Origin of the sequence: Brevibacillus gelatini (genome assembly GCF_050920745.1) — a bacterium.
Taxonomy (GTDB): domain Bacteria; phylum Bacillota; class Bacilli; order Brevibacillales; family Brevibacillaceae; genus Brevibacillus; species Brevibacillus gelatini.
Genome location: NZ_CP154342.1, coordinates 2,628,619 through 3,082,761, shown reverse-complemented (window position 1 = coordinate 3,082,761; position 454,143 = coordinate 2,628,619). Strand labels below are relative to the sequence as shown.

Here is a 454,143-nt window from a genome sequence, read left to right as displayed (position 1 = left end):
TAACTTTTTGAGCCGCTCGATGTAGCGTTCTGTCAGTTCCACGCCCATTCCGAGCAGAATGTTACCATTTTCCTGAAAAATGCTTTTGGCAATGACATCTCCCGGCTTAACTGAAGTAATATGTAATTTTCTCACAACGGAAGCCCCAGTCCTTTGTCGATAGAATAGAATTAGTGCTGATTTCCCGTGGATTGCTTAGTTCAATTCTACCATATGGAGTGTCTGGGGCACTACTGCTAGTCGTTACTTCTTGAAAAATGTCGATTGCCTTTGATTCATGCTCTTATTGTTCAGCAGCCCGGTCGGAGCGGGTAAACCAGCGAAACGGATTCAACGACCAGCGGGGTTCGTAGCGGGCGTAACGCTCCTTGCGTCGGGTCAGGCGCTGCTGCATCAAATCCATTTCAAAGGTGACGCGGCGCATCTCCAGACGAAGCGATTCCTGCTTTTCTTCGATGTCGGCGATTTTTTGCAAAATAGCCGATTGCATGCTGTTCAACGAAGACAGATGGGCCAGCTCCTGCTGGAACTTCAGCAGTGTTTCTTGGACGGCGAGCTCCATTTCTTTCATGCCTGCTTCCAGGCTGCTTCCTTGACTGAGTGTCACGGCTGCTTCTTCTGCACTGGAATACTCCCCGGCAGCCAGCATTTCTTCGGACAAACGTCCTTCATCTATGAGCTGTCGCTGAATTTCCTTGAGCGAGTTGTTTCCGTTATCTTTGCGTTCCTTCACTTCTTTCAAGAGGGCAAAGCCCGCTTCGCTAATCAAATAGTGACCCTGCGGATTTTTCAGACGTTCCTTTGCGGGCACGAACAAGTCCAGCCAGTTGCGCAGCGTACGTACGTGTACGTCAAGGCGATCAGCTACCTCTTTCGAAGCCATCCAAACTTGTACATCCATCCCGAATCACTCCTTTTTTCCCCTGGGTATTCCCGGTGGACTCATTATAGCACCATTTTTTCCGGGCAAAAGAGAATCGACAAAGGTTCTAAAAAGTAGTGGGATTTCGTCTGTTTCGGACAGGCTCTCCGTTTTTTGTCATTCCGTCACGAATCGGCAAATTGTTTTTGGCTCACTCATATTGCTCCGGACAGGCGCGTACATATGGAGGGAATACACGTCTCCATACTCATGCGGGATGAGGAGAGGACCGTATGATGCCACTTTACTTCTGGATTGTTTTGTTGGCGGCAGCGCTTGCCAGCTGTGTCGGCGGGCTTCTGCTGTGTCTTCGCGCCTGGTCGCGCAAAGCGCTGTTCGCCATGATTAGCGCAGGGGCCGGATTGCTGCTGGCGATTACGATGCTGGATTTGCTGCCGCATGTCATTCAGGGGGAAAGTCTGAGAATGATGCCGTTTGTGCTTGTAGGCTTTGCCGCCCTGTTTGCCATGGAGCTGCTCGGAAAATCAGCCGGAGGGGAATTTGGCTCGCCAAGCGTAATTGGCGTGCTCGGCGGCTTTTTGCTGCACGCTTTTGTCGAAGGGGTGTCGCTTTTGGCAAGCTTGAAGGTGGATGCCGAGATCGGCGTGTCCGTCCTGCTGGCGATGCTTTTGCATAAAATCCCCGATGGAGTCACGGTCGCCTCGCTCATGCTCGCCGCTACGAACTCCCGGAAAAAAGCGCTGTGGGGGGCGACTTCGCTCGGAATGGCCACGATTGCCGGAGCTTGCAGCTTCGGGGTTGCCGAGCGTTATTTTTCGCCGGACTGGTCGAGCGTCATGCTCGCGATGACGGCCGGGATTTTTTTGTACGTGTCCGCAAGCCACCTCGTTCCTTATATCGTGCAGGCGAGGCGGGCGGAATACGGCGTTTACTTTTTTGGCGCGGTGCTGGTCTATATTGTGCTGTCTGCCTTCATGCACGCCCATCATCTGCACGCATAAACAGGGACGCTCCTTGCCAGCCTAAGAAAAGACTGGAAGGCACCACGATGAAAGGAGCATGGAAAATATGAATCAGCCTGATCTACATTCGCTCGATGAAACAGCGCAGGGGAGTACAGAGTTCCCGGTCATGGGAACGTCGCTGAATCCGTTTGACGAAGCATGGGCGACTTTTGCTTCGGCCCGGCCGCTGGCGGAACAGGAGGGCGTTACCGAATAACAACCGGAGAGCCGTGTCGAAAGATAGCGTTTCGTGCTCTTTTCTCGCGTTCCTCTACTAACAAAGAACAAGATCGGTTATAATGGCGGGGAATAGTTTGGGAAGGAGCGAATACATAATGAATACACTGATGCAAGGTAAAAATATCGTCATCATGGGTGTAGCGAACCACCGCAGCATCGCTTGGGGAATTGCGCAATCTTTGCACAAGGCAGGAGCGAACCTGATTTTTACCTATCAAGGCGAGCGTCTGCGCGAAAACGTGGCAGAGCTGGCCGCAAAGCTGGGCAAGGAATCGCTCTTGGTCAACTGCGACGTAACCAAGGATGAAGAAGTGGAAGCAGCATTTGCGACGATCCGCGAAAAAGTGGGCGTCATTCACGGCGTGGCGCACTGCATCGCGTTTGCGAAAACAGAGGAACTGGAAGGCGAATACATCAACACGTCCCGTGACGGTTACGCGCTTGCGCAAGACATCAGTGCGTACTCGCTGGTGGCGGTTGCCCGCGCAGCTCGTCCGTTGATGACAGAAGGCGGCAGCATCGTGACCTTGACTTATCTGGGCGGCGAGCGCGTCGTGCAAAACTACAACGTCATGGGCGTGGCAAAAGCGGCCCTGGACGCATCGGTACGCTACCTCGCAAATGATCTCGGCAAGGAAAACATTCGCGTCAACGCGATTTCCGCAGGGCCGATCCGCACACTGGCGGCAAAAGGCATCCGCAATTTCAACGCCGTTTTGAAAGAGATCGAAGAAAAAGCGCCGCTGCGCCGGACGATTGACCAGTCCGAAGTAGGCGATACCGCGCTCTTCTTGTTCAGCAACCTGTCCAGAGGCATTACGGGCGAGATTTTGCACGTAGACGCCGGATACAGCATCATCGGCGGCTAAGCGGTCAGGCTAAGGCTTTTTCGCCCATACGGCCCATCCGAATGAATAACAGGCTCCCTTTGCTCGCATACTAACCAAAATGCGAGGAAGGGAGCCTGTTTTATGTTTCCACTGATTACGAACATGGAAGAGTTTTTGCTGCACATGGGCGGCAGCTATCCGTACTTACCGGCCCATTTCGCTGATGAAACGGGAGGGGCGGGTCTTGCGTCCGAAGCGCTCCCGGGGGATACCGATACACAGGCTGCGGCGGGCCCGCGTGATCGCCACGTATAGCAGGCGGCGTTCTTCTTCCAGGGCCGTCGTTTTGCCTTTGCGCAGCTCGTCCAGCGTGTACTCGTGCGGGAGGGCGCCTTCCACCAGATCAGGTAGGAAGACGTGATCGTACTCCAGCCCTTTTGCCCGATGAATACTCAACACATGCACAGCTTCATCCGGGAGTGGCCGCATCGTGCGCCACTCTTTTTCCTGTCTGCTCATCTGCTCGATGTAGGCCAAAAAGTCGCGGATCGTCGCGTGACGCTTGGCGGCAGAGAGAATTTGCTGCAGCTCGTCACTCCAGCGTTCCCGGCCATCTTCCCGGTCACGCGCCCGCTTTTTCACATATTCGCGGAGCTTGCCGTCCTCGTAAATCAGCTCCAGTGCCTGGGCGGGAGGGCAGTCCTTGCAGGCGGCGAGAATGTCGTTGATCGCTTGCATATGCTTGCGCTGGTAGGGCTTGAGCTGGGGCAGATGCGGGAGGATGTGCAAGATCGGCTTGTCCTCCAGAATCGCCTGGCTGCGCACGGCATTCCAGGCATCGCCGGAGATGTAGAGCGTCGGTAAAATTTCTTTTAACGCGTCCGTATCGTCCGGATTGAGTGCCAGCCGCAAGTAATGCAGCGTCCAGCGAACGGTCTGGCGCTGGTAAAACGACTCTTCCTCCTGCGTGTAATGAAACGGAATGCCTGCCTCGCTCAGCCGCTCCAGGATCGGCCGGGCCGACTCGTTCGTGCGGAATAGCACCGCGCACTCGCCCAATGCCGTTCCTTGCTCGCGCCGATGCACGATTTCATCCACGATCCGCGATGCCTGTTCCTCTTCGTCGTCCGGTTCAAACAAAAACGTGTCGCCTTCTTCGCGGTGGAACGACCGGCACACTTTTTCCCAGCGAGAGCGGTTGTGGCCGATGAGCGAATAGCCGAGACTGACGATGGCAGAGTGGGAGCGGTAGTTGACTTCCAGTGTAATCGTGGAAGCCTGCGGAAAATCTTTGGTGAAGCCCAATATGTACTTGGGATCACTGCCGCGAAAGCCGTAGATCGACTGGTCATCATCGCCGATGACGCACAGGTTGTTTTGCGGTGCGGCGAGCAGCTTGACCGTTTCGTACTGGATGCGGTTAATATCCTGAAACTCGTCGATCATGACGTGGGTGATCCGCTCCTGGTAGCGCTGCAGCAGGTCGGGATTGTCACGCAACAGCTCGTAGCAGCCGAGCAGCATGTCGTCGAAATCAAACCATTGATGCTTTTTCTTCGCGGCCTCGTAGAGCGGATAAAGCTGGGCCGCCCGTTTTTCCGCATCGGTTGCAGCCTCGCGAAAAGCCACTTCCTGCGGGAGAATGTATTCGTTTTTCCAGCGGCTGACGATGCTGAGCGCCTCCGTGATGTCCGCTTCTTTCAGCGCCATAAGCTCGTCATGGCCGAGCAACGCTCCCGTTTCGCGCAGCAGCCGCCACTTCTGCCAGTCTTTTGTCAAAAGCCGCTGTTGGTCCCAGTCGTTCGGACGATGGTGCAGCAGCATGCGGTAAAAAATGCTGTGGAACGTTCCGGCGATCAGCTCGCGAGCCTGGCCGGACGGCAACTGTCGGGCGATGCGTTGGCGGATTTCCTCGGCGGCTTTGGTCGTAAAGGTCACGACCATGATGCGCTTTGGCTCCACGCCCAAATCTTTGATGAGATGAGCGGTGCGGGCTGTCATGACCCGCGTCTTGCCGCTGCCCGCTCCGGCGAGGATCAGCAGCGGCCCGTCCGTCGTCTGTACGGCTTGCTGCTGGGTCGGATGAAGCGGCTGGTCCAGTTGCTGTTCGGCCAAATGGGCAATCGTCTTTTTCGGCATGAACCGTTTGCGAAAGACCGGCGGCTTTGGCGGAGGCGGGGCAGGTGTCACCGTGCTGCCAATCGCCCTTTTTTTCGGCAAGCGAAAGGAGCCGATCATCATCGCGTCTTCTTCCTGTTCCTGGGCAGCAGGCTCGTCTGGCGTTTGCGCCGGAGCCTGGTCGGTTGCAGCAATCTCGTCCAAAGCTTGCAGCCACTTCGGGGAAAGAGTGCTGTCTTGGGCTAAAAGCGGACAGTCGGCGCCATCCGGATGGGCGAAGTACGGCTCAAAGCTGATCCCGGCAATCAGGCGAAGCGCAGCAAAACAGGCTGGACAGCGAACCTTGCCCTGCCTGGCTGCCATGCGCCAGAACGGTATGCGGCTGTAAGTCTCGGGCTGCAACCGGATAGGTTTGTTGTCTAGTAACGCATAGTTCATGATGACACCTCGATCAAGCAGCTTCTTTGTCAAAAGTCAAAAGCGGGCGGTGGAAACAAGAAGTGCCCCCTGGCGGCAGGGGACACTTGCCAAAAGATCGTTCTTTACGATTGGGCGTGCAGCAAAATCGTATCGTCGGGCACGGAGGGCGAATCCTCCTTGTCTGGCTGGGTGATCGCTACACGTGTGATCCGATGGTTTTCCAGCTCGCTGATTGTGAACAGGTAGCCATGGTACATGACCGATTTTCCCAGTGTGACTTCCTCGCTCAGCTGGCTGTATAGCCAACCGGCGATCGTATCAACTTCATCGGAGACGATCTCAATCGTCAGAAAATCGTTCAGTTCGGTCAAGAGCATTTTGCCGGAAACAGAGAGGGCGTTGCTTGCGCTTTCTTCAATTTCCGGGCGCTCGTTCTCATCGAATTCGTCCTGGATCTCGCCGACAATTTCCTCCAAAATATCCTCCATGGTCAAAATGCCCGCTGTTCCGCCGTACTCGTCAATCACGATGGCGATTTGCGAGCGGCGTTTTTGCATCAGGCGCAACACGCTGCTGATCTCCATTGATTCCGGTACCGTGAGCAGCGGTCGGAGAAAATCTTTCAGCTCGGCTTTCCCGGTCGTCAGCGCCGACAGGAAAAAGTCGGACGTATGAACGAAGCCGATCAGCGTGTCTTTGTCTTCGTGGGCGACAGGGAAGCGCGAATGGCGGGACTTTCGGATGATTTGGAGATTTTCATCAAATGTATTGTCGTCGTACAGGCAAACCATATCAATGCGCGGGATCATAATTTCCCGGGCAAGGCGTTCGGAAAACTCGAACACATTGTCCACCAGGGCCATTTCCGTCTGGTCGATGTGGCCGCTCTTGTGGCTCTGATTGACGAGCAGCCGAATTTCTTCCTCGGTATGGGCCGGATCGTTTTCCGCCGCAGGCTCGATGCCCAAGCGCCGGATGAACAGATTGGCCGCGCCGTTTAAAAACCAGATGAGCGGATAGCTGAGCTTGTAAAATAACATGAGCGGAGCAGCCGTCCACAGAGAGAGTGCCTCTGCTTTTTGGATCGCAAGCGACTTCGGCGCAAGCTCCCCGAACACGATATGCAAAAAGGTGATGATGGCAAACGCAATGGCAAGCGAAACGGGCCCAACCATATAGGACGGGAATTGGAAATAGGCCATGACGGGTTCGACGTAATGGGCGATTGCAGGCTCACCAACCCAGCCTAGTCCAAGCGATGCCAGCGTGATGCCGAGCTGGCAGGCAGATAAATAGGCGTCGAGCTCGCGAGTGACCTTTTGCGCGTAGCGGGCACGCTTGTTGTTGCCTTCACTGACGAGCTGGGCCAGACGCGTTTGGCGAACTTTTACCAACGAGAATTCTGCTGCGACGAAGAAGCCGTTCAGAAGGACCAAAAACACCACAAGCAGCAGATTCAGCGTAATCTCCCCGATCGGACTCTCCAAGCGCACCTCCAGCCTCCCGCGGTGCGAAAGGTGGAGAATTCACCTCCGTAACGCTAAGTGTATTTTAAATGTACGAACAAAAATGGCGAAACATTCGTAGCTTCCTTGTTACAGGTAAGTATACCAACAGGTCAACCGAACAGTCAAAACGTTCCGATTTGCCGTGTGAGTCAAGCCATAGTGGGCAGGATTTTTTTGTCTCCAAAATAAGACTTCTGGTTTCCTCTTCTTGAAAGCGCTTTATTTTTGTATGATTCCTTTCTTCCACTCGATTTTTGCCTCATCCGCGAAGGGCTTTTAAGGCCAGCCCGGTAGGGCTGCTTTGATATGGCCCGTGCAACAGGCGGATCGTCCCGTTTATATAGCCTTTTGCCTGCTCTTTCACTTCCCGTAGCAAGTCCTTCACTCGGACCATTGGGTTGGGCTGTAACACTTGCTTCTTCGCTATCGCCTGGCCGCTCAAACGACTTCCCTCTTGTCGTGCCATAATGGCTCGCAACATCGCTTGTACTCCCCGTACACTCCAACTGTAGCCGCCTCGTTTGGTCCTTTTTGCCATCACCCGCATTTGCGCTTCCGCACTCCCCATTGGACGCATGCCCGTCGTGTCGATACCAGCTTCACCCAGAACCTTTCGATAGTCGATAAGATGCCTTCGATGCCGCCGTAAATAGGCCACGTATTTCCGCCATTCGTTCCGGTGCTCTTCCAGAATCTTTTCCTCCGGTACGGACTCTACTGTCGCCAGCAAGATATCCGCTTCAAAGGCCACCAACGCCTGCCGTACCGTCTGCCACGTCTCTGGCAACTGACCCAGGAATCGGCGCAATTCTCGCGCCACATGAAAGCGATCCAGTGTGTAAATACAGCGGTGAAAGTAGGATTCGCATTCTCCAATCCAATTGGCCCCATCCCCATTGACTACGATCCATGTGTTTTCATCCATGTCGTAATGACGAACCAGAAAGTCGCCAAACCCTTCCCAGAACTCTCCCTTCGTCGTATGCAGGTAATGGCGTTTCGACCTAAGCCGCACTCGGTCCCCCTCTTGTTCCCATCCTTCGTGCACAATCGCCATTCGATTTTCCATTCCCCGCTGGCGCTGCCTCTGCAATGAGGTGTAAAGTCCATCCACTTCCACAAACAATACGCGAACCGACCTTCGGGTCGCTTTCGACACGATGGTTGATGCTTGTTCAACCCGCGTGATTAGTTTGTCCCGAATGGCCTCATGGCTCAGTACCCGATACCCCAGTAACGCTTCCAAGCGTTTTGCGCTGTCCCGGTACGAGGGGCCTTGGCTAGCAAATTCGATCGCTATCTCTTCCAAAAACGGGCTTAGCTTCTCCCGCCCGTCAAAGGCCAGCATACGATCCAACAAATACACATGTTGACCCTTCACGCGATCCTGATACAATCGCCGTTTGAATCGAACCGTACCAAAGAGCGTGTCGATCTGGACTTCTCGTTGGTCCTTCAGCCGAAAGCGTGAATGATCCCGTTGATGCATCAGATACTCGTCCAACGCTTCCAAAATATAAGCCATACCGGCAGCGAACTGTTCCTGCAACGTTCGAAACAACAACGTTTCAAGCTCTTTCATTGTGGGAAATTCCGTGGTAAACTTGCTCACAGGGTTTCTCCTCCTTGGTGTGTTTGGTTTTGGCGCTTTACACTTTACCAAGAAGAGAAGCCCTTTTCTATACCCTCCAACTGATTTTTCTTCAAAAATTTCTTTTCGGTTTGCCCACGAACATTTTACTCATACCGATTTGCCACAGCGCATTTTGCCCATTGGCAGGACATACGCGAACGGGTCTTTTCATACACATAAGCGAGCAGTTGTCCAGGGGAGGGGAGGCGCGTGTACTGGCTGCAAAAAAGTGTTGCGATCATCACAGGTAGTGTGCTCGTTGCCATTGGCGTCAACCTGTTTTTGGTGCCGCACCGTCTCATGGACGGAGGAATGATCGGGATCGGGCTTCTCGCCACGTATTACATGCAATGGCCGCCCGGGATGGTGATGTTGTTTGTCAGTATCCCGGTTTACGCCCTCGTCTTTTTTTATGACCGCAGGCTGTTTTTCCACAGCTTTCACGGGATGTTGATCTCTTCTTTTTTTATTGATGTACTCTCGGATTTGCGCGGTTTCAACAGCTTTTCGACGTCTGTCTCATCTGTGACGGGCGGCGTGTTGATCGGGATGGGCGTTGGTCTGATGCTCGCTTTTGAAACAAACACAGGCGGAACGGATCTGTTGGCGCAATTTTTGGCGAGACGCTTTCGCATATCGGTGGCGCTGTTGATCCTCGCCATCGACGGACTGATCGTCATCTGCTCGCTGCATACGATCGGACTGGAGCGCACGGTATTTTCGCTTGTGACGATCATCGCGGTAGCGGCGACGACACACATGTTCAGCGGGCTTGGACGGCCGAAGCCTCCGTATACGATCATCGGCCCGCTCGCTTCCTTGTATAAAAGAAACCGGGAGATCGGCAACCAGGGCAGGGGAAGCAGACATTTTGGAGAAAATAAATAGGAAAAGGATGAAATGAGGGACAACATGTGTCTGCCTATCTACCGCAAATGATAACCGAACGGGTCGGATTTTTTCCCGGTCCCGTCAACATCGGCCTGGTCATCGGCAACAACGGAGCCATTCTGATCGACTCCGGACTGGAGGCGCAAACCGCCAAGAAAATCAAAAAAGGGCTGGATGCCATTGCCCAGCCCTTGTGTGCGATCATTCAAACACACGCCCATGCTGACCACTTCGGAGGAAACGCCTACCTGCTCGGTTGCTGGCCCGAAGCCAAAGTGTACGCGCCACCGCTGGAAGAAGCCATCATGCGCTATCCGATTCTGGAGCCCATTTATTTGAACATGGGAGCAGAACCGCTTGCGGAGCTGAAAAACAAGTTTTTGCTGGCGCAAGCTTCCCGGGTGGATTACCTCCTTCCACTGGAAGGGATGCTGGAAATCGACGGTGTGTCTTTCACGATCCTTTCGCTGCCGGGGCACAGCTATCAGCAGGTCGGACTGATCTGCGAGGATATTTGCTTTGCCGCGGACAGTTATTTGGGGGAAGAAGTATTGGAAAAGCACAAGCTGCCGTTTCTCGTCGATGCCCATGAGACGATGAACAGTTTGCGCAAGCTCCTTTCGACCGAATGCAAAGGGTATTTGCCCGGTCATGGAGCGTACACCTCCTCCGCTCAAGGTGCGGTGCACAAAAATATGGAGTGGCATGAACGGCTTTACTCCGTCATCGAAGACATTTTGCGTGAGGAGCGCGGACTGGAAGACGCTTTCGTCCTTCTGTGCGAGCGTTTGGGCATTTCCATCGAGAACGCTACAAGCTACGCCCTGTTCCGGACGGCCTTCATGGGTTATCTTGTCGGTCTGGCAAAAGAGAAGAGAGTGGCTTATCGGTTTGCTGCGAACAGTTGGCTATGGAGCACGGTTCAGGATGGAGCGGAGGGAGAAGAAAGGTAATCGGCAATCTCGGCCAGCTTGTGTTCGGCTGCCTCCCGAACGGATTTCGGTATGAAGAAAATTTCTTCCGAGGCGTTCATGTAAAATTTCGCTTCCAGATACGGATGACCCAGCTTGACAGTCATCTCGCCCTTGCCTGTTGACGAGTGGGTGAGATTGGTGGGAATGCGCAGAAAATACGTGCGGCTGCTGGCAGAATCGTACATGACGACATCATACGTGGGCATGCCATCCCCGCCTGATCGGTGAAACCCCTGCTGTCTGAGCATTTTGTCGACATAGGAGAGTGGCTGCACGACACCGGTCAGGGTCTTGTTTTTTAACCGCATGGACATCCTCCTTGGCTCAACCTGTGTGAAAATTCGGGTTTGATACCATCCTATGAGCGGTGTGCGAAATTCAGACGTGGAGAAAAAGAAAAGAAGGAGTGGAAGCAACATGCTTAAACAGGCAGACTTACATACGCATACAAAGGCGTCAGACGGCACCTGCGAGCCAGCGGAAAACGTGCGCCTGGCAAAAGAGGCCGGACTGGCTGCACTCGCGATTACGGACCACGATACGGTGGCAGGTGTCGCTGAAGCAATCGAGGCGGGAGCGAAGCTCGGCGTGGAAGTCATTCCGGGGGTGGAGGTAAGCTCGGTCGGCAATGGCCAGGACATCCACGTACTCGGCTATTTTGTGCCTTACGAAGATCAGGCATTTCAGGAGCGGCTGGTGAGCTTGCGCGAGACACGCCATCAGCGCAACCAACTGCTGATCGCCCGCCTGCAGGAACTCGGCATTGCGATCACACTGGAAAACGTCTACCGCCGCAAGGAGGGGACGGACAAAAACATCGGCCGTCCACACATTGCCGAGGAGCTGGTCGAGCTTGGCGTCGTCGCCACGATTCAGGAAGCGTTCGACAAGTACCTGGGCAAAGGAGCGGCCGCTTACGTCAACCCTCCGCGCATCACGCCGCAGGAAGCGATCACGCTGATTAAGCAGGCAGGCGGCGTAGCCGTGCTGGCGCATCCGGGGCTGTACGACGATGACGAACTTGTGCGCGAGTTGATCGCATTCGGGCTGGACGGGATCGAAGTGAACCACCCGGACAACGACGAACTGCAAAAGCTGCGCTACAGCAAATGGGCAACAGAACATGGCCTCATCATGACAGGCGGCTCGGATTTTCACGGCTGGCGCGGCGAGGAGCCATTTCACGCCATGCTCGGCTCCCATACGGCGTCGCTGGATGCAGTAGAGCAACTGCGGGAAGTGGCGCGGAGACGAAAGAGGGAAAAGGTTTAGTTGCCCGGAAGTGAGAAGGAGCAAGGCAGCAAGGCTCATGATTCGATGATGTAAAAGGTGATGGCTTGCCAAGGTAACTGGCTCGATCGCGACAACGAATCAGAGCCGGCAAAGCCTGTTGTCTCACGAAAAGGAAGGGGCTGTCCAAAAAGGGCGGTTTCACCATCAGAAACATGCCGATAGCAACATTTCAGACAGACAAAAGGGGCGTCTCGAAGTCGAATTAGCGACTTTGAGACGCCCCTGGCTGTCAGCCTCCGCTTCCAGTATGAAGGAGGACGGACGGCGAGACGAAACGTTTTTGCGTTTTTGCGATCTGGCCTGGCTTTGCGCTTGCAGGCACAGACTTGTTAGCGCAAGGCCTTGACCATCGCGATATGCTCGATACCAGCTTCATCGAAAACATCGCCATGCGGCTCGTAGCCGAGCTTTTCGTAAAATCGCTGCGCGTGCGTCTGGGCATTCAGCTTGAGATTGTCATAGCCGAGCTCCTTTGCCGCTTGCTCCATGGCGATCATGATCTGGCGTCCGAGTCCGGTGCCGCGCTCGCTTTTGAGTACCGCCACGCGCTCGACTTTTCCCACGCCGGGCGCATATGGCCGCAAGCGGCTTGCCCCGACGGGCTGTTGCTCGTTATACGCGACAAAATGAATGGTGCCGCTCTCCGGCTGGTCATGCTCGTCAATCTCCAGCTCGGCAGGCACCTTTTGCTCATCAATGAACACCGCTTTGCGCACGGCGAGAGCATCCTGCAATTGTTTGTCAGAGCTTGCTTTTTGGATGACATAGGATGGTTGCTTCATGATGGACACGTCCTTTTCTACTTGCCTTGCCGTAAAAAGTTGCCGAAAAAAGATTCCTCCCGGCAAGCCAATGCTTACGGGGAGGGCGATCCTTTTGCTTTATTTTTTCAGGAGGAACGTCTGGTACACGCTCCAGATGCCATCCTCCAGCTGATAGATCAGGTGGAAGCGGTCAATTTCGCTCGTCAGGTCGATTTTTGCCATGCTCAATTGTCCAGTTACATCCCGCAGCTCATCGTCGGACAGGTCGCGCCCGATGGTCAGATGCGGTACGTACGCATAGGTTTCTTTTTCCGCCACACACTGGTTCACGATCTTCTCGTGCAGAGCGGTAAACGGGTCTTTATTTTGCACGGCCAAATAAATGACGTTTGTCGTTGGATGGAAAGTAGACACCCGGTGGAAATGAGCAGTAAAGCTTTCGGTAGAGGAGGCAACCTGCTCCAGATGGCTTACCAGCTCTGGCAGCTTGGTTTCTTCAAGGTTAAAGGCTTCTTTCAAGCGGATATATGGAGGTACCAAAGCGTATGTCGGGTCATAGCGCTTCCGGTAAGAGTTGGCCACTTCTTGCACCTTGCTGGATGGAAAGATCACAATACTATACATCATGAGAACCACTCCTCCTTGCTATCTATAGTATATATGCTTTACAAGAGACTATTTTAACAGAAAATTCTTCATTTGTGTAATGTTATGCGCCGAACCGTATATTCTGGCCGCGTCGGGAAACACTGTGTAGTGCAAGGAGGTGCCGCACTGCATGTACACGGCCATGATGATGACATTCATTTTTCTCGTCTTGCTCCTGCTGGCAGTGCTGACCTTCACCATTTTGTCGGCGATTCGCAAAGGAGAGTTCGAAGAAGCTTTCGTTTCGCCCTTAAAGGATGAAGGCCCGCAGGAAGAACAGCCACGGTAAGTTTACCCGTAAAGCGTGCGCAGCATACCCGGCAGATTCTGCTGCCAGTGGCCCCACGTATGGTCACCCTCGAATGTTTCGTAGAAGAGGGTGGCCTTTTTCGTCTGCAAAATGGTTCGCAGTTCCTCGTTGGCCGCATACAGGTTCAGGACGCCGCGAGAAGAGTTCACAGCAGTTTCTTTTGTCCCGATTTCCAGATAAAACGTCTGCGGCACTGTCAGCTCAGCTTCCGCGACACGGCGGTTCAACTGTTCGTCCATGGCCCCCGACTGGCAAGCCACCTGGCCAAACGTATGCGGGTAAGCCAGCGCCGTAAACAGGGAGACGACGCCACCGAGCGATTCCCCAAGCAAGGTTCGCCCGTTGCCGAGCGGGTGCGTGGAATAATGCGAATCCACGAAGCTGACGACTTCATCAGCGAGGAAGCGGGTGTAGGCGAGATGCTCCTTGCCGTCCGGATGGTAGCGGTCAAACCGCTTTGTTTTTTCGACAGGAAGAAAAACGGCAATCAGATCGGGCAACTCTTTGTCCGCAATCATTCGGTCCAGCAAGGTCGCCATTCGGCCCATGGCCAAATAATCGTCGCCATCCTGCACGTAGAGGACCGGGTAGGAGTAGAGCGGTGAATAGCGTGTAGGGGTGTAGACAATCAGTTTTTCCGGCGTTCCCAGATGCCGGCTGTCCAAGACGATTTCCTCAAGAGCCACAGCGGTGTCCTCCTTATGGATGTTTGCACAAAAATCATTATACAGGAGAGCGCATGGCCTGCCCAATGCTTTCGTGTTGCGCGACCACGAAAAAGGCGGTCAGCTTGTGGCAAAGCGCTTTTTGCATGCCTTTTTCGCAAGCGGCGGGAAGGTTGCTCGCATGTTCTTTGGGCGAAAGATTGTCGCAATTTTGTCACCGTGTGATACTATGGTAGGAAACGACTTCACTTGATTTGTGGAAGGGGTTGTCTCTTATATGAAGAAGCAAGTACACAGCATCGAAGTCAGAAACGCTGCTCTCAATCGCCTGGCAGAACGTGGCGTCACGGTGGAGGACATCGCGGAGATCGTTTATCTCATGCAGTCTCCGTACCATCCCGGCCTGACCATGGAGCCGTGCATCGAGAGTGTGAAAGCTGTCCTGGAAAAAAGGGAAATGCAGCACGCTATTCTGGTGGGCATTGAGTTGGATACGCTGGCGGAAAAAGGGCTTTTGTCCGAACCGCTCCAGTCGATCATCGCCACAGACGAAGGCCTGTTCGGCTGCGACGAGACGCTGGCTTTGGGATCGGTCTTCGGATACGGCAGCATCGCCGTCACCACCTTCGGGCATCTGGACAAACATAAAGTCGGCGTCATCAAAAAACTGGATACCAAGTCGTCAGAAGGCCGCGTACACACATTCCTCGACGACCTGGTCGCAAGTGTGGCAGCAAACGCCTCCAGCCGGATGGCCCATCGCATGCGGGATGAGCAGGAAGCGGAGCTGGAGCGCTCGGAAGGAGAAGCGTTGAAAACGGAGCTGCGCGTGGAGGACGAAGGAAAAGGGACGGAGCAAGCAGGGTAGGGTAGCAGGGAAGGCTGTGGGATGTAATGGCCTGAATTGTTAGCTATCTATGTATTGTAGCTATCTATTTAAGTAGGTAGTGTGAGGCGTTTATTTGCCGAAGTTTTTTCTGATTTGCTGTTTTTCCGTTTGCCACGGAAGCTGTGGGAAAAGATATTGTGTTGGATGAGCGAGAGTCATTTTTTCGTTGGTGCTGTTTCCATGCTTGGGTTCGCTGCTGTTTGGGTGGGCGGAGCCGGAGGGTGGGGAGAGTAGCGGCGGGGGGATGGCTTTTGTTTTGGGGGGGGAGGGGGTGGGGTGTATTTCATTTATTTGCTTGTTCGATTACTTGCTTACTTGCTTGCTTACTTGCTTACTCGACGGGGCTGTCTCAAAAGTCGCTTTAATGACTTAGAGATGCCCTCTTTTGAAATTCAATAGCCCTAATAAACCAATGTTGCGTTTTGGTGATTTTGCTTATTGGGACTTTTTGGAAAGTCGCTTCTTTTGTATTGATGACAACTGTTGTCATCACTGTTGCCAAAAGCTCAACTGGAAAGCACAATCGGAAAGCTCATTTGGAAAGCTCATTTGGAAAGCTCCATTGGAAATCGCAGTTGGTAGCCTCACGGAAAGTTTTCTCAGTCGATAATCACACGGAACGCTTTGCTGAATACATCAACTGAAGGACTCAATTGAGTAACCAGCTAGTAACCAACTGAGTAACTTAACCAGTAGCTCAACCAATATCTAATCAATACCTCAACGAGTAATTCAACTGAAAGCCTTAACTGAAAGCTTGGGCATTAGCCTAAAAGGCTCAGGCTGGTGAATGGTTTTTCGAAGAACTTTTTGGTTTTTAGCGAGATTTTTTCAAAAGTGTGTGTGCAAGTTCTTGTTTTTGGGAGGGAGAATAGCACGCCAAAAGCCTGATTTTACGCGGTTTTTCGTGGGGTTTTCGTAGGAGTGAAAAAAATTACAAGAAATTATTCATTTCCTCTTGAAATCCATCTCGGGATGCTGTATAGTAATAAATGTGATCGACGTCCGGAGCGATTCGGGCCCTTAGCTCAGTTGGTCAGAGCGGTCGGCTCATAACCGATTGGTCGTAGGTTCGAGTCCTACAGGGCCCACCATTAAGCGAGTACATAAGTTGCTTGGTTCAAGATCACATACATATCTCACGATCCGGTAGCTCAGTTGGGAGAGCACCATCTTGACAGGGTGGGGGTCGCTGGTTCGAACCCAGTCCGGATCACCATAACGTAAAAACCGCGCCATATCAACGTTTTTGCCCGACCGAATGACCGCTGGACGTACCGGAAACTGTGACGCAAGGTGTCGGTGGTCGCGGAAGGTCGAACGAGGACTGGTCGTGAACCCATACGCTCCTATTCCGCATCAAACGGAAAGGGGCGTTTTTGCGTTTATGGGCGCGATGGACAAGCGTAAAGGGCGGAAAACAACTAAACTTGATCGTTTTTCTGTTAAATCGGATTTCTCACTCGATTTGATGTTTGAAAGGTTTTATTACGCGAAAGTGGCTGAGGGAAGTAAAGAGAGGACGTTAAAAAGTTATAGAGAGAATTATAAGTTTCTCACAGATTATTTAGATAGCCGCGGCATTGGACGAGATGTGCGAAATGTAACTAGGGCTTGCTGAACAATCAAATTCCTTAGAATTTACAAGGGTTTACGTGCTCTCGGATCGAAATTAGGTGCATGGAAAATACGATCTTTTCACCAAAAACCGTGCACGTGGAGTGAGCCGATCATGTATCGTATCCCCGAAAGCCAGCTACAGTTATTCGAAGATTTTTTCTTGCCGTTCGGTGGCAAATTGAATAAAGACAATCGTTGGGTTCAACTAGCCGCCATCATCCCGTGGTGGCGAGCGGAAGAAAAATACGCGAAGTCATTCAAGAAATCGATGCGTGGTCAAATCCCCTTGTCTGTCCGTATGGCTTTGGGGGCTTTGTACATTCAGGAGCGCATGCAGCTCGATGATCGAGAGACGGTGCAACAGATCACGGAAAACCTGTACTACCAATACTTCCTCGGGCTACCCGGTTTTCAGGATAAACCACCCTTTCATCATTCGCTCATGACTCATTTTCGCAAACGATTGGGTGCAGACGTTGTCACGCAAATCAATGAATGGATTCTGGAGGAAGAAGCAGCACGTGAGAAAGAAGATGACAAGAACGACCCTTCGGGTCCTTCGAAGAAGGACAAAACTTCTCATGCCTGCTCTGCTCAGGCTAGTGATGAGCAAGTGAAAATAAAGGAACACTCATGCTTGATGCGACCTGCGCACCAGCGGACATCTCGTATCCGACCGACCTGAAATTGCTGAACGAGGCACGGGAAAAGCTCGAAGCGATCATTGATGTGCTGCACGAGCCTTACATCGGAGAGACGAAAAAGCCAAGAACCTATCGCCACACCGCCCGTAAACGTTACCTCGAGATCGCCAAGAAACGCCGGGCTGGTGCCAAAGCCGTTCGGAAAGCGATTGGGAAGCAGCTTCGCTATGTCTCCCGAAATCTTCGCATCATCAAAATGCTTGCAGAGAAAACCAGCTTGAATCAACTGAGTCCTTGGCAGTATCGGCAATTGCTCGTCATATCCGAACTGTACCGCCAACAGCAGGAGATGTACAACAAACGTAGCCACTCGGTAGAAGATCGCATCGTCAGTCTTTCTCAGCCTCATGTACGTCCGATTGTACGCGGGAAAGTGAACGCATCCGTTGAGTTTGGGGCCAAGATAGCGATCAGTCTGGTGGATGGTTACGCTCGGATGGAGAAGCTGTCCTGGGATAACTTCAATGAAAGCATGACATTGAAAGCGGCCGTAGAGGCGTACGTCCAACGATATGGTTGCTATCCCGAAGCAATTCTTGCCGACCAAATCTACCGAAACCGGGAAAACCTTCGCTTTTGCAAGCAAAACGGCATACGGCTGAGCGGCCCGAGCTTAGGGCGTCCAAAGAAAGACGAGGAGCAAGATCGCAACCAGGCACGGCAGGATGCCTCGGCACGCAACGCAATCGAAGGGAAATTTGGAGAAGGCAAACGCTCCTACGGACTGGGGCGTATTCGAGCACGCCTTCGGGAGACAAGTGAAACCGTGATCGCCTTGCAACTGCTTGTCATGAATCTCGAACGCAAGCTACGTGTTCTCTTTTTGCCGATTTTCAGACTACTGTTGAATCTAAGCCGCCAGCCTCAATGGACCTAGAGACAAAATGTTCAGCAGCCCCTATTTAGAAGGTTAGGAGTTTACACAAAATAGTTTATAGACTCGAAAAGTCCAATAAGCCAGGGGGTTTCCGGATAGACTTGATACTTACCCGCCTTTGATTTAGTTAAGTTTCCTATTGAGCAGAAAAGTGAGAATTCATCCTTGGTAATTCGAGATAACCTATGAAAATCACCTGGAAACTCTACACTAAATCTCTCGTTAAACACCACAGAGAAGACATCGTTGTTTTTAGAGTCATTAGCGTTTAAGTAGCCGTAATCTTTACCGAATCTAATCGAGCTAAGGTTTCCAGTCACACATACGAGCTTACCTAGCAAAGCGTCAGATAAATCATCGACCGTTACATACCGAACTACATTGCGTTTCTTCCCAGAATTAACACCGTTTTCATCAAACGAAACTACTTGACTAATATTTGGATCTTGTTTACTTCGGTTCGCTTCCTTGGGATTTTGTCCATCTGTCTTTTCTGCTGATTCAGTCCTTGCGCTATCTTTTTTAGCTAATGCTCTTTTCATTATGTCTTTAGCACGTTTTTTATTTATGACAATTACATTGTTTGGTTCGTCAGTATCTTCAACGATTGTTACGCCGCCGCCAGGGGTTCTTTCAAATGCATATGAACATCCTTTTTTATGCTCATCTTTTGGCCATGTTGAAAAATATGCATTTCCTAATCCATTCTTGGGACGGTGATGTCTCAATCTTGCTTTACAATCCAAAATAGGACAATAAAGATGAGCACGAAATATCTTTCTGTACATTAGATGGTTAGTTTCTCTCATTTGATATAGGACTTCAGCACTTATATATTCTCTAAATTTATTTTCTGGACGAAAAGAAGACAGTCTAATTTTAGCCATTAGCATATTCTCCTTAGCAATAACTTTGAAACTAACTCAAGAATAGCATAATTTACCAGTGGGTGATTAGTAAATACTTAAGAAAAATTAATTTATATTGCTTGTCAAGAAAGTTGTTTTTTGGCCATCTTCACATGAAAAGAGATAATTTAGAGATGCAGCGAGCTTTCGAGGATATGCTGGACACAGCATGGTTATTCGATGTCGGTGATTTGCAGTACATTCCGGCAACTTCTACGGTACTACAAAACAAGTACGGCTACCGTCAGTGGTATTCGTTTTATCAGGAAAGTTTACTGGGTTCGAATTATCCGCTTCCATACCAAGATTTAATCGCGATGATTGAGGGTAGGAACATCGCTACTCTTTTCGAATACTGGTGTTATTTCAGTATCATCGATGCGATAAAGGAGATATCCGGTTTCCGACCAATCACCTTTAAACGGGAATTTAACGAAGATGGTATTCATGTGCTGCGCGATGGTCTGAAGGTAACGTTTCTTATCAGGCAAGAAAGTCTGGATGTATATTATAATAAGACGTTTGTCGGCCAAAGAACAGGAAGAGAAGGCTCCTATTCCCAAAGTTATCGGCCGGACATCAGCTTGCATTGGCGGAATCATTGGTATCATTTTGATGCCAAATTCAAGTACGCGGTAAGTTCGGATGAAGATGGCTGCAGCCGATTTGTAAAAAAAGAAGATATCGATAAAATGCACACGTACAAGGATGCAATCATCGGAACAAGGAGTGCATGGGTGCTGTTTCCTTCCGAGGTCGAAGGTTCCTATGAGTACTACGTCGATCCTCAGGACCAAAGCAGACGATCGGGAATTGGAGCAATCGGAGTTTTGCCTGGGAACATGAAAGAGTTAACCAATGTGGTGAATAAAATACTGGAAGTAAATTGAAGAAAATCTTTACCTTTAACAGAGGAAGAGGATGTAAAAAATGACTATGCAGATTCATACGGACAACAAAGACTTCCCCTGCCCATTCTGTCGTACACAATCTCTTGAAATCATCCTGGAAAACGACAAAGCCATTGCATTTTATGATAAATACCCTGTTCAACAAGGCCATTTGTTGATCGTACCCAAACGTCATGTTGCCACTTACTTTGCTGCTACAGATGAAGAGATCATGGCCATTCATGAACTCATCAAGACAGGAAAAGAACTGCTTGATCGAAAATACGCCCCCGACGGCTACAACATTGGCGTCAATGTTGGGGAGTACGGCGGACAAACCGTGATGCATCTGCACATACACTTGATTCCCCGTTACAAGGGCGACATGGAAGATCCGCGTGGGGGGATTCGCAAAGCAATCCCCAATCTGGTACCTTATCCCTAAAGGAGAATTTACTATGCCGATCTACAACAAATTGATCCGAGACCGTATACCAGAAATCATCGCAGCAACGGGTAAACGATATACGACCAGCGTATTATCGGATGATGAATACGTGGTCAAACTCCGCGAAAAGTGCCAGGAAGAGCTTGATGAGTACAATACTGCCCAATCCGATCAGGATAGTCTGGAAGAACTGGCCGATTTGTTGGAAGTCGTCTATGCGCTAGCCCGTGTTCACGGAGCATCCCCAAGGGATCTGGAAGAGATTCGCAGATCCAAAGCGGATAAGCGGGGAGGCTTTGAGAGGAAGCTGTTCCTTCATGAGGTAGAAGATTAATGGCAGAAGTCAGACTTATTACGGAAAATCTACTCACAGAAATGGCGAGGGAGATGAAGAAAGCTTCCTCCATTTACATACTGACCTCCTTTGTCATGTACTCCGGTGTTCGCCTGCTTGAGCTGTATTTGAAAGAGGCAGTCGAACGTGGAGCAGAAGTAAAGGTGCTAGCTGGAGATTACCTGTATGTGACGCAACCTGATGCGTTGCAGGCACTGCTTGAGATTGACCCACGTATAGAAGTACGCCTGTGGCGTAGCGGTGGAACAGCTTTTCATCCCAAAGCGTATCTTCTCCAATATGAAGACAACGATGGAGTTTTCATTGTTGGTTCATCGAATCTGTCTCGTTCGGCATTTACCTATGGTGTCGAGTGGAATCTGGCGATGCAGGCCAAGGCCGCACCCACGACATTTGAAGAAGCACAAACCAGATTCATGCACCTGTTTTACCATGAGCAGACGGTTCCCTTGAACAGCGAGACCTGTCTGTATTATGCAAAGGAGTATGATGAGTATCACCGGCTTCATCCCTCACTTGTGAAAACGTGGACAGAAACGGAAGAGATTGAACTAACCATGCCGGCATTCGAGTATGCCGCAAAACAGGATTCCTTCCTGCTGAAAGAAGAGATCGCTTCCTATGGCGGTATTGTACCTCGACCAGCCCAGCAAATCGCTCTTGAAGAGTTGGAGAAAACGATGAGTGAGGGCTATGACAAAGCGATGGTGGTCATGGCTACCGGACTGGGAAAAACGTATTTGGCTGCTTTTTTTGCAAGGAACTTTAACAGGATTCTCTTTATCGCCCATAGAGAAGAACTGCTATACCAGGCGCGTCGTTCCTTTATGGAAGTATTGCCGGAACGAACCTGCGGGGTCTATGACGGTCAGTCAAAGGAAAATAAAGCGGATTCCGTCTTTGCCTCCATCTACACGCTAAGCATGAAGCGACATCTGGAAATGTTTCACCCTGACGAGTTTGACCTGATTATCGTGGACGAGTTTCACCATGCTGCGGCGAACTCATACAGGCGTGTACTTGATTATTTCCAACCTACCTTCTTGCTGGGAATCACGGCGACGCCATATCGGGCAGACGGGAAAGACGTATACGCCATCTGTGATGGAAATGTTGCCTTTCAGCTCGATTTTATTGAAGCGGTACAGCGTGGATGGTTGGCTCCGTTTCGGTACTATGGTGTGTATGACGATACGGATTATTCCCAAATTTCCTGGTTGGGCACTCGCTATGATGAAGAAGAGCTGTTGCACGCTCAACTTAAAGAAGAAATGGCAGCAAAAATATTTGCAGCCTGGAGCAAGCATAAGCAAACCAGAACCCTTGCATTTTGCTCCTCGATCCGTCAGGCAGATTTCTTGAGTAAATTTTTTCATGATAAAGGTGTTCGGGCGCTTAGCCTCCACTCCAAGACGAGGGAAATGCCACGATCAGAGGCGATTCGCCAGATGGAAAAAGGAGAGCTAGAAGTCATTTTTACCGTCGATCTTTTTAATGAGGGAACGGACATTCCTTCAGTGGACACGCTCTTGTTTGTCCGTCCGACGGAATCGTTAACCATTTTTACCCAGCAAGTCGGTCGTGGCTTGCGATTGTATCCTACCAAGGAATACTGCACCATTATTGATTTGATTGGGAACTATCGAAATGCTGACGTCAAACTAAGTCTATTTGATACAAAAAAGGATACAAGAAAAAAGAATTCTGACTGGAAACCGGTTGTGCCGCCCAATTGTGCCATTGAACTGGAAACAGGCGTAATCAATCTGCTGCAGGAATTGGCATACAAAAAACAGCCGCGCAGGGAAAAACTTCTCCATGCTTTTGAGGAAGTGAAACGCGAATTGGGGCGGATTCCAACCTATCTGGAGCTTCATTTGCACGGCAGAGAAAACAGCCGTGAGTACAGACAGGAATTCAAGTCTTACGTCCGTTTTCTGGATTGGGCTGGTCAATTAAGGGAACAAGAGAGTGAACTGCTGAAAAAATATGAGCATTGGCTTAGCGAAGTCGAAGCGACTGGAATGGCAAAAAGCTATAAAATGATCGTTTTGCTTTACATGCTTAATCGGGGGGAACAAGGATGGCATCAGCCCGTAACTCCACAGGAGGTAGCCCCATTCTTTCACCGATATTTGACGGAAAAGGAATTCCGCAAACGGATTGATTTCTCGGACAAATCATCACAGAAATTATGGACGTACAACGAGGAACAAGTGTCCCAGTTGATAGCCGAGATGCCGATGAGCAAGTGGAGCGGCAACTCGAAGGGATTGGTTATATTTACTGACGGTGTGTTTTCCCTGAATTTTGATATTGCCCCTGAGGAAAGTCCGATTCTGTACCGTTGGACAAAAGAGATATGTCTGTACCGATTGCACTACCATTTTGAGAAGAAAGCGGGGGAACAAATGGAGAAAGAAAACGTTTGAGGAACAGATAGCCGGGTGTGCGTGAGTGGGTGCTGAACATTAAGGAGTTTCCTTGCATGGTATGGTGTACGGAGGAAAGAGGTTCTGGCATCCGTTTTTTGCCGACTTTGCTGCAACGATTGAGCGATGCCAGTAAACATGTATCCTATGGCAAGCGGGCCTATCTGCCTGCCACTCCATGTGAAGCTGTTGATGTAACTGTCTGACCGTTAAAAAATTTACATTCTGTAGTTTTAAGCGTGGTTTAACATGATTTCTTTGTCATTATCGCTAACAGTTGCTTTGCTGATTGCTCATTAAACGGAATGATTTGGCCGAGACCCACCTACAACCATAAACGTTTTTTCAACAAACAAAAACCCGTCACCGCAGGATGACAGGTCGCTGAAGTTGGAATAAGTTCATACTGCGAAACGAGGAATATGTCGCTCTTGTGGATGATGCTCTTACGCCCCTACATTTTTAAGGATAAACATCCAGGGGCTGTGCACAAATTGTATCACAATACCTGTGAGATTCGTACTGACGGCAACGAGAGTAACACTGTTCATCAACTATATATTCTGGTCTCCGATAAGGCATACATATCGTTTCACACATGGTGCCATTTTCTTGAGGCGGACTTACACGCATACATTCAGTCATACAATCTTGGAAGCTAGGATAACGAAATTCAACCAATCGACCATTTACTTTCTTGAATCGCTTTGACTTGGATTTTTTCTTTTTCAAGTGAGATCAGCTCCTTATGATGATCTAAGGTAGGGTATTCACGGAATTTCCCTTTGACTGGACGATTGTTCTCATGTACGGAACACAGACGTAAAAAACAACGTTAGGAATGTCGCCGCAGTGGGATAGGTCGTTCTTAACAAAACACACGATATGATAAATAAGGAGTGAAATCATGAAAAAGTCGGGTTTTACAAAAATGAAGCCAAGAATGTAAGGCTGGATGAAGTGCTTGACCAGATAAAAGCGGACGATTAAAGCGAGCATCGATGTGACAAAGATATTTTCAAAGACAGGTAACTCAAGGTCGACATCAAGATCGCAGCACATGGCGGGGAGGGTATTTGGGAGGCTGCGGCAGAACGGGGAGACGACGAAGGCCTCATGGAAATCCTCGCGCAGTGGATTGCGGAGGTAAGGGATCGGACGTCATATAATCCACGAAACTTCTTTGTCGCGCTACGGTTGTACGAGAGAAAACTCAATGAGATTCAGGGCAAGTATAACCAGCTTCATCCCCAAATGAGTAAACTTCCGAAACAGTACGGTCAATGGTCTGGCTGCGAGTGTGGAGAGCCTTATGCACCAACTTTGGCGGCAGGCAACGGCGAAAGGGAGAGTGCGTAAACATGACTCAACAGGAGGTTATCGCCAAAATAACTCCGGCAGCTGTTGCAGACATACGCACAACGCGCGTCCCTGCCTCGTTGACTATCGCCCAGGCATTCTGGAGAGGGCTAAAGCGGGTTGACTGTCAAGGCTAATAACCTTTTTGGGATAAAAGGCACAGGGCCAGCCAGCAGCGTATCCATGCCGACGACGGAGTACGTGAGCAGCAAACCTGTAAAAGTAAACGCCAACATACCTCAAGATCGGCACACCTTGGCTACCAGTCCGCGCAGTTGCAGAGACAGTTTCCGCCAAAGTCGAGCGGTGCGTTGCCACAAAGCAGGTCAAGGTTAACAGCCACGACGTGAAAGAAGGGGATTTTTGGCGTTCAGCGCTACCGAGACAATCGAGGACGTCCATTACGATGCGAGAGGGCGCCAGATATTCCACTTGGGTGGTTCGTTCTGGCGCCCTTTTATTTTCAAACGCAAAGGAGGCAAGTCATGGAGAAGAAATACTAGATTTATGGTCAGGAAAAATGAAAGAGGTTGTTCTTATCTCAACACTCAACGTCAGTCATTTCACTAAGAGAGCGGATTATCCCTATCCAGCGCCACTACCCAAGGAAAGTGATTTGGATGAGGGTATTAAAGCGATCGGTAACAACCCATCCAGCCGGAATAACTTGATTATACCTGATCCAAAGTTTCGCACCTTTTTTCGCACCCATAATACTGGTGATTTCAAATCTATCAGCCGAACTGTCTGTAATGACCCATCCTTGCGGTACGATTTGATTGTTCCTAATCCACATTTTTGATCCGTAGCTGGAACTAGTGGCCTGGGCTTGATTGAGGGATGCGTGGGAGGAGATGCTTTGATCGGACACTTTTGAAAGCGTTTGATTAACTTCTGCAGCTTGAGTTGGATGTGTGAGAGACACCGTAATTAAGAAAACACCCAAACTCGATACTATACTTTTTTTTAGCATAAAAAACTCGACTTCCTTTGAATTTATACTAACAACTGTAATTTATACCTAAAATTGGTAGTTGTAAAGGAGGTGTGTGTTTGTTTTTGCTATTTTCAATATTATGTCACATCTGGCCAAAGCTAAACCTGCGCAGTTAGACGCGCCAACCCTTCATTTCCTCCCTCTCTTCTTCCGAATATACCATCTACGTTTATGAAAAGAGATAGACCTGTATCTCTGAGCCAGTCTAATCATCCGCCTACGTGTAAGTGAAGCCGGTCTTGAACAAAGACTTTTGTTAAGCGCACTTTTCACCACCAGTTGACCAGGATAGTGCGCTTTCACAAAGTTCCCGTAAGTTTCGAACTCGGAGAAGCCGGCATAACTCTGTTTGTTGGTCTTTTTGATAATGGCCCAGTACCACCTGGTCTTATGCATGGCTTCGATTTTACGCTTCAGTCGGGAGAGCTTGGATTTGTCGAACAGCATATAGTGGGCAACGAAAGAGCGCGAGGCGGTTGGCCTGGTCCCCAGTAATTTCCTGTAGGTGCGAAAATACTCGGGACGACTCCAGTTCCGGCAGTAAAAAACGGTTTTCCCGTTGAAAAGAAAGACGTGAGGGCGAATGAGAATGGTATCGGCGTCAATCACAAGATAATATCGTTGCTTGGTCAAGCTTCCTCCTGCCAGCTTCAACAATTGTTGGAGCAGCCAGCCTGAGCGATTGGTGCGCTTGGTTTGATAGTGAATGTCTTTTTTGCTAATCGGCAGGACGCGTCTTTCGTTGATGAAAGTGCAGTTTTTCCGTCGGCAAAGAGCCTGGATTCGTTTGCTTGGTGGCGATACAACCATGATCTTGCCGATGGGATGCTTCACTTGCTTACGGATACTGTCAATGACATAAGGAAGAGTGCCAAGGTCTTTCTCAATAGCTGGAATCAGGACGTCGATTTTAACAGAGCTGTGGAAGATGCTTTTCGCTGAACGTGCCAACTTCTCAACTCCTATTCGCCAAGCAGTTTCAAGCATAGGTGTCTGAACAGGTTAGCCAGAGTGTCCGACTTTCCAGATTCCAGATAGGATATGATTTGCGTTCTTGGGGTGAATAGGACAGATATGGAATTACTGCAAAATGTGTGTTTGCTCACTTTCTTGCGTCATTGAAAGCCATTCGGAAAACGGAATCCGAGGAACTAGACCGAAATGTTTTTGTGGCACTACGTTGTCGCTGGCATGGTCACATGGTCAGGATGCAGACTTCCAGAGAACAAAATGCTCAATATGGAAAAAGAAAAAAGGCCACCCGAAGCTTAGGGTAGCCGTCTTGAATATCTTTATACATGGGCAAGTTCGGGTGTTTGCAGATGAAGGGGTGGAGGGACCAGCCATGCCTTTTCTTTGTTCATACGTAACAGTCTCGCTCTGTACGTTGCTTTCACCTTATGGAATTGCTCAAACATCGTCCCAATATCCTCACGAATGGACTGTCCGATAATCTGGCTACACGATACTAACCCGGCAGCAATATCCAAGGATACACTGGCTGCAATTTCCGGATCATTAAACCTTGCACCGACAGGGATGCTTTCCAAATTCGCTGTCGGACGTTCTGGCGGAGAAGGAGGCAAAGCAACTCCATTCACTTTCAGCAGGTTTTCAATTTGCTCGATTTCCTGCTTCATATTTTGCGTCAGCTCTTGCAGAAACGTTTTCAAGTCCTTGTCGCCAGTGTGGTTAATGAGTGTTTGATAGCCTACCAACAATCCTTTGGTTACGGTAAGGTAACTCCAAACACCAAAGACTTCACCGTAATGCATTGGCTCGTCTTGTGGATTTCCGCTTAAAATTCCCATGTCTGTCCTCCCGGCATTGATTAGAGTTGATTGTAAGGTCCAGAGGGGTTCCCCTTACTCTAAATATCGAACCCACATGTATCTTTTACAGGCAGTTCGGGATTTATTATGGAAATTTTTTCTGGAACAAATGTATGATGGAGAAAAAGCGCTTGCTTCAAGGGGTCGTCAGAGAGTGACGGTCTTTCATTCGGTGAAAAGTAGGTGAAAAGGAATAGATGGACGAATTTTCGTATTCGTTCACGATAGCTTCACCGGAATTTGGCGTATTTGCTGGCATGGCATTAAAAGCGGCCAAAAGCGGCCGTTTTGGGAGGAATGTACATGAACAAAAAGCGGATCGGTTTCTCGGCGCTTGTACTTGCTGTTCTTGCAGGCGGATGGACTTTCTCCGGCATCTCCAGCGCTGAGGAAGAGCCTCAAAAAGAAGCGGAGGCAGTCGTTCAAAGCTTCGCTGATCTTTTGGCAAACCAGAAATACGAAGAGGCTGCGGCTCTGGTAGACGATCCTAGATTTGCAACAGAAGAGGAACAAATTCAGGCGTACAAGCAAAATGAGAACTCGGACGAAAAAATAGAGAATTTCCGCATTGTTTCCGTTGATGTAAAGGATGATAAAAGTGCAGAGGTAGAAGTTGAATTTTCCACCAAAGCAGTAGGTACTCAGCACGTTACATTGCCCATCGAAAAAAAAGGGGAAGCAATGGAAAATTGTCTTCAGGAAAGTGAAGGAATTCCCATACGCCAAAAGCCAAAAAAGCGACGTTATAGACGGGCCAGTGGAAGAGAAATAGCATAGACACAGTTAAAAGACGCTCTCAGGGGGCGTCTTTTTGTTTGCGTCACAGTTCATATTGAGTTCACGATTCTATAGTAGATTGGGAAAAAAATCAGCATTTTGATGAAAGGCAGTGGATGAAAGCGGTATCAATCTGTAGAGTTCTGAGTCCGGCCATTCCATGAAATCGCACAGTTTAAAGGAGCGCGAACTGCAAATCTTGAAATGCCTGACACAAGGGTTGCGCTATAAGGAGATATCGCAAAAATTAAGCCTGTCTGAAGGAACCGTCCGAAACTACATTTCCAGCATTTATGCAAAATTGGGTGTACAAAGCAGGGACGAAGCAACTGCATTTGCAAAAGAACATGGCATCGTCTAAACCGATGAAATCACTAGGCTCCCTAGTGATTTTTTGTCATATGACACAAATATCACTTTCCGTCATGACATGCAGTCAGTAAATTGAATGGCGTGAATCATAACCAATCAAGAGGAGGCACGGAAATTGCTTAACGATCGAATTCATGGCATTGTGACTGGAGGAGCTTTCCCATGTTAGTTTGGTTGGCGAATACGTTCCTCAATGATCTTGAAAGGGACAGGCAGAAAAATAACCTTGTATTATTGGTCATCTTTGTAGTGATGACCTTTGCAGAGGCAAATGTCTTGACTAACTTCCCATTCCTTAGTCAAACGAATCTCATCTTTTTTGGCTCCATGCTGCTCATTATGATTACAGGAATCAGCTTATCGCTGGTGAAAGCATTGGAAAAATCGTTCAAGTACATTCTCTCCGTACTCATCATTCTGTTCGGAGTATTGAACCTGCTTTTGTTCAATGCTGCTCCGAATGTGTTTGAGACGATCTACTTTACATTGGCAATCCCTCTTATTTATCTAAACGGTAGATTGATTTTGTTTACGGGAGCTTCATTAGTCGTACTCGTATATGTCGGATATGCGGTGTGGCATGAAACGTTTTTCCCGAATAGACCTGTCGAACTGATGAATATTTCCATGGGGATCTTGATCGAAACCGTCATCATTCTTTGGGGAGTAACGAGAATAGGGCGGTATCTTATCCATTCGGTGGAAAAGGAGAAGAATGAAGTAAAGAAGAGGCAACATGAATTGGAGCGTACTCAACAAATGTTGAACATGACTATTGGCCAACTCCAGAAGCATTTCAAAACGCTCCAGGACAATTTCGTCATGTCCTTGAACACTTCTGATGAGGTGCGTTTGTCTTTTAAAGAAATCGCTGCCGGAGCGCAGAGCCAGGCAGAAAATGTAGTCGATTCAGCAGATAAGCTGAATCAGATGGAACAAATAACAGGAAGTATACTGGAAAATGTTACAAAAGTTGCAACGAGTATTACCGATAGCCATGAATTGGCAGTGGACAGCAAAAATTTGCTGGAAACGTTTGAAATGACGATGAACCAATTAAATACGGTGGTTTTTGAGACAGGACAAGTCGTGAAAGGATTGACTGATCGAACGAATCAGATCCATGAGATCGTAAACCTCATCACAGGAATTGCTTCCCAAACAAATTTACTGGCTCTAAACGCAGCGATTGAAGCAGCGCGTGCAGGCGAACACGGCAGAGGCTTCGCGGTAGTAGCGGATGAGGTGAGGCAATTGGCGGAGCAATCCCACAAATCCGCTGAAAACATCCAGGTCATTATTAAACAGTTCAAGGAACAGGCGGATGCAATCGAAGAGAAGGTGGCAAGAAGTGAGATAGCGCAAAAAGAAAGCAACGCCTTGCTGCAGCAAGTCATCACAAATGTAGATCAGTTGTCTGCTTTTATCAAAGCAGTTAATGAAATTATGGGAATAATCGTTGAGCATCAACAAAATTTCCAAACCAAAACAACAGATATTGCGCATGAAATGAATATCGTCTCCAGTGTGACAGAAGAGACCTCTGCAGCTGCTCAACAAGTCTTGGCCATTGTAGAAGTGGAATCCGAGCGGAATAAAAAATCGGTCGAGGCACTTGAAACCGTTAAGGCAACCATTGCCAATTTGGGAATGTTGATTTCCAGATAAGCAATGTGTGAGTAGCAAGTGGATGATACGAACTTCCTGTTAAGCAAACGAAAAGAGGCTACTTTCTATCATGAAGTAGCTTTTTTTTCAATCGGAAATGGGGGAGGTTTAACGGATGCTACATTGGATGAAGAAAGCAGCGCAAATGTTTGCTCCAGACGATAACCCTATACTGAGCAAGCAGCTGGAGCTATTCCTGGAGCAAATTTCAGAGGCTGTAGATGTCGTGGACAGCGACGGGCGAATCATCTGGGTAAATGCAGCATTTGAAGCGCTGTATGGCTGGAAAAAGGAAAATCTTTTGGGCAGCGAGCTTCCCATCATCCCTTCAAATTGCCGGAAAGAATTGGATTCCCTGCACAAGCTTGTTCAGGAAGGCCAGCGAATAATTGGATACCAAACATCACGGGAATATTTGGATGGCACGCTCATTCCCATTGAGCTTACGGTGTTTCCGTTGATTGATCGTGCGGGCACCATTTGTGGCCGGGTGGCCATATCAAAAAAAGTGACGGAACAAAAAAGAAGTTACCATGAGGTATCTCCATTGGATCCCCTCACCCAACTCCTGAATCGAATGGAATTTATGAAAGTGGCTCAAAAGGTTTTGGACAATGGCAAAGGCATAAAGCAGAAATTGGGAGTTGCCATTCTAAACCTGGATAGATTTACGCTAATCAATCACACTTTTGGTCAAGCTGTTGGAGATCAGTTATTAAAAGAAGTAGGCGGCAGATTAAAGAAAATGAGTGGAGCGGAAACGGTACTGGCAAGGGCTGGGGGCGACGAATTTATTCTCCTTTTCAAAAACATCACAACCCACGACAATCTGGTGAAAAGCATACAAAACATGCACGCTGGATTGCAAAAGCCGTTTGGGAATTTCCAGAACGGTACTATCGCGATCACGGCGAGTATGGGTGTCAGTGTATATCCAAGAGACGGGCGCAATCTCGACCTGTTGATACAAAAAGCGTATATCGCCTTGCATGCATCCAAAAAAGCAGGAAAAAACACGTTTCATTTTTACACGCGGAAACTGGGAAATGTATTTTGCGAACATTTTTTGTTGGGACAGGATTTGAGAATAGGGTTTGAAAGCAATGAATTGGAGGTTCATTATCAGCCTATGGCTGAAATGGCCACAGGCGCAGTATGCGGACTGGAGGCTTTAGTGAGGTGGAGGCATCCGCAAAAAGGTTTAATCCCCCCTTCCCAATTTATCCCTATTGCAGAAGAGATCGGGATCATTGACAGCATAGGTTTGTGGATTTTACGAAGAGCATGCCTCGACATCAAGCAAATACAAATGCGAAGCAAAAAAGGTCTGAAGGTGGCTGTCAATTTATCTGCGATTCAGCTTCAGAATAAAAATTTCCCCCGACAGGTTCAAAAAATATTGCGAGATACAAACGTCGACGGGAGATTTTTGGAACTGGAAATAACAGAAAGTGCTGTTATCAAAGACGCGGAGCATACCATTCAAATCCTGAAAGAGCTCAAAGCAATGGGGATTCAAATTTCAATAGATGATTTTGGCACAGGATACTCATCGCTTGATTATCTCAAGCGGTTTCCTTTGAACAATGTAAAAATAGACAAATCGTTCATTCAAAGGATGGATGTTGAGGATGTCATCATTGTTACCGGGATCATAAAAATAGCGCAGCATCTGCAGCTGCGTGTAATTGGTGAAGGCGTGGAATCACTGGAGCATCTGGAGTTTTTGCGAGAACACAATTGCGATCTCTACCAGGGTTATTTACTCTCAAAGCCATTGCCATTTGAAAACATATGTAAGTTTTTGGAAGAACGGAGCAGTCTGGAGCATGAGATTAATCTGGAGGAATGGAGGAGCGCGGAGTAATGGACAAGCATAAACTTTTGGCCCACATTACAGCGTTGCAAAAACAGTTAATCAAGTTGTCTTCACGTAAAGGCTCTCTTACAGACAGTGAGGTGGTATCAAAGAGTGAAGAACTGGACAAGTTCATCATAAAATATATGATGCTTACAACGGAAAGACCAAAATGAAAGCGCTTCCCGGAAAAGTTTTGTGGATGCCCGGCATGTTGGGACAGTTCGCCCAGTTATCCATGTGACATGAAGCGCAGAGCTTTGCTGATTTCGGCGGGCACGTCGAGTTTGACGGGCATCTCCAGGTTTTTGCCGGACAGCGAATGAATGATGCAGGCTGTAGGGTCGCCAATGCGCAGCACAACCTGTTTGCCGAATTTATTGGCGGTCACCATTCGATTTTTCGGGTCCCAGTCTACCTGTGCGCCCATTCCTTCCAATATTTTGCGGAACGGAACGAGGACTCTGCCGTTTTTGATGATGGGTGCTGCATCAAACGATTGAACGGCGCCGTTGATTTTGACAACGATGTCCGGCTCCTTTGCCAAAGTGACAGGCGGGTTCCCGGAAAACAAGATGACTCCCGCGAACGTCGCGCTAAAAAAACGTTTCCACATCTTATTCTTCGTCTCCCTTTCTGTTGCCATGTGCGTCACTAATATGACTTACCTGATTGTGAAAAAGTTACAAGAATTTAAGGGAGAGCAAAAAGTCTTCCGGATCGGCAAGCAGTTGTCTCGTTCATATTGCGTTCACAAAGCTGTTTTACAGTGTAGGACAGAAGGAAGTAAACCATGATGGGAATAAAGGAGTAGATCAGGTTGAACAAGGCAGTTTTGGCAGCGATACTTTATGTCGGCATCGTGATCGGCGGGTATACTCTCTACGATGAATACTTCGGAACACCGCTCGCGGCGGCGGATGAGGCCGCCCATGGCAATGACGGACACGATGCCACCGCAAAGGCAGACGGACACGAGGACGGCGGTGAAGAGCACGGTCAAGGCGGCCATGATGAACACGGCGCGGACGCAGTGGGAAGCCATCAGGTGAGCGCGTATATCCGCTCCACTGAGAATGGGATTGACATTTTCCTGAAAGACAGCCATGGACGTGCCGTGGATGATCTCGTTGTCAGTCATGAGAAGCTGCTCCATTTGATCGTCGTTGATGAGCATTTGCAAAAATATTATCACTTGCATCCGGAGCAGGTCGAAGCAGGAAAATTTCACATCGACTATCCTTTGCCGGCAGGGTTTTACCGGGCTTTTATTGACATCAAGTCGGAGAAGCTGACTTATCATGTCAAGCCAATGCCGCTCGTGGTCGGCCAGCCCAACGTTTCTGTACCAGGGCCGGAGCTGCAGCCGGATTCCGTCCTGGAGAAAACGGTCGAAGGGGAAACGGTCCAATTGAGCATGAGCGCGACCAAGACCAATGAGCCGGTTACGCTGTCGTTTGAGCTGGATCAGTCCGCTTTGACGCCGTATCTGGGAGCGATGGGCCACGTGGTCATCCTGGATGAAGAAGCCAATGAGTATTTGCACGTCCATCCGACCAATCACGAAGAGCCTGTGTTTCAAACGGAGTTCAAGAAGCCCGGCGTGTACAAAATCTGGGCGGAGTTTCAACAAAACGGCAAGGTGCGGGCGTTTCCTTTTGTCGTTCAGATTCACGGTGAATAGGGCGAAATCATTTTTCGCCCTACGCCTTCCCGGCCGCGAGTGACTTTGCCGCCGCGCCTTTTGACTTCCCATAAGAGAACAAAAAACATCCGGCAATGACCATGCTGCTTCCCACGGCTTGCATCCACGTCATCTGTTCCCCCAGGAAAAGAAAAGCCAAAATTGATGTGAAAATCGGATTGAAATTCAGAAAGATGCCAGATGTAGTGGCGCCGAGCTTTTGCACCCCGATGTTCCACAGCACCATGCACACGACGGTGGAGATGACCCCGGTGTACAGCAGGGAACCGATAAAGGGCGCATCCAGGTTGGACACCGTAAAATCAGCCAGGTTAAAAGGCAGCAGAATGGCCAGCCCGAAAACAGCCGAATAGAGGATGGACATCATCGGGCTCGTCCGGGTCATGGCCCATTTGCTGCAAATCGAGTACACTCCCCAGATGCAGACGGCAGCCAGCATCCACAAATCCCCCGTGTTAAACTGCAAGGAAAGCAGGTAGTCGGGATTGCCTTTGGACAAGACGAGCAGCACGCCTGCAAGCAGAAACACCATGCAGCCGATCTGGAACGCATTGATCCGTTCTTTTAAAAAAAGAAAAGAGAACAGCGAGATCGAGAGCATATTCAAGGTCGAGATCAGCCCGACATTCGTTGCAGTCGTCGTTTCCAGCGCGAGAAACTGAAACACGTTGAACAGGACGACGCCCGTAAGTCCCATCAGCGCGAGCGGAAGGATCGCTTCCTTGGCAGGCAAAAGCTTGCGTTCCTTCCACCAGACCAGCGGCAGCAGGCACAGCACCGCGATCAGCCAGCGCAGACTGGTCAGCGTGAGCGGGGACGCGTGCCCCACGAGCGATTTTCCAAGAACGAAGTTTCCTCCCCACAGCAGACTGGTGAGCAATAGTAGCAAGACATAAGCTTTTTGCATAGCAGATAGCCCCTTTTTCGAAACGGAAGAGTGAAAATCATCTTGCTAATGAACATAACATTTTTGTTGAACGTACAAAATAACATTCTGTATAATGTGTAAAATTAGAAATAAAGAAAAGTTTAAGTGGCGATTCGAAAAATCCTATCTGTTTTTCATGACAAAATTTCGCTGCTTTTCGAAGAATAAAAAGGAGAATGGAACGTGGAAGTTTTTGTAAGCAAAGTGCTGGATCGTGTCGATCTGCACATTCTCGATTTGTTGCAAAAGGATGCGACGATCAGCAATGCCGAACTGGCGCGGCGGGTGAATTTGTCGCCGCCTGCGACGCATACCCGGGTGAAGCGGCTTGAGGCGGAAGGCTATATCAATCGGCAGGTGGCGATTCTCGATCAGGAAAAGCTCGGCTTCGACCTGCTGTGCTTTATTTTTATCAGCACGAACATTCACCAGGCTGAACAGCTGGAGACGCTGGAGAACGCCTTGCGCGCCATGCCGGAAGTGCTGGAGGGACACTGCCTGACGGGTGAGTACGACTACTTGCTGAAAGTTGCCATCAAGGATCGGAAGGGGCTGGACAGCTTTATCCGCAAGTTGAACAAGCTCGGTATTTCCCGACTGCAAACGAATCTGTCCCTGCGAGAAGTCAAATATTCGACGGTTTTGCCCATCACAGGTGCGGAGCAGGCAGCACCTGACAGCCGCTAGCGGTCCTGCCAGAAACGAACAATGCTTTTTTTCGCAAAAGTCTGTTGATAAAACAGTGGATTTCCGCAATCATAGAACAAGAGACAGATTACGAGGAGAAAAAGGGGAATCAGACTGATGGCAATCAAGGCGATTTTATTTGATTTGGACGATACGTTACTGTGGGATGATCGCAGCGTCAAAGAGGCGTTTCAGGCGACCTGTAGCGAGGCGGCCAAGCATTACGAGGTGGATGTGGAGCAATTGGAAGCTGCCGTGCGCCAGGAAGCTCGGGCGATGTATGAAGCTTTTGAAGCATTCCCCTTTACGAAAATGATTGGAATCAATCCATTTGAAGGACTGTGGGCGCAATTTGCGGAAGGAAAGCAGGAGGAGTTTCGCCAACTGCAAAAGTTCGTTCCGACTTACCGGAAGGAAGCGTGGACGCGCGGTTTGCGCTCGCTCGGCATCGAGGACGCGGAGCTTGGATACAAGCTGGGCGAGATGTTCGTAGAGGAGCGGAAAAGCCGTCCGATCGTCTACGAAGAAACATTCGAGGTGCTCGACCAGTTGAAAGCCAAATACAAGCTGTTGTTGCTTACAAACGGCTCCCCTGACCTGCAAAAGCAAAAGCTGGCGGGTGTGCCGAAGCTTGCGGCCTACTTCGATCACATCGTCATTTCGGGTGACTTCGGTCGCGGCAAGCCAGCGGCAGAAATTTTCGAGCACGCCATGAGTCTTCTGGGCATCACCGCAGAGGAAGGCGTCATGATCGGGGACAAGCTGACCACGGACATTCAAGGCTCCAACGCGGTCGGCATGCGCAACATGTGGATCAACCGACACGGCTTGAAGCTTGAGGGCGAGATCGTTCCTGCGCAAGAAATCACGAGCTTGCGAGAGATTCAAACCGTTATTGATACCTGGGAAAACTAGCAGACAGACAAATCGCAAGCCCGCCAAATCCATCGGCGGGCTTTTTCGGCTGGTAACTATGATCGTTGACAGAACGGAAGCGAAGCGGACTTCGCCTGAAAGTTACTTGATTCTCGTTCCATGCTCCTCCAGACCGTAGGAGTAGAACTTGATTTCGTTCTCATTGATTTTGCTGACATACCAATCAAAGTCGTATTTGCCTTTCAACAATACGATTCGTCCGTCAGCTTCCGCCTTCCAGGTGCCTGTGATCGTGCCCCCGGTCGTTTGCCAGGAGTACGTTCCATTGGCCAGGATGCTGAGCGTATAGCCTTTGGCTCCCGGGACATATTGCTGCTGGACCGTCTTCGAGCCGTCGCCGTTTACGGTCGTGCCAGTCGTTGCGTAACCGCCGGGAATCCAGATGGACCAGTTTCCGATATAAAAGCTCGCATGGCTGGCGGCTTGCTGTTGGTTGACAGGCGTTTTTGCCTTTGTGGCATCCAGGTAAAAAGACAGCCAGTTGTCCACCGTCACTTTTGTCGTAGCCGCTTCGTAATGGAGGGTGGAACCGAGAGCTTGCGTGATAAAGGCCAGCGGGATATACGGCTGCCCGTTGATGAGCCTGGCCGGTGCTTCCAGTTTGACCACATTGCCGTTTACCATTGCCACATTGTTGTTGAGGATGAGGTGGATGGTCGTGCTTCCTTTGCGGATGGTCAACAGTTGCTTGATGGAATCGAACTGCAGCTCTGCGCCAAGCGGCACCAAAAAATCGCGGGCAGGGACGAGTGCCTTGCCATTTTCAATGAAGGGCGGAACGGAAAAAGGAATGAGTGCAGGCTGTTTGACAGGAGCGGGAACAGCTGGATTCGTTGGTGGTTGCGTAGCTGGAGCTGTTGGGGTTTGCCACAAATTTTCCGACCAGAGTTCAGTGGTTGGGGCGGGCGGAGGCGTTTGTGGCGCTGGAATGACACCTGGTGTCGAGGTATCCTGCCACAGACTTTCCGACCAGAGGCTGGTGTTGCCGGAAGGACTTCCCTGGTTTTGCGGTGCTCCCGGCTGTCCAGCGCCACCTGACGTTAACGCCGCAGCAGAGACAAAAGGTGCGGTACCCAATGAAACGAGAAAAATCAAGGCAAGCAAAGTTAATTTTCTTTTCATGTAGGTTCTTGGTCCTCCTTTTTGTGTTGATCGTACCAATCATACCATTGTTTTCTAACTATTCAAACCCGAACTGCCAAAGTTTTGTAGGAATAAATGCCTACTCAACGGATTCTTTTGCGGGCAGCGGACATTTTTTGCACAGAAAGCGTGACGTGTGATGTTCGTCACCATTCCCAGGCCAAAATCGCCGTATGATCGAGAGGAAGATCAGCCAACAAAGAGGAGGAAAGACGATGTTTTGTTACCAATGTGAACAAACCCCGACAGGTGGCTGCAAGGTGATTGGCGTATGTGGAAAAAATGAGGAGCTAGCAAGCATTCAGGATACGATCGTCTTCGCGCTAAAGGGAATCGCGGCCTATGCGACGCATGCCAGACAGCTCGGGTACATCGATCCGGAAGTGGACGGGATCACGCAGGAAGCACTGTATTTTACACTGACCAATGTCAATTTCAATCTGGATGAACACCTGCAAATGGCGCTCAAAGTAGGCAAAGCCGCGATCAAAGTCATGGAATTGCTGGACAAGGCACATACAGACCGCTTTGGCATCCCGCAGCCGATTACGGTTTCCCAAAACAAAATCGAGGGGCACTGCATTGTTGTCACCGGGCACAACCTTTTTGCCTTACGGGAACTGCTGGAGCAGACCGAGGGCAAAGGGATCAACGTGTACACCCACTCGGAGATGCTCCCGGCGCACGGCTATCCCGAACTGAAAAAATACCCGCACTTGAAAGGCAATATCGGCAAAGCGTGGTACGACCAACGCAGACTGTTTGAAGAGTTTCCGGGCGCGATCCTGGCGACGACGAACTGCGTCATGCCGATCAAAGGAACGTATGCGGATCGTTTCTTCTCTTACGACGTCGCGGGACTGGAGGGCGTGACCAAAATCGAGAACGACGATTTTACGCCGCTGATCGAAAAAGCGCTTGCCCTGCCAAAAGCGAATATCGAATCGGAGCAGACGCTGTCCACCGGGTTTCATCATCAAACGGTACTGGGGATCGCACCGGAAATTATTGATGCCGTCAAGGCTGGAAAGATCAAACGCTTTTTCGTCATCGCCGGCTGCGACGCACCTGGAAAAGGCGGCGACTACTACCGGGAGCTGGCAACGTCCCTGCCGAAAGAAACGGTCATCCTGACGACCTCCTGTGGCAAGTTCCGCTTCAACGACGTGGACTATGGCGTCGTGCCGGGGACGAACATTCCCCGCTATATCGATCTCGGCCAGTGCAACAACTCCGTATCGACCATCAAAATCGCGGCGGCGCTGGCAGAGGCGTTTGGCTGCGAAGTCAATGAACTGCCAGTCAGCATTGTGCTCTCCTGGTTTGAGCAAAAGGCAGTAGCGATTTTGCTCGGACTGTTCAGCCTGGGCATTCAGGATATTCGCATCGGCCCCAAGCTGCCGGAATTTATTCAACCGGGTGTGCTGACTGTGCTCCAGGATTTGTTTGGAATCAAATTGATCGGAGATGCGCAGGAAGATATGAAAGAAATGCTCGGTGCGCACTAATACAAAAACAATTGGCTGTCCCGGTGGCGGGGCAGTCTTTTTTTGCGCGGAAAGTGTGACGTACTTAACAGCGTAGTGGCCGTTTTTTCGCTACACTTGCCTTGTGAAACAAAAAGGAGAGGATGCACGATGCAACGAGGATGTTCCATGGGGATGAATCCCGAACAGCCCATTCTTTGTACCGCTCTGGCCCAACTGAAAAAAGAACACGGTCCACTCGTGGAAAAAATGCTGGAATTGCAGCAGCTTGCCGCACAGTTTGTGCATGCAGAAGCGATTCGCAAGGAAGAACTGCTCGTTGAACTGCAGGCGCAAACCGCCGCCTTTATTGCTGAACTGGAGCCACATTCCGCCAGGGAAGAAAACGTACTGTTTCCGATGATGGCGAAGTACATCGGAAAAGAAACAGGGCCGATCGCCGTGATGGAATACGAGCATGAACAGGCCAAACGCTTGCTGAAACGATTTTTGGAGGATGGGTTTCCTGACTATTTGCAGAACGCTGTGGAGACTTTGCGCGGGCATTTTCAAAAGGAAGAGCAGGTGCTTTTTCCGATGGCCGAAAAAATGCTGAGCGAGGAAGAAAAGCAGCACCTGCTCGAAAAAATAGCCACCCGTCCGGCAGATGGCGTGGGGGATTGTCAGTAAAAAAGCGTGCGGAAAAAACGGGCGTCTGGCGCTGGTGCAAGGCGTCCGATTGGCATCGCGCCAGCTAGTCGCCAAGAACGGTCTGGATGTATTGCTCCTCCAGCGCTTTTCCGTCATGGGCCAAAAACTTGATGACCTCCAGCGCAATCTGGTGTTGCAGCTCGGCTTTGCTCGTCAGGTTGAGGATAACCTTTTTCCGGTAGTCGGAATGAATGCTGTAAAACGTGCAAATGGCCTGCTGTCCGCGAATCGACAGTTGTTTGTAATACGGGAAGCCGCAGAGGAAAAACGCCTCTTGTACGTTCTTGATCGTCATCATCTCGTATCACCTCGAACTCATTCGTGCCCCAAGCATAGAGCAAGACGACCGGGATTGACTGTGCGTACGATCACACCAATCAAAACGATTTTGTGACGGGACGAGTGCGAGGCACTCAGGCATGATGCGAGGATAGCCCGGTCATATTGAGGTCACTTTCTTTGTACAGAAAAAGGAGTTGGGAGAGATGATTCGCAAAATTCAACTGCCCTTGCAAACATTCAGCCTCGTTGCAGGTTTCATGGTCTGGGTCATCTTGTCATCCTTGATGCCGTTTATCAAAGACGATTTGTCCATCTCAGCAGGACAAATCGCCTGGATTACCGCGATCCCTGTCTTGCTGGGCTCCCTCTTGCGTATCCCGATCGGCTATTATACGAACCGCTTCGGGGCAAGAGCGATGTTTACCATCAGTTTTTTGCTTTTGCTCGTGCCTGTGTACTACATAAGCGAAGCGAGCTCTGCCATCGATTTGATGATCGGCGGGTTTTTCCTTGGGGTCGGGGGCGCGATCTTTTCTGTAGGCGTAACCTCATTGCCGAAATACTATCCAAAAGAAAAGCACGGCTTCGTCAATGGCATCTACGGAGTTGGCAATGCGGGGACGGCGCTCTCGACGTTTTTTGCGCCCCTCGTGGCAAAGCAGATCGGCTGGTCAGGGACTGTGAAGCTTTACCTGGGCTTGCTTGTGCTGTTTGCCCTGCTCAACTTTTTCCTTGGCGACCGCCAGGAAACGCGGGTAAAAACGTCCGTGCTGGAGCAGATCAAAGGGGTTTACCGCAACGAGAAGCTGTGGTTTCTGAGCCTGTTCTACTTTATTACATTTGGCTCGTTCGTGGCGTTTACCGTCTACCTGCCTAATTTCCTCGTCAGCAACTTCGGGCTGGACAAAGTGGACGCCGGAATGAGAACTGCCGGATTTATCGCGCTGGCAACGATTGCCCGCCCGCTCGGGGGCTGGCTGGGGGATCGCTTCAATGCGCTGATGGTGCTGGTAGGGGTCTTCGCAGGGCTTAGCCTGTTCGGTGTCGTGCTGTCGTTTTCCCCATCCTTGCAGCTGTACTCGGCCGGCTGCCTGGCGATTGCCGTATGTGCGGGCATCGGGAACGGAGCGATTTTCAAGATGGTGCCGTACTACTTTTCCAGGCAGGCCGGGATTGTCAACGGCATCGTATCTGCGATGGGCGGATTGGGCGGCTTTTTCCCGACGCTGATCCTGACCCTCTTGTTTGACGTCACGGGTCATTATGCCATCGGGTTTATGGCCTTGTCTGAGGTGGCGCTGGCCAGTCTCATTCTCGTGTTCTGGATGTACTATCAGGAAAAGCTGCAGCTAGCCAAAACGATTGTCGACAACACGGGCGAAGCGATCGTCATCACCGACACGACGGGCACGATCTGCGATGTGAACCCGGCATTTTCCAAAGTGACGGGCTACGCACGCCACGAAGTGATCGGCAAAAATCCGAGTCTGTTAAAATCCGGCATGCAGGGAGCGGGCTTCTATCAGCAGATGTGGCAGCAGATAACCGCCACAGGCTTTTGGCAAGGGGAGATCTGGAATAGGCGCAAGAACGGTGAGACGTATCGTCAATGGCTGACGATCAGCTCGATCCGGGATGAAGCGGGCGACGTGCAGTATTATGCAGGCATGTTTACCGAGCTTTCCCCGCAACAGCTTCAGCCAGCCGATCCGGGACTGCCGACTTCCGGCTAGAAAAGCAAGGCAGCCATGTCCATATGGCTGTCTTTTCGCGAACCAAAAAAGCTGCACCCGATTTCCCGTTTGGGAGAGGGGGCAGCTTTCGTTTTTCCATTTTTACATTTGGCAAATTTCCGGCGGGCAATCGTCACAGCAGATCGCCTCTTTCAAATACTCCAAATCCTTCACCAAAAGGTAGCCGTGCGGCAGTATTTCGATCACACCCTGCTTTTTCAGATCGGCCAGCATCCGATTGACGCTTTCGCGGGTAAGCCCGATGAATTGCGCCAGATCGCGATTGGTAAGCGAGAGCTTGATGAGGATCCCGTCTTCCCGTTCCTCTCCGTATGTATTGCTCATGCGGATCAGGGTGGAATAAAAGGCGCCGATTTTGCCGTTCAAAAGCAAATCGCGAAACTTGGACTGGATTCTGCGGTTCATGATCGCCATCCAGCGCAAAAAATCTACACAGAACTCGCCGTTTTCAAGGAGCAGCTTCTCCAGGGCGCTGCGCTGGATGACGATGACTTCGCCAGGCTCGTGCATGGTCGCGGTAGATGTATAGGCGACGTCCGGTTCGAAAAGACCAACCATTCCGACCAGCTCGCCTGCCCCAAATACTTGCAGGGTCAGCTCTTTGCCGTCGCTTGTCGTTTTGGTCAGCTTGATTTGCCCGGATTCCAGCAAGTACAGCTTATCTGCCGTTTCTCCGTCGATAAATAAGACGGAGTCCGTGGGGGTCATTTTTTTTCGCGTTCCGATTTGTTCCAATTGACGAACAAAGGCAGGAGACACTTGTTCAATAAATGTGAGACTTTTCACAATCTGCACACCTCTGCTTTCCGCTCAACTTGCCTCGCGCAATCTGTTGCCATTATAGCATGAGGATTTTGGCAAAGTCGTGTCGTCTTCTTGGCGATTGTGAGCAGGTGTGAGGTACGTCACTTTGCAGCGTGGTCGACATTGCTACAATGAAGCCAACGATTGACAATGCTATGTACCAGGGGAGGTTGTTCGCATGGAGCGAGCATTTGCGTCCAAGGTGGCCAAAAGGGCTTTCTATACAGTTTGTGTCTTGTTTCTGGCTTCGTACGTGGGCACTCGTTTTTTTACCCATATTGATCTTGCCCTTTACGGTTATATGGTCGGAACAGTCGTGTTCATTGGCGGATTTCTCTACCGGTTTTCAGCCTGGGCGGACCGGCCGCCAACCAAGATCATTCTGAAAAAAGGCTTGCGTCTGTTGCTGCGAAAAAGCACGCCGCAAACGGCAGTGGAACATCTGGCGACCTACCGCTTTATATGGAACCGCGGCTGGTATCGCTGGACACAGCACATCCTGCTTGGCTGGGGGTGCATCCTCTCTGCGCTGGTTACGTTTCCGCTCGTCTTTGGCTGGATGTACTTCACGATGGGAGACAACGGCACTTACACCGTCGTTGCGATGGGCGTCGATGTGCTCAAGGTCAAAGCGGATGGCTGGATAGCCTTTTTGTTCTACAATGCGCTCAATATTACGGCCTTCATGGTGATTGCGGGCGTATGCATGGCGCTGTACCGCCGTCTGAAAAACATGCAGGCACGGGCGGAGCAAAACTTTCTCTACGACTTTTTGCCGCTCTATCTGCTGCTTCTCGTCAGCATTACCGGACTTTTGCTGACGGTGAGCAACCTGTTTTTACACGGCTTCGGCCATCCGGTGATGAGCCTGATTCACCAGTTTTTGGTCATCGTGACCTTGATTTATCTGCCCTTTGGCAAGCTGGCACACATCCCGTTCCGCCCGATGAGCGTCTTCGCCCGCAATTACCGCGAGCACTATGCCGAGCAGGAAATGAAGCGATGCAAGGTGTGCCAGACAGGCTTTGTTTCTGCCGAGCAGTCTGGTGACGTGGTGGATGTGCTTGGTGAAAACGGGATTCGCTTTGAGCTGGCAGAAGGCTTCCACCTGGCGGAGCTGTGCCTGCCTTGCCGCAGAAAATACCGCATCTTCCGCTTTACCGGAATCCCGACCCATTACCGTTCCGAGAAAGAGGCGAATCAGCATGCAAAAGGATAAATTTTTCAAACCGATCAAAAATAAATTACATCCTGGTGAAAAGTTGGTCAGCACCCACTGCTCCTACTGCGGGATGCAGTGCGGGATGAATCTGCGCGTCGATACGAGCACGAATACGATTATCGGGGTAGAGCCGCGCTACGACTTCCCGGTCAATCTGGGACGCATGTGCCCGAAAGGCGTAACCGCTTATCAGCAGGTCAACCACCCGGACAGGATCAAACGACCGCTCATCCGCCGCAATCCCGCATGGAAAGGAACGGCGCAAGGCTTCGAAGAGGTGTCGTGGGAAGAAGCGCTCAGCTATATCGTCGATCGCTTCCGGCAATTGCAGGAAGCGTACGGCAAAGATACGTTGTCTGTCTACTCCGGCGTTTCGATGACGAACGAAAAATGTTATTTGACGGGAAAATTCGCCCGTGTAGGATTGCAGACCCGGTACGTCGATTACAACGGACGGTTTTGCATGTCGTCTGCGGCGGCCGGATTCAACCGCAGTCTCGGCATCGACCGGGGCTCGACTGTTCCGTGGTCGGACCTCCACCAGACCGATTGCCTGTTTATTGCCGGGTCCAATGCGGCGGAGTGTCATCCGACCAGCATGTTTCGCATCTGGGAGGTGCAAAATCGCGGTGGCTACCTGATTGTAGCCGACCCGCGCGAGACGCCGCTTGCCCGCCGCGCTGACGTCCACCTGGACCTGCGGCCGGGGACAGACCTTGCCCTGGCAAACGGCCTTTTGCATCTGCTCATCAAAAACGGCTACATCGACGAGGCGTTCATTCAAAACCACACCAACGGCTTTGCGGAAACAAAAGCACTGGTCGAAGCCTATACGCCCGCCTACGTCAGCGAAATTACCGGGATTGCCGAGGAAAAAATCATTCGCGCCGCCGAGATTTACGGCAAGGCACCCGAGGCAATCGTCATGTTTTGCCGCGGGGTCGAGCAGCAGTCCAAAGGGACGGACAACGTATCCGCCTACACAAACCTGGCGCTTGTCACAGGCAAGATCGGCCGTCCGAAGTCCGGGGTTGCCACCTTCACGGGTCAAGGCAACGGCCAGGGCGGACGGGAGCACGGGCAGAAGGCCGATCAGTTGCCAGGCTATCGGAAAATGGATAACCCGCAGCATGTGCAGGAAGTCGCCTGCGCCTGGGGGATTCCGGTAGAGGAAATGCCGCAAAAAGGCGTGTCTGCCTATGAAATGTTTGGGCTGATGCTCGACAAGACGATTCGCGGCCTGTATTTGCTCTGCTCCAACCCGGCGGTCAGCGCCCCCAATCAGAATCATGTCCGCGAAGCGCTGAAAAGCCTGGACTTTATGGTCTGCGTAGACTTTTACCTGTCGGAGTCGGCGGAGTATGCGGATGTCGTGCTGCCGACGACGACATGGGCGGAGGACGAAGGAACCACGACCAACCTGGAGGGGCGGGTCATCCGCCATCGTCAGGCCCAGAGCTGGTATGCCGAATCGAAGCCGGACTGGTGGATTCAGATCGAAATCGCGAAGCGGATGGGTCGGGGCCAATACTTCGCACACCTGAACGGGCCGCGTGACATTTTCGACGAGCTGCGCCGCGTCTCCAAAGGCGGCACGGCCGACTACTACGGCATTACCTACGAAAAAATTGAAGAACAGCAAGGCGTGTTCTGGCCGTGCAGAGATGAACACGACCAGGGGCAGCCGCATTTGTTTCTCGATAAAAAGTTTTACCACCCGGATGGCAAGGCGAAAATTTGTGCGCTGCCCTATCGGCCGCCAGCCGAAGAACCGGATGCGGAATACCCGCTGCGGCTGACGACCGGCCGTGTCGTCTACCACTACCTGTCCGGGAACCAGACGCGGCGGATTCCGTTTTTGCGCGACATGTACCCGGACCCGCTTCTGGAAGTGCATCCGGATACGGCAAAAGCATACGGGATCGCGCATGGCGAAAAGGTTTTGCTGAAAACAAGGCGGGGCGAAGCCGTCTACAAGGTAAAAGTGATCGCGGCAATCCGACCGGATACGGTGTTTGTTCCGTACCACTGGGGCAAGGACGAATCGATCAATTTGCTCACGAACCCGGCGCTGGATCCGTACAGCAAAATGCCGGAATTCAAGGCGTGTGCAGCCGAAATCGTCAAGCTGGAAAAGGGGGAGAGGCTGCATGGCTAAGCAGGTGCTCTACATCGAAATGGATAACTGCATCGGCTGTCGCAGTTGTTTGGCGGCCTGCACGCAATGCGGGGGACATGACAACCGCAATCGCAATTACGTCATGGATGTCGATCCGCTGCAAACGCGTCAGACGATTCCACTGATGTGCCTGCACTGCGTCAACCCCGCCTGCGCCCGCAGCTGTCCGGCACAGGCGATCCAGATCGCGGACAACGGAGCGGTACTCTCGGCGCTCGTGGAGAAGTGCATTGGCTGTCAAAACTGCACGATCGCTTGCCCGTACGGTATCCCCAAGTTCGATCAGGAACAAAACCTGATGTACAAATGCGATCTGTGCTACGACCGAAGCAAAGAGGGGATTCCCCCGATGTGTGCCTCGGTCTGTCCAACCAATACGCTTCAGTGGATTACAGAGAGCGAGCTTGCCGAGAAGCAGGCTGTGCACAAGCTGGCGGGCGGCAAATGGCTGGCCAGCCAAAGACCGGAGCCGCTGGAGGGCGAGACAAATGTAAAAATCAGCTTGCCTGGCATTTTGCAAGGGGTGCAGAAGCTTTTCTAGTCGAAGGAGGTCTGCGGCATGAACGAAAGGAAATCGCCCATACCCGAACGGGATGATAACTATACGCACAACATTTTCAGATCGAATGAGCGGAGCCTCGACCGCCGAGGTTTTATGAAAACGATGGTCGGCGCCGCCGGATTGTTTGCTGTCTCGACGCTTCCCTGGGGAACGATTGCAGCGAAAAAGCTGCTGGATGGAGAAACGAACGCGTGGCCCCGGCAAAAAATTGCGGAAGCGGCGTCCCTGCAAGCCGGAGACGCCAGGGAGTTTGCCTATCCGAACGAGCACGATAGCGCCCTTCTCGTCTGCCTACGCGAAGGCGAGTACAAGGCGTATCAAAATGCCTGCACCCATCTGAAATGCCCGGTGTTCTGGAGCAAGGAACAACGCGAACTGATCTGCCCGTGCCACCATGGCAAATTTGATGTACAGACAGGCAATCCGCTGGCCGGCCCGCCGCGCCGACCGCTGCCGGAAATCGAGCTGACGGTTGAAAATGGTATGATCTACGCGATTGGGGTGAAGCCGTATGAAGCGTAGCTATCGGGGCGTACTCTTGCTTTGCCTCGTGCTTTTTGCCAACCTGATCTGCACGCAATACACAGTCAACCTGTTTTACTTTGCACGCTACAAAGAGGTGATCGCACTTTCGCTCATCAACCTGCTGCTGTTTCCGCTCGCGCTATTTTTCTATAAAAGAGAGGCGAAGCCATGAACAAGCTCCTGCTTGCCGAGCAACTGTCGCAACTGACGGATTGGACCATGCGCATCTGCATCAAGGATTTGGCTGAAGACGCCGAGCCTGAGTCAGCACCTGTCATTGAAAAGCCGCTCGCCAAATGGGAGTTTACCGAAGAGGGCGAGCACGTGCGCCTGTACTTTAACCATTGCCAATTTGTCGCTGTGCCGATTTGGGAAAATGAGGTTGGCTTCGCGAACCACCAGGGCGAGATTGTGCTCACGGCCCATGATCGCAGAGGGAAGCTGCTGTACAGGATTGCGTTTGTCAGCTGACCGTTCCGATACAGAAGGCACGACAGCGTATTGGTTTTTCGCTGGCCAACTGAAGTCAACCACCGTTGTCCTGGTTGGCTTTTTTTTGCTCGCATCTTATACTTCCAACTGGGAGACTGTTATTTTGCTTCAGTCACGATTGCGATACAGAAGAGAAAGCGGCGGGGGGAGGGGCCCGTGTGAATAGCCGGCAAACAGATGGAAAACGACTGCTCAGTCAATTGTTTTCCCGGGAACACGCTGTCCTGGGACAATATATGGAGAAGCTGAAACAGCTTGTCTACCAAAACCGGACCATGAGCGCAGAAGCTGTAGAACAATTCCGGGAGACGATTGCGCTGTTGACAGAAAAGCTGAAAGAGCATCATGCACTGGAGGAAGAACTATTGTTTGCAGCTCTGACAGAGTCGCTAGGGTATGCCACCCCGCCTGTCATCATGATGACGGACGAGCATCGGCGACTGGTCAGCCAGCTGACGGAACTGCGCGAAAAAACCGCATGCTGCCAATGTGCCGGGCGTGGGCCGACACGGCTGCGGGAAGAAACGACGACATTGTATCGGCTGCTGCACGATCACTTTCACAAAGAGGAAATGCTGCTGTTCCCCATGGCTGAACACGTCTTGTCCAGAGAGAAAAAAGAGGCGATCATGGCAGCCGCAAGAGAAAAAGCGAGAGGAGGGCGAGGGACGTGACCAAGGGGAAAAGAGGCGAGGCTTCTCTGGTACTGCCGCGTGAGCACGGAGTCTGGGCGATGTTTGTCGTGCCTTATTTGTTCGGGGTTTTTCTTGTGGAAAAAAACGTGTTGCAACTGCTCGCCGGACCGGGGCTGCTCTGCGGCTTTATCGCGGTCAACGCGGTACTGGTCTATATGCGACAGCCAAGGTTTGCGCGGCAAGTGCTCCGAACCTTGCTGATCTTCGGTGGAGTGGCTGCGGTATGCCTGGTCTACCCGCTCATTCACAACGCGTTGGCGTTTTGGCCGCTGATCGTGATGGGCGTGTTTGCGATGGCCAGCATCTGGTTTATTCGCCGCAAGCGGGAGCGTCATTTTGTAAACGATTTGCTCGGAATTGTCGGACTGACGATGCTGCTTCCGATTGCAGCCGCGCTTGGCGGCGGTGCATCCCGGACGGAGTTGCTCACCGCGATGGCACTGAACGTCATTTATTTTACGGGCAGCATCTTTTTCGTCAAAGCGGTGTTTCGCGAAAAGAACAATCACAGCTTTCACTTTGTCGGAATCATGTATCATTTGCTCTTGCTCTGCTTGCCCTTTTTGCCGCAAGTCCCTGCGCTTATCAGTGTCATTTTTTTGCCGGGAGCGGTCAAAATGGCGATTGCCGCCAAAGGAATCAAGCTGCCTGTAAAAACAGTCGGAATCATGGAGATCGTCAACGTTCTCTGGTTTTTGGCGGGGGGATACGTGCTGTTTGCGACGTGACGGCCCTTTCCCTAAAAAACTTGTTTATTCTCCCGGGTAGATTGGGAAATAAAGGAGAGTCAGTCAGACAACAATACGGCGAAAAAACGTGGGGGAATGGCCAGTGTCAATGTTCGGCAGAAACGAGCCGTGTCCGTGCGGTTCGGGCAAAAAATACAAAAAATGCTGCTTGCCAAAAGATGAAGCGAAAATGCTGGAATTGTCCAAAAATCCTTCGCTTTCAGAAGTGCAGGCGCACAACCAATACTTTCAGCCCGCAACTACTACGCACAATTCTTTGCGAGGGATGAAGGAATTGGCATTGGCGCTCATGGACCAGATGGGAACGTATTTGCGGCGGGAGCATAAACGGGATGATGTCATCCATTTTCTGGCAAAAGACCTGATGAAGCTGGTGGATGAAGGCGAGCGTTATTATTTTCAGGTAGTCAGCGAGATTCTGGAAATGAAAGGGCTGCCATCATCGGCTCGAAGCAAGGTCAAGGCGGAACCTGCGTTGACAAGAGCAGAGCGCATATTGATCCGCAATGCCGCCCAGAGCATTTTGGCAGAGTATGCCTTTTTAGGGGAGTATGATACGGCGGATTACGGAGCCATGAAAGCCATCATGGAGTGCTGTTATCAGGCGGTGGCTCGGGGGATCGAGGAACAGGCTGATTTGTGGAGCGTCAGGATGTTTGTCGATACGAACAACCAACTGGTCGACTGGGAGTTGCAGCTCAGTGAAGACGGGGTGTATGGACTGGATAAAGACGAGAGAAAAGTCATCATTGACTTTGAATGGAACTCTCTCGATGAGATCGAGAATGAGTATGAAAAGTACGCCCACACGCTCACAGGATTGCGCGAAGAGTCGTTGAAAACGCTGGCGACGGCAATCGTCCAGGAAAGCTCGATACCGCGAAAGTCAGTCGACAAAATCTCGTATACGGGACTGGCGATGAACTACTTCGGCCTGTTGGAACAGGAACTGCGCGACGTAATCGCTCTTCATGAAGGCACGCCCTCTTCGAAAAAACGAATGTGGTGGGAACTGTGTGAATACCTGCAAAACCAGCACATCCCGATTGTCAGCGACAATGTGGAGCTTTTGGGGGACAAGCTGAAGGCGTTGCATGCGCTGCGCAATCGAGCTGCACACGGCGAGTTTATTACCTATGAGGAATTTGCCGCAATCAAGGAGCTGGCCCTTGACTCGAACCTGCTCTGGTCCATCTCGCAGGCAAAATCGGCTTATGCCGAGCAGCAGCCGTAAGGGAAAGGTACTGCTCCGGTCTAGCATAAAGACGTTTTTCATCCAAAACAGTTTTGTCAGTAGCCACTATTTGCGAATAGTGGTTTTTTTGTGTTGTTCATGATTGGTATGCCCCGATGATCGTCTTCCCCTGCTATAATAAACGGATATTGGCACAGACGAGGCGATAAAGCTGTTGACTTGATCTGTCCCAAGCGGTTTGCGATCAGAATGTGCGACATCAAAATGCCAAGAAGAACGGAACAAAAGGAGGGCATCATGGCAAAAATCACGCTGCCGCAGCTGGAGGCTCATCTGTGGGAATCAGCCAATATTTTACGTGGGAGCATTGACTCCGCTGACTATAAAAACTATATTTTTGGCTTGTTGTTTCTCAAGCGACTGCATGATGTTTTCAGCGAAGCCGAACAGCGTTCCCCAAAGCGCGAAGGCAGCGGTGGCGGAAAAACCGCTCGCGACGCTTACCTGTTTGTCGTTCCCGAAAACTCTCGCTGGCAAAGGCTCCAGGCGTTGACAGAAGGGATTGGCGAAGCGATCAACGAGGCGTTTGCCGCTCTCGAAGCGGAGAATCCTTTGCTGCGTGGCGTGCTTGCCACAATAGATTTCAGCGACACGGAAAGGCTGCCGGACAAGCTTCTGCAGCAGTTGATCCGGCACTTTTCCGCGATACATCTTGGCAACAGCAACTTGTCGGAACCGGATATTTTAGGAAGAGCCTATGAGTATTTACTCAAGCAGTTTGCCACTGATGCAGGGAAAAAGGGCGGAGAGTTTTACACGCCGAACAAGGTAGTGGAATTGATCGTGAAGCTCATCAAGCCGGAGGAAGGCATGCGCGTGTGCGACCCTACGGCCGGCTCCGGCGGGATGCTGATTCAGGCAGTTGATTACATTAAGGCCAAGGGAGGCAACCCGCAGCGCATTACGCTGCACGGCCAGGAGCGCAACCTCCAGACGTGGGCGATTTGCAAGATGAACTTGCTGTTGCACGGCCTCTTGGACCATCGGATCGAAAAAGGCGATACGATCCGCGAGCCTAAACTGGTCGAGGAGGGCGAACTCATCTTGTACGACCGCGTGATTGCCAACCCGCCGTTTAGCCTGAGCAACTGGGGACTGGAGGAAGCGAGGACGGACCAATTCGCCCGCTTTCGCTTCGGGATGCCGCCAAAGGACAAGGGTGATCTCGCATTTGTCCAGCACATGGTGGCGACGCTCAGTTCCAATGGCAAGGCAGGCGTGGTTGTGCCCAATGGGGTGCTGTTTCGCAGCGGAGCGGAGGCACAAATCCGCAAGGGGCTGTTGGAAGAGGATTTGGTGGAAGCGGTGATTGGCTTGCCGCCCAATCTTTTTTACGGGACAGGGATTCCCACGAGTATTTTGATTGTGAATCGCAAGAAAGAAACGGCCAAAAAGCAAAAAGTGTTTTTCTTGCATGGCGCAAGCGGATTTCAGGAAGGAAAAAACCAAAATTTTCTGCGGGATGCAGATGTGCAAAACATCGTGTCCGCGTATGAAAAGTGGGGAGCGGTCGACAAGTATTGCCGGGTAGTCGAGCACAGCGAAATTCAGGCCAACGACTACAATCTGAACATGGCCCGCTACATCGATGCGTCCGAGCAGGAAGCGCAGATTGACGTGCAGGAAGCATTGACGAAGCTGCGCGAGTTGGAGGCAGAGCGAAGCAAGAGTGAGGGAAAAATGCTTCGTTTCCTGAAGGAGTTGGGGTACGATGTCTGAGAGGCCTGAATGGAAAAAAGGACCGCTCGGATGGGCTGTCCGGGTGCAAGGCGGCTATCCGTTTTCCTCTGCTGCGTTTGTCGACAAAGGGATTCCCGTCGTGCGGATGAGCAACATGAAAAACGGCCGCCTGGACTTGACGCAGGCGAAATGCCTCGCAGAAAAAGCGCTTGGGGAGTACCAGTCGTTTTTGCTTGCGCCGGGTGATCTGTTGCTTGGCATGTCTGGCAGTATTGAAAATTTCGCCCAGGTACAAGCTGCCGATCTGCCTGCGCTGCTCAATCAGCGGGTGGGGAGATTACAAGTCAAGGACGAGTCGCTCGTTTGCAGAGAGTATCTGAAATTCGTAGTCACCTCCAGATGGTTTCGCGACCAGGTTCTGACCATGGCGGCGGGCGTCGCACAACTCAACATCAGCGCCAAACAGCTGGAATCCATCCCGATTTACTACCCGCCATTGCCGGAGCAGCAAAAAATCGCGGAGATTCTCGCTTCGGTGGATACGGTCATCGAGAAGACGGAAGCGATTGTCGCACAGACGGAGGTCATAAAAAAAGGCTTGATGCAAAAGCTGTTTACGCAAGGAATTGGCCACACCGCATTTGTTCAGACGAAAATAGGGACGATTCCGGCGGGATGGTCATTGGTCAAGCTCAAGGAGATCGCCAAAGTCAAGGGCGGAAAAAGAGTGCCAAAAGGCAGCAGCCTGGTGGACACCGTCACTCCCTACCCGTACATACGGGTATCTGACTTTTGCGACTATACGGTGCAGACAGGGCAGCTCAAATACGCAACCGAAGAGATTTACAGCAAAATCAAGCGGTACACGATCTCCAGGCACGATCTGTACCTGTCCATCGCAGGGGTCTACTTGGGGATGGCGGGCAGAGTCCCGGACATGCTCGACGGTGCCCTTTTGACGGAAAACGCGGCAAAGCTTACACCGACCAGCGACTGCATCGATCCCGACTACCTCATGTTTGCCCTTGGCTCGGATTTTTGCCAGCGGCAGATCGCAGTGCTGAAAGGCGTGACAGGAGTGCCGAAGCTTGGCTTGCAGTGTGTGGAGACGATTGTGATTCCCCTCCCGCCGCTCGGTGAGCAGCAGCAAATCGTGGCAGGGATCAAAAGTGTCCTCACGAAGTGCGCGAGCGAGAAGGAGAAGCTTCAGCAGTTGCGGGCGATCAAAAAAGCGCTGATGCAGATGCTTTTGACGGGCCGCGTCAGAGTGAAGCCGGACGAAGCGGCGGCGGACAGCGCAGAGTAGCGGTCAGGGACACGTTGCCATCGACAACAGAATAAAGAGAAGAAGGTGAGCAGAAATGAGTCTTGCAAATCCTTGGGATGCGGAGTGGGAAGTGACGGAGGAATTGGCTCAAAGCTTGATTCATCGGCAATTTCCCGCGCTGTCCGCAAAACAGGTCAGACGGCTGGGAGACGGCTGGGACAATACCGTCTATGCCGTTGGCGAGGAATACGTGTTTCGCTTCCCGCGCAGAAAAATCGCCGTACAACTGATCGAGCTGGAAGGCAGGCTTCTGCCCAGGCTGGAGCCGTATCTCACACTCCCGTATCCGAAACCGCTTTTTTACGGAAAAGGCACGGCAGCTTACCCATTGCCTTTTCTCGGCTATACGTATCTGGCCGGGGAGTTTCCGCTTGGACTGACAGAGGCGCAGCGCGCGGCATCTGCTCTGGCGTTGGCCCGCTTTTTAAAAAGCCTGCACGCGTTCCCTGTAGACGTGGCCAAAGAAAACGGTGCGCCCACTGACCAGCGCGGATTGTTGGATATTCACAGCCGGAAAGAAAAAATGCAGCAGTTTTTGGCTGACACGGACATTCCTTTTGCCGATGACGATCGCGAACTGATCGCCAATTATTTGCAGGGGCTTGATGTGGAGCAGATTCAGCCCAAGGAAGTGTTGATGCACGGCGACTTGCACTTTAAAAACATGCTGGTGGGGCCGGATGGAAAAATCGCGGGCATCATCGACTGGGGCGACATGAATATCGGTCATCCCGGCTGTGATCTGAGTATCGCCTACAGCTTTTTGCCGCCACAGGCAAGGGACGATTTTTTCCGCGAATACGGCGAAGTCGATGAGGAGACGAAGCTGCTGGCGCGGCTGATTGCCGTCTTCATCCCGATGCTGATTTACATGCAGGCAAAAGACACAGGCGACGACCGGACAGCAGCGGAAGCAAGCGCGATTATCAGGCGCGCCTTGGCAGAATCGTAGCGAAGCGATTCCCATTCATCAGCATAGAACCTATAATGTTACTTGGGATTACTCGCCAAGTTGTGGTATAATTTTGACGCCAATATACGACTAAGGAGTTATGGATGATGGAAAAAAAGTTAATCTTCGGTCATAAAAATCCAGATACGGATTCCATTTGCTCGGCGCTCGTCTACGCTGATCTGAAAACGAAGCTCGGGGCCAATGTAGAGCCTGTGCGCCTTGGTGCCATCAACAACGAGACGGCGTTCGTCCTGAACTACTTCCAGGCAAAAGAGCCGCGCCTCGTGGAAACCGTGGCGAATGAAGTCAATGAAGTCATTCTCGTGGACCACAACGAACGTCAACAGAGCGCAAACGACATCGAGCAGGTGCAAGTTGTCGAGGTAATTGACCATCATCGCGTCGCGAACTTTGAGACAAGCAACCCGCTGTACTTCCGCGCGGAGCCTGTCGGCTGCACCACTACGATCCTGAAAAAAATGTACAAGGAAAACGGCGTGGAGATTCCGAAAGACATCGCGGGTCTGATGCTGTCCGCGATCATTTCCGACACGCTGCTTTTGAAATCCCCGACCTGCACCGAGCAGGACGTTGCCGCTGCCCATGAGCTGGCGGAAATCGCAGGTGTGGATCTGCAGGCGTACGGTCTGGAAATGCTCAAGGCAGGCGCAGACCTGAGCGACAAAACAATCGCCCAACTGCTCTCCCTCGATGCAAAAGAATTCCAGATGGGCAACGCCAAAGTGGAAATCGCGCAAGTCAACGCAGTGGATGTCAACGACGTGCTGGCTCGCCAAGGCGAACTGGAAGAAGCCATTTCCGCGATCATCGCAGAAAAAGGACTGGACTTGTTCGTGTTCGTCGTAACCGACATCCTGAACAACGACTCTGTCGCGCTGGCGCTCGGAACAGCAACACAAGCAGTAGAAGAAGCGTACAACGTCACGCTGGTTGACAACAAAGCGGTTCTCAAAGGTGTTGTTTCCCGCAAGAAGCAGATCGTACCTGTACTGACAGACACATTCCAGGCTCTGTAAAAAAATATCGCCGCAATAAAAAAGGCTGCCCGCAATCATGTGGGCGGCCTTTTTCGCTGAATCGCGGTCGCATTCTCGTGCTCAAAACGGATTGTGGTTGTTTTGATTCAAGTAGTTCATCGTCTGCTGCGCATAGGCGTCATCAGCGTAATGCCGGATGGCGTGCTTGTCTCTTGCCCGCAGGCTGGTCGAGCCTGTCATGAAGCAGGCGGCGCCGAGAACAGCCAAAATAGCACCAAGGATATACAGCATGTGAATGCCCTCCTTTTTTCCAGTGACTTACCAATAGTTTAACATATTTTCCCTGTAAAAACTGTGATTGACTTTGACGGTGCGTAAATGTGTACGATGAATTTGTCAGGAGGGATGAAAGATGGAATATACGGTGCAAAAGCTGGGTCTCCTGGCGGGCGTCAGCACCCGGACGCTTCGATACTACGATGGAATTGGTCTTCTCAAGCCGGCGAGAATCAATTCATCCGGGTATCGCATTTACGGGCAGGCAGAGGTGGATCGCTTGCAGCAAATCTTGTTCTACCGCGAGCTGGGTGTGAGCTTGGAGGAGATCAAGGAAATTGTCAGCTCGCCGACCTTCGATGCCGTCCAGGCACTGCGCGAGCACCGCGCGAAGCTGCTGGAGAAACGGGCGCAGCTTGATCGGCTGATCGCCAACGTCGAACTGACCTTAGCGCAAAGAGAGGGGACGAAAACGATGACCGACCAACAAAAATTCGAAGGCTTCAAACAGCAATGGATTGATGACAACGAGAAGCAGTACGGGCAAGAAATTCGCGCCAAATACGGCGACGAACAGGTAGACCGCTCCAACCGGAAACTCAAGGAAATGACCGAAGAAGAGTACAACCGGCTTGAACAGTTGAACCAGGAACTCTACAAGACGCTGGAAGAGGCGTTTGCCACGGGAGATCCGGGCAGCGAGCTTGCGCAGAAGGCGGCCGACCTGCATCGCCAGTGGCTGAGCTTTTACTGGGACAGCTACAGCAAGGAAGCGCACGCCAACGTAGCGCAAATGTATGTGGACGACCCGCGCTTCACTGCCTACTATGATAAAACCCAGCCCGGACTTGCCGCATTTTTGCGAGATGCGGTTGTGATCTATACGCAAGCACAAGCGTAGAGTAGATAGAGGAAAGCTTTGGGGCTCCAAAACGCGCACCGCCCTGAAATCCGCTCAAAAGCTGCGAGCCGATGTGGGGCGGTGCTTTTTTGCCTGCTTTAACGTTCCGCCTGTGGCAGAAGCGAAAAAGCATTCTTTTTTTGGCAAAGGAATGCTATCATGATGGATGAGTCTTAGCAATTGTAGGTCATGCAATTGAATACGCGCAAACAGGTGCCTTCGTCCTTGTCCAGGACGGGGTGAAAAGGGAAGCCGGTGCAAGTCCGGCGCGGTCCCGCCACTGTAAAGCGGCTGTCGCAAGCCGCCAAGCCAGGAGACCTGCCTGTTTGCATGGTGTGCCTGCGCCTTCGCGGAAAGGTTCGGCCCGTTCAGGATGCTTTTTTCGTGAGCATACTTTCTCCTGACATGTCGACCCTTTGGTTCCGGTTGGAAGCGAAGGGTTTTTTCTTTGCTGAGAATCAACCAGTCGTACAGAAAGGAAGTCATACATATGAAACGTGCATGGAAACTGCTCATCCCGCTGCTTCTTGCCGCAAGTCTCGTCGGTTGCGGCGGCAACACCCAGACGGCACCTGCACCACAGACAGAGGCACCGCAGACCGCGCCGCAGGAAACCGCTACCGCTGCCAAACAGTCCGTCTACCCGCTTACCGTCACAGACGCCACCGGAAAAGAAGTAACCTTGGCCAAAGAGCCCACGCGAATTGTTTCTACCTCTCCGGCAGAGACGGAAATCTTGTTTGCGCTCGGCTTGAACGACCGGATCGTCGGTGTATCCGACTTTGACGACTATCCGGCAGAAGCCAGTACGAAGCCAAAAGTGGGCGGAGTCGTCAATCCGAGTGAAGAAGCGATTCTCGCCCAGACGCCCGATCTGGTCATCGGGGGAATCTCGATGGAAAAGCCGGTTTCCGACAAGCTGAAATCGCTCGGCGTACCTGTTTTCGTCACACATCCGCAAAAGATGGATGACATTCTGAACAATATTTTGCTGATGGGCGTCATCACGAACAGACAGGAGCAGGCGGAAAAGGTCGTCGCTGCCATGAAGCAGGACATCGCGCGTGTCCAGGAGGCTGTCAAAGGCGTGAAGCCGGAAGACAAGAAAAGAGTGTACCTGGAGTTTGCTCCAGGCTGGACAGTGGGCAAAGGGGAGTTCCTCGACGAGCTGGTGACACTGGCAGGCGGAACGAACATTGCTGCCGACACAGAGGGCTGGCACCCGATCAGCGAGGAAAAGATTTTGAAAAGCGATCCTGACGTCATTTTGTACGCCAAAGGCGTTACGGACGACAAGACTGGCGTGAAGCTGGAGGACATCATCGCCAAGCGCAACGGCTGGGATACGATGAAGGCGATCCGTGAGAGCCAGGTGTTCGGAATGGAACAAAACCTGCTCGCACGCCCAGGCCCGCGCATTACACAAGGCTTGATCGAGGTTGCCAAGGCGATTTATCCTGACCTGGTGAAATAAAAATGAAAAAGCAATGGCTTTTGTGGGGAGGAGCGGGCAGCCTTGTTCTGCTTGTATCCGTAGTAGTGAGCATTTCGCTGGGAGCGGCGTCGCTTCCGCTCTCGCAAGTATGGCTCATCCTCTTGCACCAACTGCCGGGCATGTCAGAGTGGATTCCGGTGACATGGCCCGAGTCGTCCGAGCAAATTGTGATGAAGGTGCGTTTTCCGCGCGTCGTCCTGGCTATTTTGATCGGAGCTTGCCTGTCGCTTGCCGGCGCGGGCTTTCAAGGCGTGCTGCGCAACCCGCTCGCCGACCCGTTCACGATGGGCGTAGCGTCCGGGGCCGCTGTCGGTGCGGCTTTTCTGATCCTGTTTGGCTTGCAGTTCGCTCTTCTCGGAGAGTGGAGCACGCCTGTCGTCGCCTTTTTGACGGGGCTTGTCAGCTTGTGGATTGTCCTTGCCCTCGCCAAGACGCAGGGCAAGCTGCAGACGGAGACGCTGATTTTGTCCGGTGTCGTCATTCAGGCGTTTCTCGGCTCGCTCGTGTCGTTCATGGTGTCGCTGTCGGATCAGACGGTGAATGAGATCGTCTTTTGGCTGATGGGCAGCCTGTCGTTTCGCGGCTGGGCTTTTACCTACGTCCTGGTTCCGTATTTGCTGATCGGCATGCTCGTACTGCTCAGCTACGCCCGATCCCTGAACCTGTTTGCGCTCGGGGAGCGGCAGGCGGCGCATCTCGGGGTGCATGTCGACAAGACGAAGTTCGTCATTTTGCTTGTCTCTACGCTTCTGACGGCGGCGGCGGTTTCGATTGCGGGCGTCATCGGGTTTGTCGGGCTGGTCGTGCCGCATCTGGTGCGGCTGATGGTCGGACCTGACTACCGCATTTTGCTGCCGATGGCGACCATCTGCGGCGGTGTGTATGTGCTGTGGGCGGATACGTTGGCGCGGATGCTGCTCGCGCCGACAGAAATTCCGCTCGGGGTCGTGACTGCGTTTTTGGGAGCGCCGTTTTTTGCCTATTTGTTGAAGCAAAAAAAGCAGATCGGAAGGAGGTAGTCGCGTCATGATCGAAGTGCGCGGACTGCAAAAGTCTTACCAGGATGTGCCCGTCCTGCGCGAGATCGGGTTTACCGTCCAGCGGGGCGAGTTTTTTGGCATCATCGGCCCCAATGGGAGCGGAAAATCAACGCTCTTGAAAATGCTCTCCGGTGTCATTGCCGTCGATGCGGGAGAAATCACGCTCGCGGGCAAGCCGCTTGGCCGATACACGCGCAAGGAACTGGCGCGGGTTCTCGCCGTACTCGAACAGGAAGGGCTGCCTCCGGTTGGCTTCCGCGTGCGCGAGGTGCTGGAGATGGGACGCTTCCCGTACCAAAACTGGTTGGGCGAGGAAAAGACAGACGTCGCGCCGCTCATCGACGAAATCATGCAGCTCTTGCGTCTGACTCCGCTTGCCGATCGCACGCTGGATCAGTTGAGCGGAGGGGAAAAGCAGCGCGTCGCCCTGGGCAAGGCGCTCGTGCAAAAGCCGCAGGTGCTGCTTTTGGACGAACCGACGACTTACCTCGACATCGGCTACCAGATTCAACTGATGGACATTGTGCGCACATGGCAAAAGACGACACAGGTGACGGTCGTTGCGGTGCTCCACGACTTGAATCTCGCTTCGCTTTATTGCGATCGCATCCTGATGCTGCACAAAGGCGAGCAGATCGGCGTAGGCACGCCGCAGGACATGCTGCAGAGCGACCGGATCGAGTCAGTGTACGGGACGCGCCCGATTGTCATGGAGCATCCTGTCCACCGTTTGCCGCAAATCATGCTGCAATCCGGGTCGTAATGGAGGAATGAACATGATCGTACTGGTGACAGGCGGCGCGCGCAGCGGCAAGAGCACCTTCGCGGAAAAATACGCGGCTCATCTCGGACAGGCGGGCGTCTATATCGCCACTGCGCAAGCTTTTGACGAGGAGCTGCAGGAGCGGGTAGCCAGGCATCGCGAGCGGAGGCAGCAAAGCGCATTTTGCTGGGAAACCATCGAGGAGCCTCATGCCCTCGCGGACGTGATCCGCTCGCTTGGACAACAAGACGAGCTTGCGCAAAAACAAGCCGTCGTCGTGGTCGATTGCCTGATCGTCTGGCTGACCAACTGGCTGATTCAGTACGAGCAGGAGCGGGCATTCGAGCGCACGCTTGCGCAGGTGGACGAACTGGTTGCGGCCGTACAGGACTTTCCCGGGACCATTTTGTTTGTCACCAACGAGGTTGGAGACGGACTGGTGCCGGAATATCCGCTAGGGCGCATGTTCCGTGACCTGGCAGGCTTGATGAACCAGCGGATGGCGGCGGTAGCCGATCAGGTGTTTCTGCTCACGGCAGGCATTCCGCTGGAAATAAAAAGCAGGGCATTTCGTTTTTAGGCAGGGGAAAAGACGGATTCGCGTCGTCTTTTTCCCTTTTTTGTGCTATACTATAAGAAAAGCAATGGAAAGGATCAGGATACCATGCGTCCCCATAGGACGATCTGGAAACGGTATGACCTCTCCTACATCTAGCTTCGTAGTAGTCGACCGTCGCTTGGACGACTAGCCTACTACGAAAGCGAGGCCCTTTGTATGAGTAGCGACTTGTACTTGCGATGTTCCTCCGTAGTCGGTTGGTCGTCTGTGCCAAAACCGACGAAAAGGCGAGGAATCGATGATGAGGAGAGCGCTGCAATCTGTTCAACGTTACGGTTTGATTTTGTTTGGAGCTTGTTTGCTTGCTTTTGCGTATTATCACATCAACTTTCAGAACCACTTGTCTGAAGGCGGCTTTGTCGGCCTGGGGTTGCTGGCCAAATACGCATTTGACCTGTCGCCAGCGGTGATGATTTTATTTTTGGACATTCCGCTGTTTCTGGTGGCCTGGTTAGTGCGCGGACGTCAGTTCATCTGGGATACGATTTTTGCCTCACTGGCTTTTACCGGGTTTTACGAGCTGTTCGAACAGTTTTCCCCGATTGTGATGGATATGAGCCAAGTGATGCCACTCGCTTCCGTATTGTCTGGCGTATTGACCGGACTCGGTACCGGGCTGGTTTTGCGCTACGGAGCGGCTACGGGTGGTGACGACATTTTGTCCCTCTTGCTTAGCAAGTACACAGGATTGTCTATCGGTACCATTTTTCTGTTGCTGGACGCCATGGTGCTCGGCCTGTCGTTCTGGTATGTACCGATGAAAGAGATGCTTTACACCATTTTTGCCGTCGTCATCTCCAGCCAGGTGATTACCTGGACGGTAAATGCCGGCAGTGCAGGAATCACTGCGGAGGAAGAGGCGCACGGACATGGCAACGTCTCGATGACACACCAATGATGAGAAAACCAGTTGAAAAACATGCCTATACAAAAGCGCGAAAAAGGCCAGGTCGGTTTAGCTGTCGACTTGGCCTTTTCCCTGTTCCTGTACATAACGGCACGGGGAAGTAGTGGATACTAACCCATATGGAAAGCTGTCTGACGGAAAGGACGGGGTCCGCATGAGCGATCGTTTTTTTGGCAATTACAAAGCGTTCGTGGTCATCCCGGAAAAAGAACAGAAGGGGGTGCCAAAAGCATTTGATCCAAGCAACTACACCCGCCATTTCGTTCTCACATTTTCCTTGTACGATTCGCTGATTGCCAACTGGAAGGAAGCTGCCAAATTCCAGGTCCAGCCGAAGCAGAGCCTCACGCGTGTCGTCAACGCCTTTAACCTCAAGCACGGCGACGCCGTTTATTTGCAGGTTTTGGAGATGGAGGAGGACCAGTCCTACTTTGTGCTGGCGCTGTCCTGCAAAACAGCCGGCGACCAGGAGCAGGCGGACATGAACCGGATCAACCATCTGCTGGAAAAAGACTTTGCAACTGACCTCTTGATCGCAGAAACGTGGTATCAGCTCATTGGCGCCAAGGGCAAATTCGAGCGCAAGCTGTTCTCGTACAGCATCCTGCCGTACCGCTAGCGGCCGAAGTAATCGGCGAGCCCGTCCACGATCGCTTGCGCAGCTTTGTCCTGGTAAGCGGCGGTGCGAACGAGCTCTTCGTCTTTTGGATTCGATAAAAAGCCAAGCTCAACCAGCACAGACGGCCTGTCGTTTTCGCGCAGCACGTGGTAGTCGCCGAAAGAAATGCCGTTGCTTTTCAAGCCAATCCCGCTGGCCAGCCGCGACTCGATGCTTCGCGCGAGGTTGTAGTCTTTGTTTTGCGCGTAAAAAAAGGTCAAGGTCCCGCTGTTCGGCTTCGCAGAGGAGTTGTAGTGAATACTGACAAAGGCGTCCGCCGCCTTCGCTTCGCTGATCGCTACCCGCTGGGCGAGAGAAGGCTTTTCCGCATCGCTTGTCCGGGTCAAAATCACCTGTGCTCCCCGCTGGCGCAGCTTGCTCGCCAACAGCATGGAGGTTTTTTGGTTCAGCGTCTTTTCTTCTGTGCCCCATTTTGTCCCGCTTGTCCCCACGTCACTTCCACCGTGCCCCGGATCAATGACAATCACTTTTCCCCGCAATCCGCCTGACTTGTTGCTGCTTGCGACGCTGCTTTTTGCTCCCTCGCGGATGTACATGGACGATACCCAGCCTGTTTTTCCATCGGAAGTTCGGATTTGCAACCAATCGGCCTGCTTTTTGAGTATCTCAACCTGTGTGCCCATCGTGAGCACATGGAGGATGTCGTGTTCCAGTCCAGGGCCTTTGCGCATGCGCAGGGCAGCGGCTGATACGATTCCGCTTTTCTTGCTTGCGGAAACAGAAGGCGCAGCGGCAGGAGCAGATGTGGCTGTAGTGCCAGCCTTGCCTTTTTGCAAATAATAGCCGGCCACCCAGCCGCTCGTCTGCTGGTATTTGATCTGGACCCAGCCATGCGAATCTTCCGAAACAACCGTCACGTTGGTGCCGTATTTCAGCGTGCCGACGACTGACGACTGAAGGGAAGGTTCGCTGCGAACGTTCAGGGAAGTCGCGACGACTTTTGCCTGAGCAGAATTTGCTTGTGCCTGCGTCGGCTCTGTGAGCACGGGCCATGCCAAAAGCATTGCAAGCAGGCTCGCTCCCAGGAGTGACGCTGTTTTTGCTGTTCGTTTCATGATGTGTACCTCTGGTCTCGATTGTAGTCTCTCTTTAAACCATGATAAAGGGAAACGCAATCGTCCAGTAGTGCACTTTTTCCTGATTTTTCATGGAAAATTAGTGGGCAGAAGGGGCGTAGCGGGCCAAAGCGTTTGCCGCCGACTCCGCCATGCGCCGTTTGAGCTGGTCGTTTTCCACGACTTTGACCCGCAGTCCGAGAAAGCGGAGGCGCGACAAAATAAACTCCTGCTCGTCCTGCAAAAAACGGAGCGTAATCGTGTACTCCTGCGTGTCCGGGTCGTAGGCGACTTCCTTGTCGAAGCAGGAAAAGGCGTACAAAATGCGCTGCAGCTCCAGGTTGTAGCGGCGGACGACCTGAATTTTCGCTGTTTGCTGACGCGCCGCAAGCATGCTTTCGATCACGGGCAAAAAGCTGTCGTACCACGCGTCCTCGACGTAGATTTCCTTTACGGAACGGATGAGCGACAGCGGTGTTGTGAGCAGCTGCTCGGAATCAAATGTCAGCCAGATGAGATACCATTCTTTTTTGACGAGCGAGTATTCCAGCTTGTACGGGACGCCGCGCTGCTTGCGGTAGGCCCGGCCGCTTCGGGTGCCGGCGTGGAGCTGGATGTGATTTTTGCCGAGAATGATCCGGCGCAGCTTGCGGACGAGCGGATGCCAGATGCTGCGGGTGCGCGTTCCGGCTTTTTCGATGAACAGCTCACGCTCGTCCGTCGGCGCGTAGGCAGCGGTCAGCTGTTGCAGTTTGGACAGTGTTTCGGTCTCGAAAAAGCTTTGCGCGGCCGGGTGTTTGAGCATCTTGGCGAGCCAAGCCTTTTCGTGCGATGTCACCGGGTACAAGCCAGCCTCGTCCAGCCGGGTGATGAGCTGATAGTTGTGGATTTTGTCAAACAGATTCATAGTAAGAAAGCAGCTCCTTCCATTCCATCTGCAATTGCTCGCGCAAATAGAGCGGCTCCAGCACTTCGCAGCTCGAACCGAAGCTGCGAATCCACGGTGTGATCTCCAGCGTGCTGTTGACGGTAATTTCGTAGAGAAAGCTCTCTCTCGTCTCTTCCGTAATGACCCCCCACTGTCCTTGGGCCTCGACACGTTCCCTGATGAACGAGTGCGGCGTTCCTTTTGGGTGAAAAAATCTCAGCCGGATCGTCACAGGCTTCCCCGTATCAATCAGCCAGCTGTGTTGGATGCGCTCGTCTACGCGCGCCTGCATGCGCATAAAAGCGTCTGGCGCAGCCTGTTGGCCGTAAGCAAGCTGGGTGATCCCTTCCACGCGGTATTTTCGCAGCGGTCTTTTTTCGCTTTCCTGGGCAATCAAATACCAGCGTCCGTACTGATGGTCAAACACGACCCGCAGCGGATAGACATGCTGCGGCTTGCCCGTGGAATCGCGCAGGAAAGCGGGATTCGTGTTTTGCGAATCGTAAAACTTGCTCCGTTTGGGCGTGAAGTAGCAAAATTTCACCTTTTTTTGCTCGGCGATTGCCGTTGCGAGCAGCAGAGCCTGCTGCTCGTCGAGGATGCGGGAAACAAAGTGATACTTGTACAAAAAGACGGCCCAGTCCTCGCGCTGCAGCCGGGAGTCCAGGCAGCGTTTGACCTTGTGGCGCAACAGGTAGCCGGGGACAGCAGGAAGCTGGGTGTTGGCCATGACGTCGATAAAGTCATGCAGGTCCAACAGCTCGTCATCGGACAGCGAGCTCCACAGCTCCTGGTCAAACTGGTAAACATAAGGCCGCGTGGCTCCGCTTTTTTTGATGACAGAAAGCTCCTCCAAATATTTCAAGTCCTGGCGCAACGTTTTTTCATCCGGCACTTCCCCCGTCGGGGTAGCGAGAAAGGCGTCCAGCAACTCCTTGATCGAGCGCGGCTGCTGGCTGAGCAGTTCCAGGATGCGGTACAGCCGCTCTACCTCTGACTCCTTGAGCGATTTGGCGTGGTAGAGGAACATCAGGAAGTTGTCTGTCACAGCAAAGTAGTTGTAGCGAAGCTGCGCGTAGCAGCCTTTTTTCTCGCGATCTGTCACATGCTGGTAAAGTGTGGACTGAATTTCCCGGAGCTTTTTCACCGTCTTGTCCAGCGTATGGACGGAAATGCCCAGCCGCTCTGCCAACTGCTGGCGGTTGTACGCCCCTTGGGTCAGAAACATCAGGCGCAGCAACTGCAATTCTTTGTCAAATCCTTCTTTTGCCATCCGCTTTCATCCTTATCTTGCGGTAATTTCCAAATTAGTCCTCATATTACGAAAGCGGAGAAGCACAAGTCAAGGTGTGGCGAAAATTTTGCCCAAAATAGTGGGGTCGTAATACTTTTGCCATGTTCAACCATGGAAAAATCAGCGAAGATAGCGGCAGGAAACGAAATACAGTCGCGCTGCTGGGATGGCGCGGCTCGGCAAGGAGAGGAGCAACGAAAATGAAAATGATCGAGCACGGAAATTGCCATCGGGAAGTGCAGCTTGGCGCTGGCTCCGTTCACGTGTTTGCCAATGACGAAGTATTTGCCACTTTTGGACAGCGCGTGTTCGAGATGGCGGAACATAACTTGCGCATCCCGCGCAATGTGTACTTTTCCTATACGCCGGATGCCCATGTCGGCGTCGGGACGTGCATCGGGACAACGGCCGTCTGGAATATGCGCGACGGGTTTGTGTCTCCCTCGATTGTCGGCTCGGACATCGGCTGCGGTATGCGCGTGCACCTGACACCGCTGCACCGGGATGAGCTGAAAGACAAACAGTTGAAGCGCGAGCTGATTCAGGCGATTGAAACGTACGTGCCGACGACAGAGCGCGGGCAAACGAGCTACACCGATATTCCCCTCGAAGAAGTGGTGAAGTACGGCCTGAACGGTCTGCCAGCCGCGTATTTGGCGGAGCCGGCGGATGAGCCGGGCGGGGTGAGCCGCTCCCTGACCCATGTGGAAAAGCATACGTTTGCCTTCGATCACACGGCGCTTGCGCACATTCCCGCCAAGTCGTGGCAAAGAGCGTGGGGACAGCTCGGAACGCTTGGCGGCGGGAATCATTTTATCGAAATCCAGTCGCTGGAAATCGCGGACGACAACCGGGAGATCGCGCAGGAGTGGGGCTTGTTCGACGGGCAGGTCGTCATCATGATTCACTCCGGTTCCCGCGCCTGGGGGGCCATGCTCGGACGAGATTATACGAAAAGCTTCAAGGAAGCGATGTTCAAATGGGGGATTGAAAATCCGGAACCGAGCCTGGTCTATGCCCCGATTGATACAGAGGAAGGGCAGCGGTATTTGAACCTGATGTACTCGGCATTGAATTACGCCGTGGTGAACCGCCATCTGATCGGCTACGCGGTCGAGCGGGCTTTTCAGGACGTACTGGGAAAAGCCGTTTCCACTCCGGTCCTGTACGATTTGATGCACAATTACGCGCTGGAGGAATATCACCGCAACACGCCGATGCTCGTTCATCGCAAAGGGGCAACCAAGGCGCTCCCGGCTGGTCACTTCCAAAATCCGAAGGCGTATAAAAAGACCGGACATCCGGCATTGATTCCAGGCTCGATGGGAACATCGTCCTACATCATGGTCGGTGCGGCAGGCGGCGCGAAAAACTTTTATTCGATCTGCCATGGCGCGGGCCGCATCCGCTCGCGCAAGGCCACGAAAGAGGCGGTCACGATCAATGAGTTCGAGCAAGCGCTGCGCATCGGCCAGGAGGACGAAATTTTGGTCAACCACCGCTCTCTGGAAGCGATTCTCGATGAATGTCCGCAGGCGTACAAAGACGTGGATCAGATTATCGATTCCGTCGTGGGCGCAAAGCTGGCGACAGTCGTAGCCAAGTGCAAACCACTCATCGCAATCAAAGGAGTTTGAGCAAAAAATGGTTTCCGTTGCCGGGCGGGAGCCATATTTTGCTTTATTTTTGACAAATGAACATAAATTGCACCGCTTGCCCAACCGATATGAGAAAAGAGACTATAAAGGGAAGATAGGGGAACAGCTATGGCTACATACTATTACTTCACCTGCCAAAAGTGCCGGACTCGGGGGGGAGTTTTCGGCGAACAGCCTTGGGGGTGGGGAAACTTTGACATGATCGAGTCCTTTAAGTTTCTGGCTTATCACATTCGCACATGCGGGGAAGAGCACATTCGCGTCATCTCGGAGGAAGTGGACGAATACATCGATCAGCTGCACGATGAGTACAACGCCTTCCTGGAGCAGACGAAGCATATTTTTCCGCACTCGAAGGATTGGGAGTTTCTCGATCGGTGGAAGATGCTGAAGGTAGAAGAATTGAAAGAAAAATGGGTGGAGGAGCACAGGATCGCCCACCCGGATGATCGTTTGAAGATTTGCGGCACACTGGATGAAGTAGACGTATTGCAAAAAGGGGCAGGACGTATCACGTTTTTGGCGACGGTGACGGATCGCGGGCAAACAAAGTGGAGACTGGTCGCTACCAGGCCCGAATTGCCTGCGCTCCATCAATCCTATATCATCATAGGGGTAAGACAGGATCATCCGGAGTTTGGGGAGATTGTCGAAGTATTCAAGATGATTCCCCAGGTGTAGTTACGAAAGAGAGGGATCACTGGCATGAAGCCTGAAACAATCGGCAAGCTGCTGGAAAACGTGCGGAAAAGCAACCCGCTGGTGCACAATATGACGAACGTCGTCGTGACCAACTTCACGGCAAACGGCTTGCTCGCCCTTGGCGCGTCTCCTGTCATGGCCTACGCGGAGCAGGAAGTCGCGGATATGGCGAAAATCGCAGGGGCGCTCGTCCTGAACATGGGAACGCTGAACGAGCGTGAAGTAAAGGCGATGCTCATCGCCGGAAGCTCGGCCAATCGCCACCAGGTCCCTGTGCTGTTCGACCCGGTAGGTGCAGGCGCAACTCCGTACCGCACAGAAACCGCGCAAAAAATCGTGCGTGAGCTAACGCTTTCGTTAATTCGCGGAAACGCGGCGGAAATCGCCAACGTTATCGGCGAATCGTGGGAGATCAAAGGAGTGGACGCCGGCGAGGCAGGCGGAGACGTCGCGACGCTGGCCAAAGCGGCGGCGCAAAAGCTGAACACAGTCGTGGCGATTACAGGAAAAGTCGATGTCATTTCGGACGGCAGCCGCGTGTATGCCATCCATAACGGACATCCGATCCTGACGAAAGTGACAGGCACAGGCTGCTTGCTGACCTCCGTGATGGGCGCCTTTGCCGCTGTGGAAAAAGACGTGCTGGCAGCCGGAGCTGCTGCGCTCGTCACGTACGGGGTCGCTGCACAACTGGCGGCGGAGAAAGCAGCCGCTGAGGGACCGGGCAGCTTCCAGATTCAGTTTTTGAATGCGCTGTCAACCGTGACGGCCGATGATGTGCATCGTCTGGGAGCCATCGAACAAACGGGGCTGTAGGCGAAAAACATACGCTCTCAGGTACCGCGACTATCCCATGTTTTCGACAGGCAGTCTGTGTTCGGTTCGGGAGGGGCATCTCCATCAGACAGCCCCTCTCGCTCCCGGTGAAGCCGCTCCTTTTTGAAGAGGAAGGCAAAAGGCTGGCTGTCGTCCAAAAGAAAAATCCCCTGCTTTCCAGGGGATGAAAATGTGTACGGCTATATGGCTAGGACTAGGATAGGTAAGTTAGGGCGTAGCTGTATTTTCGCAGCGTGAAGGATAACAGCTTCTTCTGATGCTCCGAGAGCGCCAGAAAAACGAATTCTACTTGATCTTCTTCAAACGGACGTACATAAAAGCGCGAAATTCCGTGAAAAATGATTTCTTTCTTTAACGTCAGCGCTGCACTGGCGTCTGTGCGAATATGCAATTCCACGAGCTTGTAACCTCCTTGGACATTTACTAGAGTACCAAAAAAGTCCAATGGGAAATCACGGAAGTTTTGTCGGATTTATGTCCAAGATGTTACCAATTTTTGTATGAAGAATGACAATGATGACAATTCGCAAAACAGGCTATTTCCTGTCGTCCGGAATGCATCTGGATCGGGAAAAAAAGGCGGAAATCATGGCGGCTACCCTGCCCTTTTCCGTTTTCATGTCGATTTTGTCCCGCAAGCAGCGCAAAAGCTCCTGGTCGCAGCTGCAAGCAAAATAACCGCGTTTTTGATAGCAGCGGTCGTGCTTTTTGCAGCAGCGGTCAATATCGTCGATGGGGGCGCCCGGCCCGGAGCAGCCTGGACCGCACCAGTTTCCGTACAAACAAGGAATACGCAATCCCCGCCGTCTTCTTCTGCCCAACAGTCATCACTCCGCATTGAAGATGGATATTGCCAGCATATTGGAAAAGGGAGGAAGTTGTTTTAGGCAAGTTTCACAAAATATGACGGGAGGATCGCCGGGAAGCACGAAGAGGCATTTGCTGACATCGCTGCGGCAGAGCGCCAAAAGCTGCTTTCCATGTGAAAAAAAACTTTTAAAATATCACTTGAAATCAATTATCGGATATGATAGATTAGTTCTTGCCCAAGCGATATGTGAAAAGGGCAAGGGCAAGGGAAAAGCATGGATGGATGTCCGAGAGGCCGAAGGAGCACGATTGGAAATCGTGTAGGCGGGGTAGACCCGTCTCGTGGGTTCAAATCCCACTCCATCCGCCATCATGGCCCGTTGGTGAAGCGGTTTAACACAGCAGCCTTTCACGCTGTCATACAGGGGTTCGAATCCCCTACGGGTCACTTACAGACACCCTGCAAGCGGCTGTTGGGCCTCGCAAAGGATTCACGGTTGCGCTGATTCACTTTGTCAGGCCCAACAAAAGTTGCGGGCAGTGGAGGCTTAGCTCAGCTGGGAGAGCATCTGCCTTACAAGCAGAGGGTCGGCGGTTCGATCCCGTCAGCCTCCACCATTTTCATGTTCAAATTGCGGTCGTGGCGGAATTGGCAGACGCGCTAGATTCAGGTTCTAGTGGTGGCAACACCGTGGAGGTTCAAGTCCTCTCGACCGCACCATATCAGCATATGTAAGGTTTTGGATAAGCTGCGAATGAAGTGGGCTATCCGAAACCTTTTTTGCTACTTGTGACCACTTTCTTCCGATGGTAATCATCGTGGAAGGAAGTGGTTACTTTGTTGCGGAAGGATGTTGCGTCATACTGAAATCCAAATGACGAGCCGTTGCATTTCCAGGTGGGACAAAGTTGGAACGCCATGCAGGGCGAAATTGAAGGTTTGAGAAGGGGGGCTGAAATATTGGGTTAACATAAAAAGGGGGATGAATCGCATCCCCCTTTTTATGTTCCCCATTGATGCCCATATTGAATGACAATTTTTGTTGGAAGTTGAATAACTTCTGGATTTGAATATGTTGCTACTAATCCAAATAACATGCTAAAAGCCATGATTCCCTTGATAAATGTCTTCATGTTACACCTCCGAAAATATAGATTACTCTTATATTTCATTATATTCCCAGAAGAAGCACTTGTCAATTATGACAATATTTGGATATAATGACGAGAAGGGGAGAATCCTGCAAACAAAGGAGGATTAATGATGGAAAATGTCGTAGAAATAGAAACCCATCTCATTTTACAACACATTGTCAATAACATAGAGGAAAACAAGTGGGAAGAAGCAAGAAAACAATTTGATTCTTTGGACATCGACAAGCTTGCGGTAGAGGACAAAAGTACTTACTGGTGGGCAAGCGCTCGATTCAACCATATTAATCAAAACTTTAATATTGCCGAAAAGCATTATCTTTTAAGCATTTCTCTGGCAAAACAGATTTATGAAGAAAAAGCTAACGCCATAGATTATGTTAGGTCATTATCTTCTATCGGATTATTTTACTCTCAAATTGGTGAAGCAAGTAAAGCTGTTCCTTATTTGATGTCGGCAAATCAACTGATTGATAGACATGCGATAGGAGGGACGCAAAAAGTTCTCGCGTATTACGCAACAGGTGTCATGCATGGAATATTAGAGGAGTATGTATCAGCAATCGGCTGGCTGAAACGTGCCGAAGAGTTAAATATTTCGTTAGGATTGCTGTATAATGGGGCTGATATTTATATCAGTACAGGCATCTGCTATCACAAATTGTCAAGATTTGAGGAAGCTGAGGAAAGCTTCATGAAAGTGCTTGATATTCTGAAAATTATCCCGGACGAAAAGCTTGAAGCGGCGATTGACCACAATTTGGGGATGCTATACAGAAGAACAGGAAGATATGAAGAAGCTCTGGAACATCTTCAAATGGCTCTTGACCTGCACCAAGAAGCTAACAGAAAGCATTTTGCGAAAAATACAACTTTAGAATTAGCAAAAGTATACCGTTTGATGGGTCAGCTAGAAGAATCCAAACGTCTTTGCTATTCAGTAATTGATGATTATACAACAGAAGAATTGTTGGCAGAGGCACGATACACTCTTGCAGAAGCGCTTTATTCTGACAAACAATACGATGATGCTTTGAAACATGCAAAGCTTGCGTTGGATTACTTTAAGCAAGAGGGTAATAAATTTGAAGACTATTTGATGAAGACATATGATGTAGTTTTAAGAATATATGAAAAGAAAACGGATTTATGAGCAACAGAGGTGAAATACAATCACCTCATTTTTGTTTGGGGAATTACACCTAGCCTACCCATGACCACTTTCTCCCGATACAAAAACAGCAAAAGCCCAGCGAGGTCCAGGAAGGATCCGGCTGGGCTTTTCTTTTGTTTACATACCTTTTTTCTCCAAAACCCGTGACGGCGCCAAAAGCCTGCGCCATTTGATTTGCGGCACGCAGATGGCAGCGAGGATCATCAGAACGCCGCCCCATTGGGAAAACGTCACCTTTTCCTGGAGAACCAGACTGGACAAAAGGACGACGGTTGGCAGCTCGACAGCACTCAGGATCGTAGCGAGGCCGTTGCCGATGCGGGGGACGCCTGCCGCGAGACAAAAAATCGGGATGACCGAACCGAACACGGCAACGAGCAAGCCGAGCGGAAGCAGTCCGTCCATTAGCCGACCGTTGAACAAAAAGGTTGGCGGATAGACGATGGAGAGCATGACGGCTGCCAGGCTGATCGTGATCGCGCTGCGCAAATAAGGATTCAAGCCTGGAAGGATGCGCCCGCTGAAGAAAATCACCAGGGCAAACGTAGCCCCCGACAACAGGCCGCAGACCAGACCCGTGATGCTGACACCTTGCAGGCCGCCTTCGCCAAGACCGCTGGCAAGCACCGTTCCGCCGCCAAGCATGAAAAGCGACACCCATTTTTTTGCCGTCGGCCATTTGCGCTCGACAAGCGATTCGAGCAGGACCCCGATCCAGGTAAACTGGAACAGAAGCACGATGGCCAGCGAAGCGGACAAGCGGCTGACGGCCTGATGGTAAAGAATGCTGGTGGACGCCATCATCACGCTGACAGGGGCGAGAATCAGCAAATATTTCAGGCGGAACCGTTCACGCGAGAAAAACAGGGCCGCTATAATCATTATCAAGCCGCCGAAAATGAGTTGGCTCCCGCTCATCTCGTAGGGAGTAAAGCCAAGCGCAAACGCGTGCTTCATGAACAGGGAGAGCACTCCGTAGCTGCATGCCCCGAGCAAAACGAACAGAACAGAACGCCAGTATGTCATAGGTGAAAATTCCTTTCTTATGACTAAACTCGGTTGAATAATGCCTATTGTACACTAGTAGGAAAAATGGTACAATGAAAAATTATTTTTCACTTCATTATGCTGCTGAGATAATGAGATGTCTCGCTAAATCACTGCTATGGCAGTGAAGGAAAGTGATTGGCGTGATCGTGATTATATCGGTGATGAATACATAGCCGATTGACGACAATTCCGTTACACTACACTATAAGACGGGCACATGGCAAAACAGTGGGGGAATCAGAAATGAAACAGGGGATACTTTATGCGTTTGCCGCGTATTTTGCATGGGGAATGCTTCCGCTGTACTGGAAGCTGTTCCAGTCGATGGGCGCATGGGAAATTTTGGCGCACCGCATCGTCTGGTCGATTCTTTTTGTCGCAATCATTATTCAGGTAACGAAACGCTGGCGCGCAATGTGGGGATCGGTATCCGGGGGGAAAATGGTTGCTGCGCTTGCCACCTGCTCCCTGCTCATCAGTGCAAACTGGCTGATCTACATTTGGGCGGTGAACAACAACCAGGTCATGCAAACGAGTCTCGGCTACTATATGAACCCGTTGTTTACCGTACTGCTCGGCGTAATCTTTTTACGGGAAAAAATGAATCTGGCACAATGGGCGGCACTCATTCTGGCGGCCTGTGGCGTCCTGTTCATCACGGTGCAATACGGTGAGTTTCCGTGGATTGCGCTCTCCTTGGCGCTCACGTTTGCGTTTTACGGTCTGGCGAAAAAGGTGGTGAAAATGGAGGCGATGATCGGGCTTGCCTGGGAGACGCTGTTTGTCGCTCCGATTGCGCTCGGTTACTTGATCTTGCTCCAGGCAAACGGGACAGAGACGGCGACGGCCTTGGCGTGGTGGCAGATGCTTTTGCTGGCGCTGGCCGGCGTTGCGACGGCGATGCCGCTGTACTGGTTTGCCCAAGCGGCGAAGCGCTTGCCGCTCTCGATTGTCGGCTTTATCCAGTATGTCTCTCCGACGATCACGCTGCTCACCGCGGTTTTTCTGTTTGGAGAACCGTTTACCACGACACATCTCATCAGCTTTTCGTGCATCTGGTCTGCGCTCGTAATCTTTACCGTAAGCTCGATGCGCAAAAAACCGGCGACGGCTCCGCTCAAGCCGGAAGTGGCGATCAAAAAGCAGGCATAGGACGAAAAAAACTCCTGATCCGTCCCGAGACTCGCTCGGCTGGTCAGGAGTTTTTGGTTTGCAAAACTAGGCTTGGTGCTTGCGGCGGTATGCGCCGTGGTTGGTTGGACCGACGTATTTGTTGAGGGCAAAGGAGTGGCGAATCGCTTCGGTAATGAACTCCTTCGCGACCTCCACAGCGCCGCGCACGGAATTGCCTTTGGCCAGCTCTGCGCAGATGGCAGCAGAGAAGGTGCAGCCTGCCCCGTGAGTGAACGTGGTGTCAAAACGCTCGGATTCCAGCACCTCGATGGTTTGCCCGTCGTAGAAAACGTCGACGGCATTGTCGCTTTGCAATTTGGTGCCGCCTTTTACCACGACGTAGGAAGTGCCGAAGTCGTGAATGCGTTTTGCCGCTTCCTTCATGTCTTCAACGCTTGTCAGCGCGCCCATTCCACTGAGGATTCCCGCTTCAAACAGGTTCGGCGTCGCGACAGTTGCACGCGGGAGCAGCACTTCACGCAGGCTGACGGCGATTTCCGGATGGAGCGCTTCTGCGCCTTTACAGATCATCACCGGGTCTACGACGACATTTTTCAATTGATATTGCTCTATTTTGCGGGTAGCGAGGTCAACCAGCTCTGTGGTGCCAAGCATCCCGGTTTTTACTGCATCTACACCGATTCCGGCGAGAACCGTCTCGATCTGCTTTTCCAGGATGGCAACATCGATGGGGAACACTTCATGGAACCACTCATTGTGCGGGTCCTGGGCCACGATGACAGTAAGGGCTGTCATTCCGAAGACGCCAAGCTCCTGAAACGTTTTGAGGTCTGCCTGTTGTCCAGCACCGCCGCTGGTATCGGAGCCTGCAATCGTAAGCGCTTTTTTCATGGTCATAGTCATTTATCTCCCTTTTGTGCAGCAGCGAAGTGAATGCAGTTCTTTACTGTCATGCACTGTAATGTCTTTCTCTATATTAAGAGGAAAAAAACAACGGTGTCAATAATATCTCCAGAAATAATAAACCGCTTCCCTGAATCAGAGAAGCGGTTGCCAGTGTGTCGTCTATGTCATGTCATCGGGAGGCAGCGTGGTGAAAGGAAAAGCTGATCGGCGTAGCCAGGGAGCGGGAGCGTTTGGTCGCAAGCTGTTTGGCCAGTTTGGCTGCTTCGAACATGCTTGGCGCCTTGATGATTTCTACCCATCTGCGTGTAGCGGTTTCAAACAAAAAGCGATACATGGTCATCGGTAATCGCCCTTTCGTGTTTTCTTCACACCCTTATTGTAGTACGTTTCTGGCAGCAATTGGTTGCGGGTTTGTTACATGATTTTGAAAAACTTATTGCATTTGTGTGAAGGTAAAATGTTTTTGACAAGTCCGTTACGTTTTTCGACTTTTTACGTCTTATGTTATAGACAAAGAACGAATGAGGTGCTGCAAAAGATGACCAACAAAACGGGAGAGCTAACCGTAACCGGGGTCAATCATAGCTACGGAACGGGGAAAATCAAGGTTCCGGTGCTGTTTGATATCAACCTGCACGTCAACCAGGGCGAGTTTGTCGCCTTGTGCGGTTCATCCGGTTCAGGAAAGTCGACGCTGCTGAATCTGCTTGCGGGTCTGACCAAGCCGGAAGAAGGCAGCGTGGTGGTGAGCGGGGAGGAAATCTCCAAATTTAACGAAAACGAACTGTGCCTGTTTCGCCGCAAGCACATGGGCTTCATTTTCCAGTCATACAACCTGTTGCCCAATCTGACGGCGCTGGAAAATGTGGAGCTGCCGCTCGTCTTCGCGGGCGAAAGCGTCAAGAAGCGGCGGGCAAAAGCGACGGAGATCCTGCATCGGGTCGGGCTGGAAGGGCGGATCGACCATCGGCCGAACGAACTGAGCGGCGGGCAGCAGCAACGCGTCAGTATTGCGCGGGCGCTCGTCAACCAGCCAGGCATCATCTTGGCCGACGAACCGACGGGGAACCTGGACTCGAAGACCGAACAGGAAATTCTCCAGCTCATGAGAGAAATGAACAGGGAAAATGGGACTACGTTCATCATCGTTACCCATGAACAGGAAGTAGCAGAGCAGTCCGACCGCGTCATTTATTTGCAGGACGGCCGGATTGTACAAAAAAGGACGAGGCCAGCGTAGGCGAGGGGTATGAGGTGAACAGATTGTGAAGGTAATAGATTCGTTTCGCATCGTCTGGAGAAACTTGTGGCGGATGAAGTTGCGAACCGCCCTGACATCGGTTGGGGTCATGATCGGTACGGCGGCTATTGTGGCGATGATGGCCTTGAGCCTGGGGCTGAAGGAAAACGCAGTAAAAAGTCTGGAAAACTTCGGGAACTTGACAGAAATGGACGTCGAGCCGATGTACTACGACGAGGAAAAGGACGAGCCGATCCCGGACGATCAGCGCAAGCGGCTGAACATGGAAGCTGTTCAGGAGCTGAAAAAAATACCGGGCATCGCAGCCGTCATGCCAGTCAAGCGGCTGCATGAGCAGACGAAGCTGAAGGTAGGCAGGCGCGAAGGCTACGTCGAGCTCGTCGGGGTCGACGTGAATGAGTCGGCCGCCTACCGCAAAAACGAGATAGAAAAAGGGACGTATTTGACAGGCTCGCCGCAGGAGGTCGTCGTCGCATATAACGTTCCACGGGAATTGCGCGATGTGGAAAAAGAAAAGCGGGAGGCGCGCAGGCGCAATGCCAACAACGGCAGAGAGTCAGACATGTCCGGGATGCCTTTCGATATGGGCGGTGGCGGAGAGTCGGCTGCCTTCAACATCGTCGACAAAGCGGCAACACTCATCCTGACGCGGGAATACCGTATCGACGACGAGCCGAAATACGAGAAAAAAGAATTGCGGGTGCGCGTCGTCGGCCAACTGCAAAAATCGGATAACTTTCGCTACTCGTCGGCAGTCTACGTCCCGCTTGGCGTCGTGAAAGAGCTGAACGATTGGGTGAACCGCGGACGCGGCGACGAAGTCAGCGAGGGCTCATCGCGCCGGACGCGGGAGCAGGCGAAAAAAGACACGTTTGAATTCGACCAGATTACCGTCAAGGTGGAATCGCGGGAGCAGGTAGAAAGCGTCGTCAAGGCGCTGAAGGAAAAACGCTTTGAAGTCTGGTCGCCAGCGCGCGAACTGGAGACGATCAACAACTTTTTCTTCGTGATCCAGATGGTGCTGGGCGGCATTGCAGCGGTTTCCTTGCTGGTTGCCACCATCGGAATTGTCAATACGATGATTATGTCCATTTTGGAGCGAACAAAAGAAATCGGCATCATGAAAGTAATCGGGGCGACTGTGCTGAACATTCGCTGGCTGTTTTTGATGGAGTCAGGCTTCATCGGGTTGATCGGCGGCCTGGCTGGCCTTGGGCTCGCCTGGGGAGCGGTAGAACTGGTGAACTACATTGGCGCATCCGGCGGCATCCTGGAAAACTTGAACATGGGATATGGCGGCGGACCGGAAGGCGAACAGAGCAAACTGGCAGTGATTCCGGCCTGGCTGGCGCTGTTTGCAATCGGCTTCTCTTTTGTCATCGGGCTGCTCGCAGGAATTTTCCCGGCAATCCGGGCATCCCGTCTCAGTGCACTTCAAGCGATTCGATCAGAATAAGAAATGTGGGGAACGAAAGATGAACAAGAAAAAATGGATCATACTGGCAGCGATTGTGGTCGTTCTGGGAGGAGGTGGCTACGGTGGTTACGCGTACTACCAGTCGAAAAATACGGCTGCAGAGGAGCCGCCTGCCGAACCGCCTTCCTTCCCGACGGCCACGGTAGAAATGGGGGAAGTAAAGAAGACGATTTTCTCTTCCGGCACCATCGAAGCAAAGGCGCGCGAGGAAGTCAAACCGGAGATCAGCGGCAAGGTGCAGAAACTGTTTGTCAAGGAAGGACAAGCCGTGAAAAAAGGCGACGTGCTGTTTACCGTAGACAGCGTGGACGCCCAACTGGAATTGCAGAAGCAGGAGCTGGCCATCGTTCGTGCGCAAAAAGAGCTTAACGAGTTGAAAAACAAAAAAGACAAGATTGTTGCCGATAAAGCGGGAAAAGTCCAGGAAGTGCTGGTGAAGGAAGGCGATACAGTTACGCCTGACACCGTCGTGGCGAAGCTGACCAACACCGACTATTTGAAAATCACAGGGAAGTTCACCGCATACGAAGCCGAGCATTTCCGCGTAGGACAGAAGGTGAAAGTATTTATCAGCTCGTCGCTTTACTATGTGGACGGCGTCGTGACGAAGGTGGACCATATCGGCCAAAAAGAAAAAGGAGTCGGCGGCGTTCACGATGTCGAGGTCCTGGTCAAAAAGCCTGGTGCCCTCTACGTGGGAGATTTGGGCGAGGTTCAATACACGGATTCAAACGGATTGTTGTTCGCAAGCCAGAAAGCTACGCCGTTTGAGCTTCCGGATGAGATGGAGATTGTGGCAGGGACGCACGGAAAAATTGGAAAAGTGGAAGTGGAAAAAGACGACGAAATCAAAGTGGGACAGCTTTTGTTCAAAATGGATCTGACAGAATCCGAGCTGGAGTTGAAGGACAAGGAGCTTTCCTTGAAAGAAGCGCTTTTGAATATGGAGCAGAAAAAGCGGGAAATTGCGAAAAAGCAAGTGGAAGCGCCGATCAGCGGAGTGATTACGAAGCTGAACGTCAAGGAAGGGGAGGAGCCTGGCTCGGAGCCGGCTGTGGTCATTATGGACACGACCTCCGTCTACTTCATCGCAGCCGTGGATGAGATGGACATCCCGTCGATCAAGCTTGGACAAAGTGTCGATGTTTACTTGACGGCGTTTGGCAACAAGGCGTTTAAAGGAAAAGTCACCGAACTGCCAAAAGAGGGGACAAAAGAGGACAAGTCTGTTCGCTTCGCCGTCAAGGTCGAGCTGAGCGACACGAAGGACATGAAGCACGGCATGACAGGGGATTGCGATATTTACGTGGAGCAAAAAGATAACGTGAAGCGACTGCCTTTGAACGCTGTGGAAGTATTGGAAGCAGGAATTGGCACAGTGATGGTAAAAGACCCGGCGAGCGGCGAGCCGACGCCAAAAGAGATTCAGATTGGTGTGGAAGGAACCGACTTTGTTGAAGTGGTAAATGGATTGAACGAGGGAGACGAAGTTTTGCTGACGAATCCGGAAGGCATGTAAGCTTTGCAGCGAAGACTCCCAGCCAGATCAAGCAAACAGCCCTGCGTATCCGTCCCGGGACGAAGCGTGCGGGCTGTTTGCTTTTTACGCGTGGGCATGACCATTGCTTTCAGCTGTTGGCTAAGCCTGGCGCGGCGTGAGCCTGTTCTGTAGTCATGGCGGCAGGGCCGCCTCCTATAGCTTCCTTGTAGGCGATGATGCGAATGCGCTTGTAGTCCACGACCCAGCTGCCGTCCTGGAACAGCACCGGACGCGCCAGTTCAGTCACTTCCTCGCAGACGGCTTCGATCTCCTGCGCGGACAGCCCGCTGAAAAAGGGGCTGCAAAACGAATCGAGCCAATGGCGCAGCCCGCGATCCCCGTCAGGCAGCGTCGTCGGTCTGTCGAAATGCGAAGCGAGTGTCACGCGAAAGCCTTGCTCTTCAAGCAGTGTCGTGTACTCGCCGACAGTGGGAAAATACCAGGGAGAGCGCTCATCTGCCGAAAGCTTCCGGCGGTTCAAGGCGATGCGCAACGCCTGGACGACGTGCTCGCAATTGCCTTTTCCGCCGAACTCGGCAACGAACCGTCCGCCGGGTGCAAGAGCATGCCAGACAGTGCGAATCACCTCGCGCGGCTTTTTCATCCAGTGCAGCGCGGCGTTGGAAAAGACCGCGTCATACGTTTCTGCGGATTGGTAAGTGTGGGCGTCCGCGACGAAAAAGGCGATTTGCGGGTACTTTTGGCGGGCTGCGGCTATCATGCCGGGCGAAAAGTCAATGCCTGTTACGTTTGCGCCTGCTTGTGCCAACTGTGCGCTCAAATCCCCTGTCCCGCAGCCCAGATCGAGAATGCGTTCTCCCGGCAACGGAGACAGCCATTCTACAACTCCCTTGCCATAGGCAGAAACAAAATTCATCTTGTCGTCGTACAGCTTCGCGTTCCATTGATGCGTAGAACTCATCCGGCTCCCCCCTTTGTTCTTGTTTTACCAGTAAGTAGGGCATAAATCAATCCTATAAAAATTATGAATGAAATAGGAATTTCCTATATCGAGTCCTTGACGAAATATTTTCAAGCCACACAGGAAAAAGCGCTCTTTTTGTCGAAGAAAGACGAGTGGCAACACGAGCAATCAGAGAAAGGTAGAGGACATTTCGTGAAAAAATGGGTTGTAAAAGCACTTCTTGTGTGTCTGGCAACCGGCACTTTCCTGTCGGGCGTATCGGCTCCGCCAGCCATGGGAGCAGGGGCTACAACATCAATGAAAAAAAACAGCCAGGTATCCAAGCCCGTTTCGCAGCCTGTTCACAATATGATTATTTTCAACGACTATCAGGTAGCAGGTCTGGACTCAGGCGGATGGAACTGGGTGAAAAACGACGAGTTCATCCTCCCGCCTGAAACCGCTCTGGATATTGATCTGGTGCAAACGACGTACGGAAGCGGCACGAATCTCAATCGAAGCGAAGTCTTGCTCGATGGAGTGGAACTGCCAGAGTATCAGATGGAGCAGCAGTCCGCGCAAAGCACGTTTCGCTGGCAGGTTCCCCGCTTCTCGATTCCAGCCGCCAAATTGTCTCCTGGACAGCACACCCTCACGTTCGTCGTGACGGATGCCAGGTCGCAAAAAAGCACCGTGCATGTGCGCTTTCAAGTAGAGGCGCAAAACTTCCCGAGCATCTTTGAAGGGGAGAAGCCCGAAGGCGAACAGGTTCCATCCGGCAGCCAGACGCAAATTTTTGGCATGATGGGTTCCACCAGCTTTGCCAGCACGGTTCCGGGAACGTGGAAGCTGATAAACAAAACGACAAACGCGGAAATCCGGTCTGTGCCGGCCAAGGTGTTCTCGACGGGGACGCTCGCGACGGGCAATTATGATCTGATGTTCATTCCTGACGACAGCAGCATGAGCACCTGGATGACGCACATTCGGGTCGGCATGGCTGAACTGTATGTGGGAACGGATGCAAGCGGGCAAAAGCTTTCGCAAGGACAGCAGATTACGGCTCCGTCAGCGCCGGGCGTCGTGAAACTGTATTCTCCGGTCGTCGGCCGCTGGTCCGTGAACGGAACAGGACAAACGTTGACGGACTCCCAGCACTTCGAGGTCGTGATTCCGGACATGATGGCGGGAATGACCATGACCGTCACCTTCGAGCCCAATCAGGCTGCCAACACCAACAATCTGTGGGGCGGCTCGACAATCGAGGTGAAAATTCAGGTGCCCGGCGCGCCGAACTCCTGCGATCCTGCCAGTGCAACCGCGACCTTGGATGTGCTGATGCAGCCAAATGCAAAGTCTACGCTGATGGTGGAACGGGAAAACCTGTATTCGTCCAATAGCACCGTGAAGCTCTACCAAAATCCGGTGCACGTCATTTGGCTGGCGACGGCTGCCGAGCACGTGGAGCGGGGCAGTGAAGCTTCTGATGACGAGGGACCGGGCTTCTGGGCCGTTGACAACGTCGTTGTGGATGAATCAAAGCTGAACTGGGATCATACGGCTTTGCTGCTGTCCAGCTACAAGCCGGGCCGATACAAGGTCAACTATTACAGCAAACGCGAACCGCGGCAGTCGTGGTGCGGCTACATTCAGGTCATAGAGGACTCTCCCCCGATCCCGTCCGCTCCTGCATGTGCCAAAAATGAAGCAGGACTGGCTCCAGCGCCAGGGCCGATTCTTTTGAAAAACAAGCGCGGCAGCGAATACCGCGACGGCCAAACCGTCATCGTCAACTCTGCAGCGGATCTGGACAGCTTGCGCGATCTGCGGCTGGTGTCTACCTACGCGAAGCGGAACGGGAACAAAAAGATCAAGGACGGCAGCGGCAAGGACACGATCACCTACTACATGCCGAACCTCGTCTGGACGTACGGCGAAATGCCATTCGGCTCCAGCCAGGATTACATCGGGGGAACTATTTCTTCGACAAACAAGGTTCAGGTGTTCCATGAAGGAAAAGAGATTGCGCGTTTCATGCCGAGCACGAACGAGGAAGACGAGGACAAGGGTGAGGAATCGCTTGATCTGAAAGCCATTATCGCAGACAACGAGAACAAGCCAGGTGTCTATACGGTCAAGGTGACGAACGTATTCAGCTATAAAACTTGCTCGATCGTGCAAAAAGACAGAAAATACGGCAAAGAGTTGGACGAACGCGAACGCGATCAAACCATGACCTTTACCGTAGAGGTCAAATAAGCGAAAGACCCCCTTGCTTATGGCAGGGGGGTTTTTTCCAAAGCGGGGAGGCAAGGGAAGATGACGGATGAACAGCTCGCGATCCTGAAATCGTTCGGCTTTTGCATGGAACAAGGACAAGTGAAACATTTGAAGCTTGGAATCGTAACAGACAGTAAGGAATTTGCCGGTTTTTCTTCAGCAGAGGAACTGCGGGCGCATGTCAAAGCGCTGCTTCGCAACCAATGCCAATGGAAGCGTGGCAAAGAAACACAGGGCAATTAGTTCGGGAGGGATGTCGTCAGATGGAGTCGAGACCGTTTTTGCAGCAGGCATTGGCAGAGGTGGAGGCATGGGAGCGCGACCAGAACGACTTGTGGTTTTGGGAAAAACTAGGCAGACTTCCGTTCGTTTGGCTCGATAAAATTACGCCGAATTTCGTCAGGGAAAAGCTGGGCACGGCCGTGGACGAGATGGCCGCGTTTCTCGAAACAGGCGGGACGTACCTTGTTCAAGATAAGGCGATTTACAGCAAGTTCCGTCCCCGGTTGGAGGGGCTTGGCGCGGAAATGCCGCAGGCAGAAGACGTCGCGGGGGCACCGCTCGTCCTCATGGATGAGATTGCCCGCAATCTGACGGAGTCACGGGCGGCTTTTGCCACGGTACAGGGCGCGACGACAGGCATCGGCGGCATTTTTACGCTGGCGATTGACATTCCTTTGCTGCTGGGCACCTCGCTGAAGATCCTGCAAGAAATGGCGCTTTGCTACGGCTATCGGCCGGAAGAGAAGCGGGAGCGCCTGTTCGTGGTCAAATGCCTGCAATTCGCGTCTTCGGATATTGTCGGGAAAAAGGCGATACTGGCCGAGCTGTCGCGTTTTGACGAGCCTGCTGCCCAAAAAGACGTGATCGCGCAGTTGCAGGGCTGGCGGGAGGTCGTGGTGACGTATACGGAAAATTTCGGCTGGAAAAAGCTGTTTCAGATGGTGCCGATTGCAGGAATCCTGTTCGGGGCGTACCTGAATCGCTCAACCGTCCAGGACGTCGCGGAAGCGGGACGAATGCTGTACCGCAAGCGGCGAATCCTGGAGCGATTGCGCGCACAGCAAGGCGCAGCGGATTGATTAGGCCCAATCCTCTGCCGTGATCGCAAAAATGAGGTGATCCTCCCACACGCCGTTGATTTGCAAATAGCGCAAGGACAATCCTTCTTGGCGAAAGCCGTTTTTCTGCAGTACGCGGATGGAGGGAGTATTGCGGGGCATGACAGCAGCCTGTACCCGGTGCAGCCCGGCTTCCTGGAAGGCGTAGCCGAGTGCGAGCCGGACGGCGGCTGTAGTGTAGCCTTTGCCGTTTTTCGCCTGATCCATGAAGTAGCCGATGGTCGCGTTTTGCCAGGCGGCGCGCACGACGTTTGACAGAGCGACGCGGCCGATCATTTCGTCCGTTTCGCGCAAAAACACGCCAAAGGCGAAGGCGGTCCCGGCTGCGAAGTCTTGCTCTGCTTTCGCAATTTGCTCCTCTTGCCCGCTCAATGTCAGAAAAGAGGGAGGACGAATCGGTTCGAATGGTTGCAGGAAAGCATGATTACGCAGCCGAAGCTCCAGAAGCTCGGCTGCGTCTTTTTGTTGCAGCGGTCGCAAATAGACCGTATCTGTATGTAACGTCATGATAGCAACCCCCTTTTGGAAAAAGTGGAGTGCTATTATAGCATGACAGCGCTTGCGCAGAAAGGCTTTTTTGGACAAAAGCCCTGTCCTTGGCTGACCTTAGCCGAGCAGTTCGGAGAAGGAAACGCCAAACTGTTTGCAAATTTCTACTTCTTTTTCGTTAGGGGAAAGCTCGATTTTCAAACCTTCGAGTGGCGTTTCTGCTCCGCGCTCGCTCGCTTTTTTCAGCAAAATATCTACAGCAGCGCCGACGTGCTCGTAAGCGGAATCGCAAGAACCGAACGCTGCGACTTTTTTTCCGCTCAAATCAATATCGTCCATCTCTTCGTAAAAGTCCAGGCACTCGTCTGGCAGTTCGCCGTCCCCCCATGTATAGGCGCCGAGCAAAATGGCATCGTAGTCTTCCAGTTCCTTAGCAGTGGCATCGATGACTTCTTTTATCTCCAGGTCTTTTCCGGTGGAACGGATTCCTTCGGCAATTGCTTCTGCAACTTCCTGTGTATTTCCTGTCATGCTTGCGTAAACCATCAAAATGCGGCTCATTATAAGCAAACCTCCAATAAGATAATGAAAATCATTCTCACAAAATAAAATAATGAAAATGATTCTCGTTGTCAATGATTATTTTTCTTTCCACAAAGCTGTTGCCACAAGTGATTGATTTTGGTAGAGTTAAGTGAAATTATAATATTGGAAGTCTAAATAGAGGTGCGCTGAAGATGAGTACATCTTTTCGTAGTCTGCCAGGGGGCAGGAAAGGAAGGAAAGGCTAAAGCGCCGAAGCTGTTGCTGTTCCCCTTGGATAGCAGTGGCTGGGGTGATTCATGAACAATGAGCATCCTGTCACAAAAAGGACGTCTTTTTGTGGAGCGCTATTTACGATTTGCTTGAGCAGTATCAAAAGCAATGAGATAGCGTATGCACTCATTGCTTTTTTTAGTCAGGGGGAGCGATTCGCTTTCGCTGACTGGCAAAGCTTTTTTATTAAAAGGAGGAAGTACCAGTGAACATGATGGATGCCAATGAAATTATCGCGTTTATTCAAAAAAGCGAGAAGAAAACACCTGTGAAAGTATACGTGAAAGGCAATCTGGAGGGCATTGACTTCGGTGCCAACTCCAAGACGTTTATTACAGGCACGACAGGCGTTGTGTTTGGCGAATGGAAAGAAATCGAGCCGGTTCTGGCTGCGAACGCTGACAAAATCGAAGACTACGTCGTGGAAAGCGACCGCCGCAATTCGGCGATTCCGCTGCTCGACACAAAAGGAATCCAGGCGCGCATCGAGCCAGGCGCGATCATCCGCGACCAGGTGACAATCGGAAACAACGCCGTTATCATGATGGGCGCTACGATCAACATCGGGGCCGTGATTGGCGAAGGCACAATGATCGACATGAACGTCGTCGTCGGTGGTCGCGGAACCATCGGGAAAAACTGCCATATCGGCGCAGGCTCTGTCATCGCAGGTGTCATCGAGCCGCCTTCCGCGCAACCGGTTGTCGTGGAAGATGACGTCGTGATCGGTGCCAACGCGGTCGTGCTGGAAGGCGTTCGCGTAGGAAAAGGCGCGGTTGTGGCTGCGGGCGCAGTCGTGATTGAAGACGTGCCGCCATACACGGTTGTTGCGGGTACACCTGCGCGTGTCATCAAACAGATCGACGACAAAACTCGCTCCAAGACGGAGATCAAGCAGGAGCTACGTCAGCTGTAGGGGAGAGAGCTCACATGGACTGGCGTACGCTTGATGAACAATACATCGTCTCTTCCTACAAACGCTTGCCAATTGCCATCGAAAAAGGGGAAGGCAACTACCTGTACGATACAGCGGGCAAAAAGTATCTGGATTTGTTTACGGGGCTGGCCGTCAATGTGCTCGGCCACTCCCATCCGCGAATTGTCCAGGCGCTGCGCGAACAGGGCGAGCGCTTCCTGCACATTTCCAACGTATTTTTGAACCAGCCGGCAATCAAGTTGGCGAAGCGGCTGGTGGAGCAGTCGATCCCGGGAAAAGTGTTTTTCACCAACTCCGGTGCGGAAGCGACCGAAGCGGCAATCAAAATGATCCACAAATGGACGAAGGCAGAAGGAGCCGGGCGCGAAGGGATTGTCGTGCTGCGCAACAGCTTTCACGGCAGGACATTGGGCGCGGTGCGGCTGACCAGACAAGCCCATGTGTATCAGGATTTTCCGCAACCGGATTTTCCGGTGTATGAGCTGGACCCTGAGGATGCGGACGGCTTGCGGGCGATTTGCCGCGATGCAAAGCCAGCCGCTGTCTTGATGGAGCCTGTGCTCGGCTCTGGCGGGGTCGTGCCGCTGTCGGAGTCGTTTTTGCGCGAGGTGGCAGCGATTTGCCGGGAGGAAGGCATGCTGTTTGCCATCGACGAAATCCAGACAGGCATGGGACGTACCGGGAAGCTGTTTGCCTACCAGCACGCAGGCGTGACGCCGGATTTGATCCTGTTTGCCAAAGGCGTAGGCGGAGGGCTGCCGCTCGGTGGTGTGATTGCCGGAACGAAGCTGATGGACCAGTTCAAGCCGGGCGACCACGGGACGACCTTTGCACCGTCACCGCTTTCGGCGGCTCTTGGCAACGTCGTGCTGGATGAGCTGCTCGATCCAGCCTTTGCGAAAAGCGTGGAAGAAGTGATTGCCTACCTGTGGTCCTCTCTGGAAGCGCTGCGTGAGCGTCTCCCGGAACAGCTGCAGGCGCTGCGCGGCAAAGGCATGATGGTGGGCATCCCGCTCAGCGCCGCCCCGGAAGAGGTCAGCCGTTTGCAGCAGGCTATGCTTGAGCGCGGCATTCTCGTGGACGTGACGCAAAAAACAATCGTGCGCCTCTTGCCTCCGCTCACGTTGAGCAGAGCAGACGTCGACCTGTTTCTCGACAGCTTCGCAGCGGAACTCGTGGCCCTGCACGGGACCAAAAGGGAGGCGTAGACTGTGGCGACATCGTTGTTTACCCAGATTCGGCGCGACCTGCACCAGATTCCGGAGCCGGGCTTTGCCGAGGTGAAGACGCAAAAGTATTTGCTCGATTACCTGGCGCGGCTTCCGCAGGAGCGGATGCAGATCAAGACGTGGCGCACCGGAATTTTGGTCAGGATCGCGGGGACGAATCCGAAGCGCACGATTGCCTGGCGCACGGACATGGACGGCTTGCCGATCACGGAGGAGACATCGTACCCGTTTCGCTCGCTGCACGAAGGCTACATGCACGCGTGCGGACACGACATGCACATGGCGATTGCTCTCGGGCTTGTGACGCATTTTGTGGAGCAGCCGATTGCCGATGATCTGCTGTTCCTTTTCCAGCCCGCAGAAGAGGGTCCGGGCGGCGCTCAGCCGATGATGGAAAGCGAGGAGTTTGCTTCCTGGCGGCCGGATTGCATTTTTGCGCTGCACATCGCGCCGGAATATCCCGTCGGTTACATTGCCACCAAGCCGGGTATTTTGTTTGCCAACACGTCCGAACTGTATATTGATTTGATCGGAAAAGGCGGACATGCGGCTTTCCCCCATCAAGCGAACGACATGGTCGTGGCAGGCAGCCATCTCATCACACAGCTCCAGACGATTGTGGCGCGCAACGTCGATCCGCTCGATTCCGCTGTCGTGACAGTCGGCAAGCTGGAAGGCGGCACGAAGCAAAACATCATTGCCGAAAAGGCGCGGCTGGAAGGGACAATTCGCACGTTCTCGACCGAGTCCATGGCGCTGGTCAAGGCGCGGATTGAGTCGCTTGTCAAAGGCATCGAGGCGGGCTTTGACTGTACGGCGTCCATCGACTACGGCGTAGGGTACTGCCAGGTGTACAACGAGGAAAAGCTGACAACGGCCTTCATGGACTGGGTACGCGAACAGGCCGGGGACGTGACGCTGATCGCCTGCAAGGAAGCGATGACCGGAGAAGACTTTGGCTACTTCCTGCAGGAGATCCCGGGCTTTTTGTTCTGGCTTGGCGTCAATACGCCGTACGGCCTGCACCATTCCAAGATCGAGCCGAACGAGGACGCGATTGAAGTCGCGATCCGTCTGGTCTCCCGATATTTTACGTGGCTGTCCGAGCAGAACTAGCGAGATTGGCAGCCAAAAAGAGCGGTGAAGCAGGCCGCTCTTTTTTTGTGCAAAAAGGCTTGTGATGCAGCTGCTTTATTTTGTCAAGAGTCCTGTGTAGCTTATTTTCCGCCTTGTGAATAAGTCTTGCTTCCTGGACGGCTTACTCCTGTGGATTGTGTGGATATTGTTGAAAAAACTTGTCTTCCCACCACAACTATTTGCCCTTTTTCACGTATAAACTAGTGAGAGGAATTTTCGGAAGATCAAGCGCTGCCGCGCACACATACAGGAGGATTATGACATGAAAAAAGCATGGTTAACGGCCTTGTTGGCGCTGACTGTAGCGGGAGTGGGAGGTACCGCCGCTTTGGGAGAAGGTGCGTTGCGCGTTTATTTGGGCAATGAATCGATTTCCAGCGACATGCCTGCTTCCAAGGCAGATTCGGTTGAGGCGCTGGTCAACAAGCTCGGCGGGTTTGTTGACTACGATCAACGCACGGGCAAGCTGCAGGTAGTCAAGCCTAATGTAAACATCATCGTCATTGAGGGGATTCAGCAGACGCGCAACAAAAATATCGTCTTCAGCAACCCGGTCAAAGGCTACAGCGACAAAAATGTACCGCGCACCTTCAACGTATTTGTCGAGGTGGACGAAGCGCCTGTCGCCAAAGATTTGCGGATGCAGCTCGTCCTGGTCGGGCCGGATGGCAAGGAAGTAAGCAAAGGAAAAGAGTGGAAATATTCCACGCAAAATGCAAACAGCTTCTACTTTTCCGAGCCGTTTGTCTCGACGAAGCTGGAGGCGTATGGAAATTACAAGGTACAAGTGCAGATGAAGTCGGAGAAGTTTAAATCCTACGTAGTGGTGGGCGAGAACACTTTCACGGTAGGACGATAAATTAAATCCCCCTGATACGTTCCCACTTGCCTTGGTCACATGGTATAATAGACTGAAAATGCAATATACATGTTGAGAGCAAGTACATGAAAGAAAGGAACGATGGGAGCAAATGGAGACAAATCCCCCGCGATCGTCTACGGACATAGAAGGCCCGAGTATACACATTGCCTGGAAAGATGAGCATTCCATTCAGGCGGAGTGGAGTATGACGAAGGAGTTCGAGCAGGAAGTGGAGAAAAAGTTTGCGATACCTTTTGCCGAACTGCCGTTTGTTCTGCGCCTTTTCGACGTGACTGACCGCAAAGAGATCCGCAATGACGGCACAGACCTTTACACTGATTTCGACATCAACCATCGTTCTTCCGAGTGGATCTTGTACGGAGTGACGCAGGGATTGGAATATTGCGTTGATCTGGGTATTCGGATGGTGGACGGAAGGTTTTATTCGCTGTCAAGATCTCAAATGATTTGAATCATCGTGCTCATGTGATCGGGCTTGGCGGGCGAAAGCTCACGCGAAGCTCTCTAGGATGCAGTACCTGTTTTCTCATACGGAAAGCGCCCCGCTTGGCTCAGGTTCGCCTGTGCCGGAACGGGGCTTTTGTTTTGCCGTGAAAATACGCGAAAAAACAGCCGACGGAATCGGCTGCTTGCGTGCTTATGGTTTGCGCGGCTGAAAGTACTGGATGCGCTTGTTGAACAGATGTAGCTCTGCCTTGTAATCGCGGGCGAGGTAACGGCAGAATTCGTTTGCCTTGCTTTTGTCGCCGTGTGTCGCCGATTCGGGCAGGGAGATCTGGATGTAGTGCTTCTCGGTGCCGTTTTCATCCTTGCTGCCGACCCCTACGACAATGGTTTTGTACATGCTCGGGTCTTTTCCTTTGAGAAGGAACCACGAGTCCTTGCCTTCCGGACGTTCTTCTATGGTATATGGAAAAGCGGCCTCTTGGTAGGACCAGCCGAGCTGCTCCCCTGTTTTCGAGGTCATGTCCATATATCGCGTGAACTTGGCTTTTACGTCGTCGATACTGGCAGATTGGGCTGTTGAGCCGTTAACGAAATAGATGTAGGCCGATTGAAGTTTCACGATTGCACCCTCCTAATAAGCGGGAATCTCTGCGTTTAGTGTAGCATTGCTTCCACACTTTGACAACGAGACAGTTCACGAAGGAAAGTAATTGCGCGTCTTTTCTGAAAAGTGTAAAATATAAATACTATTTATATAGTAGATAAGTGAACGATAAAGGATCATGGAGGAGTAAACCCATGCAGGAGGCGTCGATTCGAAACGTTTTTGAAGCATTGAATACAATGCGCGCAATTGATGTGGTGAACAAGGAAGACTGGGAGCGAGCAGCGAAGGAAGCCGAACTGGATTCTTCCGTACAGTTAAACATTCTCTGGATCATTTACTGTTATGAGGGGGTACGGGTCACGCAAATTGCCGACTGGACCTTCTGGCACCCGTCTTCCATCGTCATCCATATCAAAAAGTTGATGGAGAAAGGAATGGTGACGATTGAAAAGTCGGAGCTGGATGGACGTGTCGTACACGTGTATCCAACCCAGCGAGGCAAGGAGGTTCTGGAGGAAAGCCGAAGAAATGTACCATCTATTTTCAGATTGACGTATGCGCTGGAGAAAATGGAGGAACGATACAGTACAGCAGTTGTTGAACTGTTTTTTGAATGCCTCTCCTTTGTGGCGCAATCGCTGCACGGAGCGGAGAAGGTGAGATGGATCCAGGAGGGCGAGGAACGGGTGATGAACCCGACTCATTTGATTAGTTAGGCAAAATGGGTGGAAAAAAGGCGGGCTTTCGCGTATACTGTTAAATACTCCGAATATTTTTGAAAATGTTGTCGGAGCAAAAACCAAAACGAGGAGGGATTGCTGATGGAGCGCTACGACCACTTATACGACGTTTCAGAAAACGCAAACGTCCGTTTTCTCGGATTTATCGCGGAGGGAACGAGACACGACTTCGGCATTGTATTCACACACAAGTTTTATGGAAAGCCGTTGGTGATCTGTATGCAGACGGGGCAATCTACCCTTCTCAGTTCAGAGGATGCGGTCAATCCAGAGTACCTGCAGAAAATTTTCCGACTGAACACGGAAAATGAAGCCCAGACACTCGCCGAATTTTTCCAGGAGTACTTGCCTCCCATTCCATTTGAAGAAAATCAGTATTAGCGGGCGAGCAGAAGTTTATCTTCTGCTCGTTTTTTTCTTGGTCCGAAGACTTCCTCCAACAGTTGGGCTGTTCCGGCAGAAAGCGTCCTGTTTGCGAAGCGGGCTGCCACAGCATAAAATCGGGATAGAGAAGGGGAGGGGCGAACATGAGTGTACATAAATGGTCGGCAAAGGAGTCGCAAGGAGCGGTCGTGCTGGTGCACGGCACGGGAGAGCACCATGGCCGATACGCGCACGTCGCTGCGTTTTTGAATCAACAGGGGTGGGACGTCTATGCGGATGACTTGCCTGGCTGGGGGCGCTCCCCGGGGATCAGGGGGCATATCGATTCGTTTGACAATTATGTGCAAAAGGTGCGGGAGTGGACTGTAGCGGCCCTGGAAGACAGCGCGGGCAAACGCCCCGTTTTTTTGCTGGGGCACAGTCTCGGTGGACTGATTGCTACGCGCTTCGTGCAGAGTGAAAAAGCGGCGCAAGAACTGGCGGGGCTGATTTTGACCTCCCCGTGCCTGCGGTTAAAGCTGGAGGTGCCGGCCTGGAAGGCGCAGGCAGCAAAACTGCTGGACCGCTTTTGGCCGACGCTTGTGCTCGCAAACGGGATCACGCCCGACATGGTCTCGCGGGACGAGGCCGTACAAGCGGCCTACAAAGACGATCCGCTTAATTATCCGAAAGTGAGCGTGCACTGGTTCCAGGAACTGCACAAAGCGATGCAGGCGGCCTGGGAGGAGCGTGCACGGCTCAAGGTGCCTGTGTTGGTGCTGCAGGCGGGCGACGACTCGCTGGTTGATGCAGACGCCGTGGAGCGCTTTACAGAGGGCATCCAGGGGAACAAGACGTTTCGCCGCTTTCCGGGCTTGCGCCACGAAGTGCTGAACGAGCCGGAACGGGAAGACGTACTCAGGCAAATGAACGGCTGGATGAAGGAGATCGTTTGCGACAAAATGTGACATACTAATTTCCGTAAAATGTGTTCCATTGCCGTATTGACTGCGAATAATGTGTCATATTAATATAAGAGCATGATAAATCAAGTCATATGTGACATCACATTTCACTTGGAATAACCATGCGGAGGGGACACAGATGGGAACGATCGTATGTCAGACTTGCGGGACCATCATCGAGCATTTTGAAAGCAACTCAGTGAAAACGCTTTATGCCGTATGCAATTGCGAATGCAGACCAGAGCAAAGACAGGAAAAAGAATGACGAAAACGGTGCAGGCCTTTCAACAAAGGCCTGTTTTTTTTGACAACCTTTTCATATTGGAGGATAATGAGGAAGAGTGTAATTCGTTGCAAAAGGAGGAATTGTTTCATGAAACGTAAGCCCATGCAGGGTTTGCTGGCCGCCGCACTGCTGGTCACCTCCCTGTGGACCGGGACTCCAGCGTTTGCGAGCAGTATCGGTCAGGAAATCAAAATAGACGCAAGTCAGCCGGAAATTTCCAGAGACGGCTTTGACATTTCCAAGGAATATGCGGTTTGGAAAGTGGAAGGGGAACAAACGCTCACCCTGTACAATTTGAGCAAGCAGACCGAGACGAAGATCGGCAACAAAAATTCGGAAAAGAAAAAACCGCGGGTCGACGGAAAATACGCCGTTTGGATCGATTCCCGCCACGGCGGAGCAGACGTGTATTTGTACGACATCGCCAACGACGAGGAAATTCGCCTGACCAGCGGAAATGCCTCTGCAACCGATCTGGAGATTTCGGGGAAAAAGGTCGTTTGGTCGGGAAAAAGTGATGCGGGAACAGACATTTTCATGTACGACATCGCGACAGGCGACACAACCCGCGTATCTACGAGCGGCAAAGCCAGCGATCCGACTGTCAGCGACAGCTATGTAGCGTGGGAAGATTCCCGTGCCGGCAACCCGGACATCTACTACTACGACATAAGCAAGCAAAAAGAGGAAGTGGCTGTAGAGGGCAAGGCGCAGCAGACGGATCCGAGCCTTTACAGCGACAAAATTGCCTATTTACACGGACAACAGGTATACGTATATACCATCGGCACAGGAAGAAACAAGCAGCTAACAGATACGACGTCCTCGAAGTCGGGTGTACATATTTACAAAGACACGGTTCTCTACCTGGACGACGATGATTTGGCGTATCAGGAAGTAGGCAAGTCTTCGGGCAAAGAAATCGCGACCAGTGTGTTTGAGTCGCTCGCTCCTCGCATTTACGATGACTACGCCATGTATGCAAAGAGAGACAACAACAAAAAGCTGCGTCTCCATATTTACGATCTGGACGAAAAAGAAGAAATTACGCTGGGTGCTACCTCCGGAGAGCCAAGCCAACCGGACGGCTCTGACCGCTATGTCGTGTATTTGTCAGAGTCGAAAAAGAAAACCTCCGTTGTTCTGTACGATACGGAAAAAGGAACGAGCAAGATCATCAGCAAAAGCAATGCAGACCCGGTTCGTCCGGTTGTGAGCGGCAAGTACGTAGTCTGGTACGACAAGCGGGAAGACGCACTCATTGCCTACGACATTCGCAAAGGCACGGAAAAGCAGATTACGAACGAAGATGACGACCAGTTGCCGAGCGAAACATTGTATGAGGTCGACGGCACCAAGCTGTTGTGGGTCAATCTTGACCGCCGCGCCAACCTGATGATTACCGACCTGGCAACAGGCAAGGAAATAGAAGTTACCAGTCTGAAAAACGAGCCGTTGAGTGTGGATATTTACGGCAATTACGTTGTCTGGGTGGAAGAATCCGGCAAGAAAACAGCGAATATTTACCTGTACGATATTGAAGAGCAGGATGATCTGTTGATTCGCAAAAACGTGGAAGTACAGTCCGCGCAAATTGGGGACGACTTTGTGGTCTGGAGCGAAAACAGCGGAGGGGCCAAAAATGGCTGGGATTTGTACTATTACCGAATCGAACGTCAGCGGACTGAGTTGCTGCTTCGCTACTCAGAGGGCGACCAAAAAAATCCGCAAGCTTCCCGCAATATGATTATTTTTGAAGATAACCGCTTGTCTTCCAAAGAAAAAGATTTTTATTATGAGCTGTACGATGTAGAAGATCGCTCTTACAGCGATATAGAGTTTGACGAGGATGCGGAGATTTCCAGCCCGAGAATCGGCGGCAATCGCATCGTCTGGATCGACGAGCGCGACGGGGAGCCTGTCGTGTACACGATGGCATTTGCACGTCCGCGTAACGATGATGCTGTAGAAGATCCAGAACCCAAGCCAGAACCAGAACCAGAGCCAGGCGATTACAAAGAGTATCGATTGATTGACTTGATGATCGACGGCACGCTGGGGGAAAAACTGGAAAGCGCCGGTTTCTCCAAAATTGTGTTTGTCTTCTTCCAAGGGACAAAAGATGAAGTGACACTGACGTTAAAAGACGGTTTAATGGATTCTGACCGTATGGCTGATTTGTTTGAAAAAGCAGGCGTCAGAGGGATTGACATTCGAATTTACAAGTAAACAAAAAAAGGCGACGGGCATGGCTTAGTCGCCTTTTTTTGTTGCTTCTGTCAAATAAGGTTTTGCCAGCATCAGCCCCGCCAAAAACAGCAAGACCGCTGCGTAGGCAGGAAGCAAATGCACAAAATCAACATAGCCAACTGCGAAGTGAATCCCGATGCCGGCAGCGAAGCCGGGGATGCCCGCGAGTAACAGCGTCCACCAGACCCATGCTTCGCCCCGGCGAAAGCCCCAGAGACTGATGAGCAGGACGGCAAGGCCGTCAGAGACGAGAGCGCCGCCGAAGCCAGCCCGGTCGTGGGCGATCAGCGGGATCAGCCGCTCGTTAAAAGCGTGCAGCATCTCGGCCGATACGCAGAGGAAGACGAGATCGGAAGGGACAAAGACGCCTGTGATCCCGATCAAGGAAATAACCAGCCCGGCTCCGGTTAAAGCAAACCCAATGACCACAAACAAAAGCTGTCCCCACAGTGCCATTTTCCATACGCGGTCGTTGTGCCGCTCTGGAGGAAGCGCAGGCAGGTGTCTGCTCGCTCGTGTGCGCAAGGCCAATAGAAACAGGGGGAGCAGCAGGAGCGCGAGTACAGCATGCAAGTAGTCAAAATAACCGTAGCCAATAAACAGGAAAAAGCTGGAGAACCCGACAGCTCCGGAGGCGAGCAACACGGCGCGCGTCCAGTGAATGCCGCTCTGCAGGCCGTGAAGGGATAACTGCGCGTAAATAATACCGATCGAGATCATCGTTCCCGCCAGGCAGATCCGGTCATGCGACATGAAGGAAAGCAACTGGGGGCTGATCTGTGACAGTTGCTCCGCTGTCATTTGCAAAAAGTGCTCGTCGTACGGGAGGATGACAGTGGAGACTGCGACCAGCCATGCCAGTGCTCCGCCGACGATCATCCCGATCCCGAGCAGAAGCCCCCACACCCAGGCAGGGAACCCACGGGCGGCGCGATCCTGCTTCGCGGCGGAATCTGCGGTCACGGATGCTGCTGCTTGTTTTTTACAATCGTTTACGCCCGTAGTCCCGACAGCCTGATGGGCAGCGCGAGTTTGCCAGATGGCTTCATTCACCCTTTTGGGCAAGCCGGGGCCTGCGTACACGAGGCCGCTGTGCAACTGTACGAAATCGGCGCCAGCTTCCAAAAAGGCCAAGGCATCAGCAGGCTCGATGATCCCGCCGGAGCCGATCAGCAGACAGTCGGGCCAGCTTTGCCGCGTCCACCTGACCGATTGCAGGGCGGCCTCGCGAGACGGTTTGCCTGTCTGGTACAGGAGCGCCTGCGAAGCTTTTGCATCTGTTGGAGCCTTTTTCACGCCGCCAGCCACCATAATGCCATCCAGCCCTGCTGTACGGGCAATAGAAAGCAGCGAAAGCCACTCTTCTTTTGCCAGCCCCGGTGGCAAAACCAGCAGGATCGGGCGTTTGGTCGTCAGCCGCAGACGGGACAAATGCTCTTGCCACTGGGCATCGCTCCACGGTTGCTCTCCTTGATGCGCCCGATAGTCCAGCGAGAAAAACGAGCAGTACGGCTGTAGCCGCGAAATCAACTGCTCTCGTTCAGCAGTCGCTTCCCCGAGCGCAGCCCCCGGGCGAAAGCCAAGTCTGGCTCCAAGGGGGATGGCTACAGCCGGGGAGCGGCGCAGGCACTCTTCCAGAGCGGCGACTCCCGGATTTTCCAGTGGTGCGCTGTATGTAAGGGAGACATCCATCGTCTCGCGCAAGGTAAGCCCTGGATAAGACAATGGCTCCAGCGTAACCGGCCCCAGCTCGATGTAGCCAAAGCCGAAGCGGGACAGTGCGTCGAGCGCTTTTCCCGCAGGATCGAGTCCTGCCCCCAGACCGACAGGGGTCGGAAAGGTCAGGTCCCCGACTGATTTGGCTAATTCGGCGGGCGGCTGCATATGGCCCATCAGCTCGATCATGGCAGGGCCGCCGGGCAGCTTTGCCAATGTGCCGATGGCAGTGAGCGTGAAGCTTCGCGCCCGTTCTGGCGGCATGAGAAAAAGCAGTGGCTTGAACAACGTCTGGTAGGACCAGTCTGGCATTTTCATCATCACCTTCCTGATTTTTCCCATTTCTATCTTAGCTCAAAAGGTTCAGGCAATACATCCCCGGACCAGAAGAAAAAAAGCCGTTGCCCCGGCAAAAGGGGGCAACGGCTTCGACCGCCAAAAAGGGTGCTTAACCCGAGATCGCGGTTTGTCTTTTGATGACTTTGATCGTTTTCAGTGACTCATCCTCAGGTCCCTGGACAGGCAGACCGACGCGGATGTTTTCCTGAATGTAGGAAATGTTATCCTCTGTAATGACCTCTCCCGGCAGAAAAATGGGAATCCCCGGCGGATACACCATGATGAACTCCGCGATGACACGGCCGGCCGCTTCGGTGAGCGGGATTGTCTCTGTCTCCGCATAAAAGGCATCACGCGGCGTCGTGGACAGCACGGGAATGTTTGGCAAGGAAATGGTCGGCATTTCTTCCGCCTGCACATGGGCAAATTCCACGGACAGCTCGCGCAGCGCGTTTACAAGGGCAAGAATGGATTCTTCTGTATCCCCTGCCGTGACAAAGCAGAGAATGTTGTACAGGTCGCTCATTTCCACTTCGATGTTGTACTTGTCGCGCAGCCAGTTTTCCACTTCCCAGCCGGTAATGCCGAGATCGCGGACGTGGATCAACAGCTTCGTCGGGTCCATGGCAAACGTTGCCGGCTTTCCGAGTATTTCTTTGCCGACGCAGTAAATGCGCGGAATCTCGTTGATGAGGTCGCGTGCCTTGTTCGCGAGCTGCATCGCTTGTTCGACCAGCATCTTTCCGTTAAGCGCCAGGTGCTGGCGGGCCATATCGAGCGAAGCCAGGAAGATGTAAGACGTAGAAGTCGTCGTCAGCATGCTCAGTACCGTTTTTACGCGGTCGACATCGACCAGGCCTTCGCGCACGTTCAGGATGGACGTCTGCGTCAGCGAGCCGCCAAGCTTGTGTACGCTCGTTGCAGCCATGTCGGCCCCAGCCTGCATGGCGGAAATCGGCAGGTCCTCATGAAAATGAATATGCACGCCGTGCGCCTCGTCCACCAGGACGGGAATTTCGTAGTTGTGCGCGGTTCGCACGATCTCCCGCAAGTCTCCGGCAATGCCGAAGTAGGTAGGGTTGATAACCAAAAGTGCCGCAGCGTCAGGGTGGGCTTCCAGTGCTTTTTGCACAGCTTTTACAGTAATCCCGTGGGAAATCCCCAGACGCTCGTCCATCGCTGGATGAATGAAAATCGGTACCGCTCCGGCGAAAATAATCGCCGACATGACAGATTTATGCACGTTTCTCGGTACGATGATTTTGTCGCCAGGGCGGCATGTCGCCATAATCATCGCCATAATGGCACCGCTTGTCCCCTGAACGGAGAAAAATGTATGGTCAGCGCCGAACGCTTCGGCAGCCAATTCCTGTGCTTCTTTTATCATCGCCTTCGGATGGTGCAAGTCATCCAGTGGCGCAATGTTAATGAGGTCTATCGAGAGAGCATTCTCCCCGATGAACTCGCGAAATGCCGGATTCATGCCCATACCCTTCTTATGGCCCGGAATGTGAAATTGAATCGGGTTCCGGTTGGCGTGTTCCAACAACCCGCTGAACAAAGGAGTTTTCATTTGTCTCACTACGATCGCCTCACTTTACGAATCAAGAATAAAGGGGATAAAACAAACAAATTGAGTATAGCAAAATAGGGGGGGAAAGCAAGCGAATTTTTATTCATATTCACGTGTGGCAGCAGGAGTTTTCCCTGCTTGCCGAGAAGCTTTACAAAAACGGGGTGATGGAGATGAAAACGAAAGTAACCGAGCTGTTGCAAATCAAATATCCGGTGGTTCAGGGCGGCTTGGCCTATCTGGCGTACGCCGAGCTGGCCGCTGCCGTGTCAAACGCAGGCGGGCTGGGTCAGGTCACGGCGATGACGCTGCCGTCTGCCGAAGCGTTGCGCGAAGAAATTCGCAAGGTGCGTGAGCTGACAGACAAGCCGTTTGGCGTCAATTTCGCGATTGGCCAACACAATCGGCCGTATGAGGAAGCACTGGAGGTCGCCATCGAAGAAAAAGTTGCCGCCATCTCTGTAACCGGAGGCAATCCCGAGCCGCTTCTGCGCCGACTCGATGGCCATCCGATCAAAAAGCTGGTCCTGGTTGCATCGGTGCGGCAGGCGCAAAAAGCGGAGGCAATCGGGGCAGACGCAGTCATGGCCGTCGGGCAGGAGGGCGGCGGGCACCTTGGACGAGACGACATCGGGACGTTTGTGCTCATTCCGCGTGTCGTGGATTCTGTCAGCATTCCGGTGCTGGCCAGCGGCGGGATTGGCGATGGCCGTGGACTTTTGGCCGCTCTCGCGCTCGGTGCGGAAGGCGTGGAGATGGGCACCCGGTTCATCGCGACCAAGGAGTGCGTACATGCCCACGAAGCGTACAAGGAAGCCTTGCTGAAAGGAACCGAGCAAGACACGGCTGTCATCAAAAGAACGCTGGGAGCGCCGGCAAGGGTGGTGCGCACGCCAGGTTCCGACCGCATTTTGCAATTGGAAAAAGAAGGCGCCGGCTATGAGGAACTGAAAAGTCTCATCAGCGGCGAAAATAATCGCACCTTCATCTACGAAGGCGACAGTGAGCATGGCTTTGGCTGGGCAGGTCAGGTTATCGGCCTGATCTCGGACATCCCATCCGTTCAGGAGCTGTTCGAGCGGATGTTTCAGGAGGCGGAAGACGGTCTTCAACGGCTGAGAGCCATTCGCGGCTAGAGGACACGCTCCTTTTCCTCTAGGATGCCCCGCCTGGTGACGGTATGCCAAAAACAAAAGAACAGGCAAACGCTTTTCAAAAGAAAGCGGACCTGTTCTTTTGCATATATTTTTACCAAATGCTAGGGAGGCGATTGAGGATAGCTTAACGGCCGATGGTATAAAGCTTGCTGAGTACGGCAAACGTGTTTTCGAGCTGTCCCAAAAGCGCCTGCGGGTCAGCAAGCACGGGATCGTGACGATCAATGGTCACGCCGCAGAGAAGCTCCGCTTTTTTTACCTGTGCCAGCCTGTCCACCAGCTTTTTCACACCGTCTTTGCAAAGCTCTGCCTGGGAAGTGCTTGCAGGCGAGGTGTGATCGGGCGACCAGTGGAAATGATCGGGCACCAGCGCCATGATTTCATCGAGATGCTCGCGGAAAGACTGGCTGATCTGGGCCTTGGCCGGCGCTTCGTAAATGACGGCATACCAGACGAACAGGTGCGTTTGCCACAGGCCGATTTGAAAATGCGGATGCTTTTTATATCCGCGCTTGTCATTGGCCCAGGCGACCCACGTATCAGATGGCGGGTTCACGGTGCGGCGGGCATGCTTGGCTACATGGTAAAACATCTCATCGCCGGTTGCGGCTGACAAAATGGGCGCGAAATGGTGGCCAAGCGCTTCAAGCTTGGGGCGAATCACGGTCTTGATTGCGTCCATCCGCTGGTCGAGTCCATCAACGGCAAAAACGTCAAAATCTTCTTGGCGAAAGCCGGAAAACGCAGTCATGGAAACAAACACCTCATCTATCATGATCGAACGCCGCGAAAAAGAAAAGGGCGAACGTCTTTGTCAAGGGAGCTTGGAATCCACCATATAATATCATATCACGCAGGAAAAAAATACTTGCCGGGATATGAATAGCAAAACGGAAGCGTGAATAATATGATATACCACTCACTCCCTTACAGCAAAAAACGAAATCTGAGTATTCTGTCAACGGGAGGGGCCTGGATGAATCTCGGCATGGAGCTGGAGTATGAGTATGACAATCTGGCGGTTTGGTTTGATCGCAAGACATTGCACGCGATGGTGCAGGCCCTGGTGGAAGCGGGGGTGAGCGTCACGTGGAAGGAATTTCCCGAGCAGTTTCACCTCCTCGTGAACACCACGGACGGCCTTTCCGACTGGACAATGCAGCGGCTAAACGGGTCTTACAAGCTGCAGGTGACTGGCGTTCCTGTCCATGACTCGCGGGTGGCGCTGGTACTGTACCACTTCGTGGAACGCGCAAAGGGGCACGCCATCATAAAAGTCAGAGTGGATGACTGCATCTTGATGAAGCACGTCCAGTACGGAGAAGTCGTCAGAATAGTGGAAATAAAAGGAGCTGAGGAAAAAATGATCTACGAAAAATTCTGCAACGTGACGATGGACCAAGTGATTGCCGCCTTGAAACGGCGTGACTCCGAGGAGCGTATTCCGGTTTTGCGTTTGGAACTCGATTATGAATTGGCGACGTTGTTTGACGCGATACAGGCAGAGGATCAGGCCCAGATTAAAAAATCAATGGAAATTTTAAAAGAGCTTCGTCGGGAAATGCTGCTTTTGGAAGTGTAGGTAGACTGGAGGATAACCATAGGACGATGAGTTTGACACATTGGCATACGGAATGAAAGAAGCGACAACTCACAGATGAGGGTGTCGCTTTTTTTGGTTGCGCAAATTTTCGCATTTCCCGGTTTGCCAAAGACTTTGTTTGAACGGTCAGCAAAGCAGAGTTACAATAGAGAAGGCTGTAACTGTCTAAAGCAATGCTTGTACCAGAAAGGAAGAAAATGTTTTGGAACCATTCCTATCCCAAATCCCCAATGCAGCGATCCTGCTTCTGGGGGCAATTGCGCTGACCCTGATTTTGCTTTTTGCCGTCATCCTGCAATCGGTTCGCATCAGTCGCATGCGCAAATCGCTCAACAGGCTGATGACAGGGACCGGAGGAGCAAACCTGGAGGAAGGCTTGCACAGGCTCCTGAATCAGGTGGATGAAGTGAAAAAGCTGCAAAGCGATCAACAGTTTACGATGAATCGTCTCTCCCAGCGGATCGCAGCCCAATGCGGCAGGGTAGGCATCATTCGCTACAACGCTTTTGGCGATGTCGGCAGCGATCTCAGCTTTTCCCTGGCGATTCTGGATGACGCTCAAAACGGTGTGGTGATTACCAGTATTTTCGGCCGGGAAGAATCGCGCGTGTATGCCAAGCCGATTGAAGCCGGCTCCTCCACCTACCACTTGTCCGAAGAAGAACAGGCTGCCATCAAAAAGGCGATGGCCGGCCATTCCGGTATCTGAGCTGCAGGAATTCGTTTGAAACCGGGAGCTTCTGCATGAATCAGAGAGATCATTTCGTCTCCCTGCGCCATATTACAGATATTCGGTATTTTTGCGTGATTTCATCTGCTTTTTATTCAAGACTTTTGATGGCTTCTGTTGTATAATAAAGCTGTCAAGGATGGCTTTTTTCGGAAAAACAAAAAGTAGGTGATCCGCCTTCATTACCCAAATCGACTTTCGATTCGCGGGGCAAGGCCAGGTTCTACAGCGTTCCTTCGTTGACACTTAGCGTATCTCCTCTACATTTGGACACAGTTTGGTCGTAACTGGCCCACGGAAACCAAAAGAATTGAGGAGATATTTATGGCACAGCGTTTAGCAACCAACTACGCCAAGGCCTATTTTACGGTGAATGAAGAGGAGCTGAACCAATTCGTCTCGCTCTTCACCAATGAACACATTTCAGTCGATGTCAAAGTATGCGACAACGGCGACCGCGACGTCATTTTGTCTGACCATAACGGTGAAATTCAACTGAGCTTCTGCCGTGTCGGCAATCGCTACTCTTGCGACAGCTCCTATCTCATTCGGGATCGGCAGTTGGCCAATGCGATGAGAAAAGCGATGAAAACGTTTCGTGGCTACGGAATCGTCCACAGAATTTACGAAGGCTTCACGATGGTGTACCACTACGATCAGGGATCGGTGGTCAGCATCCGGGAGCTGTCGGGGGACGAGGAGACGTCCGTCTTTGAAAATGCTTCTCTGAATCTTGCCAGCGAGCTGGAATCGCTGTTCCAGCAAGAAGGCAGCGAAAGAGAGATCGAGTCCTTGCGTCAGGAAACGGACCGCTGGCTGGATTTGCGTAATTGGGCAAAGGAAGCTGCACCGGAAAAGCTTCCCGCAATCGATACGCGCTTAGTGATGTTGTCGCAGCGTCTGTTTGAACTGGAAGTATAGAAAGTGTAAACAAAACGGGTGCCGAATGGAGAGCACTGCAAAACACTTCCTTTATATGGAAAGTGAAGGCGTTTCTTTGCTTCGCTTCGTTGCCAGCCCACTATGGGGCTTATCTGTCCGTTCCGAGACGTTTCACGGGGCGGGGGCTCAACATCTGGGTTTCACAATGAAGTGAGACTAACGCCCCCTTCATCCCCGTGTCCACGTCTCTACGCTGGAAGGCTGGCAAAGGCGCTCCGCAAATAAAACGCCTCCTATTCCAAACTCCATCAGCTTTTTGGCTTTGAATGATTGCCAGCACCTCGCGGTGCTGGTTTTTCGCTATAATCAATATTAAGAAAATGTTCAAAGGACATGTTGCCATGCTATCTGCTGACAGACAATTGAAAGCCTCATTTCATTCAGAACTTTACAATTTAATTCCCGAAGACCATCTTCTTCGAAAAATCAACGAAGCTGTGGACTTTTCGTTCATTTACGAGTTAGTTCGTCCATCTTATTGTGAATATTACGGAAGACCAGCGAATGAACCGGAACTTCTGTTTCGTCTTTTATTTCTGCAGTATCTTTATGGCTTATCCGATGAGCGAATGATTCAAGAAGCACAAGTAAACCTCGCGTATAAATGGTTCTTGGGGTTGAATCCTGAGGATACTTTGCCCGATCCGTCACAATTATCCCGATTTCGGAATCATCGCTTAGGTGCAAGCCAGATTAACGAAATCTTACAAGTGCTTGTAAAACAGTGCGTAGAAGAAGGCTTGATTAAGTCAAAAACACTCATTGTCGATGCAACACATACTGTTGCTTCCACTCAAAAGAAACGGCCTTTGGACGTGTTGCAGGAAGCCGCCAAACGGCTCGTACGAGCCGTACTTAAAAAGCATCCAAAGCTGGAGAAGAAACTTCCTCGTCCTCCGAAGTGTATGCAAGGCGATGTCGATGCGGCAAAAGTGATGCTACATTACCTCGCTGAACTGGGAGAAACGGTAGAAAATCTCCTTCCTGATCATGAAGGGGCCATCTCCGAAAAACTCAAGCACGCAAAGCAAATCGTGGAAGATGAACGGTTACTAGCAAACAAAGGCATCATGTCTGCGATTGACCCAGACGCGCGTTTTGGCTGGAAAAGCAATACCCTCTCCTTTTTTGGCTACAAAGAGCATGTAGCGATGACAGAAGAAGAGATCATCACTGCGATTGAAGTTACGGGTGGAAGTGAAGATGATGGCAAACAACTGCCAAAGCTATTAGAGCAAACAGAAAAGACAGGTATGAAGATTGAGGAAGTCATCGGAGACACTGCTTACTCTGGAAAAGACAATTTAAATCTCCTTGCCTCAAAAGACATTCAACCGATAGTCCCCTTAAACCCAATTGTCCATTCCGGAGGAATGAAACAGGAAGGCTTTACATACAACAAAGACGCCGACTTTGTCATTTGCCCAACCGGAGAGCACAGTATACGAAAAGCGGTACAAGGGAAGAAAAAATCCGGGCGCAGCCGTTCTCTTGTCTTTTACTTTGATGTGGAGAAGTGCAAGACATGTCCACTTCGCGAAGGATGCTACAAGCCTGGTGCCAAAGCAAAGACTTATTCCATTCGTATGGTGGCGGAGCACTATCAAGAGCACATGAGGTTTGAGGCAAGCACCACCTTCAAAGAGCGATCGAAGCGTCGCCGGATCATTGAGCACAAAAATGCTGAATTAAAAAGATTTCATGGATTGACCAGGGCAAAATACCGTGGTTTATTTGGTATGCGGATACAAGCATACTTAACGGCATTCGTTGTAAACGTAAAGCGAATGGTAAAGCTAATAAAGCAAATGCAGCCAGCTTCGTAAGAAGTAAGGCTGCATTCTTTTTGATGCCGTCGGCATCAATTATTGACATGAACCCATTATTAAAAACCGAGAGAGCACTTTTGCAGTGCTCTCCGAATGGTGCCTGTTTTTTTTCGTGGACTTTCTCGAAAAAAGTATTGTCAAAGTAGGCGGATACATGGTATTGTTGTTTTCGTTGGAAACAGGATTAGGAACCAGGATTCACTTCAAAGGGTGGATAACAAGAGGGGAAACCGCCCCCGTTAGTGAATGACGCAGGTCCTAGCGATGTTTAACATTACACTTGCTAGGAAGGGGGAACCGAAAGATGGAATACTCGACTTTCGGAAGACACGTTGCTGTTGACACATGGGGAGTTCAGTTTGACTTGTTGAACGACGCAGAATTTTTGAAAAAGGAAATGATTGAAGCTGCTGAGGCATGTGGAGCGACTGTGCTTGGCGTGCAAGCGAAGCAGTTTTCTCCTCAGGGTGCTACCGTGCTGGTTCTTCTCTCGGAAAGCCACCTGTCCATTCATACTTATCCTGAGCGCGGTTTTGCCGCTCTGGATTGCTACACTTGTGGCGAGACGGTCGATCCGCAAGTTGCCATCGACTACTTGGTATCTGTGCTGAAGCCGGAGAAAACCTACGCGAAGAAGCTGGTTCGCGGAACAGGTGAACTGCAAGTAGTAGAGCCAGAAATCAAAGTGGCTGAAGTTGTGAGCAAGTAACAAACGGAAGAGTATTCAAGAGGTGCGGGAACCAGATCCGCACCTCTTTTACGTGAGAGCATGCGTTTTCGATGATTACCGCTGCGGTTGCTGGATCATCGTGTGCAGATCGTGAAGGAGCTCAGTGAACTCGCTTGAGGGGTTGGTTGTTTGCTGTGCCTCGGCAATTTGCGCGTTGATCGCCCGCACACGATCAAATACGGTTTGGTCGGATGAAACGTTCAGCTGCAAGGCAGGAGAGACAGCGCGACAAGCCGAGTGGACTTGCTGCTCGATTACTTTTGCCTGTGGCTCGCCCAGATTGTCGCGCACGCGAATGCCGATCACGGCGTCCTTGCCCATGACGACGACAGTAGCTTGATCGACGCCTGGGACATCATCGGCCGCTTTGGCCAGCTTCTCTGCCAGGTCTTGATTGAAGCCGTTTGAGGTGTACGCTTTGAGGGAGTTCTGGGCGTTGCTTCTATGCGTATAGGCGTGAATGTCGTGTCCGATGCTTGCGCGAGTCAGCGGTGTCGCTTGCTGCGAATCGCTTTGCGCCTGCGCGCCCGTGTCAGGCCCTGCGCCCGTAGTCGCGCACCCGACAAGCGCTGCTGCGATCAAGAACAAACCTGTATAATAGCTTGGCCCGTTTTTCCTCATGGCAGACCACCTCCCGTCTTTAGTATGGCGATTGTGGCGCATGCTAATCAGGGAGAGTTTCCGCAGTCAAAAAATGACCATTGTGCCGGGTTTCACGACCTGTTAATATGGAAGGTATGCAAAACAGAGGAGGTTCACATGAAGCGTCTTGACATACGCAACATTGCCATTATTGCCCACGTTGACCATGGAAAAACAACGTTGGTTGACAAGCTTTTGATCCAATCGGGCACATTCCGCAGCAACCAGCAGGTAGAGGAGAGAATGATGGACTCCAACGACCTGGAGCGGGAACGCGGAATTACCATCCTGGCGAAAACCACGTCCGTAAAATACAAAGAGTTCACCATCAACATTTTGGATACACCAGGCCACGCCGACTTCGGTGGCGAGGTAGAGCGTATCATGAGCATGGTGGACGGCGTCCTTTTGATTGTTGACGCATTTGAAGGCTGTATGCCACAAACGCGTTTCGTATTGAAAAAAGCACTCGAAGCAAAAGTTACCCCAATCGTTGTCGTGAACAAGGTAGACCGCGACAATGCACGTCCTCAAGAAGTCATCAACGAAGTGTACGACCTGTTTATCGACCTCGATGCGAACGAAGATCAGCTGGAATTCCCGATCGTCTACGCTTCCGGCCTGCAAGGGATCGCCGGAATGGAGCCAGATAAGCTGGAAGGCGACCTTCGTCCACTTTTTGACACGATTGTTGAGCACATACCCGCACCTGATGCCGATGAAAATGCCCCACTGCAAATGCAAGTAACGATGCTGGATTATAACGACTTTCTGGGTCGTATCGGGATTGGCCGCATTTATCGCGGAACCATGAACGTGAATGAAATGGTATCTGTCACCACACGCAGCGGCGAAGTGAAAAAAGCGCGGATTCAAAAGCTGTTCGGCTTCTCCGGCTTGCAGCGCGTGGAACAAAAAACAGCGAAAGCAGGAGACATCGTGGCAATCGCAGGGATTGACGATATTAACGTAGGCGAGACGATTTGTCACGTCGATCATCCCGATGCACTGCCTCTGCTGAAAATTGACGAGCCGACGCTGCAAATGACGTTTTTGGTGAACAACAGCCCGTTTGCCGGTCGCGAAGGAAAACACGTTACTTCCCGCAAGCTTCGTGATCGCCTGATGGCAGAGTTGGAGACAGACGTATCTTTGCGTGTAGAGGAAACCGATTCGCCGGATGCGTTTATCGTATCGGGACGCGGGGAATTGCATCTGTCCATCCTGGTGGAAAACATGCGCCGCGAAGGCTTTGAGCTGGCCGTGTCCAAGCCGGAAGTCATCGTGCGCATGATTGATGGCCAAAAAATGGAGCCGGCCGAGTATCTTGTGATCGACGTGCCGGAGGAATACACCGGGGCTGTCATGGAGACCTTGGGCCAACGCAAGGCCGAGATGGTCAACATGGTCAACAACGGCTTCGGCCAGGTTCGTCTGGAGTTCATCATTCCTTCCCGCGGACTGATCGGCTACCGCACGGAGTTTTTGACGATCACACGCGGCTACGGCATTCTCAACCACTCCTTTGACAGCTATCGTCCGCTTGTGCAGGGAGCGGTAGGCGGTCGTCACGCCGGCGTGCTCATCTCCCATGAAACCGGGACAGCGACCACGTACGGCCTGATGTCTGTCGAGGATCGCGGCGTCATGTTCATCACGCCGGGTACGGAAGTATACGAAGGCATGATCGTAGGCGAGCACAACCGCGACAATGACTTGACGGTCAACGTGTGCAAAGAGAAGCACGCGACCAACGTCCGCTCCGCGACCAAGGATGAGACGGTCAAAATGAAGGTGCCTCGTCTCTTGACGCTGGAAGAGGCGCTGGAGTATTTGAACGACGACGAGCTGTGCGAAGTTACGCCACAATCCGTTCGTCTGCGCAAAAAGTATTTGAGCAAATCGGATCGCGAGCGCTACGAAAAGCAAAAGCGCTGGGAAGCACAACCGCAAGCGTAAGCGCGTGATGCGCAACGATAAAAGCCGCTTTGTCTCCGGTGAGAGCAAAGCGGCTTTTTGGTTTGGCAGGCTTTACAGCAGGCGCTCGATGTCGGCTGCCACCTCTTCCGGCTGCACGCGGGCACCGATGCGTTTGACGATACGGCCTTCCCTGTCAACGAGGAACTTGGCGAAGTTCCATTCGATCTCTTCGCCCTGGCCTTCGGGAGCGTTGGCCTTCAGGTACTGGTACAAAGGATGGGCAGTCGGACCGTTCACGTCGATTTTGGCAAACAGCGGGAACGTTACGCCGTAGTTGCGATCACAAAACGCGGCAATCTCTTCCTCGCTGCCAGGCTCTTGCGCGGCAAACTGGTTGCACGGAAAGCCAAGGACGGCGAATTCTTTGTCCGCATAGCGCGTGTACAGCTCCTGCAAGCCTTTGTATTGCGGGGTCAGTCCGCACTGGCTGGCCGTGTTGACGATCAGCAATACACGTCCTTTGTACTCGGCCAGCGTCTTTTCTTCTCCGGAAATCGTCTTGACAGCTATATCGTACAGGCTCATGTTTTTCCCACCTTTTGCTAGTTTTGTGGCCCTTTTATCATAGCACGTCCGCGAAAAGGCAGGCTAGCATGTTGCTGTGCGCAAAGTGCAGGCGCAGTCCGTTTTGACAGGAAATCTATCACCTGATAAAGTAAAAAGGATACATACAGGCAAAAGAGCGGGTCTTTCCCTTCGTTGTGCGAGGACACGGACTTTTGCGTTACAGGAGAGATTTGTGATGGACTGGATACACCTTGCTTCCACTTATGTACCGGCAAACCCGGATCAACTGAGCGCCTACGACAGCTTTCGGCTGTGGGCAGATCATAACCGGGCCTGGATTTTGTTCGTGCAATTGATTATTGTCTACTACCTGGGATTTGCGACGCAAATTCGCATGCCGATCTTGAAAACCTTGTTCCTGTACATCCTCCTTTTCGCAGGAGCGCTGGTCTTTGCGATTCTGGATGTCCAGCTCCCGGTGAAAAGCGCCATGCTGGTTGCGATTGTCATTCTGGTCATCGTCAAATTGCGAATCAAACCGGAGCAAACAGAGCGAAAGTGAGGCGTCCCTCGTGAAACGTGATGATGCACTCTTTAACTGGCTGCAGATTCAAGTCGTGGCCGATGCGAGGCCAGACGATCAGTCGGCGCAGGAGACAGCGGCGTTTTTCCTGCAGATGCTGCAGGAGGACCATGCGCTTGGCGAGCTTGCGTATCGGCTGGAGAGCGGCTGGTACGTGCTGACAGCAAAACAGGATGGGACAGAGCCGTTGGAGCGCAAATATCCGGCAGAGATGGTCGAGTCCTTGCTGGTCGCAATTGAAAACGAGCCAAAATTCAACAGCTAGAATGGCGAAAAGACTCTTCTCACCTCCGACTTGTTCGGCGGGCGGAAGAGTCTTTTTTGTTGTGAGCGCTGGAGCCGCCTGAGTAACCGTTTGAAGCTGCTGTAGGTATTTAGACGTGTTTTCTTTTGCCGTGCAACTTTTGCCAAAAAGGCCACGTCAGTATGGTAGCCCAAAGAGGCAGGGAACGATGGGCAATAACAGAGGGGGAGACATCAATGAAAAAGATCATGAGCAAGCCCGTATTGGCGGTGGTCACGGCGGCAGGACTCATCGGCTGTCTGACACCGATTTTTGCAGATGCCAGTTCAGGCAGTTCGCCTGCGACCAAGGTCGTGATGGGCGAAGAAGGCAAGCAAGTTACCCGCTACAACCTGAAGGAACTTGCCAAAAACGACCCGGATACGCTGAACATGCTGCTGAAAAACCAGGCAGACCATTTGTACCTGATCGTGGAGCCAATCCATCTGAACACGAAGCTGCAAACATACATGGAGACGAACAAGGCGAAGTGGGAGCAGATATATCGCGACTATTACGGCGACATCTGGTTGGAGGTTCGCCGTACAGAGGCTGATGAGGAACTGGTCAGCGTGAGTGCGCAAACCGAAAACGGCAAGGTGTACATCAAAGGCATCGTGACGCCGGAAGTAACCAAGGTGGTCGTCACCAAGCCGAACGGTGACATCATCGAGGTCGTTCCGACAAGCGAGCATTCATTTACGGTCAGCTTTGTTGCGCCAACAACCGATTCTGTTCAATACGTAACCGTGCAGGCGTACGCGGGCACTCTTTTGGCTGACAGTGAAAAAGTAAAGCTTATCCCGCAGGCTGACGAAGAGAAAAACAGGCTGATTTACGCCTTTTCCAAGTACGATGCCAAAAAGGGCGAATGGCAGGTGAAGGGTGTCGTCAAGCGCGGAGTGGACAAGGTTGTCGTCTCCTACAACGGTGTGAAAAAAGAGACGACGCCGAAGAAACTGTGGGATGGCGTCGACAGCTTCAGCGTGACGGTAACGGATGTGCACGCGGAAGCTGTGAGCGGCGAAGCGCTGATCGAAGTATATGAAAACGGGAAAAAAGTCGACTCCAACACGATCAAGGTCGATGTGGTGAACACCCCGGACAAACAACCTGACACAACTTATGTCATTGCCGGAACAGCGGTGCACGATCCGAAGAAAAAGTCCATTCAGCTCAAGGGCACGATCAAGGGCTGGGATGTGAAGGAAAAAAACAAGTTGGTGATCATCACGCCGGACGGAAAGAAAAAGGAGATCAAGCCGAACGCCAAGGGTGAATACACGGTAAACATCAAATATACAGACAGCTCGTTTGTCGGCAAAACCGTGCAACTGGAACTGTATGCAAAAGACAAGCTGTTAAAGCATGCAGACATCGCCCTGAGCACGAAAATAGCTGCCGAGCCAAAGAAGGATGACGACAAGAAACAAGAGAACCACAACCATCCAAACGGGAAGGCATACGGCTACTGGAAAAAGCACGATAGCAAATGGGATGATGACGACGAGGATGACAAGGACGACGATGACAACAAAAGAAACGACAGGTAGTCTTGTTTACGGCTGACTGTAGCTTTGAACGTACTCGACCAGTTCGCGGATGTAATCGCCAAGGATCGGGATCGAGAGAAACTGCGACAACAGTGAGCCGAGCAGCGCCAGCACGATCGCTGTTCCAATCGTCAAACCAAGACCCCGGGCAAGCCCTGCGAGGAAATTGATCCAAAGCAGCTTGCGCGGGGCTGTGTAGTTTTGGATGACGTCTGCGAGCCGAATATCTTCCAGAAACATGGCAATTTTATCCATGCGCTCGTTTACTTTCCGCACTTCCTGCAACTCAAGGAGAACCTGGTCGATTTTGTGCATCAGCTGCTCTGTAGGCGTAGGGGCCACTTTTTCCAACCTCCTTATTCGTTACGGCGTTGCTTCTACCAGTTTAGGGAAAAAAACAGGCAGAAGCAAGGCGGAAAGGAAACGTTTGCCTAATGTCAGATCAGGGGGGTACAATAGACGTACTATCGTTTACGAGGAGGCATCCGAATGGCTGAAACCGTATCCCAAACCTTGTCGGAAGACCTGTTCGCGCTTCTGCAAAAAGAGCGATTTGTGACGCTCGGCACGGTCGATCACGAGACAGGGGCACCATCGCTCAGTTCCTTGTCCTGGGCATTGGCGGTGAACAGCGGACTCATCCGCTTTGCTGTGGATAATCGCTCGCGCATTCTCGCCAATATTGCCAAAGAACCGCAGGTCGTCCTGCACTTGATTGGGGCAGGCTCCTCTTTTGCGATCAACGGGCGCGCGACGCTCAAAGCCGAGCGGCTGGAAGGCGTTCCGCTGAAGCTGGCCCTGGTCGAGATTGCGATTGACTCCGTACGGGACGTCATGTTTTACGGCTCGCGCATTTCCGTAGAGCCGCAATACGAAAAGACGTACGACAAAAATGCGGCCGCGAAGCTGGACAATCAGGTCATGACTGCGCTGAAAAACGCCTAGCAGGACTTTTGCGCAACGGGGGAAAATCCTGTTGACAAAAAACGGCGCTATCCTTTAGTATTAGGTCAATCAATATTGAATAGCAAAACTTCTTATCCAGAGAGGCGGAGGGACTGGCCCGATGATGCCCGGCAACCAATCACCTGCACGTTCATGCGTGCGGGGAGATAATGGTGCTAATTCCTGCAGAGTTGATTAACTCTGAAAGATGAGAAGGTCTTGCTTACGGTGACGTAATCAAAGCCTTCTTTCAGAGGAAAGGGGGCTTTTTTCATGCCCCTCGCAGATCATTGGAGGGAGAGAGTTACGATGAGACTAGAGACAAAATTGATTCAGGCAGGCGTAGGCCGAGATGAGAAAACAGGAGCGGTCAGCTTCCCTGTCTACTATGCCACCGCATATCGCCACCCGGCATTGGGGCAGAGCACAGGCTATGACTATACACGCACGGCCAATCCAACCCGCACCGTTTTGGAAGAAGCGATCGCGGAGGCAGAGTCAGGGGATGCGGGCTTTGCCTGCGCATCGGGAATGGCGGCGGTTCATACGGTCATGGGTCTGTTTTCTCAGGGAGACCATCTCATTGTATCGCTCGATTTGTACGGGGGGACGTATCGCTTGTTTGAGCAGGTGCTGTCCCGTTACGGCCTGACTTTTACCTACGTAGACTTGCGTGATCTGGAAGCGGTGCAAAAGGCGCTGCGAGCCGAGACGAAAGCGATCTTCGTCGAGACGCCGACGAATCCGCTCATGCAGATTACCGATATTCGCCAAATCGCTGCGCTGGCAAAGCAGCATGGACTTTTGACAATCGTGGACAACACGTTCATGACGCCTTACTGTCAACGCCCGCTGGAGCTTGGCGCAGATATTGTGTTGCACAGCGCGACGAAGTATTTGGGCGGCCACAACGATGTGCTGGCAGGGCTGATTGTGACAAAGGGTGAGGAGTTGTCGGAAAAAATCCGGTTTTTGCACAATTCCATCGGCGCGGTATTGGGCCCGCAAGATAGCTGGCTGTTGGTACGCGGAATGAAGACCTTGGCACTGCGCATGGAACGGCATCAGTCTAACGCGCTGGCTGTTGCGAAAAAGCTGCAGGAGCATCCGGCTGTCGCCGAGGTATTCTACCCTGGGCTGGAAGAACATCCCGGTCATGCCATCCAGGCGAGCCAGGCAAGCGGGTTTAGCGGTATGGTTTCATTCCGGGTACGGTCTGCAGAGCAGGTGGGTCTGTTTTTGCAAAATCTGCGCATCGTCTCTTTTGCGGAAAGCCTTGGCGGCGTCGAGTCTTTGTGTACGTATCCGGCGACACAGACCCACGCTGACATTCCGCTGGAAGTGCGGGAGTATGTCGGCGTTTGTGACCGGTTGCTGAGACTGTCGGTCGGGATTGAGCATCCAGAAGACTTGATCGAAGATTTGTTTCAAGCTTTGGACGCAAGTCTCGCCGTTGGGGGGGCTGTTCGATGAACTTTGCAACGAAGGTTCTTCATGGCTCTACTTGTATCGATCCGTTCACAGGTGCGTCGTCGGTTCCGATTTACCAGGCTTCCACTTTTCACCAGTTTGACCTCGACCAGCCAGGCACTTACGACTACGCCCGATCCGGCAATCCGACCAGACACGCGCTGGAGGAAGCGATTGCCGCTCTCGAAGGCGGTGCCCGCGGATTTGCCTTTTCATCCGGTATGGCGGCCATCTCCAGTGTGTTCATGCTGTTTTCGGCTGGTGACCATATCGTGGTTGCGGAGGACGTGTACGGCGGCACTTTCCGCTTTTTGACCCGCGTGCTGTCGAGGATGGGCATTTCCTTTACGTTTGTCGATGCGACACAGACAGAAGCCGTGCGAGCGGCGATTACTCCGGCGACCAAAGGGGTGTATCTGGAAACGCCGTCCAATCCGACGCTGAAAGTGACCGACATCGCGGCGGTATCAGCGATTGCGAAAGAGCACGGGCTGCTCGTCATTGTCGACAATACGTTTTTGACACCGTATTATCAACGGCCGCTGGAGCTGGGAGCAGACGTCGTCATTCACAGCGCGACCAAGTTCATCGGCGGCCATAGCGACGTGGTTGCGGGGCTGGCCGTGACGCGAGACGCCGCGCTCGGGGAGCAGCTGTACCTGATCCAGAACGGCATGGGCGCGATTCTCGGCGTACAGGATTGCTGGCTCGTCATGCGCGGGCTGAAAACGCTCAAGGCGCGTCTGGACGTCAGCACCAAATCAGCAGGGATTCTTGCAGAGTGGCTGTCCACGCACCCTGGCGTGAGCCGCGTTTACTACACGGGCCTGGCTGACCATCCGGGGCATCTCGTCCAGCAACGGCAAGCAAGCGGCCACGGAGCGGTTCTGTCGTTCGATGTAGGGAGCCGCGAGCGGGCCAAGGCGCTGTTTGACCGGGTGAAGCTGCCGATTGTGGCAGTGAGCCTGGGCGCTGTGGAGACGATCTTGTCGTATCCGGCGATGATGTCACATGCGGCAATGCCTGCAGCGGAGCGGGAAGCGCGCGGCATCACGGATGGCTTGATTCGCCTGTCCGCAGGGTTGGAGGACGTGGACGACTTGCTTGCGGACTTGAAGCAGGCGCTGGATGCGCTGCCGCCCCTGTCCGCTGTCCAGCCGCAAAAAGAGGCATTCTCCCGGGTGTGATTCTCCCGGGGCGAATGCCTCTTTTTCGTTATGGTGCGCCTGTGCGGTTTGCGTTGATCTTGTCGTTTCCTTGCGGCGCAGATCGGCCGTTTTTGTTGATGCGCTGTTCGTTTTCCTGCGACGGCGTTTCCTCGCGCTGCCTTACATCACGCGGCAGCTGTGGAATGATGCGGCCGACAATATCGGCCAGCTCCTCCGCAAAGCCAGAGACGGGGTGGCCCCGGCGAATGTCTGCGGCCATTTCCTTCAGGCGCTGGACAATATCCGGATCGGCTATTACGGTTGCATTTGCGCCCTGCGGGTCTTCTTTCAGTGCTTCGGCAACCGTGTACTTGATGACACCGACCTCTGGCCGATCGAGATCGGCATCCACATCGATTCCGACGACCGCCATCTTGCCGATGACAACCGCTGTCGCCCCGTTTACTTTTTTCACACGGGTAGCCAGTTGCACAAGCCGGTCGGCTGTCGCTTGCGAAGACTGATTGTAGGCTGGTTCCGGGGCCGTTTGCTGGATGCGCTGGGTATGAGGCGCTTGCTGGTTGGGCTGTGGTGCTGCCTGGTTGGCTGGCGGGTTATTGTTTGACATGCATCCGGAAAAAAGCAGGCAGGTGCCAAGGCAGCCGATGATAATCCGTTTCACACGCATTCTCCCTTTCCCGTATTGCCTCCTGAAAACGGAGGGCAAGTTACCCGTATTTTGTCCCCGCAGGCGTATTTCATTCTGCCAAAGGGCCGTCTATCTCTGTCTGCCCGAACATAGACTGTAGTACATCACGTCGCCACAATTGAGCATCCCTCCAAAAATTGCATACCGTATATAAGAAGGGTAATAGGAGGCGAGATTTTGAAGAAAATCTACGTACTGGACACCAACGTACTCCTGCAAGATCCACGGGCGATGTTCTCTTTCGCTGACAACGAAATTGTCATACCTGCAGTGGTGTTGGAAGAAATCGACTCCAAAAAGCGGTACATGGATGAAATTGGCCGCAACGCGCGGTACGTATCGCGGCTCCTTGACAGTTTTCGTGAGCTGGGGCATTTGCACAAAGGCATTACCCTGGAGACAGGCGGGCTCTTTCGGGTGGAGCTGAACCATTCCTCGCTCCACCAATTGCAAAAGCAATTTACAGAAATTTCTAATGATAACCGCATTTTGGCGGTCGCACTTAATCTGCAGGAGGAGGAGAACCAATCCCCAGAGCCCAGACCCGTCATATTGGTGAGCAAGGATGCGCTCATGCGTGTGAAGGCAGATGCCTTGAACATTTCGGCAGAAGATTTTCTCTCCGATCGCGTGGTAGGAGAATTTTCCAGCATCTACACCGGTTATCAGAAAATGATGGTCGCTTCCGAGATCATCAAGGCGTACTACGCGGCGAGAAGACTGCACCTGGCCTCCTGTTTCCCTCGCTATCGCTTTTATCCGCATCAGTTTCTCATACTGAAGGACGAATGCAACCCGTCCATTTCTGCCATCGGAAAAGTGGACGCCGATGGAAAAATGCTGGAAATGCTTGTGGCAGACGACGATCCGATTTGGGGCATTCGGGCCCGAAACGTGCAGCAACGGATGGCAACCGAGCTGCTTTTGCGAGATGATATTCCGCTGGTGACCATGACTGGCAAGGCGGGCACAGGGAAGACGTTGCTGGCGCTTGCGGCAGGACTGTTGCAAATCGAAGACCAGCAAAAATACAAAAAACTGTTGGTGGCAAGACCTATCGTTCCTTTGGGAAAAGACATCGGTTTTTTGCCCGGCGAGAAAGAAGAAAAATTGCGGCCGTGGATGCAACCGATTTACGATAATCTGGAATATTTGTTCAACACCAAGCGGCCAGGTGATCTCGATAAAATTTTGGCCGGGATGGGCAGTCTGCAAGTGGAGGCGCTGACATACATTCGCGGTCGTTCCATTCCGGGGCAGTTCATCATTATTGACGAGGCGCAAAACTTGACAAAGCACGAGGTGAAAACGATCCTGACACGGGTGGGGGACGGCTCGAAAATCGTCCTGATGGGCGACCCGGAGCAGATCGATCATCCGTATCTGGACGAAAGCAACAACGGCCTGACGTATGTCGTCGAGGTGTTCAAGGACCAGAAGCTGGCCGGACACATTCGTCTGGAAAAAGGCGAGCGAAGCGTGCTTGCCCAACTGGCCGCAGATTTGCTGTAAAAGCGTGTATGAAAAACGGTTGGCTGGACCATACTATAGCTGTCGAGCCCGATGTTTCATGTATGATGCGGCGAAATGCCTTGCAGGAGGCGAAGAACCGTGGATAACCATGAACAAGCAGTCGACGAAAGTCTTATGGAGATAAGCCGATTCCTTGGGTAACAATCTCTTTCATGGAGGTTGAAGTGCCAAAGAGAATGACCGGTAAGACCCCATAGGCAATCGGGCTCGACAAAGGACCGCTCTCCATTTGGGAGCGGTTTTCCTTTTATGCGCAAAATCAGCGGCTGTTCCGCGTCCATAAAAAAACGCGGACAGCCGTGTGGACGGCTCCGCGTTTTGCGAGCAAGGGCAGAGGCTAGGCTTTGGCTGCGGCAATTGCCTTGCGCAGGGAAGAGATCATGCCCATGTGCATGCCTTCGTGGAACAAGGTGAAGACCATGATTTCGCCATAGGTGTGCATGACTCCCTTGTCACCGAGTTCAAACGGCTTCGGGAGCGGCTCATTCAGCCGTGATTGGAATTGCTCCTTGATACGCGCATGCTGCTCTTTCAACTGGGCAGCCAACGTTTCCAGGGAAGGGATGTCATTCTGCCAGTCTGCCGGCTTTGTCCCCGGGCTAAACATAGCCGCGTAGGACGGAGGACATTTCATTTCGGCAGGGCCGAGCAGCAAATAATCTTGCGTGAGCAGAATATGGCCGATATTCCAGCGGATGTTGTTCTTGAATCCTTCCGGAACGATGTCAGCCTCCTCCTCAGTCGTATTGGACACGCCCTCCAAAAACAGGCCGCGAATCAAGTCGTACTGATTCCAAACGAATGAATAATCCTGCATGGCGAAAACCACCTTTCGTCAATTTCCATACTCCTCCATATTACCGTAAATCAGCCGCAAGGAAAACAAAGATTTCCATTTCTTCGCAAGTTGTCCACCTCCCTTCATACATATAAAACAAGGAGGGAGAAAACATGGTGACGTTGGACTCATCCATTGCCTTTTTGGTTTATGTGACGGCCGTTTCCAGCGCAGCGGCAGGTGTGACCGAAGCTTTCAAATCGGTCATTCCGTTTTTGGCGACAGACTACGAACCGAAGGAAGACCGCTGGGAGGACCAAAACCAGGCGGCACGTCTGATGCACTACAAACGCTTTTGCAATCTGCTGATTTCCGTTGTGGCGGCCGGAGTGATTTTTGGCATGCTCGGTCTCGACCCCGCGCTGATCTTGACCGGAGCGGCTTCTGCCTACGTGGAAAATCCGTGGCAGGTCGGAACCTGGCTGTGGGGCATCATTGCGGTGTTCGGCTCTCCGTTTTTTGCTTCGGTCCTGAAAATTTTGGAGGGGCTCAAGCAGTCGGTAAATAACGGGAACCCGCCGAATCGCCCCAGGCAGAAGGTGAGCGGTCCGCGGGAATGACTGCATCGTGCTTGAACTGTGCCTGTTGCGTGCGGTAAGATAGCAAACGTACATACCGCGAGAGTAGGTGGGCACGATGACAAAGCGAAGTATATTTGCAATATTGGCATGGTTGGCACTGTTCGCCTTCATGCTTGCAGCCTGTTCGGCGCAGTCGGGGCCGTCCGACGCATTCGATCCGGAAAATCAGCAGGAGTACGGAGTGGGCGGAATTTATTTGGGACAAAACATCAAGGAAGCGATGGACATTATCAAGCCGACCAAAGCTGATTTTATGGATATGGTGACACGCGAAAGCTACACGGTGGAAAGAATGGCGAAGGGCGAGGGTGAGGCTGTCATGGGCATGCTCTTGCTTGATCGCACGCAACTGCTTGTCAAGGTCAGAAAAGGCGAGTTGATCTCCATCATGCTAAGCGGAGTGGCCAAAGAAGACGCCGCTCGGTTCAAAACGTTCCGGGGCCTTGCCATGTACGACAGCGGCGAGCAACTGAAAAAGCTGTACGGTGAAGGCAGCGGGGAAAAGGAAGTGGTGTACGAAGGCAGCAAGTACACCGCAAACTTCGGGCTGGAAAACAATCAGGTCGTTTGGTTCCGGTTTGACAGCAAGTAAATAGCATCCGCCAGGCAAGGGCAAGGACTGGACGAACCCTCGTCTGACAGGCTGACAGAGTGAAAGTGAGTTCTCGAAAAAAGAGAAGCTCACTTTCTTTTTTGCCCATCCCGGTCAGCGCGCGTCGGCTCGCTACGTCTTGTGCAGCCACTGTATTTGCACCTGATAAGCTTTGCAAATTCCTTCCACAAGCTCCGTCAGGCTGCTGTCGATGAGGTAGATTGTCTCTTCTTCTCCCGGCTGCGGGATGGTGCCGCTGACATGCTCCTGCCATTGTTCAGCCGCCGCCCAGCGATCCGCAGGGGTGCCAGATGCTTTGTCCACCGTAAACAGGGCGACTTGGTCTGCATATACAAACATATGGTCATTCGGCGAGACAAAGCCGAAATCGTCCACATGCTCAACCGCAGCCTCGGGAGGAAGCAGGAGCAGCGAGAACTCGTCGCCAAGCATGCGGGACTTATGCAAAATCGCTTTCAGCTTGTCTTTTTCTGTCTCGTTCTCGACAATAAAAAGCAGTTTGTCCCGATCGAAGACATTGACATGGTCCCCGATTTTATGTATGACTTGAGCATAGAAGCCAGGCAATTTCCCGTCTGGGATCGCAAGCTCGATTCCGTACATATGACGCATTGCGCTTCATCCTTTTCTCCAAGCTTTTTTCTTATCGTACCAAAAAAACAGGGAGGTTCCTATGAGCGACCAACAGCTTGCCATCCAATCTTTTGCCTTGGGCGGCTTTCAAACAAACGCCTACGTCCTAACCAACACGGATACAGAAGAGACGATTGTCATAGACCCTGGCATGGAGCCAGCGCGGCTTTTGCAGGCAATTGCCGACAAAAACGTCGTGGCCATCCTTTTGACCCACGCCCACCTCGACCATATCGGGGGACTGAACCAGGTGCGTGCGCTGACGAAAGCGCCTGTGTACATTCATCCGCTGGAACAGGAGTGGCTGACCAATCCCGATCTCAACGGCTCCAGCCGCTGGGGATTGCCCGAGCCGATCGTGTGCGAACGCGCCGAGCACGAGCTGGCTGACGGCCAGACGCTGCGACTCGCCGGGTTTGACATCCAGGTACTGCACACGCCGGGGCATTCGCCGGGGAGCTGTTCGTTTGTGATCGGCAAGCATTGCTTTGGCGGAGATGTGCTGTTTGCGCAGAGCATTGGCCGGACCGATTTGCCGGGGGGCGATTACGAGACGCTGATGATTAGCATCCAGGACAAACTGTTCGAGCTTGACGACGACACGATCGTCTACCCGGGGCACGGACCGAAGACGACGATTGACTACGAAAAAACGTACAATCCGTTTGTAACGGGCATGCTGCGCTAAAGACTGCCCGACTCTTTTCCGGTTAAGCGAAGAGGATTTTGTCGGATGGCGGCGAAAAAGAATGGGTTATCTTAAAGTCAAAAGGAGCTACTCACGATGAAGCAAGCATGGAGCAAGTGGGTCATCATCACAGCAGTCGGCTGTATGAGTCTGGTCGGGTGCGTCCCGCAAGCAGCCCCGGATCACCAAGCTTCCAAGGCTCCTTCCCAGCATGTGAACCCATCTGAATCCGCCACGCCGCAGACGCCAGAGGACGATTTTGCCGATACGGGAGCGAGCGTACCCGCTCTTCCACCGGAAGAAGCGCCTTCGCGTTTTCCGGAACAGCGAATCTCGCTGCTCGCCGTCGGGGACATCATGGTTCATCAGGAGCAGCTGGATGCCGTCTGGAACCCGGCTACCAAAGCCTACGATTTCCACAAGTTTTTTCCGTATGTCACGCCGCTGTTTCAACAGGCAGACTGGGTGATCGGCAACCTGGAAACGACGATGAGCGGCAGCCAGGCCCGCTATTCGGGCTATCCGATGTTCAACTCACCCGAATCGCTGGCACAGACGTTGAAGGAAGTGGGCTTTACCGCCGTAACGACGGCGAACAATCACTCGATGGATCGCAAGGAGCAGGGCGTGCTGCAAACGATCAAATACCTGGATCAGGCAGGAATTTTGCACACCGGGACGTTTGCCAGCGCCGAGGAACGCGACGAGCCGCTTCTCTTGACCAAGGACGGTTTTACGCTCGCCCTGCTGTCCTATACGTACGGGACGAACGGCATTCCCATTCCGCCAGAGAAGCCGTATCTCGTGAACCTGATCTCGCCGGAACGGATGAAGCAGGACATTGCCCGGGCGAAGGAAAAGGGAGCGGATCTGGTCGCCGTGGCGCTTCACTTCGGCGTCGAATACCAGCGGCTGCCCAATGCGGAGCAAATCCGGACAGCCGAGCTGTGCTTGACATACGGAGCCGATCTGATTTTGGGGGCCCATCCGCATGTGGTTCAGCCGTATGAGTGGAAGACGGTAAAACGGGAGGACGGCACAGAGCACACGGGACTGATTGCGTATTCGCTTGGCAACTTCATCTCAGCCCAGCGCTGGGACTACAAGGATGTGGGAGCGATTCTCAAGCTCACCTTGCACAAGGACGAGTATGGAAAAGCGAGCATCGAGCAAGCGGAGCTGCTTCCGACCTACGTTCATTTTTTCCGCAAAAACAACAAACGCCATTACGTCATCTATCCCGTGGAGGAAACGTTGGCAGGGCTAAAGCGCGGAGAAAAATACCCGACCCTCACCAAAGAAGCGATCCAGTACATGACCCGCTTGCAAAAGGAGATGCCGGTCCACGTGAATACGGTTGTTTCCAGGAAAAAAGCCAGCTGATCCGTAGCTGGCCTTATTTCTTTCCGAAGCCGAACGGCAGATTCAGCTTCAGTTGCAGTTTCAGCTCTTCGTTTTGCAGGCTGATGCCCAGTACCTGGATGTTGGGCGAGATCAGCTCGGGATAAAAGCCGAGATCGTACGCTTTTTCCATCTCGTCTATGGTCGCTTGCGGCAACGCGAAGCCGTCGAAGGAAAGCTCGCTGATGTGGAATTTCAGTTCGGTAGGAGAGACGAGCTCGTAGCTGCCCACCAGACGAAGCTCCATATGGTCGTATGTGCCTTCGACGATCAGCTTGTTGTCGACAAAGGAGAAGCGGGACTGCTTGAACAACTCGTCCTTTTGCATCAAAAACTGGTTGAAATCGCTTTGCTTGATCGTCAGCGTATGGTTGAACAAACCGTCCGACTGAATGCGATCAGGCGTGGCCAGCTCCGGCACTTGCACCATCACCTTTGCCAGCATGCCGAAAAACGTCTGGAAAGCGGGCAAGCCGCGTTGTTCCCAATCATTGATCAAGTGATCCATCAGTGCCTGTACGGTAGTCGGGTCGTCCAGCTTCTGCACGTTTTTCTCTTTTTCCGCCTGGATGGCGAGCATCTCTGCCAGTTGCTGCTCGTATTTTTTTCGCAGATCCTGGAGCAGCGCCAGCCGGTTTTGCTTGTCAGTCTGCATGTCCGCAAGCTTTGTGCGCTCGGCATGATACGCCTGCAGCCGATTCATGTCGTGCTCATACAACATTTGATAAAAATCGAACATCAATAAAAATTGATTGAAATTTTCCGCATTCAGGATAAGCGTCAGAAGATTGGCGCGTTCACCTGTGTAGTAAGCCCGTGCCACCTCGCCGGCGTGGCGCTGCATCGCCTCGATCACGAGCTTTTGACGCTGCAGGTCGAGATCGATTTGAGCAATATCCCGATATGTCCGAGCCTCTTCCGCCTTGAGCAAGGTGAGGGTTCGCTCCAGCTCTTTTTGGGTGAAATGCTGCTGCAGGATGAGTTGCTCCAGCGGCAGTGCAGCCTCTTCCTGGGCGAACACCGTCAGCGGACATACTAGCAGGAACAAGACGAGCAGTAATTTGCGCATGTTTTCACCTTTTGCTTTCATGATGGAAGTCGCTTGCCTTTTCACATTGTATGACTTCTTTTTCGTATTATAGCCTTATCAGGTTGAAATTGGATAGCAGGAGAAGAGTCGAATGGATATTATTGCACAGATTCGCCACGAAATCGAAAACCAGGAGCAAGGCGCCATTTCGTTTGCGCGCTTTATGGAGCTGGCACTCTATCACGACTCCTATGGCTATTATATGTCGGACTTGCCCAAGGTAGGCAAAGATGGCGATTTTTTTACCAGTGCGACTGTACACACGGTGTTTGGAGAAACATTGGCGGATGCGGTGTGCGAGTTGTGGCAGACAGCGGGGATCGGGCAGCCCGTGCTCGTCGAAATCGGCGGGGGCACGGGCAGCTTGTGCAGCAGCATGCTGGGGCGGATACGCGAGACGGCGCCGGAAATGTACAAGAAGCTGAAAGTCGTTCTCATCGAGGCAAGCCCTTATCACCGGAGACGACAGGAGGAAGCGCTGCGCGAGCATGACGTGCAAAAGGTGTGGCACGCTTCGCTTGCAGATGCGGCTAACGAAAAAGCAGTGGAAGGAGTCATCCTGTCCAATGAATGGCTGGATGCTTTTCCCGTTCACATCGCAGAGCGGACGAAGACAGGCTGGAAGGAAGTCGCAGTGACCTGCGCAGAGGGAAAATTTACCGAAGTGCTGCGGGAGCCGACAGCGCCACTTTTGGCTGAACTGGCGGAAATCGAGTCCGCCACGCCGATTCCATCCGGCATGCGGATCGAGGTAAACCTGGGGCTGAAACAGGCGGCAGAGCAGGTAGGACGCCTGTTGGCAAAAGGCTTTGCCGTGACGATTGATTACGGGGATCGCCAGGAAGAACTGTATCACCCAAGCCGCAAAAAAGGCACGCTGATGTGCTACTACCGCCACCAGGCGCACGACAATCCGTACATCAACGTCGGGGAGCAGGATATTACCGCACACGTCAACTTTTCCGCCTGGAGCCGCTATGGCGAAGCAGCAGGCTTGCAGGAGGTTGCCTACATGCGCCAGGACAAGTTTTTGCTGCAATGCGGGCTGCTGCACAAGGCGGTCGCGCATCAGGATACGGACCCGTTTACCAGCAAAGCGATGAAGCGCAACCGGGCGATTTTGCAGTTGATCGATCCGGCCGGATTGGGCGGGCGCTTCCGGGTCATGGTACAGCAAAAAGGCATCGAGCCGAATGCCGCTGCCCTGCCCGCGTTTTTGCGTCCATAAAAATAAAAAAGATGCTCGCGATTGAGCATCTTTTTTTGTTACATCATCAGTTGCATGAAAGCGTGTTCTTGTCCGCCTACAGGCATTACGAAGAAGGTGTAATACGTGAACCCTACAAAAGACAGGAACATGAAGCAGAAGAAAATGTTGAGATACGCCCGTTCAGTCAGGCTCATGTAGCTCAACGCCACAAAGAACGCAGTAAGACCGAAGAAGATGAGCGCCATTGGGTACAGACCACCCCAGAACGACATCAGCGCGATCACAATCGTCCAAAAACCGAGAACGCGATACATACGATCCATTTGTTGTCCCCCCTTTTTGTATCGATCGGTAAGATTTACAAGATTCCTCCCCCATTATATAGGACAGGCGAAGACGTGTAAACGATAAAGCTATGACGTTTTTTTGGCCGATAGGAATTTATAAAATTTTACCCTATCGACATAAGTGCAACTACGGCTCTGCTGTCGCCAAAGGCTCGGCAATCGCCGGGTTTTCTAAACGCGCCGACGTGAAAGGGCAAGAAGACAGGCGCGGCCATGGAAGGACTTTTCTTGCTCAGAACTGGATGACCGTATAGTTGCACGATTTGCAACCCCGAATCATGGAGTCATCCTCACGTAATTCAATGTTTCCCAAGTACGTTTCGAATATTCCCAGCAGGAGAGCGTTGTGCATCTGGCAGACAGCGTTCGGATGTTTCTTGGCCGTTTCAGAAAACGTGCAGTTGTTTACGCGAAAACGAAGCATGCCTTCTTCCAGCTTTTCAATCTCCGGTCTCAAGCCCTGAGCCACGACGAGGCGATGGATCAGGTGCAATTTTTCTTCCAATGTAGCCGTTTGCAAATTCAATCCGCTTTGGACAATCGCCCGTTTTGCCATCTCTGTCCCCATACGATGCCCCATGCGGATAAGAGCGGCTTCGCCCGCCTCACCGAGCGACAGCAGACTTTCGATCGCAATATCGGCCAGCAACTGATAGTCGCGTGGTGGGAATTGCAGGCTCACCACCTGTTCAGACAGTGAATACAACCGGCTGGGACGTCCTCCTTTGCCGCTCTTGTCCGAGACGGTCGTAAGCAGATTCACGTCCTCCAGTTTGGTCAGGTGCAGACGCGCCACATTCGGGTGAATGGAAAAGTGGTCCGCGACGTCCTGAACCGTGATGGGATCTTTGCTGTACGCGACAAACTGGTAAATGGAAAAACGGGTGGGGTCTGCCAAAGCACTGGTTAACTTCTGCATATCATGGTCCATGCCGGATACCCCTTTCTTAACTTGCAAGCCTTGTTTTACGTATGTTTGAAAAAATTTCACATCCTCACCAGTGTATCCGATTTTGTTTGGCTTGTTAAGGTGGCAGTGTGCTACAACAGCAGATCATCTCATTTTTCTGTCTAGTTATTAGATTAACTACTATTGACATAGTGTTAACTATGGATTTATAATCCAAAGTAAGGAAAAATTTTTTATTAGCTTACTTTTTGCGAGTTAATATCTCAAAGAAATTAACGAAGCAGTGAGCAACACCAAGAACACATTAAAAAACACATGGAAATAGATGAGACGGAGGGGTAAACCGATGGCAGTTGCTGAGCGTACACAAACCAAAAAATTGACGTTTTTCACGTATCCGAGCTGCACATCCTGTCGCAAAGCCAAAGCCTGGCTTGCAGAAAATGGAGTCAATTACGAAGAGCGGCACCTGTTCAAAAATCCGCCTACAGCGGAAGAACTGATGGATATTATCAAAATGACGACGAACGGACTCGATGAAATTTTGTCGACCAGAAGCCAGCGCTTCAAAAATCTGGATGTGGATATTAACGACATGTCTGTCAAAGAGCTGCTGGAGATGCTGAGCGAGGAGCCGCAACTGTTGAAGCGGCCGATCCTCACCGATGGCGAGAACCTGATTGTCGGCTACAATTCATCCGCGATGAAAAACTTGTTGTCATAACGAAAAGAGGAGAGGAGGCACAGGCCTTCTCTTTTTTTTGTCGATAGGATTTTTCCCGGCGACACGGTACAATAAAGCCAATACAACCGACGAAAAGGATGGAGACTGTTCATGGAAACTGTACTGATCCGAAAAGAAGCAGGGATTGCCACGATTACGCTGAACCGTCCGCATGTACATAACGCGATCAGCATGGAGCTGGTAGATGAGCTGCAGCAGGTGTTGGCAGATTGCCAGTCCGATCCGCAGGTAAAGGTGCTCGTCATTACAGGTACAGGCAAAAGTTTTGTCTCCGGCGGCGACCTGAACCAGTTCATCGCAGCCAGAGGGCATGAGCAGGCGCACCCGCTGCTCAGCAAAGTGGCGGGTCTTTTGTCGAGTATCGACCTATACACGAAGCCGGTCATCGCCATGGTGAACGGAGCGGCAGTAGGCGGCGGGTGCGAGTTTGCCGGGGCGTGCCATTTCCGCTTCGCAAGCGAGCAGGCGCTGTTTGGCTTCGTGCAGATCAGCATGCATATCACGACGGGCTGGGGCGGAGGCAGCCGGCTTTTGGACCTGCTCCCTGAGTCAAAGGCACTCGCTCTCTTGCTTGCCGGCGAAAGACTTTCCGCGCAGGAGGCCAAGACTTACGGCTTCGTGGACGAGGTTTATCCGCATGAGCAGCTTGCGGACGCTGTGTACGGTTTTGCGCAAAAAATTGCGGCGCAGCCGCTTGTCGGAATCGAGGCCTACATGCAGCTTGTGCGTTGGAAGCGGGAAGGGCTTGTGCGCGAGGAGCGCATCAGGCGGGAGGTCGATCAGTGTGCCCATCTGTGGGGCAGCCCCGCGCATGTGTCCGTCGTGCAAAAATTCCTCACCAGGCAGTAGCTTTCGGCCGATTCGGGTTCTTCTCGTTTAAACATTTCTTTGCTTGGACATACTTTTTCTAGTAGAAAGCGATTCTACAAGAGTAGGGAAAAGCATAGGATGAACTACATCATCCTTTTTAAAGGTAACGGGAGGGACTCATATATGGTAGCTTCCAGACAAGACGCATGGACCGAAGATGACGATCTCGTGTTGGCGGAAGTCACCTTGCGCCACATACGCGAAGGCGGCACACAGCTCGCCGCATTTGAAGAAGTGGGCCAAAGGTTGGGCAGGACTGCGGCTGCGTGCGGTTTTCGCTGGAATAGTTGCGTGCGCAAACGCTACGATGCAGCAATCTCGATTGCCAAGAGCCAAAGACAGCAACTGAAAAAAATGGGCCGAATACAAGCGCCAGCCGCAGTCACCGAGACGGAAGCTGTGTTGCTGCCGCGAAGAAAAGGGACATCGGCAGTCCAGGAGACGCAGGCTTCCGGGCTGGAGATCGCGAATGAGGAGCAGATCGAAGCGGTTATTCGCATGCTCGTCAACCAGAAAGAATTGGCCCGCCGCGTGCGACAATTGGAACAAGAGTTGGAAGGAAAAGAGTCGGAGTTAAAAGAATTAAAAGAAGCGTACGAGCGCGTCAAAAAAGAACTGGAGCAGGTTCAGGGCGTAAACGACGACTACCGCGCCCTCGTGCAGATTATGGATCGTGCCCGCAAGCTCGCCTTTTTGCAGGAAGAGGAAACCGCCAAAGCCATTTTCAAAATGGATGAAAACGGCAATTTGGAGCGCGTGGAAAAATAAACCGATTGCCTGATGGCGAAAACCTGATGGCGAAAAAAAGAAGCGGGATGAGCACCGCTTCTTTTTTCGTCCAAACAAAGAGCTAGTCTTGCAGCCCCACGTTTTCCGGCAACCAGACGTAAGGATTTTCGCCACGGTCGCGGATCGGATTGTACTTGACAGGGGTAAAGCCCATTTTCAGCCAAAATTCGTCCGCACGACAGCGGGAGTTGGTTTTGATAGGAGCGCCAAAGCTTTTTGCGTGGTTAACCAGAGCTGTCCCGTAATCTTTGCCACGGTAGTCAGGCAGGACTTCAAGCTTCCACAGCTCGTAGTAATCTTGGGCAGGCTGGAAATAACGATCGTATTTCCCATCGATTTTATAGAGGCTCATGCGTGCTACCAGAAGATCGTTGTCGTAAATGCCATAAAAAGGAGATTCCGAATCGTTCTCCACGATGTTCGCCTCCAGGTCTTCCTTCATCGAAAGCTCCTCCAGGCCAAATTCGCGAAACTTTTGGAATTCCTCCAGTGTCTTGTAGTTGATCTGTAAACGTTTTACTTCAAACATGGTTAGCCACTCCTCTCACAGCTCATTGCCTTGGCCAGCTTTGGCCACTCTCCTCTATTATACACAAGGATGGCATTTTCCGAAGCGTTTTCTTTTGCTCGTCTAGGAGTTGCCAGGGAGTGATGGCGCTTTCATGGAAAAAAATAAAAAATTCTTGCTAGAACTATGTTCATTCTCATGGCAAAATAGAAGTAAGCAGCACATGAAACAAACCGGGCAAACAATTTGGAAGCGCTTTCGATTGGAGTCGGTTTGTCAAAGAAGGGAGCGTTGCCATGCGCAAGGTATTGATCGCAAACCGCGGCGAAATTGCCAGAAGGATCATTCGCACCTGCCGCGAACAAGGAGTCGCGACCGTAGCGGTTTATTCGGATGCCGACCGCGACCTGCCGTTTGTTCGCGAAGCAGATGAAGCCATTCATATCGGTCCGCCGCCAGTGCCGCACAGTTATTTGAATGTGGAGGCCATTATCGCGGCTGCCAAGAGCACGAATGCTGATGCCATTCACCCCGGCTACGGACTGCTTTCGGAAAACGAAGCGTTCGCAAGTCGCGTTCTGGAGGAAGGACTGATCTTCATCGGCCCTTCGCCGAAAGTCATCGGGCTAATGGGCGACAAGCTGACCGCCCGCAAAATCATGCAGGAGGCAGGCGTGCCTGTCGTACCAGGCTGTGAGGAGCCGCTTGCAACCGTGGAGGAGGCAGCAGCCAAAGCGGCGGAAATCGGCTATCCGGTCATGCTGAAGGCCAGTGCAGGCGGAGGCGGGATCGGGATGCAAATCTGCCGGGAGGAGTCGCAGTTGCTGCAAGCCTATCAGTCGGCAAAGGGACGGGCGAAAGCTTATTTCGGCAACGATGCGATGTACGTGGAAAAATACGTGGAGCGCCCGCGCCATATTGAAGTGCAGATTGCCGCGGACAACGACGGCAACGTCATTCATTTGCTGGAGCGCGAATGCTCGATCCAGCGCCGGCATCAAAAGGTGCTGGAGGAAAGCCCGTCGCCGTTTCTCGACCCTGCCACCCGCGCGAAGCTGTGCGAAGCAGCCGTTAAGGCAGCGAAGGCCGTCGGCTACACGGGCCTCGGTACGGTCGAATTTATCGTAGATGAAAACAAAAACTTTTACTTTTTGGAAATGAACACGCGCTTGCAGGTGGAGCATGCGGTCACAGAAGAAATGATCGGCTGCGATCTGGTTGCCATGCAGCTTGCCATCGCGGACGGACATCCGTTGCCGATCAGCCAGGACGACGTGCTGGCGAAGCGCCACGCGATCGAACTGCGCGTGTACGCCGAGGACCCTGTGACGTTTTTGCCGTCGCCAGGCACGATAACGCTGTATCAGGCACCTGTCATGGAGCATGTGCGCATTGATGACGGGGTGGAGTCCGGCACACAGGTTACTCCTTTTTACGATCCGATGATTGCCAAGGTGATTGTTTCCGGGCTGACCCGGGAAGAGGCTGTGCAAAGAGCGCAGGCAGCGCTGGACAATTTTTTGATTACTGGCATTAAAACGAACATTCCGTTTTTGCAGAAGGTATTGGCAGATGAACAATTCCGGGCGGGAGATTACACCACCTGGTTTATCACGGAGCGCCAAGCCAAGTCTAATCACTAACAAGGAGAGGGTCATTCATGAAACAAGTAATCGCAAACATGGCAGGAACAGTCATTTCCGTATTGGTGCAGCCAGGCGACACCGTCAGCGAAGGGCAGGATGTCATCGTGTTGGAATCGATGAAAATGGAAGTGCCGGTCCAATCGCTGGAAGCAGGCAAAGTCGTCGAGGTCAAGGCGAACGTCGGTGATTTTGTCAACGATGGAGACGTTATTGTCGTCCTCGAATAGTATTTTTTTCGTTTCAAACTGAGCGGTCGCTAGGAAAGGAGGCAAATTGAGCGTGATCGTGCAAATTGTAGAGGTTGGTCCCCGTGACGGGCTGCAAAACGAGAGTGCCATCGTGCCCACAGAAGCGAAAATCGGCTTGGTCCACAAGCTGATGGAAGCAGGATTGGCGCGGATCGAAGCAAGCTCCTTTGTCAATCCGCGCTGGATTCCGCAATTGGCTGACGCGGAAGAGGTGTTGAAAGGGATTATGCCCGTTGCCAAAAAAGGGGTGCGCATCAGCGCGCTGGTGCCCAACGTGCGCGGTCTGGAGCGGGCGCGGCAATGCGGTCTTGAGGAGATAGCCCTGTTCATGTCAGCCTCGGAGAGCCACAACCGCAAAAACATTAACAAAAGCATCGCGGAAACCTTTCCCGTGCTTGCGGAAGTGGCGAAGGAGGCGCTCGCTCTCGGGATGCGCGTGCGCGGGTACGTTTCCACGGTATTCGGTTGCCCGTACGAAGGAGATGTTCCTGTCGACAGCAGCCGGAGAGTCACCGATGCTTTGCTGGAGATGGGGGTGTACGAAGTTTCGCTCGGGGACACGATCGGGGTGGCGACGCCAAAGCAGGTACACGAGATTTTTACAGTGCTTGTGAAAGATTTTACGACTGAGCGCTTGGCCGGGCATTTTCACGACACGCGCGGAACAGGTCTGGCGAACGTGGTTGCAGCACTGGAGGAAGGAATCCGCACGTTTGACAGCTCGATTGGCGGTCTGGGCGGCTGTCCGTACGCACCCGGCGCAGCAGGCAACATCTCGACCGAAGATTTGGTCTACATGCTGCACGGCATGGGATATGAGACCGGAGTCGACCTGAATCGGCTGACGGAGGCGGGCGCCTACATCCAGGAGCAACTGGGCAGGGAGCTGTCCTCGAAAGTGCTGAAAGCAAACCTGGCAAAGCGCAAGCTGGATGAGCATATGTAGAGAGGAGGGGCCACATGTCGATTTCTTTTCAAAAAGAGGGCATGGTCGGGATCGTGACGATTGACAGGCCGGACGTTTTCAACTGCCTGAACCTCGCGACATTGACCGAGCTGAGACAGCTTGTCGCGGAGTTGGCGAGTGATCGCAGCACGCGTGTCGTGATCGTGACAGGAGCGGGAGACAAGGCGTTTTGCTCGGGGGCGGATTTGAAGGAGCGGCGCGGCATGTCGCCTGAACAGGTCGAGCACTACATCCGGACGATCCGCGACACGTTCAGCGAGTTGGAAAAGCTGCCGAAGCCGGTCATTGCCGCCATCAACGGCCTGGCGCTGGGCGGCGGCACAGAGCTGGCGCTCGCCTGCGATCTTCGGCTGATGAGCGATCAGGCGCAAATGGGCTTGACGGAGACTTCTCTCGGGATTATTCCGGGAGCGGGCGGGACGCAGCGTCTGCCCCGACTGGTGGGCAAGGGTATCGCCAAAGAGCTGATTTTTACCGCGCGGCGCGTTCAGCCGGACGAGGCCTTGTCTATTGGACTGGTCAACCGGGTCGTCCCTGCCGACCAGCTGATGGCCGCTGCGCTGGAGCTGGCGAAGAAGATTGCAGACAACGCTCCGCTGGCGCTGGCACAAGCCAAGTTCGCGATTGACTGTGGGAGCGAGGTAGAACTGGGAGCAGGACTGTTGATCGAGAGCAACGCTTACCAGTTGCTCGTTCCGACCAAAGACCGCCTGGAAGGACTGGCAGCCTTTGCCGAAAAACGAAAACCGAACTATCGCGGAGAGTGACGAGGGGGAGTAGCCGATGAGCAAGCATTTGGAAGAGACGTTGCAGGAAAAAATCGCGCAGATCAAGCAAGGTGGCGATGCCAAGTACCACGAAAAGCTCAAGGAGCAAAACAAGCTGTTTGTCCGCGATCGGCTGAAGCTGTTGTTCGACGATGAATTCATGGTCGAGGACGGACTGTTCGCCAATGTCATGGCAGGAGATTTGCCTGCAGACGGCGTCGTGACCGCCATCGGAAAAGTAAACGGCCAGACGGTGTGCGTCATGGCCAACGACTCTACCGTCAAGGCAGGCTCCTGGGGGGCGCGGACGGTAGAAAAAATCATCCGCATTCAGGAAACGGCAGAGAAAATGCGCGTGCCGCTGATTTATCTCGTGGACTCTGCCGGGGCGCGGATTACGGATCAACTGGAAATGTTCCCTGGCAGACGGGGAGCGGGCCGGATTTTTTACAACCAGGTGAAGCTGTCCGGAAAAATTCCGCAGGTCTGCATCCTGTTCGGTCCGTCTGCGGCTGGCGGAGCGTACATCCCGGCGTTTTGCGACATCGTCATCATGGTCGACAAAAATGCGAGCATGTACCTGGGCTCCCCGCGCATGGCCGAGATGGTGATCGGGGAAAAGGTGAGTCTGGAGGAGCTGGGCGGCGCCCGGATGCACTGCTCGGTGAGCGGCTGCGGCGACGTGCTGGCCGCCAATGAAGAGGAAGCGATTCAGGCGGCGCGCACCTACTTGAGCTTCTTCCCGGCCAACTACACGCAAAATCCTCCGCTGGCAGCGGCGAAAGGCCCGATCGAAACCGCCAAGGACATCTCCGGCATTGTGCCGGAAAATCAAAACACGGCCTTCAACATGTACGATCTGATTCAGGCATTGGTCGATGCCGATTCGTTTTTCGAGATCAAAAAGCTGTTTGCCCAGGAGCTGATTACAGGTCTTGCCCGTCTGGACGGCAAGCCGGTCGGCATTATTGCCAATCAGCCGCGGGTGAAGGGCGGCGTCCTGTTCGTCGATTCGGCTGACAAAGCGGCGCGCTTTATTACGCTGTGTGACGCGTTCGGCATCCCGCTTTTGTTCCTCGCTGACGTTCCAGGCTTCATGATTGGCACAGCGGTGGAGCGAGCAGGGATCATCCGCCACGGGGCGAAAATGATCTCTGCGATGGCGGAAGCGACCGTACCGAAAATTTCCGTCATCGTGCGCAAGGCGTACGGAGCAGGACTGTACGCGATGGCCAGCTCGGCGTTCGAGCCGGATGCGTGTATCGCCCTGCCAGGCGCCCAAATCGCGGTGATGGGCCCGGAGGCTGCTGTGAACGCCGTTTACAGCAACAAGATTCAGGCCATCGAAGACCCGGCCGAGCGCCAGGCGTTCATTCAGGAAAAGCGCAAAGAGTACCAGGAGGACATCGATCTGTACCTGTTGGCCTCGAACCTGATCGTCGACGCAATTGTTCCGCCGAGCAGCTTGCGCGAGGAACTGATTGCGCGCTACGAAATTTACAAGGACAAACGGCAAGTGTTCTCCGACCGGAAGCATCCTGTTTATCCGGTGTAGGAGGAAAAAGACAGAGACTGTCGTCTTCGGGCGGCAGTCTTTTTTGGGCTGGCGAATAGGGCAATTCTTTTTCGAGTTGCTATAGACTCAGCCAGGCTTTCGGCTTGAAAAAACGTTGATCGGGGCTGTAGCGTAGAGAGGAAACAGGAGAAAGCGCTATAGGTCTTGGGCCTCTGGCAGGGGAGTGGAGACTGTCCGCCTCCGGGGAAAAAGGAAAACCGCGTCAAAAGTAGAGAATTCATAAGAAGTGGGTTCAGGTTGACGCTTAAAAGCGTGTTTTCCTTTTTCCCCTCCGGCTTGGCAGGAGTCCCAAAGACCTTCGCTGGCTTTCTCCTGTTTCCTCTACGAGCTGGCTCTGTCTGTCGATACTGATTTTTGGTTGTCGTTCAGGTAGCAAGACGCACAAGGAAACAAAGCCGTTTCAAAAAGACTTCTGGATTGGCAAGCAACATCGTCAATAGCTCTCAGAAAGGTCCACACGAAGGCCCGCATTCCTTCTTTAGAATCTTGTACAATCTACCCTGCTTTTCTTTTTCCAGTCCCGACACCCCCTTTAGCCCCTGACGAGGAAAGAGACGAAATCCGCGAAAGCTCTTTGGGCTCCCAACCGAGGCTCCGGGGAAAAAAGCGAAACACGCTTTTCGCGTCCAACTCTGAGAAGCTTCCTGAATGGACCACTTTTGGACGCGGTTTCGCTTTTTTCCCCGGAGCCGGGCAGTCCAACCCCCAGCAGGGAGCCCAAGGCGCTACAGCGATTTCGTCTCTTTCCTCGCCACCCCAAAAGCCCCGATCAAGTCTGCCTTTAAAAAAGCACCTACTACACCCAAGTGTTCACCTCATCCGGTCATGTCCGCTCATGCAAGCCACCCAAACACCCGGAAATATTTCGATAATTGCGTTTTTTTAATGCCAATCAATTGAACAATCTCCTAAACTCTGCTATTCTTATAAAACAAGTATTGATTAATGTAGGTGAACAAATGCAGCCAGTAACTAGCGATTTGCAAGTAGTCGTAGTTGGCGGTGGCTCCGTCGGGTTGCTGTATGCAGCAAGGCTTGCGCTCGCCGGACAATCCGTGGCTGTCGTCACACGCAGTTCAATTCAGGCGAATCAGCTCATGGAACAGGGACTCTGGCTCCAGAGCCTCGACGGCAAAAAAACGAAAGTGACAGTACCTGCCCAACCGATTGAAGCTGGTCTGCCGACAGGAAACTTGTACCTGCTGACCGTCAAGCAGCCCGATTTGCCCGCGCTGCTTCCGGCTTTGGCCGGATTGAACCGCTCCGCGCGCGTCATCGCGCTGCAAAACGGCATGGGGCACCAGGAACTGCTTGCAGAAGTGCTGGCGGACACACAATGCTTTTTCGCCATCCATACCGAAGGAGCAAGAAGGCATTCGGCTACAGAAGTAGAGCATACCGGAACAGGTACCTTGCGTGTCGGGCCATGGCAAGAAAGCAACGATAAAGATCCCGTGATCGCTGCTTTTGTCGCTTGGGCATCGGCTGCGGGTATTGCGGCGATCTACGAAAAAGCGATGGAACCGCATGCGTGGAAAAAGCTGCTTGCCAATGCCTTGATTAATCCGCTCACGGCTTTGTTTGAAATCCCCAATGGGGCGTTACTCGACAACTCGTATACACAAGGGCTGATGCGCGACTTATTTGAGGAAGCCGCGAAGGTCGCCGCTTTCGCCGGACAAAAAATCGGGGAAGCAGACTGGCAGGAAATTGTCGCCATTTGCCGAAGTACTTCCCGTAATCTTTCCTCCATGCTGCAGGATGTGAAGCGGCACAGACCGACGGAAGTACAATCCATTAACGGCTATCTCGTCAAACTGGGAAAACAGGCCGGGATTCCTACTCCGCTGCACGAAACCTTGCTTCGCGTCATTCTTCTCAAGTCTGGCATGGGAATAGGGAAGGAGGGGAGGCGACAGTAGATGGCCATGTGGACAACATTCTGGTCTTATTTTTGGGGTACACTGACCGTAGTGCCGTTCTTGGGTTTTCCGCTCGTCTATTGGATCGTATACATGGTGAAGCGGAACAAGAGAATGGCTGGTCGCTGGGCGGTGAATATCACGAATTTTTTGGTGATTCGCTCCGCTGTTTCCGCCTACGAACTCATCTGGCCAGAAGCGGTGTCAGCCTGGTGGTGGGTAGGCTGCTTTTTCCTGCTGGCGATTGTGCTTTTGGGCTGGCTCCAGTTGAAGCTGAAAAGACAGCTCTCCCTGAAAAAGATCGGATTTTCCGCTTGGCGGTTGTCGTTTCTCTGGTTTGGACTTGTCTATATAGTGCTGTTTACGACCGGCATAATCAAGACGATGGATGTCGTGTAACGCACTGGTGATACATATCGTATTTATTCCGATAAGAAAGAAGGTTGGAACTATGCGGCTTCCCATCGAGAGCATCGGACACAAGATTCGGATGATTCGAAAAGAACGTGGATTTACGTTGGAGGTCATGGCAGGAAAAACCGGGCTTAGCAAAGGGCTGCTCAGTCAGGTAGAGCGAGGAATTTCCCAGCCATCGCTGGATTCGCTGTGGAAAATTACGAAGGCGCTGGAGTCCCCGATCATTCATTTCTTTGAAGACATCGACCAAAAGCAAGTACACGTCACCCGTCTGCAAAAACGCAGACAACTGGTGTTTCCCGAATCGACAGGCACGTATTCGCTGCTCTCCATGGGAGGAAGTGCCAAGCTGGGCATGCTGGAGGTCCGTCTGATGCCAGGAGAAATGGTCACGGACAAATTCGTTCAGGCCGATGGCGAGGAGTGCTTCACGGTGATTGCCGGAAGTGTGACAGCGAGGTTCAACGATGAAGAGCACGTACTGGAAACAGGCGACAGCATCTCGTTTGACAGCAGCAAGTCGCACACGATTGAAAATAGCGGCGAGGTGGAGGCTATTCTGATCTGGTCTGTCACACCGCCCCAATTTTAAAGTTTTTTAAAGGAACGCAGTGCTACACTTTGACAACCCATTTCGGCGGGTTGTCTTGTTTTTTGCGGCTGGCTGGCGTGGTATAATTTGCAGAGACCATCGCCCTAAGAAAGGTGAGCTAGCATGAATGTTGAACGCGTTGCGCTTCCCTTGGCAAATCGGTTGGCACGGGAGTACCAGATGCAAACCGAATCTGCCTTGTCCCTGTTTGCGCATCATCCTTATGAAGAACAGTCCTACCGGGAACGGTTGAAGTGGCTCTCCACGCAAACCTACGACCGGAACAAACTGGCAGAAGGCTTACATAACTTTAACGAGGCAATCGGAACTCACCCCGAAGCGCTGAAAAACATCGAGCTACTGAAGCAGCCGGATACATACGTAGTCATCGGCGGACAGCAGGCAGGAGTCCTCACAGGTCCGCTGTATACGATCAACAAAGCGGTTCACTTGATTCAGACGGCGCGCAAGCTGTCGGCCGAGCTGCAAACAAACGTCGTCCCTGTATTTTGGATCGCGGGGGAAGACCATGACATCGATGAAATCGATCATGTGTACTGGACGACAGATGGCGATACGCGGCTGCGCAAGGAACGGCTGAGACTGCGAAAAAAAGGGCGCGTGTCGGCAAGCAAGCTGGCTTTGGAGGAAGAACTGTGTATGCAGTTCCTGGAAGCTTTTTTCCAGGAACAACCCGAGACAGCAGAAACACAAAACGTGCGGGAATTGCTGATGCAAACAGCCAAAAGCTCGAAGACGGTGGCAGAGTGGTTTGCCCGTCTGATGGCCCGCTTGTTCGGAAAGCACGGGCTGATTCTCGTCGAGTCATCGCTGCCGTTTGTCCGTGAGCTGGAACGTCCCGTGTTTGCGCAGGTTATCGAGAAAAACGAGCAGATGGCCCAACTGCTGATGAAGGCAAAAGATCGCATCGCAGCAGCCGGGTATCCGTTGCAGCTTGAAGTAGACGAGCAACAGGCCAACCTGTTCCTCTACGAAGGAGAAGATCGTCTGCTCCTGTCAAGACATCTGGACCGCTTTGTCAACAGACGGCAGTCTTACAGCCGCGAACAATTGCTGCGCCTGGTGGAGGAGCAGCCTGAACGCTTCAGCCCCAATGTCGTCACACGCGGTCTGATGCAAGAGCATCTTTTTCCGACACTGGCCTTTATTGGGGGGCCGGGCGAGATCGCTTACTGGGCCTATTACCGCGAAGTGTTTGAACTGTTCGGGATGCAGATGCCGATCGTGTTGCCGCGCATGTCGATCACACTGGTGGAAGGGGCTCATCTTCGCCTGCTGGAGAGTCTGGAGCTTTCCGTTGAGCAGGTCTTGACCGATTTCGCGGGCTGGAAGGCGGAGTGGGAGAAAAAAGCAGGGCCCCATCCGCTGCATGAGCAATTTGCCAGTGTGCGTGAATCGATCCAGGCCTTGTACCGCCCGCTCGTGGAAGAAGTGCTTCGTCTGGACCCGGGAATGCGCGGTCTGGCGGAAAAAAACAGTGCGCTTTTGCTTGAGCAGGTGTCCTTTTTGGAGGGGCGCTTGATTCGCTCTTTGCAGCAAAAAGAAGATGTCGCCTACAACCGGATCAAGCGGATCGAGACGATGCTCTTGCCAGAGGGCGGCCTGCAGGAACGCAAACACTGTTTTTTCCCTTTTGCGAACAAGTACGGGCTGGAATTGATTGATCGGCTGGTCGCAGCTCCGTTTGCACACGACGGCACTCATCAACTCTTTTTCGTGTAAAGGAAAAGTCGGCTGATCGTCCCGGACGGACAGCCGGCTTTTTTGCGCATGTTTGGAAAATGGAAACATTTTCTGCCCGGAATGCCGAAACTTTTCCGACAAATTTTGCGTACTACCTATAACGGAATTCCTGCGAGAAAGGTGGTACTCGGGATGCAGAACAAGTCGCGACTATTCGGGAAAAAAGCCACTGTATGGACGCTTGTCCTGTCGATGGTTTGGGCAGGGACAGCACTTGGCGAATGGAATCAGGCCCAGGCCAGGGGGGAAGTGGCAGTCGTCTCTACCGGCTCCTTCCTCGACACAAAAGGTCATTGGGCGGCCAAGGAGATTGAGCAGGCAGCAAAAAGCGGGTTGATTCAAGGCTTCCCGGACGGAACCTTTCAACCGGAGCAAACAGTGACACAGGAGCAGTTTCTTTCGTTGATCGAGCGCGTGCTGCCGTCCTACCAGGGACATGAGCCGGACGCTTTTGTCAAAGAGAAGTATGTAGCGAAAGCTTTGGGCCGCTGGTCCGAGCAAACGTATCGCCGCTTGGCGGTAGCAGGCATCATGACGACAGGCAAGCCGACGGATGGGATGACGCGGCTGGAGGCAGCCCGCCTCTTGCTGGCAGCGCTCGGCCATCAGTCGGAGGGGGAAAAATACCGGGGAACGACGGCACGCTTCTTTTCCGATCTGTCGCCCCAAAACGAACAGGAGGTCATGACCGTCTATCCGGCGTACAAAATCGGGCTGCTCTCCGGCTATCCGGACGGCACGTTCCGCCCGCAGGAAACGATCAGCAGAGCGCAGGCAGTCGTGATGCTGACGCGCCTGGACAGCAAGATGGAAGAGCTGTTTCCGGGCGAAGTGACCGAGAGCGAGAAAAAAGGAATGACGGATGCGGTAGCGCTGTTTGTGCGCGATGTGATGGATCAGAAAAAGATCAGACGTTACGACGATCTCGTCGCGTATGTGCAGCAAAACAAGCTGAATGTCAGCGAGGCCTTTTTGCGCGAGCACTTTTCGTTTATGAAATACGAGATTTACGATTACGTGCGTTTTCCACAGTTCAATGAGCTTTTGTACTTCGCCAAAATCGGGACGAGCAAGTACAGGCTGACCGTCCAATACTACGCGGGCGAGCCGGGTGGCAGCGTCGACAAGACTTTTTACCTCTCGTCTACAGACGGCAAGACGTTCCGGCTGATTGGCAAAGACGAATAGAAGGCAGGAGGCAATGAAAAAAGCCGGGTGGTTGCATCCGGCTTTTTTCACTGAGGTGGCACGGTTTGATCGCGCCCGGTTCCGCGCTTCGCTGGTGATGGCAAGGGCGAAAGGGCTTGCCAATGAAAAAAAGACAGGCGCGTTTCCTGAAAAGCAGAAACGACCTGTCTTGGCAAGTTACGCATTCATCCTATTTTTCATGCGATTTTGCCAGAGCAGCAAAAGGACGGCAACCACGAGCGGATACAACGCGGACCAGCCCAGGAATGGATAGAGCCCGACGGTGAAGAGAAGCGACGTCCAGGAAGCCAGTCGACCGAGGGGATGCTGGCGCAGCAGGCGGATTCCGGCGAGACAACCGCCGATGTAGGTGGCAAAAAAGGTTGCGTTCGGCAGCTCAATCAGTTGAGCCAGGTCAATCAGTCCCGCATACAAAACCGTCAGCACCGCGACAAAGCAGAGCGAGAGGAACAGGAGCCCGCCAATCGGCGTCCGGTATTTGGCGTGCAGCAGCCCGAACCAGCGGGGCGCGATCTTTTCCTGCGCCAGCGAATAGGCGATCCGTGACGCCGCTCCGACGTAGGCGTTTGCGGTGGCGATACAGATAAACAGAGCCGTCACGGCTACGATCCAGCCGCCGACTGGCCCGAGCGAAAGCTGGACCATAACGGAGAGCGCTGCCGCCGAGATGCCTGCGCCATAGCTGTGAGTCGCGACCGTCATGAAAGCGACGGAAAAGTACAGGAAGGCGACGATTCCAGCGCTCCACAACACACCGCGAACGGCGTTTTTCGCCGGATCGACGAATTCCTCCGACAAGTGCGTGACCGCTTCCCAGCCGATAAAACACCAGAATAACAGCCCTGCCGCCTGGACGACGCTGAGCCAGCCGTTCGGGACAAACGGCGTGAAGTGGGTGACGGAGGCGTGGGGCAATGCTGCGACAACAGCCAGAATCAAAATGGAAAGGATGAGCGTGACCACAATTGTTTGCACGCGCGCGGCTACATGCATCCCGAGCACGTTCATGATGACCACGGCGGTCAGCAGGAGGGCCGCTGCTGCGTATATTTGCGTGTCGCCCCAGTCGAGCAGGACGGCGAGGTAATTGGCCCCGGTGACGCTGAGGATCGGCGCACCGATTGGCACCGACAAGAGAAAAAACCAGCCCACGATGTTTCCTGCGCGGTCGCCGTACGCGGTGCGGACGAAGGTGGAGACGCCGCCTGCGCTGGGGTATCGTGCGGAGAGCAGCCCCATCGTAAGCGCCATCGGCAAGACGAGAATCGACATGACCAGCCAGGCGAGGATGGAGGCAGGTCCGGCCTTTTCTGCCGCCAATCCGGGGAGAAGCAGCACGCCGGACCCGATGACAGCCCCGATGTACAGGGCGACGATTTGCGGCAACCGCAGCGTTTTGGCAAGACCGGCTGTTTGCACAGTTGCTTTTTCCATGAAAAGTTCCCTCTCTTTGTTTTTCGGTTGTTTGCAGAAGTAGTGTAGCATAGACATAATCATCGGAGTTATCTATAATATTAGATAATGAAAATCGGTTTTTTCGATAGATAGGGAGGGAGACTTTTTGGATACACGGTACCTGCTGACCTTTCGCGAGGTAGCCAAATGCCAGAGCTTTACCCGCGCCGCAGAGGTGCTGGGCTACGCGCAATCCAGCGTGACGACACAGATTCAAAACCTGGAGGCGGATTTCGGGGTCACGCTGTTTGAGCGCTGGGGGCGAAAGATCAGGCTGACTCACGCCGGAGAAGCGCTCCTCGCCTACAGCGAACAACTGCTGGCCGTTCTGGACGAAGCAAGAGCCAACCTGTCCGAGCAGGCACAGCTTGCGGGTACTCTGCGCATCGGTACGGTCGAGTCGCTCGCGGCCTTTTTCCTCCCGCCTTTTTTGCAAAAATTTCGCAAGGAGCACCCGCGTATCCGGATTTTGTTAAAGCCGGGAATATGTCACGAGCTGCGCCAAGGCGTCAAGGAGGGGCACTACGACTTCGCCTTTGTGCTCGATTGGATGCAGGATCATCCTGAACTGGTGAACATCAACCTGGGGGAAGAAAAGCTGGTGGTGATCGCCGCTCCCAACCATCCGCTCAGCCGGTTGAAAAAAATCGAAGCGCGCGATTTTGCCGGGACAAACTGGATTTTTACGGAAGCAGGATGCAGCTACCGCTCGATCATGGAGTCCGTGCTGCGCGACGCCGGAACGACGATTGAATCGTCGTCCGAGTTCGGCAGTCTGGAAGCGATCAAGCAGTGTGTGGCATATGATTTAGGGATTGCGCTTGTTCCTTACATCGCTGTTGCCGAAGAAGCGAAAAACGGCACGCTCGCCATCCTGCCTTTTTCCCATCCGGAAGTACGCGTCTACCGCCAACTGGTCTATCACAAGAAAAAATGGATGCCACAGGCGCTGCTCCGTTTTCTTGAGCTGTTGACGACCAATGCCGGACAAGAGGAAATGTGCTGTCCAATTGGCGAGAACAGGAAAAACAGATGATGGTTGTACTTGCGTATGATATGATAGACAGGGTTGTGTTATGAGAGAAAAGGAGGTCTAACATACATGAACACCGTTTCTGAAAGCATTGTAAGAGACATGTCGCTTGCCCACAGCGGCCATTTGAAAATTGACTGGGTAAAAGAACACATGCCGGTTCTCAACCGCATTCGCGAGCGCTTTGAAAAAGAGAAGCCGTTTGCAGGCCTGAAAGTGGCCATCTCCTTGCACCTGGAAGCAAAAACCGCTTATTTGGCAAAAGTTGTGCAAGCAGGTGGCGCAGAAGTAACGATCACGGGCTCCAACCCGCTCTCCACCCAGGACGATATTTGCGCGGCACTGGTGGAAGACGGCATCCGCGTTTTTGCCAAATACAATCCAGATCCAGCCGAGTACAAGGAGCATCTGATTAAAACGCTGGAAACGCGCCCTGACCTGATTATCGACGACGGTGGCGACCTGGTGACCATTCTGCACAGCGAGCGCCGCGATCTCTTGTCGCAAGTGCGCGGCGGCGCGGAAGAAACCACAACCGGTATTCTCCGCCTGAAAGCGCTGGAAAAAGAAGGCAAGCTGGAGTTCCCGATGGTAGCGGTGAACGACGCTTTCTGCAAATATTTGTTTGACAACCGTTACGGTACCGGCCAATCTGTCTGGGATGGCATCAACCGCACAACCAACCTGGTCGTGGCAGGCAAAACTGTCGTGGTAGCTGGCTATGGCTGGTGCGGAAAAGGTGTGGCCATGCGCGCGAAAGGACTTGGCGCGAAAGTCATCGTAACCGAGATCGACGCGATCAAAGCGGTAGAAGCGTACATGGACGGCTTCGAAGTTATGCCGATGAGCGAAGCGGCGAAGCACGGCGACTACTTCGTGACTGTGACCGGAAACCGCGACGTGATCCGCAAAGAGCATTTTGAAGTGATGAAGGATGGCGCGATCCTGTCCAACGCTGGCCACTTTGATGTCGAAGTAAACAAAGTGGAGCTTGAGGCCCTGTCGACATCCAAGCGGGTTGTGCGCAAAGATATTGAAGAATTTGTCATGGCAGATGGTCGAAAACTGTACCTTCTGGCAGAAGGCCGCCTCGTAAACTTGGCAGCAGGCGACGGCCACCCGGCTGAAATCATGGACATGACCTTCGCCCTGCAAGCTGTTTCTCTGGCGTACGTCAACGAGCAGTACAAAAACATCGGCAAAAAAGTGCTGAACGTACCATACGAGCTCGACGCAATGGTTGCCCAGTACAAACTGGAAGCATTGAACATCGGCATCGACAAATTGAGCGACGAGCAAAAAGCATATCTCGATAGCTGGGTCGAATAGGTTCGCGAAAACCGTCCTTTCCCGGCAAAAAAATCAACGAAAAAATCCTGCTTACAAATGCAGGATTTTTTTTTATAATAGCAAGTAGGCGACAAGTGGGGAAAAGTGGGGGAAAGTGGAGCCAAAGGACAGGAAAGTGGGGGACCAGGGCGTGTTCATGGGTGAATATCAGCACAGCATCGATGAAAAAGGCCGCCTGACGATCCCTGCCAAATTCCGAGAAGGTCTGGGAGCTTCCTTCGTCATTACCCGCGGACTTGACCAATGCTTGTTCGCTTATCCGATGGAAGAGTGGAAGCAGCTGGAGGAAAAACTGAAGACTCTGCCCTTTACAAAAGCGGATGCACGCGCGTTTACACGTTTTTTCTTTTCCGGCGCGACCGAATGCGAATGGGACAAGCAGGGAAGGGTAAACATACCGCCCAACCTGCGCGAACATGCCGGTATCCAAAAGGAATGTGTCATCATTGGCGTATCCAACCGCGTAGAGGTGTGGAGCAAAGAACGTTGGGAAGATTATTTCGCCCAGTCGGAAGGCTCTTTTGGAGAAATTGCTGAAAAACTGGTTGATTTTAATTTGTAGCAGCGAGAAGAACAGGAGTGACGACATTGTCGTTTCATCATGTAACCGTACTGAGGGACGAGGCTGTAGATGGCCTGAACATTCGGCCTGGAGGCATTTATGTGGACTGCACGCTCGGCGGAGCGGGACATAGCAGTCTGATCGCGTCCCGTCTGACCGAGGGCGGCCGCCTGATTGCCGTCGATCAGGATGACTGGGCGCACGACAATGCCAGGGAAAGACTGGCTCCCTACATGGACAAGGTAACACTGGTCAAAAGCAATTTTCGCCATCTGAAAGAGATTGTCAAAGATTTGGGGCTTACTGGTGTAGATGGAGTTTTGTTTGATTTGGGAGTTTCATCCCCGCAGCTTGACGAAGGAGAGCGCGGGTTCAGCTACAATGCGGACGCTCCGCTCGATATGAGAATGGACCAGCAAGCGACGCTTTCGGCCTACGACATCGTCAACGAATGGGACGAAGAGGAGCTTGCCAGGATCATCTGGCTGTACGGAGAAGAGAAATTTTCCCGGCGAATTGCCCGGCAAATCGTGCAGCAACGCAAAAAGCAGCCGATTCGGACAACAGGCGAGCTGGTCGAGCTGATTAAGGAAGGAATTCCGGCAGCGGCGCGCCGCACAGGGGGACACCCTGCGAAGCGGACGTTTCAGGCGATTCGCATTGCCGTCAACGATGAGCTGGATGCGTTCAAAGAGGCTGTCACCGATGCCATTGATATTTTGAATCCGGGTGGCCGCGTGAGCGTCATCACGTTCCATTCGCTGGAAGACCGGATTTGCAAGCAGGTATATCAGGATTATTCCAAGGGCTGCACATGCCCGCCGTCGTTTCCGATTTGTACATGCGGAAACGAAGCGATTGTCAAAGTCATCACGCGCAAGCCGATTTTGCCGTCAGAAGAAGAGCTTGCGGCCAATCCGCGCGCGCGTTCTGCGAAGCTGCGGGTAGCCGAGAAGTTGTAGCGGGAGAATAGCGACGAGGAAAGAGGGGGGAGAAAGCGTTGAGTTACTACTACCAAGGCAATCTGGCAATGGAGCTGGAAAAGCAGTCCCGCTCCGTCACCAAGACAACAAAACGAACGATCCGAATCAAACCAACCATTCCGACAGGCGAAAAATTGCTCTATCTCTTGTTTATCTCGTTGACAGTGATCGGCCTGGGGATGGTCGGAGTCAGGTACTCGCAAATCTCCCAGATGAATTACGAAATCCAGAGCACGAAAAAAGAAAACCGGCTGCTTGCCGAGAAAAACGCTACGCTGAAACTGCAAATCGAGCAGCTCAGCAACCGTGACCGCATCCAGAAAGAAGCAGAGCGACAAGGCATGGTGTACAATGCGGATGCCGTACATACAGTCGGTCAGGGGAAAGTAAAAGCAAGTTCGATTCAACAACAACAGCCAAAGCAGCCTTAAAATCAAATGTTACTGCGTCAATTGTGCGGTAACATTTTTTCTTACGCTTGACTGTCCGGGCCGATTCAGGCGGCGATCATAGACGTGATGGAGTGAGTGGAAATGGAAGGGAAACGATTCGTGAATTGGCGCATCCTCGTTTGTGCTTTATGCCTGATCTTGATTTTTTCAGGCTTGGGCATTCGGATCTACTGGATTCAAACGGTAGATGCAGCCCGAATCATGGGACAGGCGCAGGAGCAATGGGACCGGAATCGGACTCTGCAGCCGGCACGCGGTGCCATCAAAGACCGAAACGGCGAAATTCTCGCCTTCCAGGGCAAGGCATACACCGTGAACGCCAGGCTGAAGGGGCGGGATGAAAAAGATAAGGACGTCGTCAAGGACCCTTACTACACGGCAAACGTGCTGGCGCCCATTCTCAACGCTCCGGTTCCTGAACTGGTGAAGATGCTGACCAAGCCGAACAAGGTGGTAGAGTTGGGCCGCTACGGAAGGAAAATCAGCGAAGAGCAGAAAAAGCGGATTTTGGAAGCGCAATATCCGAAGCTGCCAAACGGTAAGCAGGTGGAAGAAAATCAGCTTCCGGGGATTTTTCTGGATGAGACGACAAGGCGCGTCTATCCGAACAACAGCTTTGCCTCGCATGTGATCGGATATCTCGATCTGTACGATGCGCCGAAGATGGGGATCGAACTGCATCTCGACAAGGAACTGGCCGGAGAAAAGGGCCAGATGCAGTATAAAAGAGACGGGGCCGGTTATCAGCTGCCGGATGGAGAAGGAGAATACATCCCGGCAAAAGACGGCTACGACGTCTATTTGACCATCGACAGGCAAATCCAGGATTACGTCGAAGAGGCGCTGGATGTGGTGGATCGGCAGTACAAGCCAAAAGGGATGACGGTCATCGTATCCGACCCGCAGACGGGCGAGATTTTGGCGATGGGCAATCGTTCGCAATTTAATCCCAATACATACTATAACGGGATTTCGAACTATACGAACCACGCGATCACGTCCATGTTCGAGCCTGGCTCCACGTTCAAGATCATTACACTGGCGGCCGCAATTGAGGAAGGGCTGTTCAACCAGAATGAAATGTATGATTCCGGGAAGTACACGATCAAGGGACAGGTTCCAATCCGCGACCATAACAACGGGGTAGGCTGGGGCAGAATCTCGTTTTTGGAAGGGGTTCAGCGCTCCAGTAACGTGATGTTTGCCAAACTCGGCTACGAGCGCCTGAAGCTGGAGAAGCTCAGAGCGTACATCAAAAAGTTCGGGATGGGCTCGCTGACCGGAATCGAGCTGCCCTACGAAAAAGAAGGAAACCTGATTAACCTGGAAAAACCGCAGTCTCCCCGCGACTGGGCAGCGACGACCTTCGGACAAGGGGTGACGGTGACGGCGATCCAGCAGGTGATGGCAGTAGGGGCCATCGCCAACGGCGGCGAGTTGTTGAAGCCGCATATCGTCAAGGAACTGCGTGACCAGCATACAGGAGCGGTCGTGAAGCGCAGCGAGCGCGAAGTCGTCAGACGCGTCGTCTCGGAGGCGACCGCGAAGAAAACCCGGGACATTTTGGAAACAGTCGTGACAGGCGAGCACGGGACAGGGAAGCAGTACGCCATCGACGGCTACCACGTCGCCGGGAAAACCGGTACCGCGCAAAAATACGACCCGAACACGGGCAAAATCATGGACGGGCACTATATCGCTTCGTTTATCGGATTTGCGCCAAAAGACAATCCGCGCCTGCTTGTTTACGTCGTGATCGACGATCCTGCGACAGATGCATGGTACGCGTACTGGGGCAAAATGATGATCGCGCCGACGTTCAAGTCGATCATGGAGCGCAGCCTGCAATACTTGCAGCAGCAGCCTGATTTGCCACGTACCAGCAGCGACAGCAGCAAAGACAAAACGAAAAAGGCGGCGCAGCAGCAGGCGGCGGCAGTTCCGGCAGCCGTGAGCCAGACGTTGCCGAAGTTCGTGGGCATGTCCACGACAGCGGCGCAACTGCGCGCCAAGCAGGACAATTTGACCGTGACGGTAATCGGAACCGGGACCAAGATCGTGGAGCAGTACCCGGCTGCCTACGATCAGGTCGTCCCTGGGAAGCAAATCATTTTGGTATCGGACCGTCTGACGGGCGCCAAGATGCCAGATTTCAAAGGAAAGTCGCTGAGAGAAGTCATGGAATTTGCTTCGCTGCTCGCCATGGATGTGAAGGCTACGGGTGCGGGCTTTGTCGTACAGCAGAGCATAGCGCCAGGCACAGCATTGAACGGCAAGGAGAAGCTGCAGATCACGCTGCAGTCCGAATCGAAGCCGGCAACAGCGGCAACTCCTACTCAGGAAGGAACAGCGCCGTCCGGGACTGCTCCGCCAGCAGACAGCACTGCTCCCGCCGGAACAGGGGGGCAAACGAATCCGAATGAACAGCCTGCAGGACAATCGGTAGGCGAGCAGGATGGCACGGAAGCGAATCAAACAAGCACAACCCCATAGTTCTATCCCGTCCCCCCGACGAATAAGGTAAGGAAGAGACAACCTTTTTCGAGGGGGGACTCGCTTTGCGGGTATCCAATGCTACTGTACGCCGCCGCATTTTCATATCACTGGTCGTCGGCATTGTCCTGTATACGGCACTCATTACCCGGCTCGGGTATGTGCAGTTGATCGAAGGTCCGAAGCTTGCGCAGATGGCTGACCAACTGTTGAATCGGCAAATCGACTTCAAGCCGAATCGCGGCCGGATTCTGGATCGGAACGGCAACGAGCTGGTGTCCAACATGACCGTGCCCACAATCGTGGCAGTCCCCGCGCAGATCAAGGACCCGAAAGAGACGGCCCGACAGCTCGCGATCATTTTGGAGCAAAAGGAAGAAGATGTTTACAAGGCGATCACCAAAAAGCAGATGAGCAACGACAAGATTCCGGGCGGAAGAAAGCTGCCGCTCGAAAAGGCGCGGAAAATTCAGGAGCTGAACCTGCCGGGGATTTACCTGGCCGGAGATACGAAGCGCTTTTATCCGAACGGGAGCATGGCTGCGCATATTCTCGGCTTTACCGGGATCGACAACCAGGGATTGACGGGCTTGGAAAAAATTTATGATCCGTTTCTCAAGGGAACAGAGGGACATATTTCTTTTCCTTCCGATGCAAAAGGGCGCGTCATGCCGGGCGGCTCGGAAGATTACGTCCCCCCGGTGAGCGGGATGGACATGTATTTGACGATCGACAGCGCCATCCAGTCGTTTATTGAACGGGAGCTGGATCAGGCCGTCGTCGCCTATCAGCCGGATGATGTTCTGGCGATTGCGATGAATCCGAAGACCGGAGAAATTTTGGGCATGGGCAGCCGTCCGACCTTCCAGCCGGATGAATACCAGAACTACCCGGCAGAAGTGTACAACCGCAACTTGCCGATCTGGAAAACGTATGAGCCTGGTTCGACCTTCAAAATCGTCACGCTGGCTGCGGCCTTGAATGAAGGTGTCGTCTCGTTGGAGGAAAGCTTTTTCGATCCCGGCTACATTAACGTGGCAGGCAAGCGGCTGCGCTGCTGGAAGCGGCAAGGGCACGGACAGGAGACGATGCTGCAAGTCGTGGAAAACTCGTGCAACCCCGGCTTTGTAACGATGGGGCAGCGCCTGCAAAAAGAACGGCTGTTTGAATACATCAAAAAATTTGGTTTCGGACAAAAAACTGGCATTGACCTGATCGGGGAAGAAAACGGACTGTTGTTCAACCTCAATCGCGTCGGACCTGTTGAGCTTGGGACGACTTCGTTTGGTCAAGGGGTATCCGTCACCCCCATCCAGCAAATGGTCGCTGTCTCGGCAGCAATCAACGGCGGAAAGCTGATGAAGCCGTTTGTCGCCAAGGAATGGCGGGACAGCGTCACCCACGATATTGTTGCGCGGACGCTCCCGACAGAGGTGCGTCAGGTGATCTCGGCAGAAACCTCTGCCAAGGTGCGGTATGCGCTGGAGAGCGTCGTGGCGCGAGGAACAGGAAATAAGGCCTATATTGAAGGCTATCGGGTCGGCGGAAAAACCGGAACCGCGCAAAAGGTCAGAAACGGCCGCTACGTCGACGGGGAGTACATCGTTTCCTTTATCGGCTTCGCTCCTGCGGATGATCCGCAAATCATCGTCTACTTTGCGGTCGATAATCCGAAGGCGCTGGCTTTTGGCGGACTGATTGCAGCGCCGAGCGTCAAAAACATTATCGAATCTTCCCTGCAATATATGAATGTGCCCAAGCGCAGCGACGGCATCGCCAAGGAGATCAACAAGGCATTGGGCGAGCGCGAGCCGATCGAGGTTCCGAACATGGTCGGACAGACGATGAAGGACGTCGTGCAGACGTATGACACGCTTCCGCTGGTCGTTTCGGGAAAAGGGGCCTACGTCATTCAGCAGTCGCCTGCGCCGGGTGTGAAAATAGAAGCGGGCGGAAAAATTCGCATACATCTTGGTGACAAATTAAACAATTAGCTATAAAATGAGATTTCGAAGGCGGAGGGAAGTAGGCTTGTCTACAGTCGCTCTGCCTTTGTTCATCAGAAATGGATTGGATTCCTTTCGTAAAAAAGGGCAAATTTCTGTCTATACTAGTTGGAGAATGGGGTGCCTGTTTCATGTTTCTACGGGATCTGCTCATGCCTTTGTTGCCAGTGAAGGTTTCAGGGGATGACAGTATGGAGATTACGGGTTTGACAGCAGACTCGCGCCAGGTGAAGCCCGGCTACTTGTTTGTGTGTCTGACGGGGTTTACCGTGGACGGCCATACGTTCGCGGCCCAGGCGGTGAAAAATGGCGCCGTCGCCGTGCTATCCGAACAAGATCTGGACGTGCCAGCGACTGTTGTCAGAGTACCGGACACCCGGCGGGCAATGGCTATGCTGGCTGATCGCATTTTCGGATCTCCCACAAGAGAATTAAAGGTGATTGGGGTTACAGGTACGAACGGGAAGACAACTACCACTCATCTCATCGACAAGATCCTGCGCGACCAGCGCAAGCAAACAGGCTTGATCGGCACGATTCACATGCGGATCGGGGACGTCACAGAAGAAGTGAAAAACACGACGCCCGATGCCGTGGATCTGCAAAGAAGTTTCCGCCGCATGTGCGACGTAAACACAGACTACGCGATCATCGAGGTGTCCTCTCACGCGCTGGAACAAGGACGTGTGCGTGGCTGCGACATACATACCGCCGTTTTCACGAATTTGACGCAGGACCATCTCGACTACCATAAAACGATGGAAAACTATCGCTACGCCAAGTCCCTGCTGTTTTCCCAACTGGGCAACCAGTATGATCCGAATCGCCTGAAGACGGCTGTGCTGAACGCAGACGACGAAGCGTCGAAGCTGTATGCGACGGTGACGCCTGCGCGCGTCATCACATACGGAATCGACCATTCGGCAGACGTGCGCGCCAAAGACATCGAGATTACAAGCAAGGGAACCTCGTTTACCGCAGAAACCTATGCGGGCACCATCCGCCTGAACTTGAAGCTGATGGGCAAATTCAATGTGTACAACGCATTGGCCGCCATTGCGGTGACACTTGCGGAAGGCGTCAGCCTCGAAGACATCAAGGCCAGTCTGGAAGCAGTCGCTGGCGTAAACGGGCGATTCGAGTCGGTCGATGCCGGACAGCCGTTCGCGGTCCTGGTTGACTACTCCCATACGCCGGACAGCCTGGAAAACGCTTTGCTCACCGTAAAAGAGTTTGCCAAAGGCAACGTATACTGCATCGTCGGCTGCGGCGGAGACCGCGATCGTACGAAGCGCCCGATTATGGCGAAGATCGCAACGAAATATGCGGATATGACCGTCCTGACATCCGATAATCCTCGCTCCGAGGAGCCGCAGGCGATTATCGAAGACATGCTCGCAGGGGTACGCGATGTGGACGCCAGTCGTTACACAGCGGTGACAGACCGCCGCGAAGCGATTCATCATGCCATCTCGCTGGCAAAGGCTGACGATGTCATTTTGATTGCCGGAAAAGGCCATGAGACTTATCAAATCATCAAAAACCAGGTACTGCCTTTCGATGACCGTGAAGTAGCACGGGAAGCGATTGCCCGGTACAACCAAGAATAGAGACAGATGCGACACATTGGCATCGAAAGAAAGGAGGCTCGGGCATGTTCGCTGACAACGTCCTAATCGTCACGATCGTCGCCGCGTTTCTCATTGCTGTATTGATTGGCCCACTGTTTATTCCCTTCCTTCGCCGCCTGAAATTCGGGCAGGCCATTCGCGAGGAAGGACCACAATCGCACTACAAGAAGGCTGGGACTCCTACCATGGGGGGGACCATCATTCTTTTGGCACTTATCTTTACCGTGTTGAAGTTTGCCAATGCCAACATGGAGATTTACTTCCTGTTATTGGTGACACTCGGCTACGGTCTGATCGGGTTTTTGGATGACTTTATCAAAATCAGAAAAAAACGCAACCTTGGTTTGACCGCAAAAGAGAAGTTTGCCGGTCAGATTGTGCTGGCAATCGGCGCATATATTTTGCTGCTGATGATGGGGCACGATACGTCGCTGCATTTGCCAGGAACGCCGTGGAAGCTGGAACTCGGCTATTTTTACTTCCCGTTCCTGCTGTTTTTGCTCGTCGGCACGACCAACGCCGTGAACATTACGGACGGCCTGGACGGACTTTTGGCAGGAACCGGAGCCATCGCTTTTGGCGCGTATGCGATTATCGCCTGGTTCGGACAGGACTACGACACGGCGATTTTCAGTGCAGCCGTTGTCGGGGCTGTCCTTGGCTTCCTCGTCTTTAACGCCCATCCGGCGCGCGTGTTCATGGGGGATACCGGCTCGCTCGGCCTGGGCGGGGCGCTCGCCGGAATTGCCATCATGACGAAGACAGAGCTTCTGCTGGCGATTATTGGCGGTGTGTTCGTCGTGGAGACACTGTCTGTCATTTTGCAGGTCATCTCCTTCAAAACGCGCGGAAAACGGATTTTCCGCATGAGTCCGCTCCATCATCATTTTGAATTGACAGGCTGGTCCGAGTGGCGTGTCGTCGTCACCTTCTGGCTGGTCGGCATGGTTTTTGCCGGATTGGGTGTATACCTTGAGGTGGTGACAATCAGATGATGCGTTATCAAAATCAGCATGTAGTCGTTTTAGGAATGGCCAAAAGCGGTGTAGCAGTGGCAAAACTGCTGCACCGCTTTGGCGCTCATGTCGTGGTCAACGATAAGAAGCCGCGCGAAGAAGCAACAGGGATCGAGGAGCTGGAGGCGCTCGGAATCACCGTCATTTGCGGCCACCATCCGGAAGAGCTGCTTCATCCGGGTGTGTCGCTCGTCGTCAAAAATCCGGGGATTCCGTATGAAGCGCCGCCAGTGCAGCAAGCGCTTCAACTGGGGATTCCCGTCGTGACGGAGGTGGAGCTAGCCGCCCAGATTGCCAAGGCACCGATCATCGGCATAACCGGCTCCAACGGAAAGACAACCACGACAACGCTCGTCGGACAAATTCTCAAGGAAGCGGGTCTGGATGTGCTTGTCGGCGGCAATATCGGCACGGTTTTGTGCGGCCTGGCGGAAGAGGCGGGCCCGGACCAGTTGCTCGTAGCCGAGTTGAGCAGCTTCCAGCTCATGGGGACGAAGGAGTTTCGACCGCACATCGGTGTTTTGCTCAATCTGTATCCTGCTCATCTCGACTACCACCATACGATGGAGGCGTATCTGGACGCGAAGCTGAAAATGTTCGCCAATCAAACCGCAGACGATATGGCGATCCTGCCGTTTGACCAGCCGGAGGTTCTCGCCAAGTGCGGCGATCTGCCTGCCCAGGTGTACTATTTCAGCGAGACGCAGCAGGTTCCGAGAGGGGCTTTTGTTCAGGATGGCGTCATCAAGTTCACAGATGGACAGGGCCAGCCGGAGACGATCATCTCTGTGGCGGATATGACGGTTCCCCATTTGGACAACGCTCTGGCAGCGATTCTCGTCGCGAAGCTTTCCGGGGCCGATGTCGGTTCGATGGTACAGGTGCTGTCTACTTTTCCCGGCGTGGAGCATCGCATGGAATACGTTGATACCATTGCCGGGGTGAAATATTACAACGACTCCAAGGCGACCAATCCGGAAGCGGCTTCCCGCGCCCTGCAGGCGTGCCAGGAGCCTGTGGTCTGGATTTGCGGCGGCCTTGACCGGGGCGTCGATTTTCGCGAGCTTTTGCCAGTCATGAAAGGGCGGGTCAAAGCGGTCATCGCGCTCGGGCAGACCGCGCCGATTTTGCTTGCGCGTGCGGAGGAAGCAGGGATTAACGAGCGAATCCATGTCGATACTGTGGAAGAAGCCGTTCTTGCCGCTTCCCGCCTGGCGCAGGCAGGAGACGTGGTATTGCTCAGCCCGGCGTGTGCGAGCTGGGATATGTTCCCTTCCTTTGAGGTCAGGGGGAGCATGTTTAAGGACGGCGTGCATAGACTTAAAACAAGCCTAGCATAACGTCCCTTTTGACCCGCATGAATACAGCTTGATACGGGACGGCATGAGAAAGGATGACCTGGCACGATGAGCAAGGTACGCTCTGCCCCCGACTTCGTAATTATTTTTGCAACACTTTTTTTATTGGGAATTGGCATCGTGATGGTGTACAGCGCCAGTGCGATTGTCGCCCAGAAGCCGCCTTTTTCCGACCCGTACTTTTTTGCCAAGCGGCAGCTCATTTTTGCTTTGCTCGGCATTACCTCGATGTACATCACGATGAACATCGACTACTGGGTGTGGAAGCAATGGGCCAAGCCGGGCTATTACGTGAGCATTTGCCTGTTGATCCTGGTACTCGTCATCGGGATCGAAGTGAACGGCTCCAAAAGCTGGCTTGGCTTCGGGGCTTTCGGGATTCAGCCCGGCGAATTTGCCAAGCTCGGCGTCGTTGCGTTTTTGGCGCGCTGGCTATCGGACAACCAGAAGCAGATCGTCCTGTTCCGCAAAGGGCTGATGCCCGCACTGGCGATTCCGTTGGTCTGCTTCGGGCTCATCATGCTCCAGCCTGACCTGGGAACAGGCACTGTACTCGTGGGCACGGCCATTGTCATGATTTTTGCCTCGGGAGCGCGAATCAGCCACTTCGTCGGACTGGGAATGCTTGGCATTGCCGGTTTTATCGGGCTGGTGCTGTCGGCGCCTTACCGTATCAAACGGATTACGTCGTTTCTCGATCCGTGGTCTGATCCGCTCAATACCGGGTACCAGATCATTCAGTCGCTGTATGCGATTGGCCCTGGCGGCCTGCTCGGCCTTGGATTGGGACAAAGCAGGCAAAAGCATTTATACTTGCCAGAGCCGTACAACGACTTCATTTTTTCCATCGTAGCGGAGGAACTTGGATTTATCGGCGGCACGCTGATCCTGCTGTTGTTCCTGCTGCTTTTGTGGAGAGGGATGCGCACCGCGATAACCGCACCGGATCTGTTCGGAAGTCTTCTCGCGCTCGGAATCATCGGCATGATCGCGATACAGGTCGTCATCAACATCGGCGTCGTTACAGGTATGTTCCCAGTTACCGGGATTACGCTTCCGTTTTTAAGCTATGGAGGTTCGTCCCTGACACTGATGCTCACAGGTGTCGGCGTCCTCTTGAATATTTCCCGCTTTTCCCGATCTTAAATTTCAGGCAGGAAGCCAGTTTTTTCTCTGCATAAAAATAAGGGTGTGATTGTATGCGCGTCGTCCTTACAGGCGGTGGCACAGGTGGACATATTTATCCGGCGCTTGCGGTGGCGAGGGAAGTTTCTCGCCAGACACCGCAGGCTGCCTTTTTGTATATCGGCAGTAAAAAAGGGCTGGAGGCGCAGCTCGTGCCGCGCACAGACATTCCGTTCCAGTCTGTGGAAATCAGCGGCTTGAAACGAAAGCTGTCACTCGACAACATCAAGACTTTGTGGAAATTCATTCGGGCGGTTTCCGATGCGAAAAAAATGCTGCGCGACTTCCGGCCGGATGTCGTCGTCGGCACAGGCGGCTACGTGTGCGGCCCGGTCGTGTACGCCGCGGCCCGTTTGGGCATTCCGACCTTGATTCACGAGCAAAACGTCGTTCCGGGCTTGACCAACAAGTTTTTGTCGCGGCAGGCTACGCGGGTGGCCGTGTCGTTTGAAGAGTCGCTCGCACATTTTCCCAAGGGAAAAACAGTCTTTACCGGCAACCCGCGCGCCACGGAAGTGATGCATGGCGATGCAGAGGCAGGAAGAAGATTTCTCGGGGTAGACGTTGGCAAAAAGATCGTCCTGATCTTTGGCGGCAGTCGCGGTGCGAGAGCGATCAATGAAGCGGTGCTGTCCATCGTCACACAACTGGGCAAATATGCCGATACTCATTTTGTATATGTAACCGGTGACGTTCATTTTGAAAACATCTCCCAACAACTCGCGGAAAAAGGAAAGCTGCCCGCGAACCTTTCCGTACTTCCCTTCGTCCATAATATGCCGGACGTTTTGGCGGCGACACATATTCTGGTTGGACGTGCCGGTGCATCCACGCTTGCCGAAGTGACGGCGCTCGGAGTGCCGTCGATTTTGATCCCTTCTCCGTATGTGACCAACAACCATCAGGAGAAAAATGCGCGCGGACTGGAACGCGCAGGGGCAGCGCGGGTGATTGTAGAAAAGGAACTGACCGGAGAGCGCCTGCTGTCCGAGGTAGAAGGTCTTTTGCAAAGCCGTGAGCTGTGGGCACAGATGAAAGAGAACGCCCTGTCGCTCGGCATGCCGCAGGCTGCCACCGAAATTGTTCGCACCTTGCAAGAGGTTTCCGGAAAAAAATGATCGAATGGGCGAGTGTCACGCCGCTCTGGGCGATGGCATAGTATGGAGCAAACACGTGAGAAGACGCAAAGGTCCGACCTAGCAAACGTATCAGGAGGTTCACAAATGAAAAAAATCGCAGATGAGCTGAAGCAAGCAGGGATCGAAAAAGTGTGGACCAATGAACCTCTCGCCAATCATACAACATGGCGGATCGGGGGTCCTGCTGATTTGTTGATCCAGCCCAAGGACAAAGAATCCTTGCTTACAGCCTTGCAAATCATCCATCGTCATGAAATTCCTTGGAGTGTAATCGGGCGCGGCTCCAACCTTCTGGTGAGGGACGGAGGGATTCGCGGAGCCGTGCTCAAAGTGGCTGAGGGCTTGAGCCACTGCGAGTTCAGGGGTGAAGAGGTGTGTGTGGGTGCCGGATATTCCATGATCCGCCTGGCGGTGGAGGCAGGCAAGAAGGGATTGACCGGGCTGGAGTTCGCAGGAGGGATTCCTGGTACGGTAGGCGGGGCTGTCTATATGAATGCAGGGGCCCACGGATCTGATCTTTCACGTATTCTTATTGAAGCCGAAATCCTTTTTGCAAACGGCGAATGTAAGGTGTTGAGTAACGAGGAACTGAGCTTTAGCTACCGGACTTCTCTCTTGCAGAGAGAAAAAGGAATCGTGCTGGAGGCCCGTTTCCAGCTGCGTCATGGCGATCGCAAACAAATTGCCGCTACGCTTTCTGCCAACAAGGAGCGTCGTCGCCATACACAGCCGTTGCAGATGCCTTGCGCCGGCAGTGTGTTCCGCAACCCGCCGAACGACCACGCTGGACGTTTGATCGAGGCAGCAGGGCTGAAAGGCTATCGAGTCGGTGGAGCTCAGGTTTCGGAAAAACACTCCAATTTCATCGTGAATTGCGGAGGAGCCACGGCGACCGACGTCCTCACCTTAATCGAGCATGTACGGAGCACAATTCTTGCGACATACGGAATTGATCTGCATCCGGAAGTTCTGGTGGTGGGCGAGGGGTAACACGGAGGTGAAAGTTTGGAGACTTTTGCGATCGAAGGCGGAAGACCTCTGTCCGGTTCGCTTCGGATCCAAGGAGCCAAGAACGCTGCTCTTCCCATCCTTGCAGCTTCTGTGCTTGCGGAAGGGCAATTCTATATCTACGATGTCCCCCATCTGAAAGATATCAAGGTCATGCTGGAAATATTGACGGCACTGGGGGCCAAGGCGAAGCATGTGGACGGTTGCGTCGATCTGGATACAACGTCTGTCTCCGTCCCGCATGTACCAGATGATTTAATGAGCCAGATGCGCTCTTCGATTTTTCTGGCCGGGCCGCTTCTGGCCCGATTGGGCGAAGTCACGATCTCGCGTCCGGGCGGATGTGACATCGGCGAACGCAGAATCGACCTGCACTTGTCGGGGCTTACAGCGCTCGGGGCCAAAATCGAAGAATCGGAAGGCTACATTACATTTCGGGCGAAGCAATTGCGCGGGACCAATGTCTTTCTTTCTTTCCCCAGCGTGGGTGCGACGGAAAATATCATGATGGCGGCGGTTTTGGCAAAAGGGACGACGCGCATCTGCAACGCGGCCAGGGAGCCGGAGATCATCGACCTGCAAAACTTTCTGAACGCCATGGGCGCGCGGATCAGGGGTGCAGGCACCGATACGATCGAGATCACCGGCGTGCAGCGGCTTCGTTCCGTCAGCTACCGGATCATCCCCGACAGAATTGTCACAGGTACGTTCGTGCTGGCGGTCGGAATTGCCCAGGGCCACATCGAGCTGACCAACACGCTGCCTGAGCAACTCACCGCATTGATTGAGGTTGTCCGTAGCTGCGGTGTTGAAATCAAAACCCGCCATGATATAATGGAAATCAAAAGTAATTCCCGTCCGCGTGCCTACGACCGGATCATCACCTCGCCATACCCAGGGTTTCCGACAGACCTGCAGGCGCAGTTGATGGTGTTTCTGTCACAGGCGAGGGGGACCAGCGTTATCAAGGAAACGATCTTCGAAGGAAGATTCAAACATGTGAATGAATTGGCGCGAATGGGCGCATCCATATACGTAGATCTCGGCTCTGCCATCATTCGCGGCGTCGGAAAGCTGACCGCCACGAGTGTAGAAGCGACGGATCTGCGAGCAGGAGCTGCTTTGGTCTTGGCAGGGCTTGCTGCAGAAGGCATTACCACGGTGAACCAGATCCATCATATCGATCGTGGGTACGATCGGCTGGAAGAGCAATTGCGCAGGCTGGGAGCCGATATCACGAGGGTGTCGATATGATCGAGGGAAGACAAGCGGCATAGTGCTATGCCGCTTTCCCTGTTTCATAAAGTTGCAATTATTTGGTATAAATCCATTAATTTTCTTTTTTCGATTGAATTATCTTGCGGGCGATGAGCCTAGAATGCATGAGGAAGGATTCGGCCATGGCGGTATATGAAGAACGCATTCCGCAAGTAAAAGAGCAACGTCCCAGAAGAAAAGGAAACCGCAAGCTGGTTTTTCTTTTGGTACTGTTTTTTCTTACCGTACTTATTATCGTTTTTATTCGATCACCGTACAGCAAAGTACAGGAAATTCAGGTGATCGGCAATGACATTTACACCGCAGAGCAAATTGTCCAGCAGTCGGGCCTTGTGCGTGACATGCAATTTCTCAACGTCTGGGAGAGCAGTGTGCAGAACAATCTGCAGCCGCTTGAGGGGATCAAAAGCGTGACGGTCAGCCGTTCCTTTCCGGGTGTCATCCGGCTGCACGTCACGGAGCTGAAGCGGGTCGCTTTCTGGAACGGCCAGGACGGCAACCGCTATCCGCTGCTCGAAAACGGGAAAATATTGAAGCAGGTAAATTTTGCTGATCGCGTGGTGGACAGGCCCCTAATCAGCTCCTGGTCCGCGCCTGAACTGCTCCCGAACCTCGCCAAAGCGTTGTCCAAACTGACGCCGAACGTGCTCGCCGAGATTTCGGACATAACTCTGACGCCGACGGTGTACGATAAGCAACGGGTAACTTTGTACATGCGAGACGGCAACGAGGTGCGCAGCGTAGTCTACAAGCTCGACAAAATGTTGAACTGGTACCCGGCTATCGTAGCTGAACTGCCTGCCGGTACCAAAGGGGTGCTCTCCATGTTTGAACAGCCGTGGTTTGTTCCGTACGGTGCGGCAAATGATGCCGACAAGCCTGCCGACAACCAACAGCAAACAGATAAGCCGCAGTAAAGAAAAAAAGGGGAAGCAGACAAATGAGTCGTCGCCGCAAGTTTCATTTATATTTAACCGTTGTTACCTTCTGTACAGGCTTTCTGGTAGCGACCTCGTTCGAGACAACCAAGCTCACGCGCAAAGAGCGGCTGAACGACCAGTTGTTCCAGCAGGAAACGCAATTGAACGATCGGATTTTGTCCGAAAAAGAGCAAAACAGGCATCTGGAAAACCAACTGATCGATCTGCAGCGGCAAGTGGGCAAAGTCGAGGAAGCAATGGCGCAGCGAAAATCGGAAGCAGCCGAAACGCTCAGCCAGTTGGAAGCCGCGCGCATGCTTTCCGGCGTAGTAGCCGTGGAAGGGCCGGGCATCGTCATCACCATGCAAGACAGCCAGCAAGCCGCCAACAGCGCGGACATCGCCAACTACATCGTGCATGAGCAGGATGTCCGCCTGGTCGTCAACGAGCTGCGCGCTGCCGGAGCGGAGGCAATCAGCATCAACGGCCAGCGGCTGGTGAGCAACTCTTCCATCCGCTGTGTCGGACCGACGATCATCGTCAACGGGATCAAGTCGGCTGCTCCTTTTGTGATTTCGGCGATCGGCGATCCGGAGACGATGGAGAGCGCTCTGAATTTGCCGGGAGGGGTGCTGCACTCCCTGCGAGATTTTGTGCAAATTGATCTGGCGAAAAAGGACAAGCTGCAATTGCCGGCGTTCGTCGGCGACGCCAAAACCAAACACTCCTAAAAGGGAAAAGGATGCGTTTGCCCCATGTTACAAAAAAGCCGTAAAATCACGTTTATTCTTGCCATTATTAGTGCTATCATAGGTGTGATGTTGGCTGTACAATTGCGCAGCAGTTTACATCCCGTACACAAGGAGTCTCGCAGCATCGCGGAACTTCGGACCACGCTTCAAAAAGAACTGGAGAAACACAAAAACCTGCTCGCGGATATTTCCAAGTATAATCAGCTGTATTACCAGTACGAAACCTCATTAAGTGAAGACGAAAGCATATCTGTCATGAAGGAAGAGCTGGAACGAAACCGTCGATTGGCCGGAATGGTGGAAGTGGAAGGAGAGGGCATTGTGCTGCAAGTCGTCGATGCCCCTGCACCCCAGGAGCCGATTCTGGACGAACACATGCAGGTGCCGGTCGTAGGGGAGTACACGATTGACGATGAAGATTTGCGATGGCTGGTCAATATCCTGTTTGCGAACGGAGCGCAGGCGATCTCCATCAATGAGCAGAGGCTGGTTGCCACTTCTGCGATTCGCAATGTGGGGGATGTCATTCAGATCGATACGAGGACAATCAAGCCCCCCTATGAGATAAAAGCATTGGGGGAGCCTGAAGTGCTGCTGTCCGCCTTGAAGCTGGAAGGAGTCGAAGAGAACTTCCGGCTCGCGAATAAAAAGGTGCTGGCAGAAAAACGGGACAAGCTGTTGATTGCTGCAAACAAAGAACCACGCGTCATTCAATTTATGAAACCTGTAAAAGAAAAAGGAGATTCGTAACCATGTGGCTCCCGCTTATCGGACTGATTGTCGGTCTCGCTGTCGGCTTCCTTCTGGATTGGCGTGTGCCCCAGGAGTATAGCAGCTATCTCTCCATCGCCCTTTTGGCTGGTTTGGATACGATCTTTGGGGGGATTCGCTCGTTTTTGGAGCGCACCTTCAACGTTCGGATCTTCCTGTCCGGATTCTTTTTCAATACGCTGTTCGCAGCCGGGCTTGCCTTTATCGGCGGGTTTCTGGGGATTGATTTGTACCTGGCAGCGATTGTGGCATTCGGGGTACGTCTTTTCAACAACCTCGCTGTCATTAGGAGAATTGTTCTATCCCGTTGGATCAATCAGCAGGAGTAAGCCCGATAATATGGGAAGAAGGTCATATTTTTACAAAAATTCTAGATGAAAAAAAGGGAATGGTTGTCCTGTGTGGAATAAAATATGCAGGTGTTCTCATTTTAGCAAGACAAAAGACGTAGCAGGGGAGGTGTCACAGGTTTGGTAAGTAATGAACTCATCGTCAGCCTAGACATTGGAACATCAAAAGTACGCGTCATGATCGGCGAAATCAACAACGGTTCCATCAACATCATCGGCGTCGGACAATCACATTCTGAAGGCATCAAGAAGGGCGTGATTGTTGACATCGACCAAACCGTGCATGCCATCCGGGAAGCAGTCGACCATGCCGAGCGTATGGTTGGTGTTTCAATCGAAGAAGTGTATGTGGGGATCACTGGAAACCATATCGAGTTGCATGAGACCCAAGGGGTTGTCGCTGTATCTAGCGAAGACCGTGAGATACGAGAAGAAGATATCCAACGCGTCATTCAGGCAGCGAAAGTCGTAGCGATTCCACCGGACCGTGAAATCATTGAGGTAGTTCCGAAGGAGTACATCGTAGATGGGCAAGGTAGTATAAAAGACCCGAGGGGCATGATTGGCGTCCGACTGGAAATGGAAGGTACCATCGTGACCGGATTGAAGACGGTTGTACATAACATTGTCCGCTGCGCACAACGGACGAATCTGCGGGTGGCTGGCATTTTCCTGCAACCACTTGCAGCTAGTACGATCGCCCTTTCCAAAGATGACAAAAACATGGGTGTCGTTCTAGTCGACATCGGTGCGGGTTCTACCACGATCGGTGTATTCGAGCAAGGAAAGCTGGCAGCGACCACCGTGATCGGCATCGGTGGCGACCACATTACGAGTGACATCGCATTGGGATTACGCACGCATACAGATGTGGCTGACCGCGTTAAGATAAAAAACGGGTGTGCATTGATCGACGAAGCTTCTGAAGATGTGAAGTTCAAGGTGAGCCGGATTGGCAGTGAAGTGGAAAAGCAGTTTACGCAAGTGGATTTGGCCAATATCATTGAGCCGCGCGCTGCAGAAATATTCCAATTGGTCGAAGAAGCCGTCTACAAGCTGGGCTTCCGCGACGAGATTGCAGGTGGCTACGTTCTCACAGGCGGTACGGTAGCGATGCCTGGCATGCTGGAATTGGCAAAAGAAGAATTGGACGCACCTGTTCGCATCGCAATTCCTGATTACATCGGAGTGCGGGATCCTGCCTACACCACAGGGGTAGGTTTGATTCAATATGCCTTGCAGTTGATGGAGCGCCGCAGCGTAAGCGTCACCCCCTCATTCAAGGGCACTCAGAAGCAAACCGTTGTGAAGCAGCCGAAAGAAGGCGGCGGTTTGATGGAAAAAGTGAAAAACTGGTTTAGCGAGTTTATTTAGCCGCTAGCTGTCGTTGGTACAATGGCGAAAATTGGAACGTTTCGTCTCTCAAAAAACATGGTAAAAAACGTGTTAGAGAATAACGGAATGTCCCATTCGGTTGTCAATCGGCTTCTTGGGCCAAAAGTTTTTATGTTGAATTGGGGAGGACTAGCAACATGCTGGAATTTGATATGGACATGGAATCGTTTGCACGAATTAAAGTAATTGGATGCGGCGGTGGCGGCAGCAATGCTGTCAACCGCATGATCGCAGGCGGTGTAAAAGGGGTAGAGTTCATCACGCTGAACACCGATGCTCAGGCGCTCCAATTGTCCAGTGCAGAAATCAAGCTGCAAATTGGCGAAAAATTGACACGCGGCCTCGGAGCAGGCGCGAATCCTGAAATCGGAAAAAAAGCTGCGGAAGAAAGCCGCGATATGATTGAAAATGCTCTGCGCGGTGCGGACATGGTATTCGTAACAGCCGGGATGGGCGGTGGAACCGGTACGGGTGCCGCTCCTGTCGTTGCAGAAATCGCCAAAGAACTGGGTGCGCTCACTGTTGGCGTTGTTACCCGTCCGTTTTCCTTCGAAGGCCGTAAGCGTTCCCAGCACGGTGAAGCTGGTATCGCTGCGCTCAAGGAAAAAGTAGACACCCTGATCGTCATTCCAAACGATCGTTTGCTGGAAATCGTCGATAAAAACACGCCGATGCTGGAAGCGTTCCGGGAAGCGGACAACATCCTGCGCCAAGGTGTGCAAGGGATTTCCGACCTGATTGCGGTACCGGGACTTATCAACCTCGACTTTGCCGACGTGAAGACGATCATGACCGAGCGCGGCTCCGCCCTGATGGGAATTGGCGTGGGCAGCGGGGAAAACCGTGCGGCCGAAGCAGCGCGCCGTGCTATTTCCAGCCCGCTCCTGGAGACATCCATCGACGGCGCACGCGGCGTCCTGATGAACATCACAGGCGGCACAAACCTGAGTCTGTACGAAGTAAACGAAGCGGCAGACATCGTTTCTTCTGCGGCAGACCCGGATGTCAACATGATTTTCGGTGCCGTCATCAACGAAGATTTGAAAAACGAACTGGTGGTTACGGTTATTGCGACCGGATTTGAGCAGTCGCAGCGGGCGGCGGCAGAAGCACCTCGTCGCCAGCAACAGCCGATCAGCGCCTCCGGCAGCCGCCCGACGCCGATTTCCAGCGTGAATACGAGCCGTGCGAAGGAAGAAGAGGATGACAAGTCTTTCTTCTCCATGAGCAATCTCGACAACCTGGATATTCCAGCCTTCCTGCGCAACCGTCGTCGCAACAAAAAATAGTGTGGTCAACCAAAAGCCTTGATCCCTTTTTTCGCGGGAACAAGGCTTTTTTGCGTGCCTAGACCAAAAAATGTTAGACAAAAAATCCAAAAAAACACGGTCAAGAATTGACAGACTTTACATACACATTGCTATATACTGCTTTTACTGACTGATAGAAGCCGGTGTACGCACAAAAGCGCAGCACTGGCTGTTAAGTACACCTGACAACTCTTGCAGCTCTCGGATTTTCGCGAAGGCGAGAACAGATCGGAGGTGGGAGCCAGTGGTGGTGTATCTCGATATCATTCTACTCCTCAACCTCGCCATTGATACCTTGTTGCTCTGGTTTACGGCGTATTTTCGCAAAGAGCGCGTGGTGTGGTGGAGAATGATCGCAGCCTCTTTGTTCGGGTGTTCGTATTTGGCCTTTTTCTTTTTCCCGGCGTTTTCATCCATGTATCAATGGTCAGTCAAGCTGCTCTTTTCCATTCTCATGCTCTGGATCGCCTTTGGTAACAGGAGGTTGTTGTCGTTTGTTCAAAACGTAATCATTTTCTACTTTGTCGCTTTTGTCTTTGGAGGCGGGGTGTTCGCTCTGCAATACTTTTTGGCCCCGCAAAACGAAATCGTCAACGGGTTGGTTGTGACGCACAATGACGGGTTTGGCGTCGGTTTCAAGCCTACTCTCGCGATTCTTCTCATCGGCTTCACACTGGTCTTTTTCCTCGGGAAAAAAAGTTACAAGGCGATCCAGGAGCCGCGCAGAATCGAAACATTTCTAGTCGATGTCGTGGTGACAGTGGCCAATGAAAAAGTCATTTGCCGCGGCCTGGTGGACACAGGCAATCAACTGCACGAACCGATCACGCGTCTGCCGGTCATGATTATGGAAAGCCGTATGCTGGCTCATCTGCTGCCGCCGTCGTTTCTCCGACAAACCGAAGAGAACGGTGGAGTGTGGGAGAAGCTGGACGGGTCCTGGGATGAACTGCCGAGCGAATGGCAGTCTCGTGTGCGACTGATTCCGTATCGGAGCGTGTCGCGGGGAATGGATTTTTTGCTTGCAATCAAGCCGGATCATGTGTTGGTTATACAGGAAGGGCTGCGCTATGAAACCGAAAAGGTGCTGATCGGGCTGAATCCGATTCCGCTCTCGGCTGACGGCAAGTATCAGGCTATCGTGCATCCTGCCATGATGGAAGCATATACACAAGAACCTACCTTTATTCTCAAACAGGAGGGCTAATCATGTACGTAAAACTTCGCCTACAACTCCAGTTGATCTGGTACCGATTCCTGCTGTGGATTGGTGCACGCGCTGAAGAAGTCTATTATATTGGCGGGAGTGAAGCATTGCCTCCACCGTTGACGAGAGAAGAAGAGGAAGTGCTCCTGGGACGCCTGCCTTCGGGCGATCCTGCCGTGCGCAGCATGCTGATCGAGCGCAACCTGCGGCTGGTCGTCTACATTGCCCGCAAGTTCGAAAATACGGGGATCAACATCGAGGATTTGGTCAGCATCGGGACGATTGGCTTGATTAAAGCGGTCAACACATTTGACCCGGAGAAAAACATCAAGCTGGCGACATACGCCTCCCGCTGTATCGAAAACGAGATTTTGATGTACTTGCGCCGCAACAACAAAATCCGCTCCGAGGTTTCTTTTGACGAGCCGCTCAACATCGACTGGGATGGCAACGAGCTGTTGCTGTCGGATGTGCTCGGCACGGAGAATGACACGATCTACAAAAACATCGAGGACCAGGTGGACCGCAAGCTGTTGAAAAAAGCGCTGGATAAACTGTCCGAGCGGGAGCGGATCATCATGGAGCTGCGCTTCGGGCTGGCCGGCGAAGAGGAGAAGACGCAAAAAGACGTGGCCGACCTGCTCGGCATCTCGCAGTCGTATATTTCCCGTCTGGAAAAGCGAATTATAAAACGGTTGCGAAAAGAATTCAACAAAATGGTCTAACGCATATTTTCCCAGCCTCAGGGGATACTGTTCCTAAACCGTAACAGATGGTGGTTTTTGCCACCTTCTTGGCGGCTACGCGTCAGTACGCGGCCTTTCAAGACAACCGGGTTAGGGACTTTTTTCTTGCTTCGAGGAGGGAAAGACGTGACGCGCAACAAGGTAGAGATATGCGGGGTGGATACCTCCAAGCTTCCGGTGCTGACAAACAAGGAAATGCGTGACTTGTTTGAGCGCCTGCAAAGCGGTGAGCTGGCTGCCCGCGAGAAACTGGTCAACGGCAACCTGCGTCTGGTGCTGAGTGTGATTCAAAGGTTCAACAATCGCGGGGAATTCGTCGACGACCTGTTTCAGGTAGGCTGCATCGGATTGATGAAGGCGATCGACAACTTTGATCTGGGACAAAACGTGAAGTTCTCTACGTACGCCGTCCCGATGATTATTGGGGAGATCAGGCGCTATTTGCGCGACAACAACCCGATCCGCGTTTCCCGCTCGCTGCGGGACATCGCCTACAAAGCCCTTCAGGTGCGAGACAACCTGACCAACAAGCATTCGCGAGAGCCCACCATTACCGAGATTTCCCAGGAATTGAACGTCGCCAAGGAGGATGTCGTGTTCGCGCTCGATGCGATTCAGGACCCTGTATCGCTCTTTGAGCCGATCTATCAGGATGGGGGCGATCCCATCTACGTCATGGATCAAATCAGCGATGAAAAGAACAAGGACGTCACATGGGTCGAGGAAATCGCCCTCCGCGAAGGCATGCAACGTCTGGGGGAACGGGAAAAAATGATTTTATCCATGCGCTTTTACGAGGGAAAAACCCAGATGGAAGTAGCGGAAGAAATCGGAATTTCGCAGGCGCAAGTTTCCCGGCTGGAAAAGGCGGCCATCGCCCACATGCAAAAGCACGTACAATCGCAATGAGAAGCTGCATCGTTCCCGACGGTTTTGTGCCGTTGGGTTTTTTTATGGCAGGAAGCGTCGCCTTTGTTTTTTCAGGGGAGAAGGACATATTCTTCCTACGGTTCATATACTGAGAGTAACGGAGAAAAGTGGGTGAGGAGAATGGTAAAAATCTCTGACTTCCAGACCAAAGAAGTGGTGAACATCCTGGATGGGAAGCGGCTGGGGACGATTTCCGATTTGGAGATCGATCTGCGCCACGGACGCGTGGAAGCGATAGTCGTGCCGGGGCCAGGCAAATTCCTTGGGTTCTTTTCCTCCGGGAATGATTATGTCATTCCGTGGCGCAATATTGTGAAGATCGGAAAAGATGTGGTGCTGGTCCGAATGGAGGAAGCACTCAAGGTAGAAGCCAGAACCTCTGGCGGAGATGAATACTGAGCGTAGAGGGAGAAAGGCGCGGGGTTAGCCTTTCTTTTCTTTTCGGCTATGGTATGATAAGCCATATGAGGAAGGTGACAGGATGAGAGAACCGTTTGTTTTGGAAGAGGGCAAATCCATTTTGAGGCTGACGGACTGGGAAGCGGATTTTCCGGGCATCGTGGCGGGGTTTACGGTTCGCCTTGGCGGGGAAAGTGAAGAACCGTACGGCTCGTTTAATATGGGCTTGCACGTGGGAGACGATCCGGCGCATGTGGTCGCAAACCGCAAAAAGCTGGCCGAGCAGGTCGGGATGCCTTTTGCAGCGTGGACATGCGCCGACCAGGTTCACGGCAACCGCGTCTGTCAGGTGATGGCGGGTGGTGCGGGCAAAGAGAGCCTCGCGGACGTCATTTCTGCCACAGACGGACTGTTTACACAGGAAAAGGGAATCTTGCTGACGTCGTTTTACGCGGACTGCGTGCCGCTTTATTTTCTCGACCCGGCTTCAGGAGCGATTGGACTTGCCCATGCCGGCTGGAAAGGGACGGTCGGGCGTATTGCCGAAGAAATGGTGAAGTCGCTCAAAGCGCATTGTCAGGCGAATCCGGGGGACATCCGCGTCGCCATCGGGCCGTCGATCGGGGGCTGCTGCTACGAGGTGGATGAGCGGATCATGACACAGGTGCGGACGAGCGCACGCAACTGGGAGACAGCTGTCCTGGCTTCCACGGAGGGGAAATACATGCTCGATCTGCGGCGATTGAATACGGAAATATTGCTGGAAGCAGGGATTTCCCGGGCAAATATGCTGGTGACTGACTGGTGTACAAGTTGCCGGACAGACTTGTTTTTCTCGCATCGAAAAGAAGCAGGACCAGCCAAAATGACAGGACGCATGGCTTCGTATATCGGCTGGAAGGAATAATGCAGAAGGGAGATCACGCATTGTGGGTATCAAGGAGCAGGAATTGTTGAAACAAAGATTGGCGGCGATTGAGGAGCGCATCCAGGCGGCTTGCGCAAGAGCGAACCGCCGCCGCGAGGACGTGAAAATCATCGCTGTTACCAAATACGTCGATGAGCAGGCAATCGGTGATTTGCTGGATGTCGGGATCGAGCATATCGGGGAAAACCGGGTGCAGGACGCCTTGCCGAAATACGAGCTGCACAAGGATAGAGGCACCTGGCACTTCATCGGCCATCTGCAAACCAATAAGGCAAAAGAGGTCGTCGGACGTTTCCCGTACGTTCATTCGCTCGACCGCCTCTCGCTCGCCCAGGAGCTGAATCGCCGGGCCGTGGCGCTCGACCAGGTCGTCAACTGCTTTTTGCAGATCAATATTTCCGGAGAAGAGACAAAATTTGGGCTTAGTCCCAACGATGTATTGGCTTTTTTGCGTGAAACCAGTAATATGAAACATATAAAGATCGTCGGATTAATGACGATGGCGCCTGTTGTCGAAGATCAGGAGGAGGCGCGCCCGGTATTTCGCGGCCTCTGCGAGTGGAAGGCGCGGATCAATGAATGCGCGTTCCCGCATGCTCACATAGAAGAATTGTCGATGGGCATGTCGAGTGATTTTGAAGTGGCGATTGAAGAGGGAGCTACATATATTCGTTTGGGTTCTGTCTTGGTCAAGCCCGAATAGGGCAAAAAACGACAGATGCGACAACGAGCAGGAGAGGAGGCAGCAGCGTATGGGTGTGATGAACAAATTGATGGGGTTTCTGGGGTTGGATAACGAGGAATACGTCGAGGAAACCACGGTAGAAGAGGAACGGGAAGAATACGATTCCGGCAATAAAAAGCAACAGCCCTTCAGCCGGGCGAATAACGTGGTGCCGTTCCAGGCGCGGGAAAAGGAGGGAATCCGCTTGATTCTCTGTGAACCCCGTCATTACAGCGATGCACAGGACATCGCCGATAACCTTCGCCATCGCAGACCGGTAGTCGTCAATCTGCATCGGGTGGAAAAGGATCAGGCGAAGCGGATTATCGACTTTTTGAGCGGGACCGTCTACGCATTGAATGGCGACATTCAAAAAGTGGGCGATACGATTTTTGTGTGCACGCCTGACCACGTAGACATTCAAGGCACGATCTCCAGTGTCATGGAAGAGTAACGGATTAACAAGATAAAAAGGGTGAGCCGATGGCATACTTGTTTACCATAATTCGATTTGCCTTTGAGGTATATCAATACATGATTATCGCCTACATTCTGATGTCATGGGTGCCGCAGATGCGGGCGACGGGCATCGGACAACTGCTGGAGAGACTGGTAGAGCCTTATTTGGCTCCGTTTCGCCGGTTTATTCCCACACTCGGCTTCATTGATGTTTCGCCTATCGTCGCGTTGATTGCCCTTCGTTTTGCCGAGTACGGTCTGGTCAGCATTCTGGAAAAACTGATGTAGGACGAGTGTTATGAGCGTATTCGATCATTTTGCAAAAGAAGAACGTCCCTTTGTGGAGCGGGCGCTGGAAATGCTGACGCTGGCAGAGCGTAAGCAGACCATGCGCCTTACTGATTTTGTGGACCCCCGGCAGTGGCACATTATGAAAAGTCTTACGTCGCAAGTGCGCGATGTGAAAATTTCCGCGAGCGGCGGCTATGAAGGAGCCGAGCGGATGCGCGTCCTCATTCATCCGGAGTACATGGAAGCGGAGCCGGAGGACTTCCGGCTTGCCCTTTTGGCGATCAAGGCAGACCAACGCTTTCACACCCTGGAGCATCGCGACGTAATGGGAGCGCTCCTGCACGCAGGCTTGAAGCGGGAAAAGTTCGGCGACATGCTGACAGACGTCGGGACATGCTATGCGATTGTGGCCGAGGAAGTTGCCGATTTTGTCTGCACGCAGGTGACGCACATTCACCGAACCCCGGTGCAGATTGAACGCGTGGCGTGGGAGTCGTTTACTCCGCCTGCTCCCCGTTTTGCCGAAAAAACGATTACCGTGCCTTCGCCGCGAATCGATGCGGTAATCGGGGAAGTGCACAATATGTCACGGGCCAAGGCGCTGGTGCCGATTCGTGCGGGCAAAGTCAAGGTCAACTGGAGGGTCACGGAAGACCCTTCGACGCAGTTGCAGCAAGGCGATATGGTGTCGCTCGCCGGATACGGGCGGTTTAAAATTTTGCAGATAGCCGGCCCGACGCGCAGCGGAAGACTGCGCATGATTGTCGGACTGGTTACATAAAATGAACCAGGACGCAAAAAAATGTAAGAAAAGGCAGGAAACCATACCGAATCTGTCGAAAGCATAAGTACGAATTATCGGGAAAAGTGGGGGGTTCATGTGCCATTAACGCCATTGGATATACACAATAAAGAATTCAGCACAGGCTTTCGCGGCTACAACATTGACGAAGTGAACGAATTTCTCGATCAGGTTATCAAAGACTTTGAGCTTCTGATTAAAGAGAAAAAGGAAATGGAAGAACGGATCGCCATCCTCAATGAGCGTGTGGACCACTATAAGAGCCTGGAAGAAAACTTGAGCAAATCGATTCTGGTAGCCCAGGAGACGGCGGAGGACGTCAAGTCCAATGCCCGCAAGGAAGCACAACTGATCCTGAAGGAAGCCGAGAAAAACGCCGACCGGATTGTCAACGAAGCCTTGGCGAAGTCCCGCAAGATCGCGATTGAAATTGAAGAATTGAAAAAACGCGCGTCCGTGTACCGCATGCGCTTCCGCACACTTTTGGAGGCCCAACTGGAAATGCTGGAGCACGGAGCATGGGACGACATCGAGCAGGCGGATTCTGCGGTAGCTGTTGAATAAAATATTGACGTTGTGCCGATGATGGTACTATAATGGAAAACAACTTTGTCGAAAAAATCAATCCATATGATGACTAGACGATGAACGGGAAGAGTACGTGGAACCGCACTGTCAAAGAGAGTCGGGAACAGGTGAAAACCCGACCAGTTGCCTCCGCCGAAAATCACCCGGGAGTTCAACATCCGAAAGCTTCGCTGCACTGTTGTTGTGGCAGGCAAGTAAGTGAGCGCGTCATTCCCGTTACGAATGAACGAGTGGAACAAATCCCGCGACACGCTTGACGACGGGTTTGTTCAATCAGGGTGGTACCACGGGAGCCTTTTCTCGTCCCTTTTTGGGGATGAGAGAAGGCTTTTATTTATTTTTTAGGAGTGAAAAAAGGCTATGGACTACAGCAAAACGTTATCGCTACCCAAAACCGACTTCCCGATGCGCGGAAACTTGCCGACCCGCGAGCCGCAAATCCAGGAGAAATGGGAAGAGCAAAACATTTATCAACAAGTGCTTGCCCGCACCGAAGGACGTCCTCCATTCGTGCTGCATGATGGCCCTCCTTACGCCAACGGAGACATCCATATCGGGCACGCGCTGAACAAAATTCTCAAGGACTTCATCGTTCGTTACAAGTCCATGGCAGGCTTCCACGCACCGTACATCCCAGGCTGGGATACGCACGGCTTGCCGATCGAGCAGGCGATTATCAATGCGCAAGGGCTGGATCGCCGCAGCATCGAGGTGAATGACTTCCGCAAGCGCTGCGAAGAGTACGCCTGGTCCTACATTGATAAGCAGCGCGATCAGTTCAAGCGTCTGGGTGTTCGCGGCGACTGGGAAAATCCGTATGTCACGCTTTTGCCTGAGTACGAAGCCCACCAAGTTCGCGTTTTCGGCGAGATGGCGAAAAAAGGCTACATTTACAAAGGACTCCGCTGTGTCTACTGGTCCCCGTCTTCCGAGACGGCACTGGCTGATGCGGAAATCGAATACAAGGACAAGCGCTCTCCTTCCATCTACGTCAGCTTCCAGGTCGTAGACGGCAAAGGCAAGCTCGATACCGATACAGGCGTTGTCATCTGGACGACCACCCCTTGGACGATCCCGGCGAACCTGGCAATCTCTTTGCATCCTGAGCTGGAGTACAGCGTCATCAAAGCAGACGGCCGCAAATTCCTCGTGGCAAACGGCCTCATCGAAGCAGCGAGCAAGGAAATCGGCTGGGAAAGTGTGGAAATTCTCGCCAGCTTCAAAGGTCAGGAGCTGGAGGGCGTAGTGACCAAGCATCCATTCTACGACCGCACATCGCCGCTGATTTTGGGCGAGCACGTCACACTGGATGCCGGTACAGGCTGCGTGCATACGGCTCCTGGTCACGGGGAAGACGACTTTGTGATCGGACAAAAATACAATCTCGGCGTGCTTTGCCCGGTTGACCACGAAGGAAAAATGACCAGTGAAGCGCCTGGTTTTGAAGGTCTTTTCTACGAGGATGCCAACAAGGTTGTCACCGAGAAGCTGAATGAAAACGGAGCGCTTCTGAAGCTGAGCTTCTTCACGCACTCCTACCCGCACGACTGGCGGACGAAAAAGCCGGTCATCTACCGTGCGACAGAGCAATGGTTTGCTTCCATCGACGGCTTCCGCGAGCAAATGCTCGAAGCGATCAAGAACGTGAAGTGGATTCCGCATTGGGGCGAAACCCGTCTGGCGAACATGATCGCAGACCGCGGCGACTGGTGCATTTCCCGTCAGCGCGTCTGGGGCGTGCCGATTCCGATTTTCTATTGCAAGTCGTGCAATGAGCCGATCATCAACGACACGACGATCAACCACATTGCCGAGCTGTTCCGCCAAGAAGGCTCCGCTGCCTGGTTTGCCCGTGAAGCAAACGAGCTGATTCCGGAAGGGCTTGCTTGCAGCAAGTGCGGCTGCACAGAATTCCGCAAAGAAACAGACATCATGGACGTATGGTTTGACTCCGGATCTTCGCATCAGGCTGTTCTGTGCGAGCGCGGTCTTCCATGGCCAGCTGACATGTACCTGGAAGGTTCCGACCAGTATCGCGGCTGGTTCAACTCTTCCCTGTCCACAGGTGTTGCCGTCTACGGCACAGCGCCGTACAAGGCGGTACTGAGCCACGGCTTTGCTCTCGACGGAGAAGGCCGCAAAATGTCCAAGTCGCTCGGCAACGTGGTTGTACCGCAGCAAGTGATCGACAAGCTGGGTGCCGACATCTTGCGCCTGTGGGTAGCATCGGTTGACTATCAGGCAGACGTGCGCATTTCCGATGCGATTCTGAACCAGATCGCCGAAGTGTACCGCAAAATCCGCAACACGTTCCGCTTCCTGCTGGGCAACCTCGATGGATTCGATCCGGCGAAAGACCGCGTAGCGTATGAGCAACTGGGCGAGCTGGATCGTTATGTGCTGGCAAAAGCAGCGAAGGTCGTGCAGCGTTCCCGCAAGGCGTATGATGAATACCAGTTCCATACCGTTTTCCATGCGGTGCATAACTTCTGCGTAATCGACCTGTCTGCTTTCTATCTGGACATCTGCAAAGACCGTCTGTATGTCGAAGCGCCTGACAACCCAAAACGCCGCGCTGCCCAAACCGTCATGTACGATTGCCTGCTCAGCCTGGTGAAGCTGGTAGCGCCGCTTCTGCCGCATACCGCCGACGAAGTATGGTCCTTCATCCCGGGCGTTGCCGAGCCAAGCGTGCAGCTGACCGACATGCCAGAAGGCGACGAGCAGCATTTAAGCTTCGCTGCGGAAGCGGAAAGCAAATGGGACGCGTTCCTCGCTGTCCGCGACGAAGTGCTCAAAGCGATGGAAGAGGCACGCCGCAACAAAGTGTTCGGCAACTCTGTAGACGCGAAGCTGGCACTCTATCCGCAAACAGAGGAAGTAGCAAAAGTGTTGGCAGCCATGAACGATCTCGCTGATTTGTTCATCGTCGCCCACGTCGATCTGCACGCTCACGGCGAAGCAGCTCCGGCTGAAGCAGCACAGCTCGAAGGCATCGCAGTCGTCGTTTCTGCGGCTGACGGCCAAAAGTGCGAACGCTGCCGTGTCGTAAAGCAGGACGTAGGCGCTCGCGAAGCGCATCCAACGATTTGCGTACGCTGCGCAGACATCGTGGAGCAGCATTATGCGCATGTAGCTGAATCGTAATTTCAGACGTTGTTATCAAAACCTGTCATTCCTGATGAATGGCAGGTTTTTTGTGTAAAAAGTGGAATTTAATGGATGGCACGTCTCCTTGATCGTGGGACGATTGTCGGCGCTGGGGACCGGAAAAGTTTTTGCTGCGGGCAGTAGACTATGTCCGTTTTTACGTATGATTGGAGGGGTATCCGGATGAAAAAATACTTGGTGTTTCTGTTGGTAATCCTTCTTTTGTCAACGGCTTGTCAGACGGTGAATGAATTACCTTTGAAAAAGGAAACACCGCATTTAGCTGTTATTAAACAGACGGGTAAAGCAAACATTGTTATCTTGAATAAAGACTACAAGGTAGTGGAAGAAAAGAAAATCGGTCACTTTCTCATCGATGGGCAGGTGGATGGGCAGACGTTGTACGCTATTGATCCCGGAATTGAGCAGCCATTGAAAAACTTGTATGCTGTGAACGTCCATGATCTCTCATATCAAACGCTAGCCTTGCCCTACATTCCCCACAAAATATTTATTCATGATCGGGTTGCCTATATCGCTACATCTTCGGTCTCAAAAGCCGGCTTTCCGTTTATGCTCGTCGATTTGGATTCTTTTTCGCTCATCGACACGTTTACGGTTCCGGGAGCTGTCCGTTCCTTCATCCCCGTAGAGAATGGAATCACGCTTTATGTCAATACGGGAGGATCGCACAATTATGGTCCGTATGCCAAAAAAATTCGCGTGGGGAAGCGGACAGCCGGAAAATACGCCATCCTGGAAACGATAGAAACGCCGCAAGAGCTTCCGCCTAACGATGTCATTTGGTATCAGAAAAAAAATATCGCGGTCTACGCGGGATTCGCCAAAGGGCCAAAGCCGAGATGGGTAAAGCAGCCAGAAGCCTATACAAGTAAAATGAAAGTGCTGGACCCAAAGACAGGTTCCTCTTTGCAGGAAATCGATCTGGACGAGTCGTTCCCCCAGCAGATTGTGCGCAAGGGCGACCTGGCTTTTATCAATCATTACACGGATTTGGATATGACCGGGGAGATGATTACCGTCTTCGACCTGAAAACAATGAAGCAGGTAGACAAAATTCGCTCGGAAACCCCGTCTTTTATTGCCTTGGATGGCTCCCATCTTGTTGTTGCGAATTATGTGCCGGGAACGGTGAGTGTGATTGATACGCAGAAGCGAAAGCAAATACAGCATGTTACGGTCGGTGAGCGGCCGTCAAAAGTGTTGGTGATTCCAGATCATGAAACAGCCCTTCGCTGACAGGGCTGTTTTTTGTGCGCGGGTTCGGTTATTTCCCGCCTGCAAAGCCATACTACCAGTTGAGGAAACAAAACCAAAGGTGGTGGCTGACGTGAACCCAAACATGCTGGCCAGCTTCAGGGAAAAGCTGCTTGCTGAGAAAAAAGAACTCGAAGAGCGCGTCCAGGATCATTACGGCATGCGCGAGCCGATGACGACCTCTTTGCAGGAACTCTCCATGTACGATAACCATCCGGCCGACATCGGCAGCGAGATGTTTGAACGGGAAAAGGACCTTGCCCTCGACAGCCTCGACCGCGAGACTTTAAAAGAAATCGAACAGGCGCTGGCCCGCATGGAAGAAGGCACATACGGGCTGTGTACCGTCTGTGGCCAGCCGATACCTGTCGAGCGACTCGAAGCTTTGCCCCAGGCGCAAACGTGCAAGGAGCACGCTCCTGCGCCAAATGTGAACGAATCCCGTCCGATTGAGGAACAATTTTTGCAGCCGCCGTTTGGCCGCACGTCGCTGGACGAAAAGGAAGGGCAAAACGGCTTTGACGGGGAAGACGCATGGCAAATCGTCGAGTCGTGGGGCACATCCAGCACGCCTTTTTCCTTCCAGGACAACGATAAAGCCGACTATGGCGAAATGTACATCGAAAGCGATGAGCCGGAAGGGTACGTCGAAGCCGTCGAAGAAATCGGCTACACCGATATTGACGGGTACCACGGTGCAGACAGCGTTCATTTCATGCGCAGTGAAACATACGAAGACTACATGGACAATGGCGAAGGAAAAGGCAACTTTCTCTCCTACGACGAGTATGCGTCGCAAATCGACCCGCGTGAGGGACGAGATGGCGTGGAATGACCGCAGTCTGCTGATTGAACGCGTCGAGACTTATCCGCTGCTGCACCGCTTGAAAGAAGCCTACGGCGATGCGAACGGCTACAAGCGCTACCGCAGTACGTACCTCATCCGCATCATTACGAAAGCCGGGATTGATGGCTGGGGCGAAATTGTCGATTGGCTGCCCACCTTGGACCGCGGGTTTCGCGAGCGAATCGTCCCTTTTTTGCTCGGCAAGCATGCGGCCAGCCGGACACAGATCGCAGCGGTCCTCCGCAAATGGCACCAGCGATCGGCAGCAGGAGTCAGCATGGCGCTGACAGAGATTGTCGCCAAGGCAGCGGGAATGTCTGTCTGCGAGCTATGGGGCGGGGCGCTCCACCGGACCATTCCTGTGTACGCGTCCTTTCAATCGTATTCGGAACGCGAGGATTGGGTGACGCACTCGCTCAACCAGGTGGCAGCCGCTCTCGCAGTTGGCTTTACCCGGTTCAAGGTAAAAATCGGCGGCCGCTCCGTTCGCGAAGATCAGGTGCACATCGTTCAGTTGATGGACATGCTCTCGCCGGAGGTGCAGGTGGCACTGGATGCCAACCAGAGCTACGATCTGGCGACCACCAGACAGTGGACGCGCATCATCGAGCGCTATCCAAACTGGCTGTGGCTGGAAGAGCCGATGCCCATGGAGCGCACGGAAGAATACGCCAAGCTGCGTGCCGCTTTGCCCATTCCGCTTGCAGGCGGGGAAAATCTCGTCCGCTGTGCGCAGTTTTTGCCGCTATACAAAGCGGGAGCGCTCGATATTGCCCAGCCGGATTTGCTGCACACAGAAGGGATCGAGTGCTATCGGACCCATCTGCAAATGGCGCGGGAATTCGGCTATCGCGTGTCGCCGCATTCGTTTGATGGCAGCCTGACCCGCCTGTACGCGTTGTTTGCGCATGCGTGCTTGCCTGCCTGGAGCAAAATGGACAGCGAACAGGTCGAGCCGATTGAGTGGGATGTCATGGAAAATCCGTTCACACACCTCTTTCCGCTATACCCGGTCAACGGTGAAGTAACCATCCCGAGCGGAGTGGGAATCGGGATGGAGCCGAACTGGGAGATTATGAACGCCACGCGCTGGGATGGCAGCGCATATGCGTGAGACGAGGGGTATCGTATGGCGCAAAATGCGAAAAACCTGATTGGGCTGACAGGGATTCCGTTAGTCATGGTGCTTGGCAACTCGATGCTCATCCCCGTCCTGCCCACGATGAAAAACAAGATGGAGCTGACTTCGCTCCAGACGAGTCTCTTGATTACGTCTTTTTCCATTGCCGCGGGAATCGTCATTCCGCTGGCTGGCTACTTGTCCGACCGTTTTGGCCGTAAAATCGTCATTTTGATCTCGCTTGCCCTGTACGGAGCAGGCGGGCTGCTGGCCGGACTTGCGGCCCTCTGGCTCGATCAGCCATACATGCTCATCATGGGCGGGCGTGTCCTGCAGGGAATCGGCGCAGCCGGGACAGCTCCGATTGCCATGGCGCTGGTCGGCGATCTGTTTGAGGGCGCGTCCGAGAGCAAAGCGCTCGGTCTGATGGAGACGTCGAACGGGATGGGCAAGGTGCTCAGCCCGATTTTCGGGGCGCTGCTCGCGCTCATTTCCTGGTACATGGTCTTTCTTGCCTTTCCGATCATTTGCGGCGTCGTCCTTGTGCTGTTTTTGTTTTGTACCAAGGAAAAGAAGCAGGAGCGGCAGCCGCTTCCGGTCAAGCAGTATTTGCACAGAATCGCACAGGTGTTCAAGCAGCACGGCAAATGGCTCGTGCCCGCGTTTTTTATCGGCAGTATCTGCCTGTTTACGCTGTTTGGCGTGCTGTTCTACCTGTCTGACCTGCTGGAGGAAAAATACAAGATCGACGGCGTCATCAAAGGCGGATTTTTGGCGATCCCGCTGCTCGTGATGAGCATTGCTGCCTATGTGGCAGGGCTGATTATCAAAAAGAAGCTGAGTCTGATGCGCCTGTTTGTGATTGTCGGGATGTTTTTGCTCGCGGCGTCGTACATTCTCGCCAGCTTTGTAAAAGGGGCCTACGCGCTGATTGGCATCCTCATCATCGGAAGCATCGGCACGGGCATGATTTTGCCTTGCCTGAACTCGATGATTGTAGGAGCGGTGCAAAAAGCGGAGCGGGGAATGATTACGTCTCTGTACAGCGGCGTCCGGTTTATCGGGGTGGCTGTCGGGCCGCCGATTTTCACCTGGCTGCTCGGCATTTCCCGAACGGTCATGTTTTTCACGATTGCGGGCTTGTCGCTCGTCTTCGGGATTTTGGCGATTTTCTTTTTAAAGCCGAAGCAGGCCGAACAGAGCGGGCAGAGCCAGGGTCAGGATGCTGCCAAGGAGCGCGAAGCGGAGGCGTGGCGGCAAATATCAGAGGTGCTCGGGATCGAGCCGGAGACGGAACAGGAAAAGCGGCAGGCACAGGCAATCGAGAAGTATGGCTTCGATGTGAACGACCTGGTTGCGCGCATCCTGTCCGGGAAAAAAGAAAAGGAAAAAAGCTGAAAAACAGGCACCCCTGTTGCAGCTCCGCTCATCGGAATGGGGATCGGAGCTGCAGGGACGTGCCTGTTTGTTTGTGTCGGAAAACTTAGCGACTAAAGCGAGCGAGCCGGTGGGGCGGCAAAAGGGTGAAGCAGCGCTCTTTCCAGCGTCAGAGGGTAGACGTCGTCGCGCAAAATGCGGCTGAACCGTCCGTCGTCCTTGATATTGCGCGGAATGGTGTCGAAGAGCACCGTTTCCGTCACATCAGTCCCGGAAGGAGTCGCAGCGTACGCAAGCACTTTGGCTATGTAGATGTCTTTTCGCTGATCGTCGGCAAGCGTGTACTGACCGATTCGCTCGATGCCTTCCAGTACGGCTCCCGTCTCTTCGTACACTTCCCGGACGGCCGCTGCCAGACTGCTTTCGCCCGGCTCGATTTTGCCTCCGGGCAACTCCACACCCCGGCTGCGATGGCGGGTAAACAACAGCTTTCCTTCATAAAAGGGAAGGATGAGCACGTGGTCAGCAGGATAAAGGCGATATTCATCGGGGTCAAAGGTTAGCTGCACAGGCAAACCGAAGTCATCTGAAAACGCGTACAAAAAACAACCCTCCTTTCTAACGATCAGAACGGGTTCGCTGAGCGGTACTGCATGGACATATGCTTGACCGCTTTCATCGCCTGCCCGACAGCCAGGGACAGGCTGGCATATTCAGCCCCATTGGTGGCGTCACCTGAGCCGTAGATCCAGGAATCGTCCGCTCGCTGAAACGCATCCGTTTTCAAATACCCTTCGCCAAACGTGGGGAGGCCATCGAGCCCGGAGCAGTTGCCGTGAACGCCGATGCGCGGCAAAATCCAGTCGACGTACAGCTCTGTCGGATTTTCCGGGCGTCGCGAGGCAAGTTTCAACAGCAGCCGCTCGCCCGTATGCTGGTAGCCCTTTACTTCTGTCTCCCACAGGACAGACAAATTGGGCAGCGCCGCGATTTTGCGCAGCCAGTCGGAACGGCCGCGCAGCTGGTTGCTGCGGATCAATAAATAGACATGGCGCGCATGCGTGGTGAGATTGACTGCGCTTTCCAGGGCGCGATCACCCCCGCCGATGACGGCCAGTTCAAGCCCTGCTACCGAAGCGGCTTCTGCCGTCGTGGAAAAAGCGGGTGGCAGGACGCGCTTGCAGCCGTTGAGGGCGGGAATCTCATTGGGGGTAACACCGGTAGCGATGAGCAGATAGTCAACGCGATAGGCAGTTCTGGAGGTCGTCACGATGTGTGCATCCCGGTCAATGGCTAAAAGCTCTTCTCCCAGCCGGACGTTCAGTTTTTGGATAGCAGGATGCTGGCATAACTCTTCGAGAAGCGAGGCTCCCCGAGGATAGATTCGCGGAGGAAAATCCCAGATTTCGTTGTGAATCTGGTGCAATTGCCCTCCGAGCCGATCTGATTTTTCCACCAGCAAGCAAGACAACCCCAATCGTTGGCACCAAATAGCGGCAGACAAACCCGCGATGCCGCCGCCTGCGATCAGCACCTGTACGTGTTCCACTCTCCAGTCCCCCGATCTTTTCTATTTTCCGATTTCCCAATAGTTTTAGACTACCTGTTTCGTTTCCAGAGTGCAAGGACTCGCCGCCAAAACGACAAAACAGGTGCGTGGTCTTGGCCGTCACCTACAATTTGACAGCAAAATGTGGTAAAATGGGACATAGTTTTCCAGAATAATAGAAAAATTGAACGAAATAGTGGCACCACGGGAAAAGGAGTGAACCTGCGTGCAGGCCAAGACCGAAAAACAAGTGGCTCCTGCGAAGACGCCGCGGAAACGAAAAAAACGCGGACAGCGATCCAGGCGGATGTATTTGCTGCTGGCTGCGTGCCTGTTTCTCTGCTTGCTTGCCGTCGGGGCAGGGTATGCCTTGAACCAGGTGGACAAAACTTTGGGGGAAGTGACACAGGACCCGTACAAGCTTCCCGATCAGCCTGTCGTCGAGCAGCCGTATGAGGAACAGAAACCCATTTCCTTTGTCATTGTCGGATTGGACACGCGAAAAAACATCGGGACGCTGAACACAGATGTCCTGGTCGTCGCCGTCGCAAACCCAGTCACGAAAAAGGTAACGATGGTGTCGCTGCCCCGTGACACGCGGGTCCAGATACCCGGTTATCCAGGCTATCACAAGGTCAACGAAGTTTTTGCGCTTGGAGAAGGACAGAAGAAATTGGCGGAGAGCAAAGGACAGCCTGTGACCGAAAACGGGATGACCATGCTGAAAAAAACGCTGGAGCACATGCTCGGTGTCTCGGTCGATCACTACGTCCAGCTCGATTTTGAAGGCTTTACCGCTGTGATCGACAAGCTCGGCGGCGTCAAGGTAGACGTGGACCGCGACCTGGTGTACGAGTTGCCCAAGCCAGGGGTTTACCGCAGCTTGAAAAAAGGCACGCAAGTGTTGAATGGTGAGCAAGCGCTCGGCTTCGTCCGACACCGGATCGACAGACGCGGCCAAGCCTACAATTCCAGCGACTATGACCGCAACCGCCGCCAGCAGCAGGTCATTCGCGCGGTCGCGGACAAAATGGTTTCGATGGACGGAATTACCCGCTTGACTGAGGTGTTGGATACCGTCGGCAAGCATATTAAAACCGATCTGTCTAAAGATCAGATCAAAGGTCTGGCCATGGACTTTGGCACCATTTCTTCCGATCATATCGTGACGCTTGAGAATGGCGCGATCTGGAGCTCGCCTTATTCCTTGTGGCCGAGGGAGAACATGCAGGCGGTCCGCAGCACCTTGCAAAAGGAGTTGGGCGTAGCTGAAACAAACGTCAAGCTCAGCGACGCGGCGGTAGCAGAGATCGCCAAAGTCGAGATGAAAAAAGAGACCAGACCGCAGGCTGCGAAGCCGTCGACCTCTCCGCAGGCCGGAGCAGCCAAGCAAAAGACCGAGAAGCCGTCGACTCCGGCCGCGAAGCCAAAGTCAGAGACGCCAACAGATTCAGCACCCGCACCTGTACCGGATGAAGGCACGGGACAAGACGGCGAGACGTATCCGAGCGACATGCCGCCGCCAGATATTCTCGCGCCGCCGGCTCCTGCGCCAGATGGTGCGGACAGTGGGCAAACGTAACGAGTTTTGTGCACCCTTTCCAAAGCCGGGCACATATACTGCCAGAGAGTGAAAGTGTTGCCTGCTTTCGGGAAGGGGGCGGTGTTTTTGAAAAATTGGCAGGAGACGATGAAACAACTGCAAAAGGCATCGCAAAGCCTGGCAAAGCTGAATCTGGACAAAGACCATCCGTGGGGAGCCTTGCGTCAGATGAGCCAGATCATGGATGCGGATTTTTGGGAAAACATGGCGGCGCTCAGCAAGAAAGCTCCCCATCAGGCAACCACTTCTGTCGCAAAGGTCGTGCCGACGATCCAAAAGAACCGGAAAAAGGCACAGGACAGGCCGCTGCGGGTGGTGCAGGTCGAAGAAACAGAGGAATATCCGCTGACGGATGTGTTTTTGTCGGACCATTCTGTGATCGTATGCTGCGAGCTGCCGGGTTTTGCCCGCGACAGCCTGGAGCTTTCGCTTGTCGAGCAAAAAGTGCTCGAAATCAAAGGGCTGGTCAAGAAGCCGGACTACAAAGGCTCATGCGTGCAGGCGGAGAGAAGCTGCGGTTCGTTTCACCGCAAGATCGAGCTGCCTGCACCCGTGATTGCCAAAGGGATGAAAGCCCAGTACCAGGACGGCTTGCTGGAAATTTATTTGCAGCGCGATGCCGATTACCGCGAACGAAAAACGACATTCAAGGCGAAGCTGTAGAGGAGGGACGATGCGGACCTCCTCTTTTCCTTTTCCCGCAGCTTGCAGGACGCAGGGAGGGCGGAGCAGGCACACGCTCAAAACAAAAACAGTGCTAATGCAGGCCATTAACACTGTTCGTTCATATATTGCCCACCAGCGGCTGATCGACGATGTTCGGATCGAGCGTATTCGTTGCATTGGCACCGTTGATCGTGTTCACGACGTTGCCCGTATTGCCGCCGCCCGAACCGGAAAAGGATTTGGATGCGTTTTTGGGCGAGATGTTCAACGTATCTCCGAAGTTTACAGTCCCTGAGTTGCTGTTGATATTGACAGCTCCCACTACGGCAGGCACGGCTACTTCCTCCTTTCCTGCTTGGGCTCGTCGCGAAGCAGATGCCGGATATTTTTCACCCGCGTCTCCAAGGTCAGGCAGTCGGTTGAGCCGATATGGACAACCGAGGATGCCGCAGCAAACGGTACGTTGACCTTTTTGACGTGAATATGGGGACAGTCGTGAAACGTATCGATGCAAATCGGCTCGGTGGAACCGGGAACGGCTAACGGTGCTATGAACATATCATAATCGGCAAATTCAAATTCGTGCTGGTAAAAAATCGCTTTTTCCCGTTGCACCGCCAAAATGTTGGATTGGGCGTTGACTTCCTGCGAGTCCCCAATCTGCAGGACGGAAGAGGTATCAATGGAGAGGCTGTTCAGCTTCTTGACATGGCTCGTTCTTCGCTGCATCAGTTGGAACCCCCTCAAGCTGTAGTAAGTGCCGCAGCAACCGGAATCGTGCCGAGAATCAACGACTCGGGTGGCGTTTCGTAGAAGGAGAGCAGCGTGACCGTTTTCGTGTCGCCGATGAACAGAGAGGCCGAGGCCGACAAATCTTCAATGGAAAGGCTGCGCACGCAAATGTCACCGTTTATCACCTGGTAGATCATGTCAGGGTTCGTTCACCTCGCGCGGGAGATTTTTGATAAAGCTTTCACACGTTTTTTCAATATCGCGCTTGACTTTCTGGACGATTTTCTCCGCCCAGACGTCGAGCTGCTCAGGCTCCCATTCATCGGTCTGCAGCTGATTGACATAGTGACGGATGCGTTGGTCGATCTGCTTTTTAATATCCTCCAAAATGAAATCCCGGTAGTCGTCATTGAGCGGAAAACCGCATTCTTCCTCGATTCTTTGCAACACTTGGTAGGCATCTGCTTTCAGGTAACGGTAAATTTCTTTTTGCACGCGCTCAAACAAAGGCGTGTTCTTTTGTCCGTTCGGCACATCCATGCTCTGGTTAATGGAAAATTCGCCGATTCCGGAATCGTTGCTCTTCGGATTGAGACCGATGTTTAGCGTTCCTTCCAACCGTTCGACTTTCAGCAGGTCAAATTTGTATTCGTTTTTGATGACGGAAGGAACCTGCTTTTCCTTTAAGTCTTTGACATCCTGCTGCAGTTCTTCGATCATTTGCTTCATTTTTTCCATTTTTTTGTTTTGCGTCTGTATATAGTCATGCAACTGTTGCAAATACTGCATCATTTCGGGACCCATGTACATGACGACCATCCTTCTTCATCAAACATAAAGCCGACTAGCGCGAAGGCGCTACCAAAGGCACAAGCGGAATGAATTCCTCTGACGAAGTCTCGGGCAGCGGGTCGGTGGGGGGGGCCGGCTCGGTGAATCCGCCTGTGTTGTACATCTGCGATAACGGTTTAATCACACCGGCACTGCCAATTTGGCAGACGGACGAGTTGGTGATGCCGTCAATTCGCAAATGGTGGATCACGATGTTTTGATGAACGAAAAAATTCATGAAAAATCCCGTCCCTTTGCCGCCGGATCGCTTGTTTCCTCTACAAAGATCGGCAGCTCGTTGCTCGCTGTCTCATTGATATAGACAACGCTGCGGGGAATCTTGAACGAGAGATTCGTGCCTGAGTTGAACGATCCGCCGCCAGCAAATGTTTTGGAGTAGCTGACAGGCGAAATTTTGCGGACGTCTCCGACATTGAAGACGCCGCTTATGCTGTTTACGTTGATAACTCCAACAATGGCAGGCAGCTTCGACACATCCCCTCGGAAGAGTCCTTTTTGTATTGTATGTGTGACGGCACTGGGTGTTCATACCTGTTTTTCGCGCTTGATCCGGAGCGCACCGGGCGGCGTGGGCATACGATACATCAGCGACAGGGAGGGAAAGTGCGATGAACATGAAGGTCAACAACAAAAAAATCGCGGTGGGAGAAATCAAGATGGGGGGCGTGCAGCAGTCATCGCTCGTGCTGATCGGCGACGCGGAGGTCATCCGTTGTTCGTCGGTTTATGACACGGCAGACGATTCGCTCATTTTCAGCAAGGAGGTTCCGATTCGCCCGACCACGCCAAGGAGACGAGGCAATTGATCGCCCCGTCTAGCTTGCGGACACGTATTTGCGCTGGTAGTGGCTAAGGGCGATGAGCGGCCAAATCCAGCGATAGCTATGATAGGCAAAATAAGTGCCTCCGGGACGGCCGCCGCCTGTCGGATAGGAGGTGGTCCAGTCTGTCGCCAGGCTTTGTCTGGACAAATAAGCGACACCGCGTTCAATAGCCGGGGTCGGCCGGGAATGTACGGCGATCAGGGCATCGAGCGCCCAGGCTGTTTGCGATGGCGTACTGGCACCGAGCGGGACGTACGTTTTTTTCTCGTCGCTGTGGCACGATTCGCCCCAGCCGCCGTCGGCATTTTGCTGTCGCGTAAGCCAGTCGACTGCTTTTTGGACCGCCGGGTGATCGGGTGAGACACCGACAGCCATCATTCCGGTGAGCGCCGCCCACGTCCCGTACAAATAGGCGATGCCCCACCTGCCGTACCAGGAGCCGTCTTTTTCCTGATGGGCGAGCAGCCAGCGAATCGCCTTTTGCACAGGCGCGTCGCTTTCTTTGTACCCGGCGTAGCGGCCGAGAAACTCCAATGTTCTTCCGGTCAAATCGACAGAAGACGGATCGGTGCTGACGGTGTCTGCGCCTTCAATGGGCAGGCTGGAAATGAGCAGGGAGTCCGTATTTTTTTCAAAGGCAGGCCAGCCGCCGTCGTCGTTTTGCATGGACAACAGCCAATCCAGCCCGCGCTTCCAGGCCGCCGTCGCTGTTTTGTCCAGGCGGGACTGGCTGCGCAGAGCGCGCAGGGCCGCTGTCGTGTCGTCGATGTCCGGATTCATCGTATTGTAGTGGGAAAAGCCCCAGCCGCCGGGAGTTCCCGCCGGATTGCGAATTTTCCAGTCACCGAACGTATGCTGCTGTTTTTGGAGCAAGTAGCGATTAGCCCGCTGGATGGCGGGGTGACTTGCGGGCAGGCCGCTTTGCTGCAAGGCATGTGACAACAGCGCCGTGTCCCAGACGGCAGAGGTAGCCAGTTGCAGATGCGGCCCTTGTGCCGTTTCGTAGAGGGATTCGCGCAAGCCTGACATGGCTTTGACGATCAGCGGATCACGTGGAGAGTAGCCGCGGGCAAGCAAAGCAAAGATCATGAAAAAAGTCGAGGTCGAGTAGTTGTACAAAGTCCCGTCTGCCTCCACTCGCGCCAGCATAAACTGCTCCAGTCTGCGCAGGGACAGCTCGTGCAGCAGTCCGGGCAAAAACGGCAAGCGCACAACGTGCTCGTGGATGGCAGCCAAAAAGTTTTGCCCGTCCCGCATGAAGCGCTCCAGCATCCGATGGGGATAGACCCCCGGAGCAACGGAAGGATTCACATGCAAATCGGACAGATCGGGAGTATCCGCCGTCGCTTTGACGTATTTGCGGTCGGCGACAATCATCATCGGAGCGAGATGCACGCGGGCGTACCCGACAAAATCATAAAAGCTGATCGGAGAACGGGGAGGCAAGAGCGCGATTTCTACTGGCACGAGAAAATGAGCGGGCCACTTGTACTGCCCTGCCAGCGCGGTAGCGAACTTCGTCAGCAGGTTGGCCTCGCCCAAGCCGCCCTTGCTGCGAATAAACGCGCGAGCGCGGGCCATTCGCGGCTCGTTTTTTTCGTAGCGTCGCGAGAGCAGCAGCGCATAATAGCAGTCCACAGTCGTCGAAAGATTGCCCTCGGCCTCGTCCGGGTACAGCTTCCATGCGCCATTTTCATGCTGAAGGGCGGTGATCCGCGCAGTCAGTCCGTCCATGAGCTGCTCATCATCAATCCCGAGCGTCCGCAATAGGATAATCATGTGGGTGTCTGTCGTCGGAGAGCTTTCCAGACAGAAGCGCCAGGAGCCGTCCGACTGTTGGCTGCGCAGGACAACCGACTGAATCCGGCTGATTTCTTCGCGTACTTCGCGCAACAAATACCACCTCCATCTGGGAAAACTTGGCTGCATCAAGCGGTTGGTGCAGTCTTGTCTGTACAAAAATGCGTTCGTCAGGCAGGAGGAATCTGTATGCGATGGTCATGGCATCTGAATCCCGCTCTATGGCCGCTCGCACGCGAGCTTGCGAAAGCAAAAGAAACGAGACAGGCGGCCAACTCCCTTACCAAAACAGAACAGGACATGATCGCCGAAATCAGGCACAAGACCTTGGCGAGCAACGCCGACAACCTGGACAGGACGAGCGCCTATCTGACTTTTTTTCGCAAGCATCCGGAAGTTCACTGGGCGTTTTTGGCGCACCTCGTCTCGCGCAACGCCGGCTGGAGCATGACCGATCTTCGCGGCGAGCTATTGCCGCGGCTGCTTCCCGTAAAAGTGCAGCATGACTACTTTTCATTTCTGGAGCGGGGCAACTGGCTGATTTTTCACGATGCGTACCCTCAATTGTTACTGTATGAGGAAAGTGTGAAGCGACAGACCAACCTTTTTCACCTGCTTGCTCGGCTGGATGTCTCCCTGTTCATGCAGGCGGTCTGGAACCATTTCTGGAAAACAGGCGACAGCAAGCTGCTTTCCATCAGCCTGATTGTGAACGAACAGCATTATTTGGAGACGCACATGATGAGCGACGAAGCCTATCGGAATACGGTGGTCGAGACGCTGCCGTTTGCTTTGCAGGAGGTACTGCGGCTCAACCTGATCCTGCTTCCGTACAGAGGGCAGGAGGACGGTGCTTTGCGGCTGGCAGGCGAACCCGTCTTTCATTTTGCTTCCCTGACCGAGCGCATCGAGCTGGGCAAAAGACTGTACAGTCTGTTGTTCGGCGACACCCCGATCAAGGAAGGAGCCATGCGGTGGGCCGGCGACAAGCCCCACACCGGCTCGCGAAAAGATTTTTGGCCCCATCTGTTTCACGACTTGCGCGAGACGACACCAGGCGAGCCGTACCGGAAAAGACTGGGGAACTGCCAGCTGCTGCCTGGCGGAAAGCGGCTGTATTCCCCGGCGCTGCGCCAAGTCTGGAAGCAAGTGCGGCACGAACTGCCAAAAGCGGTGGATTGGTACCCGGCGAAAAAAGGCGTCGTCATGCGCCAACTCGTTTTGGCTCGGAACCAGCCCGCTTTTTCCCGCGCGGAAGAAGCGTACTGCCAGGCGCTTGAAAAAATCGAGCTGGCCGTGCTGGCAAAAGGGAGGCTGCTCGGCACGTAACGAAGGGCATGATGCGCTTCTGCCCATTTTTTCAGCTTCGCTTGCCGGATGTAGTAGAATAGAAAGAGAGATTACAGATGACATGTAGGAGAAGAGCAGGCATGAAAGTCGTCATAGCAGAAAAACCGGACCAGGCGATGAAGCTGGCCAGTCCGTTTCCCCATAGAAAACAACAAGGCTTTGTCGAAGTGCACCCCAACCGGCTTTTTCCCAAGGGGGCCTTTTTTACCTGGGCGGTTGGGCACATTTGTGAGCTGGTGCCGCCAGAGGCGTATAATCCCGCGTGGAAAAAGTGGTCGCTCTCCACGCTGCCGCTCATTCCCGAGTCGTTTCAGCATCAGGTGATGAAGTCAAAAGCAAAGCAGTTTGGCATTATCAAGCAGCTCCTGAGGCGCACCGACGTCACCGAAATCATCCACGCGGGCGACGCGGGGCGGGAAGGCGAACTGATCGTGCGCACCATCGTCGAGATGTGCAAAGTACGCAAGCCGATGAAGCGGCTGTGGATTTCTTCGCTGACGGAGCGAGCCGTTACCGCAGGGTTTGCCGCTTTGCTCGACGAGACGCAGACACGCAACCTGTACCACGAGGCGTACAGCCGTTCTTGCGCAGACTGGCTGGTCGGGATGAACGCTTCCCGTGTCTATACGCTGCTGCTGAAGCAAAAAGGGATCAACGACGTATTTTCCGCAGGCCGGGTGCAGACGCCGACGCTCGCGCTGGTCGTCAAGCGGGAAAAGGAGATCGCCGCGTTCAAGCCCGAGCCGTTCTGGGAGGTCAAGGCGACGTTTGCCATCGGCAAAAAGCGCTACGAGGGCGTCTGGCACAAGGACGACGGGGAATCGCGCCTTTTCGAGCCGCAGCTCGCGGAGCGAATTGCCGCTTTTTGCCGGGACAAGCCGGCAGAGGTGAGCGAGGTGGAGACGGAGCGCAAGGAGTTTTTGCCGCCGTACTTGTTCAACCTGTCCTCGCTGCAGGCCACCGCGAACAAAATGTTCAAGTTCTCGCCGCAAAAGACGCTGGAAATCGCACAAAAGCTGTATGTAAAAGGGATATTGTCGTACCCGCGCTCCGATTCGTCGTTTGTCACGCAGGAAGAGGCGAAGACGTTTCCCGACATTTTGGCGAAGCTGTCCAGGCAGCCTGAGTACCAGGCGCACTTTCCGCTGGCCAAATCGTCGATCGCCCAGGACAAGCGGTATGTGAACCAGAAAAAAGTGACCGATCACTATGCGATCATTCCCACCGAGCAGGTGCCGACCGTCTCCAGGCTGAGCGACGAGGAGCGGAAAATTTACGATCTGGTCGCGAGACGGCTGATCGCCGCGCATCAGGAGAGCGCCCTGTTCGATTACACGACCGTGACGACGCTCGTCGATGGACGCGCCATGTTCATCAGCAAAGGCAAGGTGCAAATCCGCGCAGGCTGGCGCGAAGTATTGTTCGATGAGGAAAAAGACGACAAGGAAACGGTGCTGCCGCCGCTGACCAAAGGTGAGACGGGCAAGGTGCACAAGGTAGAAGCCAAGGAGAGCAAGACCCAGCCGCCCAAGCGCTACACGGAAGGTCAGCTGATTACGCTGATGAAAACCGCGGGCAAGCACCTCGACAACCAGGAACTGGAAAAGGTGCTGATGAAGACGGAAGGGCTGGGCACGGAAGCGACCCGCGCCGGGATCATCAACATGCTCAAAGAGCGCAAGTACATCGAGGTGCGCAAAAACCAGGTGTTTGCCACACAAAAGGGGATGCTGCTCATCGACGTGATTGGCGACAAAATTCTCGCCTCCCCGGAAATGACGGCAAGATGGGAGCAGCGCCTCCAGGAGATCGGGCAGGGGGAGGCTTCCGCGCAAGTTTTCATGGAACAAGTGCGCAAGCTGTCGCATAAAATCGTCGCAGATGCCATCGAGCAGTCGCGCGAGTGGAAGCTGGATGGCTACGACGTCGAGGCGCTGCCGAAGTCGAAGCAGGCGACGAAGTTTTCGCTCGGCTCCAAAGTGGCGACCTGTCGGGCATGCGGCGGGGATCTCGTAGACAAGGGCGATTTTTACGGGTGCGCGAACTATAAAAAAATGCAGTGCACCGTGACCGTGTCGAAGACGATCATGGGCAAAAAGATCACGCCTGCTGCCGTGAAAAAGCTGATGGAGAAGGGCAAGACGAATCTCATCAAAGGCTTTGTCAAAGGAAAAGAGCGCTTCGACGCCTATTTGCAGTGGGATGAAGCAGACAAAAAGGCGAAAATCGGCGTACCGTCGTTGGTAGAAAAAAGTTTCTGAAATAAATCGGCAGCAAATTGAAACTTGCTTGCGTAAGTAACGTAGATACATGTAGAAAGGTGCGGCGAAACTGGGCCGTATTACCCATTGAAGGAGGAAAAACCATGTCCATTTTTAAACGACTTCGTGATTTGACCATGTCCAACCTGTATGCCTTGATTGAAAAAGCAGAGGATCCGATCAAAATGACCGATCAATATTTGCGCGATATGCAAGAAGACCTGAATGAAGCAGAAAAAGCGGTCGCTGCGCAAATCGCCCTGGAGAAAAAGTTCAAGGTGCTGTATGAAGAGCAGGAAGCGCTGGTGAAAAAGCGTGATGAGCAGGCCCATGTGGCGGCGCAAGCGAAAAATATCGATCTGGCCCGCCGCGCACTGGAAGAGAAAAAAGCGGCTGAACAAAAAATGGCCGAGTACAAGGAAGCATACGAGAAAAACAAACTGGCAGCAGACGCGCTGCGCGACAAACTGGCGGAAATGAAGAAACAGATTACCGAGCTGAAAAACAAGCGCGAGACACTCGTTGCCCGCGTCAATGCAGCCAAAGCCCAGAAGACGATCAATCAGACGATGGCTGGCTTCGACAGCAACTCGGCAATGGCTGGCTTGAAGCGCATGGAAGAAAAAGCGCTGCAAATGGAAGCGGAGGCAGAAGCAAGCGGGGAGCTGTACAAAAAGCAAAGCTCGCTCGACGAGGAAATCGCGAAGCTCACCAAAGACCAGCAGGTGGAAGACGAACTGGCCGCGCTGATGAAAAAATACGAGGGGTAAACCGCTTAGTCGGTGCCCCTTTTTCCTTGGTCGATAGGGATTTGTAAAATTTTTCCTATCGACATAAGTGAAACGACGGCTCTGCTGTCGCCAAAGGCTCGGCAATCGCCGAGTTTTCCAAACAAATGGAAGTGACAAACGAAAAAGCTTCGTCCCGGACGGGTGACGAGGCCGAACTTTCTCAACTTTTTTTGCTACGGGGGGATTGACGTGGAATTGCAGCAAATACTGGCGATGCTCGTCTGGACAGTTGCTGGCGGCATTCTGCTGTTTTTGTTGATGTGGATTGATACGCTTTTTACAAAATACAAGGATATTGCTGAAATCAAAAAAGGCAACGTAGCGGTCACGACGCGATTTGTGATGAAGCTGTTTGCCCAAGGGTACATTTTGGCCCAGTCCATTTCGAATGCAAACGATCTGTGGATCGCGCTTCTCGTATCGGTGCTATCATTTATTATCTTGCTCTTGTTGGAGAAAATCGCCGAGCTGTTGTTGAAAACCTTTACCGGACTTGACCTGGAGCGCGGAACCCAGCAAGGCATGGTAGGACATGCCATGGTGGCGGGCTCGCTGCACGTGGTCGGTGCCCTCATCCTGGGCGCATTGGTCTAGGAAAGGCGTAGGAAGGAGTAGGACCTGATGAGTTTGTTCAAACGCATTAAAAACTTGCTTGCCAAGCATGAGCCGCCTGCACCGGAAAAGAGCATCCTGACAGTAGGACCCGGTGACGTGGTGGAAGTTTCGCTTGTCACCTACCAGGTCACGGGCAAGGCGACCAATGCGAGCCGCAACGCGACGATGCTGACTTTGCAGGATGGAATGACCATCCGCTATTTATACATGGAAGAACGCGAAAAAACGGTGTATCAGCTGTACAGCGCCATCGACGGCCGCCTCGATTCGGTGGACGAGGTGCCGACCACGATTGAAATGGACGATGTAACGTACCATCTGGAGGAGCAGTACAACGGAAGAGTCCAGGTAGTCGGAAAAACGCCGTTTCATACGTCCGGCGAGCAGTACATTTGGCAGTTCCAGTCCGACGGCCGCGAGTTGCTGCGGATTGAATGGCAGGACGGAAGATTCATGCTGTATGAGGGAGAGGCGGTATTGCCAGCGGATGTGCAGGTACTTCGCGGAACGTAAGGAGGGGTGGGCATGCCGAACTTTTTGATGAAATGGATCAAGGCCCTGCTGATCTTGTCTGTCTTCCTGCTGATCGTTGCTAACTTCGACAGTCCTGCGATTGGCGACAGCTATCCGCTGGAATCGGTCTCCACCAAGGAGAATGGGCAAACATCGCGCATTTACCGCGCCGAAGGCAAGACCGTGCCAGAAGTGGCCAAGGAGCTTTCGGAACTGAGGCAGCCGGACGAGATTTCCAAAGAAGATGCCGAGCATATGTTTCTCATCTACTCTGACGAGCTGTACCATTTGCAGCGAGATCAGGCGAAGCCGTCCGACACGCTGATCGAGGTCGATTCGAAGGAGTACGTCCGGGAAAACTACGATTCGTCCTTTTTACAGGGCTACATTTTGGCCAGCGTCCTCGATGACCTGTTCGATGGACATAAAAAAAGCTCGACCGGCAGCTATCGCGGCTATTCGAGCAAGGACATCTACAAGCCGTCAGGCAGTTACCACGTACCGTCCGAGGCAGAGAAAAAGGCGGCGCCGCCGATCACGAAGGAAGGCACGGGCAGCATTACAAAGCGCAGTGACAGCAAAAAGAACAGTAGCACCAAAGTCGGCCAGGACGGCAATCTGTTCAAAAAGCAGGATACGTCGTCTGGCGGAAGCACGGGTAAAATTGTTCGCTCGTCCGACAGCAGCTCGTCCGTTTCCCCAAAGAAATCGTCGGTGTTTTCCAAGCCAAAAAGCAAGTCGCCGCCGCGCACGAAAGCAGGAAGCTCAGGCAGAATTACGAAACGCAGATAAGAGTAAGGTCAAGACAAACCCGCTGATAAGGCGGGTTTTTTGAGCGAAGTACCAATAGGTGTCGATTATTTTAGATTAGCATTCCTAGCCAAGCTCAGTTGCCTAGGCTAAAAAACATGGTCGACAGATACGGCGATACAAGCCAAATCAGTGAAACAGTGCCTCTCTGTTATACCCGTATGCTCCAGTTCTAATTTATCCCTATCTTATAGACGAATGTAAAGTTCTAGAATAGAAAAAAATGATTCATCACCATAACCCGTGCTAGACATTGAAAAAACGCAGATGTTCCTTTATCGTGGGAGTTGTCGAGACAACCACTGAAAAGGAGGAAATCTGCGTTGTGCCTTGATTTTAGCACAGACTTTATCAGACTTCCATCATTCCATCTCACACATTGGGAAAAAACAAAGGAAACGGATTGGATCGCTGTTCTGGAACCGCATTCTGCCTGTCATCTTTGTCCGATCTGCCTCGGAGCCAGTACCAACCATGCACGTCCTGGACGGCGTATTCTTCGTCATCGTTTCGTTCCTTCTTGGGGGACCGTCTGGGTATCCGTTCCCGTGTATCGCCAGCGCTGTGCTAGTTGTATGCTTACATGGACAGTGGAATGGAACGGTATCCCGCCTCGAGGATCCGTGACCTCTGCTTTTCAAGAGATGGCGGTGGATATGTGCCGCAGTCGGGATTTGCTCTCGGTTGCCAAGCAATTGAGTGTGGCCTACTCGACACTCGAACGCTGGTACTACCAACTGGCCCCCCAACGCCTTGCTCAACCAAAAGAACATGAAGCTCCTGAAGTGGTCTGTCTGGATGAGTTTGCTCTGCAAAAAGGACATAAGTATGGCGTGAACCTCATGGATGCTCAAACCGGTCATATCTGGCAAGTCACAGAAGGACGTTCACGTGAACAAGTACGAAACGCGCTGCAGCAATGGCCTTTTCGTAAGGCTCCCCATGTAGTTGTCACGGATTTGGCTCCAGGAATGGCTGAAACCGTACGCCAGGTCTGGAAGCATACCCTTGTGGTAGCAGATAAATTTCACGTGATCCAGCTTTTCTCTAAAGCGTTGGAAGCTACCCGAAAACGCACTCATGCTCGTGGAACACATCGTCGGGGCAGACATGAGCAACGCCTGCTCCATACGATCCCTGACAAGCTGAAGCCCGAAGAGCTTCAGGAACTGAAGATTTGGTTAGCAGAAGATCCACATCTGGAACGACTCTACTTTGCGCTTCAAGACATAAGAACCGTGTATGCCGTTGAAACCCAAGAGGCAGGGGAGGAAGCGCTTCAGAAATGGATTGTCGACCATCTCTATTCTCCGACTCCTGCGGTTCGTTCCATTGCCAAAACGATTGTCCAGTGGCAAGAGCCCATTCAGCATTATTTTTCCTTTCGGGTAACGAATGCCAAGATTGAAGGGACACACAACAAAGTGAAGGTAATCAAACGAAGAGCCTACGGCTACCGCAATCTAGAGAGATTCAAGATTCGCATTAGACTGGAGTGTAAACCGGCTACATAACTACGAAAAACTGCGATAGAGGGAGATCAAGCACGTTTTATGGTGAAGAGCTAAAAAAATACAGGAAAATATTGACTAACGCAATTTTTTGGTAAAAATAGTATTTGGAGTATTAAATTAACGGAAAGAGAAGGGTTCAAAGAAGAGAGATTTTGGAAGTTACTCAAAAAATCATATATGGGAGGTAAGAGGATAGGATGAATAATAAGAAAAAAGTGGTCAGTATGATGTTAGGAGCCTTGCTAGTTTGTTCCTCATTTACTTCACAAGCTTTTGCTGCAGACACCAAAAAGGTTACAGATAAGTTTGAAGAGAGTTATACAGTGGAAACTTTTGAGAATTTTACAAAGAGTGGTTATGAGCAACATGATACAATTTTAACATATTTTAATGATGGCAGTTTCACTCATGTAGACGAGGTAACCATATATAATGAGGCGGATGAGATAATTGATTCTTACGTGATTGAAGAATCTTCAAAGCCAAAGATAAAAGGCAAGAAGCCACTAGCGTTGCATTAATATAACCAGAACAAACACAATATTCAGTATTTTTATATTGAATATGGAAGACACAAAAAAATCCTTTACAATGGAATGGTCAGGTAGTTTCTGTCCAAATCCACTGAAAGGATTACATGTATGGACAAGAATACCTTATTTTCGTCATTTGGTAAATGGGTTTCGCCTATTTTTTCGAAACGTTTTTTTGAAGATTTGGCTTCTAGTGATCACGACAAGTACGTCAAAAAGCTGACGACCTCCGCCTATCTCCTGTTGTTTCTGCATGCTCACCTTCAGCAGCGAGAAGGATTACGGGCGATTGCAGATGACGCGTTAGGAAGGAAATTTCAACAAGAACTTGGCTTTACCTCGATCAGTCCTTCCCAACTTTCACGCAAGCATCAGCAGTCTCATTCCAACCTGTTACAACGTGTGTTCAGGGACTTGGTTCAACGGATTCGGCTATGCTCTCTTCCCCCAGCGATGAAACGTGATTTTCGCATCGTAGATGCGACCACGATCCCTTTGTGCCTCCATACATACAAGTGGGCGACCTTTCGTGAGACAAAAGCGGGAGTAAAACTTCACTTCCGGGTCGCATTTGCTTCTTCAGAAGACGTTTATCCGGAAAGGGTACAACTGACGCCAGCACGTGTTCATGACCGGACTCAACTCGATACGCTCGTAGACCATCCGGGTACAACGTATGTGTTTGATCGAGGATTTGTAGACTACGCCAAGTTTGACGCGTTCTGCGAACGCCGGATCTTCTTCGTTACGCGAGTAAAGAAGAAGGCAGCTATCCGGTATCTGTTTGATCGTCCGGTTTCCGAAGGGAGTTCCATCAAAAGAGATGGTTATGTACAAATGGGGACACAGCAAAAGCGAATGAAACATGTCCTTCGCCTCATAGAGACAACCGATTCACAGGGAAATCCCCTCCTGCTGATCACGAATCGATGGGAGTTATCTGCCGAAGAAATCAGCGAGATGTATCGGAGTCGCTGGGCCATTGAAATCTTCTTTAAATGGTTGAAGCAACACGTGAAAATCACTTCGTTTTACGGAAAAAGCCAAGAAGCGGTTCTGAACCAAGTGTTCATTGCCCTGATCGCCTTTTGCTTACTTCTCTTGGCCAAAATCTTCTCTGCTTGCCAAGAAAGCTTGTTGCAAATCTATCGGTGGTTACGTGTGATGCTCTGGGAGGATAGCCGAATCTGGTGGGAGCGATTAACCTCGAAACGAAGAAAGCCTGATCCATAAGCAGGAAGGAAACGGTTGTGTAGCATCTGGTTTAAGTGTATATAAATGCCAAATGGACGGAACTACCTTTGTGGGTCACTCCGTTCTTTAGCCATTTGGAAGTGGAATTCAGTTCGGAAAAATCAGTTTATTAATCCTGGCGATTTTTATGCAACGCTAGTGACTTGCTGTGTATTTAAAGGATTTAGTTGTTAGGTTTAATAATCTCGATTTGATATTGAATTCTCCAGTTATTACCCGAAATAAACTGTGAAACGGTGATGCAGATGTTTTTAAGAAAAATAACTCCTTTCTTATTCTGTCTTCTGTTAGTTGCTTGTACAAACGCTAGTGTAAGTAATGATGATTTACAAAAACTTAGCTTTCAAGTATTCTTGCCAGACTACTTACCTGATGGTTTTCATGAGCAAAAAAGAATTTTGGATTTGAAAGAGGAGTCTCTTCTGATCTCGTATGGAAACGGCGAGAATTACATTGAATTATTTCAAACAAAGAAATCGGATTACGATTATCACCAGATGATTCAGTGGTTCGCAAGCGCAGACTCAAAAGGAGTGGACAAGGAGTTTGAACGAGTCGAGGACTATGTGATTAGTATGGATAGCTCGTTAAAAAAACAAGGTGTATGGGATGTAGTAATACTCCCCAGTCAGGATTTGAGCGGAAATAATATTCAGTACAATGAACTGAATTATTATCATGTACAATCAAATGTAAACAATGAAGAGGAACTGAAAAAATTCATAAAAAGCCTTAAAAAAATAAATTGATTGGCAGTTGATGCTGCCATATGTATTTGGCAAACGAAAAGTGCAGAGTTTGGCAATGAGCGATCTTCACGATTATGCAGCCGAAAAGGCGAGAGCGTAAAAAGTTTTGTGTAAATGGTTAAACTTCCCATTAAGGAGATGATCATTTATGCAAGACAAAAGAGACATGACGATCAAGGAGTTAGCGAAGGATTGCCGTACCATCGAAGACGTGCACACCATGCTGAAAGATTTGTTCCGTGACACCATCCAGCAGTTGTTTGAAGCTGAAATGGATGCCCATTTGGGCTATACCAAACATAGTACCGATGGGGATCATTCAGGAAATAGTCGGAATGGGTATAGTAAAAAGACGCTAAAGACAAAGTTCGGGAACACAGAAATTCGTGTGCCTCGTGACCGTAACGGCGAATTTGAACCTCACATTGTGAAGAAGCATGAAACTACCACAAATGGCTTGGAGGAGCAAATTATCGCACTCTATGCTAAAGGAATGTCTACACGAGACATTGAGGAACACATGAAGGATCTGTACGGAATCGATGTATCTCCTGCGATGGTTAGCAAGGTGACCGACAAGATTATGCCAATGGTGGCAGAATGGCAATGCAGACCGCTGGATCGGGTTTACCCCATCGTGTTTCTGGATGCCATCCATTTTAAAGTCCGTCAAGAAAATCGAATCGTCAACAAAGCAGCTTACAGCGTTCTCGGCATTTCGATGTCTGGTCATAAGGACATTTTGGGCATCTGGATCGGCGAGCACGAAAGTGCGAGCTTCTGGCTCAATGTGTGCACAGATCTGAAAAGTCGTGGTGTAGAAGATATCTTGATTGCCTGCAAGGATGGACTGGCGGGCTTCTCCGAAGCAATCAACGCAGCGTTCCCAAGAACCCAGATTCAATTGTGCGTCATTCACCAGATTCGCAACTCGATGAAATATGTACCGTTCAAGGAAGAAAAGGCCGTTTTGGCAGATTTAAAAAAAGTCTATCAAGCTCTTACGCTGGAAGAGGCCGAATCAGCATTTGCTATGTTCAAAGACAAGTGGGGGAAGAAGTATCCCATCATTATTCGCTCCTGGGAAAGCAACTGGCTTGAATTGACCGCCTATTTCAGCTATCCCCCAGAAATCCGTAAGATGATTTATACAACGAATATTATTGAGGGGTATCATCGGCAACTTCGTAAGGTCACCAAAACAAAAACGGCGTATCCAACCGACGATGCCTTACGGAAAATCATCTATCTGGCAACCATGGAGGCTTCAAAGAAATGGACCATGCCCCTTCGAAGTTGGAAAGAATGTATATCGCAACTGGCCATCCATTTTGGAGACCGCTTGCAAGGGGAACTGTCCGCATAAAGGGGCTGTTGGGTCGGCTTGACATGGAGCCTCTGCGGGCATGATTCTTTGCGATTGGGCGATGCCTGTAAATCATGCATCGCATGGCTGACGAGCCTATCATGCCCGCCCCTCCATGTAAAGCCGTTGAAGTAGCCATTCACCTGTTAAAAACCCATTTACACAAAAAAATTTACATTCCCGAAAAGGCGGTATACCAATGTTTCGCAAGGGGATTAAGTCTATCATGCCCGCCTCTCCATGTAAAGCCTAGTGAATTGCCATTGTATCAAAAACGGTTGCCAAACTCTGCACTTTTTTGCCGTATACAGCCCTATCAACTATAGTCGTGAAAAAAGTCCGTCGCTTACGTGTTCTTATGACAGCAAGCACGGACTTTTTTACGTGCGAAAAAAGGCTCACTCGAAAAAAGCAGTAGTCCTGCCTAACAGAATCGCTTGTTTCCCTCGTGTTTTGCAATCATTTTTCATAAAGCAAAGCATAGTTATTCTGTTGTCTTTGTAAATTGTAAAGTACGCGAAGAAGAGGGGGACAAAAGCGTGTCAGCCTTCGACTTGTGAAAGCGATTTCCAAAGCGGCTTTCTCGACTTTTGTTTGGCAGTGACGAAAACATGATTGTTGATCGACAAAAGAAGAAGGGATGTGCGCCCAGCGTTCGACAGCCTTTGTTTGCAGCTTTCGCTATGATGAGCTTGTGCATAGACAAAGACGATCCGTAAGCGGGGAGCGGAAGGGAAACTTGGCGGAAAGGAGCGCATCACGATGCTGGAAAAAATTTTGGAATTGCGTGCACAATCCAAATCGATTGCGGAAATAGCCAAAGAATGCGGCTTGACCATAGGCCAGGTAAAATACCGTCTGCAAAAAGACAGAGCGAAGGCGGAGCGTGTGTCACAGGAGAACCGACAGACGACTTCGCAATCATCCCGGCAAGACGGGGGGTGGCGGCTGCCGGACTTTTACGGGCGCGATGTCGTCAAGGTGATGGTGCAAGGTCCGACCGTCCTGTTCGTCTACTGGGAAATCACCTGGCCGCGAATGAGAATGGTGGCATCGTACTTGCGGGCAGATTTTCACCATATTCAAAAGGGATTGCGCCTGTACGACGTGACGGAACGGCTGTTTGATGGCACAAACGCCCATTCCACAAGAGACATTTTGGTCAACGAAGATGCACACCACTGGTACGTGTACGACGTGTTGCCAGGGCGAACGTATATCGTCGATTTCGGTTTGTTTGAGCATGGTCGCTTTTGTCCGATTTTGCGCTCGGACGTGGTCGTGACTCCGCGAAATACGAAAGCGGCCTGGGGTGAGCCGTTGGTGGAGCCTGCACCTGATCCTTCTACACCTGCCTGGTTTGAGAACTTTTCCTCTTATTCCCTCTATTCCAAAACATCCAAATAAGTGAGGTGGCCACAGTGCACAACGGTTATCTCTCCCTCGTGCTGCATGCCCACATGCCTTACGTACGGCACGGGGACCGGGACGATCGCCTGGAGGAGCGCTGGATGTACGAAGCCATGCTGGAATGCTACATCCCGCTGCTCATGGTATTTGACAAGCTTCTTTCGGACAAAATCGCGTTTCGCATGACGCTTGCCTTGTCTCCTACCTTGCTGTCGATGCTCGACGACGAGCTGATCGTGGCGCGGTTTCGTGCGCATCTCGCCAAAACGGTGGAACTGGCAGGCAAAGAAGTCAAGCGCGCGGCGAACAACCCGCAAGAACAGCGGCTCGCCAAAATGTACCTGGAACGGTTTCGCGGGATCGCCTCGTTTTGCAGCAAGCTGGATTACCGGCTGGTCGAAGGCTTCAAGCGGGTGGCAGACAGCGGTTGCCTGGAGTTGATTACATGCGCGGCGACACACGCGTTTTTGCCTTTTGTGGAGACGGAGGAAGCGATTTTGGCGCAGCTGCGGACAGGGATTGACACCCACGAACGTATCCTCGGCAGGCGCCCGCGCGGAATCTGGCTGCCGGAGTGCGGCTATACGCCAGGGCTGGATCGGCTGCTGAAAGAGGTAGGGCTGCACTACTTTTTCGTCGACTCCCACACGATCGAGCACGCGACGCCGCTGCCGCGAAGAGGCGTTCTGGCTCCGCTCTGCACGCCGCATGACGTGGCCGCGTTTGCCAGAGATGAAGCTGCTTCCAGCCAGGTGTGGAGCTCCATAAACGGCTATCCCGGCGATTACGATTACCGGGAATATTACCGGGATATTGGGTTTGAAAGAGAAATGAGCTATATCGAGCCGTACATTCATCCTGCCGGCATCCGCATACATACCGGATTGAAATACCACCGCATTACAGGTCCCCATGGGGAAAAGCAGCTGTATGAGCCAGACTGGGCGCGGGAAAAGGCCGCTTCGCATGCCGGGCACTTCCTGTACCAACGGGAGTGTCAGGTCGAAGCGGCGGCAGCGTGGATGGACCGCAAGCCGCTGGTTGTTGCGACATACGATGCCGAGCTGTTCGGGCATTGGTGGTACGAGGGGCCGCAATTTCTCGACTTTTTGCTGCGCAAGACCGCGTGCGATTCAGAGAAGGTGAAGCTGATTACCCCCTCGGAGTACCTCGCCGAATACCCTGAGCAGGACCGCGGATTTTTGCCGATGTCGACCTGGGGACGCAACGGCTACGGGGAAGTGTGGCTGAATGAAAAAAACGGCTGGATCTATCGGCATCTGCATCAGGCAGAGCGCGACTTGATTGAGGCGGTTAGCGATTTTTACGAGAACGGCGGGGAGGAGCCAGCGTATCGCGAGCTTGCCAGCCGCGCCTTGCGCCAGGCGGCCAGAGAGCTGATGCTGGCACAAAGCAGCGACTGGGCGTTCATCATGGATGGGCAAACCGTCGTCGAATACGCGGTGCGCCGGACCCACGATCACCTGGCGGGCATGCGCGAGCTGCTCGCGATGCTTCGCGAAAACAGGCTGGATGAAGCGAAAATTGCCGAGATGGAGACGGCTTTCCCGATTTTTCCCCACATCGATGAAACGTACTATTTGCCTAAACAGGCGCATAGAGTGAACGTATCTCGTCAGCTTGTTGCGGCAAGCAAAGGGCCGGAGCCATCCGGAGTCGTCCTGATGCTGGCCTGGGAATTTCCGCCGCTCGTCGTGGGCGGGCTGGGCCGCGCCGTCTACGATCTCGCCCGGCATCTGGTGCGCCAGGGCCTGGAGGTGCATGTGCTGACCCGGGCAGCGGACGGGAACATGGCAGAGGAAGTCATGGATGGCGTTCGCGTACACCGTCTGCCCACTTACATCCCTGCAGAGCAGGAAGATTTTCTGTCGTGGGTGTTCCAGCTTAACCTGGCGATGACAGATGCCACCGAGCGGTTGTGGCACAAAGGCGTGCGGCCTGACATCATTCACGCCCATGACTGGCTGGTCGGCTGGGCGGCCATGGAAATCAGGGAGCGCTACTCGCTGCCGCTCATCAGCACGATCCACGCCCTGGAGCACGGACGGCACCAAGGGATTCACACGCCTTTGCAGGAGCGGATTCACGAGAGCGAGCGAACGCTGGCCCACGCTTCGGATCGGGTCATTGTTTGCAGTCACTACATGGCAGAGGAAGTGCGGCGGCTGTTCGACCTCCCCGAGGCGAAGCTGCGCGTCATATACAACGGTGTCGATCTCGCATTGCCGCCAGCGTTTGACAAAGGCAGGCTGCGTGAAGAGCTGGCGATTGGCGACGGCCCTATCCTCTTTTTCGTCGGTCGTCTGGTGCAGGAAAAAGGAGTGCACCTGCTACTCGAAGCGATGGCCAGACTGCGCTACGAGTTCGGTCACGCCACGCTGCTCATTGCGGGGAAAGGGCCGATGCAAGGGCACTGGCAGCGGCGCGCGGAAGAGATGGGCATAGCGGATCGTGTGAAGTTTCTCGGCTTTGTCGACGACGCGCGGCGTGACCAACTGTTTTTGCTGGCTGATCTCGCGGTTTTTCCCAGTTTGTATGAGCCGTTTGGCATCGTGGCTCTGGAAGCGATGGCGTTGGGAGTGCCTGTTTTGGTGGCTGATACGGGCGGGCTTCGCGAAATCGTCCGGCACGGAGAAAACGGGGCGACGATGTACGCGGGAAATCCCGATTCACTCACCGACCAGCTCCGCTGGCTTTTGCAGGACCCGGAAAAACGGCGTCAGATGGCGCAAGCAGCGCAACACGACGTCTTGCACCGTTACAACTGGGCGACTTTGGCGATTCAGACCATGGAGGAATACCGGGCGCTTGGCGTGCAACGCCTGACGCTTTCGGAGAGATAGGCTCAAACCGTGCAGGATCGCAACGATGATGAAGGAGGAAGGTAATAAGATGAAGGCAGTTATTATGGCTGGTGGAAAAGGAACACGACTACGTCCGTTAACGTCCCATACTCCCAAACCAATGGTGCCACTCTTGAACCGGCCGTGCATGGAGTACACGATCGAGCTGCTGAAAAAGCACGGAATTACAGAGATAGCCGTCACACTCCAGTACCTGCCTGATGTCATTCGCGATACGTTTGGCGATGGTTCGCGCTACGGTGTTTCGCTCGTTTACTTTGAAGAGACGACGCCACTCGGAACGGCGGGCAGTGTGAAAAATTGCGCCGATTTTCTCGACGAACGCTTCCTCGTCATCAGCGGGGATACGCTCACAGACATGGATCTGTCGGCGGCGATCCGCTTCCATGAGCAAAATGAAGCATTGGCTACGCTGATTCTCACCCGTGTGGAGACACCTTTGGAGTTTGGCGTCGTCATGACGGATGAGCGGGGACGCATTACCCGTTTCCTGGAAAAGCCAAGCTGGGCGGAAGTGTTCAGCGATACGGTCAACACCGGGATGTACGTCTGCGAGCCGGAAGTGCTGTCTTATATAGAAGCAGAAAAAGAAGTCGATTTCAGCAAAGATATTTTTCCGTACTTTTTACAGGAGCAAAAACCGCTCTACGGTTACGAGGCGAGCGGGTACTGGTCGGACATTGGATCCCTGGAAGTATATCGGCAGGCACAGTTCGACCTGCTGGACGGCCGTGTCAATCTGGAGATCAAAGCGCAGGAAATTGCCCCGCGCATTTTTCTGGAAAATCACGTCCGTGTCGACTCTTCCGTTCGCCTGGAGGGGCCGGTTTATATCAGTGAAAATGTACACTTGCAGGCGGGAGTGGCGGTCGGGCCATATACCGTGCTCGGAGACAACACGGTCGTCTCCTCGGGAAGCAAGCTGTCGCGAGCCATTCTCTGGGAGAACAACGTGATCGGAAAAAAGACGGAGATCAGCGGAACGACGCTCTGCCGCAATGTGCGCATTGCCGATTGCGTGCAAACAGGAGACGGCGCGGTCATCGGCGACAATTGCCTGATCGGAGCCAAATCCGTCGTGAAGGCAGGCGTGAAGATTTGGCCGGACAAGGAAGTGGGCGAAAGCGCGATTGTAACGACTTCGCTCATCTACGGCAGGAAGCAGACGAAACATTTGTTCGGAAACAGCGGCATCAAAGGCATGGCCAATGTCGACATCACGCCGGAGTTCGTGACGCGGCTTGCTGCCGCTTACGCCTATCTGCACAAGCCCGGCAGCAAAATTGCGCTGTCTGCATGCCCGAACCCTTTTGCCCAACTGCTCAAGCACAGCATCATGACGAGCTTGTGCTCCTCGGGAATGGATACGGTCGATCTCGGCGTGGGAAATGCACCGCTCATCCGCTACGGCGTCCGTTCGCTTGTGTGCGTCGGCGGCATCCATCTGTTCATGAGCGAAACGGCCGAGGAAAAAGAGATCGTCCTCCAGTTCTTCGACCAGAAAGGACTGCCGATCTCGCGCGACATGAAGCGGAAAATCGAAAATGCCTACTGGCAGGAGACGTATGTGCGCAACCTGCACCATTTGGGCGCGTTGCATGTCGAGCATCAGGTCCAGGAAGCCTACTTGCGCGCCTTGGTTGAGCAGTTTGATGTACCGTCCATCCAGCGCCAGCGTTTTCACCTGTTGATCGACAGCGAGCAGCGGTTTTTCCCGGGCTTTCTCGCCCCGCTGTTTCACGAGCTGGGCGTGACGGTCACGTATGGAGCAATCCAGGACGGCATCAGCAAAAACAAAGCCGATCTTGGCATTCGTCTGGATAAAAATGGAGAAACGTTCGTCTTGTTCACCGAGGAAGGCGCGAAGCTCTCGACGGAGCAGTTGCTCGCCTTGCAGCTTCTGGCGTGCAGCGGCCGCCACAAACGGATCGGATTGCCAGTCAGCGCGCCAGCCGAGCTGGAGCACCTCGCCGGGCTGCTGCAAATCGAGGTCGTGCGGACGAAAGTAACGCCGCGCGCCATGATGGAGGCGGCATCCGACGAGCGTTTCCATCCGCTGTTTGACGCGGTGTACAGCCTGATGAGCATCCTGTCCTACCTGGCCCGGGAGAAAAAGCCGCTCAGCGTGCTCTTGAAGCTTCTGCCCGCGTGCCACATGGAGCGCAAAACGGTTTTTTGTCCATGGGGAGCGAAAGGCAAAGTCATGCGCAAGGTGCTGGAGGAAAACAAAGGCAAGCTGCTGGAGCTTGTGGACGGGATCAAGGTTTACGATACGAACGGCTGGGTGCTGATTTTGCCTGACTCGGAAGATTCGCACGTCAAGGTCATCTCGCAAGGAGCGACGGCCGAAACGGCGGCAACGCTCGCCTCCTCCTACGCCAGACGGATTGCAGAGTATCAATGAAGGAAGGATGTGAAGGCATGCCAAGACCGCTCGTCGTCGGGAACGGGAAGCTTTTGATTAATTTTGACGACAGGCTGCACATGCGCGATCTTTACTATCCATATGTAGGCCAACTGAATCATGTCGGCGGACATTTCAGCAAGCTGGGAATCTGGGTGCAGGGACGGTTTTCCTGGCTCGATGAGGACGGCTGGAAGCGGCAGCTTGGCTATGATCGGGAGTCGCTGGTGACAGATGTTCATGCCCATCATGAGCATCTGGCCGTCTCCTTGCAGATCGCAGATGGCGTGCACCAGCGCGAGCCGATTTATTTGAAAAAAGTATGCGTCCGCAACCATATCGACGAGGTGCGGGAAATCAGGCTGTTTTTCAATCACGATTTCAGCCTTAACGAGACGGAAGTCGGGGATACCGCCGTGTACGACCCGATTCTTTGCACCGTTTACCACTACAAACGCAATGTGTACGTGATGGCCAACGGAAAAACACCGGAAGGCGGGATCGACCAGTTCAGCGTCGGTATCAAGCGGTTCAACTATGCGGAAGGAACGTGGCGCGACGCCGAGGATGGAGTGCTCGCCGGCAATCCGATTGCGCAAGGCTCCGTGGACAGTACGATTTCCTTTCGCCTCGTTTTGCAGCCGCACGAGGAAAAAACGATGTACTACTGGCTGTGCGTCGGGAATTCGTACGACGCCGTGAGAACGTTGAACCAGTACGTGCTGGACAACGGCCCGGATCGGCTGTTGGAGCGGGTGGCTGTGTACTGGCGGCGCTGGGTGAACAAGGAAGAGCGGGATTTCGCCGACCTTCCCCCCGAGGTCGTCCATCTGTACAAGACCAGCCTGCTTCTCGTGCGCACGCAGATCGACCAGAACGGAGCGATTCTCGCGGCGAACGACTCCGACATTCTCCAGTTTAACCGTGACCACTACAGCTACATGTGGCCGCGGGACGGGGCGCTGATCGCAAGCGCCATGGCGAAGGCCGGATATACGGGAACGGTCGCTCCGTTTTTCACATTTTGCGCAAAAGCCTTGAACGAAGACGGCTATTTGCAGCACAAGTACAACCCGGACGGCTCAGTCGGCTCCAGCTGGCATCCGTACATCGTAGACGGCGAAGTCCAGCTCCCGATTCAGGAGGATGAAACGGCCCTTGTTCTGTACGCCCTCTGGGAGCAGTACAAGAGCGGCAAGCAAATTGAAGACTGCCAGGCGCTGTACCCGACACTGGTTCGTCCGGCCGCACGCTTTTTGCTGGAGTACGTTCACCCCGCCTTGGGATTGCCGAAGCCAAGCTATGACTTGTGGGAGGAGCGACGCGGCATCTTCACGTTCACGAGCGCCGCGGTGTACGCAGGCTTGATGGCTGCCGCGCGGTTTGCGCAGCTGTTCGGCGACGACCACAGGTACAAGCGCTACGAGGAAGGTGCGAAAAGCATTCGCGCTGCCATGGAAAAGCATTTGTACGATCCTGGCATCGGCCGCTTTTTGCGCGGCATTTACTTGCGCCCGGGTGGTAGCGTGGAAAAAGATTTTACCGTGGAGAGCAGCCTGCACGCGCTGTTTGCGCTCGATGTTTTCCCGGTGGACGATCCGCGCGTCCAGCGGACGATGGAGGCCGTGAAAAAAAGCCTGCGGGTCGACACGGAGGTAGGCGGCTTCGCCCGCTACCAGGGCGACTACTACTTCAAAAAGTCGCACGATATTGCCAGAGTGCCGGGAAACCCGTGGATCATCTGCACGCTGTGGGTGGCGGATTGGGAGATCGCCAAGGCCAAATCGCTTGCAGAACTGCAAGAGCCGAAAAACAGGCTTCTTTGGGTCGTGCGCCATTCGCTGCAAAGCGGGGTGCTGTCCGAGCAGCTTGACCCGTATTCGGGTGCCCCCGTATCGGTTGCGCCTTTGACCTGGTCTCATGCTACGTTCGTGGCTACTGTTCTGAATTATTTGGAAAAAGTGAATGAGTTGCGCTAACGAGGGGAGAGAGGAAGATGACCGCAATCCGTTTCGGTACAGATGGCTGGCGAGACATCGTGGCGGACGGCTTTACGATGGAAAATGTCCGCATCGTCGCGCAAGCTATCGCCAGCTATACAAAAGAAATCGGCCAGCAGGAACAGCCCATTCTGGTCGGGCATGACACGCGTTTTCTCGGTCGGCGATTTGCCGAGGAAATCGTCCGCGTGCTTGCGGCCAACAAGATTCGCTCCTACCTGGTCAACGAGGCGGCCCCGACGCCTGCTGTCGCCTTCGGGGTCAAGCATTTTGCCGCCAGTGGAGCGATCATGGTCACCGCCAGCCACAATCCGCCTGAGTACAACGGCATCAAGTACATTCCCGAGTACGCAGGCCCGGCGACGCCCGAAATCACCGCCCGGCTGGAAGCGTGGATCAACGAGATCGCATCCGCCAAAAAGGTGCCGACGGTTTCTTTGGCAGATGCGACCAGAGACGGGCTTTTGCAAGTGATCGTGCTGCGTCCCCATTACGAGGCGCATCTGCGGCGCATGGTCAACCTGGACATGTTGCGCGGGTCGTCCCTGCATGTCGTGGTGGACGCGATGCACGGGGCAGGCATGGGGTATGTCAGCTCGCTTCTCGCGGAAGCCGGGGTAAAGACGGCCGCAATCCGGGAAACGCCCGACGCGGCTTTCGGCGGCGATTTGCCCGAGCCAAACGACAAGCACCTTGGCTTGCTGAAAAAAGAAGTGCTGGAGCGCAAGGCGACGCTGGGGCTTGCCAACGACGGCGACGCGGATCGGTTCGGCGTCGTGGATCGGTTTGGACAGTACATTCCGCCAAACGATGTACTCGTCCTGCTGACCCATCATCTGGTGAAAAACCGCAAGCTGACCGGGCGAATCGTGCGCACGGTAGCGACGACGCATTTGCTCGACCGCATGGCAGAGCATTACGGGCTGGAGTTGGTAGAGACGCCAGTCGGCTTCAAGTACATCGGGGAGCAAATGCGCAAGGGAGACGTCCTGATCGGTGGAGAAGAGAGCGGAGGGGCCAGTATACTCGGCCATATCCCGGAAAAAGACGGGGTACTCATCAATCTGCTGCTTGCAGAACTGGTCGCCCACGAAAACAAGGAGATCGACCAGATTTTGCGTGAGCTGTACGATCAATTCGGCGAGCTGTTCCATACGCGCCTCGACATGCGGCTTGCGGAAAAAGACAAGTGGATCTCGCAAATGGTGACGACGCCGCCTGCAAGGGTCGGACCGTATGCGGTGCAAGGAATCAACAGAATGGACGGGATCAAGCTGCTTCTGGAAGAAGGGCACTGGGTGCTCATTCGTCCTTCGGGCACGGAGCCGCTGGTGCGCATCTACTGCGAAGCGACGAACGCGACCGCGCTTTCCAGGCTGCAGGAAGCGATCCAGGACTGGTTTTCGGAAATCAATGTATGAAAAGTTGTCAGGAAGAACGGGCACGAAGCTGCATCGTTCTTCTTTTTGCGTTTACGGTCCGTCTGGAGTTTTGCTAGAATCAACTTATGAAGTCGGTATATAAGATGAAAGATGGGGACCTATGCGCATTGACCGAGAAGTGTTGCAAGCTTTTTTGAAAGAAGTAAAGGTAGAAAGCCAGTCGCCTGTCGATCCTGTCGTTGTCTTGCACACGCCCTATCCGTGGGAGTTGGTCGGTACCGGCAATTACGCCGCTGTCTTTGCCCATCCCGACTATCCGCGTGTGGTCATCAAGCTGTACGCGCCTGGCCGACCAGGCTGGGAGCAGGAGATCGAGGTGTACAAGAAGCTCGGAAAGACGCGCTCGTTTCCGATGATGTACGACTATGGCGAACGCTATCTCGTCATCAAGCGAGTCAACGGCATTTCCCTGTTCGACTGCGTTCGCTTTGGCATCCCGATCCCGCCCCAGGTGATCGAGGACGTGGAGCAGGCATTGAAGGAAGCGCGCGAAAAAGGGCTGTACCCGCACGACGTCCACGGCAAAAACGTGCTGATGGACCGGGGGCGGGGGTATCTTATTGACGTCTCGGACTACTACAAAAACGTCCCGGACAGCAAATGGCGGGATTTGCGCAAGGCGTACTACAAGATATACCTTCCGTTTTTGAAGGACCGTGGCTGGAAAATTCCGTTGTGGGTGCTCAACGGGGTGCGCAAAGGGTATCGGCTGTACAAAAAGGCGAGGCGCTTGTTCACGTAAGCGCACTCTGGTAAAATGAGCATTTGACATTGTGTTTTCATGGCTGGTCGAAGCAGATGAAGGAGGACATTCCCTTGTTGTATTTTCTAATTGCGGCTGTGATTATCGGACTGGATCAGTGGACCAAGCACCTTGTAGTGAACAATATGGAGCGGGGAGAATCCATCCCGCTGATCGCGGATGTGTTTCATCTCACCTCGCACCGCAACATGGGGGCCGCGTTTGGCATTTTGCAAAATCAGCGCTGGCTCTTTATTGTCATTACGGTTGTCGTCGTCGTCGGCATCGTGGTTTCGCTGATTCGCCTTGGCAAAAAACAGCCGCGCGCATCTCTGGCATTGTCCCTCGTGTTGGGCGGAGCCATCGGTAACTTTATCGACCGCGCAACGACTGGACAAGTCGTGGACTTTTTGGATTTCACCCTGATTAACTTCCCGATTTTCAACGTCGCGGACATGGCCATTACCATCGGCGTCGGCATCTTGCTGCTGGATGTTTTCCTGGAAGGCAGGAAAAGCGGACGGTAATGCTGTTGTTTGGTGATACTAGACGAGTACGGACAGTAACTTTGTTAAGGAGACAAACATGAACGACACGCAATTGTTTGAACGTTATGATTGGAACGTGGAGCCTGAGGATGCAGGCGAGCGGATCGACAAGTTCATCACGCTGCAAAATGATGACTGGTCGCGCTCGCAGGTGCAGGCGTGGATCAAGGAAGGCCGCGTAACGGTAAACGGGGAGCCGGTCAAGAACAATTACAAGCTGCAGACAGAAGACGAGGTTACGCTGCGCGTTCCGCCACCAAAGGAAATGGCGATCAAGCCGGAGCCGATGCCGCTTGAGATCGTCTACGAGGACAGCGATGTCGTCGTCGTCAACAAGCCGCGCGGACTGGTCGTGCACCCGGCTCCGGGTCATTACAGCGGCACGCTCGTCAACGGACTTTTGGCACACTGCAAAGATTTGTCCGGCATTAACGGCGTCCTTCGTCCGGGGATCGTGCACCGCATCGACAAGGATACGTCAGGGCTGCTGATGGTCGCAAAGAACGACAAGGCGCATATCGGCCTGGCCGAACAGTTGAAGGAGCACTCTGTGACGCGCACGTATGTCGCGATCGTCCACGGGGTCATTCCGCACGAGGTGGGCACAATCGACGCGCCAATCGGACGCGATCCGAAAAATCGCCAGCAGATGGCGGTCGTCTTTGAAAACAGCAAACCTGCTGTGACGCATTTTATCGTACTGGAGCGCTTCAAGGAATACACGCTGGTGGAGTTGAAGCTGGAGACGGGGCGAACACACCAAATTCGCGTCCACATGAAATACATCGGCTATCCGCTGGCGGGCGATCCGAAGTACGGACCGAAAAACACGCTGGAGATCGACGGACAGGCCCTGCATGCGAAGACGCTCGGCTTCACCCACCCGCGCACGCAGGAGCGGCTGGAGTTCGAGGCGCCGATGCCAAAAGATTTGACCGATCTTATCGATTTTCTCAGACAGGCTTAAAAAGAGACGGGAGGAAGGCAAGTGCTGAAAAGACTGGCGCATGTGACACTGTACGTTCGCGATTGCGAGGAAGCTCTGCAGTTTTACACGGAAAAGCTCGGCTTTGAAAAACGGATGGATACGCGCATGGACGACGGCTCGCGCTGGTTGACGGTCGGCCTTCCCGGTCAGGAGCCGGAGATCGTGCTGCATGATCCTACCCATTGGCATCGGGAGGAAATCGCCCGGGAGATGCTTGCGGCTGTTGGCAAAAACCCGATGTGGGTATGGGAGACGGACGATTTTTGGCAGACGTATGAAACGATGCGCGAGCGCGGCGTGAAGTTTGTCAGCGAGCCTGTCGAAGTCGTCTACGGGACGGAAGCAATTTTTGAGGATTTGTACGGCAACCGCTTTTTGCTGCTTGCCCCTGCTAGCTTGTGATTGTACATAAAGGTTTTGCGATGCGAAAACGCTAGAAGAAGGAAGCCGCTTTTTCTGGCGTTTTTTTCAAATACTGTCCTGGTGAGGAGAGGATTCGATGAAGGGAACATGGCGCAAAGTAACTTGTGTGGCGGCGATGCTCGGCATGCTGACGCTTGCGGGCGGGCAGTCCCTGGCAGCCGAACAGAGGGAGCTTCCGACGAGAAGCAACAAGGAAGTGACCGTCCCGGCGCAAATCGCCTTTACGAGCAATCAGCAGTTGTTTGTTTTGAATCTGCAGGACAAAAACGGCACGCCAAAGCCGATTACGAAAGACGGGCTGGCGGAAATCGTCGGCTGGTCCGGTGATGGCCAATGGCTTTTGTTCGTGCAATACAAAGGAGATAGCCGTTATTCCGCTCCCGGCTACTTGTGGCTCGTCCGCGCGGATGGCAGCGGAGCGGTTCAGCTCGACGACAGGCCCGTGACAGGCGTGCCGAAATGGTCGCCGAAAAGGAACCAGGTGGCTTATACCGTCGAGATCGGTAGCGGCGAGCAGTCGCGAACCGTGCTCGTGCTCAAAGACATCCGCGACAATGGAGAAGTGGTCAGAGGAGCCGAGACGCCTGCCGAATTTTACGACTTTACCTGGATGCCCGACGGAGAAGCGCTTTTGACCTCCACAGCGGCGGGGAAAAACCGTCCGATGACGTTTGTCCTGCAAAATCTGGCCGGACAGCCATTGGCTACTTATCCGATTGCAGAACCGCCCAATGGCGAAGAAGACATCTACGGGCTGGCGGCCACGAAAATGAAGGTATCGCCCGACGGCCAACTCGTCGCCTACTATGTGCAATACAATGCTGCTTCGTTGTCAGCGGACGGCGTGCCGATCCAGTTGTTTAACTTGAAGCAGCCAGCGAAAAAGCCGATCGAGCTGGGCACAGGCCTGGCTTACCCGCAGTGGCTCGCCTGGACGGCGAACAGCCAGCAGCTCGCCTTCATCGACGGTACGGACCGGATGGCGACGCAAAACAAACAGTTGAAGCTGGCAGGTCGCGACGGAAAAGTCGTCTCGGCGAGTCCGGCTGACAGCGTGGACACGTATCCGGTCTGGTCAGCAAAGCCGCCGTACACGCTGTTTTTCTCCAGAGGAAAAGCGACAAACCATGCGTTTGATACTGACAAGATGATGGTTCCTGGCCAACGCATCTGGACAAGGAATGCAAACGGCGCAGAACAGCCTCTGACAAAAGGTGCGGAGCAAACAGCTGATTATTATCCGTCTCCGTCACCGGATGGAAGCAAGCTTTTGTTCCTGCGGCTCGACCAGGTCGATAGCGGTTCGCTTTTCTATCAGGCAGACGGAAAAGAAAGCGAGCTGGTCAAAGGCATTACCGGAGATATTGGCTACTACGGCAACTACTTGCCGGAATGGATCGCTGTCTATTGGAATAGTTAGATTTCTTTCTATTGCGTTGACACCGGGCTTGTTTCGTGACATAATCCTAATTGACGAAAGGAACCTTTAAATCCAGTCCAGTGAGGCTGGCAAGGGCACGGATCGACAATCAGGCATGGCGCAAGCTGGCCTCTTTGTCCTAAGGCTTCTTGTCTCCTGACAAGGAGCCTTTTTTCGTAAAGCCACAGTTCCCGTCGAGGAGGGATCGAGATGATTAACAAAAGTGTCATCATGGATGAAGCGGCCATCCGCCGCGCGCTTACTCGCATCGCCCACGAAATTATCGAGCGAAACAAGGGTGTCGAGGACTGTATCATCGTTGGCATCAAGACCAGAGGGATTTACCTCGCGAAGCGTCTGGTCGAAAGAATCGAGATGATCGAAAACGTCAAAGTACCAGTCGGTGAGCTGGACATTACGTTTTACCGCGATGATCTCCAGCACAAATCGGAAGACGCGGTTCTGCAAGGCGCGCAGCTTCCGGAGCAAATCACAGGAAAAACCGTCATTCTCGTGGATGACGTTCTCTATACGGGACGGACGGTACGCGCCGCTTTGGATGCGTTGATCGACAGCGGGCGTCCGCGGATGATTCAACTGGCGGTACTCGTTGACCGTGGTCATCGCGAGTTGCCGATTCGCCCGGATTTCGTTGGAAAAAATTTGCCGACAGCACGCACCGAAATCGTCGATGTGCAATTGTCGGAGGTAGACTTGATGGATATTGTATCCATCCGCCAACTCATCTAAATAAAGGAACCCTCTTTAATAGCGATCCCGTGAGGTCGACAAGAGGCAGGAATCTTCCCATGCGCATATGGTGAAGCTGGCCTCTTTGTGTCCGCACAAAGAGGTTTTTTGTTTGCCAACAGGACATGAGGGAAAGACAACGAGAGGAAAGAAAAAGAAGCTTAGGGGGAAGATAAAGTCATGAGCCAAAAAAACTATGTAGACGTTGATGAAATACCGCATATTTCCAATTTGCTGCCATTGTCCATTCAACACTTGTTCGCGATGTTTGGATCAACGGTGCTGGTGCCGATCCTGACCGGACTGGATGCCGCTACCGCCCTTTTGACGAGCGGGATCGGGACGCTGCTGTTCCTCTTTATCACCAAAGGAAAAATTCCGAACTACCTTGGCTCGTCCTTCGCCTTCATCGGTCCGATTATCGCAGTAACGGCGTCGCACGGAGTCGGAACGGCCTTGCTCGGCTGTTTCCTGTCAGGGATCGTGTACATCATCGTAGCCGCCATTGTGCAAAAGGCAGGGGTTAAATGGCTGGACAAAGTGCTGCCGCCTGTTGTGATTGCTTCGGTTATCGTCGTCATCGGGCTTAGTCTTGCTGGTGTAGCGGTAGATATGGCAACAAAGGTGGCGGTAGACGGACAGCCGCAAATTTCGCTGACCTCGATTGAAATTTCGCTCGTGACCATGCTGGTGACTATCCTGGCAGCGGTGCTGCTGCGCGGCTTCCTTGGTCTGATTCCCATCCTGATCGGAATTATCGTCGGTTATGTGTACACGCTCGTGCGTCACCCTGGACTGATTGATTTTCAAAAGTTGAGGGAAGCAGAATGGTTTGCCGCTCCGCCATTCAAGGTGGGCGAAGTGATGAGTGTCATCGGTGACGGTTCAGCCTGGATCGCAGCGCTTGTCATCGCGCCAGTCGCGTTCGTTACCCTGGCCGAGCATCTGGGCCACCTTTTGGTAACAAGCAAGGTCATGGATCGCGACCTGATGAAAAATCCGGGCCTGCACCGCAGCCTGCTCGGGGATGGGATCGCTACTTCCCTGGCGGCTTTCATCGGCGGACCGCCTGCAACGACGTATGGTGAAAACATCGGGGTGCTCGCTATCACACGCGTATACAGCAGAGTAGTCATCGGTCTGGCTGCCGTATTCGCCATCCTGTTCGCCTTCATTGGCAAAATCAGCGCCCTGCTGATGACGATTCCGACGCCTGTGCTTGGCGGTGTCTCCATCATCCTGTTCGGAATTATTGCTGCGCAAGGCTTGCGGATGTATGTAGAAAACAAAGTGGATTTTGCCAACAAGCGCAACATGATCGTCGCGGCTGCCATCCTGGTAACGGGAATTGGCGGATACAAAATCAGCTTCGCCGGTATCGGGATGCTAAGCGACCTGACCATTGACAATATCGCATTCTCCACCTTCCTGGGAATCTTTTTGCACCTGATCCTGCCGGGCAAAGAGTCCGCGATGGGAGAAGCGTCCCGCGGAGACGAAAAACAAATTGCCTAAAACGTTCCTCGTACCTTTAAATCCAGTCCCGAGAGGCTGGCAAGGCAGAGAACGCTGTTTTGGCTGCCCAAAAATGGCGCCGGATCGGCTTCTTGTCTCGCTTGCCTTTCGAGAGGCGAGCATGACAGGAAGCTTTTTCTTTCGAGAAAACAGGAAAAAACAGAGTAACCGGAGGGATTTCCATGAACAACCTAGCGCACTTGATTGGCCTGAAAGACTTGTCCAAGCAACAGATCGTCCAGCTCCTGGACCGCGCGCAGCACTGGGCCGAGAGACCGGGCGAGCAGGCCGACATTCTGCACGGCCGCTTTGTGGCGAACCTGTTCTTTGAAGCCAGCACCAGAACCCGTTTTTCGTTCGAGGTGGCACAAAAGCGACTTGGCGCACATGTGTTGAACTTCATTCCGGAAACCTCCTCCACCGTAAAAGGCGAGACGGTGTACGACACGATCCGCACACTGGAAGCGATGGGCGTGGAAGCAGCCGTGATCCGCACGAAAAAAGAAGGACTGCTGCAAGAGCTCGCCCAAAGCGTCGACCTGAAGCTGGTTAACGCGGGCGACGGAACAAACGAGCATCCGACCCAATGTCTGCTCGACCTGCTGACCATGAAGCAGCAGTTCGGGATGCTGGAAGGCTTGACGGTCGCAATCATCGGAGACTTGCGTCACAGCCGTGTGCTCGGCTCGCATCTGCACGCCATGCCGAAGCTGGGCATGAATCTGATGCTCGCAGGCCCGCCTTCCATGATGCCAGCGCAAACCCCGCAAGGCGTCAAGGTTGTCGGCATGGAGGAAGCGGTTCAGACAGCAGACGTCGTGATGATGCTTCGCGTACAACTGGAGCGCCATGCCGAAACGCTCTACGTCTCCAAGGAAGAGTACCACAAGTCATACGGGCTCACACTTGAGCGGGCCAAAATGATGAAGCCAGGCGCGGTCATCATGCATCCGGCCCCGGTCAATCGCGGAGTTGAAATTCACACCGACCTGGTAGAATGCGAAACATCCTTGATTCAAAAACAAGTAACCAACGGAGTCGCAGCGAGAATGGCAGTGCTGGAAACTTTGCTGAAAGGGAGCGAGAAAAAATGGGAATCATCCTTGGAAACGGCAACGTACTGAATCAGGCGGGGGAACTCACTCCGGCAGAAATTTTGATAGAAGAAGGACGAATCGTGGCGATCGGGGAGAAGCTTTCCCGCGACGGCCATGAATGGGTAGATTGCAAAGGCGGGATGATTAGCGCGGGACTGATCGACGTCCACGTCCATCTGCGCGAGCCAGGCTTCGAGCATAAAGAAACGATTGCAACCGGAGCAAAAGCGGCGGTGCGCGGCGGCTTTACCACGATTGCCTGCATGCCGAACACGCGCCCGTCCATCGACAGCGTCGAAACAGTGACCTATATCCTGGACAAAGCGCGCGAAGCGGGACTGGCGCGCGTGATTCCGTACAGCGCAATCACCGTACGCCAACTGGGAAAAGAACTGACAGACTTCGCCGCCTTGAAAGAAGCGGGAATTTTTGCCCTGACTGATGACGGCGTCGGCGTACAGTCGACGGCGATGATGAAAAAAGCGATGAAAGCAGCAGCCGAGCTCGGAATCTCCATCGTGGCTCACTGCGAGGACGAAGACCTGCTGATCCCGGGAGCCGCCCTGCACGACGGCGTGGTCGCTGCACGCCACGGACTGCCTGGCATTCCTTCCGAGTCGGAGTCCATTCACGTCGGACGCGACATTTTGCTGGCGGAGCAGACAGGTGTGCACTACCACGTCTGCCACATCAGTGCCAAAGAATCCGTGCGTCTGGTGCGCGACGGAAAACGCGCCGGCGTCAACGTAACGTGCGAGGTGACACCGCACCATCTGCTGCTGTGCGACGAGGACATCCCGGACAGCCTGGATACGAACTGGAAAATGAATCCGCCGCTTCGTTCCCGCGAGGACCGTGCAGCGCTGATCGCCGGACTCAAGGACGGCACGATTGACATGATCGCCACAGACCATGCGCCACACACCCAGGAAGAAAAAGCAAACGGCATGGCCCGCGCGCCATTTGGCATCGTCGGTCTGGAGACAGCCTTCCCGCTGCTCTACACGAACCTCGTGCAAACAGGCGAGCTGACTTTGCAAAGACTGGTTGAACTTTTGACAGTGGAGCCAGCGAAAGCTTTCGGCCTGCCGTACGGACGGCTGGAGGTCGGGGCGGCAGCAGACATCACCGTCATTGACCTGACGACAGAAAAGACGATTGATCCGACAACTTTTGCGAGCAAAGGAACCAATACACCGTTCGCCGGATGGGCGTGCAAAGGATGGCCGATCCTGACACTGGTAGACGGCAAGATCGTCCATCATGACGCGTAGAGACTGGCAGCCAGTGTCCGCGGGAGAAGGCGGCTTTGACACGAAATTGAAGGAGGAGCATAGATGCGTGCAAGATTGATTTTGGAAGACGGAACAGAATTTATCGGAACGGCGTTCGGAGCGACGAAGGAATCCTACGGAGAAGTCGTCTTCAACACAGGACTGACAGGCTATCAGGAGGTTTTGTCTGACCCGTCCTACTGCGGGCAGATCGTAACCATGACCTACCCGCTGATCGGCAACTACGGGATCAACCGCGACGACTTCGAAGCGGTTCGTCCGTACATTCACGGCTTCGTCGTCCGCGAGCATTGCGATATGCCGGGCAACTGGCGGAATACGAACACGCTGGATGAGCTGCTGAAAACATACGACATCCCGGGGATTGCTGGCGTGGACACGCGGATGCTGACGCGAAAAATCCGCTACCACGGCACGATGAAGGGCATGATTACGACGAGCGAAGCCCCGTTGGCCGAACTGCTCGCCGCCCTGAACAACACCACCTTGATGACCGATCAAGTTTCCCGCGTCTCTACCAAAAGCGTATTTAGCTGCCCAGGCACAGGCCATCGCGTCGTACTGGTAGATTTCGGCTCCAAGCACGGCATTTTGCGCGAGCTGACCAAGCGAAACTGCGACGTGGTAGTCGTGCCGTACAACGTGACGGCAGAAGAAATCCACCGCATCCAGCCAGACGGCATCCTTTTGTCCAACGGCCCTGGCGACCCGAAAGACGTGCCGCAAGCAATCGAGATGATTCGCAGCATTCTGGGAGAATACCCGCTGTTCGGCATCTGTCTCGGCCATCAACTGTTCGCGCTCGCCTCTGGCGCCGACACGATGAAAATGAAATTCGGACACCGCGGCGGCAACCATCCGGTAAAAGAGCTGACAACCGGACGCACATACATTACTTCCCAAAACCACAGCTACGCTGTAAAAGAAGATTCGCTCGCAGGAACGGAGCTGGAAGTTACCCATATTGCCCTCAACGACGGAACTGTCGAAGGGCTGCGCAACAAAGCGAAGAACGCCTTCTCCGTCCAGTACCACCCGGAAGCGGCGCCAGGCCCATACGACTCCGGCTATCTGTTCGACCAGTTTCTTGCGATGCTGGAAACCGCTAAGGAGGAAAAGACTCATGCCAAAACTCGCTAATCTGAAAAAAATCCTCGTCATCGGGTCTGGTCCGATTGTCATCGGGCAGGCCGCCGAGTTTGACTACGCAGGCACACAGGCTTGCGAAGCGTTGAAGGAAGAAGGCATGGAGGTTGTCTTGATTAACTCCAACCCGGCGACCATCATGACGGACACCAACATGGCGGACAAAGTGTACATTGAGCCGATCACGCCTGAGTTTGTCGCGCGTGTCATCCGCCAGGAAAAGCCGGACGGACTTTTGCCTACGCTCGGCGGACAAACGGGTCTGAACATGGCCGTCGCTCTTGCGGAAGCGGGCATTTTGGAAGAGGAAAATGTGAAGCTGCTCGGTACGAAGCTGGAATCGATCAAGCAGGCGGAAGACCGCGAACTGTTCCGCGCGCTCATGAAAGAGCTGGGCGAGCCGGTACCGGAATCCGTGATTGTCAGCACCGTAGAGGAAGCCGTAGATTTTGCCAATGAAATCGGCTACCCAATCATCGTGCGCCCTGCCTACACCTTGGGCGGAACTGGCGGCGGCATTTGCGAAGACGAAGAAAGCCTGCGCGAAATTGTGGCGAGCGGCCTGAAATACTCGCCGATTACACAATGCCTGATCGAGCGCAGCATTGCCGGCATGAAAGAAATCGAGTACGAAGTCATGCGCGATGCCAACGACAACTGCATCGTCGTCTGCAACATGGAAAACATCGACCCGGTCGGCGTGCACACAGGTGACTCCATCGTCGTAGCGCCGAGCCAGACGCTTGCGGACCGCGAGTATCAAATGCTGCGCTCGTCTGCGCTGAACATCATCCGCGCACTCGGCATCGAAGGCGGCTGCAATGTGCAATACGCGCTCGATCCGCACAGCTTCCAATACTACGTCATCGAGGTAAACCCGCGCGTGAGCCGTTCGTCTGCGCTCGCTTCCAAGGCGACAGGCTACCCGATTGCCAAAATGGCGGCGAAAATCGCCATCGGCTACACCCTGGATGAGCTGAAAAACCCGGTAACGGGACAAACGTATGCCTGCTTCGAGCCGACACTCGACTACATCGTCAGCAAAATCCCGCGCTGGCCTTTTGACAAGTTCCAGTCTGCCAACCGCAAGCTCGGTACGCAAATGAAAGCGACTGGCGAAGTCATGGCGATCGGACGCACGTTTGAAGAGTCAATCATGAAAGCGATCCGTTCCCTGGAGATCGGCACGTACCATATCGAGATCAAAGGAACAGAAGAAATCAGCGATGAGGAACTGAAGGCCCGTCTGGTGCAAGCGGACGACGAGCGGCTGTTCCTGTTGGCAGAGGCGCTGCGCCGCGGCTGGACCATCGAGCAGCTGCACAGCCTGACGAAGATCGACCTGTTCTTCTTGCACAAATTCCAGAAAATGGTTTATTTTGAAAAAGAGCTGGCAAACGGCTTGACGGCGGAGAAGCTGTTTGAAGCAAAACGGATGGGCTTCACCGACCGCAAAATCGCCGAACTGTGCGGCGAGACGGAAGAGGCAGTCCGCGCGCTGCGCAAGGAAAAAGGCTATGTCCCTGTGTACAAAATGGTCGACACGTGTGCAGCCGAATTTGAAGCGCAAACCCCGTATTACTACTCCAGCTATGAGGTAGAGGACGAGCGCATCGAAACAGGCAAAAAACGCGTGGTCGTGCTCGGCTCCGGCCCGATTCGCATCGGCCAGGGGATCGAATTTGACTATGCGACCGTGCATGCAGTCTGGGCATTGCGCGAAGCTGGCTACGAGGCTGTGATTATCAACAACAACCCGGAAACGGTATCGACAGACTTCAACACTTCGGATCGCCTGTACTTCGAGCCGCTGTACATCGAAGACGTGATGAACATTCTCGACGTGGAAAAACCGGAAGGCGTAATCGTCCAATTCGGCGGTCAAACCGCGATCAACCTGGCTGATAAACTGGCAGAGCGCGGCATCAAGATACTCGGAACGAGCCTGGAAAACATCGACGCAGCGGAAAACCGCGAGAAGTTCGAAGCGCTGCTGCGCAGCCTCGACATCGCGCAACCGCCAGGCAAAACCGTAACCTCCGTAGAGCAAGCAGTGGTCGCAGCGGAAGCGCTCGGCTTCCCGGTACTCGTGCGCCCATCGTACGTACTTGGCGGACGCGCCATGGAAATCGTCTACAATCAGGCTGAGCTTTTGGAGTACATGGAAAAAGCGGTGAAGGTCAACCCGGATCATCCGGTACTGGTCGACCGTTACATGGTCGGCGTAGAGGCCGAAGTCGATGCGATCTGCGACGGGGAGAACGTCCTGATCCCAGGCATCATGGAGCACATCGAGCGTGCAGGGGTGCACTCCGGCGACTCCATCGCGGTTTATCCGCCGCAATCATTGTCCCAGGCGATCAAGGACGAGCTGATCGAAATGACGACGAAGATCGCGCGGGCGCTGCAAATCAAAGGGCTGCTCAACATCCAGTTTGTCATCTACAAAGACCGTCCGTATGTGATCGAGGTTAACCCGCGTTCGTCCCGTACCGTGCCATTCCTGTCCAAGGTGACAGGCATCCCGATGGCGAACATCGCGACGAAAGCGATTCTCGGCCACTCCATCGTCGAACAAGGGTTCACGCCTGGCTACCATCCGGAAGAATCTGTCGTATCGGTAAAAGTGCCCGTGTTCTCCTTTGCGAAGCTGCGCCGCGTCGATATTACGCTCGGACCGGAAATGAAATCCACCGGGGAAGTCATGGGCCGCGAAAGCACCCTCGCCAAGGCGCTGTACAAAGGGCTGCTCGCAGCAGGCATGAACATCCCGACGCAAGGCACCTTGCTCGTCACGGTTGCCGACAAAGACAAGCAAGAGGCGCTCGCCATCGTGAAACGCTTCCGTCAGCTTGGCTTCAAGCTGATGGCGACAGCGGGCACAGCGGATTATCTGGAACAGGCTGGCCTGCCTGTGACGCGTGTCAACAAACTGTCCGAGGGCACGCCGAATCTGCTCGACGTGATCCATACCGGCGAGGCCAAGATCGTGCTCAACACGCTGACCAAAGGCAAAACGCCGCAGCGCGACGGCTTCCGCATTCGCCGTGAGGCAGTGGAGAACGGCGCAGTTTGCCTGACGTCGCTGGATACGGCTTCGGCTCTGTTGCACGTACTGGAAACGATCACCTTCTCGACAGAAGCGATGCCTGCCCAGCGCGCAGGTGCCAAAGTCGCCACGGTGACTGCATAAACGGACCCAAGCCATTACGGCAGGAAGAAAAAAGGGGAGAGCAGTGTGCAACAACAACTGACAGATGTGCGGGAGCGTATGATTGTTGCGCTCGACTTTTCCAGCATGGATGAAGTGAAAAAATGCCTGGAGCGGTTGCAAGGGCATATCCGCTACGTAAAAGTGGGGATGGAGCTGGCCTATGCCGAAGGGCCTGCCATCGTTGCGTACCTGAAAGAACAAGGCTTGAAGGTGTTCGTCGACTTGAAGGTGCACGACATTCCCAACACAGCCAAAGGCGCGATGAAAAGCCTTGCCCGTCTCGGAGCGGACATGGTTAACGTCCATGCGGCTGGCGGCACAGCGATGATGGCAGCGGCGAGGGAAGGACTGGAGCAGGGGACAGCGGCTGGCGCTCGTCGTCCTCTCCTGATCGGCGTGACGATGCTGACCTCAACAGGCAAGCAAACGATGAACGACGAGCTGGCAATTCCAGGCACGGTGGAAGACGTAGTGGTACACTACGCGAAGCTGACCAAGCAGGCTGGACTGGACGGGGTTGTCGCTTCACCGCTGGAAGTGCCGCTGATTAAAAAGGCGGCGGGCGACTCGTTCGTCACCGTCACACCCGGCATTCGCCCGCTGGGGACAGACCAGGGCGACCAGACGCGGATTACGACGCCGGAACAGGCATTCCGCCTGGGCAGCGACTATCTCGTGATCGGACGCGCCATCACCGGAGCAAGCGATCCGGCAGGCGTATGGCAAAGCATTGTGGCAGCGGTCGAGGCAGATCGTGCGTAACAAGCATTCACGCGGGAAGGGATGGAAGAAATGACGACAACGACAACGGCGAAACAGATTGCGGCGCACCTTTTGGAAATCGGAGCGGTTCACCTGCGCCCGGAACAGCCTTTTACCTGGACTTCCGGGATCAAATCCCCGATTTATTGCGACAACCGGATTACGATGTCTTATCCGCATGTTCGTCGGGCGATTGCGGGCGCGTTTGCCGCGCTTATCAAGGAGCGTTATCCGGACGCGCAAGTCGTGGCAGGAACAGCTACGGCGGGCATTCCGCACGCGGCCTGGGTCGCGGAGCTGCTCGACCTGCCGATGATTTACGTGCGGGACAAGGCCAAAGGCCACGGCAGACAAAACCAGATCGAGGGTGCGCTGTCCACAGGGCAAAAAGTAGTGGTCATCGAAGACTTGATTTCCACAGGCGGCAGCTCCCTGAAAGCAGCACAGGCGGTTCAGGCAGAAGGCGGCGAAGTGCTTGGCGTGGTGGCGATTTTCAGCTACCAGTTCCCCGATGCCGAAGCTTTGTTTGCCGAAGCAGGCATTCCTTGCACGACCATTTCCAATTACACGGCACTGCTTGAGGCAGCAAAAGAGCAAGGCGTGATTACCGCTGAGCAGGAAAACGTGCTGGGCGAATGGCGCAAATCCCCGCGGACGTTTTTTGAATAATACAAGGATGTTGCAAAAACTTGCGAAGAGTGGAGACAGTCGGGAAGACTGCTCCACTCTTTTTTTCAGCAAGCGGGTTGTGGGTGCGGGTCAGCTCAATTGTTTCACCCGGATGTTCACCCCTTCTGCTTCGTAATAGGCAGTGATCCACGGCTCATCGGCCTGCGACGCAGCCAGGCTTTCCGGAAAAAAGAGGCCTGGTGTCGCTGCTGTGCCCTTGTCTGCCAGTATGCGCTGGGCCTGGATGGCCGCGCCTGTCGCCGTCAAATGAGTCTGCCCGTTTGGATCGCTGATCTCTACCTGGCGACGGATGCGCACGCCGCGCTGATCGCGGCCCGCAATCTGAACGACGACTTCGTGAGCCGCGCCCTGGCCCGGGTTGTACAGGATGCTTTGCCGCAGCTTTTGCCCGAGCAGCTTCCATATGCCGCTGCGCACGAGCGAAACGAGCGCCGTCGTCGCCCATTTCTGATCGAAAGCGATGCGGAAGATGGCGGAGGTGACAGACGGCACCTGCACGAGCGTCAGGTGATCGGGAGTGTCCAGCCGGTAGCAGTTCGTGCGAAAGCCGCCCGGAAACGTAACGGCAAGCGGCTCGGACATGGGCAATACCGTTCGCGCCGCGCCTTTCGTGTAGATGTCAAACGGAATGGTCAAACGGTTCATGTAGGCGGCAGAATCCGGCCCGGCCTTGTCCTGCATAGCGTACAGCGCAAAAATGTCGATTGTTACATCTTGCAGGTCAGCGGCATGCAGTTTGCCAAACAGGGCGGGCGTGCCTGCCATCCAGCCGGAGGTGAGAACGACGGGAGACTGCAGCTCGCTTTTGCTCAGCCGCTCGATTGCGCGCGTGAATCGCTCGGTCCAGCGCGTAATGTCGACAACTGGAATGCGGCGCGAGACGGCAGCAAGCAACAGGGAGTCATCCGGATCGTTGACCGCGTTGATGATGAGCGACAAGTCATCAGGAGCGTGGGCAAGCGGATCTTGCGCGGTCGTGTCTACGAATAGCGAATGCAGCCGCGGGGAAGCGAAAGGAAGCGGCTTTCCCGGATGTCTGCCGCCCAAGAGCAATTGCAACTCCTGGTTTTGATCGTGCAAAATTTTCGCGATTTGGCTGCCGACGGTCCCATACCCGCCTGCAATTAATACTTTTTTCTCCATTTTCTCACGCACTCCTTAGATTAAAGGTTTATTCGTTTAAGTTTATTAACATAAGGAGGTTAAGAAAAGGGACACTTTGTCCCGTGGTGCTGGCTGCGATGGCGTTCTAACACTCTTCCTCCACAAACTGAACAAGCTGCTTAAACAGGCTGATCGCCTCCGCAATTTCCAGACGGTAGTAAATCTCTGTCCCTTTCTTCTGCGCCTGAAGCAACCCAGCCTGCCGCAAAATTTTCAAATGGTGCGAAACTGTCGGTCTGGACATGGGAATGTGTTCCGCGATTTGCGAGACGTTCAAGCTCTCCTTGTCAATCAGCAGCGCGACGATTTGCTGGCGAACCGGATCGCCCAGTCCTTGGAAATAGGGGCTTAATTGCATGAAAATTTGAATGGCTTTTTCGGTACAGGTTGGCTGACTCATCGCTACACTCCGTTAATAAACTTAATCATTTGAACGTAGTATAAAGCTTCTTCCTTTTCTTTGCAACACGAAACCTCGGCTTTGCAGTATCCATTCCAAAAGGATTGGTTGTCCGTTTCAAGGGACCAACTGCTCATTTGCGTTTTACCATATTCTGCTTGCAGGACGTTTGCATTATAATAAAGACATTCGCGCTCCGTTTTCGGATGGGATGGAAGACTTTTTCCCTAGAATGGAAGTCATGCCATCGCAAGCTGCACATACATAAAAACGATGAAAACGATGGCAGAGGATGAAGCACATGACGAAGATCGAGATCATAAAAAGCATGCTGAGCGATGACAAGGAAAACGCGCATGCATGGTTTCTGTTGGGATTGGAGCAAGCGGAGCGGGGGAATCACACGGAGGCAATGCAGGCCTTTACGAAAGCGCTCGCGTATGGAAACGAAAAAATAAAGGGAAAAATCGTGACGGAGCTGAACAGGCTTAAGGAAGATACAGCGTTATTTGCAACGGGAAAAGGGAGCGAAAGGCGGGCAACCTCTCCCTGCCTCTTGACACCCGCTGCACAGATTCCCATGTTTGAGCGCGGCAGCGGGAAAACAGTTGCGAAACAGGAGGAACGATCTGCTGTTACGACCCGCTATCAAGCTGTTGGCGGTTTAGAGCACGTAAAAGCAGCGATTCACGACACGCTTTTTGCTTCCGCACGACAGACGGAGGGGCACGCTGAACTTGGCCCGCGAAAGGGAGTCCTTCTCTACGGTCCACCAGGGTGCGGCAAGTCGTTGCTTGCCAAAGCGACAGCAGAAGAATACGGCGCTCACTTTTTGCCTGTGCCTGCAGCGGTCAGTGGAGATACTGTTTTGGGCAGGGCGGAGTCGTTTGTGCCTTCCGTATATGGGCATGCGGCTTCCAAAGAAGCAGCGTGTCTCGTTTTTTTAGATGAGCTGGACGGGGCTTTTTGTCAGCCGGACGCCTTCGCTTCCTCGCGCAGCTTACCGCCTGCCGGAAAGTGGCTTTCGCAGCTGAGGGAGCTGAAGATTGACAAGGACAGACTGCGCGTTTTGGGAGCGACAAATGTGCCGTGGGAAATCGACCTGGCCTGGATGCGGGAAAACGGCTTCGAGCGTCTGCTTTTTGTCGGGCCACCCGATCGGGCTGCACGAGAAGATATTTTCCGCCTGAAACTGCAAGACCGTCCCTCGGAGCCGATTGACTACTCCCAACTGGCAGGCTGGACCGAGTATTATTCGGGAGCGGATATTGAATACGTGGTAGAACTGGCAACCGAGCAGGTTTTCCATGATCTGCTGACAAAAGGAATCGAAAGGCCGATCCAGATGAGCGACCTGCGGGAATCGATAGCGGCAACCCGGCCGACGACAATCGAGTGGCTCAGGACAATCAAGGAGCATTTGCCAAAGATCAACGCGGGCGGCGATTATGCGGCTGTGGAACAATATTTGGCGATGCATCGGCGTATTTGAAAAAGGAGGACCGCATTCGCGAAAAAGCGAGTCAGGCGGCGCCTCCTTTTTTACGGAATAGAAACAATATTGACGCAACGTCTGTCTTTCTTTAATCTGAGGATAATCGAGCGTATTCAGCAAATAATGGGAGGAATCGACATGAAGCTGTACGACATTTCCCGACCGCTGTCGGAAGCTACGCCGACCTGGCCAGGTGATACCGCTTATTGCTATACCGTAAACTGGCCGAAGGCGGAGAGTGGCTCCGTCAATGTAGGAAAGCTCGTGATGAGCATCCATACAGGAACACATGTAGATGCTCCGTTTCATTTTGATGACGACGGCAAAAAGACGCTGGAATTGCCGCTCGATCTGTATGTGGGGGCGGCGAGAGTCGTCGATGTGTCGGGGCGCACGAGCGTTGGCGCTGACGATTTTGCAGGAGTTGATCTGTCCGGCGTGACGCGCTTGCTGCTGAAAACATTGTCGTGGTCCGATCCTCATCAGTTTCCCCAAGAGATATGCTACCTCCGGCCTGATTTGCCGCCGTATCTTGCCGAAAAAGGCATCCGGCTGCTCGGCGTGGATGTGCCTTCTGTCGACCCGCTGGACAGCAAGGAGCTGCCTGCGCATCATGGCTTGCACCGGCATGGCATCTATATATTGGAAGGGCTTTTGCTGGACGAGATCGAGCCTGGCGATTACGAGCTGATTGCGCTGCCGCTCGCCCTGGCGGATGCCGATGGCAGTCCTGTCCGCGCCGTTCTGCGCCGCTGACGCTATAGCGAACGCGATCACAGGCGAAAAACCGTCCATACCGGGAAGCGGCATGCACGGTTTTTCAGTGGCTTTATCTCAACTTACTTCCTGCGTGATTTGCAAAAGAGGGGAGGTCTTCTCGATGACATCCCAGTTCATGCACACGTCTCATGCGCGGCAGCGCGAGATCTGGAAGCAATTCTTCGCAGGTGTTTAGCTTGATAAGGCAGCCGTTTTCTCTAATAATAACGGTGTGCAACAATAATCCAGTCAGCATGGTTAGCGTACGGAAGGAAGGAAACAGCATATGGAACCGATGAGCTTTGTCCTTTTTGGTGCTACAGGAGATTTGGCAAAACGCAAAATTTTTCCAGCTTTGTTCAATCTGTTTGTCGATAAAAAGCTGCCCGTTGCCTTTTCCATTGTCGGCGTAGGCAGAAGGGCCTGGTCTGATACAGAGTTTATCCAAAGTGTGGAGCAGTCCATCCGGGATTTTTCCCGTCGCCACGACATCGACCGGGCGCTGCTTGAGCCGTTTTTGTCGGCGTTTTCGTATGTGGCAGTCGATGTGACGGACGCTCTTGCATACGCGCCGCTGTTGGAACGGATCGAGCAACGGGAAAAAGAGCTGCATCTCCCGCAAAACCGCATGTTCTATCTGTCGGTGGCCCCCGAATATTTTGAGGTGATCGCAGCCAACATCCAGAAGAGCGGACTCGGCTCTGTGCAAGGCTGGAAGCGCCTGATTATCGAAAAGCCGTTCGGGCGTGACCTGCAATCGGCGGAAGACTTGAACCAAAAGCTGACGCAGGCTTTTGCCGAAGAAGAGATTTACCGGATCGATCATTATTTGGGCAAGGCCATGGTGCAAAATCTGGAGGCGCTGGAGTTTGCCAACCCGGTTCTGGCTGCGCTTTGGAACAATCAGCACATTGCGAACGTGCAGATTACGGCCAGCGAGACGGTCGGAGTGGAGGAAAGAGCAGGCTTTTACGAGCAGGCCGGAGCGCTTCGCGATATGGTGCAAAACCACATGCTGCAAATGCTGATGATGGTCGCCATGCACATCCCCAAGCGGATTACGGCAACCGATATTCGGGCACAAAAGCGCAAGGTGATGGAGGCAGTGCGGCCAATGGCAATCGAAGAGGTGGCGAAAAACGTCGTGCGCGCCCAGTATGGCCCAGGGCAAATCGGGCAGACGCCTGTTGTCGGCTACCGGGACGAGCCTGGCGTATCGCCTGCATCCATGACGGAAACGTATATTGCGGCACGTGTCTGGATTGACGATCCGTTCTGGAGCGGAGTGCCTTTTTACATTCGCACCGGAAAACGGCTGAAAGAAAAGGCAACCCGCATCGTCATTGAGTTCAAAAATCCTTTGGAGCAGCTTTATCGGGAGCAGCAAGAAAAGACAGCGCCCAACCTGCTCATCATCAACGTGCACCCCAATGAAGGAATCGCCTTGCAGTTGAATAGCAAGAATCCGGCCAATAGCGGAAAAATTGAGCCTGTAACGGTCAATTTCAACTCAGGCCACAAGGACGTTCCCGAGGCGTACGAGCGGCTGCTGTTTGATGCGCTGCGCGGAGATTCAACCTACTTTGCCCACTGGAACGAAGTGCGCCTGTCGTGGAAATGGGTGGAGCCGATCCTTGCCGCCTTCGAACGCAATCTCGTTCCGCTTGTGACCTATGAGGCTGGTTCACACGGACCCGAGGCCGCGTGCGAATTGCTTCGCGAAGAAGGATTTTCCTGGTGGCTGGATAATATAGAAGAACGGGAGCTGGCGCCCATGCATGGGTAAGAGGCGCCAGACTCTGTCTGACGAAGCAACAAAAAGGGGGAAAGCGATTCATGCGTTTTGGCGTAATCGGTACCAACTGGATTACAGAAGAGTTCATCCAGGCAGGTCTTGCGGTAGAGGGCTTTTCCCTGCAAGCGGTTTGCTCGCGAACGATCGAACGCGCCAAAGAATTTGCTGAAAAGTTCGCGGCTCCTTTTTTCTACACAGATCCAAAAGAGATGGCAGCGAGCGGACACATCGACGCCGTCTACATTGCCAGCCCCAATTGCTTTCATGCCGAGCAGGCCATCCTGTGCATGAGACTGGGGCTGCACGTGTTGTGCGAAAAGCCGCTCGCCTCGAATGCGGACGAAGTAAAGGCGATGATTGCGGCGGCGAAAAAGCATGATGTTCTGCTTATGGAAGCGGTCAAATCGACGCTGGTTCCGAACTTTTTTGCGATTCAGGACCATCTGCCCAAGCTGGGCAAAATCCGCCGTTTTATCGCCAGTAATTGCCAGTATTCCTCCCGCTATGATGCGTACCGCGCGGGAGAGGTGCTGCGGGCCTTTGACCCTGCCTACTCCAACGGGGCGTTGATGGATATCGGGATTTACTGCCTTTATCCTGCGATCATCCTGTTTGGCAGACCGGATCAGGTCAAGGCAGAAGGAATTGTACTGACGTCAGGGGTAGATGGCGAAGGCAGCATGTTATTGAAGTACAAAGAGATGGATGCCATTCTCAGCTTTTCCAAGATTACGACCTCCTATCAGCCGGCGGAAATCCAGGGAGAGGACGCCACGATGGTCATTGACAAAATCAATCACCTGACGCGCATCGAGATTCGCTACCGGGACGGACGGATCGAGGACGTGACCAGGCCGCAGACACCCAAAATGATGCACTATGAAATCAGGGAGTTCATCCGGCTTGCTGCCGCAGGCGCCAGAGAGTCAGCGACGAATTCACATGCCGCCTCGCTGTTGACGATGGAAGTCATGGATGAAGCGAGAAGACAGATGGGCGTCGTATTCCCGGCCGACTTGCAGCGCGAAAGCAGGCAGCTTGGGACAGAAAAAGAAGAGCAAATAAGAGAGGCGAAGCGCGATGAAAATGTATGATGTGTCTGCCCCCATATTCGAAGGGATGACGGTGTACAAAAACAAGCCGGAAAAGCAGCCGAAGATTTTGTCGGCAACAAACGGCTATGTGACCGAATCGAGGATCGACATGGATGTCCATTCCGGTACACATGTAGACGCGCCGCTGCACATGGTGAAAGACGGGGAGACTTTTGAAAGCATTTCACTGGAAAAGCTGGTGGGAAACTGCCGCGTACTCGACCTGACGCACGTAGAAGACAAGATCGGACGGGCAGAGCTGGAGGGCTGCGACATTGCGCCGGGCGATTTTGTCCTGTTCCAAACGAAAAACTCGTGGGAGGATGCTTTTTCGTTCGAATTCGTCTATTTGGCACAGGATGGTGCGGAGTATCTGGTGGAAAAAGGCGTGCGCGGCGTCGGCACAGATGCACTGGGCATCGAGCGCAGCCAGGAAGGGCATCCCACCCATAAAACGTTGTTTGGCGCAGGGGTGATTGTGATCGAGGGCTTGCGGTTGCGTGAAGTTCCTGCGGGCCAATACTTCATGGTTGCGGCCCCGTTAAAGCTGGTGGGCACAGACGCTGCACCGGCAAGAGTGCTGCTGTTTGAGGGCTGGCAAGGTTAAAAGCTGCCAGGAATAACCGCATCATTTTCCAAAAACAAAGGAGGATCAGAGCATGCCAGGGAGACCGAATCGCGAGGAATACGGGGATTATTTTGACTATTATGTCCAGTTGGTGCCGGATGGTGAGTTGGCTGCGATCCTGGCGGAGCAAAGAGCGCAAACCGTCGAGATGTTTTCCCGGCTTACGGAGGAGCAACTGGCGTATCGCTACGCGGCAGGCAAGTGGACGGTAAAAGAAGTGCTGGGACATCTCATTGATACAGAGCGGATCATGAGCTATCGGCTGCTGCGCATTGCCAGGGGAGACGAGACGCCGCTCGCCGGATTTGACGAAAATGCGTATGTCTCGCAAGCATTTTTCCAGGAGCGCGACTTGGCAAGCATCCTCGAAGAATACCAGGCGGTTCGGCAGGCGACACTCGCCCAGTTGCGGGGAGTGGCGGAGGAAGCGTGGACGCGAATGGGAAACGCGAACGGCAACAAGCTGTCTGCGCGCACATTGGCGTATGTCATCGCCGGGCATGAGGCCCACCACTGCCGCATCCTACGGGAAAGGTACGGACTGGCTAATTAGCTTGCCCTCTCATCCGAAGCGAGTAAAAACGAGAAAGAAACTTGTTGACGAATGCTTTGGAATTTCTTAGAATAGGCTCAACAGCATACGAGGTTCTTATCCAGAGAGGTGGAGGGTCTGGCCCGATGAAGCCCGGCAACCGTTGCGAACAGCGACAAGGTGCCAATTCCTGCGGGGCGTTTTCGCCTCGAAAGATAAGAAGCGGGTACATCATAGCAGTCATGGCGAACCTTCTTCTTAGCGAAGAAGGTTTTTTGATGTTTTGAACACGATTGTGCATGCTTGCAGACTGCCGAAGCAGTGCAAAAATTCATAATGATCTTTATCCAGAGAGGTGGAGGGACTGGCCCGATGAAGCCCGGCAACCGTTACACAGCGTGTGACAAGGTGCCAATTCCTGCAGGACGGAAGCGTCCTGGGAGATAAGGAGAAGGCTTTTTTGATGCCAAACCTTCTTCTTAGCAAGAAGGTTTTTTCTTTTTGGTAAAAATATGCGATGAGGTGACAGGAATGAGTGCAGGTGTAGTCAAGGTAGGGTTGTTGGGATTGGGAACAGTAGGAGGTGGCGTTATCAAGACGATTCGGTTGCAGCAGGAAAAGCTGTTCGCACGATTGGGCAAACGCATCGAGATTGTCAAAGCGTTGGTCCGCGATTCGGAAAAAGAACGGGCCGTTCAGGTAGATCCCGCCCTGCTGACCACCAATTTCGAGGATGTGCTGAAAAGTGACGTAGACATTGTCGTCGAGGTTATGGGGGGCGTCGAGCCGACGTACGACTACGTGCGTGCCTTGATCGAAAAAGGGTGCCACGTGGTAACGGCGAACAAGGAGCTGCTTGCCAAACGCGGCCCAGAGCTGGTCGAACTGGCAAACCGGCATCAGGTCCATCTGGCCTACGAAGCGAGTGTTGCAGGCGGTATCCCGATTTTGAGCGTGCTTCGACAGTTTCTGCGCACGAACGATATTCACGGAGTGCGCGGCATTCTCAACGGGACGACGAACTTCATCCTGACGAAGATGGAAGCCGAACAGCTCCCTTATCAGGAAGTGTTGAAGCAGGCGCAGGAGCTGGGGTATGCGGAAGCTGATCCGCGTTCTGACGTGGAAGGGTTCGACGCGATGTACAAACTGTACATTCTCGCGCAGCTTGTGTACGGCGAATCGCTGCCGCTTGCCAATGTCGTGCGCAAAGGAATCGCGGATTTGTCCCCCGGCCACATCCGTATCGCGAGCGAGCTTGGCTACCGAATCAAGCTGATTGCCCAGGCGCAAAAAACGGAGCAGGGAATCCGGCTCTCGGTTCAGCCGACGATGTTGCCTCTCGCCCATCCGCTGGCGCAAATCCAGGATTCCTTCAACGCTGTTCAGCTTTCGGGGAACATCGTCGGCGATCTGCTGTTTACGGGCAGAGGCGCAGGCGAGCTGCCAACCGCAAGCGCCGTCGTGGAAGATTTGGCTTATTTGTTGACGCAGCCGTTTACCCCGCATCCGGCCTGGAAGGAAAAAACGGCGGAAGCACAGCCGGCTCAAGGTGAGGACGAGCGCGTGCTGTGTTATCTCGAAGGGTCGTGTCCCGCGGCCACACCTGATCGCGTGCTGCATTTCCTGCGCGAGGCGGGCGTGACTGTGACCAAGCTGAAAGTGCAATTCGACCTGGGCGGCGTATTGCGTGCGGGGCTGATCGCAACGGGGATTCGCGAAGAGCACGAGGCAGTGCTGAAAAGCGATTTTGGTCTGGAGGTGCGCTGCTTCCCGCTGCTTGAAACAGCTTGAAATACGAAAAGCTACGTTTCTTGCCCATCCTTTGCCTGTATGCGGCCGTCCGCGTCAATCTGCACGTTTTCCGAGAGCGACTCGATTCGGCGGAGCAGCGCGGCTCCGTCCGCGGCATTCATCGGCACCGCTTGTCCCAGCTCGGCGTGAAAAGGAAGCATGGTCAGGCTGCAGACGGCGTTTTTCGTACAGCTTGCTTGAAGCACCATCGTTTCCCATGTTTTCGGCTCGGTTGATCGCGTGAAAATGAAATTGCCCAGGCTGTAGGCGATCCATTTGCCGCGATACTGTTCAAAGCCTTGCAGGACATGCGGATGGCCGCCGACGACCAGGTCTGCGCCTGCGTCGATGTATGCTTTTGCCAGCTCTTTTTGATGCTCGACGGGAAAGTCTTCCCGCTCTTTTCCCCAATGGGCGATCACGATGACGAGATCCGCTTGTGCCCTCGCCTGTTGAATGGCTTGGACGGCCATGGCGGGATCATACGTCCCTGCCAGTCCTGGCGCGTTTTTTTGCGCGAACCAGCTAACTTCCGGTATCACCCGGCTAAAGCCGAAGAGGGCGAGCCTGATCCCGTTTTTTTCCACGAACACAGGAGCGTAGGCGCGTGCGGAATCGACACCACCTCCGACGTAAGCGATCCGGTTTTGCTCCAGAGCGTCGAACGTATCGAGCAAGCCGTCTACCCCCTGGTCCATCGAGTGGTTGTTCGCCAGATTGACCGCGTCGATGCCGGCTGCTTGCATGGCGGGCGCAGCCAAAGGGGAGGACTTGTAGACGAACGCCTTGTTGTCTGCGGGCGTCCCTCTGGTCGTAAGCGGCGACTCCAGATTGGCAATCGTGTAGTCATCCTGTAAAAAAAGCTCGCGCACATGCGTGAACGGATAGTGGTAGCCTTTTTCCAGCAAAACCTTTTCCACATTTCCGGCCATCATCACGTCGCCGACAAAGGTGAGCCGGACAGTCTGCTCCTGTACAGCGGCGTGAGTCGGCGCGGGATTGGTTTCAGGGGCTTTGTGCTTGTCGAGTGTCGTGAAGCTGAAATAAGCTCCTGCCCCGACGCAGGCGAGCAAGCTGAAAAGAAGCGTGTTTTTCCATGCCCTGCGCCGCATGGATCGTCTCTGCATTTGCCGGGATCGCGTCCGGCTGTAATTCGTCTCGATCATGGTTCTCCTTTCTTCGTTGATGAAAAGATGGTGAATTTTGCTATGATAAAGCTAATACGAAAAGAGGCGAAAAAAGATGCAATTGTTCTTTGACCATCTGGTTCATTTTGTCCATCGGCAGCCCGAAGAAGCAGCGCGGCTGTTCCGCGAGGTGGGATTTCACGTTGTACCTGGCGGCAGGCACACCCGTTGGGGGACATGGAACAGTCTCAGCTATTTCGGCTTGTCCTATGTGGAGTTTTTGGCTGTCGAGGATGCCGTTGTTGCCGGGCAATCCGACAATCCGCTCATTGTGCAGCTGGTAGCCGAGCACGGTCTTGGCGAAGGGCTTGGGCAAATCGCCTTGCGCACCAGCGAAATGGATCGGTGGGCAGAGCGATTTCGGGCGCTTGGACTTACGCTCATCGGGCCGGTAGACGGGAGCCGCACAAGAGACGACGGAAAAACATTGCGCTGGCGCATGCTGTTTGCCGAAGATCCGCAGACTGCCCGAAACATGCCGTTTTTGATAGAGTGGCAAGAATCAGACGATGAGCGGCAGGCAGATTTGACACAGCGAGGGATCATTGCTCCCCATGCAAACGGCGCCACCGAGCTTCTGGCAGTCGGTTACGCCGTCGCGGACCTGGGCGCGGCGACGGCGGACTGGACGCGGTGGTTCGGGTGGCAGGCCGCAGAAGCGTTCACCGATGAGCGGCTGGGCGCGCGCTGTGTGACGTTTGCGCTGCCGGGTGGAAGCATCGTCCTGTGTGAACCGACGCAGGCTGGAGTAGCGCAGCAGGCGCTCACGTCTCGCGGGGAACGTCCCTTTTTTGCGAAAATGGGGGCGGCAAAGGCGCAGCCGTTTTCGTACGACATATGCGGCGGGATGTATCTGGTTTGATTGTCCCCTGGCGGACGACTCTCCGCAAAAAAAGCAACCGATTTCCTTCAAGCACAGGAGGAAACCAGTTGCTTTTTCGTTTTTCCCAGACATCATTACGTGCCAAACGTCTTTTTCGCCAATTGCTTGTACATGTACAGCATCGCGATACGCCAAGGAACAAGCATGCCAAAAGCAAGCAAGAAAAAAAGTCCGCCCGTCTGAATCGGGGTAAAGCTGTCGTTTATCACCAGTTTGATAATCAACCGGATGATGAGCAACCCTGCCAGGATGAAGAAGAAAGCCCGGGAGCGCTTGAGGTAGATGTCCCGGCCGATCACTTCAAAGCGCGAGGTCATAATCAAAGGAATCGAGAAAAACAACCCCGTGACAAAAGCGGCCAGATCGTACATCGGCGGGAGTGCTGCCTCTGGAAAGAGAAACATCGCAAAGCCCGTCGACATGAAGAAAGGCGGCAGGATGATGCTCTTTGCGGACACAGGCTTTTTTTGCCGACGCATGCGCACAAAGATGACCGCAGTCGCCATCAACAGCGGAACCAGGATGCCGAGTGCAGGGGAAGATAGGATCTGCATGGGAAAAACGCCTCCAAAGACTTGCAACAAATTTTCAACGTTGTTTTTTCTAGTGTACACCAAATGGAGGCGCAGGGAAAAGCAGCAGACAGGCAAGCGGTGCGATTGCTAGGCGGCTGCCTCGTCGCTTTCGCGGACATCCAGCCTGTGTTTTTTGCTGTAAACGAACGTCAGGATGCCGGACAAAAGGGTTATCGAGCCGATGAACAGCAGGTAGCCACTGATGCCGAGCAAGTCCAGGCCGATCCCGGTAATTCCCAGTGCCAGCAGGAAACAGCCGCGATCCAGCATGCTTTTGAAGGAGAAAAACCGTCCTTGCTGGTGGGCGGGCAGCCGCTTCTGAAAGATCGTCGAAAGCACCGGGAAAAAGAAGGCGACGACAAAGCCGAACACGGAAAACGAGGATAGCACCATCGCTTTCTGCGCTGCAAACGACATCCCGAACTGGGAGAGGGCAAAGAAAAACAGCATGAGCGTGGAGGCTGCGACCAGGTTTTTGCCGCCGATCCACCGTTTGGCCAGCAGGCCGCCGATTAAAATGCTCGTTCCTTCGACTGTGTAAATCCAGCCCATGAGCTGAGGCTCCTGCTGCAGCTCGCTGAGGTTGAGAATCAGCAGATTGATGCCGCCCAAAAACAGCGTTATCAAGCCGTTGTTGATGAGCCCGACAAACAGCGCCGGATCTTTGCGGGCAATCTGCAGCACTTCGCGAAACTCCACTTTTTCCTTCATGTTGCGCGAGGTGACTGCCGGAATGCGCAAAAACAGCGTGACGACGGCGAGGACCGCGTACGCAATCATCGAGCAGACGTACAGCATGGACAGCTCCATGGAGACGACGAGAATCCCCCCGAGAGCCGTTCCGCCGATGCGCGACAGCGTGGATATATTCAAGTAGGCGCTGTTCGCTTTCAGCAGTTCATCCTTGCTCAAGATGGCAGGCAGGGAAGCTTGCACGGTCGGGAAGTAAAAGGCCGCCGACACTTGCATGACGATCAGCGAAACGATCATCCACCAGATTGAATCGTAGGCAAGCGCGGGAAACATAAACACGGGGCTCAGGATACGAGCCAGGCTGGCACAGAACATGACCTTTCCTTTGTCGTACATGTCGATGATGACGCCTGCTTTCGGTGCGAGCAGAATGCTTACGACAAGGCCGGTCATCAAAATCAGAGCCTTCACGGTTTCGGAAGGGATCAGGCTCTGCATGAACGACAAATTGGCAATGATGGAAATCCACATGCCTGCGCCAGCGATGATCTCTCCCGTCATTAGCAGGACAAAGGTTCGGTTACGCCACAACATGAGTGCCACTCCAAATCGTTTTGGTTTTTGGTAAAAAAATGAATCGATCAAATTTTTTAAAACGGCACCACTTAGTATAACATCTGTCCAAATATTTGTACATTTATTGACAATGTATGTATGCTTCTACGCCATAACGGGCACATTACAGGAGCGATGGGCGGCGAAAACGCAACAAAGGAGCTTGTCGGAAATGGCGCGAAAACGCACGCTGCTTCTTTTGATCGGGTATGGGTTTTTTGCCACGCTCGCCATTTTTTACGGACTGGTCGAGCGGCACAGCTTGTTTGTCACGTTTGTTTCGTTTCATTTGGGGGTTTGTGTAGCGATCCCGCTCTTGCACGGCTGGTGGGAAAAAAGCTTGCAAGAGCATTGGCGTCTGGCGTGGGGACGCTTTGAGAAGCGCGGGGCGCTTTTCGGAATTGGACTGGGGTTGCTGTTTTTTACAGGCATCCTGGCAGGACTGTGGCTGATTTTGCAAGCGGAGGGCAGGCCGGACGTCGTACGGGCCGGGCTGGAGTCGTGGGGGCTTGACCGCAACTGGATCGGCTGGTTTGCGCTGTATCTCGTGGTCGTCAATTCGCTTTTGGAGGAACTGTTCTGGCGAGGCTTTGTCCTGCAGCGCATGCTGCGCTCGCTCTCCCGTGTTGTCGCCGTACTGCTCACGAGCTTTTTTTACACGCTGTATCACCTGATTATCACGGCTACCTTGTTCGGGGTGTGGCAAGGGTTGCTGCTTACGATGGCGGTGTATGGCGCGGGCGTCATCTGGGGGTGGATGAAAAGGCTGTTTCCGTCGATCTACCCGACCTGGTTCAGCCATTTGCTGGCGGATTTGGCGTTGGTACTGGCTGTTGTTTTCTGGATTTATTAGCGCAAAACCGGATGAAGGGGGGAGAAAGCCATGCTGGCCCAACACGAGGAACTCCAACTGCGCAAGCGTCTGCTCAGCATCCTGCGGCAAAAAAACGAGCACGTCCAGCTTTACTTCGATACATACGGCTTCACGCCAACCGGACCGCTGCTCGCTTGTTTGCGCTCGATCAAAGGCTGGGCGAACCTTCGGCGTGCCGATTTGTGGCAGGTAGTGGAAAATGACCCGGAGCGGCAAATCGAGTGGGACGGGGGCGAGTTGATTCGCGCCACCTACGGCTTTGCGCCGAGCCAGAGGGCCACGCGGCTCACAGAGGCGGAGCCGCCGGAGCGCCTGTATTACGGCACGCACGCAAAGCTGGTGCAGCAGGCGCTCGCCGGGGGGCTTTTGCCGATTGCAAGCGAGCTTGTCCAGCTTGCTTCTCGGGCAGAGGACATCGGGATGCCGGAGGACACGCTCTGTTTGCTAACCGTTCAGGCGGCTCGGGCACGGGCGGCCGGCATCCGATTTTTCCAGGGGAGCGGGGCATTTTGGTTCAGTGAGGCGATACCAGCCGCTTTTGTCGCGGAGTGAGCACATCAGGTTGCGGCATGGGGATCGGGCTGTTTTCCCTGACGGAGCTGTAGCTGGCGCTCGCGTTCTGCGAGGACGTCGCTGCGGTCGCGCAACGTATGCTTGTTCAGCAAAAACGAATCATTCATGTCGCTGTCGCGATGCTCAGGCTGATTTTGTCTGGCACAAGCTGCCTTGTACGCGGCAATCAGCTCGGCGGCCTGCATCGGCAAGGTAATGCTGCGGTAAGGCAAGCCTTGCCCAATTTCCTCCAGGCGGACTGCCAGCAGGTGCTCCAGGGCATTGCTGTCCAGGCCAAGGCGCTCCAGCTCTGCGTGATGCTTTTTCACCAGCGCGTGGGCGCTTGTGAGCATTTTGCGGGCGCCGTTTACGTTGCCGCGGCGGTGGTGGTACAGTCCGACGGCAATTTGGATCAAGCCGACCCAAACAGACTGGCGCTCCTGTGGCGGAGCGCTTTTCCAATATTCTTCCAAAATTTCGTGACACTCGAAATAGTCGCGTTTGACATGAAACTGAACCAGGTAGTCCAGATACGGCTCAGGATACACGGTGGACTTCACCTCGCTCCTTCGTTATATTTTCAACGGTTAGTTTATGTACTATTATAAAGCATAGAGTTGAGAAATCGAGGTGGGAAACAGTTTATGACGAGAGATGAACTGATGGCAGTCCTGGAAAAGAAGCGGATGACGGAAGTCATAGAGCTGATTGAAGATGCCGAAAAAGGCGAACTGGAAGAGCTTGAGCTGGTAGAAAGCCTGGGGCTGCTCATGGACCAGGAGCTGAACAGGGAAGTCATTTCTCTGCTGGAGAGCCTCGGTGTCACCATCATTTATGTGAGCGGCGACGAAGAGGATGAGGAAGACAGCGAAGGCGACGAAGACGAGGATTAATCAGAAAACCAACCTGGTTGTTTGCGGCCAGGTTGGTTTTCTTGCAGGTTGGCACCTACTTTTGGGTCCACACCCGGTTTTTGTTGCGGGTTGCGGGAAACTTTTCGCCTTTTTCCAGCTCGATAATCATCGGGTCCTGCACGCTGGCGCCAGTTTCCCCGATTTCCATGTACACGGCGTTTTTTGGCGACTTGTCGCCTTCACGAAAACGGCTTCGTTCTCCCATGGGAACACCTCTTTCTCGCAAATGTGTGATCTGGTTTAGTATTGCCGTCGCGGGGAGGTTCATGCCGGCTGCTCTATTGACGTTCGATTCGCAATTCATATACGATGGTTTCAATGATGGAGGAAGAGGTGAATGCATGCTACGCCTGACCTTGCAAAAGGATTCGAATGTTTCGTACCACGAACAGCTCTACCAACAAATTGCCTCCTCGATTCGCAGCGGAGAACTTGCGCCGAATGAGCAACTGCCGACGGTCAGAGAGCTGGCGGCGCATCTGAAGGTCAATTACAACACGGTCAGGAGCGTGTATCTCCGCTTGCAGCAGGAAGGAATGGTCGATTCGCGGCAAGGGCGTGGAACGATCGTCAGCAATATTGTCAACGACCCTCTCCTGACCCGCAATCCCGCGCATCTCGCCTTGCTAGCCAAAGAAACGCTGCACAAAGTAAAGGCTATGGGGTATTCCATGGATGAATTTACCCGTGTCCTTTCTTCTGTCATGCAGGAGATCAACCAGTTTCCTGTCCTGTTTTTGCGTTTCACAGAGCTGGAGCTGGCCGAATATTTGCGCCTGGTGCAATACCATCTGCCCAGTGTCATGCTGGAGGGGCGGACCTTTGATGATTTTGCCGAGCGATTCGAACAGGACCCGAGCTTTTTGCAGCAATACAAGGCGATTGTCACGCACCCGACCGTGAATTTGCGCACGAAGCACCGCTTGCCGCGTGAGGCTCCACCCATCGTCAGCCTCGATTTTATTCCCGATCCCACTACAGTCATTCCGGCCATGGAGGCGTACCCCCGCCATACAAAAGTCGGACTGGTCTGCGCGACCATTCGCGGTGCAGCAGGAATGATAAGTGACTTGTACAACGCAGGCATCACTCATCTGGATATTCGGACGATTGAAGCGAACCATCCCGACGTGTTCGACCTGATTGCGAATTGTGATGTCGTCTATATATCGAAGCCAGGCTATATGGTCAGACCTCATTTGCTGACGCTGCCAAAAGTAAAGGAATACCAGGAGATTCCCGACCATCACGGAATCAATGAACTGCGCAAAATTGTGACACAATGAATTTTCGATCATTCATGCACTCATTTTCTGGTTGATTGCCAGAGTTTTTTCTTTAATTTGGATAAAAATTGTACCGCGATTCACATGGGTCATTTGCTGATTTTGGTTCAAGAATAGACAAGTGTACCATGCCGATCCACCCTCACCTACATATTTTGTAGATGTAACGAACAAGAGGGGGTGAGGTTCATGGGTTGCGGATGCAGAAGATCTCATTGCAAGTGCTACTACAGGAAGTGCTGCAAGAAGAAATACTACAAAAAACACTGCTACTACAAGCCTTACTACAAAATGGAATGTAAATCCGGTCGCGGCAGCTGCGGTCATCATTACGGCGAAAGCTACGGACACGGTGGTTACGGGTCCTCTTGGGGCGGACACGACAGCAAATATTAGTTCATCGAAAAAGCGCCTGTTGCGGCGCTTTTTTGTTTTTTCGCAAGTTTGCCAGGATGGCATCGTAAACTACAGTATCGAAGGGAATGGGGGAATGCACATGAATCATCTGGTTGGAAAAGACGAGCGAATGTGGGCCATGATCGTCCATTTGTCCGCGCTGATCGGCTTTCTGATCCCGTTCGGCCATGTATTGGGACCGCTTTTGGTCTGGCTGTTCAAACGGGAAGAGGGACTCTTTTTTCAGGAGCACGGCAAGGAAGCGGTCAATTTCAGCATTTCAGTTACGATCTACGCAGCCGTTTCCAGCATCCTGCTCATCGTCTTTATCGGCTTGATCTTGTTGATCGCCCTGTTCTTTTTCTGGATTGTCTGTGTGGTGATCGCTGCTGTCCGGGCAAGCGAAGGGAAAAGCTACCGTTATCCGCTTACCCTTCGGTTTATCAAATAAATCGCTTGCTTCACGAAGGAGCCGTTCCCCACAGGAGCGGTTTTTTCCATAAAGTTCCTGAAACAGGCAGGGTGAATGGTCATTCATCGCGAAATGTTACGGCAGAAGGCATGCAAGAGACGCAAGCGGCAAGACATCCACTTAGAAAGGAGAAGAGACAAAGATGGAACAAGAAGTTCAAGCAACTCCGCTTTTGCTGAAAAAAGAAGCGGGAGTCTGCACGATCACGCTCAATCGCCCGCGCGTGCTGAACGCGATGACGGTCGAGATGTTTTCGCTTTTGCAAAAGTCGATTGCAGAGGCGGCGGATGATCCGGAGGTGGAAGTGCTTATTCTCCGGGGAGCGGGCGGCCATTTTTGCTCCGGTGCGGATTTGACCGTACTGACAGCGCTTAGCGATAAAAGCGAGGCTGAGAAGGCGCTTGCGGTCATCAATGACTTTATCGCGCGGCTGCACCAGATGCCAAAGCCGGTGATTGCCGTCGTGGAAGGGGTGGCGGTCGGAGCAGGGCTCAATCTGGCGCTGCACGCCGATTTTGTCATCGCGACGAAAGATGCGGTGTTGCAGGAGCCTTTCGTCCAGATCGGACTCACGACCGACTTTGGCGGCACGTATTTGCTGCCGCGGCTGGTAGGAACGGCATGGGCGAAACGGCTGGCTTTGCTCGGGGAAAAGATTTCCGGGCAAACAGCCGAGCAGATTGGCTTGATCTATCGGGCGGTTGAGCCAGCGCGCATGGAGCAGGAGGTGGAAGCGCTGGTGGCGGCGGTGCGGCGTTTGCCGCGGGAGGCGTATGCTGTCACGAAGGAAGGGCTGGGACGGTGCCAGTGTAACGGGCTGGAGTATGCGCTCGCCTGGGAAAAACAGCAGCAACCGTCCTTGATTGCCCACCCTGCGTTTCAATCGCTTGTCCGGGCCAAAATGAAACGGACGTAAACGCTACTTCGGCAAAGGGATGTTCAGTTCGTGGATGCGCTGGCCTGATTCGGCGCTTTCCTCGAACAAGGTAAGCACGGGTGCTTTCAGCTTGGTGGCGTCGAGACTCAGGTTGATCGTAAATGTGCCCCATTCGGGCGCCCCCTGGCTCGCTGTGACAAAGCTGTCGGCCAAGGTAGTGCCCTCGTCTGTCACGACAAAGCGGACGGTAGCTTCGAATACGCGTGCTTCGCCTTTTACGGCGTATTGGCCTGGTCCGGTTTTGGTCACGGCGATGTTGCGAAACGATTCGTTTTCGTACTTGCCCCCTTGTTCGCCAGCCGGCTGTTCCATGGCGCTTCCAGGCAGCGATTGCGCGGAAGCTGGCATACAAACGGAGCCGACCGCCAGTAGTGAGACGATCATCAGCTTGTGGTGAAAACGCATGCGATCCCTTCCTTTTCCAGAGTGTGGTTACGTTTTTTAAGATGGCGAGCAGACAGGTGTTTTATTCTGGAAAAGGCATTCGCACGAAGAATGGGAATATGGCAGGGAAGAATATCCGTTGAGCGAGGGTGAATTGTGTGGTAAAGTAGTTGTATCAAGATCCTGCGATGTACGTAAGGCCATAAATGTTTCTAACCTTATACGTTTTTTTCGGGAGACGGAAATCTGTGGTGGATGTCAGGCCCACCTCCCCCTGTCGGGATGCATGGGAAGGCTGAAGCGCAGACGGGTCACCCACCTGTGTGAGAGCAGGTTACAGAAACATGAGGTCAACGGCAGAGCGGGGGCTTGGCAGGATGTTAAAGCAAAGATTAGCCGATAACATGAAAAAACCACTTGGAGACTTCCAGGTGGTTTTTTATGCGTTCGGCTCGGATCGCAGCGATGGGCAAGACGTGTTCTGTCGCCATGGATCTATTTGTTTTGCTTGCCAGAGTCAAACCTCTGGTCCTGGCCTTGTCTGCGCCCAGCACCATGCTCGTCCTGATCGGTGTTCACGATCGTCAGGCTTTGCTCCAGCTGTTTCGAATCCTGAGCGTCATGCAAGATCTGGTACATCTGCAAAAAGTTTGCCTTTTGGCCTTCCGGTATCCCTTTGATGCGAACGGTCAATTCCTGCGGACCGCTTTGCTGCCCTTGTTCTTGCCCTTGTCCGTTCGAACTGTTCCCTTCGCCGGAGCTTGGCTGCTCGTCCAGAAAGCTGAGGAACAGGGAGCCGCTGTCCCCGAAATCCTGCCCGCCGCCATTTGCTTGCTGTCCACCGCCGTTCTGTCCGCCGTTACCGCCTTGCCCGTTGTTTGGCTGTTCGAACAATACGCTGAATTCGTTTAGATCCGTCTGGATGATGCCGATGACGTTCATCCTGATCCTCCTTCCAAAGTGAAATGAACTGGAATGGTTTCTTGCTGATGAGCGTGCAACAAGCAATTCCTTACTGCGAGGGCGACTGTCGTAAACGTCGAGTTGGAACGTCGGTATGGCGAACCAGGCAGGCTGATGCAAAAACGAGGACACCTTTCCATGCTCTTAGTATGAGCTTAGCGAGTTTCACTATGCGTAGGAGAAGCGTTTGCTTTCAGGCGGCGGACGAGTGCTTCATCCGGAGTGACGTACAAGGTGCGCTGCTGCTCGTAAGTGACGAAGCCCGGCTTCGCACCGCTCGGTTTTTTGACGTGCCGAATCAGGGTGTAGTCGACAGGAACCTGGCTGCCTTCTTTGGCGCGGCTGAAATAGGCTGCCAGATTTGCGGCTTCCAGCAAGGTCTGATCGGAAAAAGTACGCGCACGGATGACGACGTGGGAGCCGGGAATGTCTTTTGTATGCAGCCACGTTTCGTGCGAGGACGCCAGCTTGTTTGTCAAAAACTCGTTTTGCTTGTTGTTTTTTCCCACGAGAATTTCGATGCCGTCGGTCGAGACGTACCGTTCCAGCTCCGGGCGCGTGTCCTTCTTCTTGCGCGGTCCGCGCTTTTTGCGATCGCGCATGTAGCCTTGCTCGACCAGCTCTTCGCGAATTTCTTCTGCTTCCTTCAGGCTGGCGTGATTGAGCTGCACCAAAAGACCGTCCAGGTAGAGGATTTCCGCTTTGGCTTGTTCGATCTGCTCGCTGACGATTTGCAGACTGTTTTTCGCCTTGTTGTACCGTTTGTAATAGGCTTGCAAATTTTCCGAAGGGGTCTTCAACGGGTCGAGCGGGATGGTGATCGTGCCTCCCGCCTCATCGTACCAGTTGACAGTGACCAGCTCGGTGTCGCCGCGCTTTAACTGATGCATGCTGGCAGTAATCAGCTCGCCGTACAGGCGGAACAGCTCGGCGTCGTGCGCCTCCTGCAGTGTTTGCTCCAGCTTTTCAATCTTCTTCTCATTTTTGTTGCGCTCGGCAGTAACAAAACGAATCAGGTCGTGGGCGCGCTGCTTGACTGTATCGCGCAGCGCCTTGCCCTCGTAGTAGGCTTGCAGACATTCATGCACGGAAGGGTACGGCGTGGCGGTGCCATCGGTCAGATGTGTCAATTCGACGACGTGAAAATACGCCTTGTCGGCGCGTTCCACAATCGCAGGTGCGTAGCAGTGCGCCTTGACCGCCTCCATGACCGTGGAAAAGGCTTCCCACAACGTGGCGCGATTAGCCAGCTTCGCCCGGTGGACGATCTCTTTGGCCAAAAGCGGGCTGATGCCCGTGTAGTTATCTACGATCTGTTTGTCCAGCCGCCCGCTGTTCCAGTCAATGGAGGAAATGAACGCTTGCTCGGTAACGGTGAGCGGGTCGCGCTTGTTCTGGCTGGGCGGGGAGATGTACGGCCGACCAGGCGTGACCTGCCTGTATTGGCTGATCGCAAGCGTCACGTGCATGGCGCTGTCCAGAATCATCCCTGTTGCCGGATCGACGAGAATAATGTTGCTGTGCTTGCCCATCACTTCCATGATAATGCGGCGGAGCGCCGTGTCTCCCAGCTCGTCACGGGTGCGGATGTCGATGTGGATGATCCGCTCCATGCCGACCTGCTCGATGGATTCGATCAGCCCGCCCTCACAATGCTTGCGCAGCAGCATGCAAAACATCGGGGCTTCCAGCGGATTCGTAAACTCTTCGGTCGTAAGGTGAATCCGGGGGTATGTCGGATTGGCGGACAGCAGGAGCTTGACGGTTTCTCCCGGTGTTCGCACTTGCATGACAATATCGCTGTGATGCGGCTGGTGGATTTTGGAGATGCGACCACCGATACATTTATGCAACTCCCGCGCGACGGCACGGGTTACTACGCCATCAAATGCCACAATACCTCACCTCAATTGTTAAAATGCCCGGAATGAAAACAAGACACAAGAAATGGTTGCCAGTCACAGTGTAGCACAAAGCGGGAGAGGGAGGAATCTTGTTGTACCCTGCGGCTTCGGTTGACACTGCCAAGAGTTGTCTCCTATAATAAATTAACGATTTTGCGACTTATGGAAGTGAAAACGATGGTGCGAAGCATGACGGGTTATGGACGGAAAGAGGATAGCAGGGGCAATGTGCGGTTGACAGTGGAAATTCGCGCCGTCAATCATCGGTATTCCGAGATACAGGTACGCCTGCCAAAAGCCTGGAGCATGCTGGAGGACCAGGTGCGCAAGCTGGTGAGCCAGTACGTCCGTAGAGGTCGTGTTGATGTGACCATCGCGATTGATGGGAAAAGTCAGGCGGCTTTGGCTGTCGACATCGACTGGCAGATGGCCGAGCAGCTCGTGTCGCTGTCGCGCACGATGACGGAGCGCTTTTCCTTGCAAGGGACGCTTGGCGTCAAGGAGCTGTTGCTCTTCCCTGGCGTGTTACATACTCAAGAAATGACAGAAGACAGTGGCGAAGCGGCCGAATGGCTGCTCGATCAAGTCAGGGCCGCTGCGGTCGATCTGCTCTCCATGAAAGAGGCGGAGGGCAAGCAACTGTACACGGATTTATCCGGTCGGCTCGCACAGATTCAGGCGTGGGTCAAAGAGCTTCACCAATTGGCTCCTTTGGGAGTCGAGGAGTATCAGACCCGCTTTCGCCAGCGACTTGGCGAATGGGCCAGCAAGGCTCCTTTTGAATTGGACCATTCGCGCGTGGCGCAGGAGGTTGCCTTTTTCGCTGACAAGAGTGACATCAGTGAGGAGATTACCCGTCTGGAAAGCCATTGTCTCCAGTTTGCAAAACAGTTGGAAGGAAACGACGCGATTGGGCGGAAACTGGACTTTTTGCTTCAGGAAATGAACCGCGAAGCCAACACGATTGCTTCCAAGGCAAATTATTTGCCCATTTCCCACCTCGCAGTCGAAATCAAGACGGAACTGGAGAAAATGAGAGAGCAAGTACAGAACGTCGAGTAGGTATGAAAGGATGGGCTGGGCCGTCATGGCAATCAAGCTAATCAATATCGGATTTGGCAATATTGTCAATGCCAACCGCATTATTTCCATTGTAAGTCCGGAATCCGCTCCGATCAAACGGATCATCCAGGAAGCGCGCGATCGCAACATGCTCGTGGACGCTACCTATGGACGCCGGACGCGTGCAGTGATTATTACAGATAGCGATCACGTCATCTTGTCAGCGGTTCAGCCGGAAACAGTGGCACAGCGTCTGTCGACGAAGGATGACGAATCGGACGAATAAAGTAGGAGTGTAAACAATGAGCATGGTGGATCGCGGTCTCCTTTTGATTCTCTCCGGACCTGCGGGTGTGGGGAAAGGCACGGTATGCAAGGCGCTTCGGGAAAGAATGCCCGAGCTGGTGTACTCCGTATCGGCTACCACACGTTCTCCGCGACCGGGCGAGGTGGAAGGAGTCAATTACTTTTTCAAGACAAAAGAAGAGTTCCAGCAAATGATTGAGCAGGACGCTCTTCTGGAATGGGCAGAATACGTAGGCAACTTCTACGGCACCCCCCGCCAGTTTGTGGAGGACATGCTGAACGAGGGGCGCGACGTCATTCTGGAGATTGAAGTCCAGGGTGCGCTGCAGGTGAAGCAGCGTTTTCCGCAAGGGACGTTCCTGTTCCTGGCTCCCCCTGATCTGAACGAACTGGAGAACCGGATCGTGGGACGGGGAACCGAGACACAGGATGTGATCCGCAAACGGATGGAAGTGGCCCGCGCTGAAATCGAGCTGATGGATCATTACGATTACGTCGTGGTCAACGATGTGATCGAGGCAGCTTGCGATCGCATTCAGGCGATTATTACAGCCGAGCATCTGAAAAAAGATCGTCAGGTTCACAAATATCGCAAATGGTTGAAGGAGGTTGAATAGTTTTATGTTGTATCCATCTATCGACGAATTGACCGCAAAAGCGGAAAGCAAGTACATTCTGGTGACTGTCGCTGCCAAGCGCGCCCGCCAATTGCGTGAAAACAGCGAAGTGCAGGTAGACAAACCAAAATCCAAAAAGTTTGTAGGCGTCGCCCTGGAAGAGTTTATCTCCGACGAGCTGGTGCACGAGTTTCTGGACGGACGTAAATAAGAGCTGGTTTTGAAAAAAACAACCTGTATGCAGGTTGTTTTTTTCGGATAGGGAAGAAAGGGGAGTTCCAATTGAATTCGCTCGCAGAAAAACGAATTGTGCTCGGTGTCTGTGGCGGGATTGCGGCCTACAAGGCGGCTGCGCTCACAAGCAAGCTGACGCAGGCCGGCGCACAGGTGCATGTGATCCTGACGGAAAATGCGATGAAATTCGTCCAGCCCGCGACGTTTCAGGCATTGTCCCACCAGCCTGTCTACACGGACACATTTTCGGAGCCAGACCCGCACGTCATCAGTCACATTGATCTCGCGGACAAGGCCGATCTGGTGCTGATTGCTCCCGCAACGGCCAATGTCATCGGCAAAATCGCAAACGGCATCGCGGACGACATGTTGACGACGATGCTGCTTGCGACGAAAGCTCCGGTGATGATCGCGCCTGCGATGAACGTGAACATGTACGAGCATCCGGCGGTTGCCGCCAATATGGAAAAGCTGGCGTCGTTTGACTACCGGTTTGTGGAGCCAGGCGTTGGGCTGCTGGCCTGTGGCTGGGTCGGGAAAGGCCGTCTGGCCGAGCCGGAAGAAATCGTCGAGGCGGTGCAAAACTGGTTTGCGCAAGAAGCTGCGCGAGACACGCAGATAGCAGTGAAGCAAGACTTGCTGGACAAGCACGTACTCGTCACGGCTGGACCGACCCGGGAAAAAATCGATCCGGTTCGCTACATCACCAACCACGCATCGGGCAAGATGGGCTATGCCATTGCGGAGGCGGCGCGCGACAGAGGGGCAAGAGTGACGTTGATTAGCGGACCGACCGCGCTGCCGCGGCCAGCGGGTGTCGAGTTCGTCGCCGTCGAATCGGTGCAGGAGATGTTTGACGCCGTCATGGCGCATTTGCCGCAGAGCGACATCGTCGTGAAGTCGGCTGCTGTGTCCGACTATCGGCCGAAAACAGTGCAGGCGCATAAAATGAAAAAAGGCGACGGCCCCCTCGTGCTGGAGCTGGACAAAGCGCCTGATATTTTAAAGACAATCGGCGAGCGCAAAACGAAGCAGTTTGTCGTCGGGTTTGCTGCCGAGACGCAAGATGTGCTGCAGCATGCGCAGTCGAAGCTGGAACGAAAAAACCTCGATATGATCGTAGCCAACAACGTCCTTTTGGAAGGTGCCGGAATGGGCAGCGATACGAATATCGTCACGCTTTTGACGCGAGACGGTGAGCAATTGGCGCTGGAAAAACTGAGCAAGCGGGCTGTGGCCGACAAGCTGTTTGATGCCGTGCTGTTGAAGCTGCAGCAAAAGCCGCTGTCGGAGCTGTCATGATCGCCCAGGTGATTGTGGACGTACCTGTCAATCGAACGAACCGCCCTTTTGACTACAAGGTACCGTCCTGGCTCAGCCCGTTGATTCGCGTGGGCAGCAGGGTCATCGTCCCGTTTGGGCCACGCAAGCTGCAAGGATACGTGATCGGAATTGCAGAGCAGGGGGAGGGGGAAATCACTTCCTCGCGTCTGAGGGACGTCGAGCAGGTGCTGGATGATACGCCTCCGCTCACGCCGGAGTTGCTGGAGCTTGGCGAGTGGATGTCCCGCCAATACTTGTGTCCGTGGGTGACAGCCGTCCAGGCGATGATCCCCGCCGTCCTGAAAGGCAAGTCGGAAAAATGGCTGGTCGCAACAGCGGCGCTGGAAAGAGAAGCGTGCGGCAACTCGGGGCTCTTGTGGGAGCTGTTCCGCAAACGGCAAATGCCGCTCGCAGAGGTGGAAAAACAGTTTCCCGACGAGGTTTTGCTCGTGCCGGGCTTTATATCAAGCGGTTTGGTGGCGACGGAATATCAGGTGACTGACAGAATTACGCGCAAGCAGCAATCGTTTGTGCGCAGCCTGCTCAGTGGACCTGAGCTGGCAGAAGCAATTCGCTCCTTGCCAGCGCGGGCAGAGCAGATGAAGCGGGCGCTCGAACTGCTCCAGATGCATGAAGGCCAGTCTTTTTCCATCCAGATGCTGCAGACAGAGTACGGAATCAGCCGCGCGTCGCTGAAGAGTCTGGAAAAAAAGGGGTTTGTTTCCATCGAGCAGGTAGAGGTGTACCGCGATCCGTATGCCAACCGCCGCTTTGCCGACAAGCCGAAGCCAGACTTTACCCCGCTTCAGCAGCAGGTTTTGGCATCAATTTTGCAATCTATAAAAATGGGCACGTACGCTTCGTACTTGCTGCATGGCGTAACCGGCAGCGGCAAGACGGAAGTGTATCTGGAGGCAATCGAACAGACGCTGGCCAAAGGACGCGAAGCGATTTTTCTCGTGCCGGAAATTTCCTTGACACCGCAAATGGTGGAGCGGTTCAAGGCGCGCTTTGGTGCCGATGTCGCTGTACTGCACAGTGCCTTGTCGCAGGGAGAGCGCTACGACGAGTGGCGCAAAATTATCCGCAACGAGGTAAAGGTCGTGGTCGGGGCGCGCTCGGCCATTTTCGCTCCGTTTCGCAATGTCGGGCTGATTGTGATCGACGAGGAACATGAAAGCTCCTACAAGCAGGAAGAAACGCCGCGCTATCACGCGCGGGAAGTCGCCCTCTGGCGAGCGAAAAAAAACGACGCTGTCCTGCTGATGGGGAGTGCGACTCCCGCCCTGGAGACGTACGCCCTGGCTACGCGCGGCAGGTACGAACTGTTGGAAATGCCCGAACGGGTAGGTAATCGTCCGATGCCGCAGGTGCACGTCGTCGATATGCGCGAGGAGCTGCATGCGGAAAATCGCTCCATGTTCAGCCGCAAGCTGCACGAAATGATTGCCGATCGGCTTGAAAAAGGCGAGCAGATGGTCATTTTCCTGAACCGTCGCGGCTTTTCCACGTTTGTCATGTGCCGTTCGTGCGGCTATACGATGCGCTGCATTCATTGTGACATCTCGTTGACCTACCATAAAACGAACCATACGGCACGCTGTCATTACTGCGGCTACACAATCGTCCAGCCTGCGCACTGCCCGGAATGCCAGAGCGAGCATATCCGCTTTTTCGGCACAGGGACGCAAAAGGTGGAGGCGGAGTTGGCGAAGCTGTTTCCCGGCATCCGCGTCATCCGGATGGACGTGGACACGACCTCGCGCAAAGGGGCGCATGAGGAGTTGCTGAACAAATTTCGCAACGGGCAGGGCGACGTGCTGCTCGGGACGCAAATGATCGCCAAAGGGCTCGATTTTCCGCGCGTGACGCTGGCGGGCATTATCGCGGCGGACAGCTCGCTGCATTTGCCTGATTTTCGTGCGGCAGAAAAGACGTTCCAACTGCTCACGCAGGTCGGAGGACGCGCGGGGCGGCATGAGCTGGCGGGAGATGTCGTCATCCAGACGTACGCCCCTGAGCATTACAGCATCGTGCACGCCACGCGGCACGACTATCCGGCGTTCTACCGGGATGAAATGCTGCAGCGCAGGCGTACAGGGTATCCGCCGTATTTCCGGCTGGTGCTCATCACGTTCAGCCACGAGGATTTGCCTGTCGTCATCCGCGGCGCGCATATGCTGGCGGACTTTTTGCGGCCGCGTCTCGCCCGGACGACAATCGTGCTTGGGCCAGTCGCATCACCGATTGCGCGTGTGAAGGATAGATTTCGTTTTCAGATCATGCTAAAATATCGTGATGAACCGCAACTGTCCGATCTGCTGGCCCAGGCCGCAGCGGCATTTGAAGAGTGGAACAAACAGCAGAAGGTATTGATGACGATCGACGTCGATCCGTACGTACTGCTTTAGGGAGGATACAATTCACATGGCAATTCGCACAATTGTAAAGCATCCAGATCCGATTTTGCGTGAAAAGGCAATCAAGGTCACCAAGTTCAATGCCAACCTGCACAAGCTGTTGGACGACATGGCTGACACGATGTACGATGCAGAGGGCGTAGGCTTGGCTGCACCGCAGGTAGGCATTTCCAAGCGCGTGATTGTCATGGATTGCGGCGATGGACTGATCGAGATGGTCAACCCGGAAATCGTCGATTTTAGAGGCGAGCAGTTTGACTATCCGGAAGGCTGCCTGAGCATCCCCGGACTGCGCGGAGATGTTCGCCGCCACCAATGGATCAAGCTGCGCGGACAAGATCGCTATGGCAACGAAATCGAGCTGGAGGCAGAAGACTTGTTGTCCCGCTGCGCCCAGCATGAAATCGATCACCTGAATGGCGTACTGTTTATTGATGTAGCCGAAAAGGTCTATCAGGTGAACCCGGAAGAGGAAGGGGAATAATTGATTTGAAAGATGCTCGCATCCTGTTTATGGGTACGCCTGACTTCGCGGTGTCGAGCCTTGATGCGCTCATCGAAGCAGGCTACAACGTGATTGGTGTCGTGACACAACCGGATCGTCCCGTAGGACGCAAGCAAGTGTTGACGCCGCCCCCTGTCAAGGAGGCGGCTTTGCGTCATGGACTTGCCGTTTTGCAGCCGGAAAAAATCAAGGCGGAGGAAGCGCTGGAAGAAGTGCTGGCGCTGTCTCCCGACCTGATCGTGACGGCGGCATACGGACAAATTTTGCCGAAGCGACTGCTGGAGGCGCCGAAGTTTGGCTGCATCAACGTACACGCCTCGCTTTTGCCGAAATACCGCGGCGGCGCACCGATCCATAAAGCGATTGTCGACGGTGAAGCCGAGTCGGGCGTGACGATCATGTACATGGTAGAGGTGCTCGATGCAGGGGACATGCTGTCCAAGGTCGTCGTGCCAATCGAGGAACGCGATACTGTCGGTCTTTTGCATGACAAGCTGGCTGCGGCTGGCTCCCGGCTTTTGCTTGAAACGGTGCCTCGCCTGCTGGCAGGGGAGATTCAGCCAGAAGCGCAGGATCACTCAGCGGCGACGTTTGCGCCAAATATCAAGCGGGCCGACGAAAAAATTGACTGGACGAAATCCGCCGAGCAAATTTACAACCAGGTGCGCGGCCTGAATCCATGGCCTGTCGCCTTCACGACTTACACAGGAAAAGTATGGAAGCTGTGGTGGGTGGAAAAACTGCCCGAAGTAAACAGCGGCAAGGAACCGGGAACGATTATCGCGCGCGAAGAAGACGGCCTGGTTGTCGCCTGCGGCAGCGGTGCGGTCAAAATCACCGAATTGCAGCCGGAAGGCAAAAAACGGATGAGTGCTCTCGACTTTTTGCGCGGGGCGGGCAGCAGCATAGAAATCGGCACAAAGGTAGGAGAATAGCCCGTGGCAAAAAAGGGAGCTCGTGATATTGCCCTGGATGTATTAAATCGAGTCGAGGAACAAAAGTCGTACAGCAACCTGGAGCTGAGAGTCGTGCTGGATCGCGCGCAGCTCAGCGCGGCAGATACGGGACTGGTGACAGAGCTGGTGTACGGAACGATCCAGCGGAAGCTCACGCTCGATCATGTCCTGTCCCAGTTTGTCGGCAACAAAAAGCTGCAAATATGGGTGCGCAACCTGCTGCGGATGAGTCTGTACCAGATCCGCTTTCTGGACCGCATCCCCGAGCGCGCAGCCGTGCACGAAGCCGTGGAAATCGCGAAGCGGCGCGGGCACCAGGGGATTGTTTCAATGGTCAACGGCGTTTTGCGCAATGTTTTGCGCCAGCCGGATGTGTGGGAGCGCCTGCCGAAAGGCGACCGCGCCCAGCAGATTGCCGTTGCGCATTCCCATCCGGAATGGCTCGTGCGGCAGTGGCTTGCGGTGTACGGCGAAGAAACAACCATCGCCATCTGTGAAGCCAACAATCGCCATCCGCACAGCTCGATTCGCGTCAATTCGTTAAAAACGAACGCGGCCGAATTGCTGGACAAGCTCGCGGCAGAAGAAACAGCGGCCCGACCATCCGCGCTCAGCCCGCAAGCGATTTTGGTAGAGGGCGGGCATGCCGCCGGCTCGCGCCTGTTCCGCGAAGGCTACTTCACCATTCAAGACGAAAGTTCCATGCTGGTCGCGCCTGCACTTGCTGCAAGGCCAGGCATGCGCGTCCTTGACGCCTGCGCCGCTCCCGGCGGAAAAACGACGCATATAGCCGAGCTGATGGAAAATCGCGGCCACATCGTCGCCTGCGATCTGCATCCGCACAAGCGCGATCTGATTGCGCAAACGGCCAAGCGGCTCGGCATCTCCATCATCGAGCCGATCACAAGCGATGCGCTCGACTTGCCAGACAGAGGTCTGGGGACGTTCGACCGGATTTTGCTCGATGCGCCGTGCTCAGGCTTTGGCGTCATCCGGCGCAAGCCCGATTTGAAATGGAACAAAACACCAGAAGACGTTCGCGCGATTGCCCAGCTGCAGTACGAGCTGCTCAAGGCGCTGGCGCCGATGCTTGCCGCAGATGGCATTCTCGTCTACAGCACGTGCACGATTGAGCCAAAGGAAAACCAGGAGATCGTCCGGCGCTTCGTCAAGGAACATCCCGACTTTGTGCTGGATGAGACACTTGCCCAGGACTTGCCGCAGGCCGCCAGGGCGCACGTGGACGAGACAGGGGCATGCGTGCAGATTTTGCCGCATCATTTTGAGAGTGACGGCTTCTTTATCGCGCGTCTGAAACGAAAACGATAGCAACAAAAAGGGGTGGCGCGCCGACTGTGGAAAACGCCACTCCTTTGCCTTTGTTTGCGCTGTTGCAGATTGGTTTAGACTAGGAAAAGGGATGCATTTCTGAAATGGATGCCAAAACCGTTTGAAGCGTGAACAAAGCCGAGGTACAATGATAGAATGACGATTTGTGCAAGCAATGATTTTGAGGATGTGGAAAAGACATGCCGTTCACGACATTTACAGGCGAAAAGCCGCTTATTTACAGCTTGACTCAAGACGAACTGAAAGAATGGCTCATCAGCGCAGGGGACAAGGCTTTCCGTGCCCAGCAAATTTTTGACTGGCTGTACGTTAAGCGTGTGACTTCTTTTGATGAGATGAGCAATCTTTCCAAGGGCCTGCGGCAAAAGCTCGCCGAGACGTTCCGCCTGGACTCCTTGAAAGAAATTACGCACCAGCAATCGACGGACGGAACGATCAAGTTTTTGTTCCAGCTCGTGGATGGTCACGCCATTGAGACAGTCATCATGCGCCACAACTACGGAAACAGCATCTGTGTGACGACGCAGGTCGGCTGCCGGATCGGCTGCACGTTTTGCGCCTCCACGCTCGGCGGGCTGAAGCGCAACCTCGATGCGGGCGAGATCGTTTCCCAGGTACTGATGGCCCAGCGCAAGCTCGATGCAGAGGGCGAGCGCGTCAGCCACGTCGTGGTCATGGGGATTGGCGAGCCGTTCGAAAACTTCGAGAGTCTGATGGCCTTTTTGTCGATCATCAACGACAACCGGGGATTGAACATTGGCGCGCGGCATATTACCGTTTCGACCAGCGGCATTGTGCCGAAAATTTACGAGTTTGCCGAGCGCGGCGGACAAGTGAACCTGGCCATCTCCCTGCACGCGCCAAATACGGAGCTGCGCAGCCAACTGATGCCGATCAACCGCGGCTTTCCCCTTGACAAGCTGATGGAAGCATGTCGTCATTATATTAACAAGACAGGTCGCCGGATCAGCTTCGAGTACGGTTTGTTCGGCGGGAAAAACGATCAGCCTGAGCATGCCGAGGAACTGGCCGATCTGATCGAAGACATGCTGTGCCACGTCAACCTGATTCCGGTCAACTACGTGCCCGAGCGCGATTACGTGCGTACACCACGCAATGAAATTTTTCGGTTCAAACGCATTTTGGAGGAGAAGGGAATCAATGTGACCATCAGACGGGAGCATGGCAGCGATATTGCCGCTGCCTGCGGTCAGCTGAGGGCACAACACGCTAAAGAAACCGTGGGGTGAAGCCATGGAAATCGCGATGAAATCCCATGTTGGCCGCGTCCGTCAGGTAAATGAGGACTACTATGCCTGTGTTGCCGATCTGAACGGACGCGTGCTGGCCATTGTTGCAGACGGTATGGGCGGTCACCAGGCTGGTGACATTGCCAGCCGCCTTGCTGTTGAGCGAATCGTGAAAGAACTGCGTCACCTGGATGGGCAGCTCGATGCAGAAGATGCACGCGAGCAGCTGATGAATGCCGTCCTGCTCGCCAATAAGGAAGTTTACGATTACGCTGTAAGCCATCCGGAGTGCAGCGGGATGGGGACGACCGTTGTGGCGGCGCTGTTGGGAGAATCTTCCGTTATCACCGCCCATATTGGCGACAGCCGTCTGTATTTTTACAACAAAGACGGACTTGTGATGAAGACAGAGGACCATTCGCTCGTGAACGAGTTGTTGAAAAGCGGACAAATTACCGAGGAAGAAGCGTCTGTCCATCCGCATCGAAACGTCATTATGCGTTCGCTCGGTACAGAGCCGGATGTGTTGATTGATTTGGGGCATTTCGAGTGGTCAGAGGGCGATGTCGTCCTTATCTGCTCGGACGGCCTCACAAACAAGGTAGGCCATGCCTCTCTGGAAAAGTGGTTACAGAAACAGATATCGCTGCAAGCAAAAGTGGACGGTCTGGTGCAGGAAGCACTGGATGCCGGTGGGGAAGACAACATTACGCTGGTTGCTGTCCAAAAAAAGCTTGACGTCGGTCAGAAAGAGGGGTGAGAGAGATGGAAGGTCAACGACTGGGAGGACGGTATCAATTGGAATCCCGCGTCGGTGGAGGCGGTATGGCGATTGTGTACAAAGCCAGGGATCTGGTCCTGAATCGTCCGGTGGCCGTCAAGGTGCTGCGCTCGCAGTTTGGGACGGACGAAGACTTTGTCAACCGGTTTCGGCGTGAAGCGCAGGCGGTGGCAAGCTTGTCTCACCCCAATGTGGTCGGGGTGTACGATGTAGGCCAGGACGGCGACACGCACTACATGGTGATGGAGTACATAGAAGGCTGCACGCTCAAGGAAGTCATTATCCAGCGTGGGGCATTGCCTGTAGAAGAGGCGGTGCGCATCGCCGGGCAAATTTGCGATGCACTCGATCACGCGCATCAAAACAAGATTATCCACAGAGACATCAAGCCGCACAATATCATGATCGGAAAAAATGGCAGAGTGAAGGTGACGGACTTCGGTATCGCGCGCGCCGTAACTTCTGCTACGATCACCCATACGAACGCCATGCTTGGCTCTGTCCATTATTTTTCGCCAGAGCAGGCGCGCGGCGGCATTACGGGAGAAAAGTCCGATATTTACTCACTGGGAATCGTCTTGTATGAGATGGTGACAGGGGAGCTGCCGTTTTCCGGCGATTCGCCGATCTCCGTGGCGCTCAAGCATCTGCAGGAGCCGCTGCCCGAGCCGCGCCAGGTAAACCCGAACATTCCGCAAAGCGTGGAAAACGTCATTTTGAAGGCGCTGGTCAAAGATCCGTTTCTCCGGTACGCATCTGCGCGGGAAATGCTCGAAGATTTGGAGACGTGCCTGTTTCCGGAACGGTTGAACGAAGAAAAGCTGACCTTCCCGGTGGATGAGGAGATGACGCGGGTTGTCCCGATTATTACACCGGAGATGATGGAAGGGCATACGAGCAGCCGAACCGGAGGCGGCCAGCGCAGCCGCCACGAGTCGACCGCAGATGAAGAGGATGACAAACCGCCGAAAAAATGGTGGGTCAAGGCGCTGCTTTGGGCAGGAGGCATCGGTCTGTTTTTCTTGCTTGGGATATTCGGCTTCAACTTCCTGTTGAATGTGGTTCCATCCATACCGGAGGTGACTGTTCCGTACGTGGAAGGAATGAAAGTGGAACTCGCCGAGGAAAAAATCAAGGAGCAAAATCTCGTACCGCAAATAGTGGAACAAGCAGACGAAACGTTAGAAAAAGGCATAGTCATCACGCAAGACCCGGCACCGCCGATGAGGTTGAAGGAAAAGGCTGTCGTCACCTTGTACGTCAGCAAAGGCCAGGAGCAGATCGACATGCCGAATCTGGTCACTCTGCCGCGGGCAACAGCGGAGGAAACGTTGAAAAAGAACGGCTTCAAAATGGAAATGGTCACGTTCGTAGAGGAAGAGGACGACAAGGCCGAAGTCGGAACGGTCATCAAGCAGTCGCCGGAAGCGAATGAAAAGGTGTATCCGGGCAAGACGAACGTGAAGGTGACGATCAGCAAAGGCAAAGCGTTTGTCTCGATGCCGGACGTGCGCGGCAAATCCGCGGAAGCGGCACAAGTGGAACTGTTCAAACTAGGTCTTGGGGTAGAGATCAAGGAAGTGCCAACCTATACGACCGACAAGGCGGGCGAAGTGCTGAGCACGCATCCGTACGATCCGGGCATGAAGGTGCAAAAAGGCGTAACCGTTCCGCTGACAGTCAGCAACGGACAGTATCCGCAGGACGCCAAGTCTGCTGTAGCCACAGTGTACGTGGAAGTAGTGCCGGGCGAGACGATGGAAGTCAAGATTGAAGTGACAGACGCGCGCGGCGAAGCAAAAGTATTCCTGCAAGAAACGGTTGCAGAAAACAAGGAGTACGACGTGCCAGTCGTTCTCTCGCCGCAAAAAGACGCTGTCGTCCGCGCAACAGTCAAAAGGCAGAACGACACCGAATTCAGGGATTATCAAACCATTCCGATCTCATATACCAGCTTGCCGTAAGATAGTGGAGGGACATGAATGCCAGAAGGACGAATTGTGAAAGCGCTGAGCGGCTTTTACTATGTAGCCGATGAGGGGCGCATCTACAGTTGTCGGGCAAGAGGGCTGTTCAAGAAAAAAGGCGCCAAGGTAACGCCGCTCGTGGGCGATTGGGTCGTCTACGATGCGATCAACGAAGAAGAAGGCTATGTCATGGAGGTGGGCGAAAGGACCAATGAGCTGGTCCGCCCGCCCATTTCCAATGTAGATCAGGCTGTTCTCGTCTTTTCCATGTACAAGCCGATGTTTAGCTCCCTTCTTTTGGACAAGTTTTTGGCCCATACCGAGCGTGTCGGGATCGACTCCGTCATTGTCCTGTCCAAGGCCGATCAGGTATCCCAGGAAGAAGTGGACGTCATCGTGCGCAAATACGAGGCGATCGGCTATCAGGTGATTCCGACATCGACGGTAGACGAACGCGGCCTGGAGGAAGTGCGTTCGATTTTGCACGACCGGATCACCGTTTTCGCCGGGCAGTCAGGCGTCGGAAAATCATCGCTGATTAACAAGCTGTTCCCCGGCGTCAGTCTGCAGACAGGAGATGTCAGCCACAAGTTGGGACGCGGCAAGCATACAACCCGCCACGTCGAGCTGATCCCGCTTCCGGGCGGCGGCTATGTGGCCGACACGCCAGGCTTTAGCTCGCTGGAGTTCATCGATTTTACCGAGCTGGACCTGGCCGAGTCATTCCGTGACTTTGCCGCCCTCAGCCCTGACTGCAAATTCCGCGGTTGTCTCCACCTTAGCGAGCCGTCATGTGCCGTCCAGGCGGCGCTCAAAGAGGGCAAACTGAGTGAGGAACGCTACGAACACTACAAACAGTTCCGCGAAGAGCTGAAAGAATATCAACGGAGGAACAAACCATGGTAAAAATTGCACCTTCTATCCTGTCAGCGGATTTTGCCCGGCTGGGCGAGGAGATTCTCGATGTCGAGCGCGGGGGAGCAGACTGGATTCACGTGGATGTGATGGATGGACATTTTGTGCCGAACATCACAATCGGGCCATTGATCGTCGAGGCGATTCGTCCCGTGACCAAGCTGCCGCTGGACGTGCATCTGATGATTGAGGAACCTGACCGCTACATTCCGCAGTTTGCCAAAAGCGGGGCGGACTGGATCACGGTTCATCAGGAAGCGTGCCGCCACCTGCACAGAACGCTCTATCTGATTAAAGAGCAGGGCGTGAAGGCGGGCGTTGTGCTCAATCCGGCCACCCCGATTTCCACTATCGAGCATGTATTGCCTGATCTGGACATGGTGCTGTTGATGACCGTCAACCCTGGGTTTGGCGGGCAAAAATTCATTCACAACGTCGTGCCGAAAATCAAGACGCTGCGCGACATGCTGGACGAGCGCGGACTGGGCCATGTCGAGATCGAGATCGACGGCGGCGTCAACGCGGAAACGGCGCGCCTGTGCGAAGAGGCGGGAGCGACTGTACTCGTCGCAGGCAGCGCAGTGTTCAACCAGCCTGATCGCGCAAAAGCGATTGCAGCCATTCGCGGATAAAGCAAAGCGACAAACAGCAAAAAGCCATCTGCTACAAAACAGCGCAGATGGCTTTTTGGCGTGCGGAAAAAAAGAAGCGCTCGACTTTTTCCACTTTTTTCAGACAGATCATCTGCTAGGGACGATCAGAAGTTACATACGTCCCTGCAATCAGATCGTGAATCGCGCGCTTGTCTTTGCGCACACATACCATGACGAGACTCGCGATGGCGGCCAGGCCAAACGTCAAGCCATAGACGAGCATCATGCCGACCAGCACGCGCAATAGCATCGTGCCGATCCCCACAGGTTCGCCGTCCACGCGGGCGATGCGCACGCCGACGATTCTTTTGCCGACCGTATAGCCGGACCAAAACACGGGGACGAGCAGGCTGTACAGCGTGGAGAGCAGATTGGTCACGAGATTGTCTTCAGCATTGCCGGTAATCCAAAAGCTGATGATAGCCAGAGGCACACCGATAATCAGTCCGTCCAGCAGGGATGCTCCGAGACGCCGCCAAAATCCGACGGGATTGCTTGGCAATGGTGCAGCATGTTCCATCCGTACCCTTCCTTTCTTTTTCCGAGACTAGGGAATGTATATGTGTGGTCAGTCGAAAGTATTTCACGAAAAAGCGATGGAGTGAGGAAGAAGCATTGTTTTACAGGCTCGTAAACAGCCGCAGCAAAACCGCAATTCTTCCAGGAATCGCCTCGACGACGATATGCTCGTGAGCAGCGTGGGCACCGTCTCCGACAGGGCCGAGCCCGTCGAGTGTCGGGCATCCGGCGTCTGCGGCAAAATTGCCGTCACTGGTTCCGCCAACACCGCACTCTGTCAGCTCGAAGCCTTCCAGCCGCGCCTGCTCCCGTGCCAGCGAAAACAGTTTTTCCGTACCAGTCGTCCGTTCCATCGGAGGCTTGGTGATGCCACCTTCAAGCTTTAGCTCTGCGCCCGCGAGGACAGGGGAGAGCTGGCTCATCAGCCGGGTAATCCGCTCTGCTTCCTCGCGGCTTTGAATGCGGACGTCAATTTCCGCTGTCGCCCAGTCAGGAACGACGTTGGACACGCTGCCGCCCTTGATCGTGCCGACGGACAAGGTTGTTCCTTTTGCGTAATCGGTAAACGACTGAATCGCCAGGACGTGATGGGCCAGTTCCTCAATCGCGTTTACCCCAAGGGCGTGATCGTTGCCGGCATGAGCAGCGCGCCCTGTTGCGGTCAGGAAAAATTCCCCGCCGCCCTTGCGGCTTGTTTTCAAGGAACCGTCTCCGGCCGCGGGCTCCAGCACCAGTGTGTATGTGCTTCGTGCAGCTTCCTGCCTAATCAGTTGCGCGGAGGAAACACTGCCGATCTCTTCGTCCGTATTCCAGAAAAAGACCAGCTTTTTTTGAAGCGGAAGCTTGTGCGAAATAATCGCGCGCAGGGCAAAATAGGCGAATACGATCCCTGCCTTCATATCGTAAATGCCGGGACCGTACACACGTCCGTCCGCTTCGCGCCACGGCTCTTTTTCCAGCGTACCGATCTCCTTCACGGTGTCAAAATGCCCGAGCACGAGAATTTGTTCTTCGCCCTCGCCGTATTCGATGCGCAGCTGGTCGCCGTATGTTTCTTGCGGCAGTCGCTCGATCCGGCAGCCCAGCTCGCGGAAACGCTCGACGATCCGTTGACCGAGTCGATCGACCGCCTGCTTGTTGTGGGTCGGGCTTTCCAGCTCCACGTAGGAGCGCAGTTCGGCCAAGATTTCCGGGAGTTGCTCACGAAAATAGGACGTCCAATTGGTCATCATCAACTTCCTCCTTTATGTACGAGCTTTTCATATGCACTATAAAGCTTCAGGCCCCTTTTCGCCAGAGAAAAATCTGCCGAGCGGTCACCATATCGCGAGAAGTCGGGCATACTAGCGAAAGAGGCAAGCACGACAAACAAAAGGAGGAAGTTGATTTGTGTATAAAATTCTGTATTTTTCATAATTAGCAGATGATGAAAAAATGATTGAAATTGTTTAGTTATTGATTAAAATAGTCATTGTCATGCATAAATATAATTTGTTGTGCAAAATATTCAAGGCAAGCATGGCTGCTTTTGCAGTAAATTTATTCTACCGGGGGTACACGATGAAAAAACGGACATCGATTCTTTCTCTTGCATTCACTTCTCTTCTGGCAGCGGCGCTGATCGCAGGCTGCGGCACGGGCAACCAGCCTCAGGCAGGCGCAGGTCAGGAGCAGCCGGCAGGCCAGGAGCAAGCAGCAGGCCAAGAAGGACAAGCTGGCGAGAAGAAGACGCTCATCATGGCGACATCTGCCGACTACAAGCCGTATGAATACCACGATCTGACCAGCGGCAAGGACGAGATCGTCGGGTTTGACATTGACATTGCCAACTACATCGCCAAAGAACTGGGCTATGAAATCCAGATTACCGACATGAACTTCGACGGACTGGTTCCGGCGCTGCAAGCCAACCGTGCCGATTTTGTCATGGCGGGCATGACGCCAACACCTGAGCGCCAAAAAAATGTGGATTTCTCCGACATCTACTATGAAGCGAAAAATACGATTGTCTCCAAAAAAGATAGCAACCTCACCAAGCCGGAGCAACTGGCTGGCAAAAAGATCGCGGTACAGCTTGGCTCCATCCAGGAAGAGGCTGCGAAAGAGCTGGAAAAAACCGTACAAGGCTTGCAAGTGACTTCCCTGAACAAGCTGGGTGAGATTGTGGAAGAAGTCAAAACTGGCCGCGTCGACGCTGCGATCATCGAGGACACAGTGGCAAAAGGCTTCGTAGCGAGCAACCCTACCCTGCAATTCACTACGATTGAATCCAACGAAACGAACGGCTCCGCCATCGCGTTTCCAAAAGGTTCTCCACATGTAGAGAAGTTCAACGAAGTCATCAAAAAAATGCAGGAAAACGGAGAAATGGACAAGCTGATCCAAAAATGGTTCGCTCAATAATCTCTGAACGCCAGGCTTTTTACAACTATGCAACGTAGCAAGAGGTGGGAACGGGCATGAATTTGGATTTTGCGCAAATCGTGCCCTATATCCCTTTCATTTTGCAGGGGATAAAGGGCACGCTGCTTGTTACATTGATTTCCGTCGTTTTAGGCTTCATCTGGGGCTCGATCCTCGCACTCATCAAAATTTCTAAATTCGGGCCGCTGAATTGGCTCGCTGTCGCTTATACCTCCGTCTTTCGCGGAACCCCGCTGATTTTGCAGCTCACGTTTGTCTACTTTGCCACTCCCCAACTCACCGGCTACAACATTTCCCAACTGGAAGCAGCCGTCCTGACGTTTACGCTCAACTCAGGTGCGTACATCTCGGAGACGATCCGCGGCGGGATTATGGCGGTGGACAAAGGCCAGTGGGAAGCGGCCAAGGCGCTCGGCGTCCCGTATCGCCGCATGATGCTCGACATCATTTTGCCGCAGGGTGTGAAAAACATTTTGCCTGCGCTCGTGAACGAAACGATTGCGCTTCTGAAGGAATCCGCGCTCGTCTCCACAATCGGTCTGGCTGACATCATGCAAAATGCGAACGTGGTAAAAGGAGCCATCTTCCGCTACTTTGAACCATACCTGATCGCCGGCTTCCTGTACTATGTCATGGTCATGATCCTGACATGGGTAGCGCGCGTAGTGGAACGGAGGATGAGACGCAGTGATTAAAATCGACAACATTACCAAGTCATTCGGGTCGCTGAACGTGCTGAAAGGTATCTCCACGGAAATCGGCAAGGGCGAGGTCGTGGCGATTATCGGGCCGTCCGGCTCCGGGAAATCCACGCTGTTGCGCTGCATGAATCTGCTGGAGGTGCCGACCAGCGGCAAAATTACGATCAACGGCCAGGAAATTACCGATCCGAAGGCAAACGTCATGGCGATTCGCCAGCAGATCGGGATGGTGTTCCAGCATTTTCACCTGTTCCCGCACATGACGGTTTTGAACAACCTGACCTATGCGCCGACAAAGGTAAAAGGCATGGCGAAAAGCGAGGCGGAGAAAAAGGCGCGGGAGCTGCTTGCGCGTGTCGGACTGGCCGACAAGGCCGACGTCTTCCCGTCGCGATTGTCCGGCGGGCAAAAGCAGCGTGTCGCCATCGCCCGCTCGCTCGTGATGGAGCCGCAAATCATGCTGTTTGACGAGCCGACGTCCGCGCTTGACCCGGAGATGGTCAAGGAAGTGCTGGAGGTTATGAAAGGGTTAGCCCACACCGGGATGACCATGGCGATTGTGACGCATGAGATGCGCTTTGCGGAAGAAGTATCTGACCGCATTCTGTTTTTGGACGACGGCCGACTGCTGGAGGACACGCCGCCAAAACAATTTTTCCAAAATCCGAAAAGCGAACGGGCCAAGCAGTTTCTGGAGAAGGTTCGCTAAGCAAAAGGAAGTCGCGGATTGCTTGTGCCCGCGGCTTTTCTTTTTGACAGCCGTTGGGACTTGGGCTAGAATCAGATACAGCCTGAGTGGCTGTTTGCTCTTCTTTGCGAAAAATTTTGGGGAGATACAAGGAGTGAAGGAGATTGGATCGTCAACGATTGGTCATCTTGCTGGAGATGGCGATGATGACCGCACTCGCGGTTGTATTCAGTCAGATCAAGGTGTTTGAAATGCCGCAGGGCGGCTCCGTGTCGCTGGTCATGGTACCGATCGCTTTGCTTGCCGTTCGCCGCGGCCTGTTGGCTGGCGTGGTTACGGGGCTGCTTGTCGGGCTGCTGCAGCTCTTGCAAGGTGCTACTTTGGTTCATCCTGTACAGGCGGTGCTGGATTATCCGCTGGCCTTTGCCGCTTTGGGACTGACCGGGTTTGTCCGCCTGGCGGGCCGGGAAGGAAAGATGCAGCGGATCGTCCTGCTGTGGGGCGGCCTGCTCGTCGGGGTGCTGGGCCGACTGGTTTGCCATTTTACGTCGGGGGTCATCTGGTTTGGCGAGTACGCGCCAGAGGGCATGCCTGTCGCGCTGTATTCGTTCGTCTACAACATCACCTACCTCGTTCCGGAAATGATAATTGCCGGCGTGGTCCTGACGGTCGTGCTGGGCAGCGCGGCGCAGCTTTTGTTTCCGGCGCGCAACCGATTGGCGTAGTGGGACCTGCATAAATGACAGATCGTTTTCATAATGTATTCAGGCAGCGATTGCGTTGCCTGAATTTTTCTTTTCGCCGTCATCCGTTCCACCTGACTTTTTAGCGGACATCGACATTTTCGCGTGGCAGGATACATGTTTATCCGACAGCAGAATATGATGTAATATGCACGTTTGGGAGAACACCTAAAAGGAGGTGCAGCAAGAAATGGGATTGCGCTCCTATCGCCTGCGACAGGGGGGCGCCTTGCGACGTGTTCTCGGGGTTGCGTTGGCTGTCGGGGGAATCACCATTTTCCTGTACATGGCACCTCCGTGGGTTTGGTATAGCCTGTTGGCGGCGGCACTCATGGGGGCGGGCTGGTTGTTGTATCGTGGGAAGTAATTTCGGTGAGGAGGGGTAGCATGCGATTTTACACCATCAAGTTGCCGAAGTTCCTGGGTGGCATGATTCGCGGCATCATCGAGGCATTCAACAAGAAAAAATAAAGACGCGGCCTCCTTCATGAAAGAGACGGAAAGGGAACGTCGGTGAAATGCAAAAAAGCACCTTGGAGGGTGCTTTTTTTCGCGTAGCTTGCAAAAACTACACACGAGTTACGAGACCGGATTTCAGTGCTCGAGTGCTTACATAAACGCGCTTCGGTTTTCCGTTCACGAGAATGCGCACTTTTTGTACGTTGACACCCCAAGTACGGCGAGTAGCGCGCATGGAGTGGGAGCGAGCGTTTCCAGCTTTTGCAGATTTGCCTGTTACAAAGCAACGACGTGCCATTACGATCCACCTCCCTTGTTGCATCTAAACGGGATTTCCTTGATGGGAAATACAAATACTTGACTATATTAGCACACCATTGCTGTCAATTGCAATACTTGACATGATGATTTGCTCCGCCTTTCTCACCGGGGCGGCGGGGGAGACAAAACGCTTCATTTCTCCCATCTGTTAGTGTAGAATTGAGGAAACATCATGGGGATGCTTACCCGTGAGGTCTAGCTGTTTACCAGAGGAGGAGTCCTTGCATGACAGTGGAAATGAGCACATCACTGGGAAAAGTCGATGTTACGGAAGACGTAATCGCACGAATTGCCGGAGGCGCGGCCATGGAAGTATTCGGGCTGGTGGGCATGGCTTCCCGCAAAGCGTTGAAGGATGGCATTGCCGAACTGCTTGGCCGCGACAACCTGAGCAAAGGTGTCGTCGTGCATAATACGAACGGAGAAGTCGTTTTGGACATGCATATTATCGTCAGCTATGGCGTGAAAATTTCCGAGGTCGCAGGCAGCGTGCAGCGCCGCGTGAGATATACCCTGGAGCAAATGGTAGGCATTGATGTCTCTGCCGTCAACATCTTTGTGCAGGGAGTTCGTACAGACAGAGATTCGTAAGGAGGAACAACAGGTGGTACATACGCATCTTGATGGCGTGCTGTTTAGCCGGATGGTTTACCTGGGGGCGAATCTATTATCCGCCAACGTCAGAGTAGTGGATGGCTTGAACGTCTTTCCTGTGCCGGATGGCGATACGGGGACAAACATGAATTTGACTTTCTCTTCCGGTGTGGACGAGCTAAGGCGCAAGGAATCTCCCCGAATCGCGGACAGTGCTGCTGCTCTGGCCAAAGGGCTTTTGATGGGGGCGCGGGGAAACTCCGGTGTGATTTTGTCCCAGTTGTTCCGCGGTTTTAGCAAAGCAGTCAATGGAAAAGACGAGGTGAATGCCCGTCAGTTCGCCGATGCCTTGAAGTCCGGTGTGGACGCTGCTTACCAGGCAGTGATGAAGCCGGTGGAAGGCACGATTTTGACTGTAGCCCGCGAAGCGGCGGAGATGGCTGTGCGTGCAGCACGCACGTCGGATGACATTGTTTCTGTCATGGAAAAAACGTACGAGCAGGCGCAAGCTGCCCTCTTGCGCACGCCGGAAATGCTGCCTGTCCTAAAAGAGGTAGGCGTCGTCGATTCAGGCGGGCAAGGGCTTTTGTTTATTTACGAAGGCTTTCTGCGCGCCTTGCGCGGCGAGGAACATATCGGAAGCGAAGAACAGGCCAAGCAGCCCGTGAGTCCGGAAGAGCTGGACAAGCTGATTTCCGAGCAGCACAATGCGCAAGTCCACATGAAGACCGAGGACATCAAGTACGGCTACTGTACGGAATTCATGGTTCATGTGGCGCACAGCACGGAGCCGAACAAAAAGCCTTTTTCCGAGGTGCTGTTCCGCAGCCATCTGGATACGATGGGAGACTCGCTGTTGGTCGTTTCGGACGACGAGATCGTCAAAGTACATATACACGCAGAGCATCCGGGCAGCGTCTTGCAATACGCCCAGCAGTTCGGCAGTCTGCACCGGATCAAAATTGAAAACATGCGCGAGCAGCATGCGAACATTCTCAAGGCGGAAGAGGGCAAAAAGGAAGCACAGACAGCCTCGACAGCGGGCGAGCCGCTTCCGTACGGACTGATCGCAGTTGCGGCAGGTGAAGGCATCGCGAAAATTTTGCGCAGCATGGGTGTGCACGTCGTGGTCGAGGGCGGCCAGACGATGAACCCGAGCACGGAAGATTTCATGAAGGCGATTGCCGGGCTGCATGCGCAACATATCATCATCCTGCCAAACAACAGCAATATCGTCATGGCAGCGCAGCAGGCAGCCGAGCTGGCCGAGGTTCCGGTTTCGGTCGTGCCGACGAAGAGCATCCCGCAGGGGCTGGCCGCTTTGCTTGCATTCCAGGCGGATGCCGAGCCTGCTGCAAACGCTTCCCTGATGGAAAAAGCCATGACCCAGGTGAAGACGGGAATGGTGACGCATGCCGTTCGCGATACGCAGATGGGGGATGTCACGATCAAGGAAGGCGATTTTATCGGCATCGCCGAAAAAGAAATCGTCACGGCTGGACCGGAATTGCTGGAGTGCGCCAGGACGCTGCTTCTCAGCCTGGTGGACGAGGACACCGGGATTATCACGATGTTCCTTGGCGAAGGCGCGACAGAGGAGCAGGCGGAAGCGTTGCAGGAAGCTGTAGCGGACACATACCCGGATGCGGAAGTGGAGATTCAGTTTGGCGGACAGCCGCTGTATCCGTTCATTTTTTCCGTGGAGTAATGAGGAGAGGAGTGCGCGAGAATGCCAGTTGTGATTCTTACCGACAGCGCGTCTGATATTGATGCGTCTGTCAGGCAGTCGCTCGGGATTGTGGCTGTTCCGCTGAAGGTCATGTTTGGGGCGGAGACGTATCTGGACGGAGTGACGATCTCTTCCACCGAGTTTTTTGACAAGCTGAAGGAGTCACAAGCCTTGCCGACGACTTCCCAGCCGTCTCCGCTGGAGTTTGCCGAAGCGTACAAGGCGATCTGCGACCAGTACGGAAGCGATGTGCAGATTATTGCCATCCTGTTGTCCGGCGCTTTGTCCGGCACGTATCAATCGGCGATGATCGCCAAATCCATGCTCGATGACAAGATGGACATTACCGTGATCGACTCGCGCAAAGCTTCGTTTGTCCACGGGATGATTTGCGTGGAAGCGGCGAAGGCTGCGCAGGCCGGGAAGAGCAAGGAGCAGATTCTCGATGAGATCGACCGCTATCTGGATGAGGTGCAGGTTTACTTCATCGTCGACACGCTGGAATTTTTGCAAAAGGGCGGACGGATTGGCCGCGCTTCGGCTGTCATCGGCTCGCTGCTCAACATCAAGCCGATCCTGACGCTGGACCCGGCGGGATATGTGACTGCTTTTGACAAAGTAAGAGGGACGAAAAAAGCGCTCAACCGCGTCCTGGAAGCGTTGCAGGAGTACGCGCAGGGCCAGCCTGTCAAAGCCGCCATCCTCCACAGCTGCGCCCACGAGCAGGCGGCTGAGCTGTTGGAGCGGGTGAAAAACGAGTTTCAGGTGACGGAATCGCACCTGGTGCAGATCGGGCCCGTGATCGGTACGCATACAGGGCCAGGGCTGCTCGCTGTCTTGATGGTCAAGCAGTAGGCAGGAAAGTCCTCGTACACATAGCGAAAAGCCTCCCAAACGACGGGGGGCTTTTTACGCCGCCTTGTTTACTTATAGTAAACAACCCGACGATCATCAGCGCGGCGAACAGCACCCCGGCCAGGCCGCGATGCGCAGTGTAGCGAAGGATGATCCGGAAGGCTCGTCCTGACTGGTGCCGCGCTTGCTCACATACGCTGACATGCTCCCGGATGGCGCGCGGATAGAGGGCCGGAAAGTCGACAAACAATAGTAGAAGCAGGACAGCAATTCCCCCTGTTGGAACAGGTATGGCATGATTTGGAAGCGGTTTCAAAAGGGGGCGACCGCCGCAGCAGGGCAAAACAGGCGCTACACTTTCCCATGTGGCGCTTTTACAGCCCGTAGGATACAATGAGAGTGAATCTTGTTGAACCCCTTGTCATTCAGGAGGAGAACCGGTTGAAGTATAAAAGCGTATTTGACATCATCGGCCCGATCATGGTTGGACCATCCAGTTCCCATACGGCTGGCGCTGCCCGGATTGGCCGGGTGGCTCGCAAGCTGTTCGGACGTCAGCCAAAGCGGGCAGACATAACTTTTTACGGATCATTTGCGAAAACGTACCAGGGGCACGGTTCCGACGTGGCGACAGTTGCCGGGATTCTCGACTTCGAGACGTCTGACTTGCGCCTGAAAGATTCGCTTTCGATTGCAGAACAACTCGGCATGGAAGTGGTTTTGACCACTTCGGACGTTTTGACAGAGCATCCGAACACCGCGCGGATCAAGCTGTCCGACGATCAGCACCAGATTGAACTGGTCGGCGTGTCGATTGGCGGCGGCAAGATCGAGGTGCTGGAGTTAAACGGATTTTCCTTTCAGCTTGGCTTCGACACGCCGACGCTCCTCGTTTTGCATGAAGACCGTTTCGGGATGATCGCCGCCGTAGCCAAGGTGCTGACCGAGCACCGGATCAATGTCGGGTTCATGGAAGTGTCCCGACACGAGCGCGGCTCGCGGGCCTTGATGGCGATTGAGACGGACTCGACGGTATCCGCAGAAGTGCTGGAGGAAATTCGTCAGATTCCCCATATTTTTGACGTTTCCCTGCTCTCGCTCTAGCTCGCAGCCTGAGCCCAAAAGTGCGAAAAGCAGGATCAGAGGAGTGAATCAACCAGATGTTTCGTAACGTAGCTGAACTGGTAGAATTGGCCGAATCCCAGGGAAAAAAAATCTCCCAGGTGATGATTGAAGCGGAAATGGAAGTTTCCCAGCGGACGAGAGAGGCGATCATGCAAGACATGTACGCCAACCTCGATGTGATGGAAAAAGCCGTGCAGCGCGGACTTGCCGAAGACATCCGCTCCCATAGCGGGCTGACGGGCGGAGACGCCAAAAAGCTGCAGGACTATATGAAAAACAAGCCTTTCCTGTCCGGGCCGACGCTGCTCAACGCCGTTTCGATGTCCGTTGCGGTCAACGAAGTAAACGCGGCGATGGGGACAATCGTGGCGACGCCGACGGCAGGAGCCTGCGGGATTGTGCCGGGAACGCTGTTTGCTGTTTCGGACAAGCTGAAACCGACGCGCGAGCAGATGGTCAACTACCTGTTCACCGCAGGCGCGATTGGCTATTGCATTGCCAACAACGCGTTCATCTCCGGTGCTGCGGGCGGCTGTCAGGCAGAGGTTGGCTCGGCGACAGCGATGGCGGCAGCCGCGATTGTCGAGATGGCGGGCGGTACGCCGGAGGAATCGGCGCAGGCAGTCGCGATTGCGCTGAAAAATATGCTCGGTCTGGTCTGTGACCCCGTAGCCGGACTGGTGGAAGTGCCGTGTGTCAAACGGAACGCGATGGGAGCCGCGATTGCGACAGTCGCTGCCGACATGGCGATGGCGGGTATCAAGAGCGTGATCCCGACAGACGAAGTGATTGACGCGATGTACCGAATCGGCTGCTCCATGCCGACTGCCCTCAAGGAAACGGCGCAGGGCGGGCTGGCGGCTACCCAGACGGGCCGTATGATCGAAGCGAAAGTGTTCGGCGTACGGCTGGAGAAGTAAATGGCTTCTGTGTATCAAGCGCCCGTCTCCCTTTTGCACGGGGTAGGGGAGGAGCGGGCGAAGGCATTTGCGGGACTCGGGATTCACAGCATCGGTGATTTGCTGGAGTATTTTCCTTCCCGCTACGAAGACTACCGCGTGCGCGATTTGACAGAAGTAAAAGACGGAGAGAGGGTCACGCTGGCGGGCACGGTGTACGGCGAACCCTCTGTTCGTTTTTATGGGAAACGAAAATCGCGCCTGTCTGTCAAAATGGTCATGGATCGTGTGGTCGTGACGGCTGTCTGGTTCAACCAGACGTTTGTGAAAAGCAGACTTTCGCCCGGCAAGGAAATTCTCGTGACGGGAAAATGGGACAAGCACAAGCTGCAGATTACGGTCAGCGAGATGACCGAAGTGGATTCGGAGCGGGCTGCCAAACGGGGCGAGCTGGCCCCGATCTATCCGCTTGGCGGCGATGTGACGCATACGCTGCTGCGCAAGTCGATCCAGCAGGCGCTTGTGCAATACGGCAAGGACATTCCGGAGATTTTGCCGCCAGACATCGTCGAGCGCTACCGGCTGATGCCGCGCGTCCAGGCGTTTCATTCGATTCATTTTCCGCAAAATGCCGAGGATGGGCGGCTGGCGAGGCGGCGGATCATGTTCGAGGAACTTTTTTTATTCCAGTTGAAAATACAGATGCTGCGCCGCATTAACCGACAGCATTCAGAAGGGGTGGCCCTGGACATTCCGATGGACGAAGTGCGGCAGTTTGTCAAAGGGCTGCCGTTTCCGCTGACCGATGCGCAGAAGCGGGTCGTCAAGGAAATCCTGGACGACATGCGCGCCCCGCATGCGATGAATCGGCTGCTGCAAGGCGATGTCGGTTCAGGAAAAACGGTGGTGGCTGCGATTGCGCTTATGGCTGCCGTGAAGGCTGGCTATCAGGGAGCCTTGATGGTGCCGACGGAGATTCTCGCCGAGCAGCATGTGCAGTCGTTGACGAAGCTGTTGGCGGACTACGGCATCGAGGTCGCCTTGTTGTCCGGTTCCTTGACGACCAAGCGCAGGCGGGAAGTCATCGGCTCGCTGCAAATGGGGCTGATTGACGTCGTTGTCGGGACGCACGCGCTCATTCAGGAGGACGTGTTCTTTGCACGGCTCGGACTGGTGATTACGGACGAGCAGCACCGCTTCGGCGTCGAGCAGCGGCGCATTTTGCGCAGCAAGGGACTCACTCCCGACGTCCTGTTCATGACGGCGACGCCGATTCCCCGCACGTTGGCGATTACGGCGTTTGGCGATATGGATGTATCGACCATCGACCAGATGCCGGCAGGCCGCAAGCCGATTGAGACGACGTGGAAAAAGCACGACCAGTTCCCGGCTGTCCTGGAGCAGATGCGCGACGAGCTGCGCAAAGGGCGGCAGGCGTACGTCATTTGCCCGCTGATCGAAGAATCGGAAAAGCTTGACGTGCAAAATGCAATTGATGTCCACGCCCAGCTCTCCCACGTCTTCCCGGAGTTTGGCGTAGGGCTCATGCACGGCCGTTTGCCTGCGAAGGAAAAGGATGCGGTGATGCAAGCGTTTCTCGCCGGGGAGTACGCGGTTCTCGTCTCGACGACGGTGGTCGAGGTCGGCGTCAACGTGCCGAATGCTACCTACATGGTCATTTACGATGCCGAGCGGTTTGGACTTGCCCAGCTGCACCAGCTTCGCGGCCGGGTTGGGCGCGGCTCGGAGCAGTCGTACTGCGTCCTGATTGCCGATCCGAAGTCCGAGATCGGCAAAGAGCGGATGCGCGTCATGTGCGAGACGACGGATGGCTTCGAGCTGTCGCAGCGCGATTTGGAATTGCGCGGACCGGGTGACTTTTTCGGCACCAAACAGAGTGGCTTGCCCGAGTTCAAAGTCGCCGACCTGTTGGCCGACTACAAGGCGCTGGAGGTTGCCAGACAGGAGACGGCGCGGCTGGTGGCCGACGACTCCTTTTGGCGGGACCCGGCGTACCAGTGGCTGCGCGATTATTTGCAGCGCGAAGGCGTACTCGATGGCATCGTGTTCGATTAAGCATGCAAAAAAAAGACCTCTTGCCGCACCTGTGTGTGCGAAGGAGGTCCTTTCGTTTTGCTGAAAAACTCTCCCCAAAAAAACGTGACAAAATGACAGGGAAAAACGTATTTCCTTTTTGAGAGTGGAAAAAATTACTGGGGAGAGAGGCGAGTTTTGTGTTTTTGCGAAATCTTCGGGGAATGAGCATCGCGTTGGGCTGTTCATTGCTGGTCATGACGGGCTTCAGCGCCTCTGCAGCCTCTTGGGAAGAAAAACAAACAGGCGCAGGGCAGGCAGTGCTCGCGGCGTCCGCCCAGCCACTGCCAACTGGCGCGGGGACGAAAGCAGCGAGTGACTGGAAGCAGCCGGAGCGGCCTTTTGACTATGCGTCCATGAAAGAAGACGTGGTCATTCAATTGAACGAGGACCCGCGTCTGCAGTCGCCGCTGCGCACCGTGGTCGGACCTGCTCCGCAAGCGTACACGCTTTTTTTTCGCGAGGAGATGGACCGCGGCAGCGTGGAAGCGGCAATCCGCAAGCACGCGAAGGAGGAAGCGGCGAGAGCGGGCCTGGGCTTCATCGAGCCAGGCTTTGCGTTTCACTGGGCGAACAACCGTCAGCTGCAGGTGCTGGTGACGCTTCCGGAACAAAAGACGAGCGAGCGGGACTGGACCGAATACGTGCTTAGCGCGGCTGGAGCCAAATCGGCAAAAGGCTCGGTCATCGGCGATTCCAACGCTTTTCACGCAGTCGTGCTCCCGCCTTCGCAAATTTGGCGCATTTCCGTAGACGGCAAAGTGCGGGAGAAGTTGACCGACTTTTCCGTTATGACCGACATGGAGTTCCTCGACCGCGAGCAGCGGTATGTGCTGCAGAGCCGTTTTACGAAGTATTGCGAGTGCGATGCCCGTTTTCCGATGCTCTACTCGATTTACGATATGAAAACAAAGCAGCGGACTTCGTATCCCGTGGAGTTGACAGACAACTACCGCGGTGAGGGCGTATTTTTTGCTGATCGGCGCGGCTTCTTTTACGCCCAGCCGGAGAAAGGAACAACCGTTCCGAACAGCGACAGTGTCACCCGCGTCCAGGTGCAAGGATATGTGCACGGAGCAAGTTTTAGCCATGATCGGAAGCAATTGTTGATGGCGGTGGGACGGGCCGACCAGAAAAAAGACCTCGACCTGGTCGTGTATGACTTGGGAAAAGGAACAGAGAAGCGGCTTCCTGGAGCGGTCAAAGGCTGGATTCCGACCAGCGAGTTCAACGGGGAAGTGCTGCCTGTCTCCTTCCATGACGACGGCCGCTACGCCACGTTTGCCATGAGAAGCGAGGAAGCGGGCTTTGTGGAGATTCGCCAGCGCTACGACTGGAAGAGCGGCAAGGTCATCGACTGGAATCCCCCGGTTCCGGCTGATTCCTGGTCCGGGTACGTCCAGTCGACGGACGGGGAGTATCAAATGTACTGGAATGCGGGGCTGTTCAAGGGCAACGTGCAGTTGATGGACACGCGCGGACAAGGCCTCTGGCTGCCTGGCACGCACCGTTACCTGTTTTCCGAATGGGAAAAAGCTGCACAGGAAGCCGACTTGAAGCAGTCGCTGTACCTGTTTGACGCCGATACGAAGCAACAGTCTGTGCTCGTGTCGGGTCTTCCGGCGGGGCTTTCTCTCTTAGGGGCAAGCGTGGACGGAAAATGGCTGTACGTGATTACGGATCGTACGCTTGCGCCCTAGCTTGCAGCAATCGCGTGTACGCTCGCTGCCACGGCCAAGGGCGAAATTGCCTCTGATTTCGGCGGACAGGAATGGCAGTTTTCGCAAGCCTGCATAATCGGGCACGAAATGTCGGATGGCTTCGTCTGGCGTCTGCTATTCTGTGGGGGAAAGGGAGGTCGTTTTCATGGATTTGCTGGAAAAGCTGAATGAAGCTTTGGACTACATCGAGGAACATCTCGCTGGCGAGATCGACTTCAAGGAAGTCGCCCGGATCGCCTGTTGCTCCGAATATCACTTCAAAAGAATGTTCTCGTCTCTGGCGGGCATTCCCCTTTCGGAGTACATCCGACGTCGGCGCATTACGCTCGCCGCTTTTGACCTGAGGGACAGCGGGATGAAGGTGATCGACATCGCTGTCAAGTACGGGTACAGCTCGCCTGACTCGTTTGCCCGCGCCTTTTTCCAGATGCACGGGGTGACGCCGAGCGAAGCGAGAGCCAGCGGGCAGTCCTTGAAAGCCTATCCGCGAATGACCTTCCATCTATCCATCAAGGGAGGCAGTGCCATGAATTACCGTATGGTAGAAAAAGAAGCATTTCGCATCGTGGGCTTGCAGAAAAGGGTTCCGCTGATCTACAACGGGGTGAATCCCGAGATTGCCGCCATGTGGGCGTCATTGGATGCCGAGAAGATCCGGTTGCTCAAGTCTCTTTCCAATATGGAGCCGCGCGGGATGCTGAGCGCATCCACCAATTTTTCCGAAGGCCGTCTGGAAAACAGCGAGCTGGACCATTACATCGGGGTGGCAACTACTTTGGAATGCCCGGAAGGCCTGGCGAAGCTGGAGGTTCCGGCCTCTACCTGGGCGGTGTTTGAAGCAGTAGGACCTTTCCCGGACACGCTGCAGGACGTCTGGGGGCGCATCTACTCCGAGTGGTTTTTGTCTTCCGGCTACGAGCTGTCCGAAGGACCGGAAATACTCTGGAATGCAGACAAGGACACCACATCGCCAACGTTTCGCAGTGAAATCTGGATTCCGGTAGTAAAAAAATAACATATGGGATGGGATTCGCACACGCTCGGCCAAATACGTGCCAGCGTGTGCTTGTCTTTTTCGGAAGGAATTACCATGTATTTTTTTCGGGCGGACAGGTATAAAAACGAACATACGTTTGCTATAATAAGAACAAAGTTCAAATGAGAACACAAGTTCTTATTCAGAGGATGATGGTGATGCCCAAGGCGAACAAAAGAATCATTTTTTTGATCGATATGCAAAGTTTTTACGCCAGCGTCGAAAAAGCGGAGAACCCGGCGCTCAGGAATCAGCCGATTGTGGTCGCCGGAGATCCGCAGCGGCGCAGCGGAGTGGTGCTGGCCGCATGTCCGCTTGCGAAAGCATACGGAGTGGTGACAGCAGAAGCGCTGTGGCAGGCGCAGCAAAAATGCCGGCAACTCGTGGTGGTGCGCCCGCGCATGGAGCATTACCTCCAGGTGTCGCTGGATATTACGCGCATCTTCCAGTCGTTTACCGATCAGGTGGAGCCGTACTCGATTGACGAGCAGTTTCTCGACGTGACAGGCAGCATCCACCTGTTTGGCAACGATCCGTTGCAACTGGCTGCCGAGATTCGGCAGCGCGTCTGGCTGGAGACGGGGATCAACTGCCGGGTCGGAATCGGGGAGAACAAGGTACTGGCGAAAATGGCCTGTGACAATTTTGCCAAGAAGCAGGAAACAGGGGTATTTTGGCTCAAGCGGGAACAGCTTGCCGATACGCTGTGGCGACTGCCTATCGAAAAATTGTTCGGGGTAGGCTCCCGCATGAAGCGCCATTTTCATCGGATGGGCATCTATCAGATCGGCCAGCTGGCCGCGCTCAGGCCTGCCGTGCTCATCCGCCACTGGGGCGTGAATGGCGAGGTGCTGTGGCGCACAGCGCACGGGATGGACGACTCGCCTGTTTCCCTGAACGAATACGTGACACAAAAAGGCATCGGCCACCATATGACATTGCCGCGCGATTACCATACCGCAAAAGAAATCAAGGTCGTGCTGCTGGAGCTGTGCGAAGAAGTGTGTCGGCGGGCACGGCAAAAAGAACGGATGGGCCAGGTGCTCTCCGTCGGCTGTCGCGGCGCGAATCTGGCGCCGGAAGAAGGCTTTGGGCGGCAGATGAAGCTTGCGGAAGCGACGAATGATGCCATGGCGCTGTACGAAGCGGCTTGCTGTCTGTTTGACCGGCACTGGACAGGGGGACCTGTGCGCAGCATTGGCGTCACGTTAGGGCAGCTCGTTCCTGACAATGTCGTGCAGTTGAATTTGTTTACCGACACGCCCAAGCGGCGCTCGCTTGCCCAGGCGATGGACGATATTCGGGCGCGGTTTGGCCCGGATGCGATCCTGCGGGCGGCTTCGGCGCTGGAGTCCGGGCAGGCCAGGGAGCGGGCGCGCAAGATCGGAGGGCATTACAAGTGACGGAGCCGATTGCGCCAGGAGAAGCGAAGGAGCAGGAGCTGGTGCGCCAATATATTTTGTTTGGCATCCTGTTTCGCGCGGTTATGGTGGACGTGGAGCAGATGCGGCCTGTGCCGCTGAAGCTGTCTTATCTGGACGTACTGCTGGAGCTTTCGCGCTGGGCAGAGCGCCAGCACCATCAATTGCGCCGCCATTTGCGGCAGCTCGGCTGCACGATTGTCAGCGCCCGCCGCGAGGACTATGCGTACGTGGTTCATTACCGGCAGCGCGGGTACTTGCGGGAAGCGAGCTATATCATTGAGGTGCTGCGCGCCGAGTGCCAGGAGCTTGTCGGCGCATGGGTACGAGATCATCACCAAGGAGAGAAGCGAGCATGAGAGAGACACGCGTATCCAAAAAGGAAAATTTGTTTGCCACGAGCCGGTTTGTGTTGCCGGAGCATCGGGAAATGTATGTGCGCATGAAGGAAAAGGAGAGCCGCTACGTGCCGCCTGAGCTGGACCAGGAGCAGCTGGGAGCGCTGAGCGAGCTGGTATGGCAGGCGTTCCAGACAAAGAGCGTTTTGACGTTGACGTACTATGACGGACAGGCGCCGCGCCGCTTGTCGGCACAGGTCGTGCACATCGATCAGGCAGCGCGGCGATTGAAGCTGCGGGCAGGATCGGAGATGCACTGGCTTTCGTTTGCCCGCTTGCTGCATGCAGAGCTGGCAGCGCCTTTCTAAAACCAACCATTCATGCGCGACGGTCTGGCCGGGCACTCTGCAGGTAAAAGACAAAGGAGTGCATGAACGTTGCGCTGGGCAAGCAGGCGATCCGCTATCGAGGAAGCAAAAAAAGCTCTCGGAAAAAAAGCAAGCTGCAAAAAACAGCGTGCCGCGCTGAAACGGTGTGTGTGAAAAAGCGGCGCGATTCCTGAAACGAAAAGCGGTCAAAAACAACCGTTTTTCGTCTTTTTTTGACTGAAACACTTTTTGCCAGAACAGATTGTTTCCTTGTATTGTTAGAATATCTTATTTAAAGCAGATATATGATGGAGAGGAACAGTGGATTTTACATGCAAGCAAAAGAAATGGGTGTCATGTTCACCAAGCACGCCGAGCAAATCACTTCCAAATGCTGGGGAGATTTTCTTCAGCAGTTGGAGGAAAAAGGCTTGTACGTGCTGATTGAGACGGACACGATCGGACGGGTAATGAGTCCTTTGGGCGGATTGATGCCCATGCCCTGCAAGAGCGAAACGCTCCACATTGTGACAGCAGATGAGCTGGAACAGCGCGGTTTGCCGCTTGGTCACCACATCGTGACCAAGCCAAAAGCAAAAGACAAGACAACGACTGCGTAATCGCAGCGAATGGACGAAACCTTTTCTGCCCGGTGCATTTTCGGGTGGGAAAGGTTTTTTTGTGCTTGACGTTCGGGAACAAAAGAGGACAAACCCGTCTGACGCGAACGTCCAGGCGGGTTCATCCGGGAAGGCTTCAAAAAACAAACGGAGCGTTCTCATGCGCGGGCTGGTCGCCGCGTGAAGCAAGTGCCTCGTGCCTTTTGCCGAGAGCGAATCGCCGTTAGCCTACGTACGGCTTTGCTTGCCGTTCATGGAAGAAAACAGTCTGGTCATGCACAGCCAGGCGATCAGCGGCCCGGTACCGATGGCGAACACCAGCCAGTTCAGCGTGGACGAAGAGACGCTGATCGCAGTGACCAACAGAAACAGCGATATTCCCGCCAGCCTGCCGACATCGAGTGCAAACTCGCGCAGGACGACGTATTCCACCCGGTTGCGCGCACTTTGTTCATTCGTGCCGATCAAGTCAAAGACGCTCGAAATCATCGGCATCGAAAACAGCGGATAGGCAATCGAGACGGCAATTCCGAAAACAAGCAGCGTCACATAGCTCACTTGCCAGAAAAACAGGAGCAGGATGCCGGACATCACAATCGCGCCGATGAGCATGCCCCATTTGCGGTAGCGCGGAGCGTACCATTTGGCCGCGGCAAAGTAGCTGAACAGCCCGACCGCGGAGGTAATCAGCCAGAAGTTGCCGAGCGTCATCTCGCTTTTGGTGGCAATGTACACGAACAGCCCGATGAGAAAGCCAAATACTCCCTCGCGCATCCCTTGCGCGGCCAGAGCTGCAGACGCCCAGCGCCACTTTGGTTCCTCGCGCAGACAGCGAAAGGAAAAGCCCCAGGCGTACATCCCTTCCGATTGGCGCTTTTTCAGAAAAAAGCTGATGATGCCGCCGACGACAAACAAGGCAAGCGACAAGGCGAAGATCAGGCGGTAGCCACTGCTGTCAGGCAGCCGGGAAATGAGCCAGCCCGACAGCCAAGGAGCGAGCATGCCGCCGAGAGAAGCGAGCAAGCCTGCCCAGCCGTTGAAACGGTCGCGGTTGTCCGGTTCGGTAATCTCAAAGTAGACGACATTGAAGGCAAGCCAAAAAAAGCCGACCGCCATCCCTTGCACCAGTCCGAGCGGGACAGCGTACGAGATAGCCGCAGGCCCTGCCAGAAGAACGAGCATGTAAAAAAGGGCCGAGCCGGCCATCCCCGCGCGCAGGATGTTCATTTTATTGAACCGTTTGACGTAGGCGCCCGCGATCCAGAAGGTCAGGGCGCCAGCCAGATGAGTAGCGAATGTGAACCAGGCGATGGGCGCAAACTGACTTTTTACCTTCCATAAATAGACGTTCACGAACGTGCCGGAGAGCGAGCTGGCGGCGATGAACAGTCCGTTCACAAGCAGCAGGAGCCGGGCCTGGCTGTCCAGCTCCCCCGGTTTGTGCTGTTCATGTTCAAAAGAGGCAGTGCCCGCCGCTTTCACAAAGCCGTTGTTTTGCGGCTGGAAAAGGGAAGGAAGGCGGTTCTTCGTTCGTTGCTGCATACGATCACCCCGCTTCGTTAGTGGGCCATGAACATAACGTGCCCCACCTGGAAAGCTTTCAACAGGGCGCGAAGAAAGTACCAGATTTTTCCTTTTGGGAAACGGAAAGCCGAAGTTTTTTTCAGAATCGGAAGGAAAAAGGTCACTGGCAAACAAATAAGGAGAGGGGAAAGCGAAGGAGCGCAATTCACAAGGGGGAACCGATATGGCGACGACCATTTTCAAAAACGGGCACATCTACACGGGGGATTCGCGGCATTTGTTTGTGGAGGCCGTTGTCGTGCGGGACGGGCTGGTGCATGATCTGGGCAGCAGCGCGGACATGCTGCTGCAGTACGGGCGAAGTGACGCGCAGGTGATTGATTTGCAGGGCTGCACGGCGACACCGGGACTGATTGACAGCCACCTGCACCTTGGCTGGCTGGGGCTGACCTTTTTGCAGCTTGACTTGCGGACAGCGCGCTCCAAGGACGAGATGCTGGCCCTCATCAGGCAAAGAGCGGAGCAAACTGCCGAGAATGAATGGATACAAGGCTTTGGCTGGGATGAAAACCTGTTTGTCGACGGCGGCGGCATCCCGACCATCGAGGAGCTGGACGCGGCAGCGCCGCATTGCCCGATTTTTTTGCCGCGCATTTGCGGACATGCGAACCTGGTCAACTCCAAAGCGCTGGAGCTATGCGGCTACCACCCGGACATCGAGGTTCCGGCTGGAGGCGTGATCGTGCGCGATGCGGCCACAGGCAAACCGACAGGCATACTCTTGGAGACGGCCTCCAACCTGATTACGAAGCACCTCCCGAAGCCTGGCTACGAGACGCTGAAAAACAGCTTGCGCAGCTCGATTCGCTACGCGCTGGAGCACGGCCTGACAGGCGCGCATACCGAAGACTTGCGCGAGCTGAACGGGCTTGGGCAGACGTACCGGCTGTACGATGAGCTGGTCAACGGGGAGGGGCTTGGGCTGCGCTGCCATTTGCTGGTCTACTACCCGCACATGCACGAGCTGCGCGATTTAAATATGACGGCGGGCTACGGCAACAGCCACGTGCAGGTTGGGGCCGTGAAAATTTTTGCAGACGGGGCTTTGGGCCGCAGAACCGCTTACTTGTCCGCGCCGTATGCGGACGATCCGACGACGAGCGGTTATCCGGTGCACGAGCAGGAGGAGCTGACCGGGCTGGTACGGCAAGCACGCGAGCTGGGCATGCCGATTGCCGTACATACGATTGGCGACAAGGCGCTGGAAATGGTGCTCGACAGCCTTGACCAGTTCCCGGCTGTAGCCTATCGCGACCGACTGATTCACACGCAAATTTTGCGCCCGGATTTGCTTGAGCGGCTGAACCATCCAAACCGGATTGCCGACATCCAGCCGCGTTTTCTCGCCGCCGACTTCCCGTGGGTGATCGACCGGGTGGGCGAAGAACGCATCCAGCATTCGTACATTTGGAAAACGATGCTGAAAAAAGGGATTGTATGCGCGGCAGGCTCAGATACGCCAGTCGAGCCGATTGATCCGCTGCTTGGCATCCATGCCGCCGTGACGCGCAAGGCACCGGGCGAGACGCATGACGGCTATCTCCCGCAGGAAAAGCTGACGATGGAGGAAGCGCTCCATCTGTTTACGCTGGGCGGAGCGCAAGTCACGAATGAGGAGCACGTAAAAGGAACGCTGTCGCGCGGCAAATACGCGGACATGACGGTTTACTCCCGCGATTTGTTTGCCATTGACCCGGATGAGCTGCTGGATACAAAGGTCGTGATGACCGTCATCGGCGGCAAGGTCGTTTACAGCAGATAGAAAATACAGGTCGTGTCAACGAGACACGAAGAAAACCGGCTTTCGCATTGAGCGGAGCCGGTTTTTTGGATAAAGCCATTTTTGCCGGGAGCGCGAAGCTGCTGTGTCAAGCCGATACCCCTGTCTGCCGCTTGCCCCGCAGCCATTTGCTTACATCAAGTTCCGCGATCAGCACGCTCAACAGGACGAGTGCCGCACCGATATACCCGCGAACCGTCAGCGTCTCGCCCGCGAACAAAAACGCAAACAGGGCGGCGAATACAGGTTCCAGCGAAAAAATCAGCCCGGTATGCGTCGGCGTCGTATATTTTTGCGCGACAGTCTGGACGACGAAGCCGATCGCGCTGCACAGGACGCTGAGCGCGAGTACGGCGACCCAGCCTTCTGTGGAATGCGGCAGCGCAGGCGACTCGAACAAACAGGAAAACAAAAGGCCGAGCAAGGCAGTAAAACCGAGCTGGTAAATGCCAAGCTGGATCGTGTCGGAAAACGCAGCCCATCTGCCCGTGATCGTAATGTGCGTAGCGTAACAGAGCGCTCCGGCGATGCACAGTACATCCCCCTGGCTGATATGCAGCTCGGAGTTGAGCGTCAACAGGCCGATCCCGACCATCGCCAGCCCGGCACCGACGAACACGCGCTTTTCCGGCCGATTGCGCAGCAGGATGGACAGCAGCGGGACGAAGATGACCGTCAGGCTGACCAAAAATCCGGCTTGCGAAGCGGTGGTCGATTTGACGCCGTTTGTCACCGTGACAAACACACCGAACAAAATCGTGCCGAGCACAAAGGCGTGACCGAGTGTTTTGCGGCTGGTGCCGCGCAGCCGCCTGCGAAAAATAGCGGCCGCCAGAAAAAAGGCAATGCCAAAGCGGATGGCGATCAGGTTGAAGGTCTCCAAATCCTTCAGCCCCATTTGCATAAACAAATAAGACGAGCCCCAAAAAAGAGTAACGAGCAGCATCGCCAAATCAGCTTTCACTTGCGGTTTCATGTCCAGCCTCCTTGCTCATATGACACAGACGAACGATGAACGTATCGTATTGCGTAATACTCAGTATACGGGTATTGTTTGGATAAGAAAAATGAATGTTTATCATATTTTTTATGAAAGGAATTAATGAAAAGGAGGCGGAGCGGGTGAGTCTTACCAAGTACGAGGTGTTTGTCACCGTCATCGAATCGGGGAGTCTGACCAAAGCAGGGGAAATTCTCGGCTTGACGCAATCCGCGATCAGCCACGCCCTCGCCAGTCTGGAGCGGGAGTTCGGCTTCTCGATTCTGACGCGCGGGCGCTCGGGAATCAGCCTGACGAGCAACGGCGAGCGGCTGCTTCCGTACATGCGGGAAATGCTGCGGGTGCAGGAGCGAATGCAGCAGGAGGTGTACGCGATCAATGGCCTGGAGGTGGGGACGGTGCGGATCGGGACGTTCACCAGCGTGTCCACCCAATGGCTGCCGGGTATTCTCAAACGGTTTCAGGACCTGTATCCCGCAATCGAAGTCAAGCTGCTCGAAGGCTACTACGACGGAATCGAGAGCTGGATTCAGGCGGGCGAGGTAGACATGGGTTTCGTCTCGCTGCCGACGACAGAAGACCTGGAGACGATTCCGCTGAAAAAGGATCCATTGTACTTGCTCGTCACAGACGATCACCCGCTCTCTCAGGAAGAGCGGGTGCATGTGAGCCGTCTGGCCGAGGAAACGTTCATCATGCCAAAGGAAGGCTGCGACAACGACATTCAGCGCCTGCTCGCGCAGTATCAGTTGCAGCCGCGCGTCAAGTATGAGGTAGGGGACGACCACGCGATTATCGCCATGGTGCAAAATGGCTTGGGCATCAGCATCTTGCCGGAAATGATTCTGTTCCGCCTGCCGCCCAATATCCGCATGATCCCGCTTGCGGGCGAGCATTACCGTTCGCTTGGCGTAGCGGCGACGTCGTTTAGCAAGCAGTCTCCTGCCGCCAAGCGCTTTTTGCAGGTAGTGACCGAGTGGGTGCGCGAGCATGGATAGGCGGTTAGATCAGGACGGCAAATTCCGCGCGGTTGGGGCAGATGCGGGTGTTTTTCGCCAAAACGGCAGGTACAAAAGCGAAAAGATCGCGACAGCAACCCCTTCCAGTGAGAGGATGTACCACGGGTACGGCCCCAAAAAGTCGATAAGGCTCGGGTTTTCCGGCTTGCGCGAGACAAAAAGATAGTTGCCGCCTGTCCAGGCGTTGACGGCGAACGCGACGACCAGAAGCACATTGAGAAAGCCCATCGTTTTCAGCACCGAGCGAAAAGTCGGGCGAAACCCTTCCACCCACGTCATGTACAGGCAGGCGAGAATAATCCCGGCATGGGCGACAAAAAAATGCACAAAACGAAAGTGTGGGAACGGATAAAACAGCTCGGGTGTAAGCAGTGCCTGGGCTGCGCCGCCGATCCCGGCAAAAAAAGTGATCTCGTACAGGAGGTAGCTTCTGGCGAGCAGCATGATGGCAGACAACAGGAGCGTGACACTGCACAGCTGCAAAGGCAGCGCATAGGCAGCCGACCAGCTATCCGTCAGCACATGCCAGAGCTGAAACGCTACCTCGGACAAGAGCAGCACGCCAGCCAGAGCAAAACGAAAGACGCGCTTGGCCGCAGATGCTTGCAACTGGCGGCGAAAGAGGTACAAAAGCGTCAGCAGGCCAAAGGTAACGGCGAGCGCCAGCAAATGCGGGAGTGAGAAAAGCTGAAACGGCGGCCCGGAAATGGTCAACGAAAAAGAAGGCGAGTTCATCTGGTCCTCCCTAAGCAATGATGGAACGGGCAAGCTGCGGGAGCCTGCAAAAAAGGCTTTCCCAAGCAGTTATGTACTGTACTATTGAGAGAATTCACGAAATTTTAACACACGCTTGCTTTTCGAAAATCCATCCATGGTTATAATATAAATAGACTCACGTACATCATTGAGAGGAGATATAGTCTTGAACTTGGTACTCACAGAAAAACTATGCAAATCTTGCCAGGCTCGCTTGACTGATTACGAGATCGAAAACAATGGTGCCCTTTGCATGGATTGCTACAAGGAAGAACAAAGCGAGCAAAAGTAGCAGCACGACGCAAGTCAGCATGTTGCCACACAACGATAGATAAAAGTCAGAAACAACGGCCCTCTCCAAGCGAGAGGGCTGTTGTTTTTCCATAATAGATGAGAAATCTTCGCCCAACCCAAGCGGAAGCTTCTATTTTTCTGGCAACGGAATGATAAGCTCCATCCGGCGGCTGCCGTCCTTCGCGCTCGCTTCAAACAGGATCAGCATGAGCGTGCTGTTCGGTTCGGCTTTTTTCACCTTCACGGTTTGCGTAAAGTCGCCCCATTCCGGAGCACCGGCAGAGGTTTGGAAAAAGCCCTGGGCCAGCTCGTTGTGTCCGTCTTCCACGACGTAGTTGACGACGGCTTCGAACACTTGCGCCTGCCCTTTTACTTCAAATGCATCCTCTCCTGTTTTTTTCACGGTGACATTGCGAAAAATATCATTGGCATAGACGGTTTCTTTCGTTTCGGATTGCTCGGCAGGCTGCTGTTCTGCCGGAGTCTGCGACGGGGCAGGGGCCGGTGTTTCCGATTGTGCGGGCGTTTCCGGCTGCGTAACAGGCGGATTTTCCTGCGCAGGCGGAGCGTTTGTGCAGCCTTGCAACAAACCGACTGTCATTAAGACAAAAAGAAGCTTTTTCATCGTATCCCTCGATTCTGTCCAGATAGTGGGTGGAGCTGTTCACAAGATAAGACGTAAAAAAGCCAAATCGTGTTACAAACTACTGGTCATACCACTCCAAATTTGTGCTAAAATGGGGTGGAAGCAGTAATCATTATTCCTAGAAAGCTGGTCTGATAAGAATGGTACAACAAACATTTCGTACGGAAAAAGACTTTCTCGGTGAAAAGGAAATTCCCGCAGATGCCTACTATGGCGTGCAAACGATGCGGGCGACAGAAAACTTCCCGATTACCGGGTATCGTCTCCATTCATCCCTGATTATCGCAATGGCCATGGTCAAAAAAGCGGCGGCCCTTGCGAATATGGAAGTTTCCCGCTTGAATCCGCGACTCGGCAATGCGATTGTGACAGCCGCGCAGGAGATCATTGACGGGAAATGGCACGATCAATTCATCGTGGACCCGATTCAGGGCGGTGCGGGAACATCCATTAACATGAATGCAAACGAAGTGATCGCCAACCGCGGTCTGGAGCTTCTTGGCGAGAAAAAAGGAGACTACTTCCACCTCAGTCCAAATACACACGTCAACATGTCGCAATCGACCAATGACGCTTTCCCGACGGCCATCCACATCGCGACACTCGATTTGCTGGAAAAGCTGCTCGTCACCATGGAGACAATGCGTGACGCTTTTGGCCAAAAAGCAAAAGAGTTCGATGACGTCATCAAGATGGGCCGCACGCATTTGCAGGATGCTGTTCCGATCCGTCTCGGACAGGAGTTTGAAGCATATCGCCGTGTGCTGGAGCGCGATATTAAGCGGATCAAGCAATCCCGCCAGCACCTGTACGAAGTGAACATGGGCGCGACTGCTGTCGGGACAGGCCTGAATGCCGACCCGCGCTACATTACGACCGTGGTCAAGCATCTGGCGGAAATCAGCGGCTTCCCGCTCGTCGGGGCGGAGCACCTCGTAGACGCGACGCAAAACACCGACGCTTACACAGAAGTGTCCGCAGCGCTGAAAGTATGCATGATGAACATGTCCAAAATCGCCAACGACCTGCGCCTGATGTCGTCTGGTCCGCGTGCGGGTCTGGGCGAGATTTCGCTGCCTGCGCGCCAGCCAGGGTCTTCGATCATGCCGGGCAAAGTCAATCCGGTCATGGCAGAGGTCATCAACCAGGTGGCGTTCCAGGTCATCGGAAACGACCACACCATTTGCCTCGCTTCGGAAGCAGGCCAACTGGAGCTGAACGTAATGGAGCCGGTACTCGTCTTCAACCTGCTGCAGTCGATCAGCATCATGGACAACGCGTTCCGCGCCTTTACGCGCTACTGCCTGGAAGGTATCGAGGCAAACCGCGAGCGGATGAAGGAATATGTAGAAAAAAGCGTAGGCGTTATCACAGCCGTCAACCCGCATCTCGGCTATGAAACAGCAGCCCGCATCGCGCGCGAAGCGATTTTGACTGGAAAATCCGTGCGCGAGCTGTGCTTGCAGTACAACGTCCTGACGGAAGAAGAGCTGGACCTGATTCTCGATCCGTTCGAGATGACGCATCCGGGTATCGCTGGCGCTTCCCTGTTGGATCGCGATTAATCGTAGAATAGAATGGGCAAAAACTCCCGCCCTCGTCTGGAAACGGACGAGGCAGCGGGAGTTTTTTTCGATCAATCATGGTTTTGCGGGAGAGCCTGCGACTCATTTTTTGGCAAAGCTTTCGAAGTGCCAGCCTGCATTTGCGGCAGCTGGTCCAGGCTTTTGAATTCATAGCCGCGCTTGCGGGCCTCGTCGATGATCGACCCGAGCGCATCGGCGTTGTCCTTGGAAACAGCGTGCAAGAGAATGACGGCTCCCGGATGCAACTGGCTCATGACGCTGTCAAACGCGTACCTGGCCCCGCGCTGCACTTTTGTATCCCAGTCCTTGTAGGCGATTGACCAAAATACGTTCGTATAGCCCAGCTCCTTGCTGACAGCGAGTGTGCGGTCGCTGAAAATGCCTCTGGGCGGACGCAGATAGCGCATGTTTGCCTGTCCGGTCACTTGGGCGACTGCCTCGCTGACCCGTGTCAGTTCTTCCTTGATTTTCTCGTTGGACATGGTCGTCATGTCCGGATGGCTCCAGGAGTGATTGCCGATGAGATGGCCTTCTCTCGTCATCCGCTTCAACAGTTCAGGCTGGTCCTTGACGTAATGGCCTGTCACAAAAAAAATCGCGGGCACTTTTTTCGCTTTAAGCGTGTCCAGGATCGCCGGGGTAAAGCCGTTTTCATACCCGTTGTCGAATGTCAGATACAGCTCTTTTTTCGACGTGTCTCCCAAAAAAACAGCGCCGTGCCGATCTACGATGCTTTTGAACCCTTCTTCGTTGATTGAAGGAAGCTGTTCGTTCCTGCTTTTTTTGAAGCCGAAATGGTACGGATGGTCCTGATGGGCGACAGCCGTATGCAGCGGCAGGCTGAACGCCAAAAGCAGAATGGCGCCAACGTAAAGCAGCTTTTGGTAGCGTGGTTTCATCAATCTGGCACTCCTTTCCTATCCCAGGTCATGACCGTAGCACGGACGTTTCCACCCAAAGTTTGTCCAGTCAGTCTGCAAATATGTAACGGGCGTGGCGGGAGAAGGGGATAGAAAAAATTGTAAAAAACTTGCGGGGCGGAATGGGACAGTGAACCATTACACAAGAGAGGCAACTGTCATATAGTAACAATGTCGACGGGAGAGCCGCTGACGAACAGGCAGATCATCATCCGTTACCAGGAGGTGGAGGCATGGATTGGTTGAGGTATTTGCGCGACGCTGTCGGGGAGGACGATGGAATTGAAGAGATCGAAGTCAAGGTAGAATATGAGGATGGCACCAAGAAAAAATGGATCTTCTCCAAAAATCAGGCACCGTTCTTGGAAGACGACGAAGATGAAGAGGACGAAGACTGATGTTTCAATAAACAAGTCAAAAGATACGCGCATCAAGGCGTATCTTTTGGCTTGTCATAAGCTGGAACAACCGGAAAATGTTGCTTGTTGGCCCAAGCGGCCTGATCTGTGTTTTTCGTGCGCAGGTCAGGCCGCTTTTTTGGTCGATAGGAATTTATAAAATTTTACCCTATGGACATAAGTGCAACTATGGCTCTGCTCTCGCCAAAGGCTCGGCAATCGCCGGGTTTTCTAACTGGTGAATTGGCAAGTTCCCAAGGATATTTGTCCGTTTCGCCAAGCATTGTGCACGAATAATTTATGAAGAAGGTGAGCGCTTTAACATGGAACAACGGGGGGAATGAAATGGAACAGTACGTAATCAAGCCTTGGGCCACCCGCGACGACAGCCAGCCCACTCCAGTCGACTGGGATATGCAAGTACCTCCGGAAGTCGATGCGATCGCGGAGCTTGTCATGAAAGAATACGAGATGTCCGTCAAGAGCAAGACGCTGATTACCTCGAAGCCGGACAAAGGCGGCGCGATCTGGCGGATCGAGACGGACAAAGGGCCGCGCAGTCTGAAAGTGCTGCACCGCACGCCGGAGAGAAGTCTTTTCAGCGTTGGCTTGCAGGAGTATGTCGTCAAGCAGGGGGCCAGAGTTCCCGCGCTCATTCCGGCCAGAGACGGAAAGCTCTTCGTGGAAAAGGGCGGAAAGCTGTGGATTGTCACGGACTGGATCACCCTTGCACAAGCGACCAAGGTAGACTTGGCAGGAGCGCAGGAGCTGTGCTACGGCCTGGGAGAATTTCATCGACATTCGAAAGGATACGTGCCGCCAAAGGGGGCGAAAAACTCTTCCCGTCTGTACCGTTGGCCCAACTACTATCAAAAGATTGCCAAAAAAATCGGTTGGATGCGTGAAATGGCAAAAGCCTATCGGGAGACGGCCGCAAGCAACTCGATTTTGTCTGTCGTCGACAAGTATGAACGGCAAGCAATGGATGCGCTGGAACGGCTGAAAGCATCTGCCTATCCAAGAATGGTGCAGATGGGCGAACCGCACTGGGGAGTGGTCCATCAGGATTATGGTTGGTCCAATGGCCAGAATGGACCAGGCGGGCTTTGGGTCATCGACCTGGACGGTGTGGCTTATGATTTGCCGTTCCGCGACCTGCGCAAGCTGATTACGAGCACGATGGACGACATGGGTGTCTGGGATTTGACGTGGATGAGAGGCATGATTGAAGCGTATCACCGGGCGAACCCGCTCGATCGGGAGTCGTTTGAAGTGCTTCTGATCGACATGGCGTTGCCAAATGAATTTTACAAGCATCTGAAGGAAATGTTTTACGATCCGGTCACGTTCCTGAACACGGAAGCAGAGGCCATCCTGCAGCGCGTTCTTTCCACCGACCAGACCAAAGACCAGGCATTGGCGGAGCTGGCGAAAGACATCAGCCAATACCAGCCCGGCGATTACACCCAGGTTGTCGTTCCGGCCACGCCCGTGCCCCAGTCGCCTGCGAGTGCATCCGATGAGGCAAAATGGCAGCTCGCTTCGCCAACTCCGGCGGCACAAGTAGAGAGCAAACCAGCAGGTGTGGAATCGCAAGAGCAGAGCAAGCCAGTCGACGTAAAACCGCAAGAGGAAAGCAAGCCAGTCGATGTCGAACCTGGAAAGGTTATTCGCCTTCCCGAAAAAGAGCGCAAGTCTGTGCGAACTGCTGCGCCCGCGAAAAAGCCGCCTGTCAAAGAAGAGCGGCCGGTTGAAGCAGCAAGAGAAAGCGGGAAACGGGAGAAGGAAAAGCTGCCAGAAGTCGTGCTCTTCCCTAATCCCGGGCTGCCTGCCGCAGAGGCAACGATGCCAGCGAGCAAGCAGCGCAAGCGTCTGAAGCCGCGAGTCGCTACTGTGAAAAAAGCCGGGGTGAAACCAGCGAAGAAAAAGGCAGCGTCAACCAGCTCGGCAAAAACAGCAAGCAGAACGGGCAAAAAAGCAAGCGCCAAGCTGCCCGCAGGAAAAGCGCTCAAAAAGACTGGCAAGTCGAACGCAACAACAAAAACAGGAACCCAGCTTGCAAAACGGTCCAGTTCTCCCCAAGGCACTCAGCATGCAGCCGTCAAGCATCCTTATAAAAAGGCAGCAGCTCCAAGCCGCAAATTGACCAGTAATCAGGCAAAGAAGCCGCGCGCGGCAAAAGCCAAAAAAACAGGCAGAACCATGCGATGAGTCGTGTCAGGAAAGGAGAATTCGGATGAAGGTAGTCATGATCTGCACGGAAAAGCTGCCCGTTCCCCCGGTGCGGGGCGGCGCCATCCAGACGTATATAACCGGGATCGCGGATACGCTCGGAAAGCATCACGACCTGACGATTTTAGGGACGTCGGACCCGACGCTCGCCATGGACGAACGTGTGGGAAATGTTCGCTATGCGCGTGTCAATGGCCAGGGTGTATTCGAAATTTACGCGCAGGAAGTTCTCGCGTTTTTGCGCGCCAATCCGTACGATGTGATCCACGTATTCAACAGGCCGCGGCTTGTTCCCATGATTCGTGAAGTATGTCCGAACGCACGGATCGTACTGAGCATGCACAACGACATGTTCGGTGTGGCGAAAATCTCCCCGCAGGAAGCGGCGAGTGCCATTGCCAACACGTCGACGATCATCACGATCAGCGATTATGTAGGGCGCGTCATTGCATCGCTCTACCCGGAAGCGCAAGGGAAGCTGCGTACGATCTATTCCGGTGTCGACTTGCAGACGTTCGTTCCGTGGGAAAGCTCGCAGGCTGCCCGAAAAATTCGCCAGGAGCTGCGGGCGGCTCACAACCTTGGGAACAGGCAGGTCATTTTGTTCGTCGGCAGACTGACCCCGAAAAAAGGGGCGGACATTCTGGTGCGGGCGATGAACGAGCTTTCGGGCTACAAATCCGACATCGCGCTTGTTCTGGTCGGAGGCTCCTGGTACAGTGTCGACAAAGTCAGCGACTATGTCGCCTATGTACGCGCACTCGCGGATCGTTCCCCGGTTCCGGTCATCACGACTGGCTATGTGGCGGCAGAAAACATCCACCACTGGTTCTGGGCAGGAGATATTTTTGTCTGTCCTTCACAATGGGAGGAACCGCTCGCCCGTGTCCACTACGAAGCGATGGCCGCAGGACTGCCGTTTGTGACGACAAAACGGGGCGGCAATGCCGAAGTGATTATCGGCGGAAACGGCCTCTTGGTGGAAGATCCGGAAAATCCGCAGTCTTTTGCCAACCAGCTCAAGGTGCTGCTGTCCAATCGCGACCTGCAGCGAAAAATGGGGAACAGCGGAAGACAACTGGCGGAACAGCGGTTTACATGGGCGCGCGTTGCCCAGGAAGTGCTGGACGTATGGCGGAACCTGTAGCATGAACTAAATAAACACAAATACCCACTTTTTTCGAAACAAAGGCAAAGAAGTGGGTGTTTGCTTTATTTTCGCAAAGGGAGGACAAGCCTTGACTGCACGAGGGCAGGGAAGCAAGCTCGTCCAAACGAGAAGCAAGCGAGGCGTGGAAAAAGCAGTTCTCCCACTCCTTGCTTTTTTTGTTTGGCGAATCGCAAAATCAAGCCGGAGTGGGAGGGCAAGGCGAGAGGATCAAAGCGCTTTTCCTGAGCCCTCTATCAACTTGAGAGAGACGGGCGCTGCCTCCTCTTCTGCTTGTTCGTCTACTACGGCTGATTCTCCCGGCGGAAGGGCATCCGGAATGATGGCGACAATGCGGTTGAGCGGGATGAGAATGCAGTTGCCGTAGCTTCCGTCAAGCTTCAGCTCGATGATGCCGTCGTCTACTCTGGCAAGCTGCCCCACCCGGTAGGGGCGGCTGTCCGGTCCCCAATCGGACGTGAGGATGACTTCGACCGTCCGGTTTTCCCTCATGCATTTGCACAGCTCTTTTCGCAAGCTCGCTACGCTTTCCTGCTCGGGAGTGTCTTCTGCCTCTACGTCCACTTTGACCACCGGAGCAGGGATGACCAGTGGCTTTGGAGCTTCAAACTGGACGATGGGCGCCTCGACCTGGACGTTGGGCGTGGGGCTTGTGACAGACACGGTGGGAGCAGGCGTGGTTACATTCACATTCGGGGCGCGGACATGGAGGCGGACGATCCGGTGGAGCCTGTCTATCAAGCGTTTGGCTGTCTGATTGGACCGAGGTCTTTTGCGGAAAACTGACCTCGCCCGCTTCTTCTTTTTGGCTGATCGCAAGAATATGCACCTCCTACTGTCATGCTTTATCATATTCAGCACGAAACAGAGAGAAAGGGACAAATATCCGTGTCGGGGAAAATCAGGCAGGAAATGATTAGTAATTTTAGCGGAAATTTTTTAAAACAAATGGAAAATCGTGTATACTAGTCAGGTAATCTCAAAAAGGGAGACGGAGGTTTCACCATGAATCAAATACCAATGACCCCAATGGGAGTGGGGAAGCTATTGGACAAAAGCTTCAACGTATATCGCCAGCATTTTGGGGCGTACTTTCTTCTGGCTCTGATCTGGTTTGGTCCGTTTTTGCTTTTGCAGCAGCTACTCCTGATCGACCTGAGCAGTGTGCCGCTGCTCATGCAGGATACCGAAGGACTGGAATTTTGGGAAGCGATGGGGGAAAAGTTTATGGGGCAGGAAGGGATGGTCACCCAAAACATCGTCCGGCTCTTGCTGTACTTGTTTTTGGTAGCACCGCTGACGCTGGTAGTGGCCTATCCGCAGCTGCTTGCAGGTGCCACCTTGCTGACGAAATCTGCATGGGAGCAGCAAACGGTTGACTTGAAAGCCGCGCTGAAAGGCGCATTGGGACGCTTTTGGCCGCTTGTCGGCAGCACCCTCGTCTACGGACTGCTCGCGATTGCGGTGGTGTTCGGGTTTACGCTCGTGTTTTTGCTCATCGGCTTTTTGTTCACGATAGTTACCGGCAGCTCGATTGAAACGTTTTTGGACGCGGGGAGCGACTTCAATCCGGTGCTGTTCTTCCTAGTCTTTTTGTTCGGCTACCTGTTGTTTTTGCTCGGCTTGGTTCTGGTGCCAGGCTACTTCCTGCTCAGATGGAGCTTTTACTTGCCGCTTGTCCTGTTTGAAAAGGGCGGCGTCGGCATCGACCAAAGCTGGCGTTTGACGAAAGGGAATTTTTGGAGAATCTTTGCGATTTTCATCGTTTTGAGCTTTTTGTATTCGACCTTTTCGGGCGGGATTCAGGTTGTCATCTTGGGCATTTTGGGGACGTCGATCATTTCGCAGATCATTCTGGTTGTGCTAAGCTGTCTGCTGATGCCGTGGATGGCGATTGTCTATGCGCTTGTTTATTTCGACTTGCGCGTCCGAAAAGATGGAACTGACCTGCAGGAGATGATGAACAGGCAACTGGATCAGTCGACAGACCGCCTTTCTGCTGAGGAGCCGGGAGCAGCACATGAATAGCACCAATCCTTGGGCAGCCGACAAGGAGCATTTGCAGGAAATTTTGCAGCGCGACGAATTTCAAACCGGGCACACGGCAGGCGAGAGCTGGCTTGCGCAAGTGATCGATTTTTTGCTCGAATGGCTGTTCCGGCTGTTTTCGTGGTCGGACATTCCTGCGGGTGTAGCGACGACGGCATCGACGGTCGTGCTGCTCGTCGCGGCACTTTTGCTGGTCATGCTCATTTTCTGGTTGTACCGCCGGATGATGTGGGAGCAAAAGCGGAAGGCACCCCTGTTTGTCCACGGTGAAAAAATTCGCTCCCATGCCGATTACTTGCGTGAGGCAAAGGAGTGCGCCGAGCGCGGAGAATGGCGGGAGGGCGAACGCTCGCTGTTTTTGGCGTTGCTCGTCTACATGCAAAAACAGTCGTGGATTCGCATTGAACAGTGGAAGACGAACTGGGAGTACGCTGACGAAATCGAAGCCAGCCACCCGGAGGCGAAGCCGCTGTTTCGCCGTTACGCCAGGGCGTTCGAGCAAGCCTGGTACGGGCAGGTAGCTGTGGACAAAGCAGACTATCTGGAGCGGGTCCGCGAGCTTGCGCAGATTTTGGACGGGGAGGGACAGCATGAATAGCCTGAAAACGTATCGCGTGGGCATCAGCGTGGCGATCGTGCTGCTCGTCGTCGTCGGATGGTTTATCGTCAAGCCTGTAGCCACGAAACAACCGCCTTATCTGGCGGCGTCCGCACAGCCGGACGGAATCAAGGCTGTGCTGCTTTTGCTGGAGGAAAAAGGAAGCCGGGTCAAGGAGTGGCGGCAGCCGTCCCATTTGCTGCCGCCATCATCAGGACAGGCGTTGCTTGTCGTCGAGCCGGACAATCTGACTGAAAACGAGCAGGATGACTTGCTTGAGTGGGCCAGCGGCGGGAACGACCTGTTTGTTTTCTCCGAGCGGGCGATCCATTGGGCCGACTTGCCCTTTGAACCGAAGTATATGGAAGGAAACGGAAATCGGGAACGTAACATCCAGGGTCAGTCTCTCGGCGAAGTGATGATGGGCAAGGCAAAGACCCAGGTCAGATGGAAAGAAGCAGAGGGGCTGGAGCCGCTCTTTTACGACGACCAGGGAATCCTAGCGGGAAAAGTCGAGGTAGGAGCGGGCAGCATTTCGTACTTTTTGGTCCCGGATTGGTTGACGAATCAAAAAATTGCCGAGATGTCTCACTTCGAGGCGGTGTGGCCGCATTTGCAAAAAAGCTGGTCGGTGATCTGGGTGGACGAATACCATCATGGAATGCAGGAGAAGCCGGGGCTTTTGGCGATTTATCCCGGCTGGCTGGTGGCAGCGTTTGTGCAGTTGGCCCTCGTGCTGCTGTTGTTCGTCTGGTGGAAAGGGAAGCGCTTTGGCCCTGTCTACACGTTGCGCGAGTGGACAGTTCGCAGAGGGGACGAGACGCTCTTGGCCGTGTCGAGCTGGTATGAGCGCCGGGGACTTGCGCGTGACGCGCTGGCGCACAGGGAAGCGTATATGCGCCAACTGATGCACGACCGCTGGGGCGTTCACCTAAAGGCGGACCGCGCCGAGATTTTGCGCTGTGCCGGGCTGCGCTGGAGCGAGCAGGCTGTCAGCAGGCTTGCCGAGCTTTTGGATCGGCTGGAGCAAGCGCGCAGCGGAACCGGATATTCGGCGAAGCGGCTTTTGGCAGACAGCCATTTGCTGGATGAGATCATTACGCAACTGATGAAGGAGTGACATAACAATCGTGGAGCAACTATTGCAACAGATGGAAAAAGAACTGGTCGGACAGCGGCAAAACATTCGGCTGCTCGTGGCGGCCCTGCTTGCTGGCGGTCACGTCTTGCTGGAAGGAGTGCCCGGAATCGGGAAGACCAAAATGGTCCGCACCTTGTCGGGGCTGATCGGGGGAGAGAGCAGACGCATCCAGTTCACGCCTGACATGATGCCTTCGGATATTATCGGCCATGTCGTTTTCAACATGCAGGACAACCGCTTTGAGACGATCAAAGGTCCGGTATTTGCGAATTTGCTGCTGGCGGACGAAATTAACCGCACGCCGCCGAAAACGCAAGCGGCGCTTTTGGAAGCGATGGAGGAAGGCCAGGTGACGATTCACGGCGTCACGTACCCGTTGCCTGAGCCGTTTTTCGTCGTCGCCACGCAAAACCCGGTCGAGTACGAAGGAACTTACGTGCTGCCGGAGGCGCAGCTCGACCGCTTTTTGTTCAAGCTGACGATGCAGTATCCGTCGCATGAGAACGAAAAGCAGATTCTGCTCCAGCACGTCCAGCCCACAGGCGGGCAAAAGACAAGGCAAGCGCCGATCTGCAGCCTGGACGATATTTTGCACAAGCGGCGCAAGTTGCAGGACGTCGTGGTCGACGATTCGATTTTGGAATACATTACGACCTTGATTCGCAAGACGCGGGAAACAAAACGGCTGCTGCTCGGGGCAAGCTCCCGTGCCGGGATTGCCGTTCTCATGGCCAGCAAGGCGTGGGCGCTTTTGGACGGCCGTGAGTACGTGACGCCGGATGATGTGAAAATGGTCGCCCGGCCTGCGCTGCGGCACCGTCTTATCCTGGCACCGCAGGTAGAATTGGAGGGGGGCACCAGTGACCACATCATCGAAGAAACGTTGGCCGCTATTCCGGTCCCTCGCTGATTTTCTGGCAGATCGCTTCGTTTTGCCGACGAAGCGGCTGCTCGTCCTGCTGCTTGTCGGCACGCCGATTGCCGTCGTCGGCTTTTTCATGGGCACGGGGTACGGAGCTTTCTGGCTGTACAACGGCCTCGTCTGTGTGGCGAGCGTGCTCGACTGGCTGACGTTGCCCAGGCGCAAAGACCTGGAGCTGCGCCGCGTGCTTCCCGAGCAGAGCGACATCGGCCAGTCGTTTACGGTCGAGGTAGAAATGACGAACCGAAGCGGCCAGCCGGTCTCCTACGTGCTGATGGACGATTTGCCGCACTCTTTTGCGGAAGCAGGGCCGATCTCGGGCCGGATGGAGTGCGGCGAGTCGCGCATCGCCTATCAGACGCGCGGCACGGAACGGGGAAACTATACGTTTTCCTGGCTCTATTTGCGCTGGAGCGGCAAAATCGGCTTGTGGCACCGTCAGAGCCGCTTTGCTTTTCCGCAGACGATCAAGATTTACCCCGATCTGTCGCAAGTGCGCGGCTATTTGAACTCGCTGCAGGACAGTCTGATCGTCGACGGTAAAAAAATATGGCGCCGGGCCAAATCCGGCTCTGAATTCCACGCGATCCGCGAGTACGTCCCCGACGACGATCCGCGTGCGATCAACTGGTCGGCGTCGGCACGCACCCGGCGGCTGATGACGAACCAGTATCGGCCCGAGCACGGCAAAGTCATTACGATTCTCATCGACTGCGGCAGGCTGATGGGCGTGGAGCTGAACAACGAGAGCAGGCTCGATCGGTCGCTGGAGTCGGCGCTCACGCTGGCGGCGGTCGCTTTGCGCCAAGGAGATCAGGTGGCGTTTCTGGCCTATTCCCACGAGATCAAGACGTACATTCCGCCAGGGCGCGGGATGGGACATCTGCACACGATTTTGGAAGCCACCTACGATTTGACCCATGACTTCGTCGAGGCCGATCCGGCAAAGGCGCTGGAATTTATACACCGCCAGCAAAAGCGGCGCAGCCTGATGGTGCTGTTCTCGGACATGGAAAATTACTTGGTCGAAGACTTGCTGGCCAGCTATTTGTGGAAAATGCGCCGCTCGCACTTGTTTTTGCTGCTCTCGCAAGCGGACCCGCTGCTGCACGAATGGACGCAGGTCCCGGTCGAAAACAGCCGCCTGGCCTACATCAAATCAGTAGCGCAGCGCTTTCAGCTCGACCGCAGGGCGTTTCAACAAAAAATGACCGGCGCGGGCATCCAGGTGCTCGATGTGCCGGCCGATCAGTTGACGCTGACGGTGATAAATGCTTATTTGGAAATCAAGGCGAGAGAAGCATTGTGAGCCTGGCGCCTGCGCCCGAAATAATACCACAGGCACAAAAGCAGCAAGGTGGCCGCCGCGACGAGGTACTTTGCTTCCAGGGAGAGGGACGAAGGCGTGATATACCCTTCGATGATTCCTGCCACAAACAACAGCGGCAAGGTCGCAAGCAGCAACTGGGCCGATTCCTTGGCCGCCTCCAAAAACTGATACTTGCGGGCGTAGCGCCCAGGCACGAGGAGTCGGTAGCCCATGTGCAGGCCGGCCCCTCCGGCGATGAAGATCGCGGTCAGCTCAATGACGCCGTGCGGGAGGATGTACGCCCAGAAAGCGTAGCTGCTGTCTGCCTGGTAGTAGACAGCGGCCAATGTCCCGACGAGCAGTCCGTTGAACAGCAGGACGTAGATCGGCACGAGGCCGAACGTAATCCCGCTGACAAAAGCGAGAATGGCGACTTTCATGTTGTTGGTCATAATCATCGTAGAGATGACAGGGCTGTTGATGGCATCGTGTCCTTCCCCCAGCCTCGTCGGATCAATCTGCTCGGCCATGCCCTGGGGCAGCACGTAGTACAGGTTGAGCGGATCAACGAGCACCGCCGCAAACCCGGATACGCCGCCAATGATGAAAAGCAGGGCGGCCATGCCGATAAATCCGATCCGCTTGTGGATCAGCCCGATCAGATGGACGCCGAAAAAATGCCGCAACTGCTGCCAGCTTCCCGACTGCTGCTTGTACGTCAGGTTGTGGGCGCGGGATACGAGCTCATTGAGGTAGAGAGTAATTTCGTCCGCCGGGTGATACGAGCGGACCAGCGCCAAATGGGCGGAAGCTTTTTTGTACAGATGGGTCAGACGGTCAATGTCTGCGGCCGTGATCTGCCGCTCTTGCCGGGTGAACCGTTCGACCAGTTGCTCCAGTTCGGCCCAAGAGGCTTTGTGCTTGTGCCAAAATGAAGTGATTTCCATGGATAAGGCCTCCTTATCTATTAGAGTCTACTAGAATTGCAAAAGGGAGAAGCGAACCGAAATGAATGAAAATCCATCCGTGAATCAGGCAGGCCGCGAAGCATCCGTTGTCACACCTGAGCATGTGATGCTGCGGTTTCAGACAGCGGGATTGGGCAGTCGGGCCGCTGCCCAGTTGATCGACAGCGTCATTTTGCTTCTGGTTAATCTTACTGTATTTATCGCGATTGGTATAGTTTTATTTGGGAAAGAAGAGAGTTTTTTCCTGGATACCGACAACTATGCTGTCGCGATTGTCATCCTCCTGTTCTTCGTCCTCAACTTTGGCTACTTTTTGTTCCTGGAGGCGTTCTGGTCGGGACAGACCGTCGGGAAAAAGTGGATGGGAATTCGCGTCATCCGCGACAACGGCCAGCCGATCACGTTTTTGTCGTCGACGATCCGCAACCTGTTCCGAATCGTGGACAATCTCCCGTCGGGCTACTTTCTGGGCGCGCTCGTTTCTTTTTTCCACCCTCGCGACAAACGCATTGGCGATCTGGTCGCAGGCACCATCGTCGTCGTCGAGAGCGGGGGTCGTACAAGTCTTTTCCAGAAAAGAAAGGCACAAAAACAGGGGGCTGTGTCCGCAGAGCCGCTTGTTCTCACCGAGCAGCAAAAACAGGCGCTGACCCGCGAGGACTGGCAACTGCTCTCAGCCTTTATTACGCGGCAGTCCTCTCTGGCGGAAGCGAAAAAGCTTGAACTGGCGGAAAACATCGCCCGTCTGTTGCAAAAAAAGCTGGAATACAGCGAGGAGCAGGCGCGCCAGGAAGCGCCGATTGTGTTTTTGCAGCGACTGTACCGCACGCTGCAAAGCGAGTGGAGCCTGGGAAAATAACGTGGGAAGATACCGGCAGAGACACGAAGCGCGGTATCTTCTTTTTTTGGTCGACAGGAATTTATAAAATTTTACCCTATCGACATAAGTGCAACTACGGCTCTTTTGTCGCCAAAGGCTCGGCAATCGCCGAGTTTTCTAAAGCAAAATTTCCACTATTTTTGGAAAAGCCTTGTCGAAAAATAAACTATGGTATAATAAAACCTCACTCTATGTCACAGAAAGGAGGAGGGAGCCGATGAACGACAATTACATGGAAGCGTCATCGACTTCGTCTACTACTCTGCCACTCCCGGCAAACGGGAAGCAGGCGAACAGACGCAAACGAGGCAGCCTGTTTCAAGCATTGTTTCCCTCCCGAACAGAAGGCAAGCGGCCTCTATTGCCAGTCGCACTCGCTGTACTGGTTTGGGTAGGACTCGCTTACGCTGGCTACGCCTTTACTGCCCATACGCTGGACAAGCAGCAGCAACTTGTGAACCTGCGCATCGATCAGATACAGGAAGACAACCAGAAGCAGATGAAAGCGTTGGGCGAACAACTCGTGCTGGTGCAGGAAGAGTTGAAAGACGTACAGACGGGTCTTGGCAGTCTGGAAGAAGACCTGCAATTGACGGGTGAGACGATCGGCGGGACGAACAAGACAAAAGAGGCATTGCAGGATCGGATCGACCAGTTGAACAAGCAGCTGGTGGATTTGAAGGCATCGCTGAAAAAACTGGAGGATGCAGCTCGTGCTTGGTAAAGTCAATCGCTTTTTTCTGTTCCTGCTGGCGCCAGCGCTCGGTTTTTTGCTTGCCCTCACCCTGACCAATCCCGCGGACAAGCTGCAGGCGGAAGGCTTGAAGCTCGACTCGGAGCAGTCGAAAAAACTGGCGGACGAGCTGGGGCAGCAACTGAACGACACCAAGACGACGATACGCCACGTGGAAAGCGTGGTCGAGGACATCCGCGATCGCGCCAAAAAGGAGCAAAAAGAGTACGAAGAGCAGAGCAAGCACATCAACAACCTGCTTGCGACGAGCAAATCGCAGACGCAAAAGTCGGCCGATGTGCTGGACACGATTTTGTCCAACATGCTCGGCGACCCGATCGGGCAGTCCTTCGGGAACCGATCGACGGTCAAAGTCTATTCGCTGCAGGAAGCAGGCTATCGCGGATACATGGCAAAAGTTCGCCTGAAAGACCCGAACGCACTGAAAATGGTGCTTGCCAACGACTCGGTCAAGAGCAAGGGCGAGACGACGAGCAAAGCCGGAAAACGCACCGGAGCTGTACTGGCGATCAACGCAGGCGGCTTCATGAGCGACAGCAAAGGCTATCTGACGCCGCTTGGCATTACGGTTGTCGACGGCAAGATTCGCACGTTTTCCAACAATTCCAAGCTGAGCTTCGTCGGGTTTAACAACAAAGGCCACCTGGTGGGAGCCAACATTACCACGCAGGCGCAAATTACCCAGCAGGGCATTTTGCAGGGGGCCAGCTTTTTGCCAAGACTGCTGCAGGACGGGAAGCGACTGCCGATCCCTCGCGACTGGGCCAACGCTCGCCAGCCGCGCACGCTCATCGGACACTTTGACAACGGCGACTTGCTGCTCATCGTCATCGACGGCAGACGGGAAGGCTGGAGCAAAGGCGTTACGCTGGAAGAAGCGCAACGCAAGCTGCAGGAATTCCACGTCGTCGACGCCTACAATCTCGATGGCGGCGGCTCCAGCGCGTTTTACTACAACGGCAAGATTTTGAACAAGCCTTCGGGTGGCAAAGAGAGACCGGTCGTCAGCAATCTGGTCATCCTGCCGTAATCGAACGCTTTTGAATAGGGACACTCTTCCGGCGGGGAACATGCCCTCGCCTCGGAAGAGTGTTTTTTCTTCTGCCGGAGAGCGGCAGGTTGACCTGAAAAAATACTGAAAATTATAATAATAGAATACAGATTAGAAAAGAAAAAGCCTGGGGGGATTGTATGAAAAAAATAAGGATGGTAGCCCTCTCGTTCATTTCCGTCTTTTCCCTAACCCAATTGGCGTGGGCGAAAGTTCCCGGTGTTCCGGCAGGAGTGGATGGCGCCACAAAAGGGATTGTCGCTGTCTCCCATCCTGCGGCCGCACAGGTCGGTCGGGACATTTTGGCCAAGGGGGGAAATGCCGTGGACGCCGCCGCCGGAATCCAGTTGGCTCTGAACGTCGCAGAGCCGTACATGTCGGGAATCGGCGGCGGAGGCTTTATGATGATCTATTTGAAAGACCGGAACAAAATTACGGTGATCGACAGCCGGGAAACAGCTCCGGCAAACGTGACCGCCGACATGTTTTTGCAGGCCGACGGGCAGCCGATTCCTTTTGAAGAACGGCACACCAGCGGTCAGGCAGTCGGTGTGCCGGGGACGTTGCTCGGCGTAGCAGAAGCGCTGGAGCAGTACGGCACGTGGGAGCTGGCCGATGTGCTTGCGCCAGCGATTGAACTGGCGGAAAAAGGCGTTCGCGTCAACTGGGTGACGGCAGACTATATCGCCAAGTCGCGCGCCAAGCTGGAAAAGCACAAAACCGCCGCGCAAGTCTTTTTGCCGGAAGGTCGTCCGCTGGAGGAAGGGCAAATGCTCGTCCAGCCCGATTTGGCCAAGACGCTGAAGCTGATCCGCGACGAAGGACCGGATGCTTTTTACAAAGGCGAGATTGGCCGCGCGCTGGTCAAAGAGGTGCAGCGCACAGGCGGCAACATGACGATGGACGACCTCAGAGCGTACCAGGTCAAGGAACGGGAGCCGGTGCGCGGGATGTTTCGCGGCTATGAAGTGATTTCCATGTCCCCTCCCAGCTCGGGCGGCTTGACGATGATCCAGATTTTGAAGCTGATGGAAGGCTACGACAACAAAAAAGACGGCTTTGGTTCCGCAGCGTATTTGCACCATCTGATCGAGGCCAACCACCTCGCCTATGCCGACCGGGCGGCGTACATGGCGGATGAGGACGTCTATCCGGTGCCCAAGCAAGGACTGCTCCACGACGATTACATAAAAGAAAGGCGCCAACTGATCGACGACAACCGGGCCAATGCCAATATCACTGCTGGCGACCCGTGGAAGTACGACACAGGACAAAAGCCGGCGGCCGCGCTCAAAATGCTCGACAGCTCGCCCGTGAAACAGACGACCCACTTTGCCGTCATGGACAAATGGGGCAACCTCGTGTCCTATACGACCACGATTGAAGACGTATTCGGAAGCGGTGTGATGGTGCCGGGCTACGGCTTCATGCTCAACAACGAGCTGACCGATTTTGATGCTGTTCCGGGCGGCGTCAATCAGGTGGAGCCAGGCAAGCGCCCCCGGTCGAGCATGACGCCGACGATCGTGCTCAAAGACGGGCAGCCGTTTTTGGCGGTTGGCTCGCCGGGCGGCTCGACGATTATCGCTTCCGTGTCGCAAACGATTCTCAACGTGATCGACCACGGGATGAACATCGAGGACGCCATCCGCGCTCCCCGCATTTTTTCCAGCAGCTATCCGAACGTCTCCTGGGAGGCGGGCATTGACCAGGACGTCATCCTGCAGTTGATGGCAAAAGGCCATGTCTTTGCCGAGCAGCCCGCAGAGATCGGCAATGTGCAGGCGATCGTCTACGATTTTGAGACAGGCAGGATGTACGGCGGAGCGGACAATACCCGGGAAGGCACAGTGCTTGGCGTCGACGCAATCGCCTACACGGCTGCCGAGCCGGAGGAAGTGCCGTATGAGCCGGGAGAGCCTTTTGCCGTTTCCGTAAACGGGCAGACGTACCCGTTTTTGCCGGAACAAAAGCTGATCGTGGACGGCATCGCCTATGTGCAGGAAAAGAAACTGCTGCTCGGTTTGGGCCAAAGCAGCGCCGACTTCCGGGCGGATGCCATTACTGTGCGCGGAATAGCGTATCTCCCTGTGAAAAAAGTGGCCGAAAAGCTCGGGTACACCGTCACCTGGGATGACAGCGAACGGGTTATCGAGTTGAAAAAGTAAGCAAGAGAAGCGGTGCAGGCAAAAGTGTGACAATCCGTCCTTTTATTTCGTCTCACTCCATGGTAAGGTAAAGCAGAACGTATGTGTCTGTATGGAACCAGGAGGATCAATCATGAATAACAATCGCACCAATGGCCTTGCGATCGTCGCCGCACTATCCGTAGCCCTGCTCAGTGGTTGTGAAGCGCCTTCGCTCGACAGCCTGCTTTCGTCCAACTCGACTCAGCCGGCGGGAAATACGGCAACAACGGGAGAAAGCACGCAAGCAAATACAGCGGAGCCAACACAGGGATCTCTTCGGGCGAAGCAGGCATCCCTGGCCGAGACGATCACAGACGTCAATGGGGTTCCGACGGTGACAAACCCGACCGATCTCGCCGTTGTCGTGAACAAGAAGCGGGCGCTGCCTGCTGACTATATTCCACCTGATCTGGTGGAGCCGAACGTGCCGTTCCCGTTTGATGAAAAAGTGGAAAAACGGTTGCTGCGCCAAGAGGCGGCACGAGCGCTGGAAGAGTTGTTTGCAGCCGCCAGGCAGGACGGCATCGAGCTGTACGCCGTGTCCGGCTATCGTTCGTACAAGACGCAAAAATCGTTGTATGAGACCTATGTGCAAACCCAGGGGGCGGAGCATGCTGCCAAGTACAGCGCCGTTCCGGGAAAAAGCGAGCATCAGACCGGATTGGCGATGGACGTGTCCGGTGCCGATGTGAAGACGAGGCTGGAGGAATCGTTTGGCGACATGCCGGAAGGAAAATGGCTGGCGGAGCATTGTGCAGAATACGGCTTCATCATCCGCTATCTGAAAGGCAAGGAAGACACGACCGGATACGCCTATGAGCCGTGGCACATTCGCTACGTCGGAAAAGAAATGGCGCAAGAGATCACGGCGCAAGGGATTACTCTGGAGGATTACTTGTCCGCAACTGCCACCGCGCAAAAATAAAAGCGTAATAAGAAAAAGCCGCTCAACGGTACAGAGCGGCTTTTCGTATGCGATTGTCCAGACAGGCTCACAGCCGTTTAGTTCGGCAGACGAATGGCGGACAATGGCCAGTAGACTGCTTCCGCGCGACCGACTACGTGATCGAGCTTGACAGGGCCAATGACCCGGCTGTCCATGCTGTTGTTGCGGTTGTCTCCCATCACAAAAACGCTGCCTTCCGGAATGGTAACCGGACCGAAGTCCTCGGTCAAGGTCACGCCGGCCGCCGAAGCTTGCAGCTTGTTGTTGGTCAGATACTCTTCACTGAGCGGTTGACCGTTGACGTACACCTGGTCGTTTTTCGCTTCCACGGTGTCGCCTGCGACAGCGATGACGCGCTTGATCCAGTTGTCGCCGCTCGCATCCGGGTGAATAATCACGATGTCGCCTGGCTGCGGTTCCTTGAAATAGTAAATCGCTTTGTTGACGATGACCCGCTCGCGGTCATGCAGCGTGCTCTCCATCGAGCGCCCCTGGACGACGTAGGGAGCCATGATGAACACGTAGATGAAGGCGGTCAAACCGCCAATCAAGGCAAACGATTTTAACCAGTCGAGCAATTCGCTTTTCCATTTTGCTGTACTTTTGGTTTGTTCCATCGACTTGATCTCCTATGTACATGGTTTCGCCGGCAATAGATTGCCGTGGGCCAGCGCTTGGACTGCCTTTCTATTATACATGCAATACGATTGGATACGGAATAAGATTCAAGGAAAATAATGGAGGACGCCCAAAAGCTGCTGTCACGATTTTGCCAACTTCGCCTATTGTCAGTTTTTCCTGTTTGCGGTAAGATGTTGTTGCACATAAGTTTTACAGTAAAATTATTAAGTGGTAAACACTTTGTTCCGGCTCATACATACCTTTCGAGGAAAGAAATAATTTTGGCAGGTCTATTGATCTTCACGTACTTAGGCTATATAGTTTTATAGTAAAAGTACCAATGTTATTTACTTTCTGAAAATAGGTGATGTTGTGAGCGACATGTCCCGCGCCAGTAAAATTGAGGAACTGGATCGAGCGTTTGTCGAAATGGCTCGCTTCTTTATCAGCCATTGGCTGGAAGAAGAGGGGCTGATTAGTCCCAAGCAATTTATCTTGCTGCGAGTGCTTCATCAAAAAGGAAGAAGCACAGTTTCCGAACTGGCGACCATTCTGAAGCAATCCAACAGTGCGACTACGATTGCGCTGAATCGGCTGGTGAAAGCCGGTTATATCGATCGGGTTCGTGATGATCTGGATCGGAGAGTCGTATGGGTTACGCTGTCGCAAAAGGCAATTCCCATGCTGGAGGGGCTTCTGTGCCAGCGAAGAGCACTGGTGGGCAAATTGCTTGAAAACCTGAGCGACGAAGAATTGGAGCAGTTTACGTACTTCTTGCGGAAAATGAAGCAATGCATGTAGGGTTGCTCTCAGGGGAGCAGGTGGGGGACATTTCAGAGGGCAATGTGTGTACTACGCGAATAGGAGTGTACACATATGAAAAAAAGAAGCACATTGATGATGGGTTCTCTTATTCTCGGAGCGGCCCTGTTTGCACAGGCAGCCTGTGCGCAGGAAGCTTCCTCCAATACAACGGAAGCTTCCACGACAACTCCTGCGCCAGCAGTGGAAACGACAACTGAAGCACCAACTGCCGCACCGGCAACTGAAAGCGAGACAGAAGCACCAACCACTGCACCGGCAGCTGAAACCACAACAGCAGCACCAGCTCAACAGCCGCAAACCGGAAGCAATGTTCCTGGAGCCTGGATCAAGCTTCCTGGAGAAGACGAGTATATTTTCGTGAGCGGCCGACTGGTTCCTGATGCATCTTCGGCGTCCGGCTGGTCCCTGTTGCCAGCAGAAGACCAATTCGTATCCACCAATCGCTTCCAGGTTGTGCAAACAGCAAACGGTGGCTGGATGAGCATGCCGGCAGAAGATCAATTCGTTTCGACAAACAGATTCCAGGTCGTGCAAACTTCCAATGGCGGCTGGCTGGCTATGCCGACAGAAGACAACTTTGTCTCCACAAGCAACTTCCAGGTTGTTCAAGCGCCAAACAGCGGTTGGTCCGCTTTGCCAAAAGAAGATGAGAGCATCATCATCGGGCGCAATGCTTCCCAAGATGTGGCCAACAGAACCGGCTGGTCCTTGATGGTTCCAGATGTTTCTGCGAATAAAAACAAATAATCAGAACGGCTGAAAGACGCTTTGCCGCAAGTGGCAGGGCGTCTTTTTTTGTCTATTCCCCAGGAAGCCAGGCTGCTACGAATGCATGGCTAAATGTGGGGCGTCTGGCGCACACTATACCGAAAATCATTGGAAGGAGGAACAGACGATGGCAGTCCAGCAAATCAGCGAAACAGGACAGATGGAAAACGTCTTGTATCAGGTAGATGACGAGCAAGCAGGCGGGTTGGCATCTACACAGGAACAGGTGAGCGATGTGTACAAGCGGGGAACGATTGAGGAAGGGGAGCAGCGAGCGGCACGAGATTGACGCAAGCGCGCCAGGGCAAGCCAGCTTTTTCAACTGCGACAAAAGCTGGCATGCTGCTTTGTCATTATAATAAAATAAATTTTATTGACTTATATTGATTTATCGGCAAGAATACAGTTGTAATCAGAAAAATGAAAAAAGGGTGTGTCAAGCATGAGAGACTCTCGTTTGGAGCAATTGGCCTACAACCTGGTGAACTACTCTGTCCGCGTACAGCCAGGGGAAAACATCCTGATTAACGCCAAAGGAAAGACGCCTGAATTGGTATCGGCCCTCGTCCGTGAAATTTACAAGGCGGGAGGCAGCCCGTACGTTCAGCAGATTGATCCGGCGATCAGTCGTGACATCGCGATGAATTGCAACGAAGAACAATTGAAGCTCATGGCGGAAAATGAAGTGGCCCTCATGGAAAAAATGCAGGGCTATATCGGCATCCGCGCAGCGGACAACATCAACGAGATGGCAGATGTTCCGGGAGAGAAGCTCGGCATGTACTCCCGCCTGTACGAGCTGCCAGTCATGAACGTGCGCGTGCCCAAAACAAAATGGGTGGTGCTTCGCTATCCGAACCCGTCTATGGCACAATTGGCGAACATGTCCACGGCGGCGTTTGAAGACTTTTACTTCCAGGTGTGCAATCTGGATTACGGAAAAATGGACAAGGCGATGGACAGCCTGGTCGAGCTGATGAACCGTACCGACGAAGTTCGTCTGGTCGGGCCGGGCACAGACCTGACTTTCTCGATCAAGGACATCCCGGCGGTCAAATGTGCGGGCTTGCGCAACATCCCGGATGGCGAAGTGTACACCGCTCCGGTGAAAAACTCCGTCAACGGCACCATTACGCACAATGCGCCAACACCGTACCACGGCTTTACGTTTGAAAACGTTCGCCTGACCTTCAAAGACGGCAAAATCGTCGAGGCGACCGCCAACGATAGCAAGCGACTGAACGAAATTCTCGATACGGACGAGGGCGCCCGCTACATCGGCGAGTTTGCCATCGGGGTCAACCCGTTCATCCGCAATCCGATGAAAGACATTTTGTTCGACGAAAAAATCGACGGCAGCTTCCACTTCACGCCCGGCCAATGCTACGATGAGGCGTACAACGGAAACAAGTCGTCGATTCACTGGGACATGGTTTCGATTCAACGTCCGGAGTGGGGCGGGGGAGAAATCTGGTTCGATGGCGTCCTGATTCGCAAAGACGGCCGCTTTGTCATTCCTGAGCTCGACTGCCTCAATCCCGAAAACTTGAAGTAAACTTTCGGCAAGCCGGTTATTTATCGTACTGCGCCAGTCTCTCGTGTGCCAGCTCCACATCCATTTCAATCTGGAAAAGCATGTGCAAATTGCTGGAGGCCACGATGGAGCGACGAGCGGAATGATAAAGAATCGGCTTGTTCGTTTTGACGATGGTCATGATCTCGACCACTGGCGGGATGACCTGTTTGATTCGGAGCAAGCTTTGCAGGTAGCGGAGAAGTTTTTGCACGCTGGCTGCATCGTCCTTGTTGGGCAAGGTTTCAATCAGGCTGAAAAAATCACGAACGATGGTGCGTTTTGTTTCCAGAGGCTCTACAAAATTTGTACGATTCACGATGGCTCCACCTCACAGAACTTTAGTAACGTATTTATTTTCTTTTCCGCGATTCGAGCAATCGTAAACCTGAACGAAAGAAAAAAGTCTGTGACTTCGGTCGCAGGCTTTTTTGCCTGATTCGGCAACCATCCGCTATACGCGGCCGCCCATTTTGGAATCGTCTTCGCTTATCTTTCGTACACGCTTTTTTCTTCCAGCGGAATGCGCACGCGCAACAACAGCCAGGCATTCAGGATCGTAAAAACAACGGCGGTATTCACGGCGGAAAACGTCAGTGGCAGGGTGAACAGCTCGATCGCCACGACGACGTAATTCGGATGGCGCAGCCAGCGGTACGGCCCGCGCCGGAGCGGCGCTTCGCCGGGAACGATCAGAATGCGCGTGTTCCACCGCTTGCCGAGACTCCGGATACACCAGTAGCGGAGCAGCTGGGCCGCCAAAAACAGGCCGAAGCTGTACACCCACCACGGAGGCAGGGGCGATGCACTGTCTGTAGCGACCACTTCCACAATCAGGCTGACCAAAAAGCAAACGTGCAACAGCACGATATACTTGTAATGGCTCGCTCCGATTTCCACGCCTCCCCTGGCACGTATGTAGCGGGCGTTGCGTGCTGCCAGCATCAGTTCACAGAGACGTTGCAGGCAAACGACGGCCATGACCACGACGAAAAAGAACATCGCACCTACCTCGCTTCCAAAAGGAGCAGCTCCGAGCTGAACCCGGGTCCAAGCGCCGCCACCAATCCGCGCTCTCCCGGCTGCCAGGCTTGCTCCATGCTTTTTTCCAGGACAAACAGCACGGTCGGCGAAGACATGTTGCCAAAATGGCGCAGCACCTCTTCTGAGTGGCGGGTCGCCTGCGCATCTATGCCGAGCGAAGTCTGGTAGGCGTTCAATACCTTGGCACCGCCCGGATGAAAAATAAAGTGGCGCAGGCGATCCACAGTCGTCTGGTGCGACGCCAAAAAGCTGTCTACGTTTTCGCGCATGTGCGTCTGAATCAACGTAGGAATGTCGCGGGAAAATATCACCTTCAACCCCGGCTCTGTCAGCTCCCAGCCCATTACGTCGAGCGTATCGGGCCACGTCGTCGTGCGGGCAGCGCAAAACCGGATTTGGGGCGACTTCCCCTGTGCCACGGCGGGGACGCGATCGCCGCTGACGACGACTGCGGCAGCTCCGTCTCCAAACAGACACGTCGCTACCAGATTGCTTTTGGACAAATCCTGGCGAATAAAGGTCAGCCCGCACAGCTCGACGCTGATGAGCAGCACCCTGTGCTCGGGATAGGCCCCGGCGTATTCGAAAGAGCGGGACAAGCCCATCGCTCCTCCGGCACAGCCCAATCCCCAAAGCGGAATGCGCGTAATATCGGAGCGAAGCCCGAGACTGTTGAGAAGGCGTGCATCCATGCTCGGCGTGGCGATGCCTGAGCTGGAGACGAATACGAGACAATCAATATCGGCTGGCGTTAGCCCGGCTTTTTCCAGGCATTTTCGTGCGGCTGCAAGCGACAAGGCTTCTGCGTGCCGGATATACAGCCTGTTTTTTTCGGGAAACGGACAGTCGGTGAAAAACCAGTCGAGCGGCATGCAAAAATGCCGTTTTTCGATGTGGCTGTGGGAAAAAACGTTTAGGAGCCGATCAATATCGGGAAAGGCATCCTGAAAAAAATGACGGGCGAACTGCCTGGATTGTTCCGTAGAAACTTCATGCGGCGGAACGGCAGTCGCAACGGATTCGATACGGGGCATACACTTTTCACTCCGTTTTCCATAGCGTACCAGTATGGTGCCCGTCCCAATTGATTCCAATTCATCGCTAAGGCGAGCAAGCTGCATTTTGCCGACAGAAAAAAGGGGATAGGAGGTGAAGGGCTCAAGTGTTGCAGATGGAAAAAGCCTGAATACGAAGCGATGGGCCATCTCCTGCTTCGTATTCAGGCTATTTTTGTCTGGCTTATTCATTGCATTAGCTTGTCACCGATTGGACACTTTCTGCCGCCGCAGCCCGGGTCGCTTTTTTGACAAAACGGAATTGAAAAAGTCCGCCGACGAGAAGCAGCAGGCCCAGGAGCGAAAACCAGAGAGCGCCCCCGATTCCTTTGAACGCTACGGCGCCCACTGAAGGGCCGATCGTACCTGTGATGCCCCAGTTCGCGCCGAAGATCGCAAAGTAGCGTCCGCGGTATTCTTCCGGTGCCATGATGGAGATCGCCTTTTGGATTTGCGGGCCGTACAGCATCTCCCCAATCGTAAACAGCGCTTCAGCGAGCACGAGCAAAAGAAAACTCGGCGCCCACCCGTAACCAAAGCCGACACAGGCCAAAAACAGATAGGCTGTGAGAATGACCCGGTGAGCAGGAAAACGCTCGGCAAACTTGGCGATGGCAATCTGGCAGCAGACGACCAAAGCGCCGTTGATCGTCATCAAGGTAGCGAAGACGCTGAGAAAGTCTGTGTACTGGGTGCGCAAATGCTGCGGCAAAATGATCTCAACCTGGGAGTACAAAAGCGATACAGGGACCGCAGCAAGCGTCATCCAGATGAGGGTACGATGCTCGGACAGCTTCATTTTCGGAGCCTGGTCCGTTTTTGCCGTTCGATGGGACTGTTCCCGGATGTGATCCGGCAGTGTCTCCGGAACCTTCCATAGAATAAGCAGAGCGTAGACGAACAGCATACAGGAGCAGAGACCAAAGGCAATCGCCGGGTTCATTTTATAGATGGCAACGCCGATCAGCGGACCAGCGGCAGCACCGAGATTCAGTGCGGTGTGCAGCAGCGCGAATACTTCGCTGCGCTTGTCCTCCGGTACGACATCCGTAATTTGCGCGCTGGCGGCTGGCCAAAACAAGGAAGCTCCGATCCCGTTCAAAATGGTCAGCGCTGCAAAGGTAAATAAGCTTTCCGCCCAGATATATCCGCCCATGGAGATCGCTTCAATCGCCAAAGCAGCGATCATGAGCGGCTTTCGGCCATAACGGTCGGAAAGGCTTCCGGCAAAATAGCCGGAAATGATGCTCGTCAACGGTTGCAGGCTGGTGACCATGGCAGCCAGGATCAGATTCCCGTCCATCCTGTCATACAGATAGAAGGCGAGGAACGGCCGAATCATGAAGCCCGCAAAAGTAGTGAGGATCGTTCCGATGACACGAATCCAGATCGTCGTGTCGTAGCGGGCGATCAATGGTTGCAACCAGAGCATTTGGCTAATTCCTCCCTATCGATAAATAATATTTTGTTAGTATAGCGTATTCATTATATAAAAATAAAGAGGGTTGGGATAAATGGGAAAATTCAAACAAAATGGTGCGTAAATCTCGTGACAACGGCGGATCATCCGGTCATTCAGCAGAATAGTGCTTGAACTTCAGCAGAAAGGTAGGTAAAATATTCCTGATAGTAAGGATTTAGACCTACTTACACATGATTTTTTTTGGGTCTTATGTAATGTTTTGGTTACGTTGCTGCTACATTGGATGGAGCGGAGGTGGAGAGCAACTTGGACTCGCGCTGGATTGGCATGGGCGTGCCCTGTCTGATGATATTGACTTGGCTTGCATTATGCATACTGCATAACGAGCAGATGCCGATGATGGTTGTCGTGCTTGTGGCTTTGGTTCAGATTGCAGTTGGATACAGGTTGGGACAATACGTGAATCGCCTGCGACAAATGGCCTATTACGACTCGCTGACGGGCGTTTTGGTCAACCGCCGATTTCTGGACAGGCTGATTCGCGAGATCAACCAGGCCGAAAATCAGCAATATCCGCTCACGCTATTGTTCATCGACCTGGATAATTTCAAGCAATTCAATGATAGCCACGGCCATATGGCAGGGGATCGGCTGCTTTGCCAGTTCGCTTCCATTCTGCAAGCCAATGTGCAGAGCCAGGATACGGTCGGGCGTTGGGGCGGAGAAGAATTTGTCGTGCTTTTGAAGCATACGGATACGAATGAGGCGCTCGCGGTCGGGAAGCGGATACAAGAGCAGGTCCGCCATGCGCTGTCAGGCGTGACGGTCAGCATAGGCGCAGCTTCCTATCCGATGCATGCCGATACGGCAGAAGAACTGACACACAAGGCAGACACGCTGATGTACGAGGCGAAGAAAAAGAAAGATTGCATGATTGTCGCTACGCATTGAACGAATGAGAAGAAGAGATGGTAACACCTGTCGCTCGCTCAAACAGACGGGTGTTTTGTTTTTGGCAGAGTGTAAAGGAGATTTACAAAAACTTAATATTTTTTTTAAGAAAAATCTACACACTTGCCCTTGAATTTAAATTTACGTCAACAATAACTTTCGATATAATCGTCTAGGTGTGATTTATCCAAAGGAGTGAAGAAGGAAAGTATGTTGAAATCGAACAAGTATATCTTCTTTGATCTGTTTGAACAGCAGATTGCCACGGTGCACAAAGGGACTCATCTTTTCTATGAAATGATAGGAAACTATCATGATGTAGAAGCGAAAGTGAAGGCAATCAAGGCTGTTGAAAAAGAAGGGGATGAGATCGTTCGCCGCATCATGAACGAATTGAACTCTACCTTTATCACTCCGCTTGAGCGCGAGGACATTCACCTGCTCGCACACACAATGGATTCGATGATCGATTACATTGACGGTGTTGCGGATCGCATGTATCTCTACCAAGTTCGTCAGCCGGATCCGCGAGTTTTGGCACAGGCAAACATTCTGGTCAAATGTTCGGCGAAGCTGATTGAGCTGATTCGCACGCTCCGCAAGCTCGATCACCAGATCGTAGCGAAAATTGCGCGGGAAATCAAGGATCTGGAGCATGAATCCGATTCGAATTACCGCAAAATGGTATCTGATCTGCTGAATTCACCTGATGCCAATCCGATCGAAGCGATCAAACTGAAGGAAATTTATGACAAATTGGAAGACTGTGCTGACTTTGCCGAGGACGTTTCGAACCTGGTTGAAGGGATCGTGTTAAAGAATGCTTGATCTTTCGCCAGAGGTGATTATTCTCGTCCTTGTCGTCATCATGGCGCTCAGCTTTGACTTCATCAACGGTTTTCACGACACGGCCAACGCCATCGCGACCTCTGTGTCGACCAGGGCGTTGAGTCCGCGTACCGCGGTGATACTCGCGTCGTGTTTTAACCTCGTGGGAGCGCTCACCTATACAGGTGTGGCGAAGACGATCGGGGGCAAAATCACGGACCCGTTCAAGCTGGAAAACGGACTCGTTGTCGTTTTGGCCGCCTTGACCGCCGCGATTTTGTGGAACCTGATTACATGGTGGTTCGGAATCCCAAGCTCTTCCTCTCACGCGATCATCGGGGGCGTTGCAGGCGCCGCTGTAGGGGCTGCCGGCTTCGGTTCGATCAACATGGAAGGCTTTGTTGAGATCGTCAAGGCGCTCATCATTTCGCCAATCGTCGCCTTTGTCGTCGGCTTTATCGTTATCAAAATTGTTTCGGCGGTTGTCGCCAACATGAATTACCATAAAACGAATCGCAACTTCCGCATGATGCAAGTGTTGTCCGCATCGTGGCAGTCTTTCAGCCACGGAGCCAATGACGCCCAGAAAACCATGGGGGTTATCACACAGGCCCTGCTCTCTGGCGGATTTTTGGTTCAGGAGCCAGGAGAGTTTACCATCCCGCTGTGGGTGAAGCTGTCCGCCGCACTTGCCATGGCGCTGGGGACTTCCTTCGGGGGCTGGCGCATCATCAAAACAATGGGTGGAAAGATTATGAAAATCAAGCCAATCAGCGGTTTTTCAGCCGACCTGTCTTCTGCCTTGATTATCACAATCTTTACTACCTTGAAACTGCCTGTCAGTACGACGCATGTCATCACCTCTTCGATTTTGGGGGTAGGCGCGTCACAAAAGCTGAACGCAGTCAAATGGGGAGTGGCCGGACGGATCGTCGTTACCTGGATCATTACGCTTCCGGTAACCGGACTGTTGGCTGCAGCCTGTTATGTCGTATATGACGTTTTCCTGTAAAACCGATAAAAGACACCTTCTGCGAGCCGATTTCGTAGCAAGGTGTCTTTTTGCTTAGCCAATGCCTGTCAAGCGCTCCCACAAGCTGGCTTTTGGCTTGATTTGCACGAGTCGTACAGCCGAAAACGGAATGTAGTCGAGCGAACCGTCCTTTTCCTCAATCAGAATCCCATTGGGACTGTAGTCATACAGCTTGCCTTCCGCGTAGGCGGGCAAGCCTGGTCCGATCATGTCTGGCGCAAAATGGATGCGAACCAGACGATCCAAATACTCCTCCAAAATATCGTCATCCATGGGCGATCCCTCCTGTCTTCCAGTTATTTCCCACATTGCGACAATTCAGACGGGGGAGCAAGCAAAAACCACTCTGCCAGGAAAGGCGAGAGTGGTTGTACAGGATTTTCCCGATTGCTATTCCATTGAATTGTGAGAATGGCCAGACTGCTTGCTTTTGCGGGCATAGACCAGCATCAAAATGGTCCCAAGGGCGATCAGGCTCAGACTGACGAGCTGGGCTACCCGCAGTGTGTCGGCGATCAGCAGGCTGTCTGTGCGCATGCCTTCGATAAAGAAGCGGCCGATGGAATACAGAATCATGTAGCTGAAAAAGACTTGCCCGTCGAATTTTTTAAAACGATAGAGCATGAGCATCAAGATGCCGAAGACGAGCAGGTTCCACAGCGATTCATACAAGAAGGTCGGATGATAATACTGTCCGCCGATAAACATCTGATCGCGGATAAAGGCCGGAAACTTCGCCATGAACTCTGCAGACGCTACATCGCCGTGCGCTTCCTGGTTGATGAAATTTCCCCAGCGGCCAATGGCTTGCCCCAGGATGACACTGGGCATGAAAATATCAGCCAGGCGAAGGTAGGGAAGCTTGTGCTTGCGAATGTAGTACGTTCCCGCGAGGACGCCCCCGATCAGCCCGCCGTGAATTGCCAGGCCGCCTTTCCAGACGGCAAAAATGTCCAGTGGATTGTCCTTGTACTGCGCCCATTCAAACACGACGTAATACAAGCGGGCACAAACAATCGCTGCCGGGATAATCAGCAAGACCATGTTCAGGACGTGGTCGGGATCAATGCCGGAACGTTTGGAATTGTACCTTGCAAGGTAAGTCCCCAGAAAAAAGGCCAACCCCATGATAATGCCGTACCAGTGAATTTTTAGGGGTCCGAACGAAAGCGCGATCGGATCAATCATGAAAATGCCTCCTTGCCTCAAAACGTCTGTGCCAAGTATAGCATACCTGAACAGAAGGATTCCAATAGGGATGCTCACGATCAGCGCAAAAAGTCGAGGATGGGGTCGAGCGAGGCTCTTTTTGTCGGGCGGGAAACGGCGGCGAACAGATCGCCCTTCTCCTGCAAACGTTGCGGAACAGTGTGCACAGTGTAGGCACTGGGATGAGAGTACGGCACTTCCTCCCATAATAAGGGGGTGGAAACCGTAGCCTGTTTTTTCGCCCGCGTTGAATAAGGTGCAGGCAGCGTCTTGCCGCGCCAATGCTGCAAATAGTCGATGTACAGCTTGTCCCCGCGATTTTTCACCATGCGTTCAATGGTCAAAAAAGAAGGGTGCTTGCTGACCAGATACGCTGCGATAAAATGCCCGACTTGCCTCGTCTGCGCAAACGTATAGCGCAGCTCGATCGGAACGTACACCTGCAGACCGCTTGCGCCTGACGTTTTGACAAAGGCGGGAAGCTTAAGCTCGTCCAGCAGCTCTTTTACAAGCAGGGCGGCCTCGATTGCGACAGCAAAATCATCTGTGGACGGGTCGAGGTCAAACACCAGCTCCGTCGGTGTTTCATCGGTGGCGATATGAAAGGAAACGTGCCATTCCAGCGCTGCCTGATTCGCCATCCACAGGAGGGTGGCTTCATCGTTGCACAGCACATAGCGGACGTTTTCCCACGTGTGCGTCTGAATCCAGGACGGAGCGTATTCCGGAATGTTTTTCTGATAGAAATGCTTGCCATGGATGCCGTGCGGATAGCGAATCACGGTTAACAGCCGGTTTTGGGCATACTGCAGCAGATGCGGCGCCACGGTCATGAGATAGCGCAAATAATCAAGCTTGGTCACGTTTGCTTCCGGCCAGAGCGGCTTGTACGGGTTCGTAATGCAAAGCGTATGTCCGGCAATCGTCAGCTCGTATTCTTTGGTTGCATTCGCCACGATGGCACCTTCCTTTGGACGGTAGATGTGCTCCTACTTTCTCCAGATCGCAAAACAGCTATGCAGCACACTGCATATCTTTTCGGGAAAACAACCATAATACGGTTAGCTTTCCAGTGGCTGGTGATGTGACGTGGAGTTCAAGAAGAAAAAAAGCAAGATGCAAGAATTGCTGGAGACGATGGAGAACAGCAGCTTGATTCAGTTGGAAGGCATACCGCTTTTTCCTGATCTGGACGACAACGTAGAAGTGCTGAAAAATCTTTTTTCGGATTGCTCGGATTTTGTCATTCGCGAGTTCAGACTAAAACACAGTGCCCGTGCAATCGCCGTGTTTGTAGACGGATTGATTGATACAGCCCAGGTGAATGAGGCGCTGAAAGCTCTCATGATAATGGAAGCCGGGGATGATAATATCGACGTCATTGAAGAGGCGCTGCTCCCCGTTTCGCAAATCGACAGGGTCGACGACTACAAGAAGCTCTTGCAGGCGGTTTTGTCCGGCGATACGGGCATTTTGGTCGACGGAAACAAAGAGGCACTCACGCTGGGCATTCGCGGAGCGGAAATCCGCTCGGTGAACGAGCCTGAGGGAGAAGCTGTCGTGCGCGGGGCGCGGGAAGGCTTCATTGAAAATATCCGCACGAACACCTCCATGTTGCGGCGCAAAATGCGCACGCCCCGCTTGAAAATGAGGTCGCTGGTGGTTGGCCGCGAGACAAATACGAACGTGGTGGTCGCGTATTTGCAGGGCATCTCGGATGCGCAAGTTGTGGAAGAGGTTTCCAGGCGAATCAGCAAAATCGAAATTGATGCGGTTCTGGAAAGCGGCTATATTGAAGAGTTGATTCAGGACAACATCTATTCTCCCTTTCCCCAGATCATGTACACAGAGCGTCCGGACACGGTGGCCGCTTCGCTGCTGGGAGGTCGCGTGGCCATTTTTGTCGATGGAACGCCGATGGTCCTGATCGCGCCCGCTACGTTTTGGATGATGATGCAGGCGAGCGAGGACTATTTCGAACGTTTCCAGATGACGACGCTGCTTCGCTGGCTGCGCTTTCTGTTCCTCGTTATTGCCTTGCTCACTCCTGCGTTGTACGTGGCGATTACGACGTATCACCAGCAAATGCTGCCGACTACGTTGCTCTTGAGCGTCGCAGCAGCTCGCGAGTCGATTCCTTTTCCCGCGATCGTCGAGGCGCTCATTATGGAAATTGCTTTTGAAGCGCTGCGGGAAGCGGGGATTCGTCTCCCCAAAACGGTTGGCCAAGCGGTCAGTATTTTGGGGGCGCTCGTTGTGGGACAGGCGGCGGTGCAAGCCGGGATTGTCTCCGCGCCGATGGTCATTGTCGTGTCGCTCACCGGGATCGCCTCTTTTACGATTCCTCACTTCAATGCAGCCATTTCGATTCGGATGCTTCGCTTCCCGCTGATGATCGCGGCCTCGATTCTGGGCATATACGGAATATTGGTCGGTGTGTTGCTCATTCTCGGGCATATGGCCAACCTTCGCTCCTTTGGGGTCCCGTACCTGTCTCCGGTCGCTCCAATGTCAGTTGGAGATTTGAAGGATGTGCTGGTGCGGGTGCCATGGGCCTTTATGGTAAAGCGGCCCAGATTGCTCGCGATCCCAAATGCCCACAGGATGGACCCAGCCTATGCCAAACAGGTGCAGCAAAGGGGAGGGCAGGCGGGAACTACGAGCCGCGGGAATTCAGGCGAGGAGGGAAATGCGTGAAACGTCTCACTCCGATTGTCGTATTGTTGTTGAGCATGCTGCTTGTGACTGGCTGCTGGGATCGGCGTGAAGTCAATGACATGGCAATCGTGATTGCTATGGCCATTGACAAAGAGCCGGGTGACCTCTATCGCTTGTCAGTACAGGTTCCTCTGGTCAGCAGTCTCGGTTCCACTTCTGGCGGGGGAGGCGGAACAAGCGGGGACAAGACGTACTATGTAGACTCGGCCGTTGGCAAGACGCTCAGGGAGGCGAACGATATTATCCAGTCGCGCATGTCCCGTGAGCTGTACTATTCCCACCATCGGGTGATTGTCATCGGGGAACAGTTGGCCAGGGAGGGGATGAGTGATGCACTCGACATCATCGCCCGGTTTCCCGAAAACCGTTTGACCGTTTATCTCGTCATGACCAGAGGCAAAGGGATCGAGCTGTTGAATGTCCAGCCGCAGTTCGAGCGCTTTTCCGGAGAGGCCATGCGCGAGTTGTTAAAAATGGAGGCGCTCCCCGTGTCGCTCAAGGATGTTGCCCAGATGCTCACCACACCTGGGGTCGACGCGTTTTTGCCAGTCATTGCTCCCGTTCCCTCGCATCCCAAAGGGCAGTCGCGGGAAGTGCAAATAATGGGGCTCGCTTTGTTTCACGATGACAAGCTCATACACGTGGCACAATCCGATTCGATCAAGGGGGTTCGCTGGTTTCAGCGATATTTCACGCCGTTCTCTGCCGTACTCTCGCTTGGCGGCGATAATCGGATGACCGTTGAATTTTCAAGAGGGAAGGCAGACATTACGCCTGTTCTAAAAGATGGGCGCGTTCACTTCGACATCAAGGTGTACGCGTCAGGTATCGTCATGGAGAATATGACGGGAATCAATCTGGAGCACGTCAATAACATCAAGAAGATCGAGGAAATGCTGCAAAAAGAGGTCAAAACCAGTGTCGAAAAGACGCTGCAAATCATGCAAAAATATCGGACGGACACCATTGGATTGGGTATTGTTTTGGCCAGATATTTTCCCCGTGAGTGGCGGGAAACGTATCGGGAGCGCTGGTATGAAGAACTTCCGAAAATTACTTACACGATCCGTTCCAAGGTGGTCATCGAAGAGATTGGGCAAACGACGAGAAACATAACAAAGGTAGATAGCGAGAATGAATAGATTGTTTTTAGCCTTGTATATCCTGATGCTGTTGTTTTTCTTTCTCGATTTTTTCTTCCATCGCAAGCATATGGAGCGAAAACAGCAAATCGTCATCTATACGCTTTATATCCTTTCGGCAATCGGATTGTACTCAGTCCAATATCAGCAGGGCTTGATGATACACATCCACTTTTTTCTGAACAACATGGGGCCGCGGGTAAAAATGTGGATTGACCAGATCTTGTAAAGGAGGGAGTGCATGATACACAAGCAAGTTATCAATCATCGGCAAATTGCCTGGCTGGTCTTCAGTTTGCTGATGACGGGGATGATGATAAGCTTTTTTCGAGCCGTTATCCAGGTGGCCAAGATGGATGCGTGGTTCTCGCAAATTGTTCCGGCTTGCTATGCCATACTCGTTGCCTATGTCTTGTCGGAACTTGTGCATGCCTACCCTGGAAAAAATTTGTTTGAGATCATGTTTATCATCTGCGGCAAATGGATCGGCGGATTCATCAACATGATTATCCTGTTTTACGTATGGATGATCCTCGCCCTCGATATTAAAGGGGCTGCCGATTTTGTGCGCATTTCCCTGCTGCCTCACACGCCGCTTGAAATCATCCTGCTTGTGTTCGTTCTCCTGCTGATGTACTACGGCAAAACGAGCCTGGAGGTGGCGGCAAGGGTCAACGAAATATATTTTCCCGCCTACTTCATCATGTGTTTCCTGCTTTACTTTCTCCTGATGAACGAGTACAGCATCGAGCGGCTGGAGCCGATTCTGAGCGCGAGTCTGGAACGGATTTTCGTAAGCAACCTGCTGCCGATCGGCGTATATGGAAACATCCTGCTGTTTGGCGCTTTTCTGCATGCCAGCAGCGAATCGCGCCTGATGTTTGCCGCCATGAAGCATGGGATCATGATTGTATGTTTAACCACTACGATTATCGTCTTGATTCTTCTCGGAGTGATGGGCCACATCATTGCGGGGCGGCTCAACTTTCCCATTTACATTCTCGTGCAGCAAATTCACCTGACGGACTTTCTCGACCGTGTGGAAATGGTCTTGTTCAGCATGTGGTTTCCGGTGTTCAGTATTAAAGTCATCGTCGCGTATCTGGCTTTTCTCGTAGGGGTCGGGTCGTTTGGCGGGCAGATGCACTACAACACGTACAACGCGCCCGCCGGCTGCTTCATGGTGGTGACTTCCCTGCTCGCCTTTCCAAAAGTGTCGGATATCGACCAGTTTCTCAGTTACAGCTTCACGCTGTACGTCCTGATTTTTCAGGTGCCGCTGCTCCTTTTTCTGTTCATCGCCGCGCGCAGGAAAAAACAGAAAGAAAGCGAGATACTGATCCCGAAAGGCACAAAGCTGCATCGCTTTTTCCGCCTGATGGTGTGGGGGGGAATCATCAGTATCGCCGGCTGCTTTCTCACGATCCTGATCGGGGATAAGATCGGGGACAAGTCTCCGGCGGCCGGAATCGCGACGGCGATCATCTATATTGTTTTTCTGGTGATCGGGGCGCTCGCGAGCTACGGAGAAATGCAGGCGCTCAACCACGGCAAGCACAGGCTGGAGCGGTCTACCCAGCAGGAGGATTCGCGGTAGGAGCCGTCCGCCCATCACGTTTCAAACGTACATTGGCGGGCAGGGATGTCGACGAAGCCTTGGATGCTCGGCTGGCGCAGCGAGTGTCCGCTTGCCCACTCCGTGTATTGGATTTTGGCTGTGAGCTGCGGCTTTAGCCAGATCGCTGTGCCCATGCGTTCCGGTTTGTTGCAAAAAGGCATGTCGGCCTGGATCAGCGGTTGAATTTTGTCCGTCAAGCTCCGCCAATCGCTTTGGGTCAGCTTTCCGGTTCCGGCATGGCCGATGTACCAGAGAGCTCCCTTGTTGTCGTATAACCCGAGAAGCAGGGAATTGACGGTCTGATCCCGCATCGTGACTCCGCCCACCACAGCGATCAAATCGCGGTAGTTTTTTTTCTTTTGCCAGCGCGCGTCTTTTCCGTTGATGGCATATGTGCTGGTCAAATTTTTTACGATAACGCCTTCCATCCCTTGCTGCTCGATCAGCCGAAACAACTCCCGGCCGCTGGCAAAATTGTCGACGAGCTGCACCGTAGGCGTCGGGGAGACGAGCTCTTGCAAAAGGCGCTGGCGTTCTGCCAGGGAACAGGCAGTGACCCACTCGCCGTTTGCGTACAGGACGTCAAAAATCATGTAGAAGATGGGGACCTGACGCTGTACGAAAGCGACTTTTTCCATCCGTCTGATGCCGTCCCTGCGCATGACCTCATAAAAGGAAGGCTTGCCATCAGCGCCAAGCGCAATGACCTCGCCATCGAGGATGACAGATTGAGCTCGGCAATACTCGGAGATCGCAGCAATCTCGGGGTAATGCAGTGTGCGCTCGTTAGTCTTTCGGTTATACAGCTTGACGGAGCGGCCGTCGTAGTACGTCAAGAGCCTGATGCCGTCCCATTTGACCTGTGCGATCCACTCGGGGCCTTCGGCGATTTCATCCGTCGTCGTCGGCTCGAATGGAATAACCGGCGTAAGCTTCATGGTAGCCTCCTGTATGTGTATTGTACTTGCCATTTGTACCGTGTCACGATTTGCCTTCGTCTATGCACATGTCGGGACGGAGGGTATTACATGAATTTTTACGAAACTTTTTTATTGATTAAGTATTGTATTTGCGTTATACTAAGGGACAGTTCACGAATCACCATACACGATCGAAAACGCGTTGGAAAAAGTATGGATGGACTATATCTGGCTGACTCGCAACCTCCTGTCGTGGTACGTCCACCACAAGCTCGCAAGGAGAGAGTTGTTTTTCGGATATAGTCCTTTTTTTGTCTTCTGGCGCTTTATTCTTTTTCTTCATTGATGCAGAAATAGACTGTAGTTTATAATTGCTAAGGTAATGATTTTGGGAACTGTTTCAGCGCCGCTGCTGTCGGCAGCTGTCCGTTCCGGAAAGAAGGAATTGACTTGCCATTTCTTCGCTTTAAAGGCTTTGAAAAAGAAAAGCTGCAATCGGTATCCCCCCTTATCATAGAAGAGTTTGCCCGCATCGCAGAAGTGAGCGAGGAAAAGGTCAAGCTGGAGCTGCTTCTGGTCGAGCAGTTGACGAATAGTCCGCTGTCCTTGGAAATCATGATGTTTCCCAGGGAGCAAAGGCAACACGATGAAATAGCCAGCACGATGAACCGGATTTTGCAAAAACAAGGTTTCACGAATGTCCATATTTTCTTTATCCTGCTGTCGCCTGAGCTGTATTACAAGGAAGGGCTGCCTTTGCAAGTCAAAAGCTCAGGTTGATCCGAACAAAAGAACAGACCGCTCTCCCTGAACGGAACTGCCGTTCAAGGAGAGCGGTCTTTTTTTACCTAATAATAGAGACTTTCCGTTTGCAGACATTTGGTGCAGGTGCGGGCGAGCGGGGTCTCGATGAACTCATGCTCACATTCATTTTGCAAAAGGTGCAATTGGCGTTTCAGACGTTCAAGGTCACCCTCCAGGCGAGCGATCTCTGCTCGCAAGCGCAAAGCTTCCTTCACTTGCCAGCCACCTCCGGGGACTTATTTGTACAGTTGGCTTCCCTGGTCGCGAAATTCGCGGGCTTTTTCTTGCAGACCCGCTGCGATGGCCGCAGGATCGATCTCCTCCTGCTCCTGTGCCTGGTTGCGGATGTCGTGCGAGATTTTCATGCTGCAAAATTTCGGACCGCACATCGAGCAAAAGTGTGCGGACTTCGCTGCTTCGGCAGGCAGTGTCTCGTCGTGGTATTCGCGGGCGCGCTCGGGGTCGAGCGAGAGGTTGAACTGATCGTTCCAGCGAAACTCGAAGCGGGCTTTGGACAGGGCATCGTCGCGCTGTTTCGCTCGCGGGTGGCCTTTGGCCAAATCCGCTGCGTGGGCCGCAATTTTATAGGCAATGAGACCGTTGCGCACGTCTTCCTTGTTCGGCAGACCGAGATGCTCTTTGGGCGTGACGTAGCAGAGCATCGCGGTTCCAAACCAGCCGATCATCGCGGCGCCAATCGCCGACGTGATGTGGTCGTAGCCGGGGGCGATGTCTGTCGTCAGCGGCCCGAGTGTGTAAAAAGGCGCCTCGTGGCAGAGCGCAAGCTGTTTGTCCATGTTTTCGCGGATGAGGTGCATCGGCACGTGGCCGGGTCCTTCGATCATGACCTGCACATCGTGCTTCCAGGCGATTTTGGTCAGTTCCCCGAGTGTTTCCAATTCGGCAAACTGGGCTTCGTCATTCGCGTCGGCAATCGAGCCGGGGCGCAAGCCGTCGCCAAGGGAAATACTGATGTCGTACGCCTTGAGAATTTCGCAAATCTCTTCAAAATGCGTGTACAAAAAGTTTTCCTTGTGATGGGCGAGACACCACGCAGCCAGAATGGAGCCGCCGCGCGAGACGATCCCGGTCACGCGCTTCGCGGTCAGCGGAATGTAGCGGAGCAGGACGCCGGCGTGAATGGTGAAATAATCGACGCCTTGTTCCGCTTGTTCAATCAGTGTATCCCGGTAGATTTCCCAGGTCAGTTCTTCTGCTTTTCCGTTCACCTTTTCCAGCGCCTGATAGATCGGGACGGTTCCGACAGGCACAGGACTGTTGCGGATGATCCACTCGCGCGTCGTGTGGATGTGCTTTCCGGTCGACAGGTCCATGATCGTGTCCGCGCCCCAGCGCACCGACCAGATCATTTTTTCGACTTCCTCTTCCATCGACGAACTGACGGCAGAGGTGCCGATGTTGGCATTGACCTTGACGTGAAAATTCCGGCCGATAATCATCGGTTCCGCTTCCGGGTGATTGATATTGGCGGGAATGATCGCCCGGCCTGCCGCCACCTCGGCACGAACGAACTCCGGCGTGACGCCTTCGCGGATGGCGATGAACTCCATCTCCGGCGTGATGATGTTACGGCAGGCGTAGTGAAGCTGGGTGACTGTCTTGCCTGGCTTCGCCCGTCGCGGCTGATAGCCTTCGCGCGGGAAAGCGGATATTTTCTCTGCGCTGTCGAAGTTGCGAAGTCCGTCATCCACAGGCTTCGGTTCGCGGCCTGCATAGCACTCCGTATCGCCGCGTTCCTCGATCCAGCGCTGACGCACGAGCGGGAGCCCTTTTTTGATGTCGGCAACATAGCCTTCGGCGGTGTATTCGCCGCTCGTGTCGTACACGCGAATCGGCGGGTTAGGCGTGTCACCGTACAGCCCCTTGGAAGGCGATAGCGTAACTTCGCGCATCGGCACGCGAATGTCGGGGCGGCTGCCTACTTCGTATACTTTGCGGCTTCCAGGAAAAGATGAAATGGATGACATAAAAAAACCTCCTTGGCGTGGTTGCACGAAAGCGCGAACCTTGTAGGGAGGCGAAAGAGGCCCGTCGCGAAAAAACGCCGCATGGGAGCATGCGACGCCAGACGCGAGAGCAGAGAAGAGACGGGTATCGAAAAAAAGATACACGCCGCTCATCTGTCATATGGACATTCCTCCGCTGGCATTACCCAGTTCAGGTTCAACGGTCGATGGCACAGTACCATCCTCTCAGCCTGGTGATTTCCAAGCTCCCGTGCTTGTTTTTGGTTGTGATTGCAAGTTTAGGATACCGGACATGACCCGATATTGGCAAGAAAAAGTTTCCAACAAAAATTGCCGCAGGGCAACATATTTTCCCCCCTTCTATACTCGTGAATCGGACTAAAACTGTTTCTGTAGACCCACACGAATTGCGTCTGTTACGATGAAATTCGAAAACGGGAAACTGCTTTCGTACGTTCTGTTCCAAGGCTTTTTTGCGAATAGGGCGATGGAGATTTTTTGAGGTGATGAGTGTGGATGTATATTCGGATCTGAAGCAGGGAGAGCGGGGCGCGTGGGTCAGTATTATCGCCTATATTTTCTGCTCGGCGTTGAAAATAGGAGTGGCTGCGCTGACGGGCTCGGCAGCGTTGATGGCAGACGGGCTGAACAATTCGACGGACGTGGTGGCATCGATTGCGGTGCTGATCGGGCTGCGCATTGCCCGCAAGCCGCCGGATCGCGACCATCCGTACGGTCACTTTCGTGCAGAGACGATCTCTGCCTTGGTCGCGTCGTTCATCATGCTGTTTGTCGGACTGGAGGTCATTACAGGGGCAGTTCCGACGCTGTTTGATACAAACCACACGGCTCCGGACATGCTTGCGGGCTGGACGGCGCTGGCGACAGCGGCTATCATGCTGGGGGTTTATCGCTACAATCGCCAGCTCGCCGTGAAAACGAACAGCCAGGCGCTGCTCGCGGCCGCAGCCGACAATCGTTCGGACGCCTTCGTCAGCATCGGGACGTTTGTAGGAGTGGCGGGCGCCCAGTTCCAGCTCCATTGGCTCGACCCGCTGGCAGCCTTTGTGGTCGGGGTCATCATCTTGAAGACAGCGTGGGATATTTTCCGGGAGGCAACGCATCGTTTGACCGATGGCTTTGACGAGGGGCAACTGGAGAAGTTGAGGGAGACGATCGTCTCCATTCCCGGGGTGAAAGCGATCAGTGATATTAAGGCGCGTTATCACGGCAGCAGTGTACTCGTTGACGTCGTGATCCATGTCGATCCGCAGTTGAACGTAGTGGAAAGCCACACCATCACCGAAAATATCGAAGAACGGATGAAACGTGTGCACAAGATCAATACGGTTCACATTCATATTGAACCGGAACAGCAGATCGTAAAATGATAAGCAAAAAACCTGTCCGCAGCTGGAGAGCACTGCAAAAGTGCTCTCTCGGTTTTTAATAATGGGTTCATGTCAATAATTGATGCCGACGGCATCAAAAAGAATGCAGCCTTACTTCTTACGAAGCTGGCTGCATTTGCTTTATTAGCTTTACCATTCGCTTTACGTTTACAACGAATGCCGTTAAGTATGCTTGTATCCGCATACCAAATAAACCACGGTATTTTGCCCTGGTCAATCCATGAAATCTTTTTAATTCAGCATTTTTGTGCTCAATGATCCGGCGACGCTTCGATCGCTCTTTGAAGGTGGTGCTTGCCTCAAACCTCATGTGCTCTTGATAGTGCTCCGCCACCATACGAATGGAATAAGTCTTTGCTTTGGCACCAGGCTTGTAGCATCCTTCGCGAAGTGGACATGTCTTGCACTTCTCCACATCAAAGTAAAAGACAAGAGAACGGCTGCGCCCGGATTTTTTCTTCCCTTGTACCGCTTTTCGTATACTGTGCTCTCCGGTTGGGCAAATGACAAAGTCGGCGTCTTTGTTGTATGTAAAGCCTTCCTGTTTCATTCCTCCGGAATGGACAATTGGGTTTAAGGGGACTATCGGTTGAATGTCTTTTGAGGCAAGGAGATTTAAATTGTCTTTTCCAGAGTAAGCAGTGTCTCCGATGACTTCCTCAATCTTCATACCTGTCTTTTCTGTTTGCTCTAATAGCTTTGGCAGTTGTTTGCCATCATCTTCACTTCCACCCGTAACTTCAATCGCAGTGATGATCTCTTCTTCTGTCATCGCTACATGCTCTTTGTAGCCAAAAAAGGAGAGGGTATTGCTTTTCCAGCCAAAACGCGCGTCTGGGTCAATCGCAGACATGATGCCTTTGTTTGCTAGTAACCGTTCATCTTCCACGATTTGCTTTGCGTGCTTGAGTTTTTCGGAGATGGCCCCTTCATGATCAGGAAGGAGATTTTCTACCGTTTCTCCCAGTTCAGCGAGGTAATGTAGCATCACTTTTGCCGCATCGACATCGCCTTGCATACACTTCGGAGGACGAGGAAGTTTCTTCTCCAGCTTTGGATGCTTTTTAAGTACGGCTCGTACGAGCCGTTTGGCGGCTTCCTGCAACACGTCCAAAGGCCGTTTCTTTTGAGTGGAAGCAACAGTATGTGTTGCATCGACAATGAGTGTTTTTGACTTAATCAAGCCTTCTTCTACGCACTGTTTTACAAGCACTTGTAAGATTTCGTTAATCTGGCTTGCACCTAAGCGATGATTCCGAAATCGGGATAATTGTGACGGATCGGGCAAAGTATCCTCAGGATTCAACCCCAAGAACCATTTATACGCGAGGTTTACTTGTGCTTCTTGAATCATTCGCTCATCGGATAAGCCATAAAGATACTGCAGAAATAAAAGACGAAACAGAAGTTCCGGTTCATTCGCTGGTCTTCCGTAATATTCACAATAAGATGGACGAACTAACTCGTAAATGAACGAAAAGTCCACAGCTTCGTTGATTTTTCGAAGAAGATGGTCTTCGGGAATTAAATTGTAAAGTTCTGAATGAAATGAGGCTTTCAATTGTCTGTCAGCAGATAGCATGGCAACATGTCCTTTGAACATTTTCTTAATATTGATTATAGCGAAAAACCAGCACCGCGAGGTGCTGGCAATCATTCAAAGCCAAAAAGCTGATGGAGTTTGGAATAGGAGGCGTTTTATTTGCGGAGCGCCTTTGCCAGCCTTCCAGCGTAGAGACGTGGACACGGGGATGAAGGGGGCGTTAGTCTCACTTCATTGTGAAACCCAGATGTTGAGCCCCCGCCCCGTGAAACGTCTCGGAACGGACAGATAAGCCCCATAGTGGGCTGGCAACGAAGCGAAGCAAAGAAACGCCTTCACTTTCCATATAAAGGAAGTGTTTTGCAGTGCTCTCCAGCTGGGGCAGGTTTTTTTGTGCATATAAAAATTAAAGTTTTTTGTTCTTAAATCCTACGAATAAACATTCTTTCATGACTTTTTGTTCATTGTAAAAGAGTGGAAACCATCCGATATTTGATAAGGTAGATTCAACTTCCATTTTATGTACAAATTGGATGGAGCGACAAAGCGTTAAACGAAACAGCAAGAATCCTCCAATCTATTTAGGACCGATGGCGGAGAGGAGGAATATCATTGGCAAATATTGAAGACATTCAAGTGCAGATGCCCAGCGGCGGCGAAAAGAAAAGCTATGTCGTAGCAGGCGCGATTCTGTCCTGCAGCCAAGGAAGCCAATTAAGCCGGTTGAAAATGCCGGTCAGTCACGGGGTATTCGTCAAAGGCAAGCCACAGATGAACATCATGGACTTCAAACCGATGGATAACATCATGCCCTTCGGCAAATGCAGCAGTCTGCGCAATCCGACAGTTGCCCAAGCCACAGCAGCCAATAACGGGGTGCTCACCCCGATGCCGTGCATGCCAGTGGTGACGATGCCTTGGTTGGATGGCAAAGCGGACAAGTTGGTGGACGGATTTCCAGCCCTCCTGAACAAATCCACGAACATGTGCATGTACTGCGGACAAATCAAAATCGAAGACGATGGCCAGGACTTGGGTGGTGTCAGCATTTCAAACGGCGCCAATGCGTGTCCCGCTCCGGCCGCAAATGCCGGACAAGCGCCAGAAGGTGAACAGCCGGCAGAAGAACGAAGCATGTGGGGGGATTTTGTCAAAGGGATATCCGCTTTGGGCGAAGTGCCAGCCGCGATGAAAAAAGCCGCCAGCGAGTTGCCGGGAGGTGTGCACAAGGCGGCACAGGAGTTGTCGATGGGTGCAAAGCAGTTTGCGAAAGAAGGCGTGGAGCCGCTTAGACAAATGGCTGCAGCTTTGGAAGGCCCACCCGTAGATGATGACTTCGTGGAACTTGTAATGGCGTGGGGCGATAAAGCTGTCACTTACGCGGATGCTCACAAAAAGGATTACGATGAAGCTGTCGATACGATTGTCCCTGCAGCAAGCGGTTATCCAACAGGTACGGTAAACGGGTCTCGCCCATCAGGTTTTTAATTCAAATATATGTGGAGGCACCAAATATGTACAAAGAACTAGATAACCTTTTATCTGCTGATACAACGGTAGATTCTTGGTACGATGATGGTTGTGTCATAGCAAGCGAAATGCTTTCAGAGTTTAGCCCAAGTGATTGGGAAGAATTATCTAATCAAGTGCTTAGTAAACCAATAGAATGGCAGAGAAAAGTAGCATATTGTTTGGATAATAAGTGTAGTGTACATGAACTTATTATCCTAATCTCTTTGCTCAATACTAATGATGAGGAATTATTCGAGATATGTATTGACACACTAAGAAGTTATTCAAGTCAGGAAATTAAAAAAATGATATTGGATAATCCCCAGATTTTACAACGTGTAAATGACCTACTGCCTACTGCTAGCATACCAGTAAGGAAAATGCTCGAAGATTTCCTTGCAAAAATCCATTCATAAAATGTAGATTTCAGATTTGTACGTAATTATGCTCTTAGAAATTGGTTGATTACGCCTTTCAAAGTTTTTCTTTAATCAAAGGAAAATCCTACCCGCTGCGCACCACCCGTTAAACGTGCAGGAGATCAGAAGCCAAGCAAATTCGGCAATCTATACTGGTTGAATTGAACTTGGTCGATTAGTGTGACGGGATGCGGTAGCGGGGTCTGTCAAGGTTTTTGTGTAAACTCAATCAACCGCTATATAAAAAGGTTTCATCCCCTAATTGGGACATCTTTTTTGAACCCAATCGAGTCAAGGGCGTAAGGCGAAGCGAACCCTTGACGCGTTGGTGGAGAGAAAGGTCATCCTTTCGGTGATGAAGCCTTTCATTTTTATTAACGGATGTACGGCTGTACCCGATCTTCAAAGAAAACGGAAAGCTGTAAGAGAATCTGGCCCCAGTTCTGGACTCGTCCGTCCACTTTCACAGAACATCCATGGTTACAAGATAGAACATCTTCAAAAGGGCATCGTCTGTGGGAAACATGGCTTCCTTTTGTCACCTTTCGAAGCTGTCGATGATAACTTTCGATCACGTTTGTTGTATAGATCAGCTTTAGAATCTCTGGAGGATATCGAAAGAAGGTAGCAATCTCGTCCCAGTTATTCCGATAGGGTCAATTCCAATTACCATATAGGCTGCTTTATTGAAGATAGCTCCGTCCTATTTTACCTTAAAGTGAATGGCATCAAGGAAAACAACAGCATAAACCACTTGCAAGGGTCGATTTTGCCCGACATACGAGTGCCTATACTGCGAACAAATCAAAAGAAAGGACAATCACCTAGAGTTGGGGGTATTCATGTGTCAAGCGGCGAAGAAGCTGCCAAAGGGTGTCAAACAGTTTGCCAAGCGTACAAAAAAGCCCCTTTCTAGGGGCAATCCCAAGGCAACACCTGGTAAGGCAGACTTTCAATGCGCCTTTATGCGCTTGGCTGTAACATATCTTCTTGGGCAAAAGAAGCCAGTAGTGATAACTACAGATGTCATCCAGTAAAGCTAAGACGTTGCTGCCATTGCTTAAGCGTAAGCCAGCTTTTTCCGACCACTAAAAGCCAGCAAACGCTCCGCTTATCTTATGACTAGACAAACGATTCCTTCCTCTTTTACACAGGAGTGGCCTTTTTGCGGCGAAGTGTTTTCGTTGTCGAGGTCGGGGCAGGGGCAGGTTTTTGCTCCCCTGCAGGTTCTTTTCCAGTTGAAGCTGTCTTGGCAGCGGGCTTTGCAGAAGTTGCCCGTTTGCGCCCTGCTTTCGGCTGCGTGGCTGCCGGGGTTGGCTCTGGCTCCAGCTTTACGGGGCTGCTCGTTTGGCCTGCAGTAGAAGCCAGGCTTTCCTTCAGGGCTTGCATCAGGTCGATCACATTCGTGCGCGCAATCGTCGGAGCGGTAGCAATTTCCTGGCCCTCCAGCTTTTTCTCGATCATTTCCTGCAGATCGACGCGGTATTGGTCGGTGTACTTGGCAGGATCGAACGGGACGGTCATATTCGCGATCAGTTCGGTGGCCATTTTCAGCTCGTTTTCGGCGAGGGGGACAGAAGCATCCGGCAAAGCGGGCACCTGATGAACAGGGCGCACCTCGTCCGGGTAAAAAATCGTTTCCAGCATGATGCAATGCTCGTACAGCCGGATGACGGCGAGACTTTGCCGATTGCGCATCGTCACCTGGGCAATGGCGATTTTTCCGGTCTGCTCCATGGCGGCGCGAAGCAGCGCATACGCCTTTTCCCCCGTTTCCTGCGGAGATAGGAAGTAGCTTTTGTCAAAATAAACCGGGTCGATCTCCGTCAAGTCCACGAAATCGAGAATTTCAATGGCGCGGCGCGTCTCGGGCGTGATCGCCTCCAGATCGTCGTCCTCGATGATGACAAAATGACCCTTCTCGTACTCGTACCCGCGCACGATTTCGCTTGTTTCCACTTCCCGCTGGCAATGCGGACACATTTTGGAATATTTGATCGGGGTGTTGCATTCCTTGTGCAGCTGGCGAAAGCGAATGTCCCGCTCTTCCGTGGCCGTAAACATGCGGACGGGGATATTGACCAGACCGAAGCTGATTGAGCCTTTCCAGACGGTATGCATATGATTCCTCCAGTACGGACCGAATTTGGCGTGTAGGTGACTTGACTCCAGGCTGTTTTGTTTATTGTTTGCAGGTGGCTGCAGGATGGCGCAAGGGAAAAGCAGGCGGGCAAACATTGACATTCATCTGGCATGGAAAAAGCCAGCCGCGAGTTCAGGCGACTGGCTTGGCAAGCGTCAAGCTGCTTTTCTCATTACTGTCCGTGTTTGACGATGTCCGACTGGTCCGCGCGCGACTGCATCTCCCGCGCTTGCTCGACACCGATTCCGGTGCGGTCGGCAATGGATTGGGCCTTGGATGCTTTCAGCTTTTGGGCGGACGGTTGTTTTTCTGCCATGTCGATTCCCCCTCGTAAGATCGGTGCAAGTATCTTGTTCCCCATGCAGGCAAAAAAAATACCCCTTCGCCACATGACGATGGGGTAGCAGTTCAACTCCTCCCGCGTGGGGAGCGCTGGCACGGAATGCTCCTATCAGACACGCCGTGCGCCAAAGTGAACTGCCTTTCAATTATGGGAGAGGAGAAACCGGAGGAAGAGCTTATGGGGAAACGTAAGTCTTCTCCGCGGTTGTCAGCGACACCGTTGCGTCGCTATCATCATGTTTTCCAATCTTTGTACGAGATATACATCATCTGCGGCATAAATTTTCAAGGTCGCCAATTTTACGGGGGTAGGCAGTTGTGATAGTATGGTATCAGCTTTTATACCGTATAACTTCTTTATAAACAGGTGAAATCATTATGCGCGTCATCGCGGGAGAACACAGAGGCAGAAAACTGGCGGCCGTCCCAGGAGTCGGGACGCGGCCGACGACCGACAAAGTAAAGGAATCGATTTTTAATATGATCGGCCCGTATTTTGAGGGAGGCTGGGCCTTGGATTTGTACGCCGGAACCGGCAGCCTGGGCATCGAGGCGCTGAGCAGGGGAGCGGACAAGGCGGTTTTTGTCGAACGGGATGCAAAAGCATTTTCCGTCGTCAAGCAAAATGTCAGCACCTGCCGACTGGACGAGTACGCAGAGCTTTACCGCATGGATACGGAGCGGGCAATCCGGCAGTTGGCCAAACGCGGCCAGCCTTTTGACCTGGTATTTCTCGACCCTCCTTACGCCAAGCAGAGGATCGTGGAGGAAATCGGGCAACTGCAATCGTTTGGCCTGCTCGCCGACGGTGCCTGGATCGTGGCCGAGCACGACAGCAAAGACTCTTTTCCCGATGCCATTGGCGACTGTGTCAAAGATCGGGAAGCGACCTACGGCGATACGGCTGTCACCCTGTATTACTACGATCCGCAAGCCAAAGAGGAAGGGTAAGCGAGCTTTGCTCAACCAGCACACGAGAAGGAGGAAGCAAGATGGCGATCGCCGTTTGCTCTGGAAGCTTTGATCCTGTCACCTATGGACATCTCGATATTATCAGCCGGGGTGCCAAGGTGTTTGACAAGGTAATCGTAGCGGTTCTGATTAATTCCAAAAAAAATTCCCTGTTCAGCGTAGACGAGCGCGTCGAGCTGCTTCGCCAGGTGACAGCGGGCATGGATAATGTGGAAGTGGACTCGTTTGACGGGCTGTTGATCGACTACATGAACAAGCGCGGAGCCAAAGTCATCATTCGCGGTCTGCGGGCCGTCTCCGATTTTGAATACGAAATGCAAGTGGCTTCGATCAACAAAAAGCTCGATCAAGAGATCGAGACCTTTTTCATGATGACCAGCAACCAATATTCGTATTTAAGCTCCAGCATCGTGAAGGAAGTGGCGCGATACAAGGCGAGTGTGGCCGATCTCGTGCCGCCGGAAGTCGAAGCGGCGCTCAAGCGCAAACTGGCCCAGTTGTAAACGACAAGACGCTGTTTATCTCGTTTTGCCGCCTTGCAAATAACGGGCCAGCAGGCTGATTGCAAAGAGCAGGACAGCTACGCCTGCGGCGAGTGTGCCGGAAAAAGCAATCGTTTCCCACCAGCTCGTTTCTGGTATTCCGGATGTAGTAGGAACGAAGACCGGGACGCTTTTGTCCAGAAACCAGGTGCTGACATTGACCAGCGGATTCCAGAAGACAAAGGTCAGGATTGCCGCCAAAAAGGCGTGCAGGGCACGGGCGATGAAATAGGGCGCGACGCGAATATCGGTTTCGCTGAGAATGCTCGCAACCTGCGCGTGAACGCTAAGCCCGCCCCAGGAAAGGACGGCGCTTGCAATCGCGGCCTTCCAGACCATGGAAACGTCATCAGGCACGACACTGGCGGCTTGTGCGCCCAGCGTGACCTCGAACAGCCCGGCGATGATCGCCTTGGAAAAGGCGGGCGGAAATCCGAGCGGGCCGAGAAAGATGGCGAGCAGCGTGCTAGTCATCTGTGTCAGGTGAATCGCGGCAAACAACTGGATCAAGACGGAAAACACAATGATAAAGCCACCGATCATGAACAGCGTGTTCAGCGCGGACTGCACGGCATCGCCCATCAGCTTGCCGAACGGTCGACCGTCGCGGATGCGCGCCCGGTGCATCGCTTGCAGCGCTCGAAGCGGCAAAGGCAGGCTCGTTTTTTCCAATGGCTTTGACACGGCGGCAAACGGTGCGTGGAAGCGATAAATCAGACCCATGATGACTGCCGACAAATAATGGGTCACGGCCAGGACAATCCCCATTTGTTCGCTGTGAAAAAAGCCGATGGCGACCGCCCCCATCACAAACAGCGGATCGCCTGTCGTCGTAAACGATACGAGCCGCTCTCCCTCCGCTTGCGACAAGTTCCCCTGCTGGCGCAAGCGGGTCGCAAGCTTGGCGGCTACCGGATAGCCCGACGAAAAGCCCATGGCGAGCACAAACCCGCCTGTGCCGGGCACATTGAACAAGGGGCGCATCAACGGTTCGAGGAGCACGCCGACAAAGTGAACCACACCCAGCCCCATCAAAATTTCCGAGAGGACGATAAACGGAAGGGTCGAGGGAAAGACGACTTCCCACCAGATTTTGAGTCCGCGGACGGCGGCTTCAAACGAAATTTGCGAATACATCACCAATGTCAGGACGAGCGCGACTGTCGAGAGCGCAAGCAACAGGGTGAAAATCGGTGAGTGGCGTGACATGGAATCCTCCTGTGTCGACGAAAAGATCATAGTACATGTCTACGTGTCAGCAGGATGATCTATGCGTGAGCTTGTATCTTTCAAGTGTGAAAAGAACCGGGAGTGGACACATAGGCTGTTACAGGAGGTGTTTGCATGACGGCGAAGCGAAAGCCAGTGGTGGGAGTGGCGCTAGGCTCAGGCGGAGCCCGCGGATTTGCGCACATTGGCGTGCTGAAAGCGTTGGAGGCGCACGGTGTCGAGATCGACATGCTCGCAGGCAGCAGTATGGGCAGTCTGATCGCGGCGGTGTATGCGAACGGGATCGAGCCGCACATGATGGGAAAGCTGGCGCAAAACCTCAAGCGCAAGCACTGGCTTGACCTGACTGTACCCGGGATGGGTTTTGTCGCGGGTGAAAAAATCAAGCAACTGATTAAGCTGCTCACGCACGGCAAGCGGATCGAGGAGCTGAACAAACCCCTTGCGATTGTAGCGACGGACATCGAATCGGGCGAGCGGGTCGTTTTTCGCGAGGGACCGATCGATCAGGCGGTCAGAGCGAGCATTTCCATTCCGGGCATTTTTGTTCCGGAAAAGGTAGACGGACGGCTGCTCGTTGACGGGGGAGTCATCGACCGGGTTCCCGTTACGGTGTTAAAAGACATGGGAGCAGACATCGTCATTGCCGTCGACGTCGCGCAGGTCGATACGCCGATGAAAGTGGGCAGCATCTTTGATGTCATCGCGCAGACGATCGATGTCATGGAAAGGGAGATTCTGCGCCATCGGATCATCGCCGCTGACATCGTAATCCGCCCGGATGTTGGACACTATAGCAGTATCGCCTACTCTGGCGTAGAGGAAATTATTGAGCTGGGCGAACGCGAGGGTGCAGCACAGGCAGAGCGCATCCAGCAACTGATTGCGAACTGGGAGGAAAGCCGATGAGCGAGGAACAGCTGAATGGACGAAGAAGCAGATCAAGAGGAAGTCGAGGCTTTAGCTGGATTTTTGGCTTGGTCTTTGCGGTGGTTGGACTTTCTTTTTTTATCCCGACCAATTACTATGTAACCCGACCAGGTTCGGCGATTGAACTTGCGCCGATGATTGACGTGGAGGGCGGCAAAAAGGACGAGTCAGGCTCGTTCATGCTCACCACCGTGCGAATGGGCGAGGCCAACCTGGCCTGGTACATCTACGCCAGCCTGGCCGCTGACGCGGAACTGATGCCGAAGCAGCTGGTAGTCAGCGAAGGTGAGGACAACGAAGATTTCGTCCGCCGCGAGCAGGCTGTAATGGACAATTCGCAAAAAATCGCCGAAGCCGTCGCGTTTCGCCTGGCGGGCTACGAGGTGAAGGTCGAGAAGGAAGGCGTCTGGGTGATGGGGACGCTGGACGGCCTGCCCGCCAAAAAAGTGCTGAAAATCGGAGACGTCATTACCGCAGTCGACGGGGTTCGCACCGCCGAAGCCAAAGACTTGCTGCAGGTTCTCTCCGGCAAAAAGGCTGGCGATCAGGTGGAGATTACATACACGAGAGATGGACAAGAAGCCAAAACGGTGATAACCTTGGTACCACTGCCGGAGTCAAAATCCGTCGGGATCGGGGTGCGCCCTGACAACAAGCAGCAGATCGTGATTCCGAAAAAAGTAACCATCGCGTCGCAGGGCATTGGTGGCCCGTCTGCCGGACTGATGATGACGCTGGAGATACTGGATCAGCTCGATACGACAAAAGATTTGACAAAAGGCTACAAAATAGCCGGTACAGGCACGATTTCATTGGATGGGACTGTAGGCCGAATCGGCGGGATCAGCCACAAGGTCATCGCAGCCGACAAGGCGGGGGCAGAGATTTTCTTTGCGCCCCAGGATACGCCTGATGCAACCTCCAATTATCAGGAAGCCCTGGCGGCCGCCAAACGGATCGGTACCTCCATGCAGATCGTTCCCGTCAAAAATGTGGCGGATGCGATTGCGTATCTGGATGGACGAAAGCCGAAAACTTCCTGAGCAAACAAGCTGTCAAGGAAAAATGGTTGACAAAGCTTTTTGCACGGGCTATAATCATCCTTGTTGTGCATGAGGTGAAGTGCTATGAACATTAAGTTGGCAGAGTTGGAACACCGAAAAGGCGAGCCATTGCCGTTTCAGTTGACGCTCGATGCAGCGGAACTGAAAAATCGCCATCAGGAAATTCGCGGGATTACCCCTGTGAACGCAGAGGGCGAGGCTGTACAGCTCGGCAATCTCTACTATGTAAAAGGCAGCATGAGAGCCGACGTCGATTTTGTCTGCGCCCGGTGTCTGAAGCCTTTTACCCATCATGCAGCAGTCGACTTCTCCGAAACCTTTGCACCAGCCGATGATCCGGTGTTGGGTGAGGATGAAGACAGCGATATGATTCCGCTCGAAGGTGACGAAATCGAGCTGACCGCTCTGTTGCAAGAGGACTTTTTGCTTGCGATGCCGACCTTCCCGTTGTGCGAGGAGGACTGCAAAGGATTGTGCCCGACTTGCGGCGTGAACCGCAATGAAACGGCATGCAGCTGCAGGAATGAGCGGATCGACCCGCGTTTGGCCGGGTTGGCTGACTTTTTCAAGGACAGCAAGTAGTATTCTATCGTTTTCAAGGTGAGGCGCCGATCTTCGGATGCAGCGTCTCATTTTTGAAGGATGGCATAGCATTTTGCCTATACTATCCACCCAATAGAGCATCTTAGCATTTGTCAGTTGAAGGAGGTGTAAGGAAGATGGCAGTACCTCAACGGAGAACTTCCAAAACCCGTAAAAGAATGCGTCGTACGCACTTCAAATTAGAGATTCCAGGCATGATCAAATGCGATAATTGCAACGAATACAAACTTGCGCATCGTGTTTGCCCAAGCTGCGGTCACTACAAAGGTGTGAAAGTGGCAAAGTAAGCTTTGCTGCGTAAAAAGTGAGGTGAGTAATCACCTTGCTTTTTTTGTGCGCTCATTTAACTTATCATTACTTATTAATGCTTGTATATATTGCTTGAAATGTGCAAATGCCTTAAAATGAAGGAGAAAGGCGAGGATGGAGTGAAATCGCGATGTACCAAGAGGAACGGCTGGCCGCGATCTTGCAGTATTTGCAACAGCATCAGCGCATCAGTGTGCAGGAAGTGATGGAAAAGTTTTCTGTCTCCCGCGACACAGCGAGGCGCGACATCGTCAAGCTGGAGGAGCAGGGCGAGATTTTGCGAACACGCGGCGGAGCGATTTTGCCCCGTTTGAGCAAAAAAAGCTATTCCCACCAGGAGCGGATGCAGCTCGACCTGTCGGGCAAGCGCCGGATTGCCCAGGCAGCAGCCCGGCTGATAAAAGACGGTGATTACTTGCTGCTCGATGCGTCGACGACTGTACAACTGGCGGTAGAATCGCTGCAGACGAAAGACCATGTCATCATCACGAATTCAATCGCGACAGCGGCCAGTGTGGCGCGCAAGGAAGGCGTGCTCGTGAAGCTGCTCGGCGGGGACGTGAACCCGCAAGACCAGTGTGTGCACGGCAGCCGCACCGTTGCCAACCTTGCCGATTACCACGTCGACAAGCTGCTGGTGGGCGCGTGCGGATTGACGACGAGCGGCCTGGTCTCGACGGATGAGGATGAAGGCTATCTCATCCGGGAAATGATTAGACGGGCCGATCAGGTAATCGTTCTCGCTGACCACTCCAAGTTCGGCAAAAGCATGCTGTACCGCGTAGCCAGTCTGGAGCGGATCGACATGCTCGTGACGGACCGCGAGCCGGGGCCGGAAATGGCAGAGGCGCTGGAAAAAAGCGAAGTGGAAGTCATCGTAGCAGGCGAAGCGGACGACGATTTTTCAAAAAGGGGATAGATTTCACCTGGCTGGCGTGAAGGGGAGCCCCGCGTGACAGCAGGTGGATTTATCAGGGAAGGTTCTTCTTGCGGGAAGAATCTTCCCTTTTTTGCTTGCATGGAAAAAGACGCCTGCCGCGCGTGAGAGACACATTTTCAAGAACTTTACTTGTAATTGCCGACGTTCTCCCTTATACTGTTTTGGTACCTGGTATTAAAAACAGCTCGCAATCATACATATCCATTGAGAATATCGCTAGGGGGGTGTTTCGCATCGCCCGCTTGCCAAAAAAAGATCGCCAGACGCGCTTGGTGCAGTCGCTGGCGGATAATCCATTTGCGACGGACGAGGATCTGGCTGAGTTATTTCAAGTCAGCATTCAAACAATACGTTTAGACCGATTGGAGCTTGGGATTCCCGAGTTGCGCGAGCGGATCAAATCGGTTGCCGAAAAAAGTCTCGACCCCGTAAAATCGCTGGGGATTGACGAAGTCATCGGCGAGATCATCGACTTGCAGCTCGATTCCCAAGCCATTTCCGTACTGGAAATAAAAGAAGAGCATGTTTTTTCGAAGACGCAGATTGCCAGGGGGCACTATATTTTTGCCCAGGCCAACTCGTTGGCAGTAGCAGTGATTAATGCAGATGTGGCCTTGACCGCAACCGCCCGAATCCGCTTCGTGCGGCCTGTGCGCATCGGCGAAAAGCTGGTGGCAAAAGCAGTGGTGCGCAGCCGGAATGGAGACGAGTGCAAAGTGCGCGTGGAGACCAAGGTTCAGGGAGAATTGGTCTTTACTGCGACGTTTCGGGTTGTAGAAATGTCAGGGACACAAAATCGGCATGGATGAGAGGTAAGGAGGAGACACGGTTGCGAATTGCAGTTGATGCGATGGGCGGCGATAACGCACCGCGAAGTACAGTTTTGGGGGCGCTTGCTGCCATCAAGGAAAACCCGGCCATTACCGTTGTATTGGTGGGAGATGAACAGGCCATTCGGAACCACTTGCCGCAAGACTTGCCGGCAAACATCGAGATCGTTCCTACTACGGAAGTGATTTTGCCAGATGATGAACCGGTTCGAGCTGTACGTCGCAAGAAACATTCTTCGCTTGTCGTAGCAGTGGAGATGGCACGCGAAAAAATCGTGGATGCAGCGATCTCTGCAGGGAATACAGGTGCGCTGATGACGGCAGGCCTGCTCTATGCAGGCCGCATGGAGGGGATTGAACGTCCCGCTCTGGCCGCCTTTATCCCGAATGTACTGGGCCGCGTCACGCTTACGCTCGACGTCGGTGCCAACATGGATGCAAAGCCGCATCACCTGCTGCAATACGCGGTGATGGGCAGCCTGTACGCAGAAAAAGTGCTGTGCTTTGAAAATCCGAAAGTCGGACTGCTCAACGTAGGGACGGAAGAAGGAAAAGGAAACGAGCTGACCAAAGCCGTCTTCCCGCTTTTGTCCCAGGCAGACCTGAATTTTGTCGGCAACGTGGAAGCGCGTGACGTCATGCAAGGGGCATGCGATGTGCTCGTCTGTGACGGCTTTGTCGGCAACGTGCTGCTGAAAGCGGTAGAGGGCGCAGCCTCCACAATCTTTTCGCTGTTGAAGCAGGAGTTTACTTCGACGCTGATTAATAAAGTAGGGGCGGCCATATTGAAGCCGGGGCTCGTTCGCTTCAAGAACAAAATGGACTACGCGGAATACGGGGGAGCACCGCTGTTGGGCCTGAAAAGCCCTGTCATCAAGGCACACGGCTCCTCTGACGAGCGAGCGATGAAAAACGCGATTGCCAGCGCAGCCCGCTTCGTGCGGCAAGATGTGAACGAAGTGATTGCGCAGGCACTGCAAAAAAATATAACAGGAGAAAGCGAGTGAGGCAGATGGACAAAAAGCGTTCAGTAGGCATTTTGGCTACAGGCTCCTATACACCTGAGAGAGTGCTCAGCAACTTCGATCTGGAAAAAATGGTGGAAACAACAGATGAGTGGATTGTTTCCCGCACCGGAATCCGGGAACGTCGCATTTGCTCACCGGAGCAAGCTTCCTCCGACCTTGCTTATGAAGCTGCGAAAAAAGCGCTGGAGCGAGCCAACATCAGCGCAGAGCAGCTTGACATGATTATCGTGGCAACCGTTACGCCTGATATGATGTTCCCGTCGACTGCCTGCATCCTGCAGGAAAAGCTGGGCGCAAAACGCGCTGCGGCGCTTGACGTATCGGCTGCCTGCACAGGCTTTTTGTACGGCATTACAACTGCGGCTCAATTCATTGCCAACGGCCTGTACAAATACGTGCTGGTCGTCGGGGTAGAGACGCTTTCCAAAATCACGAACTACAAAGACCGCAACACATGTGTGCTGTTCGGAGACGGCGCAGGTGCGGCGGTGATCGGCGAAGTCCGCGAAGGCTTTGGCTTCCAGTCGTTTGAGCTTGGCGCAGACGGCGCAGGCGGCGAGCTTTTGTGCCTGCCGGCTGGCGGTTCGCGCATCCCGGCTTCGAGCGAGTCGGTCGAAAAAAATCTGCACTACCTCTCGATGGCGGGCAGCGAGGTGTTCAAATTCGCTGTGCGCGTGATGAACTCCGCGACGGAAGCGGTATTGTCCAAAGCCGGAGTCGACCGGGAAAACATCGACCTTCTGGTGCCGCATCAGGCCAACAAGCGGATTATCGACTCCGCTGTCCAACGCTTCGGCCTTTCAGAGGACAAAGTGGTCATTAACCTCGACCGGTACGGAAACATGTCCTCTGCGTCCATTCCGGTAGCATTGGATGAAGCGATTGCAGCGGGTCGGGTCAAAGAAGGCGATAACGTCATTCTCGTAGGTTTCGGCGGCGGCTTGACCTGGGGAGCTACGCTTCTGAAATGGTCGACCACGCCAGCGGAAGGGAGCGTACAGTAGTGGGAAAAGTAGCATTTGTTTTTCCGGGCCAAGGCTCGCAATTCGTAGGAATGGGGCAAACGCTCGCGGAGCAATCGGCAGCAGCCCGTCACATTTTTGAAACGGCAGACGAAGCGCTCGGCTTTTCGCTGTCTGGCCTGTGCTTTGCAGGACCGGAAGAAGAACTGAAGCTGACGGCAAATACGCAGCCGGCGATTTTGACGGCGAGTGTTGCTGTGCTTGCTGCTTTGAAAGAAAAACTTCCGGATTACGCGCCAGATTTCGTGGCAGGTCACAGCCTGGGTGAATATTCGGCGCTGGTGGCTGCAGGGGCGCTGTCTTTTGCCGATGCGGTAAAAGTCGTCCGCGCACGCGGTCAATTCATGGAAGAAGCGGTTCCGGCAGGCCAGGGCGCGATGGCAGCAGTTCTGAACATGGACCGGGCTGCTCTGCAAGCAGTCTGCGAGGAAGTGACGGCTTCCGGTCATCCGGTTCAGCCAGCGAACATGAACTGCCCAGGCCAGATCGTCATCTCCGGTTCGGCGGAAGGCGTCAAGCTGGCGGGCGAAAAGGCCAAGGCACAGGGAGCGAAGCGTGTGCTTCCGCTGAATGTGAGCGGACCGTTCCACTCCAGCCTGATGCAGCCAGCCGCAGACAAATTGCAGGCAGTGCTTGCAGGCGTCACAGTCCAGGACGCAAGCGTACCTGTGGTGGCAAACGTGACGGCACGCCCTGTTACCGAAGCGGCGACGATCGTCGAGCAGCTTGTGCAGCAAGTATCGGCTCCGGTTTTGTGGGAGGATTCGGTACAGTGGATGGTCGAAGCGGGCGTGACCACGTTCGTGGAGATCGGGCCAGGCAAAGTGCTCGCGGGACTGATTAAAAAGATCGCGCCAGCCGAGACGACGATCATTTCGGTGCAGGACATGGAGTCCTTGACTGAGCTTTTGAACGGAGGGTTATTATGTTAACAGGAAAAACAGCACTTGTGACAGGCGCTTCCCGCGGGATCGGCCGTGCGATTGCCATCAAGCTGGCCGAAGCAGGGGCGAATGTCGTGGTGAACTACGCAGGGAGTGAAGCGGCAGCAGCCGAGACAGTCGCCAAGGTCAAGGAACTCGGCCGCGATGCGATCATGGTTCGCGCCAACGTTTCTTCGGCTGAGGAAGTGGGGGAAATGTTCAAGGCCGCACTCGACCATTTCGGTACTATCGACATTCTCGTCAACAACGCCGGGATTACCCGCGACAACCTGCTGATGCGCATGAAGGAAGAAGAGTGGGATGAAGTCATTGCCACCAACCTGAAAGGCGTATTTAATTGCCTGAAAGCGGCGACTCGTCCGATGATGAAGCAACGCTCGGGCAAAATCATCAACATTACGTCCGTGGTCGGCGTGCTCGGCAATGCGGGGCAAGCTAACTACGTGGCGGCAAAAGCAGGCGTCATCGGCCTGACCAAGACAGCCGCCCGCGAGCTGGCGAGCCGCGGCATCACCGTGAACGCGGTAGCGCCTGGCTTTATCGACACCGAGATGACAGCCGTGCTGCCGGAGGATGTCAAAGCTGGCCTTATCAGCCAGATTCCGCTCGCACGCCTGGGCCAGACAGAGGATATTGCCTCCGTCGTTCTGTTCCTTGCTTCCGACGCAGCCAATTACATGACAGGCCAAACGCTGCATGTGGATGGCGGCATGTACATGTAAACTGGTTTTTTGCAAGCTCATCTACTATAATACGGGAGAGGGGGTGAAGCAAAATGGCAGATACATTGGAGCGCGTGAAGAAAATCATCGTCGATCGTCTGGGTGTAGATGAGTCCAAGATTACTTTGGAAGCTTCTTTCAAAGAAGACCTGGGCGCTGACTCCCTGGATGTAGTGGAACTCGTAATGGAACTCGAAGACGAGTTTGACCTAGAGATTTCTGACGAAGATGCTGAAAAGATCACTTCTGTTGGTGAGGTTGTAAAATACATAGAATCTCACAAGTAGATCAATCAGTTCGAAGTCCCGTACCATACGGGACTTCTCCTTCAATTGCCGCCGAATACATATCAGGAAGTTACGTTAGGCATGAAGTGTGCGACAAGAAGCTGACTGCTGACTTTTATATAGAGGTGATCGTAATGAAACGAAGAGTGGTGATTACTGGCGTTGGTGTCGTCTCCCCGGTGGGAAATGACGCGCAGACCTTCTGGAACAGCTTGCTGGAAGGAAAATCAGGTATTGACCGCTTGACTGCTTTTGACGCTTCAGATTTTCCGACGCAGATCGCGGGTGAAGTAAAAGACTTCAACCCTGAACTGTACTTGGACAAAAGAGAAATACGACGTACAGACCGATTCGTTCAGTTTGGATTGGCTGCTGCCAAAATGGCGGTAGAGGATGCGAAACTGGAAATTACCCCAGAAAATGCGGAACGAGTGGGTGTATACATCGGGTCCGGAATTGGCGGGCTGTCTACATGGGAAGAGCAGCATTCGGTGCTGCTGGAAAAAGGTCCACGCCGTGTAAGTCCGTTCTTCATTCCAATGCTGATTGCCAACATGGCTTCCGGTGCAGTCTCCATTCAATTCGGAGCAAAAGGACCGACCTCCAGCGCGATTACCGCATGTGCGACAGGAACAAACGCAATCGGGGATGCCCTGCGCCTGATCCAGTTCGATCACGCGGATGTGATGATCGCAGGGGGAGCGGAAGCGACGGTGCGTCCGATGGCGTTTGCCGGCTTTTGTTCCGCAAAAGCGATGTCCACTCGCAACGACGAGCCGCAAAAGGCGAGCCGTCCGTTTGACAAAGACCGCGATGGCTTCGTCATGGGAGAAGGGGCAGGCGTGCTGATCCTGGAAGAGCTGGAGCACGCAAAAAAACGTGGCGCAAACATCATCGCAGAAGTGATCGGCTACGGCATGAGCGCGGATGCCCATCACATCACGGCTCCATCGCCAGGCGGCGAAGGGGCAGCGCGCTGCATGAAAAATGCGCTGCGTGACGCAGGTATTGATCCGACAGAGGTAGACTACATCAACGCACACGGTACCTCTACGGATCAGGGCGATATTGCGGAGACACTGGCGATCAAAGAGGTGTTTGGCGAGCACGCTTACAAGCTGGCTGTCAGCTCGACCAAGTCGATGACAGGCCATTTGCTCGGAGCGACAGGCGGTGTCGAGGCAATTGCGACAGCATTTGCCCTGCGCGACCAGGTGCTTCCTCCGACGATCAACCTGGAAAACCCTGATCCGGAATGTGATCTCGACTATGTTCCTAACCATGCGCGCAAGGCGACCGTCCGTGTGGCTGTTTCCAACACGTTTGGATTCGGTGGTCATAATGCAACGGTGGTTCTGAAACGATACGAAGCATAAATGAGCCCTACTGAGAAAAAAAGTAGGCAGTCTCCTGGAATGGTGGTGAGGGTGATGAATTTTGCACAGCTGCAAGAGAAGATAGGCTTTCGCTTTCGGGATGAGAGCATTCTGCGGCAGGCATTCACCCATTCTTCCTACGTGAACGAGCAACGCGGCAAACGGATATCAGACAACGAACGGCTGGAGTTTTTGGGAGATGCTGTGCTTGAGTTGACTGTTTCCCAGTTTTTATACAAAACTTTTCCGAAGATGAGCGAAGGCGAAATGACAAAGCTGCGGGCAGCGATTGTCTGTGAGCCTTCTCTCGTCAAATTTGCTGAACTGTTGAATTTTGGCGATCTCGTTTTGCTGGGAAAAGGGGAAGAGTTGACTGGTGGACGCCAGCGACCTGCCTTGCTAGCGGACGTTTTTGAAGCTTTTGTTGGTGCCCTCTATCTGGATCAGGGCCTGGATGCCGTGTTTTCCTTCATGGAAAAATACGTCTACCCCAAAATCGACAAGGGAGAGTTTGCCCAGGTGACAGACTTCAAGAGCCAGTTGCAGGAATTTGTTCAACAGGACAATCTGGGAGACATCCAGTATCGCATTGTAGAAGAAAAAGGACCAGCTCACAATCGAGAGTTCGTATCGGAAGTGCTTTTGAACAATCGTTCGCTTGGCATTGGCTCTGGCCGCTCCAAAAAAGAAGCGGAACAGCAGGCAGCAGCCCGGGCATTGGTAAAGCTGGGGGAGAAATAGAAGCTGAAGAAAAGAAAGCTGCATCATCTGCGGGCGCAGGTGGTGTAGCTTTCTTTGTTCCGGCCTGGAAAAGCTGGGAAAATACTGCGTGAAGGCAGCTTTCTGTGATACACTTATCTCGATATGCCCACGAAGACTCTCAGTGGAGTAGCTCCTGTCTGACACAGGGGCTCTTTTCGGGTACCATCCGATTCATGCCGTGCGTACCGGGCAGTTGGGATGGTTTGGTAAGGAGGACCGTAAGTATGTATTTGAAACGTCTGGAGCTGGCGGGATTCAAATCTTTTGCCGACAGGACGGAATTGGAGTTCGTACCGGGAGTGACAGCGGTAGTCGGTCCAAACGGAAGCGGCAAGAGCAACGTTTCCGACTCGATCCGCTGGGTGCTCGGAGAACAGAGTGCCAAGTCGCTGCGCGGGGCGAAGATGGAAGATATTATTTTCGCGGGCAGTGACAAGCGCAAGCCAGTGAACTTTGCCGAAGTGACACTCACCCTGGATAATACGGATCGTTCCCTCGATGTGGAATATTCAGAGGTTTCTATCACACGCAGAGTCTACCGCTCTGGTGAGAGTGAGTATTACATAAACAACAGAGCCTGCCGCTTGAAGGACATTATGGAGCTGTTCATGGATACGGGTCTGGGAAAAGAAGCGTATTCCATTATTGGCCAGGGAAAAATCGAAGAAATTCTCAGCACCAAGTCAGAAGATCGCCGCGGCATTTTTGAAGAAGCGGCAGGAATCGTCAAGTACAAGACCCGCAAGCGCGAGGCGGAGAAAAAGCTCGATGACACCGAGCAAAACCTCGTGCGCATCCACGACATCGTCAGTGAAATTAACGAGCAGATCGGACCGCTGCAAGAGCAGGCAGAGACGGCGAAGCTGTACAACGAGCTGCACAGCAAGCTGGTCGAGCATGAAGTCGCACTGTACGTGCAGCAGATCGAGGCCGCGCACAGCAAATGGGAGGCCGCGACGCAGCGTGTGCAGGAGCTGCGCGAGCTTTTGATTACGCAGACGACGGAAGCGACCAGGCACGAAGCGGATCTGGAGCAGGCCCGCTTCTCGGTCACGCAAATCGACCAGTCGATCGAGGAGTTGCAGCACGTTCTGCTGACGGTGAGTGAGGAGACGGAAAAGGTAGAAGGCCAGCGCGAAGTATTGCGCGAGCGGATGCGCAACTTGAGCGCCAATCGCCAGCAGACGATGGAGCAGATGCACAGGCTGACAGAGAAGCAGCACGCGCTGGAGGCGGAGCTTGCCGAAGAGCAGGAGCGGGTCAAGGAAGCGGATCGGCGGTTGGCGGAAGCGCATGCCTCGTTGCAGGAGGCAGAGGGGCAGTTTTTCTCCATGGTCCAGTCGTTGACAGACGATGTGGAACGATTGAAAGGCGACTACTTTGAAAAGCTGAACGAAATGGCCAACCTGCGCAACGAAATCCGCCATCAGCAGCAGCTCGTGCAGACATCGCAGGCGCGCCTTGACCGCCAACTGTCCGGCAAGGAGCAGCTTGATCTGGAAGAGGTGCAGCGCCAGGTGAGAATGGCCGAGCTGCAGGAGCAACTGACCCAGATCGATCAGTCGATTCAGGATACAGTTAACCGCTACAAGCAGTTAATGGACGGCCTGCGCGATGGACAGGCGCGCATGGAACAGGTGCGCCGGGAACTGCGCCAGTCCGAGCAAAAAAGAGAAGCGGCAAAGTCCCGCCTCGACCTCATCAAAGAGATGCAGTCTGAATTTGCCGGGTTCCAGCAAGGGGTAAAAGAAATTCTCAAGGCACGCGAGCGCGGCTTCAAAGGTATCCACGGCGCGGTCGCCGAGCTGGTCGTCGTGCCACAGCAGTACGAAACAGCAGTCGAGGTCGCCCTGGGCGGAGCGCTGCAAAACGTCGTCGTCGATAACGAGGCGGCAGGGCGCGCCGCGATTGCTTACTTGAAGCAGCACAATGCAGGGCGCGCTACCTTTTTGCCGCTAGATGTCATCCGGCCGCGCACCTTGCAGGCCAGTGACCGACAGCTGCTGGCAAAAGAAAGCGGTGTGGTCGGGATCGCCAGCGAGCTGGTGTCGTTTGAGGAAGCGTACCGTGCAATTGTGGAAAGCATGCTCGGCAACGTCATCGTCACGGAAAAGCTGGAGCAGGCAAACCGCGTCGCCCGCACGCTCGGCTATCGCTACCGGGTCGTGACGCTCGAAGGCGACATCGTTAACGCAGGCGGTTCGATGACAGGGGGCGCCTTGAAGAAAAACAGCGCCAACCTGCTCGGACGCAATCGCCAGGCAGAAGAACTCGAAGCGCAAATGCGTGAAATCGAAGAGGCAATTTCTGGACATACTACTCGAATGGAACAACTGGCGGCAGAGCTTGGCCGCATGGAAGAAGAACAGGAAGCGCTCCGCTCGCAAGGCGAAGCGCTGCGGTTGAAGGAGCAGGAAGTCAAGGGCCTCCTGCAGCAAACCGAAGTAGAGGGACGCTCGCTTGCTGAACGGGCCAAGCTGGTAGAGCAAGATATTGCCGCCTACCAAAAAGAGATGGAAGAAGCGCTGCGCAAAGAGGAGCAGCTTCAAGCGGACTTGGCCGTCCTGGAGCAGGAAGAGCAAAAGCTGAACGAGCAGATTGCCGAAGCCGAGGCCAAGCGCCAGGAACAGTTGGAATCCAAGGAAGAAATGAACCAGAAAATTACCAGCTTAAAAGTGCTGAACGCCCAGGTGAAACAGGAACACCAGTCCCGCCTGGAGCAGACGGAGCGCCTGCTCGAACAAAAAAACTTGCTCCAGCGCGAATGGGAAGAGCAAAACGCGAACCTCGCCGCACTCGACGAACTGGAGCGCACGAACGAATCGTCCGGGCTTGAGCTCGATCAGCGGATCGCCGAGCTGCGTCAGGACAAGGAGCGCGTAGCCGGGCTGATTGCCGAACGCCGCAACGAGCGGGCGACGCTGTTCCACAAGCAGGAGCAGGTAGAAGTGCAGGTAAAAGAAATTCGCCGCGAGGTTAAAGCACTGGAAGAAAAGCTCCATCATGAGGAAGTGAAGGTCAACCGCAGTGAGGTAGAGCTTGATCATCTGTTGAACAAACTCTCCGAAGAATACGAAATGAGCTACGATCTGGCGAAGCAGAAATACCCGCCGCGCGGGGAACTGCAAGCGGAGATGCAAATCGTCGCCCAACTCAAAAAGCAAATTGCCGCACTGGGTACGGTCAACCTCGGAGCGATTGAGGAATACGAGCGGCTTTATGAGCGCCAGCAGTTTTTAAGTGCGCAGGAAGCCGATCTGAATGAAGCAAAAGACATGCTCTATCAGGTGATTCAGGAGATGGATACGGAGATGTCGCGCCGCTTCAAGGAAACGTTTGAAGCGATCTCCGAGCAGTTCCGCGACGTGTTTGTGCAGCTGTTCGGCGGCGGACGAGCCAATTTGCTTCTGTCCAACCCGGACAATTTGCTCGAAACGGGAATCGACATCGTGGCGCAGCCGCCAGGCAAAAAGCTGCAAAACCTGGCCCTGCTCTCCGGGGGCGAGCGAGCGCTGACGGCGATGGCGTTGCTCTTTGCCATTCTGCGTGTCAAGCCCGTGCCATTCTGCGTGCTCGACGAGGTGGAAGCGGCATTGGACGAGGCAAACGTCAACCGCTTTGCCGAATACATGCAGCAGTTCAGCAGCCAGACGCAGTTCATTTGCGTGACGCACCGCAAAGGCACGATGGAGAGCGCAGACGTTTTGTACGGGATTACGATGCAGGAGGGCGGCGTGTCCAAGCTGGTTTCGGTCAAGCTGGAGGACAGCGACAAATTCGTCGAGTCCGCCTCGTAATTCGCCGCGGCATCGTCAGTGCCCAAAAGCAATAGAAATGAGAATACAACTGAAGCTCGGCTTCATGCGAGCTTTTTGACAAGATTATCCGCAAAGGAAGATGAACATGAGCTTTTTCAAGCGACTTCGTGACGCGATTGTCCAAAAATCCGAAGAAGTAACCCAGAAGTTTACGGATGGACTGGCGAAAACGCGAGATTTGCTGGTGGAAAAAGTAGAGGATCTCGTCCGCCGCTATAAAAAAATCGACGACGATTTCTTTGATGAGCTGGAAGAAATTTTGATTACGTCCGACGTCGGGGTCAACACCGTCATGGAGTTGATCGACGATTTGCGGGGAGAAGTGCGCAAGCAAAAAATCGAAAACGCCCTGGACCTGCAACCGATTTTGTCGGAGAAGCTGGTGGCCCTGCTGAAAAACGACGAGGCGGCAGACAGTGCGCTCAACGTCGAGGACGGACGCCTGAATGTCATTTTGTTTGTCGGGGTCAACGGGGTCGGCAAAACGACGACCATCGGGAAAATGGCGCACATGTTCAAGCAGCAGGGCAAAAACGTGCTCTTGGCCGCAGGCGATACGTTCCGGGCAGCCGCGATCGAGCAGCTGGAGGTATGGGGCGAGCGCGTCGGCGTTGACGTCATCAAGCAGCAGCAAGGCTCCGATCCAGCCGCTGTCATTTACGACGCCGTCCAGGCCGCCAAGTCGCGCAAGGTCGACGTGCTTTTGTGCGATACAGCCGGACGTCTGCAAAACAAGGTCAATCTGATGGAGGAGCTGGCGAAGGTGCACCGCGTGCTACAGCGCGAACTTCCTGGCGCGCCGCATGAAGTGTTGCTCGTGCTCGACGCCACGACAGGGCAAAACGCCTTGTCCCAGGCGAAGACATTCGGCCAGTCCGCCGGAGTGACCGGCCTTGTCCTTACCAAGCTCGACGGTACGGCGAAGGGCGGGATCGTCATTGCGATCCGCAACGAGCTGAACATTCCGGTCAAATACGTCGGCCTTGGCGAGAAAATGGACGATTTGCAGCCGTTCGATCCGGAGCAGTTTGTGCATGCGCTGTTTGCCGGGCTGATCCAAAAAGATGAAGCCGAAACGCAGGAAAACGCGTAGAATCATAATGTCTGGAACGTAAAAAAAGATGTCAATAAAAAACCTTGACACTAGGTGTAGAATTAGGTACTATAATCTACGTGCTGTAAAGAAAAAGCCTTTACAGTTTCGAACCGAGTACCTCACAGCAAAGGATTGGTTTCATGCTGGAAAAGACCAATCAAGTCAATCTCTTGTTTGACTTTTATGCACCGCTTCTCAAGGGCAAGCAGCGAGAATATCTGGAGCTTTACTATCTGGATGATTTGTCGCTCGGGGAAATTGCCGAGATGCACGAGGTCAGTCGACAGGCTGTTTACGACCACATCAAGCGGGCGGAAAAGCAGCTGTTCGAATACGACCAGAAGCTTCGTCTGGCACAGCGCCACGAAAAGCGAATGGAAGTGCTGGCGCGAATGAGCGAGCTTGTGAATGAGCTTGCGGAAGGCGAGACAAGAGACGAGCTGAACACTTTGCTCCACCAACTGTCAGAGATGGATTAGGAGGGCTCGCATGGCGTTTGAAAGCTTGGCCAATCGGCTGCAAAACGCATTTGACAAACTGCGCGGCAGAGGAAAGATCGACGAAACCGTCGTCAATGAAGCGATGCGGGAAGTCCGCCTTGCCCTGCTGGAAGCAGATGTTAACTTCAAAGTAGTAAAAGACTTCGTCGCTCGCGTCAAAGAGCGCGCAGTCGGCCAGGAAGTCATGAAAAGCCTGACGCCAGGCCAAATGGTCATCAAGATCGTGAACGAAGAGCTGGTCGCCCTAATGGGTGGCAGCGTAGCTCAGTTGACGATGGCACACCGTCCGCCGACCGTCATCATGATGGCGGGTTTGCAAGGGGCGGGGAAAACGACCACGACTGGTAAGCTGGCCAAGTATTTGCAAAAGCAAAACAAGAAGCCGCTTCTGGTGGCAGGGGACATTTACCGTCCGGCTGCGATCAAGCAGCTGCAAGTTTTGGGGGAGCAACTGAATGTTCCCGTCTTCTCTCTCGGAGATCAAGTCAGTCCTGTTGACATTGCTCGCCAGGCAATTGAACACGCGAAAGCCAATCACCTCGACGTGGTGATTCTCGATACGGCAGGTCGCCTGCATATTGATGAAGCGCTGATGGACGAGTTGAAGCAAATTCGCGAAGTTGCCAAGCCCGATGAGATTTTGCTCGTCGTGGACGCGATGACAGGTCAGGACGCCGTCAATGTGGCGGAGAGCTTCAACAGCCAGCTCGAACTGACTGGCGTGGTTCTCACCAAGCTCGACGGGGATACCCGAGGCGGTGCGGCACTATCCGTCAAAGCTGTCACCGGCAAGCCGATCAAGTTTGCGGCGACAGGTGAAAAGCTGGATGCGCTCGAACCGTTCCATCCGGACCGCATGGCTTCCCGCATTTTGGGAATGGGTGACGTACTCAGCCTGATCGAAAAGGCGCAGGCGTCCCTGGATGAAGAAAAGGCGCGCGACATGGAGCGCCAGATGCGTCAAGGGGAATTTACCTTCGACATGTTCCTGGATTCCATGCAGCAATTGCGCAATTTGGGGCCTTTTGAAGACATTCTCGGCATGCTGCCCGGAATGAACAAGATGAAAGGCAAAATGAACGTGGACGAGAAGCAGATTGCCCGCGTGGAAGCAATCGTCAAATCCATGACCAAGGCAGAGCGTGCCAACCCTGACTTGTTGAACGCCAGCCGTCGCAAGCGCATTGCAAACGGTAGCGGCACAAGCATTCAGGAAGTGAATCGGTTCATCAAGCAGTTCGAGGAAATGAAAAAAATGATGAAGCAATTCTCTGGCGTCGCGGACAAGATGGTCAAGAAGTCGAAGAAAAAAGGCGGCTTCGGACTGCCGTTCCTGGGCAAAGGAAAAGGAAACAGCCAAGGCGGCATGAACTTCCCGTTCAATTTCAAACCACCGTTCAAGTAAAAAGGCATGATCTCTTCGCGCCGCTGACTTGTCAGACAGCGCGATGGTTCAGATATAGTAGCACCAACGCAGATGTTCATCTTGCGTTGATCCATACAGGAGGTGACACAACATGGCAGTTAAAATCCGTCTGAAACGCATGGGTTCCAAGAAAGCTCCTTTCTACCGTGTAGTAGTAGCTGACTCCCGTTCCCCTCGCGATGGCCGTTTCATTGAAGAAATCGGTTACTACAATCCGGTTGCTCAACCGGCAGTGGTGAAAATTGATACCGAAAAAGCGGTACAATGGATCCTGAATGGTGCAGCTCCGACTGATACCGTTCGTAACCTTCTCTCCAAAGAAGGCGTTCTCGCAAAAGTGCACGAAACCAAATACGGCAAGTAAGTCGGTCATCTGGAGGTCTGATGATGAAAGCGCTGGTCGAAACGATCGCAAAAGCTCTCGTCGATCATCCGAATGAGGTTCGTGTGAATGCAGTGGACAAAGAGCGCATTCTCGTCTATGAATTGTCGGTGCACCCTGATGATATGGGGAAGATCATCGGCAAGCAAGGACGGATCGCTAAAGCCCTGCGTACTGTCGTGATGGCGGCATCCGTGGAAACGGACAAGCGCGTCACGGTTGAGATTGTTTGAAAAAAGGCTGGGAGCTTTCCCAGTCTTTTTTGTTGATAGGAACGGATACGACGAAAGGAGTGACAGGACATGCTCACGATTTTTCGGTCGGTACAGGTCAAACTCATCATGACGGAAGCGTCCCGTGCTGTGCTGATTGACCAGTACAGCAGACAGCTTCGCCAGCAGCGCGAAGAATGGGAGCAATGGCAGTTCCAATCGAAAAAAATTTTGGCTGAGGCGAAGAAAAAGTCTGCGGATACATATGCGCTTGCACAAGAAAAGATTGCCCAGGAAGAGCGGAGGCGCAAGGAAAAAATCGCACAGCTCTCTTTTGCCTTGCAGCAGGCAGAGAGTCTTCCCGAGGGCAGCGAAATGGACTATCAGACTGTGCAAAGTCCTGTCACGATCCGAGTAGGTGATGTTTGGGATGAAATCATGACCGGAACGGAAATCATGATAAAAGATGGACGAGTGCATGAGATTCGCCAAACGGCAGAACATGCAGCCGATGAATAGAAGGAGTGGATACGCTTGAGCAACCAAAAGTTTTACAAGGTGGGCAAGCTGGTCAATACGCACGGGCTCAGGGGCGAAGTGCGCGTCATTTCGACGACGGATTTTCCCGACCAACGGTTTCGCAAAGGAAGCGAGCTGCTTTTATTTCACCCGTCTCTTGCTGAGCCGTTGAAGCTGAAAGTCGCGACTCGCCGCGCCCATAAAGGTTTTGAGATTTTGAGCTTCGAAGGCTATGGACATATTAACGACATCGAAAAATACAAGGGCGGCGAACTGAAAATTCCGGAAGAAGCGCTGATGGAGCTGGAAGAGGACGAGTTTTACATCCATCAGTTGGTCGGCTGCGTCGTGTTCACGGACGAAGGGGAAGAGCTCGGAAAAATCGTCGATGTGATGCAGCCGGGAGCCAATGACGTGTGGGTCGTAAAAGGGCGGCGCGGAGAGGTTTTGCTGCCGTTTATCGATGACTGCATCAAAGAAGTGGACATCGCCAACAAACGCGTGGTTTGCCATCTGATGGAAGGCTTGCTGTAGGGGGTGCTTCCGATGCGGATTGACATTTTTACGCTGTTTCCCGAAATGTTTACGGGTGTCTTGTCCAGCAGCATTTTGGGAAAAGCCCGCGAGAAGCAGCTGGTCGACTTTCACGTCACCAATTTTCGCGATTTTTCCGAGAGCAAGCATGGAACGGTGGACGATACGCCATACGGCGGCGGCGGGGGGATGGTGCTGAAGCCCGAGCCGTTGTTTCGGGCAGTAGAAGCGATCACAGGAGGCAAGAAGCCGCGTGTCATCCTCATGTGCCCGCAAGGCGTGCCGTACAACCAAAAGCTGGCGGAGGAGCTGGCCCAGGAGGAGCATCTCGTGTTCATCTGCGGCCATTACGAAGGCTATGACGAGCGCATTCGTGAGCATTTGGTCACGGACGAAATCTCGATTGGCGACTACGTGCTGACTGGCGGCGAGCTGGCCGCGATGGTCGTGATTGACAGCATCGTTCGCCTGCAGCCGGGTGCTCTCGGAAATCAGTCGTCGGCCGTCGAGGACTCGTTTTCGACCGGATTGCTTGAATATCCGCACTATACACGCCCGGCGGAGTTTCGCGGCTGGAAGGTCCCGGACATTTTGCTCTCCGGGCACCATGCCAACATTGAGCGCTGGCGCCTGAAAGAATCATTGCGCAGAACGAAGGCGCGCCGTCCCGATTTGCTTGCAAAGCTGGAGCTGACAGACGAGATGAAAAAGCTATTGGCAGAGCTTGAGCAAGAGCAAAACATGGAAGAAAAATTGTAGAGCAGGTCTTGTAGTTTCCTGCCTATTATGTTAATATACTTCTTGTGGCAATTTTGCCCGCTGACTAAGGCGGTCCGCTATTCGTAATCGGCCTCCTGCCGGATGGCCGAGCCAAACTGGTGAGACGAGTAAGAACGTCTATCGGAAGGAGGGAATTGAAATGAACCAAGTTATCCGTGAATTGGAAAAAGAGCAATTGAAACAGGATATTCCTGCGTTCCGACCTGGTGACACCGTTCGTGTACACGTTAAGGTTATCGAGGGTCAGCGTGAGCGTATTCAGCTGTTCGAAGGCGTAGTTATTCGCCGTCGCGGTACAGGTATCAGCGAAACATTTACTGTTCGTAAGATCTCTTACGGCGTAGGTGTTGAGCGTACGTTCCCAGTACACACGCCTAAGATCGACAAGATCGAAATCGTGCGTCATGGTAAAGTACGTCGTGCGAAACTGTACTATCTGCGCGATCGCGTAGGTAAAGCAGCTCGTATTAAAGAAATTCGTCGATAAGCGAAGCGCTTGAAAAGGGGACTGGTCTGCTTGCCAGGCCTCTTTTTTCCATTTACAGGGTTGGACGAGCCAGGTTGGGAGGGCGTAAGTGATGAGCGAAGAAGTATCCTCCAGTCGCACGAAGAAAAATGAGCTGTGGGAATGGACGAAGGCGCTTGGTATTGCCTTGATTCTCGCTTTTCTCATTCGAACCTTTTTGTTTGCCCCGTTTATCGTCGAGGGCGAGTCCATGGAAACGACGTTACATAACAGCGAAAAACTGGTCGTCAACAAGGCCATTTACTATTTGCAAGAGCCGAAGCCGGGGGACATCATCGTGTTTCACGCAGAGAAGACGCGCGACTTTATCAAGCGCGTCATCGCGGTGGCGGGAGATACCGTCGAGGTGAAAAACGATCAGCTCTACATCAACGGCAACATGGTTGAAGAACCATATCTTGCACAACATAAGGAACAGGCAAAACAACAGGGAAAGTCGTATTTTACAAATGACTTCCCGCCCGTCACGGTACCGGAAGGCCATATTTTCGTGATGGGCGACAATCGGCCGAACAGCCATGACAGCCGGGCAATCGGTCCTGTTGCTGTCAGTACGGTGGTTGGCAGAGCGGAATTTACGTTCTGGCCGATTTCAAGTATTCGCATGACGAGATAATGCAATTGCTTCAAGGTAGGTGAGACAACATGACGATCCAATGGTTTCCCGGACATATGGCCAAGGCGCGCCGCCAGGTGACGGAAAAGCTGAAATTGATTGATGTGGTGATCGAGCTTCTCGATGCGCGGCTGCCCCTTTCCAGCCGGAATCCGATGATTGACGAGATTGTCAGTGACAAGCCGAGATTAATTTTGCTGAACAAAGCCGATCTCGCGGACGAGAAGGCAACCGAAGAATGGATGGCCTATTTCCGCAACGAGGGCATTCGCACGCTGCCGATTGATGCCTTGAGTGGAAAAGGCGTAAACAAGCTGCCGGAGCTGTGCAAGGAGCTGGCGGCAGACATGCTGGCAAAGCGCAGCGAACGCGGAATGCAGGCACGAGCGATCCGCATCATGATTTTAGGAATCCCCAACGTCGGAAAATCGTCGTTGATTAACCGCCTGTCCAAGCGTTCTGTTGCGGCAACGGGCGACCGTCCGGCTGTCACGAAGTCGCAGCAGTGGGTGAAGATGGGCGACACGCTTGAACTGCTCGATACTCCGGGGATTCTCTGGCCCAAGTTTGAAGATCAGATGGTTGGCTTGCGCTTGGCGGCAAGCGGTGCGATCAAGGACGAACTGCTTGACTTTACAGAAGTAGCGCTGTTTGTCATCAGCTATATGATGCACTACTATCCGGAACGCCTGATCGAACGCTTCAAGCTGAAGGAGCTGCCGGAAGATCGCATCGCCATGCTGGAGGAGATCGGGAAAAAGCGCGGCTGCCTCATTTCGGGCGGCAACATCGATTACGACAAGGCGGCGGAAATCTTTTTGCGGGAGTTGCGCTCCGGGAAGCTCGGGACGATCTCCCTGGAACGCCCGATTGACTGGGAAATGGACGAACCGATCGGCAAGCCGCTCTCGCTTATGGAATAACGATTGGCGCACACGAAAAACCTGTCTATCCATTGCTGATAGACGGTTTTTTTCATAAGAAGGAGAAATGAGTCAATGAATCTGGCAGATATGTCGATAAAAGAAATACGGATGGCGATCGAAAAATTGGACGAAGTACCTAGTGATTTTCTACAATGTTTGCAAGCGGACAAACGGGCAGGCGTGCAGGCGCTGGCGAAGCAGGTGGAAGCGGCGAAGGCTCGGCAGGCCAAGCTTCAGCAACAATGGACCGAGATGAGTACATACGAACGCGCACTCTATGCGGACGGACACCAGCACGTATTTGGGGTGGACGAGGTAGGGCGCGGGCCATTGGCAGGACCTGTCGTGGCGAGTGCCGTCTGCTTGCCAAAAGATTTTTATTTGCCAGGCTTGAACGATTCGAAAAAGGTTCCGGTGGCGACACGTGAGGCGTTTTACGAAGTGATTATGCGGGATGCGGTTGCAGTTGGAATCGGCATCGTCGACGCTGCGCGGATTGATGCGGTCAATATTTTGAACGCGACCAAGGAAGCGATGAAAGCAGCCATCGAAGACGCCGGGGTGCCTGCTGATGTGCTTTTGATCGACGCCGTGCAACTGGCAGGAGTGTCCTGCAAGCAAATCCCGATCATTGGCGGCGATGCGAAAAGCGTATCCATCGCAGCAGCGTCCATCGTGGCAAAAGTGACGAGAGACAGGATGATGGCGGAGTACGCCAAACAATACCCGCAGTACGGCTTCGAGAAAAATGCGGGCTACGGGACAGCCGAGCATCTCGCAGCCATTGCTGCATACGGACCGACACCGCTTCACCGCATGAGCTTTACCGGGGTGAAAGAACAAGCCTGACTGACTGCACAGCACTTTCGAAGGAGGGGAATCCATGTTTTCCACGTCGCAAATCATGTCGTCTTTCGTGCAAAAGACATCTTCGGCTAATGTCAAACCGGTAGAGCTGACGCCCGGACAAGTATTCAAAGGCACGGTGGTCAAGCATTACCCGGAGCAAATGGCACTGGTCCAGATCGGCGGGATGCAGGTTCTGGCCAAGATGGAGGCGAATCTTGAAGCGGGTCAAAAGGCGTGGCTGGAGGTTCAGCCTTCTACTGGAGTCGTAACCTTGAAAGTGCTGGACACGCCTGCGGAAGCGAATGGAAAGGAAGCATCGCTGGAAAGCCTGATGCGCTCGCTCGGCATTGCGGAGACAAAAGAGAGCAAGGCAATCGTACAGGCGCTCGTGAATGCCAATTTGCCTGTCACCAAGGAGATCGTTCAGGCTTTTTCGCAGGTGGCAGAGCGGATCGGGATGGATGAGCGGACGGTCGATGCTTTCCTCTTGGCGATGAAGCGCAATTTGCCGTTGACGCCGGATTCGGTTGCGGGACTGAAGGCGTTTGTGTCCGGCAAGCCCTTAAGTCAGGCGATTCAGCAGTTTTTGCAGGAAGCGACGCTGTTTTTGAATCAGAAGGAAAATGCCGCCAAGCCGCCTGGACAGCCTTCTGCTTCCGGGCCAGGCGCAGCGGGAGCGATGAGCGCGGATGTGCGGCAAGTGGTCGGTCAACTGAAAGACAAGCTGGCTGCCCTGCCTTTGCTGCTGCCGACAGCGGAAAACGCCAAGGATGCGGCTGTCTCCAACAAATCAGCCGCGCCGGGAAATGCCAGTCAAGGTACAGCACCAGCCGTACCAGGGAATGCACCCAGTCAAGGCACAGCGCCAGCGGCGACAGGCAATGCCAGCCAGTTCCCTTCCCCGGCGTTGTCTGCAAACGTGCAAGGGGCGGCGTCAAACGCTTCTGTAGCTCCCGGATCAATCGGAATGCCGTTGGCGGGAGCGCAAGTGCCAGCCAGCCAGCCGGCTGACGGTTCGGGAAAAGCGACCAGTCTGCCAGGTGCTTTGCCAAAAGCAGGGGCGAGTGAAACGCCTTCCAGCGCAGCTTCGGCAAATGGCATGCGCCAGGCGGGAGATGTTCCTGAGCAGACTGGCGGCGCTTTTCCAGCGGGAGCAGCTTTGGAAGGGACGAAAAACAGCCAGCAGCCTTCCGGACTTTTTCCCGGGCAAAATCAGGGGGCAAATATCGAGCTTCCCGCGACAGCCAGGGCTATTGACACTTCTGGCGGACAACAGGCGAATGGCGCAATGCAGCCGCCTGTGACGGGGACTGGAGCAGGCGCACCCTCCACTAACCCGCTCTTCGAACTGTTTCGGCACTTGGGCATCAACCATGAACGCGAATTGATGGGGCAGGCGCTTGGCCAGCAGCCAGTCGATCCGGGAGCGCACAAGCAGCTCGAAACAGTGAAATCGTTGCTTTTGCAGATCAGTCAGGCTCCTGCGCAATCCGTGCCGACCGCGCTGCGCGAGGCAGCCGAACAATTGCTGCAGCAAGTAACCGGACAGCAGTTGATGATGGTGCAGCCGGGCAACCACACTTTGTCACAAATCGTGCTGCAAATTCCAATTCGCCAGGCAGAAGGCGATGAGACGGCTTTTGTGCAGATCGAAGCGAAAAAGCAAGGAAGCGGCAAGCTGGACCCGGAAAACTGCCGCTTGTTTTTCCATCTGGAGCTAAAGGGCATGGGGACGACGATGGTCGACGTCGGGATTGTGAACCGGATCGTCAACCTGCAAATCTTCAATGATTCTCCCTGGCTGGAGGCACTGGCCCAGGAAACGAAGGATCAGTTTGCGAAGCAATTGCACGACGTGGGCTATCATTTGTCCGCCATGCGCATTCAGCCGATACCGGACAGGCAGAGCAGCAAGCCGGGAGTGAGTCAGGCCAAAGGAGCGATTTTTGCCGATTACAAAGGGGTGGATGTGCGCATATGAACCAATCCCCTGACAACAAGCGGAAGCAGGCAGTAGCGCTCAAATATCAGGCCGGGGTCATGGAAGCGCCAAAAGTGGTCGCAAAGGGGAAAGGTTTCGTTGCCGAGAATATGCTGAAAACAGCCAGAGAGCACGACATCCCCATTCAGGAAGACCCTTCGCTCGTAGAAGTGCTGGGAAAGCTCGATCTTGACCAGCAAATTCCACCTGAGCTGTATCAGGTAGTGGCGGAAGTTCTCGCCTTTGTGTACCGGCTCGACAAAGGGGGAGCCAAAAGATGAGCAACCATCGCAGGCTTCTCGGACAACGAGGCGAGCAGCTCGCGAAGCATTATTTGTTGCAAAAAGGGTATCAGATCATCGGGCAAAATGTACGCACGAGACAGGGCGAGATTGACCTGATCGCCCAGGATGGCCGGACTCTGGTCTTTGTAGAGGTTCGGACCAGGAGCAGTCTTGCCTGCGGTACAGCCGCCGAATCTGTGACGTGGAGGAAAAAGCAAAAGCTGCGCGAGCTGGCTGTCGCTTATTTGCAGGCCCAGCCGCGGCAGGTGCCTGCTTTTCGCTTTGATGTCGTCGCCATTTTCCAGCCCGGCTCGACCCGTGGCGAGCATATAGAACCGACAATCGAGCATTTTGTAGGGGCCTTTTAAAAAACGGGCTCCGAGCTGCCTGGATAATGGGGATATGTCTACAGCAACGGTCACTGTACCTGCGTACAATGTACTGTACTCGACGCGATGAAACTCCTCCAAGCATCATCATTGGCCTTCCAGGCATAGGCTGGGAGGCATTTTTCTTTTTGCCATCATAAGTTGCAAGGCCGACAAGCCTGGTTTGTTCAACGAGCGAAACAGTAGTCTCTTTAACACCTGACAAAAGTTTTTTTAAAAACAAATGTTTTTCTAAAAAACTTGTGATTTCATGTGACGTTTTTCCATTTTACTCGTCCTATTTGATGAAGCAAACAATGTGGAGGATAACATGAAGCTGACAAAAAGAAATGTCATGAAAAACGTTTCACTCGCTGTCGCAGCCATCTGCGCCGTTCAGTTCGCCGTAACGGGCATTGCGTCTGCACAAGTACCAACCGTCCAAGCCGCAAGCAGCTATGTAGCAAAAGCCGCTTCGAGCGGGCTTGAGGCACCTTCGTATAATGCGCAGGTAACAATCGGGACGCCGTTCACCTTGCAGGTGACATACGACGGCCGTCCGCTGGATCCATCGCTGGTAAGCTGGACACCTGCCAGCAGCTCGATTGCAACCATTCGCAATGGGGTCATAACCGCACATAAGACGGGCATGTATGTCATCACCGGGAAATACAAGGGCGATTCAATCCGCATTCGTGTTTCCGTGAGCGAAGAACCGAAACTGGAAGCATCCAGTACGTCTGTAAGCATCAAAAAAGGCGATACGAAAACGATTACGCTGAAGTACGGCAACAAAACACTATCCAGTCTCGATGCGAACTGGGAATCTTCTAATGAATCTGTAGCGACCGTAAAAAGAGGAGAAATTACGGCGAAAGCAAACGGTACCGCCGTTATCACGGCCAAGTACAAAGGCAAGTCGGTCAAGATTAACGTGGATGTAGTCGACAGCCAATCCGGCAAGCTCCAGGCTAACGACAGCAAAATTTCGCTGAAAAAAGGCGAAAAGAAAACGATCAAGCTGACCTACGACAAAAGCACACTTGCCGGATCGAAGGCGACCTGGAAAACATCCAAGTCTTCCGTAGCGACTGTATCGGATGGGGTTATTACGGCAAAAGGCAAAGGTAAGGCAACCATCACTGCGACATACAAAGGATACAAAGCAGAGATTGAAGTCACCGTTGACAACGGCAGCGCGGCTCTGCTGGAAGCAAGCGACACCAAATTGAAGCTGAAAAAAGGGCAAGAGGAAACGATTACGCTCCGTTATGACGGCGAAAAGCTCAAAGGCTCCAAAGCAGAGTGGAAAACATCCAAATCATCTGTCGCGACTGTTGACGACGATGGCGTTGTGAAAGCGAAAAAGAAAGGAACCGCAACGATTACGGCTACGTACAAAGGAGAAAAAGTCGAAATCGAGGTTACGGTAGACGACAAAGGCAGCAAGCTGTTGGAGGCAGACGACACCAGCCTGAGCCTGAAAAAAGGGGAATCGGAAACAATCACGTTGACCCATGATGGGAAGACCCTCTCCGGTTCAAAAGCGAGCTGGAGCACGTCCAAGTCTTCGGTCGCCACTGTTTCCACGAGCGGAAAAGTAAAAGCGAAGGCAAAAGGAACCGCAACGATTACAGCCAAATACAAAGGCGAAGAAGTAAAGATCAAAGTCACTGTGAAATAACGCAGGAAACTCGCTCGCTGAATCCAGACTAACGGGTTCAGCGAGTTTTTTTCAGGCTGGGCAGCCGGAAGTAGATCCTTGAGGCCGACACTGCTACAATCAGGACTGACGGTAAAAATTGGGATGACACGTGTGCGTTTGTTTTGCGCTCAGAAATGTTGGGAGAGATGGCAAGATGCAGGAACTCATCAAACAAAAACTGCGGGAGATCGAAAACGAGCACGAACTGAAGGTGCTGTTTGCCGTCGAGTCCGGGAGCCGGGCCTGGGGTTTTCCCTCGCAGGATAGCGACTACGATGTACGGTTTGTTTATGTGCGGAAGCCGGAGTGGTACCTGTCCATTGATGACAGGCGGGATGTCGTGGAGCTGCCCATAGATGAAAGGCTCGATATAAACGGCTGGGATATACGAAAGGCGTTGAAGCTGTTTCGCAAAGCGAACCCGGCTCTGCACGAATGGCTGGCTTCCGGTATCGTTTACCGGGACGAACTCGGATTTCGCGCGGAACTGCTTCAAATGCGCAACGAGCTGTTTTCGCCAAAAACAGCGATGCTCCACTATTTAAGCATGGCGAAAGGAAACTGCCGCAAGGATTTGCAGGGGGACCGCGTGCGCATCAAAAAATACTTTTACGTCCTGCGCCCGATCCTGGCTTGCGAATGGATTCACAAATACCGGACAAATCCGCCGATTCTGTTTCAACAGTTAGTAGACGAGCTGGTTACAGATGCGGACCTGCGGCGGGAAATTGACGAGCTGCTGCGCCGCAAAATGGCGGGAGACGAGCTTGACCTGGAACCAAGGATCGAAGTGATTCACGCGTATATTGACGAGAAACTGGAAAAATGGAGCGCTTGTGCGAGCGAGTACACAGACAGCATCCCCGATTGTACAGCCAGGCTGGATGCGCTGTACCGCCGCTATTTGCGCCTGGCCTGGCCGAAATGACGCGAGTGTCACATGAGCAGCAAAAAGCACGGGGATGGGGGAGCAGGCATGGAGTTTCATACGGATGTTGAAGTTCTTTTTCACGGTAAAAATCTGCTGGGGCAGCCGTATCAGGAGGTAGAAGCGTTCGTGCGGGAGCATGATCCTGATTTGCAAACGACTGGGGATGGTTTTACTTCGTTTCGCTATGGCTTTGGCGTCTACGCTCCCTATGCGTTTGAAGACGAGGGTCTGCCTGTGGAATCCGTTATCGTCTTTGAAAAAGGCTACTACGCGTAAGTGCCAGGATACCACTAGATGGCGCGGATGAATGGAAAAGCAAGCTCACGGTCGATTGCCCGGCAATTATTTGGTATAATGCCGTTGGTATATACGATTTTTCCTAACGATTATTTTTGAGCGAAATGAGGATTTTCATCATGAAGAAAAAGCTGGTACTCGTATTAGACGTAGAAAAAGCAGACAAAATCGACATGCAAAAGCTGGCCGACTCGCTGTCGGATGCCATTCAAACTGTAGAAGGCATCGTCTTGCACGATCTCGTCATGTTTGACAACGATGAAAACAATGCGGACAAGCTCATTGCCAATGTGAAAAAGGAGCTTTCTTAAAAACAAACAGCTCCAGGCCGCGCTTCGTTTTGAAAGGACGATGAATTGGGCGATGGGGGGAGTTGCTGCAGCGGCAAATGGGCAGTCAAGTCAAGGAGCAGAAGACTCGCGCTTGGTGTAGCGGGTCTTTTTGTGTTGGGCGGATGCTGCAGGGGTCAGCCGGGTGTAAAGAAATGCTTGCTTTTTCTGGTAGTGGCTGCCCAAGCACTGCTCGCCGCGCTGTCAGTGTCAATTCTTGTTTTTTCTCAGCCAAGTACCTTACATGCCCCAATGCTTTCTGTTTGGCTTCTTCACTTAGATTGTCCAGGTCGTAGAATAATAGGCTTTTCAAGCACTCATTTAACGATTATAACACCACCTAATAAACATGATGACTTCACGAGGAGTGACATTGATAAATAGCAAAGTGGGTCAAGTCTAATTAGAGGGCTTAAAAACTCCATAAACCTAGCGCTACGCATTCACATCCCCACCCCCGCAATAAACTTGCACACCCCCACTTTCTTTTCCTACGCTAAAAGCAAAGGGGGAGAGAATATGTACGCATGCAGCTATTCCGGGACCGTTCTCGGCATAGACGGGATGATGGTGAGCGTAGAAACGGACATTGCCAATGGACTGCCGCAGTTCGATCTTGTGGGGCTGGGCGGCTCTGCCGTGAAGGAAGCGAGAGACCGCGTTCGTGCAGCTTTGCGCAATGCTGGCTACGATTACCCGATGCAGCGAATTACGGTCAATCTGGCGCCAGCGGACCAGCGCAAGGAAGGCTCTGGCTTTGATCTTGCCATCGCGTTTGGCATTTTGCTTGCGTCCAAGCAAATACTGCCCCGCGAAGAGCGCATTTTGATTCTTGGAGAGCTTGCCCTCGATGGCTCTCTGCGTCCTGTGACGGGCGTTCTCCCCATCCTGCTGGAAGCGACGAAGGCGGGCTTTACCCATGTCATTTTACCAGAGGCAAACGCCTCCGAGGCGCATCTGGTCGAGATTATCGTCTTGCCTGCCGCCAATTTGACGGAAGCGGTGCAGTATTGGAAAGAAGGACTGCAGCCCAAAAATCCGCAAGCTGCAGCATCTGCTTCAACGCGAGCCAGCCAGGCCCCTGTGGCCCCGCAGGCACCGGATTTTGCGCATGTGTACGGTCAGCGCTTCGTCAAACGCGGGCTGGAGATCGCGGCAGCCGGCTTTCACAACGTCATTTTGGTCGGACCGCCCGGCTGTGGCAAGACGCTGCTGTCCACCTGTCTGCCAGGCATCATGCCTCAAATGACGATGGACGAATCGTACGAGGTCACGAAAATATACAGCATTGCAGGTCAATTGAAGCGCGATGGCGGACTCATTCAAGAAAGGCCGTTTCGCGCTCCACATCATACGATTACAGCTACAGCTCTGATCGGGGGAGGGGCACAAATTCCCCGACCGGGCGAATGCAGCCTCTCACATGGCGGAATTTTGTTTTTGGACGAGATGCCGGAGTTTTCCCGCCACGTCCTTGAGGTGCTGCGCCAGCCACTGGAGGCTGGGATTGTGACGATTGGCAGGGCAAAGCAGGTGTTTACCTTTCCGGCAAGATTTTTGCTGATCGGGTCGTGCAATCCTTGTCCGTGTGGATTTTTCGGCACCCGGGAGAAGCAGACATGCTCCTGCACACCGCAGCAAATAAACAAATACCGCTCCAAGCTGTCGGGGCCGCTGTTGGACCGGATTGACCTGCATATCGAAGTCCCGCGTGTGCCTGTGCAACTGCTGCACAACCGTGTCAAGGAAGAATCATCGCGCGACATCCGGGCGAGGGTTGAACAGGCGCGGGCTATTCAATGTGACAGGTATCGGCATCGGCCAGGCAGCCCGTTCAACAGCATGATGAATGCGGAAGAGCTGCAAAGGTATGCCAAGCTGGACAAAGAAGGGCAAGAAATATTGCAACTAGCGTTTGAGACGCTGGGGCTTAGCGCGAGGGCGTACGACAGAATCGTCAAGGTGGCGCGAACGATTGCGGATTTGGAGGGAGCAGCGCGGATAGAGGCTGCGCACGTCGCGGAGGCGATTCGATACAGGGCATTGGATAGGGGGCTGTCATTTTGATTGCGTGAGGGTTACAGTTACTTCTATTTTTTAATGAAATACCGGAACTTGAACAGGTGACAGCATGAATCAGGCGGTTCGCTTAGGGGAATCCATTATCCATAACATCATCCATAAGAAGAAAAGTTTGGTGAATACTCTGGTCAGTTCTTTTGACCATATGCCAAAGACCCGCGCAACGAACAATTATATAGCGAAGAGGAAAGAAAACGGAAAGGGAAGAAACCGGAGAAGGAAGAAATCGTACGATCTCGCTGCCGTTGCAGAAGAGGGAGCTTGTCTGCGGTGCGCACTCTGAGACGGGGCTGTCTCAAAAGTCGCTTTCATGACTTAGAGATGCCCCTTTTTGAATTTCAAAAGCCTTGATAAACCAATGTTGCCGATTTGGTGATTTTGGCTTATTGGGACTTTTTCGACAGCCACGTTTTTTGTTCCGTACAACAGAAACTGCCCTACAGGAAATCGGTCCGCTAAGTGAATTCGTTGCAAGAGAATCGACACAAGTGGATCGAAAAAGGAAGACAGAGATACCATTTACAAATTACAGATTCATCACCATAACCCGTGCTAGACATTGAAAAAACGCAGATGTTCCTTTATCGTGGGAGTTGTCGAGACAACCACTGAAAAGGAGGAAATCTGCGTTGTGCCTTGATTTTAGCACAGACTTTATCAGACTTCCATCATTCCATCTCACACATTGGGAAAAAACAAAGGAAACGGATTGGATCGCTGTTCTGGAACCGCATTCTGCCTGTCATCTTTGTCCGATCTGCCTCGGAGCCAGTACCAACCATGCACGTCCTGGACGGCGTATTCTTCGTCATCGTTTCGTTCCTTCTTGGGGGACCGTCTGGGTATCCGTTCCCGTGTATCGCCAGCGCTGTGCTAGTTGTATGCTTACATGGACAGTGGAATGGAACGGTATCCCGCCTCGAGGATCCGTGACCTCTGCTTTTCAAGAGATGGCGGTGGATATGTGCCGCAGTCGGGATTTGCTCTCGGTTGCCAAGCAATTGAGTGTGGCCTACTCGACACTCGAACGCTGGTACTACCAACTGGCCCCCCAACGCCTTGCTCAACCAAAAGAACATGAAGCTCCTGAAGTGGTCTGTCTGGATGAGTTTGCTCTGCAAAAAGGACATAAGTATGGCGTGAACCTCATGGATGCTCAAACCGGTCATATCTGGCAAGTCACAGAAGGACGTTCACGTGAACAAGTACGAAACGCGCTGCAGCAATGGCCTTTTCGTAAGGCTCCCCATGTAGTTGTCACGGATTTGGCTCCAGGAATGGCTGAAACCGTACGCCAGGTCTGGAAGCATACCCTTGTGGTAGCAGATAAATTTCACGTGATCCAGCTTTTCTCTAAAGCGTTGGAAGCTACCCGAAAACGCACTCATGCTCGTGGAACACATCGTCGGGGCAGACATGAGCAACGCCTGCTCCATACGATCCCTGACAAGCTGAAGCCCGAAGAGCTTCAGGAACTGAAGATTTGGTTAGCAGAAGATCCACATCTGGAACGACTCTACTTTGCGCTTCAAGACATAAGAACCGTGTATGCCGTTGAAACCCAAGAGGCAGGGGAGGAAGCGCTTCAGAAATGGATTGTCGACCATCTCTATTCTCCGACTCCTGCGGTTCGTTCCATTGCCAAAACGATTGTCCAGTGGCAAGAGCCCATTCAGCATTATTTTTCCTTTCGGGTAACGAATGCCAAGATTGAAGGGACACACAACAAAGTGAAGGTAATCAAACGAAGAGCCTACGGCTACCGCAATCTAGAGAGATTCAAGATTCGCATTAGACTGGAGTGTAAACCGGCTACATAACTACGAAAAACTGCGATAGAGGGAGATCAAGCACGTTTTATGGTGAAGAGCTAAATTACAAAAAAATCATCAAATTTCTGGAAAAACCATCTTCTTTTCCGCGCGATATGGTATATATTGTAATTAGTTGGTTGAATGACTGACTCTTTGTAGTGCCTTCCATACATAAAAATCTGGGTTGGAATAAGGGAACGCACTGGAATTCACATCCAGAAGAAGCTTTCCCGGATGCAGAAGCAACGACGAGGCACTTTCGCCACATTCACTCGCATCATTCACTCACCTCGAACCTCATCAATTATACAAAATTTGGAATTAACAATAGTAACCCGACCATAATAACGAAACCGAATGTCATCGCCATCCCCCTTTCCTTTACAAAACACCTTTCCCAACCAGTATAAAAAAACAGCAAAATGCCCAAGCAGATCGGTTCAAGTAGATCAACCGAAGAGCAACAAAATCACAACAAGGCGAAAAATAATTGTTCCATATAGAAAAAAAGCCTTCCCATTCGCAGAAAATTATGCCCACTTATCCAAAAGTTGCTTTTTTTTGAATAGGGATTTAGTATGATTTGGAAGGGAATATGTAAAACAATGGCGAATTACTAGGAACAAAGACACAGGTTGTCGAATGAACTGGAGATTTTGTGAACTCTTTTACCTAGTGATTGCGCCAAAAACTTTTTTGGGCTTGCGATCTAACTGGTCGCTTCACTTCCCAATACTTCCAATGAACTGGGCGTACATCCTATGCACCTCTCACTTGGGAAGCTTTCTCTGTGTTCATATTTGCTAGGAAAGGGAAAGGAAAATTGATGGAGAGCTTTGCGGAACTATTTGAGAAAAGAGAGTATTATCATGCGTTTCAGCCCATATGCCAATTCCCTGATAAAAAAAGAATAGGGTATGAGGTGCTGCTCCGAAGTAAATCAGGTCGAAACCCGGAGCTGTTGTTTGCGATGGCCAAGGAAAAAAGAAAGTTGCCAGAGCTGGATACCCAGTCTTTTCGGCATGCGCTTTTGTCTTTTTTTCGTTCATCCATGGAACACACACAGGAGCTCCTGTTTGTCAATATTTTTCCGTCCACGATCGTGGAAGATTCGTTTCCAGGATTCATTGAGGAAATCAAGCAAGCTTTTCTTCCGTATTTGAAAAGAATCGTTCTGGAAATAAACGAATCGATCATGGAAGGGGAAGGTTGGCATGACCCTGTTTTTACCAATCGGATTCGTGAATTGAAAAAGATGGGGTTTTTGATTGCGTTGGATGATGTAGGGGATGCAGCGAATATTTTTCAAAAAATAACGGATCTTTCGCCGGATTTCATCAAGATCGATCGGTTCTATTCCAAGGATCTTTCGACTTCGCAAGAAAAACAGACAGTCATCAAGCTGTTTGTTGACTTTTGCAGGTACGAGCCTCAACTCATTCTTGAAGGAGTTGAAGAAGAAGAAGATTTTGCTTGCGCCTCTTCATTGGGAATCGCAATGGGACAAGGATACCTTTTCGGAAAACCGGATCGCCTGCGGGAAGAGTAAGAGGGGAGAGCAGAATTGGAGGAATTACTGATGTTTGGTGATAGTAGCGTATATTCAAGGAAAGCCACTCTATCCTTAAAAATTTCCGAGTTTGAAGTGCCTCCGATGCAGGATATGCTGATTATTGGCAGAAAAGCGCCAATTGGACCGGAAGCGGTACGGAGGATGGCAGAGGCGCTGTCTCCGGAGCAGTTTACCCTGCTGAAAATCGATCATCCGAAGATCGAGGCGGTGCTTTTGCGAAACTCGATCCTGCAGATGATGGACGAAAAACTGCTGATGAAAATTATTCTTGAGGAATCAGAGCGGATGATTAGCGAATCAATGGTATTGCGTTCTGAACTAAAAATTGCGTTGTCTGTACAGCGTGAGGTGGATTTGCTATGAACATCTCCGAAATCATGAATCCGACGATCTATTCCATTTCCTCTGACAAATCCGTTTCCCATGCTGCGAAGCTCATGAGTGAGTATCAAATGGATTCGCTGGTTGTCATTGACCATGGAGAGGTCGTCGGTTTAGTGACTTCCCGAGATGTCCTGACTGCGCATCCAAACCGGATTGTTGCCGATGCGATGTGCAACGAGGTGCATTACCTGCTGGCGGATCAGAACATTTGGGAGGCGCACCATTACTTTCTCAATGAAAATGCCCGACTGGCCATTATCCTCGACGACCAGCAAGTAAGCGGGATGATTACGAAAGAAATCGTCGACATGCAAATTGCCCAATACAAAGACCCGCTGTCCGGTCTGTATCGGGCGCCTTATATCCAATTTATCGGGGAGAGCTATTTGCAGAAAAAAATCCCGTTTCACCTGCTGTTCATCGATTTGAACAATTTCGGCAGAATTAACAAGCAATACGGTCATCCGTTTGGCGATGATGTCATCCGGACCTATTCGGCCGTTCTTTCCTCGGTTGCCGAGGATCAGGGAGGCCACCTGTGCCGTTATGCGGGGGATGAATTTGTCTTGATTTCTACTGCTCCTGACGCGCTTGTCGAACAGTATATCGAGCTGATTTCCCGACCGACCGACGTGCTGGACATTACGGTTTCTGCAGCCGTCGGCCATGTGAACGGCTACAGTGAGCCTGATTTCTTCAGCCACTCCTGGAGGGAGCTGATCGCGCAAGCAAGTCTTGCATCATCGGCGATCAAGGCACAGAGGTTGGAGTCTTCTTTTTCCTGAATGGTTACGATTACGCTGCTGGCTAAGGCGTGGGTACGGCCTACAAGAGGAAGCCGCCCGCTAAAATGGGCAGATGAAACCGACGCAAGGTTCATTCGTATTACCTATATGTCAGAGTGGAAATGAATTCGGTCAGAGGAGGCCTATTACATGATTATTTCTACAACCAGCACGTTGCAAGGAAAAGAAATTGAAGCCTATTTGGATATCGTCAGCGGAGAAGTCATCATGGGAGCAAACGTGGTTCGCGACTTTTTGGCAGGAATCACGGACATTATCGGTGGCAGAAGCGGCTCCTATGAAAGCAAACTGGCAGAAGGACGCGAGCTGGCGCTGCAAGAAATGAAGGAAAAAGCACGCGCGCTCGGGGCAAACGCTGTCATTGGAGTCGATCTCGACTTCGAAACGCTGCGAGAAGGCATGATGATGGTCATCGCGACCGGAACCGCTGTTCGAGTAAAATAAGCCGGCAAACGCCCGGCTTTTCTTTTTTTGTGCAACACTTGCGAGCGCTTCAAGTCAATGAAAGCGAAGGGAAGCAAGCGGCGTTCCCAGCTGATTACAGAAAAAAACTGGTCAATCTCCAAATAGTTGCGTTAAAATATGACCAAACAATGACAAGGATTCCAAACAAAAGAACGAGGGAAAACATGCGCCATATTTGTTCCTTACTCGCCGTTGTCCATGAACTGACAGAACAATCTGTGCGTTTTGACTTGTACCAGGAGATTCGAAGAACGACCACTGTCCGAGAGTTGCTAAGGCCAAATGCCCAGTTGCCTCGGCACTATTTTGACTATTTGTTTCATTCCGGCGTGATGGATGTGGAGAACGATCCCCCTTACCAGCCAGGGATGATAAAGCCGGCTTCAATCGGAATGAACATCCGGTCACTCGGCGGCAACGTATTGTTTGACATGTGCTTCTCTCCCCAGACGTATAAATTATGGCAGAATACAGATGCGAGTCTGGAAGACCTGTCTTTGCCGCCTGATATTTTTGAAGAGTACGTGTATCGCCTGGGGGCCATCAGCAGGTTTCGCTACCTTGGGCGGGTAGACGATCCGCTCGTGGCGACGTCGCTTGGCGAAAATGACATGATCGAATTCAAGCGCGACTTTTTGCTGTCCAAAGGCGGAATCATTAAGACAATTGTCGCATTCGCCAATTCGAACAATGGAAATCTCTTCCTGGGGATTACCGATGAAGGGACCATTTGCGGCATCGATCACGAAATCGAACAGTACGGCGATCCGGATAAATACATACTGGCCATAACACAGTACATTCAGGACAAGACTTCGCCATTCATCACACCGTTTCCAAAAATCTCTCTGAAAAAAGTGGACGGCAAGCATGTTGTCGCGATTTTTGTGGAGATTGCCTCCGAACTGATTTGCGGTCTGGATAAAAATAGCGAGAAATACGTCGTCATCCGCACGAACAATCGCTCGGTCGTAGTCAAAGACCCGCATCAAATAGGCGAAATTTACGTCAAACGAAAACTTGGCAGTGAGATCAGCCGACGATTGGGACTTTTGCAGAATCATCGGGCATGATGGATATTCGAAGGAGGGTGCTGCATGGTATCGTCTTTGCGTGCTTACCTGTTCATTGTGATGGTCGCAAGTATGATGATTGCCGGTTGTGCACAGACTGACAAAGTGCCAGCCGACATGAGTAACCACATCGAGAAAGAGCTTGATGCGGTGGAAAAAGTAACCGTCATGTCAACAGATGGGCAGGAAGTGATGCTGGATTTGCCGACATTCATGAAGGAACTGGCTGGACAGGGCAAAGATTTGCAGCTTTCAGAAACAGCCTTGAAGCAGGAAGACGTGCGCTTTACGCTCGTCCTGTACCGCAAGCAATTGGCCCCGCTCGTCGTGGCCGTTGGAGACGGGGCCAGCCAGTTTGGCGAAAATACATATCGCGGTGCAGGGGCAGTCGCCTTTTATCAATGGATTCAAAAGCTGACAGGAAAAGGATTGTTGTCGCAAAAAATCAACACCGTCCTGCTCTCCGCCGAGGACATCTCCAAAACGAGGGTGCTGGGAGAGACAGAAATGGAAGCAATCCGTACAGTGCTGGCAGCGGCAGTGCCCGAGACAGGGGCGACCCAGAAGCAGTATCCACTCTACCCGAATTACCGTTTGCGCATTAATTCCGCAGAAAGACCGCTGGAAGTGACCGTGTTGACCCCAACCTTAATCAGTGTGCCGTTTGGAAAAGAAACCCACACGTTTCACGTGGACGGCGAGCTCTTTTCCAGGCTGACAGAGTGGATTCCTCCGGCTGAAATGGAAGAAAAGCAGTTGGAGCAGCTTTTCAAGGCAAGCAAGATTCGGATTGCCCCGACAGGCGCCATGGCTGTGGAAGGTCTGGAACTGGAAGTCAGGAAGACGACCGTGGAACAAGGGATTGCCCATCAGGCCGTGCGCCTTTTGCAAACGGCAGAGTTGTTGAAGGAAGCACCAAAAGAACCGGGACCAGAGCAGTACCGCTTATACTTTACCGTGAGCGGGAAAGAGCACGAATTGATTTTGTATGACAATCATTTCCAAATAGACGCAAATTGGTTCGCTCACCATGAAATGGCCGACGCGATGTGGAAATTGTTGCAAAGTGCTAGAAAATGATGGGTTTTCCTCATGAAGTTTCGAAGTTATGGTCACGATAAGGAGAACATATTACTACCACTTTTGCATTTTTTGTCGTAGAATAGTTACGTTGCACTGATAGTGGCAGCTATTGACCGAAAGAAGACAGTTGTCTTTTGGCCGGTCTAAAAGCCTGCCGATCTTTATCTGCCATAGGAGGATGGAGAATGAACATTCATGAGTATCAAGGCAAAGAGATACTTAAGCAGTACGGTGTAAAAGTTCCAGAAGGTCGCGTAGCTTTCACAGTGGATGAAGCTGTTGAAGCAGCGAAAGAGCTGGGCACCCAGGTTGTTGTCGTAAAAGCGCAAATCCACGCTGGTGGCCGCGGTAAAGCTGGCGGTGTAAAAGTAGCGAAAAACCTGGACGAAGTTCGTACATATGCCAGCGAAATTCTTGGCAAAGTGCTGGTAACTCATCAAACAGGTCCAGAAGGCAAAGAAGTAAAGCGCCTCTTGATCGAGCAAGGCTGCGATATTAAAAAAGAATACTACGTGGGTGTCGTTGTTGACCGTGCGACAGGCAGCGTAGTGATGATGGCTTCTGAAGAGGGCGGTACAGAGATCGAGGAAGTAGCAGCAAAAACTCCGGAAAAAATCTTCAAAGAAGTGATCGATCCGGTAACTGGCCTGAACGCGTTCCAGGCACGCCGTCTGGCTTATGCAATCAACATCCCGAAAGAACTCATCAACAAAGCAGCGAAGTTCATGATGAGCCTGTACCAGGCATTTGTTGACAAAGACTGCTCTATCGCGGAAATCAACCCGCTTGTTGTTACTGGCGACGGTGAAGTAATGGCACTCGATGCCAAACTGAACTTCGACAGCAACGCTCTCTACCGTCATCCTGACGTTGTAGCTCTGCGCGACCTGGATGAAGAAGACGAGAAAGAAATCGAAGCGTCCAAATACGATCTGTCCTACATCGCTCTCGATGGTAACATCGGCTGCATGGTAAACGGTGCTGGTCTTGCTATGGCTACCATGGACATCGTGAAATTTTACGGTGGAGATCCAGCCAACTTCCTCGATGTAGGTGGCGGTGCGACCGAAGAAAAAGTAACTGAAGCGTTCAAAATCATCCTGCGCGACGAAAAAGTAAAAGGTATTTTCGTCAACATTTTCGGCGGTATCATGAAATGTGACGTTATCGCAAACGGCGTTGTGAATGCAGCGAAACAAATCAAACTGGACAAACCGCTCGTTGTACGTCTCGAAGGTACAAACGTAGACCTCGGCAAGAAAATCCTCAACGAATCCGGTCTGAACATCGTTGCAGCTGAATCCATGGCTGATGGCGCTGAGAAAATCGTATCCTTGGTAAAGTAAGCAATTGCGAGTAGATACGTAAAAAAAGGTGGGAAAAAAACGCGATGAGTATTCTCGTTAACAAAAATACAAAAGTAATTACCCAAGGGATTACCGGTGCAACAGGTTTGTTCCACACTCGCGGAGCCGTTGAATACGGTACACAAATGGTTGGTGGCGTGACGCCAGGAAAAGGCGGAACCGAAGTAGACGGTATTCCAATTTTCAACACCGTAGCAGAAGCAGTTGAAAAAACAGGTGCAAATGCTTCCGTTATCTACGTTGCTCCTCCTTTTGCAGCTGACGCAATCATGGAAGCGGTTGACGCTGAATTGGATCTGGTTATCTGCATCACCGAAGGTATTCCTGTCCTCGACATGGTAAAAGTAAAACGTTACATGGAAGGCAAGAAAACCAAGCTGATCGGACCTAACTGCCCAGGCGTTATCACTCCGGGCGAGTGCAAAATCGGTATCATGCCAGGCTACATTCACACCCCTGGTAAAGTGGGTATCGTATCCCGCTCCGGTACCTTGACTTATGAAGCGGTACATCAAACTAGCACTCGCGGCATTGGTCAATCCACTGCTGTCGGTATCGGTGGCGACCCGGTAAAAGGAATGGAGTTCATCGATGTACTGAAACTGTTCAACGAAGACCCAGACACAGAAGCGGTTATCATGATCGGCGAGATCGGTGGTACTGCGGAAGAAGAAGCGGCTGAATGGATCGCAGCCAACATGAAAAAACCAGTAGTAGGCTTCATTGGTGGACAAACTGCTCCTCCAGGAAAACGCATGGGTCACGCTGGTGCGATCATCTCCGGCGGTAAAGGTACAGCTGCTGAGAAAATCGCGAAACTCGAAGCGTGCGGCATCCGCGTAGCGAAAACACCAGCAGTCATCGGTGAAACACTGGTTGAAGTGCTGAAAGAGCGCGGCATGCTGGATAAAGTGTTGAACAAGTAATCGTTTTGATAAAGAAGTGGACAGGCAGATGCTTGTCCGCTTTTCTTTTTTGAAAGAGGCATCTGTCTTTCGCTACAATAGCACTCGAAGCCGACCAAGGAACGCTTGGCATGCAAGGAGGGTGCTTGATGGACAAACCGAAAATCAGTGAGCGAGATTGGCTGTATGTGCTGGCGATGACGCCGGGCCTGGGTCGTCGAACCATCAGGAAAATTGGCGAAACAGCCGGGTCATTTCAAAACGCTGTCGATCATTGGCTAATGATCGGGGAAGAGTTGGGGCTTTCTGTCGAGCTTGTCCAGCGCGTTGATAGGAAAACAAATGCTGCGGCTGTCATGCCCTTGTTGGCAAAAAGGGAAGCGGGTCCGATTCGCTATCTTTGCATCCTTGACGAGGACTATCCCTCCTTGCTGCGGCATATTCCCGATCCGCCGCTGACGCTGTTTTACCGCGGTGATTGCAAGTTGCTTGCACAGGCTGCCATCGGAGTTGTCGGCTCGCGCAAGCCAACGCCGTACGGGCGGGCAAGCTGCGCGTATTTGGTGAAGGAGCTGGCGCAGGCCGGTCTTGTGATCGTATCGGGCCTGGCTTATGGCATTGATGGCGAAGCTCACCAGGCCGCACTCGCAGCAGGAGGAAAGACCATCGCCGTATTGGGCTGCGGCCTGAATCATGTTTATCCGCCAAGACATCGTGCGCTTTACGAAAAAATTGAATCTTTCGGACTACTTTTGTCTGAATATCCACCTGATACTCCGCCCGTCCCAGGGCTGTTTCCGGAACGAAACCGCATTATCAGTGGGCTCAGTCTTGGCGTAGTCGTCGTGGAAGCGGCTGAAAAAAGCGGATCGCTGATTACCGCGGACTGTGCGCTGGAGCAAGGACGCGATGTTTTTGCCGTTCCAGGCCCCATTTTTTCCTTGATGAGCGAGGGTCCGCATAACTTGCTCAAACAAGGAGCAAAGCTAGTAACAAGAACCAGCGACATTCTTGAGGAATTGCCGCTTGTGTATGCGGGCGGTACAGATACAGCTATCGCAGACAGAAAAAATAGCAGTTCCACGACGCTTTCTGCGGAGGAGAGCGTGATTGTGGAGGCGATCACATACGAAGGTGTGCATGTAGATGAGCTAGTGCAGCAGTTGGAGCCGCACCAGCGCAAAAACGTGCATCAATTGCTTATCCAGTTGGAGGCAAAAGGGGTGCTCGCTGCACTGCCAGGGGGGTATTTTGCGCGTCGCTAAGGAGTGCATGCCATTCCCTGGGGATCTCCTATCGCTCGCAAGTGTTTGACAAACGGGATTCGCATATTTAATAATAGGGAAGATTCCTTACTAAAAGGGGAGGAAAAAAATGGCTGATACGCTCGTAATCGTAGAATCCCCTGCGAAAGCGAAAACCATTGGAAAATATCTGGGAAGTAAATATATCGTAAAAGCGTCCATGGGACATGTGCGCGACCTCCCGAAAAGTCAGATGGGAGTCGATGTCAATCGTGGCTTTGAACCCAAATACATAACCATTCGCGGCAAGGGCGATGTACTCAAGGGCCTGAAGGATGCCGCCAAAAAAGTAAAGAAAGTCTATCTGGCAGCCGACCCGGATCGCGAAGGGGAAGCCATTGCCTGGCATCTGGCCCAATATCTCGGTCTTGATTTGAACCAGCCGCTGCGCGTGGTGTTCAACGAGATTACCAAAGACGCGATCAAGGAAGCGTTCAAGCATCCGCGCCACATCAACATGGACCTGGTGAACGCTCAGCAGGCGAGACGCATTTTGGATCGGCTGGTCGGCTACAACATCAGTCCGATCCTTTGGAAAAAAGTGCGCAAAGGCTTGAGCGCCGGGCGCGTCCAAACGGTCACCGTCAAGCTGATACTGGATCGGGAACGGGAAATTCGCGAATTCATTCCCGAGGAGTATTGGACGATTTCGACCAAACTCGCAAGCAATGGCAAAGAGTTTGAAGCGAAATTTTACGGCTATGACGATGAAAAAGTCGAGCTGAAGTCTGAAGAAGACGTCAAGCGCGTGCTGGACAAAATGAAAGACCAGCCGTTTGTCGTGCAAAAGGTGACAAAGCGCGAGCGCAAACGCAATCCTGCACCGCCTTTTATCACCAGTTCCTTGCAGCAGGAAGCGGCGCGCAAGCTCAATTTCCGTACGGCCAAGACGATGCGAATCGCCCAGGAGCTGTACGAGGGGATCGATGTCGGCAACAAGGAAGGCGCAGTCGGTTTGATTACGTACATGCGTACGGACTCGACCCGTGTATCCGAAACCGCGCAAAATGAGGCAAAAGCGTACATACAGGAGAAGTTCGGCGCTGACTACATACCGGCTGAGCCGCGTGTCCAGGTCAAAAAAGAAAATGCACAGGATGCGCACGAAGCGATCCGCCCAACTTCGGTGGCGCGCACGCCGGATGAAGTCAAAGAGTTTTTGACAAGAGATCAGTTGCGCCTGTATCGACTCATTTGGGAGCGGTTTCTCGCGAGCCAGATGTCTTCCGCTGTACTCGATACGATGAGTGTCGATATTGACGCAGGGGGCGTCATGTTCCGCGCGACCGGTTCGAAAGTGAAGTTCCCTGGTTTCATGAAAGTTTATATAGAAGGAAATGATGACGGCACAGAAGAAGAGAGCTTCCTGCCGCCAATTGATGAAGGCCAGACCCTTGAACAGAGAGAAACAACGCCGGCGCAGCATTTTACCCAGCCGCCGCCGCGTTACTCGGAAGCGCGTCTCATCAAGACGCTCGAAGAAGGCGGCATCGGCCGTCCTTCGACTTACGCGCCTACACTGGAAACCATTCAGAAGCGCGGCTATGTCTCGCTGGAGGAAAAGAGATTCATCCCGACAGAGCTGGGAGAAATCATCATTACGCTGATCGAGGAGTTTTTTCCGGAAATTCTCAACGTGGAGTTTACCGCGCATATGGAGTCCGGTCTCGATGAAATCGAGGAAGGCACTGCGAATTGGGTACAGATTCTCGAAGACTTTTACAAAGACTTTGCCAAGCGGGTCGCGGTAGCCGAAGAAGAAATGAAGGAAGTAGAGCTGAAAGACGAGGAGTCTGACGAGACCTGTGAGCTTTGCGGCCGAGTGATGGTCTACAAGCTCGGACGCTTTGGCAAGTTCCTCGCCTGTTCCGGCTTCCCGGAATGCCGCAATACGAAGCCGATCGTCAAAGAAACGGGAGTAAAGTGCCCGCAATGTGAAACCGGACAAATCATTGAACGTAAATCTAAGAAGAGCCGTATTTTTTACGGCTGTAACCGATACCCGGAGTGCGATTTTGTATCGTGGGACAAACCGATTGCCCGTCCTTGCCCGAAATGCGCAAGCCTCATGGTGGAGAAAAAGCGCAAGAAGCAAGGGGTTAGCGTTATCTGCACCAAATGCGACTATCAGGAAGAAGCAGACTCCTGATTGAACGAGATAGAATTTGTAGCTTGGAGGACGAACAGCATGACAGCACCAACGATTACAGTAGTAGGCGCAGGTTTGGCCGGAAGCGAGGCTGCCTGGCAAATTGCCAAGGCAGGCATTCCCGTCAAGCTGTACGAAATGCGGCCGAAAACCCAGACGCCTGCCCATCATACAGACAAGTTCGCGGAATTGGTCTGCAGCAACTCCTTGCGTGCGAACTCCTTGACGAATGCCGTCGGCGTATTAAAAGAAGAAATGCGCCGACTGGACTCGATCATCATCCAGGCTGCTGACCGTTGCGCAGTTCCGGCAGGGGGAGCGCTCGCGGTAGACCGGCATGAGTTTGCTGGCTATGTCACGGACGCCGTGAAAAATCATCCGCTGATCGAAGTCATCACGGATGAGATCACGGACATTCCGGCGGACGGAATCGTCGTCATTGCGACAGGTCCACTGACGTCGCCAGCGCTTTCCCAAAAGCTCAAGGAGCTGACTGGGGAAGAATACCTATATTTTTATGATGCTGCAGCACCAATTATTGAAAAAGACTCCATCGACATGAACAAGGTATTCGTGGCGTCCCGGTACGATAAAGGAGAGGCTGCTTACCTGAACTGCCCGATGACGGAGGAAGAATTCAATCGCTTCTACGACGAACTGATTGCCGCCGAAGCCGTCCCGTTGAAGGAGTTTGAAAAAGAAATTTACTTCGAGGGCTGCATGCCGATCGAGGTCATGGCAAAACGCGGCCGACAAACGATGCTGTTTGGTCCGATGAAGCCAGTTGGGCTGATCGACCCGCGCACAGGCAAAAAGCCGTATGCAGTGGTGCAGCTTCGCCAGGACAACGGGGCAGCTACCCTGTACAACATGGTCGGCTTCCAGACTCATCTGAAATGGCCGGAGCAAAAGCGGGTGTTCTCGCTGATCCCTGGCTTGGAAAACTGTGAAATCGTTCGTTACGGTGTCATGCACCGCAACACGTTCATCAATTCGCCCAAGCTGCTTCGACCTACCTATCAGTACAAGGAGCGCGACACGCTGTTCTTTGCAGGACAAATGACAGGGGTAGAAGGGTATGTGGAATCTGCTGCTTCCGGACTGCTTGCAGGAATCAACGCAGCGCGTTTGGCAAAAGGCGAAGAGCTGATTGTGCTCCCACCAGAGACAATAATAGGTAGTATGGCGCATTACATTACGACGGCTGATCCGAAACATTTTCAGCCAATGAACGCGAATTTCGGTCTGGTTCCCGAATGGCCGGAGCGCATTCGGAACAAGCGTGAGAAAAACGAAAAGCTTGCTGAGCGGGCGCTAGATACAATTCAGAATTTTACACAATAACGACACAATTAGCGTTGATATCCGAATTTCGTCTGTGTTACTATATAGGTGCTTCGAGGAGGGTGCATCCCATATGGACATTTCGCAACAAATTTCTGCGGATCTTGCGATGTTTACCCGTTATTTGCGAGTAGAAAAAAACGCCTCTCCTCATACGGTAAAGCAGTATTTGGCAGATATCAGCGAATTTGTCTCCTTTATGGAACAGCACCAAATCTCCGTATTTGCTGCTGTTTCTTATTTGCATGGTCGCTCCTTTCTCGCGCAATTGGCGGGCAGGGGGTTATCCCGGCGAAGTATTGCGCGCAAGCTCTCCAGCTTGCGAAGCTTGTATCGATTTTTGTTGCGTGAAGGTCAGCTAGAGCAAAATCCATTCCAACTCGTTTCCACTCCGAAAATGGAGAAGAAACTCCCTTCATTTTTGTATCCACAAGAGGTTCAAGCGTTTTTTGATCTGCCTGACACAACAACACCTTTAGGAATACGGGATCGACTGATATTTGAACTGTTGTACGCGAGCGGCATGCGAGTTTCGGAACTGGTTACCTTGGCGGTCGATGATGTCAATCCGAGCATGGGCGTCGCGCTTGTATATGGAAAAGGAGCAAAAGAGCGGTATGTGCCTGTCGGGAGTTATGCCTGCGACGTTCTTAGGCAATACCTAGAGTATGGAAGAAAAAAACTGTTGGCCGGAAGAGCAGATCACGGCAACCTGCTGGTCAACTATCGCGGAGAGCCGTTGTCCGACCGCAGCGTTCGCCGGATTGTAGACAAGTACGTAGATATGTGCGCTTCTCATTTGCGTGTTTCCCCTCACACGTTTCGTCACACGTTTGCGACCCATATGTTGAATGGGGGGGCAGACCTCCGGACGGTCCAGGAACTGCTGGGACATGTCAATGTGTCCACGACACAAGTATACACGCATGTGACCAAGGAGCGACTTCGCCATGTATATGACACCGCTCACCCGCGGGCTAACCCGAATCGTACAGGTTCCGCCAATCGGAAATAACGGGAGGAATCAGTGATGGAACAGTTTCACGCAACAACCATATTCGCGATTTCGCATAACGGGGCAACCGCGATGGCCGGGGACGGTCAGGTTACCTTTGGAAACAGCATGGTCATGAAGCATGGGGCCAAAAAAGTAAGGCGGCTCTATCGCGGAGAAGTTTTGGCCGGATTTGCAGGCTCAGTTGCCGACGCTATTACCCTGTTCGAAAAGTTCGAAGGCAAGCTTGAGGAATACCACGGAAACCTTCAGCGAGCTGCTGTGGAACTGGCGAAGGAGTGGCGTATGGATAAGGTTTTGCGCCGTCTGGAAGCGATGATGATTGTGGGCAACAAAGAGCACCTGCTGCTGATCTCAGGCAACGGGGAAATCATCGAGCCGGATGACGGGATTTTGGCGATCGGCTCTGGCGGCAGCTTTGCCTTGGCTGCCGGCCGCGCTTTAAAATCATACGCGCCGCACCTGAGTGCCCGGGAAATTGCAGAAGCATCACTTCGAACTGCTGCCGAGATTTGCGTGTTCACGAACAACAATCTTGTGGTGGATGAGTTGAATTGAGCGAAAGGGAGGAACTTCTGTGCTGAATCTTGAGCAATTAACTCCGCGTAAGATCGTAGAACATTTGGACAAATACATCGTCGGGCAGGCGCAAGCCAAGAAAGCCATCGCTGTGGCGCTTCGCAACCGCTATCGCCGGAGTCTTTTGCCGGAGCAGATGATTGACGAGGTGGTTCCCAAAAATATTTTGATGATCGGACCGACCGGGGTGGGAAAAACCGAGATTGCCCGCCGGATTGCCAAGCTTACTGGCGCTCCGTTTATCAAGGTAGAAGCGACCAAGTTCACAGAAGTTGGCTATGTAGGACGAGATGTAGAGTCGATGGTGCGCGATCTGGTGGAAGCCTCCATCCGAACTGTGAAGCAGGAAAAAGTGGAAGCGGTCAAGGAAAAAGCGGAGAAGCTCGCCAATGAAGCGATTGTAAATGCCTTGGTTCCATCCCGCAAGCAGCAAGGCTCGTTCAAAAACCCGCTGGAAATGTTGTTTGGCGGACACCAGCAGCAGCAAGAGCCGCATGACCAGGAAGAAGCGTCCGTCATGCAGCAACGCAGACAAGTGGCTTGGCAATTGGCGAATGGACAGTTGGAAGAACAAATGATCGAGATTGACGTGGAAGATCAATCGCCAACCATGTTTGACATGTTCCAGATCCCGGGTACAGAACAAATGGGGATGCAAATGCAGGATATGCTCGGCAGCTTGATGCCCAAGCGGACGAAGAAACGAAAATTGCGAATTAAAGATGCTCGAAAGGTATTAATTCAGCAAGAAGCGCAAAAACTGGTGGATATGGACGAAGTTACCCAGGAGTCGATTCGTCGGGCAGAGCAACATGGCATTATCTTTATCGACGAAATCGACAAGATTGCAGGTAAGGACGGCCGTGGGCCAGACGTATCCCGCGAAGGCGTACAAAGAGACATATTGCCGATTGTGGAAGGCTCCACGGTTATGACGAAATACGGTCCGGTGAAAACAGATTACATCCTGTTTATCGCAGCGGGAGCGTTTCACATGGCCAAACCGTCTGATTTGATTCCGGAGCTGCAAGGCCGCTTTCCGATCCGGGTTGAGCTCACGAGCTTGCGCGTCGAGGATTTTGTGCGAATTTTGACAGAACCGAAAAATGCGCTGCTCAAGCAATACGTGGCTTTGCTGGAAACAGAGGGCGTCCGGGTAGAATTCACGCAGGAAGCCATCCAGGAGATTGCCAAGATGGCTGCTGAAGTCAACCAGAGCACGGACAACATTGGTGCGAGACGTTTGCACACGATACTGGAAAAGCTGTTGGAGGATCTTTCGTTTGAAGCCCCTGATATTCACCTGGAAGTCGTGCAAATCACCCCAGATTACGTCCGACAAAAGCTTGGATCAATTACAGGAAACAAAGACTTGAGTCAATACATTTTATAGTGATTGGGTAGGTAGTACACATATTGGGAGGAAATATAGATGGATCTACTGGCAAAAACACGAAGAATTAACCGCATGTTGCAAAAATCTGCGGGCCATGCTGTTAACTTTAATGAAATGTCGCAAGTGCTGAGCGATGTTATCGAAGCGAATACATTTGTCGTAAGCCGCAAAGGCAAGCTGCTTGGGTTTGCCATCCACCAGGAGATGGACAACAGCCGTATGCGCAAAATGCTGGAAGAACGCCGTTTTCCAGAAGAGTATAGCCAAGGTCTTTTGAAAGTGGAAGAAACGTCGGCAAACCTGGACGTGGAAAGCCCGTACACCATTTTCCCGGTTGAGATGAAAGACGTATTCCGTTCCGGCTGGACGACTCTCGTTCCGATCATGGGCGGCGGAGACCGCTTGGGTACGTTGATCCTTGGCCGCATTAACGACCAGTTTGTGGACGATGACCTGATCCTCGCAGAAGTGGGTGCGACCGTAGTAGGCATGGAAATCTTGCGCGAGCGTTCGGAAGCCATTGAGGAAGAAGCGCGCAGCAAGGCTGTCGTGCAAATGGCAATCGGCTCTTTGTCTTACAGTGAGCTGGAAGCTGTCGAGCACATTTTTGAAGAGCTTGAAGGCAAGGAAGGCTTGCTCGTCGCTTCGAAAATTGCGGATCGTGTCGGTATTACCCGTTCCGTTATCGTAAACGCCCTGCGGAAGCTGGAGAGTGCGGGTGTAATTGAATCCCGTTCTCTCGGAATGAAAGGTACTTTTATCAAAGTGTTGAACGAAAAGTTGCTGCCTGAACTGGAAAAGCTCAAAACTTCGTAAGGAAAACTGTAATAAAGTTTAGTAATAGTGAACGTAAAGGTATAGTAACGGATGTTGCTATACCTTTTTTCATAGGTAATTTTACCTATCTTTTCAACAAAGCTTGATAACTGACTTCCAGAATTTAATACTTGATTTTTGTATGCGAACTCCCACTTGTTGCATTGATTATGGATTGCATGTCAAAACAAGTAAAAAACAGGGATTTAGTGCAATTGAATCATTTTGAAAAACGCCATTGATAGGGGCTTTTTTCACTATTACGATTTTGCTATGATTGAATCATATTCAATGTCGAAAATACAGGAATTATAGGTAGTTTTGTGGAAATCAATTGACACATACTAGGGGAGGTGGTCATATGCTGGAGAGCTATCATCTGCAGGTCCTGGAGAGAGCGATGAATGCCGCGACACTGCGACAACGGACGATCGCCAACAATCTTGCCAACATCGATACCCCTCAATTCAAAAGTCAACAGGTAGTTTTTGAGGGTTACTTGCAGGAAGAACTCAATGGGAAAATAGGGAATGGGAAGCTTGCGGCATATCGGACCGATCAACGCCACATTCCGTTTGGCAATGCCGGAGGATTTGCAATGCCTCAAGTCATTTCCAATCCGAATAGCTACGTGCAGCACAGCGGCAATGATGTGGACCTGGAAACAGAGACAACTGAGCTGGCGAAAACCCAGATTTGGTACAGCGGTTTAACACAGTTGACAGCCGGACACTTCCAGAAGCTGCACAATGTCATTCAAGGCGGAGGGAAATAACGATGAGCTTGTTTCAAGGAATTAATACGAGTGCTTCTGCATTGACTGCCAACCGCCTGCGCCTGGATACGATCGCTTCCAATATTGCGAACGCAGAAACGACACGCGCGAGCTTTGTCGATGGCAAGTGGCAGCCGTATCGTCGAAAAATGATCGAACTGTCGCCGCGTTCGAGTCAATCGTTCGACAGCTTTTTACAAGCTGCAGTGGGAACTGCTTCTGGCACAGGTGGAGAGCAAGGGGTAAGGGTGACGGCCATCAAGGAAGACATGACACCATTTAAACGCGTATACGACCCTTCTCATCCGGATGCGGATCAAGAGGGCTACTTGCTTTTGCCGAATGTCGATCCGATGAAGGAAATGGTCGACTTGATCTCGGCCTCACGATCCTATGAAGCCAACGTCACAGCTTTAAACGCGAGCAAAGCGATGATGCTGAAAGCATTGGAAATCAAATAAAGCGGGTGAACATTAAAAGATGGACATAAACGCACTTTCCCAGACGGCTTCGGTCCGAACACCTGTCGCAAACAAACTGCCTACACCTGCTGAAGTGACCAAGGATTTTACGTCGTTTTTGACGGACGCGCTTAACCAGGTGAACCAGGCTCAGGTAGAATCTGCAAATCTCGCAGATCGATTCGCCGCCGGAGAAATTACGGATTTGCATCAAGTGACTGTTGCCGGGCAAAAAGCTTCCGTAATGCTGCAAATGACCTTGCAAGTCCGGAATAAAATGATCGAGTCCTACCAAGAAATCATGCGAATGCAGATTTGAGTGTTGTTTGATCCAGTGAGAGGTGAAACATGAACGAACGTTTAGCTTTATACAGAGACCAGCTTGCGTCAAAATGGAACCAGTTTTCCAAGAAACAAAAATGGATGATTGCCGGAATCTCGCTTTTTCTGCTAATTTCGCTGGGCTTATACATATACATCGCTTCTCAGCCGGTCTACAAGCCACTCTACGATCAGAGACTGAGCGAGCAAGAAATCGGCGCAATTAAAAAAGAACTGGATGCCCAGCAAATTCCGTACCGGATTACCGGAAATGGCACAAGCATTGAAGTACCGGAAAAAATGGCGCAGGATGTCATCGTCGATCTGGCCGCACAAGGGATTCCCAGCCAGGCGGGCATCAACACCGAAATCTTTTCCAATACGCTTGGCGTGACGGACAGACAATTCGATGTAATGAAAAAAGAAGCATTGCAACAGGAACTGCGCAAAATGCTGGAGCGCGTGAAAGGCGTACGCTCGGCACAAGTAATGATTACACTGCCGCAGGAAAGTGTCTGGGTGACAGAGACTCCTGATACAGCAACGGCTTCGGTCATCGTCGAGGTGGAACCGGGTACGACGCTGGATCAGAAGCAGATTAACTCGCTGTATCTGCTCGTTTCCCGAAGCGTTCCGAAATTGCCGATGGACGCCATCGCAATTACCGACCAATACTCGAATCCGCTGGAACGAGCTGAAGGCAGTGAAGCAGAAGGCACTTTGAGCAGCTTCAAAGAACAAGAAGCGATCAAGGCTGAGGTTGAAAAGAAGATTCAACAAAATCTGTACAACTTGCTTGGAACGATCATGGGCCGAGACAAAGTCATTGTTCACGCTTTTATCAAAATGAACTTTGATAAAGAAAATCGCGTGGAAAATCTCGTAGAGGCACCTGACAAAGAGAACAATGAAGGACTTATCATCTCGTCTCAAAAATTATCAAAAGCATTCTCGGGTCAAGGTCAACCGCCAGGAGGAGGCGTCGCTGGAACAGGGGCGAATGCAGTCCCCAACTACCCAGGGAACAATCCTCAAGGCAGCAACAGTCAGTACGAAGAGATCAATGACACGATTAACCGTGAAGTCAATCGAATCACACGAAATGTGACACTAAGCCCGTACAAAATCGAAGACTTGACGATCAACGTAGGGGTGGAACCGCCAAATGGTGGCCAGTTGGATGCTGCCACACTCGAAGCGATCAAGCAGGTACTGCGCAATGTCGTCCGTGTGACACTGAGCGACAAGGCGATGGATTTGACCGATGATGAACTGGACAAGCACATTTCCGTTATCCCACGTCAATTCTCTGGCAAAGTGGCTGTCGAAGATACCGGCGCACTCAGCCCGACTCTATTGTGGACGGTTGGTGGTATTGCCGTACTGGCTCTCGCCGCTGTAGCCTTCCTCATCATCCGCAGACGCAATCAGGCGAAGCTGGAACAGGAAGAAGAGATGTCAGACTTGCTGGCGCCAAGCCAACCTCTTGAAATCCCTGACTTGATCTATCAGGAAGATGGCGACCAGGTCGTGGTCAGAAAACAGCTTGAAAAATTGGCGCGAAGCAAGCCGGATGAATTTGTTGTTCTGCTTCGTACTTGGCTAGCAGAAGATTAAGGAGTGAAAGATATGGCTCGCGGCGCTAAAGAGTTGTCTGGAAGACAGAAGGCTGCTATCCTCCTCATCTCACTAGGGCCGGAAATCTCTGCCCAGGTGTTCAAGCATTTGCGTGAAGATGAGATCGAGCAGCTCACATTGGAGATTGCCAATGTGCGAAAAGTGGATGGCGATGAAAAAGATAAAATTTTAGCTGAATTCCACCAAATCGCAGTAGCGAAAGAAGTCATTTCCCAGGGCGGCATTACATACGCAAAAGAAATTTTGCAAAAAGCGCTGGGTGAGACGAAAGCGATGGATATTATCAATCGCTTGACGGCTAACCTGCAAGTACGGCCGTTTGATTTTGCCAGAAAGGCAGATCCTGGCCAAATTTTAAACTTTATCCAAAACGAGCATCCGCAAACGATTGCGCTGGTGCTTTCTTATCTCGAACCGCAACAGGCTGCGATGATTTTATCGTCTCTGCCGCAAGAACGCCAGGCTGAGGTCGCGAAGCGAATTGCGACGATGGACAGCACTTCTCCGGAAGTGATCGCCCAGGTGGAGCAAGTTCTCGAACAAAAGCTCTCGGCAACGGTGACACAGGACTATACGCAAGCTGGCGGGATCGAAGCAATCGTGGCAGTTCTCAACGGTGTCGATCGTGGAACGGAGCGTACCATTCTGGATTCTCTCGAAATTCAGGATCCCGAATTGGCCGAAGAAATCAAGAAACGCATGTTTGTATTCGAAGATATCGCCACACTGGACAACCGTTCCATTCAGCGCGTTATCCGCGACGTGGAAAATGCGGATCTGCAGCTTGCTCTCAAAGTGTCCAGCGAAGAAGTTCGCGAAGTTATTTTCCGCAACATGTCCAAACGGATGGCGGACACCTTCAAGGAAGAAATGGAATTTATGGGACCAGTTCGCCTGCGCGACGTAGAAGAAGCGCAATCTCGTATCGTTGCGATTATCCGTCGCTTGGAGGAAGCTGGTGAGATCATCATCGCCCGCGGTGGAGGAGATGATATCATTGTCTAGGATCATTAAGGTGGCGAATTATCGGCCTTCCCAGGACTCTGTCCTGCTCTCGGTGACGCCTGCACCACATAAGACGGAAAATGATCCCGAAAGGTTGCAAAAAAATCTACAAATTTTACAACAAGCTGAAATCGAAGCCAAAACGATCCTTGCAGACGCAGAAGAAACCGCGCAAGCCATTCTTCAAAAAGCCACGGAGCAGGCCGGGCAGCTAAAGCAGGAAGCCTCATTGGAGATCCAGCAATGGTGGGAGCAGAAACAGCAGGAGGCTTCGCGGTTATTTACCGAGACGGAGGAACAAGCGATTGCCGAAGGACACGAAAAAGGCTTTGCGGAAGGCAAGCGGTTAGCGTACGAGGAAGAAACACAAGCCATTTCCAAGGCGCGGGCGATCTTGGAGGAGGCATACAGCAGCAAACAGCAGATCATTGCGGAAGCAGAGCCGTTTCTGGTGGAACTGGCTTTGGAAATCGCCCGAAAAATTATCGGACAGGAATTGCAGCAAAATCCGGAGCAGGTGCTGGAAATCGCCAAAAAAGCACTGCGACGCTCGCGGGTTCATGGCGAGATCACGATTTGTGTTCATCACAACTACTTCAATTATGTCTCCGAGCATCGCGCCCAATTGCTGGCGCTCTTGGAAGGACAGGCGGAGCTTTCCATCTATCCGGACTACACGATTTCAGATGGCGGATGTGTCATTCGTACACAGCTCGGAAGCGTGGACGCGCGGGTGGATACACAACTGGAAGAGATCAAACAAGCATTGCTTGCGATTGCCGGAGGAAGTGAGTCCCCATGAGCATCCTGGACATATCCAAGTACAGACAGGCGCTGCAAGAGCTCGATCCGCTGCGCGTGAACGGGAAAGTGACACAGGTGGTCGGCCTGACCATCGAGTCGCAAGGACCTGAAGTGAAGCTCGGCGAGATTTGCCATCTGTACCCGACGAACAGCAAAGAGCCGATTATCGCGGAAGTGGTTGGCTTTCGCGAAAACAAAGTGCTGCTGATGCCACTTGGCGAGCTGACAGCCATCGGGCCAGGCTGCGATGTTGTAGCGACGGGACGATCGCTGGAAGTCAAGGTTGGACCGGAAATACTCGGTTCGGTGCTGGATGGACTGGGCAGACCGTACCAGGGAACGCTTCCGCCCGGACTGACTTCCTATCCGACGAACAACCTGCCGCCCAATCCGATCCTGCGCCCGCGCATCAAGGAGCCGCTCAGCGTAGGTGTTCGTGCCATAGACGGTCTTTTGACCGTAGGAAAAGGGCAGCGTGTCGGCATCTTCGCCGGATCAGGGGTAGGGAAAAGTACCTTAATGGGCATGATCGCCCGCAATACGACGGCGGACATTAACGTCATTGGACTGATTGGGGAGCGCGGACGTGAAGTAATGGAGTTTATCGAACGCGATCTGGGGGAAGAAGGTCTAAAGAGATCTGTCGTCGTCGTAGCCACTTCAGACCAGCCAGCCATGATCCGCATCAAGGGAGCCTTGATTGCGACCTCGATCGCCGAATATTTCCGTGATCGCGGCTTGAATGTGATGCTCATGATGGATTCGGTGACACGTTTTGCCATGGCGCAGCGGGAAGTAGGACTGGCCATCGGAGAGCCTCCGGCCACACGCGGCTACACTCCGTCTGTGTTCGCCATGATGCCGAAGCTGATGGAGCGGGCAGGAACGGCCGATAAAGGCAGCATCACAGCGTTTTACACGGTGCTCGTCGACTCGGATGACATGAACGATCCGATTGCGGATACAGCGCGGGGGATTTTGGACGGGCACATTGTTCTCGACCGAAAAATCGCGCAAAAAGGCCACTTTCCTGCCATTGATGTGATGGCCAGCGTCAGCCGCGTCATGTCGGAAATCGTCTCGGACGAGCACAGTGAGGCAGCCAGACAGTTGAAAAAGCATCTGGCGACGTTTCGTGAAGCGGAAGACTTGATTAACATTGGAGCGTACAAGCCTGGGACCAACCGCGATATTGATGCGGCGATTCGATACAAGGATGTCATTTCCGAATTTACGGCCCAGGGCACACATGAACCTTCGACACTTCAAAGCGCAATCAAGGCACTTTTAGCCCATTTCGGAGGAGTGAACTAGATTGAAAGTGTTTCGGTTTCATCTCCAAAAAGTTCTGGATCTGAAGGAAAAAGAAAAAGAGCAGGCAGAGTGGGCATTTGGGAAATCAGTTCAACGCAAAAACGAAGAAGAGTGGAAACTCGTGCGATTGACTGAGCAGCATGATGAGGCGACCCATATGCTTGCGGAAGCGCAGAGGAAGACGTGCAGTGCAGCACAGCTTATCTCCATCGCGCAGTACCAGCAATCGGTAGCTCGTTCCATCACCCGGCAGCAACGAACCGTGCGCGGGTGCGAGCAGGACGTGGAACGCTGTCAGTCCCATTTGACCGAGAGAATGAAAGAGTCCCAGCTTTGGCAACGACTGCGGGAAAAATCTCTCCATCAATTTCTCGACGAGCAGAGGCAGCGTGAACAAAAAGAATTGGATGAGATCGGCACGCAGCTCTATCTTCGCCGCAGCAACTAAGGGAGGTACCAGATGGAAGAAATCCAAGAAGAACGGGAATACGGCAGGTGGGAATGGTTCTTTTACATGATCGTCATTCCGGCACTGTTTGCCAGCCTCCTTGGCGGCGTTCTCCTGAGCTTGCTCGGAGTGAACGTGCTAGGGAATGTTCTCCACTGGGCTAACTCCATACCGTATGTGGAAAAGCTCGTTCCGGACGATTACGACTCGGTGTCCGATGCGGATAAGGAAGAGCTAGACAAGGAGAAGCAAGTGGCGGCATTGCAGCAGGATCAGGCGAAAAACCAGCAACAAATTTCCGCGCTGAAAGAAGAAGCTGCGAAAAAAGACGCCACGATTCAAGCACTGCAAAAGCAGGTGCAAGATTTGAACAAGCTCATGGAGAAACAAAGGGCCACCGAAGAGGAGCGGCAAAAACAGTTTGCTGACCTTGCTAAAGTGTACACGACCATGTCAGCGAAAAATGCAGCAGCTATCATCGAAAATCTTAGTCTGGAAGAGTCTGTCACGGTCATGACCAAAATGAAGCCCAATGAGCGCGCAGACATTTTGGCCAAAATGGACCCGAAAAAGGCTGCAGACATTTCCATCCTGCTAAAAGATTCTGTTGTCAACAAGAACGACGACATTGCCGCCTTGCAAGAGCGGGTGCAAGTGCTGACAAAGGCTCTCAGCGAAACGCGCAGCGGCGCTTCCGCAGGCGCATCCGATCAGACGCTGAGCGAAACGTTCGCGCAGATGCCGGCAGAAGATTCTGCTGCTGTCATTCGCTCGCTCATGACCACAAACAAGAGCAGAGCGTTGGAACTGTTAAAAGGAATGCCTGCAGACAAGCGGGCACAAACACTCTCTGCGATCGCCAAGGTAGACAAAAAAGAAAAGGACAACATGGCGGCACGCATCACAGAAGAGTTGCTTCGATAGCAAAAACATTGCTTTTTGTTGTCGTTTTCATAAGCAACAAACCAAAACGAGGAGGTGAACGAGATGAATGTAGCCAATCTGACTCCGCCGGTAGGATCAGCCGGGAGTGTCACAGTTGCCGGTGTTGCCACAGGCAATGGAGAAGTTGGCTTGGGGCAGATGTTCTCCATGCAAATGCTGCAAGCTTTTGAATCGATACTCGATTCCAAAGGTGCAGAAGCAGCTCCGGAAGGTTTGTCGCCGGAAGACCAGAAATTGCTGGATGAACTGATGTCGCTGATCGCTCAGTTGCTTGCTGCAGGACAGCAAGGAAACGAAGAGCTGAATGTGCAGGTAGAAGAAAAGGCAGCAGCGGTAGAGCAGTTTTTGGGAAAATGGTCTGGACAAGGCCTGGAACTGCCCGCGCAGGCCGGAGTGGATCTGAAACAACTTCTGTCCAAGCTTTCGCAAAAGGAAGCCACTTCGGAAGAGCTGAACAAGCTGGCTGCACTTCTCGAAGCACTGAAAAACCAAAAAGGGAATGAAAGCAAGTCGAAGCCTGGCGTACCGCACTTGCGCTCCGAAACGCTCCCTCAGCTTAGCGATACGCAGCAGGAAGCGTTCAAGACGATTTCGCCTTTGCGCATGAATGTTGGCCTTGCTGCCTACAAGCTGGAAGCGGGAGTATCGTCCCGACCAATGCTTTCAAGCAGTCTGGTGAATCAGGAAGGAAACTCCGAAGAATCCCTGCTGACGACAGCCAATCAGAATCCGCTTGTCACCCAGCAAGCGCCCGAGACGCAAAACGTCGCAAGTTTTCAGCAGCCAACCAGACAGACGCACCATGTGAACGCAAACCAATTGCCACAGCAGATCACACAGCTTTTTGTTTCCAAGCTGCAACTCAGCGGGCAAAATGGCGTGCATGAAGCCAAACTGATTTTGCATCCGCAGTCACTTGGACAGATCGACGTGACGATTACCTCGCGCAACGGGGTGATTACCGCTCAGTTCCATGCGGAAACACAAGCCGGAAAAGACTTGCTCGACAACCAGCTTTCACAATTGCGGCTGGCCTTGACACAGCAAGGATTGCAGGTTGATCGCCTGGAGGTCAATCAGCAGCAGCAGGACAACACGTTCAGCTTCCAGCAGCAGCGTGAGCAAGCCGGACAACAGCGAGAAAATCAGCAGCAGCAAGAGAAACAAAATGAACAGCAAGAGTTTGTGTTTGAGGAGCTCATAGACAGCAGCGAAACAAGCGAGTCGCTGTGGAATCGATTGCGGGAATCAGCCCGCGGAGTGGATGATCTCGTCTAGGAATGGATTGAAGGAGGAAGCAGCATGAACCATTTTCGTGTCGCGCAGCCTTATTTTCCTCCGAAGCCGAATCACGTCACCAAAGTGGCTGCCCAGACAGCTCCGGGAGCCAGCAAAACATTCCAGCAATATTTGACGGAGTCGACAGCGCTCGCTTCCAAAGCACAGCCACTTTCGTTCAGTCAGCATGCCATGAACCGCTTGCAGCAACGTGGAATCACGCTTGGAGGACACCAGCTGGAACGTTTGGAGTCAGCGGTTCAAAAGGCAGCCTCCAAAGGGGCCAGAGAATCCCTCATCATTATGGATAACGTGGCTTATGTCGTGAGCATCGTAAATCGGAAAATTATTACCGCTGTGGACGATGGCAGTATGAAGGACAATGTATTTACCAACATAGACAGCGCCATCTTCGTCTAAATGGCCTGTATGGACGGGCTGGCCCTCCCAGGAGGAAGCCCACGGGTTACCGAACGACAGAGGTAATCTACACTAGCGAGAGAGAAGAGGAGGAAACAGTTCATGCTTCGTTCCATGTATTCAGGTATCTCAGGTTTGCGTGGCTTTCAAACAAAGCTGGATGTCATCGGTAACAACATTGCGAACGTAAACACGGTTGGCTTCAAAAAAAGCCGTGTCATGTTTCAAGATATTTTGAGTCAAAATGTGCAAGGTGCCGGCGAACCGACCGACGGTGGAAAAGGCGGTACGAACCCGACCCAGATCGGTCTTGGCTCCTCGATTGCATCGATTGATACCGTCTTTGCGGCGGGAAGCCCGATGACGACAAACTTGCCAACAGACCTTTCCATTGAAGGTGACGCCTATTTCATGGTGACTCCGGATGATGGCCAGACAATCTACTACACGCGCGCAGGCAACTTCACCCGCGATTCCCAGGGCTTCCTGGTTAACCCGCAAGGACTGAAGTTGTTGAACAGCGATGGTGCTACGATTCAGATCGGCCAGGCGCAAGGTGTCGTTTCCTACTCGATCGGTAAAGACGGCGTCATTACGACCGTAGACGATACGGGAGCGCTCGCCACCGACAACACGATTGGCGTCATGACGTTCAACAACCCGGGTGGTCTGAAAAAAATCGGCAATTCGCTCTATGAAAACACAGTGAATGCCGGGCCTAATGATGACGACCCAATGACACCAAGGATTCCAACAGATGCAAAAGTGAGCATTATCGCCGGACAACTGGAAATGTCCAACGTTGACCTCTCGGAAGAGTTCACGGAAATGATCGTCGCACAGCGCGGCTTCCAGGCCAACTCTCGGATCATTACAACTTCCGATTCCGTTCTCGAAGAACTGGTGAACCTGAAACGATAACTTCTTGCAGTGGATTAGGAGGGGAAGCGATTGTACTCCTTCCCCTGTTTAATCCCGGGAGGAGCATCTGATGATTAAACTGACCCGTTTTAACGGCACTACATTTTTTCTGAACATCACCCACATCGAGACTGTTGAAGCAACACCCGATACCGTGATTACGTTGTTCAACGACAGGAAGTACATCGTGAAGGATTCCGCAGAGTCCATCGCTGAACGTGTTCAGGCTTTTTATCAAAACGCTCATCCGATAGCGACTGCACCCAGGCTGCCGGACGATTTAAATGAATAGCGGGAGGCATTGCGATGTTTCAAAATCGTTTGTTTAACATGGCTCTAATTATCATCATCGCGATTTCGCTACTGGGAGTAATCTCGTTTGTGTTATGGCAAACGTACCTCTCTCCGGCAGCGCAAACGGTCAGCTCCGACGAACAAGAAATGAAGCCTTTGACAGCAAAAGAAATACAGGAGTACTCCGTTGATACCGGGGAAATTACGACCAATCTGCTGACGAACAATTATATGATCGTACGCTTCAGCATTACTGCGGACAGCGCGGATGCCAAAGCGGAACTGGAGCAGCGTTTGCCGCAGGTCAATCAGGTCATTATTAAAACACTGGCTGGCCTGACGCCAGAAGACATTAAAGGAACAGAAGGCGTAAACAAGCTGGAAGCGAAAATCATGAATGAAATCAGCTCCCTGATGCAGGAAGGCAAGATCGTGCAAGTTGTGACGACCAAGCGTGTCTTGTCGTAAGGAAGCGATCACACGGATACATAGCAAGGAGGTGACGACATATGGCCGAGGTTCTCTCACAAAGTGAGATTGACGCGTTGTTGGCCGCTCTATCATCTGGTGAGATGGATGCCAACGAGCTGAAAAAAGAAGAGACTGAGCGCAAAGTCAAAGCGTATGATTTCAAACGCGCGTTGCGGTTCTCCAAAGATCAGATCCGTGGCTTGACACGAATTCACGAGAACTATGCGAGATTGTTGACGACTTATTTTTCAGCTCAGCTCCGTACCTTCGTGCAAATTACGGTTGCCTCCGTCGATCAATTGCCGTATGACGAATTTATACGCTCCATTCCAAAGATGACCATCTTGAACATTTTCGAAGCTCCTCCCTTGGAAGGACGAATGGTCTTGGAGGTCAATCCAAACATCGCCTATACCATGCTGGATCGGCTTCTTGGTGGCCAAGGTGCAATCCCGGAAAAAATGGGTGCACTTACGGAAATTGAAACAACGGTGATGGAGCGAGTATTCGGCAAGGCGCTGGATACATTCCACGAGGCATGGAAGCAAATTATTGAGCTTGATCCGTACCAGGAAGGACTGGAAATGAATCCCCAGTTCATGCAGATTGTTTCGCCAAACGAGATTGTCGTCGTAATCTCGTTCAGTACGAAAATCGGGGACACGACAGGAATGATTAACCTTTGTCTGCCTCACGTCGTATTGGAGCCGATCATGACCAAGCTTTCCGGTCAATACTGGTTCTCCAAACAGAAAAAGACGCGGGATGAAGATGAACGTCTGCGTGTCGAAGAACGAGTAAAGGCGGCCAAACTGCCCATTATTGCAGAGATGGGGACCGCGACGATCACGGTCAGCGATTTTCTGCAGTTGCAAAAAGGCGACGTCATCCAACTGGATCAGTCACTCGACAGCAAGCTGAAAATCAAGGTCGGGAATCAGGTGAAATTTCTGGGCCAACCAGGTACGCTCAAAGGCAGAATCGCCGTGCAAATTGATGAAGTGATAGAGGAGGGGGAGGAACAAAATGAGTAGAGATATGCTTTCTCAAGACGAGATTGACGCGCTGCTTCGCGCGAACAACTTGGTTGAGGACGAAGAGGAAGCAGGGCCTGTGGCGAGTCAGGATGTGGCTGATTTTCTTTCCCCGTTTGAGCAGGATGCTTTGGGCGAAATCGGAAATATCTCTTTCGGCAGTGCAGCCACTGCGTTATCTACTTTGTTAAGCCAGAAGGTCGACATTACGACGCCGACCGTTTCCGTCGTAGAAGTGGAAGAGTTGGAAAGCGAGTTTCCCATTCCTCATGTAGCGGTTCACGTAGAGTACACTGACGGCTTCAAAGGAATCAACCTGTTGGTCATCCGAATGGAAGATGCGGCGGTAATCGCCGACCTGATGATGGGGGGAGACGGAAAGCCGGCCAATACGGAAATGAGCGAGCTGCACATCAGCGCAGTCCAGGAAGCGATGAACCAAATGATGGGTTCTGCTGCGACATCCATGTCCACGATCTTCAACCAGTTCATCAATATTACACCTCCGGGCATCGACGTGATGGACCTGGCACAAGGCAAAGGCGGAGACAGCTTCTCCGAAGATGACAGTCCGCTGGTGAAAGTCTCCTTCCGCTTGAAGGTCGGCGAACATGGCGAGCTGATCGACTCGAATATCATGCAGCTCTTGCCGCTTTCATTTGCGAAGAAGATGATCGACCGACTGGTTGGAGGCTCTGATGACGAGGCGGCTGCAGCGCTCGCGGCAGAGGCGGAAAAGCCTGCTATCTCGGCACCGAGTGCGTCAACTCCACCACCTGCCCAGCCTACGCCTCAGGAGCCTGTGCAGAGCCAGGTACCGCCTGTAGCGCCGCATCTTGGGCAGCAGCCGATGCAGCAACAGCCACCCGCTGGATATGCTCCACCGATGGGGTATCCAGGACAACCGATGTATCCGGATCCATATGCCCAGTATGCAATGCCGCCTGGGTATGTCCCATATCCCGGTGCTTACCAGCAGCCGCCTGTGGCTCCTCCAGCGCCGCAGCACTTCGGCAGTCCGGCAGCCAATCAGGCAAATGTAGTGCCGGCACAGTTTGCTCCGTTAGGGGCTTCGCCGATGTACACAGGAGATCTGCAAAACCTGAACTTGTTGCAAGACATTCCGCTGCAAGTAACCGTGGAATTGGGACGTACGAAAAAACTGATTCGAGAAATTCTTGACTTGTCCGCCGGGTCCATAATACAGTTGGACAAGCTGGCAGGTGAGCACGTAGACATTTTGGTCAACAACAAGTTGATTGCCAAGGGCGAGGTTGTCGTAATCGACGAGAATTTTGGTGTCCGCGTAACCGATATCATCAGCCAGGTTGATCGTGTTCAAAAATTGCAGTAAACCACTAATCAAAAGCAAGTGAGTATTGGGGAGGAGCTATTCATGTCTAACAAAGTATTGATCGTTGATGATGCAGCATTCATGCGTATGATGATTAAGGAAATTCTGTCCAAGAACGGCTACAGCGTCGTAGGGGAAGCGAGCGACGGTGCACAGGCAGTTGAGAAGTACAAGGAACTGGGACCGGATTTGGTGACAATGGACATTACCATGCCGGAAATGGATGGCATTACTGCTCTGAAGGAAATCAAAAAGCTGGACCCGAACGCGCGCGTCATCATGTGCTCCGCGATGGGACAACAGGCCATGGTTATTGATGCGATTCAGGCGGGCGCAAAAGACTTCATCGTAAAACCATTCCAGGCAGATCGCGTGCTGGAAGCGATCAAAAAGACTTTGAGCTAATGATGAAGATCCGGAATGCAGGGACGAGGCGATTGTGGGTCTTCAGTCTGATCCTCGCGCTGTTTGTCTCCGCCCTGCCCATTGCCGTCCATGCGGAAGGTACTGTAGCCGATGCTTACAACCAGGGGAATACAGACGTGAGCAATGCGCCCGCCGGCGGCGAACAGCCGGCGGCCATTCCGGGCAGCGGAACAGGCAGCATGATCGGTTATTTGGTTCAAGTCATTTTTTCGCTGGGCTTTATCGTTGTGCTTATCTTTTTCCTGCTCCGTTTTCTTGGACGACGCCAAATCGGGCAAAGCAAAGGACCGATCAAAATTATCAGTGCGGCAGCCCTTGGCAACGGAAAAACGCTGCAGGTAATCATGATCGGAGAGTCCTTGTACATTGTAGGAGTGGGAGAAAATGTCCAACTGCTTCGACGAATCGAGCCGGGCGAGGAAGTGGACCTGATCTTATCCGAAGCGGAAATCGAGCCCATCAAAAATCCGTTATCGCTTGACTGGCTGCCATTCGGCAAAAAGAAGCAGGCTGACGAAGAACTGCTGTTTTCTTCGGAGGTAGACGGAAAAACCTTTCAGGAATTATTGAAAGGGCAGTGGGACAACGTGAAAAAACGACCACTCAACTCCGACTTGTGGGACAAAGAGGAAGCTTCCGACAGAGGGGACCGAAAATGAAATATTTTTTACAGGTGCTTGTGCTTGTCGCCGCGGTACTGGCGGTACCCGAAATGGCGGCCGCTGCGCCAGAAGGAACGCCGCTCATACCGAGTATTGATTTGCAAATCGGCGGTGGCAACGGGACTCCACAGGAGACATCTTCTGCGATTCAGATTTTGCTGATCTTGACGGTGCTCTCTGTGGCACCAGCTATCTTGTTGTTGATGACGAGCTTTACGCGAATTGTGATTGTCTTGTCGTTTGTGCGAAATGCCCTGGCGACGCAGCAAATGCCGCCCAACCAGGTGCTGGTGGCACTCGCTTTGTTCCTGACGCTTTTCATCATGGCGCCGACTTTCGGCAAAGTGAATGAAACCGCTGTGCAACCATTCATGCAAGGCAAGCTGACACAACAGCAGGCATTTGAGGCAGCTGTTATTCCGTTCAAGGAATTTATGGCTAAGCAGACTCGTGAAAAAGACCTCGCCCTGTTTTTGGAGTTTACGAAAGCGGAGAGGCCGAAGACCATTCAGGATATTCCGCTTACCGTTCTTGTACCTGCCTATGCCATTAGCGAACTGAAAACGGCTTTCCAGATCGGCTTTATGATTTTCATCCCGTTTCTGGTGATCGACATGATTATCGCCAGCATCTTGATGGGGATGGGGATGATGATGCTGCCGCCTGTGATGATCTCGCTGCCGTTCAAAATTTTGCTGTTCATCATGGTAGATGGCTGGTACCTGGTAGTGAAATCACTTTTGACCAGTTTCTAGCGACGTTCCGAAGAACCAGGAGGTTTCGCGTATGACACAGGAACTACTGATGCAAATAGCCCAAAACTCTGTCTACACCATCCTGCTGGTTGCGTCGCCCGCACTCGGGGTCGCCTTGCTGGTCGGGTTGATGGTCAGCGTTTTTCAGGCAACCACGCAGATTCAAGAGCAGACGCTCGCATTCATTCCGAAGATTGTCGCTGTATTTCTTGTCATCTTGGCGTTGGGACCGTGGATGCTGCGCGTCTTGCTTGATTTTACGATGGGAATCTTCGGAAACCTGCATCGTTTTGTCGGGTAGCGTATGAGTCTGTATCTCACGTACTTGCCTGTTTTTTTGCTGGTGTTTGTCAGAATGAGCGCATTTTTCGTAGCCGCTCCCTTTTTCTCCATCAGGGGCGTGCCAGGCCAGTTCAAAATCGGTTTGGCCTTCATCGTCGCTCTGATTAGCTTTCAAGCGTTGCCGATTCAGGGACAGATTCCGCTGGATTTGACGTTTGTGCTTTATGTGATAAAGGAAGCGCTCGTAGGTGTGATTTTGGGCTATATTTGCGAATTAATGTTTGTCGCTGTCCAGGTTGCCGGAGGGCTGATGGACATGCAAATGGGTCTGGCCATGGCCAACGTGATCGACCCGAAAACGGGTGCCTACATCCCGATAACGGGGAACTTCAAGAACATCCTGGCCATCTTGTATTTTTTCAGCATCAATGGACACCACATGCTGCTACGCGGGATCATAAGCAGCTATCAGGTGATTCCGGTGGATCGAATGTGGGCCGCTTTTGGCAGTGAAAGTGTGATGACGACAGCGGTCAAAGTGTTTACGAACATGTTTTTGAGCGCCTTTCTGATGGCCGCGCCGATCATGGTCGCACTGTTTCTGGTCGATCTCTCTCTTGGTATTATCGCCAAATCTGTGCCGCAGTTTAATATTTTTGTGGTCGGATTGCCAGTAAAACTGCTAGCCAGCTTTCTGCTTTTGATCGTTGTCATGCCCGCCTTTTTACTGACGTTGAACGGACTGTTTGACAACATGTTCCGGGCACTTGCGGAAATGATGAAATCGCTCGGAGGATCACCATGACGCAGATCAGGTTCCTTATCCCCGTAGACCTGCAATTTTTTAGCGGTGAAAAAACGGAGAAGCCAACTCCCAAGAAAAGAGAAGATGCCCGCAAAAAGGGGCAAGTGGCGAAAAGCCGGGAACTCTCACCTGCCATCGTATTGACATCGTTCTTTTTTTTGCTGACGATGATCGGACCTTCCATGTTCAGTACGTTTCAGAACATAATGCGAGAGGCGCTCAGCACATATACGAGCTGGCAGTTGAACGAAGAAAATCTCCAGGTCATTGTCAAGGCGATGACCTACGAGGCGATAAAAATCGTGGGACCTGTACTGGGAATGGTCTTTCTGATCGCCTTCGCCGTAAATTACTTGCAGGTCGGTTGGAAGATTAGCACAGAGCCGCTGCAGATGAAGCTGGAAAAGCTCGATCCAATCAAGGGAGCCAAACGCATTTTTTCCATGCGCTCCTTAGTCGAACTACTGAAATCGCTACTGAAAATCAGTGCTTGCATGTATGTGGCTTACGTCATTTTATGGAATGCGAAAGAACAAATCACCCAGCTTTCCTTGCTTCCGCTGGGGAGCATCCTGTCGTTTACAGCAAGTGAAGTAACCAGTCTTGGTATTTATATCGGTTTGCTATTGTTCATTCTGGCTATTTTGGATTACGTCTATCAACGGTATGAACATGAAAAGAATTTGCGGATGTCCAAGCAGGATATTAAAGACGAGCACAAGCAATCGGAAGGGGACCCGTTAATCAAAGGGAAAATTCGTGAACGGCAGCGGAGCATGGCGTTGCGCCGGATGATGCAGGAGCTGCCGAAAGCGGACGTCATCATTACAAACCCGACCCACTTTGCCGTCGCAATCCGCTACGATGCCAGTGCCATGAGCGCTCCTACGGTAATTGCGAAAGGCCAGGATTACCTGGCGCTGAAAATTAAAGAAATTGCCAAAAAGCACCGGATTGTTACGATGGAAAACAAGCCCCTGGCCCGGGCTCTCTATAGTAAGGTTGAAATTGGACAACAGATTCCCGAAGAGATGTTTAAAGCGGTCGCGGAAGTTCTCGCGTACGTCTACAAGCTGCAAGGGAAAGTGAAATAACGAGGGAGGAGGATGAGCAGTGGGATTTCGATTGAAGGAAATTGGTACGATTCTGTTTGTGATAAGCATTGTTGTCATGATGGTAATCCCACTCCCTTCTGGGCTGCTTGATTTGCTGCTGATTTTGAACATCTCTCTTGCGTTGACCATTTTGCTTGTGTCGATGTACACAAAAGAAGCGCTGGAGTTCTCCATTTTTCCGACAGTGCTTTTGATTACGACGTTGTTTCGTCTTGCCCTGAACGTATCCACGACGCGCAACATTTTGTCGCATGGGGAAGGCGGACAAGTAATCGAGACGTTCGGCAACTTTGTGGTTGGCGGAAATCAGGTAGTCGGGTTCGTCGTGTTTCTGATTTTGATCGTCATTCAGTTCATCGTCATTACAAAAGGTTCCGAACGTGTCGCTGAGGTAGCCGCTCGCTTTACGCTGGATGCGATGCCAGGGAAGCAAATGAGTATCGACGCGGACTTGAATGCAGGGATGATTACAGAAGCAGAAGCCCGTGAGCGGAGAAAAAAGATCGAAAATGAGGCAGACTTTTACGGAGCCATGGATGGTGCTAGCAAATTCGTCAAAGGGGACGCCATCGCAGGAATTATCATTTTCATTGTGAACATCATCGGTGGATTTATCATTGGGATGCTCATTCATGGCCTCAGCTTTCAAGAGTCGGCTTCCCGTTTCACCACGATGTCGGTCGGTGATGCGCTGGTCAGCCAAATTCCTGCGCTGCTCATCTCAACCGCCGCCGGTATCATTGTCACTCGCTCCACCTCGGGGGAAGGGCTTGGCGACGATATTGCCCGGCAAATGTTCTCCTTCCCGCGCCTTTTATACATAGTAGCTGGCTGCATGATTCTGCTTGGCCTGTTCACTCCGATCGGACTGCTGCCTGTATTGCCGGTGGCCGGGATCATGAGCTACGCGGCATGGATGATGAGCAAGAAGCAGAAAAACGAGATCCAGGAATCGGCAGACAAGGTGGAGGAGCAGCAGATCGAAGAAGTGCGCAGTCCGGAAAGCGTGGTCAACCTCCTGCAAGTGGATCCGATCGAGTTCGAATTTGGCTACGGCCTGATTCCGCTCGCTGACGTGAAGCAAGGCGGAGACCTGCTGGATCGCGTCATCATGATTCGCAGGCAGATTGCACTGGAGCTTGGGATTGTCGTTCCCGTCATTCGCATTCGCGACAATATTCAACTGCGGCCTAACGAATACATGATAAAAATCAAAGGCAACCAGGTGGCCAAAGGGGAAATTCTGCTCGATCACTACCTCGCCATGAGCCCGGGAATTGATGATGATTCTGTTGTCGGGATTGAAACAGTGGAACCTGCGTTTGGATTGCCTGCATTATGGGTAACAGAAGAAAATAAGGAGATTGCTGAGTTGTCTGGCTACACGGTAGTCGATCCGCCGTCTGTCGTGGCAACGCATCTTACCGAAGTGGTCAAGCGCCACGCACACGAGTTGCTCGGTCGACAAGAAACGCGGGCGCTTATCGACAACGTTCGAGAAGTGGCCCCGGTACTGGTGGACGAGCTCATCCCGGGACTTTTGTCGATTGGCGATGTGCAAAAGGTGCTGCAAAAGCTCTTGCGTGAGAAAGTATCTGTCCGCAATTTGCAAGTCATTCTCGAAGCGTTGGCAGACCACGCCATGTTTACAAAAGACCCGGATGTGCTGACCGAGTACGTGAGACAGGCGATGTCCAGACAGATTACGCTGCAGTTTACAGAGCCCGGACAGCCGCTGCGGGTGTTGACCGCAGGCGCCGGTTTGGAAAAAGCAATTTCCGAACGCGTGGAACAGTCAGAACAAGGAAGCTATCTGGCAATGGACCCAGAGACATCACAGAGAATCTTCCAAAGCATGTCGGCGGAAGTAAGCAAAATGATTAACTCCGGTCAGCAGCCGATCATCCTTGCGTCACCGGCCATTCGCATGTACCTGCGTCAACTGGTGGAGCGAATGATGCCAGATGTGCCTGTATTGTCGTACAGCGAGCTGGAGCCAAATGTTGAAGTGCAAAGCGTAGGGATGGTGAACATTTCGTGAGGGTAAAACGTTACATCGTCGATTCGATGCCAGAAGCGATGGAAAAAATCAGGCTCGATCTGGGTATAGATGCTGTCATCCTGAACTCCAAATCGATCAAGACAGGCGGTTTGTTCGGGATGTTTGGCAAACAGAAAATCGAAGTAATCGCTGCGGTTGACGAAAAGGCAACTGGGCGTGAAGGCTCTCCGGTCGCGGCTGAGCATCGGTCGAAGGACGTTTTCTCGAACGGACAGACGGGCACCTACACGGCTCAACAGGCTTATCGCCGGGCCAATCTGGCGAAAGAAGCTGCTGAGAAAACGGTGCCGCAAGGAAATGAGCCAAGGCCGCCGGACAACACGGCGCCAGCTCCGGCTGCTGTGGTGTCGCACAAGGAAGCAGAGGCACAACCGCCCAGCCAGCAGGTGGAAAAAGCGGCAAAAGGAAAGGCTGCCCGGCAGTCAGAGGAAGCAGCAGGCAGCAGCACGACGAATGACGCTCTTGCGAATGAAGTTCGTGACATGCGCCAGATGTTCCAGAAGCTTTTGGTCAACGATCTTAGTCATCAACTGCCTCCTGCCATACAGAAGGTGCGCAATCGACTTGTCAGACAGGAGACAGCGGAAGAGGTGACGGCGGAAATCATCCGCCAGCTGATGGAGCAAGCGCAGCCCCAGGATGGATGGAGCGAGGAGACTGCCTTTCGTGAGACGCGAAAAATCATCGCCTCCATGCTTGCGCCGTACGCGCCGAAGTCGGCAGGCATCCCGCGAAATGTCCAGTACGCCTTCTTTTTCGGCCCAACGGGTGTAGGCAAGACGACTACAATCGCCAAGCTGGCAGCAAACAGTATGTTGAAGGAAAAGCGCAAAATCGGCTTTATTACGACGGATACGTACCGGATGGCGGCCGTCGAGCAGTTGAAGACATACGCCAACATCCTGAATGTGCCGCTGGAGGTTGTGTTCTCCCCGAAGGAAATGGCCGCGGCCATGGAGCGCCTCAGCGACTGCAACCTCATTTTTGTCGACACCGCTGGCCGCAATTTTCGCAACGATGAATATGTGCAAGAGATTCGCGAGCTGGTGGAGCATGGGAAAAACAGCTTGAATTACCTCGTGCTGAGCCTCGGCTCGAAGTACACCGACATGAAAACCATCGTGCAAAACTTTGCGGACGTCCCTGTCAAACAGGTTATTTTCACCAAGGCAGACGAGACAACCAGCTACGGCTCGATCTTGAACATTTGCCATGAGAGCAAGCTCGACCTCTCTTACTTCACGACGGGACAAAATGTGCCAGACGATATCGTGGCTGCCTCTCCAGAGTTGGTAGCGACGATGATTATGGGAGATTGACCTAGATGAGAGACCAGGCAGAACAACTTCGAGTGCGCATGCAGCAATCCGGTACAAGTGAAAAAACGACCCGGCTGGTGACAGTGACCAGCGGGAAAGGCGGGGTTGGCAAGTCCAATTTCAGCTTGAATTTTGGGCTTGGATTGCTCGAACGGGGACACAAAGCGGTATTGTTCGACGTGGATCTGGGCCTTGCCAACCTGGATGTCTTGATGGGGATTACGCCGAAAAAGCATCTGTTCCACTTGCTTGAGCCGGACACGGATGTCTGGGAAATCATCGAGCGCGGGCCCGGAGGACTGGAGTTTATTGCAGGCGGATCCGGATTTACCCAGATCATGCAACTGGACGAGTTCAAGCTGGATCGGCTGTTTTCCCGCCTGAATCCGTTGCAAGGCTATGCGGATACGATCATTTTTGATACGGGAGCAGGCTTTTCGAAGGAATCGATGCGCTTCATGCTTTCCTCAGATGAAGTTATCCTGGTGACAACGCCGGAGCCGCCCGCGATTACGGATGCCTACGCTGTCATTAAGATGCTCCACGCTCGCAACCCTGCAATCGTGATCCGCCTGGTCATCAATCGCGTCTCTTCGGAAAAAGAAGGCAGGATGACGGCAGACAAGCTGGCGATGGTTGCCAAGCGATTTTTGGACATGGATATCCAGTCGCTCGGATATGTTTCTGACGATCCCCACGTATCAAAGGCAGTGAAGCAGCAGCGTCCCTTTCTCCTTACATATCCGCAATCGCATGCAGCAAAAAGCATTCGGAATCTGGTGGCTCGCTACCTGGACACACCGACCGATACAGATGCAAAGACGAGCGGACTGAAAGGTTTTCTTGCGAGGCTGAAACACTTCATACGATAAGGCAAACAGCTAGGAAGGGAGTGACATTCGATTGAGCAAAATTCGAGTTCTGGTCACAGATGATTCAGCATTCATGCGGAAAGTTATTGGCGATATTTTATCGGGTGATCCCGAAATTGAAGTAATTGATCGAGCGAAAAATGGACTCGAATGTGTCGAAAAGTGCAAACAACTCAGTCCGGATGTCCTCACGCTGGACATCGAGATGCCGGTCATGAACGGCCTCGAAGCATTGGAAAAGATCATGGCAGACTGTCCGGTACCAGTGGTTATGCTGAGCAGCCTGACACGCGAGGGAGCAGACGCAACGATTCAGGCTTTGGAACTGGGAGCCTTTGACTTTATTACGAAGCCGTCAGGGCCGATTTCCCTCGATATTCACAAAGTTGCGGATCGGCTGGTCGAGCGGGTCAAAGCCGCTGCCTCGGCGAAGGGACGCATCCGCCGGACGCTGCGGCCGAGCAGACCTTCCGCACCAGAACCAATGCGGCCAAGCCCGGCTTCTGTCACCGCACCGCTGCGAACGACACAATCACCTGTACCAAAAGCTTTGCCGCGATTTCCAAGCAGTGGAAAAGCGAGGCTGGTCGTGCTGGGAACGTCGACAGGCGGTCCGAAGGCTCTGCAACAGGTACTGACACCAATCCCTGCCAGCTTCCCCGCGCCGATTGCGATTGTCCAGCACATGCCGGCCGGTTTTACGAAGTCGCTGGCGCAAAGGCTCGATTCCTTGTGCCATATACGGGTGACGGAAGTAACAAACGGGGAATGGCTGGAGCCCGGCACTGCCTATATTGCACCAGGCGGGTATCACTTTGAAGTGCACCAGGTCAACGGAAAACTGCAGGCCCACCTGCATCAGCAAGAGCCGCGGGGAGGTCACAGACCTTCGGTAGATGTCCTTTTTGAATCCGCCAGTCGATTGACAAATGTAGACAAATGGGCAATTATCATGACAGGCATGGGAAATGATGGGACCAAAGGTCTAAAGCAGATGAAGGAGCTTGGCCCTGTTACCAGTATTGTCGAAGACGAGTCGAGTTGTGTCGTTTTCGGGATGCCACGAGCGGCTATCCAGGCGGGAGTGGCAGATCATGTGGCTCCATTAGAAAAAATTCCAGAGCTGTTGTGCAATCTCTTGCATTGATTTTGGGAGGTGGATCACCGATGGATATGAATCAGTATTTGGACATGTTTATTGAGGAAGCAAAAGAACACCTGCAAGCAATCAACGCCAACCTGTTGCTGTTGGAAAGTGATCCGGGAAACATTGGGCACGTCAAGGAAATTTTCCGCTCGGCGCACACCTTGAAAGGGATGTCCGCAACCATGGGCTTCGAAGATATGGCCAACCTGACTCACGAAGCGGAAAACGTGCTCGATCTGATTCGTAACCAGAAGTTGACAATCACCAGTGACATCATGGATGTCATCTTTCAAAGCGTGGATCTGATCGAAAGCATGGTGATCGATATTACAGAAGGCGGGGATGGATCAGCCGACGTATCGGTTCCGGTGAAAAAGCTGAGAGCGATTGTGGCTGGCGATTTTTCCGCCGAACAGGAAGTAGCTGCCGCTGCCGTAGCGGAAGAGGAAGCCGTTGAGGCGGAAAAAGCGGAAGGAACGCCTGTGCAGGAGCACGATCTGGACGACTACGCGCTGATGGTGCTGGAGCAGTCCAAGGAGCTTGGCAACAACGTCGTGTGGATTCAGGTCACGCTGAATGAGAATTGCCTGCTGAAAGCGGCGCGTTCCTACATGGTATTTGACCAGTTGGAGTCGATGGGGGAAATCATCAAGACAAAGCCGTCAGTTGAAGATATTGAAAACGAGCGCTTCGAGCTGTCTTTTGAATTGGCCTACGTCACCATGCAATCTGTCGAGAAGGTCCGTAGCGCGATTCTCAACATTTCGGAAATACAGGATGTTACGATTGAACCGATTCAACTGAAAAAACAAGCGCCGCCAGCTCCAGCCGTGGCGGAATCGGCAGCTCCCGCAGAGGAGAAAAAAGCCCCAAGCAATGCTCAGGCAACCCCTGCCAAGAAAACGACGGCTGGCGGAAAAACGATTCGCGTAGACATCGACCGCCTGGACATTTTGATGAACCTGTTCAGCGAGCTGGTAATCGACCGCGGACGTCTGGAGCAGCTGGCACGCGAGATCGGCAATGGCGAGCTGCAGGAAACAGTCGAGCATATGAACCGCATCAGCGGAGATTTGCAAAATATCATCCTGACGATGCGCATGGTCCCAGTGGAGCAAGTCTTCAACCGCTTCCCGCGCATGATCCGCGATTTGCAAAAAGAACTACATAAGAAAGTAAATCTGGAAATCATCGGGGCGGAAACAGAGCTGGATCGCACCGTTATCGATGAGATCGGGGACCCGCTCAATCACCTGCTGCGCAACTCGCTCGACCACGGGATCGAATCGCCTGAAGATCGGAAAAGGGCAGGCAAGCCGGAGGAAGGAACGATCGTCCTGCGCGCGTTCCACAGCGGCAACCATGTCTTTATCGAAGTGAAAGACGACGGCGCGGGCATCAACAAGGAAAAAGTGCTGAAAAAAGCGATTGAACGGGGCATTGTCAATCCAGCCAACGCAGACAGCATGTCGGACAAGCAGATTCACGAGCTGTTGTTCGCCGCTGGATTCAGTACCGCTGAAGTGGTCTCGGATATTTCCGGCCGCGGCGTAGGACTGGATGTCGTCAAATCCAAGATCGAATCGCTTGGCGGCAGCGTCAGTGTAGAATCTGTTCGCGGCCAAGGAACGACCTTCCTGATTCAACTCCCGCTGACGCTCTCGATCATTTCGGCCATGCTCGTGCAGGTAAACGACGAGAAGTACGCTGTGCCGCTTTCCTCGATTATTGAAACGGCGGTGTTCAAGAAAGACCAGATCATGATGGCTCATCGCCAGAAAGTGATCGACTTCAGGGGACGGGTTGTTCCGCTCGTTTCGCTGCAGGACATTTTCCAGGTACCGGACAACGGGGCGGAAAAAGATGATGATGTATCAGTAGTCATCGTTCGCAAAGGAGAAAAAATGGCCGGACTTGTTGTGGATTCGTTTATCGGCCAACAGGAAATCGTCCTCAAAACGCTTGGCAAGTACCTGGTCAACGTCTTTGCCATTTCGGGTGCAACGATCCTGGGAGACGGACAAGTCGCTCTTATCATTGATTGCAACGCACTGATTAAGTAGAGGGAGGGGCAGCCACATGCTCGATCAAAAAGAAATCGTAAGCGAAGTCAAAGTGATTGTGTTTCGGTTGAAGGATGAAGAGTACGGGGTAGAAGTCAATCAGGTGAAATCCATCGAGAAGCTGGAGCACATCACCCGTGTTCCACGCACGCCCCAGTTCGTCAAAGGGGTTATCAACCTGCGCGGAGTGGTCACGCCGATCATTGATCTCCGCAATCGGTTCGGGTTGGAAGAAAGTCTCTATTCCGAATCGACCCGCATCATTATCGTCGCAGTTGGCGAAGTGGAAGTCGGCTTGATTGTGGACGCGGCCAACGATGTCATCGACATTCCGGTCAATGCGATTGAGCCGCCGCCAGAGGTTGTGGGTGGCGTTGAAGCTGCTTACCTGCGCGGAGTAGCGAAGCTGGACAAACGACTTTTGATTTTGTTGAATCTCGATAAAGTATTGAGCACAGAGGAAATTAAACAGCTGGACTCAATTGAGGGGTAAAAAAGATGGCCTATTTCACAAAGTTTGGAGACTTCCAATTTGATGTTCTTCGGGAAATCGGGAACATCGGTGCTGGGCATGCCGCAACGGCTCTCTCCAAGCTGATGCAAAAAGAGATCGACATGAAAGTGCCGCAAGTCAACATCATTCCGTTTGACAAGGTGGCCGATTGTGTCGGTGGCGCTGAAGCGGTTGTCGTTACCGTCTTTTTACGAGTGGAAGGCGATTGTCCTGGAAGTATGTTTTTCATTCTCGATCTGGATTCGGCAAGACATCTGCTGGAACAAATCACGGGGATCAACAAGGATGTTTACGAATGGGAAGAGCTGGAAGTTTCAGCTCTTCACGAGATCGGCAATATTTTGACTGGGTCCTATCTCTCCTCACTGGCAGATTTCACACAGCTCAACCTGCAGCCTTCGGTACCTGCACTCGCTGTGGATATGGCTGGAGCGATTCTCAGCTATGGATTAATAGCGTTGGGTCAAGTGGGTGACTTTGCTCTCACGATTGACACCGCATTTTTTGAAGGCAACGAAAAAGTCAAGGGGAACTTTTTCCTTATTCCTGATCCTGAATCGCTTCCTATTCTATTTCGTTCATTAGGGGTTCCGTTCGATGGAGATAATTAAGATAGGTATGGCTGACCTCGGTGTAGCAAAGTCGCCGAGCAAGCTACGAACCACGGGTCTAGGATCTTGCGTAGGGGTTGTTCTCTACGATCACATCCATAAAATTGCAGGCATGGCACATGTTATGCTTCCTGAGTCCTCACTTGCGAAAAACGGGGAGGTGACGATCGGGAAGTATGCGGACACAGCGATTCCCCATCTGATTGACTTGATGGAAAAGGCTGGTGCCCAAAACCGGAATATCGTCGCCAAAATAGCAGGTGGAGCACAGATGTTCGCCTTTTTAGGAAACAGTGATACCATGCGGATCGGACCGAGAAATGTCGAGGCCTGCAAACAGGCTCTGAAAGAAGCTAACATTCGAATCGTGGCAGAAGATACAGGGGGAAATTGCGGTCGGACGATAGAGATGGATGCTGCCAATGGGGTTCTTCAGATCCGTACGGTAAATCAAGGTGTGAAGGAAGTATAAGAATGTTGGGAACCATTTGGATAAATGCAGGCATGGGGCTGGTCGCTTTTGTCATCACTTTTTGCACGGCACTTTTGAGCAATGTCTGGCTGGTCTCCTTGGAGCGGGCGGCCATTGCTCTGGTCGTATTTTTCCTTGCAGCTTTTCCGATCCGCTTTGTTCTGGCACTCGTCACACAGACACCAGTGCCGTCCGTGACAGCAGAAGGAGCAGAGGGGGCAAATGCTCCTCTGGATGAAGCCGGGACAGAGGCGAAGTCCACAGATCAAACGGTTGAGACAGTGGCAGACGAAGCATTTTCTCCGCTCTCCTTTACCAAGTTGGAGACGGTACCTCCTATAGAGAATCCAGCAACCGTTGCAGAGGTCGTTAGGCGCTTAACAGATGAGTAAAGGTTGGTGACTATTCGTGGCACGGCTAACCAGTCAGGAAAAAGCAAAAGAGTTCGATAAATGGGTCATGTGGAAGCAAGAGGGCAGTCGCGAGGCGGAAGTTGATCTCATCACCAAGTTTTTGCCGCTGGTGGACAAGGTGGCAAATCGGCTGGCGATCAATCTGCCGGCCAACGTGGACAAAGATGACTTAATCAGCTACGGACGATTTGGGTTGCTGGATGCTTTGGCCAAATTCGATCATACGCGGGGACTGCAATTCGAGACATATGCCATGTGGCGCATTCGTGGAGCCATGATTGACGGCTTGCGTGAAAATGACTGGATCCCTCGCACTGTTCGGGACAAGGCCAAAAAAATCGAAGAAGCGTACACCACCTTGGAACAAAAAATGCTGCGAATGCCAACCGATCTGGAAGTTTCCGAATATCTCGGGATAAGCGAAAAAGAACTGCAGCAGGTGTTTTTGGAAACCTCTTTGGCCAGCATGGTCTCGATTGATGAGGCAGTAGGGGAAGAGGATGAACAAAAGACCGCAAGACATTCCTACATCGTGGACGAGTTGACTCCACGGCCGGAAACGGTAGCAGAAGTCGGCAGTTTGAAAGAAGTGCTGGTCGGTGCAATCGACAAGCTTCCGGAGAAGGAAAGACTCGTTGTCTCCCTGTTTTACTTCGAAGAGATGACGCTGTCCGAAATCGCTGAAATCATGAGCTTGTCACCTTCACGGATCTCGCAGCTTCATTCAAAGGCTCTTTTTCGACTTCGTTCCGCCTTGTCGAGATGGAAGTCGCAATTGATGTAAACGCATTGTACCCAAGCTTGAGAGGGGAGAAGGTATGGAAGGGATCGAGAATTACAGTTTAGAGGTCAAACTTTCAGCAGATAAACTGGAGGCTGAAATCGTGCTGAAAGTCGCTGAAGAAGACCTCGACAACATCGTGCTCAGGGATGAGGACGTCTATAGCGCACTGCAAACGAACCAAGTGAAGGTGGGCATTCTCGATGATGTCGTGCGGGATCTATGCGCATTCCCCAAGAAGTTCGCAAACGCCCGCATCACGATTGCGCGAGGGGTGGCTCCGGTTGACGGAACCGACGCCTTTATCGAGTACCCTTATTTAGAAAATGTTGCCAATGAAGGCGGGCCAAAAGAACTGGAAGATGGTCGAGTCGATTATTATAATATAACCAGCATACCGAATGTCGCCAAAGGACAGCTCTTGGCCCGCAAAATCCCGGCTACCCCTGGAACACCGGGGACGGCAGTTACCGGAGAGCCCATCGCTCCCAAAGCAGGGAAGGAAATCCACATCAAGCCCGGCAAAAACGTCGTGCACAACCAGGAGCGTACGCTTGTCTACGCTGCCATTGATGGACAGGTTTCCTTTACCGAGCAGGACAAACTGAATGTTTTTCCTGTCTATGATGTAAATGGGGATGTTGATTTTGGTGTCGGCAACATTGACTTTGTGGGAACGGTGGTCATTCGCGGGAACGTATTGAATGGGTTTCGGGTCAAGGCATCCGGGGACATCCGCGTACTGGGGAGCGTAGAAGGTGCCGAACTGTACGCGGGCGGATCGATTGAGATTAAAAGTGGCATCGTGGCCCAAGACAAAGGCATGATTGTCGCCGGACATGATATTCGTACATCGTTCATTCAAAATGCGAATGTGTCCGCCGGCAACGAAGTGATCGTGTCGCAAAGCATCATGTTCTCCAACGTGCGGGCAGGAAAGCAAATCATTTGCAATGGCCCGAAAGGCATTATCATCGGGGGAGTTCTGCAGGCGGGAGAAAAAATTGCCGCCCGGGTGTTTGGCAACAACAGGGCAACGCCTACCATTTTGGAGGTAGGGGTGAAGCCGGAGTTGCGCCAGGAGCTTGCCAACATTCAAAAAGATTTGCAAAATGTGTACGAAAATTTACGCAAAACGGACCAAGGTCTTGGTGTCATCAATCAAATTTTGCATACGGGCAAGGAGCTTACACCTGAGAAGCGGCTCATGCAAATCAAGCTGACCAATACACGACTCGTCCTGGAAAAGGAATGCAAACAGCTCGAAGCCCGCAAGAAGGATTTGGAAAACGAGCTGAAAGGGGAAACCCCTGCCGCCGTAGAGGCGTACCATGTCATGTACCCGGGAATCAAGATGACATTCGGCAAGCTCGTTCATTTCGTCAAGCACGAGTACCCCCGGACGCGATTTATCGTCCTCGATGGGGAAATCAGTACCGCAACACTCATCTGAATGCCGGAATCCTGATGGCGAGGAAGGGAGTTGGGCTGTATGAGTTTGAAAGCGGTTGAATTGCAGGTAGCGCTGCCACGAACGCTGGAGGTCAGCCGGATTCAGGAGCACCAGCAACAACGCTCCATGCACGAAGCCCAGGCGATGATCGATCAGCGCAAAGATTTGGACGCGCATATGCGGCAACGTCCGACGAACGTCGACGAAACGCAAAAAAACCAAATTCGCGAGAGGGAGCAGGAACAGCGGCAGAGGCAGGAGGAGCAAGCGCACAGCGGGCCTGCCGAAGCAAATAACGATGCAGCAAGTGAGCAAAGCTCCCCTTCCTCTGTCTCCATGCGAGATCCCATGCGCGGACGCTTTATTGACATATCCCTATAACAGGAACAAAAGACAAGCCAGAACTAAAGGTGACCAACATGGACCAAGTGTATCTCATCCTCATCGGAACAGGAATCATCATGATGCTGCTTGCCTTTTTTCTTCAGAAAAAGACGCCGGATGATGCTGTCGCCCTATCGACACAGCGACAGACAGACAAGGCAGAAACGGAAAAAAGCCTGCAACGGTTAAGCAAGCAGTTCAAGCAGGAAATCGCCCTTCTTTCTGCCGAATGGCAAGAAACAAGGGCTGATTTGCTTTACGAAATCGATTTTTTGAAAAAGAAAGTCGAGCAACTGGAGCAACAATGGAACGAACGAGCGGCCCATGCACAAGCGGCCGTCTCCGCCGAGCAGACGCAACCAACAGCACTGCCTGCAGAAGAGGATGTCGATATGCTGGCGCTGCGCGAGCGCTATCGTCGTGTGTTCGAGTTGAGCCGGGAAGGGCTCTCTCCTGACGAGATTGCCAAACGACTGGGCGCAGGCCGCGGGGAAATCGACCTCATTTTCACGCTGGCGCAAAAAAACGAGCGAGGTCTTGCCGATGCGTAAACGTGAATTGTTATTTGGATTCGGAGCAGGCCTGGTTGTGGCAGCCTCCCTCATCGGCCTGACAGCACCGAAAAGCGAGGTGCCAGAGGCAGCAGTTACAGAGGAAGAAATCAAGCAGGCGGCAGCCAAACTGCAAATGGTCGTGCTCACGCCGGAAGAATACAAGCAATGGCAGGAAGAAAAAAAGGTCAACGTACAGCCGGCACCAAGCGCACCAAAAGCTCCGACAGCGCCTGAACTGCAACAGACGAAGGCCCCGGTGAGCGCGCAGCCAAAAACACCCGTGTCAAGTGAAGTAAAACCTCCCAGTGTCGAGAGTGTGGCCCAGCCATCTCCTGCTCTCGAGGCGTCCAGTCAAAGCGCCACGCCAGCAACAGCGCCAACCAAGACTGCAACCCCACAACCGCCTGCTGTGGAGGCACCTGTAGCGAAGAAAACCGTTTCCTTCACCGTGCCTTACAAGGCGACGGCAGAAGGGGTTGCGGCTACCCTTGTAAAAGAAGGAATCCTGCCGGAAAACAACAAGTTGGTGGAGCAACTGCGCTCAATGGACAAGCTGAACCGCATCCGGGTAGGGACTTACCAGGTTTCGGTACCTATTTCGGAGGAAGAGATTGCCAAGCTCATCACGACACCGCCGAAGAAGTAAGGCGGTATTTTTTTTGCAAAAATATTGGAATTGGTTTGTTGCAATTGAAACACCCATATGATATATTCATTTACGGTGTTGAAATCGCACGTCCACCAATTCCGGCAATGGTGCTGCCACTGGCAGAATTGCTTGGAACATGCGGTGTGGCGGAGGTAGGCATCAAAAAACCACTTTTGAAGGAGGTGTGAAATATGGCAGTAATTTCGATGAAACAACTGCTCGAGGCTGGTGTACACTTCGGTCACCAAACTCGCCGTTGGAACCCGAAAATGGCTCGCTATATCTTCACCGAACGTAACGGAATCTACATTATCGACCTGCAAAAAACTGTGAAAAAAGTAGAGGAAGCGTACAACTTCGTGCGTGAACTCGCTCAAGAAGGCGGAAAAGTGCTCTTCGTAGGTACGAAGAAACAAGCACAAGAATCCGTTAAAGAAGAAGCTGAACGCACAGGTCACTACTACATCAACCAACGCTGGTTGGGTGGTACCTTGACAAACTTCACAACGATCAAAAAGCGTACCGCTCGCCTCGCTGAGCTGAAACGCATGGAAAACGACGGTACTTTCGACGTACTGCCTAAGAAAGAAGTTATCGTTCTGCGCAAAGAAATGGAACGTCTGGAAAAATTCCTTGGCGGTATCGCTAACATGGATAAATTGCCAGATGCTCTGTTTGTCATCGATCCTCGCAAGGAGCGCATCGCTGTAGCAGAAGCTCGCAAATTGGGTATCCCAATCGTTGCAATCGTAGATACTAACTGCGATCCAGATGAGATCGACTACGTGATCCCAGGTAACGATGACGCAATTCGCGCTGTGAAACTGCTCACTGCAAAAATGGCGGACGCTCTCTTGGAAGGAAACCAAGGAACAGAGCAAGAAGCCACAACAACTGCGTAAGCAAGTGTGTAAAAGGGTGGACTGAGGGTGTCAGAGCCCCCGTCCATCCTTTTTTTCTTCAAAAGGCATTGGTAATTTGTAGATCGTAACTTTCCAAGGAGGTTTCACTTACATGGCAATTAGTGCACAAGCGGTTAAAGAACTGCGCGAGCGTACAGGCGCAGGTATGATGGATTGCAAACGCGCGCTGGAAGAAACAGCGGGCGACATGGAAAAAGCAATTGACCTGCTCCGTGAGCGCGGTATCGCAAAAGCAGCGAAAAAATCCAGCCGTATCGCAGCAGAAGGTTTGACAGCTACAGCGGTTGCCGGCAACGTGGCAGCAGTAGTGGAAGTTAACTGCGAAACAGACTTCGTTGCGAAAAACCCTGAGTTCCAAGCACTCGTAAAAGACATCGCTGAACATGTTGTATCCCAACGTCCTGCAACTGTAGAGGAAGCGCTGGAGCAACCGTTCAAAGGTGCTGGCGACACGCTGGCACAAGTTATCAATGAAAAAATCGCGACAATCGGGGAAAACATCACCTTCCGTCGTTTTGTTGTATCCGAGAAATCCGATAACGGCGTATTCGGTACTTACCTGCACATGGGCGGTAAAATCGGCGTGCTGGTAACACTCGAAGGCACACAAAACGAAGCACTGGCAAGAGATCTCGGTATGCACGCTGCTGCTGCAAACCCTCGCTTCGCTAACCGTGAAGAGGTTTCCCAAGACGAGATCAATCGCGAGCGCGAAGTTCTGAAAAACCAAGCGCTGGCTGAAGGCAAGCCTGCCAATATCGTGGAGAAAATGGTCGAAGGCCGCCTCTCCAAATTCTTTGAAGAATACGTAATGGTTGAGCAACCATTCGTAAAAGACCCTGACAAGAAAGTATCTGCCCTGTTGAAAGAAGCAGGTGCTACCTTGAAAGAATTCGCTCGCTTCCAAGTCGGCGAAGGCATCGAGAAGAAACAAGAAGACTTCGCAGCCGAAGTAATGGCTCAAGTGAATAAGCAGTAATAAAGGAATAGGGAACACCTTCGTGTTCCCTATTTTCAAAGCGAGAGTTTCACTACATGTGAAACTCTCCTGCACGTAAAAAGCAAGTGTGCCGAAGCTTTTCAGAAGGAATGCAGTCAAGGCACAGAGAATGATTCATGAATGGAGGCCGTTTCACATGCCACTTCCTGCCTATAAACGTGTTGTGTTAAAGTTGAGTGGGGAAGCACTGGCGGGGGACCTTGGGTACGGAATCGACCCGAAGGTGATTTTCTCCGTAGCAAACCAGATCAAGGAAATCGTAGAATTGGGAGTACAAGTCGCCGTAGTCGTCGGTGGAGGCAACATTTGGCGCGGACTTTCCGGAAGCTCAAAAGGAATGGATCGGGCTACTGCCGACTACATGGGGATGTTGGCCACGATTATGAACTCCCTCGCCCTGCAGGATGGGCTGGAAAAAGTGAACGTCCCGACTCGTGTCCAAACCTCGATTGAGATGCGACAAGTGGCCGAGCCATACATACGCCGACGCGCCATTCGCCATCTGGAGAAAATGCGCGTAGTCATTTTCGCTGCCGGAACGGGCAACCCTTATTTTTCTACAGATACGACGGCTGCCCTGCGTGCTGCTGAGATTGAAGCAGAAGTCATTTTGATGGCGAAAAACAAGGTCGACGGGGTCTATTCCGCTGACCCTAGCCTGGACCCGAATGCGCAGAAGTACGACCAACTGACATTCCTGGAAGTCCTCAACAAAGGACTGGGGGTTATGGATTCGACCGCATCGAGCTTGTGCATGGATAACAGCATCCCACTCATCGTGTTTAACATTTCCGAAGAAGGCAATATTCGCCGGGCAGTAATGGGCGAGAAAATCGGTACTCTAGTGAAGGGGGAATAATCATGCCACAAACAGTGCTCAAAGACATGGAAGATCGTATGAATAAAGCGATCCTCGCTTTGAAAAAAGACTTGTCCAGCCTCCGTGCAGGCCGTGCGAACCCAGCGATGCTCGACCGCGTGCTGGTGGACTACTACGGTTCACCAACACCGATCAGCCAGCTCGCGAACATCAGCGTTCCTGAGCCACGCATGCTGACAATCCAGCCGTGGGACAAAAGCGCACTGAAGGAAATTGACCGTGCGCTGCAGCAGTCTGACCTGGGGATTTCTCCATCCAATGACGGGGTTATCATCCGTCTGGTCATTCCGCCGCTTACAGAAGAGCGCCGCAAAGAGCTCGTGAAGCTTGCCGGAAAAAGTGGCGAGGAAGCAAAGATTGCCATCCGCAACATTCGCCGCGATGCAAACGACGAGATTAAAAAGCTGGAAAAAGCAGCAACCATCTCCGAGGACGAATCCCGTCGCCATCAGGATACGATCCAAAAATCGACCGACAAGTTCATTGCGGAAATCGACAAGATCGTAAAAGAAAAAGAAAAAGACATCATGGAAGTATAATGATTAGGGCGATCCCCCTCATTTGAGGGGGATGCACGTCTATATCTCTCATTACGGGGGAACACTTTATGTTAGAACATCTGGCGCGCAAATGGAGCCGCAAGGAAAAACAATCGGTACCAGCCGAGTTGGATCGTTCCGGAAAAATCCCGCAGCATGTCGCGGTGATTATGGACGGCAACGGTCGTTGGGCCAACATGCGCAATTTACCCCGGGTCGCCGGGCATCGAGCAGGCATGAAAACGGTAAAGGAAGTCGTAAAAGCTGCTGACGAGATCGGCGTGCGCTACATGACGATGTACGCTTTTTCTACAGAAAATTGGAAGCGACCACGGGACGAGGTCGATTTTCTCATGAAGCTTCCGCAGGAATTTTTGTCGACAGAATTGGATGAATTGGTCGAACGGAACGTGCGCATCCGCATGCTCGGCAGCAAGGAAAAGCTCCCGGCGCATACGCTGAAGGCTCTGCATGAAGCAGAAGAGCGCACGTATGAAAATCAAGGCCTTCAATTGTGTTTTGCCTTGAATTACGGAGGCCGCGACGAGATTGTCAAGGCGTTTTCCGTGTTGGCATCGAAAGTAAAAGCGGGAGAACTCGATCCGGAAGCTCTGGATGAAGAAGCGGTTTCCCGTTATCTGTATACAAGCGATATTCCGGACCCTGACCTCTTGATACGCACCAGTGGAGAGATTCGCTTGAGTAACTTTATGCTTTGGCAATTGGCTTACACAGAATTGTGGTTTACGGATGTGCTTTGGCCTGATTTTACCCGTGAACACTTTTATCAAGCGATTGTGGAATACCAAGGCCGAGCTCGTCGCTACGGGGCGGTATAGCCGAGAGGTGGAATCAGTTGAAGCAACGAATCTTAACAGGCCTGATTGGTGGAGCAGCTTTTCTGTTTCTTATCTACCTGGGTGGAGCCTGGTACTCACTATTGGTGTTTTTGCTGGCCGTCATAGGCCATTTTGAATTTATGCGGATGGCTGGCATTCAGCCATTTCACGTGGCAGGGATACTCGGCTACGCGCTCGTGGTCAGCTTGCTCTGGCCGTCGCTCGCGTTTGCGGAATGGCTGGGCATCAGTATGCCGGATCTGATGCTGCCTGTCCTCCTGCTTTTGTTGATTTACTCCGTTTTGCGGAAAAATCAGTTTCACATTGAACACGTCGCCCTTACGCTGGTGGGGGCGTTATACATAGGCTTCGGTTTTACATACATGGCCGCTGCCCGCAATCTGCCCGATGGACTGATGCTCACCGTGCTGGTGATCGCGGCGATCTGGTCGACGGATTCGGGAGCCTATTTTGTCGGGAAAGCAATCGGCAAGCGCAAGCTGTGGCCGGAAATCAGTCCCAATAAAACGGTCGAAGGGGCGCTGGGCGGCTTGGCATCGGCCATCCTGGTCGTCGTCATCATCAATGCAAGCTTCGGCAGCTTGTCCTTTGACAAGGCGCTCGAAATTGCGCTGGTAGCCGGTGTTGTCGGGCAGCTGGGCGACCTGGTAGAGTCGGCGTTCAAGCGCCATTTTCACGTGAAAGATTCAGGACAGCTCATCCCCGGACACGGCGGCGTGCTGGATCGATTTGACAGTTTTTTGCTTGTCTTTCCGGTTTTGCATCTGCTAGGTATCGTCTGAAGACTGGTGCATATAGAAGAGATATAGAGGGTGAAATCAGTGAAAAAAATAGCGCTCTTGGGTTCAACCGGCTCGATTGGAACAAGCACGCTGGAAGTGGTGGAACAGCATCCCGAAGAGTTTTCTGTCGTTGCCATGGCAGCAGGGACGAATGTGGAACTGCTCGCCCGGCAGGTGGAAAAGTTTCAGCCAGAACTTGTCTCCGTGGGGAACGAGCAGGCGGCTGTCCAGCTTCGCGAGCGACTGGGCAGCGGATACAAACCCGAGATTGTCTGCGGTTCAGAAGGGCTTGAGCTGGTTGCCCGCCATGAATCCGCCAGCATGGTCATGACCGCAGTCGTTGGCAGTGTAGGGGTCGGCCCTACACTCGCGGCGATCGAGGAAGGAAAAACGATTGGGCTTGCGAACAAGGAAACGCTGGTGAGCGCAGGCCCCGTCGTCATGAAGCGGGCGAAGGAAAAGGGCGTGGCCATCATCCCGGTCGACAGCGAGCATTCCGCTGTTTTTCAATGTATGCAGGGAGAGCGGGCAGAAGATGTGGCGAGGATCATTTTAACGGCATCAGGCGGTTCTTTTCGCCATCTGAGCCGCGCGGAACTGCAGCAGGTGACGGTAGAAGAGGCGCTGGCGCACCCGAACTGGAGCATGGGCGCAAAAATTACCATTGACTCGGCTACGATGATGAACAAAGGCTTCGAGGTAATCGAAGCCCACTGGCTGTTTGATTTGCCGTACGAACAAATTGACTGCGTGCTGCATTATGAAAGTATCATCCACTCTATGGTAGAATACAAAGACCGGGCTGTCATGGCGCAGTTGGGTACTCCGGACATGAAAGTGCCGATCCAGTACGCCATGAGCTATCCTTGCAGAAAAAATCTGACTACGGAACCTCTTGATCTGGCCAAAATTGGCTCGCTTCATTTTGCTGCCATGGATTTTGAACGCTATCCTCTGCTACAATTGGCTTATGAGTGCGGGAAAGCGGGGGGCACGTATACCGCTGTCCTGAATGCAGCCAATGAAGTCGCTGTCGAGCTTTTCCTGAAGGGGGCCATTTCCTTCCTCGACATCGAAAAGGTCGTCAGACGAACGTGTGAGGCGCATGAAGGCGTACATAATCCCGAACTGGAAGAGATTTTTGCGGCTGATCGGTGGGCGCGCACGCATGCGCTTGCGTCCGTTTAAGAAAACTGGATGTAGACACTCCAATGAAAGGTGGCTGTTCACTTGCCTTTTCCCAACATGGATTCCGTTGAATCAATTCTCGCGATCGTCGTCGTTTTTGGTGCGCTCGTTTTCGTGCATGAGCTGGGACACTTTTTATTGGCCAAAAGAGCAGGGATACTTTGCCGCGAATTTGCGCTGGGAATGGGGCCAAAGATTTTTCGCGTGAAGCGGGGAGAGACGGAATACACCCTTCGCCTCCTGCCCATCGGGGGGATGGTCCGCATGGCGGGCGAAGACCCTGAGATGGAAATGTTGAAACCGCACATGGAAGTAAGCCTGGAGCGGGACGCATTAGGAAAGGTAACGCATTTTTTGCTGGATGGACCAGGGAACGCTTCGGCTCGGGCGATTACCGGTACGGTTGTTCGCTTTGACCTGGAAAAAGATTTGTATATCGTGCTGGATGTAGGCGGGGAAGAGCGGCAGTTTTCCGTGCATCCCCAGGCGCAGCTGGTTAAAGATGGACAAGAGGTGCAAATCGCGCCTTTGAACCGACAGTTTAAAGGCAAGACGATCTCGCAGCGCTTCTGGGCCATTTTTGCCGGGCCTTTTGCCAACTTTCTGCTGGCGTTTGTGCTGTTTATCGCGATCGGACTATTGTACGGGGTGCCAAAAGACATTCCGTATCTGGGCGAGGTCAGAGCAAACGGTCCGGCAGCTCAGGCGGGCTTGATGCAAGGAGACAAGATTATCTCCATTCAGGGGCAGCCTGTGTCTTCCTGGAAAGAAATCGTCCAGATCATCAGCCAGTCGCCGGGCAAGGAAATGCAGTTTGAATACGAGCGAAACGGACAACGCAACACCGTTTTGGTCAAAGTAGGAAAAGACGAGAACAATGTCGGCAAAATCATGGTGACGAATCCGCTGACGTATGCACCGGGAGAAGTGCTGAAGTACGGCGCGACATCCACCTATGAATTTACGGCGATGATATTGAAGAGCTTGGGAATGCTCTTTACCGGCTCGGTAGGGCTTAACGACCTGAGCGGTCCGGTAGGGATCTTCAAGATGACCGGGGAGTTCGCCCAGCAGGGCATGGCGATTTTGATGAAATGGGCAGCCGTTCTTTCCATCAACCTGGGGCTCATCAATCTGTTGCCGCTTCCGGCCCTCGACGGCGGGCGCCTGGCGTTTATTGCAGTCGAAGCGCTGCGCGGGCGTCCGGTTGATCCGCACAAAGAAGGCATGGTGCACTTTCTCGGCTTCGCCTTTTTGATGCTGCTGATTTTGGTCGTAACCTGGAACGATCTGCAACGGTTGTTCTTCCAATAACGTACTACCATGTGGAGTAGAAAAGAAACAAAATTAAAGGATGGTGCAAAATGTACAAGCGCGAGGAGACGAAACCGGTTTTTGTGGGAGACGTGCAAATCGGTGGCCAAAAAAGCGTAGTAATCCAATCAATGACGACAGCAGACACGCGTGATGTAGAGAAGACACTGGCCCAGATTCAACAGCTTCATGACGCCGGTTGCCAAATTGTCCGCCTGGCCGTCATCAATGAGGATGCAGCCCGCGCCATCAAAAAGATCAAGGAGCGTTCCCCGCTGCCGCTTGTTGCGGACATCCATTTTGACCACAAGCTGGCACTGATTGCGCTGGAGAGCGGCATTGACAAAATTCGGATCAATCCCGGAAACATCGGTTCCAGGGAAAAAACAAAGCGCGTCGTAGAAGCTTGCCGCGAGCGCAATGTGCCGATTCGCATCGGGGTAAACTCCGGTTCCGTTGAAAGAAGGCTGCTGGAAAAGTACGGCTACCCTTCACCGGAAGCGATTGTCGAGAGCGCAATGGACCACGTGGAAATTTTGGAGGACTTGAATTACGATAATATCGTCATCTCTCTGAAATCTTCCGACGTGCCGACGATGATCCAGACCTATTCGCTGATGGCGCAAAAGCGCAACTATCCGCTGCACGTAGGAGTGACAGAGGCGGGGACCCAGTTTTCCGGCGCAATCAAATCTTCCGTCGGAATCGGGACGGTGCTGTCGATGGGCATTGGTGACACGATCCGCGTATCGCTGACGGCAGATCCGGTGGAAGAAATCAAGGTGGCGAAGCAAATTCTCCGCAGCCTCGATATTGTCAACAATGATCCTGTCGTGATTGCGTGCCCGTCGTGCGGGCGTTGTGCGATCGACTTGATTGGACTGGCGACAAAAGTAGAGGATGCGATCTCCACTTTGAAAGTACCGCTGAAAGTAGCAGTCATGGGCTGCGCGGTAAACGGGCCGGGTGAAGCGCGCGAAGCGGATGTCGGCGTTGCGGGCGGTAACGGCGAAGGACTGATTTTCCGCAATGGTGTCATTGTTCGGAAAGTGAAAGAAGATGAACTGTTCGAAGAATTGATGAAAGAAATTAACGAAATGGTCAACGAGAAAAACCCTACCAAGGTAGGCTGATCGTCGTTGATTGCTGACGAGGCATAAGGAGGACACGCACGTGTTGAAGCAAAGTCAAATGTTGATTCCTACCTTGCGGGAAGTGCCTGCGGATGCGGAGATTGCCAGCCATAAGCTGCTGCTCCGCGCCGGCATGGCCCGCCAACTGGCTTCCGGAATTTATACGTACCTGCCATTGGCGCTTCGTACCCTGCACAAAATCCAGGCCATTGTGCGTGAAGAGATGAACAAGGCAGGGGCCCAGGAGCTGTTGATGCCAGCCATGCAGCCTGCCGAGCTGTGGCATCAGACAGGCCGCTGGGATGTGTACGGCCCTGAGCTTGTGCGTCTGCGTGACCGTCACGACCGCTCCTTTGCGCTCGGACCCACTCACGAGGAAGTCATTACCAGCCTGGTTCGGGACGAGATCAACTCGTACAAAAAGCTCCCGATCAACCTGTATCAAATCCAGACGAAGTTTCGCGATGAAGTGCGTCCGCGCTTCGGCCTGATCCGTTGCCGCGAGTTTATCATGAAGGACGCGTATTCGTTTGATACGACCCAGGAAGGACTGGATCGCAACTTCCAGGCGATGTACGACGCCTACACGAACATTTTCACGAGGGTCGGCCTGAATTTCCGCGCGGTAGAAGCCGACGCAGGCGCGATTGGCGGAAAAGGCACGTACGAGTTCATGGCGTTGTGTGAGATCGGCGAGGACACGATTGCGTACTCCGAGGAAGGCGACTATGCGGCCAACCTGGAAAAAGCGGAAGTTGTGTACAAGCCATCGGCGAAGCCGGCTGTAGAAGCGCCAGCCCGTGAAAAAGTACATACGCCGGGGATTAAAACAATCGATCAGCTCGTCGAGTTTTTGAACGTCGAAGCGAAGCAGATCATCAAGAGCCTCATCTACCGCGTCGATGACAAACTGGTGATGGTGCTTGTGCGCGGAGACCACGAGCTGAATGAAGTGAAGCTGAAAAACTTGTACGATGCGACAATCGTTGGTCTGGCATCCGAAGCGGAAATCGTTTCCGTGACCGGAGCGCCTGCCGGATTTGTCGGGCCTGTCGGCATTGATGGCGAAAAAGTGGAAATCATCGCGGACAACTACGTCCAGGATGTATATGACGGCATCGTGGGCGCAAATGAGACCGACTACCATCTGGCTCACGTTGTGCCAGGGCGTGATTTTGCCGTTTCCCGTTTTGCTGACCTGCGCAACATTACCGAAGGCGACCAATGCCCGCGTACAGGCGGCGCAATCAAGTTTGCGCGCGGTGTGGAAGTTGGCCATGTGTTCAAGCTTGGTACGAAATACTCGCAAGCGATGGGAGCAACCTATCTGGATGAGAACGGCCGCAGCCAGCCGATGATTATGGGTTGCTACGGAATCGGCGTATCCCGGACGATTGCCGCTGTCATTGAGCAAAACAACGATGAGAATGGGATCATTTGGCCTGTCGCTGTCGCTCCTTTCCATGTACATGTAATCCCGGTCAATGTTAAAGTAGAGGAGCAGCGCCAAATCAGCGAACAAATTGCCGAGGCTTTGCAAAAAGCCGGCGTGGAAGTTTTGTTCGATGATCGCCCTGAGCGGGCCGGCGTGAAGTTCAAGGATGCTGACCTGATCGGTCTGCCGTTGCGTATTACTGTATCGGACAAAGCAGCGCAAGAGGGCACCGTCGAAGTTCGCGTTCGCAAAACCGGGGAAACAGTGAACGTGAAGGTGGCCGACCTCGTATCCGAAGTGAAAACGATGCTTGCTCGTGTAGACCATACCGGGGCAGCCCTGTTCGGCAACGAGTAACGTGCAGGATTGAAGAAAGATTTTGTCGAATTTTACGGGGTACTCCCCTGGACACAACGGGAGTACCTCTTTTGCTTGTTTTTGGGAGGGTGGAATACCGTGGACCGTTTACAAGAGCAAAAACAGCGCTTCTCTCTGCTGCTCAAGCAAATGGAAGTTCCTGACGAATGGGTCAACCGCTATTTTCTGGACGGACAGATCGACAAGCTTGAGCTTTACAAGCAAAACAAGGAATGGGTCTTTCATTTTACCTTGCCAAGGCTGTTGCCCGCAGACGCATATGCTGCGTTTACGAGGCGCCTGTCGCAAACCTTTTCCCACTTGGCAAAAGTCGACGCCAGATTCCGCTACAAAGAAAAGCCTGAGCTTGGCTTCGTGGTGGAAGAGTATTGGGACTTGCTGGTCGCAAGTCTGGAGCCGAAGCTCAATTCGCTCGCTGTCACGCTGCGTTCTGCCAGAAAGCAGGTCGAGCAGCAGGAAGTGAAGGTGTACTTGCCAACGGAAATGACGGTAGAAGTCGCCAAACGCAAGCGCGCTGACAATGAGCTGCTGGCCGCTTTTCAAAAGGCGACGGATTGCTCCATGCGCTTTTCCTTCCATGGCGAAGAGAGCGATGAAGCGTACCAAGCCTTTGTCGAGCAGCGCAACGAGGAAGAGCGGGCGCTCGTAGAAGTCGTGATGACAGCCGCTGCCCAGGAAAGCAAAAATTCCGAAAAGACAGAAGCAGTTACCACCTTGATGATGGGCTACGAAATCAAGGACGACCCAATCCCGATTCGCGAAATTCAGGAGGAAGAGCGCCGCGTCGTCATCCAGGGTACTGTCTTCAACGTCGAGGTAAAAGAGTTGCGCAGTGGACGTCATCTTTTGACGTTCAACGTGTCGGACTACACAGACTCCCTGACCGTGAAGATGTTTTCCCGGGACAAGGAGGACGTCAAGATGCTGGAGGCGCTCAAGGACGGCATGTGGGTCAAGGTGCGCGGAAGTGTACAGCATGACACCTTTATGCGTGAGCTGGTGATGAACGCCAACGACCTGAACCAGATCGAGCAGGTCATCCGCCGGGATCAGGCAGACGAAAAACGCGTCGAACTGCATTGCCATACCCCGATGAGCGCATTGGATGCAGTGGCTTCGGTCAAGTCGCTGATTTCCACGGCGGCCAAATGGGGGCACAAGGCGATTGCCATCACCGATCACGGGGTGGTGCAGGCGTTTCCGGAAGCGTACTCCGTCGCGAAAAAACATAACATCAAGTGCATCCTTGGCATGGAGGCGTATGTGGTCGAGGATGGAATCGACATCGTCTACAACCTGAACGCCGATAACAACCAGCCGATTGACGAGACGACCGAATACGTTGTCTTCGATACGGAGACGACAGGTCTGAACGCCGCCGAGCATACCATTATCGAGATTGCGGCGGTCAAAATGAAAGGGACGGAAATCGTCGATCAATGGACCGAACTGATTGATCCGCAACTGGAGATCGGTCCGAAGACAACGGAAATTACCGGGATTACGAACGACATGCTCCGCGGCAAGGACACGATTGACATCGTGCTGCGCAAGTTCAAGGAGTTTACCGGAAATGCGGTGCTTGTGGCGCACAATGCGGAGTTTGACAAGGCGTTCATCAATGCCTGTGCGAAGCGGATTGGCATGGAGCCCTGGAACAATCCGTTTCTCGACACGCTTCCCCTGGCGCGGATGTTGTATAAAGGGATGCGCAACTACCGACTGGGCACGCTCGCCAAAAAGTTCAATGTCGAGCTGATTAATGCGCACAGGGCACTGGACGATACAGTCGCTCTCGCGCATGTGTTCCAGCAAATGCTCAAAGACGTCAAGGAAGCGCAAATCAAAACGCTTGCCGAGCTGAACGAGAAGAGCAACGAAGAAGCCGATTACAAGAGCGGACGTCCTTTCCATGCGACGATTCTCGTGCAAAACAAGGCGGGGCTGAAAAACTTGTACAAGCTCGTCAGCCGTTCGCATGTGGAGACGTTTTTCCGCTGGCCGCGCATTCAACGCAGCCAGCTGACCAAATTCCGCGAAGGCTTGCTGATTGGAACCGCGTGCAAGGAAGGCGAGCTGATGCAGTCGATTCTGCGCGGCAAGTCGCCGGAAGAGCTGAAGGAAGTCGCTGCTTTTTATGATTTTCTGGAAATTCAACCGCTCGACCATTACACGCCGCTGCTGCGCAACGAAGAAATACCTTCGCTGGAGACGATGAAGGGCTACCATCAGCTGATTGTGGAGATCGGAAAGGAATTGGGCAAGCCCGTCGTAGCGACAGGAGATGTGCATTTTCTCAATCCGCAGGATGAGATTTTTCGCGATGTCTTTTTGCTGTCAAAAGGCGACCCGACTGCCGGGAATCAGCCGCCCTTGTATTTCCGCACGACAGATGAAATGCTGGAGGCGTTTTCCTATCTGGGCGAAGAAGTGGCAAAAGAAATCGTCGTGACAAACACAAATGCAATGGCAGACATGATCGAGGACGTCAGCCCGATTCCTGACAAGCTGTACACTCCGGTCATCCCTGGCGCTGACGACGAGCTGCGTGAAATGTGCTACAACAAGGCACGGATGCTTTACGGCGATCCGTTGCCAGAGCTGGTCGAAAAGCGTCTGGAAAAAGAGTTGAACAGTATTATCACGCACGGTTTCGGCGTGATTTACCTGATCTCGCAGCGGCTGGTAACGAAGTCGCTGCAGGATGGATACCTGGTCGGCTCGCGTGGTTCGGTCGGTTCTTCTTTTGTCGCGACGATGTCGGATATTACCGAGGTGAATCCGTTGCCGCCGCACTATCGCTGCCCGAATTGCAAGCACAGCGAGTTTATTACCGACGGCTCGATTGCCTCCGGCTTCGACTTGCCCGACAAGGATTGTCCACAGTGCGGCACCAAATACGCCAAGGACGGGCAAGACATTCCGTTCGAGACGTTCCTTGGCTTTAAAGGGGACAAGGTTCCTGATATTGACCTGAACTTCTCCGGTGACTATCAGCCGCGAGCGCACAAGTACACGCAAGAGCTTTTCGGCGAGGACTACGTGTACCGCGCGGGAACGATCGGTACGGTTGCGGAAAAGACAGCGTACGGCTACGTCAGAAAGTACGCCGACGAGCGCGGACTGACGCTGCGCAATGCGGAAATCGCGCGCATCGTCAACGGCTGCACAGGGGTAAAAAGGACGACAGGACAACACCCTGGCGGGATTATTGTTGTACCGGACTACATGGAAATTGAAGACTTTTGCCCGATTCAGTATCCGGCAGATGACAGTGAATCCGAGTGGCGTACAACGCATTTCGACTTCCACTCGATTCACGACAACCTGCTGAAACTCGATATTCTCGGGCACGACGACCCGACCGTCATTCGCATGCTGCAGGACTTGACCGGGATGGACCCGAAAACGATTCCGCTTGATGACAAAAAGACGATGTCTATTTTCAGCTCGACGGAAGCGTTGGGCGTGACACCGGAGCAAATCCGGACGAACATGGGCACACTCGGCATTCCCGAGTTCGGGACCAAGTTCGTCCGGCAGATGCTTGAAGACACGAAGCCGACGACGTTTGCCGAGCTGGTCCAGATTTCCGGTCTGTCCCACGGTACGGATGTATGGTTGAACAACGCGCAGGACTTGATTCGCAACGGAATTTGCAAACTGCCTGATGTTATCGGTTGTCGTGACGACATCATGGTGTATTTGATCTACAAAGGGCTGGAGCCGTCCCGTGCCTTCAAAATCATGGAGTCGGTGCGAAAAGGGAAAGGTGTGCCGGAAGAAGATCAGGAAGAAATGCGCAAAAACAACGTGCCGGAATGGTACATCCAGTCTTGCCAGCGCATCAAATACATGTTCCCGAAGGCGCACGCTACGGCGTACGTCATGATGGCCGTGCGGATCGCCTACTTCAAGGTGCATCGTCCGCTGGAATTTTACGCGACGTACTTTACCGTCCGCGCCGACGACTTCGACATTCCGCTGATGGTCAAAGGCTCGGCGGCCATCCGGCAAAAAATCGAAGAGATTGAGGGCAAGGGTCACGACGCACAGCCGAAGGAAAAAGCACTGCTCACCGTGCTGGAAATGGCTCTGGAGATGGTAGAGCGCGGTTTCCGTTTTGCCAACGTCGATCTGTATGAATCAGACGCCACCCGCTTCCTGATTAAAGGCGACTCGCTGATTGCGCCGTTCAACGCTTTGCCGGGGCTCGGAACGAACGCCGCGATCAGCATCGTGCAAGCGCGGGAGGAAGGCGAATTTTTGTCCAAGGAAGATCTCTTGGCCCGCTCACGCATCTCCAAGACCATTCTGGAGTATTTGGAGGAGCAGGGCGCACTGAAAGGTCTGCCAGAATCAAACCAGTTGTCGCTGTTCTAGGGCAGCGAGAGCGGGCAGCCCTATCCAAAGGTTGTCAGCGGAGGGCTGTTATGCTATAATTTTTTTGGAAATACTGGTTTTATACGCACGTCAGATCGAGAGTGGGGAAACCCACTCTTTCTTTCTGGCTGCATTCCATGGTTCAAAGGTAAAGGAGGTACTTGCTTGAGCAAGGTAACGGGCATCGTCACCGAACTGGTCACGCCCATTGTTGACGAATTGGGTTTGGAACTGGTTGACATCGAGTACAAAAAGGAAGGCAGCAACTGGTTTCTGCGCGTGTTTATCGACAATGAAACTGGCAACATCGACATCGATGACTGCGGCCTTGTCAGCGAGAAGCTGAGTCAAAAACTTGACGAAGTAGATCCGATTCCGACTGCATACTTTTTGGAAGTATCATCGCCGGGTGCTGAGCGTCCGTTGCGCAAGGATAAGGATTTTACAAAAGCTGTCGGCAGACACGTGCACATTACAACCAAAGAGCCGATAGAAGGAGCAAGCCTGTTCGAGGGCGAACTGATATCGTACGAGGATGGCAAACTTACCATTAAGGAAGCGAAAAAAACGTACGTGATTTCCCAGGAGCAAATTGACACGGCACGCATGGCAATCGTCTTTTAGACGTTTGCAGCCGGTGGGTAAGTAAAGGAGGAGGCAACAAAAGTCATGAACGGCGATTTTATCGAGGCTTTAGAAGCCATTGAGAGAGAGAAAGGCATCACCAAAGACGTGCTGATCGAGGCCATCGAAGCGGCGCTTATCTCTGGATACAAACGTAACTTCAATTCGGCCCAAAATGTGCGGGTGGATGTAAATCGTCATTCAGGTATGGTTCGCGTGTTTGCACGCAAAAACGTGGTGGAAGAGGTTTTGGACCCGCGTCTTGAGATTTCTCAGGAAGCAGCCCAGGAAATCGATCCGAATTACCGACTGGACGATATTGTGGAGATTGAGGTGACGCCTCGCGACTTCGGGCGCATTGCCGCGCAAACCGCAAAGCAAGTAGTGACCCAGCGCATTCGCGAAGCAGAGCGCGGCCTTATCTACAGCGAGTTCATCGAGCGTGAAGACGACATCATCACAGGGGTCGTTCAGCGTATGGACGCCCGCAACTATTACATCGATCTGGGCAAAGCGGAAGCGGTTATGCCGATCACCGAGAAAATGCCAACCGAGGAGTTCAAGTCACAAGATCGGGTGAAGGCATACATCATTAAAGTAGAAAAAACCACCAAGGGACCGCAAATCGTCGTTTCCCGTACCCATCCGGGTCTTTTGAAGCGCCTCTTTGAGCTGGAAGTGCCAGAGATTTACGATGGTGTGGTTGAAATCAAATCTGTTGCTCGTGAAGCAGGCGATCGCTCCAAAATCGCTGTCCATTCAATCAATCCGGACGTAGATCCTGTAGGAGCATGTGTAGGGCCAAAAGGCATGCGCGTACAGACAATCGTCACGGAGTTGAAAGGTGAAAAGATCGACATTGTTCGTTGGTCCGAAGATCCTGCCGAGTACGTGGCAAACGCGCTCAGCCCGGCAAAGGTGCTGCACGTAGATGTCAACCTCGCAGAAAAAGTAACCCGCGTCATCGTGCCGGATTACCAGTTGTCGCTTGCGATTGGCAAACGCGGACAAAACGCTCGTCTCGCTGCCAAGCTGACCGGCTGGAAGATCGACATCAAGAGCGAGTCTCAGGCAGAGCAGGAAGGTATCGACTACCCGAAAGAAGTAGAGGGCGATGAAGGAGTCGACAACGAATAGTCATGAAGCAAAAAAAGATCCCTTTGCGCAAATGCATTGTTTGTCAAGGAATGTTTCCGAAAAAGGAATTGATCCGCGTAGTCCGGACACCCGCTGAGGAAATTGTCATCGACCTGACGGGAAAGGCGGCGGGCCGCGGTACCTATGTATGTCGGCAGGAAAGCTGTTTGAAGCCGGACGCGTTCGCATCGGGAAAATGGAAAAAAGTGCTGGAACGTGCCCTGAACATGTCCATCTCCGAAGAAAAGTATGATGCTTTCCGCGAGAAATGGCTGGAGATGATGGGACGATGATCCCTCAAGCAGCTCAGCTGCTTGGTATTGCGATGCGCGCGCGCAAAATCGTGACCGGGGAGGAATTGGTTATTACGGCTGTCCGCAACGGCCAGGCCCGGCTCGTTTTGCTCGCCTCAGACGCATCTGACAATACTGCGAAAAAAGTCAAGGATAAATGTTCCTATTACGGGGTCTCATGTGTAACCACAGGCGACCGATATTCATTGGGACACGCAATCGGAAAAGATGGGCGCGTTACCGTGGCGGTGACCGATGGGAAGTTGGCTGAGAGCATTCAGCGTCTGCTCACCTAACTTGGAAAGGGTGAAGTTTATTTGAAGACACGTGTGTATGAATATGCCAAACAGCACAACATGAGCAGTAAGGAAATCCTCAATTTGCTAAAACGTTTGAACATAGAAGTAGCCAATCATATGAGTATCATGGAAGAAGGGACGATCAAGCGGATCGAGGATCACTTGGCCAAGCTGCGTGCCGGCTCCAAGCCAGAAGCGCGTGATACGCCAAGCGATACAAGACAAAAGCAAATGGACGATCAACGACGCCCCAACGAATCCAGAGGACAACAGGGGCAGCAGTCACAAGCTGCAAAACATGACAGACAAAACGAACGCGATCGCGGTGGTTCTTCAACCAGCAAAAATCGTCCAGCCAGCACCAGCGGAAACCAGTCCGATCAGCAAAGTCCTCAACATGGAAAAAATCAGGGGAAGAATCAGGAGAGAAGACCAAACCATATGAGAAGTCAACCAGCAAAACCGACTGACCGTAAGCCGCAAAACCAACAACGTTCACAGAGCCAAAGACCGCAAAACCAGCAGCGTCCTTCGCAACAGGCAGCTGCAAACCAAGCCGATATTCGGTTGAGTGATGATTTTGAAGACAAAGTAAAACTTCCTTCCAATGTCACTCTGGAAAAACGCGAGAAAATCAAAAAAGGTCCACAGGCGCAAAAGACGTTTGAAGACAATAAAAAGAACACGCCTTTCCGCAATAACCGCAACAACGCAAACAACCGCCGCGGCGGCAACAACAACCAGCGCGGAGGGCAAAAGGCACAGCGTCCCGTGCTTGAGCCGCCTAGCAAAATCACCTTTACCGAATCGTTGACGGTGAACGAGCTGGCTGTGAAGCTGCGCAAGGAACCAGCGGAAATCATCAAAAAGCTGTTTAATTTGGGGATCATGGCTACGATCAACCAGTACCTGGAGCGTGAAGCCATCGAGTTGATCTGCGCAGACTACAACGTAGAAGTCGAAGAAAAAATCGTCATCGACGAAACCAACTTCGAAGCAATCGAAGAAGTGGATCCGCCTGAGTCTCTCGTAGAGCGTCCGCCGGTCGTTACCATCATGGGTCACGTTGACCACGGGAAAACAACGCTGCTCGACGCCATCCGCTCCACGAACGTAGTAGCGGGTGAAGCAGGCGGAATTACCCAGCACATCGGTGCTTACCAGGTCGAGATCAAAGGCAAGAAGATCACGTTCCTCGATACACCTGGCCACGCAGCGTTCACGACCATGCGTGCTCGCGGTGCCCAAATCACCGACATTACCGTTCTCGTCGTCGCTGCCGATGACGGCGTGATGCCGCAAACCGTAGAAGCGATCAGCCACGCGAAAGCGGCAAACGTGCCGATCATCGTCGCTGTCAACAAGGTGGATAAACCGGAAGCCAACGTCGACCGCATCAAGCAAGAGCTGACCGAGTATGAGCTCGTTGCCGAAGAGTGGGGCGGGGACACCATTTTCTCTCCACTGTCTGCGAAGCAGCGCACCGGAATCGAAGAGCTGCTTGAGTACATCCTGCTCGTCGCAGAGGTGCAAGAGCTGAAAGCAAACCCTGACAAACGTGCGCGCGGTACGGTAGTGGAAGCCGAGCTTGACAAAGGCCGTGGCCCTGTCGCGACCGTTCTGGTACAGCAAGGAACGTTGCGCGTCGGAGATCCAATCGTCGTCGGCTCCGCCTATGGCCGCGTTCGTGCGATGGTGAACGACAAAGGCCGTCGCCTGAAAGAAGCGGGTCCATCTACCCCTGTGGAAATTACGGGTCTGAACGATGTGCCGCAAGCGGGCGACCAGTTCCGCGTGTTTGAAGACGAGAAAAAAGCCCGTGCAATCGGCGAAGCGCGCGCAGCCAAGCAGCGTGAATCCGAGCGTCGCGAAAGCTCTCGCGTATCGTTGGACGATCTGTTCCAGCACATTCAGGAAGGCGACATCAAAGAGCTGAACCTGATCGTAAAAGCGGACGTACAAGGTTCTGTAGAAGCTTTGCGCGGCTCTCTGGAAAAGATCGACGTCAATGGTACCCGCGTGAAAATTATTCACACGGGAGTCGGGGCGATTACCGAGTCCGACGTCACGCTGGCAAACGCATCGAATGCGATCATCATCGGTTTCAACGTGCGTCCTGAGCCAAACGCTCGCAGCATGGCTGAACAGGAGAAAATCGACATTCGCCTGCACCGCGTCATCTACACCGTGATCGAAGAGATCGAGCAAGCCCTGAAAGGCATGCTGGACCCTGTTTATAAAGAAAACATCATCGGTCAGGCAGAAATCCGCGAAGTCTTCAAAGTATCCAAAGTGGGCAACATCGCAGGTTGCTATGTCACCGAAGGAAAACTGAGCCGCGATGCGGGTGCCCGTCTGATTCGTGAAGGCATTGTCATCTACGAAGGCAAGCTGGAAACGTTGAAACGCTTCAAGGACGATGCCAAAGAGGTCAACGCAGGCTATGAGTGCGGTTTGACCCTGGAACGCTTCCAGGACATCAAGGTAGGCGACGTGATCGAAGCCTTCGTCATGGTTGAAGTGAAGCAATAATGGTAGCAGGGGTGCAGATTGAACTGTTTCTGCCCGCTTGCCAAAACCTGAAAGAAAAACGGGCCATCGTCAAAAGTCTCATCGGCAAGCTGCGGAGCCGCTTCAACGTCTCCGCAGCGGAGATGGCTTATCCCGAGCAGTGGCAGCGTACCGTGTTGGGTATCGCTGCCGTTGCTAATGAAATGTCTTTTTTACAACAAGAAATGCAGGCTGTGGTGCGATTCGTGGAAAACCATCCCGACGTGGAGTTGATTCGGGTCGATACGGAATACTACGAATAAGGCAGCCAGCGGAGGTGAGAGCAGATGAACAAAACAAGAATGAGCCGCGTCGGCGAAGAAATCAAAAAAGAACTGAGCCTCATTTTGCAGCGTGGACTGAAAGATCCTCGCGTCGGCTTTGTGACCGTAACGGATGTAGAAGTGAGCAGCGATCTCCAGCTTGCCAAAGTATTCGTCAGCATCTTTGGCAGCGAGGAGCAGCGCAAAGAATCTCTGGTAGGACTGGCCAAAGCAAAAGGCTACCTGCGAACCGAAATTGGCAAGCGCGTCAAGCTGCGCCATATTCCCGACTTCGTTTTCAAACTGGATGAGTCGATTGACTACGGTTCCAAAATTGAGTCGATCCTGCGGGAAATCTCCACAGAAGGAGAGAAACAGGAATGAATCCGAATCGAGCAGCAGTAGAGGAAGCGGCCCGCTTTTTCCGGGAGCATGACCGCTTCCTGGTTCTTTCCCATGTCAATCCAGACGGCGATGCTACCGGCTCTGCCTTGGGAGTCGTGCTCATGCTTGAGCAGCTGGGAAAAGAGTACGTGGTGGTCAACGAAGGGGAAACACCGCTCAAGTTTAACTTTTTGCCGCGTTTTGACCGCATGCGCAACCTGCGCAAACAGCCGCTTGCCGAAAAGTTCAAGGCCGTAATCGCCGTTGACTGTGCCGATGCGTCACGGATGGGCGATGTGCGGCCTTTGTTTGCATCTGACGCCGCTATCCTCAATATCGATCATCACCCGACGAACGACATGTTCGGAACGGTCAACCTGGTGCGTCCCGAAGCGGCGGCGACAGCGGAAATTTTGTTTGAAGTGGCAGAAGCAGCGGGGATCGCGTTCAACGAAGAGATTGCCTTGTGCATTTATACCGGGCTTTTGACGGATACAGGCGGCTTTCGCTACTCCAATACGACGCCGCGGGTCATGGAAATCGCGGCCCGCTTGCTGACCTACGGGGTGAAGCCGGGCGAGGTGGCCGAGCGCTGCCTGGAAGAAATCACGTTTGCGCATGTCAAAGTATTGCGCCGTGCCTTGCAGACGCTGCAGTTGTCCCACCAAAAACTCGTCGCTTCCATTTGCGTGTCCGTCGATGATTTTGCCAAGGCAGAGGCCCAGCGCGAGGATGCGGGCGGCCTGGTGAACTACTGCCGCAACATCGAAGGCGTCGAAGTCGGCGTTTCCTTTGTAGAGTCGGAGCCGGGTATCGTCAAGGTCAGTTTGCGGGCGAGAGATCGCGTCGACGTATCGGCTGTGGCCAAGCAGCTCGGCGGCGGTGGACACGCCAAAGCTTCCGGCTGCACCATCAAAGGGACGATCGCGGAAGCGAAGCAAAAAGTATGGGAAGCGCTGGAGCCAGCATTAGGAGTGAAACACGATGAGTAACGCGCACGGTGTGCTGGTAATCGACAAGCCGGCGGGCATGACCTCGCACGATTGTGTGGCGCGCATCCGCCGGCTGTATGGAACGAAAAAGGTAGGACATACGGGAACGCTCGACCCCGACGTGACAGGTGTCCTGCCGATCTGTATCGGCCATGCGACGCGCCTGGTAGAGTATTTGCAGGATTTGCCGAAGCGCTACAAAGTAGTCATGCGGCTCGGCAGCTCCACGACGACGGAGGATGCTTCCGGGGAAGTGCTGGAGCAGGCTAAAGTAGACGCAGCCGCGATCACGACCGAACGTATCGAGCAATTGCTGCAATCGTTTTTGGGAGAAATCGAGCAGGTGCCGCCGATGTTTTCTGCGGTTAAAGTAAACGGGAAGCGGCTCTACGATCTGGCAAGAGAAGGCGCCGTCGTTGAGCGCAAGCCGCGCAAAGTCACACTGTACGAGCTGACGCTTCACGAGATCAAGGCAGACGGCGACAGCGTCGACATCTCGTTTACCTGCACCTGTTCAAAAGGGACTTACATGCGCACCTTATGTGTTGACCTTGGTCGCGCTCTGGGTTATCCTGCCCATATGAAGCTGCTTCGGCGAATCAAGAGCGGACCGTTCGCAGAGGAGGAGGCGATTCCTCTTCATGTACTGGAGGAGCGGGCTGCGAACGGGGAGGATCTCTCCCGTCATCTTGTCTCCATCTCACAGGCGATTTCATTTTTGCCGTCTTATCAGGTCAAACCGGAGCGAATCCGTGCGGTGCGCAATGGACTGGCGACTGCGCTGCCCGGAGTCAATGCCGAGGTAGGCAGCCTGATCTGCCTGTTTGCTGGCGAAGAGTTGCTGGGGATTCATCGCGTGTGCCGTGGGGACAAAGGTCTTTTCGCCAAAGCAGAAAAAGTCTTTCCAGCAGAGGTGTAAACCGTGAAAACGATCTCCCTGACCTATCCACTACCAGATGAGTTGCAAGCGACACCATGCGCGATTGCGCTTGGCTATTTTGATGGCGTACATATCGGACATCGCCGGGTGATTCAAAAGGCGATTGATACCGCAAGAGCGAACGGATGGGAAAGTACGGTGCTGACATTTGACCCCCATCCGCGCGAAATTCTCGGGCAAAGCGGCTATACGAGCTACCTCACCCCGCTTTCCGACAAGCTGGAGCAATTCGAGAAGATGGGGGTAGACCGAACGTATGTCATGAAGTTCGACATCGGTTTTGCCGCTGTCTATCCGGAGGACTTCATTACGGAGTGCATGCTACCTCTCGCTTGCCGGCATGTCGTGGTCGGCTTCGACTACACGTTCGGCTACAGAGGAATGGGAACCGCCCAGACGCTGCAGGAGATGAGCAAGGGCCGTTTTGGACTGGACATCATCAGCCCGGTCAATCGGTTGGGAGAAAAAGTGAGCAGCACGATCATTCGCGAGTATCTCCACCACGGAAATGTAGAGCAGGTGCGCCATCTGCTGGGGCGTCCGTACAAGGTGCGCGGCAAGGTCGTTCACGGCGACAAGCGCGGGCGCACAATCGGCTTTCCCACGGCCAACGTCCGGGTCGAACAGCCGTACCTCATCGGCAAAAACGGCGTGTACGGGGTGCGCTTCACGGTCGATTCCAAGACGTACTGCGGCGTGATGAATATAGGAATCAAGCCTACATTTGAGCTGGAGAAGAAAGAAAAATCACTAGAAGTGCACATTTTCGAGTTCTCTGGTGACATTTACGACAAGGAAGTCGAAGTAGAATTCCTTTTCTACATTCGCGAAGAGCAAAAGTTTGGCGGTGTGGATGCGCTGATTGCGCAAATTGGCCGCGACGTAGACGTGGCGAAGCGCAAATTCGCCCAGGGAATCTCCTAAAGGAATCTCTTTGCTTTTCCTGAAATGATATGCTATAATTCAAAACGTTGTACAGATAACCGTAGCTTGGCTGTCCGATGCTCACCGACGGCAGACTCGGCTAACGGGATATATAATAAGGAGGTGAGTCATGATGGCATTGTCTCAAGAACGTAAAACTCAACTGATCCAAGAGTTCCGTACTCATGAGAACGACACTGGTTCGCCAGAAGTGCAAATCGCTATCTTGACCGAAAACATTAACAACCTGAACGAACACTTGCGTACGCACAAAAAAGATCACCACAGCCGTCGTGGTCTGTTGAAAATGGTAGGTCAACGCCGCAACCTGTTGACATACCTGCGTGAAGCAGATGTTCAACGCTATCGTTCGGTAGTAGACCGCCTGGGTCTGCGCCGCTAGTCAGCGTCTTGTAAAAAGCGGGTTCTTCCCGCTTTTTCTATTATCCCAAAGAGCTGCCAAAGCTCGCCATTTAATTTTCAGGATGGCAGGAAATAATACATACAGGTAGAAAACAAAGTGTAAACCTGCACATTGTTGCAAAGGAGGACTGCTAGCATCATGGAGCAACAATACCGTACATATGATTTTGAACTGGCAGGCCGCAAGCTGACTCTTGAATTTGGCAAAATGGCCAAACAGGCGAACGGCTCGGTTCTGGTTCGGTACGGAGATACGGCAATCCTGTCTGCAGTTACAGTCTCGAAGGAGCCGAAAGCGCTCGATTTCTTTCCGTTGACTGTCAACTATGAGGAACGTCTCTATGCGGTCGGAAAAATTCCCGGCGGCTTTATTAAAAGAGAAGGACGGCCAAGCGAAAAAGCCATTTTGGCGAGCCGCTTGATTGACCGCCCGATCCGTCCTCTTTTTGCAGAAGGATTCCGCAACGACGTACAAATTGTCAATACTGTTCTGTCGGTTGACCAGGACTGCTCTCCGGAAATCGCTGCGATGATCGGGACGTCTGCCGCTTTATGCGTTTCCGAGATTCCGTTTGAAGGGCCGATTGCCGGTGTCATCGTCGGGCGCATCGACGGCGAGTTCGTCATCAACCCGACTGTGGAGCAGGCAGAAAAAAGCGATATTCACCTCGTAGTCGCAGGTACTCACAAAGCGATCAACATGGTGGAAGCAGCTGCGAACCAAGTGCCAGAGTCTGTTATGCTGGAAGCGATCATGGCTGGCCATGAGGTTATCAAGCAACTGGTGGAGTTCCAAAACCAGATCGCAGCAGAAATCGGCAAAGAAAAAATGGAAGTCATTCTGCATGAAATCGATCCGGAAATCGATCAGGCTGTGCGCGAATACGCAGAGGCCCGCCTGAAGGAAGCCGTGCGGATTGAAGAAAAGCAGGCGCGTTACGACGCGATTGACAACATCAAGCAAGAGACGCTGGAGCATTTCGCTGCCAAAGATCCGGAAGCTTATCCCGAGCAGGAAAAAATGATTAGCGAAGTGCTGGGCAACATCGTTAAAGATGAAGTTCGCCGTCTCATTACCGAAGAAAAAATTCGCCCGGATGGACGAGCTTTGAACGAAATCCGTCCGCTTTCCAGTGAGGTTGGCATTTTGGCCCGCACGCATGGTTCCGCCATGTTTACCCGTGGGCAGACACAGGCGCTGAGCGTCTGCACACTCGGGGCATTGGGCGATGTGCAAATTCTCGACGGGCTTGGACTGGAAGAATCGAAACGGTTCATGCACCATTACAACTTCCCGCCGTACAGCGTAGGGGAAGCACGTCCGCTGCGTCCTCCAGGTCGTCGGGAAATCGGACACGGTGCGTTGGGTGAGCGGGCAATTGAGCCGATCATTCCTTCCGAGAACGAGTTCCCTTATACGATCCGTCTCGTTTCCGAAGTTATTGAGTCCAACGGCTCGACATCGCAAGCTTCCATTTGCGCGAGCGTACTGGCGCTGATGGATGCAGGGGTGCCGATCAAGGCTCCGGTCGCTGGGATCGCCATGGGCTTGATTATGAGCAAGGATGAACAGTCTTTCTCCATCCTGACGGACATCCAGGGCATGGAAGACCACCTGGGCGATATGGACTTCAAGGTAGCAGGCACCGAGACTGGTGTAACAGCGATTCAGATGGACATCAAAATTTCCGGGATCAATCGGGAAATTTTGCAGCAAGCGCTGGAGCAAGCGCGCGAAGGTCGCCTGCACATCCTCAAGCACATGATGAGCACGATTTCCGAACCGCGCAAAGAGCTGTCTCCTTACGCGCCGAAGATTTTGACCATGACGATCAATCCGGAGAAAATTCGCGATGTAATCGGCCCACAAGGTCGTGTCATCAACAAAATCATCGAAGAAACCGGCGTCAAAATCGACATCGAGCAAGATGGACGAGTGTTCATCGCTTCGGTCAACCACGAAGCGAACCTGCGCGCGAAACAAATCATCGAGGACCTGGTTCGCGAGGTTGCTGTCGGCCAGATTTATCTGGGAACCGTCAAGCGCGTAGAGAAGTATGGAGCGTTCATCGAGCTGTTTGCCGGCAAGGAAGGCTTGTGCCACATCTCCCAACTGGCTGAGGAACGTGTAGCCAAGACGGAAGACGTCGTATCCATCGGCGACAAGGTACAAGTAAAAGTAACCGAGATCGACGATCAAGGTCGCATCAACCTGTCCCGCAAAGCTGTGCTCAAGGAACAAGCTGCAGCCCAGGCTGAAAAGGCATCGCCAAAAGCAGAATAACCGACAAACAAAAGGCTTCGTCACTCGAAGAAATTCGTGTACGGAAGCTTTTTTTCTTTTGGCAAAAGATGTCTAAGTCCTCCGTCTCGTTCATACATTGGACAAAGAGAGACTTGTACGTACAAAGAGGAGGGCTGGCTCCACAATGGCGGAAAGAAAGCGGAGGCTGTGGGTTACGGTCTTTGTCACAGCGGCGATAGCGATGCTGCTTCAATACCAGCCGATTCACCAATACATCAGCCTCGTCAAAAACGATCAGGTCGTGACGGCAGAAAAAATTCTGGATGAAAAAGAACGGTTGCGAGCGCAGATTGAGAAGTGGAAGGAAGGTCATGAGGAAGCGCCTGTCGATGCGGTCGTGGATCAGACGTGGAAAGCGATTCCCGGCTACAACGGACGCATCGTGGACGTGGAAGCGTCGGTGGAAAAAATGCTCGCTTCCGGAGTGGCAGGACCGGAAATGCTCGTGTACAAGGAAGTCCCGCCAGCGGTTTCGCTTGAACAGTTGGGCGCGCAGCCCATCTATCGGGGAAACCCGAAAAAGCCGGCCATCTCCTTCATGATTAACGTAGCCTGGGGAAACGAATACCTGGATTCCATGCTGGATACATTGGATAAGCACAAAGTGAAGACGACGTTTTTTCTGGATGGCTCATGGGTCAAGCGCTATCCGGAAGAGGCGAAAAAAATTGCCGCCCGCGGCCATGAAATCGGCAACCATGCCTACTCGCATCCCGACATGAGTACACTCGGAACGCAGCGCATCCACCAGGAGATCAGCCGCACACAGGAAGTCATTTCCAAGACGCTGGGCATCAAGCCTGTCTTGTTTGCCCCGCCTTCGGGATCGTACAACAAGCAGGTCGTGCAAATTGCACACTCCTCCTACCAACTGAAAACGATCATGTGGACGGCAGATACCGTCGACTGGAAAAAGCCCTCACCAAGCGCTGTCATCAAAAAAATCAGCGGCTTGATGGGCAACGGCGTCCTCGTGCTGATGCACCCGACAGCGGCCTCGGAGGCGAGTCTTGACCAACTGCTCACGATTGCCAGGCAAAAGGGATTGCATCCGGTTACGGTATCCGAACTCATCTCAAGCAGGCGACTGCCATGACGCGAAAACACGTTCATTTATTGTGGAGTCAAAAGAAGTTTGTTATAGTTAGACGTGTTTACAATCACTTCCCGATAGTTTGCGCTAGAGAGATGATGAACCAAGGAGGATTTGTGTGATACAACGCCATACGTGTGATAACGGTCTTAGAATTGTGACGGAACGCATTCCGTCTGTTCGCTCTGTTGCGCTAGGCATCTGGGTGGGGACCGGTTCGAAATATGAAAACGAGAAAAACAACGGCATTTCGCATTTTCTCGAACATATGTTTTTTAAAGGGACGAGTACACGGTCTGCAAAAGAAATTGCGGAGACCTTTGACGAGATCGGGGGAAACGTAAACGCCTTTACTTCCAAGGAATATACTTGCTACTATGCGCGAGTGCTCGACCAGCACGCGCCGATCGCGCTGGACGTGCTTGCGGATATGTACTTTCACTCCGTCTTCGATGCAGAAGAGCTGGAAAAGGAAAAAAACGTGGTCATCGAAGAAATCAACATGTACGAAGATACGCCTGATGATCTCGTCCATGATTTGATCGCCCGCGCGGCCTACAGCACGCATCCGCTCGGTTATTCGATTTTGGGAACTGAGGACGTCCTGCGCAGTCTGAAGCGCGATGATCTGCTTGGGTACATCGACACGCACTACCTCCCGACGAATACGGTCGTGACGGTAGCGGGCAATTTTGACGACAGCCTGATCGAAGAGATCAAAAAGCGTTTCAGCGGCTTCCAACGGTCAGGCAAGCTCGCGCCATTGGCCGAGCCAGTGTTTGCGGCCAATGCCATTGCGCACACCAAGTCGACCGAACAGGCGCATTTGTGCCTGTCGCTGCCAGGCTTCAAGGTCGGACATCCGGATGTTTACTCGCTCATTTTGTTGAACAACGTCCTGGGAGGCAGCATGAGTTCACGTCTTTTCCAGGAAATTCGCGAGGAACGGGGACTGGCCTACTCGGTCTACTCGTACCATTCTTCCTACAAGGAAGCGGGCACGTTCACTGTCTATACCGGAACGGCGCCTGAGCACGTCGGACAGGTTTTTGATATTGTGACGAACGTCTTGCGCGATGTCGCCGATCACGGCATCACCGACAAGGAGTTGAAAAAAGGGAAGGAACAGCTGAAAGGCAGCCTCATGCTGAGCCTGGAGAGCACCAACAGCCGGATGAGCCGCATCGGGAAAAATGAGCTGCTGTTGGAGCGCCATCTCACCCTGGATGAAATTATCGCGAAAATCGACCGCGTCTCGCATGAATCGGTTTTGGCCGTAGCGCAAGAGCTGTTCCGCTCGAAGCTGGCGATGGCGATGGTAAGCCCGCTGGACGGATACCCGTCCAATGTGAAAAACGATATCTTGCTCTAATAGCTCTCTTACGTGAAAAATCCGGCATAGCCCGGATTTTTTTGCGTATATCAACAGTAACGCAAACAAGGACAAAGGGGGCCAGTGGCATGCGGCTTAGCGAACTGGGCGGGAAGGAAATCATCGGCTTGGACAACGGTGAGAAAATGGGGGTCATCAGCGATTCCGACCTCATCATTCATCCGGAAAGCGGCGTCATTCAGTCGATCATCTTGCCCGGCGGCAGCTTCTTTGGCTTCGGGAAAAAACGGGAGGACCTGATTATCCCGTGGAGCTCGATTGTGACAATCGGCCCGGACATGGTCATCATTTCGCTTGCACAGGAAGAGACACAGGCTACGCAAAAGTAGGCGCGGGTGTCACCGAAGGAGCGGGAGTCGAATAGGATAGGGATAGACCGCATGGATTTCCGTCAACTTTTTCAAGAGGAAAACCTTTGCGTTCCGATCATTTATTGCAGTAAAATGTTTGGAAAGGGGAACGCAGCATGCTAACGGGCATACATGTTGCCTTCATTGGCGGAGACGCTCGCCAGTTGGAAGTCATCAAGCGATGCATTCAACTGGACGCCAGTGTCACGTTAGTTGGCTTCGACAACCTGGAAAGCAATTTTACAGGGGCAACGAAGAGACCATTAACATGCGATGTGCTGAAAGACGTGGACGCCCTCATCCTGCCCATCGTAGGGACCGATGACCAAGGCTTTGTGGAAAGCATCTTTTGCTCGAAACCATTGCAGCTTCTGGATCAACACGTGGAAAGCTTGCCGAAGCATTGTGTGGTATATACGGGAATGGCAAAAACTTACCTGAAAAACCTGTTGGCATCCAAGCAGATTCCTCTCGTAGAGCTGCTGGATCGCGATGACGTAGCCATCTACAACTCCATCCCGACGGTGGAGGGAGCGCTCATGATGGCGATTCAAAATACGGATATCACGATTCATGGATCGCAGTCAATCGTCTTGGGATTAGGTCGAACAGGTTTGTCTATGGCCCGGGCCCTGCATGCACTGGGAGCACGCGTCAGAGTGGGGGCTAGGCGTCAGGAACACTTGGCACGCATCTATGAGATGGGATTGACTCCCTTCCCGATCAGTGAGCTAAAGCAACAAGTCACGAATGCTGATTTCATTTTTAATACCGTCCCGCAGCTAATCCTCACAGCAGAGATCATTGCGCAAATGCCGCAATCGGCGTTTATTCTCGATCTTGCCTCCAAGCCGGGAGGGACAGATTTTCGATACGCCGAAAAACGAGGCATCAAAGCGCTTCTCGCTCCCGGATTGCCTGGAATCGTTGCACCGAAAACCGCAGGGCAGATTTTGGCCCAGACTTTATCGCGTCTCATTGCGGAGCAAAGGATAACCAGGGGGGAGTCAACATGAGCAAGCTGCAGGGAAAGACCATTGGTTTTGGATTGTCAGGATCGCACTGCACTTTTGAAGAAACCATGCCGCAAATCAAGCGGATGGTGGACGCCGGAGCGAGAGTGATTCCCATTGTTTCGCATACGGTCATGACGACCGACACCCGCTTTGGAACCTCGGCGAGCTGGCAGCAGCAGCTCAAGGATTTGACAGGGGAGGAACTGATTTCGACGATTCCCCAGGCAGAACCTTTGGGACCTTCAAAATTGTTGGACGTTATGGTGATTGCGCCATGCACAGGCAGCACGACCAGCCGGCTGGCAAATGCGATCACCGACAGCGCCGTACTCATGGCGGCCAAGGCGACCATGCGCAATTTGCGACCGCTTGTCATCGCAATCTCCACCAATGATGGTCTGGGATTAAACGCTGCCAATATTGCCAAGCTGTTGGCGGCGAAGAATATCTATTTCGTGCCGTTCGGGCAGGATGCTCCGGACAAAAAGCCAAACTCGCTCGTTGCCCGCATGGATCTGCTCTTGGAAACGTGCGAAGCAGCACTGGAAGGTAGGCAATTGCAACCCTTGCTCATCGAAAGATTCAACTACTAAACCAAACACAAAAAAAACAATTTCACCTGCTTTTCGCGATTAGGAGGAGAGTAAGAGATGGCTAACCAACTGACTTACAATGTAGCAGTAGTCGGTGCGACTGGTGCAGTCGGACAACAAATGATTCGCTTGCTGGAAGAGCGCAACTTCCCGATTAAACAGCTCAAGCTGCTGGCTTCCGGACGCTCTGCGGGCAAGACAGTTACGTTCAAGGGACAGGAAGTTGTCCTGGAAGAAGCTACTCCTGAGAGCTTTGCCGGCGTCGATTTTGCCCTGTTCAGCGCGGGAGGAAGCGTGAGCAAGGAACTGGCCCCGCACGCTGTGCGTCACGGTGCCATCGTGATCGACAACACCAGCGCATATCGGATGGACCCGGATGTGCCTCTCGTTGTGCCAGAGGTGAACATGGACGCCGCTCTCGCTCATAAAGGAATCATTGCGAATCCGAACTGCTCTACCATTCAGATGGTAGCCGCTCTGAAACCCTTGTATGATCGTTTTGGAATAGACCGTATTATCGTTTCTACCTACCAGGCAGTGTCTGGTGCCGGACAGTCCGCAATCAACGAGCTTCTCGACCAGAGCCGTGACGTGCTGGACGGAAAAGAAGCAGAATGCCGTGTCCTGCCTGTAGGAAAGCTGCCTGTTCACCATCAAATTGCTTTCAACGCGATTCCGCAAATTGATGTGTTTACGGACAACGGCTTTACTTACGAAGAGATGAAAATGGTCAATGAAACCAAAAAAATCTTCGGTGATGACACTGTGCAGGTTTCTGCTACATGCGTACGCATTCCGGTCGTTTACGGACACAGTGAGTCCGTTTACGTGGAATTGAAACAGGATTACGACTTGAACGAGGTAAGAGCTCTCCTGGAGAATGCTCCAGGCGTTGTGGTGGTAGATGCGCCGCAAGAACAGCAGTATCCGCTGGCTACGGATGCTACCGGCAAGCTGGATGTGTTCGTCGGCCGCTTGCGTCGTGATCTCCATCATCCTAGAGGACTGCATATGTGGATCGTTTCTGACAACCTGCTCAAAGGTGCAGCATGGAATACAGTACAAATCGCTGAAGAACTCATCAAAGCAAGAGCATAGGGGAGAGGTTTGTGAAGATTCTCGTCCAGAAGTTCGGTGGTTCTTCCCTGACGACGGAAGATTGCCGGATGAGGGCAATCTACCATATAGAAAAAGCGCTCGACGAAGGTTATGCTCTCGTCGTTGTCGTATCGGCTATGGGGCGAAAAGGCGATCCGTACGCAACTGATACACTTTTGCAGTTGATTCGCAACAACGGGAATCAACTGCCTCGTCGCGAGATGGATATGCTGATGCATACCGGGGAAATCATCTCGGCTACTGTCATGTGCAGCATGCTGAATTCCCGCGGGATCAAGGCAACGATACTGACGGGCGGTCAGGCGAATATCGTGACGAGTGACGATTTTACCAATGCGCAAATCATGTCGATCGACCCGAGCCGTATTTTGCAAGACCTGCAAGCAGGCCAGGTGGTGATCGTTCCCGGCTTTCAGGGCCGGACGGCGGATTGGGAAATTACGACGCTGGGACGCGGTGGCAGCGATACGACAGCTACAGCTCTCGGCGTTGCCCTGCGCGCTGAAATGGTAGACATTTTTACCGATGTGGAAGGCATCATGACAGCGGACCCGCGCATTGTCGAAGAAGCGCAGCCGCTCGAAATGGTGACGTACACCGAAATTTGCAACATGGCTCACCTGGGAGCAAAAGTGATTCATCCGCGAGCGGTAGAGATCGCGATGCAGGCAAACGTGCCGATTCGCGTTCGCTCTACGTTTTCGGACGACCCTGGTACACTTGTGACGACCATGTTGGAGATCGGCAAAAAGGGGTATTCGGTGCAGGACAGGGTCGTCATGGGGATTGCCCATGTGCCGAATATTACCCAGATCAAGGTAGCCAACAAGGAAGGGCAATACGATACACAGCTGCAAGTATTCAAAACGATGGCAACGAATAACATCAGTGTCGATTTCATCAACGTGAATCCTTTGGGGGTTGCTTACACGGTATATGATGAGATGGGACCAAAAGCAGCGCAGTTGCTGACGGATATGGGCTACGAGCCGCAGCTGTTGCCGCACTGTGCGAAAGTTTCCGTCATCGGGGCAGGAATGACAGGGGTGCCGGGCGTCATGGCAAGAATTGTGGAGGCTTTGACGCAAGAAGACATTCAGATTTTGCAGTCGGCCGACTCCCATACGACCATATGGGTTTTGGTGCATGAGAAAGATATGGTGCGGGCGGTACGTGCCCTTCATCAACAGTTCAATCTGCATGCCCACCATATGTGAGCGCTCTTATTTTCATTTTTTTGATGCCTATTGATTACAACAAGAGGAGTTGGAATGCTAGTGGCACGTTTTGGTCGACTGGTTACCGCGATGGTAACGCCTTTTAACGAACAATTGCAGATTGATTTCGAGAAAACGGAGCGCCTGATCGATCACCTGATCGCAAATGGGACGACAGGGATTGTGCTGAGCGGAACGACTGGTGAATCGCCGACGCTCTCCCGCGCGGAGAAGCTGGAACTGTTTCGCCACGCAGTCGCGTATGCAAAAGGCAAGTGCCACATTATCGCCGGAACAGGCAGCAATGATACAGCGTCCAGCATCGAGTTCACGCAGGCGGTTCAGTCCATTGGCGTAGACGCGGTCATGGTTGTGGCTCCTTACTACAACAAACCGTCCCAGGAAGGTCTGTACGCTCATTTCAAAGCACTGGCAGAGTCTACGGACCTCCCTGTCATGCTGTACAACGTACCCGGCCGTTCGGTCGTCAACATGACGGCAGAGACGACCTTGCGCCTGGCGCAGTTGCCGAACGTCGTTTGCATCAAGGAAGCATCCGGCAATCTGAGTCAGATGGCGCAAATTATCGAGCATGCTCCGGAAGGCTTCGAGCTGTACAGCGGTGACGACAGTCTGACCTTGCCGATTCTGTCGATTGGCGGAGTAGGCATTGTCAGCGTGGCGAGCCATGTTGTCGGCAAGCAAATGACCGAGATGATGGACGCCTTTTTCCAGGGCAAACATGCGGAAGCGGCGAGCATCCACCGCAAGCTGATGCCTGTGTTCGAAGGCCTGTTCGCGTACCCGAGTCCAGGACCGACCAAAGTCGCTTTGGAAAAGCTCGGTGTATCGGTGGGGGGAGTACGCCTGCCATTGGTGGAGCTGAATGAGCAGGAAAAAGCGTTTGTTCACTCGTTGCTTGCCTAGTGACAAAAAGAACAAGACGGGAGAGCCATTCCACAGTGGGATGGCTCTTTTTCCTTGTGTTCAGGTTTTCACTTCGGGTATAATGAAAACAAGTGATTTGGGGCGGTTTTTTTTGAGTGGACATGACAACTAAATATAGGAGGTTACACGTTTGGCAAAGTCGAATCACTCTGTTCTCATTTTCGCCCTGGGCGGAGTCGGCGAGATTGGGAAAAATATGTACGTGGTACAAAGCGGGGACGACATCGTAGTGATTGATGCCGGATTGAAATTCCCGGAAGAGGAAATGCTGGGAATTGACATGGTGATTCCGGACATCACCTACCTGGAGGAGAACCGCGACAAAGTTCGGGGTATCATTATCACGCATGGACACGAAGACCATATCGGCGGCCTCAGCTATGTGCTGAAGCATTTGAAAGTCCCGGTCTATGCGACAAAACTTACCCTTGGCCTGATTGATGCAAAATTGAAAGAAGCGGGTATTCTAAACGAGACGAAGCGCGTATTGATTAACAGCGATTCAGAGGTCGTCCTGGGAAGCATGAAAGCGACCTTCTTCCGGGTGAACCACAGTATTCCGGATTGTGTGGGAGTATGCCTGGAAACGCCTGAAGGCTACGTCGTCCACACAGGAGACTTCAAGTTCGATCAAACACCGATCAACAACCAGACTGCCGATCTGGCAAAAATGGCCATGATTGGCGATCGGGGTGTTTTGTGCTTGCTGTCTGACAGTACGAATGCGGAACGTCCCGGATTTACCGGATCGGAACGCTCTGTAGGCGCTGCGATCAAAGACGTCTTTAGCAAGGCAACGGGGCGAATCGTCGTCTCTACCTTCGCGTCGAACGTACACCGCATCCAGCAAGTTGTGGATGCTGCCGTGCAGTTCAACCGCAAGCTGACGGTCGTCGGCCGGAGCATGCAAAACGTCATCAATATCAGCAGAGAACTGGGGTATTTGTTCGTTCCGGAAGGTTTGATTGTCGAGAGCGACGAAATCAACAAGTTGCCCGCTGAGCAAGTCGTTATTTTATCTACTGGCAGTCAAGGAGAGCCAATGTCTGCGCTCACACGCATGGCCCGATCCGCCCATCGGAAAATTGACATCCTTCCAGGAGATACGGTCATTATTGCGGCGACCCCGATTCCGGGAAATGAAAAGTACGTCGCACGCACGATTGACCAGCTTTCGAGAATTGGCGCTGAAGTGATTTACGGCGGCCATGGACCCAACGGAACCGTCCACGTCTCCGGTCATGGCAGCCAGGAAGAACTGCGGCTGATGCTGAATTTAATGAAGCCTAAGTACTTTATTCCCATTCACGGCGAATACCGGATGCTCAAAATGCACTCGCTGCTGGCTGAACAGGTGGGCATTCCCGAGGAGAACATCTTTTTGCTGGATAACGGCGACACGGTGGAAATCTCCGGAGGCCGGGCGCGTTATGGCCCGAAAGTCCACGCAGGCAATGTCCTGATTGACGGCCTGGGTGTCGGTGATGTTGGAAACATCGTACTTAGAGATCGCAAACTGCTTTCCCAAGATGGCATACTGGTAGTTGTCGTTACACTCAGCAAACAAAATGGCACGATTCTGTCTGGTCCAGACATCATCTCTCGCGGTTTCGTCTACGTGCGTGAATCCGAGGAACTGCTGGATGAAGCGAATCGCATAGTGACCCAAACACTTGTCAAGTGCATGGAAGAAAATGTAAATGAATGGTCATCCCTCAAAAACAACGTAAAAGAATCATTGGGACGTTATTTGTTCGAGCAAACTCGTCGCCGTCCGATGATCCTGCCGATTATCATGGAAGTGTAAGGCACGAATAAAGAGCCAGGAATCCTGAAAGAACAACGGGGTTCCTGGCTTTTTTGGTGCTTCGCTGCGCATGATTTCACCATCTGCTATCCATACTACAGAGGAAAGTGAGGGAGGATCATCCATGTCGAAGCAACCTTACAACCAATTTTTAAATAAGCTGCCTTTTACAAGCGCATTGACGAACAACGACAAAGGCGCTGCACCCGAAGGCTCGCCTCCTGGGGGGCAGGAGCCTGCTGCTTCGCCGCCGTCGGAAGCGCCAGCCCAGGAAGATCCGAAGAAAAAGCTGCTGGACTCGATCAGCCAATTGGGACAGACAAATGTTCCGCAATTGGAAAGCAATATTTATTGTATGACGATCATCGGACAAGTAGAAGGACATATTCAACTGCCCCCGCAAAACAAGACCACGAAGTACGAGCACCTCATCCCGCAACTGGTTGCAGCCGAGCAAAACAGCAAGATCGAAGGGGTTCTCGTCATCTTGAACACGGTGGGCGGAGACGTGGAAGCGGGGCTTGCGATTGCCGAAATGGTGGCTTCGATGTCCAAGCCTGTCGTCACCCTCGTCCTGGGCGGTGGCCACAGCATTGGCGTTCCGATCGCGGTTGCCGGTAATTATTCGTTTATTGCGGAAACCGCCACGATGACAATTCATCCGATCCGGCTTACTGGACTTGTGATCGGCGTTCCGCAAACGTTTGAATATCTGGACAAGATGCAGGATCGCGTCGTCAGCTTTATTGCCCGTCACTCCAACATTACCGAAGAAAAGTTCCGCGAGTTGATGACGCGCACAGGCGAGTTGACGCGTGACATCGGAACCAATGTCATCGGCGTGGATGCTGTCAAGTACGGCTTGATTGACGAGGTCGGCGGTCTGGGCAAGGCGCTGAAAAAGCTGAACGAGCTGATCGAGAAAGCGCGTAACGGGAAGGAGCAGGTTCTCCAATGATTTTTTACTCGATCATCCCGATGGAGACGGTATTTGCCAACATGGACCAGGTGGAAAAGCAGGAGCTGGAAGAAATTAAAAACGGCCATGCAACCATGCTGGTCGAGCGGACAGGACCGTACGAAGGGCGTATTGTCAGGCTGATAAGTCCAGACCCGCAGGACTATTTGAAAGCACACTATGCACCCGGACAAAAAGTTCAGTTTCACCCGCAATGGCTCGTCTAAGAAGTCCTGTATTTCTATGAATTTCCTGTGTTATACTAATAACGTACGAACAGCAGCCGAACAAAATACGGCTGCCTTTTTACCATTCGGGTACATAGAATTGGAGCACAAGAAGGAGGCGTGCCATTGAGTAGGAGAAAAAAAGAGCGGTCACAGGCGGCATTGGCCTCGGTTATCAAAATAGAGCTGCTCGGATTGCTCATGATTGTGCTGTCCTTGATCGGACTTTTGGAAAGCGGGTGGCTGGGCAAAAATATTCTGGCGTTTCTGTTCCGTTTTATTGCCGGCTCCTGGGATTTCCTCATCCCTGTGCTGATGATCGGAATGGCTGTGCATATGATGTTTACGAGACGGGCGCCGCGGCTCACCTACCGCGTGCTTGGGATTGCGCTGATCGGCGTGGCGATTCTGACGTGGGATCATCTGATTTTGTACAAACAGATCACCGCTGACGGCAAATTTGCCGAGCAGAGCATCATTCGGGTGACATGGGACAGAATCTGGCTCGACCACAGTCAAAAGGTGTCCACAACCGGAGTGGGCGGAGGCATGGTCGGAGCTCTTTTCTTTGCGGTCACAAACGGTCTTGTCGGAACAGTCGGGACTGGCTTAATCATCGTCTTTTTGTTTCTCGTCGGTCTTATGTTTCTGTTCAATCTTTCTTATGTGAACATTTTGATGGTTGTGCGGGACAAGATCGCGCTTTTCTACAACAAAGCGAAGGAGACGGTAAAAGACTCCGTGCAGCTTATGCAGGAGGAGGGCGAGCGCAGGAAAAAAGAGGCGCAGGAAGCAGACGAGCAGCGCAAGCAGAAGCTGGCGGAAGCAAAAGAGCCAGCCACGGATGCGATTCCGGTGCGAGAGCTCAAGGCCAGCTTTGACGAGCAGGCAGCGGAGCAGCCGGTCATTCCTGTCATTCACGATTTTGCGGACCGGATTGCGATGGAGGACGAGACAGTGCCGGCAGAGCCTGCGCCAACTTCGAAGCCGGTTGCCGCCCAACCGAAGCAGGAAATTACGTTTTCCCTGGAGGGGGAGGAAGAGATTTTCGGAACGCTGGAGACGGGCGAAGAGCAGCCAGCCGTGCCTTATGAGCTGCCGAGCTTGCAGATGCTGTCCAGGCCTCGTTCGACTGGAACGGCCAAAGATGTCGACCACACCTCCAATGCGCGTAAGCTGGTGCAAACCTTGAAAAGCTTCGGGGTAAGCGCGACGGTCTCCGAGGTGCATCGCGGCCCGGCTGTCACCCGCTACGAGGTGCAGCCAGCCACAGGGGTAAAAGTGAGCCGGATTGTCAGTTTGACCGACGACCTGGCGCTGGCGCTTGCAGCCAAAGACATCCGCATCGAGGCGCCGATTCCCGGCAAGTCAGCGATCGGGATCGAGGTTCCCAACTCCGAGGTCGCTGTCGTGTCGCTTCGCGAAGTGTTGGAATCACCGGAATATCAGGATGCGCCAGGCAAATTGACCGTTGCGTTGGGGCGTGACATTTCCGGCCAACCAATTGTGGCCGATTTGACGAAAATGCCGCACTTGCTCGTTGCCGGTGCAACGGGCAGCGGGAAGTCTGTCTGCATCAACTGCTTGATTATGAGCATCTTGTTCAAGGCGAAACCGGATGAAGTCAAGCTGATGATGGTAGACCCGAAAATGGTGGAACTGAACGTTTACAACGGCATTCCGCATTTGCTCGCCCCGGTCGTGACAGATCCGAAGCGGGCGTCGGTTGCGCTGAAAAAAGTCGTGGCGGAGATGGAGCGGCGCTACAACCTGTTTGCGAAAACGGGCAGCCGCAACATCGAGATGTACAATGCGCAGGTGCAAGGGCAGCCTTTGCCGTACATCGTCGTCATTGTCGACGAGCTGGCCGACCTGATGATGGTCGCTCCCGGCGAAGTCGAGGATGCGATTTGCCGCCTTGCGCAGATGGCGCGTGCGTCCGGCATTCATTTGATTATTGCCACCCAGCGTCCTTCTGTTGACGTCATCACAGGTGTCATCAAGGCGAACATTCCTTCCCGCATCGCCTTCGGAGTCTCCTCCATGGCGGACTCCCGCACGATTCTCGACATGGGGGGAGCGGAGAAACTGCTTGGCAGAGGAGACATGCTTTCTTTGCCGATGGGAGCTTCCAAGCCGATTCGCGTGCAAGGCGCTTTTGTCTCCGACAAGGAAGTCGAGGAAGTCGTTCGCTTTGTAAAAGAACAGCAAGAGGCCCGCTACAATGAGGAAATGATTCCGGGTGAAGTGCAGGAGGAACAGCAGGCTGTCGTCGATGACGAGCTGTACGATCAGGCTGTGCAGATCGTGTCAGAAGCGCAAACAGCTTCGGCATCCCTTTTGCAGCGCCGTTTGCGGGTAGGCTACACGCGCGCGGCGCGGTTGATCGACATGATGGAAGCGCAGGGAGTCGTCGGCCCGTACGAAGGGTCCAAGCCGCGAGAGGTGCGCGTACCTCGTCCTTCCATAGAATCCAACATTTCCTAAAACCCTTGACTTTGCTGGTGTCGTGCCACTGGCAAAGTCATTTTTTCTGGCCGCATAAAAAAATATTTGACTTGCATGATAGGCGACCCTCATGTAAAATTTTTAACAGATTGAGGGAAATTGTTGTTACCACGTCTCATGAGATTCAGAGGTCTGACGTCCTACCTGTTGGGATGGCTAAGGACAACAGGAGTGAATTGACGATGAGCATCAAAGGGAATGTTCGATCACTTTTCCTCTTGGTGATGGACAAAATCAAGAGTGATATCGAAACCGGACAATTGCGTCCCGGTGAACGCCTCCCATCCGAAGCCGAACTATCCAAGCAGTTAGGTGTAAGCAGGGCAACCCTTCGCGAGGCTCTCCGTCTTCTGGAAGAAGAGAAAATTGTCATCCGTCGACACGGCGTAGGGACATTTATCAATTCCAAACCTGTTTTTTCAGGCGGAATTGGGGAACTCTTTAGTGTGACGGATGCAATTGAACGCCAGGGATATACGGCAGGAACGATGATCCTGAAGACGTCCTTTGGCGAGGCGGGAGACGATGAGCGGA

At 53.0% G+C, this 454,143-nt stretch carries 459 protein-coding genes, 6 tRNA genes, 1 other RNA gene, 3 pseudogenes, 6 riboswitches and 1 other annotated feature (2 of these 476 cut by a window edge); of the genes and pseudogenes, 378 read left to right on the top strand and 91 right to left on the bottom strand.

Annotated elements, in window-relative coordinates; translation table 11 throughout:
• Positions 1-135, bottom strand: the 5' end (the start) of a protein-coding gene (locus tag AAFJ72_RS14885; protein ID WP_432774520.1) for an HD-GYP domain-containing protein. It extends 954 nt beyond the left edge of the window; the window shows 135 of its 1,089 coding nt (coding positions 1-135); it begins with the start codon at positions 133-135; the stop codon falls past the left edge of the window.
• A gap of 148 nt (positions 136-283) precedes the next feature.
• Positions 284-901, bottom strand: coding sequence for a MerR family transcriptional regulator (locus tag AAFJ72_RS14880; RefSeq protein WP_432774519.1), 618 nt, complete (start codon positions 899-901; stop codon positions 284-286).
• Positions 902-1,155: 254 nt separating this feature from the next.
• Here AAFJ72_RS14880 and AAFJ72_RS14875 point away from each other — a divergent pair, with 254 nt between their 5' ends.
• The 3 genes from AAFJ72_RS14875 to fabI all read left to right on the top strand — a co-directional run bounded on the left by AAFJ72_RS14875 (position 1,156) and on the right by fabI (position 2,996).
• The gene (locus AAFJ72_RS14875) at positions 1,156-1,884 is read left to right on the top strand and encodes a ZIP family metal transporter (RefSeq protein WP_432774518.1); all 729 of its coding nucleotides are present in this window, start codon (positions 1,156-1,158) and stop codon (positions 1,882-1,884) included.
• Positions 1,885-1,951: 67 nt separating this feature from the next.
• Positions 1,952-2,104 (top strand): hypothetical protein, encoded by a 153-nt coding sequence (locus AAFJ72_RS14870; protein ID WP_432774517.1) that lies wholly within the window; start codon positions 1,952-1,954, stop codon positions 2,102-2,104.
• 118 nt (positions 2,105-2,222) lie between these two features.
• The gene (gene fabI, locus AAFJ72_RS14865; protein WP_122904410.1) at positions 2,223-2,996 is read left to right on the top strand and encodes an enoyl-ACP reductase FabI; all 774 of its coding nucleotides are present in this window, start codon (positions 2,223-2,225) and stop codon (positions 2,994-2,996) included.
• A 165-nt stretch (positions 2,997-3,161) separates the two neighbouring features.
• On the opposite strand, the gene AAFJ72_RS14860 is transcribed toward fabI, so the two are convergent.
• The 3 genes from AAFJ72_RS14860 to AAFJ72_RS14850 all read right to left on the bottom strand — a co-directional run bounded on the left by AAFJ72_RS14860 (position 3,162) and on the right by AAFJ72_RS14850 (position 8,615).
• A complete protein-coding gene (locus tag AAFJ72_RS14860) occupies positions 3,162-5,513 on the bottom strand; it encodes a UvrD-helicase domain-containing protein (RefSeq protein WP_432774516.1) in 2,352 nt (783 codons plus the stop codon).
• A 104-nt stretch (positions 5,514-5,617) separates the two neighbouring features.
• A complete protein-coding gene (locus AAFJ72_RS14855; RefSeq protein WP_432774515.1) occupies positions 5,618-6,988 on the bottom strand; it encodes a hemolysin family protein in 1,371 nt (456 codons plus the stop codon).
• A 274-nt stretch (positions 6,989-7,262) separates the two neighbouring features.
• The gene (locus AAFJ72_RS14850; RefSeq protein ID WP_122906863.1) at positions 7,263-8,615 is read right to left on the bottom strand and encodes an ISLre2 family transposase; all 1,353 of its coding nucleotides are present in this window, start codon (positions 8,613-8,615) and stop codon (positions 7,263-7,265) included.
• Positions 8,616-8,846: 231 nt separating this feature from the next.
• Between AAFJ72_RS14850 and AAFJ72_RS14845 the strand changes: the two genes are divergently transcribed.
• Together AAFJ72_RS14845 and AAFJ72_RS14840 are read left to right on the top strand one after the other, a co-directional pair.
• On the top strand, positions 8,847-9,524 hold the full coding sequence (locus tag AAFJ72_RS14845) for a YitT family protein (protein WP_432774514.1): 678 nt from the start codon (positions 8,847-8,849) through the stop codon (positions 9,522-9,524).
• Between the two features lie 47 nt (positions 9,525-9,571).
• The gene (locus AAFJ72_RS14840; protein ID WP_432777200.1) at positions 9,572-10,480 is read left to right on the top strand and encodes an MBL fold metallo-hydrolase; all 909 of its coding nucleotides are present in this window, start codon (positions 9,572-9,574) and stop codon (positions 10,478-10,480) included.
• Here AAFJ72_RS14840 and AAFJ72_RS14835 read toward each other — a convergent pair.
• Complete coding sequence (locus tag AAFJ72_RS14835) at positions 10,450-10,809, bottom strand: YugN family protein (RefSeq protein ID WP_122904407.1); 360 nt, start codon at positions 10,807-10,809, stop codon at positions 10,450-10,452. The genes AAFJ72_RS14840 and AAFJ72_RS14835 overlap by 31 nt on opposite strands.
• Positions 10,810-10,918: 109 nt before the next feature.
• Here AAFJ72_RS14835 and AAFJ72_RS14830 point away from each other — a divergent pair, with 109 nt between their 5' ends.
• Positions 10,919-11,773 carry a PHP domain-containing protein gene (locus AAFJ72_RS14830; RefSeq protein WP_432774513.1) on the top strand — a complete coding sequence of 285 codons (855 nt, stop codon included), beginning with the start codon at positions 10,919-10,921 and terminating at the stop codon, positions 11,771-11,773.
• A gap of 350 nt (positions 11,774-12,123) precedes the next feature.
• Here the strand turns inward: AAFJ72_RS14830 and AAFJ72_RS14825 are convergent, their stop codons facing one another.
• Together AAFJ72_RS14825 and AAFJ72_RS14820 are read right to left on the bottom strand one after the other, a co-directional pair.
• Entirely contained in the window at positions 12,124-12,576 is a 453-nt protein-coding gene (locus tag AAFJ72_RS14825; protein WP_432774512.1) for a GNAT family N-acetyltransferase, read from the bottom strand.
• A gap of 99 nt (positions 12,577-12,675) precedes the next feature.
• Entirely contained in the window at positions 12,676-13,185 is a 510-nt protein-coding gene (locus AAFJ72_RS14820) for a YjcG family protein (RefSeq protein WP_122904404.1), read from the bottom strand.
• 151 nt (positions 13,186-13,336) lie between these two features.
• On the opposite strand from AAFJ72_RS14820, the gene AAFJ72_RS14815 reads away from it, so the two are divergent.
• The gene (locus tag AAFJ72_RS14815) at positions 13,337-13,495 is read left to right on the top strand and encodes a hypothetical protein (protein WP_432774511.1); all 159 of its coding nucleotides are present in this window, start codon (positions 13,337-13,339) and stop codon (positions 13,493-13,495) included.
• 2 nt (positions 13,496-13,497) lie between these two features.
• On the opposite strand, the gene AAFJ72_RS14810 is transcribed toward AAFJ72_RS14815, so the two are convergent.
• Positions 13,498-14,202: an alpha/beta hydrolase gene (locus AAFJ72_RS14810; RefSeq protein WP_432774510.1), complete on the bottom strand. Its 705-nt coding sequence runs from the start codon at positions 14,200-14,202 to the stop codon at positions 13,498-13,500.
• 256 nt (positions 14,203-14,458) lie between these two features.
• Here AAFJ72_RS14810 and AAFJ72_RS14805 point away from each other — a divergent pair, with 256 nt between their 5' ends.
• The 5 genes from AAFJ72_RS14805 to AAFJ72_RS14785 all read left to right on the top strand — a co-directional run bounded on the left by AAFJ72_RS14805 (position 14,459) and on the right by AAFJ72_RS14785 (position 18,271).
• Complete coding sequence (locus AAFJ72_RS14805) at positions 14,459-15,049, top strand: phosphatidylglycerophosphatase A family protein (protein WP_432774509.1); 591 nt, start codon at positions 14,459-14,461, stop codon at positions 15,047-15,049.
• Positions 15,050-16,087: 1,038 nt separating this feature from the next.
• Positions 16,088-16,164, top strand: a tRNA-Ile gene (locus tag AAFJ72_RS14800).
• 49 nt (positions 16,165-16,213) lie between these two features.
• Positions 16,214-16,289: transfer RNA gene (locus tag AAFJ72_RS14795), tRNA-Val, on the top strand.
• A gap of 114 nt (positions 16,290-16,403) precedes the next feature.
• Positions 16,404-16,691, top strand: a complete 288-nt coding sequence (locus AAFJ72_RS14790; RefSeq protein ID WP_432774508.1) for a hypothetical protein — start codon at positions 16,404-16,406, stop codon at positions 16,689-16,691.
• Between the two features lie 111 nt (positions 16,692-16,802).
• Positions 16,803-18,271, top strand: a protein-coding gene (locus AAFJ72_RS14785) for an IS5 family transposase (protein ID WP_432774507.1) whose coding sequence is annotated in 2 segments (ribosomal slippage) — positions 16,803-17,300 and positions 17,303-18,271 — 1,467 coding nt in all. Because the reading frame shifts where the segments join, the coding sequence is not laid out codon by codon here.
• A 41-nt stretch (positions 18,272-18,312) separates the two neighbouring features.
• Here the strand turns inward: AAFJ72_RS14785 and AAFJ72_RS14780 are convergent.
• Complete coding sequence (locus AAFJ72_RS14780) at positions 18,313-19,158, bottom strand: hypothetical protein (RefSeq protein WP_432774506.1); 846 nt, start codon at positions 19,156-19,158, stop codon at positions 18,313-18,315.
• Between the two features lie 155 nt (positions 19,159-19,313).
• On the opposite strand from AAFJ72_RS14780, the gene AAFJ72_RS14775 reads away from it, so the two are divergent.
• From AAFJ72_RS14775 to AAFJ72_RS14750, 6 genes are all read left to right on the top strand, one after another.
• A complete protein-coding gene (locus AAFJ72_RS14775; RefSeq protein ID WP_432774505.1) occupies positions 19,314-20,069 on the top strand; it encodes a DUF2357 domain-containing protein in 756 nt (251 codons plus the stop codon).
• A gap of 40 nt (positions 20,070-20,109) precedes the next feature.
• Entirely contained in the window at positions 20,110-20,514 is a 405-nt protein-coding gene (locus AAFJ72_RS14770; protein ID WP_432774504.1) for an HIT family protein, read from the top strand.
• A 13-nt stretch (positions 20,515-20,527) separates the two neighbouring features.
• Positions 20,528-20,851: a nucleoside triphosphate pyrophosphohydrolase gene (locus tag AAFJ72_RS14765; RefSeq protein WP_432774503.1), complete on the top strand. Its 324-nt coding sequence runs from the start codon at positions 20,528-20,530 to the stop codon at positions 20,849-20,851.
• Entirely contained in the window at positions 20,851-23,304 is a 2,454-nt protein-coding gene (locus AAFJ72_RS14760) for a DEAD/DEAH box helicase family protein (RefSeq protein ID WP_432774502.1), read from the top strand. Before AAFJ72_RS14765 ends, AAFJ72_RS14760 begins: the two co-directional genes overlap by 1 nt.
• A 56-nt stretch (positions 23,305-23,360) precedes the next feature.
• Positions 23,361-23,510, top strand: coding sequence for a hypothetical protein (locus tag AAFJ72_RS14755; protein ID WP_432774501.1), 150 nt, complete (start codon positions 23,361-23,363; stop codon positions 23,508-23,510).
• A gap of 1,559 nt (positions 23,511-25,069) precedes the next feature.
• A complete protein-coding gene (locus tag AAFJ72_RS14750) occupies positions 25,070-25,465 on the top strand; it encodes a hypothetical protein (RefSeq protein WP_432774500.1) in 396 nt (131 codons plus the stop codon).
• Positions 25,466-25,789: 324 nt separating this feature from the next.
• On the opposite strand, the gene AAFJ72_RS14745 is transcribed toward AAFJ72_RS14750, so the two are convergent.
• Together AAFJ72_RS14745 and AAFJ72_RS14740 are read right to left on the bottom strand one after the other, a co-directional pair.
• Positions 25,790-26,611 (bottom strand): DUF6492 family protein, encoded by an 822-nt coding sequence (locus AAFJ72_RS14745; RefSeq protein ID WP_122906385.1) that lies wholly within the window; start codon positions 26,609-26,611, stop codon positions 25,790-25,792.
• 341 nt (positions 26,612-26,952) lie between these two features.
• Entirely contained in the window at positions 26,953-27,471 is a 519-nt protein-coding gene (locus AAFJ72_RS14740) for a DUF3231 family protein (RefSeq protein WP_122906384.1), read from the bottom strand.
• A 324-nt stretch (positions 27,472-27,795) separates the two neighbouring features.
• Here AAFJ72_RS14740 and AAFJ72_RS14735 point away from each other — a divergent pair, with 324 nt between their 5' ends.
• From AAFJ72_RS14735 to AAFJ72_RS14715, 5 genes are all read left to right on the top strand, one after another.
• Positions 27,796-28,269 (top strand): hypothetical protein, encoded by a 474-nt coding sequence (locus tag AAFJ72_RS14735; protein ID WP_432774498.1) that lies wholly within the window; start codon positions 27,796-27,798, stop codon positions 28,267-28,269.
• A gap of 160 nt (positions 28,270-28,429) precedes the next feature.
• On the top strand, positions 28,430-28,630 hold the full coding sequence (locus AAFJ72_RS14730; RefSeq protein ID WP_122906382.1) for a response regulator transcription factor: 201 nt from the start codon (positions 28,430-28,432) through the stop codon (positions 28,628-28,630).
• 173 nt (positions 28,631-28,803) lie between these two features.
• A complete protein-coding gene (locus AAFJ72_RS14725) occupies positions 28,804-30,309 on the top strand; it encodes a methyl-accepting chemotaxis protein (RefSeq protein ID WP_432774497.1) in 1,506 nt (501 codons plus the stop codon).
• A 115-nt stretch (positions 30,310-30,424) separates the two neighbouring features.
• Positions 30,425-32,176, top strand: a complete 1,752-nt coding sequence (locus AAFJ72_RS14720) for a putative bifunctional diguanylate cyclase/phosphodiesterase (protein WP_432774496.1) — start codon at positions 30,425-30,427, stop codon at positions 32,174-32,176.
• Positions 32,176-32,343 carry a Spo0E family sporulation regulatory protein-aspartic acid phosphatase gene (locus AAFJ72_RS14715; RefSeq protein ID WP_432774495.1) on the top strand — a complete coding sequence of 56 codons (168 nt, stop codon included), beginning with the start codon at positions 32,176-32,178 and terminating at the stop codon, positions 32,341-32,343. The genes AAFJ72_RS14720 and AAFJ72_RS14715 overlap by 1 nt, the downstream gene beginning before the upstream one ends.
• Before the next feature lie 56 nt (positions 32,344-32,399).
• Here the strand turns inward: AAFJ72_RS14715 and AAFJ72_RS14710 are convergent, their stop codons facing one another.
• Positions 32,400-32,783 (bottom strand): copper amine oxidase N-terminal domain-containing protein, encoded by a 384-nt coding sequence (locus AAFJ72_RS14710; RefSeq protein WP_432774494.1) that lies wholly within the window; start codon positions 32,781-32,783, stop codon positions 32,400-32,402.
• 204 nt (positions 32,784-32,987) lie between these two features.
• On the opposite strand from AAFJ72_RS14710, the gene AAFJ72_RS14705 reads away from it, so the two are divergent.
• Positions 32,988-33,851, top strand: a complete 864-nt coding sequence (locus AAFJ72_RS14705; protein ID WP_432774493.1) for a hypothetical protein — start codon at positions 32,988-32,990, stop codon at positions 33,849-33,851.
• Between the two features lie 19 nt (positions 33,852-33,870).
• Here the strand turns inward: AAFJ72_RS14705 and AAFJ72_RS14700 are convergent, their stop codons facing one another.
• A complete protein-coding gene (locus tag AAFJ72_RS14700; protein WP_432774492.1) occupies positions 33,871-34,779 on the bottom strand; it encodes a DMT family transporter in 909 nt (302 codons plus the stop codon).
• A gap of 204 nt (positions 34,780-34,983) precedes the next feature.
• Here AAFJ72_RS14700 and AAFJ72_RS14695 point away from each other — a divergent pair, with 204 nt between their 5' ends.
• Positions 34,984-35,487, top strand: coding sequence for an Lrp/AsnC family transcriptional regulator (locus AAFJ72_RS14695; protein WP_432774491.1), 504 nt, complete (start codon positions 34,984-34,986; stop codon positions 35,485-35,487).
• A gap of 117 nt (positions 35,488-35,604) precedes the next feature.
• The gene (locus AAFJ72_RS14690) at positions 35,605-36,402 is read left to right on the top strand and encodes an HAD family hydrolase (protein ID WP_432774490.1); all 798 of its coding nucleotides are present in this window, start codon (positions 35,605-35,607) and stop codon (positions 36,400-36,402) included.
• A gap of 102 nt (positions 36,403-36,504) precedes the next feature.
• Here AAFJ72_RS14690 and AAFJ72_RS14685 read toward each other — a convergent pair whose 3' ends face one another.
• On the bottom strand, positions 36,505-37,545 hold the full coding sequence (locus AAFJ72_RS14685; protein ID WP_432774489.1) for a copper amine oxidase N-terminal domain-containing protein: 1,041 nt from the start codon (positions 37,543-37,545) through the stop codon (positions 36,505-36,507).
• 236 nt (positions 37,546-37,781) lie between these two features.
• Here AAFJ72_RS14685 and hcp point away from each other — a divergent pair, with 236 nt between their 5' ends.
• The gene (hcp, locus tag AAFJ72_RS14680) at positions 37,782-39,074 is read left to right on the top strand and encodes a hydroxylamine reductase (protein WP_122906373.1); all 1,293 of its coding nucleotides are present in this window, start codon (positions 37,782-37,784) and stop codon (positions 39,072-39,074) included.
• 129 nt (positions 39,075-39,203) lie between these two features.
• Positions 39,204-39,722 (top strand): hemerythrin domain-containing protein, encoded by a 519-nt coding sequence (locus AAFJ72_RS14675; protein ID WP_432774488.1) that lies wholly within the window; start codon positions 39,204-39,206, stop codon positions 39,720-39,722.
• 64 nt (positions 39,723-39,786) lie between these two features.
• On the opposite strand, the gene AAFJ72_RS14670 is transcribed toward AAFJ72_RS14675, so the two are convergent.
• Entirely contained in the window at positions 39,787-40,041 is a 255-nt protein-coding gene (locus tag AAFJ72_RS14670) for a hypothetical protein (RefSeq protein ID WP_122906371.1), read from the bottom strand.
• A 187-nt stretch (positions 40,042-40,228) separates the two neighbouring features.
• On the opposite strand from AAFJ72_RS14670, the gene AAFJ72_RS14665 reads away from it, so the two are divergent.
• Complete coding sequence (locus AAFJ72_RS14665) at positions 40,229-41,758, top strand: nitrate/nitrite transporter (RefSeq protein ID WP_432774487.1); 1,530 nt, start codon at positions 40,229-40,231, stop codon at positions 41,756-41,758.
• A 102-nt stretch (positions 41,759-41,860) separates the two neighbouring features.
• Here AAFJ72_RS14665 and AAFJ72_RS14660 read toward each other — a convergent pair whose 3' ends face one another.
• Entirely contained in the window at positions 41,861-42,568 is a 708-nt protein-coding gene (locus tag AAFJ72_RS14660; protein WP_432777199.1) for a Crp/Fnr family transcriptional regulator, read from the bottom strand.
• 193 nt (positions 42,569-42,761) lie between these two features.
• On the opposite strand from AAFJ72_RS14660, the gene AAFJ72_RS14655 reads away from it, so the two are divergent.
• The 13 genes from AAFJ72_RS14655 to AAFJ72_RS14595 all read left to right on the top strand — a co-directional run bounded on the left by AAFJ72_RS14655 (position 42,762) and on the right by AAFJ72_RS14595 (position 55,261).
• Positions 42,762-43,802: a hypothetical protein gene (locus tag AAFJ72_RS14655; protein ID WP_432774486.1), complete on the top strand. Its 1,041-nt coding sequence runs from the start codon at positions 42,762-42,764 to the stop codon at positions 43,800-43,802.
• Positions 43,789-45,963: a molybdopterin oxidoreductase family protein gene (locus AAFJ72_RS14650; protein WP_432774485.1), complete on the top strand. Its 2,175-nt coding sequence runs from the start codon at positions 43,789-43,791 to the stop codon at positions 45,961-45,963. Before AAFJ72_RS14655 ends, AAFJ72_RS14650 begins: the two co-directional genes overlap by 14 nt.
• The gene (locus AAFJ72_RS14645) at positions 45,956-46,525 is read left to right on the top strand and encodes a 4Fe-4S dicluster domain-containing protein (RefSeq protein WP_122906367.1); all 570 of its coding nucleotides are present in this window, start codon (positions 45,956-45,958) and stop codon (positions 46,523-46,525) included. The genes AAFJ72_RS14650 and AAFJ72_RS14645 overlap by 8 nt, the downstream gene beginning before the upstream one ends.
• A gap of 18 nt (positions 46,526-46,543) precedes the next feature.
• On the top strand, positions 46,544-47,068 hold the full coding sequence (locus AAFJ72_RS14640; protein WP_432774484.1) for a Rieske (2Fe-2S) protein: 525 nt from the start codon (positions 46,544-46,546) through the stop codon (positions 47,066-47,068).
• Positions 47,058-47,243, top strand: a complete 186-nt coding sequence (locus tag AAFJ72_RS14635) for a hypothetical protein (RefSeq protein WP_432774483.1) — start codon at positions 47,058-47,060, stop codon at positions 47,241-47,243. The genes AAFJ72_RS14640 and AAFJ72_RS14635 overlap by 11 nt, the downstream gene beginning before the upstream one ends.
• Positions 47,240-47,542 (top strand): hypothetical protein, encoded by a 303-nt coding sequence (locus AAFJ72_RS14630; RefSeq protein WP_432774482.1) that lies wholly within the window; start codon positions 47,240-47,242, stop codon positions 47,540-47,542. The genes AAFJ72_RS14635 and AAFJ72_RS14630 overlap by 4 nt, the downstream gene beginning before the upstream one ends.
• A 179-nt stretch (positions 47,543-47,721) precedes the next feature.
• Complete coding sequence (locus AAFJ72_RS14625; RefSeq protein WP_432774481.1) at positions 47,722-48,237, top strand: hemerythrin domain-containing protein; 516 nt, start codon at positions 47,722-47,724, stop codon at positions 48,235-48,237.
• Positions 48,234-48,986 carry a YwiC-like family protein gene (locus tag AAFJ72_RS14620; protein ID WP_432774480.1) on the top strand — a complete coding sequence of 251 codons (753 nt, stop codon included), beginning with the start codon at positions 48,234-48,236 and terminating at the stop codon, positions 48,984-48,986. The genes AAFJ72_RS14625 and AAFJ72_RS14620 overlap by 4 nt, the downstream gene beginning before the upstream one ends.
• Before the next feature lie 109 nt (positions 48,987-49,095).
• Positions 49,096-50,241 (top strand): SEC-C domain-containing protein, encoded by a 1,146-nt coding sequence (locus tag AAFJ72_RS14615; protein ID WP_432777198.1) that lies wholly within the window; start codon positions 49,096-49,098, stop codon positions 50,239-50,241.
• A 258-nt stretch (positions 50,242-50,499) separates the two neighbouring features.
• A complete protein-coding gene (locus tag AAFJ72_RS14610; RefSeq protein WP_432774479.1) occupies positions 50,500-51,981 on the top strand; it encodes an N-6 DNA methylase in 1,482 nt (493 codons plus the stop codon).
• Positions 51,974-53,248, top strand: a complete 1,275-nt coding sequence (locus tag AAFJ72_RS14605; RefSeq protein ID WP_432774478.1) for a restriction endonuclease subunit S — start codon at positions 51,974-51,976, stop codon at positions 53,246-53,248. The genes AAFJ72_RS14610 and AAFJ72_RS14605 overlap by 8 nt, the downstream gene beginning before the upstream one ends.
• A gap of 55 nt (positions 53,249-53,303) precedes the next feature.
• On the top strand, positions 53,304-54,221 hold the full coding sequence (locus tag AAFJ72_RS14600; RefSeq protein WP_432774477.1) for a phosphotransferase: 918 nt from the start codon (positions 53,304-53,306) through the stop codon (positions 54,219-54,221).
• 107 nt (positions 54,222-54,328) lie between these two features.
• Complete coding sequence (locus tag AAFJ72_RS14595; RefSeq protein WP_432777197.1) at positions 54,329-55,261, top strand: manganese-dependent inorganic pyrophosphatase; 933 nt, start codon at positions 54,329-54,331, stop codon at positions 55,259-55,261.
• Between the two features lie 81 nt (positions 55,262-55,342).
• Here the strand turns inward: AAFJ72_RS14595 and AAFJ72_RS14590 are convergent, their stop codons facing one another.
• On the bottom strand, positions 55,343-55,513 hold the full coding sequence (locus AAFJ72_RS14590) for a hypothetical protein (protein ID WP_432774476.1): 171 nt from the start codon (positions 55,511-55,513) through the stop codon (positions 55,343-55,345).
• A 121-nt stretch (positions 55,514-55,634) separates the two neighbouring features.
• Here AAFJ72_RS14590 and AAFJ72_RS14585 point away from each other — a divergent pair, with 121 nt between their 5' ends.
• The 7 genes from AAFJ72_RS14585 (at position 55,635) to AAFJ72_RS14555 (ending at position 61,842) form a co-directional block, all read left to right on the top strand.
• Positions 55,635-56,399 carry a MerR family transcriptional regulator gene (locus AAFJ72_RS14585; protein WP_432774475.1) on the top strand — a complete coding sequence of 255 codons (765 nt, stop codon included), beginning with the start codon at positions 55,635-55,637 and terminating at the stop codon, positions 56,397-56,399.
• Between the two features lie 194 nt (positions 56,400-56,593).
• A riboswitch (cobalamin riboswitch) is annotated at positions 56,594-56,739 on the top strand.
• A 150-nt stretch (positions 56,740-56,889) separates the two neighbouring features.
• The gene (locus tag AAFJ72_RS14580; protein ID WP_432774474.1) at positions 56,890-57,873 is read left to right on the top strand and encodes a helical backbone metal receptor; all 984 of its coding nucleotides are present in this window, start codon (positions 56,890-56,892) and stop codon (positions 57,871-57,873) included.
• A 2-nt stretch (positions 57,874-57,875) separates the two neighbouring features.
• The gene (locus tag AAFJ72_RS14575; RefSeq protein WP_122906354.1) at positions 57,876-58,913 is read left to right on the top strand and encodes a FecCD family ABC transporter permease; all 1,038 of its coding nucleotides are present in this window, start codon (positions 57,876-57,878) and stop codon (positions 58,911-58,913) included.
• Positions 58,914-58,920: 7 nt separating this feature from the next.
• The gene (locus AAFJ72_RS14570) at positions 58,921-59,697 is read left to right on the top strand and encodes an ABC transporter ATP-binding protein (RefSeq protein WP_432774473.1); all 777 of its coding nucleotides are present in this window, start codon (positions 58,921-58,923) and stop codon (positions 59,695-59,697) included.
• A 13-nt stretch (positions 59,698-59,710) separates the two neighbouring features.
• On the top strand, positions 59,711-60,277 hold the full coding sequence (gene cobU / locus AAFJ72_RS14565) for a bifunctional adenosylcobinamide kinase/adenosylcobinamide-phosphate guanylyltransferase (protein ID WP_432774472.1): 567 nt from the start codon (positions 59,711-59,713) through the stop codon (positions 60,275-60,277).
• Between the two features lie 277 nt (positions 60,278-60,554).
• Complete coding sequence (locus AAFJ72_RS14560) at positions 60,555-61,214, top strand: YitT family protein (RefSeq protein WP_432774471.1); 660 nt, start codon at positions 60,555-60,557, stop codon at positions 61,212-61,214.
• Positions 61,215-61,377: 163 nt separating this feature from the next.
• Entirely contained in the window at positions 61,378-61,842 is a 465-nt protein-coding gene (locus AAFJ72_RS14555; RefSeq protein WP_432774470.1) for a hypothetical protein, read from the top strand.
• Here the strand turns inward: AAFJ72_RS14555 and AAFJ72_RS14550 are convergent.
• The 3 genes from AAFJ72_RS14550 to AAFJ72_RS14540 form a co-directional block, all read right to left on the bottom strand.
• Positions 61,839-62,957 (bottom strand): N-acetylmuramoyl-L-alanine amidase, encoded by a 1,119-nt coding sequence (locus tag AAFJ72_RS14550; RefSeq protein ID WP_432774469.1) that lies wholly within the window; start codon positions 62,955-62,957, stop codon positions 61,839-61,841. The genes AAFJ72_RS14555 and AAFJ72_RS14550 overlap by 4 nt on opposite strands.
• Positions 62,958-63,057: 100 nt before the next feature.
• Complete coding sequence (locus AAFJ72_RS14545) at positions 63,058-63,864, bottom strand: WYL domain-containing protein (RefSeq protein ID WP_432774468.1); 807 nt, start codon at positions 63,862-63,864, stop codon at positions 63,058-63,060.
• The gene (locus AAFJ72_RS14540) at positions 63,851-65,158 is read right to left on the bottom strand and encodes a helix-turn-helix transcriptional regulator (RefSeq protein WP_432774467.1); all 1,308 of its coding nucleotides are present in this window, start codon (positions 65,156-65,158) and stop codon (positions 63,851-63,853) included. Before AAFJ72_RS14540 ends, AAFJ72_RS14545 begins: the two co-directional genes overlap by 14 nt.
• Positions 65,159-65,379: 221 nt before the next feature.
• Here AAFJ72_RS14540 and AAFJ72_RS14535 point away from each other — a divergent pair, with 221 nt between their 5' ends.
• From AAFJ72_RS14535 to thiM, 3 genes are all read left to right on the top strand, one after another.
• Positions 65,380-66,816, top strand: coding sequence for an RtcB family protein (locus tag AAFJ72_RS14535; protein ID WP_122906346.1), 1,437 nt, complete (start codon positions 65,380-65,382; stop codon positions 66,814-66,816).
• 219 nt (positions 66,817-67,035) lie between these two features.
• Entirely contained in the window at positions 67,036-67,518 is a 483-nt protein-coding gene (locus tag AAFJ72_RS14530) for a hypothetical protein (protein WP_246005854.1), read from the top strand.
• 24 nt (positions 67,519-67,542) lie between these two features.
• Positions 67,543-68,355 (top strand): hydroxyethylthiazole kinase, encoded by an 813-nt coding sequence (gene thiM, locus AAFJ72_RS14525; protein ID WP_432774466.1) that lies wholly within the window; start codon positions 67,543-67,545, stop codon positions 68,353-68,355.
• Between the two features lie 214 nt (positions 68,356-68,569).
• Here thiM and AAFJ72_RS14520 read toward each other — a convergent pair whose 3' ends face one another.
• Entirely contained in the window at positions 68,570-68,773 is a 204-nt protein-coding gene (locus AAFJ72_RS14520) for a hypothetical protein (protein ID WP_122906343.1), read from the bottom strand.
• Between the two features lie 116 nt (positions 68,774-68,889).
• Between AAFJ72_RS14520 and AAFJ72_RS14515 the strand changes: the two genes are divergently transcribed.
• Positions 68,890-69,054, top strand: coding sequence for a hypothetical protein (locus tag AAFJ72_RS14515; protein WP_246005857.1), 165 nt, complete (start codon positions 68,890-68,892; stop codon positions 69,052-69,054).
• A gap of 17 nt (positions 69,055-69,071) precedes the next feature.
• Here AAFJ72_RS14515 and AAFJ72_RS14510 read toward each other — a convergent pair.
• A pseudogene (locus AAFJ72_RS14510) lies at positions 69,072-69,158 on the bottom strand (phospholipase A2 family protein); the annotation flags it as partial.
• Positions 69,159-69,463: 305 nt separating this feature from the next.
• Between AAFJ72_RS14510 and AAFJ72_RS14505 the strand changes: the two are divergent.
• From AAFJ72_RS14505 to AAFJ72_RS14490, 4 genes are all read left to right on the top strand, one after another.
• Positions 69,464-69,556, top strand: a tRNA-Ser gene (locus AAFJ72_RS14505).
• Between the two features lie 4 nt (positions 69,557-69,560).
• Positions 69,561-69,634: transfer RNA gene (locus tag AAFJ72_RS14500), tRNA-Glu, on the top strand.
• 94 nt (positions 69,635-69,728) lie between these two features.
• A tRNA-Val gene (locus AAFJ72_RS14495) sits at positions 69,729-69,804 on the top strand.
• Positions 69,805-69,820: 16 nt separating this feature from the next.
• Positions 69,821-69,907, top strand: a tRNA-Leu gene (locus tag AAFJ72_RS14490).
• Positions 69,908-70,188: 281 nt separating this feature from the next.
• Here the strand turns inward: AAFJ72_RS14490 and AAFJ72_RS14485 are convergent.
• Positions 70,189-70,320: a hypothetical protein gene (locus AAFJ72_RS14485; protein WP_432774465.1), complete on the bottom strand. Its 132-nt coding sequence runs from the start codon at positions 70,318-70,320 to the stop codon at positions 70,189-70,191.
• Between the two features lie 130 nt (positions 70,321-70,450).
• Here AAFJ72_RS14485 and AAFJ72_RS14480 point away from each other — a divergent pair, with 130 nt between their 5' ends.
• The gene (locus tag AAFJ72_RS14480; RefSeq protein WP_432774464.1) at positions 70,451-71,491 is read left to right on the top strand and encodes a tetratricopeptide repeat protein; all 1,041 of its coding nucleotides are present in this window, start codon (positions 70,451-70,453) and stop codon (positions 71,489-71,491) included.
• A 138-nt stretch (positions 71,492-71,629) separates the two neighbouring features.
• On the opposite strand, the gene AAFJ72_RS14475 is transcribed toward AAFJ72_RS14480, so the two are convergent.
• Positions 71,630-72,538: an EamA family transporter gene (locus tag AAFJ72_RS14475; protein ID WP_122906883.1), complete on the bottom strand. Its 909-nt coding sequence runs from the start codon at positions 72,536-72,538 to the stop codon at positions 71,630-71,632.
• 267 nt (positions 72,539-72,805) lie between these two features.
• On the opposite strand from AAFJ72_RS14475, the gene rarD reads away from it, so the two are divergent.
• The gene (gene rarD, locus AAFJ72_RS14470; RefSeq protein WP_122906882.1) at positions 72,806-73,714 is read left to right on the top strand and encodes an EamA family transporter RarD; all 909 of its coding nucleotides are present in this window, start codon (positions 72,806-72,808) and stop codon (positions 73,712-73,714) included.
• Positions 73,715-73,780: 66 nt separating this feature from the next.
• On the opposite strand, the gene pdxK is transcribed toward rarD, so the two are convergent.
• Positions 73,781-74,593: a pyridoxine/pyridoxal/pyridoxamine kinase gene (gene pdxK / locus AAFJ72_RS14465; RefSeq protein ID WP_122906881.1), complete on the bottom strand. Its 813-nt coding sequence runs from the start codon at positions 74,591-74,593 to the stop codon at positions 73,781-73,783.
• Between the two features lie 178 nt (positions 74,594-74,771).
• A complete protein-coding gene (locus AAFJ72_RS14460; RefSeq protein WP_170163495.1) occupies positions 74,772-74,942 on the bottom strand; it encodes a hypothetical protein in 171 nt (56 codons plus the stop codon).
• A 198-nt stretch (positions 74,943-75,140) separates the two neighbouring features.
• Here AAFJ72_RS14460 and AAFJ72_RS14455 point away from each other — a divergent pair, with 198 nt between their 5' ends.
• From AAFJ72_RS14455 to AAFJ72_RS14445, 3 genes are read left to right on the top strand one after another with little or no spacing between them, the layout of a single operon-like run.
• A complete protein-coding gene (locus AAFJ72_RS14455) occupies positions 75,141-75,842 on the top strand; it encodes an ABC transporter ATP-binding protein (protein ID WP_122906880.1) in 702 nt (233 codons plus the stop codon).
• Between the two features lie 25 nt (positions 75,843-75,867).
• Complete coding sequence (locus AAFJ72_RS14450; RefSeq protein WP_432774463.1) at positions 75,868-77,319, top strand: ABC transporter permease; 1,452 nt, start codon at positions 75,868-75,870, stop codon at positions 77,317-77,319.
• Between the two features lie 19 nt (positions 77,320-77,338).
• Positions 77,339-78,859: a biotin/lipoyl-binding protein gene (locus tag AAFJ72_RS14445; RefSeq protein WP_432774462.1), complete on the top strand. Its 1,521-nt coding sequence runs from the start codon at positions 77,339-77,341 to the stop codon at positions 78,857-78,859.
• 109 nt (positions 78,860-78,968) lie between these two features.
• Here the strand turns inward: AAFJ72_RS14445 and AAFJ72_RS14440 are convergent, their stop codons facing one another.
• The gene (locus AAFJ72_RS14440; RefSeq protein WP_432774461.1) at positions 78,969-79,802 is read right to left on the bottom strand and encodes a class I SAM-dependent methyltransferase; all 834 of its coding nucleotides are present in this window, start codon (positions 79,800-79,802) and stop codon (positions 78,969-78,971) included.
• 195 nt (positions 79,803-79,997) lie between these two features.
• Here AAFJ72_RS14440 and AAFJ72_RS14435 point away from each other — a divergent pair, with 195 nt between their 5' ends.
• Genes AAFJ72_RS14435 through AAFJ72_RS14425 form a run of 3 tightly spaced genes read left to right on the top strand, consistent with a single transcriptional unit; the run spans position 79,998 to position 83,146 of the window.
• Entirely contained in the window at positions 79,998-82,043 is a 2,046-nt protein-coding gene (locus AAFJ72_RS14435) for a hypothetical protein (RefSeq protein WP_432774460.1), read from the top strand.
• A 60-nt stretch (positions 82,044-82,103) separates the two neighbouring features.
• Complete coding sequence (locus tag AAFJ72_RS14430; RefSeq protein ID WP_432774459.1) at positions 82,104-82,307, top strand: hypothetical protein; 204 nt, start codon at positions 82,104-82,106, stop codon at positions 82,305-82,307.
• A gap of 20 nt (positions 82,308-82,327) precedes the next feature.
• Positions 82,328-83,146 carry an EcsC family protein gene (locus tag AAFJ72_RS14425; RefSeq protein WP_432774458.1) on the top strand — a complete coding sequence of 273 codons (819 nt, stop codon included), beginning with the start codon at positions 82,328-82,330 and terminating at the stop codon, positions 83,144-83,146.
• On the opposite strand, the gene AAFJ72_RS14420 is transcribed toward AAFJ72_RS14425, so the two are convergent.
• Together AAFJ72_RS14420 and AAFJ72_RS14415 are read right to left on the bottom strand one after the other, a co-directional pair.
• Positions 83,147-83,692 (bottom strand): GNAT family N-acetyltransferase, encoded by a 546-nt coding sequence (locus AAFJ72_RS14420; protein ID WP_432774457.1) that lies wholly within the window; start codon positions 83,690-83,692, stop codon positions 83,147-83,149.
• A gap of 99 nt (positions 83,693-83,791) precedes the next feature.
• Positions 83,792-84,235, bottom strand: coding sequence for a flavodoxin (locus tag AAFJ72_RS14415; protein ID WP_432774456.1), 444 nt, complete (start codon positions 84,233-84,235; stop codon positions 83,792-83,794).
• Positions 84,236-84,387: 152 nt separating this feature from the next.
• Positions 84,388-84,575: riboswitch (Lysine riboswitch) on the top strand.
• Positions 84,576-84,695: 120 nt separating this feature from the next.
• Here AAFJ72_RS14415 and dapD point away from each other — a divergent pair.
• The 5 genes from dapD to AAFJ72_RS14390 all read left to right on the top strand — a co-directional run bounded on the left by dapD (position 84,696) and on the right by AAFJ72_RS14390 (position 89,127).
• Positions 84,696-85,406: a 2,3,4,5-tetrahydropyridine-2,6-dicarboxylate N-acetyltransferase gene (gene dapD, locus AAFJ72_RS14410; RefSeq protein WP_122906870.1), complete on the top strand. Its 711-nt coding sequence runs from the start codon at positions 84,696-84,698 to the stop codon at positions 85,404-85,406.
• Positions 85,407-85,420: 14 nt separating this feature from the next.
• Positions 85,421-86,635 (top strand): aspartate aminotransferase family protein, encoded by a 1,215-nt coding sequence (locus tag AAFJ72_RS14405; RefSeq protein ID WP_432774455.1) that lies wholly within the window; start codon positions 85,421-85,423, stop codon positions 86,633-86,635.
• 3 nt (positions 86,636-86,638) lie between these two features.
• Entirely contained in the window at positions 86,639-87,772 is a 1,134-nt protein-coding gene (locus AAFJ72_RS14400; RefSeq protein WP_432774454.1) for an N-acetyldiaminopimelate deacetylase, read from the top strand.
• A 283-nt stretch (positions 87,773-88,055) separates the two neighbouring features.
• Positions 88,056-88,652 (top strand): hypothetical protein, encoded by a 597-nt coding sequence (locus AAFJ72_RS14395; protein ID WP_432774453.1) that lies wholly within the window; start codon positions 88,056-88,058, stop codon positions 88,650-88,652.
• A 112-nt stretch (positions 88,653-88,764) separates the two neighbouring features.
• Positions 88,765-89,127 (top strand): DUF4912 domain-containing protein, encoded by a 363-nt coding sequence (locus tag AAFJ72_RS14390; protein ID WP_122906866.1) that lies wholly within the window; start codon positions 88,765-88,767, stop codon positions 89,125-89,127.
• 186 nt (positions 89,128-89,313) lie between these two features.
• Here AAFJ72_RS14390 and AAFJ72_RS14385 read toward each other — a convergent pair whose 3' ends face one another.
• Entirely contained in the window at positions 89,314-89,742 is a 429-nt protein-coding gene (locus AAFJ72_RS14385; RefSeq protein ID WP_432774452.1) for a DUF1885 family protein, read from the bottom strand.
• Positions 89,743-89,921: 179 nt separating this feature from the next.
• On the opposite strand from AAFJ72_RS14385, the gene AAFJ72_RS14380 reads away from it, so the two are divergent.
• From AAFJ72_RS14380 to AAFJ72_RS14360, 5 genes are all read left to right on the top strand, one after another.
• On the top strand, positions 89,922-90,446 hold the full coding sequence (locus AAFJ72_RS14380; protein ID WP_122906864.1) for a MarR family winged helix-turn-helix transcriptional regulator: 525 nt from the start codon (positions 89,922-89,924) through the stop codon (positions 90,444-90,446).
• 105 nt (positions 90,447-90,551) lie between these two features.
• Positions 90,552-90,851, top strand: a complete 300-nt coding sequence (locus AAFJ72_RS14375; RefSeq protein WP_432774451.1) for a DUF3055 domain-containing protein — start codon at positions 90,552-90,554, stop codon at positions 90,849-90,851.
• 146 nt (positions 90,852-90,997) lie between these two features.
• Positions 90,998-91,801, top strand: coding sequence for an alpha/beta hydrolase (locus AAFJ72_RS14370; protein WP_432774450.1), 804 nt, complete (start codon positions 90,998-91,000; stop codon positions 91,799-91,801).
• Between the two features lie 136 nt (positions 91,802-91,937).
• Positions 91,938-92,063, top strand: coding sequence for a GapA-binding peptide SR1P (locus AAFJ72_RS14365; RefSeq protein ID WP_122906051.1), 126 nt, complete (start codon positions 91,938-91,940; stop codon positions 92,061-92,063).
• A gap of 108 nt (positions 92,064-92,171) precedes the next feature.
• Positions 92,172-94,313 carry a hypothetical protein gene (locus AAFJ72_RS14360; RefSeq protein WP_432774449.1) on the top strand — a complete coding sequence of 714 codons (2,142 nt, stop codon included), beginning with the start codon at positions 92,172-92,174 and terminating at the stop codon, positions 94,311-94,313.
• Positions 94,314-94,337: 24 nt separating this feature from the next.
• On the opposite strand, the gene AAFJ72_RS14355 is transcribed toward AAFJ72_RS14360, so the two are convergent.
• Positions 94,338-96,362, bottom strand: a complete 2,025-nt coding sequence (locus AAFJ72_RS14355) for a dihydroorotate dehydrogenase (protein ID WP_432774448.1) — start codon at positions 96,360-96,362, stop codon at positions 94,338-94,340.
• A gap of 136 nt (positions 96,363-96,498) precedes the next feature.
• The gene (locus tag AAFJ72_RS14350) at positions 96,499-97,971 is read right to left on the bottom strand and encodes an aminotransferase class I/II-fold pyridoxal phosphate-dependent enzyme (RefSeq protein WP_122906053.1); all 1,473 of its coding nucleotides are present in this window, start codon (positions 97,969-97,971) and stop codon (positions 96,499-96,501) included.
• 164 nt (positions 97,972-98,135) lie between these two features.
• On the opposite strand from AAFJ72_RS14350, the gene AAFJ72_RS14345 reads away from it, so the two are divergent.
• Positions 98,136-99,098, top strand: a complete 963-nt coding sequence (locus AAFJ72_RS14345; protein WP_432774447.1) for an NAD(P)H-dependent flavin oxidoreductase — start codon at positions 98,136-98,138, stop codon at positions 99,096-99,098.
• 145 nt (positions 99,099-99,243) lie between these two features.
• Here the strand turns inward: AAFJ72_RS14345 and AAFJ72_RS14340 are convergent, their stop codons facing one another.
• Complete coding sequence (locus AAFJ72_RS14340) at positions 99,244-99,870, bottom strand: YktB family protein (protein ID WP_432774446.1); 627 nt, start codon at positions 99,868-99,870, stop codon at positions 99,244-99,246.
• Between the two features lie 225 nt (positions 99,871-100,095).
• Between AAFJ72_RS14340 and AAFJ72_RS14335 the strand changes: the two genes are divergently transcribed.
• The 5 genes from AAFJ72_RS14335 to speD all read left to right on the top strand — a co-directional run bounded on the left by AAFJ72_RS14335 (position 100,096) and on the right by speD (position 104,932).
• Entirely contained in the window at positions 100,096-100,701 is a 606-nt protein-coding gene (locus AAFJ72_RS14335; protein ID WP_432774445.1) for a hypothetical protein, read from the top strand.
• Between the two features lie 223 nt (positions 100,702-100,924).
• Positions 100,925-101,431: a DUF4446 family protein gene (locus tag AAFJ72_RS14330; RefSeq protein ID WP_432774444.1), complete on the top strand. Its 507-nt coding sequence runs from the start codon at positions 100,925-100,927 to the stop codon at positions 101,429-101,431.
• A 345-nt stretch (positions 101,432-101,776) separates the two neighbouring features.
• Positions 101,777-102,373 carry a hypothetical protein gene (locus AAFJ72_RS14325; RefSeq protein WP_432774443.1) on the top strand — a complete coding sequence of 199 codons (597 nt, stop codon included), beginning with the start codon at positions 101,777-101,779 and terminating at the stop codon, positions 102,371-102,373.
• Positions 102,374-102,735: 362 nt separating this feature from the next.
• Positions 102,736-104,220, top strand: a complete 1,485-nt coding sequence (locus AAFJ72_RS14320) for an IS1182 family transposase (RefSeq protein ID WP_432774196.1) — start codon at positions 102,736-102,738, stop codon at positions 104,218-104,220.
• Positions 104,221-104,527: 307 nt separating this feature from the next.
• A complete protein-coding gene (gene speD / locus AAFJ72_RS14315; RefSeq protein ID WP_122906059.1) occupies positions 104,528-104,932 on the top strand; it encodes an adenosylmethionine decarboxylase in 405 nt (134 codons plus the stop codon).
• Between the two features lie 75 nt (positions 104,933-105,007).
• Here the strand turns inward: speD and AAFJ72_RS14310 are convergent, their stop codons facing one another.
• Positions 105,008-105,574 (bottom strand): YhcN/YlaJ family sporulation lipoprotein, encoded by a 567-nt coding sequence (locus tag AAFJ72_RS14310; RefSeq protein WP_432774442.1) that lies wholly within the window; start codon positions 105,572-105,574, stop codon positions 105,008-105,010.
• A gap of 138 nt (positions 105,575-105,712) precedes the next feature.
• On the opposite strand from AAFJ72_RS14310, the gene typA reads away from it, so the two are divergent.
• Positions 105,713-107,554, top strand: coding sequence for a translational GTPase TypA (typA, locus tag AAFJ72_RS14305; RefSeq protein ID WP_122906061.1), 1,842 nt, complete (start codon positions 105,713-105,715; stop codon positions 107,552-107,554).
• 72 nt (positions 107,555-107,626) lie between these two features.
• Here the strand turns inward: typA and AAFJ72_RS14300 are convergent, their stop codons facing one another.
• Positions 107,627-108,100, bottom strand: coding sequence for a glutathione peroxidase (locus tag AAFJ72_RS14300; RefSeq protein ID WP_432774441.1), 474 nt, complete (start codon positions 108,098-108,100; stop codon positions 107,627-107,629).
• Positions 108,101-108,317: 217 nt separating this feature from the next.
• Between AAFJ72_RS14300 and AAFJ72_RS14295 the strand changes: the two genes are divergently transcribed.
• The 3 genes from AAFJ72_RS14295 (at position 108,318) to AAFJ72_RS14285 (ending at position 110,501) form a co-directional block, all read left to right on the top strand.
• Positions 108,318-108,644 (top strand): YlaH-like family protein, encoded by a 327-nt coding sequence (locus AAFJ72_RS14295; protein WP_432774440.1) that lies wholly within the window; start codon positions 108,318-108,320, stop codon positions 108,642-108,644.
• 10 nt (positions 108,645-108,654) lie between these two features.
• Positions 108,655-108,930: a hypothetical protein gene (locus AAFJ72_RS14290; RefSeq protein ID WP_432774439.1), complete on the top strand. Its 276-nt coding sequence runs from the start codon at positions 108,655-108,657 to the stop codon at positions 108,928-108,930.
• Positions 108,931-109,145: 215 nt separating this feature from the next.
• Entirely contained in the window at positions 109,146-110,501 is a 1,356-nt protein-coding gene (locus AAFJ72_RS14285; protein WP_432774438.1) for a hypothetical protein, read from the top strand.
• A 6-nt stretch (positions 110,502-110,507) separates the two neighbouring features.
• Here the strand turns inward: AAFJ72_RS14285 and AAFJ72_RS14280 are convergent, their stop codons facing one another.
• A complete protein-coding gene (locus AAFJ72_RS14280; RefSeq protein ID WP_211338269.1) occupies positions 110,508-110,816 on the bottom strand; it encodes a DUF5665 domain-containing protein in 309 nt (102 codons plus the stop codon).
• 174 nt (positions 110,817-110,990) lie between these two features.
• On the opposite strand from AAFJ72_RS14280, the gene AAFJ72_RS14275 reads away from it, so the two are divergent.
• The 3 genes from AAFJ72_RS14275 (at position 110,991) to AAFJ72_RS14265 (ending at position 114,103) form a co-directional block, all read left to right on the top strand.
• Complete coding sequence (locus AAFJ72_RS14275) at positions 110,991-111,446, top strand: pyridoxamine 5'-phosphate oxidase family protein (RefSeq protein ID WP_122906067.1); 456 nt, start codon at positions 110,991-110,993, stop codon at positions 111,444-111,446.
• An 89-nt stretch (positions 111,447-111,535) separates the two neighbouring features.
• A riboswitch (SAM riboswitch) is annotated at positions 111,536-111,661 on the top strand.
• Positions 111,662-111,755: 94 nt separating this feature from the next.
• Positions 111,756-112,919, top strand: coding sequence for an aminotransferase class I/II-fold pyridoxal phosphate-dependent enzyme (locus AAFJ72_RS14270; RefSeq protein ID WP_122906068.1), 1,164 nt, complete (start codon positions 111,756-111,758; stop codon positions 112,917-112,919).
• Complete coding sequence (locus AAFJ72_RS14265; RefSeq protein WP_432774437.1) at positions 112,916-114,103, top strand: trans-sulfuration enzyme family protein; 1,188 nt, start codon at positions 112,916-112,918, stop codon at positions 114,101-114,103. The genes AAFJ72_RS14270 and AAFJ72_RS14265 overlap by 4 nt, the downstream gene beginning before the upstream one ends.
• Positions 114,104-114,131: 28 nt before the next feature.
• Here AAFJ72_RS14265 and AAFJ72_RS14260 read toward each other — a convergent pair whose 3' ends face one another.
• Positions 114,132-114,752: a YhcN/YlaJ family sporulation lipoprotein gene (locus tag AAFJ72_RS14260; protein WP_432774436.1), complete on the bottom strand. Its 621-nt coding sequence runs from the start codon at positions 114,750-114,752 to the stop codon at positions 114,132-114,134.
• 198 nt (positions 114,753-114,950) lie between these two features.
• On the opposite strand from AAFJ72_RS14260, the gene AAFJ72_RS14255 reads away from it, so the two are divergent.
• A complete protein-coding gene (locus AAFJ72_RS14255; RefSeq protein ID WP_432774435.1) occupies positions 114,951-116,285 on the top strand; it encodes a PhoH family protein in 1,335 nt (444 codons plus the stop codon).
• A gap of 358 nt (positions 116,286-116,643) precedes the next feature.
• On the opposite strand, the gene AAFJ72_RS14250 is transcribed toward AAFJ72_RS14255, so the two are convergent.
• A complete protein-coding gene (locus AAFJ72_RS14250) occupies positions 116,644-117,123 on the bottom strand; it encodes a DinB family protein (protein WP_122906072.1) in 480 nt (159 codons plus the stop codon).
• 134 nt (positions 117,124-117,257) lie between these two features.
• Here AAFJ72_RS14250 and AAFJ72_RS14245 point away from each other — a divergent pair, with 134 nt between their 5' ends.
• Together AAFJ72_RS14245 and AAFJ72_RS14240 are read left to right on the top strand one after the other, a co-directional pair.
• Positions 117,258-117,704 carry a hypothetical protein gene (locus tag AAFJ72_RS14245; protein WP_432774434.1) on the top strand — a complete coding sequence of 149 codons (447 nt, stop codon included), beginning with the start codon at positions 117,258-117,260 and terminating at the stop codon, positions 117,702-117,704.
• 76 nt (positions 117,705-117,780) lie between these two features.
• Positions 117,781-118,317 (top strand): hypothetical protein, encoded by a 537-nt coding sequence (locus tag AAFJ72_RS14240; protein WP_432774433.1) that lies wholly within the window; start codon positions 117,781-117,783, stop codon positions 118,315-118,317.
• A gap of 132 nt (positions 118,318-118,449) precedes the next feature.
• Here the strand turns inward: AAFJ72_RS14240 and AAFJ72_RS14235 are convergent, their stop codons facing one another.
• Positions 118,450-118,950, bottom strand: a complete 501-nt coding sequence (locus tag AAFJ72_RS14235; protein ID WP_432774432.1) for a hypothetical protein — start codon at positions 118,948-118,950, stop codon at positions 118,450-118,452.
• A 61-nt stretch (positions 118,951-119,011) separates the two neighbouring features.
• Here AAFJ72_RS14235 and AAFJ72_RS14230 point away from each other — a divergent pair, with 61 nt between their 5' ends.
• Positions 119,012-119,659, top strand: coding sequence for an MBL fold metallo-hydrolase (locus AAFJ72_RS14230; RefSeq protein ID WP_122906075.1), 648 nt, complete (start codon positions 119,012-119,014; stop codon positions 119,657-119,659).
• Between the two features lie 96 nt (positions 119,660-119,755).
• The gene (locus tag AAFJ72_RS14225) at positions 119,756-121,042 is read left to right on the top strand and encodes a CapA family protein (protein ID WP_432774431.1); all 1,287 of its coding nucleotides are present in this window, start codon (positions 119,756-119,758) and stop codon (positions 121,040-121,042) included.
• A gap of 13 nt (positions 121,043-121,055) precedes the next feature.
• On the opposite strand, the gene AAFJ72_RS14220 is transcribed toward AAFJ72_RS14225, so the two are convergent.
• A complete protein-coding gene (locus AAFJ72_RS14220) occupies positions 121,056-122,129 on the bottom strand; it encodes a hypothetical protein (protein WP_432774430.1) in 1,074 nt (357 codons plus the stop codon).
• 112 nt (positions 122,130-122,241) lie between these two features.
• On the opposite strand from AAFJ72_RS14220, the gene AAFJ72_RS14215 reads away from it, so the two are divergent.
• Entirely contained in the window at positions 122,242-123,378 is a 1,137-nt protein-coding gene (locus AAFJ72_RS14215; protein WP_432774429.1) for a class I SAM-dependent methyltransferase, read from the top strand.
• A 38-nt stretch (positions 123,379-123,416) separates the two neighbouring features.
• On the opposite strand, the gene AAFJ72_RS14210 is transcribed toward AAFJ72_RS14215, so the two are convergent.
• Positions 123,417-123,683: a DUF2626 family protein gene (locus AAFJ72_RS14210; RefSeq protein ID WP_122906078.1), complete on the bottom strand. Its 267-nt coding sequence runs from the start codon at positions 123,681-123,683 to the stop codon at positions 123,417-123,419.
• A 256-nt stretch (positions 123,684-123,939) separates the two neighbouring features.
• Positions 123,940-124,638: a helix-turn-helix transcriptional regulator gene (locus AAFJ72_RS14205; RefSeq protein WP_122906079.1), complete on the bottom strand. Its 699-nt coding sequence runs from the start codon at positions 124,636-124,638 to the stop codon at positions 123,940-123,942.
• A 325-nt stretch (positions 124,639-124,963) separates the two neighbouring features.
• On the opposite strand from AAFJ72_RS14205, the gene AAFJ72_RS14200 reads away from it, so the two are divergent.
• The 3 genes from AAFJ72_RS14200 to AAFJ72_RS14190 all read left to right on the top strand — a co-directional run bounded on the left by AAFJ72_RS14200 (position 124,964) and on the right by AAFJ72_RS14190 (position 127,000).
• Positions 124,964-125,341 (top strand): Spx/MgsR family RNA polymerase-binding regulatory protein, encoded by a 378-nt coding sequence (locus tag AAFJ72_RS14200; RefSeq protein WP_122906080.1) that lies wholly within the window; start codon positions 124,964-124,966, stop codon positions 125,339-125,341.
• Positions 125,342-125,452: 111 nt separating this feature from the next.
• Entirely contained in the window at positions 125,453-126,211 is a 759-nt protein-coding gene (locus AAFJ72_RS14195; protein WP_432774428.1) for an enoyl-CoA hydratase/isomerase family protein, read from the top strand.
• Positions 126,212-126,355: 144 nt separating this feature from the next.
• Positions 126,356-127,000, top strand: coding sequence for an RsfA family transcriptional regulator (locus AAFJ72_RS14190; protein ID WP_432774427.1), 645 nt, complete (start codon positions 126,356-126,358; stop codon positions 126,998-127,000).
• 82 nt (positions 127,001-127,082) lie between these two features.
• On the opposite strand, the gene AAFJ72_RS14185 is transcribed toward AAFJ72_RS14190, so the two are convergent.
• Positions 127,083-127,550, bottom strand: coding sequence for an N-acetyltransferase (locus AAFJ72_RS14185; protein WP_122906083.1), 468 nt, complete (start codon positions 127,548-127,550; stop codon positions 127,083-127,085).
• Positions 127,551-127,825: 275 nt separating this feature from the next.
• On the opposite strand from AAFJ72_RS14185, the gene AAFJ72_RS14180 reads away from it, so the two are divergent.
• The 10 genes from AAFJ72_RS14180 to AAFJ72_RS14135 all read left to right on the top strand — a co-directional run bounded on the left by AAFJ72_RS14180 (position 127,826) and on the right by AAFJ72_RS14135 (position 138,616).
• Complete coding sequence (locus AAFJ72_RS14180) at positions 127,826-129,172, top strand: acetyl-CoA carboxylase biotin carboxylase subunit (RefSeq protein WP_432774426.1); 1,347 nt, start codon at positions 127,826-127,828, stop codon at positions 129,170-129,172.
• A 17-nt stretch (positions 129,173-129,189) separates the two neighbouring features.
• Positions 129,190-129,402 carry a biotin/lipoyl-containing protein gene (locus tag AAFJ72_RS14175; protein ID WP_122906085.1) on the top strand — a complete coding sequence of 71 codons (213 nt, stop codon included), beginning with the start codon at positions 129,190-129,192 and terminating at the stop codon, positions 129,400-129,402.
• Between the two features lie 52 nt (positions 129,403-129,454).
• Positions 129,455-130,369: a hydroxymethylglutaryl-CoA lyase gene (locus tag AAFJ72_RS14170; RefSeq protein ID WP_432774425.1), complete on the top strand. Its 915-nt coding sequence runs from the start codon at positions 129,455-129,457 to the stop codon at positions 130,367-130,369.
• 14 nt (positions 130,370-130,383) lie between these two features.
• Positions 130,384-131,157, top strand: a complete 774-nt coding sequence (locus AAFJ72_RS14165) for an enoyl-CoA hydratase-related protein (protein WP_432774424.1) — start codon at positions 130,384-130,386, stop codon at positions 131,155-131,157.
• Positions 131,158-131,173: 16 nt separating this feature from the next.
• Positions 131,174-132,712 (top strand): acyl-CoA carboxylase subunit beta, encoded by a 1,539-nt coding sequence (locus AAFJ72_RS14160; RefSeq protein ID WP_432774423.1) that lies wholly within the window; start codon positions 131,174-131,176, stop codon positions 132,710-132,712.
• Positions 132,713-133,692: 980 nt separating this feature from the next.
• Positions 133,693-134,655, top strand: a complete 963-nt coding sequence (locus tag AAFJ72_RS14155; RefSeq protein WP_432774422.1) for a ketopantoate reductase family protein — start codon at positions 133,693-133,695, stop codon at positions 134,653-134,655.
• Positions 134,656-135,054, top strand: a complete 399-nt coding sequence (locus tag AAFJ72_RS14150; RefSeq protein WP_432774421.1) for a DUF3397 domain-containing protein — start codon at positions 134,656-134,658, stop codon at positions 135,052-135,054. It begins immediately after the preceding gene.
• A gap of 52 nt (positions 135,055-135,106) precedes the next feature.
• A complete protein-coding gene (locus tag AAFJ72_RS14145) occupies positions 135,107-135,664 on the top strand; it encodes a helix-turn-helix domain-containing protein (RefSeq protein ID WP_432774420.1) in 558 nt (185 codons plus the stop codon).
• A 123-nt stretch (positions 135,665-135,787) separates the two neighbouring features.
• The gene (bshC, locus tag AAFJ72_RS14140) at positions 135,788-137,407 is read left to right on the top strand and encodes a bacillithiol biosynthesis cysteine-adding enzyme BshC (protein ID WP_432774419.1); all 1,620 of its coding nucleotides are present in this window, start codon (positions 135,788-135,790) and stop codon (positions 137,405-137,407) included.
• Positions 137,408-137,560: 153 nt separating this feature from the next.
• Positions 137,561-138,616 carry an S-layer homology domain-containing protein gene (locus AAFJ72_RS14135; protein ID WP_432774418.1) on the top strand — a complete coding sequence of 352 codons (1,056 nt, stop codon included), beginning with the start codon at positions 137,561-137,563 and terminating at the stop codon, positions 138,614-138,616.
• A gap of 177 nt (positions 138,617-138,793) precedes the next feature.
• Here the strand turns inward: AAFJ72_RS14135 and AAFJ72_RS14130 are convergent, their stop codons facing one another.
• Complete coding sequence (locus tag AAFJ72_RS14130; RefSeq protein WP_122906098.1) at positions 138,794-140,071, bottom strand: APC family permease; 1,278 nt, start codon at positions 140,069-140,071, stop codon at positions 138,794-138,796.
• 127 nt (positions 140,072-140,198) lie between these two features.
• On the opposite strand from AAFJ72_RS14130, the gene AAFJ72_RS14125 reads away from it, so the two are divergent.
• From AAFJ72_RS14125 to AAFJ72_RS13955, 35 genes are all read left to right on the top strand, one after another.
• A complete protein-coding gene (locus AAFJ72_RS14125; protein ID WP_432774417.1) occupies positions 140,199-141,128 on the top strand; it encodes a LysR family transcriptional regulator in 930 nt (309 codons plus the stop codon).
• Between the two features lie 66 nt (positions 141,129-141,194).
• Entirely contained in the window at positions 141,195-142,454 is a 1,260-nt protein-coding gene (locus AAFJ72_RS14120; protein ID WP_122906100.1) for an adenosylhomocysteinase, read from the top strand.
• A gap of 151 nt (positions 142,455-142,605) precedes the next feature.
• Positions 142,606-143,037: a division/cell wall cluster transcriptional repressor MraZ gene (gene mraZ / locus AAFJ72_RS14115; RefSeq protein WP_122906150.1), complete on the top strand. Its 432-nt coding sequence runs from the start codon at positions 142,606-142,608 to the stop codon at positions 143,035-143,037.
• A 17-nt stretch (positions 143,038-143,054) separates the two neighbouring features.
• A complete protein-coding gene (rsmH, locus tag AAFJ72_RS14110) occupies positions 143,055-143,999 on the top strand; it encodes a 16S rRNA (cytosine(1402)-N(4))-methyltransferase RsmH (protein WP_432774416.1) in 945 nt (314 codons plus the stop codon).
• 38 nt (positions 144,000-144,037) lie between these two features.
• Positions 144,038-144,451 (top strand): cell division protein FtsL, encoded by a 414-nt coding sequence (gene ftsL / locus AAFJ72_RS14105; RefSeq protein WP_122906102.1) that lies wholly within the window; start codon positions 144,038-144,040, stop codon positions 144,449-144,451.
• 102 nt (positions 144,452-144,553) lie between these two features.
• Entirely contained in the window at positions 144,554-146,965 is a 2,412-nt protein-coding gene (locus AAFJ72_RS14100) for a penicillin-binding protein (RefSeq protein WP_432774415.1), read from the top strand.
• 65 nt (positions 146,966-147,030) lie between these two features.
• Complete coding sequence (locus AAFJ72_RS14095; protein WP_432774414.1) at positions 147,031-148,959, top strand: stage V sporulation protein D; 1,929 nt, start codon at positions 147,031-147,033, stop codon at positions 148,957-148,959.
• Positions 148,960-149,102: 143 nt separating this feature from the next.
• Positions 149,103-150,581: a UDP-N-acetylmuramoyl-L-alanyl-D-glutamate--2,6-diaminopimelate ligase gene (locus tag AAFJ72_RS14090; RefSeq protein WP_432774413.1), complete on the top strand. Its 1,479-nt coding sequence runs from the start codon at positions 149,103-149,105 to the stop codon at positions 150,579-150,581.
• Positions 150,582-150,625: 44 nt separating this feature from the next.
• A complete protein-coding gene (gene mraY, locus AAFJ72_RS14085) occupies positions 150,626-151,597 on the top strand; it encodes a phospho-N-acetylmuramoyl-pentapeptide-transferase (RefSeq protein ID WP_122906105.1) in 972 nt (323 codons plus the stop codon).
• Positions 151,594-152,958, top strand: coding sequence for a UDP-N-acetylmuramoyl-L-alanine--D-glutamate ligase (gene murD, locus AAFJ72_RS14080; protein WP_432774412.1), 1,365 nt, complete (start codon positions 151,594-151,596; stop codon positions 152,956-152,958). Before mraY ends, murD begins: the two co-directional genes overlap by 4 nt.
• Before the next feature lie 66 nt (positions 152,959-153,024).
• The gene (spoVE, locus tag AAFJ72_RS14075; protein ID WP_432774411.1) at positions 153,025-154,122 is read left to right on the top strand and encodes a stage V sporulation protein E; all 1,098 of its coding nucleotides are present in this window, start codon (positions 153,025-153,027) and stop codon (positions 154,120-154,122) included.
• A gap of 53 nt (positions 154,123-154,175) precedes the next feature.
• Positions 154,176-155,279: an undecaprenyldiphospho-muramoylpentapeptide beta-N-acetylglucosaminyltransferase gene (gene murG, locus AAFJ72_RS14070; RefSeq protein WP_432774410.1), complete on the top strand. Its 1,104-nt coding sequence runs from the start codon at positions 154,176-154,178 to the stop codon at positions 155,277-155,279.
• A gap of 105 nt (positions 155,280-155,384) precedes the next feature.
• Positions 155,385-156,290, top strand: coding sequence for a UDP-N-acetylmuramate dehydrogenase (gene murB / locus AAFJ72_RS14065; RefSeq protein ID WP_432774409.1), 906 nt, complete (start codon positions 155,385-155,387; stop codon positions 156,288-156,290).
• 15 nt (positions 156,291-156,305) lie between these two features.
• Entirely contained in the window at positions 156,306-157,562 is a 1,257-nt protein-coding gene (murA, locus tag AAFJ72_RS14060) for a UDP-N-acetylglucosamine 1-carboxyvinyltransferase (RefSeq protein ID WP_122906110.1), read from the top strand.
• A 146-nt stretch (positions 157,563-157,708) separates the two neighbouring features.
• Entirely contained in the window at positions 157,709-158,503 is a 795-nt protein-coding gene (locus AAFJ72_RS14055) for a cell division protein FtsQ/DivIB (protein WP_432774408.1), read from the top strand.
• A gap of 23 nt (positions 158,504-158,526) precedes the next feature.
• Positions 158,527-159,237 (top strand): DUF881 domain-containing protein, encoded by a 711-nt coding sequence (locus AAFJ72_RS14050; RefSeq protein WP_432774407.1) that lies wholly within the window; start codon positions 158,527-158,529, stop codon positions 159,235-159,237.
• 24 nt (positions 159,238-159,261) lie between these two features.
• On the top strand, positions 159,262-160,008 hold the full coding sequence (locus AAFJ72_RS14045; protein WP_432774406.1) for a DUF881 domain-containing protein: 747 nt from the start codon (positions 159,262-159,264) through the stop codon (positions 160,006-160,008).
• A 2-nt stretch (positions 160,009-160,010) separates the two neighbouring features.
• Positions 160,011-160,358: a small basic family protein gene (locus tag AAFJ72_RS14040; RefSeq protein ID WP_432774405.1), complete on the top strand. Its 348-nt coding sequence runs from the start codon at positions 160,011-160,013 to the stop codon at positions 160,356-160,358.
• A gap of 141 nt (positions 160,359-160,499) precedes the next feature.
• Positions 160,500-161,753: a cell division protein FtsA gene (gene ftsA, locus AAFJ72_RS14035; RefSeq protein WP_122906114.1), complete on the top strand. Its 1,254-nt coding sequence runs from the start codon at positions 160,500-160,502 to the stop codon at positions 161,751-161,753.
• A gap of 158 nt (positions 161,754-161,911) precedes the next feature.
• Complete coding sequence (gene ftsZ / locus AAFJ72_RS14030; RefSeq protein ID WP_122906115.1) at positions 161,912-163,063, top strand: cell division protein FtsZ; 1,152 nt, start codon at positions 161,912-161,914, stop codon at positions 163,061-163,063.
• Between the two features lie 265 nt (positions 163,064-163,328).
• Positions 163,329-164,291 carry a sigma-E processing peptidase SpoIIGA gene (gene spoIIGA / locus AAFJ72_RS14025; RefSeq protein WP_432774404.1) on the top strand — a complete coding sequence of 321 codons (963 nt, stop codon included), beginning with the start codon at positions 163,329-163,331 and terminating at the stop codon, positions 164,289-164,291.
• Positions 164,292-164,293: 2 nt separating this feature from the next.
• Complete coding sequence (gene sigE, locus AAFJ72_RS14020; RefSeq protein ID WP_122906117.1) at positions 164,294-165,016, top strand: RNA polymerase sporulation sigma factor SigE; 723 nt, start codon at positions 164,294-164,296, stop codon at positions 165,014-165,016.
• Positions 165,017-165,163: 147 nt separating this feature from the next.
• Positions 165,164-165,946, top strand: coding sequence for an RNA polymerase sporulation sigma factor SigG (gene sigG / locus AAFJ72_RS14015; RefSeq protein WP_122906118.1), 783 nt, complete (start codon positions 165,164-165,166; stop codon positions 165,944-165,946).
• Positions 165,947-166,087: 141 nt separating this feature from the next.
• Complete coding sequence (locus AAFJ72_RS14010) at positions 166,088-166,366, top strand: YlmC/YmxH family sporulation protein (RefSeq protein WP_122906119.1); 279 nt, start codon at positions 166,088-166,090, stop codon at positions 166,364-166,366.
• A gap of 82 nt (positions 166,367-166,448) precedes the next feature.
• Positions 166,449-167,273 (top strand): peptidoglycan editing factor PgeF, encoded by an 825-nt coding sequence (pgeF, locus tag AAFJ72_RS14005; RefSeq protein WP_432774403.1) that lies wholly within the window; start codon positions 166,449-166,451, stop codon positions 167,271-167,273.
• 22 nt (positions 167,274-167,295) lie between these two features.
• Positions 167,296-167,997, top strand: coding sequence for a YggS family pyridoxal phosphate-dependent enzyme (locus tag AAFJ72_RS14000; protein WP_432774402.1), 702 nt, complete (start codon positions 167,296-167,298; stop codon positions 167,995-167,997).
• Positions 167,998-168,046: 49 nt separating this feature from the next.
• Positions 168,047-168,472, top strand: a complete 426-nt coding sequence (locus tag AAFJ72_RS13995) for a cell division protein SepF (protein ID WP_122906122.1) — start codon at positions 168,047-168,049, stop codon at positions 168,470-168,472.
• 29 nt (positions 168,473-168,501) lie between these two features.
• A complete protein-coding gene (locus AAFJ72_RS13990) occupies positions 168,502-168,765 on the top strand; it encodes a YggT family protein (protein ID WP_432774401.1) in 264 nt (87 codons plus the stop codon).
• 10 nt (positions 168,766-168,775) lie between these two features.
• A complete protein-coding gene (locus AAFJ72_RS13985; RefSeq protein ID WP_432774400.1) occupies positions 168,776-169,549 on the top strand; it encodes an RNA-binding protein in 774 nt (257 codons plus the stop codon).
• Positions 169,550-169,648: 99 nt separating this feature from the next.
• Positions 169,649-170,134 carry a DivIVA domain-containing protein gene (locus tag AAFJ72_RS13980; RefSeq protein WP_122906125.1) on the top strand — a complete coding sequence of 162 codons (486 nt, stop codon included), beginning with the start codon at positions 169,649-169,651 and terminating at the stop codon, positions 170,132-170,134.
• A 71-nt stretch (positions 170,135-170,205) separates the two neighbouring features.
• Positions 170,206-170,469: a binding site (T-box leader), on the top strand.
• A gap of 49 nt (positions 170,470-170,518) precedes the next feature.
• On the top strand, positions 170,519-173,305 hold the full coding sequence (gene ileS / locus AAFJ72_RS13975; protein WP_432774399.1) for an isoleucine--tRNA ligase: 2,787 nt from the start codon (positions 170,519-170,521) through the stop codon (positions 173,303-173,305).
• Positions 173,306-173,491: 186 nt separating this feature from the next.
• Positions 173,492-174,568, top strand: a complete 1,077-nt coding sequence (locus AAFJ72_RS13970; RefSeq protein ID WP_432774398.1) for a YncE family protein — start codon at positions 173,492-173,494, stop codon at positions 174,566-174,568.
• 91 nt (positions 174,569-174,659) lie between these two features.
• The gene (locus AAFJ72_RS13965; RefSeq protein ID WP_432774397.1) at positions 174,660-175,421 is read left to right on the top strand and encodes a TraR/DksA C4-type zinc finger protein; all 762 of its coding nucleotides are present in this window, start codon (positions 174,660-174,662) and stop codon (positions 175,419-175,421) included.
• 7 nt (positions 175,422-175,428) lie between these two features.
• Complete coding sequence (locus AAFJ72_RS13960; RefSeq protein WP_432777196.1) at positions 175,429-176,547, top strand: mandelate racemase/muconate lactonizing enzyme family protein; 1,119 nt, start codon at positions 175,429-175,431, stop codon at positions 176,545-176,547.
• Positions 176,548-176,562: 15 nt separating this feature from the next.
• Positions 176,563-177,951 (top strand): MFS transporter, encoded by a 1,389-nt coding sequence (locus tag AAFJ72_RS13955; RefSeq protein WP_432774396.1) that lies wholly within the window; start codon positions 176,563-176,565, stop codon positions 177,949-177,951.
• 92 nt (positions 177,952-178,043) lie between these two features.
• On the opposite strand, the gene AAFJ72_RS13950 is transcribed toward AAFJ72_RS13955, so the two are convergent.
• Both AAFJ72_RS13950 and AAFJ72_RS13945 read right to left on the bottom strand, forming a co-directional pair.
• Entirely contained in the window at positions 178,044-178,532 is a 489-nt protein-coding gene (locus AAFJ72_RS13950; RefSeq protein WP_432774395.1) for an NUDIX domain-containing protein, read from the bottom strand.
• A 23-nt stretch (positions 178,533-178,555) separates the two neighbouring features.
• Entirely contained in the window at positions 178,556-179,479 is a 924-nt protein-coding gene (locus AAFJ72_RS13945; RefSeq protein ID WP_432774394.1) for an NAD(P)/FAD-dependent oxidoreductase, read from the bottom strand.
• Positions 179,480-179,705: 226 nt separating this feature from the next.
• On the opposite strand from AAFJ72_RS13945, the gene AAFJ72_RS13940 reads away from it, so the two are divergent.
• Positions 179,706-181,061: an LCP family protein gene (locus AAFJ72_RS13940; protein WP_432774393.1), complete on the top strand. Its 1,356-nt coding sequence runs from the start codon at positions 179,706-179,708 to the stop codon at positions 181,059-181,061.
• An 87-nt stretch (positions 181,062-181,148) separates the two neighbouring features.
• Positions 181,149-181,745: an Hsp20/alpha crystallin family protein gene (locus AAFJ72_RS13935; RefSeq protein ID WP_432774392.1), complete on the top strand. Its 597-nt coding sequence runs from the start codon at positions 181,149-181,151 to the stop codon at positions 181,743-181,745.
• Positions 181,746-181,866: 121 nt separating this feature from the next.
• Here AAFJ72_RS13935 and AAFJ72_RS13930 read toward each other — a convergent pair whose 3' ends face one another.
• From AAFJ72_RS13930 to AAFJ72_RS13905, 6 genes are read right to left on the bottom strand one after another with little or no spacing between them, the layout of a single operon-like run.
• Positions 181,867-182,082 (bottom strand): spore germination protein, encoded by a 216-nt coding sequence (locus tag AAFJ72_RS13930; RefSeq protein WP_432774391.1) that lies wholly within the window; start codon positions 182,080-182,082, stop codon positions 181,867-181,869.
• Between the two features lie 2 nt (positions 182,083-182,084).
• On the bottom strand, positions 182,085-182,477 hold the full coding sequence (locus tag AAFJ72_RS13925) for a spore germination protein GerPE (RefSeq protein WP_432774390.1): 393 nt from the start codon (positions 182,475-182,477) through the stop codon (positions 182,085-182,087).
• A 14-nt stretch (positions 182,478-182,491) separates the two neighbouring features.
• Positions 182,492-182,677 (bottom strand): spore gernimation protein, encoded by a 186-nt coding sequence (locus AAFJ72_RS13920; RefSeq protein ID WP_432774389.1) that lies wholly within the window; start codon positions 182,675-182,677, stop codon positions 182,492-182,494.
• A 1-nt stretch (position 182,678) separates the two neighbouring features.
• Complete coding sequence (locus AAFJ72_RS13915; protein ID WP_432774388.1) at positions 182,679-183,290, bottom strand: spore germination protein GerPC; 612 nt, start codon at positions 183,288-183,290, stop codon at positions 182,679-182,681.
• A gap of 34 nt (positions 183,291-183,324) precedes the next feature.
• Entirely contained in the window at positions 183,325-183,549 is a 225-nt protein-coding gene (locus AAFJ72_RS13910) for a spore germination protein GerPB (RefSeq protein ID WP_432774387.1), read from the bottom strand.
• Positions 183,546-183,806 (bottom strand): spore germination protein, encoded by a 261-nt coding sequence (locus AAFJ72_RS13905; RefSeq protein ID WP_122906140.1) that lies wholly within the window; start codon positions 183,804-183,806, stop codon positions 183,546-183,548. The genes AAFJ72_RS13910 and AAFJ72_RS13905 overlap by 4 nt, the downstream gene beginning before the upstream one ends.
• A gap of 134 nt (positions 183,807-183,940) precedes the next feature.
• On the opposite strand from AAFJ72_RS13905, the gene AAFJ72_RS13900 reads away from it, so the two are divergent.
• Complete coding sequence (locus tag AAFJ72_RS13900) at positions 183,941-184,138, top strand: hypothetical protein (RefSeq protein ID WP_432774386.1); 198 nt, start codon at positions 183,941-183,943, stop codon at positions 184,136-184,138.
• 9 nt (positions 184,139-184,147) lie between these two features.
• Here the strand turns inward: AAFJ72_RS13900 and shc are convergent, their stop codons facing one another.
• Positions 184,148-186,085: a squalene--hopene cyclase gene (gene shc / locus AAFJ72_RS13895; RefSeq protein ID WP_432777195.1), complete on the bottom strand. Its 1,938-nt coding sequence runs from the start codon at positions 186,083-186,085 to the stop codon at positions 184,148-184,150.
• A gap of 60 nt (positions 186,086-186,145) precedes the next feature.
• Here shc and AAFJ72_RS13890 point away from each other — a divergent pair, with 60 nt between their 5' ends.
• The 29 genes from AAFJ72_RS13890 to pyrE all read left to right on the top strand — a co-directional run bounded on the left by AAFJ72_RS13890 (position 186,146) and on the right by pyrE (position 222,422).
• Complete coding sequence (locus AAFJ72_RS13890; protein WP_432774385.1) at positions 186,146-187,285, top strand: DUF2515 family protein; 1,140 nt, start codon at positions 186,146-186,148, stop codon at positions 187,283-187,285.
• Positions 187,286-187,386: 101 nt separating this feature from the next.
• The gene (locus AAFJ72_RS13885) at positions 187,387-189,567 is read left to right on the top strand and encodes a DNA topoisomerase III (RefSeq protein WP_432774384.1); all 2,181 of its coding nucleotides are present in this window, start codon (positions 187,387-187,389) and stop codon (positions 189,565-189,567) included.
• 104 nt (positions 189,568-189,671) lie between these two features.
• Positions 189,672-190,337, top strand: a complete 666-nt coding sequence (locus tag AAFJ72_RS13880; protein WP_432774383.1) for a PspA/IM30 family protein — start codon at positions 189,672-189,674, stop codon at positions 190,335-190,337.
• A gap of 210 nt (positions 190,338-190,547) precedes the next feature.
• Positions 190,548-190,952, top strand: coding sequence for a DUF350 domain-containing protein (locus tag AAFJ72_RS13875; protein WP_432774382.1), 405 nt, complete (start codon positions 190,548-190,550; stop codon positions 190,950-190,952).
• 27 nt (positions 190,953-190,979) lie between these two features.
• The gene (locus AAFJ72_RS13870) at positions 190,980-191,486 is read left to right on the top strand and encodes a DUF4178 domain-containing protein (RefSeq protein ID WP_432774381.1); all 507 of its coding nucleotides are present in this window, start codon (positions 190,980-190,982) and stop codon (positions 191,484-191,486) included.
• A 12-nt stretch (positions 191,487-191,498) separates the two neighbouring features.
• A complete protein-coding gene (locus AAFJ72_RS13865; protein WP_432774380.1) occupies positions 191,499-192,278 on the top strand; it encodes a DUF4247 domain-containing protein in 780 nt (259 codons plus the stop codon).
• Between the two features lie 341 nt (positions 192,279-192,619).
• Positions 192,620-193,810 carry an ISL3 family transposase gene (locus AAFJ72_RS13860; protein WP_432774250.1) on the top strand — a complete coding sequence of 397 codons (1,191 nt, stop codon included), beginning with the start codon at positions 192,620-192,622 and terminating at the stop codon, positions 193,808-193,810.
• A gap of 197 nt (positions 193,811-194,007) precedes the next feature.
• Positions 194,008-194,331, top strand: a complete 324-nt coding sequence (locus AAFJ72_RS13855) for a hypothetical protein (RefSeq protein ID WP_432774379.1) — start codon at positions 194,008-194,010, stop codon at positions 194,329-194,331.
• Between the two features lie 120 nt (positions 194,332-194,451).
• A complete protein-coding gene (locus AAFJ72_RS13850) occupies positions 194,452-195,576 on the top strand; it encodes an IS4 family transposase (RefSeq protein ID WP_432774378.1) in 1,125 nt (374 codons plus the stop codon).
• Positions 195,577-195,842: 266 nt separating this feature from the next.
• Positions 195,843-196,346, top strand: coding sequence for a hypothetical protein (locus tag AAFJ72_RS13845; protein ID WP_122905859.1), 504 nt, complete (start codon positions 195,843-195,845; stop codon positions 196,344-196,346).
• A 148-nt stretch (positions 196,347-196,494) separates the two neighbouring features.
• The gene (locus AAFJ72_RS13840; RefSeq protein WP_003842338.1) at positions 196,495-197,712 is read left to right on the top strand and encodes an IS256 family transposase; all 1,218 of its coding nucleotides are present in this window, start codon (positions 196,495-196,497) and stop codon (positions 197,710-197,712) included.
• A 762-nt stretch (positions 197,713-198,474) separates the two neighbouring features.
• Entirely contained in the window at positions 198,475-199,119 is a 645-nt protein-coding gene (locus tag AAFJ72_RS13835) for a DUF4912 domain-containing protein (RefSeq protein ID WP_432774377.1), read from the top strand.
• 14 nt (positions 199,120-199,133) lie between these two features.
• Complete coding sequence (locus tag AAFJ72_RS13830; protein ID WP_432774376.1) at positions 199,134-201,986, top strand: 1,4-alpha-glucan branching protein domain-containing protein; 2,853 nt, start codon at positions 199,134-199,136, stop codon at positions 201,984-201,986.
• 49 nt (positions 201,987-202,035) lie between these two features.
• A complete protein-coding gene (locus tag AAFJ72_RS13825; protein ID WP_432774375.1) occupies positions 202,036-204,411 on the top strand; it encodes a sugar phosphate nucleotidyltransferase in 2,376 nt (791 codons plus the stop codon).
• Positions 204,412-204,428: 17 nt separating this feature from the next.
• A complete protein-coding gene (locus tag AAFJ72_RS13820) occupies positions 204,429-206,390 on the top strand; it encodes a glycoside hydrolase family 15 protein (RefSeq protein ID WP_432774374.1) in 1,962 nt (653 codons plus the stop codon).
• Between the two features lie 17 nt (positions 206,391-206,407).
• Positions 206,408-207,832: a phosphoglucomutase/phosphomannomutase family protein gene (locus tag AAFJ72_RS13815; RefSeq protein WP_432774373.1), complete on the top strand. Its 1,425-nt coding sequence runs from the start codon at positions 206,408-206,410 to the stop codon at positions 207,830-207,832.
• A 121-nt stretch (positions 207,833-207,953) separates the two neighbouring features.
• Positions 207,954-208,595, top strand: a complete 642-nt coding sequence (locus AAFJ72_RS13810) for a serine/threonine-protein kinase (protein ID WP_122905853.1) — start codon at positions 207,954-207,956, stop codon at positions 208,593-208,595.
• Between the two features lie 74 nt (positions 208,596-208,669).
• Positions 208,670-209,122, top strand: a complete 453-nt coding sequence (gene lspA, locus AAFJ72_RS13805) for a signal peptidase II (protein WP_122905852.1) — start codon at positions 208,670-208,672, stop codon at positions 209,120-209,122.
• Between the two features lie 58 nt (positions 209,123-209,180).
• A complete protein-coding gene (locus AAFJ72_RS13800) occupies positions 209,181-210,110 on the top strand; it encodes an RluA family pseudouridine synthase (protein ID WP_432774372.1) in 930 nt (309 codons plus the stop codon).
• A 21-nt stretch (positions 210,111-210,131) separates the two neighbouring features.
• On the top strand, positions 210,132-210,533 hold the full coding sequence (locus tag AAFJ72_RS13795; RefSeq protein WP_122905850.1) for a VOC family protein: 402 nt from the start codon (positions 210,132-210,134) through the stop codon (positions 210,531-210,533).
• A gap of 97 nt (positions 210,534-210,630) precedes the next feature.
• Positions 210,631-211,974, top strand: a complete 1,344-nt coding sequence (locus AAFJ72_RS13790) for a TolB family protein (protein WP_432774371.1) — start codon at positions 210,631-210,633, stop codon at positions 211,972-211,974.
• 210 nt (positions 211,975-212,184) lie between these two features.
• On the top strand, positions 212,185-212,724 hold the full coding sequence (pyrR, locus tag AAFJ72_RS13785) for a bifunctional pyr operon transcriptional regulator/uracil phosphoribosyltransferase PyrR (protein ID WP_122905848.1): 540 nt from the start codon (positions 212,185-212,187) through the stop codon (positions 212,722-212,724).
• Between the two features lie 180 nt (positions 212,725-212,904).
• Positions 212,905-214,239, top strand: coding sequence for a solute carrier family 23 protein (locus AAFJ72_RS13780; protein WP_432774370.1), 1,335 nt, complete (start codon positions 212,905-212,907; stop codon positions 214,237-214,239).
• A gap of 182 nt (positions 214,240-214,421) precedes the next feature.
• Entirely contained in the window at positions 214,422-215,363 is a 942-nt protein-coding gene (locus tag AAFJ72_RS13775; RefSeq protein ID WP_432774369.1) for an aspartate carbamoyltransferase catalytic subunit, read from the top strand.
• Positions 215,330-216,610: a dihydroorotase gene (locus tag AAFJ72_RS13770; protein ID WP_432774368.1), complete on the top strand. Its 1,281-nt coding sequence runs from the start codon at positions 215,330-215,332 to the stop codon at positions 216,608-216,610. The genes AAFJ72_RS13775 and AAFJ72_RS13770 overlap by 34 nt, the downstream gene beginning before the upstream one ends.
• Before the next feature lie 63 nt (positions 216,611-216,673).
• Complete coding sequence (locus tag AAFJ72_RS13765; RefSeq protein ID WP_432774367.1) at positions 216,674-217,771, top strand: carbamoyl phosphate synthase small subunit; 1,098 nt, start codon at positions 216,674-216,676, stop codon at positions 217,769-217,771.
• On the top strand, positions 217,755-220,970 hold the full coding sequence (carB, locus tag AAFJ72_RS13760) for a carbamoyl-phosphate synthase large subunit (RefSeq protein ID WP_432774366.1): 3,216 nt from the start codon (positions 217,755-217,757) through the stop codon (positions 220,968-220,970). The genes AAFJ72_RS13765 and carB overlap by 17 nt, the downstream gene beginning before the upstream one ends.
• A gap of 45 nt (positions 220,971-221,015) precedes the next feature.
• On the top strand, positions 221,016-221,753 hold the full coding sequence (gene pyrF / locus AAFJ72_RS13755; RefSeq protein WP_432774365.1) for an orotidine-5'-phosphate decarboxylase: 738 nt from the start codon (positions 221,016-221,018) through the stop codon (positions 221,751-221,753).
• 30 nt (positions 221,754-221,783) lie between these two features.
• The gene (gene pyrE, locus AAFJ72_RS13750) at positions 221,784-222,422 is read left to right on the top strand and encodes an orotate phosphoribosyltransferase (RefSeq protein WP_432774364.1); all 639 of its coding nucleotides are present in this window, start codon (positions 221,784-221,786) and stop codon (positions 222,420-222,422) included.
• Between the two features lie 90 nt (positions 222,423-222,512).
• Here the strand turns inward: pyrE and AAFJ72_RS13745 are convergent, their stop codons facing one another.
• Positions 222,513-223,586: a saccharopine dehydrogenase gene (locus tag AAFJ72_RS13745; RefSeq protein ID WP_432774363.1), complete on the bottom strand. Its 1,074-nt coding sequence runs from the start codon at positions 223,584-223,586 to the stop codon at positions 222,513-222,515.
• 106 nt (positions 223,587-223,692) lie between these two features.
• Positions 223,693-224,007 (bottom strand): ArsR/SmtB family transcription factor, encoded by a 315-nt coding sequence (locus tag AAFJ72_RS13740; RefSeq protein ID WP_432774362.1) that lies wholly within the window; start codon positions 224,005-224,007, stop codon positions 223,693-223,695.
• Between the two features lie 301 nt (positions 224,008-224,308).
• On the opposite strand from AAFJ72_RS13740, the gene AAFJ72_RS13735 reads away from it, so the two are divergent.
• From AAFJ72_RS13735 to AAFJ72_RS13705, 7 genes are all read left to right on the top strand, one after another.
• Complete coding sequence (locus AAFJ72_RS13735) at positions 224,309-225,499, top strand: AAA family ATPase (protein ID WP_432774361.1); 1,191 nt, start codon at positions 224,309-224,311, stop codon at positions 225,497-225,499.
• A 141-nt stretch (positions 225,500-225,640) separates the two neighbouring features.
• On the top strand, positions 225,641-226,258 hold the full coding sequence (gene kynB, locus AAFJ72_RS13730) for an arylformamidase (protein ID WP_432774360.1): 618 nt from the start codon (positions 225,641-225,643) through the stop codon (positions 226,256-226,258).
• 289 nt (positions 226,259-226,547) lie between these two features.
• Positions 226,548-228,047 carry a glucose-6-phosphate dehydrogenase gene (gene zwf, locus AAFJ72_RS13725; RefSeq protein ID WP_432774359.1) on the top strand — a complete coding sequence of 500 codons (1,500 nt, stop codon included), beginning with the start codon at positions 226,548-226,550 and terminating at the stop codon, positions 228,045-228,047.
• A 50-nt stretch (positions 228,048-228,097) separates the two neighbouring features.
• Positions 228,098-229,150 (top strand): Gfo/Idh/MocA family protein, encoded by a 1,053-nt coding sequence (locus tag AAFJ72_RS13720; protein ID WP_432774358.1) that lies wholly within the window; start codon positions 228,098-228,100, stop codon positions 229,148-229,150.
• Positions 229,137-229,757 carry a cyclase family protein gene (locus tag AAFJ72_RS13715; protein WP_432774357.1) on the top strand — a complete coding sequence of 207 codons (621 nt, stop codon included), beginning with the start codon at positions 229,137-229,139 and terminating at the stop codon, positions 229,755-229,757. Before AAFJ72_RS13720 ends, AAFJ72_RS13715 begins: the two co-directional genes overlap by 14 nt.
• 52 nt (positions 229,758-229,809) lie before the next feature.
• Positions 229,810-230,331, top strand: a complete 522-nt coding sequence (locus AAFJ72_RS13710; RefSeq protein WP_432774356.1) for a DinB family protein — start codon at positions 229,810-229,812, stop codon at positions 230,329-230,331.
• Between the two features lie 93 nt (positions 230,332-230,424).
• Positions 230,425-230,532, top strand: a riboswitch (SAM riboswitch).
• Between the two features lie 118 nt (positions 230,533-230,650).
• Positions 230,651-230,760, top strand: a riboswitch (SAM riboswitch).
• Positions 230,761-230,841: 81 nt separating this feature from the next.
• Positions 230,842-232,104, top strand: a complete 1,263-nt coding sequence (locus tag AAFJ72_RS13705; RefSeq protein ID WP_432774355.1) for a homoserine dehydrogenase — start codon at positions 230,842-230,844, stop codon at positions 232,102-232,104.
• An 11-nt stretch (positions 232,105-232,115) separates the two neighbouring features.
• Here AAFJ72_RS13705 and AAFJ72_RS13700 read toward each other — a convergent pair whose 3' ends face one another.
• Positions 232,116-233,270, bottom strand: coding sequence for a CapA family protein (locus AAFJ72_RS13700; RefSeq protein ID WP_432774354.1), 1,155 nt, complete (start codon positions 233,268-233,270; stop codon positions 232,116-232,118).
• Positions 233,271-233,346: 76 nt separating this feature from the next.
• On the opposite strand from AAFJ72_RS13700, the gene AAFJ72_RS13695 reads away from it, so the two are divergent.
• Positions 233,347-234,153 carry a VOC family protein gene (locus tag AAFJ72_RS13695; RefSeq protein WP_432774353.1) on the top strand — a complete coding sequence of 269 codons (807 nt, stop codon included), beginning with the start codon at positions 233,347-233,349 and terminating at the stop codon, positions 234,151-234,153.
• A gap of 95 nt (positions 234,154-234,248) precedes the next feature.
• On the opposite strand, the gene AAFJ72_RS13690 is transcribed toward AAFJ72_RS13695, so the two are convergent.
• On the bottom strand, positions 234,249-234,728 hold the full coding sequence (locus tag AAFJ72_RS13690; protein WP_122905830.1) for a CcdC family protein: 480 nt from the start codon (positions 234,726-234,728) through the stop codon (positions 234,249-234,251).
• Positions 234,729-234,836: 108 nt separating this feature from the next.
• The gene (locus AAFJ72_RS13685) at positions 234,837-236,036 is read right to left on the bottom strand and encodes an MFS transporter (RefSeq protein WP_432774352.1); all 1,200 of its coding nucleotides are present in this window, start codon (positions 236,034-236,036) and stop codon (positions 234,837-234,839) included.
• Between the two features lie 193 nt (positions 236,037-236,229).
• Here AAFJ72_RS13685 and AAFJ72_RS13680 point away from each other — a divergent pair, with 193 nt between their 5' ends.
• Together AAFJ72_RS13680 and AAFJ72_RS13675 are read left to right on the top strand one after the other, a co-directional pair.
• Entirely contained in the window at positions 236,230-236,910 is a 681-nt protein-coding gene (locus AAFJ72_RS13680) for a CPBP family intramembrane glutamic endopeptidase (protein WP_432774351.1), read from the top strand.
• 30 nt (positions 236,911-236,940) lie between these two features.
• Positions 236,941-237,483 carry an RNA 2'-phosphotransferase gene (locus AAFJ72_RS13675; protein ID WP_432774350.1) on the top strand — a complete coding sequence of 181 codons (543 nt, stop codon included), beginning with the start codon at positions 236,941-236,943 and terminating at the stop codon, positions 237,481-237,483.
• A gap of 5 nt (positions 237,484-237,488) precedes the next feature.
• Here AAFJ72_RS13675 and AAFJ72_RS13670 read toward each other — a convergent pair whose 3' ends face one another.
• Positions 237,489-238,031, bottom strand: a complete 543-nt coding sequence (locus AAFJ72_RS13670; protein WP_432777194.1) for a DUF309 domain-containing protein — start codon at positions 238,029-238,031, stop codon at positions 237,489-237,491.
• A gap of 96 nt (positions 238,032-238,127) precedes the next feature.
• Here AAFJ72_RS13670 and AAFJ72_RS13665 point away from each other — a divergent pair, with 96 nt between their 5' ends.
• Positions 238,128-238,376 (top strand): hypothetical protein, encoded by a 249-nt coding sequence (locus AAFJ72_RS13665; RefSeq protein ID WP_122905825.1) that lies wholly within the window; start codon positions 238,128-238,130, stop codon positions 238,374-238,376.
• Positions 238,377-238,431: 55 nt separating this feature from the next.
• Here the strand turns inward: AAFJ72_RS13665 and AAFJ72_RS13660 are convergent, their stop codons facing one another.
• Entirely contained in the window at positions 238,432-238,602 is a 171-nt protein-coding gene (locus AAFJ72_RS13660) for a YjzC family protein (protein ID WP_432774348.1), read from the bottom strand.
• 136 nt (positions 238,603-238,738) lie between these two features.
• On the opposite strand from AAFJ72_RS13660, the gene AAFJ72_RS13655 reads away from it, so the two are divergent.
• Positions 238,739-239,683: a GntR family transcriptional regulator gene (locus tag AAFJ72_RS13655; protein WP_432774347.1), complete on the top strand. Its 945-nt coding sequence runs from the start codon at positions 238,739-238,741 to the stop codon at positions 239,681-239,683.
• A 12-nt stretch (positions 239,684-239,695) separates the two neighbouring features.
• On the opposite strand, the gene AAFJ72_RS13650 is transcribed toward AAFJ72_RS13655, so the two are convergent.
• Positions 239,696-240,034, bottom strand: a complete 339-nt coding sequence (locus tag AAFJ72_RS13650; protein WP_432774346.1) for a hypothetical protein — start codon at positions 240,032-240,034, stop codon at positions 239,696-239,698.
• A gap of 145 nt (positions 240,035-240,179) precedes the next feature.
• Here AAFJ72_RS13650 and AAFJ72_RS13645 point away from each other — a divergent pair, with 145 nt between their 5' ends.
• On the top strand, positions 240,180-240,530 hold the full coding sequence (locus tag AAFJ72_RS13645; protein WP_432774345.1) for a DUF4870 domain-containing protein: 351 nt from the start codon (positions 240,180-240,182) through the stop codon (positions 240,528-240,530).
• Between the two features lie 163 nt (positions 240,531-240,693).
• A complete protein-coding gene (locus AAFJ72_RS13640) occupies positions 240,694-241,467 on the top strand; it encodes an enoyl-CoA hydratase/isomerase family protein (protein WP_432774344.1) in 774 nt (257 codons plus the stop codon).
• Positions 241,468-241,470: 3 nt separating this feature from the next.
• On the opposite strand, the gene AAFJ72_RS13635 is transcribed toward AAFJ72_RS13640, so the two are convergent.
• Positions 241,471-241,893 carry a Gmad2 immunoglobulin-like domain-containing protein gene (locus AAFJ72_RS13635; RefSeq protein WP_432774343.1) on the bottom strand — a complete coding sequence of 141 codons (423 nt, stop codon included), beginning with the start codon at positions 241,891-241,893 and terminating at the stop codon, positions 241,471-241,473.
• Between the two features lie 156 nt (positions 241,894-242,049).
• Here AAFJ72_RS13635 and ssrS point away from each other — a divergent pair.
• Positions 242,050-242,244, top strand: a non-coding RNA gene (ssrS, locus tag AAFJ72_RS13630) — 6S RNA.
• A gap of 123 nt (positions 242,245-242,367) precedes the next feature.
• Here ssrS and AAFJ72_RS13625 read toward each other — a convergent pair.
• Positions 242,368-242,814 carry a hypothetical protein gene (locus AAFJ72_RS13625; RefSeq protein ID WP_432774342.1) on the bottom strand — a complete coding sequence of 149 codons (447 nt, stop codon included), beginning with the start codon at positions 242,812-242,814 and terminating at the stop codon, positions 242,368-242,370.
• Between the two features lie 176 nt (positions 242,815-242,990).
• Positions 242,991-244,730 (bottom strand): Rqc2 family fibronectin-binding protein, encoded by a 1,740-nt coding sequence (locus AAFJ72_RS13620; RefSeq protein ID WP_432774341.1) that lies wholly within the window; start codon positions 244,728-244,730, stop codon positions 242,991-242,993.
• 186 nt (positions 244,731-244,916) lie between these two features.
• On the opposite strand from AAFJ72_RS13620, the gene AAFJ72_RS13615 reads away from it, so the two are divergent.
• The 14 genes from AAFJ72_RS13615 (at position 244,917) to rpe (ending at position 259,057) form a co-directional block, all read left to right on the top strand.
• The gene (locus tag AAFJ72_RS13615; RefSeq protein WP_432774340.1) at positions 244,917-245,801 is read left to right on the top strand and encodes a YicC/YloC family endoribonuclease; all 885 of its coding nucleotides are present in this window, start codon (positions 244,917-244,919) and stop codon (positions 245,799-245,801) included.
• Positions 245,802-245,826: 25 nt separating this feature from the next.
• Complete coding sequence (gene remA / locus AAFJ72_RS13610; protein ID WP_005831055.1) at positions 245,827-246,087, top strand: extracellular matrix/biofilm regulator RemA; 261 nt, start codon at positions 245,827-245,829, stop codon at positions 246,085-246,087.
• Positions 246,088-246,103: 16 nt separating this feature from the next.
• Positions 246,104-246,724, top strand: coding sequence for a guanylate kinase (gene gmk / locus AAFJ72_RS13605; protein ID WP_432774339.1), 621 nt, complete (start codon positions 246,104-246,106; stop codon positions 246,722-246,724).
• Between the two features lie 4 nt (positions 246,725-246,728).
• Positions 246,729-246,935 carry a DNA-directed RNA polymerase subunit omega gene (gene rpoZ, locus AAFJ72_RS13600; protein WP_432774338.1) on the top strand — a complete coding sequence of 69 codons (207 nt, stop codon included), beginning with the start codon at positions 246,729-246,731 and terminating at the stop codon, positions 246,933-246,935.
• A gap of 71 nt (positions 246,936-247,006) precedes the next feature.
• Complete coding sequence (coaBC, locus tag AAFJ72_RS13595) at positions 247,007-248,260, top strand: bifunctional phosphopantothenoylcysteine decarboxylase/phosphopantothenate--cysteine ligase CoaBC (protein ID WP_432774337.1); 1,254 nt, start codon at positions 247,007-247,009, stop codon at positions 248,258-248,260.
• Positions 248,257-250,692 (top strand): primosomal protein N', encoded by a 2,436-nt coding sequence (gene priA, locus AAFJ72_RS13590; protein WP_432774336.1) that lies wholly within the window; start codon positions 248,257-248,259, stop codon positions 250,690-250,692. The genes coaBC and priA overlap by 4 nt, the downstream gene beginning before the upstream one ends.
• Positions 250,693-250,708: 16 nt before the next feature.
• Positions 250,709-251,185, top strand: coding sequence for a peptide deformylase (gene def / locus AAFJ72_RS13585; RefSeq protein ID WP_122905812.1), 477 nt, complete (start codon positions 250,709-250,711; stop codon positions 251,183-251,185).
• Positions 251,186-251,190: 5 nt separating this feature from the next.
• A complete protein-coding gene (gene fmt, locus AAFJ72_RS13580) occupies positions 251,191-252,141 on the top strand; it encodes a methionyl-tRNA formyltransferase (protein WP_432774335.1) in 951 nt (316 codons plus the stop codon).
• Between the two features lie 3 nt (positions 252,142-252,144).
• Positions 252,145-253,491 (top strand): 16S rRNA (cytosine(967)-C(5))-methyltransferase RsmB, encoded by a 1,347-nt coding sequence (gene rsmB / locus AAFJ72_RS13575; protein ID WP_432774334.1) that lies wholly within the window; start codon positions 252,145-252,147, stop codon positions 253,489-253,491.
• A 200-nt stretch (positions 253,492-253,691) separates the two neighbouring features.
• Positions 253,692-254,762, top strand: a complete 1,071-nt coding sequence (gene rlmN, locus AAFJ72_RS13570) for a 23S rRNA (adenine(2503)-C(2))-methyltransferase RlmN (protein ID WP_432774333.1) — start codon at positions 253,692-253,694, stop codon at positions 254,760-254,762.
• A gap of 4 nt (positions 254,763-254,766) precedes the next feature.
• A complete protein-coding gene (locus tag AAFJ72_RS13565) occupies positions 254,767-255,522 on the top strand; it encodes a Stp1/IreP family PP2C-type Ser/Thr phosphatase (protein WP_432774332.1) in 756 nt (251 codons plus the stop codon).
• A gap of 5 nt (positions 255,523-255,527) precedes the next feature.
• On the top strand, positions 255,528-257,507 hold the full coding sequence (gene pknB, locus AAFJ72_RS13560; RefSeq protein ID WP_432774331.1) for a Stk1 family PASTA domain-containing Ser/Thr kinase: 1,980 nt from the start codon (positions 255,528-255,530) through the stop codon (positions 257,505-257,507).
• A gap of 18 nt (positions 257,508-257,525) precedes the next feature.
• Complete coding sequence (rsgA, locus tag AAFJ72_RS13555) at positions 257,526-258,416, top strand: ribosome small subunit-dependent GTPase A (RefSeq protein ID WP_432774330.1); 891 nt, start codon at positions 257,526-257,528, stop codon at positions 258,414-258,416.
• On the top strand, positions 258,410-259,057 hold the full coding sequence (gene rpe / locus AAFJ72_RS13550) for a ribulose-phosphate 3-epimerase (protein WP_432774329.1): 648 nt from the start codon (positions 258,410-258,412) through the stop codon (positions 259,055-259,057). The genes rsgA and rpe overlap by 7 nt, the downstream gene beginning before the upstream one ends.
• A gap of 115 nt (positions 259,058-259,172) precedes the next feature.
• Here the strand turns inward: rpe and AAFJ72_RS13545 are convergent, their stop codons facing one another.
• Together AAFJ72_RS13545 and AAFJ72_RS13540 are read right to left on the bottom strand one after the other, a co-directional pair.
• Positions 259,173-259,598, bottom strand: a complete 426-nt coding sequence (locus tag AAFJ72_RS13545) for an RDD family protein (RefSeq protein ID WP_432774328.1) — start codon at positions 259,596-259,598, stop codon at positions 259,173-259,175.
• A gap of 100 nt (positions 259,599-259,698) precedes the next feature.
• On the bottom strand, positions 259,699-260,829 hold the full coding sequence (locus AAFJ72_RS13540; RefSeq protein WP_432774327.1) for a M20 family metallopeptidase: 1,131 nt from the start codon (positions 260,827-260,829) through the stop codon (positions 259,699-259,701).
• A gap of 328 nt (positions 260,830-261,157) precedes the next feature.
• On the opposite strand from AAFJ72_RS13540, the gene AAFJ72_RS13535 reads away from it, so the two are divergent.
• From AAFJ72_RS13535 to spoVM, 6 genes are all read left to right on the top strand, one after another.
• A complete protein-coding gene (locus tag AAFJ72_RS13535; RefSeq protein ID WP_432774326.1) occupies positions 261,158-262,000 on the top strand; it encodes a transporter substrate-binding domain-containing protein in 843 nt (280 codons plus the stop codon).
• A gap of 56 nt (positions 262,001-262,056) precedes the next feature.
• A complete protein-coding gene (locus AAFJ72_RS13530) occupies positions 262,057-262,716 on the top strand; it encodes an amino acid ABC transporter permease (RefSeq protein WP_432774325.1) in 660 nt (219 codons plus the stop codon).
• On the top strand, positions 262,709-263,431 hold the full coding sequence (locus tag AAFJ72_RS13525) for an amino acid ABC transporter ATP-binding protein (RefSeq protein ID WP_122905801.1): 723 nt from the start codon (positions 262,709-262,711) through the stop codon (positions 263,429-263,431). Before AAFJ72_RS13530 ends, AAFJ72_RS13525 begins: the two co-directional genes overlap by 8 nt.
• A 143-nt stretch (positions 263,432-263,574) precedes the next feature.
• Positions 263,575-264,135 carry an energy-coupled thiamine transporter ThiT gene (thiT, locus tag AAFJ72_RS13520; RefSeq protein ID WP_122905800.1) on the top strand — a complete coding sequence of 187 codons (561 nt, stop codon included), beginning with the start codon at positions 263,575-263,577 and terminating at the stop codon, positions 264,133-264,135.
• A 208-nt stretch (positions 264,136-264,343) separates the two neighbouring features.
• Positions 264,344-264,520 carry a hypothetical protein gene (locus AAFJ72_RS13515; RefSeq protein WP_432774324.1) on the top strand — a complete coding sequence of 59 codons (177 nt, stop codon included), beginning with the start codon at positions 264,344-264,346 and terminating at the stop codon, positions 264,518-264,520.
• A gap of 20 nt (positions 264,521-264,540) precedes the next feature.
• Positions 264,541-264,624, top strand: coding sequence for a stage V sporulation protein SpoVM (gene spoVM / locus AAFJ72_RS13510; RefSeq protein WP_005831022.1), 84 nt, complete (start codon positions 264,541-264,543; stop codon positions 264,622-264,624).
• A 97-nt stretch (positions 264,625-264,721) separates the two neighbouring features.
• Here the strand turns inward: spoVM and rpmB are convergent, their stop codons facing one another.
• Positions 264,722-264,910: a 50S ribosomal protein L28 gene (gene rpmB / locus AAFJ72_RS13505; RefSeq protein ID WP_005831020.1), complete on the bottom strand. Its 189-nt coding sequence runs from the start codon at positions 264,908-264,910 to the stop codon at positions 264,722-264,724.
• 248 nt (positions 264,911-265,158) lie between these two features.
• Here rpmB and AAFJ72_RS13500 point away from each other — a divergent pair, with 248 nt between their 5' ends.
• The 13 genes from AAFJ72_RS13500 (at position 265,159) to AAFJ72_RS13440 (ending at position 277,733) form a co-directional block, all read left to right on the top strand.
• Positions 265,159-265,524 (top strand): Asp23/Gls24 family envelope stress response protein, encoded by a 366-nt coding sequence (locus tag AAFJ72_RS13500; RefSeq protein WP_122905799.1) that lies wholly within the window; start codon positions 265,159-265,161, stop codon positions 265,522-265,524.
• Positions 265,525-265,537: 13 nt separating this feature from the next.
• A complete protein-coding gene (locus AAFJ72_RS13495) occupies positions 265,538-267,235 on the top strand; it encodes a DAK2 domain-containing protein (protein WP_432774323.1) in 1,698 nt (565 codons plus the stop codon).
• A gap of 21 nt (positions 267,236-267,256) precedes the next feature.
• Complete coding sequence (locus AAFJ72_RS13490) at positions 267,257-268,111, top strand: DegV family protein (RefSeq protein WP_122905797.1); 855 nt, start codon at positions 267,257-267,259, stop codon at positions 268,109-268,111.
• Positions 268,112-268,552: 441 nt separating this feature from the next.
• Positions 268,553-269,215: an L-serine ammonia-lyase, iron-sulfur-dependent subunit beta gene (gene sdaAB, locus AAFJ72_RS13485; protein ID WP_432774322.1), complete on the top strand. Its 663-nt coding sequence runs from the start codon at positions 268,553-268,555 to the stop codon at positions 269,213-269,215.
• 56 nt (positions 269,216-269,271) lie between these two features.
• Positions 269,272-270,156: an L-serine ammonia-lyase, iron-sulfur-dependent, subunit alpha gene (sdaAA, locus tag AAFJ72_RS13480; protein ID WP_122905794.1), complete on the top strand. Its 885-nt coding sequence runs from the start codon at positions 269,272-269,274 to the stop codon at positions 270,154-270,156.
• Positions 270,157-272,211 carry an ATP-dependent DNA helicase RecG gene (gene recG / locus AAFJ72_RS13475; protein ID WP_432774321.1) on the top strand — a complete coding sequence of 685 codons (2,055 nt, stop codon included), beginning with the start codon at positions 270,157-270,159 and terminating at the stop codon, positions 272,209-272,211.
• 158 nt (positions 272,212-272,369) lie between these two features.
• Positions 272,370-273,929, top strand: coding sequence for a hypothetical protein (locus tag AAFJ72_RS13470; protein ID WP_432774320.1), 1,560 nt, complete (start codon positions 272,370-272,372; stop codon positions 273,927-273,929).
• 166 nt (positions 273,930-274,095) lie between these two features.
• On the top strand, positions 274,096-274,965 hold the full coding sequence (locus AAFJ72_RS13465) for an AraC family transcriptional regulator (RefSeq protein ID WP_432774319.1): 870 nt from the start codon (positions 274,096-274,098) through the stop codon (positions 274,963-274,965).
• Between the two features lie 179 nt (positions 274,966-275,144).
• Positions 275,145-276,389, top strand: coding sequence for a DNA polymerase IV (locus tag AAFJ72_RS13460; protein WP_432774318.1), 1,245 nt, complete (start codon positions 275,145-275,147; stop codon positions 276,387-276,389).
• Positions 276,386-276,766, top strand: coding sequence for a hypothetical protein (locus AAFJ72_RS13455; protein ID WP_432774317.1), 381 nt, complete (start codon positions 276,386-276,388; stop codon positions 276,764-276,766). Before AAFJ72_RS13460 ends, AAFJ72_RS13455 begins: the two co-directional genes overlap by 4 nt.
• Complete coding sequence (locus AAFJ72_RS13450; protein ID WP_432774316.1) at positions 276,763-277,113, top strand: YolD-like family protein; 351 nt, start codon at positions 276,763-276,765, stop codon at positions 277,111-277,113. The genes AAFJ72_RS13455 and AAFJ72_RS13450 overlap by 4 nt, the downstream gene beginning before the upstream one ends.
• Positions 277,114-277,175: 62 nt before the next feature.
• Positions 277,176-277,307, top strand: a complete 132-nt coding sequence (locus tag AAFJ72_RS13445) for a hypothetical protein (protein ID WP_432774315.1) — start codon at positions 277,176-277,178, stop codon at positions 277,305-277,307.
• 138 nt (positions 277,308-277,445) lie between these two features.
• A complete protein-coding gene (locus tag AAFJ72_RS13440; protein WP_432774314.1) occupies positions 277,446-277,733 on the top strand; it encodes a hypothetical protein in 288 nt (95 codons plus the stop codon).
• Positions 277,734-277,961: 228 nt separating this feature from the next.
• On the opposite strand, the gene AAFJ72_RS13435 is transcribed toward AAFJ72_RS13440, so the two are convergent.
• Positions 277,962-279,275 carry an MFS transporter gene (locus AAFJ72_RS13435; RefSeq protein ID WP_432774313.1) on the bottom strand — a complete coding sequence of 438 codons (1,314 nt, stop codon included), beginning with the start codon at positions 279,273-279,275 and terminating at the stop codon, positions 277,962-277,964.
• A gap of 205 nt (positions 279,276-279,480) precedes the next feature.
• Between AAFJ72_RS13435 and AAFJ72_RS13430 the strand changes: the two genes are divergently transcribed.
• Entirely contained in the window at positions 279,481-281,079 is a 1,599-nt protein-coding gene (locus AAFJ72_RS13430; protein ID WP_432774312.1) for an amidohydrolase, read from the top strand.
• A gap of 106 nt (positions 281,080-281,185) precedes the next feature.
• On the opposite strand, the gene AAFJ72_RS13425 is transcribed toward AAFJ72_RS13430, so the two are convergent.
• Positions 281,186-282,073: a DMT family transporter gene (locus AAFJ72_RS13425; protein WP_432774311.1), complete on the bottom strand. Its 888-nt coding sequence runs from the start codon at positions 282,071-282,073 to the stop codon at positions 281,186-281,188.
• 146 nt (positions 282,074-282,219) lie between these two features.
• Here AAFJ72_RS13425 and AAFJ72_RS13420 point away from each other — a divergent pair, with 146 nt between their 5' ends.
• On the top strand, positions 282,220-283,095 hold the full coding sequence (locus tag AAFJ72_RS13420; protein WP_432774310.1) for a LysR family transcriptional regulator: 876 nt from the start codon (positions 282,220-282,222) through the stop codon (positions 283,093-283,095).
• 9 nt (positions 283,096-283,104) lie between these two features.
• On the opposite strand, the gene AAFJ72_RS13415 is transcribed toward AAFJ72_RS13420, so the two are convergent.
• Positions 283,105-283,851 (bottom strand): YwaF family protein, encoded by a 747-nt coding sequence (locus tag AAFJ72_RS13415; RefSeq protein ID WP_432774309.1) that lies wholly within the window; start codon positions 283,849-283,851, stop codon positions 283,105-283,107.
• A gap of 445 nt (positions 283,852-284,296) precedes the next feature.
• A complete protein-coding gene (locus tag AAFJ72_RS13410; RefSeq protein WP_432774308.1) occupies positions 284,297-284,791 on the bottom strand; it encodes a Gmad2 immunoglobulin-like domain-containing protein in 495 nt (164 codons plus the stop codon).
• A gap of 161 nt (positions 284,792-284,952) precedes the next feature.
• Between AAFJ72_RS13410 and aspA the strand changes: the two genes are divergently transcribed.
• Positions 284,953-286,377: an aspartate ammonia-lyase gene (gene aspA, locus AAFJ72_RS13405; RefSeq protein WP_432774307.1), complete on the top strand. Its 1,425-nt coding sequence runs from the start codon at positions 284,953-284,955 to the stop codon at positions 286,375-286,377.
• Positions 286,378-286,448: 71 nt separating this feature from the next.
• On the opposite strand, the gene pdaA is transcribed toward aspA, so the two are convergent.
• Positions 286,449-287,297, bottom strand: a complete 849-nt coding sequence (gene pdaA, locus AAFJ72_RS13400) for a delta-lactam-biosynthetic de-N-acetylase (protein ID WP_432774306.1) — start codon at positions 287,295-287,297, stop codon at positions 286,449-286,451.
• Positions 287,298-287,551: 254 nt separating this feature from the next.
• Here pdaA and AAFJ72_RS13395 point away from each other — a divergent pair, with 254 nt between their 5' ends.
• The 3 genes from AAFJ72_RS13395 to AAFJ72_RS13385 all read left to right on the top strand — a co-directional run bounded on the left by AAFJ72_RS13395 (position 287,552) and on the right by AAFJ72_RS13385 (position 291,095).
• The gene (locus AAFJ72_RS13395) at positions 287,552-287,716 is read left to right on the top strand and encodes a hypothetical protein (RefSeq protein ID WP_211338259.1); all 165 of its coding nucleotides are present in this window, start codon (positions 287,552-287,554) and stop codon (positions 287,714-287,716) included.
• 345 nt (positions 287,717-288,061) lie between these two features.
• Positions 288,062-289,927, top strand: a complete 1,866-nt coding sequence (locus AAFJ72_RS13390; protein ID WP_432774305.1) for a CotS family spore coat protein — start codon at positions 288,062-288,064, stop codon at positions 289,925-289,927.
• Positions 289,928-289,952: 25 nt separating this feature from the next.
• Positions 289,953-291,095, top strand: a complete 1,143-nt coding sequence (locus tag AAFJ72_RS13385; protein WP_432774304.1) for a glycosyltransferase family 4 protein — start codon at positions 289,953-289,955, stop codon at positions 291,093-291,095.
• Positions 291,096-291,326: 231 nt separating this feature from the next.
• On the opposite strand, the gene AAFJ72_RS13380 is transcribed toward AAFJ72_RS13385, so the two are convergent.
• Positions 291,327-291,935 carry a hypothetical protein gene (locus tag AAFJ72_RS13380; RefSeq protein ID WP_432774303.1) on the bottom strand — a complete coding sequence of 203 codons (609 nt, stop codon included), beginning with the start codon at positions 291,933-291,935 and terminating at the stop codon, positions 291,327-291,329.
• A 186-nt stretch (positions 291,936-292,121) separates the two neighbouring features.
• Here AAFJ72_RS13380 and AAFJ72_RS13375 point away from each other — a divergent pair, with 186 nt between their 5' ends.
• From AAFJ72_RS13375 to AAFJ72_RS13355, 5 genes are read left to right on the top strand one after another with little or no spacing between them, the layout of a single operon-like run.
• Positions 292,122-293,144 carry an ABC transporter ATP-binding protein gene (locus tag AAFJ72_RS13375; protein ID WP_432774302.1) on the top strand — a complete coding sequence of 341 codons (1,023 nt, stop codon included), beginning with the start codon at positions 292,122-292,124 and terminating at the stop codon, positions 293,142-293,144.
• Entirely contained in the window at positions 293,137-293,763 is a 627-nt protein-coding gene (locus AAFJ72_RS13370; protein ID WP_432774301.1) for a DUF4129 domain-containing protein, read from the top strand. The genes AAFJ72_RS13375 and AAFJ72_RS13370 overlap by 8 nt, the downstream gene beginning before the upstream one ends.
• The gene (locus AAFJ72_RS13365) at positions 293,756-294,883 is read left to right on the top strand and encodes a DUF4350 domain-containing protein (RefSeq protein ID WP_432774300.1); all 1,128 of its coding nucleotides are present in this window, start codon (positions 293,756-293,758) and stop codon (positions 294,881-294,883) included. The genes AAFJ72_RS13370 and AAFJ72_RS13365 overlap by 8 nt, the downstream gene beginning before the upstream one ends.
• 10 nt (positions 294,884-294,893) lie before the next feature.
• Positions 294,894-295,814 carry an AAA family ATPase gene (locus tag AAFJ72_RS13360; protein ID WP_432774299.1) on the top strand — a complete coding sequence of 307 codons (921 nt, stop codon included), beginning with the start codon at positions 294,894-294,896 and terminating at the stop codon, positions 295,812-295,814.
• Entirely contained in the window at positions 295,765-297,135 is a 1,371-nt protein-coding gene (locus AAFJ72_RS13355; protein ID WP_432774298.1) for a DUF58 domain-containing protein, read from the top strand. The genes AAFJ72_RS13360 and AAFJ72_RS13355 overlap by 50 nt, the downstream gene beginning before the upstream one ends.
• On the opposite strand, the gene AAFJ72_RS13350 is transcribed toward AAFJ72_RS13355, so the two are convergent.
• Complete coding sequence (locus tag AAFJ72_RS13350; RefSeq protein WP_432774297.1) at positions 297,102-298,082, bottom strand: stage II sporulation protein M; 981 nt, start codon at positions 298,080-298,082, stop codon at positions 297,102-297,104. The genes AAFJ72_RS13355 and AAFJ72_RS13350 overlap by 34 nt on opposite strands.
• Positions 298,083-298,143: 61 nt before the next feature.
• On the opposite strand from AAFJ72_RS13350, the gene AAFJ72_RS13345 reads away from it, so the two are divergent.
• The 5 genes from AAFJ72_RS13345 (at position 298,144) to AAFJ72_RS13325 (ending at position 303,902) form a co-directional block, all read left to right on the top strand.
• Complete coding sequence (locus tag AAFJ72_RS13345; protein WP_432774296.1) at positions 298,144-298,962, top strand: RDD family protein; 819 nt, start codon at positions 298,144-298,146, stop codon at positions 298,960-298,962.
• A 238-nt stretch (positions 298,963-299,200) separates the two neighbouring features.
• Positions 299,201-299,707: a hypothetical protein gene (locus AAFJ72_RS13340; RefSeq protein WP_432774295.1), complete on the top strand. Its 507-nt coding sequence runs from the start codon at positions 299,201-299,203 to the stop codon at positions 299,705-299,707.
• Positions 299,697-300,767 (top strand): phosphodiester glycosidase family protein, encoded by a 1,071-nt coding sequence (locus AAFJ72_RS13335; RefSeq protein WP_122905767.1) that lies wholly within the window; start codon positions 299,697-299,699, stop codon positions 300,765-300,767. Before AAFJ72_RS13340 ends, AAFJ72_RS13335 begins: the two co-directional genes overlap by 11 nt.
• A gap of 161 nt (positions 300,768-300,928) precedes the next feature.
• Positions 300,929-302,956 (top strand): gamma-glutamyltransferase, encoded by a 2,028-nt coding sequence (ggt, locus tag AAFJ72_RS13330; protein WP_432774294.1) that lies wholly within the window; start codon positions 300,929-300,931, stop codon positions 302,954-302,956.
• Positions 302,957-303,068: 112 nt separating this feature from the next.
• Positions 303,069-303,902, top strand: a complete 834-nt coding sequence (locus tag AAFJ72_RS13325; protein ID WP_122905765.1) for a M15 family metallopeptidase — start codon at positions 303,069-303,071, stop codon at positions 303,900-303,902.
• 77 nt (positions 303,903-303,979) lie between these two features.
• On the opposite strand, the gene lepB (AAFJ72_RS13320) is transcribed toward AAFJ72_RS13325, so the two are convergent.
• Complete coding sequence (gene lepB, locus AAFJ72_RS13320) at positions 303,980-304,540, bottom strand: signal peptidase I (protein ID WP_432774293.1); 561 nt, start codon at positions 304,538-304,540, stop codon at positions 303,980-303,982.
• 385 nt (positions 304,541-304,925) lie between these two features.
• Here lepB (AAFJ72_RS13320) and AAFJ72_RS13315 point away from each other — a divergent pair, with 385 nt between their 5' ends.
• The 4 genes from AAFJ72_RS13315 (at position 304,926) to AAFJ72_RS13300 (ending at position 307,692) form a co-directional block, all read left to right on the top strand.
• Complete coding sequence (locus tag AAFJ72_RS13315) at positions 304,926-305,345, top strand: MarR family winged helix-turn-helix transcriptional regulator (RefSeq protein WP_246005829.1); 420 nt, start codon at positions 304,926-304,928, stop codon at positions 305,343-305,345.
• A gap of 75 nt (positions 305,346-305,420) precedes the next feature.
• Positions 305,421-306,116 carry a hypothetical protein gene (locus tag AAFJ72_RS13310; RefSeq protein WP_432774292.1) on the top strand — a complete coding sequence of 232 codons (696 nt, stop codon included), beginning with the start codon at positions 305,421-305,423 and terminating at the stop codon, positions 306,114-306,116.
• A gap of 148 nt (positions 306,117-306,264) precedes the next feature.
• Positions 306,265-306,426 (top strand): DUF4025 domain-containing protein, encoded by a 162-nt coding sequence (locus tag AAFJ72_RS13305; RefSeq protein ID WP_432774291.1) that lies wholly within the window; start codon positions 306,265-306,267, stop codon positions 306,424-306,426.
• Positions 306,427-306,579: 153 nt separating this feature from the next.
• Positions 306,580-307,692, top strand: a complete 1,113-nt coding sequence (locus AAFJ72_RS13300) for an aminopeptidase (RefSeq protein ID WP_122905760.1) — start codon at positions 306,580-306,582, stop codon at positions 307,690-307,692.
• A gap of 16 nt (positions 307,693-307,708) precedes the next feature.
• Here the strand turns inward: AAFJ72_RS13300 and AAFJ72_RS13295 are convergent, their stop codons facing one another.
• The 4 genes from AAFJ72_RS13295 to AAFJ72_RS13280 form a co-directional block, all read right to left on the bottom strand.
• The gene (locus tag AAFJ72_RS13295) at positions 307,709-308,029 is read right to left on the bottom strand and encodes a hypothetical protein (RefSeq protein ID WP_432774290.1); all 321 of its coding nucleotides are present in this window, start codon (positions 308,027-308,029) and stop codon (positions 307,709-307,711) included.
• 170 nt (positions 308,030-308,199) lie between these two features.
• Positions 308,200-308,712, bottom strand: coding sequence for an isoprenylcysteine carboxyl methyltransferase family protein (locus AAFJ72_RS13290; protein WP_432774289.1), 513 nt, complete (start codon positions 308,710-308,712; stop codon positions 308,200-308,202).
• A 5-nt stretch (positions 308,713-308,717) separates the two neighbouring features.
• Positions 308,718-309,788 carry a type III polyketide synthase gene (locus AAFJ72_RS13285; protein ID WP_432774288.1) on the bottom strand — a complete coding sequence of 357 codons (1,071 nt, stop codon included), beginning with the start codon at positions 309,786-309,788 and terminating at the stop codon, positions 308,718-308,720.
• A gap of 217 nt (positions 309,789-310,005) precedes the next feature.
• A complete protein-coding gene (locus AAFJ72_RS13280) occupies positions 310,006-311,241 on the bottom strand; it encodes an MDR family MFS transporter (protein WP_432774287.1) in 1,236 nt (411 codons plus the stop codon).
• A 285-nt stretch (positions 311,242-311,526) separates the two neighbouring features.
• Here AAFJ72_RS13280 and AAFJ72_RS13275 point away from each other — a divergent pair, with 285 nt between their 5' ends.
• From AAFJ72_RS13275 to AAFJ72_RS13265, 3 genes are all read left to right on the top strand, one after another.
• Positions 311,527-312,183, top strand: coding sequence for a GGDEF domain-containing protein (locus tag AAFJ72_RS13275; RefSeq protein WP_432774286.1), 657 nt, complete (start codon positions 311,527-311,529; stop codon positions 312,181-312,183).
• Between the two features lie 210 nt (positions 312,184-312,393).
• Positions 312,394-313,011 carry a DUF47 domain-containing protein gene (locus tag AAFJ72_RS13270; RefSeq protein ID WP_122905755.1) on the top strand — a complete coding sequence of 206 codons (618 nt, stop codon included), beginning with the start codon at positions 312,394-312,396 and terminating at the stop codon, positions 313,009-313,011.
• A complete protein-coding gene (locus tag AAFJ72_RS13265) occupies positions 313,004-314,023 on the top strand; it encodes an anion permease (protein WP_432774285.1) in 1,020 nt (339 codons plus the stop codon). Before AAFJ72_RS13270 ends, AAFJ72_RS13265 begins: the two co-directional genes overlap by 8 nt.
• Positions 314,024-314,077: 54 nt before the next feature.
• On the opposite strand, the gene AAFJ72_RS13260 is transcribed toward AAFJ72_RS13265, so the two are convergent.
• The 3 genes from AAFJ72_RS13260 to ligD form a co-directional block, all read right to left on the bottom strand.
• Positions 314,078-314,317: a hypothetical protein gene (locus AAFJ72_RS13260; protein ID WP_122905753.1), complete on the bottom strand. Its 240-nt coding sequence runs from the start codon at positions 314,315-314,317 to the stop codon at positions 314,078-314,080.
• A 117-nt stretch (positions 314,318-314,434) separates the two neighbouring features.
• A complete protein-coding gene (lgt, locus tag AAFJ72_RS13255) occupies positions 314,435-315,232 on the bottom strand; it encodes a prolipoprotein diacylglyceryl transferase (RefSeq protein ID WP_122905752.1) in 798 nt (265 codons plus the stop codon).
• Positions 315,233-315,312: 80 nt separating this feature from the next.
• Positions 315,313-316,209, bottom strand: a complete 897-nt coding sequence (gene ligD / locus AAFJ72_RS13250; protein ID WP_122905751.1) for a non-homologous end-joining DNA ligase — start codon at positions 316,207-316,209, stop codon at positions 315,313-315,315.
• A gap of 160 nt (positions 316,210-316,369) precedes the next feature.
• Between ligD and AAFJ72_RS13245 the strand changes: the two genes are divergently transcribed.
• Genes AAFJ72_RS13245 through AAFJ72_RS13230 form a run of 4 tightly spaced genes read left to right on the top strand, consistent with a single transcriptional unit; the run spans position 316,370 to position 320,710 of the window.
• Positions 316,370-317,950 (top strand): spore germination protein, encoded by a 1,581-nt coding sequence (locus AAFJ72_RS13245; RefSeq protein ID WP_432774284.1) that lies wholly within the window; start codon positions 316,370-316,372, stop codon positions 317,948-317,950.
• Complete coding sequence (locus tag AAFJ72_RS13240) at positions 317,947-319,113, top strand: Ger(x)C family spore germination protein (RefSeq protein WP_432774283.1); 1,167 nt, start codon at positions 317,947-317,949, stop codon at positions 319,111-319,113. The genes AAFJ72_RS13245 and AAFJ72_RS13240 overlap by 4 nt, the downstream gene beginning before the upstream one ends.
• A complete protein-coding gene (locus tag AAFJ72_RS13235; protein WP_432774282.1) occupies positions 319,106-319,342 on the top strand; it encodes a hypothetical protein in 237 nt (78 codons plus the stop codon). Before AAFJ72_RS13240 ends, AAFJ72_RS13235 begins: the two co-directional genes overlap by 8 nt.
• 12 nt (positions 319,343-319,354) lie before the next feature.
• Complete coding sequence (locus AAFJ72_RS13230) at positions 319,355-320,710, top strand: GerAB/ArcD/ProY family transporter (protein ID WP_432774281.1); 1,356 nt, start codon at positions 319,355-319,357, stop codon at positions 320,708-320,710.
• Between the two features lie 14 nt (positions 320,711-320,724).
• On the opposite strand, the gene AAFJ72_RS13225 is transcribed toward AAFJ72_RS13230, so the two are convergent.
• The gene (locus AAFJ72_RS13225; protein WP_432774280.1) at positions 320,725-321,669 is read right to left on the bottom strand and encodes a DNA ligase; all 945 of its coding nucleotides are present in this window, start codon (positions 321,667-321,669) and stop codon (positions 320,725-320,727) included.
• 432 nt (positions 321,670-322,101) lie between these two features.
• On the opposite strand from AAFJ72_RS13225, the gene AAFJ72_RS13220 reads away from it, so the two are divergent.
• Positions 322,102-322,431, top strand: a complete 330-nt coding sequence (locus AAFJ72_RS13220; protein ID WP_122905746.1) for a DUF1904 family protein — start codon at positions 322,102-322,104, stop codon at positions 322,429-322,431.
• Between the two features lie 68 nt (positions 322,432-322,499).
• Here the strand turns inward: AAFJ72_RS13220 and AAFJ72_RS13215 are convergent, their stop codons facing one another.
• Entirely contained in the window at positions 322,500-322,670 is a 171-nt protein-coding gene (locus AAFJ72_RS13215) for a hypothetical protein (RefSeq protein WP_170163462.1), read from the bottom strand.
• Positions 322,671-322,691: 21 nt separating this feature from the next.
• Positions 322,692-324,443, bottom strand: coding sequence for a phosphomethylpyrimidine synthase ThiC (gene thiC, locus AAFJ72_RS13210; RefSeq protein WP_432774279.1), 1,752 nt, complete (start codon positions 324,441-324,443; stop codon positions 322,692-322,694).
• Between the two features lie 150 nt (positions 324,444-324,593).
• Positions 324,594-324,704: riboswitch (TPP riboswitch) on the bottom strand.
• A 251-nt stretch (positions 324,705-324,955) separates the two neighbouring features.
• Between thiC and AAFJ72_RS13205 the strand changes: the two genes are divergently transcribed.
• The gene (locus tag AAFJ72_RS13205; protein ID WP_432777193.1) at positions 324,956-325,834 is read left to right on the top strand and encodes a cation diffusion facilitator family transporter; all 879 of its coding nucleotides are present in this window, start codon (positions 324,956-324,958) and stop codon (positions 325,832-325,834) included.
• A gap of 118 nt (positions 325,835-325,952) precedes the next feature.
• Here AAFJ72_RS13205 and AAFJ72_RS13200 read toward each other — a convergent pair whose 3' ends face one another.
• The gene (locus AAFJ72_RS13200) at positions 325,953-327,437 is read right to left on the bottom strand and encodes an IS1182 family transposase (protein ID WP_432774196.1); all 1,485 of its coding nucleotides are present in this window, start codon (positions 327,435-327,437) and stop codon (positions 325,953-325,955) included.
• Between the two features lie 603 nt (positions 327,438-328,040).
• Between AAFJ72_RS13200 and AAFJ72_RS13195 the strand changes: the two are divergent.
• A pseudogene (locus tag AAFJ72_RS13195) lies at positions 328,041-328,433 on the top strand (DUF4280 domain-containing protein); the annotation flags it as partial.
• Between the two features lie 479 nt (positions 328,434-328,912).
• On the top strand, positions 328,913-329,326 hold the full coding sequence (locus tag AAFJ72_RS13190; protein WP_432774278.1) for a hypothetical protein: 414 nt from the start codon (positions 328,913-328,915) through the stop codon (positions 329,324-329,326).
• Positions 329,327-329,703: 377 nt separating this feature from the next.
• Here the strand turns inward: AAFJ72_RS13190 and AAFJ72_RS13185 are convergent.
• A pseudogene (locus tag AAFJ72_RS13185) lies at positions 329,704-329,982 on the bottom strand (transposase); the annotation flags it as partial.
• 493 nt (positions 329,983-330,475) lie between these two features.
• On the bottom strand, positions 330,476-331,450 hold the full coding sequence (locus AAFJ72_RS13180) for a Ku protein (protein WP_432774277.1): 975 nt from the start codon (positions 331,448-331,450) through the stop codon (positions 330,476-330,478).
• Positions 331,451-331,535: 85 nt separating this feature from the next.
• Between AAFJ72_RS13180 and AAFJ72_RS13175 the strand changes: the two genes are divergently transcribed.
• Positions 331,536-331,661 (top strand): hypothetical protein, encoded by a 126-nt coding sequence (locus AAFJ72_RS13175; RefSeq protein ID WP_432774276.1) that lies wholly within the window; start codon positions 331,536-331,538, stop codon positions 331,659-331,661.
• Here AAFJ72_RS13175 and AAFJ72_RS13170 read toward each other — a convergent pair.
• On the bottom strand, positions 331,645-331,788 hold the full coding sequence (locus AAFJ72_RS13170) for a hypothetical protein (protein WP_432774275.1): 144 nt from the start codon (positions 331,786-331,788) through the stop codon (positions 331,645-331,647). The genes AAFJ72_RS13175 and AAFJ72_RS13170 overlap by 17 nt on opposite strands.
• Positions 331,789-332,192: 404 nt before the next feature.
• Here AAFJ72_RS13170 and rsmD point away from each other — a divergent pair, with 404 nt between their 5' ends.
• On the top strand, positions 332,193-332,765 hold the full coding sequence (gene rsmD, locus AAFJ72_RS13165) for a 16S rRNA (guanine(966)-N(2))-methyltransferase RsmD (protein WP_432774274.1): 573 nt from the start codon (positions 332,193-332,195) through the stop codon (positions 332,763-332,765).
• Between the two features lie 41 nt (positions 332,766-332,806).
• Positions 332,807-333,289, top strand: coding sequence for a pantetheine-phosphate adenylyltransferase (gene coaD / locus AAFJ72_RS13160; protein ID WP_432774273.1), 483 nt, complete (start codon positions 332,807-332,809; stop codon positions 333,287-333,289).
• Between the two features lie 15 nt (positions 333,290-333,304).
• Here the strand turns inward: coaD and ylbJ are convergent, their stop codons facing one another.
• Positions 333,305-334,537: a sporulation integral membrane protein YlbJ gene (gene ylbJ / locus AAFJ72_RS13155; RefSeq protein ID WP_432774272.1), complete on the bottom strand. Its 1,233-nt coding sequence runs from the start codon at positions 334,535-334,537 to the stop codon at positions 333,305-333,307.
• A gap of 135 nt (positions 334,538-334,672) precedes the next feature.
• Here ylbJ and AAFJ72_RS13150 point away from each other — a divergent pair, with 135 nt between their 5' ends.
• From AAFJ72_RS13150 to AAFJ72_RS12545, 122 genes are all read left to right on the top strand, one after another.
• Positions 334,673-335,467, top strand: a complete 795-nt coding sequence (locus AAFJ72_RS13150) for a patatin-like phospholipase family protein (RefSeq protein WP_122905737.1) — start codon at positions 334,673-334,675, stop codon at positions 335,465-335,467.
• Positions 335,464-336,531, top strand: coding sequence for a SepM family pheromone-processing serine protease (locus AAFJ72_RS13145; protein WP_432774271.1), 1,068 nt, complete (start codon positions 335,464-335,466; stop codon positions 336,529-336,531). The genes AAFJ72_RS13150 and AAFJ72_RS13145 overlap by 4 nt, the downstream gene beginning before the upstream one ends.
• Before the next feature lie 84 nt (positions 336,532-336,615).
• Entirely contained in the window at positions 336,616-337,134 is a 519-nt protein-coding gene (locus tag AAFJ72_RS13140) for a YceD family protein (RefSeq protein WP_432774270.1), read from the top strand.
• Positions 337,135-337,271: 137 nt separating this feature from the next.
• Positions 337,272-337,442 carry a 50S ribosomal protein L32 gene (gene rpmF, locus AAFJ72_RS13135; RefSeq protein WP_122905734.1) on the top strand — a complete coding sequence of 57 codons (171 nt, stop codon included), beginning with the start codon at positions 337,272-337,274 and terminating at the stop codon, positions 337,440-337,442.
• A 152-nt stretch (positions 337,443-337,594) separates the two neighbouring features.
• Positions 337,595-338,383: a DeoR/GlpR family DNA-binding transcription regulator gene (locus AAFJ72_RS13130; RefSeq protein ID WP_432774269.1), complete on the top strand. Its 789-nt coding sequence runs from the start codon at positions 337,595-337,597 to the stop codon at positions 338,381-338,383.
• Between the two features lie 245 nt (positions 338,384-338,628).
• Positions 338,629-339,213, top strand: a complete 585-nt coding sequence (gene fapR, locus AAFJ72_RS13125; RefSeq protein ID WP_122905732.1) for a transcription factor FapR — start codon at positions 338,629-338,631, stop codon at positions 339,211-339,213.
• 20 nt (positions 339,214-339,233) lie between these two features.
• On the top strand, positions 339,234-340,241 hold the full coding sequence (gene plsX / locus AAFJ72_RS13120) for a phosphate acyltransferase PlsX (protein WP_122905731.1): 1,008 nt from the start codon (positions 339,234-339,236) through the stop codon (positions 340,239-340,241).
• 5 nt (positions 340,242-340,246) lie between these two features.
• Complete coding sequence (locus AAFJ72_RS13115) at positions 340,247-341,266, top strand: beta-ketoacyl-ACP synthase III (RefSeq protein WP_432777192.1); 1,020 nt, start codon at positions 340,247-340,249, stop codon at positions 341,264-341,266.
• A complete protein-coding gene (gene fabD, locus AAFJ72_RS13110) occupies positions 341,266-342,216 on the top strand; it encodes an ACP S-malonyltransferase (protein WP_432774268.1) in 951 nt (316 codons plus the stop codon). The genes AAFJ72_RS13115 and fabD overlap by 1 nt, the downstream gene beginning before the upstream one ends.
• Positions 342,210-342,950, top strand: coding sequence for a 3-oxoacyl-[acyl-carrier-protein] reductase (gene fabG / locus AAFJ72_RS13105; RefSeq protein WP_432774267.1), 741 nt, complete (start codon positions 342,210-342,212; stop codon positions 342,948-342,950). The genes fabD and fabG overlap by 7 nt, the downstream gene beginning before the upstream one ends.
• Before the next feature lie 53 nt (positions 342,951-343,003).
• The gene (gene acpP / locus AAFJ72_RS13100; protein ID WP_005834336.1) at positions 343,004-343,237 is read left to right on the top strand and encodes an acyl carrier protein; all 234 of its coding nucleotides are present in this window, start codon (positions 343,004-343,006) and stop codon (positions 343,235-343,237) included.
• Between the two features lie 134 nt (positions 343,238-343,371).
• The gene (gene fabF, locus AAFJ72_RS13095) at positions 343,372-344,613 is read left to right on the top strand and encodes a beta-ketoacyl-ACP synthase II (RefSeq protein ID WP_432774266.1); all 1,242 of its coding nucleotides are present in this window, start codon (positions 343,372-343,374) and stop codon (positions 344,611-344,613) included.
• Between the two features lie 54 nt (positions 344,614-344,667).
• On the top strand, positions 344,668-345,354 hold the full coding sequence (rnc, locus tag AAFJ72_RS13090; RefSeq protein ID WP_420796658.1) for a ribonuclease III: 687 nt from the start codon (positions 344,668-344,670) through the stop codon (positions 345,352-345,354).
• A 245-nt stretch (positions 345,355-345,599) separates the two neighbouring features.
• Entirely contained in the window at positions 345,600-349,172 is a 3,573-nt protein-coding gene (gene smc, locus AAFJ72_RS13085) for a chromosome segregation protein SMC (protein ID WP_432774265.1), read from the top strand.
• Positions 349,173-349,278: 106 nt separating this feature from the next.
• Positions 349,279-350,286 (top strand): signal recognition particle-docking protein FtsY, encoded by a 1,008-nt coding sequence (gene ftsY, locus AAFJ72_RS13080; protein ID WP_432774264.1) that lies wholly within the window; start codon positions 349,279-349,281, stop codon positions 350,284-350,286.
• 143 nt (positions 350,287-350,429) lie between these two features.
• Positions 350,430-350,768: a putative DNA-binding protein gene (locus tag AAFJ72_RS13075; RefSeq protein ID WP_122905724.1), complete on the top strand. Its 339-nt coding sequence runs from the start codon at positions 350,430-350,432 to the stop codon at positions 350,766-350,768.
• Between the two features lie 10 nt (positions 350,769-350,778).
• Positions 350,779-352,194 (top strand): signal recognition particle protein, encoded by a 1,416-nt coding sequence (ffh, locus tag AAFJ72_RS13070; RefSeq protein ID WP_432774263.1) that lies wholly within the window; start codon positions 350,779-350,781, stop codon positions 352,192-352,194.
• A 112-nt stretch (positions 352,195-352,306) separates the two neighbouring features.
• Complete coding sequence (gene rpsP, locus AAFJ72_RS13065; protein WP_005834322.1) at positions 352,307-352,579, top strand: 30S ribosomal protein S16; 273 nt, start codon at positions 352,307-352,309, stop codon at positions 352,577-352,579.
• 23 nt (positions 352,580-352,602) lie between these two features.
• Positions 352,603-352,830, top strand: a complete 228-nt coding sequence (locus tag AAFJ72_RS13060) for a KH domain-containing protein (protein ID WP_122905722.1) — start codon at positions 352,603-352,605, stop codon at positions 352,828-352,830.
• A 69-nt stretch (positions 352,831-352,899) separates the two neighbouring features.
• Entirely contained in the window at positions 352,900-353,328 is a 429-nt protein-coding gene (locus tag AAFJ72_RS13055) for a YlqD family protein (protein WP_432774262.1), read from the top strand.
• 15 nt (positions 353,329-353,343) lie between these two features.
• Positions 353,344-353,862, top strand: coding sequence for a ribosome maturation factor RimM (gene rimM / locus AAFJ72_RS13050; protein WP_432774261.1), 519 nt, complete (start codon positions 353,344-353,346; stop codon positions 353,860-353,862).
• Between the two features lie 12 nt (positions 353,863-353,874).
• The gene (gene trmD / locus AAFJ72_RS13045; protein ID WP_432774260.1) at positions 353,875-354,621 is read left to right on the top strand and encodes a tRNA (guanosine(37)-N1)-methyltransferase TrmD; all 747 of its coding nucleotides are present in this window, start codon (positions 353,875-353,877) and stop codon (positions 354,619-354,621) included.
• A 160-nt stretch (positions 354,622-354,781) separates the two neighbouring features.
• Entirely contained in the window at positions 354,782-355,129 is a 348-nt protein-coding gene (gene rplS / locus AAFJ72_RS13040) for a 50S ribosomal protein L19 (RefSeq protein WP_023557202.1), read from the top strand.
• A 91-nt stretch (positions 355,130-355,220) separates the two neighbouring features.
• Entirely contained in the window at positions 355,221-355,784 is a 564-nt protein-coding gene (gene lepB, locus AAFJ72_RS13035) for a signal peptidase I (protein WP_432774259.1), read from the top strand.
• A gap of 29 nt (positions 355,785-355,813) precedes the next feature.
• Positions 355,814-356,707: a ribosome biogenesis GTPase YlqF gene (gene ylqF, locus AAFJ72_RS13030; RefSeq protein ID WP_432774258.1), complete on the top strand. Its 894-nt coding sequence runs from the start codon at positions 355,814-355,816 to the stop codon at positions 356,705-356,707.
• 75 nt (positions 356,708-356,782) lie between these two features.
• Complete coding sequence (locus AAFJ72_RS13025; RefSeq protein ID WP_432774257.1) at positions 356,783-357,559, top strand: ribonuclease HII; 777 nt, start codon at positions 356,783-356,785, stop codon at positions 357,557-357,559.
• A 34-nt stretch (positions 357,560-357,593) separates the two neighbouring features.
• On the top strand, positions 357,594-359,540 hold the full coding sequence (locus AAFJ72_RS13020; protein WP_432774256.1) for a hypothetical protein: 1,947 nt from the start codon (positions 357,594-357,596) through the stop codon (positions 359,538-359,540).
• Positions 359,537-359,821, top strand: a complete 285-nt coding sequence (locus tag AAFJ72_RS13015) for an EscU/YscU/HrcU family type III secretion system export apparatus switch protein (protein WP_122905714.1) — start codon at positions 359,537-359,539, stop codon at positions 359,819-359,821. Before AAFJ72_RS13020 ends, AAFJ72_RS13015 begins: the two co-directional genes overlap by 4 nt.
• The gene (locus tag AAFJ72_RS13010) at positions 359,818-360,192 is read left to right on the top strand and encodes a YraN family protein (RefSeq protein ID WP_432774255.1); all 375 of its coding nucleotides are present in this window, start codon (positions 359,818-359,820) and stop codon (positions 360,190-360,192) included. Before AAFJ72_RS13015 ends, AAFJ72_RS13010 begins: the two co-directional genes overlap by 4 nt.
• Positions 360,193-360,523: 331 nt before the next feature.
• Entirely contained in the window at positions 360,524-361,876 is a 1,353-nt protein-coding gene (locus AAFJ72_RS13005) for an Ig-like domain-containing protein (RefSeq protein ID WP_432774254.1), read from the top strand.
• 175 nt (positions 361,877-362,051) lie between these two features.
• Positions 362,052-362,825, top strand: coding sequence for a nucleotidyltransferase domain-containing protein (locus AAFJ72_RS13000; RefSeq protein WP_432774253.1), 774 nt, complete (start codon positions 362,052-362,054; stop codon positions 362,823-362,825).
• Between the two features lie 48 nt (positions 362,826-362,873).
• Positions 362,874-363,104 (top strand): hypothetical protein, encoded by a 231-nt coding sequence (locus tag AAFJ72_RS12995; RefSeq protein WP_432774252.1) that lies wholly within the window; start codon positions 362,874-362,876, stop codon positions 363,102-363,104.
• Positions 363,105-363,244: 140 nt separating this feature from the next.
• Positions 363,245-363,436 (top strand): hypothetical protein, encoded by a 192-nt coding sequence (locus AAFJ72_RS12990; RefSeq protein WP_122905710.1) that lies wholly within the window; start codon positions 363,245-363,247, stop codon positions 363,434-363,436.
• A gap of 537 nt (positions 363,437-363,973) precedes the next feature.
• The gene (locus AAFJ72_RS12985) at positions 363,974-365,521 is read left to right on the top strand and encodes a YifB family Mg chelatase-like AAA ATPase (RefSeq protein ID WP_432774251.1); all 1,548 of its coding nucleotides are present in this window, start codon (positions 363,974-363,976) and stop codon (positions 365,519-365,521) included.
• A 644-nt stretch (positions 365,522-366,165) separates the two neighbouring features.
• Entirely contained in the window at positions 366,166-367,356 is a 1,191-nt protein-coding gene (locus tag AAFJ72_RS12980) for an ISL3 family transposase (protein ID WP_432774250.1), read from the top strand.
• An 820-nt stretch (positions 367,357-368,176) separates the two neighbouring features.
• A complete protein-coding gene (locus AAFJ72_RS12975; protein WP_432774249.1) occupies positions 368,177-368,899 on the top strand; it encodes an EAL domain-containing protein in 723 nt (240 codons plus the stop codon).
• 15 nt (positions 368,900-368,914) lie between these two features.
• Positions 368,915-369,286 (top strand): hypothetical protein, encoded by a 372-nt coding sequence (locus tag AAFJ72_RS12970; RefSeq protein ID WP_432774248.1) that lies wholly within the window; start codon positions 368,915-368,917, stop codon positions 369,284-369,286.
• Positions 369,283-370,092: a GGDEF domain-containing protein gene (locus tag AAFJ72_RS12965; protein ID WP_432774247.1), complete on the top strand. Its 810-nt coding sequence runs from the start codon at positions 369,283-369,285 to the stop codon at positions 370,090-370,092. The genes AAFJ72_RS12970 and AAFJ72_RS12965 overlap by 4 nt, the downstream gene beginning before the upstream one ends.
• A gap of 150 nt (positions 370,093-370,242) precedes the next feature.
• Entirely contained in the window at positions 370,243-370,557 is a 315-nt protein-coding gene (locus AAFJ72_RS12960) for a YbjQ family protein (RefSeq protein ID WP_122903354.1), read from the top strand.
• Positions 370,558-370,742: 185 nt separating this feature from the next.
• The gene (locus tag AAFJ72_RS12955) at positions 370,743-371,651 is read left to right on the top strand and encodes an AlbA family DNA-binding domain-containing protein (RefSeq protein WP_432774246.1); all 909 of its coding nucleotides are present in this window, start codon (positions 370,743-370,745) and stop codon (positions 371,649-371,651) included.
• 24 nt (positions 371,652-371,675) lie between these two features.
• On the top strand, positions 371,676-372,731 hold the full coding sequence (locus tag AAFJ72_RS12950) for a hypothetical protein (RefSeq protein WP_432774245.1): 1,056 nt from the start codon (positions 371,676-371,678) through the stop codon (positions 372,729-372,731).
• Positions 372,732-372,919: 188 nt separating this feature from the next.
• Positions 372,920-374,080: an ADP-forming succinate--CoA ligase subunit beta gene (gene sucC, locus AAFJ72_RS12945; RefSeq protein WP_122903357.1), complete on the top strand. Its 1,161-nt coding sequence runs from the start codon at positions 372,920-372,922 to the stop codon at positions 374,078-374,080.
• Positions 374,081-374,124: 44 nt separating this feature from the next.
• Positions 374,125-375,027, top strand: coding sequence for a succinate--CoA ligase subunit alpha (gene sucD / locus AAFJ72_RS12940; RefSeq protein ID WP_432774244.1), 903 nt, complete (start codon positions 374,125-374,127; stop codon positions 375,025-375,027).
• A gap of 128 nt (positions 375,028-375,155) precedes the next feature.
• Positions 375,156-376,271: a DNA-processing protein DprA gene (gene dprA / locus AAFJ72_RS12935; RefSeq protein ID WP_432774243.1), complete on the top strand. Its 1,116-nt coding sequence runs from the start codon at positions 375,156-375,158 to the stop codon at positions 376,269-376,271.
• A gap of 109 nt (positions 376,272-376,380) precedes the next feature.
• Positions 376,381-378,459, top strand: coding sequence for a type I DNA topoisomerase (topA, locus tag AAFJ72_RS12930; RefSeq protein ID WP_432774242.1), 2,079 nt, complete (start codon positions 376,381-376,383; stop codon positions 378,457-378,459).
• A gap of 39 nt (positions 378,460-378,498) precedes the next feature.
• Positions 378,499-379,803, top strand: coding sequence for an FADH(2)-oxidizing methylenetetrahydrofolate--tRNA-(uracil(54)-C(5))-methyltransferase TrmFO (gene trmFO / locus AAFJ72_RS12925; RefSeq protein WP_432774241.1), 1,305 nt, complete (start codon positions 378,499-378,501; stop codon positions 379,801-379,803).
• Between the two features lie 73 nt (positions 379,804-379,876).
• Positions 379,877-380,818 carry a tyrosine recombinase XerC gene (gene xerC / locus AAFJ72_RS12920; RefSeq protein ID WP_432774240.1) on the top strand — a complete coding sequence of 314 codons (942 nt, stop codon included), beginning with the start codon at positions 379,877-379,879 and terminating at the stop codon, positions 380,816-380,818.
• A gap of 15 nt (positions 380,819-380,833) precedes the next feature.
• The gene (hslV, locus tag AAFJ72_RS12915) at positions 380,834-381,376 is read left to right on the top strand and encodes an ATP-dependent protease subunit HslV (protein WP_122903363.1); all 543 of its coding nucleotides are present in this window, start codon (positions 380,834-380,836) and stop codon (positions 381,374-381,376) included.
• Positions 381,377-381,395: 19 nt separating this feature from the next.
• Positions 381,396-382,790: an ATP-dependent protease ATPase subunit HslU gene (gene hslU, locus AAFJ72_RS12910; protein ID WP_432774239.1), complete on the top strand. Its 1,395-nt coding sequence runs from the start codon at positions 381,396-381,398 to the stop codon at positions 382,788-382,790.
• Positions 382,791-382,829: 39 nt separating this feature from the next.
• Entirely contained in the window at positions 382,830-383,609 is a 780-nt protein-coding gene (gene codY / locus AAFJ72_RS12905; RefSeq protein ID WP_122903365.1) for a GTP-sensing pleiotropic transcriptional regulator CodY, read from the top strand.
• Between the two features lie 361 nt (positions 383,610-383,970).
• Entirely contained in the window at positions 383,971-384,384 is a 414-nt protein-coding gene (gene flgB / locus AAFJ72_RS12900; RefSeq protein WP_122903366.1) for a flagellar basal body rod protein FlgB, read from the top strand.
• 2 nt (positions 384,385-384,386) lie between these two features.
• A complete protein-coding gene (gene flgC / locus AAFJ72_RS12895) occupies positions 384,387-384,845 on the top strand; it encodes a flagellar basal body rod protein FlgC (RefSeq protein ID WP_122903367.1) in 459 nt (152 codons plus the stop codon).
• Positions 384,846-384,864: 19 nt separating this feature from the next.
• Positions 384,865-385,164, top strand: coding sequence for a flagellar hook-basal body complex protein FliE (gene fliE / locus AAFJ72_RS12890; RefSeq protein WP_122903368.1), 300 nt, complete (start codon positions 384,865-384,867; stop codon positions 385,162-385,164).
• 29 nt (positions 385,165-385,193) lie between these two features.
• On the top strand, positions 385,194-386,783 hold the full coding sequence (gene fliF, locus AAFJ72_RS12885; protein WP_432774237.1) for a flagellar basal-body MS-ring/collar protein FliF: 1,590 nt from the start codon (positions 385,194-385,196) through the stop codon (positions 386,781-386,783).
• 12 nt (positions 386,784-386,795) lie between these two features.
• A complete protein-coding gene (gene fliG, locus AAFJ72_RS12880; RefSeq protein WP_432774236.1) occupies positions 386,796-387,809 on the top strand; it encodes a flagellar motor switch protein FliG in 1,014 nt (337 codons plus the stop codon).
• A complete protein-coding gene (fliH, locus tag AAFJ72_RS12875; RefSeq protein ID WP_432774235.1) occupies positions 387,793-388,611 on the top strand; it encodes a flagellar assembly protein FliH in 819 nt (272 codons plus the stop codon). Before fliG ends, fliH begins: the two co-directional genes overlap by 17 nt.
• Positions 388,608-389,927, top strand: coding sequence for a flagellar protein export ATPase FliI (fliI, locus tag AAFJ72_RS12870; protein ID WP_122903372.1), 1,320 nt, complete (start codon positions 388,608-388,610; stop codon positions 389,925-389,927). The genes fliH and fliI overlap by 4 nt, the downstream gene beginning before the upstream one ends.
• Position 389,928: 1 nt before the next feature.
• Positions 389,929-390,375, top strand: a complete 447-nt coding sequence (gene fliJ, locus AAFJ72_RS12865; protein ID WP_122903373.1) for a flagellar export protein FliJ — start codon at positions 389,929-389,931, stop codon at positions 390,373-390,375.
• A gap of 12 nt (positions 390,376-390,387) precedes the next feature.
• On the top strand, positions 390,388-391,299 hold the full coding sequence (locus AAFJ72_RS12860) for a MotE family protein (protein WP_432774234.1): 912 nt from the start codon (positions 390,388-390,390) through the stop codon (positions 391,297-391,299).
• 63 nt (positions 391,300-391,362) lie between these two features.
• Positions 391,363-392,598 carry a flagellar hook-length control protein FliK gene (locus AAFJ72_RS12855; protein ID WP_432774233.1) on the top strand — a complete coding sequence of 412 codons (1,236 nt, stop codon included), beginning with the start codon at positions 391,363-391,365 and terminating at the stop codon, positions 392,596-392,598.
• A gap of 24 nt (positions 392,599-392,622) precedes the next feature.
• On the top strand, positions 392,623-393,018 hold the full coding sequence (locus AAFJ72_RS12850) for a TIGR02530 family flagellar biosynthesis protein (RefSeq protein ID WP_122903376.1): 396 nt from the start codon (positions 392,623-392,625) through the stop codon (positions 393,016-393,018).
• Between the two features lie 102 nt (positions 393,019-393,120).
• Positions 393,121-393,939, top strand: coding sequence for a flagellar basal body rod protein FlgG (gene flgG / locus AAFJ72_RS12845; RefSeq protein WP_432774232.1), 819 nt, complete (start codon positions 393,121-393,123; stop codon positions 393,937-393,939).
• Between the two features lie 70 nt (positions 393,940-394,009).
• Positions 394,010-394,231 carry a flagellar FlbD family protein gene (locus AAFJ72_RS12840; RefSeq protein WP_122903378.1) on the top strand — a complete coding sequence of 74 codons (222 nt, stop codon included), beginning with the start codon at positions 394,010-394,012 and terminating at the stop codon, positions 394,229-394,231.
• 14 nt (positions 394,232-394,245) lie between these two features.
• Positions 394,246-394,701, top strand: coding sequence for a flagellar basal body-associated FliL family protein (locus AAFJ72_RS12835; protein WP_122903379.1), 456 nt, complete (start codon positions 394,246-394,248; stop codon positions 394,699-394,701).
• 41 nt (positions 394,702-394,742) lie between these two features.
• A complete protein-coding gene (gene fliM / locus AAFJ72_RS12830) occupies positions 394,743-395,738 on the top strand; it encodes a flagellar motor switch protein FliM (protein WP_432774231.1) in 996 nt (331 codons plus the stop codon).
• A complete protein-coding gene (fliY, locus tag AAFJ72_RS12825; protein WP_432774230.1) occupies positions 395,731-397,092 on the top strand; it encodes a flagellar motor switch phosphatase FliY in 1,362 nt (453 codons plus the stop codon). Before fliM ends, fliY begins: the two co-directional genes overlap by 8 nt.
• 42 nt (positions 397,093-397,134) lie before the next feature.
• Positions 397,135-397,497, top strand: coding sequence for a response regulator (locus AAFJ72_RS12820; protein WP_122903382.1), 363 nt, complete (start codon positions 397,135-397,137; stop codon positions 397,495-397,497).
• Positions 397,497-398,177 (top strand): flagellar biosynthetic protein FliO, encoded by a 681-nt coding sequence (locus tag AAFJ72_RS12815; RefSeq protein WP_432774229.1) that lies wholly within the window; start codon positions 397,497-397,499, stop codon positions 398,175-398,177. Before AAFJ72_RS12820 ends, AAFJ72_RS12815 begins: the two co-directional genes overlap by 1 nt.
• A complete protein-coding gene (fliP, locus tag AAFJ72_RS12810; RefSeq protein WP_432774228.1) occupies positions 398,174-398,935 on the top strand; it encodes a flagellar type III secretion system pore protein FliP in 762 nt (253 codons plus the stop codon). Before AAFJ72_RS12815 ends, fliP begins: the two co-directional genes overlap by 4 nt.
• A 31-nt stretch (positions 398,936-398,966) precedes the next feature.
• A complete protein-coding gene (gene fliQ / locus AAFJ72_RS12805; protein ID WP_432774227.1) occupies positions 398,967-399,236 on the top strand; it encodes a flagellar biosynthesis protein FliQ in 270 nt (89 codons plus the stop codon).
• Between the two features lie 3 nt (positions 399,237-399,239).
• On the top strand, positions 399,240-400,022 hold the full coding sequence (gene fliR, locus AAFJ72_RS12800; RefSeq protein WP_432774226.1) for a flagellar biosynthetic protein FliR: 783 nt from the start codon (positions 399,240-399,242) through the stop codon (positions 400,020-400,022).
• The gene (flhB, locus tag AAFJ72_RS12795; RefSeq protein WP_432774225.1) at positions 400,019-401,116 is read left to right on the top strand and encodes a flagellar biosynthesis protein FlhB; all 1,098 of its coding nucleotides are present in this window, start codon (positions 400,019-400,021) and stop codon (positions 401,114-401,116) included. The genes fliR and flhB overlap by 4 nt, the downstream gene beginning before the upstream one ends.
• 19 nt (positions 401,117-401,135) lie before the next feature.
• On the top strand, positions 401,136-403,178 hold the full coding sequence (gene flhA, locus AAFJ72_RS12790; protein ID WP_432774224.1) for a flagellar biosynthesis protein FlhA: 2,043 nt from the start codon (positions 401,136-401,138) through the stop codon (positions 403,176-403,178).
• Positions 403,175-404,518, top strand: a complete 1,344-nt coding sequence (gene flhF, locus AAFJ72_RS12785) for a flagellar biosynthesis protein FlhF (protein WP_432774223.1) — start codon at positions 403,175-403,177, stop codon at positions 404,516-404,518. Before flhA ends, flhF begins: the two co-directional genes overlap by 4 nt.
• A 5-nt stretch (positions 404,519-404,523) precedes the next feature.
• A complete protein-coding gene (locus AAFJ72_RS12780) occupies positions 404,524-405,390 on the top strand; it encodes a MinD/ParA family protein (RefSeq protein ID WP_432774222.1) in 867 nt (288 codons plus the stop codon).
• Between the two features lie 31 nt (positions 405,391-405,421).
• Positions 405,422-406,537, top strand: coding sequence for a protein-glutamate methylesterase/protein-glutamine glutaminase (locus AAFJ72_RS12775; RefSeq protein ID WP_432774221.1), 1,116 nt, complete (start codon positions 405,422-405,424; stop codon positions 406,535-406,537).
• Positions 406,538-406,557: 20 nt separating this feature from the next.
• On the top strand, positions 406,558-408,600 hold the full coding sequence (locus AAFJ72_RS12770) for a chemotaxis protein CheW (protein ID WP_432774220.1): 2,043 nt from the start codon (positions 406,558-406,560) through the stop codon (positions 408,598-408,600).
• Between the two features lie 16 nt (positions 408,601-408,616).
• A complete protein-coding gene (locus AAFJ72_RS12765; RefSeq protein ID WP_122903393.1) occupies positions 408,617-409,093 on the top strand; it encodes a chemotaxis protein CheW in 477 nt (158 codons plus the stop codon).
• Between the two features lie 5 nt (positions 409,094-409,098).
• Entirely contained in the window at positions 409,099-409,725 is a 627-nt protein-coding gene (locus tag AAFJ72_RS12760) for a chemotaxis protein CheC (protein ID WP_122903394.1), read from the top strand.
• Positions 409,712-410,197, top strand: a complete 486-nt coding sequence (locus tag AAFJ72_RS12755) for a chemotaxis protein CheD (protein ID WP_432774219.1) — start codon at positions 409,712-409,714, stop codon at positions 410,195-410,197. Before AAFJ72_RS12760 ends, AAFJ72_RS12755 begins: the two co-directional genes overlap by 14 nt.
• A 2-nt stretch (positions 410,198-410,199) precedes the next feature.
• Entirely contained in the window at positions 410,200-410,589 is a 390-nt protein-coding gene (locus AAFJ72_RS12750) for a hypothetical protein (protein WP_432774218.1), read from the top strand.
• 16 nt (positions 410,590-410,605) lie between these two features.
• Positions 410,606-411,394 (top strand): FliA/WhiG family RNA polymerase sigma factor, encoded by a 789-nt coding sequence (locus tag AAFJ72_RS12745; RefSeq protein WP_122903397.1) that lies wholly within the window; start codon positions 410,606-410,608, stop codon positions 411,392-411,394.
• A gap of 34 nt (positions 411,395-411,428) precedes the next feature.
• Complete coding sequence (locus tag AAFJ72_RS12740; protein ID WP_432774217.1) at positions 411,429-412,844, top strand: DUF342 domain-containing protein; 1,416 nt, start codon at positions 411,429-411,431, stop codon at positions 412,842-412,844.
• Positions 412,845-412,883: 39 nt separating this feature from the next.
• Positions 412,884-413,225: a hypothetical protein gene (locus AAFJ72_RS12735; protein ID WP_432774216.1), complete on the top strand. Its 342-nt coding sequence runs from the start codon at positions 412,884-412,886 to the stop codon at positions 413,223-413,225.
• A gap of 38 nt (positions 413,226-413,263) precedes the next feature.
• Positions 413,264-413,779 (top strand): DUF6115 domain-containing protein, encoded by a 516-nt coding sequence (locus AAFJ72_RS12730; RefSeq protein WP_432774215.1) that lies wholly within the window; start codon positions 413,264-413,266, stop codon positions 413,777-413,779.
• On the top strand, positions 413,772-414,428 hold the full coding sequence (locus AAFJ72_RS12725) for a DNA polymerase III subunit gamma/tau (protein ID WP_432774214.1): 657 nt from the start codon (positions 413,772-413,774) through the stop codon (positions 414,426-414,428). The genes AAFJ72_RS12730 and AAFJ72_RS12725 overlap by 8 nt, the downstream gene beginning before the upstream one ends.
• Positions 414,429-414,622: 194 nt before the next feature.
• Positions 414,623-415,333, top strand: a complete 711-nt coding sequence (gene rpsB, locus AAFJ72_RS12720) for a 30S ribosomal protein S2 (protein ID WP_122903402.1) — start codon at positions 414,623-414,625, stop codon at positions 415,331-415,333.
• Positions 415,334-415,445: 112 nt separating this feature from the next.
• Positions 415,446-416,333: a translation elongation factor Ts gene (tsf, locus tag AAFJ72_RS12715; protein ID WP_122903403.1), complete on the top strand. Its 888-nt coding sequence runs from the start codon at positions 415,446-415,448 to the stop codon at positions 416,331-416,333.
• Positions 416,334-416,490: 157 nt separating this feature from the next.
• The gene (pyrH, locus tag AAFJ72_RS12710; protein ID WP_122903404.1) at positions 416,491-417,213 is read left to right on the top strand and encodes a UMP kinase; all 723 of its coding nucleotides are present in this window, start codon (positions 416,491-416,493) and stop codon (positions 417,211-417,213) included.
• Between the two features lie 2 nt (positions 417,214-417,215).
• On the top strand, positions 417,216-417,773 hold the full coding sequence (gene frr, locus AAFJ72_RS12705; protein ID WP_122903405.1) for a ribosome recycling factor: 558 nt from the start codon (positions 417,216-417,218) through the stop codon (positions 417,771-417,773).
• Between the two features lie 68 nt (positions 417,774-417,841).
• On the top strand, positions 417,842-418,612 hold the full coding sequence (locus tag AAFJ72_RS12700; RefSeq protein ID WP_122903406.1) for an isoprenyl transferase: 771 nt from the start codon (positions 417,842-417,844) through the stop codon (positions 418,610-418,612).
• Positions 418,613-418,629: 17 nt separating this feature from the next.
• A complete protein-coding gene (locus AAFJ72_RS12695) occupies positions 418,630-419,415 on the top strand; it encodes a phosphatidate cytidylyltransferase (RefSeq protein ID WP_432774213.1) in 786 nt (261 codons plus the stop codon).
• A gap of 39 nt (positions 419,416-419,454) precedes the next feature.
• Positions 419,455-420,603, top strand: coding sequence for a 1-deoxy-D-xylulose-5-phosphate reductoisomerase (locus AAFJ72_RS12690; RefSeq protein ID WP_432777191.1), 1,149 nt, complete (start codon positions 419,455-419,457; stop codon positions 420,601-420,603).
• Positions 420,604-420,645: 42 nt separating this feature from the next.
• Complete coding sequence (gene rseP / locus AAFJ72_RS12685) at positions 420,646-421,917, top strand: RIP metalloprotease RseP (RefSeq protein WP_122903409.1); 1,272 nt, start codon at positions 420,646-420,648, stop codon at positions 421,915-421,917.
• 50 nt (positions 421,918-421,967) lie between these two features.
• Positions 421,968-423,050 carry a flavodoxin-dependent (E)-4-hydroxy-3-methylbut-2-enyl-diphosphate synthase gene (gene ispG / locus AAFJ72_RS12680; protein WP_122903410.1) on the top strand — a complete coding sequence of 361 codons (1,083 nt, stop codon included), beginning with the start codon at positions 421,968-421,970 and terminating at the stop codon, positions 423,048-423,050.
• A gap of 43 nt (positions 423,051-423,093) precedes the next feature.
• Positions 423,094-424,842: a proline--tRNA ligase gene (locus AAFJ72_RS12675; protein WP_432777190.1), complete on the top strand. Its 1,749-nt coding sequence runs from the start codon at positions 423,094-423,096 to the stop codon at positions 424,840-424,842.
• A 99-nt stretch (positions 424,843-424,941) separates the two neighbouring features.
• Positions 424,942-429,246, top strand: a complete 4,305-nt coding sequence (locus AAFJ72_RS12670) for a PolC-type DNA polymerase III (protein ID WP_432774212.1) — start codon at positions 424,942-424,944, stop codon at positions 429,244-429,246.
• 165 nt (positions 429,247-429,411) lie between these two features.
• Positions 429,412-429,870 (top strand): ribosome maturation factor RimP, encoded by a 459-nt coding sequence (rimP, locus tag AAFJ72_RS12665; RefSeq protein WP_432774211.1) that lies wholly within the window; start codon positions 429,412-429,414, stop codon positions 429,868-429,870.
• 45 nt (positions 429,871-429,915) lie between these two features.
• Positions 429,916-431,007, top strand: a complete 1,092-nt coding sequence (gene nusA / locus AAFJ72_RS12660; protein ID WP_122903414.1) for a transcription termination factor NusA — start codon at positions 429,916-429,918, stop codon at positions 431,005-431,007.
• Positions 431,008-431,009: 2 nt separating this feature from the next.
• Entirely contained in the window at positions 431,010-431,300 is a 291-nt protein-coding gene (gene rnpM, locus AAFJ72_RS12655; protein ID WP_005834172.1) for an RNase P modulator RnpM, read from the top strand.
• Entirely contained in the window at positions 431,297-431,596 is a 300-nt protein-coding gene (locus AAFJ72_RS12650; protein ID WP_432774210.1) for a YlxQ family RNA-binding protein, read from the top strand. Before rnpM ends, AAFJ72_RS12650 begins: the two co-directional genes overlap by 4 nt.
• 21 nt (positions 431,597-431,617) lie before the next feature.
• Positions 431,618-434,131, top strand: a complete 2,514-nt coding sequence (gene infB / locus AAFJ72_RS12645) for a translation initiation factor IF-2 (RefSeq protein ID WP_432774209.1) — start codon at positions 431,618-431,620, stop codon at positions 434,129-434,131.
• Positions 434,131-434,412, top strand: a complete 282-nt coding sequence (locus AAFJ72_RS12640; RefSeq protein ID WP_005834164.1) for a DUF503 domain-containing protein — start codon at positions 434,131-434,133, stop codon at positions 434,410-434,412. Before infB ends, AAFJ72_RS12640 begins: the two co-directional genes overlap by 1 nt.
• Positions 434,413-434,436: 24 nt before the next feature.
• Positions 434,437-434,796 carry a 30S ribosome-binding factor RbfA gene (gene rbfA / locus AAFJ72_RS12635; RefSeq protein WP_122903417.1) on the top strand — a complete coding sequence of 120 codons (360 nt, stop codon included), beginning with the start codon at positions 434,437-434,439 and terminating at the stop codon, positions 434,794-434,796.
• Positions 434,793-435,788: a DHH family phosphoesterase gene (locus AAFJ72_RS12630; RefSeq protein ID WP_122903418.1), complete on the top strand. Its 996-nt coding sequence runs from the start codon at positions 434,793-434,795 to the stop codon at positions 435,786-435,788. The genes rbfA and AAFJ72_RS12630 overlap by 4 nt, the downstream gene beginning before the upstream one ends.
• Entirely contained in the window at positions 435,781-436,707 is a 927-nt protein-coding gene (gene truB, locus AAFJ72_RS12625) for a tRNA pseudouridine(55) synthase TruB (RefSeq protein ID WP_122903419.1), read from the top strand. The genes AAFJ72_RS12630 and truB overlap by 8 nt, the downstream gene beginning before the upstream one ends.
• Before the next feature lie 3 nt (positions 436,708-436,710).
• Positions 436,711-437,652, top strand: coding sequence for a bifunctional riboflavin kinase/FAD synthetase (locus AAFJ72_RS12620; protein WP_432774208.1), 942 nt, complete (start codon positions 436,711-436,713; stop codon positions 437,650-437,652).
• Positions 437,653-437,785: 133 nt separating this feature from the next.
• Complete coding sequence (gene rpsO / locus AAFJ72_RS12615; RefSeq protein ID WP_122903510.1) at positions 437,786-438,055, top strand: 30S ribosomal protein S15; 270 nt, start codon at positions 437,786-437,788, stop codon at positions 438,053-438,055.
• Between the two features lie 159 nt (positions 438,056-438,214).
• Positions 438,215-440,359 (top strand): polyribonucleotide nucleotidyltransferase, encoded by a 2,145-nt coding sequence (pnp, locus tag AAFJ72_RS12610; RefSeq protein WP_432774207.1) that lies wholly within the window; start codon positions 438,215-438,217, stop codon positions 440,357-440,359.
• Between the two features lie 145 nt (positions 440,360-440,504).
• Positions 440,505-441,476, top strand: a complete 972-nt coding sequence (locus AAFJ72_RS12605; protein ID WP_432774206.1) for a polysaccharide deacetylase family protein — start codon at positions 440,505-440,507, stop codon at positions 441,474-441,476.
• 115 nt (positions 441,477-441,591) lie between these two features.
• A complete protein-coding gene (locus AAFJ72_RS12600; protein WP_432774205.1) occupies positions 441,592-442,845 on the top strand; it encodes a M16 family metallopeptidase in 1,254 nt (417 codons plus the stop codon).
• An 89-nt stretch (positions 442,846-442,934) separates the two neighbouring features.
• The gene (locus AAFJ72_RS12595; protein WP_122903424.1) at positions 442,935-443,195 is read left to right on the top strand and encodes a YlmC/YmxH family sporulation protein; all 261 of its coding nucleotides are present in this window, start codon (positions 442,935-442,937) and stop codon (positions 443,193-443,195) included.
• Positions 443,196-443,332: 137 nt separating this feature from the next.
• Positions 443,333-444,232 (top strand): dipicolinate synthase subunit DpsA, encoded by a 900-nt coding sequence (gene dpsA, locus AAFJ72_RS12590; protein ID WP_122903425.1) that lies wholly within the window; start codon positions 443,333-443,335, stop codon positions 444,230-444,232.
• Positions 444,229-444,825 (top strand): dipicolinate synthase subunit B, encoded by a 597-nt coding sequence (locus AAFJ72_RS12585; RefSeq protein ID WP_122903426.1) that lies wholly within the window; start codon positions 444,229-444,231, stop codon positions 444,823-444,825. Before dpsA ends, AAFJ72_RS12585 begins: the two co-directional genes overlap by 4 nt.
• A 57-nt stretch (positions 444,826-444,882) precedes the next feature.
• Positions 444,883-445,923, top strand: a complete 1,041-nt coding sequence (locus AAFJ72_RS12580) for an aspartate-semialdehyde dehydrogenase (protein ID WP_122903427.1) — start codon at positions 444,883-444,885, stop codon at positions 445,921-445,923.
• An 11-nt stretch (positions 445,924-445,934) separates the two neighbouring features.
• On the top strand, positions 445,935-447,161 hold the full coding sequence (dapG, locus tag AAFJ72_RS12575; RefSeq protein WP_122903428.1) for an aspartate kinase: 1,227 nt from the start codon (positions 445,935-445,937) through the stop codon (positions 447,159-447,161).
• Positions 447,162-447,221: 60 nt separating this feature from the next.
• The gene (gene dapA / locus AAFJ72_RS12570) at positions 447,222-448,088 is read left to right on the top strand and encodes a 4-hydroxy-tetrahydrodipicolinate synthase (protein WP_432774204.1); all 867 of its coding nucleotides are present in this window, start codon (positions 447,222-447,224) and stop codon (positions 448,086-448,088) included.
• Between the two features lie 151 nt (positions 448,089-448,239).
• A complete protein-coding gene (locus AAFJ72_RS12565) occupies positions 448,240-449,916 on the top strand; it encodes a ribonuclease J (protein ID WP_122903430.1) in 1,677 nt (558 codons plus the stop codon).
• A gap of 124 nt (positions 449,917-450,040) precedes the next feature.
• Complete coding sequence (locus tag AAFJ72_RS12560) at positions 450,041-450,874, top strand: ClpP family protease (RefSeq protein ID WP_122903431.1); 834 nt, start codon at positions 450,041-450,043, stop codon at positions 450,872-450,874.
• Positions 450,871-451,101, top strand: a complete 231-nt coding sequence (locus AAFJ72_RS12555) for a YlzJ-like family protein (RefSeq protein WP_122903432.1) — start codon at positions 450,871-450,873, stop codon at positions 451,099-451,101. The genes AAFJ72_RS12560 and AAFJ72_RS12555 overlap by 4 nt, the downstream gene beginning before the upstream one ends.
• A gap of 120 nt (positions 451,102-451,221) precedes the next feature.
• On the top strand, positions 451,222-453,588 hold the full coding sequence (locus tag AAFJ72_RS12550; RefSeq protein WP_122903433.1) for an FtsK/SpoIIIE family DNA translocase: 2,367 nt from the start codon (positions 451,222-451,224) through the stop codon (positions 453,586-453,588).
• A 203-nt stretch (positions 453,589-453,791) separates the two neighbouring features.
• A protein-coding gene (locus tag AAFJ72_RS12545; RefSeq protein WP_432774203.1) for a GntR family transcriptional regulator crosses the window boundary here: on the top strand, positions 453,792-454,143 show its 5' portion. It continues 374 nt past the right edge of the window; the window shows 352 of its 726 coding nt (coding positions 1-352); its start codon is at positions 453,792-453,794; its stop codon lies off the right edge, out of view.

What these genes read in the sequence shown, in the direction of transcription:
- AAFJ72_RS14880 (WP_432774519.1), bottom strand. Translation starts at nt 901, where the DNA reads ATGGATGTACAAGTTTGGATGGCTTCGAAAGAGGTAGCTGATCGCCTT.
- AAFJ72_RS14875 (WP_432774518.1), top strand. Translation starts at nt 1,156, where the DNA reads ATGATGCCACTTTACTTCTGGATTGTTTTGTTGGCGGCAGCGCTTGCC.
- AAFJ72_RS14870 (WP_432774517.1), top strand. Translation starts at nt 1,952, where the DNA reads ATGAATCAGCCTGATCTACATTCGCTCGATGAAACAGCGCAGGGGAGT.
- fabI (WP_122904410.1), top strand. Translation starts at nt 2,223, where the DNA reads ATGAATACACTGATGCAAGGTAAAAATATCGTCATCATGGGTGTAGCG.
- AAFJ72_RS14860 (WP_432774516.1), bottom strand. Translation starts at nt 5,513, where the DNA reads ATGAACTATGCGTTACTAGACAACAAACCTATCCGGTTGCAGCCCGAG.
- AAFJ72_RS14840 (WP_432777200.1), top strand. Translation starts at nt 9,572, where the DNA reads ATGATAACCGAACGGGTCGGATTTTTTCCCGGTCCCGTCAACATCGGC.
- AAFJ72_RS14835 (WP_122904407.1), bottom strand. Translation starts at nt 10,809, where the DNA reads ATGCGGTTAAAAAACAAGACCCTGACCGGTGTCGTGCAGCCACTCTCC.
- AAFJ72_RS14830 (WP_432774513.1), top strand. Translation starts at nt 10,919, where the DNA reads ATGCTTAAACAGGCAGACTTACATACGCATACAAAGGCGTCAGACGGC.
- AAFJ72_RS14825 (WP_432774512.1), bottom strand. Translation starts at nt 12,576, where the DNA reads ATGAAGCAACCATCCTATGTCATCCAAAAAGCAAGCTCTGACAAACAA.
- AAFJ72_RS14820 (WP_122904404.1), bottom strand. Translation starts at nt 13,185, where the DNA reads ATGATGTATAGTATTGTGATCTTTCCATCCAGCAAGGTGCAAGAAGTG.
- AAFJ72_RS14815 (WP_432774511.1), top strand. Translation starts at nt 13,337, where the DNA reads ATGTACACGGCCATGATGATGACATTCATTTTTCTCGTCTTGCTCCTG.
- AAFJ72_RS14805 (WP_432774509.1), top strand. Translation starts at nt 14,459, where the DNA reads ATGAAGAAGCAAGTACACAGCATCGAAGTCAGAAACGCTGCTCTCAAT.
- AAFJ72_RS14780 (WP_432774506.1), bottom strand. Translation starts at nt 19,158, where the DNA reads ATGGCTAAAATTAGACTGTCTTCTTTTCGTCCAGAAAATAAATTTAGA.
- AAFJ72_RS14775 (WP_432774505.1), top strand. Translation starts at nt 19,314, where the DNA reads ATGCAGCGAGCTTTCGAGGATATGCTGGACACAGCATGGTTATTCGAT.
- AAFJ72_RS14770 (WP_432774504.1), top strand. Translation starts at nt 20,110, where the DNA reads ATGACTATGCAGATTCATACGGACAACAAAGACTTCCCCTGCCCATTC.
- AAFJ72_RS14765 (WP_432774503.1), top strand. Translation starts at nt 20,528, where the DNA reads ATGCCGATCTACAACAAATTGATCCGAGACCGTATACCAGAAATCATC.
- AAFJ72_RS14760 (WP_432774502.1), top strand. Translation starts at nt 20,851, where the DNA reads ATGGCAGAAGTCAGACTTATTACGGAAAATCTACTCACAGAAATGGCG.
- AAFJ72_RS14755 (WP_432774501.1), top strand. Translation starts at nt 23,361, where the DNA reads ATGGTATGGTGTACGGAGGAAAGAGGTTCTGGCATCCGTTTTTTGCCG.
- AAFJ72_RS14750 (WP_432774500.1), top strand. Translation starts at nt 25,070, where the DNA reads ATGCGAGAGGGCGCCAGATATTCCACTTGGGTGGTTCGTTCTGGCGCC.
- AAFJ72_RS14740 (WP_122906384.1), bottom strand. Translation starts at nt 27,471, where the DNA reads ATGGGAATTTTAAGCGGAAATCCACAAGACGAGCCAATGCATTACGGT.
- AAFJ72_RS14735 (WP_432774498.1), top strand. Translation starts at nt 27,796, where the DNA reads ATGAACAAAAAGCGGATCGGTTTCTCGGCGCTTGTACTTGCTGTTCTT.
- AAFJ72_RS14730 (WP_122906382.1), top strand. Translation starts at nt 28,430, where the DNA reads ATGAAATCGCACAGTTTAAAGGAGCGCGAACTGCAAATCTTGAAATGC.
- AAFJ72_RS14725 (WP_432774497.1), top strand. Translation starts at nt 28,804, where the DNA reads ATGTTAGTTTGGTTGGCGAATACGTTCCTCAATGATCTTGAAAGGGAC.
- AAFJ72_RS14720 (WP_432774496.1), top strand. Translation starts at nt 30,425, where the DNA reads ATGCTACATTGGATGAAGAAAGCAGCGCAAATGTTTGCTCCAGACGAT.
- AAFJ72_RS14715 (WP_432774495.1), top strand. Translation starts at nt 32,176, where the DNA reads ATGGACAAGCATAAACTTTTGGCCCACATTACAGCGTTGCAAAAACAG.
- AAFJ72_RS14710 (WP_432774494.1), bottom strand. Translation starts at nt 32,783, where the DNA reads ATGTGGAAACGTTTTTTTAGCGCGACGTTCGCGGGAGTCATCTTGTTT.
- AAFJ72_RS14700 (WP_432774492.1), bottom strand. Translation starts at nt 34,779, where the DNA reads ATGCAAAAAGCTTATGTCTTGCTACTATTGCTCACCAGTCTGCTGTGG.
- AAFJ72_RS14690 (WP_432774490.1), top strand. Translation starts at nt 35,605, where the DNA reads ATGGCAATCAAGGCGATTTTATTTGATTTGGACGATACGTTACTGTGG.
- AAFJ72_RS14685 (WP_432774489.1), bottom strand. Translation starts at nt 37,545, where the DNA reads ATGAAAAGAAAATTAACTTTGCTTGCCTTGATTTTTCTCGTTTCATTG.
- hcp (WP_122906373.1), top strand. Translation starts at nt 37,782, where the DNA reads ATGTTTTGTTACCAATGTGAACAAACCCCGACAGGTGGCTGCAAGGTG.
- AAFJ72_RS14675 (WP_432774488.1), top strand. Translation starts at nt 39,204, where the DNA reads ATGCAACGAGGATGTTCCATGGGGATGAATCCCGAACAGCCCATTCTT.
- AAFJ72_RS14670 (WP_122906371.1), bottom strand. Translation starts at nt 40,041, where the DNA reads ATGATGACGATCAAGAACGTACAAGAGGCGTTTTTCCTCTGCGGCTTC.
- AAFJ72_RS14665 (WP_432774487.1), top strand. Translation starts at nt 40,229, where the DNA reads ATGATTCGCAAAATTCAACTGCCCTTGCAAACATTCAGCCTCGTTGCA.
- AAFJ72_RS14655 (WP_432774486.1), top strand. Translation starts at nt 42,762, where the DNA reads ATGGAGCGAGCATTTGCGTCCAAGGTGGCCAAAAGGGCTTTCTATACA.
- AAFJ72_RS14650 (WP_432774485.1), top strand. Translation starts at nt 43,789, where the DNA reads ATGCAAAAGGATAAATTTTTCAAACCGATCAAAAATAAATTACATCCT.
- AAFJ72_RS14645 (WP_122906367.1), top strand. Translation starts at nt 45,956, where the DNA reads ATGGCTAAGCAGGTGCTCTACATCGAAATGGATAACTGCATCGGCTGT.
- AAFJ72_RS14640 (WP_432774484.1), top strand. Translation starts at nt 46,544, where the DNA reads ATGAACGAAAGGAAATCGCCCATACCCGAACGGGATGATAACTATACG.
- AAFJ72_RS14635 (WP_432774483.1), top strand. Translation starts at nt 47,058, where the DNA reads ATGAAGCGTAGCTATCGGGGCGTACTCTTGCTTTGCCTCGTGCTTTTT.
- AAFJ72_RS14630 (WP_432774482.1), top strand. Translation starts at nt 47,240, where the DNA reads ATGAACAAGCTCCTGCTTGCCGAGCAACTGTCGCAACTGACGGATTGG.
- AAFJ72_RS14615 (WP_432777198.1), top strand. Translation starts at nt 49,096, where the DNA reads ATGTTCGGCAGAAACGAGCCGTGTCCGTGCGGTTCGGGCAAAAAATAC.
- AAFJ72_RS14610 (WP_432774479.1), top strand. Translation starts at nt 50,500, where the DNA reads ATGGCAAAAATCACGCTGCCGCAGCTGGAGGCTCATCTGTGGGAATCA.
- AAFJ72_RS14605 (WP_432774478.1), top strand. Translation starts at nt 51,974, where the DNA reads ATGTCTGAGAGGCCTGAATGGAAAAAAGGACCGCTCGGATGGGCTGTC.
- AAFJ72_RS14600 (WP_432774477.1), top strand. Translation starts at nt 53,304, where the DNA reads ATGAGTCTTGCAAATCCTTGGGATGCGGAGTGGGAAGTGACGGAGGAA.
- AAFJ72_RS14595 (WP_432777197.1), top strand. Translation starts at nt 54,329, where the DNA reads ATGGAAAAAAAGTTAATCTTCGGTCATAAAAATCCAGATACGGATTCC.
- AAFJ72_RS14590 (WP_432774476.1), bottom strand. Translation starts at nt 55,513, where the DNA reads ATGCTGTATATCCTTGGTGCTATTTTGGCTGTTCTCGGCGCCGCCTGC.
- AAFJ72_RS14585 (WP_432774475.1), top strand. Translation starts at nt 55,635, where the DNA reads ATGGAATATACGGTGCAAAAGCTGGGTCTCCTGGCGGGCGTCAGCACC.
- AAFJ72_RS14580 (WP_432774474.1), top strand. Translation starts at nt 56,890, where the DNA reads ATGAAACGTGCATGGAAACTGCTCATCCCGCTGCTTCTTGCCGCAAGT.
- AAFJ72_RS14575 (WP_122906354.1), top strand. Translation starts at nt 57,876, where the DNA reads ATGAAAAAGCAATGGCTTTTGTGGGGAGGAGCGGGCAGCCTTGTTCTG.
- AAFJ72_RS14570 (WP_432774473.1), top strand. Translation starts at nt 58,921, where the DNA reads ATGATCGAAGTGCGCGGACTGCAAAAGTCTTACCAGGATGTGCCCGTC.
- cobU (WP_432774472.1), top strand. Translation starts at nt 59,711, where the DNA reads ATGATCGTACTGGTGACAGGCGGCGCGCGCAGCGGCAAGAGCACCTTC.
- AAFJ72_RS14560 (WP_432774471.1), top strand. Translation starts at nt 60,555, where the DNA reads ATGATGAGGAGAGCGCTGCAATCTGTTCAACGTTACGGTTTGATTTTG.
- AAFJ72_RS14555 (WP_432774470.1), top strand. Translation starts at nt 61,378, where the DNA reads ATGAGCGATCGTTTTTTTGGCAATTACAAAGCGTTCGTGGTCATCCCG.
- AAFJ72_RS14550 (WP_432774469.1), bottom strand. Translation starts at nt 62,957, where the DNA reads ATGAAACGAACAGCAAAAACAGCGTCACTCCTGGGAGCGAGCCTGCTT.
- AAFJ72_RS14545 (WP_432774468.1), bottom strand. Translation starts at nt 63,864, where the DNA reads ATGAATCTGTTTGACAAAATCCACAACTATCAGCTCATCACCCGGCTG.
- AAFJ72_RS14540 (WP_432774467.1), bottom strand. Translation starts at nt 65,158, where the DNA reads ATGGCAAAAGAAGGATTTGACAAAGAATTGCAGTTGCTGCGCCTGATG.
- AAFJ72_RS14535 (WP_122906346.1), top strand. Translation starts at nt 65,380, where the DNA reads ATGAAAATGATCGAGCACGGAAATTGCCATCGGGAAGTGCAGCTTGGC.
- AAFJ72_RS14530 (WP_246005854.1), top strand. Translation starts at nt 67,036, where the DNA reads ATGATCGAGTCCTTTAAGTTTCTGGCTTATCACATTCGCACATGCGGG.
- thiM (WP_432774466.1), top strand. Translation starts at nt 67,543, where the DNA reads ATGAAGCCTGAAACAATCGGCAAGCTGCTGGAAAACGTGCGGAAAAGC.
- AAFJ72_RS14515 (WP_246005857.1), top strand. Translation starts at nt 68,890, where the DNA reads ATGATGACAATTCGCAAAACAGGCTATTTCCTGTCGTCCGGAATGCAT.
- AAFJ72_RS14485 (WP_432774465.1), bottom strand. Translation starts at nt 70,320, where the DNA reads ATGAAGACATTTATCAAGGGAATCATGGCTTTTAGCATGTTATTTGGA.
- AAFJ72_RS14480 (WP_432774464.1), top strand. Translation starts at nt 70,451, where the DNA reads ATGGAAAATGTCGTAGAAATAGAAACCCATCTCATTTTACAACACATT.
- AAFJ72_RS14475 (WP_122906883.1), bottom strand. Translation starts at nt 72,538, where the DNA reads ATGACATACTGGCGTTCTGTTCTGTTCGTTTTGCTCGGGGCATGCAGC.
- rarD (WP_122906882.1), top strand. Translation starts at nt 72,806, where the DNA reads ATGAAACAGGGGATACTTTATGCGTTTGCCGCGTATTTTGCATGGGGA.
- pdxK (WP_122906881.1), bottom strand. Translation starts at nt 74,593, where the DNA reads ATGACCATGAAAAAAGCGCTTACGATTGCAGGCTCCGATACCAGCGGC.
- AAFJ72_RS14460 (WP_170163495.1), bottom strand. Translation starts at nt 74,942, where the DNA reads ATGACCATGTATCGCTTTTTGTTTGAAACCGCTACACGCAGATGGGTA.
- AAFJ72_RS14455 (WP_122906880.1), top strand. Translation starts at nt 75,141, where the DNA reads ATGACCAACAAAACGGGAGAGCTAACCGTAACCGGGGTCAATCATAGC.
- AAFJ72_RS14445 (WP_432774462.1), top strand. Translation starts at nt 77,339, where the DNA reads ATGAACAAGAAAAAATGGATCATACTGGCAGCGATTGTGGTCGTTCTG.
- AAFJ72_RS14440 (WP_432774461.1), bottom strand. Translation starts at nt 79,802, where the DNA reads ATGAGTTCTACGCATCAATGGAACGCGAAGCTGTACGACGACAAGATG.
- AAFJ72_RS14430 (WP_432774459.1), top strand. Translation starts at nt 82,104, where the DNA reads ATGACGGATGAACAGCTCGCGATCCTGAAATCGTTCGGCTTTTGCATG.
- AAFJ72_RS14425 (WP_432774458.1), top strand. Translation starts at nt 82,328, where the DNA reads ATGGAGTCGAGACCGTTTTTGCAGCAGGCATTGGCAGAGGTGGAGGCA.
- AAFJ72_RS14420 (WP_432774457.1), bottom strand. Translation starts at nt 83,692, where the DNA reads ATGACGTTACATACAGATACGGTCTATTTGCGACCGCTGCAACAAAAA.
- AAFJ72_RS14415 (WP_432774456.1), bottom strand. Translation starts at nt 84,235, where the DNA reads ATGAGCCGCATTTTGATGGTTTACGCAAGCATGACAGGAAATACACAG.
- AAFJ72_RS14405 (WP_432774455.1), top strand. Translation starts at nt 85,421, where the DNA reads ATGGACTGGCGTACGCTTGATGAACAATACATCGTCTCTTCCTACAAA.
- AAFJ72_RS14395 (WP_432774453.1), top strand. Translation starts at nt 88,056, where the DNA reads ATGAAAAAAGCATGGTTAACGGCCTTGTTGGCGCTGACTGTAGCGGGA.
- AAFJ72_RS14390 (WP_122906866.1), top strand. Translation starts at nt 88,765, where the DNA reads ATGGAGACAAATCCCCCGCGATCGTCTACGGACATAGAAGGCCCGAGT.
- AAFJ72_RS14380 (WP_122906864.1), top strand. Translation starts at nt 89,922, where the DNA reads ATGCAGGAGGCGTCGATTCGAAACGTTTTTGAAGCATTGAATACAATG.
- AAFJ72_RS14375 (WP_432774451.1), top strand. Translation starts at nt 90,552, where the DNA reads ATGGAGCGCTACGACCACTTATACGACGTTTCAGAAAACGCAAACGTC.
- AAFJ72_RS14370 (WP_432774450.1), top strand. Translation starts at nt 90,998, where the DNA reads ATGAGTGTACATAAATGGTCGGCAAAGGAGTCGCAAGGAGCGGTCGTG.
- AAFJ72_RS14365 (WP_122906051.1), top strand. Translation starts at nt 91,938, where the DNA reads ATGGGAACGATCGTATGTCAGACTTGCGGGACCATCATCGAGCATTTT.
- AAFJ72_RS14360 (WP_432774449.1), top strand. Translation starts at nt 92,172, where the DNA reads ATGAAACGTAAGCCCATGCAGGGTTTGCTGGCCGCCGCACTGCTGGTC.
- AAFJ72_RS14355 (WP_432774448.1), bottom strand. Translation starts at nt 96,362, where the DNA reads ATGCCAGACTGGTCCTACCAGACGTTGTTCAAGCCACTGCTTTTTCTC.
- AAFJ72_RS14345 (WP_432774447.1), top strand. Translation starts at nt 98,136, where the DNA reads ATGAAAACGAAAGTAACCGAGCTGTTGCAAATCAAATATCCGGTGGTT.
- AAFJ72_RS14340 (WP_432774446.1), bottom strand. Translation starts at nt 99,870, where the DNA reads ATGACTGCGTTTTCCGGCTTTCGCCAAGAAGATTTTGACGTTTTTGCC.
- AAFJ72_RS14335 (WP_432774445.1), top strand. Translation starts at nt 100,096, where the DNA reads ATGAATCTCGGCATGGAGCTGGAGTATGAGTATGACAATCTGGCGGTT.
- AAFJ72_RS14325 (WP_432774443.1), top strand. Translation starts at nt 101,777, where the DNA reads ATGGCACAGCGTTTAGCAACCAACTACGCCAAGGCCTATTTTACGGTG.
- AAFJ72_RS14320 (WP_432774196.1), top strand. Translation starts at nt 102,736, where the DNA reads ATGCTATCTGCTGACAGACAATTGAAAGCCTCATTTCATTCAGAACTT.
- speD (WP_122906059.1), top strand. Translation starts at nt 104,528, where the DNA reads ATGGAATACTCGACTTTCGGAAGACACGTTGCTGTTGACACATGGGGA.
- AAFJ72_RS14310 (WP_432774442.1), bottom strand. Translation starts at nt 105,574, where the DNA reads ATGAGGAAAAACGGGCCAAGCTATTATACAGGTTTGTTCTTGATCGCA.
- typA (WP_122906061.1), top strand. Translation starts at nt 105,713, where the DNA reads ATGAAGCGTCTTGACATACGCAACATTGCCATTATTGCCCACGTTGAC.
- AAFJ72_RS14300 (WP_432774441.1), bottom strand. Translation starts at nt 108,100, where the DNA reads ATGAGCCTGTACGATATAGCTGTCAAGACGATTTCCGGAGAAGAAAAG.
- AAFJ72_RS14295 (WP_432774440.1), top strand. Translation starts at nt 108,318, where the DNA reads ATGGACTGGATACACCTTGCTTCCACTTATGTACCGGCAAACCCGGAT.
- AAFJ72_RS14285 (WP_432774438.1), top strand. Translation starts at nt 109,146, where the DNA reads ATGAAAAAGATCATGAGCAAGCCCGTATTGGCGGTGGTCACGGCGGCA.
- AAFJ72_RS14280 (WP_211338269.1), bottom strand. Translation starts at nt 110,816, where the DNA reads ATGCACAAAATCGACCAGGTTCTCCTTGAGTTGCAGGAAGTGCGGAAA.
- AAFJ72_RS14275 (WP_122906067.1), top strand. Translation starts at nt 110,991, where the DNA reads ATGGCTGAAACCGTATCCCAAACCTTGTCGGAAGACCTGTTCGCGCTT.
- AAFJ72_RS14270 (WP_122906068.1), top strand. Translation starts at nt 111,756, where the DNA reads ATGAGACTAGAGACAAAATTGATTCAGGCAGGCGTAGGCCGAGATGAG.
- AAFJ72_RS14265 (WP_432774437.1), top strand. Translation starts at nt 112,916, where the DNA reads ATGAACTTTGCAACGAAGGTTCTTCATGGCTCTACTTGTATCGATCCG.
- AAFJ72_RS14260 (WP_432774436.1), bottom strand. Translation starts at nt 114,752, where the DNA reads ATGCGTGTGAAACGGATTATCATCGGCTGCCTTGGCACCTGCCTGCTT.
- AAFJ72_RS14250 (WP_122906072.1), bottom strand. Translation starts at nt 117,123, where the DNA reads ATGCAGGATTATTCATTCGTTTGGAATCAGTACGACTTGATTCGCGGC.
- AAFJ72_RS14245 (WP_432774434.1), top strand. Translation starts at nt 117,258, where the DNA reads ATGGTGACGTTGGACTCATCCATTGCCTTTTTGGTTTATGTGACGGCC.
- AAFJ72_RS14240 (WP_432774433.1), top strand. Translation starts at nt 117,781, where the DNA reads ATGACAAAGCGAAGTATATTTGCAATATTGGCATGGTTGGCACTGTTC.
- AAFJ72_RS14235 (WP_432774432.1), bottom strand. Translation starts at nt 118,950, where the DNA reads ATGCGTCATATGTACGGAATCGAGCTTGCGATCCCAGACGGGAAATTG.
- AAFJ72_RS14230 (WP_122906075.1), top strand. Translation starts at nt 119,012, where the DNA reads ATGAGCGACCAACAGCTTGCCATCCAATCTTTTGCCTTGGGCGGCTTT.
- AAFJ72_RS14225 (WP_432774431.1), top strand. Translation starts at nt 119,756, where the DNA reads ATGAAGCAAGCATGGAGCAAGTGGGTCATCATCACAGCAGTCGGCTGT.
- AAFJ72_RS14220 (WP_432774430.1), bottom strand. Translation starts at nt 122,129, where the DNA reads ATGCGCAAATTACTGCTCGTCTTGTTCCTGCTAGTATGTCCGCTGACG.
- AAFJ72_RS14215 (WP_432774429.1), top strand. Translation starts at nt 122,242, where the DNA reads ATGGATATTATTGCACAGATTCGCCACGAAATCGAAAACCAGGAGCAA.
- AAFJ72_RS14210 (WP_122906078.1), bottom strand. Translation starts at nt 123,683, where the DNA reads ATGGATCGTATGTATCGCGTTCTCGGTTTTTGGACGATTGTGATCGCG.
- AAFJ72_RS14205 (WP_122906079.1), bottom strand. Translation starts at nt 124,638, where the DNA reads ATGGACCATGATATGCAGAAGTTAACCAGTGCTTTGGCAGACCCCACC.
- AAFJ72_RS14200 (WP_122906080.1), top strand. Translation starts at nt 124,964, where the DNA reads ATGGCAGTTGCTGAGCGTACACAAACCAAAAAATTGACGTTTTTCACG.
- AAFJ72_RS14195 (WP_432774428.1), top strand. Translation starts at nt 125,453, where the DNA reads ATGGAAACTGTACTGATCCGAAAAGAAGCAGGGATTGCCACGATTACG.
- AAFJ72_RS14190 (WP_432774427.1), top strand. Translation starts at nt 126,356, where the DNA reads ATGGTAGCTTCCAGACAAGACGCATGGACCGAAGATGACGATCTCGTG.
- AAFJ72_RS14185 (WP_122906083.1), bottom strand. Translation starts at nt 127,550, where the DNA reads ATGTTTGAAGTAAAACGTTTACAGATCAACTACAAGACACTGGAGGAA.
- AAFJ72_RS14180 (WP_432774426.1), top strand. Translation starts at nt 127,826, where the DNA reads ATGCGCAAGGTATTGATCGCAAACCGCGGCGAAATTGCCAGAAGGATC.
- AAFJ72_RS14175 (WP_122906085.1), top strand. Translation starts at nt 129,190, where the DNA reads ATGAAACAAGTAATCGCAAACATGGCAGGAACAGTCATTTCCGTATTG.
- AAFJ72_RS14165 (WP_432774424.1), top strand. Translation starts at nt 130,384, where the DNA reads ATGTCGATTTCTTTTCAAAAAGAGGGCATGGTCGGGATCGTGACGATT.
- AAFJ72_RS14160 (WP_432774423.1), top strand. Translation starts at nt 131,174, where the DNA reads ATGAGCAAGCATTTGGAAGAGACGTTGCAGGAAAAAATCGCGCAGATC.
- AAFJ72_RS14155 (WP_432774422.1), top strand. Translation starts at nt 133,693, where the DNA reads ATGCAGCCAGTAACTAGCGATTTGCAAGTAGTCGTAGTTGGCGGTGGC.
- AAFJ72_RS14150 (WP_432774421.1), top strand. Translation starts at nt 134,656, where the DNA reads ATGGCCATGTGGACAACATTCTGGTCTTATTTTTGGGGTACACTGACC.
- AAFJ72_RS14145 (WP_432774420.1), top strand. Translation starts at nt 135,107, where the DNA reads ATGCGGCTTCCCATCGAGAGCATCGGACACAAGATTCGGATGATTCGA.
- bshC (WP_432774419.1), top strand. Translation starts at nt 135,788, where the DNA reads ATGAATGTTGAACGCGTTGCGCTTCCCTTGGCAAATCGGTTGGCACGG.
- AAFJ72_RS14135 (WP_432774418.1), top strand. Translation starts at nt 137,561, where the DNA reads ATGCAGAACAAGTCGCGACTATTCGGGAAAAAAGCCACTGTATGGACG.
- AAFJ72_RS14130 (WP_122906098.1), bottom strand. Translation starts at nt 140,071, where the DNA reads ATGGAAAAAGCAACTGTGCAAACAGCCGGTCTTGCCAAAACGCTGCGG.
- AAFJ72_RS14120 (WP_122906100.1), top strand. Translation starts at nt 141,195, where the DNA reads ATGAACACCGTTTCTGAAAGCATTGTAAGAGACATGTCGCTTGCCCAC.
- AAFJ72_RS14100 (WP_432774415.1), top strand. Translation starts at nt 144,554, where the DNA reads ATGGAAGGGAAACGATTCGTGAATTGGCGCATCCTCGTTTGTGCTTTA.
- AAFJ72_RS14090 (WP_432774413.1), top strand. Translation starts at nt 149,103, where the DNA reads ATGTTTCTACGGGATCTGCTCATGCCTTTGTTGCCAGTGAAGGTTTCA.
- mraY (WP_122906105.1), top strand. Translation starts at nt 150,626, where the DNA reads ATGTTCGCTGACAACGTCCTAATCGTCACGATCGTCGCCGCGTTTCTC.
- murD (WP_432774412.1), top strand. Translation starts at nt 151,594, where the DNA reads ATGATGCGTTATCAAAATCAGCATGTAGTCGTTTTAGGAATGGCCAAA.
- spoVE (WP_432774411.1), top strand. Translation starts at nt 153,025, where the DNA reads ATGAGCAAGGTACGCTCTGCCCCCGACTTCGTAATTATTTTTGCAACA.
- murG (WP_432774410.1), top strand. Translation starts at nt 154,176, where the DNA reads ATGCGCGTCGTCCTTACAGGCGGTGGCACAGGTGGACATATTTATCCG.
- murB (WP_432774409.1), top strand. Translation starts at nt 155,385, where the DNA reads ATGAAAAAAATCGCAGATGAGCTGAAGCAAGCAGGGATCGAAAAAGTG.
- AAFJ72_RS14055 (WP_432774408.1), top strand. Translation starts at nt 157,709, where the DNA reads ATGGCGGTATATGAAGAACGCATTCCGCAAGTAAAAGAGCAACGTCCC.
- AAFJ72_RS14050 (WP_432774407.1), top strand. Translation starts at nt 158,527, where the DNA reads ATGAGTCGTCGCCGCAAGTTTCATTTATATTTAACCGTTGTTACCTTC.
- AAFJ72_RS14045 (WP_432774406.1), top strand. Translation starts at nt 159,262, where the DNA reads ATGTTACAAAAAAGCCGTAAAATCACGTTTATTCTTGCCATTATTAGT.
- AAFJ72_RS14040 (WP_432774405.1), top strand. Translation starts at nt 160,011, where the DNA reads ATGTGGCTCCCGCTTATCGGACTGATTGTCGGTCTCGCTGTCGGCTTC.
- ftsZ (WP_122906115.1), top strand. Translation starts at nt 161,912, where the DNA reads ATGCTGGAATTTGATATGGACATGGAATCGTTTGCACGAATTAAAGTA.
- sigE (WP_122906117.1), top strand. Translation starts at nt 164,294, where the DNA reads ATGTACGTAAAACTTCGCCTACAACTCCAGTTGATCTGGTACCGATTC.
- AAFJ72_RS14010 (WP_122906119.1), top strand. Translation starts at nt 166,088, where the DNA reads ATGGTAAAAATCTCTGACTTCCAGACCAAAGAAGTGGTGAACATCCTG.
- pgeF (WP_432774403.1), top strand. Translation starts at nt 166,449, where the DNA reads ATGAGAGAACCGTTTGTTTTGGAAGAGGGCAAATCCATTTTGAGGCTG.
- AAFJ72_RS13995 (WP_122906122.1), top strand. Translation starts at nt 168,047, where the DNA reads ATGGGTGTGATGAACAAATTGATGGGGTTTCTGGGGTTGGATAACGAG.
- AAFJ72_RS13990 (WP_432774401.1), top strand. Translation starts at nt 168,502, where the DNA reads ATGGCATACTTGTTTACCATAATTCGATTTGCCTTTGAGGTATATCAA.
- AAFJ72_RS13985 (WP_432774400.1), top strand. Translation starts at nt 168,776, where the DNA reads ATGAGCGTATTCGATCATTTTGCAAAAGAAGAACGTCCCTTTGTGGAG.
- ileS (WP_432774399.1), top strand. Translation starts at nt 170,519, where the DNA reads ATGGACTACAGCAAAACGTTATCGCTACCCAAAACCGACTTCCCGATG.
- AAFJ72_RS13970 (WP_432774398.1), top strand. Translation starts at nt 173,492, where the DNA reads ATGAAAAAATACTTGGTGTTTCTGTTGGTAATCCTTCTTTTGTCAACG.
- AAFJ72_RS13955 (WP_432774396.1), top strand. Translation starts at nt 176,563, where the DNA reads ATGGCGCAAAATGCGAAAAACCTGATTGGGCTGACAGGGATTCCGTTA.
- AAFJ72_RS13925 (WP_432774390.1), bottom strand. Translation starts at nt 182,477, where the DNA reads ATGCAGCGAAGAACGAGCCATGTCAAGAAGCTGAACAGCCTCTCCATT.
- AAFJ72_RS13920 (WP_432774389.1), bottom strand. Translation starts at nt 182,677, where the DNA reads ATGATCTACCAGGTGATAAACGGTGACATTTGCGTGCGCAGCCTTTCC.
- AAFJ72_RS13915 (WP_432774388.1), bottom strand. Translation starts at nt 183,290, where the DNA reads ATGTACATGGGTCCCGAAATGATGCAGTATTTGCAACAGTTGCATGAC.
- AAFJ72_RS13910 (WP_432774387.1), bottom strand. Translation starts at nt 183,549, where the DNA reads ATGAATTTTTTCGTTCATCAAAACATCGTGATCCACCATTTGCGAATT.
- AAFJ72_RS13900 (WP_432774386.1), top strand. Translation starts at nt 183,941, where the DNA reads ATGAACATGAAGGTCAACAACAAAAAAATCGCGGTGGGAGAAATCAAG.
- shc (WP_432777195.1), bottom strand. Translation starts at nt 186,085, where the DNA reads ATGCAGCCAAGTTTTCCCAGATGGAGGTGGTATTTGTTGCGCGAAGTA.
- AAFJ72_RS13890 (WP_432774385.1), top strand. Translation starts at nt 186,146, where the DNA reads ATGCGATGGTCATGGCATCTGAATCCCGCTCTATGGCCGCTCGCACGC.
- AAFJ72_RS13885 (WP_432774384.1), top strand. Translation starts at nt 187,387, where the DNA reads ATGAAAGTCGTCATAGCAGAAAAACCGGACCAGGCGATGAAGCTGGCC.
- AAFJ72_RS13880 (WP_432774383.1), top strand. Translation starts at nt 189,672, where the DNA reads ATGTCCATTTTTAAACGACTTCGTGATTTGACCATGTCCAACCTGTAT.
- AAFJ72_RS13870 (WP_432774381.1), top strand. Translation starts at nt 190,980, where the DNA reads ATGAGTTTGTTCAAACGCATTAAAAACTTGCTTGCCAAGCATGAGCCG.
- AAFJ72_RS13865 (WP_432774380.1), top strand. Translation starts at nt 191,499, where the DNA reads ATGCCGAACTTTTTGATGAAATGGATCAAGGCCCTGCTGATCTTGTCT.
- AAFJ72_RS13855 (WP_432774379.1), top strand. Translation starts at nt 194,008, where the DNA reads ATGAATAATAAGAAAAAAGTGGTCAGTATGATGTTAGGAGCCTTGCTA.
- AAFJ72_RS13850 (WP_432774378.1), top strand. Translation starts at nt 194,452, where the DNA reads ATGGACAAGAATACCTTATTTTCGTCATTTGGTAAATGGGTTTCGCCT.
- AAFJ72_RS13845 (WP_122905859.1), top strand. Translation starts at nt 195,843, where the DNA reads ATGTTTTTAAGAAAAATAACTCCTTTCTTATTCTGTCTTCTGTTAGTT.
- AAFJ72_RS13840 (WP_003842338.1), top strand. Translation starts at nt 196,495, where the DNA reads ATGCAAGACAAAAGAGACATGACGATCAAGGAGTTAGCGAAGGATTGC.
- AAFJ72_RS13835 (WP_432774377.1), top strand. Translation starts at nt 198,475, where the DNA reads ATGCTGGAAAAAATTTTGGAATTGCGTGCACAATCCAAATCGATTGCG.
- AAFJ72_RS13825 (WP_432774375.1), top strand. Translation starts at nt 202,036, where the DNA reads ATGAAGGCAGTTATTATGGCTGGTGGAAAAGGAACACGACTACGTCCG.
- AAFJ72_RS13820 (WP_432774374.1), top strand. Translation starts at nt 204,429, where the DNA reads ATGCCAAGACCGCTCGTCGTCGGGAACGGGAAGCTTTTGATTAATTTT.
- AAFJ72_RS13815 (WP_432774373.1), top strand. Translation starts at nt 206,408, where the DNA reads ATGACCGCAATCCGTTTCGGTACAGATGGCTGGCGAGACATCGTGGCG.
- AAFJ72_RS13810 (WP_122905853.1), top strand. Translation starts at nt 207,954, where the DNA reads ATGCGCATTGACCGAGAAGTGTTGCAAGCTTTTTTGAAAGAAGTAAAG.
- AAFJ72_RS13800 (WP_432774372.1), top strand. Translation starts at nt 209,181, where the DNA reads ATGAACGACACGCAATTGTTTGAACGTTATGATTGGAACGTGGAGCCT.
- AAFJ72_RS13790 (WP_432774371.1), top strand. Translation starts at nt 210,631, where the DNA reads ATGAAGGGAACATGGCGCAAAGTAACTTGTGTGGCGGCGATGCTCGGC.
- pyrR (WP_122905848.1), top strand. Translation starts at nt 212,185, where the DNA reads ATGATTAACAAAAGTGTCATCATGGATGAAGCGGCCATCCGCCGCGCG.
- AAFJ72_RS13780 (WP_432774370.1), top strand. Translation starts at nt 212,905, where the DNA reads ATGAGCCAAAAAAACTATGTAGACGTTGATGAAATACCGCATATTTCC.
- AAFJ72_RS13775 (WP_432774369.1), top strand. Translation starts at nt 214,422, where the DNA reads ATGAACAACCTAGCGCACTTGATTGGCCTGAAAGACTTGTCCAAGCAA.
- AAFJ72_RS13770 (WP_432774368.1), top strand. Translation starts at nt 215,330, where the DNA reads ATGGGAATCATCCTTGGAAACGGCAACGTACTGAATCAGGCGGGGGAA.
- AAFJ72_RS13765 (WP_432774367.1), top strand. Translation starts at nt 216,674, where the DNA reads ATGCGTGCAAGATTGATTTTGGAAGACGGAACAGAATTTATCGGAACG.
- carB (WP_432774366.1), top strand. Translation starts at nt 217,755, where the DNA reads ATGCCAAAACTCGCTAATCTGAAAAAAATCCTCGTCATCGGGTCTGGT.
- pyrE (WP_432774364.1), top strand. Translation starts at nt 221,784, where the DNA reads ATGACGACAACGACAACGGCGAAACAGATTGCGGCGCACCTTTTGGAA.
- AAFJ72_RS13745 (WP_432774363.1), bottom strand. Translation starts at nt 223,586, where the DNA reads ATGGAGAAAAAAGTATTAATTGCAGGCGGGTATGGGACCGTCGGCAGC.
- AAFJ72_RS13740 (WP_432774362.1), bottom strand. Translation starts at nt 224,007, where the DNA reads ATGAGTCAGCCAACCTGTACCGAAAAAGCCATTCAAATTTTCATGCAA.
- AAFJ72_RS13735 (WP_432774361.1), top strand. Translation starts at nt 224,309, where the DNA reads ATGACGAAGATCGAGATCATAAAAAGCATGCTGAGCGATGACAAGGAA.
- kynB (WP_432774360.1), top strand. Translation starts at nt 225,641, where the DNA reads ATGAAGCTGTACGACATTTCCCGACCGCTGTCGGAAGCTACGCCGACC.
- zwf (WP_432774359.1), top strand. Translation starts at nt 226,548, where the DNA reads ATGGAACCGATGAGCTTTGTCCTTTTTGGTGCTACAGGAGATTTGGCA.
- AAFJ72_RS13720 (WP_432774358.1), top strand. Translation starts at nt 228,098, where the DNA reads ATGCGTTTTGGCGTAATCGGTACCAACTGGATTACAGAAGAGTTCATC.
- AAFJ72_RS13715 (WP_432774357.1), top strand. Translation starts at nt 229,137, where the DNA reads ATGAAAATGTATGATGTGTCTGCCCCCATATTCGAAGGGATGACGGTG.
- AAFJ72_RS13710 (WP_432774356.1), top strand. Translation starts at nt 229,810, where the DNA reads ATGCCAGGGAGACCGAATCGCGAGGAATACGGGGATTATTTTGACTAT.
- AAFJ72_RS13705 (WP_432774355.1), top strand. Translation starts at nt 230,842, where the DNA reads ATGAGTGCAGGTGTAGTCAAGGTAGGGTTGTTGGGATTGGGAACAGTA.
- AAFJ72_RS13700 (WP_432774354.1), bottom strand. Translation starts at nt 233,270, where the DNA reads ATGATCGAGACGAATTACAGCCGGACGCGATCCCGGCAAATGCAGAGA.
- AAFJ72_RS13695 (WP_432774353.1), top strand. Translation starts at nt 233,347, where the DNA reads ATGCAATTGTTCTTTGACCATCTGGTTCATTTTGTCCATCGGCAGCCC.
- AAFJ72_RS13690 (WP_122905830.1), bottom strand. Translation starts at nt 234,728, where the DNA reads ATGCAGATCCTATCTTCCCCTGCACTCGGCATCCTGGTTCCGCTGTTG.
- AAFJ72_RS13685 (WP_432774352.1), bottom strand. Translation starts at nt 236,036, where the DNA reads ATGTTGTGGCGTAACCGAACCTTTGTCCTGCTAATGACGGGAGAGATC.
- AAFJ72_RS13680 (WP_432774351.1), top strand. Translation starts at nt 236,230, where the DNA reads ATGGCGCGAAAACGCACGCTGCTTCTTTTGATCGGGTATGGGTTTTTT.
- AAFJ72_RS13675 (WP_432774350.1), top strand. Translation starts at nt 236,941, where the DNA reads ATGCTGGCCCAACACGAGGAACTCCAACTGCGCAAGCGTCTGCTCAGC.
- AAFJ72_RS13665 (WP_122905825.1), top strand. Translation starts at nt 238,128, where the DNA reads ATGACGAGAGATGAACTGATGGCAGTCCTGGAAAAGAAGCGGATGACG.
- AAFJ72_RS13660 (WP_432774348.1), bottom strand. Translation starts at nt 238,602, where the DNA reads ATGGGAGAACGAAGCCGTTTTCGTGAAGGCGACAAGTCGCCAAAAAAC.
- AAFJ72_RS13655 (WP_432774347.1), top strand. Translation starts at nt 238,739, where the DNA reads ATGCTACGCCTGACCTTGCAAAAGGATTCGAATGTTTCGTACCACGAA.
- AAFJ72_RS13645 (WP_432774345.1), top strand. Translation starts at nt 240,180, where the DNA reads ATGAATCATCTGGTTGGAAAAGACGAGCGAATGTGGGCCATGATCGTC.
- AAFJ72_RS13640 (WP_432774344.1), top strand. Translation starts at nt 240,694, where the DNA reads ATGGAACAAGAAGTTCAAGCAACTCCGCTTTTGCTGAAAAAAGAAGCG.
- AAFJ72_RS13635 (WP_432774343.1), bottom strand. Translation starts at nt 241,893, where the DNA reads ATGCGTTTTCACCACAAGCTGATGATCGTCTCACTACTGGCGGTCGGC.
- AAFJ72_RS13625 (WP_432774342.1), bottom strand. Translation starts at nt 242,814, where the DNA reads ATGAACGTCATCGGCATCATCCAGACGGATCTAAACGAATTCAGCGTA.
- AAFJ72_RS13615 (WP_432774340.1), top strand. Translation starts at nt 244,917, where the DNA reads ATGGTGCGAAGCATGACGGGTTATGGACGGAAAGAGGATAGCAGGGGC.
- remA (WP_005831055.1), top strand. Translation starts at nt 245,827, where the DNA reads ATGGCAATCAAGCTAATCAATATCGGATTTGGCAATATTGTCAATGCC.
- gmk (WP_432774339.1), top strand. Translation starts at nt 246,104, where the DNA reads ATGAGCATGGTGGATCGCGGTCTCCTTTTGATTCTCTCCGGACCTGCG.
- rpoZ (WP_432774338.1), top strand. Translation starts at nt 246,729, where the DNA reads ATGTTGTATCCATCTATCGACGAATTGACCGCAAAAGCGGAAAGCAAG.
- priA (WP_432774336.1), top strand. Translation starts at nt 248,257, where the DNA reads ATGATCGCCCAGGTGATTGTGGACGTACCTGTCAATCGAACGAACCGC.
- def (WP_122905812.1), top strand. Translation starts at nt 250,709, where the DNA reads ATGGCAATTCGCACAATTGTAAAGCATCCAGATCCGATTTTGCGTGAA.
- rlmN (WP_432774333.1), top strand. Translation starts at nt 253,692, where the DNA reads ATGCCGTTCACGACATTTACAGGCGAAAAGCCGCTTATTTACAGCTTG.
- AAFJ72_RS13565 (WP_432774332.1), top strand. Translation starts at nt 254,767, where the DNA reads ATGGAAATCGCGATGAAATCCCATGTTGGCCGCGTCCGTCAGGTAAAT.
- pknB (WP_432774331.1), top strand. Translation starts at nt 255,528, where the DNA reads ATGGAAGGTCAACGACTGGGAGGACGGTATCAATTGGAATCCCGCGTC.
- rsgA (WP_432774330.1), top strand. Translation starts at nt 257,526, where the DNA reads ATGCCAGAAGGACGAATTGTGAAAGCGCTGAGCGGCTTTTACTATGTA.
- rpe (WP_432774329.1), top strand. Translation starts at nt 258,410, where the DNA reads ATGGTAAAAATTGCACCTTCTATCCTGTCAGCGGATTTTGCCCGGCTG.
- AAFJ72_RS13545 (WP_432774328.1), bottom strand. Translation starts at nt 259,598, where the DNA reads ATGGAACATGCTGCACCATTGCCAAGCAATCCCGTCGGATTTTGGCGG.
- AAFJ72_RS13540 (WP_432774327.1), bottom strand. Translation starts at nt 260,829, where the DNA reads ATGATGACCAATTGGACGTCCTATTTTCGTGAGCAACTCCCGGAAATC.
- AAFJ72_RS13535 (WP_432774326.1), top strand. Translation starts at nt 261,158, where the DNA reads ATGAAAAAACGGACATCGATTCTTTCTCTTGCATTCACTTCTCTTCTG.
- AAFJ72_RS13530 (WP_432774325.1), top strand. Translation starts at nt 262,057, where the DNA reads ATGAATTTGGATTTTGCGCAAATCGTGCCCTATATCCCTTTCATTTTG.
- AAFJ72_RS13515 (WP_432774324.1), top strand. Translation starts at nt 264,344, where the DNA reads ATGGGATTGCGCTCCTATCGCCTGCGACAGGGGGGCGCCTTGCGACGT.
- spoVM (WP_005831022.1), top strand. Translation starts at nt 264,541, where the DNA reads ATGCGATTTTACACCATCAAGTTGCCGAAGTTCCTGGGTGGCATGATT.
- rpmB (WP_005831020.1), bottom strand. Translation starts at nt 264,910, where the DNA reads ATGGCACGTCGTTGCTTTGTAACAGGCAAATCTGCAAAAGCTGGAAAC.
- AAFJ72_RS13500 (WP_122905799.1), top strand. Translation starts at nt 265,159, where the DNA reads ATGACAGTGGAAATGAGCACATCACTGGGAAAAGTCGATGTTACGGAA.
- AAFJ72_RS13490 (WP_122905797.1), top strand. Translation starts at nt 267,257, where the DNA reads ATGCCAGTTGTGATTCTTACCGACAGCGCGTCTGATATTGATGCGTCT.
- sdaAA (WP_122905794.1), top strand. Translation starts at nt 269,272, where the DNA reads ATGTTTCGTAACGTAGCTGAACTGGTAGAATTGGCCGAATCCCAGGGA.
- recG (WP_432774321.1), top strand. Translation starts at nt 270,157, where the DNA reads ATGGCTTCTGTGTATCAAGCGCCCGTCTCCCTTTTGCACGGGGTAGGG.
- AAFJ72_RS13465 (WP_432774319.1), top strand. Translation starts at nt 274,096, where the DNA reads ATGGATTTGCTGGAAAAGCTGAATGAAGCTTTGGACTACATCGAGGAA.
- AAFJ72_RS13460 (WP_432774318.1), top strand. Translation starts at nt 275,145, where the DNA reads ATGCCCAAGGCGAACAAAAGAATCATTTTTTTGATCGATATGCAAAGT.
- AAFJ72_RS13450 (WP_432774316.1), top strand. Translation starts at nt 276,763, where the DNA reads ATGAGAGAGACACGCGTATCCAAAAAGGAAAATTTGTTTGCCACGAGC.
- AAFJ72_RS13445 (WP_432774315.1), top strand. Translation starts at nt 277,176, where the DNA reads ATGAACGTTGCGCTGGGCAAGCAGGCGATCCGCTATCGAGGAAGCAAA.
- AAFJ72_RS13440 (WP_432774314.1), top strand. Translation starts at nt 277,446, where the DNA reads ATGCAAGCAAAAGAAATGGGTGTCATGTTCACCAAGCACGCCGAGCAA.
- AAFJ72_RS13435 (WP_432774313.1), bottom strand. Translation starts at nt 279,275, where the DNA reads ATGCAGCAACGAACGAAGAACCGCCTTCCTTCCCTTTTCCAGCCGCAA.
- AAFJ72_RS13430 (WP_432774312.1), top strand. Translation starts at nt 279,481, where the DNA reads ATGGCGACGACCATTTTCAAAAACGGGCACATCTACACGGGGGATTCG.
- AAFJ72_RS13425 (WP_432774311.1), bottom strand. Translation starts at nt 282,073, where the DNA reads ATGAAACCGCAAGTGAAAGCTGATTTGGCGATGCTGCTCGTTACTCTT.
- AAFJ72_RS13415 (WP_432774309.1), bottom strand. Translation starts at nt 283,851, where the DNA reads ATGAACTCGCCTTCTTTTTCGTTGACCATTTCCGGGCCGCCGTTTCAG.
- AAFJ72_RS13410 (WP_432774308.1), bottom strand. Translation starts at nt 284,791, where the DNA reads ATGAAAAAGCTTCTTTTTGTCTTAATGACAGTCGGTTTGTTGCAAGGC.
- aspA (WP_432774307.1), top strand. Translation starts at nt 284,953, where the DNA reads ATGGTACAACAAACATTTCGTACGGAAAAAGACTTTCTCGGTGAAAAG.
- pdaA (WP_432774306.1), bottom strand. Translation starts at nt 287,297, where the DNA reads ATGAAACCACGCTACCAAAAGCTGCTTTACGTTGGCGCCATTCTGCTT.
- AAFJ72_RS13395 (WP_211338259.1), top strand. Translation starts at nt 287,552, where the DNA reads ATGGATTGGTTGAGGTATTTGCGCGACGCTGTCGGGGAGGACGATGGA.
- AAFJ72_RS13390 (WP_432774305.1), top strand. Translation starts at nt 288,062, where the DNA reads ATGGAACAGTACGTAATCAAGCCTTGGGCCACCCGCGACGACAGCCAG.
- AAFJ72_RS13385 (WP_432774304.1), top strand. Translation starts at nt 289,953, where the DNA reads ATGAAGGTAGTCATGATCTGCACGGAAAAGCTGCCCGTTCCCCCGGTG.
- AAFJ72_RS13375 (WP_432774302.1), top strand. Translation starts at nt 292,122, where the DNA reads ATGAATCAAATACCAATGACCCCAATGGGAGTGGGGAAGCTATTGGAC.
- AAFJ72_RS13370 (WP_432774301.1), top strand. Translation starts at nt 293,137, where the DNA reads ATGAATAGCACCAATCCTTGGGCAGCCGACAAGGAGCATTTGCAGGAA.
- AAFJ72_RS13365 (WP_432774300.1), top strand. Translation starts at nt 293,756, where the DNA reads ATGAATAGCCTGAAAACGTATCGCGTGGGCATCAGCGTGGCGATCGTG.
- AAFJ72_RS13350 (WP_432774297.1), bottom strand. Translation starts at nt 298,082, where the DNA reads ATGGAAATCACTTCATTTTGGCACAAGCACAAAGCCTCTTGGGCCGAA.
- AAFJ72_RS13345 (WP_432774296.1), top strand. Translation starts at nt 298,144, where the DNA reads ATGAATGAAAATCCATCCGTGAATCAGGCAGGCCGCGAAGCATCCGTT.
- AAFJ72_RS13340 (WP_432774295.1), top strand. Translation starts at nt 299,201, where the DNA reads ATGAACGACAATTACATGGAAGCGTCATCGACTTCGTCTACTACTCTG.
- ggt (WP_432774294.1), top strand. Translation starts at nt 300,929, where the DNA reads ATGAAAAAAATAAGGATGGTAGCCCTCTCGTTCATTTCCGTCTTTTCC.
- AAFJ72_RS13325 (WP_122905765.1), top strand. Translation starts at nt 303,069, where the DNA reads ATGAATAACAATCGCACCAATGGCCTTGCGATCGTCGCCGCACTATCC.
- lepB (WP_432774293.1), bottom strand. Translation starts at nt 304,540, where the DNA reads ATGGAACAAACCAAAAGTACAGCAAAATGGAAAAGCGAATTGCTCGAC.
- AAFJ72_RS13315 (WP_246005829.1), top strand. Translation starts at nt 304,926, where the DNA reads ATGTCCCGCGCCAGTAAAATTGAGGAACTGGATCGAGCGTTTGTCGAA.
- AAFJ72_RS13310 (WP_432774292.1), top strand. Translation starts at nt 305,421, where the DNA reads ATGAAAAAAAGAAGCACATTGATGATGGGTTCTCTTATTCTCGGAGCG.
- AAFJ72_RS13305 (WP_432774291.1), top strand. Translation starts at nt 306,265, where the DNA reads ATGGCAGTCCAGCAAATCAGCGAAACAGGACAGATGGAAAACGTCTTG.
- AAFJ72_RS13300 (WP_122905760.1), top strand. Translation starts at nt 306,580, where the DNA reads ATGAGAGACTCTCGTTTGGAGCAATTGGCCTACAACCTGGTGAACTAC.
- AAFJ72_RS13290 (WP_432774289.1), bottom strand. Translation starts at nt 308,712, where the DNA reads ATGTTCTTTTTCGTCGTGGTCATGGCCGTCGTTTGCCTGCAACGTCTC.
- AAFJ72_RS13285 (WP_432774288.1), bottom strand. Translation starts at nt 309,788, where the DNA reads ATGCCCCGTATCGAATCCGTTGCGACTGCCGTTCCGCCGCATGAAGTT.
- AAFJ72_RS13280 (WP_432774287.1), bottom strand. Translation starts at nt 311,241, where the DNA reads ATGCTCTGGTTGCAACCATTGATCGCCCGCTACGACACGACGATCTGG.
- AAFJ72_RS13270 (WP_122905755.1), top strand. Translation starts at nt 312,394, where the DNA reads ATGTTGAAATCGAACAAGTATATCTTCTTTGATCTGTTTGAACAGCAG.
- AAFJ72_RS13265 (WP_432774285.1), top strand. Translation starts at nt 313,004, where the DNA reads ATGCTTGATCTTTCGCCAGAGGTGATTATTCTCGTCCTTGTCGTCATC.
- AAFJ72_RS13260 (WP_122905753.1), bottom strand. Translation starts at nt 314,317, where the DNA reads ATGGATGACGATATTTTGGAGGAGTATTTGGATCGTCTGGTTCGCATC.
- lgt (WP_122905752.1), bottom strand. Translation starts at nt 315,232, where the DNA reads ATGATTGATCCGATCGCGCTTTCGTTCGGACCCCTAAAAATTCACTGG.
- AAFJ72_RS13245 (WP_432774284.1), top strand. Translation starts at nt 316,370, where the DNA reads ATGCAAGAATTGCTGGAGACGATGGAGAACAGCAGCTTGATTCAGTTG.
- AAFJ72_RS13235 (WP_432774282.1), top strand. Translation starts at nt 319,106, where the DNA reads ATGAATAGATTGTTTTTAGCCTTGTATATCCTGATGCTGTTGTTTTTC.
- AAFJ72_RS13230 (WP_432774281.1), top strand. Translation starts at nt 319,355, where the DNA reads ATGATACACAAGCAAGTTATCAATCATCGGCAAATTGCCTGGCTGGTC.
- AAFJ72_RS13225 (WP_432774280.1), bottom strand. Translation starts at nt 321,669, where the DNA reads ATGAAGCTTACGCCGGTTATTCCATTCGAGCCGACGACGACGGATGAA.
- thiC (WP_432774279.1), bottom strand. Translation starts at nt 324,443, where the DNA reads ATGTCATCCATTTCATCTTTTCCTGGAAGCCGCAAAGTATACGAAGTA.
- AAFJ72_RS13200 (WP_432774196.1), bottom strand. Translation starts at nt 327,437, where the DNA reads ATGCTATCTGCTGACAGACAATTGAAAGCCTCATTTCATTCAGAACTT.
- AAFJ72_RS13190 (WP_432774278.1), top strand. Translation starts at nt 328,913, where the DNA reads ATGTACAAAGAACTAGATAACCTTTTATCTGCTGATACAACGGTAGAT.
- AAFJ72_RS13180 (WP_432774277.1), bottom strand. Translation starts at nt 331,450, where the DNA reads ATGCATACCGTCTGGAAAGGCTCAATCAGCTTCGGTCTGGTCAATATC.
- AAFJ72_RS13175 (WP_432774276.1), top strand. Translation starts at nt 331,536, where the DNA reads ATGGCGCAAGGGAAAAGCAGGCGGGCAAACATTGACATTCATCTGGCA.
- AAFJ72_RS13170 (WP_432774275.1), bottom strand. Translation starts at nt 331,788, where the DNA reads ATGGCAGAAAAACAACCGTCCGCCCAAAAGCTGAAAGCATCCAAGGCC.
- rsmD (WP_432774274.1), top strand. Translation starts at nt 332,193, where the DNA reads ATGCGCGTCATCGCGGGAGAACACAGAGGCAGAAAACTGGCGGCCGTC.
- coaD (WP_432774273.1), top strand. Translation starts at nt 332,807, where the DNA reads ATGGCGATCGCCGTTTGCTCTGGAAGCTTTGATCCTGTCACCTATGGA.
- ylbJ (WP_432774272.1), bottom strand. Translation starts at nt 334,537, where the DNA reads ATGTCACGCCACTCACCGATTTTCACCCTGTTGCTTGCGCTCTCGACA.
- AAFJ72_RS13150 (WP_122905737.1), top strand. Translation starts at nt 334,673, where the DNA reads ATGACGGCGAAGCGAAAGCCAGTGGTGGGAGTGGCGCTAGGCTCAGGC.
- AAFJ72_RS13145 (WP_432774271.1), top strand. Translation starts at nt 335,464, where the DNA reads ATGAGCGAGGAACAGCTGAATGGACGAAGAAGCAGATCAAGAGGAAGT.
- AAFJ72_RS13140 (WP_432774270.1), top strand. Translation starts at nt 336,616, where the DNA reads ATGAACATTAAGTTGGCAGAGTTGGAACACCGAAAAGGCGAGCCATTG.
- rpmF (WP_122905734.1), top strand. Translation starts at nt 337,272, where the DNA reads ATGGCAGTACCTCAACGGAGAACTTCCAAAACCCGTAAAAGAATGCGT.
- AAFJ72_RS13130 (WP_432774269.1), top strand. Translation starts at nt 337,595, where the DNA reads ATGTACCAAGAGGAACGGCTGGCCGCGATCTTGCAGTATTTGCAACAG.
- AAFJ72_RS13115 (WP_432777192.1), top strand. Translation starts at nt 340,247, where the DNA reads ATGGACAAAAAGCGTTCAGTAGGCATTTTGGCTACAGGCTCCTATACA.
- fabG (WP_432774267.1), top strand. Translation starts at nt 342,210, where the DNA reads ATGTTAACAGGAAAAACAGCACTTGTGACAGGCGCTTCCCGCGGGATC.
- acpP (WP_005834336.1), top strand. Translation starts at nt 343,004, where the DNA reads ATGGCAGATACATTGGAGCGCGTGAAGAAAATCATCGTCGATCGTCTG.
- fabF (WP_432774266.1), top strand. Translation starts at nt 343,372, where the DNA reads ATGAAACGAAGAGTGGTGATTACTGGCGTTGGTGTCGTCTCCCCGGTG.
- rnc (WP_420796658.1), top strand. Translation starts at nt 344,668, where the DNA reads ATGAATTTTGCACAGCTGCAAGAGAAGATAGGCTTTCGCTTTCGGGAT.
- smc (WP_432774265.1), top strand. Translation starts at nt 345,600, where the DNA reads ATGTATTTGAAACGTCTGGAGCTGGCGGGATTCAAATCTTTTGCCGAC.
- ftsY (WP_432774264.1), top strand. Translation starts at nt 349,279, where the DNA reads ATGAGCTTTTTCAAGCGACTTCGTGACGCGATTGTCCAAAAATCCGAA.
- AAFJ72_RS13075 (WP_122905724.1), top strand. Translation starts at nt 350,430, where the DNA reads ATGCTGGAAAAGACCAATCAAGTCAATCTCTTGTTTGACTTTTATGCA.
- ffh (WP_432774263.1), top strand. Translation starts at nt 350,779, where the DNA reads ATGGCGTTTGAAAGCTTGGCCAATCGGCTGCAAAACGCATTTGACAAA.
- rpsP (WP_005834322.1), top strand. Translation starts at nt 352,307, where the DNA reads ATGGCAGTTAAAATCCGTCTGAAACGCATGGGTTCCAAGAAAGCTCCT.
- AAFJ72_RS13060 (WP_122905722.1), top strand. Translation starts at nt 352,603, where the DNA reads ATGAAAGCGCTGGTCGAAACGATCGCAAAAGCTCTCGTCGATCATCCG.
- AAFJ72_RS13055 (WP_432774262.1), top strand. Translation starts at nt 352,900, where the DNA reads ATGCTCACGATTTTTCGGTCGGTACAGGTCAAACTCATCATGACGGAA.
- trmD (WP_432774260.1), top strand. Translation starts at nt 353,875, where the DNA reads ATGCGGATTGACATTTTTACGCTGTTTCCCGAAATGTTTACGGGTGTC.
- rplS (WP_023557202.1), top strand. Translation starts at nt 354,782, where the DNA reads ATGAACCAAGTTATCCGTGAATTGGAAAAAGAGCAATTGAAACAGGAT.
- lepB (WP_432774259.1), top strand. Translation starts at nt 355,221, where the DNA reads ATGAGCGAAGAAGTATCCTCCAGTCGCACGAAGAAAAATGAGCTGTGG.
- ylqF (WP_432774258.1), top strand. Translation starts at nt 355,814, where the DNA reads ATGACGATCCAATGGTTTCCCGGACATATGGCCAAGGCGCGCCGCCAG.
- AAFJ72_RS13025 (WP_432774257.1), top strand. Translation starts at nt 356,783, where the DNA reads ATGAATCTGGCAGATATGTCGATAAAAGAAATACGGATGGCGATCGAA.
- AAFJ72_RS13020 (WP_432774256.1), top strand. Translation starts at nt 357,594, where the DNA reads ATGTTTTCCACGTCGCAAATCATGTCGTCTTTCGTGCAAAAGACATCT.
- AAFJ72_RS13015 (WP_122905714.1), top strand. Translation starts at nt 359,537, where the DNA reads ATGAACCAATCCCCTGACAACAAGCGGAAGCAGGCAGTAGCGCTCAAA.
- AAFJ72_RS13010 (WP_432774255.1), top strand. Translation starts at nt 359,818, where the DNA reads ATGAGCAACCATCGCAGGCTTCTCGGACAACGAGGCGAGCAGCTCGCG.
- AAFJ72_RS13005 (WP_432774254.1), top strand. Translation starts at nt 360,524, where the DNA reads ATGAAGCTGACAAAAAGAAATGTCATGAAAAACGTTTCACTCGCTGTC.
- AAFJ72_RS13000 (WP_432774253.1), top strand. Translation starts at nt 362,052, where the DNA reads ATGCAGGAACTCATCAAACAAAAACTGCGGGAGATCGAAAACGAGCAC.
- AAFJ72_RS12995 (WP_432774252.1), top strand. Translation starts at nt 362,874, where the DNA reads ATGGAGTTTCATACGGATGTTGAAGTTCTTTTTCACGGTAAAAATCTG.
- AAFJ72_RS12990 (WP_122905710.1), top strand. Translation starts at nt 363,245, where the DNA reads ATGAAGAAAAAGCTGGTACTCGTATTAGACGTAGAAAAAGCAGACAAA.
- AAFJ72_RS12985 (WP_432774251.1), top strand. Translation starts at nt 363,974, where the DNA reads ATGTACGCATGCAGCTATTCCGGGACCGTTCTCGGCATAGACGGGATG.
- AAFJ72_RS12975 (WP_432774249.1), top strand. Translation starts at nt 368,177, where the DNA reads ATGGAGAGCTTTGCGGAACTATTTGAGAAAAGAGAGTATTATCATGCG.
- AAFJ72_RS12965 (WP_432774247.1), top strand. Translation starts at nt 369,283, where the DNA reads ATGAACATCTCCGAAATCATGAATCCGACGATCTATTCCATTTCCTCT.
- AAFJ72_RS12960 (WP_122903354.1), top strand. Translation starts at nt 370,243, where the DNA reads ATGATTATTTCTACAACCAGCACGTTGCAAGGAAAAGAAATTGAAGCC.
- AAFJ72_RS12955 (WP_432774246.1), top strand. Translation starts at nt 370,743, where the DNA reads ATGCGCCATATTTGTTCCTTACTCGCCGTTGTCCATGAACTGACAGAA.
- AAFJ72_RS12950 (WP_432774245.1), top strand. Translation starts at nt 371,676, where the DNA reads ATGGTATCGTCTTTGCGTGCTTACCTGTTCATTGTGATGGTCGCAAGT.
- sucC (WP_122903357.1), top strand. Translation starts at nt 372,920, where the DNA reads ATGAACATTCATGAGTATCAAGGCAAAGAGATACTTAAGCAGTACGGT.
- sucD (WP_432774244.1), top strand. Translation starts at nt 374,125, where the DNA reads ATGAGTATTCTCGTTAACAAAAATACAAAAGTAATTACCCAAGGGATT.
- dprA (WP_432774243.1), top strand. Translation starts at nt 375,156, where the DNA reads ATGGACAAACCGAAAATCAGTGAGCGAGATTGGCTGTATGTGCTGGCG.
- topA (WP_432774242.1), top strand. Translation starts at nt 376,381, where the DNA reads ATGGCTGATACGCTCGTAATCGTAGAATCCCCTGCGAAAGCGAAAACC.
- trmFO (WP_432774241.1), top strand. Translation starts at nt 378,499, where the DNA reads ATGACAGCACCAACGATTACAGTAGTAGGCGCAGGTTTGGCCGGAAGC.
- xerC (WP_432774240.1), top strand. Translation starts at nt 379,877, where the DNA reads ATGGACATTTCGCAACAAATTTCTGCGGATCTTGCGATGTTTACCCGT.
- hslV (WP_122903363.1), top strand. Translation starts at nt 380,834, where the DNA reads ATGGAACAGTTTCACGCAACAACCATATTCGCGATTTCGCATAACGGG.
- codY (WP_122903365.1), top strand. Translation starts at nt 382,830, where the DNA reads ATGGATCTACTGGCAAAAACACGAAGAATTAACCGCATGTTGCAAAAA.
- flgB (WP_122903366.1), top strand. Translation starts at nt 383,971, where the DNA reads ATGCTGGAGAGCTATCATCTGCAGGTCCTGGAGAGAGCGATGAATGCC.
- flgC (WP_122903367.1), top strand. Translation starts at nt 384,387, where the DNA reads ATGAGCTTGTTTCAAGGAATTAATACGAGTGCTTCTGCATTGACTGCC.
- fliE (WP_122903368.1), top strand. Translation starts at nt 384,865, where the DNA reads ATGGACATAAACGCACTTTCCCAGACGGCTTCGGTCCGAACACCTGTC.
- fliF (WP_432774237.1), top strand. Translation starts at nt 385,194, where the DNA reads ATGAACGAACGTTTAGCTTTATACAGAGACCAGCTTGCGTCAAAATGG.
- fliG (WP_432774236.1), top strand. Translation starts at nt 386,796, where the DNA reads ATGGCTCGCGGCGCTAAAGAGTTGTCTGGAAGACAGAAGGCTGCTATC.
- fliH (WP_432774235.1), top strand. Translation starts at nt 387,793, where the DNA reads ATGATATCATTGTCTAGGATCATTAAGGTGGCGAATTATCGGCCTTCC.
- fliI (WP_122903372.1), top strand. Translation starts at nt 388,608, where the DNA reads ATGAGCATCCTGGACATATCCAAGTACAGACAGGCGCTGCAAGAGCTC.
- AAFJ72_RS12860 (WP_432774234.1), top strand. Translation starts at nt 390,388, where the DNA reads ATGGAAGAAATCCAAGAAGAACGGGAATACGGCAGGTGGGAATGGTTC.
- AAFJ72_RS12855 (WP_432774233.1), top strand. Translation starts at nt 391,363, where the DNA reads ATGAATGTAGCCAATCTGACTCCGCCGGTAGGATCAGCCGGGAGTGTC.
- AAFJ72_RS12850 (WP_122903376.1), top strand. Translation starts at nt 392,623, where the DNA reads ATGAACCATTTTCGTGTCGCGCAGCCTTATTTTCCTCCGAAGCCGAAT.
- flgG (WP_432774232.1), top strand. Translation starts at nt 393,121, where the DNA reads ATGCTTCGTTCCATGTATTCAGGTATCTCAGGTTTGCGTGGCTTTCAA.
- AAFJ72_RS12840 (WP_122903378.1), top strand. Translation starts at nt 394,010, where the DNA reads ATGATTAAACTGACCCGTTTTAACGGCACTACATTTTTTCTGAACATC.
- AAFJ72_RS12835 (WP_122903379.1), top strand. Translation starts at nt 394,246, where the DNA reads ATGTTTCAAAATCGTTTGTTTAACATGGCTCTAATTATCATCATCGCG.
- fliM (WP_432774231.1), top strand. Translation starts at nt 394,743, where the DNA reads ATGGCCGAGGTTCTCTCACAAAGTGAGATTGACGCGTTGTTGGCCGCT.
- fliY (WP_432774230.1), top strand. Translation starts at nt 395,731, where the DNA reads ATGAGTAGAGATATGCTTTCTCAAGACGAGATTGACGCGCTGCTTCGC.
- AAFJ72_RS12820 (WP_122903382.1), top strand. Translation starts at nt 397,135, where the DNA reads ATGTCTAACAAAGTATTGATCGTTGATGATGCAGCATTCATGCGTATG.
- AAFJ72_RS12815 (WP_432774229.1), top strand. Translation starts at nt 397,497, where the DNA reads ATGATGAAGATCCGGAATGCAGGGACGAGGCGATTGTGGGTCTTCAGT.
- fliP (WP_432774228.1), top strand. Translation starts at nt 398,174, where the DNA reads ATGAAATATTTTTTACAGGTGCTTGTGCTTGTCGCCGCGGTACTGGCG.
- fliQ (WP_432774227.1), top strand. Translation starts at nt 398,967, where the DNA reads ATGACACAGGAACTACTGATGCAAATAGCCCAAAACTCTGTCTACACC.
- fliR (WP_432774226.1), top strand. Translation starts at nt 399,240, where the DNA reads ATGAGTCTGTATCTCACGTACTTGCCTGTTTTTTTGCTGGTGTTTGTC.
- flhB (WP_432774225.1), top strand. Translation starts at nt 400,019, where the DNA reads ATGACGCAGATCAGGTTCCTTATCCCCGTAGACCTGCAATTTTTTAGC.
- AAFJ72_RS12780 (WP_432774222.1), top strand. Translation starts at nt 404,524, where the DNA reads ATGAGAGACCAGGCAGAACAACTTCGAGTGCGCATGCAGCAATCCGGT.
- AAFJ72_RS12770 (WP_432774220.1), top strand. Translation starts at nt 406,558, where the DNA reads ATGGATATGAATCAGTATTTGGACATGTTTATTGAGGAAGCAAAAGAA.
- AAFJ72_RS12765 (WP_122903393.1), top strand. Translation starts at nt 408,617, where the DNA reads ATGCTCGATCAAAAAGAAATCGTAAGCGAAGTCAAAGTGATTGTGTTT.
- AAFJ72_RS12760 (WP_122903394.1), top strand. Translation starts at nt 409,099, where the DNA reads ATGGCCTATTTCACAAAGTTTGGAGACTTCCAATTTGATGTTCTTCGG.
- AAFJ72_RS12755 (WP_432774219.1), top strand. Translation starts at nt 409,712, where the DNA reads ATGGAGATAATTAAGATAGGTATGGCTGACCTCGGTGTAGCAAAGTCG.
- AAFJ72_RS12750 (WP_432774218.1), top strand. Translation starts at nt 410,200, where the DNA reads ATGTTGGGAACCATTTGGATAAATGCAGGCATGGGGCTGGTCGCTTTT.
- AAFJ72_RS12740 (WP_432774217.1), top strand. Translation starts at nt 411,429, where the DNA reads ATGGAAGGGATCGAGAATTACAGTTTAGAGGTCAAACTTTCAGCAGAT.
- AAFJ72_RS12735 (WP_432774216.1), top strand. Translation starts at nt 412,884, where the DNA reads ATGAGTTTGAAAGCGGTTGAATTGCAGGTAGCGCTGCCACGAACGCTG.
- AAFJ72_RS12730 (WP_432774215.1), top strand. Translation starts at nt 413,264, where the DNA reads ATGGACCAAGTGTATCTCATCCTCATCGGAACAGGAATCATCATGATG.
- AAFJ72_RS12725 (WP_432774214.1), top strand. Translation starts at nt 413,772, where the DNA reads ATGCGTAAACGTGAATTGTTATTTGGATTCGGAGCAGGCCTGGTTGTG.
- rpsB (WP_122903402.1), top strand. Translation starts at nt 414,623, where the DNA reads ATGGCAGTAATTTCGATGAAACAACTGCTCGAGGCTGGTGTACACTTC.
- tsf (WP_122903403.1), top strand. Translation starts at nt 415,446, where the DNA reads ATGGCAATTAGTGCACAAGCGGTTAAAGAACTGCGCGAGCGTACAGGC.
- pyrH (WP_122903404.1), top strand. Translation starts at nt 416,491, where the DNA reads ATGCCACTTCCTGCCTATAAACGTGTTGTGTTAAAGTTGAGTGGGGAA.
- frr (WP_122903405.1), top strand. Translation starts at nt 417,216, where the DNA reads ATGCCACAAACAGTGCTCAAAGACATGGAAGATCGTATGAATAAAGCG.
- AAFJ72_RS12700 (WP_122903406.1), top strand. Translation starts at nt 417,842, where the DNA reads ATGTTAGAACATCTGGCGCGCAAATGGAGCCGCAAGGAAAAACAATCG.
- ispG (WP_122903410.1), top strand. Translation starts at nt 421,968, where the DNA reads ATGTACAAGCGCGAGGAGACGAAACCGGTTTTTGTGGGAGACGTGCAA.
- nusA (WP_122903414.1), top strand. Translation starts at nt 429,916, where the DNA reads ATGAACGGCGATTTTATCGAGGCTTTAGAAGCCATTGAGAGAGAGAAA.
- rnpM (WP_005834172.1), top strand. Translation starts at nt 431,010, where the DNA reads ATGAAGCAAAAAAAGATCCCTTTGCGCAAATGCATTGTTTGTCAAGGA.
- AAFJ72_RS12650 (WP_432774210.1), top strand. Translation starts at nt 431,297, where the DNA reads ATGATCCCTCAAGCAGCTCAGCTGCTTGGTATTGCGATGCGCGCGCGC.
- AAFJ72_RS12640 (WP_005834164.1), top strand. Translation starts at nt 434,131, where the DNA reads ATGGTAGCAGGGGTGCAGATTGAACTGTTTCTGCCCGCTTGCCAAAAC.
- rbfA (WP_122903417.1), top strand. Translation starts at nt 434,437, where the DNA reads ATGAACAAAACAAGAATGAGCCGCGTCGGCGAAGAAATCAAAAAAGAA.
- AAFJ72_RS12630 (WP_122903418.1), top strand. Translation starts at nt 434,793, where the DNA reads ATGAATCCGAATCGAGCAGCAGTAGAGGAAGCGGCCCGCTTTTTCCGG.
- truB (WP_122903419.1), top strand. Translation starts at nt 435,781, where the DNA reads ATGAGTAACGCGCACGGTGTGCTGGTAATCGACAAGCCGGCGGGCATG.
- rpsO (WP_122903510.1), top strand. Translation starts at nt 437,786, where the DNA reads ATGGCATTGTCTCAAGAACGTAAAACTCAACTGATCCAAGAGTTCCGT.
- pnp (WP_432774207.1), top strand. Translation starts at nt 438,215, where the DNA reads ATGGAGCAACAATACCGTACATATGATTTTGAACTGGCAGGCCGCAAG.
- AAFJ72_RS12605 (WP_432774206.1), top strand. Translation starts at nt 440,505, where the DNA reads ATGGCGGAAAGAAAGCGGAGGCTGTGGGTTACGGTCTTTGTCACAGCG.
- AAFJ72_RS12595 (WP_122903424.1), top strand. Translation starts at nt 442,935, where the DNA reads ATGCGGCTTAGCGAACTGGGCGGGAAGGAAATCATCGGCTTGGACAAC.
- dpsA (WP_122903425.1), top strand. Translation starts at nt 443,333, where the DNA reads ATGCTAACGGGCATACATGTTGCCTTCATTGGCGGAGACGCTCGCCAG.
- AAFJ72_RS12585 (WP_122903426.1), top strand. Translation starts at nt 444,229, where the DNA reads ATGAGCAAGCTGCAGGGAAAGACCATTGGTTTTGGATTGTCAGGATCG.
- AAFJ72_RS12580 (WP_122903427.1), top strand. Translation starts at nt 444,883, where the DNA reads ATGGCTAACCAACTGACTTACAATGTAGCAGTAGTCGGTGCGACTGGT.
- AAFJ72_RS12560 (WP_122903431.1), top strand. Translation starts at nt 450,041, where the DNA reads ATGTCGAAGCAACCTTACAACCAATTTTTAAATAAGCTGCCTTTTACA.
- AAFJ72_RS12555 (WP_122903432.1), top strand. Translation starts at nt 450,871, where the DNA reads ATGATTTTTTACTCGATCATCCCGATGGAGACGGTATTTGCCAACATG.